Raw genomic sequence first — 451,958 nt, 5'->3', positions numbered from 1 at the left:
CACCTGGCCACTGGCCGAGAGCCGCGAGCGCATCCCGGCCCTGGTGACCGAGATCCTCGAACGCGTGGACAAGGACCGCAGGCACACGCTCTCGCCCGCCGCGATGCAATCACTGATGGCCTGGCGGTGGCCGGGAAACGTCAGCGAGCTCGTCGAAGTCCTGGCAGACGTGGTGCGCAACGTCCGCACCTCGGTGATCGAGCGCAAGGATCTACCTGCGCGACTGCAGCAGGCGCCGACAGGGCGCCGGCTCACCCCGATGGAGGAGGCGGAGCGGGACGCGATCCTCCGAGCCCTGGAGGAATCGCAGGGCAATCGCTCCGCGGCGGCCAGCCGCCTCGGGATCGGGCGCACCACGCTCTACCGCAAGCTGCGTCAACTGGGCATCGAGTCCGGCGAGGCTTCACTCTGACGTCGTCAGCTGCAGGACCTCGTCCAGCACCGCTCGCAGTGCCGCGCCACGATCATCGCGACGCCAGGCGACCCGCAGGTCGACGTCGAGAGTCTCGTCCTCGAGCGGGACGAAAGCGACGTGGGGATCGGCCGAGTTCTGCGCGACCGATCGCAAGGTGAGGTGGCAGCCCACCTCCGCGCTCACTAGCGCGAGCGCCGTCTGCGTGTCGGGCGCGAGCTGAACCACGTCGGCCACAAACCCGTTCTCCCGTGCGAGCCGTCGGAGGCGGTCCGGGAGGACGGCTCCCTCGTGCGGCGGCAGCGACACGAACGGCTCACGAGCCAGGTCGCTGATCGACACCGAGCGCATGCCGGCGAGCGCGTGGGTGTCCGGGACGGCGACCACGAGCGTATCGGGCATGACCACCTCCGCCTGGATGTCGGGCGCAATGACGTCCCAGCGGCCCAGAGCGATGTCGCTGTCCCCCTGGATGAGCTTGCGCATCGCGGGCTGGGCGAAGTTCTGGCTCGAGAGCTCCAGCTGGATCCCCGGCCTCTTGGACCTGACGACCCGCGCCAGCTGGGCGACGATGCGGTGCGTGGAGACCCCGGCGAAGGAGATCCGGACGAGGCCGATCTCGCCCTCGTCGGCGAAGCGCACCGCTGCCTCGGCCTGCCGCAACGCCTCCAGCGCCTCGCGAGCCGGGCCCACCAGCGCCTGTCCGCTGGAGGTCAGGCTCACGGAGCGGGTGTTCCGATCGAAGAGCTGGGTGGCCAGCTCGCGCTCGAGCTGTTTGATCGTCCTGCTCAGCGGTGGCTGCGCCATGTGCAGACGTTCGGCAGCGCGACCGAAGTGCAACTCCTCGGCGACGGCCAGGAACGCCCTGATCTGCTGAAAGTCCATGACTCTCTCCAATCCATTCTTGCTCAGGTATCACAGAGTAGACGATTAAGTATTGGACTGAACCAAATGTCCGGCGTCATCGTGGAGACATGTACTCCGGAAATCCTGACGTTCCCAGCGACGTCTTCGCCGACGTCCTGAAGCAGGTCGACGATTTCGTTAAGCACCACGTCATGCCACGTGAGCTCGAGATCATGACCACTGACGCGATCCCCGATGATCTGCGGAGGCGCGCCGCCGAGATGGGACTGTTCGGCTACGCCATCCCCCAGGAGTGGGGCGGTCTCGGTCTGGACCTCGTGCAGGACGTCGAGCTGGCCATGGCGCTGGGCTACACGTCCTTGTCGTTGCGTTCGATGTTCGGTACGAACAACGGGATCGCCGGCCAGGTGCTGGTTAATTTCGGCACCGACGAGCAGAAGGCCCGGTGGCTTCCGCCGATGGCAGCGGGGGAGGTCGTCGCGTCGTTCGCGCTCACCGAGCCCGGCGCCGGATCCAATCCGGCAGGACTGCGGACGACGGCGCGGCCGGACGGTGATGCGTGGGTCATCGACGGCGCGAAGTGCTTCATCACGAACGCCACGGACGCGGACCTCTTCGTCGTCTTCGCCCGGACCGCCCCGGCCAGCGACGTCTCGCCGGGGATCTCGGTCTTCCTGGTCCCGGCCGATGCGGCGGGGATCGAGGTCGGCGCGAAGGACGCGAAGATGGGCCAGGAGGGCTCGCGCACGGCCGACGTCAGCTTCACCGGCTTGCGGGTCGGAGCCGACGCGCTCGTCGGCGGTGCCGGCGACGTGGGTTACAAGGCTGCCATGACGTCGCTCGCGCGAGGTCGTGTGCACATCGCCGCCCTGTCGGTCGGTACCGCGCAGCGTGCGCTGGACGAGTCGCTCGCATACGCGGCGACGGCGACGCAAGGCGGCGAGTGCATCGGCGACTTCCAGCTGGTCCAGGCGATGATCGCGGACCAGCAGACCGGGGTGCTCGCGGGTCGAGCTCTTGTTCGCCAGACCGCGATGGCCTGGGTGACGGGGGAGGATCGGCGCATCGCGCCCTCGGCGGCGAAGCTGTTCTGCACGGAGATGGTGGGCCGGGTGGCTGACCTCGCCGTCCAGGTTCACGGCGGGTCCGGCTACATGCGCGAGGTCGCGGTCGAGCGGATCTACCGCGACGTCCGTTTGTTGCGCCTGTACGAGGGGACCAGCGAGATCCAGCGGCTGATCGTCGGTGGCGGCTTGGTTCGCCAGGCGAAGCGAGAGCTGTCATGAGACTGCCTCTGGAGGGCGTCACAGTCGTCGCGGTGGAGCAAGCCGTGGCGGCTCCATTGGCGACGCGACAGCTCGCCGACCTGGGGGCGCGCGTCATCAAGGTCGAACGTCGGGACGGCGGCGATCTCAGTCGCGGCTACGACCACGTGGTGGACGGCACCGGCGCACACTTCGTCTGGCTCAACCGGGGCAAGGAGTCCGTGGCCGTCGATCTCAAGACGGTCGAGGGGCGCGACATCGTGCGTCGACTCGTCGCGAGTGCTGACGTGTTCGTGCAGAACCTCGCGCCGGGTGCCGCGAAGCGACTCGGCCTGGGCACCGAGGAGCTGCGGTCGAACCACCCCGAGCTGATCACCGTCGACCTGTCGGGATTCGGCACCGGAGGCCCCCACGAGCAGCGCAAGGCCTACGACATGCTCATCCAGGCCGAGGCCGGCCTGATCTCCATCACGGGCACCCCCGACACCGCGGTGAAGACCGGCATCCCCACCGCGGACATCGCGTCCGGACTGTACTGCGCCCAGGCGGTCCTGGCCGCGCTGCTGCGACGGTGGCGGTTCGGTGAGGGCGCCAGCATCGAGGTGACGATGCTGGAGGCGACCGTCGAGTGGCTCGGACACGCGCTCTACACGCAGATGTTCACCGACTCGCCTCCTCCGCGGATGGGACTGGGCCACACGTCCATCGCCCCCTACGACGCCTTCCCGACGGTCGACGGCGAGGTGCTCATCGGGGTGCAGAACGACCGAGGGTGGCGAAGCCTGCTCCGTGACGTGCTGGACGCGCCCGAGCTCGTGGACGACCCTCGCTTCGTGACCAACGTCGACCGCGTGGCGCATCGGGAAGCGTGCGACGCCGTCGTCGCGTCTCACACCCGCGGCTGGTCGACCGACGATCTCATCGCGAGCCTGTCGGCAGCAGGAGTTCCCGCGGCACAGGTGAAGCAGATGTCCGACGTGGTGGCCCACCCGCAACTGCGCGCGCGAGGACGCTGGCGCGAGGTCGCGACCGAGCACAGCGTGGTGCCGGCCCTGCTGCCCCCCGTGACCTTCAGCGACGTCGAGGCGGTGATGGGGACCGTCCCGGCGCTGGGCCAGCACACGCGGACCGTGCTCGAGGGCCTCGGACTCTGCGACCAGCAGATCGACGAGCTCGTGAAGCAAGGCGTCGTCACATCCGATCCGCGCGTCCACGCGCTGACCACCTCCTAAGGAGAGCATTCATGCAGTCATTCATCATCGCGGCCGCCCGGACCCCGATCGGCCGGTACGGCGGGGTCCTCGCACGCGTCCGTCCGGACGACCTCGCCGCCACGGTCATCGCCGAGCTCGTCAGCCGGGCGTCACTCGATCCCGACCGGGTCGACGAGGTCATCTTGGGCGCGGTGAACCAAGCCGGCGAGGACAACCGGAACGTGGCACGGATGGCCCTGCTGCTCGCGGGGCTGCCGGACAGCGTGCCGGGGATGACGGTGAACCGGCTGTGCGCCTCGAGCCTCTCCGCGATCGGGACCGCTCGACAGTCCGTGGCGGCTGGTGACGCCGACCTCGTTATCGCTGGCGGCGTCGAGTCCATGACCCGCGCACCGTGGGTGATGGAGAAGCCGCAGAAGGCCTGGGCCGGACCCGGTGCGGCGTTCGACACGGCGATCGGCTGGCGGTTCCCGAACCCCCGCTTCAGCGCCGAGACGACGCCGTCCATGCCTCAGACGGCCGAGCGGGTGGCGGAGCAGTGGGGTCTTGAACGGGCGGAGCTCGACGAGTTCGCCCTGCGCTCCCACGAGCGCTCGGTCGCCGCCATCAAGGCCGGTCACTTCGCCGACGAGATCGTCGCCGTGGACGGCGTCGACCTGGACGAGGGCCCGCGTCCGGACACGACGCTCGAGCGACTGTCCGGACTGCGACCCCTCCACGGTCCAGGAGGCCTCATCACCGCAGGCAACTCCAGCTCTCTCAACGACGGTGCCGCCGGCGTCGTCGTGGCCAGCGAGGCCTACGTCGAACGCCACGGCATCACCCCGCTGGCGCGGATCGTGGGCGTCGCCAATGCCGGCGTTCCGCCGGAGATCATGGGGATCGGGCCGGTCCCGGCCACGCGCAAGGCACTGGACCGTGCCGGATGGGGCATTGACGACCTCGACGCCGTGGAGCTCAACGAGGCCTTCGCCTCGCAGTCGATCGCGTGCATCCGTGATCTGGGCCTGGATCCGGAGATCGTCAACGCGGACGGCGGCGCGATCGCGCTGGGCCACCCCCTCGGTGCCTCCGGAGCCCGCATCGTCACGACGCTTCTCGGGCGCCTCCAGCGCACCGGGGGCCGGCGAGGCCTGGCCACCATGTGCGTGGGCGTCGGGCAGGGCGTCGCCGTCCTGCTGGAGCGGCCGTGAGCGCGGCGATCGTCGTCGAGCACCATCCCGACCGTGTGGTGGCGACCTTGAACCGGCCCGAGGTCCACAACGCCATCGACCTCCAGACCTCTGAGGAGCTCCACGAGCTCTGTGCATCCCTCGAGCGCGACCCGAAGGTGCTGCTGCTCACCGGTGCCGGCGGGACGTTCGCCGCCGGCGCCGACATCAACCAGATGCGCGAGCGTCGACGGGGCGACGCCTTGCGCGGCATCAACTCGCGCGCCTTCAGCCGTCTGCAGCGCTTGCCCATGCCGACGATCGCGCTCGTCGACGGCTATGCCCTCGGCGGAGGCGCCGAACTCGCGTACGCCTGCGACTTCCGTATCGGGACGCCGTCGGCACGATTCGGCAACCCCGAGACGGGCCTCGGCATCATCGCCTCGGCCGGTGGCACGTGGCGGTTGCGCGAGATCGTGCCAGAGCCCGTCGCCAAGGAGATTCTGCTTGCGGGCCGTGTCCTCGAGGCGGACGAGGCGCGTCGTGTCGGACTGCTCAACGAGATGGTGGAGCGCGATGACCTGATGCCGGCCGGCCACCGCTGGGCCGACCGGATCACCCGTCAGGTCCCGTTGGCCGTCCGGCTGACGAAAGCCGTGTTCCACACACCCCGCGAGGCGCACCCCTTCGTCGACGACGTCGCGCAGGCCGTGCTGTTCGAGACCGACGAGAAGTTCGAGCGGATGACCGCATTTCTGGAGAGGAAGAAGACACCATGAGCGTTCCCCCAACGGTCGGTGTGTACGGCGGCGGCCGGATGGGCGCCGGCATCGCCCACGCGTTCCTGCTCGCCGGCGCCCGCGTGATCGTCGTCGAAGCGCATGCGGAGGCGGCCGATGCCGCGAGGGGCCGGGTGGCTGCGTCGTTGGCCAGGGCGCAGGAGCGCGGCGTGCTCTCGGTGCCGGTCGAGGAGGCCCTCGGCAGCCTCAGGACAACCATTGACGCGGGTGACCTCGCGTCGGCTGCGCTCGTGGTCGAGGCCGTTCCCGAGGACGTGGCGCTCAAGCAACAGGTCCTCCGCGCGGTGGCCGACGTTGCCCCGGAGGCCTGGCTCGCGACGAACACGTCGAGCCTCTCGGTCGACGCGATCGGCTCGGCGCTCCGCGCGCCGGACCGGCTCGTCGGTCTGCACTTCTTCAACCCCGTCCCCGCCAGCGACCTCGTGGAGATCGTCGTGGGAGCGAAGACCGACAGCGATCTCGTCCTCGCCGCCCAGACCTGGGCCGGCGCTTTGGGCAAGACGGCGATCACCGTCTCGGACACGCCCGGGTTCGCGTCGTCGAGGCTCGGGGTCGCCATCGCCCTGGAGGCGATGAGGATGCTCGAGGAGGGGGTGGCCTCGGCCGCCGACATCGACACGGCGATGACCTTGGGCTATCGCCATCCGGTGGGTCCGCTGCGGACCACGGACATCGTCGGGCTGGACGTCCGTCTCGCGATCGCCGAGCACCTCGCCGCCGAGGTGGGGGACCGGTTCACGCCTCCCCAGATCCTCCGCGACAAGGTGGCTGCCGGTGAGCTCGGTCGCAAGTCAGGGCGCGGCTTCTTCTCCTGGTGAGGACGGTGAGCCCCGGCAGAGTTAGCCGGGGCACACCGCTCGAGCGCGGGTCAGGCGGTGCGCAGCTGGAAGGCACTCCACGACGCACACAGCGGGGTGACGTGGTCATCCACGAACGCGACGTGTGCGGGGGCCTCCAGGTAGGAGCGCCACGCCTGTTCGTCCGCGAACTCCGCGACGATGCCGACCTCGGCGTTTCCGGGGTTGAGCCCCAGATCCTCGCCCGACCGGAACGAGGCGACGCCGTCGATCTGGTTCGGCAGGTCGGCCATCGCCGCCACGAGAGCCTCGCGTTGCTCGGAGGTCGACGTGTCGGTGAAGGTCATGCTCCAGACGTGAGTGATCATTGCTTATCTCCTGGTGGTGTTGTCGGTCTGCCCTAGCTGGTGCGGGCGGTCGGGAAGCTGCTGGGAAGGGGTCAGTCGAGGTTCTCGGCTTCGAGCCAGTCCGCGGCGATGGACTTGGCGGGCTGCTGGTCCTCGACGCTGATCTGGTTGAGGCGCAGGAGGTCGTCGGCGCTCATGGCGGCGCTGATCTCATTGATCACGGCCGCGACGTCGTCATCGACGTTGTCGCTGGCGATCGGGACGACGTGCGAGGCGAGGAACAGGCCCTTGGTGTCCTCGAGCGTCACGAGATCGTTCTTGCGGATCGACGGGTCAGCGGTGTAGAGGATCGCCAGCTGGATGTCGCCGTCGGCGAGCGCCTTGACCGTGAGAGGGCCGCCGCCGTCCTCGATCGGGGTGAAGTCCACGGAGACGCCGTAGGTCGACTTCAGTCCCTTGGGACCATTCGGTCGGGTCTCTCCCTCGGAGTTTCCTCCCAAGGTGAGCGGCTCGGTGACCTTCGCCAGATCGGCGATCGTCCGCAGACCCCACTTTTCGGCGAACTCGCGAGTCACGGCATAGGTGTCCTGGTCGGTCGCACTCGACTCGTCCAAGACGTGCAGGCCCTTTGGCGTGGCGTCCTGCAGGGCGGCGTAGACTTCGTCGTTCAGTCGGGCCGGAGTCTCCGGCTCCCAGTACTGCAGCAGCGGGCCGGAGTACTCGGGGAACAGGTCGATGGCACCGGACTCCAGCTCCGGGACGTACGCCTCTCGCTGGCCGATGCGGAACTGGCGGTCGACCTCGTGGCCGTCGGCCTCGAGCGCCTGGGCATAGATCTCCGCGACGATCTCGTTCGAGTAATAGTCCTGTGAGCCGATGACGAGTACGTCGGAACCGGTGTCGCCATTCGCGAGCGGGTCGGATCCGCCGCATGCACTCAGGGCCAGCAGGACGGCGAGGCCCGTGGAGAGGCCAAGGGTCAGGCGAGAGAAGGTCATGGTCTTCTTTCGGTCAGGCGCCGCGACGTGCGTCGTCGGCGGAACGGTGGGCGAGTTCGGTCATGCGGTGCTGCAACCCGGCCAGGAGCCGGTCGAGCAGAAGGGCGAGCGCCGCCACCAGCAGCGCTCCGGCCAGCATCTGCGGGTAGTCACGGGACTTGAGCCCGGTGAACAGGTACCGCCCGAGGCCGGTGTCGGACGTGTACGCCGCGAGCGTCGCGGTGGCGACGACCTGCAGCGTCGCCGCACGCACGCCTCCCATCAGGACGCCGGCGCCGAGCGGGAGCTCGACGTCGCGGACGATCTGCCACTCGCTCATGCCCATGGAGCGGGCGGCGTCGACCGCGATCGGGTCGGCGGCCTCGATTCCGGCGTAGGCGCCGGCGAGAAGCGATGGCACGGCGAGGGCGACGAGGGCGAGCACGGGCGCGCCGATGCCGACGCCCATCAGCAACGCCAGGAGGGTCAGCAGACCGAGGGTCGGCACCGCTCGGACCGCGCCGGCCAGGGCTGTCACGACCCCGCGCCCGCGGCGCGTGTGGCCGACGAGCACGCCGAGCGGAATCGCCGGGACGGCAGCGATCACGATGGCGACAGCCGTCACCGCGAGGTGCTGGGCCAGACGGACGCCGACGCCGTTCGACCCTGTCCAGCTCGAGGGGTCGAAGATCCAGGCAAGGGCCTCGAGAAGGATGTTCACAGCACCACCTCCGCCGAGACGGCGTGGGCCCGCCCTCGGTCCCGGCGGCGTCCCTGCCACGGCGTGAGCGCTCGGCCGAGGGCCAGGAGGATCCCGTCGAACACGAGGGCCAACGCCATCGTCGCCACGACACCGGTGACCACTTCGCTGGTGATGCCGCGCTGGAACCCGTCGGTCAGGAGCGTGCCGAGGCTGGAGATCCCGACGAGCGCCCCGATGGTCACGAGACTCACGGTGCTCACGGTCACCACGCGGATGCCGGACAACAGCACGGGAACGGAGAGGGGGAGGTCGACCCGCCAGAACAGGGCACGCCGGCCGTAGCCCATGGCGCGGGCGGACTCGCGCACGCCGTCGTCCACGGAGACGAAGGCGTCCGTGGCGGTGCCGACCAGCAGGGCGGTCCCGTAGAGCGTCAGAGCGATCACGAGGGTGAGCGGTGATCGGAGGGGGATCGTGAAGATCACGGGAATGACGATGAGCAGCGGCAGGGCGGGGATCGCATAGAGCACGCTCGCGGTGCCGAGGACGACCTGTCGCAGTCGCGGCTGGCGGTGGGCCAAGCGACCGAGAGGGACGGCGAGCACGACACTGGCCGCGCTGGCAGGCACGGCCAGCGCCACATGCTGGAGCGTCAGCTCCACGACCCAGGACCAGTTGTTCTCCAGCCAGGTCATCGCAGGACACCCAGGGGACGGCCCTCGCCGTCGACGACGAGCCGTCTGCCGTCGATCTCGACGGTCCGAAGACTCCGGCCGGCGCGGTCCGCGCCCACGAAGTCACGGACGAAGTCATCGGCCGGTGAGCCGAGGATGCTCTGAGGTGTGCCGGCCTGGGCGACGACGCCGCCGGCACGCAGCACCACCACGTCGTCGGCCAGCCTGAACGCCTCGTCGATGTCGTGGGTGACGATCACGATCGTCTTGCCCAGCTCCGCCTGGACCCGCAGCATCTGATCCTGCAACTCGCGACGCACGATCGGGTCGACCGCCCCGAAGGGCTCGTCCATGAGCAGAATGTTCGGGTCGGACGCAAGCGCACGGGCGACGGCGACCCGCTGCTGCTGGCCTCCGGACAGCTGGGAGGGGTAGCGCCGGGCCAAGGACTGGTCCAGCCCGACCAGCGTCAGCAGCTCGGCCGCGTCGGCGCGCGCGACACGCTGTGACGTGCCATTCAGGACCGGCACGATGGCGATGTTGTCGACCACGGTGCGGTGGGGGAGCAGGCCGCCGGCCTGCGGGACGTAGCCGATGCGTCGACGCAGGTGGACCTTGTCGAGCTCCCGAACGTCCCGGTCGTCGATCAGCACCGCGCCGCGCGTGGGCTCGACCATGCGATTGACCATGCGAAGCAGCGTCGTCTTGCCCGAGCCGGACGACCCGACCAAGGCGACGGTGCGATGAGACGGGACCTGGTGTGAGAAGTCGGCGACGGCGACGGTGCCGTCCGCATACGTCTTCGCGACGTGTCTGAACTCGATTCCCACGTGTTCCCCTCAGTCGTGCCGTGCGGCCTCAACCACTGTACTCCCTCGAATCGAGTTACCTCGAATCGAGGTTCCTGCTGTACGGTGAGGACGTGATCGAAATGATGATTCTGGGCTTCCTCGCGGAAGGACCACTTCATGCGTATGAGTTGCGGCGCCGCATGGAGCGACTGCACGGATATGCACGCGCCATCAGCGACGGTACGATCTACCCGGCCCTGAAGCGACTCGAGTCCGCGGGACTGATCGCGCGCGACGAACCGGATCCGGGCGCCAGCACGTCCAGGCGCCAGACGGTGCGACTGACTGACGCGGGCCTCTCGGAACTGCACGCACGCCTTCGTGGGGCGAAGGGCTACGACATCACCGACGGGGATCGCTTCTTCGTCGTCTTGGCCTTCCTGTCACAGCTTCCCGACGTCGACGAGCAGCACGCGGTGCTGCGCCGTCGGCTCGACTTCCTGGACGAGCCCGGAGCGAGCTTCTTCTACGAAGCCGGCCAGCCGCTCGGGGCCGACGACATCGACGACCCCTACCGGCGGGGCATGCTGGTGTCAGCGCGGGAGACCAGCCGCGCCCAACGCCGATGGATTCGGGAAGTGCTCGGAGCAGAGAATGAGTGAGAAGACCATGCGTGCCGTGGTTCTGGACGCGCCAGGGCCCGTGACGAACCTCCGCCTGCGCGAGCTGCCCCTGCCCCAGCCCCCGGCCGGCTGGGTCCGTATCAAGGTTCGTTCCTTCGGCCTCAATCGCTCTGAGCTGCACACCCGCCTCGGGCTGGCGGAGGGCGTCACGTTCCCGCGGGTGCTCGGCATCGAGGCGACCGGCGTCGTCGACCTCGCGCCCGGGGGTGAGTTCGAGCCCGGGCAGCAGGTCATGACGATGATGGGTGGAATGGGGCGCGTCTTCGACGGTGGCTACGCCGAGTACACGTGCGTGCCGGCGGCGCAGGTCATCGCGTTCCGGTCCGATCTCGCCTGGGACGTCTTGGGCGCGGTGCCGGAGATGCTCCAGACCGCCTACGGTTCCCTCACGGTCGGCCTGGACGTCCAGCCGGGGCAGGCGCTGCTCATCCGTGGTGGCACGTCGTCGATCGGCATGGCCGCGACCGTCCTCGCAAAGCGTGCCGGGCTCCGGGTCCTCGCGACCACCCGCAGCTCCGCGAAGGCTGAGACTCTCCGCTCCGTCGGAGTCGATGACGTCCTCGTCGATGACGGAAATGTCGCAGCCCAGGTGCGCGCGCTCCTGCCCGGCGGGGTCGACGCGGCCCTCGAGCTGATCGGCACGCCGACGCTTCCCGACACCTTGCGGGCGACCCGCGTCCACGGCACCGTCTGCTTCACCGGCATGCTGTCCAACGAGTGGATCGTTCGGGACTTGTATCCGATCGACTACATCCCCCACGGGGTGCGCCTCACGTCCTACGCCGGCGAGGCGGAGAACCTGCCCTCCGATGTCCTCCAGGGATTCCTCGATGACGTCGAGGGTGGGCGTGCGCGGGTTCCCCTCGATCGCGTGTTCGGGCTCGACGAGATCCATCAAGCCCATCAGCGCATGGAGGACGGCGCCGCCACCGGGAAGATGGTCGTCCTGATCTGACGGAAGCTGGTCGAAGGCTCGAGTCGGAGCCTCGCTCGACTAGCCGAGCAGGTCGGCCAGACGGATGCCGATGAGGACGCACGCTGACATGGTGGGCACGGCCACGATCCGCGGCATGATCGTGCTGTCGGCGATCCTGAGTCCGCTCACGCCCCTGACGCGCAACTCGGCATCGACGACCGCGTGGTCGTCGCTTCCCATGCGGCAGGCGCCGGCGGCGTGGAAGTAGGTCGTCGCGCCGTCTCGGACGAAGGTCGTCAGCTCCTCGTCGCTCATCTCGCGACCGGGCGCCACTTCGCGAACGACGAAATCGCTCAGTGGGCCGGACCTCGCGACGTCACGTGCGATCCGGATGCTCCGCTTGAGCGCTTCGACGTCCTCGGGATGACTGAGGAACTGCATGTCCACGATCGGACGGTCGGCGGGATCGGATGACCGCAGAGTCACTGTCCCGCGACTCTTGGGGGCCACCAGTCCGGCGCAGAGCGCCCACGTGGTGGGCGGCGGCGCGTACCGCTGTGCCACGACGTCGCTGGCGTAGGGGATCTCGATCTGCACCAAGCTGACATCGGGAAGCTCTGATGCTGGGTCGGTCTTGAGGTAGCCGGAGACGTTCGCCGCGCTGTTGCGATACTCGAACGGTTCGGGTGCCTCGTACAGACAGCCGCCGTGCAGGATGTGGTCCTGGACGTTCTTGCCGACCTCCGGAGCATGCACCACCACGTCGATGCCGAGTTCGCGAAGGGCCGTCTCGTCGCCGATGCCGCTCAGCATGAGGAGCTTGGGGGTGTTGAAGGCGCCCGTCGACAGGACGATCTCGCTCCGCGCGCGGTACGTGCGCACCGTGCCGTCGCTGACGCACTCGACGGCGGTGGCGCGACCGTCAGTGATGACCACCCGATTCGCGTGCGTGTCGGTGAGCAAGGTGACATTGGACTGCGCCAGGGCGGGGTACAAGAACGCGCGCGCCATGCTGTGCCGTCGTCCGTCCTTGATGATCTGATTCATCAGCGCGAAGCCGTTGCCCGTGACCTCACGCTCGCCGTTGAGATCGTCGACGACGGGAAGCCCGGCCTCCTTGATGGCACGAAGCGTCGCTTCGACGAGCGGAAGCGAATCGGCTGACGGCTGAACCCAGACGGGGCCGCTCGTGCCACGAGTCCTGGGGTCGGGTGTTCCCTGCCAGTTCTCGATGCGCTTGAAGATCTCCAGGCAGTGGTCGTAGCTCCAACGCTCGTCACCGCTGACTTCGGCCCAGTGGTCGAGGTCGGCCTTGAACGGGCGTGCCCAGATGGTGGCATTGATGCTGCTTCCTCCGCCGACGAGTCGCCCCGTGTGTTCGGGGATGGCGCGTCCATTCACGCCGTCGGAGCCCAAGGAGACGTCCCCCCACTCTCGGGAGGTCCCCAGGTTGGTGAACCACAGGCGAGGATCGCGGACGGCAGGATCGAGATCCCAGCCGCCCGCCTCGAGGACGAGGATCGACGCATCGGGTCGAGCGGTCGCCAGGCTTCCCACGAGTGCGCACCCGGCACTCCCGGTCCCGACGACGATGTAGTCGTAGTCGGACTGGAGCCGCTTCTTGGCGTCGGTCTGGGCGGCTCGGATGGCCTCCAGATCGCTGGAGAGATCTTCGGCTGCACTCGGCGTGAGAAGCCCCGTCTCGGCCGCGCCGTCGAGGAACTGCTGCCGATCGATCGCGCCCGAGAGGAGCGCACGCTCGAGCTTGTCGAGCCGTTCTGCGGGGTCCATGAGGGCTCCGTTCGTCGAGGATGGGTTGAGAGGGCGGGAGCGACTCTTCGATCTGACGAGTCACTCCCGCCGACGCACGCGAGCGTGCGCTGATCAGAACGGGTACTGCTGGTCCGACGGCTCGACGGTGATCCACTTGAGCTCGGTGAACTCGTTGATCACGGCGCGTCCGTCGAAGCGGCCGTAGCCGCTGTTCTTCATGCCGCCGTAGGGCGCCTGCGCCTCGTTCTGCACAGTGGCGCCGTTCACGTGGACGTGGCCGGCGTTGATTCGCATCGCCACCTGCAGCGCGCGGTGCGTGTCGCGACCGAAGACTGCCGCAGCGAGTCCGTACTCCGTGTCGTTGGCGACCGCGACGGCCTCGTCCACCCCGTTGACCCGGACGACGGTGGTGATGGGTCCGAAGGTCTCTTCGTCGTAGATCGTCATGCCCGGCTTGACGTGGTCCACGATCGTCGCCGGCATGGCCGCGCCGGAGGCGTTTCCGCCGACTACGACCTTCGCTCCTTGAGAGGTGGCGTCGTCGATCATGGCGTTGAGGCGGTCGCCATTGTTCGGAGTCACCATCGGGCCGACGATGCAGCTCGGGTCCGAGACCGGATCTCCGGCGGTGATCGTTCCCGCCTTCTCGGCGAAGCGGCGGACGAACTCGTCAGCCAACGACTCGTCGACCACGAACCGCTCGGTGGACATGCAGATCTGGCCTTGGAACAGGAACGAGCCGAACGCGGCCGCGTTGACCGCGCCGTCCAGGTCTGCGTCGTCGAGGACGACGAGAGGCGCCTTGCCGCCGAGTTCGAGCAAGCACGGTTTCAGGTTCGCCGCCGACTTCTCCGCGATGATGCGACCGACCTTCGTCGAGCCGGTGAAGTTCACCCTCCGTACGGCGGGGTGGGCGATGATGGCCGACACGACCGCGTCGGCGTCCTCGGACTTCGTCGTGATGAAGTTCAGGACGCCAGCCGGGAGTCCGGCTTCGTGGAAGATCTCCGCGATGAGCTGATGGGACTTCGGGCTCAGTTCCGATCCGCGGAACACGACGGTGTTTCCGCAGACGATCGGATACGCAAGCGCGCGAGCGGCCAGGACGCCTGCTCCGTTCCACGGTGCCATGCTGAAGACGACCCCCGCGGGAACGCGGACGGTCATCGACAGGGTCCCCGGCTTGTCCGTCGGAATGGTCTCGCCCTGAATCTGCGTGGCCAGGCCAGCGGCCTCGCGGAGCAGGTTCGACGTCAGGAAGCCGTTGAAGCCGGCCCACAGGGGGGCTGCGCCGACCTCGGATCCCATCGCCTCGATCAGCTCAGGTGTGCGAGCGTCCATGATGTCGGCGGCCTTCAACAGGATCGCTCGGCGCTCGCTGGGCCCGGTCTGGGACCAGCTGTCGAAGGCCGCGGCCGCCGACTCGACGGCGGAGACGGCGTCCTCGACGCTGGCCGCAGCGGCGCGCGTCACCACCTCGTCAGAGAGTGGGTGGCGACGCTCGAACGTGTTCCCGTTCGTCGCGTCTTGTGGCTTGTTGTCGATGATGAGCTGCGATTGCACGATGTCCCCTCACGGTGAAAGACGATGTGACGTCGATCATATGGCAACAAATCCGATACGTCCAGCATGAAAATGTTGCACTTCGCGTTCCTGTCGTCCTACGGTGGTCCCATGAGCCACAGAGTCGCCGTCGTCGGTGGAGGTCCCGGAGGTCTGTTCCTGGCGACCCTGATTCGACGGCAGGACCCGCGCACCGAAGTCGTGCTCTTCGAGCGCAACCAGGCGGAGGATGCGTTCGGCTTCGGAGTGGTGTTCTCCGACGCCACACTGCGAAGAATCGACGAGGCCGACCCGGTGCTGCGGGACGCGCTGGCCTCGCACGGCCGGCACTGGGATCACATCGAGGTGTGGAGCCACGGGGAGCGCCACGCCTTCGCAGGAAACGGGATGGCCGCGATCCATCGCCGCGTCCTCCTGGGCCTGCTGCAGGCGAACGCGCGATCGGTGGGCGTGGAGCTGCGCTTCGGTGCCGTCGCACCACCCGTGGAGGTCCTGCAGGCTGAGTACGACCTCGTCGTCGGTGCCGATGGCACGAACTCTGCAGTCCGCGACTTCGTCGTCGACGCCGGGCACTCAGTGGAGACAGCGCGGGCGAAGTTCATCTGGTTCGGCACGACCCACCTGTTCGACGGACTCACCTTCGTCCACCGGCGCTCCGCGGACGGGAACTTTGCCGTGCACGGCTATCCGATCAGCGACGAGCTCTCGACCTTCATCGTCGAGACGGACGAGCAGACGTGGCGACGAGCTGGAATGGATGCGTTCGACGTCTCCCAGCCGCCCGGACTCTCCGACACGGACTCTCAGGGATATCTGGAGAACCTGTTTGCCGACGACATCGGCGGAGCGTCCCTCGTCGCGAACAACTCGCGGTGGGGCAACTTCCGCACCAGACGGACCCGAAAATGGCACCACGGCAACGTGGTGCTGCTCGGCGATGCCGTCCATACCGCCCACTTCTCGGTCGGTTCCGGTACGAAGATGGCCATGGAGGACGCGGTCACGCTCGCGGCGCAGCTGCACCGAGCGTGGTCGGGGGAGACCGACCTCGAGGGCGCGCTCCAGGGCTACGTCGCCGAGAGATCGGCATCCGTCACGCGCATCCAGGACTCGGCCCGCCCGAGTCTGTCGTGGTGGGAGCATTTCGGCAGCTACCAGAGAAATCTGGAGCCACTGACCTTCGCCTTCCACTTCTTCTCCCGCAGCATCGGCATCGAGAAGATCGCGCAGCGTGATCCCCGCCTGAGCTCGAGCGTGCGCGCTGCGTGGGAGGAACGTCATGGCGCACCCGTCCTCGAGTCCGAGCTCGCCATCGGGCCGTCGGGAGAACGGATCGGTCGGCTGCTGCACCTCGACGCCGACGGGTCCATGACCGACCGCGCGGGACGAGTCGTCTCTCCGCCGCTGATCGACGTGCCCTCGACGGAGACCGGTGCGGCAGAGGCGATGGCGGAGCTTCCGGCGACCGGTGTCGTGGGAATCGGCGGTGCAGATGAGATCCGCAAGACGCTCGTCAGCGAGGAAGCACGTCTGCGCCACGGACTGTCGACGATCTTGATCGGAGCCTACGACGACGAGCAGGTAGAGACGATCCTGCTCGCTGGTCGCGCAGACGCCATCGCCCGCCCTGCCCGACGGAACGGAGCGACTGACGATGACCAGTGACCTTGCAGTCGGCACGCAGCTCACGACCGAGGGTGAACGGATGCTGATGGCCGGCGACGTGCTCGACCTCGACCCGCTGTTCCGTCCCCGCGGCGTGGTCGTCGTGGGCGCATCCAGCGACCCGACGAAGCTGGGTGGAACGATGGCCGCGAGTCTGGCGGGCGGCGGCGATCACGGAGTCGCACTCGTCAACCCCCACGGAGGACCTGGCTACTTCGCCACGATCCAGGAGGCGGTCGCTGGAGTCGACTTCCCCGTCGACCTCGCCGTCGTCTGCGTGCCGGCCGCGGTCTGCGCCGAGGTGGTGAGCCAATGCGGTGCGCAGGGAATCCGCGCCGTCCTCGTCTGTGCGGGAGGATTCGCGGAGGTCGGCGGTGTCGGCGTCACGTACCAGGCCGAGCTCGCGGTCGCGGCACGTGAGGCGGGCGTCAGGCTTCTCGGCCCGAACACGTCGGGGTTCTTCGTACCTCCGGTGGGGCTGCGGGCCAGCTTCGTCCCTGGTGTCGCGGACGTGCGGCCCGGACCGGTCGCCGTGGTCGCGGCCAGCGGGGGACTCAATCACGCGCTCGCCTTCGCCCTCGAGCGGCGCGGAGTGGGGGTCAGTCTCGCGGTGGGCATCGGGGCCGGCATCGACGTGAACACGGCGGACGTTCTCGAGTACCTGACCGTCGACGACGCGACGACGGCAGTCGCCGTGCACCTCGAGACCGTCGCAGACGGCCCGCGCACACTCCGCGCCGTTCGACGCCTCGCAGCGGTCAAGCCGGTCATCGCGCTGGTGGTGGGCCAACACGACATCGGTGACTTCGCCCAGTCCCACACCGGCGCACTGGCGACCTCGTGGAGCACGACTCGGAGCTTGTTGCGACAGATGGGCGCAGTCATCGTCGATGACGAGGACCAGCTCGTGACCGCCGCGAGCGTCCTGGCTGCGGCGCGCCTCGCCCCCAAGGGGGCAGGCGGCGCAGCGCTGGTCACCGCCCAGGCGGGCCCCGGGCTGCTCATCGCCGATGCCCTCCACGACTCGGGGGTGGGACTGCCCGACCTGCGACCGTCCACGACCGCAGCACTGTCGGAGTTGTTGCCGCCCATGACGTATCAGGCGAACCCGGTCGACACCGGCCGACCGGGTTCGCGGTTCGGAGACGTCGTTCGCGCCGTCGCCGCGGACGACCAGATCGACCTCGTCGGCGTCTACGCACTGACCGAGCCCGTGATCAACCTTCCTGACGCGGTCGCTGGCGTCGACCTGGGGGAGACTGTCGCGGTCATCGGCGTGGACGGGCCCGCCTCGGAGGTCGAGGCGGCGCGATCATCCGCGCAGGACCTCGGGATCCCCGTGGTCGTCGGTGCCAGATCGCTGGCGACCGCGATGGCGGCCCTGATCGAGGACGCCGCCGTCCGGCCGGTGGCGAAGCGGCCCGCTTGGCCCCGGCCGGCTCCCGAGGTACCTCGCGGCTCGCTCAGCGAGGCGCAGTGCAAGTCCGTCCTCGACTCGGTCGGCATCGAGACGCCCGCCCGCCGCGTCTGCAGGACAGTCGACGATGCCCGCGCGGCGCTCGCTGAGCTCGGTGGCCCCGTGGCGATCAAGATCTCCGATGCGTCGATCGTGCACAAGTCCGACATCGGCGGCGTTTATCTGGGGATCGGCAGCGAGGAAGACCTCGTGGACGCGTGTGCCGCACTGCTCGAGCAGGGTGCCACCGAGATGCTCGTGGAGGTGATGGCTCCCCGCGGCATCGACCTCGTGGTCGGTGCTCGCCGGGATCCGGTCTTCGGGGCGATCGTGCTCCTGGGCATCGGCGGCATCTCCACCGAGGTGTACGGAGACTTCGCAGTCGCGGCGGTGCCGACGTCTGCCGAGACGTTGCGCCGGCTACCTCAGAGACTTCGCGCGGCGGAACTGCTCCGCGGCTTCCGGGGACTTCCACCGGTCGACGTCGATCAGCTGGCCGACGTGGTGTCCGCGGTCGGAGACGTTCTGCTGGCCAACCCCCATCTGACCGATGTCGAGATCAATCCACTCCGCGCTCACGCCGGCGGTCTGACCGCGCTGGACGCGGTCGTCGTCGCCCACAGCGAGCCCGGGCCCGCACACAGCAAGGAAGAAGAGAACGCCCATGAGTGATCCGACCAGCAAGGGAACGGTGCCGTGGCCGTCAGACGTCGCGGACCTGTATCGCCGGAAGGGGTATTGGGAGGACCGTGCGATCGGCGACGTCATCTGGGAGGTCGCCGACGCTCGACCTGATGAGGTCGCGCTGGTCGATCGGGGCGCTCGCCTCACCTACGCCGAGCTCGCGCGCGGTGCTGACTCGCTGGCCGTGCGACTCGGGGAGCTCGGATTGCACCGAGACGATCGGGTGGTGCTCCAGCTGCCGAACGGCTGGGAGTTCGTCCTGGTGACGCTCGCCTGCTTCCGCAGTGGCGTGATCCCGGTCATGGCGCTTCCCGCTCACCGGCGTCACGAGCTCCTCCACCTGGCGAGCCTGTCGCAAGCGAAGGCCATGGCGGTCCCGAGCACCCTGCGGGAGTTCGATCACGAAGCGCTGGCCCACGAGATCGCCTCTGAGCTCGACGACCTCGAGACGGTGATCGTGCTGGCCGACGACGCCCCGCGCGATCCCAGATCGGTGAGCCTGAACGCCATGCTGAGCGAACCCCTCGGACCGGCGCAGACACGAGTCGTCGTGGACGGTCTGCGCCCCGATCCGGACGCCCCGGCCTGCTTCTTGATCTCTGGTGGCACCACCGGACTCCCGAAGCTGATCACCCGGACCCACAACGACTACCTCTGCAACATTCGTGCCACGTCAGCGGCCGCCGGCCTGGGGGAGGACGACGTCTACCTCGGGACACTGCCCGCGAGCCACAACTTCCCGCTGGCTTGCCCCGGGGTCCTGGGGACGTTGGTGGCGGGAGGGCGCGCGGTGATGCTTCCGTCGCCCGAGCCCGTCCGCGCGTTCGCCACGATCGCCGACGAGGGCGTGACCATCTCGGCCGCGGTGCCGGCGGTCGCCCAGCGCTGGCTCGATCACCAGCAGCAGGTCGGGGGCAGCCAGACGGCGTCTCTTCGCGTTCTCCAGGTCGGAGGCTCCCGGCTCCCCGACGAGCACGCAGCTCGCGTCAAACCGCTGCTCGGAGCAACACTCCAACAGGTCTTCGGCATGGCCGAAGGACTGATCAACACCACTCGGCTCGACGATCCGGAGGAGGTCCTCACGACGACGCAGGGCAGACCCGTGCACGAGGCCGACGAGGTCCGCATCCTCGACGGACTCGGTCGAGACGTGCCGGACGGAGCGCCCGGCGCGATCTACACGCGCGGTCCGTACACGCCGCGTGGGTACTACAACGCACCCGATCACAACGCTCGTGCCTTCCTCGCCGACGGCGGGTGGTACGGCAGCGGAGACATCGTCGTCCGCCGCCCGGACGGGAATCTGGTCGTCCAAGGCCGTGAGAAGGACATGATCAACCGCGCCGGCGAGAAGATCTCCGCAGAGGAGATCGAGGACCTCATGTACCGCCTGTTCGAGGTCGAGCTCGCTGCAGCGGTCTCGATGCCCGACCCCGACCTGGGCGAGCGGCTCTGCGTCTACGTGGTGGTCAGGCGAGGCCGCGAGGCGCCGACCGTCGAGGCCGCCAAGGAGGCATTCGAAGGAGCCGGAGTCGCGGCGTTCAAGTGCCCCGAGCGCATCGTGGTCGTTCCGCAGATCCCCACGACGAAGGTGGGAAAGCTCGACAAGAAGGCCCTGCGCGAGGACATCGCCGCGCGTCTCGCCACCTCGAACACCAGGAGTTGAACCGATGAGCACCAGTCCCGACCCCACGATGACCCCCGAGGAGACGAACGAGGACCTCGTCGCGGGCACCCCGGTTCCCCCGCCGGCCACAGCACGCGAGCTCGAGCAGATCGACCAGCTGTACGCCGACTTCGCCAGCGACCACATGATCCCGCTGTGGACGCAGATCGGTGATCTCATGCCCGAGGTCCCGAAGCCCCGGGCCGTCCCGTACGTCTGGCGGTGGAAGACCATCCTGCCGCTCGCGCAGCGCGCCGGTGACCTGATTCCCGTGGGCCGTGGCGGCGAGCGCAGAGCCATCGCTTTGGCCAACCCGGGACTGCGCGACCAGCCCTACGTCACACCGACACTGTGGGCGGCCATCCAGTACCTCGGTCCCCACGAGGTCGCACCCGAGCACCGGCACAGCCAGAACGCCTTTCGCTTCGTGGTGGAGGGCGAGGGCGTGTGGACCGTCGTCGACGGAGATCCCGTCGCGATGCGTCGAGGCGACTTCCTCCTGACGCCCGGTTGGCGCTTCCACGGTCACCACAACGAGACCGACCAGGCGATGGCGTGGATCGACGGTCTCGACATTCCCTTCGTCCACTACACCGACACCTCGTTCTTCGAGTTCGGATCCGATCGCGTGACGGACGAGTCCACTCCCGACGTCTCCCGCTCCGAACGACTCTGGGGACATCCCGGCCTGCGACCTCTGTCGCAGCTGCAGAACACGGTCTCCTCGCCCATCGGTGCCTACCGCTGGGAGCACACGGACCGGGCACTGAACGATCAGCTCGAACTCGAGAAGGCCGGGCATCCGGCGACCGTCGAGCTCGGTCACGCCGCCGTGCGTTACGTGAACCCGACGACCGGTGGCGACGTGATGCCGACCATCCGGGCAGAGTTCCATCGGCTCGAGCGCGAGGTACAGACCCGACCTCGCCGAGAGGTGGGCTCGAGCGTGTACCAGGTGTTCGAGGGCACGGGCACCTTCCTCATCGACGGAGCCGAGCATGCCGTCGAGAAGGGCGACATGGTCGCCGTTCCGTCCTGGTCGGACTTCAGCATCGTTGCTGACGAGAGCCTCGACCTGTTCCGGTTCAGCGACCACCCGATCATGGAGAAGCTCGCCTTGAACCGCGTGCAGGAGGACGACCGATGAAGCTGCTGACGTTTCGCAGGGAGGATGGAACCACGGCCGCCGGGATCCGCCACGGCGATGGCACGCCTGACGACGTCGTTCGTGAGGCCCGAATCGACGGCCACGTGTGCGCTGACGTCGGTGACGTACTGCAGCACGCCGACTGGCTGGAACGCATCCAGCCGGCGGACGGCACGGACCGTCGATACGGCGACCTGAGCCTCACCACGCTCGTGCCGAGACCCGGCAAGGTCGTCTGTGTGGGACTGAACTACCGGACCCACATCCTGGAGATGGGCCGAGAGCTGCCGCAGCACCCAACGCTCTTCGCCAAGTTCGCCAGCACGCTCACCGGACCCAACGACGACATCGAAGCTCCGTCGGAAGATCCGGCGCTCGACTGGGAGGCGGAGCTGACCGTCGTGATCGGCCGACAGTGTCGGCGAGTCAGCGAGACTGATGCGCCACACGCCATCGCGGGCTACACGGTCGCCAACGACATCTCCATGAGAACCTGGCAGTTCCGTACGAAGGAGTGGCTCCAGGGGAAAGCCTGGGACGCATCGACGCCGGTGGGTCCGGTGCTGCTCACTGCAGACGAATGGGATCCCGCCTCGCGCATCTGGACCTCGGTCAACGGGAAGCAGATGCAGTCGGCCACGACGGACGACCTGCTGTTCGGGCCGGCTGAACTCGTCTCGTACGTCTCCACCATGATGTCGCTCGAACCAGGAGACCTCATCCTCACCGGTACGCCCGGAGGCGTTGGACGGGCGCGCGAGCCCGAGGTCTACCTCGCCCCGGGCGATGTGGTCGAGACAGGGATCGACGGGATCGGCACGCTGCACAACCGGATCGTCGCGGCGGGCGCGGCCTGATGGTGGCCCGGCAGGTTCAGGCTACGGATCCGACGGTCCTCGACGATCTGTCCACCGCCCGGCTGGGCACCTCGGCATTCCGACGAGCGCTCGCAGCGGTGGACGACGCCGGCTTCGCAGCACCTTCGCTCCTTCCCGGCTGGAGCCGCGCGCACCTCGTCGCGCACGTCGGGTACAACGCACGGGCGATTGCCCGCCTCGTGACGTGGGCGGCCACGGGAATCGAGACGCCCATGTACGCCTCCCCCGAGGCGCGAGCCCGGGAGATCTCATCCGGGGCGACTCTTCGTCCGGATGCACTGCGTAGCCTCTGCGACCACGCCGCCGTCGACCTCGACGTGCGCTGGAGAGATCTTCCCGACGATCGCTGGTCTGCCCTGGTCACGACGGCCCAGGGCCGCCAGGTGCCTGTCTCGGAGACTCTGTGGATGCGGTCGCGCGAGGTCTGGTTGCATGCGGTCGATCTCGGAAGCGGGTTGCGTCTCACGGATGTCCCGCCGTCCGTGACGGAGCGCCTGCTGGCCGACATCTTCCGCACGTGGACCACCCGTGACGCGATCACCGATCTCGCGGTCGTCGTCGACGGTCCACGCGTCGGTCCGCGAGTCCTGGGGGATCCCCGAACAGCCGACACTGTCGTGCAGGGCGCACTCGCCGCGGTGCTCGGCTGGGCGGCCGGGCGGCACGCAGGCGACCCGCGGGACGGTCTGCAGTGGGTCAAGGGTCAGCCCGCATCCGCGCCGAGATGGATCTGATGGTCGCGCGTCGCGGGTTCGGCACCAAACGGACGAGCGCCTTTGGGCAAGATGGCCTCATGAGTACCAAGCCCCGGAGTCTCGTGCTCGACGTCTGCGGCGAATACCTCCGCTATGTCGCGGGCGACGTCCGCCAGCAGCAGTTCACCGCTCTCCTGGGTGACTTCGGCGTCGCGGCGGCGACCGTGCGCGTCACCATCGCCCGCTTGCGGGACGAAGGGTGGTTCACGTCCCGGCGTGTCGGGCGGGAGACGGTCTTTCGTCTCACCGACCACATGACTTCGGTGCTTGACGAAGGACGAGCCAGGATCTTCGCCGCTCCGGCGCGCGCTTGGGAACGTCAATGGACCATGGTGATCTACCAGCTCAGCGAGGCGGAGCGGACGGAGCGCAATCAGCTGCGCAAGGCTCTCGCGTGGCACGGCTTTGGACCACTCGGCACCTCGACGTGGATCGCGCCGGGGGACCGCCGCCTCGAGGCGCGCGCGCTCGTCGACGAGATGGCGACAGACCAGGTCGACATCCTCCTGTGCCAATCCGAAGGACCGCACAACGACCGCGAGATGGCCGCACGATGCTGGGACATGCAGACTCTGAACAAGGAGTACGACCGGTTCATCCAGAGCCACGAGGTGCTGGCAGCCGCCGCAGACCGGCTCACCGGTCGCGACGCCCTGCACGCGCGGACGGAGCTCATCCACGCGTTCCGTCACTTCCCGTTCCTCGACCCGCGGCTGCCCGAAGAGCTGCGGCCCGACCCGTGGCTCGGCGAGGATGCCCACCTTCTCTTCCGTCGTGCGTACGACGCGCTCGGACCTGCGGCCCGAGCCCATGTCGGGGATCTCATCGGCGCCGAAGTTCCCGCACCTCCCGAACCCGAGCCGCTCTCCGTGCTCAGTCGTCCTGCCGGGTGAGCCCTGCCCACGCGCGCGCGTAGCCACATGCTGGACGGCTTCGTCTCAGGTTTCCGACCCCCGGCTGCCTGGTCTTGACACCGTTTTCCAGGCGCGCTCATGCTGGCGGAGGGTGACAGCGCGGGGTGCAGAGACACCGTCGGCTCCGGCTCTCCCGAATCGACCGGTGGGTCACCCGAACACCCGATTCGCACCACGCGGTCGAGTCCAAGGTCAGGCTCGGCTCGCTCCGGGTGACGTGCGTCCTTCCGGACGCCGCACCCACCAGGCGTCTTCGACACGCCGAGTCACGTACGTTCCGGGGGTTCCCGATGTACCACGCACCAAAGAAATCCACACTCTCACGCCTGTCCGTGGGGCTCTTCGCCGCAGCCCCGCTCGCTTCGGGCACCGCGGCGACCGTCACGGCCGAGGCCGCAGAGACCAGATCTGCCAACGGGTTGCAGCGAGCGACAGGTTCCGACGACGATCGGTGGGCCGACTCGCGCTCGGCCGAACGACGGGCCAGGGCCCTGCTCCGCCGCATGACCCTGGACGAGAAGATCGACATGCTCCACGGCGAGGTCAACTTCTACTACGGCTTCTACAACGCGCCCATCGAGCGTCTGGGCATCCCCGCCCTCACGATGGCCGACGGGCCAGCGGGCGTTCGGATCGCCAACCCGGACGTCAACGACCAGCAGGCAACTGAGCTGCCATCCCCCCTCGCGCTGGCCGCGACCTGGGACACCGGGCTCGCCGACGAGTACGGAGAGCGAGTGGCCGCGGACCTCGGCGCGGTCGTCGTCGTGGACGTCCGGGCGCAGCCACACCGACGACTGGTTGATGATGCCGTGCAGGCCCTGCAGGCTGACGTCAACGTGCTGGACCGTGAAGACACCCTCGCGGAGGCCTCGTTCCACGATCTTGCGGAAGACGGCGTCGTGCCGGCGCCGCATGTCCTTGAGCATCGAGTCGAACGCCTCGGGCCACGCGTGTGGCCAGCTGAACACGGTGGCCACCTCGGGGGCAGTCTCGGTGATGATCAGGATCTGCTCGTCGATGAGCGCCGCGAGCAGCTCGTCGGCCGGCGTGTCACGACCCACGAGCTGCTCGCGTTCGCCTAGGCGTCGCAGCACCTCCTGGGTCAGGAACTCCAGTGCGGCAGCGACGAGCTCGTCCTTGGAGGTGAAGTAGTGGTAGAGCGTCGCCTTCGCGATGTCGGTCCGCTCTGCGACGTCTTCGAGGCTCATTCCCTGGTAGCCGTCGCTGGCCAGGACGCGCGTCGCCGTGGCGACGATCTCGGCCTTGCGCCGGTCGCGGCGCCGCTCGACACGGCTCGATGAATGCCCCGGATTCGCGGCGTCAGTGCTGGTTTCCGTGCTCATCGCAGACTTCTCGCTGGTGCCCCGGCTTGTCGGTGGCCGGGTCTCCGGTCGCCGCGCCGAGTCTACCCGCAGGACGTCGGCCGCTTCGGAATCTCGGCCCATCGGGCGTCAATTGGACTGACGGGACGAAAAGGCAACCTGAGAGTCGAACGACTCCAGGCGAAGGCATCCTTCGGGCACCACCACGGATCGGTTCGTTGGCCTCAAGTCTCCGTTCCGTTCGGATGGCACAATCTCCGCGGGAACACCTCGTCTCTTACAGGTGGAGCGTCCGCGCTGGTGGTCGGCTCGCACGGGGCAGCGGCGCGATCACGATCGGTCATCCGTTCGGAGCGTCGGGCGACGGATCGTCGACACACTTGCGAAGCGACTTCGTGAAAGCAGCGTGCGGTGGGCCCGGCCCACGGTCTCTAACGGCGCGGCCAGGGTCTCGCCGTCTTGCTCGAGAACACCAGCGCCAAATGACCGGTGCACCAGTGAACTCGAGCGCGCGTGACCGAAGCTAGAGTCCCAAGTCGCGACCGATGATCTCCTTCATGATCTCGTTCGATCCGGCCCAGATCCGCGTGACGCGAGCGTCCTGCCAAGCTCGGGCCACCCGGTATTCGGTCATGTAGCCGTAGCCGCCGTGCAACTGCACGCAGTGGTCGAGCACCGCGTTCTGCACGTCGGCACTCCACCACTTGGCCTTGGCTGCGTCGACAGGGGTCAGTTCGCCGGCGGTGTGCGCCACGACGCACTGGTCGAGGAAGCTCTGGGCCACCTCGACGCGTGTGACCAACTCCGCCAGCAGGAACTTGTTGTGCTGGAAGCTGCCGATGGGCTGGCCGAACGCCTGACGCGTCCGGCAGTGCTCGACCGTCTCGTCCAGGACCCAGCGAGCATGCGCCAGGTTCGTCACCGCGCAGCCGATGCGCTCTTGGGGCAAGAAGTCCATGAGGTGAACGAATCCGCGGTCGAGCTCGACGATCAGATTCGACGTCGGGATGCTCACGTCGTCGAAGAAGAGTTCGGCTGTGTCGGACTCGGGCTGGCCGACCTTGTCCAGCTTGCGCCCGCGTGTGAAGCCCTCGGCGTCGCGTTCGACGACGAAGAGGCTGATGCCCCTCGCTCCCAGGTCCGGTGAGGTCTTCGCTGCGACGATCACCAGATCGGCGGAGAAGCCATTGGTGATGAAGGTCTTGGAGCCATTGAGCACCCAGGTGTCGCCGCGGCGCACCGCGGTGGTGCGAATGCCGGCCAGGTCCGAGCCCGCGCTCGGCTCGGTCATCGCGATGGCGCCGAGCAGCGTGCCCGAGGCCATGTCCGGCAACCAACGTCGCTGTTGCTCGGCGGTCCCGAGGTGGGCGAGGTACGGCGCGACGATGTCGGCGTGGATTCCGACGCACGAGCCCAAAGCCATGGAGACCCGTGCCAGCTCCTCGAACATGACGGCATTGAAGCGGTAGTCGCGAGCGGCGTGGCCGCCGTGCTCCTCGGGGATCTCCAAGCCCAGCAGTCCGGCTCGCCCGGCGGCCGTCCAAAAGTCGCGCGGCAGCCCCTTGGCGTCTCGCCAATCGTCCAGAGGTGCTGCCTCGCGCTCGAGGAACCCGCGAAACGAGTCGCGGAAGTCCCGGTGGTCGGTCTCGTAGATCACGCGGCGCATGGTCCTCCTCGGCGCTGACGTTCAGGCTCCCGACGAGTCTGCCTCCCGCCGGGGCCCGCAGATGTCCGGATCCGCTACACACGCCGCTGGATCAAAGTCGGACAGTCCCACCGACCGTGACCTACCTAACGTGATTCGCGTCACGCCGACGGACGGCGACACGCACACGATGAGGTGACACACGATGACGACGTTGACCCATGAGACCTCCACGCAGACAGATCTCCTGGATGTGCTGATCGTCGGAGGCGGGTTCTCCGGCCTCTACGCACTGGATCAGCTCCGAGACCGCGGATTCTCGGTGAAGGTGTGGGACGCTGCCGGCGATTTTGGCGGCATCTGGTGGTGGAACTGCTACCCGGGCGCCCGCACGGACTCGACCGGGCAGGTCTATCAGTTCTCCCACAAGGACCTGTGGAAGGAGTTCGACTTCGCTGAGCTCTTCCCGAGCCACGAAGGGGTTCGCGAGTACCTGAACTACGTCGACCAGAAGTTGGACCTGCGCAAGGACGTGACGTTCGACACCTTCGTCGACCGAGCCGCGTGGGATGAGAACAGTCACACCTGGACGGTCACCAGCACCGACGGGAAGGCCCAGCGAGCCAAGACGGTCATCGTCGCGACGGGGTTCGGCTCCAAGCCGCTGTATCCCGACATCCCCGGCCTGGACTCCTTCGCCGGCGAATGTCACCACACCGCCCGCTGGCCTCAGGCGGGAGTAGAGCTCACTGGCAAGAAGGTGGTGGTCCTGGGCACGGGCGCAAGCGGCGTCCAGGTGATCCAAGAGGCGGCACCCGTCGCTGAGCACCTCACGGTCTTCCAGCGCACGCCCAACCTCGCGCTGCCCATGCGCCAGAAGCAGTTGACGCCCGATGACAACGAAGAGTTCCGCAAGGACCTGCCACGCCGCTTCGAGGTGCGTGCACGCGCCTTCGCCGGATTCGACTTCGACTTCATGGCGGTCATGGGCGCCGACCTGTCGCCGGCGGAGCTCCGTGCCGAGTACGACAAGCTCTGGGAGCACGGCGGCTTCGAGCTGTGGCTCGGCACCCTCGGGGACATGCTCGCCGACGAGAAGGTCAATCGGACCTTCTACGACTACTGGCGCAGCAAGGTTCACGAGCGCGTCGCAGACCCGGCGAAGGCCGAGCTGCTCGCCCCCGCGCTGCCTCCGCACCCTTTCGGCGTCAAGCGACCCGCGCTCGAGCAGAACTACTTCGACGTGATCAATGGTGAGAACGTCGACCTGATCGACCACAACGAGGAGCCGATCCTCGAGGTGGTCCCCGAGGGCGTGCGGACGAAGAACGGGCTGATCGAAGCCGACGTCCTCGTCTTGGCAACCGGATTCGACAACAACCGCGGAGGCATCCTGGCCATCGACCTCGAGGGTGTCGGCGGGGTCAAGCTCCAGGACAAGTGGGCTGGCAAGGTTGAGACCAACTTCGGACTCTCGACCGCTGAGTTCCCGAACTTGCTGTTCCTGTACGGTCCGCAGAGTCCTTCGGGGTTCTGCAACGGTCCGACTTCGGCGGAGGAGCAGGGCAAGATCGTCGTGGAATTCCTCGAGCATGTCCGAGACTGCGGTCTGACGCGTTTCGAGAACACCCGGGAATCGGAGCTGCAATGGACCCAGCACCTCGACGAGCTGTTCGAGGCCTCGATGTTCACCAAGGCCAAGTCTTGGTACTGGGGAGCGAATGTGCCGGGCAAGCCGGCCCAGATGCTCAATTACTGCGGTGGCCTCCAGGGCTACTTCGACCAGTGGGTCGCGGACAAGGAGCTCGAGTACGGGAATTACACGTTCGCCTGATCGGCATCGACTGAAGGGCCGGGGCCGACGCTCCAGCCCTTCAGCCGCGTCCGGCGTGATCAGGTTGCGACTCCCTCGAACGCCAGTGAGGCCCGGTACCGACAGGTACCGGGCCTCAGGCATGAGCGCAGGGCGCTCAGGGCGTGCCAGCGTGCGGGACTTCGACCTCGGTGGCCGCCACGTACGCTTCTCGTGCGGCCGAGCGAGCGGTCTCGTCGAAGTCCGGCGCGACGGAAAGGTAGAGCGTCGTGCCGTCGTCACCGCCGAGAGCGACGGCGAACACGCCGAGGGGCGCGGTGCTGACCTCGTCGAGGATCTCGCCGCCCTCCGCGATGCGGGCCGCGCGCTGGTGGACACAGTCCGCAACCCAGATGGCGCCTTCGGCGTCGAGAGCGAGTCCGTCGGGGACGATCGTGGCCTCGGCGATCCGCTTCTCCCAGTTGGTCTCGTCGCCTGGACTGCCATAGGAGGCGAAGTCGCGTCGCGGTCCGAGGGTGCCGTCGTCGAGGATGTCGAACTGCGAAACACGGTTGCCGAACAGCTCGTTCACGATCAGCGTCTTCTCGTCGGGCGTGATCACCATGCCGTTGGGGAACGACAGCCCTGGTGCCACGACCTGTGACGTGCCGTCCGGGCGGACCAGGATGACGTTCGCGAAGTTGTGATCCGCGCCGCCCATGAGGTCGAATCCGAACTCGCCCACGTAGGCGTTACCGTTCGGCGCGACCACCATGTCGTTGGCGTACCCTCCGCAGTGGGCGGAGATGTCAGCGTGCTCGGCGAGCTCCCCGTCGAGACCGACCCGCAGCACGCGGTGGTCCTTCATCGACACCACGAGGAGCTGGCCATCAGGCAGCCAGCCGAGGCCGGAAGGCTGAGCATCGACGACGGCGACTTGGACGACCTCGCCGTCGCGGGTGACCTTGTTGACCGTCTTGGTGTAGAAGTCGACGAACCAGAACTCGCCGTCGTGCCACCTCGGCCCTTCCGTGTAGGTGAATCCATCCGCGATCACGCGGAGTTCACGTTCTGCCATGTTCCTGTCCTGTCTGGGTCGGGGGTGCCCCGGAGGGTCCAGGGGCGTTGACCTTCCCACGGTGGCGCAGATCACATTCGGTGGGATGTCCGAAAACGCGACACGCGCGCGACCCGGGAGACCTGTCGCGTTTTCGGACGGCTCGAGCCGGGTGTGACGACGAACACTGGGAGGGCGGCCCGGAACGGGACTGCCGCGGATGAGCGCACTCGAGCTAGGAGAGACGTGATGGATGGCCTGATGATGACGCGGCCGTTGCTGGTCAGCAGTCTGCTGTGGCGGGCGGAGCACGTCTTCGGCTCGGTGATGAACTCGAGCGTCACCGCCGACGGAGAGGTGGAGGACTTCACCTGGCGAGAGCTTGCGGTCGATGCCCGTCGGCTCGCGGCCGGCTTGGAATGGCTCGGGGTGCAAACGGGGGATCGCATCTCGTCGCTGGCGTGGAACACGCGCGAGTACCTCGCGGCATACTTCGGCGTCCCCGCGCTGGGGGCGGTCCTGCACACCGTCAATCATCGTATGTCGGCCGTCCATATCGCCGCGACGATTCGCGCGGCAGGCTCCCGGGTCCTGATCGTCGATGCCGACCTCTTCGAGGTGTTGGCCGCCGTTGAGCCCGAGTTGCCGCAGGTCAAGACGCTCATCGTGATCGGTCATGGTCAGCCTGACACTGCGATCGCAGCGGTGCACCGCTGGGACGACCTGCTCGACTCGACCGAACCGGTCACCTCGTGGCCGGAGTTGGACGAGAACTCTGCCTCGGGCATCTGCTTCACCTCGGGAACCACTGGCGATCCCAAGGGTGTCGTCTATAGCCACCGCAGTACGGTCCTGCACACGTTGGGCATCTGCATGGCCGGCGGCGCAGCGATCAACAACGAGGACAGCTATCTTCTGGCGACGAACATGTCGCACGTCAACGGCTGGGGCGTGCCGTATGCGTGCGCGCTGCAGGGAGCGAGACTGATCCTGCCGGGAGCGCATCCGAGTCCGGAAGACCTGTTACGGCTCGTCACCGAGCAGCGCCCGTCCTGGTTCGTCGGCGCGCCAACCGTCGCGGCGATGATGCGGGACCGGTTCGGCACGGCTTCGGGCGCGTACGACCTCAGCAGCCTCTCGACGATGTGGCTGGGCGGCCAGTCCCCTCCGACTGACCTCGTCGCCTGGTTTGTCGACCGCGGCATCGGGACAGTCAACGGATGGGGAATGACCGAGACCTCGCCGATCGCCACGTTCCACCATGGACACGAGACCCAGGGGCGACCGCTGCCGCTCGTGGAGATGGAGGTGGCCGGACCCGCCGGTGAGCATCTCCCGTGGGACGGAATGTCCACCGGCGAACTGCGGGTGCGTGCCCCCTGGGTCGCGCGAGACTACCTCAGCGCGGACGACACCAGCTCGGCCTTCCCGGAAGGATGGCTGGCGACGGGGGACGTGTGCGTCTTCCACCCCGACGGTCAGCTGCAGATCCGCGATCGCTTCAAGGACCTGGTCAAGAGCGGGGGAGAGTGGATCTCATCGGTCGAGCTCGAGCACTCGCTCATGCTCCACCCGAAGGTCCATGAGGCAGCCGTGATCGCGGTGCCCGATCCGACGTGGGTGGAGCGTCCGCTTGCCTGGGTCGTGGCGGACGACGATGTCACCGACGCGGACCTGCGCCTGTATCTCGAGCGGAGCTTTCCCAAGTTCTGGATCCCGGACGAATTCGTCCGCGCGGACGAGGTCCCCAAGACGTCCGTCGGCAAGATCGACAAGGCGTCGATGAGGAGGACCCAGGCGCAGCGCACAGGCTGAAGGACGCCGGGTGCCTCGTCCGGGCTCGCTTCGAGTGTTGCATTCTGGGACACTGTGGCGTGGGTCACGCTCCGTAGGCTGGGTGGCGGGCCGGCAATGCGGATGACCGCCGGCGAGGAGGATCATGCGCGAACTGACTGATCGCGACGTTCGCCGAGCCCGCGAACGCGTGCTGGGCGTTGGCTTCGCCGGCGACCTGAACGAGGACCGCGGCGTGCGCCGTGAGATCCAGGACTCGTGGCGACGGTCGGCGATGACTGGCATCTCCCCGGACGTGGAGGACATCCCCTATCTGCCCAACCTGCCCGAAGACAGTCGTTTGCTGCGCGCCGCCGGTCCCGTACTTCAGCGCTTGGCCGACCAGCTCGCCCATTCGACGGCAACGGTCCTGCTGGCGGACAGCACGGCCCGCATCGTCGACCGTCGCGCCGGCAGCAGCGCGTTGCTGTCGAAGCTCGACCATGCGTACGTCGCGCCAGGCTTCGCCTACTCCGAGGAGTCGACCGGCACCAACGGCATCGGCACGGCGCTGGAGGAGCGCAAGCTTTTCGTCGTGAACGGCGGGGAGCACTATCGCGAGTCGTTGCAGAGTCTCTCCTGCGCAGGTACGCCGATCGTTCACCCCGTCGGCCGCCGCGTCGAGGGAATCCTCGACATCACATGTCACGCCGAGGACGCCAACGACATGATGGCTCCACTGGTGGCTGGGGCGGCGCGCGAGATCGAACAGCGCCTGTTCGAGATGGCGTCCCGCGACGAACGTGCCCTCCTGGAGGACTTTCTACGGACGTCGCGGCAGGGGTCGTCGGCCGTGGTGTCGCTGAGCAGTGATCTGGTGATGACCAACCCGGCTGCCGCGCGGCTCATCCAGCCGTCAGACCACACATTGCTCTGGAACTGGGCCTGTCTTCGCCTCGAGTCGCACGAAGAGTTCATCGGGGAAGTTCAACTGGCCGATTCGACCGAGGTCATGGCGAAGGCCCGCCGGCTCGACGATGGGCGTCGCACCGTCGGCATCGTGATGGAGTTGCGGCCCAAACGTGGTCTTGGGCACCCGCGTCCCAAGGGGGCAACCCGTGGAACCGTGCCACGTCGTCCGCCCGTCCGCTCCGACGCCGCGACTCTCTCCGGGCGAGGTCATGCGACCCGCCTGCTGGACCAGGAGATGGATCGCATCGCCCTCGACCCCGGACCCACCCTGATCACCGGCGACCCCGGCGTCGGCAAGCGTTACACGGCGCGGCGTCTGCATGCCCGGTGGGCGCCCGAGTCGGAGTACTCCGAGTTGGACCTCTCCCTGCTCGAGCCGCACGAAGTGATCACCGCGTTGCGCGAGGCCGCGGCGGCCATGGGTAGGGGGTCCACCGTGCTCCTGCGTAACCTCACCGCGCTCGATGACCCGACCATGACGCGGGTTGTCGGGCTGGTCGAGAAGGCCACGGAGAGCCGCTGGCACCTCATCATCACCGGGCCCGACGATCCCGGAGCGGTCGCCGGTCGTGCGCACGGGCATCTGAGCCGTCGCCTGAGCGTGGTTCCCCTCGTGCAGCGAATGGAAGAGATCGAAGACATTGCGCGGGCGGTTCTCGCGTCTCGGCACGACTGGACCCCGCCTCGGCTCCAGTCCGCGACGGTGCAGGCCCTCACCCAACAGACGTGGCCCGGAAACGTTCGCGAGCTCGAGTCCGTGCTGCTCTCGGCCGCCTCCAAGACCTCAGGCGGCGACGTCGGTCTGCAACACCTACCCCATCGGTATCGCGAAGGTCCGGCCTCGCGGGCAAGATCGACACTCGAGCGAGCGGAGCTGGACACGCTGCTGAAGGTGCTCGAGGAGTGTCATGGCAACAAGTCGGCTGCTGCCGATCGCCTCGGTATCGCGCGCTCGACGTTGTACCGCAAGGTTCGGGAGTACGGCATCGACACGCAGCGGTTCGTCAGGTTCGCGGACTACGGACACTCAGTGGCGCAGTCGTAGCAAAGTCGGACAGCACGGCGCAGCCCGTGACCGGCACAGTGGTCCCTGATGATGTCCACCACAGGAGGCCACGTGTTCCGCACCAGATTCACCGAGGAGTTCGGGATCGAGCATCCCATCGTCTGTGGTGGGATGACAGCCGTCGGCACGGCCGAGCTGGTCTCCGCCGTCGCGAATGCGGGTGCGTTGGGCTTCCTGACCGCCCTCACCCAGCCCACGCCCGCCGCCCTCGCAGAGGAGATCGCGCGCTGTCAGCGCCTGACGGACCGCCCCTTCGGGGTGAATCTGACGATCCTTCCGACGATCGATCCAGTGCCCTACGACGAATACCGCGACGCCATCATCGACTCCGGGGTCAAGATCGTGGAGACCGCAGGCTCGAACCCGGCCCCGCATCTGCCGGCCCTGGCGGCGGCCGGCGTCAAGGTCATCCACAAGGCGGTGACCGTTCGGCATGCCGTCAAGGGTGAACGGCTCGGCGTCGACGCGATCAGCATCGACGGCTTCGAATGCGCCGGCCACCCCGGCGGTGAGGACGTCCCGGGGCTGGTGCTGATACCCGCAGCTGCACGCCAGGTCGGGATCCCGCTGATCGCGAGCGGCGGCTTCGCGACGGGCAGCGGACTGGCAGCCGCGCTTTCGCTCGGCGCCGAGGCGATCAACATGGGCACCCGGTTCGTCGCCTCGGCAGAGGCTCCGGTTCACGGCAACGTGAAGCGGCAGATCGTGATGAATGACGAGCGCTCGACGGTGCTGGTGTTCCGCGAGTTCAACAACACGGCCCGGGTGGCGCGCAACGCGGTGTCCGAGGAGATTGCCCGGCGCGGGTCCTTGCCGGGAGCAGACTTCGCAGACGTGGCGGACCTCGCGTCGGGGAAGCGCGGTCGCCAGCGGGTCCTGACAGATGGGCACGTCGACGACGGGATGTGGTGGGCGGGACAGTCCCAAGGCCTGATCACGTCGGTGAAGACCTGCAGGGAGATCGTCGACGACATCATGACCGAGGCCGCCGAGATCATCGACCGCCTCAGGTTGGTGCGGACGGGCACTCAGGTCGCGCGCGGACAGTGAGGACGACGATGAACTTCTCGACGTTGCGGCACGACCTCGACGACGGCGTCCTGACGGTGACGCTGAGCCGGCCAGACCAGTTGAACGCGTTCACCGTCACGATGGCCGACGAGCTCGAACGGACCTTTGCTGCGGTCAATGAGGACGACGACGTTCGTGCGGTCGTCGTCACGGGTGAGGGGCGTGCTTTCTGCGCGGGCATGGATTTGTCGGCATCAGGCAACGTCTTCGGGCTCGACGAGCAGCTCACACCCGGTCTCGGAGACATGGACGATCTCGATGCCCCCAAGATCGCGGGTGTGCGGGACAGTGGCGGACGAGTGGCGTTGGCAATTCACGACTGTCGCAAACCGATCATCGCCGCCATCAATGGTCCCGCCGTCGGGATCGGCGCCACGATGACACTGGCGATGGACCGCAGGATCATCTCCGAGAACGCTCGGATCGGGCTGGTCTTCGGGCGCATCGGCATTGTCCCCGAGGCGTCGTCGACGTGGTACCTGTCGCGCTTGGTCGCGCCTTCGGCAGCGCTGGATCTGGCCCTGCGCGCGGACGTCCTGGATGCCGCCGAGGCTGCCAAGGTTGGGCTGGTCGATGAGATCGCGGCCCCCGGGGACCTTCTGGGCCGGGCTCGGGACGTCGCCGACGCTTGGACGAAGGGTCGCTCGCCTGTGGCGGTCGCGTTGACCCGGCAGATGGTCCGGCGGAACGGCTCGCTCGGCCATCCAGTCGACGCGCATCGGGTTGACTCACTGGCCATGTTCTGGACCAGTATCGGTGACGGCAAGGAGGGTGTGGCTGCCTTCCTCGACAAGCGTCCTCCTGAGTTCACCGGCCGGGCCTCCGCGATGCCGCCGTTCTACGAGGACTGGGTGCGCGACGAACGCCAGAGACATACTTGATCGTCCGCTCCCCGGGCGCGCCGCGCTCGGGGATCTCGGCTCCGTGTTCGCTTCAGTGCGTCCGGTCTCGCAGGTGCCGGGGGCCTCGTGTCGGTCGCCATCGTCGAGAAACGGCAGAGAATCCTCGCGGGAATCTCCTTGGCGCCTCGTGCTCTCATGTGTCCCTGCCTGAGGTCCTCGCAAGAGGCATGTGAGGCGTACTACGAGCACCCCTCACACGTAAGGGTTCGTCCAGACCCGCTTGGTGGCGGGAGTCGACACGTCCCAGGCGAACGACTTGACCGCCCATTGAACCCTCGCGTCGCTTGAGTGCACGGGCCCCGAACCGGTCAGGGCCGCACGAGCGCTCGCCGGTCGCTGATCGCTGATCGCGCAAAGGGTCTCCGCATGAGGGTGCCACGGCCGGTTCGACGGACCGGCAAGGACGAGAGTGCGTTCGACGCGCGGTTCGAGCGGCACGAGAGCCAAGGCCGTGTCGAGCATCGGAGCAGTCAAGGATGGGACGGCAGCCACCCCGAGGCCGGCTTCGACCATGCACAGCAAGGTGCCGAGTTCGCGGATGCGCTGTGCGGGACGGAACGGGATGCCCGCGAGGTCATGCATGCGCTGCAACTGAGTCTCGCATCCAGCTGACGTCGCCAGCAGCGGGTCGTGCAGCAGGTCGTGCAGCTCGATAGATGGCTCCCCTGCGAGCGGGTGATCGACTCTGACGACTGCTTGGAACGCGTCGTGCGCGAGGATCACGGATCCCTCGGGCGCTGGGACGGGATCGACGAGGATGCCGGCGTCGATGATGCCCTCGGCCAACCATCGCTCGATCTCCTCATCTGTGCCCTCAAACAGGCGCACCTCGATGTGCGGTGCTTCGTCTCGTCACGCGACGAGTAGATTCGGAAGTAGTCCCCGGGCTGCCGTGGGAGGCACGCCCAGGCCGATTGGCGCGGAAATCTGGGCGTCGTGGTGCGCGGCCGCGGAGGCTTGGAACCCCCGCATCGCGGCGAGCATGGCACGCGCGTGCGGGATGAGTGCCTCGCCCAGCGGGGTGCCCCGCACGGGAGTCGTGCGCTCGACAAGCGCGCCATCCACTTCGCGTTCCAGAGACGCCAGCGAGTGGGACACCGAGGACTGGCTCATCGTGAGTTGATCCGCGGCCGCACCGAATCCGCCCCGGTCGAGCACGGCCACCAGCACTTCGAGTTGACGCAGTGTTACCGCCATCGAACCAACTCATCACTCGATCGATGCTATCGATCTGACGCATCGCATTCGAGTATCGCACGCTGGCATGAGCGGTTCAATTCCGCCGCCCGCCACGTCACCAAAGGAGGGGAGGGCTGATGGGTCCGAGCGATACACGACGGGTCGGCGTCCTGTTCGCCGCCGTGTCGCTGGCGTGGGGGACCGAGCATTCTGTTCATGAAGCTCGGCAGGGAAGGACTTTCGGCGGCCCAGGTCATGGTGGGACGTCTCGGGCTCGGCTCCATGCTGCTCATTGCGATCATGCTCGTCACCCGCCGAAGGTGGCCGAGGGGCGCTCGCACCTGGGGTTCACTCGCGGTGATCGCGGTGTTCCTGTGCGTGATCCCGTTCACCTTGTATGCGTGGGCGGGTCAGCGCATCCCCTCCAGCCTTTCGAGCATTTACAACGCGACCACACCGATCGCGACCCTGATGGTCGGGCTGGCGCTGTTGCCGGACGAACTCCTCACTCGCTTCCGGATCGGGGGACTTCTCATCGCCGCGTGCGGGGTCGTTGTCGTTGCCGGACCGTGGGCGATCGACGTGGGTCCACTGATGGCACCACGGTGCTGCTAGCACAGCTCGCGTGCCTGGGCGCGAACCTCTGCTACGCGGTGGCATTCGTGCTCTCCCGGCGGCTCTTGCGGACTGGCCGGTACGACGCGACCACGATTGCTGCCAGCCAGATCACCGTCGCTGCGCTCCTCGGGCTGCTCATCGTCCCTTCGTCGGCGGGCTCGCACCGGTTCAGCTCAAGCCCTCGGTGCTGTGGAGCATGCTCGCGCTCGGGCTGCTTTCCACTGGCATCGTCTACGTCTGGCACGCCCAGATCATTCACGCCTGCGGCGCCGCCTCGGGTTCCACCGTCATCTACGTCACCCCTGTCGTCGGGGTGGTCCTCGGAGTCGTGCTGCTCGGGGAGGCGCTGCACCGGAGCGAACCCGCAGGCGGCCTGCTCATCATGATCGGTGTGCTCGTCAGCCAAGGCCTAGGCATCCGGGTGTTCCGCCCCGTCAGACCCATTCGCGAGTCTTAGGAAGAGACCGTCGTGAATGCCGCTCTCGAGGCTCAGCGCTCATGGGACCTCGCAAATTGGACGTTTACCTCACGGATTGAGACGCGCAAACACGTGTAGTGGTGAGCTACAGTTGCGAACTGTCAGAGCGCTGATCCAGTAGACCTTCCAGCACAAATTCGTTGGAACGGGCATCGATGGCAAGTGTCAGAAACGCCCCGGTTTCTTCCAGAGGTCGCAGGAGCAATTCTCGAAGCTCGCCGTCGCCAGTCGGAGTCCGGAGTGTGATGAGTTGGTAGCTCCAATCTCGGCAAGCCGGGCGCACGACGGCTCCGGCCAGGGAACCTGCAATGGGGAAGCCGCAGGCCAGAGCCGTCGTTGCTGCTCAGTGGGTTGGTCGAGGAGTGTGCTGGCGCTTTTCGGTGCGGTCGGTCGGTGGGTCAGTCGATGGGGTCATAGGAACCTCACCACCAGCACGTAGGCAAGTGTGCCGATCCCGACGCTGAGGAGGGTCCGCCGCCCGGCGAGGAGATGGACTGCGGCGGTGACGCCCACGGCGGCGATGGCATGGAGGGCGTGATTCCGGTCGTCACCGGTGGAGGTGAGGAAGGTGCTGGCAGCCAAGATCGCGAGGATGCCGACCGGCATCCAGGTCGCCATCGTTTTAACCAGCGTCGACTCCCGCAGGGGTCCCAGGATCGCGAACGGCACTGCTCGCAGGGCGAGGGTGATGGTGAACACGGTCGCGAGAACTCCCGCGATGTACCAGGCGCCGGGGCTAGGCATCGGCGCTCTCCTTCGGTCGCATCAGCAGGTACCGGACCAGAAGAGCGCCGACAAACAGCAGCAGGCCCGCGAACAGCGCCGAACCCGGCACCGTGACAACGGCGATCGCGAAGCTGGAGGCGGCCAGCAGCAGCGAGGGGACCTGTTGCTTGGTGCGGCAGGCGTCGAGGGTGAGGGTGACGAACAGGGCGCACAGGGCGAACTCCAGGCCCTCGATCTTCACCGGTATGAGCGTGCCGATCAGCACCCCGACCAGTCCACCGCCGACCCAGTAGCACTGGAAGGCGATCTGCATGGACAACAGCCGCCACGACGTCCAACCTCGCGGGTTCGCGGCGGTCACCGCGTAGGCCTCGTCGATGAGCGCGTAGACCGAGTAGGCACGGGCCACCGGGTGCTTCACCACGCTGATTGGGAAGGTGAAGGCGTAGAAGACGTGACGGAAGTTCACCAGGAACGTCGTCAGCGCGATCGTTCCCAGCGGCGTCAGGGCGACCATCATCGCGATCAGCAGCAGTTCCAGCGACCCGGCGAACCCCGCGATCGACAGGGCGGGGGCGACCCACCACGGCAGACCGGCCTGAAGCACGAGCAGCCCGAACGCGACGCCGAGCGGGAACATACCCAACCCGGCTGCCAAAGAGGCCTTGAGGCCAGCGGCGACCTCCGTGCGTCGGGACGACGGCGCCCGGTCGAGCGCCTCCACTGCCTCACTCATGAGCACAAGCATCCCAGGATTCTCGCAAAATATGCTTGCCTAAGTGCGTGGCCTTCCGCTGCTATTGTGCAATATATGGACCTCGACGGACTCGATCACGCAATCATCGACAACCTCCGTTCCGATGGCCGCATGTCGAACGTCGCGCTGGCCGATCGGGTGGGACTCACTCCGGCGCCGTGCCTGCGGCGCGTCCAGCGGCTCGAAGCCGAAGGCGTGATCCGCGGCTACCAGGCCATCGTCAGCCCCGACGCGCTGGGGCAAGGCTTCGAGGTGTTCCTCGACATCGACCTGACCGACTTCGCGCGCGGTAGCATCGACGCCTTCGAGACCTCGATGACCGGCTTCGCCGAAGTGATCGAGCTCCACCGCCTGTTCGGCACCCCCGACTACCACGCCAGGATCGCTACCGCCGACACCGCGGCCTACGAGGCTTTCCTCACCGACCACGTGCTCACGATCCCCGGCATCTCCCGGGTCTCCTCACGGTTCGCAATGAAGACCCTCAAGTCGCTGCGGCCCACTGGTGACACGGCCAAGCTCGGACAGTGAGCACAGCCTGGGCTCAGCGACCGGTCCCCATCCACCGTGGACCGGCTGTCAGCGGACAGTCCCTGACCTGCTTGACGTTCTCGCGCGACCGCCCGGAACGGAAGCAGCCCTGTCGGCACTGTTCACTCAGGCGGCCGACTCGGTGTCCCCGGAGGCGGAATAGTCTGGAATCACAGCGCGATCGGCCCGTCCCAGCTCACGTCCACCTGTGCGGGGGAGTCCTTCATGACGCCTCGATTCTTCGGCTGGTGCGGATGATGCGGCGGCAGCGCAGCCCGAGCAGCACAACGGCGGCGCCGAAGAGTCGGAACTGCTTGTTGGTCGTCTGGCGCGCCAGATAGCGCTGGTACACCTGCTGTGCGATGACGGCCACGCGGAACAGGCCGAACACCTCGTACCAGGTGCGGTCACGTGGGCAGACCTGCGTCCCGGTGCGCTCGCAGTAGTAGTCGAAGACCTCGTCCCGGGTCATCATTCCCGGCAGATTCGTGGGCTGCCGTCGGAAGGCGCGGTAGAGCGGACCGTCGGACTGCTCCACCCAGTATCCCAAGGTGTTGGCCAGGTCCATGAGGGGATCACCCAGCGTCGCGAGCTCCCAGTCGAGGAGGGCCTTCGGCCGAGTCGGGTCGGCGGGGTCGAGCACGATGTTGTCGAAGCGGAATGCAGTGGGCAGTGTTGGAGTGCTGATTTTCCAACCATTCCAGTAAAAATGCATTGGAAGGCGCATCGATGGGAAGTCGGGCAAGGCCCCGATCTACTCGAGAGGTCGCGAGTTCAAGTCCTCGGTCTCGTTGGCGTCCGGAGTTCCCGCTGGCTAGCCTTTCCAGCCGCGAGACTCGGCACGTTTTCTAGCGAGCGCCGCGAGTCGGTCTGACGCTGCCTGCTGGTATCGCATCGCAGCTTGGCTGGTGGAATGGCCGCCCAGGGCCATGAGTTCGGCGAGGGTGGCGCCGTGCCGAGCGGCCTCGGTGAGGGCGCCGTGGCGGAGGTCGTGGAAGCGCAAGTCGTCTCGTCCAGCTATGTGGCGTGCCTCGTACCACCCGAAACCCTTGCGGTGGGTCTTGCCGCGGCGCTCGATGGTGACTTTGCCGTAGAAGGCGCTGGGGGAGAGGTGACCGCCATTGACTCCGGGGAACATCAGTCCCTGAAGTCCTGGCGCCGCGTGCTGCTTCTTGTGCTCGATCACGGCGGCGACAATGTCGGGTGGGATGGGAACGTCGCGGATGCCGGCATCGCTCTTGGGCGTCTTGGCGACGACGCCAGCCGACCGGGACCGCACCACGCCGCGGCGCACGTGGATGATCGCGTTCTTTATGTCGACGTCCGAACGTCGGAGCTCCGCCAGTTCACCAAAGCGAAGAGCGCAGCCATCAGCCAGTAGGACCATCAGGCGGTGTCGTTCGGGCATGTTCGCCACGATGACCGCGATCTCCTCCGCCGTCGCAGGTCGGATGCGTCGCTTCGCGCCCGAGGTGCCGCCGCCGGAGATCCCGCAGGGGTTGAACGGAATCAATGCCTGGCCGCTGTTCTTTGTCGGGTCGGCTGCCGTGCGCATGATGGCGCGAAGGAGGGAGTACGCGTGAGCTCGGTACGTAGGCCGGTCTGGAGCGGCATCGTCGTACCACCGGCCGACGGCGTCAGGGCTGATGTCTTGAAGCGGAGTCGTTGCGAATGTCGGGAGGATCAGTCGGGCAAGGAGGTCTTGGTAGTGGTCGCGTGTGCGGTCGGCAAGGGGGCGTCCTTTGACCTTTCGGTCGGCCAGCCATCGCTGGGCGTACTCGCCGAACTGCAGAGACGCAGAACGCCTCTGAGCGTTCCGTACGGCGGGCGCTGTCCATGTCCCATTCGACAGCAGACGGCGCTCGTCGACGAGCCACGCCTCAGCGTCACTGCGGGTGACGAAGGTATGAGGAGCGGTGTGCCGGAGCCGGCTTCCCGATCCAGTGGTTCGACCAGCCGGGTCGGCGTAGCGTGCTTGAAAGCGACCGCTGGGGAGCTTCGAGATCTCCCCGAACTCTCGACGATCTCCAGCGCGGACCATGGAGCAGTGCCCCCGATTTCGTAGTTCCCACGTAGTTCAAGCGTAGTTCTGGAGTTGCTGATTATGTCACCTGGTGACCGCATCTGTCACTGAAAGAAAACCCTGAAATGACAGTCTATATTACGATCTTCATCTGAGTTCGGGTGTCGGCTGATAATCAGCGGCGTACTGGTTCGAACTCAGTACCGCCAGCCCGAAGATTCTGATTGGGAGCACCCAAGGCTCTGGGTGCTCGTTCGCGACGGCGCGGCGATTCGTCTCCCAGACACATCTATGACACGGGCGGACCTTCTGAACTGTCAGGAGTGTGGTCGGACTCAGGCGGTATCGCGTCTGGGTTCGAGTGATCTGCTTCGAAGTCGATGAACCAGACATCCTCGTCGTACTTCGGCGGATCCGGAATCCCCAGCTGGTCACTCATCCCGATCTCATCGAATTCCCAACCGTTTTGCTCGTGGACTCCCTGTAGGAGAAAGTTGGCTTGGAGGCTCGCGGCGTTCTCTCGCTGGTATGCAAGATTTAACCGGCGAAACTCCAGGTCCCCCAGAACGATTTGGAAGAAGAGCTGCAGGCGTTCCAGGGGCCTTTTGTTCTCTGGAAGGTTCTGGTCAAAGACCGTTTTCGGAATCCCCTTCAGACTTGCTTCCAACGCAGAGACATCCCCGAGCGTCACGGCCGAATTGAACTCGTGGGCCAGGCGGTTTCGCACATCGTTAATCTTCTTCAGTGATTCGGCGGAACTGTGGTCGAGCACGCCGGTTGCGATGGCGAGGTTTCGCTTCTCGGAGAAACTCCTGCGCTCCGCTCTGATCGCATCGGGGACAGTCAGAGACTCAACGAGTAGCGACGTGAGAACTCGCTCGACCCAGAGATGCCCCCGGAAGAACATCTCTATCGGCCTTCGCGGATTCATGTGGTCCACGTAGAGCAGCATGTCGAGAGGCATGCCCGAGCGTACTGCGTGCAAGGACACCAGACCCGGGGCGCCGATGGTGAGCCCCCAGGTCAGGCACGACGGCGAGATGCCGAAGTCCCTCGTGGGTTGGAGCAATGGGAGCATTTGAGCTCGCAAGCACCCGGATCATGTCCTGCGGAACGGGAACGCGCCGGGTATGCTGCACACCCTTTCGGCTTCGACACATTTACGCAGTTCAGATGTCACCTATCCGTGCAGAGAGCCGGACAACTCCGGTCGCCTGCTCATGCGCTGGCTCGAAGCCGCGAACGAGCAATTCCGATCGGTCATGGCGGATGTAGTCGCTATGTCGTTTGTCGCAAGGAAGGGTCTGCTGCGCGGTTCGGTGCGGTTACGACCTGTGGTGCTGAGTGCGCTGCTGTAGTCATGTCGACGATGCTCGGTTGATCGAGCGGCGGCGTCTTGCGGAGCGGCTTGGACGTCGCGGCAGCGCACCGGCGTACTCGGCCGGGATAATGGAAAGGGGCAACGACTACGCTTGGCTATACGAACTGAAGATCGGTGCACCCTCAGGGGGCACAGTTCCGAGGTAACGGGAGGCAACGGGAGGCAACCGCCGCTGGAACTGCAGGCGAAACCGGATTTTGTCTGAAATGCCAAGGAGCGGCGCTTGGGTTCAAGTCCCCCCTCGGACACAGAAGAACCAGATGGCTCTGACCAGCGGAAACGCGGTCAGGGCCATTTGTTGTTTCAGGAGCGGAACGCCATGGGGGCACGTGATTGGCTGGAATTGCAGGTGTTTCGTTGTCCGGTGGGGGACCAGTCGCTCAGAACGGACTACGGCGGCGCAGAAGCGGGGTGGGTTGGCCGTAGCAGGTGAAGTGGTCGTGTCACGTTTCTAGCGATTGAAGCTTGGTGCGTGGATGAGCGAATAGCCTTGGGGCACTGATTGAAGGGAGGCAGAGATGCGGAAGCACGCGCACCTGAAGCGCGAGTACAAGAGCGAGATTCAACGTGTCTCGGCCATCCTGTTCGAGAACGATCCCGTGGGCATCAACTTCGGAGAGAACGCCGATGAGTACGAGCCTGAGGCGGCTGACATCGTGCGACGACTCCCCGAGGCCAGCGGCCCGGAGGATCTCGCTCGGATTGTCCGCGACGTTTTCGTCCACTGGTTCGGTGCCGAATCGGCTGTTCGTGACTCGAGTTACGCCGAACTCGCTCGACGGATCTGGCGCGATCCTTGGGGCCACTACGAGAAGGACACCGTCCACAGCGGTCACGCCTATCCGGTGAGTCGCTCGCGCGTCGGGTCGGCGCTGACCGCGGCCGGAGCCAGGACCGGGCGCCTCTACTTCTCGATGCCGGACCGTTCAAACGATTTCGAGCCGCTGGTCCTCGCTCGGGCCTACTGGCGTGGAAACGCCCGCGCCAACTACCACGGCGCCGAGACATCCCGCGCCGAAGACGGCATGATCCTCTGGATAGATGCTGTTCCGAAGGACCGGCTCCCTGACGCCCGACGAGGTCTTGAGACCGAGGGCCTGGCCCGCGCCGCGGAATGGATCGTCGCACGCTTACGCGCCGCTGCAGCCGGTGAAGCACTCGCAACTTCCGAGGCGGACTTCTATGTCTTCATCAGGAACGGCGAAGTGGGCTTCAGCGAGGCGCATCCCTCGCAACTGTGACGACCGGCGTGAGGATCGACTATCGGTTCAGGTGTTCGTAGAGCTCGCGCTCGCAGACCAGCACGTGGGGCGTGGCGCCGAGGCGTCCTGCTCCTGCACCGCGCACGCTCACCGCGACCAGGTCGGTGCCGGAGTCGAGTAGGCTTGCAAGGCGTTTCGCCTGACCTTTGGGCACGTATCCGGCGACGCGTCGCCCGGTCTCGGCGTACACCGCGATCGCATTCGTGTCGTACTCGTTGTCTGGTTCGCGCACCAGCCGCAGCGGCGCGCCCGGGGTGAACCGTCCAGCCTTCACCGCGTCTTCGTAATACCCGGTTCCGCGAAGAGCGAATGAGTGAATTCCCAACCGCCAAGATGTCCGGCTCTTGGGATTCACCCAGCCAAGCGGGGTGGTGACGAGCAGCCGGTCTCGCTCTCGCGCGAGCCAGGCGTCGGGTAATCCGTCTGGACCGGGCTGGAGGCCGCGCGCTTCGGTCTCGGCGTCCATGAACTCTGCGCGTGCCACGTAGCCACGGCTGCGGGCAGCTCTGACGACCTCGGTCTTCGAGCGCGGTTTGATCGGCCCGCGATGTTCCAGATGCCTGATGAGCGCCGCGATTTCTGTGCCGGATCGTCCTTGCCGCCGATACGCCGCCAACCTGTTGTCCCACTCCTGCTCTGGCATCCAGGTCGGCCCGTACTCCACGCCGCGAACAGGTGTGTGGGCTGCCGACGGTGTCGGGCTTGCACGAGTTTCGTTCGAGCGCTTGCGCCAGAAGGGGAGTCGCATCTCATCAGCGTTCCACCGGAAACACCCGCTAAAGGGGGCTTTGAGGAAACTCGACGTTGGAGTGCTGATGTCTGCCGCGAGGATCGCCGACAAGGAGCGTCCTATCGGTTTGAGTTCCCGCGACATCGCCTGTAACTGCTGGCGCGGTGCGCAACGACACGTCCCCTGCGTGGGACGATCGACCGGTGAGCGAGCCCGGCGAGCGGCAAGAGTCTGGTACCGGACATCCGTTTGCTCGTTTCGACAGGGTGGTGGCGGAGTTGCTGTGGGAGGGCAGGCCGGTTGCACTCGTCGCGATGCTTGCGGGGGAGTCGTTCGCGTCGACAGGTCATCTGTGGTGGAAGCGGTATGAACCGCCCCGTCCCTATCTGGAGTGGGCGCTCACCAGGACGGACGATGCGTCCCCGTTTCCGGAGTTCGACGACGGCTTGGACTTTGAAGCTGAGTTGTTCGACGAACTCTCGCGAGGGGTCTTTCGGTACGTCGGAGTCGACTACCCGCTCCGCTGGTTGGCGCAGGACGCCGTAGATGAGCTGTGGGAAGAGTTTGGATGCTGAATGGTGCTGACTTGGAGGAATCGTCTTGATCTCGACCTTCTTCGAGTTCGTGGCCGACAGGGTGCTGGACAAGTTCACGCGGCACCCGGATGCGAAGGCAGTTCGATCGGCGTACGCGCACGCTTTGAGCCGGGCGCCGGAGTTGCGGGTTGCATCGTTCGGGGACGCGCTTGTGGCCGCGGGTGTCGAGCTCGATGTCGACATCGAGGTTCACCTGCAGCAGTGCCTGGAGGATGGAGTCCCTACTCGTCGCGCCTGTGCCGTTCTCGAGTAGGAGCGATCTCATGACGACAGGACTGATCCTTCTCGTGCTCGGTTGCATCGTTTTCGCGATTTCCAAGGTCCGAGATCTCGAGCCGGGGCTTCGAAGCGTCGGCGTCGTCGCCTTTGTCATGGGTGCCGTCGTTGTCTTGCTGAATCTGCTCGATTGACGAGTGGAAAGAGATGCGCGGCGTGGCTGCAGTCGACTGCACGGAACTGCTCAGCGGCTGGGTTGGGCTGACGATTAGGCTGACGCGTACGAACTTCAGATCGGTGCACCCCCAGGGGGCACGCTTCGGGTGTAACGGGAGCTAACCGAAAAGAACGACCCTTGGAATTGCAGTCAGGATGAGGATTTCGCTGCAATGCCAAGGAGTGTCCCTCCGGTTCAAGTCCCCCCTCGGACACAGAAGAGGCAGATGGCTCTGACCAGCGGAAACGCGGTCAGGGCCATTTATTGTTTCAGGCGCGGAACGCCATGGGGGCGCGCTATTTGCTGAGATTGCAGTCTTTTCGCGATCCGGTGGGGGACCGGCCGTGCTGAACGACTCCTGGCGGCGTAAGGCGGCGAGCGGGAAGTGCATGCTGGCCTCGTGTCCGACGTGCAACCAACTCGGCCCGCATCGGTCACGGGGGATGAGAACACCCGCCGCGTTCGTCACCTACGCTGTCTCGCAGTCGGCCACCGAACCTGAGAGGGATGAATGAGAGTGACTTCCAACGCTCTCGTTGCCCCGCCCACCCTCACGGGCCGGGCAGACGCCAAGTACTCTCGCGCTGGCTGGACCAGTCGGTGGGGGCGGCACAACAGTGAATGAGGGATTTCGAGTAGGCCACGACTCGGGTTGGCGCTGGCGGTTCTTTCCTGCCCAGGCTCTGCTCATGTTTGTTCCCTTCGCGGTGCTGGTTGTGTGGGCAGTGCTGGAGGGACGTCGTCTCGAATGGCATGAGCTGGTGCTCGCGTTCGTTGTGCTCCAGTTTGCGGGTTTCGCGGCCGCCGCCGTTGTGGTTCTGATGAATGGTTTTCGGCACGACGTCGTCTATGTGATCTCTGAGAAGGTGATCGCGTGTGAGGTCAATGGCCAGGTCGGTGGATCCGTCCACCGTGCGGTCGTGGAGCATTGATGAGCGGCTGCATCGTTGGGTTGATCATCTGCTCATCTGGGGGGAACGGATCGCGTTTCGCAGTGATGGAATTCAGTTGCGTCTGTGGTGTGCTGCTGATGTGGGTGTGACCGAGACCAGATTCGCGCCGTTGATCGTGTTCGATCGTGACAGGTACGCAGCGCTACTGGCAGCGATCGAGGCCGCGACGGGTATGCCGCCTACCTGAAACGAGTTGCGTCAGGGGTCTCATGGCATCCGAGCACGTGTTCGGGGAGGGGCGAGACTGGTGATCTGGGCCTAGAGCCCACCGCGTGGGTGGAAGAGTCCTCGAACGCCGCCGGTGGCACCTTAGGCGTTCAAGGTGCGTGGCTGGAAGGTCGGGCGAAATGAGCGTCAGCGAGGCGCATCCCTCGCAACTGGGACGACAGGCGTGAGCATCGGCTACCGGTTCAGGCGTTCGTAGAGCTCGCGCGGGCAGACCAGCACGTGGGGCGTGGCGCCGAGGTGTCCCGTTCCTGCACCGCGCACGCTCACCGCGACCAGGTCGGTGCCGGAGTTGAGTAGGCCGGCGGGGCGTTTCGCCTGACCTTTGGGCACGTATCCGGCGGCGCGTTGCCCCTTCTCGGTGTGCACACCGCACTACGTGTCATCCACCCGAGTCATGAGCCCGGCTACTGCCGCACGGGCCGCGATGGCCGCGATGATGAGGATGATCGTTTGCGTAACCGACAGTGCCGCAATCGAGACACCAACTCCTAGGTTCGGATGCACTTCGCATTCGAAACCTCGAGCCACATCACCCCACATACACTCAAACGCTATGAGCAGGCCGCGATCGATGGTGGAAGCAGAAGGAGTGCATCCGCGCATCTTGGTGCGTGAAGTGAGCTTCGCGGATCGTCTCAGAGTGACGGCAAGCCGGGCGAGCTCACTAGGGAGGAGGTAGCTATGTCCACCCCTCTGAATGATCTTTTCGATGCTGAGCGAGCTCAGTACCCGGTCCGGATCGACCGTGAGGAAGATTGGTACCCAGATACGCTTCTCGGATATGTGGTGAGCGTCTCTGAGCAGTGGTTTGCTGTCCAGGAGCTGAACGAAGCCGTCTTCTTCGATGCATATCAGGTCGCGAGGACCCCAGATGTGACGTCCGTGGAGGATGATCGCGAAGCAGGCTATATCGAACGAGCTGTGGCTGCTATGGGTCGGCCACAGGTGGACTTCAGACTTCCTCGGCAACCGTCGACCGCCGACGTGTTGCAGGCTGCGGCTGACCATTCGGAGTTGTTCGTCGTCTACTTCGAAAGCGAATGGGACCAGCCGACGATTGTCGGAAAGCTCCTGACCCTGAGAGAACATGATTTCTCGATGCAGATCATCAATCCACGGGGGGTCTGGGTAGAAGAACCCACAGTTTGGAACTACGACAGCGTGACCCGGATCCGGTGCGGCGGGCGTTATGAAGCGGCACTCGCGCAGTTCGGGGAGAGTCGTCCTGAGCCGTGACGAGCAGAGCGGGCGGGAGAGCGTCGGTGATTCAGTCGACGGCGTCGTCGCCACTGGCGGCGAAACGGTAGATTCGCACTACCGTGACGATCTCTGTCGTCCAGCGACTGGGGCGGCCGTGGAAGCTGTGTCGGACAAGCTCTAAAGGGTGGGAGCCCGAAGCTCGACTGGGTTCGATTTCGCTCGGGTCTAGTTCGCGGGTTCGACGATCTGCTGCACGATTCGGTGAAGTCTTGGCCTGTGTTGCGCCGCCGAAGATGCTGGTTGATTGGCCGTCGACGTCTGGCAAGGGCGGCCTAGACGTCGCGGCAGCGCACCGGCCTATTCGGCCCGCAGGGAGCGTTGCGCAACGACTAGGCTTGGCTGGACGAACTGAAGTTGGGTGCACCCCCAAGGGGCACGCTTCGGGTGCAACGGGACGGAACCGGACAGGACGACCACTGCAATTCCAGGGCATATTGGAATTTAACTGGAATGCCAGCGAGTGGTCCTCTGGTTCAAGTCCCCCCTCGGACACAGATTGACCAGATGGCTCTGACCAGCGGAAACGCGGTCAGGGCCACGTGTTGTTTCAGACGCGGAACGCCATGGGGGCACCTGATTCGTTGGAATTGCAGCTGTTTCGTGATCCGGTGGGGGACCAGTGGTTCGGGACGAATTCTGGCGGCAGACCTCGGAGCGGTTTGGGCGCCTCAGGTAGCCGGCACATGCGTTCGATTCCCGTGGTCCCACCTTCTGGGTGGCACGTTCGCCTCGGGCTGGCCGGTGGGGGACCGCGGGGGACCGCATCGCGCATAACGGGGTCCAATTGAGCCAAGGTGAAGCTCCGTTCTGAGGGCTGATTTGTGACGCGGATAGCCACAACTCCGCGCACGCGGTATCGCCGAAACTGTCACCAGCTCGTGCAGCAGTCCACGACTTAGGGCCGCATGCGTGTTGCGTCGCGTTGGGACAATCCATTCGGTCGTGTCGAAACCAGCGACTTAACGTCAGGGCGTGGTCAAACACGTGAGGTCCAGACTCGGCCATGCATTCGGTGCGAGACTGCGACGCATGGCTGATTGGGTTTATCCGGTGAATGAGTCCTCCGAAGCGTGGGATGGGTCACCGTTCGGTGAGTACTTCGGGAAGATCGACACGGACACGTGGACCCTGGCTTCGGGCTACCGTCAGATTGCTGTGGGAGACCGACTTTGGGTATACGGCTCATCGCCCTACGGGCGCGTGATCGCGGTCGGATTGATCGTGCGGCCCTGGGCTGAAGTGATCGCCGGCGTGGTCCAGCACCGCGTCGACATCGAGTGGGACCGAGAGACGAGTCGCCAGCTCATCAGCGCGGGGCCGAGCGATGACCTGGATCGGGCGCCGCGTGGCGTGCGACGGTTGCATGATGCGGAGTTGCGGCGCCTCGAAAGTTGGGTACGCGCGAACGACAACCCTCTCCCTTCGCTTTCGGCAGCGCGTAGACGACGTCTCGTTGAGGTGGTCGTCCGTCAGGGGCAGTCGGAGTTTCGCGACAGGCTTCTTGAGGCTTACGGCGGACGATGTGCGATTAGCGGGTGCGACACGACTCACGTGCTTCAGGCGGCCCATATCGCCCCATTTGCTGCCGGCGGGACTAACGATGTCTCGAATGGACTCCCTCTTAGGGCCGACCTCCACCTGCTCTTCGACGCGGACCTGCTGTGGGTCGATTCCAACTATTTGGTCCGAGTCGAATCTGAAGTCACAGAAGCGGGGTACCGGAAGTTTGACGGGGCAAGACTCCGACTTCCGACCCGGATTGCGGACAGACCGAACAAGGACGAACTCAGAATGCGCCGAAAGGGCTTGGTGTAGCCGGTCAGCTGAGTGGGGCGTCGGCAGAGTCCCAAATCGAACTGAGGGGTCCGTGCCTGAGCGGACCCGCGGACACCTTGCGTCCGGATTCCGATGCGGAGCCTTGGGCGAGGCTAGGTATCCAACCAAGACTCGCCCGCTCATCGCGATCGCGAAGAGGTGCGATGGCAGCCACCGAAAAGCCCAGCTTGTCGGCCCAGATCCGCGAGACTAGCTGAGTGCTTACCTTCGTTTTCGGCGCTGGTGCGTCCTACGACAGCGACCCAGCGCGACCACCCGGTCAGGGGACGGTGCCGGCAGAGTTCGACCACCGGCCACCGCTGGCGAGATCGCTGTTCGCTCCGCGGACGCAAGTTGGGAAGTCTGCCGTCGCCGCGTTCCCCAGGGCTGCTCCTCTGCTCATGCGCCTACGCGAAGCGACGGATCGCGGGCGCGACGTTGAGGAGGAACTTGAGCGGTTGCAAGCGGAAGCAACGTCGTACCCCGCTACTTCAACTCAGCTGCTGGCGTTGCGTTCCTATCTCGCGGAACTCATGCGAGAAGTCCCCAGGCGGTGGGCAGAGGAGTGTCAAGGACTGACGAACTATGTGCTCGCCTTGGATGAGGCCGCCAGGTGGCGTGAAGCGGTCGGTTCGAGCGACCCAGTCGCCTGCGTGACGTTCAACTACGACACGCTTCTCGAGGATGCGGTCTCGAAGGTGTATGGCCACCGGATTGACGGAATCGACTCTTACCTTGACCACGATGATGTAAAGGTCCTTAAGCCCCACGGCTCCGTGAATTGGCGACGAGCCGCGCGTGCCGAGTTGACCTCTGTCTACCTTGGGAAAGCTGGTTTGCATCGAGCGATAGATCAGGCTGCGGACCTTGAATGGCTCCCGGATTACGCCTTCCGGGACGACGACAGGTACCAAGACCCTCGGGACCCAAAGACCGTGCTGTTGCCAGCACTCTCAATCCCGGTTCAGCAGAAAATCGACTTTATGATGCCGGTGAGGCACCGCCAGACATTAGCCGAGATCCTCGCACGTACGACGGTCTTGATCGCCGTCGGGTGGCGTGCACGAGAACGCCATTTCCTGAAGCTCGTGCAGGAGCACCTGCCCGCTTCGATTTGCCGCCTGGTGACCGTCGCAGAGAGCGAGGCTGCGGCGAAGGAGACGGTGGACAATCTGTGGCCCACAGGACGCTTCAGCAAGTATGCGATGAGTACCGAGGGGTTCAGCGGCTTCGTGGGTAACTCCCCTTCTGCGAGCCGGGGCGGGTTTGGCGATTCACCGCGCTTGCGCGACGTCCTCTCAGAAGGCTGGGGAGTATGGGTCCACCGTGGTCCCGGTCGCGGACTGGTTGATTCACTGCCGGAGACTTCGACAGTCGGTGCTTCGTATATTGCGTTCGATCCGACAAGCTGAGCTGGAGCCAGGAGGGCGCGAGGTTGTGAGCGGGTGCCAGCATCGGAGCCAGCCGTCGGAAGCGGCCGTGCCAACAGATAGGGCCGAAAGATTCGACGTTCCGGTGAAGGGAAGGACGCCGCGATGAGCCAACTACGGACCCCCGTTCACCCTGGTCAATCAGGTGGCCTCGTTCACTTCACAGGGCGAGCACGCAACACGTACGCTCCGGAGGTCGCCTTCCTCAGCGCGGAGGAGCGTCTAAACAACATCCTCAGCGAACACGCGCTTCGTGGACACGCTGTGCCAGGATCCCCGCGACCCGTGGTCTGTCTGAGCGAAAGCAACAAGAAGGGGCCGCGGCGCTCCTCTCAAGTGCCGGATTCGCCGGTTGGGGACTCGTCCTCAAGCGACAATGGGTCTGGGACAAGGGCGGTGGGCCCGTCTGGTATGTCCGGAACGACAAGTGGGATGCAGTATGCAACTCTTTGACACCAGAACTCCGTGCGTGGCTCGTGAGAACTGAGCCAAGCGCGTCCGACTGGCTGCACGAACATGAGTGGCGAGTACCGTGCGATGACAGGGAACTTGAACTCGAGTCTGACGCGGTGAAGGCGTTGATCGTTTCTGACCCCACTTGGGAGCCCCCGCGAGAAACGGATCATGTCATCGATCCTGGCTCAGGCCGACTGGTGCTCGCTGAGGTGACGCTGGAGTGGACCGTTGGGATCCCCGTTTGGCACTGGGGCGGAAACACTTTTCGAGACTTGGGTCAAGTGACTCGAAGGGAGGAGCCTTGGCCACTTCAGCTGTGAAGGGTTCTTGCGGCAGCAGCTGAACCACCCGAACTCCCTTAGAGCCAGGGCGGCGGATTCAAATCCCGTCATTCAGGCGAAATGGGCGGCGGTGCTAATCAGTCGGCGGCTCGTCGACCGATACGAGTCGCGCGTCGTGACGGGACACCCGTCGAGGTCTGTCCCCAGCCTCGGGCGCGAAGCTTCGAAGTCGGACGTGTAGTCTCCGAGACTGCAAGACCCTCTCGCTCTCGCCAGTGAGGGGGTCTTGCGTCATTCGTGGGGCGCGACTAGGCGTGTGTCCGGCTCAGAGGAACGAAGCACGAGGTCACAGCCACCGATCGGGCCTTCGCACAAGCGCCGCACGGGCTGTCAGTCCGTGCCCGGCTCCCAGGAATCCCGAGCGCGTGCTTCGATCTGACTCATGAGGCCGGCCGCCTCAACGCCGGTGATTTCGGCGACAGCGATGACCAGGGCAAGAGAGACCGGTTCCTTGGTGTCGTTCATCCAGCCGCTGAACTGAGCAGGGAAAACGCCGATGGCGTCGGCAACTCTCTTAGGTGTGACCCGGTGTTCGGCCAGGTGACCTCGCAGCACGGCCGAGGCAGCCGCGTTGACGTGCGCCAATGACATCGCTTTCGGCTCGGTCATGGCCTGAACGTCCCATCCGGATCGGAGTTGGCGAAGAATATCGTGGTCCGTGTTGAACTTGGATCAGCGGCTCGCGCGAAAGTCTGGTGTGGTGCGACGGCATTCGCAATCGCGGCCGAGTAGGCGGGACGAAGCGACGTGGCACGGCGCAACCTCAACTTTGAGGGTCCGCCGTGTCGTCACGAGTGTCTGCAGGGGCGAGCGTTTCGATCCCAATCAACCTATTCAGGTACCCGGGTCCGGTGGGCGTTGCGCGGTCGAACCAGGTGAACGGGTGTCGAGCGTCGAGAATTGCTCGGAGGAGGGGATGGTTGGTCATTGTCGGGACTTCCCACTCGTCCCATCGGCACCGATCATCGAAGCTGTCGCTGACGGCGTCCCAATCGTCATCGGTCCATGCAGATTCAGCGTCGTTCGAAACTGTAGATGGCGGCAAACTGGTGAAGGACTCGTGCTCATCCGTCAGCATTTCTCGGGCTTCGGGGAGTGCTAGCGCCATCAGGAGTTCGTCGAAGTAGCAGCCATCGCGGTCGAACGGAAGGATCCCGTCCTTGAGTTCATTGGCCACCGCGAAGCAGCGTGCTTTGGCCAACTCGACCCACGCTTTGTTCTCGCCGACGAGCATCATCGCTCGGAGGTCGATCCGCTCGAATGGGGTGACCTGGTGCAGGGGCTCAGGTGTGGGATCGCTCAGCCATTCCGCCAAGTACATGTCCCCCCAGAAGTTCAACGTGCCCGCGATCGCGTACGCCTGTCGAGGGGTCAGGTAAGGGTTGTCGGTCCAGGAGGCCGCGAATTCGGACTCGTAGGTCGCAAGCTCCTCCCGGAGTGCGGACTCGCGATCGAGGATCCGCGCGCATGCTGCGGCGGTGCCACTCTTCACCGAGGACGGATCTTCTTCCCACCTCCGCCATGTCGCGAAGCTGATACCAGCTCGAGACGCCGCCTCGGCTTGGGTCAGCCCAAGTTGCTCACGGGATTCCCGTCGTACGTTCATAGAGCAAGAGTATTGCGTACTCAATGATTACTCAATGAGCGTGACGTCCGATCTTCGAACTCACGATGCGCAGGTGGCCCGAACGGCCGTGGAGCGCAAGCCCGCTTCTCCCGTTCTTGGCTGCTTCCTCGGTTGGCCGTCGGCAGGTCCGATCTATGCTGGACAGCACGAACTTCAGATCGGTGCACCCCCAGGGGGCACGCTTCGTGTGTAACGGGACGGAACCGTAGAATACGACCACTGCAATTCCAGGTCTGATCGGGATTTCGTTGGAACGCCAGTGAATGTCCCTCCGGTTCAAGTCCCCCCTCGGACACACATGAGAACCCCTCGCTTCGGAGGGGTTTTCGCTTGTCCGGAGGCGCTGTATGAGTTGGCAGTGCGCCCTCGCGTGGCGCACGCGCTCCGCGTGAATCGGTGGGGGAGCGCGGGGGCCATACCAAGCGGTCCGAGGCCTACTCCGCCGAACTGGCCAAGGATCATCAGCGCTCCGGACAGACGGACGCCGTCCGCTGGGTCTGTCTCGGCCCCGCTCGTAGATGAACGCTCGCGGCAGCCTTCGCTTCGCGCGTCGTCGTCCGTGCCTGCAACGGCGTGATGCACGCTCTCACGAACGCTTTCGTACACAGCCTGAAACGAATGTGGTTAGAGTGACCTGCGACACGCCAGGGTTTCAAGGGGGCAGGCTGTGGACGAGCGACGAGTCAATTGGTGCGGTATGCGACGAGTGTTGCGGTGGTCGCTGGCGCCGATTCTGTTGGTGACGTCGTTCGGGTTCCCGGTGGTGACGGCTGGTCCTGCCGTGGCGAGGCCGTCGGCGCCTGCTCCTGTTGCGCCTGCACCGGCAGTTCGGACGGTCACCACGCCGGGTCCGACGACAGTGTCCGGCAACATCACCGAGGACACCGTCTGGGGACCGCAGGGCTCGCCTTACATTCTGCAGAGCTCAGTCCAGGTCCGCGATGACATCTCTCTCACCATCCTTCCCGGCACGGTTGTCAAGGCTGCCGCGAACACCGAGATCGGCGTCGATGGCCAGCTGCTGGTTGTGGGTGAGCCTGGGAACCGCGTGACGTTCACTTCAATGAAGGACGACTCGGTCGGTGGTGACACGAACGGGGACGGAGCATCGTCGACGCCTTCGGCGGGCGACTGGCTGGGGATCAGGATCCAACCATCCTCTGACGACACGACGATCCCGATGAGCGTTATCGACTACGCCAACATCCGGTACGGAGGAGCAGGGGACATCTCTGCGCTCGGTTGCACCGGACGCGGAGGACTTTCCGCTTCCTACGGCGCCAGGGTGGTGCTCTCCAATTCGAAGGTCACGGACTCTCAAGTCAACTCCGTCAGCGTCAGCAGTTCTAGAGATCGCCAATACGTTGGTCTGTTCAACAACGAGTTCTCGGGGGGTGAGTGCGGCGTCTCGATCATTTCCGCGACCGGGGATGTCGTCGGCAACAAGATCAGCAGTGACTTCAGCAACGTCGGCGTTGGAGTTCTTGGATCGCAGGACGTGCGGTTCTGGTTCAACGAGATCGAGTCCGACTTCTATGCGAACGCCTCGCCTGCTCCGACACGTTCGGAGGTCGATTTTCGATACAACACCTTGACGGGCACGCGGGCCATCTTTGGCGCTGGCAGTCAGCAGCTCATGGACTATTCCCTGAATTGGTGGGGACGCGACTTCACCTCAGAGCCGTTTCCAACCGATTGTCTGACTCTGGCTGAGGCAAGCGGCCATTCTCCGCCGTTGACTACCGTCTTTGACCTCACCTGTCCTCCGGAGCGTCGGTACCGTCCGACGGGCTTTGGGGCCGAGGTCTTGCCCGCTCTGACGGAGAATCCCGGCGAGATGCCATTGGCTCTCGCCGAGAGTCAGGTTCCGACGTTCGGTCCTGTCGACACGTTGAACGGGAAGGTGCAGTACAGCGCCACCGACATGGTGGTCCAGGACGCCGGCAAGCAGATCGAGGTGTCGCGCACGTTCGATCCGGACCTGACGAGCGGCGATCTCGGCGAGGCGTGGCGGTCGTCGTATTCGGAGGAGACGTCCCAGGGCCTGGGGCCGATGATGTTGACGCTTGCCGACGGGGCCTCAGTCCCGTTCCCGACCGACTTGAACTCGACCCAGACTCCCACGCGGGGCGTGACGGCATCTGGCTCGTCCTTGAACGGGATCTCGACGGTCACCACTCCCGATCGCACCACGATGACGTTCGACGGAGCCGGGGGGATGACGTCGATGTCGCTGGGTGACTCCGAGCATCGGTTGGACATCGACCGCAGTGGCGGCAAGGTCGCGAAGATCACCGGCGTATCGGGTCGGTTCGTCGACTATGACCGTTCGGACGGCAAGCTCCGTGAAGTCAGTGACAGCCAGGGCCGTTCGGTGACGTACGGATACGACGGTGACGGACGGCTCGACCAGGTCACCGGGGTCGACGGGAAGACCACGCAGTATGAGTACGCGGGATCGAAGCTGCGGAAGGTCACGACCGCTGCGGGGGTCGTCGAGCTGGAAGTCGGCTACGACGGGCAGGACCGGGTCGCGTGGGTCAAGGAGCAAGGCTCGGGCCGGGCTGACATCACCTACAACTCCGACGCGACACGCACGATCACTCTGGCGACGGGCACGACGATCCGTCAGAAGGTCGACGATGCGGGACGTCTGGTCTCTGAGCGGACCGGCGATCGTTCAAGCCGTCACGTGGTCTACGACGGCGAGGGCCGCGTGGTCTCGGAGATCACCGGTATCCCGACTGAGCCGACGCTCGGGTACGGGCCGGTTTCGTCGGCGACGATCTTCGACAAGCGTGGCAATCCGCGGATCCAGGTCGACGGAATGGGACGGGGCACGACGACCCGGTTCAACAGCGACCATCTGCCGACAAAGGTCGTCGACTCGTTCGCCAACGCCACGACCTATGAGTACGACTCGAACCAGCGACTCACCTCGATGGTCGACTCGCGGGGCGAGTGGGAGTTCGAGAACAACGGGCGGGGTCAGCGCACCAAGACGATCGACCCGGCGGGGCGCGAGGTCACGGCCACCTACAACTCCAAGGGCGATCGGATCTCCGACACCAACGAGTACGGCGGCGTCACGACGTACGACGTCGATGCGCGCGGCCAGGTGACGAGTTCGACCGACTCGTTGAACCGTCAGACCTCGTTCGAGTACACGTCGTGGGGTCAGCTGAAGCGGTATGAGCTGCCTCGCGGTGGCGCGTACGCCGCGACGTTCGACGACGACCGGCGCGTGACGGCCGTCTCGGAGCCCCGAGGCGGATCCACCCTCTACGGCTACGACCCCGCCGGCCGGCTGGCCACGATCACCGATGCGGCGGGGGAGCAGACGACGCTGTCCTATGACGCCAGCGGTCGACTGGAGCGCGTCGAAGATCCCCGTGGCGCGGAGACAACTCAGGAGTACACCGCCGATGGCCTGGTCGCCTCGACCACGAACGCCGAGGGGGAGACCACGATCAACGCCTATGACCCTGCGGGGCGGCTGCTGCGGGTGACTGACCCGCTGGGACGGACGACGCAGACGGTCTTCGACCGCTCCGGCAAGCAGGTCAAGGTGATGACACCGGACGGCGCCACCCGCACCACCAGTTATGACGCGAACGGCTACCCGGCCAAGACGATCGCTGGCGACGGCGGCGAGTGGACCTCGGTCTACGACCCGACCGGCAACATCACCAAGCTGACCGACCCGCTCGGCAAGGTCACCTCCTGGACCTATGACGCGGCCGGACGCGTCGCCACCGCGACCGACCCGCGCGGCACCACCACCACGTACGCCTACAGCAACGGCGGCCGCACCCGCACCGCGACCGACCCGCTCGGTCTGGTCGAGTCCGCCACCGTCGACCTCGCAGGCCAAACGACCGAGACGGTCGACGCCCGCGGGCACGAGACCACCGTCGTCTACAACGCCGACGGGCTGATCGCGTCGCAGACCGCGCCTGGAAACGTCACCAGCGGCTACGGCTACGACCTGGCCGGCAACCGCACCAGCCAGACCAATCCCGCCGGCGGCATCACCACCGCCACCTACGACCCACTCGGCCGGATCGCCACCAAGACGCACCCCGACGGCAGCGACGAGGAATTCACCTACGATCCCGTCGGCAACCTGACCCGACACACCGACAGGCGCGGCAACGACTGGACCTACGAGTTCGACGACGCGAACCGGGTCGTCACCGCGACCAACCCCCTCGACGCCGCCACCACCTACCAGTACGACGACGCCGGGCAGCAGACCCGCGTCACCGACCCCTCGGGCGTGTGGACCGAGACCGCCTACGACCCCGTGGGACGACCGGCCGTGGTCACCGACGCCACCGAGGCCAGCACCGTCTACATCTACGACCACGAAGGACGCACCACCAAGGTCACCGACCCTTCGGGTGTCGCAGTGACGACCACATTCAACAAGCGCGGCGAGCCCACCCGGCTGGAAAACGCCGGCGCTTCGCTGGCTCAAACGTTCACCTACGACAACTCCGGGAACCGCCTCACCCAGACACGCAGCGCCCAAACCTACACCTGGACCTACGACGCGCGTGGGCGCGTCGCCTCCAGCACCGACGCCCGCGGCAACACCACCACCCACACTCACGACCTGGCCGGCAACCGCACGTCCGCGCAATACCCGGACGGAAACGTTGACTCTTGGTCCTACGACGCGGCTGGTCGGCTCAAGTTCGCCGCCCGCGGTCCCGCCATCGATAGCCGCTACGAATACGACGCCGCTGGGAACGTGACCGAGATCGAGTTGCCGGGAGGTGGAGCCTTCGATTTCGAGTACGACAACCAGGGACGGATGACGAGTCAGACCGACCCTGAAGGTCTGCGGACCGAGTACGACTGGAACCCCGCCGGGCAGCTGGTCGCCACCGCGAAGCCGTCGGGCCTCACCATCTCCTCGACCTTCGACGCCGCTGGGCGGGAGACCGAGCGCTCCGCCGGGACCATGACGCGCGAGTTCGCCTACGACCCGGCCGGCCGAATGACCGAGGCCAGCGACAGCACTCGCACCCTCACCTTCGGCTACGACGCCCGCGGTCTGCTGGACAAATACACCGACGAGGCCGGCACCACCGCCTACACCCGCAACAGCGCCGGCCGCCTCACAGGCGTCACGGCCGCGACGGGAGCGAGCACGACCTTCGGCTACAACAACCAAGGCCTGATGTCGACGATGCGTGGCACGGTCAACCTGAACTTCGGATACAACGGGTACGGCCAACTGACCTCCCGGTCGAACGTGTCGCCGACCAGGAACGCCGCCACGTCATACGCCTACGACCTCGATGGCAACACCACGAGCCTGACCTTCGCGAGCCGGCTCTCCTACACGGCCAGCTACGACCAGATGGGGCGGGCCACCACCGTCACCAAAGACCTCACCGGCGTCACCAACCCCCTCGAGGGCACCAACACCTACAGCTACGACGACACTGGCCGGTTGGAGAGCTGGGAGCTGAACGACGGCACCACGACCACGTCCACCACCTACGACTGGGATCCGGACTCCAACCGGATCAGCGAGACAAGCGGCACCGACCCGCCCATTACCTCCACCTTCGACGATGCCGGGCGTCGCGTCGCCGACAGCGATGGAACCACCTATGACTACGACGATGACGGCAATCTCGTCGGGATCGATCGCGCCACCGGCGACGACCTCACGCTGACCTACAACGCCTTCGGGGAACTCTCCGGGGCCACATCCGGGAGCACGAACGTCGACTACGAACTCGACCCGCTCGGACGCACCGCTTCGCGCGACGACGGAACCACCAGCACCGACTTCGGATACGACGCCGTCAGCGGTGAGCTCGCCTCCGCCAAGACCGGCACCACCGTCACCGAACTGCTGCGCGACGCCAGCGGCCAGGCCATCACCGCCAAGACCGGCACCACCTTGAACCACCTGGGGCTGGACCTGCACGGCGACGTGGCCGCGTCCACCACGAACACGGTGGCCACATTGGGCTCGTCCGCGATCTACGACCCGTTCGGCACCGCCACCACCACCGGCACGGCCGTCTCGCCGCTCGGCTACCAAGGCGACCGGACCGACCCGACAACCGGACTCGTCGACATGGGCGCCCGCAACTACCTGCCGGAGACCGGCGCGTTCACCAGCCCCGACACCGTCATCGGTGACCTCACCTCGGCAGTCACCCTCAATCGCTACACCTACGCGTGGGGCGACCCCATCAACATGTTCGACCCCGACGGGCACTGGCCCTCATGGTCCAGCGCCAAGAACGCCGTCTCGGGCGCCATCAACGCCGCCAAGAACGTCGTCAAGAGCGCCATCAACTGGGTCGCTGACAACGTCATCAAGCCCGCGGCGAACGCGGTCAGGTCGGCCGGCAACTGGGTCGCCAACACCACCCGCTCAGCCGCCAGCCGCGTTGCATCCGCTGTCGCACAAGCTCGGACCGTGTCGATCAAGGCCACCAAGGCGGCCAAGGCCGAGATCCAGAAGATCTCCCGGCAAGTCACGGCGGCCGCCGCCCGCATGGACACTGCCGTGGCCTCGGGCGGGCCCGCGGCCTCTTTCACCAACAGCATCGCCAGAGCCGTTAGCCGAATCGACACCTCCAGCGCACACACCGCCCTCGCCCTCGCCGGACTCATCCCCGTTGTCGGCGAGTTCGCCGACGGCGCCGACGCAATCCTCTATCTCATCGAGGGTGACACCGGCAACGCCCTGCTCTCCGCGGCAGCCATGCTTCCCGTTGGCGGGCACGCAGCCGGGCTTGCCAAGCTCGGGCGATTGGGGGATGGGATCAGCCCGACTTTGTCGAAGGCGGGGGGCGCGGGTGGCGCTTGGCCGACTATTGGCTTGAAGCAGGGTGGGGCCGTGGCCCAGAGCCATCCTCTTTCGTGCGTCTCGGCTTGTGGAGAGATGCTTGGAGGCGTGTCCCAAACTGTCCTCGTTGCGAAGATTGGTGCGCCTGCTGATGCGAAGGCGCTAGCCGGGGTAATGCCTGGGAAGTGGCATGGCGGCTACGTCGGGCCGGAGGCACTCCCTGCGTTGATGGAGCGCGGGCCGTGGGCAGCACAGATGCGTGGTGATGGCATCGATCACATGGTTGTCGTATCCGGGAAGGACGAGTTGGGAAACATGATGATTCGCGACCCATGGGGAGGCGGGACTACGTACGGCATGACACCGGCAGACTTCAGTGAGTACTGGTCCGGGATAGCGGTGTTCAAATGAAGGCCCACGTCAGTGCGATCAGAGCGGCGAGCGGTGGGCGCTACGCAGTTGATGTCATCGGACCTGCAGGCATTACAACCTACGACTTCGAAGTGGTCAGTCACCCCATCCCGGTAGCGATTTGGAGTGACGCCTTCGAGGACGAGATTGGCACGCTCACCCGGCCTGGTCAGCAGATCGCCGCCGCAGTCCTCGACTTTCACAAACTGGTCCAGGTGGACGTTCCGGTCAGAGACTCTCCTACGAAATGACTGATCGTACTTCTTCTCGTGGCGATTTCAGGAGGAAGCGCGCCTAGGAGTTAAACGCGGACATACGACGGAACTTGGTACTAGGTTTGGCTCCTTGACGGACGTGAGAACTGGGGATCGTGGCAGCAATGACCGACGTGGGTGTGCTCGGCGGTCGCAACGAAGTAGTCGAGAGTCTCGACGCGCTTCTCGCCGAACTCGCGAGGGGTGTTGACTGGGAGAGCGCTACGCGTTGAGGGCTTCTTGGAAGTCTTTGACGCTCTTCTCGGATCGATCGAGAACGCCTCCAGCGACACGGACGTCCGCTCCCATCTCTCCTTGGACGCTAGTGGCACAGGCCTTGGAGGGCATCGCCAGCCGCCTGGAAGCCAGCACCGACGCCGACGCTGGGTCGTAGAAGTTGAGTTTGGTACAACGCATAGGGACCACACTTTACGTGCAACGGGACGCAAGCTCGGATAACCGACCTCTAGAATCCAGGGAGGAATCGAGAATCGCTGGAATGCCAAGGAGCGAATCGCCCCGGCCTTGGTGGAGGCTCGGCTCGGTTCCTCGGTTCCTCGGTTCCGGTTCCTTCCGGGTCGGGATTTCAACGTAGCGCGTGACGTCTTGGGTAGACGAGTGATTCGCTTCGAACTCGGCGGGTGGGACCTTCCGGGTCACCTATCCGGCGCTCGTGCTCGAATGCGATGGCCGTTTTGTGGCCCGATTGGCGCAGGATCTGTCGCAGTCAATCGGGTATCGTCGGAAGTGACCCGAGGGGTTCATCCCTACCATTGGAGGGAGTTCCACAGTTCTCGGTACCTAGCGTCCCGGCTCGTATGGAGCTCGGCTTCGACAGGCGGTCGCAGGTTCAAAATGGTGCCAGCCCGATTGTTTTTCATTTTGCCCGGCCGATTCCCGCGTTGAGGGTCGGCTATGGCTCTCCTGTGGCGTCAAGACGGGAATGTAGGTGCCGAACTCAGGGCAGTATCCGTCGGTGCTTTGACTCTCATTCTGCGCTTCCTGCTGCTTACGATCACCCTCGCATGGGTCGCATCTGTAGCCGGTCGCGGACGTCTACTCCAACGTTGTGGAGGGGGAGCGACGCTCCGAAGATGTGATTACTAGGCGCGCTGTTACCCGCGGCCTCATCCAAAAGTGCTGCAGTGAGCAGCCACCGACCGGAAAGCTCGAGGTAGTGGACAATCTGTGGGTCCAAATCGTCCCGCGGGCGATGCTTGAGACTGTTGTAGGCCGTCCAGAACTGCTTTACCCACTTGTCCGAATTGCCGATCCAGTCCTGCCAACCTCCGTGGACCTTGCGAGTTAGCGCTGCTGGGAGATCCTCCGTGGTTTTCTGCGCCCACTCCGCAGATCGCCGGTTCACTCCGACCCAGTACTCCATCGCGGCTGCCGTCGATAGCAACCTCGATTCCGGTGTTTGATTCTGGACGAGCGTATGGCGAACGAGCGGCGCTACGGCGCGGCGCCGGGTCAGCACTAGCGTGATCCAGTTCGCCACAGTTTCGATCCCGCCGATGTCGTCCAAACCGAAGTGGGGGAAGGACTGGGTGGCCACGTCAGATGCCTGGGCCGACATCATGTCTGTCTGCCAGAACGCGCACCATTTGGACCCCGTCATCAACTTTGCTGTGCCGCCGAGAGACTTGACCGGCCTTCGATGAGCGACGTTGAGCAGGGCATGGACGGCGTCCAGGCGCACAAGATGATCGCCAATTGGTCGTCGGCGGTCCGACTCAACTCCGACACTGATCGGCGTTGCGAAGGTTCGCCGGTCGAATTCGCCCTGCACGCTCCATACGGAACCCCACCGCAAAGTGAAACCGTCGTCCAATTGCACAGTGGAGTGTCGCCCGTATCGGAGCTCAGCCCTCCACCCGACGTACACGCCATCCTCGATGATCATGTCGTCTTTGTAGATCTGCTCCGACTGCCACTCGGTTAGGCCGCCGTACTCGAATTTGACGCCGACCGCGGTGTCGTCCTCGACATCGCGTAGGTCAGGATCGACGAGCACGCTCGTGCCTCGGTATTCAGCCACGTCGAGGCGTCCGCGTTCGCGACCGCGAGATCGAATTTCCATCACGAGTATGTCGCCGGCTTCCGTCGTCCCGCCCAGCGCTGCAACGGCTTGGGGCAGGCCGAGATCGTCGAACGCGAGATCGTCCGCGAGAAGCCGCGCGACGATGCCATCCTCGGTCAGCTTCAAGGAACCCGGGGAGTGCCGTTCTTGAGGCGGGTCCAAGGCGGGCGCGAACCTTCCTACGACACCATCCCGGATTCGATCCAGTGGCTGCGGTTGCGTTGTCACGGTCGGGGCCTACCTGCCGGGTTGCTGAAGTGGCGACTACGAACGCTCTGGTCTCCAGGGTAGAACTCTAGATTTTCGGGAGGTGGGCGTCTGAGAATTGGACAAACGCCCGGCACGATGCTCCTTTAGCGCCGGAGGTGCCTCATTCGAGACTGAATCTGCACTCGGTGCACTGTCCCGTGGTGGACATCAGCGCTCGCTCAGCGAACAGTAAGGGTGAGATACGGGAGAGGAGGCGGCCTTCGTCGTTAACGCCGGAGCATCTGTCGGCTCGCGCGGCTAGTGTGCGCCTCATGGCAGACGAACGACTCCCGACGCCGGGATGGTTGAGGCTTGAGCTCTCCGTGGACTTGTCTTCGCGGCAGGAGGATGAATCCGATGACTTCGGTTGGGATTCCTGGCGCGGCTCGATCGTCGCGGGGTGGGAAGTCGACGTCGATCTCGAGCCAGCCCAGGTCGGTGCCCTGACTGCTGAGTTCCCGAGGGAGATCTTCGTTGAGGATGGTGAGATTACGGTCCACGTCGGCGGGTGTGAGCTCATGGTTCTGCACCTCGACGAGGGTCACCCGGTGTTCGGAGACCAAGTGGCCGTTGGACCCTATGGCCCTGCCATTTACGACGCCGGTGACGCCCTCGCTCAAGACCTGGCCGACGTCCTGGGGCCACTCACCGAAGGGGCCGCTGACGACCCGTTCATTCAGGAAGTGATGGATGCTAGCGAAATTGGCTGGTACGACTCGCTCGTCCTGCTGCGCAGTATCGGTATCCATGAGCGCTTCCGGGGTGAAGGAATCGGAGCCTGGGCCGCTGCTCGCGCGATCATGCAGCTTGCACGCTCCGAAACCGCCTTGGTGGCGCTGAAGGCAGCACCGTTGAATCGGACCAAGTTCCTCAGCAGCATTGAAGTTGCAGACCCTGAGGCGCACAGAGACCTGAGCCCTGCGGAAGCTGCGGCCTGGGACGCAGCTTGCGTGAGGATTGCAGCGAATTGGCAGAAGTCCCTTGGCCTCGCGTCGGTCACCCACCACCCTGGCGTCCTGTTTGCGCCAGGTGGACAGAACAAGGCGCTGATCGCCACCTTGCGTCGCTTCTAGTGCAACGTTCAAGGCGCGCGGATCACGACTCGTTGAAGGCCGCATTCCAGGTGCCGGTGAACGTGTCCAGATGTCCAGACTTCGGAGCGGGGCGATATCAATGAGGCAATGGGTCGAACCCGTTGAACTCTTGCGGCTCGTTCGGCGTGACTTCTCGCTCAGCGGCAGTTAGCCGGTTGGCGAGGTCATTCTGCGAGAGTCAAGTGAGCTGGTTCCGGTGTCGGAGCCCGGGCTGCACCCGCTCGATATCCACACCTATCGGGTACGACTTTCGCGGTAGCTGGCTGGTGAGGGCCCAGATCTCACCGGGATCCAGAGTTTTGTCGACACGCGTGGGTCCCTCTAGGAATCCGCACGAGCCGTATCCCTTCGCGGCAATCGGACGTCCTATGTGTTCCTGCTTGATACCGATCTCACGTGTTCTTGCCGGGCTGGCGATCGACCCACCCGTGGGAGATCTTGAGCCGCTGTGATTAGGCACCCATGTCCGCAAGTGTGAGAGGGCGGAGCGCTCTGGCGAGTTTCCGCTTGCTGATGCCTTGGCTCGCTGCATCGATCGTTGCCCTGGCAGCTGCGCTCAGCTCCACAACCACGAGCCGATCTATGCATCCACTCAGCATACGAGAGCGCGGCGACGGGCGGGGCGCCGTGGCCGCTACGCTGGTCATACGAACTTCAGATCGGTGCACCCCTAGGGGGCACACTTCGGGTGTAACGGTACTTAACTGAAGACAACGTCCCTTGGAATTGCAGACGGGATAGGGATTTCCCTGGAATGCCAAGAGGTGTCTCTCCGGTTCAAGTCCCCCCTCGGACACAGATGAAAACCCCTCGATCCGAGGGGTTTTCGTTTTTCTAGACCCGTGACGGTCCGCCGCCGGATCGTCACGGTCGCGGCGAAGCACCGGAACCGGGTCGGTTGGCGGGGCCGCGCGGACGCGACCATGCTGGACGGGTGACGACCTCCCGCGAGCTGGCCGATCTGGCTGCTGCCCATCACGTCGCGACGGAGTTCCGCGGATCCGACCGTCAGATGGTGCAGGTGGACGACGAGATCGTCGTCGCGGTCCTGGCCCAGCTCGGCGTCGATGCGACCGGCCCGGAGGCGATCCGACGCGAGCTCGAGACGGTGCGGGAGCGGGAGGCTCAGCCCGCTCTTCCGCCCACGATCGTGATGACCGATGGCGCGACGCGTGAGCTGGAGGTCCCCGCGACCCTGGTGCTCGAGGACGGCACCGCGTCGCGCGTCGAGCGCCTGGCCGATCTGCCCCTGGGGTGGCACCGGCTGGTCACGGACACCCAGGACGTGACGCTGATCGTCGCGCCGAGCCGCATGCCCGAGGTCCCACGGACCTGGGGGTGGATGCTCCAGCTGTACTCGCTGGGCTCCGACCGGTCCTGGGGCATGGGGGACTACGGCGACCTCTCGGAGATGGCACGGCGCGCCGGCACCGAACAGGGTGCGGGCGTGCTGCTGGTCAACCCGGTCCAGGCCTTCGTGCCCTCGAAGCCGCTGCAGCGGTCGCCGTACTCGCCGTCGAGCCGTCGCTACGCCAACCCGCTGTACCTCCGGGTCACGGAGACGACCGCCTTCCTCGAAGCGGACGAGACGACCCGCCGGGACGTGCTGGCCCTCCGCCCCGACCCCGGATCCGAGCTGATCGACTACGACGAGGTCTGGGCCGCGAAGCTGGCCGCCCTCGAGCTGCTGTGGACGACCGGTGCGGCGAACCAGGAGAAGATCGACCCTGACCTGCAGGCGTTCGCCACCTTCTCCGCCCTGGCGGAGCTGCACGGGGCCGACTGGCGCGAGTGGCCCGAAGCACTCCGGGACCCGGCCCGGGATGCCGTGGCCGAGGCGCAGGACTCGCTCGCCGATCGCATCGCGTTCCATGCGTGGCTCCAAGACCTGTGCCGGGAGCAGCTCGACGCCGCGCGGGCGGCCGCGCACGACGCTGGCATGGCGGTCGGCATCGTGCACGACCTGCCGGTGGGCGTCGATCCGGGAGGCGCGGACGCGTGGGCCCAGCAGGACGCCTTCGCCTCGGACGTCCGGGTGGGATGTCCGGCCGACGCCTTCAACCCGCTCGGTCAGGACTGGGGGCTGCCCCCGTGGCGGCCGGACCGGCTCGCCGCGTCCGGCTACGCGCCCTTCCGCGACGTCATCCGCAGCGTCCTGCGCCACGCCGACGGCATCCGAGTCGATCACATCGCCGGCCTCTGGCGACTGTGGTGGATCCCACCGGGGGAGCCCGCCCACCGCGGCACGTACGTCCACTACGACGCGGACGTCATGCTGGGCATCCTGGCCCTGGAGGCGTGGAGGGCCGGCGCCATCGTCGTCGGCGAGGACCTCGGCACCGTGGAGGACGTGGTGACCGAGACCATGCACCAGCGCGGGATGCTGAGCTCCGCCGTGCTCTGGTTCGAGCGGGACTGGGAGGCACCCGGCCAGCCGCACGTGCCGCCCGAGCGGTGGGAGCCCGAGACGATGGCCAGCATCAGCACCCACGACCTGCCCACGGCCACCGGCTGGCTCCGGGACGAGCGCGTCCGCGTGCAGGCCGAGCTCGGCCTGCTGGCCGGGTCGGCGGAGGAGGCCTATACCGAGGCGGAGTCCGACCGCGCCGCCATGCTCGACCTGTTGGAAGCCGAGGGCATCGACGAGGACGACCTCGTCGTCGCGCTCCACGCGGTGATCGCCCGCGCCGCCTCGCGACTGGTCCTCAGCTCGCCGGCCGACGCCGCCGGACAGCTGCCGCAGCCCAACCTTCCCGGGACGGTCGACGAGTATCCCAACTGGCGGATCCGGCTCCCGATGGGCCTCGATGAGTTCTTCGCCGACCACCGGGTCCGTGCAAGCATTGCCCCCCTACAGGCCTCGCGGCCGTCCGTGTGACTCAACCATCGAGGAGAACCTGTGCAGCCCTGGCCCGGATCGGCTTACCCGCTCGGCGCGACGTTCGACGGGACCGGAACCAACTTCGCCGTCTTCTCCGAATCGGCCGAGTTCGTCGAGCTCTGCCTCTTCGACGAGGCCGGCACCGAGACGCGTGTTCGCCTCGAGGAGGTCGACGGCTTCGTCCACCACGGGTTCCTGCTCGGAGTGGCTCCGGGACAGCGCTACGGCTTCCGGGTGCACGGCCCCTACGATCCCGAGCGCGGGTACCGCTGCAACCCCGCCAAGCTGCTGATCGACCCGTACGCGAAGGCGATCTCGGGAGCGGTTCACTGGGACCGGTCCCTGTTCGCGTACGACCTGGACGACCCCGACCAGATGAACGAGGACGACTCGGCGGGACACGTCCCGTACTCGATCGTCATCAACCCCTACTTCGACTGGGCGAACGACCGACTGCCGCGGACCCCGTACAACGAGTCGCTGATCTACGAGGCCCACGTCAAGGGGCTGACGATGACGCATCCCGACGTCCCGGAGTCCCTGCGGGGCACGTACGCGGGCATCGCGCACCCGGCGATCGTCGAGCACCTGAAGTCGATCGGCGTGACCGCGATCGAGCTGCTGCCCGTGCACCAGTTCCTGAACGACCACTACCTGGTCGAGAAGGGTCTGACCAACTACTGGGGCTACAACACGATCGGCTTCTTCGCGCCGCACGCGGACTACGCGGCCCACCCGGGCCGCCAGGTGGAGGAGTTCAAGGGCATGGTGCGGGCGCTGCACCAGGCCGACATCGAGGTCATCCTCGACGTCGTCTACAACCACACGGGCGAGGGCAACCACCTCGGGCCCACCCTGTCGATGCGCGGCATCGACAACTGCGCCTACTACCGGCTCGTCGAGGGCGACGAGCAGCACTACATGGACTACACCGGCACCGGCAACTCGCTGAACGTGCGTCACCCGCACACGCTGCAGCTCATCATGGACTCGCTGCGCTACTGGGTCACCGAGATGCACGTGGACGGCTTCCGCTTCGACCTCGCCGCGACCCTCGCCCGCGAGTTCTACGACGTGGACAAGCTCGCGACGTTCTTCGAGCTCGTCCAGCAGGACCCGGTGGTCAGCCAGGTCAAGCTCATCGCCGAGCCCTGGGACGTCGGTCCCGGCGGCTACCAGGTCGGCAACTTCCCGCCGCAGTGGTCGGAGTGGAACGGCCTCTACCGCGACACGGTGCGCGACTTCTGGCGCGGTGAGCCCGCGACGCTGGGCGAGTTCGCGTCACGGATCGCCGGATCGTCCGACCTCTACCAAGACAACGGACGTCGGCCGTACGCCTCGATCAACTTCGTCACGGCGCACGACGGGTTCACCCTCAACGACCTCGTGACCTACAACGACAAGCACAACGAGGCGAACGGCGAGGACGGCCGCGACGGCGCGGACGACAACCGGTCGTGGAACTGCGGCGTCGAGGGGCCGACCGACGACGAGGAGGTGCTGGAGCTGCGTCGCCGCCAGCGCCGGAACCTGATGGCGACCCTCCTGCTGTCGCAGGGTGTGCCGATGATCCTGCACGGGGACGAGATCGGTCGGTCGCAGGGCGGCAACAACAACGTCTACTGCCAGGACAACGAGGTCAGCTGGGTCGACTGGGACTCGCGTGCCGAGGAGCGCGCGCTGCTGGAGTTCACGTCGGCCCTGACGGCCTTCCGCCAGCGTCATCCGATCTTCCGTCGCCGGCGGTTCTTCGAGGGCAAGCCGGTCCGCAAGGCCGACGAGCTGCGCGACATCGAGTGGTTCACCCCGTCAGGCGACGAGATGGAGGAGCAGAACTGGGAGGACGAGCTCGGCAAGTCCATCGCGGTGTTCCTCAACGGCGACGCGATCGCGGACCGCGACGCGCGCGGCATGCGGGTCACCGACGACTCGTTCGTGCTGGCGTTCAACGCCCACAGCGAGCCCGCGGACTTCACGCTCCCGCCCGAGGACTACGGCGCCGGCTGGAAGGTCGTCGTGGACAGCTCGACCGGCGCCGTCGAACAGCCGGGCGCCGAGACGCTCGGTGCCCTCGCCAGCTTCACTGCTCCGCCGCGATCCCTCGTGGTGCTGCAGCGAGTCGGCTCATGACCACACCGTCGTCGACCTACCGGCTGCAGCTGCGGCCGGAGTTCGGCTTCGACGACGCCCGTGGTCTGGTGGACCAGCTCGCGGCGCTCGGCGTCGGCGCCCTCTACCTGTCGCCGGTGCTCGAGGCGACGCCGGGCTCGACGCACGGCTACGACGTCGTCGACCCCACCCGACTGCGCGACGAGCTCGGTGGGGAGCGCGCCTTCCGCGACCTGGTCGCCGCCGCGCGCGAGGCAGGGCTGGGCGTCGTGGTCGACATCGTCCCGAACCACATGTCGGTCGAGGTGCCGGAGACGAACCCTTGGTGGCTCAGCGTGCTGCGCGAGGGAGAGGCGTCCCCGTACGCCCACCACTTCGACATCGACTGGTCGCGCGGACGCATCCTCGTGCCGGTCCTCGCGAGCGAGGCCGACCTGTCCGAGCTGTCGGTCGAGGGCGACCACCTGACCTACTTCGACCACCGGTTCCCGCTGGCCGACGGCACCGGGCACGGCAGTCCGCAGGAGGTGCACGCGCGCCAGCACTACGAGCTGGTCGACTGGCGTCGCGGCAACACCGAGCTCAACTACCGCCGGTTCTTCGACATCACGACGCTGGCCGCGGTGACCGTCGAGCGGCCCGAGGTGTTCGAGCAGGCCCATCGGGAGATCCTCACGTGGGTCGGCCGTGGCGACGTCACCGGCCTCCGGGTCGACCACCCGGACGGACTCGCCGACCCCGGAGAGTACGTCCGGCGCCTGCGGGAGGCCGCACCCGACGCATGGATCGTGATCGAGAAGATCCTGCATCCGGGGGAGAGCCTGCCCGCCGGCTGGCCGGTCGACGGCACCACGGGCTACGACGCGCTGCGCGAGGTCTTCGGCGTGCTGCTCGACCCCGCAGGGGAGCACACGTTCACGTCGCTCGCCGACCGGCTCGGCGTCCCCATCGACTACGCGGCGGTCGAGGAGGACGCCCGGCGGATGGTCACCGACAGGATCCTGGTCGCCGAGGTGCGCCGGATCGGCGCGTTGGTCGAAGGAGTCGACGGGGCGGTCGCCCGGGCCGCCGTGGCCGAGACGATGATCGCGTTCGGGGTCTATCGCTCCTACCTCCCCGACGTCGAGTCCCCGTGGGGCGAGGCGATCGCGAGGGCACGGTTCCGACGACCGGACCTGGGTGACGCGCTGACGGCCCTGGACCGCCAGGTGCGGGCCGACCCGGGCGGCGAGCTCGCGACGCGCATTCAGCAGACGTCCGGGATGGTCGTCGCCAAGGGCACCGAGGACACGACCTTCTACCGGTACACCCGCTTCGCCGCGCTCAACGAGGTCGGCGGCTCACCTGACGTCTGGGGTGTCGGGGTGGAGGAGTTCCACCGCCTCGCCGCCGCCCGCGAGGCGACCCAGTCGTCGGCGATGACGGCACTGACGACGCACGACACCAAGCGCTCGGAGGACACTCGGGCTCGCTTGGCCGTGCTCGCCGAGGTCGCCGACGAGTTCGCCGAGAAGGTCGTCGCGTGGACCGACCACTGCGGGATCGACGAGCCGTCGCTGAACCTGCTCGCGTGGCAGACGCTCGTCGGCGCCTGGCCGATCAGCGACGAACGGCTCGCCGACTACCTGCTCAAGGCGGCGCGGGAGTCCAAGCTCCGCACCACGTGGACCGAGCCCGACGAGGCGTTCGAGGACGCGGTGACCGAGTGGCCGCGCAGGGTCCGCGACGAGCTCGGTGGCGAGATCGACGAGTTCGTCGCCCGCATCGAGGCGCCCGGCTGGTCCAACTCGCTGAGCCAGAAGCTCGTGCAGCTGACGATGCCCGGGATCCCCGACGTCTACCAGGGCACGGAGCTGTGGGACTTCTCGCTCGTCGACCCCGACAACCGGCGGGAGGTCGACCACGACCTGCGCCGCGAGCTGCTCGCGCGGAGTGCTGCGGGTCCGCTCTCGGAGGTCGACGCGTCGGGCGCGACCAAGCTGCTCCTCGTGCAGCGCACGTTGCGGCTGCGCCGTGACCGTCCGGAGCTCTTCCGCGGCTACCGGCCGATCGCCGCGGACGGTCCTGCGGCCGAGCACCTGCTGGCGTACGCACGCAGTGAGGACCTCGTCGTGCTGGCGACCCGACTGCCCGTGGGACTCGAGCGTGCCGGCGGCTGGGCAGGGACGACGTTCGAGCTGCCCGAGGGCGCGTGGACCGAGGTGCTCACCGGCGACTCGCTCGACGGCGGACGGATGCCGTTGACGAACGTGCTCCGCCGGCACCCGGTGGCGCTCCTCGTCCGGGGTGAGAGCCGATGACGCTCACGGTGTGGTGCCCCGACCTCGAACGGGTGCGCGTGCGGGTCGGCGACGCCGACCTCAAGATGCGACGGACCCGCGACGGCTGGTGGAGTGCCGACGTCGAGGCGCCCCCCGGGACCGACTACGCCTTTCTGCTCGGCGACGACGACACGCCGCTGCCCGACCCGCGCTCGACGTGGCAGCCGCACGGCGTGCACGGCCCATCGCGGGTCTACGACCAGGCTGCGTTCGGCTGGACGGACCACGACTGGATCGGTCGGCACCTCGAGCGCTCCGTCATCTACGAGCTCCACATCGGCACCTTCACGCCGGGGCGGACGTTCGACGCCGCGATCGAGCGCCTCGACCACCTCGTCGAGCTGGGCGTCGACCTCGTCGAGGTGCTGCCGGTCAACTCGTTCGACGGCACCGCGGGCTGGGGCTACGACGGCGTGCTGTGGAGCGCGGTCCACGAGCCGTACGGAGGTCCGGACGGCTTCAAGCGGTTCGTCGACGCCTGCCACGCGCGAGGGCTCGGGGTCGTCCTCGACGTCGTCTACAACCACCTCGGACCTTCTGGCGCCTACCTCGACCGGTTCGGCCCGTACTTCGCCGGCGAGAGCGACTGGGGGCCGGGGCTCAACCTCGACGGTCCGCAGTCCGACGAGGTCCGTCGCTACGTCGTCGACAACGCGATGATGTGGTTCGAGCACTTCCACGTCGACGCGCTGCGGCTGGACGCCGTCCACGCCCTCGTCGACACGCGGGCGATGCCGATCCTGGAGGAGCTGTCCGCCGAGACGGCGCGGATGTCGGCCGCCCTCGGCCGGCCGCTCAGCCTGATCGCGGAGTCCGACCTGAACGACCCCCGTACCGTGCGCCCGAGGTCGAGCCACGGCCTCGGCATGGACGCCCAGTGGTCGGACGACCTGCACCACGCGCTGCACGTGGGGCTGACCGGCGAGACCGACGGCTACTACGCCGACTTCGCCGCACCGGGAGCGCTCGCCAAGACCCTGCGGGGAGCGTTCTTCCACGACGGGACCTGGTCGTCCTTCCGGGGACGCACGCACGGCAGGCCGGTGGACGTCCACGAGCTCACGGGCACGTCGTTCCTCGCCTATCTCCAGAACCACGACCAGATCGGCAACCGGGCCACGGGGGACCGCATCTCGGCGACGCTCTCGCCCGATCTCCAGGCGTGCGGCGCCGCGATCGTGCTGCTCGGGCCCTACACCCCGATGCTGTTCATGGGCGAGGAGTGGGCGGCGTCGACGCCGTGGCAGTTCTTCGCCTCGTTCCCCGACCCCGAGCTGGCCGAGGCGGTGCGCACCGGACGGCGCCGCGAGTTCGGACGGCACGGCTGGGGCGAGTCCGAGGTGCCCGATCCGATGGACCCGGCCACCGTTGAACGGTCCACCCTCGACTGGGACGAGCTCGCCGATCCCGAGCACGCGCGGATGCTCGAGGTGTACCGCTCGCTCGTCGCGCTGCGGCGGCAGCACCCGGAGCTCTCCGACACGTCGCTGAGCGACTTCACCGTCGACGTGGCGGAGGACGACTCGTGGCTCGTGATGCATCGCGGCCGCTTCCGCGTCGCGTGCCGGTTCGGCGAGGTGGCTCCGCCCCTGGACGGCGAGATCGTCCTGGAACTCGAGCGCGTCACTGTCACCACGACGGAGTAGTCCACGGCACACCGCCGGGCCCGCGTGTTGCGGGCAGCCGCGGGGTACACCAACGTTGGTGGAGCGAGCGAACCATCGACGCGTGGGGGAGTGCACTGCATGACAGCTCGAATCGGCATCGACGACGTGAAGCCGGTGTCCGGAGACGGCACCTATCCGTCCAAGGCGGTGGTGGGCGAGCACGTGCCGGTCACCGCGACCGTCTGGCGCGAGGGTCACGACGCCGTCGCCGCCGAGGTCGTGTGGCGAGGCCCGCTGGCGCGGCGCGACCGCACGTCCCGCCTGCGCGAGCTGGACCCGGGCACCGACAGCTTCGGCGGCGTGATCGTCCCGGACTCCGTCGGGCTCTGGACCTTTCGCGTCGACGCGTGGAGCGATCCCTGGGCCACCGTCGTCCACGCCATCGAGGTGAAGCTGGCCGCGGGTCAGACCGCGGACGAGCTCGCGAACGATCTCGAGGTGGCGGCCCGTCTCCTCGATGAGGTGGCCGCGCGCAAGGAGCGTGCCAAGGACCGGCCGACGCTCGCCGGCGCCGCCACCGCGCTACGAGACGCGAGCCTGCCGCTCGGCGCTCGCACCGGCCCGGCCCTGGCCGACGAGGTCCGCCGGCTCATGCACGACCAGCCGGTCCGCGAGCTCGTCACGCCGGGCCCCGAGCGCACCGTGTGGGTCGACCGCCCCCGAGCGGCCTACGGCTCCTGGTACGAGTTCTTTCCCCGCTCGACCGGTGGCGTGGACGCCGCCGGCGTGCCCGTCCACGGCACGTTCGCGACCGCCGCGAAGGAGCTCGACCGGGTCGCCGAGATGGGCTTCGACGTCGTCTACTTCCCGCCGATCCACCCGATCGGCCGCGTCAACCGCAAGGGGCCCAACAACACGCTGACGCCGGGGCCGACCGACCCCGGCTCGCCCTGGGCGATCGGCGCCGAGGAGGGCGGACACGACGCGATCCATCCCGAGCTCGGCACCGAGGAGGACTTCGCGGCCCTCGTCGCACGGGCGAAGGAGCTGGGGCTCGAGGTGGCCCTGGACCTCGCCCTGCAGGTCGCACCGGACCACCCCTGGGTGGCGGCGCACCCCGAGTTCTTCACGACGCTGCCCGACGGCACGATCGCCTTCGCGGAGAACCCGCCGAAGAAGTACCAGGACATCTATCCGCTCAACTTCGACAACGCCCCGGACGCGATCTACGCCGAGATGCTGCGGGTGACGCTGCACTGGGTCGAGCGCGGCGTCCGGATCTTCCGGGTCGACAACCCGCACACCAAGCCGCCGAACTTCTGGGCGTGGCTGATCGCGGAGATCAAGCGCGAGCATCCCGACGTGCTGTTCCTCTCCGAGGCGTTCACCCGCCCGGCCCGCCTCTGGGGGCTCGCGCGGCTCGGCTTCACCCAGAGCTACACGTACTTCACGTGGCGGACGACCAAGCAGGAGCTCATCGAGTTCGGCGAGGACCACCGGGACCGGTGGGACGAAGGCCGGCCCAACCTGTTCGTCAACACGCCCGACATCCTCCCCGAGCACCTTCAGGTCGGCGGCCCGGGGATGTTCGCCCTCCGCGCGGCACTGGCCGCGACGCTCTCCCCGACGTGGGGCGTCTACTCCGGCTACGAGCTCTACGAGCACGAGCCGCTCGGGCCCGGCAAGGAGGAGTACCTCGACTCGGAGAAGTTCCAGCTGCGTCCCCGCGACTACGCGGCCGCGCTGGCCGAGGGCCGGTCGCTGGAGCCGTGGCTCACGCGGCTCAACGAGATCCGCCGCGCGCACCCCGCGCTCCAGCAGATGCGCACGCTGCGCTTCCACGAGGTCGACCACGAGGCGCTCATCGCCTACTCCAAGCAGGACCCGGAGTCCGGCGACACCGTCGTGGTCGTCGTCTCGCTCGATCCGCACGAGTCGCGGGAGGCCACGCTGTGGCTCGACCTGCCGAGCCTGGGCTTCGCGCCGGGCGAGCACCTGATCGCCCACGACGAGGTCACCGGCGAGACGTACGACTGGAGCGACTCCAACTACGTGCGACTCGACCCCACCCGCGCCTGCGCGCACATCATCAGCCTGACCAGGAAGGAGGCCTGAGGTGAACGACGAGGCCCAGGACGTCACGACAGCCCCGGACGCGGCCCTGGTGGGGTTGGAGGACACCCCGCACACCGGTGAGTCCATCGCGGACGACGGGACCCTCACCGAGCCCCAGGCCGATGAGTTCGCGCACGCCGAGCAGGCTCCCGACGACCCGGAGTGGTTCAAGCGGGCGGTGTTCTACGAGGTGCTCGTCCGCGCGTTCGCCGACTCCAACGGCGACGGCACGGGCGACCTCCGCGGCCTGGCCGGCCGGCTCGACTACCTCCAGTGGCTCGGAGTCGACTGCCTGTGGCTGCCGCCGTTCTACGCCTCACCGCTGCGCGACGGCGGCTACGACATCAGCGACTTCCGTGCGGTGCTGCCCGAGTTCGGCACCGTCGAGGACTTCGTCCACCTGCTCGAGGAGGCCCACCAGCGCGGCATCCGGGTCATCACCGACCTGGTCCTCAACCACACCTCGGACGCGCACCCGTGGTTCCAGCAGTCGCGCAACGATCCCGACGGCCCCTACGGCGACTACTACGTCTGGCGGGACGACGACTCGGCGTACAGCGACGCGCGCGTGATCTTCGTCGACACCGAGTCGTCCAACTGGACCTACGACCCGGTGCGGGGACAGTTCTTCTGGCACCGCTTCTTCAGCCACCAGCCCGATCTCAACTTCGAGAACGAGGAGGTGCAGGAGGCCATGCTGGACACCCTGCGCTTCTGGCTCGACCTGGGGATCGACGGCTTCCGGCTGGACGCCGTGCCGTACCTGTTCGAGGAGGAGGGCACCAACTGCGAGAACCTCCCGCGGACGCACGAGTACCTCCGCCGGGTCCGGGCGACGGTCGAGGAGGAGTACCCGGGACGGATCCTGCTGGCGGAGGCCAACCAGTGGCCCGCGGACGTCGTCGAGTACTTCGGCGATCCCGCGGTCGGCGGCGACGAGTGCCACATGGCGTTCCACTTCCCGCTGATGCCGCGGATCTTCATGGCCGTGCGCCGCGAGTCGAGGTTCCCGATCTCGGAGATCCTGGCGCAGACACCGGAGATCCCGTCCGGCACGCAGTGGGGCATCTTCCTGCGCAACCACGACGAGCTGACCCTCGAGATGGTCACGGACGACGAGCGCGACTACATGTATCGCGAGTACGCCTCGGACCCGCGGATGAAGGCCAACATCGGCATCCGGCGCCGGCTGGCGCCGCTGCTGGAGAACGACCGGAACCAGCTCGAGCTGTTCACGGCGCTGCTGCTGAGCCTGCCCGGCTCGCCGGTCCTCTACTACGGCGACGAGATCGGCATGGGCGACAACATCTGGCTCGGCGACCGCGACGCGGTCCGGACGCCGATGCAGTGGTCGCCGGACCGCAACGCGGGGTTCTCCCGGTCCGATCCGGGCCGCGTCTACCTGCCGCCGATCATGGACCCCACCTACGGCTACGAGGCGATCAACGTCGAGGCCCAGCAGGGCAACGCCGCGTCGCTGCTCAACTGGACGCGTCAGATGATCGCGGTGCGCAAGGAGCACACGGCGTTCGCCGAGGGCGAGTTCGTCGACCTCGGCGGCTCCAACCCCAGCGTGCTGGCCTACAAGCGCGTGTACGAGCGCGCTGACGGCGGGCTCGACGTGGTCCTGTGCGTCAACAACCTGTCGAGGTTCCCGCAGCCGGTGGAGCTCGACCTCTCCGAGCACCTCGACTGCACGCCCGTCGAGCTCACCGGCAGTGTGCGCTTCCCGCGCATCGGCGAGCTGCCCTACCTGTTGACCCTGCCCGGTCACGGCTTCTACTGGTTCCAGCTGGTGGAGATCGGCGACGAGGGCGAGAGGAGGAGCCAGATATGAGCGGACAGGATGAGCATTCGACCGTCCCGCGCGACGAGCTGGTGGCCCAGCTCGCGGCCGCCCTCCCGGCCTGGCTGCCGACCCAGCGATGGTTCGGCGGCAAGGACCGCGAGATCACGGCGGTGCACCCCGTCTCGTGGACCACCCTGCTCGAGGGCGACCCGCTGCTGCTGCACCTGGTGGTCCGGGTGGAGCAGGACGACCGTCACGAGCTGTACCAGCTGCTCATCGGCAGCCGCCAGTCCCAGCTCCCGAACGTTCCCGCGCCGGCGTCGATCGGGCTCGAGGACGGACTCACGTGCTACGAGGCGAGCGGCGACGCCGATCTGACGTCGTGCCTGCTCGACCTCATGGCCGAGGATGCACAGGTCGACGCGCTGACGTTCGAGCACGAGCCGGGTGCGGATCTCGCCACCGGTCTGCGCGCCCACCCCATCACGACCGAGCAGAGCAACACGTCGCTGGTCTACGGCAGCCAGTACATCCTCAAGCTGTTCCGCAAGCTGGTTCCCGGCGTCAACAAGGACCTGGTGCTCCACCGCGCACTCCACGCGATCGGCTCGGAGCAGATCGCCTACCCGCTGGGATCGATCAGCGCCCGGGTCGACGGCGAGGAGGTCACGATGGGCATGCTCCAGCGCTTCATGCCCGACGCGGCGGACGGCTGGGTCATGGCGACTGCCAGCGTGCGCGACTACATGGCCGATCCGACCAGGCTGCCCCCCGAGGAGTTCGGCGGCGACTTCGCCGGCGAGGCCTATCGGCTGGGCAAGGCCGTCGCGACCGTGCACGCCGACCTGGCCCGTGCGCTCGGCACCGAGGAGGCAGGCGTCGATCGGCTCCAGAGCGTGCTCGACTCGATGCTCGCCCGGCTCGACCGGGTGTCCGCGGAGGTGACTGAGCTGGCGCAGCACGCCGACGCGCTGCGCCCCGTCCTCGAGCGCATCCTCGACGTTCCCGTGCCGGTCTCGACCCAGTTCATCCACGGTGACCTGCACCTGGGGCAGGTCCTCAGGACGATCCACGGATGGCTCCTCCTCGACTTCGAGGGCGAGCCCGCAGCGAGCCACGCCGAGCGCGCGGCCCTGGCCTCCCCGTTGCGCGACGTCGCCGGCATGCTGCGCTCGTTCGACTACGCCGCGCAGCAGCTGCTGGTCGGCCAGCCCGACGACCCGGAGCGGACCTCCAGCGCGATGGCGTGGGCGCGACGCAACCGGGACGCGTTCTGCGACGGCTACGGCAAGGCGGCCGGGCAGGACCCGCGGGACAGCGCCGACCTGCTGCGTGCCCTCGAGCTGGACAAGGCGGTCTACGAGGTCGCCTACGAGCACGCCAACCGTCCTGAGTGGCTGACCGTGCCGCTGGCATCGATCGAGCGGATCGTGACCGAAGGTGAGTGACCCTGTGAGTGAGACGCGTCCGTGGCCGCCGTCCATCGGCGAGCTGGACCTGCACCTGATCGGCGAGGGACGACACGAGCGGCTGTGGGACGTCCTCGGCGCGCACGTCGTCACCCACGAGACCGAGGACGGCCCGGTGCGCGGCACCAGTCTCGCGGTCTGGGCGCCGCACGCCCGCGCCGTGCAGGTGATCGGCGACGTCAACGGCTGGCACGGTGACGAGCACGCGATGCGACCGTTGGGCGGCTCGGGCGTGTGGGACCTCTTCATCCCCGGGATGGCGGAGGGATCCCGCTACAAGTTCCGCATCCAGGGCCCGGACGGCCACTGGCGCGAGAAGGCCGACCCCATGGCCTTCGGCACGGAGGTGCCGCCCGCCACCGCGTCCGTGGTCGTGGAGTCGCGCCACGCGTGGTCCGACGACGCCTGGATCGCCCAGCGCGACGCGACGTCGTGGCTCGACGCACCGATGAGCATCTACGAGGTGCACCTCGGCTCGTGGCGCCCCGGCCTCGACTACCGCGAGCTGGCCGGCGCGCTGGCGGACTACCTGGCCGAGACGGGCTTCACGCACGTCGAGCTCATGCCGATCGCGGAGCACCCGTTCGGGGGATCCTGGGGCTACCAGGTCACGTCCTACTACGCGCCCACGTCGCGCTTCGGCTCACCGGACGACTTCCGCTGGTTCGTCGACGAGCTGCACCGTCGCGGCTTCGGCGTCATCGTCGACTGGGTGCCGGCCCACTTCCCGCGCGACGAGTGGGCACTGGCCCGCTTCGACGGCACCCCGCTCTACGAGCACCCGGACCCGCGGCGGGGGGAGCAGCCCGACTGGGGGACCTACGTCTTCGACTTCGGCCGCCCGCAGGTGCGCAACTTCCTGGTCGCGAACGCGCTGTACTGGCTGGAGGAGTTCCACCTGGACGGGCTGCGCGTGGACGCGGTGGCGTCGATGCTCTACCTCGACTACTCGCGCAACGAGGGGGAGTGGGTGGCCAACCGGCACGGGGGACGCGAGAACCTCGAGGCCGTCCAGCTGCTCCAGGAGCTCAACGCGACGGTCTACAAGCACCATCCCGGTGTCGTCATGGTGGCCGAGGAGTCCACGGCGTGGCCGGGAGTCAGCAGCCCCACGAGCAGCGGCGGCCTGGGCTTCGGCTTCAAGTGGAACATGGGCTGGATGCACGACACGCTCTCCTACCTGGGCCACGATCCCATCCACCGCTCCTACCACCACGGCGAGATGACGTTCTCGATCGACTACGCGTGGAGCGAGCACTTCATCCTGCCGTTGTCACACGACGAGGTCGTGCACGGCAAGGGGTCCCTGTGGCAGCGAATGCCGGGCGACGAGTGGAACAAGGCGGCGGGGGTGCGGGGTCTGCTCGCCTTCATGTGGGCCCACCCGGGCAAGCAGATGCTCTTCATGGGCGGCGAGTTCGGCCAGGCGAGCGAGTGGGCCGAGTCGGGCTCCCTCGACTGGGCCGCGCTCGACGACCCGCTGCACGCGGGCATCCAGCACCTGGTCACCGACCTCAACGCGCACTATCGCTCGGATCCCGCTCTGTGGTCGGCGGACGCACAGCCGGAGGGATTCCGCTGGATCGACGCCAGCGACACCGCCGGCAACGTCATCTGCTTCCTGCGCATCGGCTCGGACGGCTCGCAGCTGGCCTGTGTCGCCAACTTCTCCGGGGGCCCCCACCACGACTATCGCGTCGGTCTGCCGCTCGCCGGGACGTGGACCGAGGTGATCAACACCGACGCCGAGATCTACGGCGGCTCGGGCGTCGGCAACCTCGGAGCGGTGGAGGCGACCGACGATCCGTGGCACGGTCAGCCGGCGTCGGCGCTGCTTCAGCTGCCGCCGAGCGGGGTGCTGTGGCTGCGCCCGGACGTCACGGCCTGAGAGCGCTGCTGAGCGAGCGAAGGGTGTCGTCGACGACGCGGTAGAACGCCCAGCGGCCGCGCTGCTCGCGTACGACGAGCCCGGCGTCCACGAGCTGCCTCATGTGGTGCGAGACCGTGGGCTGGGAGAGTCCGACGGGCTCGGTCAGGTCGCAGATGCACGCCTCGCGCTCGGGCTGGGCGGCGATGAGGGACAGCAGGCGGACGCGCGTCGGGTCGCCCAACGCCTTGAACATCCGCGCGAGGTGCTCGGCCTCCTCGACGTCCAGAGCGCCTCCCGTGACGGGGGAGCAGCAGTCGACCTGGTCGATCACGGGGAGCGTGCTGCGAGCGGTCATGGATCGTAGTCTGCCAGACGCATTGACAAACGTCGATACATCGATCAATCTCGATGCATCGACACTCGTCGATAGAACCTGAAGGAGCTCGCCATGACCAGCGCATCGAAGACCCGGGAAGAGCTGCTCGACGAGGTGCGCCAGCGCTATGCCGACGCCGCCACCGCTGTCGGGAGCGCCGACACCGGCTGCGACTCCTCCGGTTGTTGCAGCGGGGGCGTCGCGGTCGACGAGTCCTTCGGCGCCGTGCTCTACGGCAGCGACGACCAGGAGGGGCTGCCGGCGGAGGCTCTCGCGGCGAGCCTCGGCTGCGGCAACCCCACCGCTGTCGCCGAGCTCCGGGTGGGGGAGAAGGTCCTCGACCTGGGGTCGGGCGGCGGCATCGACGTCCTCCTCTCGGCCCGCCGCGTGGGGGAGAGCGGGTTCGCCTACGGCGTGGACATGACCGACGAGATGCTCGAGCTCGCGCGCGCCAACGCGCAGAAGGCCGGTGCGACGAACGTCGAGTTCCTGAAGGGAACGATCGAGGACGTGCCACTGCCCGAATCCTCGGTCGACGTGGTGATCTCGAACTGCGTCATCAACCTCTCGGTGGACAAGCCGAAGGTCCTCGCCGAGATGTTCCGCGTCCTGACTCCCGGTGGCCGCATCGGCATCTCCGACGTCGTCGCCGAGGATCACCTGTCATCGCAGGATCGTGCCGATCGCGGCTCCTACGTCGGCTGCATCGCCGGCGCACTGTCCAAGCAGGAGTACCTCAGCGGGCTCGTTGCCGTCGGGTTCGTCGACGCCGAGGTGGAGTTCACGCACGAGGCGGTGCCCGGCATGCACGGCGCGATCGTCCGCGCCACCAAGCCGGCCGCATGACCGCGACGACACAGCCCGAGGCCGACCGGCGGCTCGGCACGCTCGACCGCTACCTCCCCGTGTGGATCGGGTTGGCGATGGTCGCCGGCCTGGTGGCCGGTCGGTCGGTGCCGGGCATCGCCGACGCTCTGGACGCCGTGACGGTGGGCGGCATCTCCGTGCCGATCGCGCTCGGCCTGCTCGTCATGATGTACCCGGTGCTGGCGAAGGTCCGGTACGACGAGGTCAGCCACGTCGCCCGCGACCGCCGCATGATGGCGCTGTCGATCGGACTCAACTGGCTGATCGGCCCTGCACTCATGTTCGCGCTGGCCTGGCTGTTCCTGCCCGACCTGCCGGAGTACCGCACCGGGCTCATCATCGTCGGTCTCGCCCGGTGCATCGCGATGGTGATCATCTGGAACGACCTCGCCTGCGGTGACCGCGAGGCCGCCGCCGTGCTCGTCGCCGTCAACTCCGTCTTCCAGGTCGTGGCGTTCGCCGGTCTGGGCTGGTTCTACCTCGACGTGCTGCCCGGCTGGCTCGGCCTGTCCACGACGGGACTGGACGTGTCCGCCTGGGAGATCGCGCGCAGCGTTCTGATCTTCCTCGGTGTGCCGCTCGCCGCCGGCTACCTCACCCGGCGGATCGGCGAGGCCCGTCGCGGCCGGGCCTGGTACGAGCGCGAGCTGCTTCCCCGGCTCGGCCCGTGGGCGCTCTACGGGCTGCTGTTCACGATCGTCGTCCTGTTCGCGCTGCAAGGGGAGACCATCACCAGTCGCCCCTGGGACGTCGCGCGCATCGCCCTGCCGCTGGTTCTCTACTTCGCGCTGATGTGGGCGGGCTCGCTGGCCCTCGCGCGCGCCGTCGGCCTGGGCTATCCGCGCGCCACCACGGTGGCGTTCACCGCGGCCGGCAACAACTTCGAGCTCGCCATCGCCGTCGCCATCGGCGTCTTCGGCGTGACCAGCGGCCAGGCCCTCGCGGGGGTCGTCGGCCCCCTCATCGAAGTCCCCATCCTCGTCGGACTCGTCTACGTCAGCCTCTGGGCACGGCGCTGGTTCCCCGACACCACCGAAGGAGCACGCCCATGACCGAGCACGTCCCGCAGGTCGTCTTCGCCTGCGTCCGCAACGGCGGCCGTTCCGTCGCGGCCCGCGTGCTCGCCGAGCACTATGCCCAAGGTCGCATCGTCGCCCTGTCAGCGGGAACGCAGCCGGGCGAGCACATCCACCCGGAGGTCGCCGACGTCCTCGAGTCGCTCGGCCTCGACACCTCGCGGGAGCGTCCGCAGCACCTCACGCGCGAGATGATCGCCGCGAGCGACCTGGCCATCACCCTCGGCTGCGGCGAGGAGTGCCCGTACGTCCCCGGCGTGACCTACCGCGACTGGCCGGTCGACGACCCGGGCGGACAGGACGAGGCCACCGTGCGACGCATCGTCGCCGACCTCGACGCTCGGGTGCGGGAGCTGCTGCGAGAGCTGGCTCCCGACCTCTCGCTCGGCCCCAGCGTTCTGGTCTGAGCCAAAGCGGCGTGGCGCCGCCGCGCTGGCCCTAGTCTGACGACGGCGAGGCTCGGTGACGAGACGACGACGGGGGAGATTCGATGACGGCTCGGGACGGGCATGTACCCGTCGTGGCAGTCCTCTCGGCGTACCTCGCCGCCGGTGCCGCGCTGGGCTGGCTGGTGAACCTGCCGCACGTCGCGCTCGGGATCGGCTGGGTCCTCGCGGCCGCGACCGCCGTCGCTGCCGCGATGAGTGTCACGTCGATCCGTGCTCGCCTCGGCTTCGCGGCGGCCGCCCTGCTGACCGCTTACCTGGCGTACGCCGCTCTCGGGCCGATGGCTGGCGAGGAGAACGCCTACATCTTCCTCGCCCTGCGGGTGCTCCCGGTGGTCGGCGTCATCTATGCCGTGGCGCTCGTCCTGGCGCATCGGGCCACCCCGGCGAGAAGGTCCGAGTGACATCGAAGCGGTTTGCTCGGGATGCGAAGCCCGCTCGTTCACGTAGCGTCGCGGTCATGACTGATCTGACACCGGAGAAGCTCGAGTCCATCCAGTTCGTCGTGAACCGCGTCGGCGCCTACCAGGACGGTGCGCCCGGCGGCACGATCGGCGACGAGCTGCGGAAGGGCCTCGAAGAGGCCGGCGTGACCCTCGACGACCAGCACGTCGACTCCCTCGCACGGGCGATCGACGAGGCGGACGGGACCGTCGACGTCGCCTCCGTCCTCAGCTGAGGGCCGTCTACCGGTCGGAGTCGAGTCCGTAGACCACGAAACGGCTTCCCAACACGCTCCGTAGCTCCTGGAGCAGCTGCTCGGTGACGACCGGGTCCGGTCCCGGCACGTGGTCCGGATCCGCCTCCACCGCCCAGGCGCGAAGCCTGTCCTTCAGGTCGTCGGAGAGCATCGTCCAGTCGTCGGGGTCACTGAGCCCGTCGTGGGTCCAGAGGGGCCAGTCGCACATGTACTCGCCCATGAGGGTGACCTCGACGACCCCGGGACTCGGGCTCACCCTCACGGTCCACTGACGACGCAGCCTGCGCCGCAGTCTCGTCTCCAGACGTTTCGTGACCTCGAGGAACTCCAGCCGCGACTCCTCGTCGGTCCACCCGAGGGTCAGATCGAGCTCGTCGAAGTCCACCGGGCGGTATGACTCGGTCAACAGCGCCACCGCCCGGTCCACGACGGGCGTGAGGTCCTCGCAGCTGTCCGGCAGGCCGGCGTGCTCGTGGCCGCTGGACAGGCGACGCCAGATGCTTGCGATGAAGGGCGGCGCGCTGCGGTCGTTCCGAGCCGTAGCCCCACTGGGCTTGGTCGCGAACCATCCGCCACCCACGGCCGACCAGTTCGGAACGAAGCCGATGCTCAGGTGATGCATGCCGCGGCTCACGCGCATCGGGCCGTCTCGTCACTCACGCAGTGACCGTAGTGGTCAGTGGGACGTGGTGTCCGGCGTTCGCCACAGCAATTCAGCCGCCGGCGGGCGGAAGCCCGCGCGGCGCGCGCTCGGGTGCTGCCGATCGGGCGCGTCCGTCTGCGTAAACTGGTCTTGTCAGAGCGTCGCTTCCCCCGCTGCCAGCCTTCTGGTGCTGCACTGCGCAGCCACGAGCCCGGGACGGCCGCTCACTCAGCTCGCTGGTCGTGCAGAGCAACCGAGCGGGAGCCCTCACCGGCTCTTGGTGCCCTGTCGTCCTCGTGCGGACAGCGTGTGATCAGAGGAGAGAAGCTTGGCCACTCGAGGCCGACGTCAGTCAGGCTCCACCGGGGCCGGCTCTCGCAACCCGCGGCGCGGACGCGCAGCCGGGAACGAGGGCCTCATCCCCGTGCTCGCGCGTGCCGTGCGCGAGGTCGAGTCGGGCGTCCAGCGCGGACGCGCGACGCAGACGAACCGAACGAAGTTCCAGACCGTCGCCCTGCTGGCGCGCGAGGAGCGCACCCGCATCAAGACCGACGAGAGCATGAGTGAGCCGCAGCGCGCCGAGCAGCTCAAGCGGCTCGACGGCATCGGCACGATCCTGGCGAAGACCGCCGCCCTCGACACCTCGCTGCTCTCCCTGCTGGCCGAGGACGCCGCCGTGTCCGACGCCGCCAAGGACCTCAAGCGCGACATGCTGGCCGCCGCCGGGATGGAGGTCCCCGACGAGCCGGAGGTGCCGGTCGCGGAGGACCCGACCCCCGCGCCCGTGTCGCGTCAGGTGGTGCCCCAGTCGGTCATCTCGCGCCGCCTCGCCGACCCGTTCCTCGCTCCGCAGTTCGAGACCGTCGAGCGCCGCACGCCGTCGCCGCGCCGCCTGGCCGGCTGGGAGCTGATCGGTCCGCTGCTCTCGTCGTTCGAGCGCGCCGCCAGCGGCGCCCCCGCGTGCATGGACCTGCCCGAGCCCATCGACGTCCCCGTCCCCGAGGGCATGGAGCTGATGCGCCACCAGGCCGAGCTCGTCGCCGCGGCCGCCGACGGGCACCGGACCTTCCTGCTCGCCGACGAGCCCGGACTCGGCAAGACGGCCCAGTCGCTCCTGGCCGCACAGGCCGCGAACGCCTACCCGCTGCTCGTCGTGGTGCCGAACGTCGTCAAGGCGAACTGGGCCCGCGAGGCGAACATCTGGACCCCGCGCCACGCGTCCACCGTGATCCACGGTGACGGCGACACGATCGACGGCTTCGCGGACATCGTCATCGTCAACTACGAGGTGCTCGACCGGCACGTCGGCTGGCTCGGTGACCTCGGGTTCCGCGGCATGGTCCTCGACGAGGCGCACTTCATCAAGAACAAGTCGTCGCAGCGCTCGCAGCACGTCCTGCAGATCTCCGAGCGGATTCGCGCCCGCACTCCGCGCCCGCTCCTGATGGCCCTGACCGGCACGCCGCTGATCAACGACATCGAGGACTTCCGCGCCATCTGGCAGTACCTCGGCTGGATCGACGAGAAGAAGCCCCGCCCCGAGCTGATGCACGCGCTCGAGGAGACCGGGCTGACGCCGCTCGACCCCGGCTTCTTCCCGGCCGCGCGTTCTCGCGTCATCGACATGGGCATCGTGCGGCGCCGCAAGGTCGACGTCGCCGCGGACATCCCGGCCCGCCGCATCGCGGACCTCCGGGTCGAGCTCGACGACGAGGCCGGACGCTCGATCCGCGCGGCCGAGGCCGAGCTCGTCCGCCGGCTGGTCTCGCGCTACGAGCGCGCGATCGAGGCTCGCGACGAGAGGATCGACGGGATCGACCACGACCTCGTGCGCCGGATCGCCGCGTCCGAGCGCGAGGACTCCTCGAAGTCCGAGGAGAACGTCTTCACGATGATGCGCCGCATCGGTCAGGCCAAGGCGAGCCTGGCCGCCGACTACACCGCGCAACTGGCGCACAGCGTCGGCAAGGTGGTCTTCTTCGCCAAGCACGTCGACGTCATGGACGTGGCCGAGAAGACCTTCGAGCAGCGCGGCCTGCGCTACTCGTCGATCCGCGGCAACCAGACGCCGTCGGCACGCCAGAAGAGCATCGACGCCTTCGTCAACGACCCCGACGTCTCCGTCGTGGTCTGCTCGCTGTCGGCCGCGGGCGTCGGCGTCAACCTGCAGGTCGCCTCCGACATGGTCCTCGCCGAGCTGTCGTGGACCGACGCGGAGCAGACGCAGGCGATCGACCGCGTCCACCGCATCGGCCAGGATGAGCCCGTCACCGCGTGGCGCATCGTCGCCTCGAGGACGATCGACACCAAGATCGTCGAGCTCATCGACAGCAAGGCCGGCCTCGCCGCTCGCGCTCTCGACGGCTCCGACGAGGAGATCGCCGACTCCGCCGACCTCCAGCTCGAGACCCTCGTGGCGCTGCTCACCGACGCCCTGACCCCGTAATCATCCCGTCCGGGTGAGTTCCCCGTCCCGGCGCCGCGCCTAGCGTGACCGCCAGGACCATCGAGAGGAACGACATCATGAGCGACCGACGACCGTACGAGGGCTCGGCGAAGCAGGCGTGGACGTGGGGGATCGTCGGGTTCGGCGCGGTGATGCTGCTGAGCATCGGCGTCGTCCAGCTCATCCAGGGCTTCTCGGCCATCGCGGAGGACGAGGTCTTCGTCGTCGGCGCCGAGTACGCCTTCGCGTTCGACCTGACCACGTGGGGCTGGATCCAGGTCGTGCTGGGCGTGCTCGCGCTGGCCGTCGGCGCGGGCCTGCTCGGCAGCCGGAACTGGGCGCGCATCGGCGCGGTGATCATCGCCTCGATCGGGAGCGTCGCCCAGTTCGCCTTCATGCCCTACTACCCGCTGTGGTCGATCGTCCTGATCGCCTTCAACGTCGCGGTGATCTGGGCGGTCTCGACCCAGAGCGACCACGGGGAGTGAAAGTCCCCGGATTCGACGGCGATTCCCGCATGGGACTCGAGGGGAGGGGTACGTCCTCGGCATCGACCGGCGCCTACCGCCAGTACTAGCGGCGGAACGAGGGTGGGCACCCCTCGGAGACAACCAATCGGGGCTCCATCATGAGGACACCACGCAGGACCCTAGCCACGCTCACCACACCCCTCGTGCTCGTCGCACTGGCCGCCGCTCCCACGGCCGCCCGCACCGACGACACCGACGGGCAACGATCCAGATTCGACGGGCCCGGGTTCGCGGCCCCACGGGTCCCATCACTCCAACGCGGCGACAGCCGCACCCCACGCTGGGACCGTTCGCCCGCGGTCGAGCGCCGCGTGGCCACACTGGTCGCCCAGATGACCAACGAGGAGAAGGCCGATCTCGCGACCGGCGAGCTGAACAACAACTACGGCTTCTACAACAACCCGATCGAGCGGCTCGGCATCCCGGCGCAGACCATGGCCGACGGCCCCGTCGGCGTGCGGGTGGCCAATCCCGAGGCCGACCGCGAGACGACACAACTGCCGTCGGGCTCGGCGCTGGCCGCGACCTTCGACGAGGACCTGGCCCGCACCTACGGTGACCTGCTGGGCGACGAGGCCTTCCACACCGGCCACAACGTGGCGCTCGGTCCGACGCTCGACATCAGCCGCACCCCGCTTTGGGGGCGCGCCTTTGAGGGCCTTGGCGAGGATCCGCTGGTCTCGGGCCGCATGGGCAGCCAGATCACGAAGGGCATCCAGTCCCACCCGGTGATCGCCACGCTCAAGCACCCGTTCGCCTACAACCAGGAGACCGACCGGTTCGACGTGAACGCGGTGGTCAGCGAGCGCGCGCTGCGCGAGATCTACACCCGGCCCTTCGAGATCACGCAGGACCGGGCGCGACCCGGGTCGATGATGTGCTCGTTCAACCGGCTCAACGGCACCTCGGCCTGCGAGAACGAGGCGATGAACGAGATCCTGAAGGAGCAGCTGCGCTTCCGTGGGTTCATCATGAGCGACTACAACGCCACCCCGAGCACCGTGCAGGCCGCGAACAACGGTCTGGACCAGGAGCAGCCGGGTGACCAGGGGCCGGGCAGCGCGAACTTCGGTGAGCGGCTGCTGGCCGCGGTCGAGGCGGGCCAGGTCTCCCAGGCGCGCCTGGACGACATGGCGGCGCGGATCCTGCGTCCCATGATCGGGCTGGGACTCTTCGACGAGCCGGCCGTCGCGGGTCCGTGGGACAAGACCGGTCACAGCCGTCAGGCCCGCAGGATCGCGGCACGCGGCATGGTGCTGCTGAAGAACTCGCGCGAGACGCTTCCGCTGCGGACCGGAGTGCGGTCGATCGCGGTGATCGGTCCGGACGCCGACAACACGTCCGCCCAGGGCGGTGGCTCGTCGGAGGTCAGCCTCCCGACTCGTTCGGTCAGCCCGCTCGACGGCATCTCGGCGGCCACGAGTGGCGACGTCTCCTACAGCCAGGGCGTCGACGGGATCTCCGAGGGCGACCTGCTGCCCGGCCCGGACGCCGTGCCGTCGTCGGTGCTGGAGCCCGCCTCGGGCTCGGGCTCGGGCCTGAGCGCGACGTACTGGAGCAACGACGAGTTCGCCGGCGATCCCCACCTCACGCAGGTGGATCCGAACGCCAACGTGAACTTCGGGTTCCAGAACTTCCCGGGGTTCAACGCCGCCTCGCCGAAGATCCCGACGGCTCGGGGCGACTTCGCGCTGCTTGGCGACCTGTCCGCACGCTGGGAGGGCACCCTCACGGCGCCTGCCGCGGCGACCTACACCCTCGGCCTCACGGCCCGCGGTGACGCCCGGCTGTACCTCGACGACGAGCTCGTCGTCGACCACAGCGGCGACCTCGCCTCGGAGGGGCAACGCGTCACGCTGCGCGCGGGACAGCGCGTGGCCGTCCGCATCGAGTACGCCGCTCCCGCGGCCAACTCGTACCAGGGCGGCCAGGTGCGGTTCTTCTGGCAGCACCCGGAGCGGGTCATGTCGCCGATGATGCAGGACGCGGTGGACGAGGCCCGTGACGCCCGGACGGCCGTCGTGGTCGTGCGCGACTACGAGACCGAGGGCTTCGACCGGCCCTCGCTGGCCCTGCCGAAGGAGCAGGAGCAGCTGATCCGCCGTGTCGCCGCCGTCAACCGGCGCACGATCGTCGTGGTCGAGACCGGCACCGCCTCGCGGGTGTCGCCGTGGATCCGGAACGTGGCCTCGGTCGTCCAGGCCTGGTACCCGGGTCAGGAGCAGGGCCATGCGATCGCCGACGTGCTGTTCGGGCGGGTCAACCCGTCCGGACGACTGCCGGTGAGCATCCCGGTCGACGAGGACCAGGTTCCGCCCATCGAGGCGGGCACGGCCGAGTTCACCGAGGACGTCGAGGTCGGCTACCGCGGGATGGGGCCGGGCAACCGTCCCAGCTTCGCGTTCGGCCACGGGTTGTCGTACACCTCCTTCCGCTACAGCCGGCTGCGCGTCTCGGCGCTGCGCGGCGACGCGGCCACCGTGCGGTTCACCGTGCGGAACACGGGGCGTCGCGCCGGCGTCGCGGTCCCGCAGGTCTACGTCGATCGCCTCCCGGGCGCGGCGCGCACGCCGTGGAGGCAGCTCATCGGCTTCGACGCCGTCAGCCTGCGTCCGGGGCAGTCGCGGACGGTCCGGATCAGGGTCGACCGTGTGTCGCTCTCGGTCTGGAGCAGTGCGCAGGACCGCTGGGTGACGCCACGTGGCACCGCCACCGTGCGGGTCGGGAACTCGGTCCAGGACACCGCGCTGAGGGGGCGGATCGCCCTGAGGCGCTGAACCGCCATGAGACCCACGAGCCCCGGACGCCGATTGCGCCCGGGGCTCGTGGGTACTCCACTGAGAACCGATCGCTCAGGAGGCGGACATGGCAGACATCACGGTGGACTCGCGACTCTTCGGACTCAAGGACGTCAACGTGCACGTGGACGACCACGGCGGTGGGGGACGACCCGTCGTGCTGATCCACGGCTGGCCGCTGTCGGGGGAGTCGTGGAGCGAGCAGATCGGAGCCCTGAAGGACGCGGGCCTGCGCGTCATCACCTATGACCGACGCGGATTCGGTCGCAGCGACAAGCCCCGCACGGGCTACGACTACGACACGCTCGCCGACGACCTCGCCAGTCTGATCGAGGCGCTCGACCTGCGTGACGTGTCCCTGGTGGGCTTCTCGATGGGCGGCGGCGAGGTCGCGCGCTACGTCGCCCGCCACGGGGAGGAGCGACTGCACAGCGTCGTCTTCGCCGCGGCGGTGCCGCCGATGATGATGAAGGGACCGAACAACCCGGACGGGCCGCTCGAGCCGTCGGAGGCCTCGGAGATGAGCGCCCAACTGTCCGCCGACCGGGAGAAGTTCTTCGACGGGTTCGTGGACCAGTTCTTCGCGGCGAACGGCGAGGGTCCCGTGCTGGTCACGCAGGAGCAGCGGCAGGACGCGCTCCGGCTGACCGCGATGGCCGACAAGGCGGCCGCGCTCGAGGCGATGCAGTCGTTCGGACTCACGGACTTCCGCGAGGACCTGAAGCGGATCACCGTCCCGACCCTCGTGCTGCACGGCGACGCCGACGGCATCGTGCCCTTCGAGGGCTCCGGTCGCCGCACGCACGAGGCGGTGACCCACAGCGAGCTGGTCCTCGTGCCCGGGGCTCCCCACGGTCTGAACGTCTCGCACGCCGAGGAGTTCAACCGGGCGCTCGTGGACTTCCTGACTCTGTAGGTTCGGAGAACCGCCATCACGGAGAAGGGACGGCCATGACCTCCACGCAGGACTTCCAGGACTACCGCAGCCACGACGCCGTCGGGCTCGCCGAGATGGTGCGGGCGGGGGAGATCAAGCGTGAGGAGCTCCTCGCCGTGGCCCGCGCTCGCGCGGCCGAGGTCAACCCGCGGCTGAACGCGATCGTGCGCGACGTCGAGCCGCCTGCTGCCGCAGGTCCGGAGCCGGAGGGTGGCCGTCCGTTCGACGGCGTGCCGTTCCTGCTCAAGGACCTGCACCAGGACCTCGCGGGCGTCCCCACCAGCGGCGGCAGTCGGTCGCTGCGTGATGTGCCCGCGGCCGAGACCGCCGAGGTCGTGAAGCGCTGGATCGACTCCGGGCTCGTCGTCTTCGGCAAGACGAACAGTCCGGAGTTCGGCGCGAAGGGCATCACCGAGCCGCACGTCTTCGGTCCCACGCGCAATCCCTGGAACACGGACCACACGCCCGGCGGCTCGTCCGGCGGCAGCGCGGCCGCGGTCGCCGCGGGCATCGTCCCCTGCGCGGCCGCCAGTGACGGTGGCGGCTCGATCCGCATCCCCGCCTCGGCGTGCGGTCTCTTCGGGCTCAAGGTGAGCCGTGGAGTGATCCCGTTCGGCCCGAGCCACGGCGAGCCGCTGGGCGGCACCGCCACCGACGGCGTCGTCTCGCGCAGCGTGCGCGACACCGCGGCGATGCTCGACGTGCTCTCCGGGTCGACGAGCGTGTCGGCCTACCTGCCCGGCGGTCTCCCGAGCGAGGGCTTCGCCGCCGCGCTGGCCGAGGAGCCGCGCCGGCTGCGCATCGGCATGACGTGGCAGAGCTCGATCAACCCCGACCCGCACCCCGAGGCCCGCGCCGCGGTCCAGCATGCCGCCGCGCTGCTGACCGAGCTGGGACACGAGGTCGTCGAGGTCCCGGTGCCGGTGGACGACGCGCGTCTCGCGCAGGACTTCCTGACCTCGTGGTTCGTGCACTGCGCCGTCTCCGTCGCGGAGGCGCGCGAGCTGTCCGGGTTCGGCGAGGACGCCTTCGAGCCCGACACGCGGGTGATGGCCGCGCTCGGCCGGGCCACCAGCGCCACCGACTACGTGCGTGCCGTCGAGGGACGCCACGAGCACGTGCGTCGCCTCGCCGCCTTCCACGAGGAGTACGACCTGCTGCTCACGCCCACCACCGCTACGCCGCCGCCGCGGATCGGCGCGTTCGACCTTCCGGCGCCGATCGAGCGGCTCCAGCGGGTGCTGCTGAAGGCGCGCGCCGGGTCGATCCTGCGGTTCACGCCGATCGTCGACCAGATGATCAGCGAGAACCTCGGCTGGGTGCCCTACACGCAGCTGGCGAACCTCACCGGCCGTCCCGCGACCAGCGTTCCGCTGCACTGGACGCCTGACGGTCTGCCCATCGGCGCGCAGTTCGTCGGCCCGCTCGGCAGCGACGCGCTGCTGCTCCAGCTCGCCGCGCAGCTCGAGCGCGTGGCGCCGTGGTGGGACCGGGTGCCTCAGGGCATCTGAGCCGCCTGCTGGTCGTGCACGAGGTAGTGCCACACGAGGGCATGGCCGAGCGCGACCAGCAGGACGAGGAGGAGGGCCTCGGCCTGGATGGGCCGGAGGCCGAGGAGGTCGGCGGCGCCCGGAAAGGCGCCCATCAGGGCGACGAGGACGTAGATCGCGGCGGCGCCCACGCGGATGCCCATGAGGGCGGGATCCTTGTCGGTCGCGAGGAGGCGCAGGGTCGTGGCGCAGCCCCCGATGGCGATGACGATGAAGCTGACGCGCCAGATCGCCGGCTCCTGCACGCCTCCGACCTGTGCGAAGAGCCCCATGAGCGCGGGGAGCAGGAACGCCAGGTAGACGCCGCCGATGGCTCTGCGACGCACGGGATCGCCGGTCCAGGTGGTGTCGCGCAGCGTGACGCCCCACCACAGGCCGACGAGCGTGAAGCAGGTGGCCGAGAACACCGCGTAGAACGTGCTGACATCCATGGCGCCTCCCCCGAAGACCGGACGTCGCCAGTGTCCCGCCGGGCGAGGGTCACGCGGTGCGGCGGGGATCGACGATGTCGGTCTCGATGACGATCGGCGGGCAGGGCAGGTAGCGCTCGATCCGTCGGACGGGCGCGTCGAGGTAGCGGTCGTCGAGATGACCGTGGCTCTTCATGTTGTGGTGCCGGCGACAGAGGCATCGCAGGTTCGACCCCGACGTCGCGCCGCCGCTGTCGTAGGCCTCGGCGTGGTCGAGATCGGTCTCGAACACCGGTGCCCGGCAGCCGGCGACCCGGCAGGTTCCGTCCCTCCACCGCAGTGCCTGGCGCAGGGACTCGGGTGGTCGATAGCGCAGGACCGTGGTGTCGAGCACCTCGCCGACGGGGTCGAGGACGAGGCGCCGCAGGACCGTGTGCTCGGACTGGGCCAGTTCGCGCACCCATTCGGCGCCCACCGGCTCTCCGTCGTGCGTGAGTCCCGGGCCGTCCGTCAGGCCGATGAGGTCGGTGGCGGCGATGCTGATGGCGATCTCGGCGCGGATGTCGCTGGTGGTGCCCGTGCACGAGGTGAGCCAGTCGGCGACGAGGTCGGCCTGCTTCTGGTCGCGCGTGCGGGTGTCGCGAGCGCCGGTCTCGGGATCGACGGCGGGGAGTGCCCGGGCCGCCTTGCGGAGCCGCTCGCCGATCGCGATGGCCAGGCCGGTGGGCAGCAGCGCGTTCAGCCAGCTGGTGCCGTCGCTCAGGTGGGTGATGGAGACCCGTCGCTGCTCGAGCGCCTTCGCGGTCTCCGTGGCGACCTCCTCGGGCTCGAGGCGGGCCCGGAGCCGGCGCAGCCACGCGCGCAGCTCGGAGACGGTGTGCGTGGCGGCGTATTCGGGCGCGGTCTGCTCGAGCATCGCCAGCGCCTCGGGGGTGCGGAGACGTTCGGCGGTGTCGGCGATGGCGGACACCCGCACCCCGTCGATGTCGCCGACGCGGAAGGAGTCCCAGACGCGCGGAGCCCTCTCCTTGAGGGTGGTCGCCTCGTGGACCATCGCCCATACGTGGTGCTCGGTGACGTGCAGACCCTGCGCAAGCTCGAGCACGACCTCGCGGCGGGCGAGGTCCTTCGACAGCGGTATCTCGTCGGAGCGGTCGATCTCGGCGACCCGACGCGTGTGGTGGGCGACGATCCAGTCCCACTCCTCGTGCTCGGCCACGGCGCGGGCGCGACGCACGAGGTCGCACACGTCAGCCACGGCCCCCGAAGTCATGCACCCAACCTAGTGGGCAGCCCCGACAGAATCTCGTGCCGCCGTCAGGTCCCTGGGATCGAGATTTCCGAGGGGCGAGAGGGCTGGTGCGATCTGACTTCACCCCACTAGAGTCAGCGACGAGAGCGAGGCGCGACACCACGCGCGGGACCAGGCCCGAGCTCCCGGGGAACGGCCCTCCCACCGCCCGCCAGGGCAGTACGAGAACCCATGCCGTCGAGAGGCATCCCCATGTCCGATCCCACCACCGTCGTCCTCGTCCACGGACTCTGGATGACGCCGCGCAGCTGGAGCCACTGGAAGACCTACTACGAGGCGCAGGGGCTCACCGTCCTGACGCCCGCCTATCCCGGCTTCGAGATCGAGGTCGAGGCGTTGCGAGAGAACCCGCAGGTCATCGCCGACCTGACCGTGCCGGAGACCGTCGACCACCTGGCCTCGGTGATCGAGGCACTCGACGAGCCGCCGATCATCATGGGGCACTCGTTCGGCGGGACGCTCACGCAGCTCCTGCTGGCACGCGGTCTCGGCGCCGCGGGCGTCGTCATCGACTCGGCGCCGACCGAGGGCGTCCGCGTGAGCCCGATCTCGCAGGCCCGGTCGCTGCTGCCCGCGCTGAAGAACCCGGCCACCATCCGCCGGGCCGTGGGCTTCACGCCGGAGGAGTTCCACTACGCGTTCACCAACACGCTCACGGCCGAGGAGTCGCGCGAGGTCTGGGACCGGTTCCACATCCCGGCGCCGGGACGGTGGATCTGGGAGTACGGCCTGTTCGCGAACTTCAAGCCCGGCCACCAGGAGACGTGGGTGGACTACTCGGCCGACCGTGCGCCGCTGCTGTTCATCGCGGGGGAGCGCGACCACATCATGCCGCCCTCGGTGAACCGGTCGAACGCCAAGCACTACCGGAAGTCGCCGGCTCTCACCGAGTACGTCGAGCTGCCCGGACGCGACCACTGGACGTGCGCAGCACCCGGCTGGGAGGAGGTCGCGGACCGCGCGTTGGAGTGGGCGAGGGCGCACGCCGTCGCGCGCCCGGGGAGCGAGGACGCGAGCGCGGGGACCTGACGGCACGCCGCGCGAGTCGGGCGTATTGTGCGGGTATGCCCATCAAGCTCGGGGGTGCCCTGGCGCTGCGCGGCGAGGAGTCCGTCGGCGCGTACTGCCCGATCGAGCGGGCGATGACGGCGCTGCGCACACGGTCGGCGATGCTCGTCCTGCGCGAGGCGTTCTACGGCGCCACGCGGTTCGACGAGTTCGCCGCTCGTGCCGGCCTGACCGACGCCACCACGTCCGCGCAGCTGCGTGAGCTGACGGCCGCCGGGATCCTCGAGAAGCGTCCTTACCGCGAGCCCGGCAGCCGGCGGCGCCACGCCTACGTGCTGACCGAGGCGGGCGCCGACCTCCTGCCCGCCGTGTTCGCGCTGCTCCAGTGGGGAAATCGGCACGACCCGCCCCCGTACCCGCCCGAGCTCAGCCATGACGGCTGCGGCGAGCCCGTCGAGATCGCCACGACGTGCGCGGCCGGACACGCTGTCGGCGTCGACGAGCTGCGTGTCACGGCGGCCGGGCCGTTCGGTCTCGACCACCCGCTCGAACCCGATCCGTCCCGGAGGACCCATGGCTGAGTTCGTGCCCGCCGTCGGCAACATCCTGAGCCTCATCGAGCGACGCGACTGGGCGCGGCTGGAGCGGAGCCTGGCGCCCGACGTGCACTGGACCACCGCGGTCGAGGAGCACCTGTACGGTCCGGCCGAGGTCATCGCCTGCCTGCGCGGTGATCCCGTGCCCGGCCCGCCGGCCTACCACGACGTCGACGAGCGCGGCCTGCTCACGCGGTGGGTCGACAAGATGGGCTGACTTCCCCGGTCGAGAGGACTATCTTCCGAACTATGGAGCCCGGGGAACTCCACGTCGTCCGGCATGGGGAGGGCCGCCCGGCGGTGGTGCTGCACGGTGCGGGAGTCGACCACCGCGAGGCCGAGGCGTGCTTCGACCCGATCCTCGAGGCCGCGGGGCTGCGCCGCATCTACCCCGACCTGCCGGGGATGGGCCGGTCACCGGCTCCGGCGTCGCTCCACTCGTCGGATGACGTCCTCCACCTCATGATCCGCTTCGTGCTCGACGAGGTGGGTCCCGAGCCGTTTCTGCTGATTGGGCACTCGTGGGGCGCCTATCTGGCCCAGGCGCTGGCGGCGCGGCTCTGGGAGCAGGTGGCCGGGCTCGCCCTCATCTGCCCCGTGCTCGCCGAGGAGCGTGACGTTCCCGAGCACCGAGCCGTCGTGAGGACGGACGGGATCGGCGACCACGTGTTCCGGGGCTACTTCGTGGTGCAGACGCCCGAGATGTACGAGCGCTACGAGCGATACGTCGCGCCGGCTGCCGACCTCGTGGACGAGGAGGCGATGGAGCGCATCGGGGAGAACTGGGGTCTGTCGCTGGCGTCCAAGCCGTACCCGGGTCCGACACTCGTCGTCGCGGGTCGTCTGGACTCCACGGTGGGCTTCATGGGTGCCGTCGAGCTCCTGCAGGTCCACCCGCGCGCGACGGTGGCCGTGCTGGACGAGACGGGCCACGCCCTCCCGCACGAGGAGCCCGAGGTCCTGCGCGCGCTGCTGCGGCAGTGGCTCGTGCGGGTGGAGCGCGCCCAGGTCTCGGGGCTGACGGGCTAGTCCGGGCGGAGGCGGTCGACCACGGCGGCCACGTGACGGGCGCGGCTCTCGGGGCTGCGTGCCTTGAGCAGCGGCAGCACGAGGTCGTACTGCTCGGTGCGGCTGAGCCGGTCGAAGACCGCGGCTGCCCCGGGCGCCTCGGCGAGCGCCGCCCGGAGGTCGGGCGGGACCTCGCCGGCGGACTGAGGCGCGTAGGCCGCGGCCCAGCGGCCGTCTGCCCGGGCGGCCTCGAGCGAGGCGAGGCCGCCGGGCCGCATCCGGCCGGCCGCCTCAAGCGCCTCGGCCTTCGCCACGTTGACCTGCGACCACGCCGTGGTCCGGCGCCTGGGGGAGTACCGCTGGAGGAACGAGACGTCGTCGAGGGAACGACGCAGTCCGTCGATCCAGCCGTGGCACAGTGCGCCGTCGAGGGCGTCGCCGATCGTGATGAGCGGCAGGTCGGCGTGCTTCCGTCGGATGCGCAGCCACGCCTCCGTCGCGGTGTCGTGATGCTCCGCGAGCCAGGCGTCCCACGCCTGCACGTCGGCGAACTCCAGCACGTCCATCGCCACATCGTCACACCGGCTGGTGCCATCTTGTCTCGAACCTATAGCCTGTAGGTGAACGACTACAGAAAGTAGATGCATGGACGCGCGCACCCCGCTCACCCCCGAGTCGCTGGCCGCGACCGCCGCCGATCTCGCCGACGAGCTCGGCCTCGCGGGCGTCACGGTCTCGGAGGTCGCCCGCCGCGTGGGCGTGAAGCCGGCCAGCGTGTACTTCCACCTCCGCGGCACCGACGACCTCCGGGGCCGGATCAGCACGCTCGCCCTGGTCGAGCTCGCGGAACGGCTCGGACTCGCCCTCGCCGGACGTGCCGGTCGCGACGCCCTCGGCGCGCTCGTCGACACGATCCGCGCGTACGCGATCGAGCATCCGGGTCGGTGGGAGGCCACGCAGGTCCGCATCACGGCTCCGGAGGCCGCGGCCCCGGGTGCTCGGGTGGCGGCGCTGATGCTGGCGGTCGTCCGCGGCTACGACCTCCCCGAGTCCGAGCTGACGCATGCCGTCCGCCTGATCGGCAGCACGATCAACGGCTTCGTCCGCCTGCACGTGAACGGCGGCTTCGACCACTCCGAGCCCGACCCCGAGGCGTCGTGGCTTCGCATGACCCAGGCGCTCGACAGCGCCCTGACCCACTGGCCCACCGACGAGGACACCACCCGATGACCGACGCAACCCTGACTGACGTCCCACTGACCGAGGAGCTGTTCCGTGGCGCGGTCGAGCTCGAGCGCACCGCGAGCGGCGTCCAGCCGCACCGGCTGCCGGCGTGGGCCCGCCGCCAGCTGCCCGACCCGCAGCTGCTCATGGCCGAGGCCCAGCCGTCGGGGGTCCGCCTCGTGATGCGGACGACCGCCACGACGATCGAGCTGACCACCCGTCCGACGCGTGTGGGCTACGTCGGCGCGCCCGCACGTCCCGCAGGGGTCTACGAGCTCGTCGTCGACGGGGAGCCGTTCGGCCGCGGCTCGGTCGACGGGGGAGACCTGCTCATGATCGACATGACCGCCGGAGGTCGTGAGGTCACCCGCGGCGCGCCCGGCACGATCGCGTTCCGTGGCCTCCCGGCACGGCCGAAGACGGTCGAGCTCTGGCTGCCGCACAACGAGCTCACCGAGGTCGTCTCGCTGCGTGCGGACGCCCCGGTGGAGACCGCCGGCGCATCGGGGCGCCGCGTCTGGCTGCACCACGGCAGCTCGATCAGTCACGGCTCGAACGCGCTCACTCCGACCGGCACGTGGCCCGCGATCGCGGCGTCGTCGGCGGGCGTGGACCTGGTGAACCTCGGCTTCGGCGGCAGCGCCCTGCTCGATCCGGCGACCGCTCGCACGATGCGCGACCAGCCCGCGGACGTCATCAGCGTGAAGCTGGGGATCAACATCGTGAACGCCGACCTGATGCGCGTGCGCGGCTTCGTCGCGGCGGTGCACGGGTTCCTCGACACGATCCGCGAGGGACACCCCGATGCGCCGCTGCTGGTGGTCTCGCCGATCCTGTGCCCCATCCACGAGGACACGCCCGGTCCGGGCCTCCCGGACCCGTCCACGCTGGGCACGGACGCCGTGAGGTTCATGGCCACGGGGGACCCCGCCGACGTCGCGATGGGGAGGCTGACGCTGCGGGTGATCCGTGAGCAGCTGCGCCAGATCGTCGAGGCCCGTCGGGCGGACGACCCGCACCTGCACCTCCTCTCCGGGCTCGACCTCTACGGCGAGGAGGACTTCGAGGCGCACCCGCTGCCCGACGCGCTGCACCCGAGCGCCGCGACTCACCGGCTGATGGGCGAGCGCTTCGCGCGGCTTGCGCTGGCGCCGGGCGGTCCGCTGGGCTGAACCGCCCCGTCGCGCCACCGCTGAGCGCTAGCGTCGCGGTGTGAACGAGGAGATCGTCGAGCTGCTGGTGCGGCTCGCGTGCGGAGAGGGCGCCGAGCCGCCGGTGCGCGGAGTGGTCGCGCTCCATGGCGAGCGCTTCCGGGTCTGGAAGCACGGAGAGCGTCGCCGGGTGGAGTCGGCCGAGGGCGAGCTTCGCTCGATCCGGGAGCCTGAGCGGAGCCTGGCCTTTCCTGTCGGCGGAGGCGTACCGGTGGAGAGCACGCCCGGCTCCCTCGACTACGACGAGGAGGACGAGCCATGGGTGCTCATCCGGCGCCCGGATCTTGGTGAGCTGGACCTGCGCGAGCGCCGGTTGGACGGAACCGTGGTCCGGGGACAGCGGTTCGGGCGCGAGACCGCGACTCTCACGCTCCCGGACCCGGAGGATGAGGAGCTCGGACTGACCTACGTCCTCGATGCCGCGACCGGCATGCCGCTCGAGGTGCTCGAGGACGGCTACGAGGTCCTGCGGTGGCTCGAGCTCGAGGTGGTCGACGCGATCGACCCGCGGCTCCTGACGTGGGACGGCGAGGTCGCGGCGAGTGGGTGGTTCGCGTACGTCGGCGTGGCTGTCGGACCCGACGGGGAGGTGGTATCCGACGGACCCGTCCCCGATTCACTGCGGCGTCACCTGCGCGAGGAGGCTCATCGAAACGCCGAGCTGGAGGAAGAGCTCGCCCTGCACAATCTCTCGGCGGAGGTTCCGCTCGAGTTCAGTGTGGACACCTCGGGACCGGACGTCGTCTCGCTCTCCCTCTCGACCCGTGCCGACCTCACTGTCTGGGGAACCGCCCGGCCGGAACCGGAGGAGATGAACGAGTCCAGCTGGACCACCGCGGACGGCTGGACCTGGACGATGACCGGCATCGACGATCCCCGCCTGCTGGCCACGGTCCGCGAGCGGATCACCCGTTGGCGGGAGCGCGAGACGCCATGAGAGCGGTGGTCCAGGATCGCTACGGCGGGCCCGAGGTGCTGCGCGTCGAGGACGTGCCGGCGCCGTCGCCCACCGCGGGACAGGTCCTGGTCCGGGTCGCGGCGACCTCGCTGAACCTCAGCGACTGGGAGTGCCTGACCGGCTCACCGCTCTATGCGCGGATCGGAGGCCTGCGAACGCCGGCGCGCCCGACGCTCGGCTCGGACATCGCCGGAGTCGTGGAGTGCGTGGGAGAGGGCGTCACGCGCTTCCGCTCGGGAGACCGCGTGTTCGGCGACAACCTCGCGCTGAAGGGTGGCTTCGCCGAGCTCGCGCTCGCCCCGGAGACCGCGCTGGCGCCGATGCCCGAGGGGCTCGACTTCGTCGAGGCCTCGACGATCCCGCAGGCCGGCGCGATCGCGCTTCAGGGGATGGCGAGGGCACGGCCCGGAGCGCGCGTCCTGATCAACGGCGCCGGGGGCGGCTCGGGCACGTTCGCGATCCAGCTCGCGAAGCAGCGCGGTGCCCACGTCACCGCCGTCGACAACGCCTCGAAGCTCGACCACATGCGCTCGCTCGGCGCGGACGAGGTGATCGACTACGAGCGCGAGGACTTCACCCGCAGGCAGCCGTACGACCTCGTGCTCGACCTCGTCGCCTACCGCTCCGTCCTCGCGTACCGACGATCCGTCACGCGCGGAGGCACCTACCGCTGCGTCGGTGGCTCGGTCGGCACCCTGCTGCGGGTGCTCACGGCCGGCTCGGTCCTCGGTCTCGCGACGGGCCGCTCTCTCGGCGTTCTCGTGGTGAAGGAGGGCCCGGAGCACTTCCTGCCGCTCGCAGGCCTCGTCACGGCGGGAGACGTGCAGGTCCACGTGGATCGCGCGTTCGGGCTCGACCAGGTCCCCGAGGCGCTGGCGCACGTCGGCGCCGGCCGCGCCCTCGGCAAGGTCGTCGTGACGCCCTAGTCAGACGCACGAAGGGCGAGTCACCACGCGGTGACTCGCCCTTCGACGGGAGTGCTGGGATCAGACCCGGCGGACCTTGTAGGAGCCGGTCCAGATCTTGACCTTCTCGACGCCCTTGCCCGGACGGGGGGAGTGCCAGATCTTGCCGTCACCGGCGTAGATGCCGATGTGGTAGACGCCCGAGCCGTTGTAGAAGCCGATCAGGTCGCCCTTGCGCTTGTCGCCCTTGGAGACCTTCTTGCCCTTCTTCATCTGGGCACCGGCGACGCGCGGCATGCTCTTCTTGACGGACTTCTTGACGACGTACTTGACCAGGCCGGAGCAGTCGAAGCCGGACGGGCTCGAGCCGCCCCACTTGTACGGCGTGCCCTTGTACTTCGCGGCGGTGTTCATGATCTTCTTGCCGCGGATGATGGCGCGCTTGCGCTTGATCGCCTTCTTGCGCGCGATGACGTACTTCTTGCGCTTGAGCGCCTTCTTCTTCTTGATGATGCGCTGCTTGCGCAGCTCGGCCGCGGTGGGCGAGCTCGTGGACGACGCGACCGCGGAGGTCGCGGCGGCGGAGGTGGTCGCCGGGGCCGCCTGGGCGGCGGGAGCGGCGATGGACAGGACGGACGCGGCCATGGTGGCAGCGAGCACTCGTGCGACGTGTCGCATAGGGGGATCTCCTTCAACGCCTTCGAGGAGAGACCTGTCGGGCTGGCAGTGAAGGTGTGCCCCACCGTGCGGTGGTGAGCCCCAAGTCGCGCGCTGGGCGCGACGCCGTGCTGGTTTCCCCGGCTCGCCGATTGAGATGCGTTGACTGGTCCCGTGAGCCTCGGCGAGTTCAGCGCGCCCACGACCTGGCCCGTTGGGGCCTCCGGGAGCCTAGGCAGGCATCAGCGGGGAACCCCAACCGGAGGATTCAGCACGGAACGCGGAGTTACGCGACGTCCGTCCTGTCGTTCCAAGGGAAAACGCGGGTGACGAAAACCACCGCAACGTGAGGTATCTCACGCGCGCGACGCCTCGCTAGGCTCACCAGTCACACCGAGCGAAGGATGCGGACATGGTGACTCTGGCTCCGGCCGCGGCCGTCAACTGGCGCGACATCACCCGCGTGAGGGCCGCGGAGGCCCAGCGCGAGTGGGTCGCCGACGCCGCGTACTACCTCTGCCTCTCGGCGTACGACGGGCTGTGGCGCTCGTACGCCGTGCAGGACGACGACGGCGCCGTGGTCGGCCACGTGATGTGGGCGCTCGACACCGACGACGACAGTCATTGGATCGGTGGCCTCGTCATCGATGCGTCGCGGCAGGGACAGGGACTCGGTCGCGCGACCGTGCAGGCGCTGCTCGACCTGTGGGAGCGCGAGGAGCCGTCGCTCTCGGGCACCGCGTACCGCGAGGCCGCGCTGTCGGTGGCTCCGGAGAACGAGGTCGCGCTGGGGCTCTACCGGTCGCTGGGCTTCGTCGAGACCGGCGAGGTGTCGGACGACGAGGTCGTGCTGCGGCGTCCGCGCTCCTGAGGTCTGTCCTGCGGCCCGCGCCGGGCGTACCGTGAGAGCGTGTCCGCGTCGCTGGCAGAGCGCGTGATCCGCAGGGTGGGCGAGAGCCCGGTGGCGGAGGCGATCGGGAACGCCCAGCAGCGGGTCTACGGGCCGTTGCTCGCATGGGCACGACGCAGTCCGCTCCACACCGACGCGTTCGGGCACTCCGTGCATCCGCCGCTGACGGACGTCACCCTCGGGTGCTGGCTCAGCGCCTCGATCCTCGACGTCGTCGGAGGTGAGGGCGCGCGTCGCAGCGCCACCGTGCTCACCGCGGCGGGCCTGGCGGCCTCGGTGCCCACCGCGCTCGCGGGTGCGGGGGACTGGACCGAGCTCGCCGACACGGAGCGCCGCATCGGCGCGGTGCACTCAGCCGCCACCGACGTCGCCACCTTCCTCTTCCTCGGCTCGCTCGTCGCGCGACTGCGCGGGAACGACATGGCCGGGGCCCGGTTCGCCCTCGCGGGAAACCTCGTGGCGGCAGGTGCGGGCTTCCTCGGTGGTCACCTGGCCCTCAGTCGCGGCACCGCCGACCGCGGCGCCTAGGACGGAGCCGCAGTCTCCGGTGATGAGTTCTGGCGCTCCCCGCCGTCATACCTGTGACAGGACATGACGAGACGGAAGAGGATGACCATGAGTGTGGACACGCGAGTGGGGGAGCGGAGCGACATGACCGAGGTCGACGAGCCGACGTTCTCCGCGATGGTCGAACGGCACCGGCGGGAGCTGCACGTCCACTGCTACCGGATGCTCGGCTCGTTCGAGGACGCCGAGGACGCGGTGCAGGAGACATTCCTGAGGGCGTGGCGACGGCGCGAGACGTACGAGGGGCGCTCGACCTTCCGGGCGTGGCTCTACCGGATCGCGACGAACGCCGCCCTCGACCTGATCGCAAAGCGCCGGCCCGAGCCCGCGAGCGGCGGCGAGGTGCTGTGGCTGCAGCCCTACCCGGACCGGCTGCTCGACGAGCTGCGCGCGGACGAGTCCGAGGAGCCCGAGACGGCCGCGGTCGCCCGCGAGACGATCGAGCTCGCGTACATCGTCGCCCTTCAGCACCTGGCGCCGCGCCCGCGGGCCGCGCTGATCCTGCGCGACGTGATCGGCTGGCCGGCGAAGGACGTCGCCGAGCTGCTGGGCGACTCGGTGAACTCCGTGAACAGCGCGCTCCAGCGGGCCCGCTCGGGGATGCGCGAGCACCTGCCCGCCGAGCGGCAGGACTGGACCGGCGGCGCTGACGACACGCAGACGCGCGAGGTCGTGCGCCGCTACAGCGAGGCCTGCCTCGCCACCGACATCGACGCGATCGCCGAGATGCTGCGGGACGACGTGCGGTGCTCGATGCCGCCGACCCCCGGCCTGCAGATCGGGCGCGACGCGGTGATCGCCGAGTGGACCGCGGGCGGCTTCCCGGAGATGGAGGGTCTGCGGATCGTGCCGACCTCGGTGAACCGGCAGCCCGCGATCGGCGCCTACCTCTGGCGGGAGGCCGAGCAGGCGTACCTGCCGCTGACCGTCGACGTGCTGCGCGTCGAGGACGGGAAGATCGCCGAGATCGTCACCTTCCACGACGACCAGTTCCCGCGGCTGGGGCTGCCCGAGCGTCTGGAGGCGGGGGCATGAGCCGCGCGGCGGTGGCGCAGGCGGTGCGCCCCCGGATCGGCCGGGTCGCCCTCACCGGGATCGGCGCGACGGTCGTGGCGGCGGCCGCGACCACGGCCGGAGGCGCGCTGGCGAAGGCCGCGGGCGTCGACTTCGAGATCCCCGACGGCGGCGAGTCGATTCCGGTCGGCGGCATCACCTCGGTCACGACCATGCTCTCGCTGGTCGGCGTCGGGATCGCCCTGGTGCTGGCTCGTTGGACTCCTCGGCCGGCACGGTGGTTCGTGCGGGTCGCGGTGACGCTCACGGCGATCTCGCTGGTGCCGCCCCTCGTGGTGGGCGCGAATGCGGCGACGGCGCTGACGCTGATCGCGCTCCACCTCGTCGCGGCGGCCGTGATGATCCCCGCGCTGGCGAGGGCCATGCGCTAGTCGAGGTGCTCGGCCAGCCAGTCCGCGACGGACGGCAGGACGAGGTCGAGACGCCGCAGCATCCCGTCGTGGTCGAGCCCCGGGACGACCTCGTACGGGATGCCGCGGGCGTCGAGGTCGCGTCCGAGCTCGGCAGGGGAGAGGAACGACGCCACCAGTGCGTCCTCCGCTCCCCACCACGCGCGCATCGGGCGGTCGAGGTCGGCCAGCGCGCCCTGAGGGAGTGCGGCGACGTCGTCCCAGAAGGCCTCGGCGGCCGCGGGGTCGTAGGTCGCGACCACCTCGCCCCAGGCGTCGGGATCGCGTCGGGCCGCCTCGTTGCGCGCGCGGGCCCGGTCGCCCATGCCGGTGAGGTCGGCAGTGAGCGGGAAGCCACCGCACGCCACGGCCGCGACACGCGGGCTGCTCTGCGCCAGTCGCACGGCCATGACGCCGTTCATCGAGTACCCGAACGCACCGTACGAGTCGACACCCAGGTGGGCCAGGACGCGGTCGACGTCGGCGACGAAGCCGCTCGTCGCGTAGCCGCCGGGCCGCTCGCTGGGTCCGAACCCTCGCGGCGACACGATCACCACGCGGAGCCGATCCGTGAGGGGTGAGAGGTCGACGGCGGTCCAGTCGACGTTCAGTCGCGGCACGACGACGGTGGGACCGTCACCGGTCGACGTCCACCAGATCCCGTCGAGCACGTGGCCAGACTAGGCCGAGGCGATGGCGTCCAGCGCCGCGAAGTCGGAGGCGTCGAATCCGCCCTCGTCGAGGACATCGCTCAGTGAGATCGAGTCGAGCTCGGCGACGATCGCGTCGGCCACGCGTCGCTCGAGCCCGACGAGGACGCCCTGGATGCTGCTGCCGACGGGGCAGGCCGGGTTCGGGCCGTGGATCCCGAGCACCGGGTCCTCGCCCTGGAGGGCGCTCCAGACCTGGGCCAGCGTGATCGAGGCGGGATCGACGGCGAGCTCCCAGCCGCCGTGCGCTCCGGGCCGCGACCGCGTGAGACCGGCCTCGCGCAGGGGACCGAGGACCTTGCGCACGTGGACGGGGTTCACCGCCGTGCTGCCGGCCAGCTCCTCGGAGCCGACGGGGGTGGTGCGACCCGCAGCAGCGCCGGCGGTGAGGTACGTGAGGACGTGCACTGCCACCGCGAACTGGGTGTTGGTCGATCGGGCCACGACCCCATCTTGCCATATCGCCACCATGATGACTACAGTTGCGAACGAACCGCCATCATCATGACTACAGATCAGGAATGCCCATGACCATCGCCGTCACCGGTGCCTCCGGCCAGCTCGGCCGCCTCGTCGCCGACCAGCTCCTCGCCACCGTCGATCCCTCCGAGGTCGTGCTGCTCACGCGCGACCCCTCGAAGCTCGCCACCTACGCCGAGCGTGGCGCCGTCGTCCGCGAGGCCGACTTCGGCCAGCCCGAGGCCCTCGTCGAGGCGCTCGCCGGGGTCGACCGGATGCTGCTGATCTCGACCGACATCGTCGGCGCCCGGCTCGACGGCCACCTGGCCGCGATCGACGCCGCCTCTCGTGCGGGTGTCAGCCACGTCGCCTACACGTCGATCCCGGAGCCGACGCCCGACAACCCGTCCGGAGTCGTGCCGGACCACGCCGCCACCGAGGACGCGCTGCGCGCCAGCGGCCTCGCGTGGACGATGCTGCGCAACAACCTCTACGCCGAGATGCAGGTCGACACGATCCGCCAGGCCGCCGCGAGCGGCCAGCTGTTCGTCAACACGGGCGATGGCGGCGCCGCCTACGTCACCCGCGCGGACTGCGCCGCCGTGGCCGCGGCCGTGCTGACGAGCGACGGCCACGAGGGCCAGGTCTACGACGTGACCGGCCCCGCCGCGATCACCGCGGACGACTTCGCCGCGCTCGCCGAGCAGCTCGCGGGCCGCCCGATCGAGGTGCTCAACGTCGACGACGAGGCGTACCGGGGCGGTCTCGTCGCCGCGGGCGTCCCCGAGGAGTTCGCGCCGCTGCTCGTCTCCTTCGGCACGTCGATCCGACTCGGCAAGCTGGCCCGGGTGACCGACGTCGTCGAGCGCGTCGGCGGCCGCACGCCCACGCCGCTGGCCGACCTCGTGGGCGCCCAGGGCTGAATCCCGCGGACAGCGCGCGCATCCTGCGAGGATGTGCGGATGCGCGCGCTCGTCCTGGAGGAAGCCACGTCCCGTCCCGAGGTCCGCGACGTCCCCGAGCCCACGGCGCCCGACGGTGGAGTCGTGGTGCGGGTCGTCGCGACGGGCCTGTGCCGCAGCGACTGGCACGCCTGGGCCGGCCACGACGACGGCGTCGCCTTCCCGCACGTTCCCGGCCACGAGCTGGCCGGGGAGATCGTCGAGCTCGGCTCCGGCGTGAGCCACTGGCAGGTCGGCGACCGGGTCACCGTCCCGTTCGTCGCGGGCTGCGGCACCTGCGAGTGGTGTCTGACCGGCGACGCGCAGGTCTGCCCCGACCAGGAGCAGCCGGGCTTCACGTACTGGGGCTCGTTCGCCGAGCGCGTCGTGGTGCACGCCGCCGACACGAACCTCGTGCGCATCCCCGAGTCGGTGGACTTCGCGACGGCTGCCGGACTCGGCTGTCGGTTCGCCACCGCGTACCGCGCGCTCGTCGGCCGCGCCCGCGTCGCCGAGGGCGAGTGGGTCACGGTGGTCGGCGCCGGGGGAGTCGGCCTGAGCTCGGTCATGATCGCCCGCGCACTCGGCGCCCGGGTCATCGCCGTCGACCGGAACGCCGAGGCGCTCGCCGTCGCCACCGACCTCGGTGCCGAGCACGTGCTCCTGGCCGACGGGCGCGACGTCCCCGCCGCGGTCGCCGAGCTGACCGGAGGCGGCAGCCACGTCGCGGTCGACGCCGTCGGCAGCGAGCAGACCTGCGCCGACGCGATCCTCAGCCTCCGCCGCCGCGGCCGCCTCGCCCAGGTGGGGCTCCTCCCATCGATCGAGGGCCACCCGCGCGTGCCGATGGAGCGCGTCATCGGCTGGGAGCTCGACCTCCTCGGCAGTCACGGCATGGCCGCCGCCGACTACCCGGGGATGATGGCCCTCATCGAGCAGGGCGCCCTCCAACCCCAGCGACTCATCGAGCGCACCATCGGCCTCGAGGAGGCCGCCGAGCTGCTGCCGGTCTTCGACCGCGCGACGCTCGCCGGCATGACGATCATCGACCCGAGCCGATGAGCCACACCGACGTCGGAGAGGCGGTCCTGGAGGCGACGCCCGAGGAGGTGTTCTCCGCGCTCGTCGACGAGGCGGCACGCACGGTGTGGCTGCCGCCGTCCGGCATGACGGGCCGGTTCAGCTGGTTCGACGCCACGCCCGGGGGCGGCTACCGGATGACGCTGGCGTACGACGACGAGACGACGACGGGCAAGTCCGGCGAGAACACCGACGTCGTCGAGGTGCGGTTCGTCAGCATCGACGCGCCCCGCCTGGTGGCCGAGGAGGTCGAGTTCGTCTCGGACGACCCCGACTTCGCCGGCACGATGACGATGACCTGGACACTCGAGCCTGTTCGTGAAGGCACCCGCGTCGTCATCACCGCCACCGACGTCCCTGACGGCGTCTCCAGCGAGGATCACGTCGAGGCGTTCGCGTCCACGCTCGCCCAGCTCGGCGCCTACGTCACGCGCAGTCGCGGTTGATGGGAGGCTTCACCCCATGGCATCGAAGGCGGCGAGCATCACGAACGCGACCGGCACGCAGTGGTCGGAGTGGGAGGCCTGGCTGACCGCGCAGGGCGCCCGGGACGTGCCGCACGCGCAGATCGCGAAGCTCGCGCTGCAGCGGGTGCACGAGCTCGGCATCACGACCCACGCCGCGAACGGCAAGCCGTTCAACGACGGCTGGTGGGCGCAGACCATCGCGATCGAGTACGGCCAGCAGCACGGCCTGCGTGAGAACGGTCAGCTGTCGGGTGGTGACCACGCGGTGTCGGCATCGAGGAAGGTCGTCGGCTCGCTCGACGAGCTGCTCGAGAAGTGGCTCGGTGTCGTCTCGGGCCGTGACGAGTTCGACGGGGTGGCGCTCGCGGCCGAGCCGCGGGTGAGGTCCACCGAGAAGTGGCGCTACTGGCGCGCCAAGCTCGCCGACGGCTCGTCGGTCAACGTCGACATCTCCGCTGATCGAGTGGCCGTCCAGCACGCCGGCCTCGGCTCCGCCGAGGAGCGCGAGCGCTGGCGCCCGTTCTGGAAGAAGCTGCTCGGCGAGCTCTGACGCTCAGTCGTCGAAGTACTCCGACATGAACGCGCTGACCCACTCCGGCTGACGCACGTCGGTCGGCACGAACTCGACCATCGTCGGCTTGAGATCGATCACCGGCGTGCCGTCGACGGCGTCCAGGCCGACCACGGTGAGCTCGCGTCCCTCGACCGCATCGATGCGGCAGCAGGTCACGCCGATCCGATTCGGCCGTCGTGGCCCGCGCCCCGCGAAGATCCCCATGGGCGGAAGGTCGGCGCGCCCGCGGTACGTCTGGGGCGCGCTGGGCTCGCCCGGCTCCTCGAACTGGTCGAAGACGAACAGCACCTCGACGTGGGAGAAGCCCTCCAGCCCCTGGAGGCACGCGTCCCCGAACCGCTCGTCGACGACGATCGTGCTGCGGACCGCGCCCCACTGGTCGGAGTGCTGGACGTCCGTCCGCTGGTTGCGGACGACGCCGATCGGTCGGATCTCGAAGGTGGGCATGTCCCGTTCTAGCGCACCTCGGCATCGTCGCTCTCGGACGGCAGGCGGCATCTTGGTACCAAGATGTCGCCCCAGCGACCGAAAGGTAGAAAGACTCGTCCCCAGGGCGCCCGGGCGCGCGCGGACCGTCCGCGGCCCCGGCGACGCCCACTGATAAAGTCGCTCCGAACCATCCTTTAACCACCGTCCCGTGAGGCGGAGAAGGAGGTCGGCTTGAGCACCGTCATGGATGCCACCGATGTCTCGCGTGCGCTGACACGCATCACCCACGAGATCCTCGAGAAGAATCGCGACGCCGAAGGTGTCGTCATCCTCGGGATCCCCACCCGCGGAGTCGAGCTCGCCGAGCGGATCGCCGCGAAGATGGCCGAGGTCGAGGGGACCACCATCAAGCCGGGCGCGCTCGACGTCACGATGTATCGCGACGACCTGCGCCTGAAGGCCCCGCGCGCGCTGGAGCACACGAGCCTCCCCGAGGACATCGACGGTCGCGTCGTCGTCCTGGTGGACGACGTGCTCATGAGCGGCCGCACGATCCGGGCGGCGCTCGACGCGCTCAGCGACCTCGGTCGCCCGAAGGCCGTGCAGCTGGCCGTCCTGGTCGATCGCGGCCACCGCGAGCTGCCGATCCGCGCCGACTTCGTCGGCAAGAACCTCCCGACCTCCAAGACCGAGAAGGTCCGCGTGCGCCTCGGTGACACCGACGGCACCGACGACTCGGTCACGATCGAGGGGAGCGACGCGTGAAGCACCTCCTCAGCGCCGGAGACCTGACCCGCGACGAGGCGGTGCGCATCCTCGACACCGCCGAGGAGCTGCTCAGCGTCGCTCAGCGCCCCATCAAGAAGCTGCCCACCCTGCGCGGCCGCACGATCGTCAATCTCTTCTTCGAGGACTCCACCCGCACGCGCATCAGCTTCGAGGCCGCCGCGAAGCGCCTCTCGGCCGACGTCATCAACTTCAGCGCGAAGGGCTCCAGCGTCAGCAAGGGCGAGAGCCTGAAGGACACCGCGCTGACGCTGCAGGCCATGGGCGCCGACGCGGTCGTCATCCGCCACCATGCCTCCGGCGCCCCGCACCGCCTCGCCACCTCCGAGTGGACGCGCGGCGCGGTGGTCAACGCCGGCGACGGCACGCACGAGCACCCCACGCAGGCCCTGCTCGACGCGTTCACGATGCGCAGCCGGCTGGGCGACCTCGAGGGCAAGAACGTCACGATCGTCGGCGACGTCCTGCACAGCCGCGTCGCCCGCTCGAACGCGCTGCTGCTCGACACGCTCGGCGCGAACGTCACGCTCGTGGCGCCGCCCACCCTGCTGCCCGTCGGCGTCGAGACCTGGCCCGTCGAGACCTCCTACGACCTCGACGCGAGCCTGGAGAAGGCCGACGCCGTCATGATGCTGCGCGTCCAGCGCGAGCGGATGAACGCCTCGTTCTTCCCCAGCGCCCGCGAGTACAGCCGACGCTACGGGCTCGACGTCGCCCGCACGAACCGGCTGCCCGACCACGCGATCGTCCTGCACCCCGGACCCATGAACCGGGGCATGGAGATCAACGCCGACGTCGCCGACAGCGACCGCTCCGTCATCGTCGAGCAGGTCACCAACGGCGTCGCCGTCCGCATGGCCGTCCTGTACCTGCTGCTGGGCGGCGCCACCGAGGGAGAGAACGCATGAGCACCGTGATCAAGGGCGCCCGGATCCTGGGCGGCGAGGCCGCCGACATCCTCGTCGAGGACGGCGTCATCACCGCCATCGGGGCCGATCTCACCGGCGACGAGACGGTCGACGCGGCGGGCCTGATCGCCCTGCCCGGCCTCGTCGACCTGCACACCCACCTGCGCGAGCCCGGCCGCGAGGACGCCGAGACCGTCCGCACCGGCACCCAGGCCGCCGCCCGCGGCGGTTTCACCTGCGTGTTCGCGATGGCCAACACCGAGCCCGTCGCCGACACCGCCGGCGTCGTCGAGCAGGTCTGGCGCCTCGGCCGCGAGCACGGCTACGCCGACGTGCAGCCCATCGGCGCCGTCACGGTCGGACTGGAGGGGGAGCGGCTCTCCGAGCTCGGCGCGATGGCCGACTCGGCCGCCCAGGTCCGCGTCTTCTCCGACGACGGCAAGTGCGTGAGCGACGCCGTCCTCATGCGCCGCGCGCTGGAGTACGTCAAGGCGTTCGACGGCGTCATCGCCCAGCACGCGCAGGAGCCGCGCCTCACCGAGGGCGCGCAGATGAACGAGGGCCCGCTGTCGGGCGAGCTCGGTCTCACCGGCTGGCCCGCGGTCGCCGAGGAGGCGATCATCGCCCGCGACGTCCTGCTCGCCGAGCACGTCGGCAGCCGCCTGCACGTGTGCCACCTGTCCACGCGCGGCTCGGTCGAGATCGTGCGCTGGGCCAAGAGCAGGGGCATCGACGTCACGGCCGAGGTCACGCCCCACCACCTGCTCCTCGACGACGAGCTCGTCCGCAGCTACGACCCGATCTACAAGGTCAACCCGCCGCTGCGCAGCAAGGACGACGTCCTCGCCGTCCGCGAGGGCCTGGCGGACGGCACTATCGACATCGTCGCCACCGACCACGCCCCGCACCCGATGGAGGACAAGGAGTGCGAGTGGGGCGCCGCCGCCTTCGGGATGATCGGCCTCGAGACCGCCCTGTCGATCGTTCAGCAGACGATGGTCGACACCGGCGCCCTCACGTGGGAGCGCGTCGCCGAGGTCATGAGTGCCACCCCCGCACGCATCGGGCGTGTCGCACATCACGGCCGTCCGCTGGCGGTCGGCGAGCCGGCCCACGTGGTGCTCTACGACCCGGCGGCCACGCGTACGATCGAACCCGCCGACACGGCCAGCCTGTCGCGCAACACCCCCTATGCCGGACGGGAGCTGCCGGGCCGAGTGGTCGCGACGTTCCTCGCCGGCAGGGCCACCGTCCTGGACGGAACTCTCGTGGAAGGAATCGGTCAGTGACGCATCCCCCCGCCATCCTGGTTCTCGAGGACGGACGCACCTTCCGCGGCCGCTCCTACGGCGCCACCGGCACCACCGTGGCCGAGATCGTCTTCAACACCGGCATGACCGGCTACCAGGAGACGCTGACCGACCCTTCGTACCGCGGCCAGATCGTGGTCATGACCGCCCCGCACGTCGGCAACACCGGCGCCAACGCCGAGGACTTCGAGTCCCGCCAGGTGTGGGTCGACGGCTACGTCGTGCGCGACCCCGCCCGCCAGCGATCGAACTGGCGCGCCGACCGCAGCCTCGACGACCTGCTGACCGACAGCGATGTCGTCGGCATCAGCGGCATCGACACCCGCGCCCTCACGCGTCACCTGCGCGAGCGCGGCTCGATGCGCGCCGGCATCAGCACCGAGCTCGACGCCGAGCAGCTGCTGGCGCAGGTCACGGCCGCTCCCGAGATGACCGGCTCGAACTACCTCGCCGACGTCACCGTCCCCGAGGCGCACGTCGTGCCGGCCGAGGGCGACAAGAAGTACACGGTCGTCGCGCTCGACCTCGGCATCAAGGGCATGACCCCCAGGCTGATGGCGCAGCGCGGCATCGAGGTGCACGTGCTGCCCGCGACCTCCACGCTCGAGGAGGTGCTCGAGCTGAACCCCGACGGCGTGTTCATGTCGAACGGCCCCGGCGACCCCGCCACCGCCGACCACCAGGTCGAGCTCGTGCAGGGCGTCCTCGAGCGCGGCACGCCGTACTTCGGCATCTGCCTGGGCAACCAGATCTTCGGCCGCGCGCTCGGCCGCGGGACCTACAAGCTCAAGTACGGCCACCGCGGCGTCAACCAGCCCGTGCAGGACCGCACCACCGGCAAGGTCGAGATCACGGCGCACAACCACGGCTTCGCCGTCGACGCGCCGCTCGACGAGGACTTCGAGACGCCCTTCGGGCCGGCCCGGGTCACCCACGTGTGCCTGAACGACGACGTCGTCGAGGGCATCGCCCTGCTGGACCGCCCCGGGTTCAGCGTCCAGTACCACCCCGAGGCCGCCGCGGGTCCGCACGACGCCGGCTACCTCTTCGACCGCTTCACCGACCTCATGGAGGCAGCCCGTGCCGAAGCGCACTGACATCGAGTCCGTCCTGGTCATCGGGTCCGGCCCGATCGTCATCGGCCAGGCGTGCGAGTTCGACTACTCGGGAACGCAGGCCTGCCGCGTGCTGCGCGAGGAGGGCATCCGCGTCGTCCTCGTGAACTCCAACCCGGCCACGATCATGACCGACCCGGAGTTCGCCGACGCCACCTACGTCGAGCCGATCACCCCCGAGTACGTCGAGAAGGTCATCGCCGCCGAGCGTCCCGACGCGCTGCTGGCGACCCTGGGCGGCCAGACCGCGCTCAACTGCGCCATGCAGCTGGACGCGGCGGGGATCCTGGAGAAGTACGGCGTCGAGCTGATCGGCGCGTCCATCGACGCGATCGAGAAGGGCGAGAACCGCGAGACCTTCAAGGCGATCGTCGAGGACCTGCCGAAGGAGTGGGGCGCCGAGGTGGCCCGCTCGGTCATCTGCCACACGATGGAGGAGTGCGAGGCCGGCGTCGAGACGCTCGGCGGCTACCCGGTCGTCGTGCGCCCCTCGTTCACGATGGGCGGCTCGGGCTCGGGCCTGGCGTACGACCACGACGACCTGCTGCGCATCGCCGGCTCCGGCCTGGCGCTCAGTCCCACCACCGAGGTCCTCCTGGAGGAGTCCATCCTCGGCTGGAAGGAGTACGAGCTCGAGGTCATGCGCGACACCGCCGACAACGTGGTGATCGTCTGCTCCATCGAGAACCTCGACCCGATGGGCGTCCACACCGGCGACTCGATCACCGTCGCCCCGGCGATGACCTTGACCGACGTCGAGTACCAGCGCCTGCGCGACATCTCGATCGGCGTCATCCGCGAGGTCGGCGTCGACACCGGCGGCTGCAACATCCAGTTCGCGGTCAACCCGGTCGACGGCCGCATCGTCGTCATCGAGATGAACCCGCGCGTCTCGCGCTCGTCGGCGCTGGCGTCGAAGGCCACCGGCTTCCCGATCGCCAAGATCGCCGCGAAGGTCGCCATCGGCTACACGCTCGACGAGATCCCGAACGACATCACGCAGGAGACGCCGGCCAGCTTCGAGCCCACGCTCGACTACGTCGTCGTCAAGGTGCCGCGGTTCGCGTTCGAGAAGTTCCCGGCCGCCGACGCCACGCTGACCACGCACATGAAGTCGGTCGGCGAGGCCATGGCCATCGGCCGCAACTTCACCGAGGCGCTGCAGAAGTCGCTGCGCTCGCTCGAGCGTCCCGACGCGGTGTTCTCCTGGGAGCGCGAGTGGGTCGACCTCGACAAGGAGGCGCTGCTGAAGTCGGCGTCGGTGCCGCACGACGGCCGCCTGCGCGAGGTCATGGACGCGCTGCGCGCCGGCGCGACGCCCGAGGAGGTCTTCGAGGCCACGTCGATCGACCCGTGGTTCGTCGACCAGCTCGCGCTGCTCAACGAGGTCGCCGCCGAGCTGACCGCCGCCGAGCGGCTCACGCCGGATCTGCTGCACCACGCCAAGCGCCACGGCTTCTCCGACGCGCAGATCGGTCGCATCCGGGGCCTGTCCGAGGAGGTCGTCCGCGGCGTCCGGCACGCACTCGGCGTCCGTCCCGTCTACAAGACCGTGGACACGTGCGCCGCCGAGTTCTCGGCCAAGACCCCGTACCACTACTCGTCGTACGACGAGGAGACCGAGGTCGAGCCGCGCGAGCGCGAGGCCGTCATCATCCTGGGCTCGGGCCCGAACCGCATCGGTCAGGGCATCGAGTTCGACTACTCGTGCGTGCACGCGTCGCTCGCGCTGTCCGAGGCCGGCTACGAGACCGTCATGGTCAACTGCAACCCCGAGACCGTCTCCACCGACTACGACACCAGCGACCGGCTGTACTTCGAGCCGCTCACGCTGGAGGACGTGCTCGAGGTCGTGCACGCCGAGCAGCAGGCGGGGCCCGTCGCGGGCGTCGTCGTGCAGCTCGGCGGCCAGACGCCGCTCGGCCTGGCCGCGGGCCTGAAGGCCGCGGGCGTGCCGATCGTCGGCACCCAGCCCGAGGCGATCGACCTCGCCGAGGAGCGCGGCGCGTTCGGTCGCGTGCTCACCGCGGCCGGTCTGCCGGCGCCGAAGCACGGCACCGCCACCACGTTCGAGGGCGCGAAGCAGATCGCCGACGAGATCGGCTACCCCGTGCTCGTGCGCCCGTCCTACGTGCTCGGCGGCCGCGGCATGGAGATCGTCTACGACGAGGAGTCGCTCTCGACCTACATCGAGAACGCCACCGAGATCTCGCCCGACCGGCCGGTGCTGGTCGACCGCTTCCTCGACGATGCGGTCGAGATCGACGTCGACGCGCTGTTCGACGGCGAGGAGCTGTTCCTCGGCGGCGTCATGGAGCACATCGAGGAGGCCGGCGTCCACTCCGGCGACTCGGCCTGCGCCCTGCCGCCGATCACCCTCGGCAGCCTCGAGATCGACAAGATCCGCGCCTCCACCGAGGCGATCGCCCGCGGCGTCGGCGTGCACGGTCTGATCAACATCCAGTTCGCGCTGAGCTCGGACACGGTCTACGTGCTCGAGGCCAACCCGCGTGCGTCGCGCACCGTGCCGTTCGTCTCCAAGGCCACGGCCACCCCGCTGGCCAAGGCCGCGGCGCGCCTCATGCTCGGCGAGTCGATCGCCGACCTGCGCGCCGCCGGCGTCCTGCCCGCCGAGGGCGACGGGGGCCGGCTGCCGGTCACCGCGCCCATCGCGGTCAAGGAGGCGGTCATGCCGTTCAACCGGTTCCGCACCTACGACGGTCGATATGTCGACACGCTGCTCGGTCCCGAGATGCGCTCGACGGGCGAGGTCATGGGCATCGACGCGTCGTTCGGCTCGGCGTTCGCCAAGAGCCAGTCGGCCTCGGGCGCCCAGAACGGCCTGCCCACCTCGGGCACGGTCTTCGTCTCGGTGGCCAACCGCGACAAGCGCCACATGATCTTCCCGATCAAGCGCCTGGCCGACCTCGGCTTCGAGATCCTCGCCACGAGCGGCACCGCCGAGGTGCTCCAGCGCAACGGCGTGCAGGCCACGGTGCTGCGCAAGCTCCACGAGGAGGGCTCGCAGGGCAGCACGGTCGTGCAGAAGATCAACGACCGCGAGGTCCAGCTGATCGTCAACACCCCGCACGGTCTGTCCAGCGGCGCCAACGCGCGCGTCGACGGCTACGAGATCCGCACGGCCGCGGTGGCCGAGGGCATCCCGTGCCTCACCACCGTGCAGGCGCTCGCCGCCGCGGTGCAGGGCATCGAGGCCGAGATCGCCGGCAGCATCGGCGTGCGTCCGCTCCAGTCGTGGGCGGAGACGGTGGCCCAGCCGGTGACGCGATGAGCTTCGGCAGCCGCGCCCACGTGGCGATGCAGGCGTACGGTCCGCTGTGCGTCGGCATCGACCCCCACGCCCACCTCCTGGAGGAGTGGGGGCTGGAGGATTCGGTCGACGGGCTCGACCGGTTCGCCGCCACGTGCGTCGAGGCGTTCGCCGGCAAGGTGGCGTTCGTGAAGCCGCAGTCGGCGTTCTTCGAGAGGTTCGGCGCGGCCGGCGTCGCCATCTTGGAGCGCACCCTGCAGGACCTGCGGCACACCGGCACGCTGACGATCCTCGACGTGAAGCGCGGTGACATCGGCTCCACCGCCGGTGCCTACGCCGACGCCTACCTCGACGACGACGCCCCGATGGCGGCCGACGCGATCACCGTGAGCCCGTACCTGGGCTTCGGCTCGCTGACGCCGTTCTTCGCCGCCGCCGAGAAGAACGACGCGGGCGTGTTCGTGCTCGCGTTCACCTCCAACCCTGAGGCGATCCGCTACCAGGCCGCCACCACGTCGTCCGGCATGTCGGTGGGCGACGAGGTGCTGGTCGAGCTGGGCCACGCCAACGAGGGCGCCGACCCGATGGGCTCGTTCGGAGCCGTCATCGGCGCCACCGTGGCCCACCTGGACACCCAGCGCCTCGAGTTCAACGGCCCGATCCTGGTGCCCGGCTACGGCGCCCAGGGCGGCACGGTCGACGACCTGCGCCGCCTCTTCGGCACCGTCACCGACCAGATCGTCCCGAGCACCTCGCGCGACGTCCTGTCCAAGGGGCCCGACGTGGCAAACCTCCGAGCCGCCGCCGCCGCGGTGAACGACGCGTTGTCCCTGCTCTGACCGAATCCTGACGAAAGTCCCTCGCCGCGGTCTCCGACCGTCTACCTTCGGTGAATGCCGAGCTCGGGGGAATGGTTGATCATCGCTGTCGTCGCGACGATCTCTCTCCTGCTACTCGTCATCGGGCGTTCCCGCGGCTGGCGCACGCTGTTCCCGACCGATCTTCGGCTCGCGGCGTTGATCCCGGCCGCTCTGGCCATCAGCGCCGTCGCCGATCACCTCATCCGCACCGGTACCCACGAGACGATGGCGTCCCGCGCCAAGGGCGGCGCCGTGTTGACCTTGGCCCTGGTCCTGCTCTGGGCGAACCGGATTCGCGTCCGCAACCGGTGGACGGCCGTCGCGCTCGTCGCAACCGTCGTGGGAGTGAGCTTCAACTCCTTCGCCACGTTGGTTCGTGGGGGAATGCCGGTGGTCGCGGTGGCCGCGCGCGAGGTTGGATTGGACGCCACGGACCTCAGACCCGGCTACGTGTGGGCCGATCCGGGCAGCCTCGTCGACTGGGTGTTCGGTGACTCGATCCCGATGGAGTTGATCGGAGCCGTCGTCAGCGTGGGCGACGTGCTGCTGCTGATCGGCTTCGGGCCCCTTCTCGTGTGGTTCCTCGTGGGCGTGTTCGCTCCGCCCTCCTCGACTTCCCCGTCCCGACCATCGTTGAGAGGAGAGATGACATGACGAGTTCCTTCAAGTCCCGGCTTCTGGTGGCGTCGACTGCGGTCGGCATGACGGCATACGCCGTGGTCACGTTCGCCGCGCCACTGACGCGCGGCAACTGAGTGGAGGGCGGCGGGCCTCGAAACTCGCCGCCCTTCCCACCGTTGACAGTGGGTCAGCTCACCAGCCGGCGCCGAAGGACACGAACGAGGTGGGGCGGTCGGCGGTGGCCTCGGCGAGGGCGACGGCCGGGGGAGTGCCGGCGGCCATGAGGCGGTGCACGTCCTGCAGGACCTCGCACGCCTCGTCGTCGGCGACGGCGGCGGGCGAGGCGATCACGCAGCGCGCGCCGGCGTGCAGCCACGCGTTGACCATGCCGAGCGACTCCTCGGCCCAGCGCTGCGTCGAGCGACCCACCTCGCACGCCGAGAGAACCACCACGTCCGGCACGTCCGTCAGCCCGTCGAGGTCGTACCCGAACAGGGGACCGTCGGCGAGGAGGACCGCTGAGAACAGCGGGTTCTCGGCGGCATGCCGGCCATGGGCCGAGATGTGCAGGAGATCGGCGCCGTCGGCGGCCGCCAGCGTGGCAGCGACCGTCGCCTGACCATCGGTCAGGCTCGTCGAGCCGAGCCAGCGCGCAGCCGACTGCTTCACCTCCTCGACGGCGCGAGGCACGTCGGGCCCGGCGACGAACGTCACCGCGGTCGGTGTCATCAGGCCGCGGGTCTCGAGCCACCGCGTGGCAGCCGACGCCACCGTGACCGGCCGGCCCACGAACCCCGGCAGCATCGACCACGGAACGCCCGCCAGCACGCCGGCCTGGGTGATCACGACGCGCCGGTCGCCGACGTGTTCCAGCAGGGGCCCCACCAGCGCCTCGGCCAGCTGCTCCAGCCGCCGCTTGCGTCCGGCCAGGACGACCTGCGCCAGGGCCGGGCTCAGACTGCTGGCACTCACGTCGAGGTCGGCCTGCAGTCCCGCGAGCAGCTCCCACAGCGGTTGGGCCGACCCGAGGTCGCACACGACACGCACGTCATCGGTCGCCACGAGCGCATGGACGCGGGAGCCACCGTCCCACACGTAGCTGACCAGGGCACTGTCGGTGCCCAGCGCCGCCGTCACCGTCTCGAGATCGGCGACGGAGCGGACCTCGCCCGATCCAGCGCCGAGCCACGCACGCTCGCGCACCCGACGGCGCAGGACCGCGAGACGCTGCGCCTCGACCGTCCCGGGATCCGGCTCCGTGACCGTCAGGGCACGGATCTCGATGAGGTCCGAGGCCGCTGCGGGATCGTGCGGCGGACGCACGGGCACGACCCGAGTCGTCAGCGCCCGTGCCCGCTCGGACCACTCGAAGACCAGGTCGGGGGACCCGGTCTCCAGGGCCAGCTGGAGTCCGCGCGCCGCCAGCGCGCGTCCGTGCCCCACCAGCGAGCTCATGAGATCGAGGCTGCTGAACGACGCCTGCCAGTCGTGCAAGAGCTCCAGGCCGGCTCGGAGATGGTGCAGCGCCGTGCGGCGCCGTCCCAGCGCCGACGACAGCTCGGCCTTGGTCCCGCGCTCGAGCAGTCGTTCCGTGAGCGAGTCCCGCGCATTCGTTCGGCCGCGGTGCAGCCGAGCACGCGCCTCGTCCAGGCGCCCCAGGCCGACGGCGGCACGCGCGGCGTAGAGGTCCAGCAGCTGCGCCTCGTGGTGCATGGCGTGTGAGCGCAGCGCCTCCGCGAGGTCGTCCGTCTCACTGAGCCACCTTCCACCGACGCGCCCGTCGACCACCTCGGTGATGCACTCGAGCGTGTCGGCGCGCAGGGCCCACGCCGTGTTGCCGTGGCGGCGAAGGCGCCGCGCGGCCGATCGGGCCACGAGTCGGGCGCGGTTCGCATCGGTGAACAGCAGCGCCCGCCCGAGCACGAACTCGGACTCGGCCCGCATCCGCGGCAGCCGCAGGTCGGCGAAGCGCGTGGTCGCCGTCTCGAGCTCCGTGACGGCCTCGCTGACCCGACCAGCTGCCAGCAGCACCTCCGCGCGATCCTGGGCCATGACGGCGGTCAGCTGGGCGCTGGGACGACCCATCGCCTCGACGGCCACGCCCATGTGCGTCAACGCTGCGACCAGGTCGCCGCGCTTGAGCGCCGCATAGCCACGATTGTGCAGGGCACCGGCGCGGGCGACGGGATCCTCGGCGAGGTCCTCCGCGGCGAGAGCGAAGTCGCGCTCCGCTCGCTCGTAGTCCCCGAGGTCGAGCAGCGCGACGCCGCGATTCATGAGGACGTTCCCGCGCTCGGCGGTTCCGCGGGGGAGTGCAGGGAGCGCCAGATCGAACAGCGGGAGTGCGGCGTCGGCCTCACCACCTCGCAGCAACAGGATTGCGTGCTGTCCACGAACCACGGCGCGGGAGTGCGGTGTCAGTCCTTCGTGCCGCAGCGCTTCGGCGCACAGCGCCAAGGCGCTCTCACGGTCGCCCAGCTCGGCCTCGACGTAGGCCAACGTGGCGATGATCCGGGCGGCACGGTCCGGATCATCGGCCGCCGCTCGGGCTTCGAGCAGCAGCGACCGGGAACGGCGGAAGTGCCCGCGGTTGACGGCCGCGACTCCGCGATCGTGCAACTGCTCCGCCGTCGTCATGGCTCTACGCTCTCACTGCGAGGTGATCCGTTCGACGACTTCGGACGAACGCGTGACCGCCTCAGGCCAGGACTCGGTCTTCTGCAGGGTGGGCGCGAGCGCCTCGGCCAGCTCGGCGGCGAACACCGGTGCCGCGAACGACGTGCCGCTCCAGACGGCGAAGCCGCTGCGGAAGTCGTCCGGGTCGATGGACTCACGCTGACGTCCATAGGCCTGCAACCGTGCGGGCGGCTCGAGTCCCGCCTGGAACGGGGGCACGGTGCTCACCAGCGACGTGCCCAGCCGGTGGACGCCGATCCACGGGCCGGCGTTGCAGTAGATCGCATCCGTCACGCCGTTCGTGTTGAGCGCTCCCACCGTGACGATCGGGGTCGTTCCGGGGTCGAGGCGGATGATCGACTCCACGCCGGGATGAGGGCTCCAGGCGGCAGGGAACATCGGTCGCGCCGTGGCGTCGTTGCCAGCGGAGCAGACGACGACCGTTCCCGTTCGTCCGATGGCCGCCAGGAGCTCATAGAACGTCGGGTCGAACTTCTCGTCCTTCGGGCTCTCGTGGTAGTACCCGAACGACAGATTCAGGACGTCGAGCGTGAGCCGCTGCGGATCCGTGTCGGGCAGGCGCAGCAGAGCTGCGACCTTCGCGACGACGGTGAGCAGGTCCGACTCGGCCAGCGTGCCGTCGGAGTCGACCGCGCGCCACCACCAGATGTCGGCATCGGGACAGCCCTGGTGCACGAGTCCGACGATGAAGGTTCCGTGGCCGGATGCCTCGTCGAGCACGCCGTCCAACGGCCCGCCCACGTCGCCGACGCTCTCGGGGTCGGTGTCGGCCCCGTCATGCCCGATCGGAGCATGCGGGCCGAGCGACGTGCCGTCGTGCACGAAGCTGTCGGAGAACCAGTCATGCTTCCCGCACCCGGTGTCGATGACGCCCACGTGCGGGCGCCGCTCGCCGGAGGGTTGGTCTGCGCGATGTGGTGGGCGCCCCGCGAAGGCGATCGGCTGCCGTCCGCCCGTGCCCGGATCTGCATAGGCATCCACCAGGAAGCCGTTGGAGCGCGTGATCGGGTTCGAGCGGGTGATCGGGTTCGAGCGGGTGATCGGATTCGAGCGGGTGATCGGGTTGGAGCGCGTGATGGGGTTGACGGTCATCACATGGTCGAGACCGATTCCGAAGAGCACCTCATCACCGCGGGCCATCGCTCGGGCGGTCTGCAGCAGGGACCATGCGTCCGGTGGGCGGGCGCGGGCGTCGTCTCGCGCCACGATCAGAACCCGGAGTAGACCGACGTTCCCGGTCGCCCACGGATAACGTTCGGCCCGGGATCGCCGTTCCTCCTCGGTGCTCTCGATCTCGATGCGCGGGAAGCTGTCGTCGACGCGGACGTCCCAGTGGAACGTGTCGGCGGCGCGGTCGAGCACCTCGATGGCTGCGTCCGTGTCGATGAGCGTCGACACCAGGAGCCGGGTGGCGAGGTAGGCCGTGGGCTTCGCGTCGGGGTCCGGCGCCGCCGCGGCGGTGGTCGGATCGAGGATCTTGCCCTCGCGCTCGGCAACGGATTGGCGTCGGGTCCACTCGTCCCGTGCCTCCAGCGACGGGGGACGACGACGTCCGTCGTTCTCGGGGGCCATGCTGCTCCTCAGATCTCGAAGGTGGGGGTGGCGAGCTCGGTGTCACCCGAGAAGTAGATGCGAATGAGCCCGGCGGGCAGCGACTCGAACTCGAACCGGCCGTCGGTGACGTCGGCGGTCCAGGTCTGGTCGCCCGCGGTGAGGCGGGCGTGGCTGGCGCCGGCGCCGGTGACCCAGCCGTCCACGCGTCGGGTGGTCTCGTCGACCTCGGCCACGCGCAGCAGGATGGACGTCTCGTCGTGGGAGAACTCGATGGTGATGACGCCCGAGCCCCGGGTGCCGGCCAGCTCGGTGCTGCGACCCAGCAGGCTCAGCAGCTCGTAGTCGGCGTCGAGGTTCTCGGCGGCGATGGCCGCGATCATGGCGTCGGCCAGGTGGGCCGGCGGCGGATCGAGCTGCTCGAACATCGCTCGCAGGTCGGTGAAGATCGGATCGCGCTCGGTCATGACGTGGCCCCCTCGCCGGAGATGACGGCCTTGAGCTTCTCGAGGCAGCGACGGCGCGTCGGTCCGATGCTGCCCACGGGCATGCCCAGGTCCTCGGAGATGTGCTGGTAGTCGGGACGGTCGTCGAAGGCGATCACCCGCAGCAGGCGCTGACAGCGCTCGTTGAGCTGGGCGACCGCCGACCACAGCCGGTGGCTCTCGTCGGCCTCGACCGCCTCGGACTCGGCGGCGGGGGAGCTGGGCAGGACGGGAGCGAGCAGCTCGTCGTCCGCCGGGTCCTCGCGCCGGTTCCGTGAGGCGACCCGCCACGCCTGGCGCCGGGCCGTGATGATGAGCCAGGACGACACCGCGCGGGGGTTCTCCACGGCGTCGGCCTTGCGCACGAGAGTCAGCCAGGTGAACTGGATGACGTCCTCGCAGACGTCCTCGTCGAGGCGGTACGCCCGCACCACGTGCCACAGCACGGGGGTCATCTCCCGGACGAGGTCGTCGATCGCTCCGCGGTCCCCGTCACGCCAGCGGGCGAAGGCCTCGCCGGAGCGGATCCACGGGCCCTCGTCGGAAGCTGCTGGTTCGGGTGACTTTTCGCTGGTCACGAAGTTCATTGTGCGCACATCCGAGACGAGGCAGGAAGAGGACGCGCTGATACACGCGGCGCACGGACCGCTGGAGCGAGGGTCCGCGCTAGTAACCTGTCGGGGTGCGACGACCCTCCCTGCTGCTGTCCGTGGTCCTCGGTCTCGCGACCCTGGCGGGCTGCTCGGGCGGGGGACCGTACTGCGACGCGGTCGACGCGGGACGTGAGCCGCTGGCCACCTTCGGCGAGCAGAGCGACGCCGCCTTCTCCACCTACGCCGACGTCACGACGAAGATCTCGCGCGTGGCCCCGGCCGACGTCAAGAAGGAGTGGAAGTCGATCGCCGTGTCGACGAAGAAGGTCGTCATCGCGCACCGCACGTCCGGCCTGCCGCTGGAGGACATGAAGGACGAGGTCAAGGTGAACGCGCTGTCCCAGAAGGACATCGACCAGATCACCGCGGCCCACGAGGCCTTCAACGACACCAAGGCCCAACGCGAGGACGTGGTCGAGCACGTGCACGACGAGTGCGGCATCGACCTGTCGAAGAAGTGAGGAGACCATGGCACTTCCCGAACTGACCGACGAGCAGCGCCGGGCCGCGCTGGCCAAGGCCGCCGCCGCGCGCCAGGTGCGCGCCGAGGTGAAGAACCGCCTGCGGCACTCCGGCGCCAGCATCGCCGACGTGCTGGCCGAGGCCCAGCGCAACGAAGCCGTCGCCAAGATCAAGGTCCTCGACCTGCTCCAGAGCATCCCCGGCATCGGCAAGCTCACCGCGCAGCAGATCATGGCCGAGCTCAACATCGCCGAGAGCCGGCGCCTGCGCGGCCTGGGCTCCAACCAGGCCAAGGGGCTCGTGGCCGAGATCAGCCGCCGTGGCTGAGCGCGGTCGGCTCATCGTCCTCGCCGGACCCACCGCGGTCGGCAAGGGCACCGTCGCGGGCTGGATCCGCGAGCACCACCCCGAGATCGCGATGTCGGTGTCGGCCACCACGCGCCCGCCGCGCCCCGGCGAGATCGACGGCACGCACTACCACTTCGTCTCGCCCGAGGAGTTCGACCGGCTGATCGAGAACGACGGCCTGCTCGAGTGGGCCACGGTCCACGGCGTCAACCGCTACGGCACCCCGCGCGCGCCCGTCGAGCGGAAGCTGGCGCAGGGGGAGTCGGTGCTGCTCGAGATCGACCTGCAGGGCGCGCGGCAGGTGCGCGAGGCGCTGCCCGAGGCCTACCTCGTCTTCCTGGCCCCGCCCAGCTGGGACGAGCTGGTCAGCCGCCTCGTCGGACGGGGCACCGAGACCGAGGCCGAGCGCGAGCGCCGGCTGGCCACTGCGCGCGAGGAGCTGGCGGCGGTGTCGGAGTTCGACACCACCATCGTCAACACCGAGGTCGAGGAAGCGGGGCGCGAGTTGGTAGACTTGTTCAGATCACGCCCGCCAGCCGACCCTGCCGGGTGAACCTCGAAACTTCTGGAGATTCTGAGTGTCCACGACACGTTCTGCCGCCGAAGGCATCACCAACCCGCCGATCGACGACCTGCTCGAGAAGGCGGACTCCAAGTACAAGCTGGTCCTCTACAGCGCCAAGCGCGCCCGCCAGATCAACGCCTACTACTCCCAGCTGGGCGAGGGCCTGCTCGAGTACGTCGGCCCCCTGCTGGAGACCGAGGTCCAGGAGAAGCCGCTGTCGATCGCGCTGCGCGAGATCAACGCCGGCCTGCTGACCGTCGAGGACGTGCCGGCCGACGCCGTCGCGACCGAGACCCCCACCGAGGCCTGAGCCTCTCCCGATGAGCCGGATCGTCCTCGGGGTCACCGGCGGCGTCGCCGCCTACAAGGCGGCGCTGCTGCTGCGACTCTTCACCGAGGCGGGGCACGACGTCCGCGTCGTGCCCACCGAGTCGGCGCTGGAGTTCGTCGGGCCGCCCACGTGGGAGGCGCTCTCCGGGAACCCCGTGCAGACGGGCGTCTTCGAGAACGTCCCCGAGGTGCCCCACGTGAAGCTCGGCCAGACGGCCGACCTCGTGGTGGTCGTCCCGGCCACGGCCAACACGCTGGCGCGTGCGGCGCACGGCCTGGCCGACGACCTGCTCACGAACACACTGCTCACCGCTCGCTGTCCGGTGGTCATGGCGCCGGCCATGCACACCGAGATGTGGGAGCACCCCGCCACGGTCGCCAACGTCGCCACCCTGCGTGAGCGCGGCGTCCTGGTGATCGAGCCCGACTCGGGCCGTCTCACCGGCGCCGACACCGGCCCGGGCCGACTGCCCGAGCCCGAGGCGATCCACGCGATCTGCCAGCAGGTGCTCCAGGGCCGGCCGCACGACCTCACCGGCCAGCACGTGGTGATCTCGGCCGGCGGTACCCGCGAGTTCCTCGATCCCGTCCGGTTCCTGGGCAACCGCTCGTCCGGCCGCCAGGGCATCGCGCTCGCCGAGGCGGCGCTCGCCCGCGGCGCCTCCGTCACGCTGGTCGCGGCCAACGTCTCGGTCCCCGTGCCCGCGGGCGTCGACGTGGTCCGGGTCGTCACCACCGCCGAGCTCCGCGAGGCCGTGCTCAAGGCCGCCGAGTCCGCCGACGCGGTCGTCATGGCCGCCGCCCCGGCCGACTTCCGGCCCACCGCCTTCGCCGACGCCAAGATCAAGAAGCAGGCCGACGGGGTCGCCCCCACCATCGAGCTCACCGAGAACCCCGACATCCTCGTCGAGCTCGTGCGCACCCGTTCCGGCCGCTCGCCGGTGATCGTCGGATTCGCGGCCGAGACCGGCGACGCCAACGGGTCGGTCCTCGACCACGCCCGCGCCAAGATGGCGCGCAAGGGCTGCGACCTGCTGGTCGTCAACGACGTCGGATCCGAGCGCACGTTCGGCCAGCCCGACAACGAGGTCACGATCCTCACGGCAGAGGGTGCCGAGCATCCCGTGCCCCGCGCCGCGAAGGCCGAGATCGCCCACGCGATCTGGGACGCGGTCGTCCAACGCGTGGAATGAGCGGGCCCCTTCACCACCTGCCCACTACAGTCGTCACGACGTCCAGCACGTCGTAGCCCATCAGCCAGAGAGGTAACCGTGAGCCGTCTTTTCACCTCGGAGTCCGTGACCGAGGGTCACCCGGACAAGATCGCCGACCAGATCAGCGACAGCATCCTCGACGCCCTCCTCGCGCAGGACCCGAAGAGCCGCGTCGCCGCGGAGACCTTCGTGACCACGGGCCTCGTGCTCGTCGGCGGCGAGGTCACCACCGAGGCGTACGCCGACATCGCGCGCATCGCGCGTGACCGGGTGCTCGAGATCGGCTACGACTCCTCCACGAAGGGCTTCGACGGCGAGTCCTGCGCGGTGCAGGTCACCCTCGACGCGCAGTCGCCCGACATCGCGCAGGGCGTCGACAAGGCCGAGGAGGCCCGTGTCGGCGGCGCCACCGACCCGCTCGATCTCCAGGGTGCCGGCGACCAGGGCCTCATGTTCGGCTTCGCCTGCGACGAGACCCCCGAGCTGATGCCGCTGCCGATCACGATCGCGCACCGCCTCTCCGAGCAGCTCACGAAGGTCCGCAAGGACGGCACGCTCCCGTACCTGCGTCCCGACGGCAAGACCCAGGTCACCATCGAGTACGACGATGACGACAAGCCGGTCCGCGTCGAGGCGATCGTCATCTCCACGCAGCACGAGGAGGGCGTCGACCTCGAGCACCAGCTCCCGTCCGACCTGAAGAAGCACGTCATCGACGAGGTGCTGAGCCAGTACGACATCGACGCGTCGAGCTACAAGTCGCACATCAACCCCACGGGCAAGTTCGTCATCGGCGGCCCCATGGGCGATGCGGGCCTGACCGGCCGCAAGATCATCGTCGACACCTACGGCGGCTACGCCCGTCACGGCGGCGGCGCCTTCAGCGGCAAGGACCCGAGCAAGGTCGACCGCTCGGCCGCCTACGCGATGCGCTGGGTCGCCAAGAACATCGTCGCCTCGGGCCTGGCCACCAAGGCCGAGGTCCAGGTCGCCTACGCGATCGGCGTGGCCCACCCGGTCGGCTTCTACGTCGACACGTTCGGCACCGAGGTCGTCCCGGTCGACACGATCCGTCAGGCGGTCCTCGAGGTCTTCGACCTGCGCCCCGCCGCGATCGTCCGCGACCTCGACCTGCTGCGCCCGATCTACGCCGAGACCGCCGCGTACGGCCACTTCGGCCGCCCCGGCCTGCCGTGGGAGAGCACCGACCGCGCCGACGCCCTGCGCGCCGCCGCCGGGGTGTGAGCGATGTCAGCTCCGGCTGGTAGAACAGCCGAGTGAGTGAAGCACAGCGGCGTGTCGCGAGGATCCTCGTCGACACGCCGCTGTCGCATCTCGACCGGCCGTTCGACTACGCCGTTCCCGACGAGCTGGCCGACGGCGTCGTCCCCGGGTGCCGGGTCAAGGTCCGCTTCGCGGGGCGCCTGGTCGACGGCTTCGTCCTCGAGCTGGCGGACGGCTCCGAGCACGAGGGGAAGCTGGCCGAGGTCGCCAAGCTCGTCTCGTCCGAGCCGGTCCTCGCGCCCGAGACGGCTCACCTGGCCCGTGCGCTGGCCGACCGGTACGCCGGCTCGGTCGCCGATGTCCTGAGGCTCGCGATCCCGCCGCGGCACGCCCGCGCCGAGGCGCACCCCGCCGCCGAGCCCGCGCCCACACCGCCCGACATCGGCAGCGCCTCGTGGCACGCCTACGTGCACGGTGCGGGCTTCGTCGAGGCCCTCGCGCGGGGCGAATCCCCACGGGCGGTGCTCAACGCGCTGCCGCGCCACGAGCCCGAGCGCGCCGTCGCCGAGGCCGTCTCCGCCGTCGTCCGATCGGGGCGCGGAGCGGTGGTGTGCGTCCCCGACGTCCGTGACGCCGCCCGCTGGCACGACGTCTTCGCCGAGGCGCTCGGACCGGACGCCCATGTCGTGCTCACCGCGGCCGACAAGCCGGCCGCGCGCTACCGCAGCTTCCTGCGCGTCACGCGGGGCGAGGTGCGCGTCGTGCTCGGCACCCGGGGCGCCGCCTACGCGCCGGTGAAGGACCTTGGCCTCGTCGTGATCTGGGACGACGGCGACGACCTGCACGCCGAGCCGCGCGCGCCCTACCCGCACACCCGCGAGGTGCTGCTCACCCGGGCGATCGAGGCGGGCGCCGGTGTCCTCATCGCCGGGCACGCCCGCACGGCCGAGGCGCAGTCACTCGTCCAGCAGGGCTGGTGCGCCGAGATCGTCGCCGACCAGTCCTCGCGGCGTCGCGAGTGGCCGCTCGTCGAGGTCACCGACGGCACCGAGCACGGCGCGGCCGCGGCGCGCCTGCCCGCCGCCGTGTTCCAGGCCGTCCGCAACGCCGAGGGCCCGGTGCTGGTCCAGGTGCCCCGGCGCGGCTACCGCACGTCGCTGGCGTGCCAGGACTGCCGCACCCCGGCCACGTGCGCGCAGTGCCACGGCCCGCTCCTGCAGCACCGCGCCGACGCACCGCTGGTGTGCCGCTGGTGCGCCACCGAGGTCCCCGCATGGCGCTGCGGCGAGTGCGGCGGCACCCGCCTGCGTGCGCCGGTGGTCGGCCAGCTGCGCACCGCCGAGGAGTTCGGCGCCGCCTTCCCCGACCGCACCGTGCTGACCTCGGGCGGCAGCGCCGTGCTCGACCACGTCGAGACCGACGGCTCACCGCTCGTCCTCGCCACGCCGGGTGCCGAGCCCACGGTCACCGGCGGCTACGCGGTGGTCGTGCTGCTCGACACGTGGCTCATGCTCGGCCGCGACGACGTCCGCGTCGTCGAGGAGTCGCACCGCCGCTGGTTCAACGCCCTCGCCCTGGCGGCGTTCGGCGCACGCGCCGTCGCCGTGGGCGACTCCACGGTCCTCCAGGCGCTCGTGCGCGCCGATCCGGTCACGGTCGCGGCGCGCGAGCTCGCCGACCGGGCCGAGACCCACCTGCCGCCCGTCGGCCGGCTCGCCACCGTCGACGGTCCCGAGGACGTCATCGGGATCCTCGCGAAGCGCGCCTGGCCCGCGTTCGTCGACGTGCTCGGTCCCGTGCCGGTCGAGCCCGGTCGCGAGCGGCTGATCCTGCGCGTGCCCCGCCGCGAGGGACTCGCCCTGGCCACGGTGCTCAAGCAGCTCGCCTCCGAGCGCAGCGCGGCCAAGGAGCCGCCCGTGCGGATCCAGATCGACCCCGTCGCCTTCTGAGCACTCCCGACCGACGACCTAGACTCGCCGGGTGAGAATCGTCTTCGCCGGAACCCCGGCCACCGCCGTGCCGACGCTCGAGGCGCTCGTCGCCAGCCGCCACGAGGTGGCGGCGGTGATCACGCGTCCGGACGCCCGCGTCGGCCGTGGCCGCTCGCTGCAGCCGTCGCCCGTCGCGGTGGCCGCCGAGGCGCACGGCATCGACGTCCTCAAGCCCACCTCGACCTCCGATCCGGAGTTCCTCGAGGCGCTCGCCGCCACGCAGGCGCGGCTGGGCGTGATCGTCGCGTACGGCGCCCTGCTGCGCCGCGACGTGCTGGACGCGCTCGAGCTCGGCTGGATCAACCTGCACTACTCGGTGCTGCCGGCGTGGCGCGGTGCCGCACCCGTCCAGCGCTCGATCATGGCGGGCGACGAGATCACCGGCGCCACCGTCTTCAGCCTCGTCGAGGCGCTCGACGCCGGTCCCGTGCTCGGCACGATCACCGAGCGCATCCGCGAGGACGACACCACCGGGACCCTGCTCGACCGCCTCTCCGACCAGGGCGCCGTGCTGACCGTCGACGTGGTCGACCACATCGAGGACGGCGACATCGGCGCCGTGCGCCAGCCCGAGGACAACGTCTCGTACGCCCACAAGCTGACCACCGAGGACGCCCGCATCGACTGGAAGCGCCCCGCCTTCGCCGTCGACCGGCACATCCGCGGCTGCACGCCCGCGCCCGGCGCCTGGACCGAGGTCGACGGCGCCCGCCTCAAGGTCGGCCCGCTGACGATCAGCGAGGAGTCCACGCTGGAGCCCGGCGTCGCCGCGATCGGCAAGCGCGAGGTCCGGGTGGGCACGACCACGACCGACGTCGTCCTGGGCGAGGTGCAGCCGCACGGCAAGAAGGCGATGGCCGCCGCCGACTGGGGCCGGGGCCTCGGCGGGACCACCGAGGTGGTCCTCGGATGAGCACCATCACCGATCCCCGCGAGGTGGCCTTCGAGGTCATGTCGGCCGTCCGCACGCGTGAGGTCTACGTCAACCTGCTGCTGCCGACCTTGCTGAAGGACCTCTCCGACCGGGACGCCGCGCTGGCGACCGAGCTGACGAGCAACACGATCCGCCACCAGGGCACGTACGACGCGATCATCGACGCGGTCGCGACCGGCACGGTCCATCCCGCGGTCCGTGACGCCCTGCGGCTCGGTGTGCACCAGCTGCTGGCGATGCGGGTGCCTCCGCACGCCGCGGTCGACACCACCGTCAACCTCGTCCGCCGGCGGATCGGGCACCGGCCCGTCGGGTTCACCAACGCGGTGCTGCGCAAGATCGGTCAGAAGGACCTCGACACCTGGATCGCCGAGCTGACCGCCGGTCTCGACCGGCACTCCGCGCTGGCCATCCGGTACTCGCACCCGAAGTGGGTCGTCGCGGCGCTCGAGGACGCGGTGGGCCCCGACCAGCTGGAGGAGCTGCTCGCGGCCGACAACGTGCCGCCGCACGTCACGCTGGCCGCCCGTCCCGGCCTGATCGATCCGAGGTCCCTGCCCGGAGAGAGCGGCCGGCTCAGCCCCTACGCCCGCATCATGACCGCCGGCGGCGACCCGGGCTTCGTGCCCGCGGTGCGCGACGGCCGGGCAGGCGTCCAGGACGAGGGCTCCCAGATGGTCGCGATCACCACGGCCCAGGCGCCGGTCGAGGGCTACGACACGCACTGGCTCGACCTCGCGGCCGGCCCCGGTGGCAAGGCGGCGCTGCTCGGCGCGCTGGCGGCCGAGCGCGGTGCGAGCCTCGTCGCCAACGAGGTGCAGCCGCACCGCGCCGAGCTCGTCCGCCAGTCCGTGCGCGCCCTGAGCAACGTCCAGGTCGTCGTCCACGACGGCCGCGAGGGCCCGTGGGAGGAGGAGTCCTTCGACCGCGTGCTGCTCGACGCCCCCTGCACCGGGCTCGGGGCGCTCCGCCGCCGCCCGGAGGCCCGCTGGCGCCGCTGCCCCGAGGACGTGCCGGACCTGGTCGAGCTCCAGCGCCAGCTGCTGACGCGCGCCCTCGATCTCGTGCGGCCCGGGGGAGTGGTGGGCTACGCGACGTGCTCGCCGCTGCCCGCCGAGACCCGCGAGGTCGTCGAGGCCGTCACCGCCGAGCGCTCCGACGTCACCGTCGAGGCCGAGCACCACTGGTGGCCGCACACCGACGGCACCGACGCCATGTACCTCGCCCTGCTGCGCCGATCCTGACCGATACGCTCGGCCCCATGCGCATCACGCCGAGCCTGCTCAACGCCGACTTCGCGAACCTGGCGGGGGAGGCGGCCCGGATCCCCACGGCCGACTTCCTGCACATGGACGTCATGGACAACCACTTCGTGCCGAACCTGACACTCGGCGCCCCGGTGATCGAGGCGCTGGCGAAGGCCGCGCCGCAGCCGATCGACGCGCACCTGATGATCGAGGACCCCGACCGATGGGCGCCGCAGTTCGTCGAGGCGGGCGCCTCCAGCGTCACGTTCCACGTCGAGGCCGCGAAGGCCCCGGTGCGGCTGGCTCGCGAGCTGCGCGCGCAGGGCGCCCGTGCCTCGATGGCGCTCAAGCCCGCGACGCCCATCGAGCCCTACGAGGACCTGCTGCCCGAGCTCGACATGGTGCTGATCATGACCGTGGAGCCGGGCTTCGGTGGCCAGAGGTTCCTCGACCTGTGCCTGCCGAAGATCCGCCGCACCCGCGCCCTGCTCGACAAGGTCGGCGGCGACATCTGGCTGCAGGTCGACGGCGGGGTCTCGCTCGAGACGATCGAGCGCTGCGCCGAGGCCGGCGCGGACACCTTCGTGGCGGGCTCGGCCGTCTACAGCGCCGATGATCCGGGCGCCATGGTCGAGCGTCTCCGTGAGACGGCCGTCGGCGCCTGTCACTGAGCCGCTAGACTCTCCCCGTACGAGCAATTCGCTCGCGTGCTCCGGGGTCGGTGCAAGTCCGAACCGGCGGTGACAGTCCGCGACCCGAGGTCCTCTCGCAGGGCCGAGGTTGAACCGGTGGAATTCCGGTACCGACGGTGAAAGTCCGGATGGAAGGCGCACGCTGCTCGGCCGCCCCGTGCGTCCGAGCCGTCCCCGGTGTGTCGTGAGCCCGACCGCAGGGAGACCGGTGGCCAGTCAGACCGAGACCGACGCGATGCGTCGCGCGATCGACGCCGCCCGCACCGTGGGCCGCACCCTCCCCAACCCGCAGGTGGGCTGTGTCCTGCTCGACGCCGACGGCGCCGAGATCGCCACGGGCGTCCACCGCGGCGCGGGCACCCCGCACGCCGAGGTCGACGCGCTCGCGCAGGCGGGCGACCGCGCTCGCGGCGCCACCGCCGTCATCACCCTCGAGCCGTGCGACCACACCGGCCGCACCGGCCCGTGCACGCAGGCGCTCATCGACGCCGGAGTGGCGCGCGTCGTGTTCGGCACCGCCGACCCGGCCGACGGCGCAGGGGGAGCGAAGACGCTCGCCGAGGCGGGCCTCGAGGTCGAGAGCGGCGTCCTCGCCGACGAGACCGACCACCTCGTCCGCTTCTGGGCGCACCGCCACCTGCACGGCCGCCCGTTCGTGACGTGGAAGTACGCGGCGACGCTCGACGGCCTCAGCGCAGCCCCCGACGGCACCAGCAAGTGGATCACCAGCCAGACGGCGCGTCGCGACGTGCAGCGGTTCCGTGCCGAGTGCGACGCGATCATGGCCGGCACCTACTCGGTGCTCTCGGACGACCCGCGCCTCACGGTGCGCGACGAGGACGACAAGCCGCTGCCGTACGACCAGCAGCCGCTGCGCGTCATCGTCGGCGAGTCGAAGATCCCGGCCTACTACCGCGTGTTCGACCGCGTCGCGCCCACGCGCCAGATCGCGTCGCGTGACCCCCACGAGGTCCTCGCCGAGCTCCAGGCCGAGGGCGTCCACCACGTGTGGCTCGAGGGCGGGCCGCGCCTGGCGGGCGCGTTCTGGGGCGAGGGCCTCATCGACCGCGTCATCGGGTACATGGCCCCGGCGATGCTCGGCTCCGGCCGCGCCGCCCTCGAGGGCGAGGCCACCACGCTGGCCGACATCCGCCCCATCGACATCACCGACCTGACGATGGTCGGCCCCGACATCCGCATCATCGGCACCCCCGGCCGGATGCCCAGAGAGGACATGGACTGATGTTCACCGGACTGGTGGAGGAGAAGGGCACCGTCGTGGCCCTCGACGACCTCGGCGACTCCGTGCGGATCACGATCCGCGGCCCGGTCGTCACCTCGGACGCCGGGCACGGCGACTCGATCGCGGTCAACGGCTGCTGCCTGACGGTGATCGATCCGACCGAGGACACGTTCAGCGCGGACGTCATGCGCGAGTCGCTCGTCCGCACGAGCCTGGGTGACCTGGCGCCCGGCGCCGAGGTCAACCTCGAGCGCGCGATGCAGGCCGGCGCCCGCATGGGCGGCCACATCGTGCAGGGACACGTCGACGGCACCGCCACCCTCATCGACCGCACTCCCAGCGAGCACTGGGAGGTCGTGCGTTTCAGTCTGCCGGCCGAGCTGGCCCGCTACGTCGTCGACAAGGGCTCGATCACCGTCGACGGCACGTCGCTCACGGTCGTCGAGGCCGACGACGACTGGTTCAGCGTCTCGCTGATCCCCACCACCCTCGCCGACACCGTGCTCGGCACCCGCAAGCCCGGCGACCGCGTCAACCTCGAGGTGGACGTCATCGCCAAGTACGTCGAGCGACTGCTCGAGAAGGGAGCTCAGTCATGAGCGAGCAGCACACCGGGGTCCGCCTCGACAGCATCGAGCGGGCGATCGCCGACATCCGCGACGGCAAGGCGATCGTCGTCGTCGACGACGAGGACCGCGAGAACGAGGGCGACATCATCTTCGCCGCGTCGAAGGCGACGCCCGAGCTGATGGCGTTCCTGGTCCGCCACTCCAGCGGCCTCATCTGCGCGCCCGTGGTCGGCGAGATCCTCGACCGCCTGGCGATCCCGCTCATGACGCCCCACAACCGCGACCGCCTCCGCACGGCCTACACGGTCTCGATCGACGCCCGCGACGGCGTCACGACCGGCATCTCGGCGAGCGACCGCGCCCGCACGTGCCGCGTGCTGGCCGACTCGGCCACCGAGCCGTTCGAGCTCGTCCAGCCCGGTCACATCGTGCCGCTGCGCGCGAAGCCGGGCGGCGTGCTGGAGCGCGCCGGCCACACCGAGGCCGCGGTGGACTTCGCCCGTCTGGCCGGGCTGACGCCCGCCGGCGTCATCGGCGAGGTCATGAACGACGACGGCACCCTCAAGCGCGCCCCCGAGCTGCGCGCGTTCGCCGACGAGCACGACCTCGCGCTCGTGTCGATCGCCGACCTGCAGGTGTACCTGCGGCTGCACGAGTCGCAGGTCTCGCGTCTCGCGGACTCCCACCTGCCCACCGAGTTCGGCACGTTCCGCGCGCTCGGCTTCCGCGACCGCATCGACGGCGCCGAGCACATCGCGCTCGTCCACGGCGAGCCCGGCACCGAGGACGTGCTGGTGCGGCTGCACTCCGAGTGCCTGACGGGCGACGTCTTCGGCTCGCGCCGCTGCGACTGCGGCCCCCAGCTGGAGGCCGCCATGGCCCAGGTGGTCGCCGAGGGAGCCGGCATCGTCGTCTACCTGCGCGGCCACGAGGGCCGGGGGATCGGGCTGCTGCACAAGCTGCGCGCGTACGAGCTCCAGGACCAGGGCCAGGACACGGTCGACGCGAACCTCTCGCTCGGCTTCGGCGAGGACGAGCGCGACTACGCCGCCGGTGCCCAGATCCTGCGCGACCTCGGCGTCACGTCGGTGCGGCTGCTGACGAACAACCCCGACAAGTCCACCCAGCTGGAGCAGTACGGCGTCAAGGTCGCCCAGCGGCTCCCCGTGGTCATCGCGCCCACCCCCGACAACCTGCGGTACCTGCAGACCAAGGCCGCCCGCATGGGGCACGACCTGCCCGACCTGCAGCTGGACGAGGAGAACTGACATGGCCGGACACGGAGCACCCGAGCTGAAGGTCGACGGCAGCGGCGCGAAGGTCGCCGTCGTCGCCTCGAGCTGGCACACCGAGGTCATGGACGGCCTCCTCGGCGGCACCGAGCGCGCGCTCAAGGAGGCGGGCGTCACCGACGTCACGGTCCTGCGCGCGCCCGGATCCTTCGAGCTGCCGATCATCGCCCAGGCCTGCGCGAAGGCGGGCTACGACGTGGTGGTGGCGCTCGGCGTCATCATCCGCGGCGGCACGCCCCACTTCGAGTACGTCTCCGCCGCCACCACCGACGGGCTGTCCCGCGTCGCGCTCGACTCGGGCGTTCCCGTCGGGTTCGGACTGCTGACGTGCGACACCGAGCAGCAGGCGCTCGACCGCGCCGGACTGCCCGGCTCGCCCGAGGACAAGGGCCGCGAGGCCGCCGAGGCCGCGCTGTCCGCGTGGGTGACCGTCCGGGGCCTGACGCCCCGCCGATAGGATGACCACGATGAAGACGTTCGATGGCCTGTTCGCGGAACTGTCCGAGAAGGCCGCCTCCCGCCCCGAGGGCTCGCGCACCGTCGCCGAGCTCGACGCGGGCGTGCACGCGATCGGCAAGAAGCTCGTGGAGGAGGCCGCCGAGTCGTGGATGGCCGCCGAGCATGAGGGACCTGCGCGTGCGGCCGAGGAGATCAGCCAGCTGCTGTACCACGCGCAGGTGATGATGATCGCCGCTGGCATCTCGCTCGATGACGTCTACTCCCACCTCTAGGAATCCCCACATGCTCAAGGTCGCCGTCCCCAACAAGGGCGCCCTCGCCGAAGCCGCCGCCGCGATGCTCACCGAAGCCGGGTACCGCCAGCGCCGCCACGCCAAGGACCTCGTCAGCGTCGACACCGACAACGACGTCGAGTTCTTCTACCTCCGTCCCCGCGACATCGCGATCTACGTCGGCGAGGGCACCCTCGACGTCGGCATCACGGGTCGCGACCTGCTGCTCGACTCCGGCGCGAAGGCCGACGAGGTGATGGAGCTCGGCTTCGCCGGGTCCACGTTCCGCTTCGCCGCCCCCGAGGGCCAGATGACCAGCGAGTCCGAGCTGGTCGGCCGCCGGATCGCCACCTCGTACCCCGGCATCGTCCGCTCGCACCTGGAGAAGCTCGGCATCGACGCCCAGGTCGTGCGCCTCGACGGTGCGGTGGAGACCTCGATCCGGCTCGGTGTGGCCGACGCGATCGCCGACGTCGTCGAGACCGGCACCACGCTGCGCCAGGCGGGCCTGGAGGTCTTCGGCGACCCGATCCTCACGTCGGAGGCCCTGCTGGTCTCGCGCTCGGCGTCCGAGCAGCCCGAGGGCTTCGCCGTCTTCCAGCGCCGACTCCAGAGCGTGATCGTCGCCCGCACCTACGTGATGATGGACTACGACATCCGCGTCCAGAACGTCGACGAGGCCGTGCGCCTCACACCCGGCATCGAGTCGCCGACGGTGTCGCCCCTTCATCGAGAGGGGTGGGTCGCGGTCCGGGCGATGGTCCCGCGCGACGCCACCCAGAAGATCATGGACGAGCTGTACGCCCTCGGCGGTCGCGGCATCCTCGTCACGGACATCCTGTCGTGCCGGATCTGACGATGAGCGAGTCCACGCGCCGCACCTTCCGTCCCACCGGGGTCATCCTCGTCATGTGGGCGGCGGCGGTCGTGCTCGCGATCCTGGCGCTCGTGATCGGTCTGCGACTGCCCGAGGACTACAAGTTCACCACCTCCCAGACCGTGACGATCTGGGTGCTGATCGGCTTCGTCGCGCTGTTCGCGCTGTTCTGCACGCTCAGCCGCGTCACCGCCGACGAGCAGGGGCTGACCTTCGTCAACGGCTGGCGCCGCCGGTCACTCGCGTGGGACGAGATCGCCCTCGTGTCGATGCGCCCCGGGGCCCCGTGGCCCACGCTCGAGACCAAGGACGGCCAGCGCCACGCGCTGTTCGCGATCCAGGGCAGCGAGGGCGACCCGGCCCGCGCGGCCGTGAGCTGGCTCGCCGGTCACGTGCGATGAGCCACGGCGACAGCTTCGGCGGAGGTCGCTCGCTGGCCGAGCCGGCCTTCCCCGACGACGACGGCCGTCCCGACCCGTCGCTCGACCTCACGGACGACACCACGGTGCTCGCCACGATCGGGACGGCGCGCGTGTTCGTCCCGGTGGTGGCGGTGCTGGGCGAGCTGGCCACCGACGGCAGCGACAAGAACTCCGACATGGCCGCCGTGCTGATGACGGGCGCCGACGGCCGCACGGCCCTGCTCGCTTTCACGTCGCTGGAGACGATGAGTCGCTGGAACCCCGAGTCGCGCCCCGTCCCCGTCTACGGTCGCGACGCCGCGCGCGCGGCGCTGGCGGACGGCGCCTCGGCGATGCTGCTCGACCTCGGCCAGCCGACGTTCGGCGTCGTCGAGACCGAGGACCTCGAGCACGTCGCCGCCGAGCACGTGCTGGTGCGCACGCCGGCCGGAACCGCGTGGATCGAGGCGGCGGGCGGCTCAGTCGACCAGGGGTGACACCCCCGCCAGCGGCACCGTGACGTGGATGTTCCCGTCGTGCCGCTCGACCCGCGCGACGAAGCCCGCGCGACCCACGGTGCGCAGCAGCGTGTCGTTCGAGGTGGCGGTGACGAAGGTCAGTCGCTCGGCTCCGAGCGCCCGCGCCCGTCCGGCCCCCTGCTTCACGAGCATCGTGCCGACCCCGCGCCCCTGCCACGCGTCCTCGACGAGCAGGTGGAACGTCCAGCGGTGCTCGACCCGCTCGATCAGGCCGTGGCCCACGAGGTCGAGACCCGATTGGACGACGATGGCCACGCCGCTGTCGGGCATGACGAGCCGGCGGGCCATCCGCGTGGTCATCGGCATCCGCAGCGGCACCTGGTAGCGGTGGTAGAGCGTCTCGGCGCTGCAGCGCTGGTGCAGCGCGGCGACCGCGTCGATGTCGGCCAGCGTGGCCGGCCGGACGAGGGGGAGAGGATGGCGCTCGGCTGGCTGGAGCAGCGGCACGTCCATCCCGGCGTCGCTGACCAGCGAGAGCAGCGCCTGCGCGCGTGACCGCTCGGTGGGGGTGAACGGGACGGCGCGGCTGATCCGCAGGCTCGTGCCGTTGCGCCGCTGGAGGTCGAGCACGTCGTGCCCGCGGTAGTCCAGGACGTCCGGGGGAGTCGTGCCGAGCAGATCGCGCAGCACGCTCTCGACGTCACGCCCGGACTCGAGCACCTCGTGCACGCCGCGCAGGTAGCGCGTGGCCTCGTCGTCGAGGGCGTCCGGACCGGTGCGCGTGACCGCCACGCGCCCGCCGCCGGCCTTCTCGAAGACCTCGGCGAGCTGCAAGTCGGTCATGCCCTCGGGCGCGGTGACGACGAACTCGTCCGTCACCGTGGGATCCCCGGGGAACACCTGCATGCTGGCGATGTTCACCTCGGCCTGCCCGCACGCCAGGGCGATCTCGGCCAGGATGCCCGGCCTGTCCTCCAGGGTCGTCCGCACGCGCCACATCATGGATCGAGTGTGCGCGCGCCGGATTACGCCGGGGTTTCGCGCCGATTGACCCGCGGAGTCAGTTGAACAGGTCCCCGAAGAGGCCGCTGCCGCCGGTGGAGCCTCCGGACGAGCCGCTGACACCGCTGTCCCACTCGCTCGGCTGGACGACGACGAAGCCCGGACCGTGGTACCGGTACTGGAACGCCTCTCCGGAGCCGCCTCGCAGCATCGACTTCATGTTCATGGAGTTGACGACCTGGGGCGCCAGCGACGACGACCACGCCACGGCCGCGTTCACGTCGACGTGCGTGGGCTGCTGCGCACAGTCGAGGACGACGGGCTGCCCGACGGCGTGCAGCGCGACCGTGCCGGTGCCCGAGAGCTCCATGTTGAACATGCCGCCCGTCATCATGTTGGCGCCCTTGAGCCGCTTGATGTCCCAGCTCAGCGAGGCGTCGAACGCGAGCAGGTTGTGCCCGCTCACGCTGAGCGCGTCGCCGTCGAGGTGCACGAGGAACACGAAGCCGGCCGTGTCGGCGAAGAAGACCTCGCCCTGGCCGGAGACCCGCATCAGGGGGACGTCGTCACCGCTGACGGCCTTCTTCAGCAGGCGGCTCATCGAGCCGGCGCTCTCGTGGTGGAACGCCACCGCGCCCTGGAACTCGACCATCGTGATCCACGACGCACCGGGTCGAGTTCGTCAGGGAAGATTTCGCCTGCTAGGCTTGTTGATCGAAGTGGAGGTCACTCCCACCTGCCGGGTTCACGGATCCGGGGGTCACCCGCAGTGGGTCGTTCTCGAACGGTCCCACCGCGCGCGGCACCGCATGGTGCGAGTGGTGGCTTTCGCTTCGACGGAGGCCACCTTTTTCGTGTCCTCCAAACCCGATCTCAGGAGGATCCATCAGCACAGATCTGCGCGTCAACGAGCGCATTCGCGTACCGGAGGTCCGTCTCGTCGGACCGAGCGGTGAACAGGTTGGCATCGTCCGCATCGAGGATGCCCTGCGCCTGGCCGCCGAGGCCGATCTCGATCTCGTCGAGGTCGCCCCTCAGGCCCGGCCCCCGGTCTGCCGCCTCATGGACTTCGGAAAGTTCAAGTACGAAGCCGCCCAGAAGGCGCGCGAGTCGCGACGCAACCAGACGAACACGGTCATCAAGGAGATGAAGCTCCGCCCGAAGATCGACCAGCACGACTACGACACCAAGAAGGGTCACGTCGTGCGGTTCCTGAAGGCCGGAGACAAGGTCAAGATCACGATCATGTTCCGTGGCCGCGAGCAGCACCGACCCGAGCTCGGGTTCCGTCTGCTGCAGAAGCTGGCCGCCGACGTCGAGGATCTCGGCTTCATCGAGTCGAACGCCCGCCAGGACGGTCGCAACATGACGATGGTGCTCGGCCCTCACAAGAAGAAGTCCGAGGCGCAGGCCGAGGTCAAGGCCGAGAAGGCCGAGACCACCGCAGCGCGCGAGGCAGAACGTGTCGCCGAGGCCGAGGCCGAGAAGGCGCATCGCGAAGAACACCAGAAGAACGCGACGGCGAAGAAGCCGCGTCGTCGCTCCGAGAACCTCGACCCAGACATGGAGGCATAACCGTGCCGAAGTTCAAGCCCCACTCGGGCATGAAGAAGCGCGTCAAGATCACCGGCAAGGGCAAGCTCCGCCGCGAGCAGACCAACCGCCGCCACCTCTTGGAGGTCAAGTCCTCGACCCGGAAGCGCCGCCTCGCCGGCACGACCGAGGTGTCGAAGGCTGACACCAAGCAGGTCAAGAAGCTGCTCGGTCTCTGAGCGCCCCCGAACTTTACGTAGATTTGAAGGAGTAACACTGTGGCACGCGTCAAGCGTTCGGTGAACGCGCAGAAGAAGCGCCGCGAAGTCCTCGAGCGGGCCTCCGGCTACCGGGGCCAGCGCTCGCGCCTGTACCGCAAGGCCAAGGAGCAGGTCACCCACTCGCTGGTCTACTCGTACAACGACCGCAAGGCCAAGAAGGGCGACTTCCGTCGTCTGTGGATCCAGCGCATCAACGCGGCTGCCCGCGCGCAGGGCATCACGTACAACCGCTTCATCCAGGGCCTGAAGGCCGCCGAGGTCGAGGTCGACCGCAAGATCCTCGCCGATCTCGCCGTCAACGACATCGCGGCGTTCAACGCCCTCGTCGAGGTCGCCAAGGCGAACCTCCCCGAGGACGTCAACGCTCCCAAGGCCGACTCGGCCGTCTGAGCTCCGGCTCAGCAGCACACGTGGCGAGCCCCGGCGATCTGACCGTCCGCTCAGGACGGGTCAAGACCGCTCGGCGGCTCGCCACGCGTGCGTTCCGGGCCAAGACCGGCGAGTTCCTCGCCGAGGGCCCCCAAGCAGTACGCGAGGCTCTGGCCGAGCATGAGGTCGTGATCGAGGTGTTCGCCACCGTCGACGCCACCGAGCGGTACCCCGAGCTGGTCGGGCTGGCCGAGTCCTGGCACGTCGTCACCGACGACGTGGTCGAGGAGATCGCCGACTCGGTCACCCCGCAGGGCCTCGTCGCGCGCTGCCGTTCGATCCTCACCACGCTCGACGACGTCCCCGAGGACGCTCGGCTCGTCGTGGTGTGCGCGCAGATCCGCGACCCCGGCAACCTCGGGGCCGTCATCCGGTGCGCCGATGCCGCCGGGGCAGCGGCCGTCGTCGTCGCCGGCGACAGCGTCGACCCGCTCAACCCCAAGGTGGTGCGCTCCACCGCCGGCTCGCTCTTCCATCTCCCGATCGCGGTGGAGCGCGACGTCGAGGCGACGATCGCCGAGCTCCAGCGACGCGGCTGCCAGGTGCTGGCCGCCGACGGCGCGGGGGACACCGGGCTGTTCGACGACGACCTCGACCTGGCCGCGCCCACCGCGTGGCTGATGGGCAACGAGGCGCACGGCCTGCCCGCGGAGTGGTCCGCGGCGGCCGACCGGGTGGTGCACGTGCCGATCCTGGGCCGGGCCGAGAGCCTGAATCTCGCCACGGCCGCAGCGGTCTGCCTGTACACCTCGGCGCGCGAGCAGGGCTAGGCTCCTGCCGTGCCGTTCGAAGAGTTCCCTGACGGGATCATCGTCGCGGACGCCGACGCCCGGGTCACCCTGGCGAACCGGTGGGTCCGCTACTGGGCCCGTGCCGTCGGCGACGAGATGCTGGGCATGCACCTGCGCGACGCCGTCCCGTTCGACGATCTCGCCGGCAACAGCTGGTTCGACTCGGTCCAGCCCTACGACGGGCTCGCGATCCGCAGCCGGATCAGCGAGTCCTCCTGGTACTCCCCGCGGGGCAGTGAGTACCTCATCACGGCCTCCCTCGTGCGCGAGCGCCCGGCGGGCAAGGTCGTCAAGGTGATCGTCAGCATGCGCAACGCCCGCGTGCGCCTGCAGCGCGACCGCGAGAAGTCCGACATGGTCGCCACGGTGGCGCACGAGCTGCGTTCGCCGCTCACGGGCATCAAGGGGTTCTCCGCCACGCTGCTGAGCCGCTGGGACGCCTTCACCGAGGAGCAGCGCCTCTTCATGCTGCAGACGATCGACGCGGACGCCGACCGGCTGAGCCGCCTCATCACCGAGCTGCTCGACGCCGCCCGCATCGACGCCGGCCGCCTGTCGCTGCGCACCGAGCCCGTGCGGCTCGACGAGCTGGCCGACCGGGTGCTCGGCTCGGTCTTCTCGGCGTCCGAGGTCGCCCCGACGGCCCGCGTCGATGGCGAGGCGCCCGTGGTCTGGGGCGACGCCGACCGCGTCACCCAGGTGCTGACGAACCTCATCGAGAACGCGATCCGGCACGGCGAGGGCCTGCGCGAGGTCGTCGTGGCGGGTGAGAAGCGCGGCGAGCTCGAGGGCGTCGCCGTGCGCATCGTGGACAACGGCCCGGGCATCCCCGAGGAGTCCCGCGTCCGCATCTTCAGCCGCTTCTGGCGGTCGGGTCCCGGTGCCGGCAGCGGCCTGGGCATGTTCATCGTGCGGGGCGTCGTCGACCAGCACGGCGGCTCCATCGTCATCGAGGACGCCGAGGGCGGGGGAGCGTCGATCTGCGTGTGGTTCCCCATCAACGAGCCGGACACCCTGACGTCCTGACGCGCCGATAGACTCGAGGGCGTGTCTGCGCCCAACTCCGACTACGACCCCGTCGAGGTGACGCCTCTGCGCGCCGACGAGGTCGAACGCATGCGTGACGAGGCCCTCGCGGCCATCGCCGCCGCCGATTCCCTCGACGCGCTCAAGCAGGTGCGCATCGACCACACGGGCGACCGCTCGCCGCTCGCGCTGGCGAACCGCGAGATCGGCGCCCTGCCGCCGGCCGCGCGCAAGGACGCCGGCCAGCGCGTGGGCCAGGCCCGCGGCGCCGTGAACCAGGCGCTCGCCGCCCGTACCGCCGAGGTGGAGGCCGTCGAGTTCGAGCGCCGCCTCGCCGCCGAGACCGTCGACGTGACCCTCCCGGTCGACGTCGAGCCCGTCGGCGCGCGCCACCCCATCACCACGATCCAGGAGCACGTCGCCGACATCTTCGTCGCGATGGGCTGGGAGGTCGCCGAGGGCCCCGAGGTCGAGGCCGAGTGGCTCAACTTCGACGCGCTCAACCTCGGTCCCGACCACCCCGCACGCACGATGCAGGACACCTTCTGGCTCGACCCCGAGTCGGCCGCGATGGTGCTGCGCACCCACACGTCGCCGGTGCAGGCGCGCACGATGCTCACGCGCAAGCCGCCGATCTACATCGTCTGCCCCGGTCGCGTCTACCGCACCGACGAGGCCGACGCCACGCACATGCCCGTCTTCCACCAGGTCGAGGGCCTGGCGATCGACAAGGGCCTGTCGATGGCGCACCTCAAGGGCACGCTCGACCACTTCGCGCGCGCCGTCTACGGCACCGAGATCACCACCCGGTTCCGTCCCTCGTACTTCCCGTTCACCGAGCCCAGCGCCGAGGTCGACCTGCTCTGCTACGTGTGCCACAACGATCCGGCCGAGGTCGCCTCGTGCCGCACGTGTGGCGGCGAGGGCTGGGTCGAGTGGGGCGGCTGCGGGGTCGTGAACCCGCGCGTCCTGGTCGCCTGCGGCGTCGATCCCGAGGAGTACTCGGGCTTCGCGTTCGGCATGGGCCTCGACCGCACCGTCACCAGCCGTTACGACATCGCCGACCTGCGCGACCTGTGGGACGGCGACGTCCGCTTCACCGAGCCCTTCGGAGTTGGTCTCTGACATGCGTGTTCCCGTGGAGTGGCTGCGGTCGCTCGTCACCCTTCCCGATGGCGTCACCACCGAGCAGCTGGCCGACCGGCTGACGATGTACGACCTCAAGCTCGAGGAGATCCTCGGCGGCGGTCTGTCCGGTCCGCTGACGGTCGGTCGCGTCCTGGCGATCTCGCCCGAGGAGCAGAAGAACGGCAAGACCATCAACTGGTGCCGCGTCGACGTCGGCGAGCACAACGACCCGTCGGTGCCCGACGCCCCGGGCGAGGACGTGCCCTCGCGCGGCATCGTCTGCGGTGCGCACAACTTCGGCGTGGGCGACCTGGTCGTCGTGTCGCTGCCGGGCACCTACCTGCCCGCGCTCGGCTTCGAGATCGGCTCGCGCAAGACCTATGGTCACGTCTCCGACGGCATGATCTGCTCCACCGCCGAGCTGGGGCTGGCCGAGGACGAGACCACCGCGAAGGGCATCGTCGTGCTTCCGGCTGGCTCGGCCGAGCCCGGCGACGACGCCATCGCCCTGCTGGGACTGGGGGAGCAGACCCTCGATCTCGAGGTGAACCCCGATCGTGCCTACGCGCTGAGCCTGCGCGGTGTGGCCCGCGACGCCGCGCTGGCGTTCGACGTGCCGTTCTCCGATCCGGCCGACCGTGAGGTGCCGTCCGCCGACGCGCCCGCGTACCCGGTCCGGGTCGAGGACCCGGAGGGCTGCCCGGTGTTCACCACGCTCGTCGTCGAGGGCATCGACCCCGCCGCCACCACGCCCGCGTGGATGGCCAAGCGCATCACCGATGCCGGCATGCGCCCGATCTCGCTCACGGTCGATGTCAGCAACTACGTGATGCTTGAGCTGGGCCAGCCCAACCACTGCTACGACCGTGCCAAGATCGACGGCGACATCGTCGTGCGTCGCGCCGCGGCGGGCGAGCGGATCACCACGCTCGACGACGTCGACCGTGCCCTCACCCCGGATGACCTGCTCGTCGCGGACTCCAGCGGCCCCATCGGCATTGCGGGCGTCATGGGTGGCGCCCACACCGAGATCGACGCGACCACCACCGACGTCGTGGTCGAGGCCGCGTACTGGGACCCGGTCACGATCTTCCGCGCCGTCAAGCGCCACAAGCTGCCGTCCGAGGCGGCGAAGCGCTACGAGCGCGGCGTGGATCCGCAGCTGCCCCTCGTGGGTGCCACGCGCGTCGCCGAGCTCCTCGTCGAGCTGGCCGGCGGCACCCTCGCGCCCGGCGCCACGGTCGTCGGCACGCCTCCGGGTCGCGAGCCCGTCTCGTTCCCCGTCGACCTGCCCGCGCGGATCAGCGGACTGCCGATCACGCCCGAGCAGGCGCAGGACACGTACGAGCGGAACGGCTGCACGGTCGTCCGTGAGGCCGACCGCTTCACGGTCACGCCTCCGTCCTGGCGCTTCGACCTCAACGACCCCTACGACTTCGTCGAGGAGGCCCTGCGCACGGCCGGCTACGAGAACGTGCCGTCGGTGCTGCCCACGCCCACGGGCGGTCGCGGGCTCTCGCGCGAGCAGGAGCTGCGCCGCCGCGTCGGCCACGTGCTGGCGGGCGCCGGTCTCGTCGAGGTCACCACGCTGCCGTTCGTCGGCTCCGCCGACCTCGACAAGCTGGGTCTGCCCGCCGACGACTCGCGCCGCGATCTCGTCCGGCTCGCGAACCCGCTGTCCGCCGAGGAGCCCGGGCTCACGCCCACCATCCTGGTCGGTCTGCTGCGCGCCGCGTCGCTGAACATCGGCCGCGGGCACGAGTCGGTCGCGCTCAGCGAGATCGGTCGCGTCTTCCGGCCGAAGCCGGGCAGCCCCGCGGCGCCGATCCTGGGCGTCGACCGTCGTCCCACCGACGAGGAGCTCGCCGCGCTGGATGCCGCGCTGCCCGAACAGCCGCGCCACGCCGGTTTCGTCCTGGTGGGGGAGCGCACCCGCTCCGGCTGGGCCGGTGCCGGTCGCCCCGTCGCCTGGACCGACGCGCTCGCGATCGCACAGCGCGTCGCGGCGAACCTGCACGTCGACCTCACGGTCGAGGCCGCGACGCTCGCCCCGTTCCATCCGGGGCGCTGCGCCAGCCTCAGCATCGACGGCAGGGTCGTCGGCCACGCCGGTGAGCTGCACCCGAAGGTCGCCGAGGCCCACGGCCTGCCCGGACGCGTCGCCGCAGCCGAGCTCGACCTCGACGCACTCATCGCCGCGGCTCCGGCCATCGGCCCGAAGCCCCACTTCTCGGCCTTCCCGGTCGCGAAGGAGGACTTCGCGTTCACAGTCTCGAGCGACCTCACGGCCGGCGAGCTGGAGTCGGCGATCGCCGGTGCCAGTCCGCTGCTGGAGTCGGTGCGCCTGTTCGACGTGTACACCGGCGACCAGGTCGGTGAGGGCCGCAAGTCCCTCGCCTTCAAGGTGCGCCTGCGCGCCGAGGACCGCACGCTCACGGACGCCGACATCAAGGCCGCCCGCGAGCAGATCGTCGCGGCCGCCGCGACACTCGGAGCCGAGCTGCGCTGACGGGAGCATCGGGGCTGTCCGAGTGCTTGGATGGTCGTATGACCGATCTCACGAACGTTCGGATCGAGCACGACCTGCTCGGAGAACGTGAGGTACCGGCGGACGTCTACTGGGGCGTGCACACCCTGCGCGCCTTGGAGAACTTCCCGATCACCGGTGTCCCCATCGCCATCAGTCCGTACCTGCCCCAGGCCCTGGCCGCCGTGAAGGAGGCCGCCGCCGAGGCGAATCACGACCTCGGCCTGCTCGACGACGAGCGGCACGCGGCCATCGTTCGGGCGTGCCAGGAGATCCGCCACGGCGAGCTGCACGACCAGTTCGTCGTCGACGTCATCCAGGGCGGCGCGGGCACCTCGACGAACATGAACGCCAACGAGGTGATCGCCAACCGGGCACTGGAGATCCTCGGGCACCCGCTCGGCGACTACGACCGCCTGCACCCGAACGAGCAGGTCAACCTCAGCCAGTCGACAAACGACGTCTATCCCACCGCGGTGAAGATCGCGGTCATCAACGCCACGCACGACCTGATCGCGGCGATGGGCGACCTGGAGTCCGCGTTCGCCGAGAAGGCGGTCGAGTTCCACGACGTGCTGAAGATGGGCCGCACGCAGCTCCAGGACGCCGTGCCGATGACGCTCGGCCAGGAGTTCGGCACCTACGCGCTGATGATCGCCGAGGACCGCACCCGACTGCGCGAGGCGGTCATGCTGCTGCACGAGATCAACCTCGGTGCGACGGCGATCGGCACCCAGCTGAACGCCCCCGACGGCTACGTGCCACTCGCGCGCCAGCACCTCTCGCGGATCACGGGGCTCCCGCTCGTCACCGCCGTCGACCTCATCGAGGCCACGCAGGACTGCGGCTCGTTCGTGCAGATGTCGGGCGTGCTCAAGCGCGTCGCGGTGAAGCTCTCGAAGATCTGCAATGACCTGAGGCTGCTGTCGTCCGGCCCGCGCGCCGGACTCGGCGAGATCAACCTGCCGGCGCGTCAAGCGGGTTCGAGCATCATGCCCGGCAAGGTGAATCCGGTGATTCCCGAGGTCGTCAACCAGGTGGCGTTCCAGATCATCGGCCACGACGTCACCGTCTCGATGGCCGCGGAGTCGGGCCAGCTGCAGCTCAACGCGTTCGAGCCGGTGATCTGCTACTCGCTGTCGGCCGGTCTCTACCGCCTGCGGACGGCGATCACGTCGCTCACCGAGAACTGCGTCAAGGGCATCACCGCGAACCGTGAGCACCTCGCGATCGAGGTGGCCAACTCGATCGGGCTGGTGACCGCGCTGAACCCCTACCTCGGCTACCAGACCGCGACCGAGTTGGCCAAGGAGGCGCTGGCGTCGGGCCGGGGCGTGGCCGAGCTGGTGCTGGAGAAGGGCCTGCTGCCGAAGGACGAGCTGGAGCGCATCCTGCGACCCGAGACGCTGGCGCACCTCGGGCCGAAGCCGGCCGACCGGTCCGGCGGCGTCTGAGCCGCGACGGGCTCGTGGCGGCAGGGGTGTACCCTGCTGCCATGAGCACGTTCGTGATCATCATTCAACAGCGCGTCTGAAGCAGAACCTCAGACGCGCCGCCTCCCGTACCCGGGAGGTTTTTTTGTGGCCACACCCAGACACCAGGACGATCCATGAGCACCACCTTCGGGAAGCACGACCCCGCGGACTTCCACGTCTACGACACGACGATGCGCGACGGCGCCCAGCAGGAGGGGCTCAACCTCTCGGTGCAGGACAAGCTCGCCATCGCCCAGCACCTGGACGACCTCGGCGTGGGCTACATCGAGGGCGGCTGGCCGGGCTCGAACCCGAAGGACACCGAGTTCTTCGCCCTGGCCGCCAAGGAGCTGGACCTGCGCCACGCGACGCTCGCGGCGTTCGGCTCGACGCGTCGCGCCGGCGTCGCCGCGGCCGACGACGCGCTCGTGGGTGCGCTGCGCGACTCGGGCGCCTCGGTGGTGACGGTGGTGGCCAAGAGCCACGACCAGCACGTGCTGCGGGCGCTGCGGACCACGCTGGAGGAGAACCTCGCGATGGTGCGTGACACCGTGACGCACCTGCGTGGTGAGGGCCAGCGCGTGTTCCTCGACCTCGAGCACTTCTTCAACGGCTACCTCGACAACCGCGACTACGCGCTGGAGGTCGTGCGGGTGGCCGCCGAGGCCGGTGCGGAGGTGGCGGTGCTGTGCGACACGAACGGCGGCATGCTGCCCCACCAGGTGGGCGAGATCGTGGCTGACGTGCGCGACAGCACGGGCGCGCGCCTGGGCATCCACGCGCACAACGACACCGGCTGTGCGGTGGCCAACTCGATCGAGGCGGTGCGGGCAGGCGCGACCCACGTACAGGGCTGCATCAACGGCTACGGCGAGCGCACGGGCAACGCCGACCTCGTCACGTGCGTGGCGAACCTCGAGTTCAAGCTCGGCATGAGCGTGATGCCCGAGGGCGTGCTGGCCGACGCGACGCGCATCTCGCACGCGATCAGCGAGATCACGAACTACCCGCCGGTGGCGCGCCAGCCGTACACGGGCGTCTCGGCGTTCGCGCACAAGGCGGGCCTGCACGCGAGCGCGATCCGGGTGGATCCGGACCTGTACCAGCACATGGACCCCGCGCTGGTCGGCAACGACATGCGCCTGCTGGTCTCGGAGATGGCGGGCCGCGCGACCATCGAGCTGAAGGGCCGCGAGCTGGGCTTCGACCTCTCGGGCGACCACGACCTGCTGACCCGCATCACCGACCAGGTGAAGCAGATGGAGCAGGAGGGCTACACGTTCGAGGCGGCCGACGCGTCGTTCGAGCTGCTGCTGACCGAGGCGGTCACGGGCGTCCGCCCGGCCTACTTCGACGTGGAGTCCTGGCGAGTCATCGCCGGCTCGGCGGGCGACGGCGGCGCCGAGGCGATCGTCAAGGTCGTGGCGGGCGGCGTGCGCCACGCGGTGGTGGGGGAGGGCAACGGTCCGGTGAACGCCCTCGACCACGCGCTGCGCCAGGCCATCGAGCGGATCTACCCGGACGTCGCCCAGTTCCACCTCATCGACTTCCGGGTGCGGATCCTCGACCAGGGTCACGGCACCGACGCGGTGACCCGCGTGCTGATCGAGACGACCGACGGCAAGAGCTCCTGGGTGACCGTAGGAGTGGGACCGAACATGATCGAGGCGTCGTTCGAGGCCCTCGTGGACGCGCTGACGTTCGGTCTGCGGTCTTACGGGGTGGCACTGCCGTAGGTCGAGGGCTCGCCGAGGAAGCGGTCGTCGAGGTGACCGTGGGACTTCATGTTGTGGTGCTTGCGGCACAGGCACCTGAGGTTCCGCGCCGAGGTCTCGCCCCCTGAGTCGTAGTCCTTCGCGTGGTCGAGGTCGGTCTCGAAGACCGGCGCCCGACAGCCGGCGACCCGGCAGGTGCCGTCCCGCCAGTGGAGTGCCTGCCGTAGTGACTCGGTGGGTCGGTAGGCCAGGACGGTGGTGTCCATGACCCGCCCGACGGGGTCGAGCACGAGTCGGCGGAAGACGGTGTGCTCGCTGGCGGCGAGCTCGCGGACCCAGGCCGCGTCGAGCGGCTCGCCGTCGCGGGTGAGCCCCGGACCCTCGGTGTAGCCGACGAGGTCGGTGGCGGCGATGCTGATCGCGATCTCGGCGCGGACGTCGGTGGTGGTGCCGGTGCAGGACGTGAGCCACTGGCCGAGGAGATCGGCCTGCTTCTGCTCGCGCGTGCGGGTGTCGCGCAGGCCGGTCTCGGGGTGGATCGTGGGCTCGGCCTTCGCCGCCCGGCGGAGTCGCTCGGCCGCGGCGATCGCGAGTCCGGTGGGCAGCAGCGCATTGAGCCAGCTGGTGCCGTCGGTGTTGTGGGTGACCGAGACGCGGCGCTCCTCGAGGGCCTTCGCCGTCTCCTCGGCGGCCTCCTCCGGTTCGACCCGGGCGCGGAAGCGCCGCAGCCACGTGCGCAGTTCGCCGAGGGTGTGCGTGGTTGCGTAGTCGACCACGGACCGCTCGAGCCGCGCCCAGCTCTCGCGCTCGACGAGTCGCTCGGCGGTGTCGGCGATCGCGGTGGCACGGCCGGCATCGAGGTCGCCGCCTCGGAACGCCTCCCAGACCAGCGGCGTGCGCCCCTGCAGGGTCTCGGCCTCGAACACGACCGCCCAGACCCGCCGCTCGGTGACCTTGAGCGCCTGCGCGATCTCGAGCGTGACCTCGCGGCGAGCGAGATCCTTGCTCAGCGCGATCTCGTCGGACCGGTCGATCTCGGCGACCCGCCGACGGTGGTGCTGGGCGATCAGCTCCCACTCCGCGAACTCCGCCCGCGCGCGGGCGCGACGCGTCGCGTCGAAGGCGCCAGCCGCGAGTTCCGAGGTCATGCATCGAACGTAGTGAGACCCTCCGACACCGGTCCGGGGCGACTACACGAGGTTCAAGCGCACTGGAATCCGAGGGAACTCCGGACGGCCGCGGTCATCACTGGGAGACTCGGACCATGGCGCGAGCAGGGGAGGAGACGGACAGCGTTATGCCCCCGGCCGAGTACGACAGGTCTAGCTGGGTCTCGCATCTCCTCCTCGGTCTGGGACACAAGACACTCGCCGTCACCTTCCTCGTCAGCCCGACGCGGACCGGCGTCGGTCGATGGGTCATCCCCGCGGCATGGGCGGTCTTCGCCACCTGGTTCCTGTGGCGCTCCCTGCGCCTCCGGCGTGAGGCACTCGCGCGCGATGCCGCCCTGCGACGCTGGCAGGCGACCAGTCCCCACTTCCGATCTCCGACAGACCACGAGGACGTTCCATGACCCTGCACTTCGACTTGGCACGCGCAGAGACCGCGTGGCTCGAGGCGAGTCAGGACCGGGGCTCGTTCGGCAGGACCCTCACGGTCGGACCGCCCGGCTTCGAGGCCTACGCGCGGGTGCTGACCCTGCCGGACCCGGAGCACGACGGGCATGAGGGGGCCGACCTTGCCGACGAGGTCTTCGATGCCGCTCCCGCCGAGTCTGACGTGGTCATCGAGACGGTGGAGCTCCTGGCCTCGGGGTCCGCACTCGACGACCTCCGCTTCCTGATGTGGGAGGGCTACCCCTATGGCCCGCCCCTCCCGGCGGGTGACCGGGTCGACCTGATGCGCCTGCGCACCTGCGCGATGGCCACCGGATCCCTCGTCGACTACCGAGCCTGGACGACCTCCGGCCCCGACCGTTACTTCCCGCCGGCGTTCGTGTGGCCGTCGGACCGGTCCTGGTGCGTGGCCTACGACGTCGACTCGCACTTCGCCGGGGTGGCGGGCACGGTGGATGCCATCGAGCGTGTCGTGGCGGAGTCGAGGCACCCCGTGGTTCGCGACGATCGCCGGGTGATCCCGGCGATGTACCACTAGGAACGCGAGGCGGGCTGGAAGAGCTCGACGAGATTCCCGTCCGGGTCGGCGACGAGGACCTGCTGACCGCCCGGGCCGCTGACGACGTCGGTCAGCAGCGTGACGCCGCCGTCGCGGAGTCGCTCGACCTCGTACGAGAGGTCGTCGACGACCACATGGATGCGGTTGCGGCCGGGAACATCTGCGCCCTCCGGTGTGGCTCGCGCGCCTGAGCTGCCCGGCCCGGACAGGAGCACGCGGAGCGAGCCCCGGGCGACGTCGGCGAAGGGCGGTGCCGGGTGGCTGAGCAAGGTGAAGCCCAAGTGGTTCGTGTAGAAGTCGATCGCCGCCTCGACGTCGCTGACGATGTAGCGGACGCAGCCGTGGGTGTCGTCGCTCATGTGCTCACCATGCGCCGTCCCACTGGCCCGGACAAGGGGTTCGGCTCAGGCCCGAGGGGCGCTCGCGACGTCCTCGATGAGCTCGAGTGCCGGGTCCCACCAGCGGAGGCGGTCGGCGATCAGCTCACGCGGGGTCTCAGTGGACTGCAGGACCTCGAAGGCGGTCGGCAGAAGTCGCTGGGGGACGCGTCGAGCGAGGGTGACGTGCGGGGTCCAGACCGGGTGGCGCAGCGCGGGCACGAACTCACGGATCCGGGCCACGGCGGCGGCGAGCTCGCGCTGAGGCTCGACGAGGTGGGCGATGGTGAAGCGCGGCCCCTGGCCGAAGAGCACGAGGCCGCGGACCTCGATGCGGGCAGGCAGCAGGGGAGCGATCGCGTCCCGCGCAACCGAGACGACCTCAGGGTCGATGGCGACGGCGGCGACGACGGTCGCGTGCGGCGCGTTCGTCATCGACTTGTGGTCGGCCTGCGACGGCACGCCTGCGTCCCGGAGCGCCTCCCACTGCGCCTCCACGGCGCCGGCGGACGCGGCGTCGAAGCTCAGCTCCAGGGCTTGATCGGGCACACGGGGAGGATAGGTCATGACTTCGCGGGTATCGGCGGGTCGGCGCGTCTGGACCGCCACAATGGGTGGGTGCTGCTCACGATCACCGCCACCCGTAGCGAGTCGCTCGCCGACGCGAGCGACCTCGGATACCTGCTCCACAAGCACCCCGACCGCGTGCAGACGTTCGACGTCTTCGGCGGCACGGCGACGGTGATGTACCCCGAGGTCTCGCCCGAACGGTGCACGGTCGCGCTGGTCCTCGAGATCGATCCGATCGGCCTCGTGCGCGGTCGGCGCGGCAAGGCCGAGGGCTTCTCGCTCGGCCAGTACGTGAACGACCGGCCCTACGCGGCGACGTCGCTGCTGTCGGTCGCGATGGGCAAGGTCTTCCGCAGCGCCCTGAACGGCCAGTGCAAGCCCCGGCCCGAGCTCGTCGACCAGCCGCTGGACCTGCGCATCGAGGTCCCGACGATGCCCGGCGGGGCCGACCTGATCACGCGGTTGCTGACGCCGCTCGGCTGGGAGGTCGTCGCCGAGCCGATCGCGCTCGATCCCGCGCTGCCGAGCTGGGGCGATTCGGAGTTCTGCGCCGTGACGCTGGTCGGCACGCTGACGCTCGCCGAGGCGCTCAACCACCTCTACGTCCTGGTGCCGGTGCTGGACGGCGGCAAGCACTACTGGGTCAGCTCCGACGAGGTCGGCAAGCTCGTGCGCGCCGGGACGGGCTGGCTCGCGACGCACCCCGAGCGCGAGCTGATCACGCGTCGCTACCTCGCTCGCCAGCGCGAGATGGTCGACGAGGCCCGCGAGCGCCTGACGGAGCTCGACGGCTCGACAGACCACGAGGCCCCGGACGAGGAGCGCGAGCCGGCGCTCGTCCGCCTCCGCCACGATGCCGTTCTCGAGCAGGTGGAGCGGCTGCGTCCGGCGTCCGTCCTCGATCTGGGCTGCGGACAGGGTGCGCTCCTGCGTCGACTCCTGGAGGTCCAGGGAGTGGCGCGGGTGGTGGGCACCGAGGTGTCGGCCGGCTCCCTCGAGGTCGCGTCGAAGCGGCTACGGGCCGACCGCATGACCGAGCGACAGGCCGAGCGGCTCGACCTGTGGCTGTCCTCGCTGCAGTACCAGGACGCTCGCCTCGTCGGGTTCGACCTCGCCGTCCTGATGGAGGTCATCGAGCACATCGATGAGGACAGGCTGCCCGCCGTCGTGTCGAACGTGTTCGGCTTCATGCGGCCCGGGTGCGTCGTCGTCACGACGCCGAACGGCGAGTACAACGCGCTGTATCCGGCCCTCGCGGGCGGCGGACTGCGCCACGTCGACCACCGCTTCGAGTGGTCGCGCGCCGAGTTCGCGGCGTGGACCGACGGGGTCGCCGCACGCTACGGCTACGAGGTCGAGCGCTCCGGAATCGGTGCCGAGGACCCGGAGCGGGGCACGCCGACTCAGCTGGCCGTGTTCCGTCGCATCGAGGAGGCGGCAGCATGAGCGTCCTCCAGGTGCCCGAGGTGTCGCTCGTCGTGCTGGTGGGCGCGAGCGGATCGGGCAAGACGTCGTTCGCGGCGCAGCACTTCCTGCCCACGGAGGTGGTGTCGTCGGACGTGTGCCGTGCGCTCGTCTCCGACGACGAGAACGACCAGTCGGCGACGACGGACGCCTTCGACCTGCTGCACTACATCGTCGGCAAGCGCCTGTCGCGCGGCCTGCTGACTGTGGTGGACGCGACGAACGTGCAGCCGCACGCTCGCCGGAGCCTCATCGCGGTCGCGAAGGAGCACGACGTGCTGAGCACCGCCGTGGTGCTCGACGTGCCGCCGGCCGTGTCGGTCGCACGCAACGAGGAGCGACCCGACCGGACCTTCGGCGCGTCCGTCGTGAAGCGGCAGCACGACCAGCTCCGCCGGTCGCTGAAGTCCCTGCGACGTGAGGGATTCCGGCACGTCCACGTGCTGTCGTCCGTGGAGGAGATCGAGGCGTCGACCTTCGAGCGCACGCGGCTGCACAACGACCTCCGCGACATCACCGGTCCGTTCGACGTGGTCGGAGACGTGCACGGCTGCCGGGCCGAGCTCGAGCGGCTGCTCGACGACCTCGGCTACGCGATCGTCCATGACGCGTCGGGGCGGGCCGTCGACGCGGCGCACCCGGACGGACGTCGCGCGATCTTCGTCGGCGACCTGGTCGACCGCGGCCCGGACTCCCCGGGTGTCCTGCGGCTCGTCATGGGCATGGTCGGGTCCGGTCACGCCTTCTGCGTCGCGGGCAACCACGAGGCGAAGCTGTCGAACGCCCTGTCCGGCCGCAAGGTCACGGTCAGCCACGGACTCGAGGCCACCCTCGCGCAGCTCGAGTCCGAGACCGACGAGTTCCGCGCAGAGGTCGCCCGGTTCGTCGACGGACTCATCGCGCACTACGTGATGGACGAGGGCCGCCTCGTGGTGGCGCACGCGGGGCTCAAGGAGAGCTATCACGGGCGTGCCTCCGGTCGGGTCCGCGCCTTCGCGCTCTACGGCGACACCAGCGGCGAGACCGACGAGTTCGGCCTGCCGGTCCGCTACCCGTGGGCCGAGGACTACCGGGGCCAGGCGATGGTGCTCTACGGCCACACGCCGACGCCGACGCCCCAGTGGATCAACAACACGATGTGCCTCGACACGGGCTGCGTTTTCGGCGGCTCCCTCACGGCGCTGCGCTATCCCGAGCGTGAGGTCGTCCAGGTCGAGGCGGCCGAGACCTACTACGAGCCGGTGCGGCCCCTCGCGGCGCCGGAGCGCGAACCCGACACACTGCGCCTCGACGACGTGCTCGGTCCGCGGATCATCGAGACCTCCGTGATGGGACGCATCTCGCTGCGTGAGGAGAACGCCGCCGGTGCCCTCGAGGTGATGAGCCGGTTCGCCGTCGATCCGACGCGGCTGGTCTACCTGCCGCCGACCATGTCGCCGAGCGACACCTCGACCCTCGAGGATCACCTCGAGCACCCCGAGCAGGCCTTCGCCCACTTCGCCCGGGCCGGTGCCGGTCGGGTGATCTGCGAGGAGAAGCACATGGGCTCGCGTGCAGTGCTGGTGGTCGACCGCGACGGTGGCGGCGTGGTCCACACGCGCACCGGTCGCGCCTTCTTCGACGCCGCGACCGAGCGCGCGGTTCTCGACCGGGTCGCGGCAGCGGTCGCGGGTGCGGGACTGTGGGACGAGCTCGGAACGGCGTCGGTCGTGCTCGACGCGGAGATCATGCCGTGGTCGACGAAGGCGGGCGCTCTCATTCGCGAGCAGTACGCCGCGGTGGGCGCGGCGGCCCGAGCCGGCCTCGACAGCACGCTCCAAGTGGTGGACGCGGCGGCCGCGCGCGGCCTCGACGTGAGTGCCCTCGCCGACCGCACGGGTCGCCGGCGTGCGGACGCCGATGCCTTCACCGCCGCGTACCGCCGTTATGTCTGGGAGGTCGACGGGCTGGACGGACTCAGGATCGCGCCGTTCCAGGTGCTCGCCTCCGACTCGGAGACGTTCGAGGCCCGCGACCACCTGTGGCACCTCGCGATTGCCGACCGCCTGGTCGAGAGCGATGGCGACCTGTTCTCGCCGACCGGGCGCCTTGTCGTCGATCCCGCCGACGAGGCCTCTGTGCGTGCCGGAGTCGAGTGGTGGAACGAGCTCACCGGGGCGGGTGGCGAGGGCATGGTCGTCAAGCCGCTCGGCAACCTCACGCGAGGACCGAAGGGTCTCGTCCAGCCGGGCGTCAAGGTGCGCGGGCGGGAGTACCTGCGCATCATCTACGGCCTCGACTACACCGAGCCGGAGAACCTCTCCCGGCTCCGGGACCGCAACCTCGGGCACAAGCGGTCGATGGCCCTGCGGGAGTACGCCCTCGGTCTGGAGGCGCTCAAGCGGCACGTCAACGGGGAGCCCACGTGGCGCGTCCACGAATGCGTCTTCGCGGTCCTCGCGATGGAGTCGGAGCCGGTCGACCCGCGGCTGTGAGTCCGGGCCGTCGTCAGGAGGCGGCCTCGCGCAGGGCCTCCAGCGTGCGCCGGACGTCGTCGTCGGTCGTCGACCAGTTGCTGACCGAGATGCGCAGGACCGCGCGGTCGCGCCAGACCGAGCCGGTGGTCCATGCGGTGCCGTCCTCCATCGTGCGGCGCACGACGTCGCGGGTGCGGGCGTCGTCCCCGAACGCTGCACAGACCTGCGTGAAGACCACGTCGTTGAGCACCGACGCGCCCTCGATCGCGGCGATGCCGTCGGCGAACGCACGCGCGTGCCCGGCCATCCGATCGACGAGGTCGGCGACGCCCGAGCGGCCGAGGGAGCGCAGCACGGCCCACACCGTGAAGGCGCGGGCGCGGCGAGAGAGCTCGGGGACCTTCTCGAACGGGTCGCCCGCCTCGTCGCGGATCAGGTAGGCGCCGTGCATCGACATCGCGGCGCGCAGCGCGGCCGGGTCGTGCACCATCGCGAGACCGCAGTCGTAGGGCACGTTCAGCGTCTTGTGGGCGTCGGTCGCCCAGGAGTCCGCCGCCTCGTAGCCGCGGACGAGGTGCCGATAGGCCGGAGCGGCCCCGGCGAAGAGCCCGAACGCACCGTCGACGTGCACCCAGGCGCCGTGGTCGTGGGCGGCCGCGATCGCCTCCTCGAACGGGTCGAAGGCGCCGGAGTGGACGTTGCCCGCCTGGAGGCACACGACGGTCGGCCGGTCGTCCTGCTCCAGCCGCTCACGAAGGGCTGAGGGATCGATCCGCCCCTGGTCGTCCGCGGGGACGAGCTCGGGTGCGCCCAGTCCGAGGTAGCGCAGGACCAGATCGATCGAGTCGTGCCGCTCCTCGCCGGCCAGTACGCGAACGCCCGGGGATCCGACCAGTCCGCGGGTGCCGACGTCCCAGCCGGCGCGCGTGAGGACGGCGTCACGAGCGGCCGCGAGGCACGTGAAGTTGGCCATCGTGCCACCGGTGACGAAGCCGACCGCCGCCTCGCGCGGGAGCCCGAGGAGGTCGAGCACCCAGCGTTCGGCGATGTCGTCCGCTGCCGTGGCGGACGGGGTGACGGTCCGCAGTCCGGCGTTCTGGTCCCACGCCGACGTCAGCCAGTCGGCCGCCAGCGCGGCGGGGTGCGTGCCGCCGATGACGAACCCGAAGAAGCGACCCGACGGCATCGCCGTCAGGCCCGGTCCGGCCGCTCGGGCGAGGAGGTCGACGACCTCGACAGGGTCGGTCGGGCCCTCCGGGAGCTCCGGTCCGAGCGCCTCGATCATGTCGGCGACGGAGGCGGTCGGCGGCACCGACCGGTCGGGCAGGCCGGCCAGCCAGGTCAGCGCGTGCTCGTGCGCGCGGGCCAAGGCCTCCGAGGCGTCGGGGGACGGCTCCATCTCGTCAGGATGACCCACGGCCGGGTCGGCGTCCAGACCCGTACGGACCGGTCCCTTGACGCGGACCCGGTGCAGGGCGGTCACTAGGAGAAGGCCTCGGACGAGGCGCGGAGGTGGCGATGGAATCCTGCGAAGGGCACGCGATAGTCCACGAGACGAACCTGACGCAGGCCGAGTCCTGGGACGGTCCCGGCGGCGCCTACTGGGCCGCTCACGCGGACCGGTTCGACCGCGCGGTGGCCGACTTCCAGGACCGATTCGAGGCGGCCGTGGACGTGCGTCCGGGCGATCGGGTGCTCGACGTGGGCTGCGGCGGTGGCCTGACGACGCGCCGTGCGGCCCGTGCGAGCCTCGACGGCGACGTGCTCGGCGTGGACCTGTCGCGCGAGCTGCTCGAGGTGGCTCGCCACCGCGCGGACGCCGAGGGACTCCGCAACGTGGGCTTCGTGCGCGCCGACGCCCAGGTGCACGCGTTCGAGCCGGACCACTTCGACGTCGTCCTCTCGCGCACCGGCTCGATGTTCTTCGGCGACCCGGTCGCCGCGTTCGAGAACCTCCGCGCCGCCACGCGTCCGGGTGGACGCCTGGTGCTGCTGACGTGGCAGCCGCCCGCCCGCAACGAGTGGATCGGCGGGACGCTCGGTGTGCTCGGCGGGGCTCCCGGACCCACGGCGGACCTCGACGCTCCCGGGATGTTCTCGCTCTCGCGACCCGAGCGGATCCGCGAGGTGCTTAGCACCGCCGGGTGGGCGCAGGTGGCCGTGGAGGGTCTCGAGGGCCGCGAGTGGTTCGGCAAGGACGTGGACGACGCGCTCGACTTCCTCCGCGGACTCTTCTCATGGCTCCTGGACGAGCTCCCTCAGGACGAGCGCGAGGATGCGGTCGGCCGACTGCGCCAGAGCCTCGCCGAGCACGCCGGACCCGACGGCGTGGACTTCGGCTCCGCCGCATGGCTGGTCACCGCGCGGAGGGAGTCCGACCATGAGCGCTGACTCGCCGTCCTTCCACGCGGTCGACGCGTCGTCCGACGAGGCGCAGCTGGCCGCGCTGATGGCGCTCGACGTGCAGGCGCAGCTGCCGTCGATCCTGCGGCTGCACGCGTGGCTGCTGGAGGCGCTGGACCCGTTGCCGGGGATGCAGGTCCTGGACGTGGGCTGCGGCACCGGCGAGGACATCCGGGGTCTCGCAGTGTCGGTCGCGCCGACCGGGTCGGCCACGGGTGTGGACCCGAGCGAGACGATGCTGGCCGAGGCGCGTCGCCGCGGCGAGGCCTCGCGCAACCCTGCGCGATTCGTGCAGGGATCGGCCGAGGCACTCCCGGTCGACGACGCGTCCGTCGACCTCGTCCGCAGCGAGCGGGTGCTTCAGCACCTCGCGGATCCCGCGGTGGCAGTGGCCGAGATGGCGCGCGTCCTGCGGCCCGGCGGCCGCGTCGGCCTCATCGACACTGATTGGCGCACCCTCGCGACGTGGCCGGGGGACCCGCACCTCACCGCCGCGTGGCACGAGGACTGGGGCGGCGTCACGTCCGCCGAGGCCGGTGCGCAGCTGCTCGACCTCGTCCTGCGCCACGGGTTCGTCGACGCTCGCGTCACGACCGAGGTGCTCATGCTGCGCCCGCGCAACCTCGACCTGCCACCGGTCTCGTTCGTCGTCGAGGCGGCCGCCCGCCGCGCCGCGTCAGCCGGAGACGAGGTCGAGTGGCGCCGCGCGCTCGAGGAGAGCGCCGCGCGCGGCTCCTTCGTCTTCGCGGTCACCCTCTACGCCGTTGTCGCGACCCGCGACCGAGATGTGTAGCGGTGCCCACCGTATTCGTGCCAGTTCCGCTCGAAAACGGTGGATGCCGCTACACATCGTGCCCGGGTCACTCCGGGGGAGCGGCGCGGGAGAAGCGGATCTCCTCGATGTCGAGCCGGGCCTGGACCTGGCGCAGGACGATGTCGTCGATGCGCCGCTCGTCGCGCAGCTGCACGAGCGCGTCACGGCGGCGGGCGAGGAGGGCGAGCGACAGGCTCGTGTACTGGCCGTCGTGCTCGACAACCGGGTCGCCGTCGGCTCCTGCGGCCTCCACGAGGCGGCGCTGTTTGTCGAGCTCGTGCCGCACCCGCGCCGTCACGAGCTCGCCGACGCCGAGCTCGGTGGCGGTGTCGTCGATGGCCTCGATCGCCGCGTCGAGGGTGAAGACCTCGGCGAGCTGGATCTCCTCGGCGACCGAGTCGTCGGCGGGGAGCCGGGCGAACCGGACGATCGCCGGGAGCAGCAGCGCCTGGAGGAGGCTGAGCATGATGACGCCGCACGCGATCAGCACGATGAGGTCGCGGTCGGGGAACGGAGCGCCCGACTCCACGGTGCGCGGCACGGCGAGGATCGCTGCGAGCGAGACCGCCCCGCGGAATCCGGCGGTGGCGTTCACGGTGCGCTGGCGGGCGCTGACGCGGCGCTCGCGCTGCGAGGGACGGCGGTCGACGGTGCGGATCGCGTACGGCGTCGTGTAGGTCCAGATCCACCGCACGCCGATGACCACCACGGCGATCAGGAGCGTGTCCAGCAGCGCCCGGCCCATCGACTCGCTCGAGAGACTACGGAACGCCGACTGCGCCTCGAGTCCGATGAGCACGAACAGGGCGCTGCTCAGCACGGTGGTGGCGAGCGACCAGAACGGGACGACGAGGTGCCGCGTGGCGGCGCCGGTGATCCGCGGCGCGACCTGGCTCATGAAGAGCCCGCACGCGACCACGGCCAGCACGCCCGAGGCCTCGATCGACTCGGCGGCGAGGAAGGCCGCGAAGGGGGTCACGAGGATGGCGATGCCCTCGAGCATCGGGTCGTCCATCCGGCGGCGGATCTGCCAGCTGAGCAGGCCGACGAGACCTCCGGCGAGGATGCCGCCGCCGTACGACAGGACGACGAGCCAGGTGACGTGGAGGCCGGTCAGGTGCTCTTCGCCGACGGTGACGCCCACCGCGAGCCCGTAGAGGACCAGCGCGGTGCCGTCGTTGATGAGGCTCTCGGCGCGCAGAGTGGTGACGGTGCGGCGGGGCAGGTTGCGGGCCAGGACGCCGACGGCGGTGGCGTCGGTCGGCGCGAGCGCCGCGCCGAGGACCCACGCGGGCCCCCACGACATCCCGAGCACGTAGTGCGCGGTCGCGGCGACCGCGCCCGCCGTGGCCACCACGAGGGCCGTGCTGGTGAGGACGACGACGCGCAGGTTGTTGCGGATCTCGCGTAACGACGTGGTCAGGCTCTCCCAGTAGAGCAGCGCGGGCAGGAAGACCAGGAGGATGATCTCGGGCGGCAGGTGCGCATGACGCAGGTGCGGGACGAACCCGATGAGCACGCCGGCGACGACCAGCAGGATGGCGGGGGCGATCGGGTACCGGCTGGCGAGCGCGCCGCACGCCACGAGCGCGACTCCCAGCAGGACGACCATCTCGAGTCCGAGCACGGGTCAATCTTCACCCCCGAGTCAACTCACGGGGTCAGAAGGGACGCGACGGGTAGCCCGTGTCGAAGTGCATGTAGTCGGGCACGTCGATGTTCTGCCAGATCCAGCCCTCGCGGTCGAAGAGTCGCCACACCAGACCCTTTTCGAGGATCTTGCCGCGGCCGGGCGTGCGCTCGGCGTGGCGTGCCGAGGGCGTCCAGCAGTCGCAGCGCAGGTCCATCCACGGATTCTCGAGTGGGTTGATGTCGACGGCGCGCCCGTTCGCGTGTGGAGAGTCCTTGAACGGCGCGTTGATCTGGTCGGCGCGTCGGCAGTTGAAGGCGGAGGTGTTGTCCGCCGACAGGCTCTTGGCCACGTCGCCGCCGTAGGCCTCGACGCCCTTCATCTTCCGGATCGGGAACTTCCGCTCGAAGAGGCGGTCGAAGATCCGCTGGATGCTCGGCGCCACGTCGGCGTTCACGATGAGGTGACCCCGACGCGTGCGGTCCGCGAAGTCCACGTAGTTCAGGTCGACGCGGCGGAGCTGCTCACGCCGCTGGATCGGGCACTCCGGGCGCACCATGCCGGCCGCGACGATCCGGTCCCACTGCGCCGGGGGAACCTCGCGGATCCGCGAGGCCGGCGGGGGAGCGGGAGTCGTTGCCGTCGGCGACGGAGCAGGCGTCGTCGCGGTCGGGGTGGGGCTCGCACTGGAGGGGCTCGGCGCGGGCTCGTCGTCCTGCGCGCCGCTGCAGCCGGCGAGCAGCGCCAGGGCCAGCACCGTGCCCATCGAGGCTCGAAGTCGGGAACGCATCCCCGCGAGTCTGACGCACCCGCCGCCTCGGCGCGAGCCCTCGGCACTTTTGGAACGCGTTGAACCGTTCTGGGGGAACGAACGGTGCAACCCGTTCCAAAAGTGGGGAGGGGGAGTGATCCAGGGCGTCCCGGGTACACCTCGGGCATGAGTCTCTCCATCGGATGCACCCTCATGTGCGAGCAGTCCCCGCCGACGAGCCTGGTGACGTACGCCCGGAAGGCCGAGGAGGTGGGGTTCCCGTTCGCCGTCATGAGCGACCACTACAACCCGTGGCTCGACGAGCAGGGCCACAGCCCGAACGCGTGGGTGACGCTCGGCGCGGTCGCGCAGGCGACGCAGGCGCTGGAGCTCATGACCTACGTGACGTGCCCGATCGGTCGCTACCACCCGACGGTCGTCGCGCAGCAGGCCGCGACCCTCGGTGTCCTGAGCGGGGGACGGTTCTCGCTCGGCCTGGGCGCGGGCGAGAACCTGAACGAGCACGTCATCGGCGAGGGCTGGGACCCGGTCAACGTGCGTCACGAGGCCTTCTCCGAGGCGCTCCAGATCATCAACGAGCTCTTCGACGGGGGCTACGTGAACTTCGTCGGCGACCACTACCGGGTCGACTCGGCGAAGCTCTGGGACCTGCCCGACGCGCGGGTGCCCATCGGCGTCGCCGTCAGCGGACCCAGTCGATCGAGGTCGCGGCTCCGTGGAGCGACTTCATGATCGCGGTCGAGCCCGACGCCGACGCCGTCACGAACTACGACGAGGCGGTCGGCACGAAGGCCCCGGCGCGCAAGGTCGGGCAGCTGCCGATCTCGTGGGACTCCGACCGTGACCGAGCGGTGACGCGAGCCCACGAGCAGTTCCGCTGGTTCGCCGGCGGGTGGAAGGTCAACGCCGAGCTGCCCGGGCCGTCGGCGTTCGACGCGGCCACGCAGTTCGTGCGACCGGAGGACGTCGCCGACCAGATCGCGTGCGGCAACGACGTCGGCGCGGTGGTCGAGGCCGTGCGGCCGTTCGCCGAGGCGGGCTTCACCGACCTCGCGCTGCTGCAGATCGGCGACGAGGCCCAGGACCAGTTCTTCGACGCGGCGCCCGAGATCCTGGCCGCGCTGAAGCAGGAGTTCGGCGGCTGATCAGCTCGTCCGGAGGTCCTGCGCGAGCATCACGATGATGCCGCTCGGTCCGCGGACGTACGTGAGCCGGTAGATGTCCTCGTAGGTCGCCACGCCACGCAGCGGGTGGCAGCCGTGACGCGCCGCGATCTCGAGCGCCGCGTCGAGGTCCGGCACGGAGAACGCCACGCGATGCATGCCGATCTCGTTCGGCTGCGTCGGCTCCGTCTCGATCGCGTCGGGGTGGAGGTACTCGAAGAGCTCGAGCCGGCCGAGGCCGTCCGGCGTCTGGAGCATCGCGATGTTGGCGTGATTGCCGTCGAGGCCGACCGCCGTGTCGGTCCACGATCCACTCACGGTGTCGCGCCCGAGGACCGTCAGCCCCAGGTCGGTGAAGAAGGCGATCGTCTCCTCGAGGTCGCGGACCGCGATGCCGACGTTCTCGAGCTTGATGTCCATGCGCTGCACGCTACCGATGGAATCGGTCAGTCGTCGCGCCACGGCGGGTCGGCGCCCGGGCGGGAGACGGCGATCGCGGCGGCTGCGACAGCGGCCTGTCCGAGCGACTCCAGCTCGTCGGCGGCGAACGACGTCCGGTCGGCCCAACCGCGCCGCAGCAGCTCGGCCAGCAGCGTCCCCATCCACGTGTCGCCGGCGCCGATGGTGTCGGCGACCTCGACCGCCGGGACCCGCACCTCGACCTCGTCGGGACCGGAGCACAGCAGCGCGGAGTCGCCTCCCCGCGTCAGGGCCGCCAGCGCGGGACCATGACCGGCCAGGAGTCGCAGGACCGAGAGCGGGCCTCCCGAGTCCTCGGCGAGCACGTCGGCGTCCTCGTCGCTCAGCTTCACGAACCGGCTGAGGGCGGCGAGCTCGAGGACGCGCTCGCGGAGCAGCGGGACGGAAGGCGCGAGTGCGGGCCGGACATTGGGGTCGAACCCGACGGCCTGACCGTCGGCGTGGGCCCGCCGGACGAGGTCGAGGACGACGTCGGCGCCGGGCGACATCCACGCGCCGATCGAGCCGACGTGGACGAGGTCGAAGTCCTCCGGGACGGGCAGCTCGTCCGGGTCCCAGCGAAGGTCGAACTCGTACGTCGCCGCGCCGTCGGCGCCGATCGTCGCGGTCGCCGAGGCGGTGGGCAGCGAGGCGTTCGCGTTCGCCAGCGTCACGCCGCTCTCGGCGAGGTGCGCGCGGATCAGGTCGCCGAAGTGGTCGTCGCCCACGTGCGCGGCGAGCGTCGTGTCGATGCCTTGGCGCGCCATCGTCACCGCGACGTTGAGCGGGGACCCGCCGGGATGCTCCGCGACGCTACCGTCGGCCCTGCGCGTGACGTCCACCAGCGCCTCGCCGACGACGAGGGCCCGGGGCACGCGCGCCTCCATCTACGGAGTCGCCTGCCGGGTCATGGGGACGTGGTCGATGCCGGCCTCCATGAAGTGCGGGCCGGTGGTGACGAAGCCGAACGAGCCGTACCAGTCCTCGAGGTAGGCCTGGGCGCCGAGCCGGATCTCGGTGTCGCCCCAGCGCTTCACGACCTCGCGGACGAGGGCGCCCGAGAGGCCCTGGCCGCGGGCCTCCTTCAGGGTGGCGACGCGGCCGACCTTGCGGATGCCGTTCGACAGGTAGGTGCGCAGGTACGACTGGACGAAGCCGTTCGCGTCCGCGATCCACAGGTGCGTGCAGTCGTCGGCCAGGTCGACGCCGTCGACGTCCGGCTCGTCGCACTGCTGCTCGACCGCGAAGACGACGTCGCGGATGCGCCAGATCTCGTAGACCTCGCGGGCACTGAGCGCGGGGCCGGGACGGGCGGTGATCGTCGGGGTCGTCACGGGTTGACGATAGTCGGCTGGTGGAGCAGCTGCTCGACGTGCTCGAGGAGCCGCGCACGCAGTGGGGCGGCGGCCTCGGTGAACCCGCGCTGGCGGCGGACGTACTCGGCCTTGCCCTCGGGCGTCTCGATGCGGATGGGCTCGTAGCCAAGATCGGCGAGGTTGTAGGGGGACGCCTTCATGTCGACCTCGCGCACCGCCAGCGCGAGCTCGAACGTGTCGAGGACGATCGTGGCCTCGACGAACGGCAGCAGCCGGAACGCGATCCGGTAGAGGTCCATGGTGGCGTGCAGGCAGCCGGGCTGCTCGCGGTCGAGCTGGTGCTCGCGACCGAGCACCTCGACGTTCAGCGGGCGCGCCTCGTCGGTGAAGAAGCGGAACGCGTCCACGTGCGTGCAGACGAGCCGGTTCGACTCCACGACCTCGTCCGTGCCGGCGGCGCCGAGTCGCAGGGGAGCGGGATGGCGTCGGTCGTCGGCGTCGCGGTAGACCATCGCCCACTCGTGCAGCCCGAAGCAACCGGTGCGCGGGGAACGGGCGGCCGTCCGCGACAGGAGCTCGCGCGTCCACCGCAGCCCCGACAGCCGCTTCTCCAGCCGGGAGGCGTCCACCGTCGTGACGCCGTCGGACTCGACGTAGGCCCCGAGCGCGGCGTACTCGGGAGCGTCGACGAGACCGACGCCCAGCCCCGGGTGCCAGCGCTCGAGGGCGCCGGGGGACAGGTTGTAGTACTCGAACAGGAAGTCCGCGACGGGGTGCTTCTCGCCGTAGGCCCGCCGAGCCAGGTGTGGTGCCGTGTGCCGCCGGGCGCGCTCGCGGTGCGCCTCGGCGAGCGGCAGCCACTCGGACCGGCTCAGGACCTGCATGATCCGCAGGTGCCGAAGATCTCCAGTGTGTGGGAGACGTCGGCGAAGCCGTTCTCCTCGGCGACCCGGTCGGCCCAGCGCTCGACCGTGGGGCCCTCGACCTCCACCGTGCGACCGCACGCGCGGCACACGAGGTGGTGGTGGTGTCCGCGGCTGCACTGGCGGTAGAGCGTCTCGCCGTCGTCGGAGCGCAGCGCGTCGATCTCCTCGGCGTCGGCCAGCGCCTGCAGCGTGCGGTAGACCGTGGACAGGCCGACGTTCTCACCGCGCGACGCGAGCATCGCGTGGATCTGCTGCGCGGAGGAGAACCCGTCGAGGTCCTCCATGAGCTCGGCGACGGCCCGCCGCTGGCGGGTGTTGCGGGGTGCCTCAACCACGAGGTGCCTCCTGTCGGGTGCGGACGTGCGTCAGAGCGTGGGCCAGGGCGGTCACGACGAACACGGCGAGGGCGATCACGACGATCGTGGGGCCCGGCTGGGTGTCGATCTGGTAGCTCACGAGCAGCCCGGTGACCGCCGAGAACAGACCGATCGCCATGGCTGCGAGGTGGGTGGCGCGGAAGCTGCGCGTGACCTGCTGGGAGGCCGCGACCGGCACGACCATGAGCGCCGAGACCAGCAGCAGCCCCACCGTGCGCATCGCGACGGTGATCGTGACCGCGGCGAGGACGGCGATGAGCATGCCGTACAGCCGTACCGGGATGCCCATGACGCGCGCCTGGGACTCGTCCTGGCAGACGGCGAACAGCTGCGGCCGCAGGGCGATCGTCGTGGCGATCACGACGAGACCGAGCGCGACCACGATCACCAGATCGGTGCGGCTCATCGTGATGATCGAGCCGAAGAGGTACTGGTTCAGCGTGGCGGCGGACTCACCCGCGAGGTTCGTCAGCAGCACGCCGCCCGCGAGACCTCCGTAGAACAGCATCGCCAGTGCGAGGTCGCCGCTGGTGCGGCCTACGCTGCGCAGGATCTCGAGCAGGATCGCGCCGCCGACGGCCACGACGATCGCGGTGGTCAGCGGAGCGACGCCCGTCAGCAGGCCGAGGGCGACACCGGTGAGCGCCACGTGACCCAGACCGTCGCCGAGCAGGGCGAGCCGTCGCTGGACGACGAACGTGCCCACGGCTGGTGCCGACAGGCCCGTGACGATCGCCGCCACCAGTGCGTATTGCATGAAGGAGTACGAGAGGACGCTCATGCGGTGCCTCCCGGGAGCGGTCCCTCGGCGGGCACGGGACGCGTCACGGCGGGCTCGCTGCTGTGCGCGTGATCGTGGGCGTGGTCGTGCGTGCCGGGCCCCTGGGCCGGTCCCTCGTACTCGACCAGTCCGGAGTCCAGGTGCACGGCGCGGTCGACGAGCGGAGCCAGCGGGCCGAGCTCGTGGGCGACCATGACGATCGCGGTGCCGCGCTCGTCGAGCTCGCCCAGCAGGTCGGCGAAGACCTCCGCGCTGTGCGCGTCGATGCCCGCCATCGGCTCGTCCATGACGACGAGGTCGGGATCGGCGACCAGGGCGCGGGCGATGTGCGCCCGCTGCTGCTGGCCACCGGACAGGTGGGTCAGGGGCCGCTTCGCGAGGTGGGCGAGGCCCACGCGCTGGATGAGCTCGGCCGCGGCGGCCCGGTCGGCCCGCGACGGCCAGCCGAAGCGCGGCCGGCGCGACAATGCGCCGCTCACGACGACCTCGGTGACGGTGGCCGGGACGCCGGAGAACACCTCGGGGCGCTGGGCCATGTACCCGACGCGCTGGTGGTCGCGGAACTCGTCGAGGGGCGTGCCGAAGAGCTGGACCGAGCCGCGGTGCGGCAGCAGCCCGACGAGCGCGCGGACGAGCGTGGACTTGCCCGAGCCGTTCGCGCCGAGGATGGTCACGAACTCGCCCGGCATGACGCGCAGGTCGACCCCGCGCAGCACTTGAGTGCCGGCGAGGTCGACCCGGACGCCCGTGGCGTCGATGACGGGGATGGAGGGGTCGGTCACTGGCAGCCGTTCGCCTTCACCAGTGCGTCGAGGTTCTGCCTCATGAGGGAAACGTAGTCCTCGTCGGCCGTCTCGTCCGACAGGCCCTCGATCGGGTCGAGCACGGCGGTGGCCGCGCCGGTCTCGCGGGCGACCGTCTCGGCGAGCGCCGACGACGCCAGTCGCTCGGTGAACACGGTCGTCAGACCGTGCTCCTTGACCTGCTCGGTGATCTCCGCGAGGGCCGCCGTGGTGGGCTCGGACTGCGGGTCGATGCCGCTGATCGGCACCTGCGTGAGGTCGTACGCGTGCGCCAGGTGGCCGAACGCCGCGTGCGACGTGACGAACTCGGTGCGCTCGCACGAGGCGAGACCCTTCGTGAAGTCGGCGTCGAGCGCCTCGAGCTCGGCGATCAGCTCGTCGGCGTTCGCCTCGAAGGTGGAGGCCTGGTCGGGATCGGCCTCGACGAGAGCGTCGCGCACGCCCTCGGCGGCGGTCACCATGTTCGCGGGGTCGAGCCACACGTGCGGGTCGATGCCGCCGTGGTCGTGGTCGTGCCCCTCGTGGTCGTGACCCTCCTCGTCGCCGTGGTCGTGGTCGTGGTCCTCCTCGTCGGCGATCTCCTCGACACCGGCGGCCATGTCGACCGTGGTGGCGGAGTCGCGGTCGGCGTCCTCGACGGCGTGGTCGACGGCCTCCTGGAAGTGGGTGAGGTAGACGACGACGTCGGCCTCGTTGACGTCGACGACCTGCTTGGCGGTGAGCTCGAGGTCGTGCGCCTCGGCGCCGGGGGAGGTCAGGGTCTCGACGGAGACGCTCTCGCCGCCGATGCGCTCGGCGAGGAAGGCGGCGGGGTAGAACGACGCGACGACCGAGGTGCGTCCGTCGTCGTCACCCGCTCCGGCGCAGGCGACGAGGGTTCCGGCGAGGAGGGCGGTGCAGGCGGCACCGGCGAGCAGCTTCATGACAACCATTCTCAAGACGAATGAGAACGGTTGTCAAATCAGAGCCGGCCGCCCGTCGTCGGGTCGAACACGTGCACCTGCGAGAGGTCCAGCGGGGACAGCCGGATCTCGCTGCCCTTCTCCGGCGGGTTGCGCCAGTCGGTGCGCGCGACGAGGTTGTCCGTGAGGTTATCGGTGTGCCCGTAGAGGTACGCGTCGGCGCCCGTCTCCTCGACGACCGAGACGGTGATCGGCAGCCCCTGCTCGCTGATGCCGAGGTTCTCCGGCCGCACGCCGACCGTGACGACCGGACCGGCGTGCGCGAGGACCGAGCGCTCGATCGGCACGACGGCGTCGCCCAGTCGCACGCCGCCGTCGACTACGGGCAGGTCGAGCAGGTTCATCGCCGGGGAGCCGAGGAAGCCGGCGACGAAGACGTTCGTGGGGTGGTCGTAGATCTCGCGCGGCGTCGCCACCTGCTGGAGGACCCCGGCCTCCATGACCGCGACGCGGTCGCCCATCGTCATGGCCTCGACCTGGTCGTGGGTGACGTAGACGGTCGTCGTGCCGAGGCGCCGCTGGAGCGCGGCGATCTGGGTGCGGGTCTGCACGCGCAGCTTGGCGTCGAGGTTCGACAGCGGCTCGTCCATGAGGAACACCTGGGGCGAGCGGACGATCGCGCGTCCCATCGCCACGCGCTGCCGCTGGCCGCCGGACAGCGCCTTGGGCTTGCGGTCGAGGTAGGGCACGAGGTCGAGGATCGCGGCCGCCTCCTCCACGCGGGTGCGCACCTCGGCCTTCGGGATCCCCGCGATCTTGAGTGCGAAGCCCATGTTCTCGGCCACGGTCATGTGCGGGTAGAGCGCGTAGTTCTGGAAGACCATGGCGATGTCGCGGTCCTTCGGCGCCAGGCGCGTCACGTCGCGGTCGCCGATGAGGACGCGACCGGAGTCGACGTCCTCGAGCCCCGCCAGCATGCGCAGGGTCGTGGACTTGCCGCAGCCGGACGGACCGACCAGCACGAGGAACTCGCCGTCCTCGATGGCCAGGTCCATCGTGTCCACGGTCGGCCGCTCCTGGCCGTCGAAGATGCGGGTCGCCTGGTCGAACGTCACCGATGCCACGGTGCTGCTCCCTTCGTCGAGGTCATGGTCACCACGGCTGCCAGTCCGGCTTGTGCGCCACGGTGAAGCGGTAGTAGTCGAGGAGCCGCAGCTCGGCCGCCGCGTCGGGGTCGACGACGAACGTCACGTGCGGATGCAGCTGGAGCACCGAGGCGGGGCAGAACGCGCTCACGGGGCCCTCCACCGCCGCCGCGACGGCATCGGCCTTCGCCGCTCCGGTGGCCACGAGCACCACGTGGCGCGCGTCGAGGATCGTGCCGAGGCCCTGCGTCAGCACGTGCACGGGCACGTCGTCGGGTGAGTCGAAGAAGCGCGCGTTGTCCTGCCGCGTCTGCGGGGTGAGCGTCTTGGTCCGCGTGCGCGATGCGAGCGAGGAGCCCGGCTCGTTGAAGCCGATGTGGCCGTCCGTGCCGATGCCGAGCAGCTGGACGTCGATGCCGCCGGCCGCCGCGATGGCGGCCTCGTACCGCGCCGCCTCGGCCGGGACGTCCGTCGCCTCGCCGTCGGGCCCGTCGACCTCGATCCCGGCGCGATCGGTGAAGTCCCGCCGGATGACCGAGTGGTAGCTCTGCGGATGCGACCGCGGCAGGCCGAGGTACTCGTCGAGCGTGAACGCGCGCACGCCGTCGAACGACAGGGTGCCCGCGTCGCGCCGGCGGAGCAGCTCCTCGTAGACCGGTAGCGGCGACGAGCCCGTCGCCAGGCCCAGCACCGCCCCGGGGCGCACGTGTCCGGAGATCGCGTCCGCGGCGACCTCGCCCGGACTGGACGTGATGACGACCTCCATCAGACGCGCACCCCCTCGGCCACGAGGAGCGCGGCGCCGCGGGTGCCGACGGCCACGTCCTCGGGCAGCCAGCGCACCCGGTCGGCGACAGGGACGGCGCGACCGACGACCGTGTGGTCGTCGTGGTCGAGTCGGGCGGTCACGGCCCGGCGCAGCGCAGGGTTGCGGGAGACGACCCCGCCCGTGACGAGGATCAGGGCGACGTCGGGCGCGTAGGCCAGCAGCGTGATCGCGTGCGCAATGCCCGCGGTGAGGTCGGCGGCCGTGCGGACGGCGACGGGGTCGCCCGCCGCCGCGGCGTCGAGCAGCTGGCGCGCGGTGCCGGTCCACGTCCTCCGCATGCCACTGCCCGAGGCGTAGAGCTCCAGGCAGCCGGTCTGCCCGCACGGGCAGACCGGACCGCTGCGGTCGAAGACCAGGTGGCCGATCTCGCCGGCCATCCCCGTGGCGCCGGCGCGCAGCCGGCCGTCGAGGACGAGTCCTGCCGCGAGGCCCGTGCCGACGTTCAGCAGGGCGTAGTCGTCGATGCCGGGGTCGTGGCGCGCCACCCAGCCACCGGCGCCGAGCGCGGCGGTGTTGACGTCGTTCTCGACCCCCACGGGACCGGATGTCAGCGAGCGCAGGGTCGGGAGCAGGTCGAGCGGCTCGGCGCCGAGACCGAGGTTCACGGCGTGCGACACAGCGCCGTGACTGACGAAGCCGGGGATGCCGACGCCGATGCCGGTCACCTCCGCGTCGGGGCCGACCTCGGCCGCGAGGGACTGCACGGCGGCGGCGATCCCGGCACGGATGCCGGCCTCGCCGGGCTCGGTGCGGTGACGCACCTCGGCCAGCGCGGGTCCGGTGGGGTCGGCGGGGGAGACCGCCACGGCCTTGACCGACGTGCCGCCGATGTCGAGGCCGACGAGGATCGGGGTCACGAGGCCTCACCCCTCAGGGCTCGCGACAGGGCCGACAGCAGTGCGGCGGACGAGCCCATCGTGCACAGGACGTCAGAGTGCCCGGCGAGCCGCGGATCGGGCCACGCCAGCTCGACGAGCCGGGCCTGGGGGTTCGCCTCGAGCTGCCGCGAGACCCACGACCAGACGTCTGGATGGGCCGTGGCGCGACGGGTGACCACGAGGACCTCGCCGCCGAAGGGCCCGACGCCGTCGAGGTCCCGCGCGGTCAGGTCGACGACCTCGGCGTCGACGTCGAGGCGGCCCCAGTCGGTCCAGCCGACGGCCGGGTTCGTCCCGGTGTCGATGCGCACGACGGTGGCGCGGCCGTGCAGGGGAGCGACGCCGAGCCGCGACACGACCTCGGTCGCGACCTTCTCGGCGGCCACCCGACCGGCCTCGACCGAGTCCGGCGCGGCAGGGGGCCGCTGCGACCACGTGGCGCGCAGCCGCTCGACCCGCTCGGCCGCGTCGCGCAGCCGATGGCGGTCCAGTGCCCCCGACTCGACGGCCGCCACGACGGCGTCGACGGCCTCCGCGAGCGCACGGGGCTCGTCGGACGACTCCGGTCCGAGGCACAGCAGGTCGGCGCCGGCGGCGAGGGACGCGACGGCGGCTCCGCCGAGCCCGAGCGTGCCGCTCGCGCCCGCCATGTCGAGGGCGTCGCTGACGATGACCCCGTCGTAGCCGAGCTCCTCGCGGAGCAGTCCGGTGAGGACGGCCGGGCTGAGGGTGGCGGGTCGCTCGGGGTCGAAGGCGGCCAGCACGACGTGCGAGGTCATGATCGAGGCCGCGCCGGCCGCGATCGCCGCACGGAACGGCACGAGCTCGCGCTCGTGCAGGACCTCGGCGGGCGCGTCGACGCGGGGGAGCGTGAGGTGGGAGTCGGCGCTCGTGTCCCCGTGGCCGGGGAAGTGCTTCACGCTGGCCGCGACGCCCGCCGTGGCGAGACCCTCGACGAACGCGGCGACGTGGCGGGCCACCAGGTCCGGGTCGGCGCCGAAGCTGCGGGTGCCGATGACGGGGTTGGCCGGGTTGCTGTTCGCGTCCGCGCACGGCGCGAGGTCGAGCCACACGCCCGCCTCCCGCAGCTCCGCGCCGATGCCGGTGGCGATCGTGCGCGTGAGCTCCACGTCGTCCGCGACACCGAGCGCGGCGTTGCCGGGATGGGGGCTGCCGGCGGTCATGTGCAGCCGGGTGACGTCTCCACCCTCCTCGTCGAGCGCCAGGACCCGCGTCGGATCGAGCGCCGCGACGGCGCGAGCGACCGGTCGGACATCGCCGTCGGCCGGCAGGTTGTCCCCGTAGAGACAGATCCCGGCCAAGCCGCTCCCGAACGCCGGGCCGAGCCACGCGGGCACCTCGGGACCGTGGAAGGCCGCCAGCATCACGCCATGGGCGTCGGCGCGCACGGAGTCGCTCATCCCTTCACCGCCCCCGAGACGAGGCCGGACGTCATCCGGCCCTGCACGATCATGAAGAACACGATGACCGGGACCGCGACCATCGTCGCGCCGGCCATGACGCCGGGCCAGTCGATGGCCTCGTTCGAGACGTCGGACAGGCCGCGCAGCCACAGCGGCAGGGTGCGGTTGGACGGATCCATCACGACGACCGCGAGGGTGAACTCGTTCCACGCCTGGAGGAAGCCGTACACGCTGGCTGCGACCAGGCCGGGCGCGAGCAGGGGGAAGGTGATGGTGAAGAACGCGCGGGTGCGGCTGCAGCCGTCGACCATGGCCGCCTCCTCGAGGTCGATCGGCACGCCGTCGGCGAAGCCGCGCAGCATCCAGATCGTGAACGGCAGGATCATCGCGACGTAGAGCAGCCCGAGACCGCCGACGGTGTTGTAGAGCCCGGCGTCGCCGAGCATCTTGTACTGGCTGATGAACAGCGCCTCGGGCGGGATCATCTGGATCGCCAGGACCACGAGGATGAACTGGACGCGCCCGCGGAAGCGGAAGCGCGAGATCGCGACGGCGCCGAGGAACGCGCACAGCCCGGCGCACACGACGGCGAGCAGTGTGACGGTGATGCTCAGCTTGAACGAGTCGAGGAACGCGTCGTCGAAGACCCGGGCGAAACCCGAGCCGGTGAGGTCGCGCGGGAACCAGGCGGGCTCGGGGGAACGCAGCCGGTCGGCCGGCTGGAACGCGCTGTTGAGGATCCAGTAGACGGGGAACACCCAGACGACCGCGATCACGATCGCCAGGGCGCCCCAGAGGCGTCGGCTCAGGGTGCGGCTCATCGGGACTCCCTCAGCAGGGCGCGGACGTAGCCGGCGGTCAGGACGAGCGTCAGCACCAGGACGAACATCGCCAGCGCGGACGCCATGCCGTAGTCGCTCTGGCCGATGCCGAGCGTGTAGATGTACGTGCCGAGCAGGTGCGTCTTGCTCGGGGTGCCGCCGACGCCCTGGAGGTAGTAGATCTGGGCGAACACGCGCAGGTCCCACACGACCTGCAGCAGCAGCGTGATCGTCAGGACGGGGCGGATCGTGGGGTAGACGATGTGCCGGAACCGCTGCCACGGGCTCGCGCCGTCCAGCTCGCCGGCCTCGAGCGCGTCCTCGGACACCTGGGTGAGCGCCGCGTAGACGGTGAACATCACGAACGGCACGCTCATCCACACGACGATCACGGTGGCGACGAAGTAGAACGACCACGGGTTCGTCAGCCAGTTGTGACCCTCGAAGGACTCGAAGCCGAGCCGGACGAGCGTCCAGTTGATGACGCCGTACCGGGTGTCGAAGAGCCACTGCCACGAGGTCATCGCGGCGATCACCGGCATCGCCCACGCGAGCAGCATCGCGATCTGGAGCGTCAGCCGGGGGCCGCGGGACACGCGTCGCAGCAGCAGGGCGATCGCGATGCCGAGCAGCATCGTGACGGCCACGTTGACGGCGCAGAAGGCCAGCGACCGGCCGACCACCGCCCACATCTGGGCGTCGGTGAACAGGTCGACGTAGTTGTCCAGACCGACGAAGGGCGCCGGCTGGCCGAACTGCTGGGCCCGGCCGTACTCCTGGAACGACATCACGACCTGGCGGACGAGGGGGTAGCCCATGGCGACCGCCAGGATCACCAGCGACGGCACCAGCAGGGCGTACGGCCCGACCCTGCGTGTCATCGTCTGCGTGCTCATCGTTCCCTCCTCATGCGTGATCCTCCTCCTGGCAGGCGGCGGGGCCCGGCCGTTCGACCGGGCCCCACCGGCTCCTTCAGTGTCGAGGCGTCACTTGTTGAGCTCGGCCTCGAGCTTGGCGTCCGTGGCCTTCGCGACCGTGGCGACGTCCTCGCCGCTCGCGATGGCCCCGAAGAACTCCTCCATGACGCTCGACGTCTCGACGGCCGCCCAGTTGGGCGAGGTCGGCGTGAGCTTGGAGTTGCTGGCCGCCTCGATGGCCGCGGTGGCGAACTCGTCGTCGCCCATCAGGGACGTGAACTCGTCGTTCGCCGGGCCGAGGCCGTTCTTGGCGAGCAGCTGCTGGTAGTCGTCGCTGTAGATCAGCTTGAGCACGTCGAAGGCCAGGTCCTGGTTCTTCGACTTGGCCGAGACGGCGATGTTCGAGCCGCCGGCGAAGACCGGGGCCGCGTCACCGTCGACGCCCGGCAGCGCGAACGCGCCGAGGTCCTCGGCCTTGTCCTCGGCCACCGACCAGCGCGCCCAGCTGGGCGCCATGAACATCGCGGCCTCACCGTTGTTGAACGGCGTCCAGGCCTCCTCGTCCTTGCCGTCCTTCGGCGCCGTCGTGGCGTCCTGGGCCAGCTGCTGCCACTGCTCGAGTCCCTTCACCGACTCGGCAGAGGACAGCTTGCCGACCCACTGGTCGCCCTCCTGGACGGCGATGTCGCCGCCGTGCGCGAAGACCCAGCTGATGCCGTTGCGCCAGTCCTGGCCGGGCAGCCAGAAGCCGCTGTACTTGTCGCCGCCCTCGGTCTTCAGCTTCGCGGCGGCGGTGCTGAAGTCGGCGAGCGTCTTCGGCGGCTCCAGCCCGGCGTCCTTGAGGGCCTTCTTGCTGTAGAAGACGTATCGCGAGCCCCAGTAGTACGGCACGGCGTAGAGCTTGTCCTCCCACGTGCCGGCCTCGACGAACGACTCCGGACCCATCGAGCCGAGCTCGTCGGCCTTGTCGGTGAGGTCGGTGAACGCGCCGATGCTGGTGAACGAGGCGGCCTGCGTGTTGCCGATCTCCACCACGTCGGGCGACTTGTCGCTGGGCAGCGCGGTGTTGAGGCGGGTCAGCAGCTCGCCCCAGTCGATGCGCTCGATCTTGAGCGTCTTGCCGTCGTGCTGCGCGGCGAACTCCTTCTCGAGCCAGTCGGACGCCTCCTTCGGGGTGTCCTCCTTGCCGGCGAGCCAGAGCGTGATGGTGTCGGACCCGGAGTCGGACGACCCCTCGTCGTCGCCGCTCCCGCACGCGGCGAGCGCGGTGAGGGCGAGTCCGGCCACGGCCGCGCTCGCCGCGAACTTGCGGAGCTTCATGATGTGCCTCCCATGAATGGTGGTGGTGGAGTGTTCGGCGCGGCGCACCTCACACGACTCCCAGCTCGCGATGGCGCACCAGCGCCGCCGCCCCGGTCAGGACGAGCTCGTCGTGGGCGACCAGGCGGATCCTGATGCGCTGGGCGACGAAGGGGAGACTCTGGCGCGCGACGGCCGCGCGTGCTGCGTCCAGCACGGGTCCGTCGAGCAGGTCGGTCGGTCCGTGCAGGACGACGTCGGCGATGCCGAGGGTCGTCACGATCGGCGTCAGGACCGAGCCGAGGAGGTCGCCGACGTGGCTGCGGTCGGCGTCCGACCCGGCGGCGCGGAGCGCGGGTGCGCTCAGCAGCGTCTCGAGGCAGCCGCGGTTGCCGCAGGCGCAGGCGGCGCCGTCGGGATCGACGACGATGTGGCCGATCTCGCCGGCCGAGCGCAGGGGACCGGCCACGGGGTGGCCGTCGACGAGGATGCCGCCGCCGACGCCCTGGCCGATCGTGACCATCAGCAGGCCGGCGTCGTCGCCGTCGCCGAAGGCGCCCTCGGCGACCGCGGCGATGTTGGCGTCGTTGCCCAGGCACACGGGCAGTCCGTGACGCTCGGCGAGGGTGGCGGCGAGGGGGACGTCGTCCCAGGCCAGGTTCGGGGCCTGGAGGACGACGCCGGCCTCGTCGTCGACGATGCCCGGGGTGCCGACGCCGATGCCGAGCACGCGACGTGGAGCGCGCTCGACGAGGCGGGAGACGAGTCGTGAGACGTCGTCCACGGCCTCGGCACCGCGGGTGAACGGGGCCTGCTCGCGCAGGAGGACCCGGCCGTGCAGGTCGACGACGGCGCCGTCGAAGCCGGAGTCGTCGGAGAGGTCGACGGCCACGATGACGGGCGCGCTCTCCGAGATCGCCACGAGCGTGGCGGGCTTGCCCAGGTGCGTGCCGGGACGGGCGCCGATGTCGTCGACGAGCGACTCCTGGAGCATCTCGGCGACGAGGTCGGAGACGGTCACGCGGGTGAGACCGGTCTCGCGCGCCAGGTCGGCCCGCGTGGTGGGGCCCTGGTCCACGAGGTGCTGTAGCAGCAGGGTGCGGTGGTGCCGGCGGGTGTCGGCCGGACGCACCTTGCCCACGGCTCGGCGGTTCGCTGTGGTCGTCGTCACGCAGTTAGTGCACCAAACTAACTAAGTCTCGTCAAGGGGTTCGAGCAGACTCGTTCCCGGCCGGGGGTATCGTGGATCGCTGACCTCGGGCGCGCGTTGTCACGACGACGCGCAGTGGCCCGCCGACATCCAGCCGGACAGGATTTCCTTCCCATGGCATCAGTCATCGACACCGTCATCAGCCTCTGCAAGCGCCGCGGCTTCGTCTACCAGTGCGGCGAGATCTACGGCGGCACCCGCTCCGCCTGGGACTACGGGCCCTTGGGCGTCGAGCTCAAGGAGAACGTCAAGCGGCAGTGGTGGCGCTCGATGGTGCAGAGCCGCGACGACGTCGTCGGCCTCGACTCCTCGGTGATCCTGCCGACCCCCGTGTGGGAGGCCTCGGGCCACCTCGCCGCCTTCGTCGACCCGCTGGTCGAGTGCCTCCAGTGCCACAAGCGCTACCGCCAGGACCACCTCCAGGAGGCGTACGCCGAGAAGCACGGCCTCGACGACCCCGACGCGGTCGAGATGTCCACCCTCGTGTGCGCGAACTGCGGCACCCGCGGCGAGTGGACCGAGCCGCGCATGTTCAACGGCCTGCTCAAGACCTTCCTCGGCCCGGTCGAGTCCGAGGAGGGCCTGCACTACCTGCGCCCCGAGACGGCGCAGGGCATCTTCGTGAACTTCTCGCAGGTCATGACCTCCTCGCGCAAGAAGCCCCCGTTCGGCATCGGCCAGATCGGCAAGAGCTTCCGCAACGAGATCACGCCCGGCAACTTCATCTTCCGCACGCGCGAGTTCGAGCAGATGGAGATGGAGTTCTTCGTCAAGCCCGGCGAGGACGAGGAGTGGCACCAGTACTGGATCGACACGCGCCTGAAGTGGTACACCGACCTCGGCGTGAACCCCGACAACCTGCGCCTCTACGAGCACCCGGCCGAGAAGCTCTCGCACTACTCCAAGCGCACGGTCGACATCGAGTACCGCTTCGGCTTCGCCGGCTCGGAGTTCGGTGAGCTCGAGGGCGTCGCGAACCGCACCGACTTCGACCTGTCGACCCACGCCAAGCACTCGGGCCAGGACCTGTCGTACTTCGACCAGGCGAACAACGAGCGCTGGACGCCCTACGTGATCGAGCCCGCAGCCGGCGTCAACCGCTCGCTGATGGCGTTCCTCGTCGACGCGTACACCGAGGACGAGGCGCCCAACGCCAAGGGCGGCGTCGACAAGCGCACCGTGCTGCGCCTCGACCCGCGCCTGTCGCCGGTCAAGGCCGCGGTGCTGCCGCTGTCGCGCAACGAGGCCCTGTCGCCGAAGGCGCGCGACCTCGCGGCCGAGCTGCGCCAGAACTGGAACGTCGACTTCGACGACGCGCAGGCGATCGGCAAGCGCTACCGCCGCCAGGACGAGATCGGCACGCCGTACTGCATCACGGTCGACTTCGACACGCTCGAGGACGACGCCGTGACGATCCGCGAGCGCGACTCGATGTCGCAGGAGCGCATCGGCCTGGACCAGGTCAGCGGGTACCTCGCGTCGCGCCTCGTCGGTTGCTGAGCATGCGGGCGCTCGCCGCCGCGGCCCTGGTGCTCGTGCTCGCCGCCTGCTCGGGCGGCGAGGACGCGGCGCCGGAGGAGGCCCCGGCCCCCTCCGAGACCAGCCTGGGCAAGGCTCTCGTCGTCGACTACCCGTCCGACGACGGCGAGGACGCCACCGCGCTCACCCTCGGCGTCGCCGGCGTGACGAAGGCGCCCGCCCGCGACCTCGCGATGTTCACCCTGCCCGCGGGCATGCAGCCGTACTACGTTCGAGTTGTGATGGGCAATCGCGGCCCGGCCGATGCGGCGTTCCCCGAGGGCGCGCCGTGGTGGGTGCACGCCGCGGGCGACGTGCTCGTCCCGGCCACGCCCGCCCCGTCCGGCCTCTCGACGTGCAGGGCGCCGAGGCTGGGCGCCACGCTGGCCGCCGGCCAGACCGTGCGCGGCTGCCTGCTGTACTTCGTGCCGGAGGGCACGGCGGTGGAGTCCGTCGACTTCCAGCCCGGCGACGTGACGACGGCGGTCCGATGGCTGTCCTGACGCAGGGCCTCGACCTCGGGCGCGTCCACGTCGACGTGCCGGTCGTCCTCGCCCCCATGGCCGGCGTCACCAACGTCGCGTTCCGTCGCCTGTGCGCCGAGCAGGGCGCCGGGCTGTACGTGTGCGAGATGATCACCAGCCGCGGGCTCGTCGAGGGCGACCGGGTCAGCCTGTCGATGCTGACGTTCGCCGAGGGCGAGCAGGTGCGCTCGGTGCAGCTCTACGGCATCGACCCCGACACGGTCGGCCGCGCCGTGGAGATCCTGTGCGCCGACCACGGCGTCGACCACGTCGACCTCAACTTCGGCTGCCCCGTGCCCAAGGTGACCCGCAAGGGCGGCGGCTCCGCACTGCCGTGGAAGGCCACGCTGCTGGGCCAGATCCTCACGAAGGCCGTGAACGCGGCCGAGCCGTACGGCGTGCCCGTCACGATGAAGACCCGCAAGGGCATCGACGACGACCACCTGACGTACCTCGACGCCGGCCGCATCGCGCAGGACACCGGCGCGGCGGCCATCGCGCTGCACGGCCGCACTGCCGCTCAGCACTACAGCGGCCGCGCCGACTGGAGCGCCATCGGCGAGCTCAAGGCCGCCGTCGACATCCCGGTGCTCGGCAACGGCGACATCTGGGAGGCCTCCGACGCCCTCGCGATGGTCGAGCAGACCGGCTGCGACGGCGTCGTCGTCGGCCGCGGCTGCCTCGGTCGCCCGTGGCTCTTCCGCGACCTGGCCGCCGCGTTCGACGGCCGCACCGTCGCCACGCTGCCGAACCTGGGCGAGGTCATGGAGGTCATGCGCCGCCATGCCCAGCTGCTGGGGGAGTGGCTGGGCGAGGAGCGCGGCAGCATCGAGTTCCGCAAGCACGTCGCCTGGTACCTCAAGGGCTTCCCGGCGGGCTCCAGCGTGCGCGACCGGCTCGGTCACGTGAGCTCCTACCGCGCGCTCGACGAGTTGCTGTCCGAGCTCGACCCGACCGTGCCGTTCCCTGTCGCCGAGCTCGGCGTGCCGCGCGGCCGCCAGGGGTCGCCGCGCAAGGTCGTGCTGCCCGAGGGCTGGCTCGACTCGCGCGAGATGTCCGGTGCCATGGACGCCGACGCCGAGAGCGACATCAGCGGCGGGTGAGCCTCCGCGCCGCCCGCGCACGCTCGACCTCGTCGAACGTGGTCGCGCGGGCGACGTCCTCGTCGAGGTGGTGCGCCTGGGCCGAGACGGGTCCGTCCGGGGTGTGCACCTTCATCGTGGCCACCCGGCGCCACCGCTGGAGCGGTCCCTGGGAGAACTCCACCGACTGCACCTTGTGGTGCGGGACGACCGAGCGGTGCCGAGTGATCCAGCCGGTGGCCGTGGTCACGGTGTGCGCCGTCGAGGCGAGCCAGCGGTAGCGCCAGCCGATCGGGGCGAAGATCATCGAGCGTCGCGTGGGACGGATCCTCTCGCCCGTGCCGCGCTCCGGGTCCGGGACGAGCTCGTCCACGATCCGTCGCGCGAGGTCGCGGTCGGCGATCGGCAGCAGGGTGGTCGAGGAGACGCCACCGTTCTCGTCGCTGACGGCGCCGTAGCCCGCCACGTCGACGTCGAGCCGCAGCCAGGAGTAGCGCCGCCACACGATCGGCTCGACGACGCCGATGCCCTGGACCCGATCGAACGGGATGGTCTGCGAGCTGCGGCTCAGCAGCCCGCGCTCGATCCGCAGCCCCCTCGGATGGCGCGAGAGCGTGAAGTCCCACTGCGCGATGATCCGGTTCGTGATCATGTGGCCGATGCCCCACAGCGTGGGGAGGAGGATCGCGAGCAGGGCCCAGCCCGTCTCGGTGAAGACCGCGAACACGATCGAGGCGATCGCGGCGGCGACCGTGCCGACGAAGTCCAGCGACAGCAGCGTGCCGAGGATGATGCGGTCCGGTGGGACGACGTGGAGCACCTGGCGGATCTCCGACGGCACGGGCTCGCCGTCCTCGCTGTGCTCCTCGGGCGTGCCGTGGGCGCGCTCGAGGAGCAGCCGGCGGAGCCGCCGCGACTCGGTGAGCGTCAGGAAGCGCAGCCGGGTGCGCGAGTCGGAGCCGCCCGCCATCTCGATCGTGAGCTCGGAGAGCCCGACGACCCGCGCCACGAGCGGCTCGTTGATGTCGACGGACTGGAGCCGCTCGAACGGGATGCGGCGCGAGGACTTGAACAGCACGCCGCGCTCGACGCGGATCTCCTCGTCGTCGATGACGTAGCGCGTGAACAGCCAGCTGACCCAGCCCGCGATCGCGCCGATGACGAACCCGCTCGGGATCGACGCGAGCGCCCACCACTGGGGGTCGTCGAAGTCGAGCATCTGCCACGACAGCGCCACCGCGACGCCCGCGCCCCAGATCAGCCCTTGGAGCAGGGCGGTGAGGGGGTGGGTGCGGTGCGCCTCAGACGCCGGCGCCATGGCCCTCACCGAGGTCGGTCAGCCGATCGCGCAGGCGCTTGGCCTCGTCGAGCGGGACGCCGGGGATCTCCGCGGCGGTGGAGGTCGAGGCGGTGTGCAGGGTGACCGTGCCGAACCCGAAGGCGCGGGCGACCGGACCGGACTGCACGTCGACGAACTGCATGCGGCCGTAGGGCACCACCACGAGCCGACGGAACATGATGCCGCCGCGGACCACGAAGTCGTCCTCGGCCTCGGCGTAGCCCCAGCTGCGGCGGTTCCGGGGCGCCCACCACCAGATCCAGACGATCAGGCCGACGCCGATCGCGGCGGGCAGCCACAGGACCGGGGCCCAGTCGCCGAGCGTGTCCTCCAGCGGGAGCCATGCGCCCACGGAGATCAGCACGAGGACGAGGCCGCAGGCGGTGCCAATGAGTCCGCGCGCGGTGGCGAGCTGGGGCGAGACCGGGGTCCACTGGCCCTCGGGACTGGTGAACAGGTCCTGACGCATGCGCTCCACCCTAGGGCGGCCCGTCCGAGCGTGTACGGTCCCGTCTCGTGGGACACCTCATCAGCGCTGCGGCGGTCGTCGACGTCGACGTGGACCTCGAGCCCGGCTGGGTCGAGGTCGAGGACGGCCTGATCACGGCGTCCGGCACGGGCGCGCCGCCGCGTGCGGCCGACGAGCACCACGACGGCATCCTCGCTCCCGGCCTGATCGACGCGCAGATCAACGGCGCCTACGGAGCGGACTTCGCCGTCGCCACCGACGACGACTGGGAGCGCATCGTCGACGGCCTGGCCGCCACGGGCGTCACGGCGATCGCGCCGACGTTCATCACGGCCCCGGTCGACGACCTCGCCGAGCAACTGCGCGGCTACCGTCGCCAGCGCGCACGCCTGGCCGGCCGTCCCGGTGCGACCCGGCTGCTCGGCGCCCACGTGGAGGGGCCGTTCATCGCCGCCGCGTGCAAGGGCGCGCACGACGAGGCCTTCCTCGTCGACCCCACGCCGGAGCGCATCGACGCGCTCGTGACCGCCGGGGGAGCGGACCTCGGCTACGTCACCCTCGCGCCCGAGCTCCCGGGGGCGATCGAGGCCATCGAGCGCCTCGTCACCGCGGGAGTCCGCGTCAGCATCGGCCACAGCGACGCCGACGACCCCACCGTGACCCGCGCCGTCGACGCCGGCGCGACCCTCGTGACCCATCTCTACAACGCGCAGCGCGGACTGAGGCACCGCGACGGCGGCGTGGTCGGCGTGGCGCTCACGGATCCGCGCCTGACGCCGGGGCTCATCGCCGACCTCCACCACGTCGACCCGATCGCCCTCCAGGTCGCGTTCGCCAGCGCGGGTGACCGGATCATGCTCGTCACGGACGACCTGTCCACCTTCGGCATGCCGCCCGGCCGGTACGAGCTCGGCGGCGCTCCCGTCGTGATCGCCGAGGACCAGCCCGCGCGTCGCGACGACGGCACGATCGCGGGGGCCGCCGTGCGCCTCGACGCCTGCATCGCGAACGTCGTCCGGGTCGCCGGTGTCGACGTCGCCACCGCGATCCGCGCCGCCAGCACGGTGCCCGCCCACGCCCTCGGCGCGCCCGAGCTGGGGACCCTCGCGGCCGGGACGCCCGCCGACCTCGTCGTGCTGGACCCCAGCGAGCTGCGGGTCACCGCCGCGTGGGTGGACGGACGACGGGCCGGTTGACCGGGAGCCCGCTCCGGTGGGACACTGGTAGACGCGCAGCGCCCGCGCTGCCCGTCGAATCCCACCTCTCCTGAACAAGGATGAACATGGCCAAAGCGCTGTACGGCTACGTCGGTGGCCCGTCCCCTGAGCACGCTCACGAGGTCGCGGTCCTGCGCCGCCGGATCAGCGACCTCGAGAACGAGGTGCTGCGGATGAAGGCCGAGAACGACGGCCTCCTCGCCCGGCTCGCCGAGACCGTCCACGACGGTGACCTCGCCGAGCTGCTCGAGTCCGCTGCTCGCTGACCCCCAGCGGCGTTTCCCCTGCGGTGGCCGCCATCGCAGGCACTAGGCTGGCCGCGTGTATCTGAAGACCCTCACGCTGCGGGGATTCAAGTCCTTCGCCTCGTCGACGACGCTGGCGCTCGAGCCGGGCATCATCGCAGTCGTCGGCCCCAACGGCTCCGGCAAGTCCAACGTCGTCGACGCCCTCTCGTGGGTCATGGGCGAGCAGGGCGCCAAGACGCTGCGTGGCGGCAAGATGGAGGACGTCATCTTCGCCGGCACCGCCGGCCGCGCGCCGCTGGGTCGCGCCGAGGTCGTCCTCACGATCGACAACTCCGACGGCGCGCTGCCGATCGAGTACGCCGAGGTCACGATCAGCCGCACGATGTTCCGCAGCGGCGGGTCCGAGTACGCCATCAACGGCAACACGTGCCGCCTGCTCGACGTCCAGGAGCTGCTGAGCGACTCCGGCATCGGCCGCGAGATGCACGTGATCGTCGGCCAGGGTCAGCTCGACTCGGTGCTGCGCGCCACGCCCGAGGAGCGTCGCGGCTTCGTCGAGGAGGCCGCGGGCGTCCTCAAGCACCGCAAGCGCAAGGAGAAGGCGCTCCGCAAGCTCGACGCCACGCAGGACAACCTCACGCGCCTCAACGACGTGCTCACCGAGCTGCGCCGCCAGCTCAAGCCGCTCGGCCGCCAGGCCGAGGTCGCCCGCCGGGCCGCCGGCATCCAGGCCACGGTGCGCGACGCCCGCGCCCGCCTGCTCGCCGACGACATCGTCGCGGCGCGCACCACGATCGAGACCGAGCTCGCCGACGAGAACGCGCTGCGCGCCCGTCGCGAGGAGGTCGAGAAGGCGCTCGCCGACGCCCGCACCGTCGAGGCCGAGCTCGAGCAGGCGCTCGCCGCCGACGCCCCGCTGCTGACCCGCGCGCAGGAGACCGTCTACGCCCTCGGCAGCCTGCGCGAGCGGTTCCACGGCACCGCCAACGTCGCCCGCGACCGCATCCGCCTGGCCGCCGACGCGTCGTCGGACCGGGTCGACGGCCGCGATCCCGAGGAGCTCGAGGCCGACGCCCGCCGCGCCCAGGAGCGGCTCGTCGAGCTCGAGGCCGACGTCGCCACGTCCGCCGAGGCGCTGCAGGCCACGATCACCGGCCGCGGCGAGGCGGAGGAGGCGTACTCCACCGAGGAGCGTCGGATCGCCGGCCTCCTGCGCGCCGCCGCCGACCGGCGCGAGGGACTGGCCCGGCTGCACGGCCAGGTCAACGGGCTCAAGAGCCGGGCCGCCGCCGCCGACGAGGAGATCGGGCGCCTCACCGCCGCCCAGGCCGAGGCGCGCCAGCGCGCCGACGAGTCGCAGCGCGAGTTCAGCGCCCTGGAGAGCACGATCGCCGGGCTGAGCGCCGGCGAGTCCGGCCTCGACGAGGAGCTCGAGACCGCCGAGGAGAGGCTGTCGGTGGCCGAGGCCGCCGTCGCCGAGCTCACCACGAAGCGCGACGAGCTCGAGCGCCGCGTGGCCACCGCCACGGCCCGCAAGGAGGCCCTCGAGCTGGGCCTCAACCGCAAGGACGGCTCGGGCGCCCTGCTGGCTGCGTCCGACCGCCTCAACGGCCTGCTCGGCTCCGTCGCCGCGCTCATCACCGTGCGCGGAGGCCACGAGGCCGCCGTCGGCGCGGCGCTCGGCTCGGCCTCCGAGGCCGTCGCCGTCGACCGCGTCGACTCCGCGATCGACGCCCTGCACCTGCTCCGCGAGGAGGACCTCGGCCGCGCCGGCCTGCTGCTGGGCTCGGGCGACGTCTCCACCGACGACTGGCCCGCGCTGCCCGGCGGCGCGGTCTACGCCGAGTCGCTCGTCGAGGCACCCGCCGAGCTGCGCGGCTCCCTGCGCCGGCTGCTGCACAAGGTCGCGGTCGTCGACGGTCTCGCCGCCGCGAAGCAGCTGGTCGCGTCCCTGCCCGACGTCACCGCCGTCACCGCCGACGGCGACCGCGTCGGCGCCCACTTCGCCGAGGGCGGCTCCAGCTCGGCGCCCAGCCTGATCGAGGTCACCGCCGCGATCGACGAGGCCACCGAGACGATCGAGCGCACCGGCCGCGAGCTGGAGACCCTGCGCTTCGAGTCCGAGAAGGCGAAGTCCACCGCGGAGGCCGCGCAGGACCGCGTGGACGCCGCGCTGGCCCGCCTGCACGAGTCCGACGCCTCGATGTCCGCCGTCGCCGAGAAGCTGGCCCAGCTGGGCACCACCAGCCGCTCGGCCGCCGCCGAGGCCGAGCGCCTCCAGGCCGCGATCGCCGCCGCCGAGGAGGCCCGCGACCGCGATGTCGCCGGCCTGTCCGAGCTGGAGGAGCGGCTCACCGCGGCCGAGGAGGCCCCGGACGTCGAGCCCGACACGACCGAGATGGAGCGACTCGCCGAGGCCGCCTCGGGCGCCCGCCGCGCCGAGACCGACGCGCGGCTGGCGCTGCGCACCGCCGAGGAGCGGGCGAAGGCGCTCGGCGCCCAGGTCCAGTCCCTGCTCGAGGCCGCGGAGGCAGAGCGGGAGGCCCGTGAGCGCGCCCGCCTGCGCGCCGAGCGCCGCCGCCGCGAGGCCGAGACCGCCACGGCCGTCCTGCGCGCCGCCGAGACCACGCTCCAGCGTCTCGAGGAGTCCTACGCCGAGGCCACGCGCACCCGCGTCGAGATCGAGCACTCGCGCGCCGACCGCGAGCAGCGCCTCAAGGAGGCCCGCTCCACCGTCCGCGGGCTGTCGTCCGACCTCGAGGGACTGACCGACTCGGTGCACAAGGACGAGATGGCGCGCGCCCAGCTGCGGCTGCGCCTCGAGAGCCTGCAGGAGCGCGCGCTGGAGGAGCTCGGCATCGAGCCCGACACCCTGGTCGCCGAGTACGGACCCGACCAGATGGTGCTGCCGATCGGCGTCGAGGGCCAGGCGGACGACTCCGGCGAGATCGAGCCGATTCCGTTCGACCGCGCCGAGCAGTCCAAGCGCCTCAAGACCGCCGAGCGCGAGCTCGCGATGCTGGGCAAGGTCAACCCGCTCGCGCTGGAGGAGTTCTCCGCGCTGGAGGAGCGCCACCAGTTCCTCTCCGAGCAGCTCGACGACCTGAGGAAGACGCGCGAGGACCTGCTGGAGATCGTCGAGGAGGTCGACGCGAAGGTCGAGCAGGTCTTCACCGAGGCGTGGACCGACGTCGAGCGCGAGTTCAACGACGTGTTCTCGCGGCTGTTCCCCGGTGGCGAGGGACGCCTCGTGCTGACCGACCCGTCCGACATGCTCTCCACGGGCATCGACGTCGAGGCGCGCCCGCCCGGCAAGAAGGTCAAGCGACTGTCGCTGCTCTCCGGCGGCGAGCGCTCGCTCGTGGCCGTGGCGTTCCTGGTGTCGCTGTTCAAGGCGCGACCCAGCCCGTTCTACATCCTCGACGAGGTCGAGGCCGCGCTCGACGACACCAACCTCGGGCGCCTGCTCGAGATCTACGAAGAGCTGCGCGCGAACTCGCAGCTCATCGTCATCACCCACCAGAAGCGCACGATGGAGGTCTGCGACGCCCTCTACGGCGTCACGATGCGCGGCGACGGCGTGTCGGCCGTCATCAGTCAGCGCCTGCGCGAGGAGGAGTCCGCATGAGCCGCCCCGGAACGTACACGATCACCACGCGGTGGGAGGACGAGGACGTCTACGGCCACGTCAACAACGTGAAGTACTACTCGTACTTCGACACCGCCGTGAACGGCTACCTCATCCGCGAGACCGGGGTCGACATCCGCCGGCTGCCGGCCTACGGGATCGTGGCGGAGACCTCGTGCCAGTTCAAGCGCGAGCTGCGGTTCCCGCTCGACGTCGAGGCCCGTCTGGCGGTCACGAAGCTGGGCACCTCGAGCGTCGTCTACGAGATCGGCCTGTACCAGGGCGAGGACCCCGAGCCCGCCGCGATCGGCCGCTTCGTGCACGTCTACGTCACGGGGGAGGACCGCACGGTCACCCCGGTTCCCGACGAGATCCGGGCGGTGCTCGAGCCGCTTGTGACAACTCTCACAAGCGCTGTCTGAGCCGGAGTTCCTGACCCTCTGGACTCCTAGCATCACGGGCAGGCAGGTCACAACGGAGTGACCTGACGTCGGAAGGACCCGTGTGGAAACAGCACTCGACCTCGCCCGGTGGCAGTTCGGCATCACGACCGTCTACCACTTCCTGTTCGTCCCCATGACGATCAGCCTGGCGTTCCTCGTGGCGATCATGCAGACCGTCTGGTGGCGGACGGGGAACGAGCAGTGGCTCCGGCTGACCCGCCTGTTCGGCAAGCTCTTCCTCATCAACTTCGCGATGGGCATCGTCACCGGCATCGTGCAGGAGTTCCAGTTCGGCATGAACTGGAGCAGCTACAGCCGCTTCGTCGGTGACATCTTCGGCGCCCCGCTGGCCATCGAGGGTCTGCTCGCGTTCTTCCTCGAGTCGACGTTCCTGGGCCTGTGGATCTTCGGCTGGGACCGGCTCAAGCCCGGCCTGCACCTCATGACGATCTGGATCGCCGCGATCGGGACGGCGCTCTCGGCCTACTTCATCCTGGCCGCGAACTCGTTCATGCAGAACCCGGTCGGCTACACGATGAACGCCGAGCGCGGACGGGCCGAGCTGACCGACTTCATGGCGGTGCTGACCAACAAGGTCGCGCTGATCACCGTGCCGCACACCCTGTTCGCCGCGTTCATGGTCGGCGGCGGCTTCGTGGCCGCCGTGGCGATGTGGCACCTGATCCGCCGGCCCGAGCGCGACGCCGACGCGTTCCGCGGGGCGGCGAGGCTCGGCGCGATCACCCTGCTGATCGCCGGCATCGGCGTCGTCATCACGGGCGACATCCAGGGCAAGGTCATGACCGAGGTCCAGCCGATGAAGATGGCCGCCGCCGAGGCTCTCTACGAGGACGCCGACGAGTGCGCGCCGTTCTCGGTGTTCACGATCGGCACGCTCGACGGCTCGAAGCCGCTGTGGAGCCTCGAGGTCCCGTGCCTGCTGTCGCAGCTGGCCACCGGAAGCTTCGACGGCGAGGTCCGCGGCATCAACTCGCTCAACGCCGAGTACGCCGAGACCTACGCCGACTCCGGCCTGACCGACTTCTCGCCGAACATCCCGGTCACGTACTGGAGCTTCCGCCTCATGATGGGCCTGGGCTTCGCGGCGATGGCCGCGAGCGCCTGGATTCTCTGGACGCTGCGCAAGGGACGACTGCCACGGCAGGGAGCCCGTTCCACCCGCTGGCTGCTGTGGACGGCCATCGTCCTGCCGCTGCTGCCGCTGTTCGCTAACTCGTTCGGCTGGATCTTCACCGAGATGGGCCGCCAGCCCTGGGTGGTGTTTGGCCTCATGCCCACCGAGGCCGGCGTCTCGCCGTCGGTCTCCGCCGCGCAGGTCTGGACGTCGATGATCGGCTTCACGCTGCTGTACGGCGCGCTGGCCGTCGTGGAGGTCAAGCTGCTGCTGCGCTTCATCGGCAAGGGCCTGCCCGACGCGAACCCGCCCCGGCACGACGACGACTCCGACCGCCCGCTGGCGTTCGCGTACTGAGGAGACCCGCCATGGAACTCACCACCGTCTGGTTCATCCTGATCGCCTTCCTGTTCGTCGGGTACTTCGTCCTGGAGGGCTTCGACTTCGGCGTCGGCATGCTCGTCGGCCTGCTGGCCAAGGACGAGAAGGAGCGCCGCGTCCTCGTCAACACGATCGGCCCCGTGTGGGACGGCAACGAGGTGTGGCTCATCGTCGGCGGCGGCGCGCTGTTCGCCGCCTTCCCGGAGTGGTACGCCACGCTGTTCAGCGGGTTCTACCTGCCGCTCTTCCTCATCCTGGTGGCGCTGATCATCCGCGGGGTCGCGTTCGAGTACCGCGGGCTGCGCGACCACCAGGCCTGGCGCGACCGCTGGGACTGGGCGATCATCGTCGGCTCGTTCATCCCCGCGCTGCTGTGGGGCGTGGCCTTCGCGAACATCGTGCGCGGCGTCCCGCTGAACGAGTCGCACGAGTACGTGGGCGGCTTCTTCAACCTGCTGAACCCGTACGCGCTGCTCGGCGGCGTCATGACCACCGCGGTCTTCCTGACGCACGGCGCGATCTTCGTGGCGCTCAAGACCGTCGGCGACATCCGGGTGCGGGCGCACGCGTTCGCGCAGCGGGTGGGCGTGGTCGCCGCGCTGCTCGCGGTGGCCTTCATCGGCTGGACGGCAGCGCGCGACGGCGATGCGATCGTCTGGATCATCGGCGCGGTGGCCGCGGCGGCGTTCCTCGGGGCGCTGGCCGCGAGCCGCGCCGAGCGGGACGGCTGGGCCTTCGTCGGCACGGCGCTCGCGATCGCCGCGGTCGTCATCATGCTGTTCGTCTCGCTGTTCCCCGACGTGATGCCGTCGACGCTCGACCCGGCGTTCAGCCTCACCACCGAGAACGCGGCGTCGACGCCGTACACCCTGAAGATCATGACGTGGGTCGCGGTGGCGTTCACGCCCATCGTGCTGATCTACCAGTCGTGGTCGTACTGGGTGTTCCGCAAGCGCATCGGCGTGCAGCACATCCCGGCGTGAGACCCCTCGACCCCCGGCTGGTCCGCCGCTCGGCCACCGTCCGCACCCACCTGGTGTGGTCGGTGGCCCTGGGCGCGCTCACGGCCGTGCTCATCATCGGCGTCTCGTGGTGCATCGCCGAGGTCGTCTCCCGGCGCTTCGTCGGCCGCGAGGTGCTGCTGCTCCCGCTCGTCATCGCCGCGGCGTTCGGGCTGAGGGCGGCTATCGCATGGGCCCACGGCGTCGTGAGCGAGCGCGCCGCGATCCGCGTCAAGGCCGAGCTCCGGTCCGAGGTCGTCGACGACCTGCTGGACCCGCGGCGCGTCGGCGCGCGTCCCGAGAGCGGCCGGCTCGTCGCGCTGCTCGGTCCCGGCATGGACGCCTTCGACGGCTACGTCGGACGGTTTCTGCCCCAGCTCGCGCTGGCGATCATCGTGCCGGCCGCGGTGATCGTGTGCATCGCGTGGACCGACCTGCTCTCGGCGGTCATCATCGTCGTCACGCTGCCGCTGATCGGCGTGTTCATGTGGCTCGTCGGCGTGCTCACCCGCGACCGGGTGGAGCGTCGCTGGGCCGCGATGGAGCGGCTGGCGCGCCACTTCACGGACGTGCTGGACGGCCTCGTCGTCCTGAAGGTCTTCGGACGTCGTCAGGAGCGCGGCATCCGGGAGGTCGGCGACCGGCACCGCCTGGAGACGATGCGCGCGCTGCGGCTCGCGTTCCTGTCGTCGCTCGTGCTGGAGCTCATCGCGACGATCTCGGTGGCCCTCGTGGCCGTGAGCGTGGGCCTGCGCGTGGTCGAGGGGCACCTCGAGCTGCGCGACGCGATGTTCGTCCTGCTGCTGGCGCCCGAGGCGTACCTTCCCGTGCGACGGGTGGGGACGATGTTCCACGACAGCACCGAGGGCGCGACCGCCACGGCCGAGCTGCTCGACCTGCTCGACCACGAGCGGCACGAGGGCACGCAGGCGCCGCCGGCCGGTCCCGCGCCGATCGCCGTGCGAGACGCCCGGCTGACCCACCCGGGGCGCACCGCCACCTCGCTCGCGGTGGACGACCTGACGGTCGAGCCGGGGGAGTTCCTCGCGGTGGTCGGCCGCTCCGGCGGTGGCAAGTCCACGCTGCTGGACGTGCTGCTGGGCTTCGAGCGGCTCGACGCCGGTGAGGTGTCGGTGGGTGGCACACCCCTGGCCGACCTCGACGTCACGGCGTGGCGTGAGTCCGTGGCCTGGGTGCCGCAGACACCGCACCTCGTGGCCGGCACGCTGGCCGACAACGTGGCGCTGGGCCAGCCCGACGCCTCCCGCGAGGAGATCGCGTCGGCCGCGCTGGACGCCGGACTCGACCTCGGTCTCGACCGCGTCGTCCGCGAGGGCACGACCGACCTGTCGGCGGGGGAGCGACGCCGGGTCGCGGTGGCCCGCGCCCTGCTGCGGGTGCGGCGATCGGGTGCGTGGCTGGTACTGCTCGACGAGCCCACGGCCGGACTCGATGCCCGCCACGAGGCCACCGTCCTGGCGGCGCTCCCTGACTCCGGCGCCACCGTCATCGTCGTGACCCACCGCCCCGAGACCGTGGCCGCGGCAGACCGGGTCGTGGAGGTGGCCGCATGAGCCGCACGTACTCGCGTCGCACGCGCCTGGGCTTCGGCCTCACCACCGGCGTGGCCGCGCAGCTGGCCGCCGTCGGCCTGCTGCTGGCCTCGGCCTGGCTCATCGTCCGCGCCGCCGAGCAGCCTCCCGTGCTCTACCTCATGGTCGCGATCGTCTCGGTGCGCTTCTTCGGCATCTCACGGTCGGTGCTGCGCTACGTCGAGCGCCTCGCCACGCACGACGTCGCCCTCGCCGACGCGGTGGAGCAGCGTGTCGCGACCTACACCGACCTCGACCGCGTCGCTCCCGCCGGACTCGGCGACCTGCGCCGCGGCGACCTCGTCAGCCGCGTCGTCGCCGACGTCGCGCGGCTGCAGGACCGGCTGCTGCGGCTGCGGATCCCGTGGTGGGTCGGACTGGCCGCCACCTCGGCGGTCGTCGGCGTCGTCGCTGCCATCGACCTGAGGTCCGGCGTGGTCATCGCCGCCGGCGTCGCGGTGTGTGCGCTGGCCCTGCGACGGGCCGTCGCGCTGGTCGGAGCGTCACGCAGCGGACGGTCCGCGGCCCAGGGCCGCCTGTCGGCCGAGGTCGCCGCCTCCGCGGTCGCCGCGCGGGAGCTCGTCGCCTTCGGCGCCGCCGACCGGGCGCGTGAGATCGCCGCGTCCGCGACGCGCGACGCCGAGACGGCCCAGTCCGGTGGCGCCAGCGTCGCCGGGCTCAGCTCGGCAGTCGTGCTCGGCGTCGCCGGCCTCACGGTCGCCGTCCTGGCCGCCTGGTCGGGCGGGGTCGATCCCGTGCTGGTGGGCGTCGTCCTGCTGGCGCCGATCGCCCTGGTCGAGCCCTGGGACGGCTGGTCCGAGGCCGAGCGGCTGCGACCCGAGGTCACCGCGGCGGCGGCCCGCCTGGCCGCACTGGGCGACCTGCCGCAGCCCGTGAGGGACCCGGCCGCGCCGCGGACGCTCCCGACGTCGTCGGTGCTCGTCGTCGACGAGGTCACGGTCGGCTGGGACGGCCCCGTGACCCGGCCCGTCTCGTTCAAGGTCGACGAGGGCGGCACGATCGCGGTCACCGGCCCCAGCGGCGTCGGCAAGTCCACGCTGGCCTACGCGCTGCTGCGGCTGCTGCCCACGTGGCACGGCACGGTCACGCTCGGCCGGGTCGACACGAGCGCGCTCACGGCGGCCGACGTGCGCTCGCGCATCGGCTACCTCGGACAGGACGACGCCGTGTTCGACACGTCGATCCGCGAGAACCTGAGGATCGCCGACCCCGACGCGAACGAGGACCGCCTGCGCGCCGCCCTCGACGCGGCCGGGCTGCTCACGGCGGTCGACGCGATGCCGCAGGGCCTCGACACGCCGGTGGGGGAGCACGGTGGCCGGCTCTCCGGCGGCGAGCGCCAGCGCCTGTGCCTCGCTCGACTGCTGCTGGCCGACCACCGGGTGCTGGTGCTCGACGAGCCCACCGAGCACCTCGACGCTCCCACCGCGGCCGCGCTCATGGACGACGTCCTGGCCCTGGCGGGCCCGGGCGGCCGCAGCCTCGTGGTGATCTCGCACAGCCCGGCCGTGCTGGCCTGCTTCGACGACGTCGTCCGCTTGTCTAGGGTGGACCCGTGACCACCACGACCCTTGTCGTCCTGATCGCCGTCGCCGTCGTCGTCCTCGGTGGCGGCCTGGCGTACCTCATCGCGAACCAGCGCCGGGAGCTCCCGCCGCCGGACGTGATGGACGAGCTGACCGAGCGCGAGATCGAGCACCCCGAGCTGCGCGAGGTCGACCTCGACGAGGTCGAGGAGCTCGAGGCCGGTGTCCTCGAGGAGGAGCCGCCGGCACCCACGCTCGAGCGTCCGGAGGCGCCCCGCGGCCGTCTGTCGCGGCTGCGCTCCCGCCTGTCCCGCTCGCAGTCGAGCCTCGGCAAGGGCCTGCTGTCCCTGCTGGGCGGCGGCGACCTCACGGACGACCAGTGGGAGGAGATCGAGGACACCCTGCTGGCGGCTGACGTCGGCGTGGGTCCCACCACCGAGCTGGTCACGAACCTGCGCGCCCGCCTGGCCGCCGAGGGCGTCAAGGACCCCGTGCGCGCCAAGCAGGTGCTCCGCGAGGAGCTGCTGGGCCTCGTCGGTCCCTCGCTCGACCGCACGCTGCGCAGCACGGGCGACGACGGCGTGCCCGGAGTCGTGCTCGTCGTGGGCGTCAACGGCACCGGCAAGACCACCACGGTCGGCCGCCTCGCCCGCGTGCTCGTCGCCGAGGACCGCACCGTCCTGCTCGGCGCCGCCGACACGTTCCGCGCCGCGGCCGCCGACCAGCTCGAGACGTGGGGCGCCCGCGTGGGCGTGCCGATCGTCCGCGGCGAGGAGGGCGCCGATCCCGCCAGCGTGGGCTTCGAGGCGGTGAAGGAGGGCATCACGACCGGCGCGGACGTGGTCCTCGTCGACACCGCGGGCCGCCTGCACACCAAGTCCGGCCTCATGGACGAGCTCGGCAAGGTCAAGCGCGTCGTGGAGAAGCAGGCCCCCGTCACCGAGGTGCTGCTCGTCATCGACGCCACCACGGGCCAGAACGGCCTCACCCAGGCGCGCGTCTTCGGCGAGGTCGTCGACGTCACCGGCATCGTGCTGACGAAGCTCGACGGCACCGCGAAGGGCGGCATCGTCATCGCCGTGCAGCGCGAGCTCGGCGTGCCCGTGAAGTTCGTCGGCCTCGGCGAGGGTCCCGACGACCTCGCGCCGTTCGAGCCGGCGGACTTCGTCGACGCGCTGCTCGACTGAGTCCCGCCCGCGAAACCTGCGCGTAACACGACGCGGGATGTCGAAACGAAGATGACATGTCGCGGGCGGCTCCGCGAAACCGTCGACGGCCACAGTGAGGGCCATGGATGGTTACTACGCCTGGATGCTCATGGCCACGGCCATGGTGCTCTTCATGACCGTGCCCGCGCTCGCCCTGTTCTACGGCGGCATGACCCGAGCCCGCTCGGTCCTCAACATGATGATGATGTCCTACGCGGCCGCGGCCGTCGTTGGCCTCGTCTACGTGCTGTGGGGCTGGTCGATGTCGTTCGGCTCCGACAGCGTGGGCGGCTTCTTCGCCAGCCCCTTCGAGCTGTTCGGCCTGGACGGCGTCGCGTGGGACGGGTACATCGCCGTCGCGTTCCAGATGACGTTCGCGATCATCACCGCGGCGCTCATCTCCGGTGCGGTCGCCGACCGCGTGAAGTTCTCCGCCTGGCTGGTCTTCCTGCCGCTGTGGGTGACGTTCTCGTACTTCCCGATCGCCCACATGGTGTGGGGCGGTGGCTTCATCCACGAGCACTTCCCGGCGCAGGACTACGCCGGCGGCACCGTCGTGCACATCAACGCGGGCATCGCCGGCGGCATCCTCGCGCTGATCATCGGCAAGCGGATCGGCTGGCCGCGTGAGCAGATGCGCCCGCACAACCTGCCGCTGACGATGATGGGCGCCGCGCTGCTCTGGTTCGGCTGGTACGGCTTCAACGTCGGCTCGATCGTCTTCACCGAGGGCGACGGCGGCGCCAAGGACACCGCGCAGTTCATGTCCGAGACGGGCGTGACCTTCATGAACACGACCGTCGCCACGATGGCCGCGATCCTGGCCTGGCTCGCCGTGGAGCGGCTGCTGCACGGCAAGGCCACCTCGCTCGGCGCGGCCTCGGGCATCGTCGCCGGTCTCGTCGCGATCACGCCGGCCGCCGGCGCCGTCAGCATCGTCGGCGCCATCGCCATCGGCGCGATCTCCGGCGCGCTGTGCGCCTGGGCCGTGGGCCTGAAGTTCCGCTGGGGCCTCGACGACTCGCTCGACGTGGTGGGCGTCCACCTCGTCGGCGGCCTCGTGGGCACGCTGCTGATCGGCCTGCTCAGCACCTCCGACGCGCCGGGCGGCATCGACGGCCTGCTCTACGGCGGCGGCTTCGGCTCGCTGGTCGACCAGACCATGGCCGTCGTGATCGCCGTCGTGTGGACCACGGTCTTCACGACGCTGATCGCGCTGGCCATCAAGCACACGATCGGGTGGCGTGTGGACGACGAGGACGAGGCCACGACCGGCATCGACTTCGCCGAGCACGGAGAGTCCGCCTACGACATCGCCGGGTCCACCGGATCCAGCTTCTGAGAACGGAGAGAATGATCGTATGAAGCTCGTGACCGCGGTGATCAAGCCGCACAAGTGGGAAGAGGTCCGTGAGGCGCTGGCCGCCTCCGGCGTGGCCGGGATGACCGTGACGGAGGCCAGCGGCTACGGCCAGCAGAAGGGCCACACCGAGGTCTACCGCGGCGCCGAGTACGACGTCTCCCTCGTGCCGAAGATCCGCCTCGAGGTCGTGGTGGACGACGCCGACGTCGAGGGCGTCGTCGCCACCATCACGTCGGCGGCCCAGACGGGCAAGATCGGCGACGGCAAGGTGTGGGTCGTCCCGGTCGAGTCGGTCGTCCGGGTCCGTACCGGCGAGACGGACGAAGCGGCGCTCTGAACGAGGAGCTCGACCGGGCCCGCCGGGGCCGGGCGGACGCGACGGACCGGCTGCTGCGCGACGCGTTCGCCGCGGTGGCCGGGGACGTCGAGACCGGCCTGGCCCTGGCGGCCATCGGCGGCTACGGCCGCTCGCAGCTGTCACCCCACAGCGACGTCGACGTGGTCCTGGTCCACTCCGACCACCTCGACCCGGCCGAGGTCGACGCCCGCGCGGCCGACCTGTGGGGCCGGCTGTGGGAGGCGAACGTCCCGCTCGACCCCGCGGTGAGGTCGCTCGACGAGATGGCGCGGCTGGCCGCGGCGGACCACCGCGTCGCGATCGGCGTTGTCGACGCGCGCTGCGTGGCCGGCGACGCGGCCGCGGTGGTAGCGATGCGCTCCACCGTGATGGCGGGCTGGCGGCGCGACGCCCGGCGCCAGCTGGCGGCCGTGCGCGAGGACCGCGAGGCGCGCCTCGAGCGCTCGGGCCAGCTGGCCTACGAGGCCGTTCCCGACCTGAAGGCCTCCGGGGGAGGGCTGCGCGACGCTGTGCTGCTGCGGGCGATCGCGGCGACGTGGCTCGTGGACGTGCCCGCCCGCGAGGTCGCCCAGCTGACCGCGGACCTGCTCGACGTGCGCGACCTGCTGCACGAGGTCGCCGGCAAGCGCACGGACAAGCTCGTGCCCGAGCTGGTGCCCGACATCGCCGCCCGACTCGGGCTCTCGCCGACCGACCTCGACGTGCACGTGCGCGACGTCGGGCGCCGGCTCGACCACCTCACGGCGCGCGCGTGGCGTCGCCTCGACGAGACCGACCGCAACCCGTACCGCACGATCGGCAGCCGCGGACCGGTGATCCAGCGGATCGTGGACGGTGTCGGCGTCCTCGACGGCGAGATCGTCCTCACGGCCGACGCCACCCCGCGGACCGACCCCGAGCTGCTGTTCCGCGTGGCCGCCACCGCCGCGCGCCGGAACCTGCCGATCAACCAGGCCTCGCTCGACCGCATGGCGCGCGAGGTCACGTGGCCCGACGGACCGCTCCCGGCCACGACGCACCGCTGGCTGATCGACCTGCTCTCCGCGGGCCGGCGGCTCGTGCCGGTGTGGCTCCAGCTGGACTTCGCCGGGCTCGTCGACCCGTTCTTCCCCGAGTGGGCCGGCATCCGGCTGCGCGGGTCCTCCTCGCCGATCCACCGCTTCACGGTCGACCGGCACAGTCTCGAGGCCGTCGTGAACGCCGACGGGCTGAACCGCGACGTGGCCCGTCCGGACGTCCTCGCGGTCGCCTGCCTGCTGCACGACATCGGCAAGGGCGAGCCCGGTGACCACAGCGAGGTGGGGGAGCCCATGGCGGTCGGGATCGCGCGGCGCTGGGGCTTCGGCGACCACGACGCCGAGACGATCGGCTGGCTCGTCCGCCGGCACCTGCTGCTGCCCACGATCGCCACGCGGCGCGACATCGAGGACCCCGTCACGGCGACCAACGTGGCCGAGTTCGTCCCGGACGAGGACGCGCTCGACCTGCTCTCCGCCCTCACGGCCTGCGACGCCCGCGCGACCAGCGCCTCGGCCTGGAGCGACTGGCGCCGCAGCCTCGTCGAGGGGCTGGTGGGCAAGGTGCGCGCCCGGCTGCGTGGCACCACCCCGCCGCCCTCGGACGACTACGCCGGCTGGCCGGCCCACGTGCCGCTGCCCGACCTCACGCTGCCGGACGCCGACCTGAGGCTCACCGCGACGCCTCACCACGACGGCTCGCTCGTCACGATCGTCGTGCCCGACCGCCAGGGCGTCCTGGCCGATCTGGCCGGCGCGCTCACCGTGGCCGGCCTCGACATCCGCTCGTGCCGCAGCATCACGGCCGACGACGTGGCCGCCAGCCTCTGGGAGGTCACTCGGGCGCAGGTCGACGCGACGGCGCTGGCCGAGCGCGTCAGGCCGGTGCTGCAGGGCCGGCAGGACCTCGCCCAGCGGCTCGCCTACCGCCTCGAGCGCGACGCGTACGAGCCCCGGATCGCCGTGCTGGACACGCACGAGCAGTCGGCCACGCTGCTGCAGGTCCGCACCCTCGACCGGCGTGGACTGGTGTGGACGGTGTGCCGCACGATCTCGACGCTGGGCCACCACATCCGGTCGGCCCACCTGTCCACGTACGGCGACGAGGCGCGCGACGTGTTCTACGTGACCGACGACGACGGCGCCGCCCTGGACGACGAGGCGGCGCAGGTCCTGCGGACTGCGGTGAGCGACGCTCTCGCCTGACGGGTGCTCGGCTACTCTGGGGACCTATGTTCGATTCGCTGCAGGACCGGCTCCAGTCGGCATTCAAGGGACTCCGCGGCAAGGGCAAGCTGTCCGACGCCGACATCGACGCCGTCGCGCGTGAGATCCGCGTCGCGCTGCTCGACGCCGACGTCGCCGTGCCCGTCGTGCGCGAGTTCATCGCCAACGTCAAGGAGCGCGCCCGCGGCGCCGAGGTGAGCCAGGCGCTCAACCCGGCGCAGCAGGTCATCAAGATCGTCAACGAGGAGCTCGTCCGCATCCTCGGCGGCGAGACGCGCCGCATCCGGTTCGCCAAGAACCCGCCGACCGTCATCATGCTGGCCGGCCTCCAGGGCGCGGGCAAGACCACCCTCGCGGGCAAGCTGGGTCGCTGGCTGAAGGCCCAGGGCCACTCGCCGATGCTGGTCGCGGCCGACCTCCAGCGCCCGAACGCCGTCACGCAGCTGAAGGTCGTCGGCGAGCAGGCCGGCGTCACCGTCTTCGCTCCCGAGGCCGGCAACGTGGGCGCCGCCCAGACGCAGTCGGGCACCCAGAGCATCGGCGACCCGGTCCAGGTCGCTCGCGACGCCGTCGCCGAGGCGAAGCGCTCGCTGCACGACGTCGTCGTCATCGACACCGCCGGACGCCTCGCGATCGACGCCGAGCTGATGAAGCAGGCGCGCGACATCCGCGACGCGACGCAGCCCGACGAGGTGCTGTTCGTCATCGACGCGATGATCGGTCAGGACGCCGTCGGCACCGCCGAGGCGTTCCTCGAGGGCGTCGACTTCACCGGCGTCGTGCTGTCCAAGCTCGACGGCGACGCGCGCGGCGGCGCGGCCCTCTCGGTGCGCTCGGTCACGGGCCGCCCGATCATGTTCGCCTCCACGGGCGAGAAGCTCGACGAGTTCGACGTCTTCCACCCCGACCGCATGGCCTCGCGCATCCTCGACATGGGCGACGTCATGACGCTCATCGAGCAGGCCGAGAAGGTCTTCGACGCCGACCAGGCCGCGCAGGCGGCCGAGAAGGTCGCCGGCGGCTCGTTCACCCTGGCCGACTTCCTCCAGCAGATGGAGGCCCTGTCGAAGATGGGGTCGATGACCAAGATGCTCGGGATGCTGCCGGGCATGGGCCAGTTCAAGGACCAGCTCGCGAACTTCGACGAGAAGGACATCGACAAGATCAAGGCGATCATCCGCTCGATGACGCCCGCCGAGCGCGACAACCCCAAGATCATCGACGGCTCGCGCCGCGCGCGCATCGCCCGGGGCTCGGGCACGCAGGTCAGCGACGTCAACCAGCTCGTCACCCGCTTCTTCGAGGCCGCCAAGATGATGCAGCGGATGGCCAAGGGCGGCGGCATGCCCGGCATGGGCGGCATGCCCGGGATGCCCGGCATGGGAGCAGGCAAGCGCGCCGGCGCCAAGCAGCCGAAGCAGGCGAACAAGAAGAAGGGCAAGCGCGTGTCGGGCAACCCGGCCAAGCGCGCGGCGGCCGCGAAGGCCGAGCCCGCGAAGCCCGCCGGCGCCGGAGCCTTCGGCTTCGACCAGAACGCCGCCGGTGAGGACTTCGAGCTCCCCAAGGAGCTGCGCGACCTGCTCTGACGCGACTTGGTCCGCTCGCGGGCGTAGCGTGAGGACCATGAGTCCACCGCTGGTCGTGGTCATGGGGATCTCGGGCGTCGGCAAGTCCGCGGTGGGTCACGCGGTGGCCGACCGCGCCGGCGTTCCCTACGCCGACGGCGACGACTACCACCCGAAGGCCAACATCGAGAAGATGTCGGCCGGCCAGGCGCTCACCGACGAGGACCGCTGGCCCTGGCTCGAGCTGATCGGCGGCTGGCTCGCGGAGCACGACGAGGACGGCGGCGTGATCAGCTGCTCCGCGCTGCGTCGCGTCTATCGCGACGTCCTCACGAAGCACGCGCCGCGCACGGTGTTCCTGCACCTCGTGGGCGACCACGCGCTGATCCTGTCCCGCATGGAGGGACGCGACCACTTCATGCCGACCTCGCTGCTGGAGTCGCAGGAGGCCACCCTCGAGCCGCTCGAGGCCGACGAGAACGGCGTCGTCTTCGACGTCACCGAGACGCCCGAACGGATCGCCGCGGCGTTCCTGCTCTGGCTGCGCACCCAGGAGGATGCCTGAATGTCCGACTCGACCCAGCTGATCCTCGCGGCCCTTGTCGGCATCGCGGTCATCGTCGTGCTGATCACGGTGGCCAAGCTGCACCCGTTCCTGAGCCTGACCCTCGGCTCACTGGCGGTGGGCGCCATGGCCGGCATGCCGATGGCCGACGTGCTGGAGAGCTTCAGCACCGGCGTCGGCGACACCGTGGCCGGCGTCGGCATGCTGATCGCGCTCGGCGCGATGTTCGGCAAGCTGCTCGCGGACTCCGGGGGAGCGGACCAGATCGTCGACACGATCATCGGGAAGTCGTCCGACCGGATGCTGCCCTGGGCGATGGCCGGCATCGGCGCGCTCATCGGCCTGCCGATGTTCTTCGAGATCGGCCTCGTGCTGCTGATGCCGGTGATCTTCCTGGTGTCGCGCCGGTCGGGGAAGTCGCTCATCGCGCTCGGCATCCCGGCCCTGGCGGGCCTGTCGGCGATGCACGGCTTCGTGCCGCCGCACCCCGGTCCGCTCGTCGCGGTGGACGCGCTGGGCGCGGACCTCGGCCTCACGCTCGGCCTCGGCGTGCTCGTCGCGATCCCCACGATCATCGTCTCCGGCCCGATGTTCGCGAAGGTCGCGACGCGCTGGGTCGACATCCCGGCGCCGGACCTGTTCTCCACCGACGAGACCATCACCCACGAGAAGCGTCCGTCGTTCGCGCTCACGCTGGCCACGGTCCTGCTGCCGGTCGTGCTGATGCTGGCCAAGACGGTCGCCGACATCATCGAGGCCGAGGGGATCGTGCGGTCGACGCTCGACTTCATCGGCACGCCGCTCGTCGCGCTGCTCATCTCGGTGCTGGTGGCGCTGTTCACCTTCGGCCGCGCCGGCGGCATGGAGTGGCAGAAGATCATGGACAGCCTCGGCGCCTCGCTCGGACCCATTGCGGGCATCGTGTTCATCGTCGGCGCCGGCGGCGGCTTCAAGCAGACGCTCATCGACACCGGCATCGCCGACGTCGTGGCGGGCTGGGTCGAGGACACCGACTTCTCGGTGCTGGTGGTGGCGTGGCTCGTGGCCGTGCTGATCCGTCTCGCGACGGGCTCGGCGACGGTCGCCACGGTGACCGCCTCGGGCATCATGGCGCCGCTCGCCGAGGGCCTCAGCACCCCCGAGGTCTCGCTGCTCGTGCTGGCGATCGGCGCGGGCTCGGTGTTCTTCAGCCACGTGAACGACGCTGGCTTCTGGCTGGTCAAGGAGTACTTCGGCATGACGGTCGGCCAGACCATCAAGACGTGGTCGCTCATGGAGACCGTGCTGTCCGTGTCCGGTCTGGTGTTCGTGCTCTTGCTGGGACTCGTAGTCTGAGCGAGTGCTGATCGCGCTCCTGCGCCACCACCTGCGGCCCTACCGGGTCCCGGTTCTGGTGGTGTGCCTCTTCCAGCTGGTCCAGACCCTGGCCACCCTGTACCTGCCCGGTCTCAACGCCGACATCATCGACGAGGGTGTCGCCCAGGGCGACATCGGCCACATCTGGCGCGTCGGCGGGCTCATGATCGCGGTGACGGTGCTCCAGGTCGTGTGCAACGTCGTCGCCGTCTACGTCGGCTCGCGCGTGGCGATGGCCGTGGGCCGCGACCTGCGCGCCGCGGTGTTCGGCACGGTGCAGTCGTTCGGCAGCCGCGAGATGGCCTCGTTCGGTCCGCCCACGCTGATCACCCGCAACACCAACGACGTCCAGCAGGTCCAGCTGCTGCTGTTCATGGGCCTGACGATGATGGTCGCCGCCCCGATCACCGGCATCGGCGGCCTCGTCATGGCGCTGCGCGAGGACGTGCAGCTGTCGGGCGTCTTCCTGATCGTGCTGCCGGTCCTGGTGATCTCGCTGGGCCTGATCATCGCCCGCATGCGGCCCCTGTTCCGGCTCATGCAGGAGCGCATCGACACCCTGAACCAGATCATGCGCGAGCAGATCACCGGCGTGCGCGTCGTCCGCGCGTTCGTGCGCGAGGATCACGAGGCCGCCCGCTTCGCCCACGCCAACGAGCTGAACCGTCAGGTCGCCGTCGGCGCAGGTCGTCTCATGACGATCTTCTTCCCGCTGCTGATGGGGATCATGAACCTCTCGGTCGTCCTCGCCCTCTGGTGGGGCGCTTCGCGGATCGGAGCCGGCGAGCTCCAGATCGGCCAGCTGACCGCGTTCCAGCAGTACCTGATCCAGACGCTGATGGCGGTCATGATGGCCACCTTCATGTTCATGTTGTGGCCGCGGTCGGAGGTCTCGGCCGAGCGCCTCACCGAGGTGCTGCGGACCGAGCCCGCGATCGACCTCGACCCGGAGGTGCCGTCCGTCGAGCTCTCGCAGGGACGCGTCGACGTCGAGGCTGCCTCGTTCGCCTACCCGGGTGCCGAGAGCTCGGTCATCTCCGACGTGTCCCTCGTGGCGCGCCCCGGCGAGACGACCGCGATCGTCGGCTCGACGGGCAGCGGCAAGACCACGCTCCTCGGTCTCGTCGCACGGCTCTTCGACGTCACGGACGGACGGGTGCTGGTCGACGGACTCGACGTGCGCGACGTGCGCCCTGCGGACGTGTGGAGCGCGATCGGCCTCGTCCCACAGAAGGCGCTGCTGTTCACCGGGACGATCGCCGACAACCTGCGCTTCGGGCGTGCCGACGCCACCGACGACGAGCTCTGGGACGCGCTGCGCATCGCTCAGGCCGAGGACTTCGTGCGCGCGCTGCCCGAGGGACTCGCCTCGCCCGTCAGCCAGGGTGGCTCGAACTTCTCCGGAGGCCAGCGCCAGCGCCTGGCGATCGCCCGCGCGATCGTGAAGCGTCCGCGCATCTACCTGTTCGACGACTCGTTCTCCGCGCTGGACTACGCCACCGACGCCGCCCTGCGCGGGGCGCTCAAGCCCGTCACCGCCGACGCCGCCGTGGTGATCGTGGCGCAGCGGATCAGCACCATCCGCGACGCGGACCGGATCCTCGTGCTCGACGAGGGCCGTGCGGTCGGCACGGGAAGGCACGAGGAGCTCATGGAGACCTGCGAGGTCTACCGCGAGATCGTCCTGTCGCAGCTGTCGCCGGAGGAGGCCCGATGAGCTGGCACGGAGCACCGCAGAAGCCGGCGCGGGCGACGGAGTTCAAGGCGACGTTCGGCCGCGTGTTCCGGCGGCTGCTGCGCGACCGCACCATGGTGTTCGCACTGGCGGCGTTCGGCCTCATCGGCGTGACGCTCTCGGTGATCGGACCGAAGGTGCTCGGCCACGCCACCGACGTGATCTTCGACGGCTTCCTCTCCAGTCAGTTCCCCGAGGGCATGACGAAGGCCGAGGCCGTCGCCTCGCTACGGGCGGACGGGCAGGACCAGCTGGCCGAGCTCGTCTCGGCGATCGACCTGCGGCCGGGCGAGGGCATCGACATGGGTCGCCTCGGCACGATCCTGGCGATCGTCACGGTGGTCTACCTCGTCTCGTCGCTGTTCATGTGGCTCCAGGGCGTGCTCGCCACCACCGTCGTGCAGCGCATGGTCGCCGACCTGCGCAACGACGTGGAGGACCAGCTCCACCACCTGCCGCTCGCGCACCTCGACCGGCAGGAGCGCGGCGAGATCATGTCGCGCACCACGAACGACCTCGACAACCTCGCGCAGTCGCTCCAGCAGACCCTCAGCCAGATGATCACGAGCATCCTCATGGTCATCGGCACGCTCGCGATGATGTTCTGGATCTCGCCCCTGCTGACGATCATCGCGCTGGTGACGATCCCGGTCGCGATCGCGATCACCGGGGCGGTCATGAAGCGCTCCCAGCCGCAGTTCGTGGCGCAGTGGACCCAGACGGGCCGGCTCAACGCGATCGTCGAGGAGTCCTTCACGGGCCACGAGGTCGTCAAGGTCTTCGGCCGCCAGAAGGTCGCGGAGGAGGAGTTCGCCGCCACGAACGACGAGCTGTTCGGGGCGTCGTTCCGGGCGCAGTTCATCTCCGGCGTGATCCAGCCGCTCATGATGTTCGTCTCAAACCTCAACTACGTGCTGGTCGCCGTGGTGGGCGGCCTGCGAGTCGCGAACGGCTCGCTGTCCCTCGGCTCGGTGCAGGCGTTCATCCAGTACTCGCGCCAGTTCACGCAGCCGCTGACCCAGGTCGCCGCGATGGTCAACCTGCTGCAGTCGGGCATGGCCTCGGCCGAGCGCGTCTTCGCCTTCCTCGACGAGGAGCGCGAGCGTCCCGACCGCGTCGACGCGCCCGAGCCCGACCCGCTGCGCGGCCGCGTCGTCTTCGACCACGTGGACTTCTCGTACACCGCCGAGCCGCTCATCGAGGACCTCTCGCTGGTGGCCGAGCCCGGCCAGACCGTCGCCATCGTCGGACCGACCGGCGCGGGCAAGACCACGCTGACGAACCTCGTCCTGCGCTTCTACGAGGTCGACGGCGGGCGCATCACGCTCGACGGCCTCGACATCGCCGACATGAGCCGGCGCGAGCTGCGCGACGACTTCGGCGTCGTCCTCCAGGACACGTGGCTGTTCTCGGGGACGATCCGCGACAACATCGCCTACGGCGCCGACGACCCGACGGAGGAGCAGATCCTCGCGGCGGCTCAGGCGGCGTCGGTCGACCACTTCGTGCGCACGCTGCCCGACGGCTACGACACGGTGATCACCGACGACGGCGGGGGAGTGAGCGCCGGTCAGCGCCAGCTGCTCACGATCGCGCGAGCGTTCCTGGCCGATCCGGCGATCCTCGTGCTCGACGAGGCGACCAGCTCGGTGGACACCCGCACCGAGGCCCTCGTGCAGTCGGCGATGAACGATCTGCGCTCCGGACGGACGAGCTTCGTCGTCGCGCACCGGCTCTCCACCATCCTCGACGCGGACCTCATCGTGGTCATGGAGCAGGGCCGGATCGTCGAGCAGGGCACGCACGACGAGCTCATCGCGGCGGAGGGCGCGTACCAGCGTCTGTACGCGGCGCAGTTCGCCTCCACGGCGCAGACACCGCCCCGATAGGCTGTGCGGGTGTCCACACAGCCCGTTCTCGCCGTCATCGGCCGTCCCAATGTCGGCAAGTCGACTTTGGTCAACCGCATCATCGGACGCCGCGAGGCCGTCGTCGAGGACGTCCCCGGCGTGACTCGTGACCGCGTCCCCTACGACGCGGTCTGGAACGGTCGTGCGTTCACCGTCGTGGACACCGGCGGCTGGGACCCCGACGCGAAGGGCATGGCCGAGCGCATCGCCGCCCAGGCAGAGGTCGCCATCGCCGTCGCCGACGCGATCCTGTTCGTGGTCGACGCCCGGGTGGGCGCCACCGACGTCGACGACCGCGTCGTGCGCCTGCTCCGCGACGCCGGCAAGCCGGTCGTCCTCGCCGCGAACAAGGTGGACGACCAGAAGAGCGAGCTCGAGGCCGCCGCGCTGTGGAACCTCGGGCTCGGCGAGCCGTACCCCGTGTCGGCGCTGCACGGCCGCGGCAGCGGCGACCTGCTCGACGCGATCATGAGCGCCCTGCCCGAGGCGCCGCCGGAGGACTTCGACGCCCCGGCCGGCCCGCGCCGCGTCGCGATCGTGGGCAAGCCGAACGTCGGCAAGTCCAGCCTGCTGAACAAGCTCGTGGGCGAGGACCGCGTCGTCGTCGACAACGCCTCGGGCACCACGGTCGATCCCGTCGACGAGCTCGTCGAGCTGGGCGGGCGCCTGTGGACCTTTATCGACACCGCCGGCATCCGCAAGCGCGTCAAGACCGCCAGCGGCCACGAGTACTACGCCAGCCTGCGCACCTCCAGCGCGATCGAGCGTGCCGAGGTCGCCGTCATGGTGATCGACGCGAGCGAGTCGATCACCGAGCAGGACCTGCGCATCATCAACACGATCGAGGAGACCGGCCGCGCCGTCGTGCTGGCCTTCAACAAGTGGGACCTCGTCGACGACGAGCGCCGCTTCTACCTCGACCGCGAGATCGAGCGCGACCTCGTGCAGATCCCGTGGGCGCCCCGCATCAACGTCGCGGCCCGCACCGGCTGGCACATCGACCGCCTCGTGCGCGCGCTCGACGCGGCCCTCGAGGGCTGGGAGACCCGCGTGTCCACCGGCGCGCTGAACTCGTTCCTCGGGCGTCTCGTGGCCGAGCACCCGCACCCGGTGCGCGGCGGCAAGCAGCCGAAGATCCTGTTCGGCACGCAGGCTTCCACCGCGCCGCCGACCTTCGTGCTGTTCACCTCGGGCAAGCTCGAGGCCGGCTACCTGCGCTTCATCGAGCGCCGGCTGCGCGAGGAGTTCGGCTTCGTGGGCAGCCCGATCCACCTGCAGCAGCGCCCGCGCAAGAAGCGCGAGCGCCGCTGATGCGCTCGCCCGTCCCGGACTACCTCGACGAGGTCCTTCAGGCCTGTGGCGGCATCGAGGGCGAGCCCGCCGACTACATTCCCGAGCTGGCGAAGGTCGACCCGTCGCTGTCGGCGATCGCGATCAGCACCGTGGACGACGCGCACCACAGCGCCGGTGACGCCGAGCACCGCTTCACGATCCAGTCGATGTCGAAGCCGTTCGCGTACGCGGTGGCGATCGAGCACCTGGGCTGGGACGCCGTGCACGCCAAGATCGACGTCGAGCCGTCGGGCGAGGCGTTCAACGAGATCTCGGTGGACTCCGAGACCGGCCGTCCCCAGAACGCGATGATCAACGCCGGCGCGATCGCCACCGCCGGGCTGGTGGGCTCGTTCGAGCGCTTCGCCGAGTTCGCCTCGAAGCTGGCCGGCCGCGAGCTGGAGCTGGACGAGGCCGTCTACGAGTCCGAGATGGGCTCCGTGCACCGCAACCTGGCGCTGGCGCACCTGATGGCGGCATACGGCATCGTCGAGCACCCGGTCGACGCGGTCGAGCGCTACGTGCGTCAGTGCTCACTGGCGGTGGACGTGCGCGACCTGTCGCGGATGGCGGCCACGCTGGCGAACGGCGGCATCCAGCCCGAGACGGGGGAGCGCCTGATGGCGGAGGCCACCGCCCGGCAGGTGCTGAGCGTGATGGCCACGTGCGGGATGTACGACGCGGCGGGCGACTGGCTCAGCACCGTGGGCATCCCGGCGAAGAGCGGCGTCTCGGGCGGCATCATCGGCGTGCTGCCGGGCCAGGTGGGCGTCGCCGTGTTCTCGCCCGGCCTGGACGCGCACGGCAACAGCGCCCGCGGCGTGGAGATGATGCGTCGTCTCTCGGACGACATGGGCATGCACCTGATGAACCCCGGCCGTCCGTCGCGCTCGGCGCTGGCCGACGTGCGGGTGGAGGACGACGCCACGACCTACGTGCTGGGCGGCGACCTGCTCTTCGCGAGCGCCGAGTCGCTGATCCGTCATCTGGTCGAGAACCCGCCGGAGACGCCGCAGGTCGTCTTCGACATCAGCCGGGTGGACGAGGTGACCGACGTGGGTCGCCGCATGGCGCTGGAGGCCAAGCGCCGACTCGAGCTCGACGGTCTCAGCGTCACCGTGACGGACCTCGACGATGAGGCACGCCTGATCTAGGCCGCCGGCCACAGGTCGAGCTCCACCACGACGGGTGCGGGCAGGTGCCATCGCTCGCGGCGCTCGACCGCGGGTGCGATGAACTTCTCGGGGAGTCGTCCGTGCGACTTCATGTTGTGGTGCTTGCGACACAGGCAGCGCAGGTTCGCGGCACTGGTGGTGCCGCCCCGGTCGTAGGCCAGCTCGTGGTCGAGATCGGTCTCGGCCACCGGTGCTCGGCAGCCGGCCACCCGGCAGGTGCCGTCCCTCCAGTGCAGGGCGGCCCGGAGGGAGTCCGGTGGCTGGTAGCCGAGGCTGGTGGTGTCGAGCACGCCACCGACCGGATCGAGCACCAGCCGGCGGAAGAGCGTGGTCTCGGAGGCGGCGAGCTCACGCACCCACTCGGCGGGCAGTGGCTGGTCGCCGTCGCGGGTGATCCCGGGACCGTCGGTGAGGCCGATCAGGTCGGTGGCGTCGATGCTGATGGCGATCTCGGCGCGGATGTCGGTCTCGGTGCCGGTGCAGGACGTGAGCCAGTGACCCACGAGGTCGGCCTGGCGCTGGTCGCGGGTGCGGCGGTCGATCTCGCCGGTCTCGGCATCGACCTTCGGAAGTGCCTTCGCCGCACGCCGCAGCCGATGGCCGACCGCGATCGCGACGTGGGTGGGCAGCAGGGCGCTCAGCCAGGACGTGCCGTCGCCGTTGTGGCTGATGTCGACGCGTCGGGTGTCCACGGCACGCTCCGCCTCGGCGCTGACCTGCTCGGGCTCGAGTCGGGCGCGCATCCGCCGCAGCCAGGATCGCAGCTCGCCCGTGGTGTGCGTGGTGGCGTACGCGACGACGGAGGCGTCGAGCGCCTCGGCGGCCTCGGTGGTCTCGAGCTGGTCGATCGTGGCGGCGATCAGTCCGGCACGGGCGGCGTCGATCGACCCGTCACCGAACGCGATCCACGTGCGCGGCGCGCGATCCCGGAGGGTGGCGGCGTCGTTCACGAGGCCCCACACCCGGTGCTCGGTCATCCGCAGCGCCTGGGCGAGGTGCAGCGTCACCTCGCGACGACCGAGCTCCTTGCCGATCTCGGGGGCCTCCTCGGCGTCGACCTCGGCGCACGCGGACTCGTGGGAGGTGAGGACGAGCGACCACAGCGCGAACTCGGCACGTGCCTGCGCACGCGCCGCGCTCTGCAGCAATCGCTGCTCGACCTGGTCCATGCGTCCAACCTAGGGACGCCCACCGACAACGCCTCGGGGCGACTGCACGAGGGGCCCGGGTCAGAGTCCGAGGTCCTGCTGGACCTTCCGGAGGGCGTCGGCGGACGAGTGGAGCTGGCGCTCCTCGTGGGCGGACATCCGCACGTCGAGCACACGCGAGACGCCCTTCGCGTTGACGATGCTGGGCAGCGAGAGCGCCACGCCGTCGATCCCGTGTTTGCCGCGGTGGACGATGCTGACGGGCAGCACGGCGTTCTCGTCGCGCAGGACCGCCTCGATGATCCGGGTCGCCGAGACGCCGATCGCGTAGTTGGTGGCGCCCTTGCCCTCGATCACGGCGTAGGCGGCGTTGCGGACCTGGTCGGTGATCTCGTCGAGCTCGCGGTGCGAGAACGGGCTCTGGTCCGAGGCGGTGGGGGAGGGCGCCCAGTCGAGGATCGGCACGGGTCCGATGCGTGCCTGCGACCACAGCGCGAACTCGGTGTCGCCGTGCTCGCCCACGATGTCGGCGTGGACGCTGTTCGGGGCGACGCCGGCACGCGTGGCCAGCAGCTGCCGCAGCCGCGACGTGTCGAGCACGGTGCCGGACGCCATGACGCGCTCCTCCGGGAGACCCGTGATCTGCTGCGCGGCGACCGTCAGCACGTCACAGGGGTTCGTGACGAGGACGTAGACCGCGTTCGGCGCGTGCTCCATGAGGACCGGCAGCATCTGCTCGAGGATCCTCACGTTCGTGCCCGCGAGATCGATCCGGGTCTGCCCGGGATCCTGCTTCGCCCCCGCCGTGATGACGACGAGATGAGCGCCGGCGACCACCTCCGGGTCGGCGCCGCCGATGATCTGGCTGCTGCCCGTGAAGAGGGCGCCGTGCTGGAGATCGAGCACCTCCGCCTCGACCTTCGGCTGGTTCACGTCGTACAGGGCGATGGTGCGCGCGGACCCGCGGATGAGGCAGGCGTAGGCGATCGCGGTGCCCACGCTGCCAGCTCCGACGATGGCGACCTTGGAGTTCTCGATGACGGCCATGGGCCCCATTCTGGTGCCCGACCGGGCCCGTGACGACCTCGGGAGGACCTGCGGTAGACTCTTGCAGGTTGTCACGGGCTGTAGCGCAGCTTGGTAGCGCACCTGACTGGGGGTCAGGGGGTCGCAGGTTCAAATCCTGTCAGCCCGACAACGGAAAGCCCCGGGAGACCGGGGCTTTCGTCATGTCTGGGCGGGAACGGCTCGTTACGCGCTCGGCAGTTCGGCGCTCGGGTTGTGGGCTGGCGACAGATCCCTAGGCTGGAGGCATCGGCACCGCAGAGGACGACAGCGGTGCGGAGGGGGTCGTGACGATGAGCTTTCCGAGCCGGATGAGGTACTGGAGCCGCACCGCCCTAGAGGTGGTGGCGCGGAGACGGGTGCGTGCCCAGCCTCCCGCCGCCTCGGAGCCGGAGGCCTGCTGCCCCGACGAGACCTGGCTGTTCCTGGCAGCCTACGCACCCGATGACGGGTTGCCCAGCCTCGCCCTCGTGGACGTCGACGAGCTCGTCGAGATCGTCGCCGATCGAGGCGACCTCTCACACGAGTCCGCGGCACGCGCCGTGCGCCGAGGAGTCCTGTGCGCGGGGTACACGCCCGAAAGCCGCCACATCACGACCGCGGACGCGTTCGACGTCGTGGAAGAGGCGCTCCGGTTCCACGTCCGGAGGGGCTGACTCGCTGGGAGGGTGAGCGCGATGCCAGCACGCCAGCCGATTCCGCGTGAGGTGCGGATCCGCAGCGAGCCCCGACGTCCCGAGACGGACCCGATGCTCGGTGTCGCGGTCACCGCCGCGGCGCCGGCGAGGCAGGCGCGCCACCGGCTCGTGACGGTGGGGGACTCGCTCACCCACGGCTTCATGAGTGGCGCGATCCACCGCACCGACCTCTCGTGGCCCGCGATGGTGGCCTACGAGATGGGGCTGTCCGCGCGGGAGTTCACGTACCCGACCTATGAGTGGCCCACCGGGCCCGGCGGGCTGCCCGTGGACCTCGAACGGCTGGCACGGGAGTTCGACCGGCGGTTCGGCAGCCGACTGGACCTGCTCGAGAGCCTCCGGGCGGCGCCCTGGCTGCGCGACCACATGGACAGCATCGAGGACCACTGGGAGCGCGGGCCCGGGTCGGACCCGCCGGAGACGGGACCTCCGTTCCAGAACATGGCCGTCTACGGCTGGGACGTCCTGGACCCCTTGGTGGCCACCGAGGCGAGGATCGAGCGGACGCTCGCGAAGCGCACGACCGACGACTTCCTCGGCCAGCTGGTGGAGCACCACAACGCGCGGGCCGCGTGGCCCGTCCTGCGCCGTGCCGCCGGCGGCGACCCGCGACGCACCGTGCTGGACTCGATCGAGGAGCTCGCGGTGGAGGAGGGCGTCGAGACGCTCGTGGTCGTCCTGGGCTCGAACAACGCGCTGGGCTCCGTGGTCTCCCTCGAGACCGTCTGGACTCCCGAGGGCTATGCCGAGATGACGCTCGCCCGGCGGCGCGACGCCCGGGCGGGCTGCACGATCTGGAGGCCGAGCGCGTTCGACGCCGACTGGGCCGACCTGGTCGCGCGGCTGCGGAGGATCCCCGCCGAGCACGTCGTGGTGGCGACGGTCCCGTCGGTGACGATCGCGCCGATCGCCCGCGGCACGCACCAGAAGGTGCGCCCGGACTCGCGGTACTTCCCGTTCTACACGCGGCCGTGGGTGACCGACGAGGACTTCGACCCGCGGCACGACCCGCACCTCGTCGAGGACGAGGTCCGCGCCATCGACTCGGCGATCGACGCCTACAACGAGACGATCATCGCCTCGGTCCGGGCGGCCAGGGAGTCCGGGCTCGACTGGCACCTCTTCGACATGGGCGGCCTGCTCGACCGGCTCGCGACCCGCCGCTACGTCGCCAGCCCGTGGGCGCGGCCCGCCTGGTGGGAGCCCTACGAGCTCCCGCCCGCCCTGCGGCGGCTGGACCCGGTGCCGACCACCCGGTTCTTCCGCTCCGGACCCGATGGACGCACCGAGGGCGGACTGTTCTCGCTCGACGGCGTCCACCCGACGACGATCGGCTACGGGATCCTCGCGCAGGAGGTCGTGTCGCTGCTCCGCTCCGCGGGGGTCGCCTTCCTCGACCGGCAGGGCAACCCGCGTGCCGACCCGGTGGAGCTGGACTTCGAGCGGCTGCTGCGCGCGGACACCCTCGTCTCCGACCCGCCGGTGTCGATCACGAGCTCGCTCGGACTGCTCGGCTGGCTGGACGACCGGATCGACTGGGTGTCGACGTTCCTGCCGTTCGTCCACTCGCCGCTCTGAGGACCGTCATGTGGTCGCGTGCCTCCCCGCGATTCGCCGATCGGACCGACGCCGGACGCCGGCTGGCCCCGCTGCTGCGGCACCTGCGCGGACCGGACCTCGTCGTGCTCGGACTGCCACGCGGCGGCGTCCCGGTGGCCTTCGAGGTCGCCCGGGCCCTGGACGCCCCACTCGACGTCGTCGTGGTGCGCAAGCTCGGCTTCCCCTTCCATGCCGAGCTCGCCATGGGCGCGATCGGCGAGGGCGGGAGCGAGGTGCTCGACGAGGCGCTGGTCGCCCGCGAGGGCACGACCGCGGGGGAGGTGCGCGAGGTCGAGCGCCGCGAGCGCGACGCGCTGGAGGAGCGCGTCCGGCGGCTGCGGTCCGGTCGCGAGCCGCTGGACCTCACCGGGAGCACGGCCCTCCTCGTGGACGACGGGATCGCCACGGGAGCGACGGTGCGGGTCGCGTGTCGGGTCGCGCGGAAGCGAGGCGCGGCCCGCGTGGTCGTGGCGGCGCCCGTGGCACCGACGGGCGTCGCCGACGTCCTGGTCGAGGCCGACGAGGTGGTCGTGCTCCTCACGCCGGCCCACTTCGCCGCGGTCGGGCACTGGTACCGCGACTTCACGGCCGTCAGCGACCGCGAGGTTGCCGCACTGCTGGGCCCGCCCTGAATCACGGTCGAGTCTCGGCCTCTGGGACCCTCGGAGGGTGCCCACCCCCGCCAGGACCTGGTCGCCGTGGCGCGGAGTCTTCGCGTTCGGCCTGGTCAGCCTCTTCGCCGACATGGTCTACGAGGGGATGCGGTCGATCGCCGGCCCGTACCTCGGCGAGCTCGGCGCCTCGGCCGCGACCGTCGGCCTGATCACCGGCGCTGGCGAGGCCGCGGCGCTCGTGCTGCGCCTCGTCGCGGGTCGGGTCGCCGACCGCACGCAGCGGCACTGGCTGCTCACCGGCATCGGCTACGGCCTGACCGCGGTGTGCGTGCCCCTGCTGGCCGTCGCCCCCGAGCTGGGCTCCGCCGGCCTCGCGGTCGCGACGCTGCTGATCCTCGCCGAGCGCACGGGCAAGGCCCTGCGCAGCCCGTCGAAGTCGGTGCTGCTCGCGTCGGCGGCGCAGTCCGTGGGCCGCGGCAAGGGCTTCGGCGTGCACAAGGCGCTCGACCAGGTCGGCGCGTTCGCCGGGCCGCTCGTGGTCGCCGGTGTCGCCGCGGTGTGGAGCATCCAGGCCGGGCTGGCGGTGCTGGCGATCCCCGGCCTCATCGCGCTGCTGATCCTGGCGGTGCTGCGGCGTCGCCTCGCGACCCCGGGCCTGGACGAGGTGCCGGTGCCGGCCGCGACTCACGGCGGGCGACTGCCCGCGCGGTTCCACGCGTTCGCCCTCGCGATCGCGATCACGACGGCCGGCCTGCTGACCTTCGGACTGTTCGGCTACCACCTCGCCGAGCAAGATCTCGTGAGGACGGCTGCGGTGCCGGTCGTCTACGCCGGGGCCATGGCGGCGGCCGCGCTGGCCGCCCTCGTCGCCGGGGTGGCCTTCGACCGCTGGGGCGGGGGCACGCTGATGGTGCTGCCGCTCGTCGTCGCGCCCGTGCCGGCCCTGGTCTTCCTCGACGGGCTCGGCCTCGCACTCGTCGGCATCGTCCTGTGGGGCGCCGCGACAGGCCTGCAGGACTCCACCGTCAAGGCGCTCGTGGCCGACCTCGTGCCGCGGGAGCGCCTCGCCACCGCGTACGGCGTGTTCGCCGCCTACCAGGGCGTGGCGGCACTGGCCGGCGGTGCGATCGCGGGCCTCCTGTACGCGGACCACCGTGTGCTGTTGTCGGCCGGCACGGCGGTCGTGATGCTGCTGGCGTACGTGCCGCTGCGATGGGCACTGCGGCACCGAGCCCCCGCGGGCGCATAGACGAGGGCCCCGGGCGGACACCCGGGACCCTCGACCTCAGCGACTCACTTCACCTCGGAGCGCAGCAGCGCCCGCGTCCCCAGGACCAGCGGGACCACCAGCCACAGCAGGGCCGAGGTGCCGAGCTGGGCCCACATCTCGCCGGTCAGCCTGTTGTCGAACAGCTGCATCGTGGCCCAGTTGAGGTCGAACCACGGACCGTTCTCCGCCCACCACTGGGTGGTGCTGGCCAGGGCGCTCGAGGCACCGGGCAGCACGAGCGAGTACACGAAGTACGCGACGATCGCGCCGGGGGAGTTGCGCAGGACGATGCCGAGCATCAGGCCCATCAGCATGCCGATCTCGTTCGCGAGGACGATCTGGGAGAACTCGCGGATCGAGACGTCCCACACCGGGTCGACGCCCGCGATCGCCGAGCCGACGAGGTTGCCGACGACGCCGGCCGCGCCCGCGATGAGCATCGAGACGACGCCGATGACCACGGTCATGAGGGCCTTGGCCGCCAGGACCCGCCCGCGGTGGGGGACGAGCGTGAACGTCGTCAGGGAGGTGCGCTGGCTCCACTCGCTGGAGACCGCGAGGATCGCGATCATCGGCAGGATGACCGTCATCGGGAAGCCGACGGCGCTGGCGAAGTGCTCGTAGGACAGGTTCTCGCTGTCCACGAAGATCAGCGTCGCGACGGTCGCGACGATCGACAGCAGGACGACGCTGGCCATGAGCCAGAAGCCCGACCGGGTGTCGAACATCTTGCGCAGCTCGACGCGCAGGATCCGGGCGAACGGCGTGCGCGCGGGGACTGGGCGCGCCGGCCGGCTCGCGGCCACGTCGGCCGCTGCCGGGGTGATGGTGGTGCTCATGCTGCTGCTCCTTCGGAACGGTGCTGGACGCGGTCGCGCTGGGTCTCCGCGGTCAGGGAGAGGAACATCTCCTCCAGGCGGGCGCCGTCGGCGGCCCGCAGCTCCAGGACGGGGATGCCGGCCGCGAAGGCCGCATTCCCGACGCTGGTCAGGTCGGACTCGGCGAGCACCGCTCCCTCGGCGGTGGGCCGCGCCACAATGCCGGCCGTCTGCAGCGCGGCCGCCAGTGCGGCGCCGTCGGCGGCGCGGACGAGGGTGCCGGCGCTGGCCAGCAGCTCCTCCTTCGAGCCCTGCGCGACGATCCGCCCGTTGCCGATGACCACCAGGTCGTCGGCGATGACCTCGATCTCGTGCAGCAGGTGGGACGAGAGCAGCACCGTGCCGCCGTCGTCCGCGAAGCCGCGGAGCAGGTCGCGCATCCAGCGGATGCCGGCCGGGTCGAGGCCGTTGGCGGGCTCGTCGAGGATCAGCACCTCCGGGTCGCCGAGCAGGGCGGTGGCGATGCCGAGGCGCTGGCGCATGCCGAGGGAGTAGTTGCGGACGCGACGGCCGGCCTCGACGGGCGTCAGGCTGACCCGCTGGAGCATCTCGTCGACGCGGGTGCGGGGCAGGCCCATGGTCATCGCCGCGATCGTGAGGATCTCGCGACCGGTACGACCGGCGTGCTGGGCGGAGGCATCGAGGAGGACGCCGACCTCGCGGCCCGGGTCGGGCAGGTCGCCGAACCGGCGACCGAGGACCTGGACGTCGCCGCTGGACGGCGGGGTGAGCCCGACCATCACCCGCATCGTCGTGGACTTGCCGGCGCCGTTGGGGCCGAGGAAGCCCGTGACACGGCCGGGACGGGCCGTGAAGGACACGTCGTCCACGGCGGTGTGGCCGCCGTAGGACTTCGAGAGGGAATCGACTGTGATCATGACGCTCAGCGTCGTGCCGCAGGGCCTCCCGGCACATCGGGCGCGTCCCCGGACGAGCCCCTGACCGCACCCCGAGTCGCGCTCAGGGTCCGGGCCGCCTCCGCTCAGGGTGTGGGCGGTGAGTGGTCAACCCATCCCGCGGGTCAGCGGTGCCTGATCAACCACACGGGGGTCAGATTCGGTTGAGGACTCACCGCTCACACCGTGGGCCGACCGCGGCTGGCTGGCGCCACGGAACAGATCCCACGAGGACCGCCATCAGCCCCACGCCCAGGAGTATCACCTGGGGACCGGGTGGTTCCGGGTGGAGCGGGTTGACGGGCTGCCACGTCGTGATCCAGAGCAGGAACACGGCCAGCAGACACGCGAGGACGCCCGTCGTGAGCAGAAGCGTCCGGCAGAACCACATGCGGCCGACGCAGGCACACAGCATCAGGAGTCCGAGGGCGCCTGCGACCAGATGTCGCAGACCAGGTGTCCACGTGATGCCGCAGACCTCGGGGTCGAAGTCTGGACTCCCGTCGCTGCACATCACCGAGAAGCCGTGGAACAGCACGGCGTCCAGGCCGTGTACGGCACTCCACAGGACCAGCAGCACCGCGCCCGCGCCGAGCACGCACCGCAGCACGATCGTCAGGAGTGAGCGGGCCGACATGCGCACAGGCTAGGGGGCGGCAGGTCGGACGGGGCCGGTTTGCGCCGACCGGGCGCGGCTCAGGCGCTCAGGGTGGGCACCACGCCGCTAGGGTGCGGGGCATGACGGGACGGGAGCGAGCCGTGGTGGCCGGATGGAACGGCTTCATCGGGCACCGCCTGGTGACCGACCTCGAGGCGCGCGGCTACGAGGTGGCGCGCGTCGGGCGCAGCGGCCCGGACGCCCGGTGGTCCGATCCCGCTGCGGTCGCACGCCTGGTCGACGGCGCCGCGCTCGTGGTGAACCTCGCGGGGAAGAGCGTGGGCTGCCGCTACACCGACGCCAACCGCGACGAGATCCTGCGGTCGCGCGTGGACACGACCCGCCAGCTCCACGAGGCGATCGCCGCGGCCGGCTCCCCGCCGCGACTGTGGCTCAACGCCAGCACCGCCACGATCTACCGCTACGCGATGGATCAGCCGCAGACCGAGTCCGACGGCGAGCTCGGCAGCGGCTTCTCGGTCGACGTGGCGCGCACCTGGGAGGACGAGCTCTTCGCGGGCGACCTGCCGGGCACGAGGCGGGTCGCGCTGCGGATGGCGATCGTGCTGGGTGGACCCGCGTCCGACCTGCTGGGCCGAGTCGCCCGCCTGGGGCTCGGCGGCCCGCAGTACGACGGTCGCTGGTTCCAGCACCGCCGCTACCGCGGCATCGGTCCGCACCCGACCGGCGGCCTCGTGCCGATGCACCGCTCCCGCGGGCGGCAGCGGTTCTCGTGGATCCACATCGACGACGTGCTCGCCTCGATCCGGTTCCTCGAGGAGCACGACGAGATCGAGGGGCCCGTGAACCTGTCGTCGCCCCACCCGAGCGACAACCGCACGCTGATGGCCGAGCTGCGCCGCGTCGTGCGCAGGCCCGTCGGCCTGCCGGCCGCGCGGTGGATGCTCGAGCCAGCGCTGTGGGTGCTGCGCAACGAGTCCGAGCTGCTGCTCAAGAGCCGGTGGGTCCTGCCCGAGCGACTAGAGCAGGCCGGCTTCACGTTCCGCTGGCCCGACCTCGGTCCGGCGCTCGAGGACACCGTGGGGAGGTCCCGTGGCACGACCGACGAAGGCTGACGCGTACCGGCTCGGCCGCCGGGCCTACCTGAACGGCGAGGGGCTCGACCTCGGCCGCATGGCGGCGGAGCTAGGCGTGAACCGCGTGACGCTCTACCGCTGGGTGGGCACGAAGGAGCAGATGCTGGTCGACGTGACCTGGCAGCTGACCGAGCTGACGATGCGCCAGGAGTGGGAGGCCGCTCGCGACGTGGCCGGGCCGCGGGTGCCGCTCGTGCTGGGCGGGTTCCTGCGCGCGATGTTCTCCTGGCCCGAGGTTCGTCGCTTCAACGAGGAGAACAACGCGTTCCTCATGCGGGTGATGACGACGGCCGACTACGGCTTCCACGCCCGGTTCGTGGACGCCGTCCGTGAGTACCTCGAGGTCGACGTCGCCGAGCGTCGCACCACCGACGCGGTGCCGGCCCACGACCTGGCCTACGCGTGCGTGCGGCTCGTGGAGTCCTACGTCTATCTGCCCACGATCACCGGCGCGCCGCCTGCTCCCGAGGCGGCGCAGCGAGTCCTGGAGGCCCTGCTGCGGCCCTGACTCCGGCCGGTCGGCCTCCGGGACTCTGCTGGAGCGGTGGCTGGTCAACCCCTCCTGCGGCGGTGCGGTGCCTCATCAACCTCTGAAGGGTCCGTTGAGGTTGAGGACTCACCGCTCCACCCGGGATGAGGTTGGGGACTCACCGCTCAGATGCAACAAAGGCCTTGTCATGTTGCATTCGCGGTCATAGGATCCGAGCCAAACGTGACCCACGCCACAAAGGTGCCTGCCATGACCGTGACCCCCGAACGATCCACCTACACCCCTCCCGGCCGACTCGGCGACGAGTCGAGCGGTCCGCGGACCGACCCGCGCTTCTCGCCCGCCATGGTCGAGGCGCTCGCGACCTTCGGCCTCGACGCGGTCGCCGGCGCGCCCCCGGTCTCGGCGAGCGACGACCTGCCGACCGTGCTGGCGGCCGTGGGCGCGTCCCACGACGGGTTCCAAGCCGTCTACGACTCGATCGCGCTGGACCTGCCCACGGACCGCGACGACGTCGAGACCTCCACCGAGACGATCCTCGGGATCGACGGCAACGAGATCACGCTGCACGTCTTCCGGCCCGCCGGGGTGGAGGGCGTGCTGCCCGGCCTGGTCTACACGCACGGCGGTGGCATGACGATCCTCACGACCGACAACCGCGTCCACCGGCGCTGGTGCACCGACCTCGCGGCCGCGGGCTCCGTCGTGGTGATGGTGGACTTCCGCAACGCGTGGACCGCCGAGGGCCACCACCCCTTCCCGTCCGGCGTGGAGGACTGCCTCGCGGCCGTGCTGTGGGTCGACGAGCACCGCGAGTCGCTCGGCCTGGCCAGCGTCGTCGTGCAGGGCGAGTCCGGGGGAGGCAACCTCGCGATCGCCACGACGCTGCTGGCGAAGCGACGCGGGCGCGTGTCCGCCATCGACGGCGTCTACGCGAGCATCCCGTACATCAGCGGCGGCTACGGCTGGGACCACGAGCGCCGTCTCGCCGAGCTCCCGTCGCTCGTCGAGAACGACGGGTACTTCATCGAGAACGGCGGCATGGCCCTGCTGGTGCGGGCCTACGACCCCACGGGCGAGCACGCCGAGGACCCCATCGCGTGGCCGTACTTCGCGTCCGAGGACGAGCTGCGCGGACTACCGCCCTTCGTGGTCGCGGTCAACGAGCTCGACCCGTTGCGCGACGAGGGCCTTGTCTTCGCCAGGAGGCTGGCACGGGCCGGCGTCGACGTCGCGGCTCGGATCAACGTCGGGCTCGTCCACGGCGCCGACGTCATCTTCCGCCACTGGCTGCCGGCCGCGAACGAGTCGACCGTGCGCGACGTGGCCGGGTTCGCCGCCGACCGGGCGCGCCTCAGGCGACGGTAGTCAGCGAGCCGCCGAGCTGCGACGCGAGCCGCAGGAGCAGCGGCGCCAGCTGGGCGTCGGCGGTCTGCGGATGCTCGGGGTGCCACTGCACGCCGGTGACGGGCGCCGTCTCGTGCACGACGGCCTCGACGACGCCGTCCTCGGCGCGGGCGGCGACCACGAGGCCGTCGCCGAGCACGTCGACGGCCTGATGGTGCGTGCAGCGGACGTCCTCGCCGGCGTCCACGGCGGTGGCGAGCGACGCGTCGGTGACGGTCACGCGGTTGCGGACGAAGTGGTCGTCGCCGGTGGCGCGGTGCCGCGCCGTGGTGGGCAGGTGCTGGACGAGGGTGCCGCCGAGGGCGACGTTCATGACCTGCAGCCCGCGACAGATGCCGAGCAGGGGAGTGCCGGTCTCGATGCAGGCCCGGACGGCGTCGATGTGGGCGAGGTCCGCGAGCGGCTCGTGATGGCCGGAGCCGGGGTAGGTCGTGGGGCCGCCGTAGAGCGCCGGGCCGACGTCCTCGCCGCCCATCACGACGACGGCGTCGGCGCGCGCCACGAGTGCGGCGGTGACGGAGCGGTCGACCTCGGCCGACGCGACCGGGACGACCTCCCAGCCCAGCTGCTCGGCCACGCGGACGGTGGGCGCGTTGAGGGCGTCGAGCGCGACCTGGAAGTCGGGCGCCGCGGGACGCGCGGTGCGCAGGTGCAGCATCGCCAGGAGCGGCTTCGAGGTGGGGGAACCGGTCACGAGCCCAGCGTAGGCCTCCGCGATACTGGACCGGTGCACCCCGACCCCCGTCGCAGCGCCCGGATCCTGGTGGCCGGGACCACGTCCGACGCGGGCAAGAGCCTCGTGACCACGGCCCTGTGCCGGGCCTTCGCGCGACGCGGCCTGCGCGTGGCGCCGTACAAGGCGCAGAACATGTCGAACAACTCGATGGTGTGCGCCGGCGGCGCCGAGATCGGCCGCGCGCAGTGGGTCCAGGCGCTCGCCGCGGGAGCCGAGCCCGAGGCCGCGATGAACCCCGTCCTGCTCAAGCCGGGCGGCGACCGCCGCAGCCACGTCGTCGTGATGGGAGAGCCCGCCGGGGAGATCAGCAGCCGCGAGTTCATCGGCGGCCGCACGCACCTCGCCGCGGCCGCCCATGCCGCGTTCGACGACCTCGCCTCGCGGTTCGACGTCGTGGTCGCCGAGGGCGCCGGCAGCCCGGCCGAGATCAACCTGCGCGCCGGCGACTACGTGAACATGGGCCTGGCCCGGCACGCCGACATGCCGGTCGTGATCGTGGGCGACATCGACCGCGGCGGCGTCTTCGCCGCGTTCTACGGCACCGTGGCCCTGCTCGAGCCCGCCGACCAGGCGCTCGTCGCCGGCTTCGTGGTCAACAAGTTCCGCGGTGACGAGTCACTCCTCGCGCCCGGCCTGCGGCAGCTGGAGGACCTCTCGGGCCGCCGGGTCCTCGGCACGCTCCCGTGGAGCCCCGACGTGTGGCTGGACTCCGAGGACGCCCTCGACCTCGAGGGACGCCGGACCAGCGCCGAGGGCGCGTTGCGCGTCGCGGTGATCCGGCTGCCGCGCATCAGCAACTTCACCGACGTGGACGCGCTCGGCCTCGAGCCCGACGTCGACGTGGTGTTCACCGCCGATCCGCGCGACCTCGCCGACGCCGACCTCGTGGTGCTCCCGGGCACGCGGGCGACGGTCTCCGACCTCGCCTGGCTGCGGCTGCGCGGCCTCGATCGCGCGATCAACCGTCACGCCGAGTCCGGGCGTGCCGTGCTCGGCATCTGCGGCGGCTTCCAGATGCTGGGGCGGCACGTCCACGACCCCGAGGGGGTGGAGGCCGGCGAGCCGACCAGCGTCCCGGGACTGGGACTGCTGCCCGTCGAGACGACCTTCGCGGTCGAGAAGACGCTGCGCCTGCCCGAGGGCGAGGCACTGGGCGCGGCGGCCGCGGGCTACGAGATCCACCACGGACGGATCAGCCGCGACGCCGGCACGGAGGAGTTCCTCGGTGGCGCCCGCGTCGGCTCCGTGTTGGGCACGATGTGGCACGGGAGCCTGGAGTCCGACGACCTCCGGACGGCCGTGCTCGACCTCGCGGCCCGATCACGCGGCGGCTCGTTCAGCGCCTCGGGCGTCAGCTTCGCCGCGGCGCGGGAGGCCCGACTGGACCTGCTGGGCGACCTCGCCGAGAAGCACCTCGACGTCGACGCGCTGCTCCACCTCGCGCAGCGGGGCGCGCCCGCCGTCCCCACGGTCGGACCGTACGCGTGAGGGTGCTCGTGCTGGGCGGCACGCGGGAGGCCCGCGCCCTCGCCGAGCTGCTGGTGCAGGACGGTGACAAGGTCGTGACGTCGCTGGCCGGCCGGGTCGCCCGCCCGCGGCTGCCCGTGGGCGAGGTCCGCGTCGGCGGCTTCGGCGGGATCGACGGCCTGGCCTCGCACCTGCGCGACGAGGAGGTGGGCGTCGTGGTGGACGCCACCCACCCGTTCGCGGAGACGATCAGCGGCAACGCCGCGACCGCGTGCGAGCGCACCGGCATCCCTCTGGTGCGACTGGAGCGTCCCGGCTGGTCCGAGCGCCCGGATGTCGGCGCGTGGCACTGGGTGGACGACCACGACGAGGCCGCCCGCGTCACCGCCACGCTCGGCCAGCGACCGTTCCTGACCGTGGGTCGACAGTCGCTTCACCGCTTCGTCGAGCCGCTGCGCGAGCTCGCCTGCGTGGTCCGCGTCGTCGACCCTCCCGAGATCGAGCTGCCCGCGGCGTGGACGCTCGTGCAGAGCCGCGGTCCGTACACCCTCGAGCACGAGCGGGACGCCATGGCGACGGTCGACGTCCTCGTCACGAAGGACTCGGGCGGCTCGCACACCGAGGCCAAGCTGAACGTCGCCGCCGAACGAGGGATCCCCGTGGTCGTGGTGCGCCGCGCCGGTGCGCCGGAGGGAGTCAGCGTCGTGCGCGACGCCGCGTCCGCCCGCGCCTGGGTGCGAGGGCGAGCAGCACGCTGACGCCGGCCGCCGCCCACGCCACCGCGGTCGCGAGGCGGGTCGCACGGGGGAGGTCGGCCACGTCCGGTGCCGGTCCGTCGCCCATCCGGGCGCGGTCCTCGATCCGTCCGGCGTAGTCGTTGACCCCGCCCAGCGTGACGCCGAGCGCTCCCGCGAACGCAGCCTCGACCGGTCCGGCATTCGGGCTCGGGTGGCTCCGGGCGTCACGACGCCAGGCCTGCCACGCCTCGGCGGGACGGCCCCCGACGACCGGCGCCAGTACCACGGCGAGCGCCGCGGAGACGCGTGCCGGGACGAGGTTTGCGACGTCGTCCACCCGGGCGCTGGCCCAGCCGAACCGCTCGTAGCGCGGACTCCGGTGGCCCACCATCGCGTCGAGGGTGTTGACCGCCCGGTACCCGACGAGTCCGGGCACCCCGAGGGCCGCGCCCCACAGCAGCGGCGCGACGACGGCGTCGGACGTGTTCTCGGCCAGCGACTCCACGGCCGCCCGGCTCACGCCGTCCGCGTCGAGCCCACTCGGGTCGCGGCCCACGAGATGGGTCACCTGGCGGCGCGCCGCCGGGAGGTCGCCGCACTCCAGCTGTGCCGCGATCGTCTCGCCCTCGCGGACGAGCGACCGGCCGCCGAGGACCGCCCACGTCGCCGCCGCCATCAGCAGGACGCGCTGCCACGGACGACGACAGACGCCCTCGGCAGCGGCCGACCCGACGACCAGCGGGCCGACCACCGTGGCGTGGTGCACAATCCCCGCGAGACGGTGGTCGCGGTGACTCACCCGCTCGACCGTGGCGGCGAACCGGCCGAGTCCCGCGACGGGATGGAGGCGGGCCGGGTCGCCCAGAGCCCGGTCGAGCAGGAAGCCGAGGGCGATCCCGGCGGCGCGCGCCCGGCTCACAGGGCCGCGGCCGCCTCGCGACGACGCTGGTCGGCCAGGGCACGGTCGGCGTCGCGTCCCACGAGTCCGGTGAGGACGACTCCGAGCACCGCCCAGAGCGCGGCGACGGTGACGAGCGACTCGCGGCGGAAGTACCAGAGGGTGTCGGCCGGGAAGGAGCCCACCTCGTTGACCGTGGGCAGGGCCAGTCCGACGGCCACGACCACCACGAGGTAGCCGACGGCGCCGATGACGACGGCGTTGAACCCGCCGACCCGGTCGGCCAGCCGCCGGGCGACGACGACGGCGACGATCGCCGCGAGGACGCTGACGGCCCAGAAGCCGAAGTAGAGGGCGGTGCGCTCGCCGATCGTGTCGCCGCTGCCCACCGCCGGCGGGGTCGACGGGTACTTCAGGAACGGGACGAGCCCGGTGGCGACGAAGCCGACGAGGGCGACGAGCGCGGTCGACGCTCGTGCCCCGAGCGCGCCCAGACGCCCGAGCGCGAACGCGGCCGCGAGCGCCGTGGCGCCGCCGAGGACCGTGCCCAGCAGGATCGTGCCGGTGGCCAGGCCCCACGTGGACTGCGTGCCGCGCGAGACCTCGGCCTCGTCGCCGTGGCTGTGACCGCCGGCCTCGTCGTCGTGGGCGTGCGGGGCGGCGTCGCCGTCGTGGCTGTGCTCGGCGGGCTCGGCCGAGGCGGCCTCCTCCAGCGCGATGGCGGCGTCGATCTGGGGCTCTGCGACGACGTACGCGACGAGGAAGGCGGCGAAGCCGGCGACGAGACCGGCGATCAGGCCGTGGATCAGGAAGGTGCGAGGGTTCATGAGGGTTCCGTTCGTGGACCGGTGACGGCGGCAGGGGTCGCAGCAGGCACCGGTGGAGCTGGGTGGAACCGGGCGGGTGCCCGGTGAGCGCCCGGGCTGAGCCGGGCGAGGAGGACGCGCGAGCGCGTCAGTGGCAGGGGTAGCCCATGACGTGACGTGCGTCGTGGACCCACTCGTGCACCAGCGTTCCCTCGAGGACCGAGAACGCGCCCTGCTCGGCGCCCACGAAGAACAGCACCACGACGGTGAGCAGGGAGAAGAAGACCGTCCAGGGCGCGAGGGCCGTGACGGGGATCTGCGGAAGGGCGGCGGGAACGGCCGCGGTTGCCTGAGGCATGTGACACTCCTTGGGGATGCTGCGTCCCATCGATGGATGTTGCGCCCGGCTGGAGGGTCTGGCTCCGCCCCAAGGGGCGTCACAGTAGCGCGACTGCGCCGGAATCACACCGGCTTCCTGTCAGCAAGGCGTGTTGAGGCTAGCAGCCCCGAGGGACACTCGACCAGAGGGTCCGTGACGTGGACCTGCGCGTTCTGCGGGACGGCGCACGGCGCGCCCGTCAGGTGCTCGACGGCGATCGCGATGGTGTCGCCGTGACTCACCACCAGCAGGCCGTCCCCGCGGTCGCGAAGGACGTCCGCGACGCGGGAGCGGACGGACTCCACGGACTCGTCGCGGCCGCGCTCGACGAGCCGGTCGTCCAGCTCCACGGGCAGCCCGAGCACGTCGGCGACGATCTCGGCGGTCTGCACCGCTCGTCGTGCGGGGGAGGACAGCAGGGTCCACACGGGCGCGCCCTGCAGCCGGTGGGCCGCCTCGCGCGCCTGGCGACGTCCGGTCTCGGTCAGCGGCGGGGTGGGGTCGCCGTACTGGAGCCGACCCGCGGCATTCCAGGTCGACTCGCCGTGTCGCAGCCAGCAGATCACGGCTCGAGTGCCGCCACGTGGCCGATCACCGCGACGGCCGGTGCCCCGATCCCGGCGGTCGCGGCGTCGGACGCCGCCTTCGCGAGGGTCGTGCGCAGGCTGCGCTGGCCGGCCAGGCTGGCGTCCGCGACGAGCGCGCACGGCGTGCCGCCGTCGAGTCCCGCGTCCATCAGCGCCTCGGTGATGGCGGGCAGCGTCCGCACGCCCATCAGGACGACGAGCGTGGTGCCCGAGCGCGCGAGCGCCGCGTAGTCGATCGTCGAGTCGGGATGGCCCGGCGGCACGTGACCGGAGATCACCGTGAAGCCCTGCACGAGTCCGCGGTGCGTCACCGGCACCCCGGCGAGCTCGGGTGCTGCGACGCTCGACGTGACGCCGGGGATGACCGTCGTGGCGATGCCGGCGGCGGCGCAGGCCTGGACCTCCTCGAAGCCTCGTCCGAAGACGTACGAGTCGCCGCCCTTGAGCCGCACGACGTGGCGTCCGGCGGTGGCGCGCTCGACGAGGACCCGGTTGATCTCGTCCTGGCTGGTCGACCGGCCGAACGGGATCTTGGAGACGTCGACGACCTCGGCATGCGCGGGCGCCCAGGCGAGGGCCTCCCAGGGAGCCAGCCGGTCGGCCACCACGACGTCGGCGGTCTCGATGGCGGCGCGTCCCGCGACCGTGACGAGGCCGGGATCGCCGGGGCCTGCGCCGACGAGGGTGACGCGACCGGTGGTCGCGCCGTCGGACGTGCGGGCGACGGGCCTCGGCACGTGACGGACGACGAGGTCGAAGGCGTCCTCGTCGACGTGGTCGCGCGTCCAGCGCAGGTGGCCGCGCTGCGCCAGGTCCTCGAGGGCGGTGCAGACGTCGGCGGCACGCACCGTGACGGACGCGCCGTCGCCGATCAGGCTCGCGACGGTGGGGACGGCGTGCTCGGCGCCCTCGAGGACGAGGACGGACAGGCCGGTGGCGTTCAGCTGCATGCGGTGTGGACTCCCCACGTGGTGAGCAGGTGGCGGGTGACGGAGGGCTCGCGGACGGCGAGGCGCACCCAGCCGTCGTCGAGGCCTGGGAACGTGTCGGCGCGGCGGACGGCGATCCCCGCATCGCGCAGGCGCGCGTGGACGCCCGTCCCGGCGCGCGCCAGGACGAACGGCGCGGACGAGGCCGCGGTGGGCACGCCGAGCTCGGCCAGCCCGTCGACGAGGACACGACGGTGCACCTCCACCTGGCGGGCGCGTCCGTGGGTCTCGGGCAGCGCCTCCGGTCCCGTGGTGGCCACGACGGCGTGCAGGGCGGGCGTGCTGACCGACCACGGGGCCTGCTGGGCCTTCAGGTCGGCGACGACGGCGGGGTCCCCGACCACGTAGCCGGCCCGGATCCCCGGCATCGACCAGAGCTTGGTGAGGCTGCGCACGACCAGCAGGCCGGGGACGCGGTGTGCGGCCAGGCTCTGCGTCTCGCCCGGGACGAAGTCCATGAACGCCTCGTCGACCACGACGACGCGACCCGGCCGGCACAGCGCGCGCAGGACGGGGGCCGGGTGGAGGCGTCCGGTCGGGTTCGTGGGATTGCCCACGACGACGAGGTCGGCGTCCTCGGGCACGGCGTCGGGCACGAGGGCGAAGTCGTCCTCGGCACGGCACACGACGTGCGTGACGTCGTGCCCCGCGGAGCGCAGCGCCACGTCGGGTTCGGTGAACTGGGGATGGACCACGACGGGTCGACGCCACGGGCGGGCGCGGGCCATCAGCAGGAAGGCCTCGGCGGCACCGGCCGTGACGAGCACGTCCTCGACCTCGCGGCCGTGACGGCGGGCGACGGCCGCGTGGGCCGCGGTCGCGTCGGGGTAGGACGTGGAGGCGGCGACGCCCTCGGCGAGGGCACGCTCGAGCCAGTCCGGTCGGGGGAGCCGGCTGACGTTGACGGCGAGGTCGACCAGGCCGTCGCCCAGCTCGGCGTCGCCGTGGTGTCGCAGCGGGTCGACGAGCCGCTCGGTCGTCGAGGTCTTCTGCGCCGGCGCGTCGACCGGTACGGCGCCGGCGTGAGGGCTCGCGACCGACACGGCCTCGGCGAACGACTGGGCCAGCCGCGGGTGGCCGGCCCAGTGCAGGTGCAGGTACGAGGCGCTGAGGGTCGGTCCGGCGAACCCGACGGCGCGCCCGTCGACCGACCAGGCCGGGCGGTCGCCGTGCACGGGCGTCACGGTCGTGCGGTGGAACTCGTGCGCCGTCGCCTCGGTGCCGGCGGCGCCGAGCAGCTGGTCGCCGTGCAGCGTGGGGCGGCGGTACGACAGGGTGAGCCGCGGCGTCATGACGGCGTCCGCGTCGAGCGCGCCCACCATCGGGTGGCCGTCCACCGAGCGGCAGAGGTAGAGCAGGCCGGCGCACTCGGCCACCGTCGGCACGCCGTCCAGGACCGCCGCGCGCAGGTCCTCGCGCAGGCTCGCGTTCGCGCTGAGCGCGGCGGCGTGCACCTCGGGGAAGCCGCCGCCGAGGTAGATCCCGCGCGTGCCGTCGGGCAGCCGGCGGTCGTGGGCCGGGTCGAACGGGACGACCGTGCAGCCGGCGGCCTCCAGCAGCTCGGTGGTCTCGGCGTACCGGAACGTGAAGGCACGACCGGCCGCGACGGCGACCACGGGGGAGTCCTCGGCGACCCGCGTGACGTGGTCCGCGGGACTCCACGGGTCCTCGGTCAGCGGGGGAGCCGTGCGCGCGACGTCGAGGATCGCGTCGAGGTCGAGGCCCGCCGTCACCTGCTCGGCGAGGAGGTCGAGCGCGGCCGCGGCCTCGTCACGCTCGGCGGCCGGCACCAGCCCGAGGTGGCGCGAGGGTGCGCTGACGCCCTGGTCGCGCCCCAGCACGCCGAGCACGGGGACGCCCGTGCGCTCGACGGCCCGCACGACCTCGGTGGCGTGCCGCGGCGAGCCCGCCTTGTTGAGCACGACGCCGGCGATGGTCACGCCCGGCTCGAACGTGGCCATCCCGTGGACCACCGCGCCGATGCTGCGCGACGCGTGCGAGACGTCGACGACCAGGACGACCGGCGTGCGGGTCAGCGCGGCGACGTGGGCCGAGGAGGCGAAACCGTCCCCGCCGATCTGGCCGTCGAACAGACCCATCACGCCCTCGACCACGGCGAGGTCGGCACCCCGCGCCCCGTGGAGCAGCAGCGGGACCATGAGCGACGGGTCGGTCAGGTGCGGGTCGAGGTTGCGGCCCGGACGACCGGTCGCGAGCGCGTGGTAGCCGGGGTCGATGTAGTCGGGGCCCACCTTGTGACCGGAGACGACGTGCCCGCGGGCGGCGAGCGCGGCCATCAGGCCGGTCGCGATCGTCGTCTTGCCGTGCCCCGACGCCGGAGCTGCCACGAGGACCCGTGGCAGGGTCACCACTCGATGCCCCGCTGACCCTTCTGGCCCACGTCCATGGGGTGCTTCACGTGGGTCATCTCGGTGACGAGGTCGGCGACCTCCACGAGTCGGGGGTCGGCGCGGCGTCCGGTGACGACGACGTGCTGGCTGCCGGGGCGGTTCGCGAGCGTCTCGACGACGTCGTCGACGTCCACCCAGCCCCACTGCATCGGGTAGGTGAACTCGTCGAGCACGTAGAGGCGGTGGCGCTCGGCCAGGATACGGCGCTTGACCTCGGCCCAGCCCTCGGCGGCGTCGGCGGCGTGGTCGGCCTCGGTGCCGCCCTTGCGGCTCCATGACCAGCCCGAGCCCATCTTGTGCCACTCGACCGGACCGCCCTCGCCGGTCTCCTCGTGCAGCCGGGCGAGGCGCTCGAGCACGGTCTGCTCGCCGATGCGCCACTTCGCGGACTTCACGAACTGGAAGACGCCGATGTCCCAGCCCTGGTTCCAGCCGCGGATGGCGAGGCCGAACGCGGCGGTCGACTTCCCCTTGCCGTTGCCGGTGTGGACCATGAGCAACGGGCGGTTGCGGCGCTGGCGGGTGGTGAGGCCGTCGTCGGGGACGACCAGGGGCTGACCCTGCGGCATGTCAGGCCACCCCCTCGCGCGGAGCGGTGGCGGCGTGGACGACGCCGGTGAGGCCGTCGGCCGTGACCTCGCCCAGCGGCACGTGCTCGGCCCGGAGGTGGGTGGCGAGCTCGAAGCCCAGGCCGAGGCGGAAGCGCCCGGACTCGCAGTCCACGACGACGCTCTGGATCCCGGCCGCGGCGACGTGGCGCGCGGCGTGATGGGCTCGTGCCAGGGCGTCCGGCCCGGACGTGGCACGCCCGTCCGTGACGACCACGAGCAGCGGGCGGCGGGACGGGTCGCGCAGCGCTTCCCGGCGGACGACCTCGGCGGCCCGGTGCAGTCCTTCGGCCAATGGCGTGCGGCCACCGGCGGGCAGGTCCGCGAGGCGCCGGGACGCCACCTCGACCGACCCCGTGGGCGGCAGGACGATCTCGGCGTCGTGCTGGCGGAACGTCACGAGGCCGACCTTGTCGCGGCGGCGGTACGCGTCCAGCAGCAGCGACAGCACCGCGGTCTTGACCTGCTCCATCCGGCGGCGCGCGGCCATCGAGCCGGAGGCGTCGACGCACAGCAGCACGAGGTTCGACTCCTGGCCGACGGTCTCGGCGCGGCGCAGGTCCGAGACGTCGAGCGCGAGCCCCCGGCCGTCGGCCAGTCCGCGCCGGGCGACCTGGTGCGGTGCCGCGGCGGTGATCGTCGCCGGCAGGTGCAGGCGACCGGTGGACCCGCCGTCGTGACGGACGCCGGCGACGCGGCCCTGCGCGGTGCGGGCCCGCGAACGGCGGCCCGACTGGCCCTCGCCCGTGCCGCGCACGACGAGGAGTCGGGCCCGGCTGGGCTCGCCCGCGGACGCGACCGATCCGGCACCGGCCGGGGCGGGACGGCGCTCGTCCTCGGGCGAGTCGGAGGGCTCCTGCGAAGGAGTCTCGGGCGGGGTGCCGTCGGGCGGCGAGTCGTCCGAGCCACCGTCGCCACCGGGACCGTCGTCGTCCGGTCCGTCCGGGCCGGGGTCGGGCTCGTCGGAGCCGAGCAGGTCGTCGAGCCGGTCCTCGTCGAGGCCGGGCTCGTCGAACGGGTTGCGGCGGCGCCGGTGCGGCAGCGCGAGACGAGCGGCGACGCGGACGTCCTCGCGGGTGACGTGCGTGCGGCCCTGCCACGCCGCGTGGGCCGCGGCCGTGCGGGCGGTCACGAGGTCGGCGCGCAGCCCGTCCACGTCGAACGCGGCGCAGATCTCGGCGATCGTGGTGAGGGTCTCGTCGTCGAGGAGGACGTCGCGGACGCGTGCCTGGGCGTCGGCGAGACGCGTGCGCAGCAGGTCCTGCTCGGCGGACCAGCGGCCGGCGAAGCCCTCGGGATCGGCGTCGAACGCGAGCCGGCGGCGGACCACCTCGACCCGCAGGGCCGGATCGCGCGGCGCGGCCACCTCGACCGTGAGGCCGAACCGGTCGAGCAGCTGCGGGCGGAGCTCGCCCTCCTCGGGGTTCATGGTGCCGATCAGCACGAATCGCGAGGCGTGCTCGGCGGAGACCCCGTCGCGCTCGACGCTGACGCGGCCGGTGGCGGCGGCGTCCAGCAGCAGGTCGACGAGGTGGTCGTGCAGCAGGTTGACCTCGTCGACGTAGAGCAGGCCGCGGTGGGCGCGCGCGAGCAGGCCGGGCTCGAGCTCGACGCGTCCGTCCCGCAGCGCCGAGTCGAGCTTGAGCGAGCCGGTGACCCGGTCGTCGCTCGCGCCCACGGGCAGCTCGACGAGCCGGACCGGGCGCTCGACGACCGGCGTCGCGGCGCCGAACGGGCCGTCGGGCGAGACCGCGTCGGGGTCCGTGGGATCGACCGAGAACCGGTCGCCCTCGTAGGCGCGCACGGCAGGGAGGACCTCGGCGAGGGCGCGGACCGTGGTGGTCTTGGCGGTGCCCTTCTCCCCGCGGACCAGGACGCCGCCGATGAGCGGGTCGATCGCGACCAGGGTGAGGGCGAGGGTCATGTCGTCGGAGCCGACGACGGCACAAAACGGATACTGCGCTGGCATGTAGGGCTCCCGCTCGATCTGCCAAGTCGGTCCGGGACGCGGATTGCGCCCCGGGTCGGATCGAGGCCGGTCTTCGGACTTCCCAGGTCTGTGCCTGAGTCACCGCAGCGGGCCCTGTGCCGGATTCTCACCGGCTTCCCAGATTCTCCCCGTGGCCAAACGGCCGTGGGGCACCTCGAACCTTCGCGATCACCCTAGACGCATCCGTCGCGCCCCGGGCAGGGGGCCCGGTGGCCGGGACGACCGGGCTAGGGTCCTCGACCATGAGCGTGCACGTGACCGTGGTCGGCATCGGTGCCGACGGCTGGGACGGACTGCCGGCCTCGTCGAGGGCGTTCGTGGAGGGCGCGCGGACGCTACTCGGCGGCGCCAGGCACCTCGACGACGTGCCTGTGGTTCCGGGGCAGGAGCGTCGAGCGTGGCCGTCGCCGCTGCGCGAGGGACTGCCCGATCTCGTGGCGTCGGCGGAGGGTCCCGTGGTCGCGCTCGCGTCCGGCGACCCGCTGGTCTCGGGCATCGGCACGACGCTGATCGAGCTGCTCGGGACCGACCACGTGACGATCGTGCCGGCGGTGTCGTCGGTGGCGCTGGCGCGCGCCCGGATGGGCTGGCGCGCGGAGTCGGTGGGCGTCGTGAGCGTCGTCGGGCGGGACGTGCGGCTGGTCGTCCCCGCCCTGTCCGCGCACCGTCGTCTGCTGGTGCTGTCGAGCGACGAGTCGAGCCCCGCGGCCGTCGCATCGCTGCTGACCGACCTCGGGTGGGGCGCCTCGCGCCTCGTCGTGCTGGGGAGCCTCGGCGGTGCGGACGAGTGCCGGATCGAGGGCACGGCCGACGCGTGGCACGAGACGTCGCCGCGCCTGAACGTGCTGGCCGTGGAGGTCCGCGGCACCGGACCCGGCTGGGCCGTCGGCGGTGTGCTGCCCGACGACGCCTTCGAGCACGCCGGCCAGATCACGAAGCGCGACGTGCGCGCCAGTGCCCTCGCCCGGCTCGCGCCCGCGCCCGGCCAGCTGCTGTGGGACGTCGGCGCCGGCAGCGGCTCGATCGGCGTCGAGTGGATGCGCGCGTGGCCCAGCGCCCGGGCGATCGCGATCGAGTCACGCGCCGACCGGGCGACCTTCGTCCGCCGGAACGCGGACGCTCACGGCGTCCCGGGCCTCGAGGTCGTGGAGGGCGACGCGCCGGGCGCGCTGACCGGCCTCGAGCGGCCGGACGCGGTCTTCGTCGGCGGTGGCGCGACGGTCGACGGGGTCCTGGACGCCTGCTGGACGGCGCTGCGGCCCGGTGGCCGGCTCGTCGTCCACGCCGTGACGGCCGAGACCGAGGCCGTCCTGCTCGATCGGTACCGTCGTCACGGCGGCGAGCTCGTCCGCCTCCACGTCGAGCGTGCCGAGCCGCTCGGCACCTTCACCGGCTGGACGCCCGCCCGTGCCGTCAGTCAGTGGTCCATCGTCAAGGGAGACTCATGACCGTCCACTTCGTCGGCGCCGGACCCGGCGCGGCCGACCTGCTGACCCTGCGTGCCGTGCGGCTGCTGGAGCGGGCCGACGTGGTCCTGTACGCCGGCACCTACCTCGACGCCGAGGTCCTCGTTCACTGTCGCGACGGCGCCCGGCTGGTCGACACGCAGCACCTCGACCTCGACGAGATCACCGCGGAGCTGGTCGATGCCCACGGCGAGGGGCTCGAGGTGGTGCGGCTGTGCTCGGGCGACCCGTCGCTGTACTCGGCCGTCCACGAGCAGGCGCGCCGGCTGGACGCGGCCTCGGTGGCGTGGGACGTCACGCCGGGCGTGCCCGCCTACGCCGCCGCCGCCGCGATCGTCGGCGCCGAGCTCACCGTGCCCGAGCTGGCACAGTCCGTCGTCCTGACCCGCACCCAGGCACGCTCCACGCAGATGCCCGCGGGCGAGCAGCTCGCGGCGTTCGCCGCGACCGGGGCGACCCTCGCCCTGCACCTGGGGATCACGCGCACGCGCGAGCTCGCCGCCGAGCTGGCCGGGCACTACGGTGCCGACTGCGCCGTCGCGGTGGTGTCGAAGGCCACCCAGCCCGACGAGCTCGTACTGCGCGGCACGCTCGCGGACATCGCCGACCAGGTCGAGGCGGCCGGACTGCGCCAGGCCGCGGTGATCCTCGTCGGGCCGGCACTGGCTCCCGACGTCCGGGGCGGCGAGTCGTTCCTCTACGCGGCCAGCCGCGAGCATCGCCTGCGCCCCTAGGAGCACCTCTGCTGGGGCAGCGGTGAGCGAGCAACCGCATCCGGGCCTCGTAGGGTTGCCAGCTCACCGGTCACGCGGGCGGCTGGGGCGGCGGTGACTGAGCAACCTCATGGAGACCTCGTGGGGTTGCCAGCTCACCGCTCACCCGTCATTCCACGAAGCGCGGGCTCCACACGCGGCCGGTCGGCGTGACCCGCGTGGACGACGCGCCGATCAGCAGCAGGCACTTCATGTCGACGGTCTCGGGATCGAGGTCGCCGAGGGTGGTGACCACCAAGCTCTCCTCGGCACGGCCGACGTCGCGTCCGACGACCACCACGGTGTCGGGCGACTTGTGCTCCAGCAGCACCGCCTGCGCCTGCGCCACCTGCTCGGTGCGCGAGCGCGACCGCGGGTTGTAGAGCGCGAGGACGAGGTCGGCCGCGGCGACCGCGCGGAGCCGCTGCTCGACGACCTCCCACGGCTTGAGCCGGTCGGAGAGGCTCATGACGGCGAAGTCCGCGCCGATGGGCGCTCCGGCGCGTGCGGCGACGGCCTGGACGGCCGAGATGCCGGGAACGACGCGCACGGCGACGTCGGCGTACCGCGGGTCCTCCGCGGCCTCGAAGACGGCCGACGCCATGCCGAAGATGCCGGCGTCACCGCCCGACACGACGGCCACGCGCTCGCCGGCCAGCGCCAGCTCGAGGGCGTCACGAGCGCGGTCGACCTCCACCGTGTTGCCCGACGCGTGACGCACGAGGCCGGCCCGCTGAGGGACGCGCTCGACGTAGGGGCCGTAGCCGACGACGTGCCCCACCTCGGCCAGGACCTGGGTGGCCTCGGGCGACAGCCACGCGTCCGGCCCGGGGCCCAGCCCCACGACGACGACCTCGGCGTCCAGGGCGGGCGCGACCGCCTCGGGCGCCGGGCTCTCGTAGCGGGCGACTCCGGGGCGGGTGTCGCCCGGAACGAGCACGATCGAGAAGTACGGCACGGTCTCGGGGTCGACGTCGGCCACGGGGAGCACGCGCTCGGCCTCCATCGAGGCGCGCTCGACGTACCAGGATCCCTCGATGCGGCCGGCCTGCTCGAGCGCGGAGCGCACCTTCGCGAACGTTCGGCCGAGCTTCATGATCACGGCGCCGTCGGTGTCGGCGAGGCGCCGGGCCAGCTCGGGCTCCGGCAGCGTCCCGGGCAGGACGGTCAGCACGTCGGTCTGGCGCACGAGCGGCAGCGCGGTGGTCGCGGTCGCGGCCGCGAAGGCCGGAACCCCGGCGACGACGTGCGTCTCGAACGCGTCGCTCAGCCGGTCGTGCAGGTACATGAACGAGCCGTAGAGCATCGGGTCGCCCTCGGCCAGGACGACGACGTCGCGGCCGGCGGCGAGGTGCTCGCGGACCCGACGCTCGCAGTCGGCGTAGAAGTCGGCCATGGCGCCGGCGTACCCGCCGGGATGGTCGCTGACCTGCGTCGTGACGGGGTAGACCAGCGCCTCCTCGGTGACGCCCGGGCGCAGCAGGCCGGCGGCGATGCGGCGCGCGTTCGACTGCTTGCCGACGCCCTGGTGGTAGGCCACGACGTCGGCGGCCTCGATGAGGCGGGCGGCCTTGAGGGTGATCAACTCGGGGTCGCCGGGGCCCACGCCGACGCCGTACAGCCGGCCGGTCACTCGCGCTCCTGGGCGAGCGCGTTGAGGGCCGAGGCGGCCATGGCGGAGCCGCCGCGGCGCCCGGTGACGACGAGGTACGGGACGTCGAGTCCAGGCACGTCGGAGGCGAGGTCGATCAGCGCCTGCTTCGACTCGGCCGCGCCGATGAACCCCACGGGCGTGCCGATGATCGCGGCGGGACGCGGGGCACCGTCCCGCAGCAGCTCGAGCAGGTGGAACAGGGCCGTCGGGGCGTTGCCGAACGCCACGACGGCGCCCTCGAGGTGCTCGGTCCACAGCGAGACCGCGGCGGCCGAGCGCGTGGTCGACCAGGCCCGGGCGAGGTCGGGGACCCGCTCGTCGCGCAGCAGGCACCGGACGTCGTTGTCGCGGGGGAGCCGGGCGCGCGTGACGCCCGAGGCCACCATGTGCGCGTCGGTGAGGATCGGCGCGCCCGACTCGAGCGCCGAGCGGGCGGCTGACACCAGGCCGGGGTGGATCACGAGGTCGCGCGCGAGGTCGGTCTGACCGCACGCGTGGATCATCCGCACGGCGACCTTCTCGGCGTCCGCGGGCACGCCCGACAGGTCGGCCTCGGCGCGGATCGTGGCGAACGAGTCGACGTAGATCTGGGCGCCGTCGGTCTCGTAGGCGTACCGGCGGGCGGGTGGGGCGAGGGTCATGCGTTCTCCAGGTCGGGGACGATCAGGGTGCGCCACGGCGTGATCACGACGTGCGGGGCGCCCAGCGCGAGGACCTCGTCCATCAGGCGCCGGTCGAGACGACCGCCCGGTGCCGCCAGGTGCAGCGCGAGCCGGTCGTCGTCCTGCGTGATCCTGCCAAGCGGTGGGGGCTCGGCCGACACCCGGGTCTCGTCGCGCCGGTCGTGAGCCTGCCCGAGGAGACCGGCTCCCGCACCGGGCAGCTCGTCGACGTGCCACGGCGACTCGGGCTGCGCGCCGGCGGCCTCGACGAACCTCCGGGCGAGGTCCACTAGTGCCTCCGCGGCCTCCGCGACGGCGACCGTCGGACCCCACGCCGAGCGGCCGGCGCGGAGCTGGACCTCGGTCGCCGAGACGGCCACGAGACCGAGGTCGAGGTCCCGCTCGGCGACGTCGCCGCGCCCGTCGTCGAGCACGAACAGGAAGCGACCGGCGAGCGCGGCGAGGGCCGGGTCGGCGCACAGGCGCTCGTCCAGCTCGCGCACGACCGGTCGCAGGTCGGCGCGGCCTCCGACGAGGCCCGTGAGCGGCGAGGCCATGACGTTGCGGACCCGCTCGTGCGAGGCCGACGGCATCAGGCCGGTCGCCATCACGGCGTCGACGACCGCGTCGGGCAGGCACCCGTCGTCGTGCGCGATGGCGCGGACCTGCAGGTTCGCGCGGGAGGTCAGGTGCACCGCGCCGTCCCCGTGGGCCACGGCGACCTCGTGCAGTCCGCCCAGCGCGTCGGTCGTGAGGCGCCCGCCCGGCACCCGCACGCGCACCAGGGCGCCGTCGTCGGCGATCCAGGGGCGCAGCAGGCCGGGACACAGGTCGCGGCGGGTCCGTTCGGTCACGCGGACATGGTGCCACCCGGCCCTGCCGCCGCACGTCCCGCCGCGGGGCTGCTACGGTCGGCTCGCCAGTCAAACTCAGCGATGAGCCAGGGAACCCGGTGAGAGTCCGGGACTGACGCGCAGCGGTGAGGGTGACGGGCGGGGCACACAGCCACTGGACCGCAAGGTCTGGGAAGGCGCTCCGTCCGGTCGATCCCGAGTCCGAAGACCTGCTGGCCCTCACGGCAACCGCCGTCTGGTCCCACCGGGCTTCGCGAACGAGCCCCAGACCTCGAAGGATCACGCCCGTGCGTACCTCTGTCCGCCGTACCCTCGTCCTGCTCTCCGCAGGCCTGCTCACCCTCGGCGCCTGCGCGTCCGAGGACACCGACCCCGACCGCGCCTCCGCCGACGGCTACCCGCGCACGCTGGAGAACTGCGGCCGCACCACGACCGTCGAGTCGGCGCCGCAGCGCATCGTCTCGCTCAACCAGGGCTCCACCGAGATCCTGCTGTCCCTCGGCGTCGCCGACCGCATGGCGGGGACCGGCACGTGGACCGACCCGGTCATGGCGGGCCTCGAGGCCGACAACGAGAAGGTCGAGCGCCTCGCCGACAGCGCCCCCTCGATGGAGCGCGTCCTGCAGACCGAGCCCGACCTCGTGACGGCGTCGTTCGCCAGCACGCTGGGCAAGGGCGGCGTCGGCACGGCCGACGCGTTCGAGGACCTCGGCGTGCCCACGTACCTGTCGCCCGCGGAGTGCGAGGGCAAGGACAACGAGGGCGACGACGACGGCGCCCGCACGGGCGTCCTCGAGATCGACGCGATCTACCGCGAGATCACCGAGCTGGCCGAGCTGCTGGACGTGGAGGACCGCGGCGACGAGCTGGTCGCGTCGCTGCAGGATCGCGTCGCGGCCGCGTCGGCGAAGGCCCCGCAGGACGAGGTCAGCGTCCTGTACTGGTTCGCGAACGCCGAGTCGCCCTACCTCGCCGGCTGCTGCGGCGGCCCCGGGATCATCACCCGGGCACTCGGCCTGAAGAACGTCTTCGACGACACGAAGGCCGAGTGGCCGCAGGTCGGTTGGGAGACCGTCGCCGAGCGTGACCCCGACGTCCTCGTGATCGGCGACCTCACCCGCAAGAGCCAGACCGCCGAGACCGCGAAGGCCAAGATCGAGTTCCTCGAGTCCAACCCGGTGACGCGCGAGATGACGGCCGTGAAGAACCGCCGGTACGTCGCCCTCACCGGCGCCGCCCTGAACCCCTCGATCCGCACGGTCGAGGGCCTCGAGCAGGTCGCCGACGCGCTGGCCGAGTTCGGCCTGTCGCAGTGACGGTCACCCGGCGCGCCTGGATCCTGGGCTCGGCCGGGGTGGCGCTGCTGGTCGCGTCCGTGTGCGTCGCGGTGACCATCGGCCCCTCGGACGTCGGTCCGCGATCCGTGCTGTCCCTGGCCTGGTCGCGGGCGGTCGGCGGCGAGTCCGGGCTGACCCGCATCCAGGAGGGCATCGTCTGGAACCTGCGCCTGCCCCGCACGCTGCTCGCCGCGGCGTGCGGGGCCGGCCTGGCCGTCTGCGGGGTCATCCTGCAGTCGCTGCTGCGCAACCCCCTGGCCGACCCGTTCGTGCTCGGCGTCTCGTCCGGCGCGTCCACGGGAGCGGTCTCGATCGTGGTCCTCGGCGTCGGCGCCGGGACCATCGGACTGGCCGGGGGAGCGTTCGTGGGCGCCATGGGCGCGTTCCTACTGGTGCTCGTGCTGGCCGCCGCGGCGGGCGGCACGACCGACCGCGTCGTGCTGGCCGGCGTCGCGGCGACCCAGCTGTTCTCGGCGCTGACCTCGTTCATCGTCTTCACCGCCGCCGACGCCGAGCAGACGCGGGGCGTGCTGTTCTGGCTGCTCGGCTCGCTCGGCAGCGCGTCGTGGACCGACGTCGCGGTCGTGGGCTCGACGGTGGCGCTCGCCGTGGTGTCGTGCCTGCTGATGGCCTCGACGCTGGACGCGTTCGCGTTCGGCCAGGACAGCGCCGCCACCCTCGGCGTCGACGTGGGCCGAGCCCGGATCATCCTGCTGGTCATCACCGCGCTGACCACGGCCGTCATCGTCAGCACGTCCGGCGCGATCGGGTTCGTCGGACTCGTCCTGCCGCACGTGGCGCGCGCGATGGTGGGCGTGAACCACCGCCGGATGCTGCCGCTCGCCGCGATCAGCGGTGCCGTCTTCCTCGTGTGGGTCGACACCGCGGCCCGCACGATCATCGACCCGCAGGAGCTGCCCGTCGGCGTGGCCACGGCGCTGCTCGGCGTGCCGGCCTTCGCGCTGGTCCTGCTCCGAAGGAGGTCCCGCGCATGAGCCTGCGTGCCTCCTCCGTGTCCTGGGCCGTCCGCGACCGCCTCATCGTCGACGGCGTCAGCATCGACGCCGTGCCCGGCTCGCTCGTCGGACTGCTCGGGCCCAACGGCTCGGGCAAGTCGAGCCTGCTGCGGCTGCTCGCCGGACTGCGCGCGCCCTCGTCCGGCGTGGTCCGGCTCGGTGACGACGACCTCGCCACCCTGCGTCGGCGCCACGTCGCGCAGCGCGTCGGCGTCGTGGAGCAGGAGTCGGCGACGGACACCGATCCGCTCGTCCGTGACGTCATCGAGCTCGGCCGGATCCCGCACCGTCGCTCCTGGCAGCCGGTGGCGGAGCACGACGTCGAGGCCGTGCGCCGAGCCGCCGCGGCGACCGGCGTGCTGGAGCGGCTGGAGCAGCCCTACGCGACCCTGTCCGGCGGTGAGCGCCAGCGGGTCCAGATCGCGCGGGCGCTGGCCCAGGACCCCGAGGTCCTGCTGCTCGACGAGCCCACCAACCACCTCGACGTCCGGCACCAGCTCGACGTGCTGCGGCTGGTCCGCGACGCGGAGGTCACGGCCGTCGCCGCCCTGCACGACCTCAACCTCGCGGCGGCCTACTGCGACGAGGTGGTGGTCCTCGCCGAGGGCCGCGTCGTGGCCGCCGGGCCGCCCGCCGCCGTGATCACCGAGGCGCTCGTCGCCGACGTCTACGGCGTCACCGCGTTCGTGGAGACGCACCCGATCACCGGAGTGCTGACGGTGGTGTGGCAGCCATGACCGTCCTCGTCCACGTCGCCACCGCCCTTCCGGACGCCGCGCGCCAGGGGGTGCTGCGTCGTGCCGCCACGGAGGCGGACGCCCGGATCGCGTTCCTGCAGGGAGCCGAGCCGACCCTCGTCCGGGTGCTCGACGAGCTGCACGCCGCGGGCGTGCGCGAGCTGCGCCTCGAGCCGGTCACGACGGACGACCCGACCTTCGCCCGCTCATGGGTGGGACGCGTCGCCGGGCACTGGCTCCGCGAGCAGGTCGACCCGCCGACCCTGCACTTCGGCGAGCGGGCGATCACGGGCCGCGAGGCACCGCTGACGTCCTCGGCCTGGAACACCCCGCCGGCCCACCGGCACCACCTGCTGCTGTGCCGGGGCCCTCGCTGCAGCGCGCACGGGTCCGACGCCACCTACCGCGCGCTCGTCATGGCCCTCGTGGAGCAGGGCCTCACCGACTCCGACGTCCTCATGGCCCAGACCGGCTGCCTGTTCCCCTGCAACCACGGGCCGGTGGCCGTCGTGCATCCCGAGGGCGCCTGGTACGGCCCCGTCGGGCCCGAGGACGCCACCCGCCTCGTCCGCGAGCACCTCGCCGCGGACCGACCCCTCGACGACCTCCGCATCCCCGGCACCACCGCGCCACCCGAAGGAGCAGCATGACCCGCATCGCCCTCATGTCCACGTCCGACACTGACCTGCTGTCGGCACGCGCCAGCGACGCAGCCTACTCGTGGGCGAATCCCGCCCGGGTGACCGACGAGCGCCGCGACACGCTCGTGGACGAGGCCGACCTGGTCGTCCTGCGCGTCTTGGGCTCGCCGGAGGACGTGCGCGACGTCGCCGCCCTGGTGCGGGAGCGCGGCCGGCCGCTCGTCGTGCTCGGCGGCGAGCGACTGCCGAACGCGGCGCTCATGGAGCTGTCGACCGCGCCGATCGGCGTGTGCGCCGAGGCCCACCGCTACCTCGCCGAGGGCGGCGCCGAGAACCTGCGCCAGCTGCACGCCTTCCTGTCGGACACGGTCCTGCTGACGGGCGAGGGCTTCGAGCCGCCCGCCGTGCTGCCCGAGTGGGGCGTCAGCGAGCGCACCGCGACCGCCGCCGAGGGACTGCCGCGGGTCGGCATCCTCTACTACCGCGCGCACGAGGTCAGCGGGAACCAGCGCTTCGCGCACGAGCTCGCGGACGCGATCGACGCCACCGGACGCGGCGTCGGCGTGCCGATCTTCGTCTCGTCCCTGCGTGCCGCCGCCGACGACCTCTTCGACGAGCTCGCGACCCTCGACGCCATCGTCGTCACGGTCCTCGCCGCCGGCGGGTCCAAGCCCGCGACCGCGAGCGCCGGTGGGGACGACGAGGCGTGGGACGTCGAGCGCCTGCGCGCGCTCGACGTGCCCGTCCTGCAGGCACTCGCGCTGACCTCGACGCGCGAGGAGTGGGAGGCCTCCGACGACGGCGTCACCCCGATCGACTCGGCCACGCAGATCGCCATCCCCGAGTTCGACGGCCGCCTCATCACGGTGCCGTTCTCGTTCAAGGAGGTCGACGACGACGGCCTGCCGCGCTACGAGACCGATCCCGAGCGCTGCGCCCGGGTGGCCGGGATCGCCGTGAACCACGCCCGGCTCCGATTCGTCCCGCCGGCCGAGCGCAAGGTCGCCCTCGTGCTCTCGGCCTACCCGACGAAGCACAGCCGGATCGGCAACGCGGTCGGCCTCGACACGCCCGTCTCGGCGATCCGCCTGCTACGCCAACTGCGGGACGCCGGCTACGACCTCGGCGCGCCGGGGGAGATCCCGGGCGTCGACCCGCTGCCGTCGGTGGAGGGCGAGGAGCCCGACACGACGTCGGGCAACGCGCTCATCCACGCGCTCATCGAGGCCGGCGGCCAGGACGAGGAGTGGCTGACCCAGGCCCAGCTCAGCAGCTCGCACGTGCGCATCAGCCGGGAGGACTACCTGCGCTGGACCGCCGACCTGCCCGCTGCGCTGCGCGACGAGATGGTCGAGACCTGGGGCGAGGCCCCGGGCTCGCTGTTCGTCGACGATGACGGCGACATCGTGCTGGCCACCCTCCGCGCGGGCAACGTCGTCATCCTCATCCAGCCGCCGCGCGGGTTCGGCGAGAACCCGGTCGCGATCTACCACGATCCCGACATGGCGCCCTCGCACCACTACCTCGCGGCCTACCGCTGGCTGGAGCACGGCTTCGGCGCCGACGCGGTGGTCCACCTCGGCAAGCACGGCTCGATGGAGTGGCTGCCCGGCAAGAACGCCGCGCTGTCGGCCGCGTGCGCCACCGACGCCGCGATCGGCAGCATGCCGCTGATCTACCCGTTCCTGGTCAACGACCCGGGCGAGGGGGCGCAGGCCAAGCGGCGCGCCCACGCGACGATCGTCGACCACCTCGTCCCGCCCATGGCGCGCGCGGAGGGCTACGGCGACATCGCGAAGCTCGAGCAGCTGCTCGACGAGTACGCGAACGTCGCCGCGATGGACCCGCCGAAGCTGCCCGCGATCCGCCAGCAGATCTGGACGCTCATGCAGTCCGCGCAGATGCACCGCGACCTCGGCCTCGACGAGCGACCCGGCGACGAGGAGTTCGACGACTTCCTGCTGCACGTCGACGGCTGGCTGTGCGAGATCAAGGACGTCCAGATCCGCGACGGCCTGCACGTGCTGGGCCAGGCGCCCGAGGGCGAGGCGCGGGTGAACCTCGTGCTCGCCGTGCTGCGCGCCACGCAGGTGTGGGGCGGCCAGGAGAAGGCGCTGCCCGGACTGCGCGCGGCGCTGGGCCTCGCGGAGGACGCCCCGCTGCCCGAGGTCGACGCCGTGGAGGCGCAGGCCCGCGGCCTCGTCGAGACGATGGAGAAGTCGGGCTGGGACCCCGCCGCGATCGACACGGTCCACGACGACCCGATCGTGCAGGCCGTGCTCCGCTTCGCGGCCGAGCAGGTCGTCCCGCGGCTCGCGGCCACCACCGACGAGCTGACCAACATCCTGCGCGCGCTGGACGGCCGGTTCATCCAGGCCGGACCGTCGGGCTCGCCGCTGCGCGGCCTGGTGAACGTGCTGCCGACCGGCCGGAACTTCTACACGGTCGATCCCCGCGCCGTGCCCTCGCGGCTCGCGTGGGACACCGGCCAGGCGATGGCCGAGTCGCTCGTCGCCCGGCACCTCGAGGACACGGGGGAGTACCCGCGCTCGGTCGGGCTGTCCGTCTGGGGCACCTCCGCGATGCGCACGTCGGGCGACGACATCGCCGAGGTGCTGGCGCTGCTGGGCGTCCGACCCACGTGGGACCCGGCGTCGCGGCGCGTCAACGGTCTCGAGGTCATCGACCTCGCGGAGCTGGGGCGTCCGCGCATCGACGTCACGGTGCGCATCTCCGGGTTCTTCCGCGACGCGTTCCCGCACGTGATCGAGATCCTCGACGACGCGGTGCGCCTCGTGGCGGACCTCGACGAGCCCGAGGAGTCCAACTACGTCCGCGCCCACACGGCGCAGGACCTCGCGGAGCACGGCGACCACCGCCGCGCGACCACGCGCATCTTCGGCTCCAAGCCCGGCTCGTACGGCGCCGGCATCCTCCAGGTCGTCGAGTCGGGCACGTGGCGCGACGACGCCGACCTCGCCGAGGTCTACACCGCGTGGGGCGGCTTCGCATACGGCCGCGACCTCGACGGCGTGGCCGCGAGCGACGACATGCGCACGAGCTACCGCCGCATCGCGGTGGCCGCGAAGAACATCGACTCGCGCGAGCACGACATCGCCGACTCCGACGACTACTTCCAGTACCACGGCGGCATGATCGCCACGGTCCGCGCGCTGACCGGCACCGAGCCGAGGGCGTACGTCGGGGACTCGACCACGCCCGACGCGGTCCGCACCCGCACGCTCCAGGAGGAGACGAACCGCGTCTTCCGCTCGCGCGTCGTGAACCCGCGCTGGATCTCGGCGATGCAGCGTCACGGCTACAAGGGCGCGTTCGAGCTGGCGGCGACGGTCGACTACCTGTTCGGCTTCGACGCCACCGCGGGCGTCGTGCACGACTGGATGTACGAGTCTCTCGCGAAGGAGTACGTCCTCGACGAGACGAACCAGGAGTTCATGCGCCGCTCCAACCCGTGGGCCCTGCGCGGCATCGTCGAGCGGCTCAACGAGGCCGCCGACCGCGGACTCTGGGAGGAGCCCGATCCCGAGGTCATGGCGGAGATGGCGCGCGTCTACCTGGAGGTCGAGGGCGACCTGGAGGACGACGCGTGACCCGGCGGCTCGCGCTCGTCGGCCTCGGGCCGGGCGACCCCGACCTGCTGACCGCTCAGGCGGCGCGGGTCCTCAACGAGGTCGACCACCTGCTCGTCGCCGACAAGACCGCGCAGCACCCCGGCACGGCCGACCTCATCGCGATGCGCGAGGAGATCTGCCGCAGGCACGTGCAGCGCCCGTGGCACCTCGTGCAGGTGCCCGACCCCGAGCGCGACCGCGACGACCCGGCCGACTATCCCGGTGCCGTGCGCGACTGGCACGAGGCGCGGGCGATCGCGTTCGAGGCGGCGCTGCAGGAGCACCCGGGCGACGCGGCGATCCTCGTCTGGGGCGACCCGTCGCTCTACGACTCCGCGATCCGGCTCGCCGACCGGATCGAGGAGCGCGGTGTCGTCGAGGTCGCGGTCGAGGTCGTCCCCGGGCTCAGCAGCGTCCAGCTGCTCGCGGCCCGTCACCGTCTCGTGCTCAACGCCGTCGGCGGCCCGATCACCATCACGACCGGACGTCGGCTGCTGGAGGACGCGGCCACCGGCGACAACCTCGTGGTGATGCTCGACGGCTCGCTGACCTGCCGGCGACTGCCGGAGCCCAGTGGGTGGAACGTCTGGTGGGGCGCCAACCTCGGCTCGGCGGACGAGGTCGTCGTCGCCGGTCGGCTCGACCTCGTCGTCGACGAGATCGCGAATCGTCGGGCGCAGGCGCAGGCCGCGCGGGGCTGGGTGATGGACACCTACCTGCTGCGACGGGCCTGAGTCAGTCCCACGTCCGCAGCGAGGGCCGGTACGTCAGCTCGACGGTCCGGTCGTCTAGGACGCGGTGCTCCAGCAGCTCGAGGTCGAAGTCCTCGGCGTCGGCCAGCACGGGACGCTCGCCGGTGCGCCCGGTCAGCACCGGGAACACCGTCAGCTGCACGGCATCGACGAGCCCAGCGGCCATCAGGTCGCGGTTCAGGCTCAGGCTGCCGTGCGAGCGCAGCGGGACGTCGGACTCCTCCTTCAACCGGGCCACGATCTCGACCGCGTCGCCGCGGGCCACGGTGACGTCGGGCCAGTCCAGCTCGCCGTCAAGCGTCGACGAGACGACGGTGGTGGGCATCCGGCGCATCCGCCCGACCCACGAGTCCCCGAGCTCGGGGTACTGGCCGCCGGACAGCATCTCGACGAACTCGCGGAAGGTCGTGGCGCCGAACACCATCCGGACGTCGGTGTCGTAGAGCTCGTCGCGCCGCCGCAGCAGGTCGGGACCCTGCCGGCCCCAGTAGCCGCCCCAGTCGCCCGGCGGCCGGTACGAGCCGTATCCGTCCACGCTGGCGAACACGTCGAAGGTGTAGGTCGCGGTCATGCTGCCTCCCCGCCTCGGTCCCTGTCTCCGAGTGTCCACCGCAGGCGTCGATCCGGCCAGCACCGCGTGACAGCATGGGGCCCATGTCCGAGCCTCACGTCGTCGCCGTCAGCCGGGACGACCAGCACCGCTTCAGCAAGGTGCCGGTCGCGTCGATCACGCTCGTCGAGGGTCACGGGGTCGAGGGCGACGCCCACGCCGGCGCCTTCGTGAAGCACCGGTCGCGCGTGCGGAAGGACCCCCGTCAGCCCAACCTGCGCCAGGTGCACCTGATCCACGCCGAGCTGTTCGAGGAGGCCCGCGCCATGGGGCACGAGCTGGCGCCCGGCGACCTCGGCGAGAACGTGCTGACCGAGGGCGTCGACCTGCTCGGCCTGCCCACCGGGACGCTCGTGGACCTCGGCGGCCCGGTCGTGCGGATCACGGGCCTGCGCAACCCGTGCGTGCAGATCAACCGCTTCCAGCCCGGTCTCATCAAGGTCGTGCTGGCGAAGGCGGACGGCACGCCGGCGTCGCGGCCCGCGCCGCCCACCGGCTCCGCGGGCGCCTCGGCCCCGGTGGTCCGCAAGGCCGGCGTCATGGCCGTCGTCGAGCGCGGGGGAGAGGTGCGCCCCGGCGCCCCGGTCTCCGTCACCCTCCCGGCCGAGCCGCACCTCCCGCTCGAGCCCGTCTGACCTCTCGGGGCTGGGGGCTAGTCGGCGAGGCGCGCGGGGAAGCCGCCCGTCGAGATCGGGCCCCACGACGTAGGCGTGATCCGGATCAGGCTCTTGCCCTGGTCGAGCATCGCCCGGCGGTACTCGTCCCAGTCGGGGTGCTCGCCCGAGATGTTCCGGAAGTACTCGACGAAGGCGTCGAGCGCCTCGGGCACGTCGAGCACCTCGGCGGTGCCGTTGACCTGGACCCAGGCGTCGTTCCACTCGTCCGACAGGACGACCACGCTGACCTCGGCGTCGCGGCGCGCGTTGTGGGTCTTCGCGCGCTCGGGATAGGTCGAGATCACGAGCCGTCCGGAGTCGTCGACGCCGCCCGTGACCGGCGAGGCCTGCGGGCTGCCGTCGGAGCGACGCGTCAGGAGGATGAACCGGTGGCGCGGCCGGACGAAGTCGAGCAGCTCGTCGAGGTCGACGCGGGTGTTGGTGGCGATGGATCGGGGCATGGACTCACGCTACGCCGCGAGGATGATGGGGGCATGGCCGAACGTCCCGTCCTCGCCGCGAGCGCGGTCGTCATCGACGACGCTGGTCGTGTCCTGCTGGTGCGCCGCGCGCACGACCCGGGACGCGGGCTGTGGTCGGTGCCGGGCGGTCGGGTCGAGCCCGGGGAGACCCTCGAGGACGCGTGCGCCCGCGAGGTGCTGGAGGAGACCGGCTACGCCGTCGAGGTCGGGCCCGAGCTCTGGACCGCGCACGTGCCGACCGGCGACGGCCGCGACTACGAGATCCACGACTTCGCGGCGACGGTCGTGTCGGGTCGCCTCGTCGCGGGTGACGACGCCGACGAGGCGGGCTGGTTCAGCCTCGACGCGATGGCTGCCCTGCCGATGGTCGAGGGCCTGCTCGACCTGCTGCGCTCAGCCCGCGCGTGAGATCGTGAACGCGCACAGGAAGCCGATCGTGGCCAGCAGCCCCGCGTACAGGTGGGTGCGCTCGAACGCCTCGGGGATCATCGTGTCCGCCACCATCGCCAGGATCGCGCCCGCCGCGACGGCCGTGATGGCGGCGATCGTGGTGGGGGACGCGCCCTCCAGCAGCAGGCACCCGGCCATCGCCGCCAGCCCGCTGGCCACCGCGATGCCGCCCCAGACGCCGAACACGTAGCGCGCCGAGCGGCCCTTGCGCTTCATCCCCGCGGCGCTCGACAGGCCTTCCGGGAGGTTGGAGACGAAGATCGCCGCCAGCACCGGCACGCCGACCCCGCCGCCGCCCACGAGGGACAGCCCGAGCACGACCGACTCCGGGATCCCGTCGAGCAGCGCGCCGATCGCGATCGCCGTGCCGCTGCCCGACTGCTCCTCCTCGGACGACTGCTCCGCGCCGGACCGCTTGCGGTGGCGGGCGCCGTGGCGCGCGAGCACGAGGTTGGCCGCGACGTAGGCGAGCGCGCCGCCGAGGAATCCGAGCACGGTGGGCCGGAGCCCGCCGAGCTGCTCGGCCTCGTCGACGAGGTCGAACGAGAGGGCCGAGATGAGCACCCCGGCGCCGAACGCCATCACCGACGCGACCACGCGCCGCGGCACTGGGACGAGCCAGGCGACCGCCGCGCCGATCACCAGCGCACCGCCCGCCACGAGGCCCCACAGGCCCGCCTCCACGCCGATCGACACGTCCATGCCTTGATCGTGTCAGCCCGAGGGCTCCGACGCAGGCGACGGCGGGCCGATGCGGGTGCATGATGAGAGGGACGCCGAGGAGGTGGACGCATGTCCGTCGACTACTACGTCGCGTGGTGGAACGTGGAGAACCTCTTCGACGAGGAGAAGGCTCCCGCGACCCGGCGCACCGAGAAGGTCCGGCGGGCCCTCGGGAACGACCTCCTGGGCTGGACCCGCACCCTGCGCAACCGCAAGATCGACCAGCTCGCGTCCGTGGTCGCGCAGATGAACGACGGCGCCGGACCCGACCTGCTGGGCGTGTGCGAGGTGGAGAACCGCTTCGTGCTCAACCTCCTCGTCGCCAACGTCGAGAAGCGCCTGCCGAGCCGGCACTACGGCATCGCCCACGCCGACACCGACGACGCGCGCGGGATCGACGTGGCGTTCCTCTACGACACGGGCCTGTTCGAGGTCCCCGCCGACGAGACGTTCTTCCACGTGGTCATGCGCCGCAACGCCACGCGCGAGATCGTGCAGGTCAACTTCCGCACCCGCCACGGCGCCCGGACGTGGGCCGTCTTCGGCAACCACTGGCCGTCACGCAGCGGTGGCCAGTACGAGTCCGCCGGCTACCGCGACATCGCGGGGGAGACGCTGGCCTACTTCCACGAGCGCGTGCTGGAGGTACACGGTCCGGAGACGCCCGTGCTGGCGATGGGCGACTTCAACGACGAGCCGTTCGACGTCTCCCTCGTGACGCACGCGCTCAGCACCCGCCAGCGCAACCGCGTGCTCAACGCTGACATCCCGTTGTTGTGGAACCTCGCCTGGCCGCTGCTGGGCGGTCACGGCGGCCAGCCGGACGGCAGCTTCTACTGGCAGAACCAGCCGAACCTGCTCGACCAGGTGCTGGTGAACCGCGCGATGGCCGACGACGGTCCGCTGCGCGTCGACGCGGAGTCGGTGCGGATCCTGCGCTTCCCCGGCACGTCCGACGAGGGCCAGTACCCGCGGCCGGTCCCGTTCGGCGGCATGGGCCACCCGGTCGACAAGCAGGGCTTCTCCGACCACTTCCCGATCGCCCTGCGGGTGACCGAGGACTGACCCTGATCTCGATACACCGCCTCGCAAGCTCGGCGGCACTCGATCAGCGGTTGCGGTGATCGAGTGACTGGCGGGTGACCGAACAGACTGACCGCGGCACTCGATCAGCGGGTGCGGTGATCGAGTGACCGGCGAGCGAAGCGAGACGGTCGTATCGAGATCACGTCTCGCTCGCGGCTCAGCCCTTGCCCTTGCCCTTGCCCTTCGACTTTCCCTTGGCCTTGCCGTTGTTCTTGCCCGGGCCCTGGTTGCCGCTGGCCTTTGAGCCGCCGCTGCCGCCGCTCGTGGCCTGCGGCGCCGTCACGACGTTCGTGACGACCGGTGCGACCGCGACGGAGACCAGGATCGTGGCGCCGTCGGGGAGGCGGCCGGTCTTGTCGAGCGCGACGACCTCGCCGGTGTCCCCGGCCTGCGTGACGTCCTGGCGCTTCACGGCGAACCCGCGCCGCTCCAGCGCCGCGACGACGTCGGCGTACGGCTTGCCGACGAGGCTCTTCGCGGTGATCCGCACCTTGCCGGACGCGATCGACAGCGTCACCGGGCTGCTCTCGGAGCCCTCCGCGCCGGGCGCGGGGGACTGCTCCACGACCTCGCCCTCGGGCGTGTTGGCGACGTCGACGACCTTCGTGCGGGCGGTGAGTCCCGCCGCGTCGATGCGGCTCGTCGCTTCGGTGGCCTGGAGGCCCACGACGTCGGGCACGAGCGGCGGCCCGCCGAACATCAGCTGCCGGCCGCCCAGCAGTGCGGCCACGAGCACGATGACACCGACCGAGGCGTAGGCGACCCGCGGGCGACGTCGCCGGTGGGGCACGACGGCACGGACCGCCGAGGTCGGCAGCGGGATGGGGTCGGTGGCGACCTCGTGGCGCGGAGGCTCCTGCTCGAAGCGCTCGGGCAGGTCGATCGATCCCGCGGCCCCGATGCGGGCGGCCTCGGCGGCGACCTCCGCGGCGCTGGCCGGACGCTCGGCAGGGTCCTTCGCGGTGAGCGAGCGGACGAGGCCCGCGACGTCCTCGGGGACGGTGGGACCGAAGTCCGGGAGCTCGTCGTGCAGCTGCGCCATCGCCGTGCCGATGTGGGTCTCGCGGCGGAACGGCGACGTGCCGGTGAGGCAGTGGAACGCCACGACCCCGAGGGCGTAGAGGTCGGACAGCGGCGTCGCGAGTCGGCCGCGCACCTGCTCGGGACTCATGTAGTCGGTGGTGCCGACGAGCGAGCCGGTGTCGGTGAGCGGCTCACTGGTGTCGTTCCGGGCGATGCCGAAGTCGACCAGGACCGTGCGTCCCTCGGGCGTCAGCATGATGTTCGCGGGCTTGAGGTCGCGGTGGACGATGCCCGCGTCGTGCGCGGCCTGGAGGCCCTCCGCGACCTGCTGCACCACCGACATCACCTGGTCGGGCGCCATCGGGCCGCGCTCCTTGAGCAGCTGGCCCAGCGAGTGCCCCTCGACGTACTGCATGACGATGAAGGTCGCGCCGTCCTCGGGGGAGTCGTCCTCCTCGAAGTCGTAGACCTGCGCGACGCCCGGGTGGTGGATGGCGGCGGCCAGATGGGCCTCGCTGCGCATCCGCGCGCGGTTCACCTCGTCGTCCTCGGTGCCCGCCTTCAGCACCTTGATGGCCACCGTGCGGCCGAGTCGCGTGTCGGTGGCGCGGTAGACCGAGCCCATGCCGCCGGTGCCGACGACCTCGTCGAGGGCATAGCGCTGCATCAGGGTCTGGGTCACGTGTCCACGGTAGGTCGGATCCGGCGACTCCGCGGCCCGAGTGATCAAGGGCACGGGCTCTCGAGGACGTTCCCTTGCACTGTCCGGACTAGGATTTCCGGGCGTCCGCACCCCGTCCCGGACGCACGGAACGGAATCCCCACATGACCTCCTCCGCGCCCTCGCGCGAGCCCGAGTCCGGACGCGTCCCCACGGTGCGCGCCGCGCTCACCTCGCCGCGTCTGCTGCGCACCGAGGTGCTGGCCGGACTGGTCGTCGCGCTGGCCCTGATCCCCGAGGCGATCGCCTTCTCGATCATCGCGGGCGTGGACCCCGAGATCGGCCTGTTCGCCTCCTTCACGATGGCCGTCACGACGGCGATCCTCGGCGGCCGCCCGGCGATGATCTCGGCAGCCACCGGCGCCGTCGCGCTCGTCGTCGCGCCGGTCATGCGCGAGCACGGCTACGACCACCTCATCGCCACGGTGATCCTGGGTGGCCTCATCCAGGTCGCGCTGGCGTTCGCCGGCGTCGCGCGGCTCATGCGCTTCATCCCGCGGTCGGTGATGGTCGGCTTCGTCAACTCGCTGGCGATCCTCGTGCTGATGGCGCAGGTGCCGCACCTGATCGGCGTGCCGGGGCTCGTCTACCCGATGGTGGCCGCCGGCGTCGCGATCATCGTGCTGCTGCCGCGACTCACCCGGGCGATCCCGTCGCCGCTCGTCGCGATCGTGGTGCTCACCGTGGTCACCGTGACGATGTCGCTGGGTGTGCCGAACGTGGGCGACGAGGGCGAGCTGCCCGGCAGCCTGCCGTCGCTGTTCACGCCCGACGTCCCGCTGAGCCTCGAGACGCTGCGGATCATCGGTCCGTACGCCCTCGCGATGGCGCTCGTCGGCCTGATGGAGTCCCTGCTGACGGCCAAGCTCGTGGACGACATCACCGACACCCACTCGAACAAGACGCGCGAGTCGTGGGCGCAGGGCGTCGCCAACGTCGTCACCGGGCTGTTCGGCGGCATGGGAGGCTGCGCCGTCGTGGGCCAGACGATGGTCAACGTCAAGGTCTCGGGCGCCCGCACGCGGCTGTCCACCTTCCTCGCCGGCGTCTTCCTGCTGGTGCTCGTGGTCGGCCTCGGCGACGTGGTCGCCACGATCCCCATGGCCGCACTGGTGGCCGTGATGATCATGGTCTCGGTCGCCGCGTTCGACTGGCACAGCATCACCCCGGCCACCCTGCGCCGGCTCCCCGCCAGCGAGACCTTCGTGATGGTCGTGACCGTCGCCGTCGTCGTGGCCACGGGCAACCTCGCGATCGGCGTCATCGTCGGCGTGCTCGTGGCCTCGGTGATGTTCGTGCGCCGCGTGGCCCACTTCACCGAGGTCGTCGACGTCGCGCACCCCGACCCGGACACCCGCGTCTACAAGGTCAGGGGCGAGCTGTTCTTCGCGTCCAGCAACGACCTCGTCTACCAGTTCGACTACGCGGGCGACCCGGGGAACATCGTCATCGACCTGTCCGAGTCCCACGTCTGGGACGCGTCGAGCGTGGCCGCCCTGGACGCGATCGAGACCAAGTACGCCGCCAAGGGCAAGACCGTGCACATCGAGGGTCTGAACGAGGCCAGTCTCGAGCGGCACCGACGGCTGGCCGGCCACCTCGACGCGGGGGACTGAGCGGCTCTAGCCGCGGCCGACCATGCGCGGACCGGACAGCCGGCGCTCGAGTCGGTCGGCCTCCCGCTTGATCGGGCGCGCCACGTACTGGCCGAGGATCACGCCGGCGGCCAGGGCCAGGGCCGTGGCGAGGGCGGACGCCAGATCGAGCACGCCGTCGCTGCCCTGCGCGAGCTCCGCGAGCCCGCGGTAGACCTCCAGCCCGGGGAGCAGGGGGACGATCGCGGGCACCACGACGACCAGCGGCGGCACCCGGAACCGGCCGGCGGCGACGTGGCAGACCGCGCCGATCACGACGGCGGCCACCGCCGACCCCCACGTGCGCCCGACGGCCGAGCTGTCGACCGAGAGCAGGACCGCCTGACCGAGCCCGCCGACCAGCGCGACCGCCACGAGGGCACGCCACGGCGCGTAGGACGCGAACGCGAAGCCCGAGGCCGCGAGGGCCGCGCCGACGACGATCACGCCGGCCTCCGCGATGCCGGCCGCGCCGACCTCCACGTCGACCAGTCCGACGCCCAGCAGGTCACCCACCGTGAGGCCCGCGCCCACCCCCGCGATGATGCCCATCGTGTTCAGGAACGCGTCGATGACGCGGGCCGACGCCGTGACCGGGAAACCGGTCAGCGCGTCCTGCGTGGCGCCCAGGATGCCCACGCCCGCCAGGAGCATGACGATGCCGGCCGTGACGACGCGGGACGGATCCGCCTCGACCGACGTGGCCGAGGCGACGACGGCGATCATCGTCGCGACGAACCCGCCGGCGCCCTGCTGGTAGAAGGTCGGGATGCGCTGCGGCGGGAGCAGCCGCTGCGTGGCGTCGATGCCGCACGCGGCGATGAACGCCAGCACGCAGATCACCAGTCCGCCACCCAGGGTGAGGGCGATGCCCGCGCCCATGACGCCCCAGCCGAGCGTGACGGCCCAGCGCGGCCGCGAGTGACCGGTCGACACGATCCGGGCGACGCGGTCGCGCGTCTCGTCCCGGGACGTGCGACCGCCGACCAGGTCGCTCACCGCCTGGTCCACCTCCACGAGGTCGGCGTAGTCGACCGGCCGCCGGTTCACCCGGCGCACCTGGATCGCGGCCGGCTCGTCACGACTCGGCTGGTGGCGCAGCGTCAGGTCGACGAACGTCACGTCGGCCGAGACGTTGCGCACGCCGCAGGCCCGCGTGACCTCGAGCATCGTGGCCGACACGTCCGCGGCGCCGGCCCCGGAGGACAGCAGCACCTCGCCGATCCGCAGGGCCAGGTCGAGCGCCTCGTAGGCCTCGCGGCGGTCGCTCATGCGAAGCGTTCGAGGAACAGCGCCTCCGCCAACGCCATGGACGCGATCTCCCGCGGGTCGACGCTCTCGTTGGGGGCGTGGATGAGGGCCTGCGGCTCCTCGACGCCCATGAGGAAGATCTCCGCGTCGGGGTAGAGCTCGTCGAACACGTTGCACAGGGGGATCGAGCCGCCCTGGCCCAGGTGCGTCATCTCGACCCCGTACGCCTCGTGCATGGCCGATGCCATCGCCCGGTACGCCGGGCCGTCGGTGGCGGCCCGGAAGGGCGATCCCGTCGCCTCGGTCTCCACGGTGCAGTGCACGCCCCACGGGACGGCGGCCTTCAGGTGCGCGACGAGGGCCGCCTCGGCCTCGGCGGGGGCCACCCCCGGCGGGATGCGCAGGTTCAGCCGCGCCGCGGCCTTCGGCACGATCGCCGCGGCCGAGCCGACCACCGGCGGGCAGTCGATGCCCAGGATCGTCACCGCGGGCCGTGCCCAGAGCATGTCCGAGACCGTGCCGTCGCCCAGCAGGGACACTCCGTCGAGGACGCCCGCGTCCGAGCGGAACTGCTCGGGCGGGTAGGGCTCGCCCGTCCACTCCTGTCCGTCGTCCAGCCCGTCGACGATCGTGTTGCCGTTCTCGTCGCGCAGGCTCGCGAGCGTGGCGACCAGTGCCGCGAGGGCGTCCGGCGCCGCGCCACCGAACATGCCCGAGTGGATCTCGGTCGTGCCCGACTCGAGGGTCACGACGACGTTGACCATCCCGCGCAGGCTCACGGTCGCCGCGGGGCGGCCGACGGCGGCGTTGCCCGTGTCGCACACCAGGATCGCGTCGGCCGCGAAGAGGTCGGGCTGGGCCTGGACGAACCCCTCGAGTCCGCCCGTGCCCTGCTCCTCGGACCCCTCGACGACCAGCTTGAGGTTGACGCCGACGTCGTCCCCGAGTGCTCGCAGGGCCGCGAGGTGCATCACGATGTTGCCCTTGCAGTCCGCCGTGCCGCGCCCGTACCAGCGTCCGCCCGACTCGGTGAGCTCGAACGGGGGAGTGCGCCACGCCTGGTCGTCCAGCGGGGGCTGCACGTCGTAGTGCGCGTAGAGGAGCACGGTCGGCGCGTCCGGGCGGGAGCCCGCCCGCGAGCCGACCACGGCCTGGCTGCCGTCAGTGGTGCGCTCGAGGCGTGCGTCCGAGAAGCCGAGCTCCTCGAACCTCGCTCGCACCCACTCGGCCGCGCGCTCGCACTCCTCGGGCGGGAACTGGCGGGGGTCGGCCACCGACCGGATCGCGACGAGCTCGGTCAGCTCGTCGCGCACCGTGGGCATGAGGTCGTCGATGCGCGCTCGCAGGTCCATGGATCAGTCTCCGATGTGGTCGTCGGTCTTGAGGTCCTCCACGTACGAGCGGAAGTCCTCGAGCTCGTCGGGGCAGTAGACCTCCATGACGAGCAGCTGGCCCTGGACGGCCCGGCTGTCGGCGATCACCGGCCGGGCGCCCGGACCGGTGGCCCCGTTGGTCAGCAGGGAGGCGAGCGTCGCCCGGCGGAGGGCGTCGTTCGGGTTCTCGCACGTGGCCCCGCCGTCGTCGCCGAAGACCCGGACGATCATGTCCCGGTCGGGCGTGCGGGCCGCGCCCGCGTCGACGAACGCCTCGATCAGCTGGTCGGCCTTCTCCTGCGCGCGGTTCGACTCGCGCACCTCGCTGAACGTCAGCACGGCCGCGATCGCGGCACCGCCGAGCAGGACGCACGCGGTGATGTAGATCCACGACCGCTCCCGCTTGGACTGGGTCTCCTCGTGGGTGCTCATGACGGGACCACCTCTCCGGTCTCGGGCTGCTTCCAGGACGGCTTGCGGAAGCGGTAGAACAGGAACGGCACCAGCAGGCCCAGGCCGAGCGCGCCGCCGCCGACGACCGCGACGTAGACGCCGGCATTGCCGGACGCGAACTGCGACGGCGGGATGAAGCCCACGAGCAGGGCCGCGAGCGATGCGGCGAAGCCGACGCCGCACAGGCCCACGAGCATCGGCGCCCGGTAGCCGCGCGGGTGGTCGGGGTCCTTGCGCCGCAGCTGCACCGCGGCGACGAACATCAGCAGGTACATGATCAGGTACACCTGCGTCGTGATCACCGAGAAGATCCAGTAGGCGCTGGAGACGTCGGGGATCAGCGCGTAGGCCAGGCCGATCACCGTGGTGATGAGGCCCTGGACCACGAGGATGTTCTGCTGCACGCCGTTCTTGTTGAGCTTCTGCAGGAACGGCGGGAGGTAGCCCTCCTGCCGCGAGATCATCAGCAGGCCCTTCGAGGGTCCGGCCAGCCACGTCAGCATGCCGCCGAGCGACGCGGTGACCAGCATGATGCCGACGATCGGGGTCAGCCACTGCCAGCCGAAGTTCGCGAACACCGCGTCGAAGGCCTGCATCACACCGGCCGTGAGCGACAGCTCCTCGGCGGGCACGATCCACGCGATCGCCAGGGCCGGGAGGATGAAGATCGTCAGCACGAGCGCCATCGCCAGGAACATCGCCTTCGGGAACTCCTTCGCGGGGTTCTTCAGCGACCCGACGTGCACCGCGTTCATCTCCATGCCCGAGTACGACAGGAAGTTGTTGACGATCAGCACGAGGCTGGACAGGCCGGCCCAGGCGGGCAGCAGGTTGTCCGACGTCATCGGGGCCGCCGACTCGTTGCCCTGGCCGAGGAAGACGACGCCCAGCAGCACGAGCACGACGCCGGGGACGAGCGTGCCGATGATGAGGCCGCCGCTGGCCAGGCCCGCGACGCCCTTCGTGCCGCGTGCCGAGACCCAGACGCCCGACCAGTACACGACGATGATGACCGCCGCGGTCCACACGCCGCTGCTGGCCAGCGCGGGGTTGAAGACGTAGGCCAGGGTGCTCGCGACGAACCCCAGCAGGCTCGGGTAGTAGAAGATCGTCATCGCGAACTGGCACCAGACGGCCAGGAAGCCCATCGGCTTGGAGATGCCCTCGGACACCCATTTGTAGATGCCGCCCTCCCAGCCCGACGCCAGCTCGGCCGAGACCAGCGAGGTCGGCAGCAGGAAGACGATCGCCGGGAGCAGGTACAGGAAGACGCAGGCGAGTCCGTAGACCGCCATGGTCGGTGCGGCGCGCAGGCTCGCCACCGAGCTGGTGGTCATCATCGCCAGCGCGATCCAGGAGATCCACTGATGGGTCGAGGCGCGGCTCGCGGCCGCGCGCACGCGGGAGCCGCCGCCCTCGGCGGAGAGGTCCGCGGTGGTCATGAGGTGCCTCGAGGCTCTGCGAGGGTGAACATGTGCTCCTCCGTCCGTGCAGCCGTCGGCCGGCTGGTGGTCCGAGTCTCGTGCCGCGACGGGCGGGGCGGCCTCACCCCTGGCGGGTGATCAGTGGACGACGGCCAGCGAGCGGTCGGTGGCGTTGAGGCGGCGTCCGCCGTCGGCGGTGACGGTCACGATGTCCTCGATCCGCACGCCGAACTGCCCGGGCAGGTAGATCCCCGGCTCGACCGAGAAGCACATGCCCTCGACGAGCGGCTGGGTCTCGCCCTCGATCATGTACGGCGGCTCGTGGGTGGTCGTGCCGATGCCGTGCCCGGTGCGGTGGATGAACCTCTCGCCGTAGCCCGCGTCGGTGATCACCTGCCGCGCCGCGCGGTCGATCTCCTGGCACGGCACCCCGGGCGCCACGGCCTCGACGCCGGCCTGCTGGGCCCGGCGGACGACCTCGTGCACCTCGCGCACGAGGGCCGAGGGCTCGCCGACCGACACGGTGCGGCTGGTGTCGGAGCCGTACCCGTGCATGAGTCCGCCGAAGTCCAGGACGATCGCGTCGCCCTCCTCGATCGTTCGGTCGCCCGCCTCGTGGTGCGGGTTGGCGCCGTTGGGTCCCGAGCCGACCACCGTGAAGTCGACCTGCTCGTGCCCGAAGTCGCGCAGCAGCCGGGCGAGGTCGGCGGCGACCTCGGACTCGCGGCGACCCGCGAAGCGCACCTTCAGGATCTCGCCGTAGGTCTCGTCGGCCGCGGCGCCGGCGGCGGCCAAGCGGGCCACCTCGGCCTCGTCCTTCACCGCGCGCAGCATCGGCAGCGCCTGGGTGAAGGAGCGGTAGGTCACGCCGGGTGCGGCGTCCTGGAGTCCCAGGAGATGCATCGCCCAGGCGGAGTCGGAGATCGCGAGGGTTCGCGTGCCGCCGAGGAGACTCGCGGCGACGGAGAACGGGTCCTGCCCGTCGGCCCAGTCGACGAGGCTCAGGGCAGGCGCGGCGGCGCACACCTCGGCATCGGGCCGCTCGAGGGTCGGCACGACGAGCGTCGGCTCACGGTCGGCCGTCAGCACCAAGGTGGTGAGTCGCTCCGTGATCGCGGTGGGCCGGTAACCGGTCAGCCAGACGAGCTCGGGGCCCGGCATGACCAGCAGTCCGTCGAGCCCGGCGGCTCGGGCGGACTCGATCGCGTGACCCATCCGCTTCGCGAGGTCGTCGGCGGTGAACGCGGCCGGTGCCGTCGTGCTCATCGGACCTCCTCCGCCGCGCCCGAGGCCGTGGTCGGCAGCGTGTGCGTGACCGCGGCGGCCGAGGCCACCGCGTCGTCCACGGTCCCGCGGGCGGCCCGGTGCTTGGCGATCACGAGCGCCATCAGCACGCCGAGGAAGCTGAAGACGGCCATCAGCCACGATGCGGCGGCCAGACCGTCGGCCAGCGCCTCCGCCTGCCCGGTGCCGGCGTCGGTGCGGTTCCCGATCACCGTGTCGTACACCGTGGCGGCCAGCGCCGTGGCGACGGCCGCGCCCACGTAGCGCGCCATGTTCGAGACGCCCGACGCCCCACCCACCTGGCTCTGCGGAACCGAGGCGGTCGCCGCCGAGGAGGCCGGACCGTTCGACAGGCCCATCCCGACCGCGATCGCGACGAGCGGCAGCAGGAAGGCCACGTACCTCCAGTCGGACTGGACGAACCCGACGACGACGAATCCGGCCGTGGTGAGCAGGAAGCCGACCCCGATGGTCTGGCGTCCGCCGAACTTCGCCGCCAGCTTCGGCACCAGCGGGGCGACGACGACGAGACCGACCGTCGCCGGCAGCGTCGCCAGGCCGGCCTCGAGCGGGCTGAAGTCGAGCGTCGCGGGGTTCTGGAAGTACAGGCTCAGCAGGTACATCAGGCCGTTGATCGTGCCCGCGCCGATGAGGATCGCGATCGTCGAGCCGACCAGCACGCGGTTCCGCAGCAGGGAGAGGTCCAGCAGCGGCACGGCGACGCGCTTCTCCACCACCACGAACGCCCAGCCCGCGGCGATCGAGATCGCGAAGCAGCCGAGCGTGGCGGGGGAGAGCCAGCCCCAGTCGCTGCTCTCGGTCACGGCGAGGATGAGCGGCGTCAGCGTCGCGGCGATCAGCACGGTGCCCGCGTAGTCGATCGAGCGTGGCCGGTCCGGGTCGCGGGACTCGCCGACCGTGACGAACGTCAGCAGCATGCACAGCACGGCCACCGCGGCGTCGATCCAGAACAGCCCCTGCCACCCGGTGATGTCCACCAGGACGCCACCGAGCAGCGGTCCCGCCGCTGCTCCGACCGCCGCCGCGGCGCCCCACAGGGAGACCGCTCTCAGCTGAGCCTCGTCCTCGTTCGCCACCGAGAGCAGGCTCAGGCCGCACGCCAGGATCGTGGCCCCGGCAGCGCCCTGGATGACGCGTCCGGCGATGACCATGCCGCCCGACTCCGCCAGCGCGATGAGCACGCACGAGACGACGAACAGCAGCAGGCCCAGCTGGAAGACCCGCTTGCGCCCGAAGACGTCGCCCAGCGAGCCCGAGGTCACGATGACCGCGGCGCCCACGAGCGAGTACCCGGTGACGGCCCACTGGAGCGTCGTGACCGAGGTCCCGGTGTCCTCCGAGATCGCCGGCAGCAGGATGCTCACCGCCGAGGTGTTGGCGTTCACCACGAGGGTGGAGATGCACGTGGCGGCGAGCACGCCGCCGGCACGACTGGTCGACGGTGCGGTGCGGCTCATCCGATCGTCCTCACGGCTCGCGGGGCTGGAACCGCCCCAGGGTGTCGTCTCCGGCCTCGACGATGCCGAAGCTCGACTCGGGCACGGGGTTCCAGGCGCCCTTCAGGTCGCCGAGCGGCTCGGAGACGACGATCCGCGTCTCGTCGTCGAGTTCCGCGAACGCCGGGTTCTCCGGGTACATCTGGCGCAGGGTCGACAGCGCCGTGCTGACGTACAGCGTGCGGCTCTGGCCGATGCTGGAGTACCGGAAGCCCCAGAGCCGCTCCCCGTCCGTGGTCGCCACGGTCATCTGCATCGGCTCGTCCACGCCGTGCGCGCGCCCCACCGCCTCGACGAAGCCCGCCATCCGCTCGACCGCGCCGACGGTGTCCTCCTGCAGCCCGAACGTCAGCGCGAGGAAGAACATCACCTCGGAGTCCGTGGAGCCCGCCATGAAGGGATAGAGGTCGGGATCGACGGCCATGACCAGGTCGCGCTTGAGCGTGGAGAAGTCGCGGATCGCGCCGTTGTGCACCCAGAGCCACCGCCCGTGGCGGAAGGGGTGGCAGTTGGACTGCTGCACGGGCGTTCCCGTGCTGGCGCGGATGTGCGCCAGGAACATCCCCGACGAGGTCGACCGCGCGAGCTCGCGCAGGTTCAGGTCGCCCCAGGCCGGGCCGACACCGCGGAACAGGACGGGCTCGTCGTTGCGGCGCGTGCCCGGCAGCGAGGGGGCCTCGTCCAGGCCGTACCAGCCGACGCCGAAGCCGTCGCCGTTCGTCGTCTCGACTCCCATGCGCGAGTGCTGGCTCTGGTCGATCAGGGAGTGGACGGGCTTGTAGAGCAGCTCCTCGAGCAGGATCGGACTGCCCGAGTACGCCAGCCATCGACACATCGCGGCCTCCTCCGACGCTCGGTCTCCTCGGAGCGTGACCCAGCCCGGTGCCCGGCTGCCTCATCCCACGGGGATGAGGTCCGTCCGCCGCTCGATCCGGACGATGGGTCCATGCTGACCGTGGGCGTGGAGGAGGAGTTCCTGCTCCTCGACCCCGACGGCGCGGTCCGGCCGGTCGCCGACGACGTGGTCCGCGCACTCGACGACCGCCGGGTGAAGCCCGAGCTCATGACGTTCCAGGTGGAGACGAACTCCGGCGTGTGGACCGACCTGGCCGACCTCGACCGTGAGCTGCGCGACCTGCGCACGCGGGTGGCGGACGCGTGCCGCGACCTCGGAGTGCGTCTCGTCGCCGCGGGCTCGCCGCTGATGGACGACCCGGGCGCCGAGCTCGTCACGGACGCGCCGCGCTACCGCGGGCTGGCCGAGCGGTTCCCCGAGGCCACCGCCGCGGCGGGGACGTGCGCGTGCCAGGTGCACGTGGGGCTGCCCGACCGCGACCTCGCGGTCCAGGTGCTGACGCGCCTGCGCACCTGGCTGCCCACCCTGTTCGCGCTCGGCACCAACTCGCCGGTGGCGGGCGGCCGGGACTCGGGCTGGCAGAGCACGCGCTACGCCCGGCAGCTGCTCTGGCCGACGTTCGCGCCGCCCGAGCCGTGGACCGACGCGGCGGCGTACGACGCGGCCGTGGACGCGCTGGTCGCCGCCGGCACCGCGTACGACGCGCGGAGCGTTTATTACTTGGCGCGGCTGTCGCCTCGCTACCCGACGATCGAATTCCGCATCGCCGACACCTGCCTCGAGACCGCCGACGCGGTGCTCCTCGCCGGGGTCTGCCGCGCCCTGGTGACGGTGCTCGCGGCCGACGTCGAGCAGGGACGGCCCGCGCTGAAGGTCTCGGGCACGGCACTGCGCACCGCCCTGCTGGCCGTCGCCGTGGACGGGCGGCCGCCGTCGAGCGGCCCGGAGGAGGTCACCCGGGCGGTGGTCGCGGCCCGGCTGCTGCGCACGATCCTGCCGGGCACCACCGACGGCCACGACGCCGACGTCCTGCTGTGCGGACTCGAGCGCGTGCACCGGGAGGGCACGGGCGCGGATCGCCAGCGCCGCCTGCTGACCACGCACCGCGCGCCCCGAGCGTTCGTCGACGTCCTCGCGGCGGCCACGGCGGGGGAGGAGGCGCCATGACCGCCGACCGCCCGCCTCTCGGCCTCCGGATGCGGATCGCCCGCCGGCTCGCCGCCCTGCACCCGGCCGGCATGATCCACGGCTCCCTCGTCATGGGCGCCACCCTCGCCCTGATGAGCGACAAGACCCGCGCCGAGGTCAGCGTCCTCGGCGCCGCGGGCGTGCTGACGATCTACTGGCTCTCGCACGCCTACACCCACGCGCTGGGCCGGGGGATCGGCGGCGACCGGGTCCACCTCGCCGCCCGGCTCGTCGGCAGCATCCGGCACGAGTGGCCCGTGTTCCTGGGCGGTCTGCCGGCCCTCGTGGTGTTCGCGGCCATGCTGGCGCTCGGGTCGCCGGTCGCGACGGCCATGACCGCCGGACTGTGGGTCACGGTCGTGCTGATGGCGGTGTCCGGCTACCTCGCGGCGCACCAGGCCGGCGTCTCGGGCTGGCGCACCGGCGCCGAGACGGCCTTCGCCGCCCTGCTCGGCCTGTTCATGGTCGGGCTCAACACCCTGCTGCACTGAGGTCAGGCGGCGACCGGCTCGCGCCGACGGCTGCGCAGGACGGCCTTCACGATCTCCTCCACCACGACAAGCGTCGCGGCGAGCCCGAGGCACGTGCCCCACTGTCCGAGGCTCATCTCGGTGGTGCCGAAGATCCGCTGCAGGAAGTCCAGCGTCGTCACCAGGACGATGGCCGCCAGCGCGAGCCCGTACCGCCGCAGCTGCGCGACCGCGGGCAGTGCCCGGCTGTCGAAGATCGTGTTTTCCTGGTCGCGGCTCAGCAGCGCTCCGGCCAGGTGGAACAGCGAGAGGGTCGTCAGCAGCATCGTCGAGGCCAGCACGGCGTCCTCCCACTCGACGCCGATCTGGTAGGCCGCGAGGGAGCCTACCGTCATGACGGCACCCTGGACGCACAGCCGGATCCAGTTCGCGCGCGACAGCACCGGCGCGCCGACGGGGCGCGGCGGGCGCGCCATGAGGCCGCGGGCCGGCTGGTCGAAGCCCAGCGCGATCGCGAGCGGGATGTCGACGACCATGTTGAGCCACAGGATCTGGAGCGGGTTCAGCGGCGAGCCGTCGGCGATGCCGAGCACACCGGCCACGAGGAACACCGCGATGTAGGCGACGAGCGTCGACATCTGGAACCGCAGGTACTTCAGCAGGTTGTCGTAGAGCGTGCGGCCGTACGAGACGGCCTCGACGATCGTGGCGAAGTTGTCGTCGGTGAGGATCATGACGGCGGCCTCCTTCGAGACCTCCGTGCCCGTGATGCCCATCGCGACGCCGATGTCCGCCGACTTCAGCGCCGGCGCGTCGTTCACGCCGTCACCCGTCATCGCGACGATCTGACCACCGCGCTGGAGCGTGCGGACCAGCCGCACCTTGTCCTCGGGCGCGACCCGAGCCACGACGCCGATGTCGTCGACGCGGCGGTCGAGCTCCTCGTCGGTCATCGCGGCGAACTCGCTGCCGGTCACGGCCTCGCCCTGGATGCCGAGCTCGGTCGCGATCGCCGCGGCGGTCGAGGCGTGGTCGCCGGTGATCATCCGCACCCGGATCCCGGCGTCGCGGCACTCCGCTATCGCGGCCTTCGCCTCGGCGCGCGGCGGGTCGACGATGCCGACCATCGCGAGCAGCGTGAGGTCCTGGACCTGTCCGATGAGGTCGGTCCCGTCGCGCACGACGGCGGGATCCAGGTCGCGCTGCGCCACGACCATGACCCGCTCGCCGGCCGCGGCGATCCGGTCGTTCGCCTCGAGGGCGAGGTGGCGGTTGTCCTCGGTGATGGGCTCGATCGCCCCATCCGGCCGCCGGTAGGTCGCGGCGCGCGCGATGAGCACGTCGGGCGCGCCCTTCACGTAGCAGCGGACGATCGGCGTGCCGTCGTCCGCCGTCATGTCGTGGAACGTCGCCATGAACTTGTACTCGGAGTCGAACGGGACCTCCGCGACGCGCGGGTGGGCCGCGCGCGTGTCGGTGATGTCGAGCCCGCCCTTGGCGCCGAGGACGATGAGCGCGCCCTCGGTCGGGTCCCCGATGAGGCTCTCGCCGTCCAGCACCGCATCGGCGCACAGCACCATGGGCAGCAGGTAGGGATCGAGGTCGACCCCGCCGCCGCCGACGCGGCTGATCTCCCCGACGGTCGCGTAGCCCTCGCCCGAGACGGTGAAGCGGTGATGGCCCGGGATCACGAGCTCGCGCGCGGTCATCTTGTTGAGCGTCAGCGTGCCCGTCTTGTCCGAGCAGATCGCCGAGGTCGAGCCCAGGGTCTCCACCGCCGGCAGCCGCTTGACGATCGCGTGGCGGTTCGCGATCTCGCGCGTGCCCATGGACAGCAGCGCGGTCACGACGGCCGGCAGGCCCGTCGGGATGGCCGCCACCGCGAGCGCGACGCCCGTGACGAACAGGGTGTCGAACGACTGGCCGCGGGCGAGCCCGAGGAGCAGGACCAGCACCAGGGCGACGCCCGCGATGGAGGCGATGATCTTCGACAGCGAGTCCAGCTGGCGCTGCAGCGGCGTCTTGCCGACCGAGGTGCCGGCGAGCAGGTCGGCGATGTGGCCGATCTCGGTGTCCATGCCGGTCGCGGTGACGATGATCTCGCCGCGTCCCCGGGTGACCGAGGTGTTCATGTAGGCCATGCAGGTGCGGTCCCCGAGCGGGACGTCGTCGCCCGGCACGGGCTGGTCGGACTTGCCGACGGGCAGGCTCTCGCCGGTGAGCGCGGCCTCCTCGATCTCCAGCGTCGCCGCCAGCCACACGCGGCCGTCGGCGGGGACGCGGTCGCCGGCCTCGACCAGGACGACGTCCCCAGGCACGAGCTGCTCGGCGTCCACCTCGACGGCCCGGTCGCCGCGCCGCACGCGCGCGATCGTCTTCATCATCTGCGAGAGCGCCTTGACGCTCTCCTCCGCCTTGGCCTCCTGGCGCAGACCGATCACGGCGTTGAGGACGGTCAGACCCGCCAGCACGACCGTGGTGCCGGTGTCGCCCGTCACGACCTGGTTGATGATGGCGGCGCCGAGCAGGATCAGCTGCATGAAGTCGCGGTACTGGCGCAGGAACGCGCGCAGCCCCGACTCCTTGGCGCCCTCGGCGAGGCGGTTCGGCCCGACCGACGCGAGCCGTCGCGCGGCCTCCTCGTCGCTCAGGCCCGTCGCCGGCACGACGTCGAGCGCCCGCGCGACGGCCGCTGCCGAGGACCCCACGGGGTCGAGGTCGGTGGGCACCCGGTCCGTGGGCGTGCTCTGCATCGTCATGGCGCGAGCATCGCCGTGCCGGGGCGGCGACGCCTCATCCTCGACGGGTGAAGCGGTGCACACGACGACGGGGTGCACTCGGTGGGGGCACTCCCGCCCCCGTTCCCACCCCGAGGAGACCGATCATGGCCCAAGCCACCCTGACCGTCTGGAAGTTCGCCTCGCCGGAGGGCGCCGACCGCGCGTCGGAGACGCTCCAGCGACTGAGCCGCGAGAACCTCATCACCGTCCACGACGCGGCGACCGTCTCGTGGGCCGAGGGGGCGAAGCGCCCGAAGACCCGACAGCTGCACTCGACCACCGGCGCGGGCGCGCTCGGCGGGTCGTTCTGGGGCATGCTGTTCGGCCTGATCTTCTTCGTGCCGCTGCTGGGCGCCGCGATCGGCGCTGCGACGGGCGCCCTCGCCGGGTCCCTGGCCGACGTGGGCATCGACGACGGCTTCATCAACCGGATCCGCGACGAGGTGACGCCCGGCACCTCGGCCCTGTTCGTGATGACGTCGGACGCCGTCCTGGACAAGGTCACCGACGCGTTCGCCGACCTCGGCCCGTCGGAGCTGGTGTTCACGAACCTCAGCTCCGAGCAGGAGTCCGCGCTGCGCGAGGTCTTCTCGGGCGAGTGAGCCCGGTCAGGCGTCGCGCAGCTCGTCGCCGTGCACGATGACGGCCCAGATCACGAGGATGTCGATCGTGATCATCACGACCGACCACAGGGGGTAGGCCGCCATGAACGCGAAGTTCACCAGGATGCTGAGCATCGCGACCAGCACGGCGATCACGCGAGCCCAGACCCGGCCCGTGAGCAGCGCGACGCCGGCCGCCGCGACGATGAGGCCGCCGATCAGGTGGGCCCAGCCCCATGCGGTGTAGTCGGCGGTCACGATCAGCCCGTCGTTGCCGACGAGGAAGTACTGGTCCTTGAACAGGGCGACGAGGCCCGTGATGGCGTGCAGGGCGCCCAGCAGCACCATCATGAAGGCGGCGAAGTAGACCCAGCCGACCCAGCCGGAGACCGTGCTGGGCTGGACGGCCTGGTACTGGCCGGTGGTCGTGGTCGTGGTGGGCCCAGCGGGCTCTGCGGTGCGAGACATGGTCGTGCCTTTCTGTGAGGGCAGCAGCCTCAGTCTCGAAGCCGGCTCGAGCCGCTCGCCTCACCCCGCACGGATGATCCGCTCACCGGTCCATGCGCGCTTGCATGGCAGCAGGGCCCGCGCGGGCCCCGGCCCCTCGGGCCCGGACGCAGGAGGACCAGCGACATGACCAGCTCACGCACGGTGCCACGCCGTTCCCAGGGAGCCGCCTTCGGCTTCATCGCGTTCGCCGGGGTGATGATGATCCTGATGGGCGTCTTCCACGCCTTCATGGGCATCGTGGCCCTCGCCGAGAACGAGATCTACGTCCAGGGCCCCCAGTACCTGCTCGAGTTCGACGTGACGGCGTGGGGCTGGATCCACCTGATCGCCGGCGTCATCGTGGTGATCGCCGGCTTCGGCGTCTTCAGTGGGCAGGGGTGGGCGCGCGGCGTCGGCATCGCCGTCGCGGCGATCAGCATGCTGCTGAACTTCGCCTTCATCCCGTACTACCCGATCTGGTCGCTGCTCGTCATGGCGCTCGCGGTCTGCGTCATCTGGGCCCTGGCCGACCACGGGCCCGACTTCCCGGTCCGGGACACCACGCGCGGCCTGTGACGGCCACGACCGAGGAGGCCGCATGACGATCGAGCACGACCCGGGTGCGCGCGCCACCGGGCGGACCGTGTCGGGCGTGCTGACGTTCGTCGTCGGCGCGGCTGCGCTGACGATCGTGCTCGGTGGCGTGCACGCCGTCTCGAGCATCATCGGGCCGGTCTTCCTCGCCCTGGTCATCACCGTCACGGTGCACCCGGCCCGCCGCGCGCTGGAGCGCACGCGGCTGCCGGAGTGGGCGGCCTCGACCATCATGCTGATCGCGGCGTACCTGCTGATCGTCGTGATGACCCTCGCCCTGGTCGTGTCGGTGGCGCAGCTGGCCTCGCTGCTGCCGAAGTACACGTCGGAGTTCACCGAGACCGTGAACGACGCGGTCGCGACGCTGGAGGGCTTCGGCGTCGAGCAGGCGCAGCTGGACAAGGTGGCCGCCGCGATCGACCCCGCGCGGCTCGTGGAGCTGGTCGCGTCGATCCTCGGCGGCACCCTCGGCGCGCTGACCGACGTGTTCTTTCTGTTCACCGTGCTGCTGTTCATGGCCTTCGACACCAACGCCGCCCGCCGGAACCTGCACCTGCTGGGCGGACGCTTCGGCGACGTCGTCACGGCCGTCGGACACTTCGCCGACGGCACGCGCACCTACATGGTCGTCGCGGCGACGTTCGGCCTGATCGTGGCGATCGTCGACGGCGTCGCGCTCTACGTCATCGGCGTCCCGGGAGCCTTCGTGTGGGCGGTGCTGGCGTTCGTCACGAACTTCATCCCCAACATCGGCTTCGTGATCGGCCTCGTGCCGCCCGCCCTGATCGCCCTGCTGGAGGACGGGCCGCGGCTGATGCTCGTGGTGATCGTCATCTACTGCGTCGTGAACTTCGTGATCCAGTCGATCATCCAGCCGCGCATCGTCGGGGAGAGCGTCGGACTGTCGCCCACCCTCACGTTCCTGTCCCTGGTGTTCTGGGCCTGGCTGCTCGGCCCGCTCGGGGCGCTGCTCGCGGTGCCGCTGAGCCTGCTGATGAAGGCGATCCTGGTGGAGGCCGACCCGCGCCTGTCGTGGGCGCTGCCGCTCATCTCGGGAAGACCCGAGACCTCGGACTGAGGCCGCGATGAGCCAGGACGATCACCGGGACGAGCCCTACGCACCGGTCAGTCCGCCGACGGATCGCATCGACGCCGCCGTCGACCGGCTGCCGCCGTGGCTGCGCGAGCGCGTCGAGTGGGTCCTGTCGCTGTGGATCGGTCGGACGCTCATGCGGGTCGCGGCCGCGTGCGTGCGCGTCGAGATCTTCGACCGGTCGATGACGATCGCCGCCCAGTTCTTCACCTCCATCCTGCCGCTGCTCATCGTGGGCGTGACGATCCTGGGGGCCGGCTCGGACGAGATCTCGAAGGTCATCGGCGCGTCGGGCGAGACCAGTGAGCTCATCGACCAGGCCACCCGCAGCGAGGGCGCCGCGGCGTTCGGCGTCGTCGGCGTGCTGCTGGTGCTCATCTCCGCGACGAGCCTCTCGCGTGCGCTGAGCCGCGCGTTCGCCGTGGTCTGGCAGGTCGACCGTCCGCGGATGGACCTGAGGTCCGCCTGGCGGTGGTTCGCGGTCGTGGTCGTGCTGCTCATGGCGGTCGTCGTGCTCCAGAACCTGACCCAACGCACGAGCGCCCTGCCGCCGCGCGCGCTGTGGCCGGTCGCGCTGTCGATGGCCACCGACGTGGCGGTGGCGGTCTTCGTCCCGTGGGTGCTGCTGGCCGGACGGATCACCGGACGCTGGCTGCTGCCCGGCGCGCTGGCCTGCGGCATCGTCATGGCCTTCGTCCGGCCGGCCGCCGAGGTGTGGCTGCCCTGGGCACTGGACGTCAGCTCGGACCGGTACGGGCCGATCGGCATGGCCTTCACCTACCTCGCCTGGCTCTACGTCGTGGCGTTCGTGTTCATCGCCTGCGCGGTGCTGGGCCAGGTCGTCGTGAGCGACGAGGGACGGGCGGGCGCGTGGCTGCGCGGCGAGCCCGTCTCACCCGGATAGCATGATGCCGCGCGACTCGGCGATGACGAGAATCGCGACACCGGAAGGAGCGTCCGATGACCCAGGACACCACCATGCCCCCGCCCGCCAGCACCGCGAACGCCTCCCGGAGCCGCACGGCCGGCGCGGTCGTGTGCCTCGTGCTCGCCGCGCTGCTGACCACACCCGCGGCGATCGCCTACTGGGGACAGCGCACGCTGAACGACGCGGAGCGGTACGTCGAGACCGTCGGCCCGCTGGTGCAGTCGCCCGAGGTCCAGGAGGTGCTCGCCACCCGGGTGACCACCGCGATCTCCCAGCAGGTCGACATCGAGGGCCTGCTGGACCAGGCGTTCGCGGGGCTGAGCGACGAGGCCCCACGCCTCGAGCTGCTCGCCGCGCCGCTGTCGGCCGCGATCAACGGCGCGATCGACCGCCAGGTGCGTGCCTTCCTGGCGTCGGACGCCTTCGCCGACCTGTGGACCCGGCTCAACGTCCGCGCGCAGCAGGCGTTCCAGCGGATCCTCGAGGGACGTGGCGGGGGAGCGGTCAGCCTCGAGGGCGACGACGTCGTGCTCGACGTCGGGGAGGTGATCGACGAGGTCAAGGCACGGCTCGTCGACCGCGGCATGACGTTCGTCGAGAACGCGCCCATCCCCGAGACCGACCGCACCATCGTCCTCATGGAGGCGCCGCGCGTGCAGCAGATCCGCACGATCTACGCCTTCAGCGACCCCGTGGCCCGCTGGGCGCTCCCGGTGGTCGGGGTGCTCTACCTCGGTGCGATCCTGCTCGCCCGGCGTCGTCCCCGCATGACCGTCGCGGTGGGCATCGCCATCGCCGTGAACGCCGTCGTCCTCGCGATCGCCCTCGGGATCGGGCGCCAGCTGTTCGCGAACGCGCTCGCCGACACCTCCTTCGGCCCCGCCAGCACCGTCTTCTACGAGACGCTGTCGGCGTACCTCGAGCGCGGTCGGCAGGTCGTCCTGATGCTCGGTCTGGCGCTCGTCGTGGCGGGCTGGTTCACGGGCGCCAACCGCTCGGGCACGGCCGTGCGCGCGGCGGTGGGCGGCGCCCTCGAGCGGTTCGGCGCCGGCGTGGTCCATGGTCAGCTCGGCCTCGGGTGGCGCTGGGTGACGGACAACGTCGCCTGGCTGCGGGTCGTGGCCGTCGGCGTGGCGGTGGTCGTGCTCGCGTGGGGCAACGAGATCTCGCCCGAGCGCTGGTGGTGGTCGCTGGCGCTCGCGCTGGTCCTGCTGGCCGTGCTCCAGGTGCTGGCGGGGGCCGGCCGGGCGGTCACTCCGGCAGCGTCCCGGGATCACGCCCCGACAGCCCGCGCCTAGCGGCCGAGGCGAAGACCTTCACCACGGCGCCGAGGATCACCAGGTCGAGGATCATCTGCGCCGTGACGGCCACGCGCATCGCCTGCGACGTGGCGGTGATGTCGCCGAAGCCGACGGTCACGAAGGTCGAGACCGTGAAGTAGAGCGCGTCGACCCGCGTGAGGGGGTGGCTGAACGCGTCCGGGTCCGCCAGCGACACCGTCAGGTAGGCCCGCGAGAACATCAGCAGGAACACCGGGATCGCGAGGGCGAGCGCCTCGACGGCGCGGATCACCGGGAACGTCGAGCGCACGATCAGGGGCACCTGGATCGCCACGACCGCGCTGAAGACCAGCAGCGCGAGCAGGAACCACGGCAGGTCCGACCCCGAGTCCCGCGCGGGCAGCAGGAAGTAGGCGCCGAACAGGGCGCTCACCGAGAGCACGACGCGCACGGCGGCCCGCCGGGCGAGCGCCCACGCCTCACGGCGGGCCGGGTCCGGCCTCGGACGGGTCATGGCTCACATCTGCGCGAGGATCCGCGCCTTCTGCGCGGCGAACTCCTCGTCCGTGAGCGTGCCGGCCTCGTGCAGGCGGCCGAGCTGACTCAGCAGGGCGATGGGATCGTCCGCCGGCGGGGCGGCGGGCGGCGGCGGGGGAGGAGGCGGCGCCTGCTCGTACCCCTGGTCGTAGCCCTGCTGGTACTGAGGCTGCTCGGCCGCCCAGCGCGAGGCCTGACGGCGCGAGACGCGGTTCGACACGGCGGTGGCCGTTCCGGCGACGACGGCGGTGCGCGCGACGCCCCTCAAGAGTCCTGGCATGTCCTGCTCCTTCGGTCGGGTGGTGGGCGGGCTCAGCCCGCGGCCTCGGTCGCGTCGAGCGCCTCGGCGATGTCGTCCAGGGGGATGAAGCCGGCGGCGACCAGCTCCGCGCCGTTGCGTCGCAGTGCGCCGACGAAGCGGGCGGCCCAGCGGTTCTCGAAGAGCAGGATCGCCGCGGCGCTGCCGTCGGTCAGCACGTCGCCGGCCTCCCGCAGGTCGTGCTCGCCGAGCAGGTTCGACGACGCGCCCTCGAACACCGTGAGGTCGAAGTCGCCGTCGCCGTCGAGGTCGTTGATCTCCAGGGCGCTCACGGTGCCGTCGGCCTCCTTCAGCACGAAGGCCAGGTCCAGGATCCGGATCGTGCCGGAGTCCGTGAGCGCGACCAGCTCCTCCAGTCCCTCGCCGGTCATCCTCGCGCCGGGGAACTCCACGATCAGGTAGCCGACCGGGCCCCATTCGACCTCGTCCATGGCGGTGCCGTCCTTCCTCATGGTGGCGACGCGCGACGCGCGCGTCCCGATCACGGTAGGAGCGCCGGCGGGCGCGCGGCCTCATCCTGCGGGGACGAAGTGCCGCCCCACCGCCGGTGGAGAGGTCGGGCGAACTCATCACGTCGTGACGATGATCACCGGCCCCGGGGCGACGAGACTGCAGGCAGGACGACGACCACTCGGGAGGTGGACCATGACGACGGAGCACCCGCGCCAGCAGGTGTTCGAGGTCAGGATCGAGGGGGCCGTTCCCGACGAGGTCCTGGGGGACCTCACGGACATCCAGGTGGTCGCCCGCGAGCTGCGCACGTCACTGCGCGCGCGCATCCGTGACCAGTCCGAACTGCACGGGTTCCTGGCCCAGCTGCGCACCTACGGCCTGGAGGTCGTCGAGGTGCGTCGCGTCGTCACGCCCGACGAGGAGACGAGGACCGAGGAGTCGTGAGCACGAGGGGGGAGCCGGCCGTGGAGTACGAGCTCACGATCGACAGCGGGCTGGGTCCGGTCCTGCGGAGCGCGCTCGGGCCCGAGCTCGTCGCGCGCACCCGCGTCTGCACGACGCTCGTCGCCGTGACGGCGGCGGAGGTCGACGCGCTCGTCGCCGTCATCCACGCCTTGGGACTGCGACTGGAATCCGTCGTCGTCGTCGACCCCGCGGTGGCTACCCTCAGTCCATGACCGGGGCGCCGGAGGGGGTCGGTCGCGGCGAGCTCATCGCGGCGGCCCGGTGCGCGCCGTCCCGCGTCGTGGGCGTCACCGCCGCCGCCGGGTACGGCAAGTCCACCCTCCTGCGCCGCTGGGCGACGTTCGACCACCGCACCGTGGTCACTGCGTCGCTGACCACCCCCGACGACGACCCGGACCTGCTCGTCGCCACGCTGACCGAGGCGTTCGCCGCCGCCGACGGCATCCCGGCCCCGCGGCGGACGTCGCTGCGCGGTCTCGTCGCCGCGGTGAGCGCCCGCCCGCGTCCGTTCGTGCTGCTCGTGGACGACCTGCAGGCGCTCCGGTCGGCCGGGGCGATCGACGTCGTGCGGCTTCTCGCGGCACGGATCCCGTCGGGCTCGCAGCTGGTCACGGCGAGTCGCCAGGCGCAGCCGCACCTGGCGCGGCTGCGCGCCGAGCACGAGGCGCTCGAGCTCACCGAGTGCCACCTCGCCGTCGACGGCACCATCGCGCGCGCGATCCTCGCCCGCGCCGGGCTGGACGTGGAGCCCGAGACGGCGTCGCGACTCGCGCAGGCCTGCGAGGGCTGGGCCGCCGGCGTCGCCCTGGCCGCCGCCGTGGCGAAGGAGTCCGGGGACGGCGGCCTGGACGTCGGCGGCGACGACCGGTTCGTGGCCGACTACTTCGCCTCCGAGGTCCTGGGTCCCCTGGACGCCGACCAGCGCGCGTTCCTGCGGAGCACGGCGATCCTCGACCGGCTGGGCGGCGAGCTCTGCGACGCCGTGCTCGAGCGCACGGACTCGGCGGCGCGCCTGCGCGACCTGGAGGACTCGAACCGCTTCGTGATGCCCACCGGACGCGGGCGCGCCTGGTACCGCCACCACCGCCTGTTCCGTGAGTTCCTCCTCGGCGAGCTGCGCCGTGAGGACCCCGCGCACGTCGAGCGGCTGCACGTCCGCGCCGCCGCGTGGCACGAGTCGCGCGGCGAGCAGGAGGCGGCGATCGAGCACCTCCTCGCCACGTCCCGGCACGACCGGACCGCCGCACTGGTCGAGACGGCCGCGCCCGCGGCCTGGGAGCGCGGTGAGTCCGGCCTGGTGCAGCGCTGGCTCACGACCCTGGGCGAGGCGCGGCTGGCCGCGTACCCGCAGCTGGCGGTCGTGCAGGCGTGGGTGGCGGCGCTGACGGGGGATCCCGCGACGGCCCAGCGCTGGCTGGCCCATCTCGAGACGACCGCGGACCAGACCCCGTCGCTGGAGGCGGACCGGGCCCTGCTCCGCTCGGCGCTGGCGCTGGACGGTCCCGAACGCGCGCTCCGCGACGCGCGCTACGCGCTGACACACGTGGATCCGTGGAGCTTCCGGCGGGCCCGTGCTGTCGGCCTGTGCGGCGAGGCCCACGTGATGCTGGGGCAGGTGGACGAGGCGATTCCCTGCCTCGAGGAGGCAGGGCGTGCCGCGGTCCGAGGCGGGCACCACCACATCGTCGTGGGCGCGCAGGCGCTGCTGGGCTGGATCGCCATGGATCGCGGCGACTGGCGCAGTGGGGGCGAGCACGTGCGCGCGTCCGTCCGGGCGACCGAGGAGGCCGGCCTGCCCGGGCACCCGGCGACCCTGCTGACGCGAGCCGGCTCGGCGCGCCTGCACCTGCGCGTCGGGGATCGTGCGGCGGCCCACCGCGAGCTGGACGCGGCCGTGGAGTCGCGCCACGTCAGCACGTCCGCGCGACCGCTGCTCGCGGTGAAGGGCCGGCTCGCCGTCGCCAAGCTGCTCTGGGCCACGGGCGACCACGACGGCGCCCGCGAGCTGCTGCGCGAGCTGCACGACCTCGCCCGCGAGCGTCCGGACCTCGGGGTCCTGGGCGCCGAGCTGGCCGAGTTCGTGGTGATGGTCGAGGGCGGCGCACGGGACGACGCGGTGACCACGCCGCTGACGCCCGCGGAGCTCCGCGTCCTTCCGTACCTGCAGACCCACCTCACGATCGCGCAGATCGGCGAGCGGCTCTTCGTCTCGCGCAACACCGCCAACTCCGAGATCGCGTCGATCTATCGCAAGCTCGGGGTGAGCACCCGGGGCGCGGCGGTCGCGCGGGCCACCGTGCTGGGGCTGCTGGGGCAGTAGGCACCTCGCGAGACGGGCGCCACCGAGGGTCCTTCACACGATTCGTGTGATCTGCCGATCCACGACCCCTCACTAGCGTGCTAGGAGGGGAGGTGAGGGCTATGGTGCGACGTCCACCGGACGACGCCTCGTCCGCGGACCACGAGTCCTCCCGGGCCGCGTCCGCCACCGGTGGCTGGCCCGGACTTCCGGAGCGACCCCGCCAGTTCGTCAGCCGCGCGCGGCTGCTCGACCGCATCGACGCCGACCCCGGCTGCTCGCTCGTGCTCGTCAGCGCGCCCGCGGGGACGGGCAAGACCTCGCTGGTCGTCGACTGGGCCACGACGCGCCCGCCCGACCGCCTCGAGTGGATCACGTTCGACGCCGGTGACGTCCTGTGGCCCGCGTTCGTCGAGGCGCTCCAGCGTCTCGGCATCGCCATCCCCGCGGGACCGCTCCCGGCCGGCGACGCGCCGCTCGACTCGCGCCTGCGTCGCGAGCTCGCCGTCTCGATCGCATCGGAGCCCACCGCGATCACCGTCGTGGTCGACGGGTTCGACGTCGGCTCGGCCGTGGTGGCCGCCGACCTCGACTTCCTGCTCCGCCACACCGGCCACCGCCTGCGCCTCGTGCTGCTGACCCGGGCCGACCCCGTGCTGCCGCTCTACCGCTACCGCCTCGAGGAGTCCATGACCGAGGTCCGGATGGCCGACCTCGCGCTCACCGACGAGGAGGCCGCCGGCGTGCTCGACCTCATGGGCGTGCCGCTGCGACCCGACTCGGTGCACCTGCTCAATGCCCGGACCCGCGGCTGGGTCACCGGCACCCGCTTCGCCGGGAAGTTCCTCGGCGACCACGAGGATCCCGACGCCGACGTGGGCGACGTGATGGGCGAGAGCGGGAGCATCGCGGAGTACCTCATGGGGGAGGTGCTCGCGGCGCACCCGCCCGAGGTCCTCGACCTGCTGATGACGATGAGCGTGCCCGACACGGTCGAGCCCGGACTGGCCCACGCGCTCGGCGGCCACGGCGCGGTCCGCGGCCTGGCGTCGCTGGCACGGGTCAACGTCTTCATCGAGCGAGTCCCGGGCCACGTCGAGCACTACCGCTTCCATCCGTTCTTCCGCGACCTGCTCCGCGCCGAGCTGGGGTACCGGTCGCCCGGCGCGCTGCGCGACCTGCAGCGCCGGACGGCCGACTGGTACGCCCGTCAGGGGATGCTCACACCGGCCGCCCGCCACTACGCGGCGATCGAGGCGTGGACCGACCTCGCGGGGCTCGTCACCGACCACGACGCCTGGCGCCAGCTGCTGCTGGCGGACGGCACGCACCCCCTCGTCCAGGCGCTGCGCGCGATCCCGGCCGCCCTGGACGACCCGGACGTCGTGCTCGTGCGGGCGGCCCTGGCGCTCGCCGAGCGCGATCCGGTCGCCTTCGACCGGGAGGTCGCGCGTCTCTCCGTCACCACGGACCTCGCCGAGGACGTCCGGCGCGCACTCGCGCTGCTGCTCGCCGTCCGGGGCAGGGACGCCGCCGACCCGCGCGAGTCGGCGGCGCTCGCCGACGCCGCGGTCCTGGCGCTGGACAGCGCGGGCGGCCGGGCGGAGTCCGATCCCGGGCTCGTGCCCCTCGTCTGTGCGATGCAGGGCCTGGGTCATCTCCGCGAGGGCGACGTGACCGGGGCCCGGGACGCGCTGCGTCTCGGCACCGACGCGGCCGACCGTGCCGGGGAGTCCGCCCTGCTGGTCGAGTGCCTCGGCCTGCTCGCGCTGATCGCGTGCTGCGAAGGGGACACGACGCGGGCCGCCACCTTGGCGTCGCGGGCGTCGCGGACCGCCGACGACGCGGGTCTCACCGTGTGCGTCCTGCCCCGCGCGCCGCGGATCGCGCAGGCGTGGGTCGCGCTCGAGCAGTTCGACCTCCGCGCGGCCAGCGAGCACGTCGACGCCGCCGCCCGCGCGGACTTCGTCCTGGGCGACCCGGTCTCGAACGCCCTGCTCGCCCTGGTCACCGCGCGCCTGCGCGCCGCGCAGGGCGACCGCGCCACCGCCCTCGCGACGATCTCCACCGCGCTGGAGCGGCTCGGGCCCCAGGACGGGTGGCTCGTCGCGCGGCTGCGGCTCGAGCTGGTCCCGTGGCTGCTCGCCCGGGGCGAGACCGCCGAGGCGAACGAGGAGCTCGCCCGCGTGGACGACGAGCTGGCCGGGCCCGCGGTCTCCCTCGCCGCGGGCCAGGTCCGGCTCGCCCGGGGGGACGACGTCGCGGCCGCCACGGCCTACGCGAGGGCCCGAGACCAGCACGCCCCGCTGCCGGTCCGCGTCGCGGCGTCCCTCGCCGAGTGTGCGCGGCTGCTGCGGGCCGGAGCCCCGGTCCAGGCCCACCGGGCCGTGGTCGAGGCCCTGCAGCTGGCGCGGCCGGTCACGCTGCGGCGACCGTTCCACGAGGCGAGCGTCCCGGTGCGCCAGCTCATCCAGCAGGACCGCCAGCTCGCCACGGCACACGCCTGGCTCTTCGAGCGCACCGGTCCCGCGCCGACGCGACCCCAGCCCCGGTCGGGCGTGGAGTCGCGGCAGTCCGCACCGATCGAGCAGCTCACCGAGAAGGAGATGGAGGTGCTGGGGCACCTCGCCGCGCTGCTCACGACCGAGGAGATCGCCGCGGAGATGTACATCTCGGTCAACACCGTGCGGACCCACGTCCGCAACATCCTGCGCAAGCTCGGCGTGACCCGCCGCAACGCCGCCGTCCGTGTGGCGCGCGAGTACGAACTGCTCCCGGGCTGACTTTGGCCCTAGGGTGCGAGTGTGAGCCTCGCACTGCCCGCGGTGGGCTTCGGCACCTACAAGCTGAACGGCCTGAGCGGCGTCGACACGGTCATCTCGGCCCTGCGCGTCGGCTACCGCCTGCTCGACTCGGCGATGAACTACGAGAACGAGGGCGCCGTCGGCACCGCCGTACGCCGCTCGGACGTGCCGCGCGACGAGATCGTCGTGACCTCCAAGCTGCCCGGACGCCACCACGCCTACGACCTCGCCGTCACCTCGATCGAGGAGAGCGTGCTGCGCACGGGCCTGGACCACCTCGACCTCCACCTGATCCACTGGCCGAACCCGTCGCACGACCTCTACGTGGAGGCGTGGCAGGCACTCATCGACGCCCAGCGCCGCGGTCTCGTGTTCCACATCGGCGTCTGCAACTTCCTGCCCGAGCACCTCGACCGTCTCGAGCGCGAGACGGGCGTCCTGCCCGCCGTCAACCAGATCGAGCTGCACCCCTACTTCCCGCAGGTCGAGGCGCTCGCCGACCACCGGCGCCGCGGCATCGTCACCCAGGCGTGGAGCCCGCTCGGGCGCAAGAGCGACCTGCTGACGGATCCCGTCGTCGTCGAGGTCGCCGAGCAGCACGACCTGACCCCGGCCGAGGCGGTCCTCGCCTGGCATGCGGCGGTCGGCGCCGTGCCGCTGCCGAAGGCGTCCTCGGAGGGGCGCCAGCGCGAGAACCTCGCGGCCGTCGGTCGCGACCTCGACCCGGCCGCGGTCGAGCGGCTCACGGCGCTCGGCCGTCCCGACGGCCGGCTGTTCGACGGCGACCCGGCCACCCGGGTCGAGGACTGACCGAGTCCCTTGACCGATGACGACGCCACGCGCCGTGCTGCTCGTGGTGGTGCTGGCCGTCGTGGCGCGGCTGCCGTTCCTGGGGGTGCTGCCCAGTCCCGACGAGGCGGGCCTGCTGATCGTCGGTGGGCAGTGGCACGACGGGACGTCGCTCTACGGCGACTACTGGGTCGACCGTCCGCCGCTGCTGATCGGACTCGCCGAGCTGGCGGCGCGCACCGGGGGAGTGGTCGCGCTGCGGCTGCTCGGACTCGTGGCGGTCGTGGTCACCGTCGTCGCCTGTGCCGCCGCGGCGCACCGCCTCGCGGGGGATCGCGCCGCACGCTGGACCGCGGTGGCGGCCGCGCTCCTCACCGTCAGTCCCTGGCTGGGCGCCGACCGGGTCAACGCCGAGCTGCTCGCGGCCCCGTGGCTCGCGGTCGGCGTGTACGCCGCCGTCCGGGCGGTCGAGCACGGCTCGCTGCCGTGGTCGGTGCTCACGGGTGCCGCGGGCACGGCCGCGGTGATGACCAAGCAGAACCACGCCGACGCGGCGGTCTTCGCGATCGTGCTGCTGGCGGCATCCGTGATCGCGAGGGACGTGCCGGCGCGAAGGGCTCTCGCGATGACGGGCGCGGCTGCCGCCGGTGCCCTCGTCGTGGTGACGTCGCTGCTGCTGTGGGCCTGGGTCCGGGGCACCGACCCGGCCGCCCTCACCGACGCCCTGTTCGCGTTCCGGCTGCGCGCGGACGCGGTGATGGCGACCGACCGGTCCGACTCCGCCGACGGCCGCCAGTACGAGCTGCTCGGACGCTCGCTGGGGTCGGGGCAGCTGCTGCTCGTTTTCGCGACCGTCGGCGCCCCTGTGCTGCGGCGGTGTCGCGCGCCGGTCTGGTGGGCGCTGAGCGCCATGACCCTGTTCGCGACGGCGTCGATCCTCGCCGGCGGCAGCTGGTGGAGCCACTACCTCGTCGAGCTCGCCGTGCCGGTGTCCGTGGCGACGGGGCTGCTCGCCACGCGCACCCGCTGGGTCGTCCCGGCCGCCATCGCCTACGCGACCGCGGCCGCCGTGGTCGGCGCGATCGTCATCCACCCCGCCCTCACCACGGTCGACGGAGCGGTCGCGGCCGGACGCATGGTCGGGCGGGTGGCGGACCCCGGCGACACCGTCGTGAGCGCCTGGGGACGACCGGACCTCGTCAGGGCCGCGGGGCTCGCGTCCCCCTATGAGCACCTCTGGAGCCTGCCGGTGCGCACCGACGACCCTCGCCTCGTCGAGTTCACTCGCCTCCTCAAGGGGCCGGACGCGCCGACCTGGGTCGTGAGCAACGGGACGCTCGGCACCTGGGGGCTGACCAGTGACACCGCCGAGCGTGAGCTGAAGCGTCGCTACCGGCTCGTCGCCGGAGTGTGCGCCTACCGGATCTGGCTGCGGAACGACGTCCGTCGGCCGGTGCCCGAGCGACCGGGCGGCGTCGAGTGCGTGAGGTCCTCCGGCCTCCGCTGATCGGTCGAGCGGAGGTGGTCAGCTCTCGGCGCTCAGGGCGCCCGTCGGGCCCAGCCGCCGGTCAACCAGCGTCAGCAGCGCGAGGCAGCCGATCACGAGCGCCGCGATGCCCGCGCACGTCAGGGCCACGCCGGACCAGCCCGACGCCGCGACGTCGAGGAACGGGTAGGGGTACCAGCCGGTGACCGACTCGACCGTGAGCGTCACCGCGAGCCACACCACCGGCCACAGGAACGCCGCCACCAGGGCGCGCCGGTCGATCCGATCGCGGGGACCGAAGGCCACCCACCCGATCACGGCCAGGAGCGGCACCGCCAGGTGCAGCAGACGGTCGGCCACGAGACTCGCTCCGTGGAGGTCGAGGAGCGGCCGGAGCAGGAAGAAGTGGACGAGTCCCGTCACGATGATGCCCATGACCCCGGCCAGACGCAGGGCACGCCACCAACGCCCGTCCGCCAGCGGGTCGCGCGCCAGGACGGCGACCGAGACGAGGACCAGCAGGTTGCTCTGGATCGTGAAGTAGGCGAAGAAGCGCGCAAGCCGCACGACGAGGTCCGGGCGCTCGGTCTCGGCGAGGACGGACGCGCCGCTGAACACCAGCACGAGCTGCAGCAGCAGCGCCACCGCTGCCGTCCCGGCGGTGAGGGCGTGCCACGCCCGTGCCGGCGTCGTGCCTCGGGGAGATCGCCCTGCGTCCACGGCTCGGTCCTTCCTCTTCGCCCGGTTTGGCCGTCTGCGACGCCCACGGCACCCCACATCATCACGGGTGCATCCGCGTCTGCCAACCCGTCGCCGTGCGACACGGCCGAAGGCGTCCGAACGTCCGTGGTCGTGAGGCACTCTGGGATTCGCGCTCCCGCAGGTCGCGGGACGGCACGAGGACGAGGAGAAGGAGAGCGATGACGGGCGAGCCACCGGTCCGTGCGAGCGGACTGACGCGCGCCTTCGACGACCGCGTCGCCGTCTCGGGCCTCGACCTCACCGTGCGGGAGGGCCGCGTGCTCGGAGTCCTGGGGCCCAACGGCTCGGGGAAGTCCACGACCGTGCGCCTGCTCACCGGGCTGCTGCGCCCGACCGCCGGCACCGTCGAGCTGTTCGGCGAGCCGGTGACGCCGGAGTCCGCACCCCGGCTGCGCGCCCGCATCGGCGTCCAGACCGAGGCGAACCTGTACCTGCGACTCACGGTCGCCGAGAACCTGCGCACGTGGGGCGCGCTGCACGGCCTGTCCCGCCGGCGCACGGCCGAGCGGATCGACGAGGTCCTCGACGTCGTCGGGCTCGCCGACCGTCGCGACACCCCGGTCGGGTCGCTCAGCAAGGGGCTGCGCCAGAAGGCCAAGATCGCCCGTGCGCTGCTGGCCGAGCCCGAGCTGCTGTTCCTCGACGAGCCCACCGCCGGGCTCGACCCCGCCTCGGCCCTCGACGTCCTGGGCCACCTCGCGAAGCTGCGCGCCGACGGCCGCACCACGATCGTCCTGTGCACCCACCAGCTGCACGGGCTCGAGGAGCTCTGCGACGACGTGGTGGTGCTCGACCGCGGGCGCGTCGTGGCCTCGGGCGAGGTGGGCGAGCTCGTCGCCGCGCACTGGCCCGAGCGCGAGTACGTCGTCCGCGTCACCGACCGCGCGGCCGCCGAGCGGGCCGTCGCCGACCTCCGCGCGGCCGGCCACGCGGTGCCCGACCCGGAGCACGTCGAGCCCTCGCTCCACGACCTCTACTTCGCGCTGCTGCGGGGGGAGGGGCGATGAACGCCGACCGCGTCCGCGCACTCGTGGCCAAGGACTGGATCGAGCTGCGCCGCAACCGGCAGACGCTGCTGCCGATCGTCATGCTGCCGATCGTGTTCGCGCTCGTGCTCCCGACGACGCTCATCGCCGCGACGCGGCAGCCGGACGCGCTGGCCCGGCTCGACTTCCTCACGTCCTACCTCGACGGCCTGCCCGCCGACGTCGCCGCCGATCCCACCCGCGCGGTCGTGCAGTACTTCATGGCACCGGTCTTCCTCATGATCCCGATCGTGGTGGCCACCGTGCTGGCCACGGCGGCGTTCGTGGGGGAGAAGGAGCGCGACACCCTCGAGGGCCTGCTCTTCACGCCGCTGACCGACCGCGAGCTCGTGATCGGCAAGATCCTCGTCTCGTGGGTGCCCGCGGTGGGCGTCACCTGGCTGTCGACCGCCCTCTACGCGCTGGTGGTGAACGGCCTGGCCCGGCCGTGGCAGCACGGGTGGGCGTTCCCGAACGGCACGTGGCTCGCGCTGACGTTCGTGATCGCCCCGCTGGTGTCCTTCCTCGCGATCGGCTGCATCGTCCTGATCTCCCACCGCGCCTCCACGCTCCAGGGCGCCCAGGCGGTCGCGGGACTGCTCGTCCTGCCCGTGATCGTGCTGATCGTGTCGCAGGCGGCGGGGGCTCTCGCGTTCGACCGCGGGGTCGTGATCGGCGTCGGCGTGGCCGCCCTCGCGGGCGATCTGGCGGTGTTCCACTTGGCCGTCCGGCGCTTCGACCGCGACCGCGTGGTCACGCGACTGTGACCCATTCGTGCTGTGACATGTGCCACAGGGCCCGCCGGAGAGTGGCACCGGAAGCGCGGTAGGGTCACGGTAATCTCCGGGATCGTGTCGTCGGAAACGCCGTCGACACGGGACGGAACATCGACGTGACCGGACCGGCCGGCGGGCTGGTCCAGGAGAGGACAAGGCAGACCTATGGTCGACGTGGACAAGGTCCTGGACGAGGCGGGGTTGAAGAACCCCCATGTCCATGAGTTCGTGAAGCACTGGGCGGGTGTCACCCAGCCCGAGCGCATCGAGGTCGTCAGCGCCAGCGACGACGCCCGACTGCTGCAGGAGGCCCTCGAGGCCGGCGAGCTCGAACCGGCCGGTGAGGGCCTGTACTACTCGCAGAGCTACCACAAGGACACGGCCCGTTCGGAGGAGCGGACCATCGTGGCCACCAGCGACCCCGCGGACAAGGGCGTCTACAACAACTGGCGCCACGCCGACGAGATCAAGCCGGTCGTCATCGGGAACATGACCGGCGCCTCGCAGGGCAAGACGATGTACGTCATCCCCTACCTGATGGCCGCTCCCGGCTCGCCGCTGGAGGCCTACGCCGCCGGCATCGAGCTCACCGACAACCGCTCGGTCGTGCTGCAGATGATCCGCATGGCCCGCGTCGGCGTCGACCTGTTCGAGAACCTGCAGGACCCCGAGAGCTTCGTGCGCGCGGTCCACGTCACCGGCGACCTGGAGAACCTCGGCCAGGGCACCCCCGACGACAAGCGCTACTTCGTGACCGTCGCCGACGAGCGCACGATCCTGCACTTCGGCTCGTCCTACGGCGGCAACGCGCTGCTGGGCAAGATCGCCCACGGCCTGCGCCAGGCGAACTGGGACGGCTGGGCGTCGCGCAAGTTCCTCGCCGAGCAGTACATGCTCATCGCGATCCAGGACAAGGAGACCGGCAAGAAGTACCACATCGCCGGCGGCTTCCCGAGCGCCTCGGGCAAGACGAACCTCGCGATGATGGTCGCCCCCGGCGTCCTGGGCGAGCGCTACTACGTCGAGTTCTTCGGCGACGACATCGCGTGGCTGTGGGTCGGCGAGGACGGCAAGCTCTACGGCATGAACCCCGAGTACGGCGTGTTCGGCGTGGCGATCGACACCAACGCGATCACCAACCCCAACGCCCTCGCCGCGGTCCAGGAGGGCACCGGCGCGATCTTCACGAACACGGCGTACAACGTGAACACGCACGAGACCTGGTGGGAGGGCAAGTCGCCCGAGTACCCCACCGACGTCGAGGGCTGGCGCGACTGGAAGGGCCACCTCATCTCGGAGCGCCCGGTCGAGGAGCAGCGCTCCAAGGACCACGTGTGGGCCCACCCGAACTGCCGCTTCACGTCGACGATGTCGAACGTCCCGAACGAGTCGCCTGACTACGACGACCCGGCGGGCGTGCCGATCGACGGCATCATCTACGGCGGCCGCACCCGCGACCGTGAGCCGCTGATCCGCGCGATCGAGGATCCGGCCGAGGGCGTCTACGACGGCCTGACGCTGGGCGCCGAGGCCACCGCCGCGGCCGAGGGTGTGGCCGGCCAGCTGCGCTACGACCCCATGTCGATGCGTCCGTTCCTGGCGCTGCCCGAGGGTCGCTACGCGCAGCACTGGCTCGACATCCTCGACCAGGTCACCGACAAGCCGCTGTTCGCGCACGTGAACTGGTTCCAGCGTGACGCCGACGGCGGCTACCTGTGGCCCGGCTACAGCGAGAACCTGCGCGCCCTGCTGTGGATGATGGACTACCGCGAGGGTCGTGTCACCGGCACGAAGACCCCCGTCGGCGTCGTCCCGAGCAAGGACGAGCTGAACCTCGAGGGCCTGGACATCGACGACGCGGTCCTCGACCAGCTGCTGGCGATCGACGTCGATCGCTGGAAGCAGGAGATCGGCCTGCGCGAGACGCACCTCGAGCAGTTCGGCGGACTGCCCGAGCGCATCTGGGAGGCGCACCGCCGCGTCGCCCAGGCTCTCGACGAGGCCTGACGCACCGAGCGAAGGGGCCCACCGCGTGAGCGGTGGGCCCCTTCGTCACGTCCGGGCGGCCTCGCGCTCGACGACCGGTGACCGCGGCCGCTCCGCCTGCACGACGAGCGCGACGCCCACGACGACGATCACGCCTCCGGTGACGATCGCGCCGGTGAGGGGCTCGGCGAGGATGACCGCGCCGAGCAGCACGGCGACCACCGGGTTCACGTACGCATAGGTCGACACGAGCGAGAGCGGCGCGTTCTGCAGCAGCCACACGTAGGCCGTGTAGGCCACGAGCGAGCCGAAGACGACCAGGTAGCCCAGCGCGATCCACGACGAGGTCGAGGCCTCGGCGAAGTCGTTCGGCCGCTCGCCCCGCGCCGTGCCGAGGATCAGCAGCGCGATCGCCGCCGACAGCATCTCCCAGACGGTCGCGACGAACGGGTTCGCCGGCATCGGCATCCGCGGGGACAGGAACGAGCCGACCGACCAGCACAGCGTCGCCCCGACGATGAACACGATGCCGGTGGTCGTGCCGCCGGCGCCACCGCCGGGGAGCACCAGGACGCCGAGTCCGACGAAGCCGACCAGGACGCCGGTCCAGGTGAGCAGCCGCGGACGCTCACCGCCGGCGAAGCGGAACAGGATCAGCCACAGCGGGACCATCGCGACGAGCAGTGCCGCCAGCCCGGACGGCACCGTGCGCTCGCCCAGCACGACGCCGCCGTTGCCCCCGGCGAGCAGGAGGATTCCCACGATCGCCGCGCCCCGGAGCTCGCGGGGCCGGACCCGCAGCACCCGAGGGCCTGACCGCACGGCGAGGAACGTCCCCATCAGCAAGGCGGCGGTCAGGAACCGGGCCGCGGCCGAGAGCAGCGGTGGCATGTCCTCGACGACGATCCGGATGCCGAGGTAGGTCGAGCCCCAGGCGATGTAGACCACGAGCAGCGCGCACCACAGCGCGCCGGGGGAGACGTCGCCGGATCGACTGGTGGCGGGGTGTGCTGTCATGACCGTCCTGTCCTCGTGGTCCTGACACTCATTCAACCCGCAGGGTCGGACGGATCACCCCCGCATGACTGCCAGGACCCGCAGGGATCCGGACAAACTCGCGCGGACGGCCACTCAGGCGGTGGGCAGCGACCAGCTGCCGTTGCCCTCGCCCCGGAGGCCGAGTTTCGCGGCGCGCTTGGACACCCAGGCCGACTGGGCCTTGCTGAGGTCACCGAGCTCGAAGCGGGTGCCCCAGCCGAACGGCGAGGTGCCCGGGATGTCGACCAGCGTGCCCTCGGGCCCGCGCTGGATCTGACCCACGATGTCGCGGTAGCCGGTGGTGAACTCGAGGCGCTCGCCCTTGAACTCGCGGGCGTAGTCGGCCGCCAGGCGCTTGGCGCGCTTCGCGACGTCGCAGCGCAGCATCGTGTCGCCGACGGCGCACAGCACGCCGCGGGGGACCTGGCCGTTGCTGTAGCCGCCCCAGCCCTTCCCGGCGCCGTTGTTCGTCAGGAACTGCACGAGCACGGGCATCGGGTCGATGAACTGCCCGTCGACCTGGATCTCGAAGTGCAGGTGCGGACCCGTCGAGTTGCCGCGCGAGCCGACCAGGGCGATCTCGTCGCCCGAGCTCACCGTCTGCCCGTCCTCGACGAGCACCTTGGACGAGTGCGCGTAGCGCTCGGCCGTGCCGTCGGGGTGCGAGATCGTGATGAGGGTGCCGGCCCAGCCGACCTCCTCCAGGCTCACGGTGCCGCCGCGCGAGGCGTAGATCGGGGTGCCGGTGGGGGCGGCGAGGTCCTGGCCGGTGTGGGTGGACTGCCACATGCTGCCGCCCATGCCGAAGCCGGCCGAGATCGAGTAGGAGCCCTGCTTGAGCGGGAACGTCCAGCCCTGGCGCGTGGCCGCGACCGGGCGGGTGGCGTTGCAGACCGTGGTGGGGGAGTCGGCCGAGCCGTTCGGCGGGGTGTTGCGGCCGGTGCCGAGCGAGGGCCGCGTCACCGCGTACGGCTTCGCGGGCACCTCCGAGACGCCGACCTGCCCGCGGGTGGCGGGCGCGTCGATCATCAGGCCGTCGCCCACGTAGACGCCGACGTGGTGGATGCCCGACTCCTTGTTCGCGGAGAAGACCAGGTCGCCGCGCAGGATCTCGTCGGCCGGCACCTTCACCGTGCGGGCGTACAGCTGAGCGGGCGTGCCCCGGAGGTCGTAGCCCTTCTCGACGTTCACCACGCCGCCGCAGCTCCACGCGGGGGAGGCGTTCCGCGCGGAGTAGTCCTGTCCGATGCGCCCGACGAGTGCGTCGATCATGCGGATCGTCTGCGCCGGCAGGACCTGGACGGTCCGCGAGCCGACGGTGGCGGTGCCAACACCCTTCGTGGCCTTCAGGCGGGCGGCCGAGGGCGCCTTCACCCCCAGCCGGGCGAGACGCTTGCGGTACGACGTCCACGCGGTGGTGACCCGGTCGTTCCACGCCTCCTGCTCGACCCGCGTCTGCGGCAGGCCCTCGGGCGTGGAGGAGGCACCGAGGCCGAGCTGCTCGGCCAGCTTCCCGACCTGCGCCAGCTGACGCGCCGCGCTCTTCTCGGCCTTCTCGGCGATAGCAGTGGCCCGGTCGGCACGCCGCTGGAGCTTCTGCGCCGCCTCGAAGGCCCGCTTGGCGTCGCCGAGGTGACCCTCCTGCGCGTCCGTGACCTGCTCGGTGCTGAAGATGCCGGTGATGAGGTCCTCGGGGTTCTCCGCCGCGGCGAGAGCCGTGAGCTTGCGCGCGAAGGGATCGCCGCTCGGGGACATCGCGTAGTCGACGACCTGCGCGACGTAGGCCCGCGCAACGCGGCGCTGGCGGTCGGCGTCGCGGGTGCGCTCGGCGGCCTCCTTGCGACGGTCCTCGGCCACGCTGAGGTTGGACTCGTAGCGCAGCGCCAGGGTGGTCAGCTCGGTGATGGCGCTGGGCGCGATGGCGAGCGGATCGGGGACGTCGGGGACGTCGAGCGAGGGGGTGGAGGCCGTGGCGGACGTGGCCCCGGTGGTCGGGGGAGTCGTGGGGTCGACGGCGTGAGCGGCGGTCGGGAACGCCAGGCCGGCGACCAGGACCGTCACCCCCGCGAAGACCCGAGTCCAGCGCATCAGTGCGACACCTCCATCAGTGAGTGAACCACGCTCCTCAATTCACTGTTCACACAATCCCCAACCGTCACTCCCGTCGTGCCATCCGGCGTGGCCCCGATGGGCCAGAAACCCTGCGAACACCCGCCGGATAGGCTGGGGATCGTGCGTCCGATCTCCCTTGTGCTCTTGGTCACTTCCGTCCTGCTCGGGTGGTCGATGCCTGCGCAAGCGCACACCTCTCTCATCTCCACCGACCCCACCGAGGGCGCGCGGCTGGCCTCCGTGCCCGAGCAGGTCGTGCTGACGTTCAGCGAGAACCTGCGTGAGCCCTCCCAGGTCGGCGTGGCCGTCGACGGCGAGGCCGTCGAGGTCGAGTTCCAGGTCGACGGACCCCGGGTGGTCGTCACGCCGCCCTCCGACGCACCCGAGGGTGCGTACGACATCAACTATCGCGTGATCTCGGCCGATGGGCACCCCGTGACGGGCACGCTCTCGTTCGACGTCACCCAGGCCGCCGGGATCGCCACCGAGGAGGCGCCCGCCGGCGACGAGCCCACCGCCACCCAGTCGCCCGAGACGGCCACGAACGACGCCGCCGCCGACGCCGAGGACGACTCGGTCTGGTCGTCCCCGCTGCTGCTCGGCGTGGGCGTCGTCGCGATCGTGCTGGCGATCGGCGCCGTCACGGTCCTGCGCCGTCGCTCCGTCACGTCCGACCATGACCGCTCCTGAGGTCTCGCCGCGCCTCTACGGCGCGATCATCGGCCTCGTCGGCCTGGCATCCCTCGTCGCGGTCGTCGTGCTCTCCGGTGCGACTCCCCAGCCGCCCCCGCCGGGCCTGCCCGACCCGGGTCCCGTCGTCGGGTGGGCCCTGCCGATCTCGCGGTACGCGTCGGACATCCTGGCCACCGTCACGATCGGCTTCCTGCTGACCGCCGTCGTCCTGCTGCCCTCCGGCGACCGGCTCGAGGGCCTCGCCGTCCAGGCCGTCCGCATCGCCTCCTGGGCCGCGGGCGGCTGGTTCGTCGCGGCACTCGTCTTCTACTGGGCCAACGTCGCCGACCTCTACGCCCGCCCGATGGCGCAGGTCGAGCTCGGCCAGCTCGTCGACTTCGCGTCCGTGTTCGCCACCGGCCGCGGCCTGCTGGTGCAGGCGGTCGCCGCACTCGTCGTCGCGCTCTGGGCCCGCTGGACCTTCTCGGTCCGCCAGCTCGCGCTCTGCGTCGCCGTCGGCCTCATCGGCATCTCCGCCGTCGGCCTCACCGGCCACTCGGCGTCCGCCGGCTCGCACATGCTGGCCACCGCCGCGCTCGTGCTGCACCTCGTCGGCGTCGTGCTCTGGGTGGGCGGGCTCATCGCCCTGGGCTGGGTCGCACTGCGCCGCAGCCGGCGTCTCGAGGACGCCGTCGCGCGCTACTCCACCCTCGCGCTGTGGTGCTTCGCCACCGTCGCGGTCTCCGGGCTCGTGAGCGGCTTCGTGAACCTCGGCTCGCTCGGTGGCCTGGACTCCACCTACGGCCTGCTGCTCGTGGTCAAGACGACCGCGCTCGTCGGTCTCGGCGCGTTCGGCGTCGCCCAGCGTCGCCGCCTGCGCCACCGCGGTGCGGGCTTCGCCCGCTTCGCCGTCCTCGAGGTGCTCCTGATGACCGTGACGATCGCCGTCGCGGTCGTCCTGAGCCGCACGGCCACGCCGGTGGGGGAGGACGTCCTGACCAGCCCCGCCGAGCTGCTGCTGGGGCGTCCGCTGCCGCCGGAGCCCACGCTGGCGCGGGTCCTCACCGGCTTCTACCCCGATGGCATCGGCATCGCCGTGGTCGTCTTCGGCACGGCGTTCTACCTGACCGGCCTGCGCGTGCTGCGCCGGCGCAACGACCACTGGCCCGTCGGACGCACGATCAGCTGGTTCCTGGGCCTGGCCGTCGTCGCCTGGGCCACCTTCGGCGGGCTCGGCGTCTACTCCAGCGTCATGTTCAGCCTGCACATGGTCTCGCACATGATGCTGTCGATGATCGCGCCGATCTTCCTCGTGCTGGGCGCGCCGATGACGCTCGCGCTGCGCACCCTGCCGGGCCCGCGCCGACCGGGCGAGCACTCACCCCGGTCCCTGCTGCGCGACGCGCTGCACTCGAAGGTCTCGGCGTTCTACACGAACCCGATCGTCGCCGCGGTGATCTTCCTCGGCACCCTCTACGCCGTCTACTTCACGGGGCTGTTCGAGGCCATGATGCGCACCCACTCGGGCCACGCGTTCATGGAGCTGCACTTCCTGTTCTCGGGCCTGCTGTTCTACTACGTGATGATCGGCGTCGACCCGGCGCCGCGACGGCTCAACCCGCTCGCCCGGTTCGGCGTGCTGATGCTGTCCGTGCCGTTCCACGCCTTCTTCTCGGTGGCGCTCATGTCGTCGGACGTGATCATCGCGGAGTCCTACTACCAGGCGCTCGAGCGTCCCTACGCCACCGATCTCGCGGCGGACCAGTACCTGGGCGGCGGCATCGCCTGGGCGATGGGCGAGATCCCGCTGCTGCTCGTGGTCGGCGCGATCTTCATCCAGTGGTTCCGCTCCGACGCGCGGGAGGCCAGGCGCAGCGACCGGGCCGCCGATCGCGACGACGACGCGGCGCTCGAGCAGTACAACGCGTACCTCGCGAGCCTGCGCGACGACGCCCCGCGCCGCTGACGCCGGCCCCGGACACACCACTGCCCGGTCACCGTGAGGTGACCGGGCAGTCGTGTGTATGGCTCGCCCCGGCGGGGCGGCGGGTCAGAAGAGGATCTGGCCGCCGCTCGTGGCCGCGGTGAAGCGCTCCTGGGCGTCGGCCCAGTTGGCGATGTTCCAGAACGCCTTGACGTAGTCGCCCTTGACGTTGAGGTAGTCGAGGTAGAAGGCGTGCTCCCACATGTCGAGCTGCGAGATCGGGATCAGCGTCGCGGGGATGTTGGACTGCTGGTCGTAGAGCTGGACGATGACCAGCTTCTGTCCCAGCGTGTCCCACGCCGTGATGGCCCAGCCCGAGCCCTGGATGCCGAGGGCGACCTGCTCGAACTGCGCGCGGTACGCGTCGAACGAGCCGAAGTTGTCCTCGATCGCGGCAGCCAGCTCGCCGGTGGGCTTGTCGCCACCGTCCGGCGAGAGGTTCTTCCAGAAGATCGAGTGGTTGATGTGACCACCGAGGTTGAACGCGAGGTTCTTCTCGAGCAGGTTGATCGTGTCGAACTCCTGGACCTCACGCGCCTGCTCGAGCTTCTCGAGCGCCGTGTTGAGACCGTTGACGTAGTTCTGGTGGTGCTTGCTGTGGTGCAGCTCCATGATCTTGCCCGAGATGTGGGGATCGAGTGCCCCGTAGTCGTAGGGCAGGTCCGGCAGGGTGTAGTCGGCCACGCGTCCTCCTGGTCGTCGAAGTGGTTGATGTCTTCGTTGAGTTCAAGCCTCAGTCTGTCAGTTGTGTTCCCCGGGGCAAGGGCAGCCCGGATCCCGGGACGTCCGCCGGTAGGCTGTGGGCGTGACAGGCAAGCGCGTGCGCCGCATCGAGGGCGAGGAGGAGCCCGAGGTCGTGGCGGCCTCCGAGACCGCCCCGAGCCGCGAGCGCGCGGCCCGGCCCGATCCCGTGTCGCCGCCGCCCGGCCGTCGCGACGAGCCCGCCGCCGCGGCCAGCGAGAAGACGGAGAAGCCGTCGCTGCGCAGCGAGCTGTTCACGATCCCGAACCTGCTCAGCGCCATCCGGATCCTGCTGGTGCCGGTGTTCCTGTGGCTCGTGCTCGTCCCCGAGGCCGACGTGCTCGCGATCGGCGTGCTGGTGCTGTCGGGCATCACCGACTACCTCGACGGCAAGATCGCCCGCGCGACCGGTGCCACCACGCGCCTGGGCGCCGTGCTCGACCCGGTCGCCGACCGGCTCTACATCCTCGCGGTCGTCGTCGGCCTGGGCCTGCGCGACATCATCCCGTGGTGGCTCGCGATCATCCTGCCGCTGCGCGACGTGGTCCTGTTCTCGCTCGTGCCGTTCCTGCGCACCCGTGGCTTCAGCGCCCTGCCCGTGCACTTCCTGGGCAAGGCCGCCACGGCCGGCCTGCTCTACGCCTTCCCGCTGCTGCTGCTCGGCGACGGCGACGGTGCGGTCGCGAACCTGGCGCGCGTGTTCGGCTGGGCGTTCACCGTGTGGGGCGTCGGCCTCTACTGGTGGGCCGGCATCCTCTACGCGATCCAGGTGCGCCGTCTCCTGGCCACGACGCCGCGGGTGCGATGAGCAGCCGGCGCGACGAGGAGTCGTCGGTCGCCGAGGCCGAGTCGATCCTCGAGCGGCTCGCCGCCACCGCGCTCGACGACGACTACTACGTCGACCACGAGAAGCCGCCGGGCAACGGCGCGAAGGCGCTCACCGGCCTCGCGATCGCGACGATCGCCACGATGCTCACCGTCGCGGCCGTGCAGACCCGCATCGATCGCCCGGCCACCGAGGCCGAGCGGGACGCGCTGATCGAGAACATCCGCCTGCGCGAGGACCTCGTGGCGAACAAGCAGGAGACCGTCGCCGGACTCCAGGGCGAGATCGCCGACCTCCAGGCCGAGTCGGTCGTCGACGGACCCGGCACGGTCGCCGTCCGCGTGGCGTCCGGCGCCGTCCCGGTCGAAGGGCCGGGCGTGACGATCACCGTGCAGTCGTCGGCCAACGAGGAGCGCCCCGGAGGCCGCCTCACCGACGCCGACCTCCAGCTCGTCGTCAACGGGCTCTGGCTGGCCGGCGCCGAGGCCGTGTCGGTCGGAGGACACCGGCTCACCTCGACCTCGGCGATCCGGTCCGCGGGCGAGGCGATCACCGTGAACTACCGCTCGGTCACCGAGCCGGTCGTCGTCGCGGCGATCGGCGACGAGTCCACGCTGCAGACCCAGTGGCAGGCCGGTCCGTCGGGCCGCTACCTCGACGCGCGCGCCGAAGCCGATGGTCTGCGGTACGACGTGCGAGGATCGGACGACGTCGAGCTGGCCGCCGCACCCGAGTCGCGGCTGAGGGTCTCGGCCGAGCCCCTGAGGAGGAGCGCGTCGTGATCCCGGTCATCGGTCTCGTCGTGGGTGTCACGATCGGCCTGCTGCTGCAGCCCACGGTCCCCAGCGCCCTCCAGCCCTACATCCCGATCGCGATCATCGCCGCCCTCGACGCCGTGCTCGGCGCCGCGCGCGCCTACATGGAGGGACGCTTCGACGACCGCGTGTTCGTCGTCTCCTTCGTCTCCAACGTGGCGATCGCCTCGATCATGGTGTTCGTCGGCGACCAGCTGGGCGTCGGCTCGCAGCTGTCCACGGGCGTCATCGTCGTGCTGGGCATCCGCATCTTCGCCAACTCCGCCGCGATCCGCAGGCTGATCTTCCATGCGTGACCAGCTGCGCGGGCGGTCGGCGTGGATCGTGGCCCTGCTCGTGGGGCTGCTGGCCTTCACGATGACCGTCCAGTGGCGCCAGGACGACGAGACCGACGACTTCAGCGGCGTGCGCGGCGTCGAGCTGGCCGAGCTGCTCAAGTCGCTCGACGCGACCAACACCCGCCTGTCCCAGCAGATCGACACGCTGCGAGCCTCGCGCGACGACCTGCGCGACTCCAACGAGAGCACCGCGGAGGCCCGCAAGGCCGCGGTCGAGCGCGCCAACGCCCTCGCGATCCTCGCCGGCACGGTCGGCGCCGAGGGGGAGGGCATCGAGATCACGATCACCGCGCCGCCGGGCGCCGTCACCGCGTCGGTCCTGCTCGACGCGGTCCAGGAGATGCGCGACGCGGGCGCCGAGGTCATCTCGCTCAACGGCGTCGCGCGCGTCGTGGCGCAGACCTGGTTCCTCGACGACGACGCCGGCGTGCGCGTCAGCGGCCGCGTCCTGAAGCCGCCCTACGTCATGGAGGTCATCGGCGATCCCGACACCCTCGCCGACGCCGTGACGTTCCGCGGCGGCCTGGCCGACCGCGTGGAGAGCCGCGGGGGAGAGGTGGGCGTGGAGAAGCGTCAGCGCATCCGCGTGACCGCTGTCGCCGACGCCCCCGAGCCCCAGTACGCTCGACCCGCGAACGACTGACCGCGACGATGGAGGACGACCGTGATTCCTGAGGACCTGTTCTACAGCGAGGAGCACGAGTGGGTGCGTGTCGAGGGCGACGTCGCCATCGTCGGCATCACCGACTTCGCCCAGGACCAGCTCGGTGACATCGTCTACGTCGACCTGCCGGCCGAGGGCGACTCGATCGACGCGGGCGCCGTCGTCGGCGAGCTGGAGTCCACGAAGTCGGTCTCGGACGTCTTCACGCCCGTCACCGGTGAGGTCATCGCCCGCAACGACGCGCTCGAGGCGACCCCCGAGGTCATCAACTCCGACCCGTACGGCGAGGGCTGGCTGCTCAAGGTCCGCATCGCCGACGAGGACGTCACGTCGGGCCTGCTCACCGCCGAGGCGTACTCGGCTCTGGTGACCGGCTGACCCACGCCACGGCGGGTGTTAGGTTGGGGGCGAAGGAACCCTGAACCCCCACTTGAGCCAACCTTCAAGCTCTACTTGAGACGGAGTTGATCGCGGTGACGACGCCGGACGGTTTCGACGAGACCAACTTCATCCCGGTCATCGACGCCGACACCGAGGAGATGTCCGAGGGCGACGTGTTCGCCGTCGAGAACCTGCCGGTCGGCAATGCGATGCTGCTGGTGCAGCGCGGTCCCGACGCGGGCTCGCGGTTCCTGCTCGACCAGGACGTCGTGTCGGCCGGGCGCCATCCCTCCAGCGACATCTTCCTCGACGACATCAGCGTCTCGCGCCGTCACGCGACCTTCTCGCGTCGCGGCAGCGGCTACGTGGTTACCGACCTGGGCAGCCTCAACGGCACCTACGTCAACCGCGACCGCATCGACGGCGACATCCCGCTGTCCGGCGGCGACGAGGTCCAGCTCGGCAAGTACCGCCTGATCTACTTCCCCGGCACGGTCGCCTCCGAAGGTGGTCAGTGACCGCCACCGAGGCCGGGCGCGAACCGCTGCTCGGCATCTCCCAGGTCATCGCCGAGCTCTCCGAGGAGTTCCCGGACATCTCGCAGAGCCGCATCCGGTACTACGACGAGCAGGGCCTGGTCGAGCCGCGCCGCACGCCGTCGGGGTACCGCAAGTTCAGCTACGGCGACGTCGAGCGGCTGCGCTTCGTGCTGCGCATGCAGAAGGACCGCTACTGGCCGCTGAGCCACATTCGTCAGGTCCTCGACCAGATGGACTCCGGCGAGGTCCCCGACACCGAGCTGCGCGCCACGCTGCGCGTGCCCCACGTGACGCTGGCCGCCGACGGCTCGCCCACGGCCCAGTCGATCACCGAGGGCGCCGGCGCCACGCGGATGACGCGTGACGAGCTGGTCGACGCCGCGGGGATCGACGACGCCACCCTCGACCAGATCGAGGAGTTCGAGCTGATCCGGCGCCGTCCGAACCAGCGCTACTACGACACCGACGACCTCGTCGTCGCGTCGCTCGTGGGCCAGCTGGCCGAGCTCGGTCTCGAGCCCCGTCACCTGCGCGGCTTCCGCAGCGCCGCCGACCGCGAGGTCGGCCTGCTCGACCAGGTCGTGCCGCCGTCCACGCGCCAGCAGGCGGGCGCCGCGGCCGGCCTCGCCGAGCTGGCCGCGCTGAGCGTCCGGCTGCACACGGTGCTCGTGCGCGCCGGCCTGCGCGCCTGACCGGGAGGACCGTCGTGCGCGAGCTCGAGATCGTCGGAGTCCGGGTCGAGATGCCCACCAACCAGCCGCTGGTGCTGCTGCGCGAGCGCGAGGGCACCCGCTACCTGCCGATCTGGGTGGGGGCGATCGAGGCCTCGGCCATCGCCTTCGCCCAGCAGGGCGTCGAGTCGCCGCGGCCGCCCACGCACGCGCTCATGGCCTCGATCATCGAGGGCCTGGGCGACGAGCTGCAGGAGGTCCGGATCGTCGACGTGCGCGAGGGCGTCTTCTTCGCCGAGCTCAAGTTCGCCGGGGGAGCGGTCATCGACGCGCGACCGTCCGACTCGATCGCGCTGGCCCTGCGCACGGGCGTGCGCGTGGTGTGCGAGGAGGACGTGCTCGACGTCGCCGGGTTCGCCCAGACGCCCGACGAGGACGAGGAGGTCGAGAAGTTCCGCGAGTTCCTCGACCACGTCGACCCCGAGGACTTCGAGAAACCTTGAAGTCGAACTTCAAACTTTAGACACGCCGACACGCCCGTCGGTACGTGCGTCGAGAGACCCTCACGTCTAACTTGAGGGTACGCAAGACCACAGTCGTGTGGTTCTCTTGTTGTGGGAGGCCGGCTCCACCAGCCGACAGCCAGGAAGGCGTGACCATGATCGAACCTCGTGACGAGGCAGCAGAGGCGCAGGCCCAGGCCAGCGCCCAGGGCCTGTTGTTCGACGACGACCTCGCGCCCTTGCCCCAGGACACGGGGTTCCGCGGTCCCACCGCCTGCAATGCCGCGGGCATCACGTACCGCCAGCTCGACTACTGGGCCCGCACCGGCCTGGTCGAGCCCACGGTCCGCTCGGCCACCGGCTCGGGCACCGCACGGCTGTACTCCTTCAAGGACATCCTGCTGCTCAAGATCATCAAGCGCCTGCTCGACGCCGGCGTCTCGCTGCAGCAGATCCGCACCGCGATCGACCACCTGCGCGAGCGCGGCACCGAGGACCTCACGCAGGTCACGCTCATGAGCGACGGCGCCTCGGTCTACGAGTGCCGCTCGGCCACCGAGGTCATCGACCTGCTCCAGGGCGGCCAGGGCGTCTTCGGCATCGCCATCGGCGGTGTGTGGAAGGAGATCGAGGGCACGCTCCACGAGCTGCCCACCGAGCGCGCCGAGGCAGACGTCCCCGTCGCCGGCGACGAGCTCTCCCAGCGTCGCGCCCGCAAGGCCAACTGACGGACGCACCGCACGCCCCGACGACGGTCGGGGTAGGCTGGCGGTGCCGTTTGAACCGTGCGGGAGAGTCCCGTCAGGGCGCCGAAGGGGCAATTCCTCCCCGGAACCTCTCAGGCCACCGGACCGTACGTCACAGGCGACTCTGAAGGCGTGTCCCGCGGGACGTGACGACAGAGGGGGAGGGCCCTGTTGTCGAGCCCTCGGAGACCCTTGATGTCGCAGCCCCTGATCTCGCAGTCCGGCCGCCTTCCCGCCACCCGCTTCGTCGACCGCCACATCGGTCCGCGCGCGTCCGACCAGGCAGCGATGCTGCAGCGGCTCGGGTACGACAGCCTCGACGCGCTGATGCAGGCCGCCGTGCCGTCCGGCATCCGCTCGACCCTCGACGGCCTTCCGCCCGCGGCGAGCGAGACCGAGGCCACCGCCCGGCTGCGCGAGCTGGCCGACCGCAACACTCCGGGCGTCTCGATGATCGGGCTGGGCTACCACCCGACCACGACGCCCGCCGTCATCCGGCGCAACGTGCTGGAGGACCCCGCCTGGTACACGGCCTACACGCCTTACCAGCCCGAGATCTCCCAGGGCCGCCTCGAGGCGCTGCTCGCGTTCCAGACGATGGTCGAGGACCTGGCGGGCCTGCCCACCGCGAACGCCTCGCTGCTCGACGAGGGCACCGCGGCCGCCGAGGCGCTCACGCTCGTGCGCCGCGCCGACCGCAAGCGCACCGACCTGCCGGTGGTCGTCGACGACGGCCTGCTGCCGCAGACGCTCGCCGTGCTGCACACGCGCGCCGAGGCCGTGGGCCTGCCGCTCGTCGAGGCCGACCTGCGCCGGGGACTGCCCGAGGGCGAGTTCAGCGGCGTGATCATCGCCTACCAGCGGGCCGACGGCACCGTCATCGACCTCGCTCCGGTCATCGACGAGGTCAAGGCCGCGAACGCGCTGGCCGTCGTCGTCACCGACCCGCTCGCGCAGGTGCTGCTGAGGTCGCCCGGCAGCCTCGGCGCCGACGTCGTCGTGGGCTCGACCCAGCGCTTCGGCGTCCCGATGTTCTACGGCGGCCCCCACGCCGGCTTCATGGCGGTGCGCGCCGGTCTCGAGCGGCACCTGCCGGGTCGCCTCGTGGGCGTCTCGGTCGACTCCGCCGGCCGCCCGGCCTACCGCCTCGCGCTGCAGACCCGCGAGCAGCACATCCGCCGCGAGAAGGCGACGTCGAACATCTGCACCGCGCAGGTGCTGCTGGCCGTCGTCGCCGCGATGTACGCGGTCTACCACGGCGCCGAGGGCCTGCGCGCGATCGCGACCGAGGTCAACGAGCGCGCCACGCGCCTCGCCGCCGGCCTGCGGGCCGCCGGCATCGAGGTGGCGTCGGACCGGTTCTTCGACACCGTGACGGCCGTCGTCCCGGGCCGGGCCGACGACGTCGTCGCGGCCGCGCGCGAGTCCGACATCCACCTCTGGCGCTTCGACGACGACCGCGTGGGCATCGCGGTCTCCGAGCCCACCACGGACGCCCATCTCGCCGCCGTGCTGGCCGCGTTCGGCGCGGGCGACCTTCCCGACGCGGGCGAGGCCTCGCTGGAGCCGGCGTGGCTGCGCGAGGACGAGATCCTCACGCACCCCGTGTTCGTCGAGCACCGCAGCGAGACCCAGATGCTGCGCTACCTGCGCCGGTTGAGCGACCGCGACTACGCCCTCGACCGCGGCATGATCCCGCTCGGCAGCTGCACGATGAAGCTCAACTCCACGACCGAGATGGAGCCCATCAGCTGGCCCGGCTTCGCCGACCTGCACCCGTTCGTGCCGGCGCAGGACGCCGCGGGCATGATCGAGCTCGTCGAGACGCTCGAGTCCTGGCTCGCAAAGGTCACCGGCTACGCGGCCGTCTCGGTGCAGCCCAACGCGGGCTCGCAGGGTGAGTTCGCCGGCCTGCTCGCCATCCGCGAGTACCACCGCAGCCGCGGCGAGGAGGCGCGCGACGTCTGCCTCATCCCCAGCTCGGCCCACGGCACCAACGCCGCCTCGGCGGTCATGGCCGGCATGCGCGTCGTGATCGTCAAGGCCACCGACGGCGGCGAGGTCGACCTCGACGACCTGCGCGCCCAGTGCGAGGCCCACGCCGACGACCTCGCGGCGATCATGGTGACCTACCCGTCCACCCACGGCGTCTACGAGCACGGCATCAGCGAGCTGTGCGACATCGTGCACGAGCACGGGGGACAGGTCTACGTCGACGGCGCCAACCTCAACGCGCTGCTCGGCCACGCGCGCCCGGGCGAGTTCGGCGGCGACGTCTCGCACCTGAACCTGCACAAGACGTTCTGCATCCCGCACGGCGGTGGCGGCCCCGGCGTCGGCCCGGTCGCGGTCGGCGAGCACCTGGTGCCCTTCCTGCCGAAGCACCCGTTCCACCCCGACGCCGACCGCCGTCAGTCCGCCGGCACGATCAGCGCCGCCCCGTACGGCTCGGCCGGCATCCTGCCGATCCCGTTCGCGTACGTGGCGATGATGGGCGCCGACGGCCTCACGGACGCCACCTCGGTGGCCGTGCTCGCGGCCAACTACGTCGCGGCCCGGCTCGGCGACGCGTTCCCCGTGCTCTACGCGGGCGACCACGGCCTCGTGGCGCACGAGTGCATCCTCGACCTGCGCGAGATCACCAAGGCCGCGGGCCTGTCGATCGACGACGTCGCCAAGCGCCTCATCGACCATGGCTTCCACGCCCCGACCATGAGCTTCCCGGTGGCCGGCACGCTCATGGTCGAGCCCACCGAGTCCGAGGACCTCGCCGAGCTCGACCGCTTCTGCGAGGCCATGCTGGCGATCCGCTCCGAGATCGACCGCGTCGCGGCCGGGGAGTACGACCCGAAGGACAACCCGCTCACCAGCGCGCCGCACGCCGCGCACGAGCTGGTCGACTGGACCCACCCGTACCCCGTGGCCGAGGGCGTGTTCCCCGCCGGCAGCACGCAGGACAAGTACTGGCCGCCGGTGGGGCGCATCGACAACGCCTACGGCGACCGGAACCTGGTCTGCTCCTGCCCGCCGGTCGAGGCGTTCGCCTGATCGGTCCACCACCGCACGACCTGATCGACGACCGGACGGGGTTGCTTGGCCCACAGCACGTGGTGGGTCGAGCCTCCCTCCGGCACGACGTCGCGGGTGTACTCCCAGCGCGTCAGTGCCGCGGGCTCGACCAGCGTGCGCTCGAAGCGCTCCGACGCGGCGGCGATCGAGAAGCCGTCGCCCTCGAGGTGCACGGCCAGCGTGGGCAGCGTGATGCGGCGCTGCACGGGGTACGGCGGGCGTCCGGTGCGCACGACGTGCGCCCACTCGTTCATCAGCGTGCGCGCGCCCGGGCCGCCGAACCACGGCTTCGGCACGTGACCGCGCACGAGGCCCACCAGCGGCATGCTGAGCGCCATCGCGGCCAGCGGCAGGCCGATGCGCGGGTAGTGCCGGTAGTGGGGGAGCGAGACGCCCACCAGCACGAGGCCGTCGGCCGGACGCGGGCCGATCTGGATCGCGCCGCCGAGCTGACCGCCCAGGCTGTGCCCGAACAGCACGACGGGTCGGCCCGGGTGCTCCTCGCGGGCGGCGTCGATCGCGGCCTGGGTGTCGGCGATCTCGTCGGCGTACGACCAGTCGTGCCGGCGCGAGGCCCGCGGCAGGTCGCGCTCGAAGCCGCGCCGCGGCAGGGCCCGGGCGGTCCACCCCCGCTCCTCGAAGGCGGCCACGAGCGGGCCGTAGAAGGACGAGGGGACCGCCATCGCGGGGGAGATCAGGACGACCGGGGTGCTCACCGGACCATCCTGCCAGCGTGAAAGACTCTCGACTGACATGCCTGACGCCCTGGTCTACCTGACCTCCGCCGCCGCCCTCGCCGCCGCCGTGTTCGCGGGGTGGCACACGGCGAAGTCGTACCGCTTCAGCAACCCGCTCTTCTACGCCATCGCGGTCGTCGAGGTGCTTCTCGTCATCGTCCTCGTGTGGGGGATCGTGGCCGTCGCCGGCACCGACCGCGACCTCGAGAAGGGGCTGTACCTCTCGTACCTGGTCACCACCGTGCTCATCCCGCCCGCGTCCGTGCTGTGGGGGCTCGGCGACAAGACCCGGTGGGGCACCGGCGTGGTGGCCGTGGCGCTGTTCACGGTGTCGGTCATGCTGATCCGGACGCACCAGATCTGGCAGGGACATGGCTGAGCACCACACCGACACCCAGCACGGCTTCGGACGCGCCCTCGTGGCGGTCTACGCCGTCTTCACCGTCGCCGCCACGGCGCGCTCGGTCTACCAGTTCGTGACGAAGGCCGACGAGGCGCCGGTCGCCTACGCGCTGTCCGCGCTCGCCGGCGTCGTCTACGGCGTCGCCACGTGGGCGCTGGCCACCGGCAACCGCCGCGTTGCGGGCGCCGCGATCGGGTTCGAGCTCGTGGGCGTCCTGGGCGTGGGGCTGCTGAGCATCCTCGACGGCGACCTCTTCCCCGACGAGACCGTGTGGTCGGGCTTCGGCGCCGGCTACGGCTACGTGCCGCTCGTGCTGCCGTTCATCGGCCTGTGGTGGCTGCGCCGGACCCGGAGCACGTGAGAGCCCCGTGCGCTCATACCGCGCGGGGCTGATCCCATTCAAACCCGGCTCCGGCCGGGATCGTGGTAGCGACACGGGCCGATGAGCCAACGGGCGTACGAGTTCCGGTCGGTGTGGGACGTGGCGGAGCCGCCGGAGCGCCTGTGGCGGACGCTCGAGCAGTTCCTCGAGCAGGACGACCCGCTGCCGTGGTGGAACGCCGTCACGGTCACCGGGCACCGGGGCGAGGAGATCGACCTCGTCGCCCGCAGCGCCTTCGGCTACCGGCTGCGCTTCACCGTGTACGACCTCGACCTGCAGCCGACGACTGCGATGCGATTCAGGTCACGCGGCGACCTCGAGGGCTCGGCGGCCCTGGACTTCGCGGCGGGCCGACCCGGGCGCACCGATCTCACGATCGACTGGCACGTCGACACGAACGCGCCGTGGATGCGCCGCTCGGAGCGTCTGCTGCGCCCGCTGTTCGAGCTGGCGCACCACCTGGTCATGAGGTCGGGGGAGCGGCGGCTGAACCGGTGGTTGCGGCGGCGAGGCTGACGACGTCGCCGATCACCGTGATGGCCGGAGCGCTGGCGTGCGCGGCCGCGTCGGCGATCGTGCCGAGCGTGGCGATCGTGGTGCGCTGGTCGGGCGCGAAGCCGCGCTCGATGACGGCCGCGGGCGTCTTCGGGTCGTGGCCGGCGGCGACGAGCTCCTCGGCGGTGCTGCGCAGCCGCTTGACGCCCATGAGCATGACGAGGGTGTGGTCGCCGCGGCGCGGGAGCTCGCCCAGCTCCTCGTGCCCCGTGATGACCGAGAAGCCGCGCGCGACGCCACGGTGGGTGACGGGGATGCCCGCGTTCGCCGCGACGGCGATCGCGGAGGTGACGCCGGGGACGACCTCGACCTCGACGCCCGCCGCGCGGCAGGCCAGCAGCTCCTCGCCCCCGCGGCCGAAGACGTAGGGGTCGCCGCCCTTGAGGCGGACGACGACCTTGCCCTGCTGCGCCCGCTCGACGAGCAGGGCGTTGATCTGCTCCTGGGGGATCGGGTGGTGGTCGGGCTGCTTGCCGACGTCGATGACCTCGATGTCGGGAGCCAGCTCGGCCAGCACGGACTGGGGCGCCAGTCGGTCGAACACGACGACGTCGGCCTCGGCCAGCAGCCGGCGTCCGCGGGCCGTGAGGAGGCCGGGGTCGCCCGGGCCGCCGCCGACGAGGGCGACGAGGCCGCGCGCGTGCGTGCGGTGTCGCAGCGGCAGGTCGCCCGTCTGCAGCGCGGTGGCCACGGCGTCGCGCAGGGCCGAGGCGCGGCCGGCGTCGCCGCCGCCGCTGACCGCGATCGTGACGTCGTCGACGCGCGCGACCGCCGGGGTCCAAGCCGTGGCGTGCTCGGGATCGCCGCCCTTCAGGCAGAAGATCTGCGACGCCTCCGCGTCGTGCGCGACGAGGTCGTCGACCGCCGCGACGTCGGTGGCCGTCTGCACCAGCCAAGCGCCGTCGAGGTCGCCCGTGCGGTAGGTCCGCTCGTGCCACGTGAGCGAGCCCCGGCCGATGGCCGAGGCGAGGGAGTCCGAGACGGCGGGGGAGACGACGTGCACGTCGGCGCCCGCCTCGAGCAGGGCGAAGGCCCGGCGCGTGGCGACGTGACCGCCGCCGACGACGACCACGCGGCGACCTTCGAGGCGCAGTCCGAGGGGGAAGGTGCTCACGTGTGCAGGCCGCACTCCGACTTGTCGAGCCCGGCCCAGCGGCCGGCCCGGGGATCCTCGCCCGGAGCGACCCGGCGCGTGCAGGGCGCGCAGCCGATCGACGGGTAGCCGTCGTTCAGCAGCGGGTTCAGGATCACGTCGTGCTCGTTCGCGTAGTCGATGAGCTGGTCGAAGGTCCAGTCCGCGAGCGGGTTGATCTTGACCAGCCCGTTCTTGTCGTCCCACGTGACGAACGGGGTGTCGGCGCGCAGCGGGCTGTCGTCGCGGCGCACGCCGGTGATCCAGGCCTCGTAGCCGCCGAGCGTCTCGGTGAGCGGCTCGACCTTGCGCAGCTGGCAGCACAGGGCGGGATCGCGCTCGTAGAGGCGCTCGCCGTACTGGGCGTCCTGCTCGGCCACGCTCTGGCGCGGGACCACGTCGACGATCGTGAGCTGCATCGACGACTCGACCGCGTCGCGGGTGCCCACGGTCTCGGCGAAGTGGTAGCCGGTCTCGAGGAAGAGCGTGTCGACCCAGGGGAGGTGTCGCGCCACGACGTGGGGCAGCACGGCATCGGCCATCGAGCAGGCGACGGCGGTCAGGTGACCGAACTCCTGCGCCACCCAGGCGAGCAGCGCGTCGGTCTGTCCGTCGGAGAACCGGTCGGCGGCCGTCTCGGCCAGGGCCTTCAGCTCCTCGCGCGAACGGGGCTCGCGGGCCGGCCGCGCCGCGAGGTGATCGCGGCGTTCCCGGTCGTGGGCCAGCTGGCGTTCCCGCCGTTCTGCCAAGGTCGGAGTGCTCACCCCCTTGACATTACGTTCGAGCCCCCGGAAACTTCCACGCCGTCCAAAATGCGAACAGCTCGAAGTAGCGGCAGGGTGGAGTCGAACCGAACGAAGGGAGTCACCCCATGTGGGACACCATCTTGTGGATTGCTGCAGTGATCATCGGAATCTTCGGCATCATCCGCCTCGTCCAGCGCGACTTCGTGATGGGCGCCGTGCTCATCGTCATCGCCCTGCTGGTCGGGCCGGGCGGCGTCAGCCTCTTCACGTAAGCGACTGCGCCTAGGGTGGCGAACATGGTTCGCTACATCGACATTCATCCCGTCGACCCGCAGCAGCGCACCGTCGATCAGACGGTCGCGCTGCTGCGGGGAGGCGGGTTGATTGCTTATCCCACCGATTCGGGCTACGCGCTCGGAGCCCAGGTCGGCAACGCCGACGCCATCGCCCGCATCCGCGACATCCGCGGCCTCGACGACAAGCACCACTTCACGCTGGTGTGCCGCGACTTCGCCCAGCTGGGGCAGTTCGTCCACGTGGACAACGCCGTCTTCCGCGCCGTGAAGGCCGCGACGCCCGGCCCCTACACCTTCATCCTTCCCGGCACCCCCGAGGTGCCCAAGCGCCTCCTGCAGGCCAAGAAGAAGACCGTCGGCGTCCGCATCTCCACGCACAAGATCGTGCGAGCCCTCGTCGAGGAGCTCGGCGAGCCCATCCTGTCGTCCACGCTGATCCTGCCCGGCGAGACCGAGCCGATGACGCAGGCGTGGCAGATCGGCGAGGAGCTCGGCGACCGCGTGGACGCGATCGTGGACTCCGGCGAGGAGATCATCGCCGAGCCCACCACCGTGGTCGACCTCTCGGAGGGCTACGCCGAGGTCACCCGCGTCGGCGCAGGCGATCCCACGCCCTTCGAATAGCACCCGGCCGCGTGGCGTCCGCCGGTCCGGCCTCGGCCAGCCGGCGGGCCCGGGCGGCCCGGCGCTCGTGCCACGCCGCGACCTCGACCTCGATGTCGCGCAACGGCGTGACCACCGGGGGACCGCCCTGCAGCTGCCGGCGTGCCGCCACGATCCGGCGGTTGAACTCCTCCACGGCCTCGCGCACGGCGCGCTCGGACCTCAGGCCGTCGAGCACGTCGGGCAGCACGGCCTCGTCCTTGCGCAGCTGGAGTGCCTCGGGCAGGACCCCGGTGATGTTCTCGCGCTCGATGAACTGGCGCAGCCACCAGTCGGGGTCGGCCGCCGTGTCGATGTGCGGCAGTGGCTTGCCAGCGAGCGGCAGGTCGTCGAACTCGCCGCGGGCGATCGCGGCCCGGACCTGCTGGTCGACCCACAGCGCCTGGTCCTCGGGACGGCGGGCGCGGGGCTCCGCCTCCTCGGCCTCGTCGCCCGCCGCTGTGGCGTCCGGATCCAGTCGGTACCGGGCGGCGCGGCGGCGGGCGTCGTCGTTCATCGGCTCAGCGCGGGTTCCTGATCCCGAGCACCTGGTGCGACGTGCACGCCATGACCAGCGCGATGACCCAGCCGACGACCGTCCAGCCGAGCAGCAGGTTGAGCCAGAAGATCGCGCCGGTGTTGGACTTCCCGCGCGTCGCGGCGATGGCCCACGGCAGCATGTAGCCGGCCGAGAGGATCGCGATGATCCAGCCGAAGACGGTCTGGAACGGCCGCCCGCGCTTGTCGGTGATGATGTCGTTCACGGTCCCAGCCTACGGCTGGACGGCGAGGCGCACGCGAACTCGAGCGCCCTCCTCGCAGCCCTCGGCCACGCGGACGGCCTTCTTCACCGGCAGGATGAACGAGCCGAGCTCCTTGCTCGGGAACACCGAGGTGCTCCACGTGCTGGAGCCGATCGTGACCTCGACCCTCACGGACCCGAACCCCGCCTTCTGCGGGGTCCGGTCGTCGATGTCGTCGGTGACGTCCTCGGGCAGGGTCAGGAAGTGCCAGGTCCCGTCCTCGCGCCAGCGCCACACCGTGGCCTCGAACTCGTACACGTGCCGAGCATGGCCGATGCCGGCTCAGAACGCGAACAGCGCGATCGGGTCGGTGGTGGGCGCCTCCGCGTCCGGCTCGGTCTCGACCGTCACGCCCGCGGCCGACGCCGTGCTGGCGTCGCCCTCGAGCAGGAGGGTGTTGTCGGGGCCCTGCGGCATCGTGCCCGCGTTGACCATCTCGTCGCCCTGCTGGAGCCAGATCACGTAGGAGTGGCCCTCGGGGGCGTCGGGCATGTCGTGCGTGACGATGACCGCCTTGCGCTCTGCCGACGACCGCACCACGGTGGCGCGAGCGCCGTCGTCGAAGGTCTGGGTCACCCGCTGCGCCTGCGGGTCCTGCAGGACCCGGTCGGCGGCCGTGAGCGTCTGCGAGGCCGAGTCGCCCTTCCACGGCTGGGTGGCCGCGAGGCCGATCCCGCCGGCCAGCACCACGGCGGACGCGGCGGCGACCAGCAGCGTGCGCGGGACGAAGCGGCGGCGTCGCGGGGGAGCGACGGGGTGCGGTGGCAGCTGGCGGACCTCGCTGATCGAGGCCAGCACCGACGCGCGCAGGGCGGGCGGCGGCTCCTCGACGCTCAGCTCGGTCATCCGCGCCGCAGTCTCACGCAGGCTGGCGACCTCCTCCTGGCAGGCCTCGCAGCCGGCCAGGTGTCGCTCGAAGCTCTCGCGCTCGGCGTCCGTGACGGCGTCGAGAGCGTAGGCGCCCGAGAGGGCATGCACGTCACTCATCGGTCTGCTCCCATCGTGTCCCGGAGTCGGATGAGGCCGTCGCGGATGCGGGACTTGGCGGTGCCGACCGGCACGTCCAGCATCGAGGCGACCTCGGTGTGCGTACAACCGCGGAAGTAGGCCAGGTCGATGGCCTCCCGCTGTGTCTCGGTGAGGCCGGCCAGGGCCCGGCGGACGCGCTGGGCGTCCAACCGGGCCTCGACCGTCTCACTCGTCGAATCATGCTCCACCGTGACGTCCCGCAGGACGTGCTGGGTGTCGCGAGCCGTCGCGGCCTCGGCGCTGCGCACCCGGTCGACCGCACGGCGGTGGGCGATCGTCATGAGCCAGCTCAGCGCCGATCCCTTGGCGGGATCGAACCGAGCCGCCTGCCTCCACACCTCGAGGAACACCTCCTGGGTGACCTCCTCGCTCTGGGCGCGATCGCGGACGATCCGCCGGACGAGGCCGTGGATGCGCGCCGCCGTCGCGTCGTAGAGCGTGGCGAATGCAGCCTCGTCGCCGCGTCCGCAGCGCCTCAGCGTGTCGCCGAGTGCCTCGGGCGGCGAGTCCTCGCCGCCCGAGGGCACGGCATGCAGGTGGTTCACGACAGTTGCCTCACTCGATCACGGGGTTCAGGGCATCAGCACGGAGTCGATGACGTAGACCTTGGCGTTCGCGGTGTCGACGTTGCCGCAGACGACGGCAGCGTCACCGACCGTGAACTCCTCGCCCGAGCCCTCCACGGTGATCGTGTCACCTGCGAGCGTCTCGTGCTCGCCGGCGAGCTGGTCCGGCGTCATCTTGCCCTCGACGACGTGGTGCGTCAGCACCTTCGTCAGCTGGTCCTTGTCGGCCAGCAGCGCGTTCAGGTCGTCGGCCGGGATCTTGGCGAAGGCGTCGTCGGTGGGCGCGAAGACGGTGAGGGCCTCGGCGCTGTTCAGGGTGTCCACCAGGTCGGCGGCCGTCACGGCCTTGACCAGCGTGGTCAGCAGCGGGTTGTTCGAGGCGGCGGTGGCGACCGGGTCGTCGGCCATGCCCTCGACGGAGCCCTCGCCCTCGGTCGGGACGCCGGCGCAGCCGGGACCGAACGGGCCGCTGGCCTCGTCCATCATGTCCTCGGAGGCCGAGGCGGAGGGGCTGGACTCGCTGTTGCTGCTCATCGAGTCGTCGTCGCCACTGTCGCTTCCACAGGCGGCCAGTCCGAAGCACATGACGACGGCGGCGGCTGCGGCGGCGGTACGGCGGGGGAGCAAGCGGTTCATGATCGTGCCTCTCGGGTAGGTGACGAAGTTGCCAGTGATTCGGCGCGGACGGTCGTACGGATGGGTCGGATCATGTGACGCGCACCACAATCTGCTGCAATCCGCTGGAACCATCGGGAAAAGGCGTCGCGCGCTCCTCGGTCTGGTACTCGCCGTCGGCGGCCTGGGCCCGCACCGTGAGGGTGTGGCGGCCCGGCTCGGCGTCCCACAGCAGGTACCACTGACGCCAGTAGTCGATGCCGCCGTCGGGTCCGAACTCGGCGCGCTGCCAGTCGCCGTCGTCCACGCGCACCTCGACGGCCGCGACGCCGCGACCCTGCGCCCAGGCGACGCCGCCCACGACGATCCGCCCGGCGTCCACTGCCTTCAGCGCGGCGGGCGTGTCGATGCGCGAGGAGATCTTGATCGGGCCGTCGATGGCCCAGTCGCGCTTGGTCCAGTACGCCTCGCGCTCCTCGTAGGTGGTGACGGTGAGCTTCGTCAGCCATTTCGTGGCGCCGACGTAGCCGTAGAGGCCGGGCGTCACGAGACGGGCGGGGAAGCCGTGGTCACGGGGGAGCGGCTCGCCGTTCAGCGCGACGGCGACGATCATGTCGCGACCGTCCTGCGCAGCCGCCAGGGGCGTGCTGATGGTGAACCCGTCGACGGCCGTGCTGAGGATCTGGTCGGCGCCCGAGCGGACTCCGGCGCGCTCGAGAAGGTCGGAGACGCGGACGCCCAGCCAGCGGCCGGCGCCCACGTAGGGTCCGCCGACCTCGTTGGACACGCACGTCAGCGTGATGTCGCACTCGATCAGCGGCAGGGCCAGCAGCTCGTCGAAGGTCAGCTCGTAGGGGCGGTCGACCATCCCGTCGATGCGCAGCTTCCAGCTCTCGTGGTCGACGACGGGAGTCGTCAGGTTGATGTCCACGCGGTAGAAGTCGTCGCGGTCGGTCTGGAAGGGCGTGATCCCGCGGTAGGTCGCCTCCAGGCCGCGCGGCAGCGGCGGGAGGGGGCGCAGGGCGCGGGGGAGCGCGATGTTCGTGACGTCGCGGGCCCGGGCCACGAGCCACTGCCCGGCGGTGCCCGCGACGAGGGCGGCGCCCACGATCACGCCCGAGCGCACGAGCAGCTGCCGCCGACCCTGTCCGTCCACGGGCTCCGCGTCCCGCGGGGTGAGCCAGCGCAGGGCTGCGAGCGCCGCGACTCCCGTCGCCAGTGCGGGAAGGACGTCGGTCGGTCGCGCCGCGGGTCGCGCGAGCGCCGCCCAGCCGGCGGCCGCGACGAGCAGGACCACGACCGCGGCGCCCACGGGGAACGAGCGCCGGGCCAGGACGCCGCCGATCGCGGCCAGGAGCAGCGTCGCGATCAGCACCGTCCCCAGCAGGACCGGCTTGTCCGCCGTCCCCAGCCGTTCGATGGCGGCCTGCTTGAGCGCCGTCGGGGTCCGGTCGATCACGGCGCTGCCGACGGCCAGGACGGGTGAGGCCGCGGGCGCGACGATCGCGCCGACCAGGTGTCCGGCCGCGAGTCCGGCGAGGGCCGAGACGAGACCGGCGAGGGCGCCGCGGGCGGCTGCGTGGCGATTCATGGGAGGGGTTCGTCGCCGACGGCCGAACGGATGGGTCCGAACATGAGAGCCGTCTCATGGTGTGTTCACGTCGGGCTCACCTCGGCTCGCCACGATGAGGGCACCACGAACCGAACGAAGGAGCGCACGATGAAGACCAAGCCTCTCGCCCTCGCCCTGGTCGGCGGCGTCCTGCTGGCGGGCCTGCCCGCGACGGCGCACGCCGACGACGATGACGACCGCGACCGCAACATCAACCGCACCGGCAGCTACACGGTGAAGAAGGGTCGCGAGATCGACGGCAACATCACCCTCCGCAAGGGGACCCTCGTCATCAACGGCGACGTCGACGGCAACGTCACCGTCCGCCACGGCAACATCGTGATCCGCGGCGACGTGGACGGCAACGTCCGCCAGCTGGGTCGCGGCTCGGTCACGGTCACCCGTTCCGGCTCGGTCGACGGGAACATCATCGAGCGCGACCACGGCAACGTCACCATCAGCGGTGACGTCGACGGCACCGTCACCGAGCTGCACCGGGGCCACGTCCGCGTCTACCGGGCCGCCGAGATCGACGGCAGCGTCCGCGAGCGCGGCGTCGGCCACCTGCTCGTCTGGCGCGGCGCCGACGTCGAGGGCTCGCTCAGCGAGGGCGGCGCGGGCCGCCTCGTCCGCCGCTGACCGCTCCCGGGGGACGGATCCCGGCATCGGGATCCGTCACCCCGAGGCCGGCCTGAGGCGCGCCGCGGGCAGCCAGCCCGTGTGCACGACGCCGTCGGGCGAGGCCCACGTGCACAGCGCCTCCCAGCCCTTGACGACCGGCCGCCACTCGACCAGCACGCCCGGGTAGATCGCCGGGGCGTCCTGCACGGTGGAGAGGTTGACCCACACGTGCTGCGGCCGGATGCGCGGCGGGGGAGTCACGGCCGGGGATCGAGCGCCGACAGACGGTCGCCGTACCTCCGGTTGTGGCCCATGGGTGGACTCTAGAACGTCCGTTCGATCGAACGCAGCATAGCCCAGTCATGACAGCGGCCGCGCGCTCCGATCCGCGGCCTCCGCGAGAGCGACCGGCTTCGTCACCATGGACAGGTGGGCGTGATTCACGTCACACTCGACGTGGAGTCCCTGTCGGGGGATGGGGTCCGAGGGAAGCGGAGTCCGATGATGGCCGACCATTCGTCCCAGCGCGGGGTGCGCCACGCAGCCGCCGTCCTGTCCCGCGCACTGCTCTGCCTGACCCTGCTCGGGAGCGTGCTGCTCCTCGGCCCGGCCGCCACTGCCGCGCCGGCGGTGGGCGACCCCGACGACCCGTTCCCCGCGAGCTCGGCCTTCACCGAACTGCAGATCGGGACGGTCACCGCATCGCTCGGACTGACGAACGTCGGTGCCTTCAACGCGCCCGCGAGCTTCGATCCCGTGGCCGAGGGCTACCCCGCTCCCGGCGCCATCCCCGCCGACTGGCCGGCCGAGACGCTGGGCTACGCGGGATCCATCCCTGCTCGCGATGCGGAGGGCCGGACGGTCCTGACGTACTGCATCGATCTGCTCACCGAGACGGAATCGGGTGTGACGTACGAGCGGGGGGAGTGGAACGAGGCCAACGTGCCCAACCTCGGCTACGTCGCCTACATCCTGCAGAACTACTACCCGAGCGAGCCGGAGCCGGCCGGGGTGGCCGACAACGTCAAGTCCGCGGCCGTGCAGTCCGCCATCTGGTTCTTCAGCGACAACCTCGTGCTCGACCCGACCAGCCGGCCCCAGCTGTTCGCGCTCACCTCCGACATCGTCGCTGACGCCATCGCGAACGGACCCGCCGTCGAGCCGGCGCAGCCGAACCTGAGCATCTCGCCCGATTCCGCGGCAGCTCCCTCGACCGGCGAGCTCGTCGGGCCCTTCACCGTGACGGCCAACGGCCCTTCGATCCTCCGTGCCGCAGACGGGGTGGAGCTGTTCGCCGACGCCGCCGGGACGCAGCCGGTCCTGGAAGGGGCGACGGTGCAACCGGGTGCCCAGCTGTGGGCCCGCTCGATCGACTCGACCGCCGCTCCCGGCTTCTCGCTCCAACGCACCGAGACGGTCCGCGAGAGCACGGTCTATCTGTACGACGGCCAGACGGAGGGATTCGAGAACGCCCAGAAGCTCATCCTGGCGCAGGACTCCACCATTGCCGCGGTGGCCAGCGTCCGCATCACCCGATTCGCCGCCGGAGCCATCGAGGTCACCAAGACGATCAGCGGCACTGGCGCAGGCCTGCAGGGCGCCGTCGAAGTGCTGGTCTCCTGCACGCCACCGGGGGGCGGTGCCGTGATCGAGCGTCGGCTCCAGATCCCTGCTGGCACCGCGGCCGGAACGAGCAGCGCCACGTTCTCCGGACTGCCTGCCGAGTCCCAGTGCACCATCACCGAGCCAGAGAACGGTGACAATGGGCGCGTCGCCGTCGTGAGCTCGTCCATCGAGCCAGGCAACGTGATCGTGAGCACGGGAGACACCGCACCGGTCGCCGCGACGAACGAGTACGCCCTCGCCTACGGCGGTATCGAGGTCACGAAGACGATCACCGGCGCGGCCGCCGGACTCCAGGGCGCCATCGTCGTGCTCGTGTCCTGCACGCCGCCCGACGGCGGCGAGACCATCGAGCGCACTCTCGAGATACCCGCAGGGACCGCCGCCGGCACGCAGAGCGTGACGGTGGAGGACCTCCTTGCCGGCTCGGAGTGCACGGTGACCGAGCCCGAGGACGGCGACAACGGACAGGTCTCGGTCACCTCCTCGACCATCGAGCCGGGCACGGTCACGATCACGGAGGACGAGACGGCGGCCGTCCAGGCCACGAACGAGTACGGGCGATCGGTCGGGGGCCTCCGTCTGACGAAGGTCATCGGCGGGCCGGCAGCGGGGGAGCAGGGCGAGGTCATCCTCGACATCGACTGCGACGACGCGGAGGGCGCGTTCGACCAGCAGTTCGTGATCCCCGCCGGGTCGCTGGCCGGCGGGTACGCGACCACCGTGACCGGCATTCCGACAGGGACGACGTGCGACATCACCGAGACGGCCAACGGCGTCACCGAGGAGGTCGTGCTGTCCACACCGAGCACGATCGAGCCGGCCCCCGTGACGATTCTCGACGACGCGACCGCTGAGGTCACCGCGACGAACACCTATCGCCTCCGGGAGATCAGCGATGACGACGAGACGGACGACGACGAGTCCGGTGGGTCCGGCGGCGGCTACGACGACTACCTGACGGGCACCGGAGCGCCGGCCGGTCCGAGCTGGGCCCTCGGGCTGGGGCTGTTGGCCGCCGGAACGGCAGTGCTGATCGCCCGACGACGCACACTGAGGGACCGCTGAGCGGTCAGCGGTTGATGTGCCGGGCCCAGGCGAAGCAGAACAGGCCGAACGCCACGAAGCCCGCGCCCACCAGACCGGTGAGGACGGGGCCGAAGGGCTGGTCCAGTACCGTGCGGAGCGCCTCGTCGATGCCGCCGGACTTGTCCGGCTCGTGAGTGACGGCCGCGTAGCCGAAGAGCGCGGCGACGCCGAGGACCGCGGCGCCCTTGGCGACGTAGCCGATCTTGCCGAGCCACCCGTAGGCCGACCCGACCCGGCCACTGGCGCCACCGACCTCGATGTCCTTGAGGAAGCGCTCGGTGAGGCCCTTGTAGATGAGGTAGGCGCCCACGGCGGCGATGCCGAGGGCCACCAGGCCGATCAGCACCTGGCCACCCGGAAGGTCCATGAGCTTCGCGCTGAACGACGTCGTGCCGTCCTGACCGGAGGAGCTCGATCCCGTGACCACCTTGAACGCCGTCGCGGCGATCGCGCCGTAGAGGACGACCTTGCCCAGGCTGACCAGGCGCTTGCGGAGGCGCTTGGCGCCGTCCTCGCGGCGGTGCCCGACGGCCGCCTCGATCGCCTGCCACACGGCGAGCATCACCATGCCGATGCCGACGGCCCAGACGATCGGCTCGCCGAACGGCTGCTGCGCCAGCTCGCGGACAGCGCCGCCGCTGTCCGCCTCGCCGCCGCTGTCGCCGAACGCGAGCCGGATCGCCAGCCAGCCCATCACGAGGTGGACCACGCCGAACGCGACCAGGCCGATGCGGGCCACCTGGTCCAGGGCCGGGTGGTCGTCGACCGCGCGTGCCGCGGACTTCGCCGAACGTGTCGCCATGAGGCCGAGCCTAGGACGTTCCCGACCGCCCGGCCCGGCGAGGACAGGGGAGAGGCGGCGGGCTCCCGCTAGCTCCCCAGGATCCGCCGAACGAGCGTCGCGACGAGGGCGTCGACGTCGGCCTGCTCGTCGAGTGGGACGGTCAGCCGGTCGAGCACCAGGCCGTCGATCGCGTAGTGGAACAGGGCGATGTCGGCGGCGTCCCCGGGCAGCCCCATCGAGGCGTTGAACTCGACGTCGGCGGCCAGTCCCTCCCGTCGCCACCCGGCGAGCGCCGCGGCGACGTGCGGCCGGCGCGAGGCCTCCAGGCGGAGCTCGAACAGCGCGATCGTGGAGTCCGGGTCGGCCGTCAGCCGGTGCACGATGTCGCGCAGGTAGTCGGTGAAGAGGTCGATGCCGGGGGAGCGGCGCGCGAGCTCGGCGTGCACCGACGGATCGGGCGTGAGCCGCTCGCCGATGCGCGCGAGGATCGCGTCGATGATCTCGTCGCGCGAGGAGAAGTAGTTCGAGGCAGTGCCCTTCGGGACGCCCGCCTCGTCGTCGATCGCCCGGTGCGTGAGGCCTCGCGAGCCCTGCTGGGCCAGGACGCGCACGGCGGCGTCGGCGAGCTGGGTGCGGCGCTCGGAGTTGCGGACCATGGCGTCAGGGTATCGCAACCACGACACCTGTCGTGATACGTTCCATCCACAACATCTGTCGTGAATGGAGAGCTGCATGCGCGAGCTGGTCTACTACGTCGCCGTCTCGATCGACGGCCGCATCGCCGAGCCCGACGGCGCCTTCGACGCCTTTCCCGTCACCGGCGACCACGCGGCCGTCCTCACCAGCGACTTCGCGGACGCCGTGCCGACGCAGTTCCTGGAGGGACTCGGCATCGCACCGCCGCGGACGCGGTTCGACACGGTGATCCAGGGGAGCAGGAGCTACCGGATCGCCCTCGACGCGGGCATCGAACGGCCGTACGCCCATCTGCGCGAGTTCGTGGCGACGCGGTCGGGCGACCCGGCACCCGAGGGCATCACCTATACGGCCGACGCGCTGGCCACGGTGCGGGAGCTCAAGCAGGAGGACGGCCTGGGCATCTACCTGTGCGGCGGTGGCGCGCTCGCCAGGTCGCTGCTGCCGGAGATCGACCGACTGATCCTCAAGCGCTATCCGATCGTCCTCGGCGACGGCATCGGCCTGTTCGGCACGCCGGTGGCGTCGATCCTGCCGTTCGACCTGGTCGACACCCGGCGATTCGCCTCGGGACTCGTCATCGAGGAGTACGTGCGCTCACGATGAGGCCGGGGGGTCAGGGGAGCCCCTCTCGCCGCGCCCGTCGTGCTTAATTGACATAATGTGCATTATCGGACAACCAGGCAGGCGAGCCGAGAGGGGCATCAGGCCGGGATCTCGAGGATCGTCTCGAGGCCGTCCTCCTCGTCCCACTGCTCGCCGACCGCGACGAAGCCGTACTGGTCGAGCAGTGCGCGCGACGGCCGGTTGTCCGGGCTGACGGTGGCGCGCACGACGGCGACGCGAGGATCGGCTCGGGCGACGTCCAGCATGATCTCCAGCGCCGTCCGTGCGTGGCCGCGGCGCCGTTGGTCCGGATCGATCCGGTAGCCGATCTCGACCATGCCGCGGTCGTCCGGTGCGCCGTGGAAGCCCGCCAGCCCGACGACGGAGTCCGAATGCCTCTCGACGACCCACCGGGTGACCCAGACGTGGTCGGCGGGCGTCCGGGCGACCTGGTCAGCGCGCAGCGCCCACAGCCAGCGGCAGTCCGGTCCCGCGATGTACGCCGTGAGGCCGACGTCGGACAGCCGGCCGGCCGACTCGAGGTCACCGCGGCCCAGCGCCTGCAGCACGTCGCGCGGCACCTGGACCAGACTCAGCCCGGACGTCGAGCCCTCGGCCGTCGTCCACGGTTCCTCGGTGCATCCCACCGCACGATGATGCGTCACGCGGTCGTCGCGGCCCACAGGTGCCCGTCCGGGTCGGCGAACGTCCCCGTGTAGCCCCACGGCTGCTGCCCCGCCTCGACGACGATCTCCGCACCGGCGGTCCGGGCGCGCTCCAGCAGCGCGTCCACCTCGGCCGGCGACGACGCGGCCAGCGTGAGGACGCACTCGTGGTGCCCCGGCGGCGTCAGCGCTCTCCCGCCGATCGCCCAGCCGAAGCCGCCCGTCGGCACCAGCATCACGCTGAGGCCGTCCGACAGGCTGAGCTGGAGCGGCTCGGGCACGCCGTCCTCGGCGGGCTCGCCGGGGGCCTCCAGCCCCAGGACGTCGCGGTAGAAGTCACGAGACGTGCGGCGGTCCGCGATCGGCAGTCCGACGACGACGCTGTGGGCACTCATGCGTACTAGCGTGGGTGGATGAGCAGCCATTGGGAAGCCCTGGTCATCGACGCCAACGATCCCGAGCGCCTCGCACGGTTCTGGAGCGCCCTGCTGGATCGCGAGATCACCGGCACCGACGACGACGGCGTCATCACGCTCGCGGCCGGCGACGGCGCGGGCTTCGCGATCGACATCGAGCCGACGCGACACCCCAAGACCCTCCCCAACCGGATGCACTTCGACCTCACCAGCGCGTCCGCCGACGCGCAGGAGGCCACCGTGGCGCGAGCCCTCGAGCTCGGCGCGAGCCACCTCGACGTCGGACAGGGCGCCGACGCCGAGCACGTCGTCCTCCAGGACCCGGAGGGCAACGAGTTCTGCGTCATCGAGCCCGGCAACCGGTTCCTGGCGGGCTGCGGCACGATCGGCGCGCTCTCGTGCGACGGCACGCGCGAGGTCGGCCTGTTCTGGCAGCAGGCGCTCGACTGGCCGCTCGTGTGGGACCAGGACGAGGAGACGGCGATCCAGTCGCCGCACGGCGGGACGAAGGTGACGTGGGGCGGTCCTCCCCTGATCGAGAAGCCCGCCAAGAATCGCTGGCACTTCGACCTGCGGCCCCACGGCGACCAGTCCGAGGAGGTCGCCCGGCTCGAGTCACTCGGCGCGACCCGCACGGACATCGGCCAGGGTCAGGTCAGCTGGGTCGTCATGCGCGACCCTGACGGGAACGAGTTCTGCGTGCTCTCGGGCCGTTGATCATGCGGGCTTGACCCACCGGCTCCACTCCCCTTGCGGCGCGTACCCGGCGGACCGCCAGAGTGCCGCGCCGGCGTCGTTCTCGTCGAGGACCATCGCGTCGAACCGCGTGGCGCCGAGGGCCCGCAGCCGGTCCTCGGCGTGGCCGAGCAGGCGCCGGGCGAGCCCGCGTCCACGGGCCTCGGGAGCGACCGCGAGGCGGTAGAGGTGCGCCCGCCAGCCGTCCCAGCCGGCGATCACCGATCCGGCGATCCGGCCCTGCAGCTCGGCGACCAGGATCGCGGCGGGGTCCCGGGCGACGAGCGCCTCGACCAGCGCCACCGAGTCCTGCTGCCGGGAGGCGTTCTCGGCCGAACCGTCCCAGAACGCCATCAGCTCGACGACGTCGACGGCGGCCGCGTGACGCAGCGTGACGTCGCCGTCGATCACCCGCAGCGGGTGCTCGGCGAACGTGGGCGCCTCCAGACCGTCGACGTGGGCGAGCACGGCGTCGTCGTCGAGCCGGTAGTCGTCGGGCCCCTCGTCGTGCCGTGTCCGGACCCGCTGCACCGCGAGATCACGATCCACGGGCAGGTACACGGTCTCCGCCGTCGCTCCGAGGTCCGCGACGAGACCGCGGTACCGATCCCGCAGCTCGCGCGTGGCGAAGGAGTAGTCGAGCACCACGTCCTCCCCCGCGGCCACCGCGTGCGCCAGTCGGCCGAGCAGCTCGGTCTCGATCTGCGCCAGCAGCTCGGGCGGCGCAGGCAGGGACGTGACGTCGTGCCGCCAGGTCTCGACGTCGAAGCTCAGCCGCGTCCAGCCCGCCTCCTCCAGCCGTCTCGCGAAGGTCGACTTCCCGGACCCCGACGGTCCGCACATGAGGATCACGGCCACGAGCGAGGCGTCCTGTCTGGTGGGGCACGACGAAGGGAAGGGCGATCGCCCTTCCCTCTTCAACGTATATCGCGGATGGGGGCTTGCCACAAGCCCCCCGGCGGGGTCCAGAATCGTCCGCCATGGCAGCCGTTTTCGCACTCCGTCCTCATCTGGCCGACAAGGCCGACCCCGCTCTGGTCCAGCAGGACGAGCACCATCTCCGGCGTGTCGCGGCGCGGCTGGACGAGGCCCAGCGAGACGCCGCCGCGGAGCTCGCCGTGGCGCGGCGCCGTCCGGCGGGGTCCGGCCAGCGCGCCCTCGACCGCGACCAGGACGTCCACCGACTCGAGTCACGACTCCGGCTCCTGCGTCGGTACAGCCTCGACCTGTGCCTGGGACGCACCGTCGGGGAGGGCGGGACGATCGCGTACATCGGCCGGCTCGGGCTCTCCGACGGCCGTGGCGGCCGGCTCCTCGTGGACTGGCGCTCCCCCGCCGCCGCGCCCTTCTTCGCCGCCACGCTCGCGCGTCCCCTCGGGCTGCGCAGTCGCCGGCGCTACCGCTGGGCCGACGGCCGGGTCGTCGACTTCTGGGACGAGGTCCTCTCCCCCACGGCGCCGACCGACGACCTCGCCGTGGACGACGACTCGGCCTTCCTGACCGGACTGGCCGGCAGCCGGTCCACCGGGATGCGCGACGTCCTCGGCACCATCGCGGCGGACCAGGACGCCATCATCCGGTCCGACTCCCCCGGCGCCCTCGTGGTCGACGGAGGTCCGGGCACCGGCAAGACGGTCGTGGCGCTGCACCGCGCCGCGTACCTGCTCCACACCGACCCGCGGCTCGCGCCCGGTCACGGCGGGGTCCTGTTCGTCGGCCCGCACCACCCGTACCTGGCCTACGTCGCCGACGTGCTCCCGAGCCTCGGCGAGGAGGGCGTCCTCACGTGCACCCCGGACGACCTCGTCCCGCAGGCCCGGGAGGCGCGGCCGGAGCCGGACCCCAGAGTGGCGGCGCTGAAGGCGACGCTGGCCCTGGTGCGGGCGGTCGACGAGGCTGTCGCGGTGTACGAGGAGCCGCCGAGGCTCGACTGCGAGGTCGAGACCCCCTGGGGCGACGTGCGGCTCACCGCACGCGACTGGGCGGAGGCCTTCGCGGCGCCGGGTCCCCACGTGCCGCACAACGAGGCACGCTCGCTGGTCTGGGAGACGCTGGCCGAGATCGCCCGCGACCGGCTGTCCGAGGACGTCGATCCCGACGACGTCCTCGCGGTCCTGCAGCACACCGAGCACGTGGTCGACGCGCTCGAGCGGTCCTGGGTGATCCTGGAGCCTACTGACCTCATCGCGGACCTGTGGGCCGTCCCGGCGTACCTCCGTCGGTGCGCGCCCTCGCTCACGCCCGACGAGGTCCGGCTGCTGCACCGCGAGGAGTCGGCGGCGTGGACCGACGCGGACCTGCCGCTGCTCGACACGGCACGCCATCGTCTCGGCGACCCCTCGCACGAGCAGCGCGCCCGCGCGCGTCACCTCGCGGTGGCGCAGCAGCGCGCCGGGATGGACCGGGTCGTCGACGACCTGCTGGCTGCCATGGAGCACGACGACGGAGAGGGGCTGTGGACCTCCCTGCGCCAGGAGGGCCTGCGCGACGCGCTCGACGACGAGTCGGCGGTCCCGGCGGGCGACGTCGACGCACTCGCGGGGCCGTTCGCCCACGTCGTCGTCGACGAGGCGCAGGAGCTGACCGACGGTCAGTGGGCGATGCTCGTCCGGCGATGCCCGTCGCACAGTCTCACGATCGCCGGCGGCCGCGCCCAGGCCCGCCGGGGCTTCGCCGAGTCGTGGCCGGAGCGACTCGCGCGCGTGGGACTGCGCACGGTGCGCGAGGCCGGCCTCACGGTGAACTACCGCACGCCTCGCGAGGTGATGGCGGAGGCGGGCCCGCTGATCCGCGCGGCGGTTCCCGGCGCGAACGTCCCGGACTCGATCCGCTCGAGCGGCTCCCCCGTGCGCCGCGTCGGGATCGACGACGTCGACGCGGTCGTCGACCGCTGGCTGTCCGAGCACGACGAGGGCACCGTGTGCGTCATCGGCGACCCCGAGCGCTCCGGGCGTGACCGGGTGCGCTCCCTGTCACCCGTCCTCGCGAAGGGTCTGGAGTTCGACCTGGTCGTGCTGGTCGATCCGGCCGGCTGGGGCGATGACGTCGCCGCCGCGGTCGACCGCTACGTGGCGATGACGCGCACCACCCGTGAGCTCGTCATCGCCGAGTGATCGGCCCGCGCCGGGTCAGTCCTCGGAGCGCAGGCGGAGCACGGCGGCCAGTCCGGCCAGGACCACCACGACCGCTCCGTAGACCAGCGCGGTCTGCGACAGGCCGATCCAGCCGACGGCGAATCCGGCGATCACGGCCGGGATGCCGAACGCGACGTAGCTCGCGACGAACACCGCGGCGAAGAGCTCGCCCCGACGCTCGGGCGGCGCGAGCGGCGTGATCGAGCGCATGATGCCCATGAAGGCCGCGCCGAAGCCCGTGCCCGCGAACACGGTGGCCGCCAGGAACCACGACAGGCTGTCCGCGGCGAGCGCGACCAGCGTCAGGGCGGTGCCGACGGCGAGGGTGGTGGTGCCGTAGAGGGTGATCCGACGGCTGCTCCAGCGACGCGCGACGAAGCACATCACCGCCCCAGCGCCGTTGAGCGTGGTCACCACGAGCCCCTGCGCGAGGTGGCTCTCCCCTCCGAGCTCCTGGGCGATCAGCGGCGCGCCGAGCGACAGATAGAAGCCGCTCGTGGCCCAGCCGGCGATCACCGCCGGCACGGCGCGGTAGAAGGCGGCACGCGCCTGCGGCGGCACGCCGATCCGGGGCCGCAGCGACGCCAGCGCGCCGGGCCGGCGCGTGGAGGTCTCCGGCGCCGCCCACACGACCACCGCCATGAGGACGAGCAGCACGGTCAGCGAGCCGAACACCGCCGTCAGCGGCTCGGCGCCGGCGTGGTCGAGCGCGAGCCCGGAGACGAGTCCGCCCGCCGCGAGTCCGGCGAAGGGCGTGACCGAGTTCGCGATCGCGCCGCTGCCCGGACGACTCGGCGGCTCGAGGTCCACGATGGCCGCGGACATCGACGGCATCAGCAGTCCGGCCCCGAAGCCCTGCACGACACGGGCGACGATCAGCACCGTGACGCTCTCGGCGTGCCAGAACGCGATCATGCTGCCCGCGAGCACGAGCAGGCCGAGCGCGATGACCGGCCGGCGGCCCAGGTGGTCCGAGAGTGACCCCGCGACCAGCAGCGTGGCGAGCATCGACAGCGCGTAGACGGCGAAGATCAGGGTCATCGCCGCGGACGAGAACCCGATCCGCTCCTGGAGCACGGGATAGAAAGGCGACGGCGCGCTCGCGCCGATCATGAAGATCGTCAGGGCCACCAGGACGACGACGAAGCCGGTCCCACGCCGGACGCCGGACCGGGTGGCCACGGCGGTCATCATGCGCTGAGTGTAGGTCACGTCACATGCGCCCCGGAGGGCTCACCCCTCCCCTGCGCCCGGCGCTCAGGAGCCAACGTACGCGGCGAGGTGCTCGCCCGTGAGCGTGGACCTCGCGGCCACGAGGTCGGCCGGGGTGCCCTCGAAGACGATCCGGCCCCCGTCGTGGCCCGCGCCGGGACCGAGGTCGATGATCCAGTCGGCGTGCGCCATGACGGCCTGGTGGTGCTCGATGACGATGACCGACTTGCCCGAGTCGACCAGACGGTCGAGCAGGCCGAGCAGCTGCTCGACGTCGGCCAGGTGCAGGCCGGAGGTGGGCTCGTCGAGCACGTAGGTGCCGCCCTTCTCCCCCATGTGCGTGGCCAGCTTGATGCGCTGGCGCTCGCCGCCGGAGAGGGTGGACAGCGGCTGACCGAGCGTCAGGTAGCCCAGGCCGACGTCCTCGAGTCGCGCCAGGATCTTCGCGGCGGCCGCGACGTTGACGCCGTCCTTGCCGAAGAACGCGTGTGCCTCGGCCACGGGCATCGCGAGCACCTCGCTGATGTCGCGCTCGCCGAGCTTGTACTCGAGCACGGCGTCGGCGAACCGACGACCCTCGCAGACCTCGCAGGGCGACTCCATCGTGGCGAGGATGCCCAGGTCGGTGAAGACGACGCCGACGCCGTTGCAGTTGGGGCAGGCGCCCTCGGAGTTGGCCGAGAACAACGCCGGCTTGACGCCGTTCTCCTTCGCGAAGGCCTTGCGGATCGGGTCGAGCAGCCCCGTGTAGGTGGCCGGGTTGGAGCGCCGCGAGCCGCGGATCGCGCCCTGGTCGATCGCCACCACGTCGTCGTTCCTGGCGACGGAGCCGTGGATGAGCGAGCTCTTGCCCGATCCGGCGACGCCCGTGACGACGACGAGCACGCCGAGCGGGATGTCCACGTCGACGTCCTGCAGGTTGTGCGCGTCGGCTCCCCGGACCTCGAGCCGACCCGTGGGCGTGCGCACCGCGTCCTTGATCGAGGCGCGGTCGTCGAGGTGGCGGCCGGTGATCGTGTCGCTGGCGCGCAGGCCGTCGACCGTGCCCTCGAACATGATCTGCCCGCCGCCGCTGCCGGCGCGGGGACCGAGGTCGACGACGTGGTCGGCGATCGCGATGGCCTCGGGCTTGTGCTCGACGACGAGCACCGTGTTGCCCTTGTCCCGCAGCTGGAGCAGCAGGCCGTTCATCCGGTCGATGTCGTGCGGGTGCAGGCCGACGGTGGGCTCGTCGAAGACGTACGTGACATCGGTGAGCGAGGACCCGAGGTGACGGATCATCTTGGTGCGCTGCGCCTCGCCGCCCGACAGCGTGCCCGCGGGCCGGTCGAGCGACAGGTAGCCCAGGCCGATGTCGACGAAGGACTCGAGCGTCTGGGCGAGCACGGCCAGCAGCGGCGCCACGGACGGCTCGTCGAGGTCGCGCACCCACGCGGCGAGGTCGGTGATCTGCATGGCGCACGCGTCGGCGATCGAGATGCCCTTGATCCTCGAGGACCGGGCACCCTCGTTGAGCCGGGTGCCGTCGCACTCGGGGCAGGTCTGGAACGTGATGGCGCGGTCGACGAAGGCACGGATGTGCGGCTGCATCGCCTCGCGGTCCTTCGACAGCATCGACTTCTGGATCTTCGGGACGATCCCCTCGTAGGTGATGTTGATGCCGTCGACCTTGATCTTGGTGGGCTCCTTGTAGAGCAGCGCGTCGAGCTGCTTCTTCGTGAAGTCCTTGATCGGCGTGTCGGCCGGGAAGAAGTCGCCGTTGCGGAAGATCCGGCCGTACCAGCCGTCCATCGAGTAGCCCGGGATCGTGAGCGCGCCGTCCTCGAGGGACTTCGTCTCGTCGTACAGGGCGGTGAGGTCGAAGTCCGACACCGCTCCCCTGCCCTCGCACCGCGGGCACATGCCGCCGGTGATCGAGAACTCGCGGCGCTCCTTGACCGTGCGGCCGCCCGTCTCGAACGAGACCGCGCCGGCACCGCTGATGGACGCCACGTTGAAGGAGAACGCCTGCGGCGAGCCCACGTGCGGATCGCCTAGCCGACTGAACAGGATGCGCAGCATCGCGTTGGCGTCCGTGGCGGTGCCGACGGTGGAGCGCGGGTCGGCGCCCATGCGCTCCTGGTCGACGAGGATCGCGGTGGTGAGGCCGTCGAGGACGTCGACCTCGGGCCGCGCCATCGTGGGCATGAAGCCCTGCACGAAGGAGCTGTAGGTCTCGTTGATGAGCCGCTGCGACTCGGCGGCGATCGTGCCGAACACGAGCGAGCTCTTGCCCGACCCCGAGACGCCGGTGAACACCGTGAGCCGCCGCTTGGGCAGCTCGACGCTGACGTCCTTGAGGTTGTTGACACGGGCTCCGTGCACGCGGATCAGGTCATGACTGTCGGCCGGATGGCTCACGCGGAAGTTCCTCCCCTGATGGTTCCTGAACGATAGCGCCGGCACTAGCGTGGTCGGAACCACCGACACTTCCGCCCGGTGAGAAAAAACTTCGTGGGGGCTGTCGATCCGCTCCCGTCCCGTTCGACGTCATGGTGAGGGCGCACGAGGCGCCCACCCGAGAGGACCTGATCATGAAGAAGTACATGCTCATCATGCGCACCACCGACGAGGCCCTGGCCGCCTCGAAGGAGGTCGACTTCGAGGAGATCATCAACCAGATGGGTGCCTACAACGAGGCGCTGATGGACGCCGGCGTGATGGCGGGCGGTGACGGCCTGACCGACCCCTCCGAGGGCTTCGTCGTCGACTTCTCGGCCGAGGAGCCGATCGTCACCGACGGTCCCTACGGCGAGACCCACGAGCTGTTCAACGGCTTCTGGGTGCTCCAGGTGGCCTCGCGCGAGGAGGCCGTCCAGTGGGCCAAGCGCTGTCCGCTGGGTCCGGGCTCGAAGCTCGAGGTGCGCCGGATCACCGACGAGTCCGACTTCGAGGACTTCGCCGACAACGAGTACGTGCAGAAGGAGGCCGGCTGGCGCGAGCAGCTCGGCACCGTCTGATGGACGACCTGACCGCGACCCTCGATGCCGTCTGGCGCATCGAGGGTCCGCGGGTCGTGGCGACGCTGGCGCGCATGACCGGTGACCTGTCCGAGGCCGAGGACCTGGCGCAGGACGCGGTCGCCGAGGCGCTGCGCGTGTGGCCCGAGTCGGGCGTCCCCCGCAACGCCGGGGCGTGGCTGACCACCGTGGCGAAGCGTCGCGCGATCGACGGCTGGCGCCGTCGCGAGGCCCTCGACGAGCGGCACCGCACGATCGCCCACCGGCTCGAGCGGGAGGACGATCTCGGCTGGGAGCCGATCGAGGACGACCTGCTGCGGCTGGTCTTCACCGCCTGTCACCCCGTGCTGGCACGCGAGGCGCAGGTGGCGCTCACGCTGCGCGTGGTCGCCGGTCTCTCCACCACCGAGATCGCGCGGCTGCTGGTCACCTCGGTGCCGGCGGTCCAGCAGCGCATCGTCCGCGCCAAGCGCACCCTCGCCGAGGCGCACGTGCCGTTCGAGGTCCCCGACCACACCGAGTGGGCGACACGACTCGCGGCCGTCCTCACCGTCACCTACCTGCTCTTCACCGAGGGCTACGCGCCGAGCGGCGGCGACCGGTGGGTCCGCCGCGACCTCGCGCACGAGGCGCTCAGGCTCGGCCGCGTCCTGGCCCGCCTGCTCCCCCGCGAGCCCGAGGTGCACGGCCTCGTGGCGCTCATGGAGCTCCAGTCCTCCCGGTTCGCGGCGCGCACCGACCGCCGCGGCGAGCCCGTCACCCTGGCCGACCAGGACCGGCGCCTGTGGGACCGCGGCCAGATCGCACGAGGGCTCGCGGCGCTGGAGCACGTGGACGCCCTCGGTCGCGGTCGTGGCCCGTACGCCCTCCAGGCCTCCATCGCCGTCTGTCACGCCACCGCCCCGTCGTTCGACCGGACCGACTGGGAGCGGATCCTCGTCCTCTACGACGCGCTGTCGGCGCTCGTTCCGGGGCCGGTCGTGCGGCTCAACCGTGCCGCGGCGCTGTCGATGACCGACGGCGGTCTCGAGGACGCGCTGGCCGAGATCGACCGCATCGCCGCGGACGGCGGACTCGGCCGCAGCCACCTCGTCGCCAGCACCCGCGCCGACGTGCTCAGGCGGCTGGGGCGCACGGCCGAGGCGCGGGGCGAGTTCCTCGCGGCCGCCGAGCTCGCGGGGAACGAGCTGGAGCGGGCCTGGCTCGAGCAGCGCGCCGCCGAGCTCTCCCCGTCCTGATCAGTCGCGATCCATGACGGTGCAGAGGCAGGCCTTGTTGCCCTCGGCGTCCTCCAGCACCACGAACGACGGCGACTCCGAGTCGTCGACGACGCGGCCGCCGGCGGCGACCCCGGCCTCGATCCGGGCGGGCAGCTGGCCCACCGGGATCCACACGTCGAGGTGGAAGCACATGGCCGGGACCTCGGTGCGGGCCTCGGTCGGCTGGAACCACAGCATCGGGACCTGGCCCGTGGGGTCGGTGACCTCGTCGTTCGCGTAGGCGCCCGGGTCGCCGGTCAGCACCGCGGCCCAGAAGGGCCCGATGGCGTCCTTGTCCACGGCGTTCAGCGCGATCTCCACCGTGGTCAGCCGGCTCGGGTCGGCCTCGAGCGACCGCTCGGCCGCGAGGTCGCTGATGGTCCGCGCGAGCTCGAGGTCGCGCTCAGTGATGCCGCCCGAGTCGTGGCTGAGCAGCTGGATGTCCACGTGCGTGTACGTGAGCTTCACGTCGGGGTGGTGGTTCGCCGCCTCCGCCGCCGCACCGATGTCGACGACGAACTCCAGGCCCGTGGCGAAGTCACCCGTGCGGTACCGGGCGTGCAGGCTGTGGACGAGGGGGCGCCAGTCGTCCAGGCCCGCGGCGATGATCGTCGGGACGTCGAGCGTGCTCATGAGCCCAGCATCGACCGAGGCCGCGATCAGCGCCAGCCCAGCGCGGGCGCGACGTGGGTCAGCAGGCTCTCGAGGACGTGGGCGTTGTAGTCGACGCCCAGCTGGTTCGGCACCGTGAGCAGCAGGGTGTCCGCCGCCGCGATCGCCTCGTCCTCGGCGAGCTCCTTGGCCAGCACGTCGGGCTCGGCGGCGTACGTGCGGCCGAACCGCGCCGACCCGCCCTCGAGGAAGCCCACCTGGTCGGTGCTGCGCGACTCGTGGCCGAAGTACGCGCGGTCGAGGTCGGAGACGATCGGGAAGATGCTGCGGCTCACCGAGACGCGCGGCTCGCGCTCGTGCCCGGCCGCCTTCCAGGCGTCGCGGAAGCGCTGGATCTGCTCGGCCTGCAGCTGGTGGAACGGCACGCCGGTGTCCTCGGTCAGCAGCGTCGAGCTCATGAGGTTCATCCCCTGCTCCGCGGTCCACTCGGCCGTGGCGCGCGAGCCGGCGCCCCACCAGATGCGGTCGCGCAGACCCTCCGAGTGGGGTTCGATGCGCAGCTTGCCCGGCGGGTTCGGGAACATCGGCCGCGGGTTCGGCTCGGCGAAGCCCTCGCCCTTGAGCACCTCCAGCAGCACCTGCGTGTGGCCGCGGGCCATGTCGGCGTCGCTCATGCCCTCGGGCGGCTCGAACCCGAAGTAGCGGTACCCGGAGATGACCTGCTCCGGTGATCCGCGGCTGATGCCCAGCTGCAGCCTGCCGCCGGAGATGAGGTCGGCCGCCCCGGCGTTCTCGGCGAAGGAGAGGGGGTTCTCGTACCGCATGTCGATCACGCCGGTGCCGATCTCGATGCGTGACGTGCGCGCGCCGACGGCGGCCAGCAGCGGGAAGGGCGCGCCCAGCTGGCGGGCGAAGTGGTGCACACGGAAGTAGGCGCCGTCGGCTCCCAGCTCCTCGGCGGCGACCGCGAGGTCGATGGACTGCACGAGTGTGTCCGACGCGGTCCGGGTCGCCGACTGGGGCGAGTCGGACCAGTGCCCGAAGGACAGGAAGCCGATGTTCTTCATGTCAGCGTCAACGCCTCGCGCCGCGAATCATTCCGACACGACGAGCAGCTCGCCGACCTCGCAGTCGAGGGCGTCGCAGATCGCCGTGAGCGTGGTGAACCGGATCGCGCGGGCGCGGTCGTTCTTCAGCACCGACAGGTTCACGACGGTGACGCCGACGATCTCGGCCAGCCGCGTGAGCGTCATCCCGCGGGCGGCCAACAGCTCGTCGAGCCGGCAGTGCACCCGGTGCTCGTCGTCCTCCGGCGGCATCAGACCAGGCCCTCGGCGTCGCGCTGCATCCGCTCCCCCGCGTGGAACGCGGCGGCGATGCAGCCCACCACGATCGCGACGAACAGGTACTGCAGCGGAAGCGTCGTGGAGAGGACGAATCCCTCGCCGTCCTCGGCGAGACGGGCCAGGGCGCCGTTGCCGGCGAGGGTCGTCCCGACGAGGTCGGCCACCCAGGCGACGAGGATCAGCATCGAGATCGACGTGAGCAGCCGCGTGTTGGTGCGGCTGAAGAACTGGCCGGTCATGAGGTGACGGCACAGCCAGGCCACGCAGACCATGATCGCCACGATCGCCAGGGCGGGCACGATGACGCCGCCCAGGGCCGCCAGCCAGCTCGCGAACGGCAGGTCCGGGGCCGTGACCGTGGCCCGGTCGATCTCCGCCGAGACGGTCCCGACGCCCTCGATCGTGATCGGCTGGGTCGTCGGGTCGAACTGCACGTCCACCGGCACGTCCCGGTTCGGCAGGATCTCGACGACGCGCCGCGCGGCGGTCACGATCGTCGCCACGCTGACCATGACGGACAGCACGATGACGAGCCACTGGTCCGAGCGGGTGGCGGTGCCGAGGGGTGCCTTCATGGCGTCTCCTTCTCCATATCGTTTCTCGATGTTATCGAAACACGATATGTGATGCCGGTCAAGGTCCGCTCCCCCACTCGCCGCGCCTGCCAGACTGGCGCCATGGCCGTCACCCGTCTCGTCGCCACGACCGACGCGGACGCGCTCGCGGGCGTCCTGCGCCGCAACCGCGAGGCCTGGACGGGACTCGAGCCGAAGCGGCCGGAGGTCTACTTCACCGCCAAGGGCCAGCGCGCGATCATCCAGGACGCACTCCGCCGATACGAGGAGGGCGTCTCGTTCCCGCGCGTGATCCTCGCCCCCGACGACGCGGTGGTCGGCCGGATCAACCTCAACGAGATCGTCCGCGGCCCCGCGATGAAGGGCGTCCTCGGCTACTACGTCGACGAGGCCCACCAGGGCCGCGGCCTGGCCAGCATGGCCGTGGACGAGATCGTCCAGCTCGCCTTCGTGCGCCTCGGGCTGCACCGGATCGAGGCCGGCACCCGCCTCGACAACGTCTCCAGCCACCGCGTGCTGGAGAAGAACGGCTTCACCCGGTTCGGCGTCGCGCGCGACTACCTGCGGCTCGCCGGGGTCTGGCACGACCACGTGCTCTACGAGCGGATCTTCGGCGACTGACCTAGCGTCGAGGCCATGAAGACGATCGCCCGGATCCTGCTCGGCGCCATGCTCGCGTTCGCCGGCGTCAGCCACCTGACGTTCGCCCGCGACGAGTTCGACGCGCAGGTGCCGAACAGCATCCCGCTCGACGAGGACGTCGTGGTCGTGGTGTCGGGCATCGTCGAGATCGCCCTCGGCGCCGCCCTCATGGCGATCCCGCGCCACCGCCGCGTCATCGGCCTCGTCGCGGCGGCGTTCTTCGTCGCGGTGTTCCCGGGCAACGTCTCGCAGTACCTCAACGGCGTCGACGCGTTCAACCTGAACAGCGACCGCGCCCGACTGATCCGGCTGTTCTTCCAGCCTGTGCTCGTGATCTGGGCCCTGTGGTCGACCGACGCGCTGGAGCTGGTCAGAGAACGCCGGCGACGCGGAACTGCACGCTGATCCTGGGGCCGACCGGACGCGCGGTCTTGAGGATCGCGTGCTCCCACGTGCGCTGGCAGCTGCCGCCCATGACGGAGAGGTCGCCGTGCCCGAGGCTGAAGCCGGTCTGCGGGCCGCCGCCGGCGGGTCGCAGGCTCAGCCGTCGCTCCGCGCCGAGCGAGAGGATCGCGACCATCGTGTCCTCGGTGCGGCTGCGGCCGATGCGGTCGCCGTGCCAGGCCACCGAGTCGTTGCCGTCGCGGTAGTAGCACAGGCCGGCCGTCACGAACGGCTCGCCGAGCTCGGCCGCGTAGTGCGCCGACAGCGCGTCGCGCGCCTCCTCCAGCGCGGGGTGCGGCAACGGACGACGAGGCCCGTAGAAGCACAGCAGCCGCGGCACGTCGACGACGCGCTCGTACATCTCGCGGCGCTCCTCGCGCCACGGCACCTCCGTGCGCAGGGTCTCGAACAGCTCGTCCGAGCCGCCCACCCAGCCGGGCAGCGTGTCGACCCAGGCGCCGCGCGAGAGCTCATGACGCTGCACGCGGTGGAGCGGGCCGACGCGGACGCCCGCGTCACCGTCGAGAAGAGAGCCTTGGAACCACATGGCCCCACGTTACGCCGATTCACCGAACGTGCGTTCGAACCCCGCACGGCGTGTCACGCGTGGACGGCGTCCCAGAACGCCTCGAGGTGCTCCGGCGGCTCCGGCGAGCCCATCCCCTGCCGCGTCAGCAGCACTCCCGCGACGCCCGACACCGGATCGACCCAGAGGCTCGTGCCGGTGCCACCGTCCCAGCCGAACCGGCCGGCGTGCGAGCCCGGGTGACGGGCGTCGAGGTCGATGCCGACGCCCAGACCCCACGTCCGGTTCGGCTCGAGGAACTCGTGCGCCATCGCGGACGCGGCGTCGCCCACGGCGTCGGTGGTCAGGGCCGCGAACGAGGCCGCCGAGATCACGGGACCGCGCGGCCCGCGTCCGCCACGCAGCAGCATCTGTGCGAATCGCGCCAGGTCGGCCGCCGTCGAGAGCAGGCCCGTGGCGCCCGAGCGGAAGACCGGGACGTTCATGAGGCGCGGGTCGCCCCACGGCGCGACCTCGACGAACTCGCCCCGCCGGTTCGGGAACCACGACGACGGCACGCGATCGACCTCGGTCAGCTCCACGGTGTAGCCGGTGTCGCGCATGTCGAGGGGGTCCAGCACCTTCTCGCGCAGCACGAGGTCGAGGCGCCGTCGCGTCGCCCGCTCGATCACGACCGCGAGCACGTCGAAGGAGAACTGGTAGAGCCAGCCCTCCCCCGGCTGGTGCGCCATCGGCAGCGACCCCGCGAGCTCGGCCCACCGGTCGGGACGCAGCACCGGTGGCTGCCACGCCGAGGCCAGCTCGAGCCGCTGGTACTCGGTCAGCAGCGGGTCGTCCGGTCCCGCCGTCATGTCCCAGCCGAGCCCCGAGCCCATCGCGAGGACGTCGCGCAGCGCGGTCGGCCGGGAGGCGGGCACCGTGTCGTCGAGCGGCCCACCGCGCGTGCGGAGCACGCGGCGGTGGGCGAACTCGGGGAGCCAGCGGTCGATGGGAGCGTCGAGCTCGAGCAGGCCCTCGTCGACGAGCCGGTGGGCGAGCACCGCGACGATCGGCTTGGTGATCGAGGCGATCCGGAAGATCGTGTCGGGGCCCAGTGGTCGCGCGGAGCCGATCTCGACGTGCTGGCGCGGGCCGCGGACGGTGGCCCAGACGGCGCCGGGCACCGCCATCCGCGACGCCACGTCGCGCATCGTCCGCGACACGTCCGGGGCCGACACGGCGGGCCTCAGGCGTCCACGACGCCGGTGCGCGGCGTGATGACGGGCTCGCTGGACCACGGGAAGTTGATCCACTTGTCGGTGCGGCGCCACGCGTAGTCGGGCGCCAGCAGCGTGCGGGGCTTCTCGTAGATGACCGCCGACCGCACGGCGCCGGCGTGCTCGGAGCACACCCGGACCACGAGCTCGAGCGTCTTGCCGCTGTCGGCGACGTCGTCCACGACGAGCACCGACAGGTCGTTGAGCTCGGCGAGGTCGAGGAACGGCGGCAGCAGGGTCGGCTCGTCGCGCGTCGTCCCGACGCCCGTGTAGAACTCCACGTTCATCGTGAACAGGTTCTTGCAGTCCAGCGCGTACGCGACCGATCCGGCCGGGATCAGGCCGCCGCGGGCGATGCCGAGCACGATGTCGGGCTCGTAGCCCGAGTCCGCCACGGCCTGCGCGAGCTCACGGACCGCCGCGCCGTAGGTGTCCCAGGTGAGGATCTCGCGCTCGTGGTCCATGCGCCCATCGTGGCACGATGACGACCATGGAGGTCACCCGCTTCGGGCACGCCGCCGTCCTCGTCGAGGCCGCCGGGACCCGCATCCTGATCGATCCGGGCGCGTTCAGCTCGCCCGCCACGTTCGCCCTCACCGGGCTCGACGCGATCGTCGTCACCCACCAGCACGCCGACCACCTCGACCGCGACCGGATCGGCTCGCTCGTCGAGGCCAACCCCGGCGCCCGCCTGCTGGCCGAGCCGGAGACGGCCGCCGACCTCGACGGCTGGGAGCACACCGGCCCGGACCTCACGTTCGAGGTCGGCGGGCTGACGCTGACCGGCGTCGGGTCGCGGCACGCCGAGATCCTTCCGACGCTCCCCCGCGTCGGCAACGTCGGCGTGCTCGTCAGCGCCGACGGCGAGCCCACCCTGTTCCACCCCGGCGACACGTACGAGTACCGGCCGGAGGGGGTCGACATCCTCGCGCTCCCGCTGTCGGCGCCGTGGGCGAAGGTCAGCGAGACCGTGGAGTTCGTGCGGGCGGTCGCGCCCCGCACCGCGTTCCCGATCCACGACTGCACGATCTCCGAGGTCGCGTACGGGATCTACTGGACCCACGTGGAGGGCCACGGCGGCGTCGAGGACCTCCAGCGACTCCCCCAGGACGGCGCCCTCGCCCGGTGATCCCGGGCCCGATCCGACGGTGGCGACACTCACAGGTCGCAGACTGGCTTTATCTCACAACTGATATACGCTGGAGCATATGACCCAGAGCGACTCCTACCTCGCCCGGATCGGCACCCTGATCCGCGACGCGCGTCAGCACTCCGGCCTCACCCAGGCGCAGCTGGCCACCGAGCTCAAGACCAGCCAGAGCGCCATCAACCGCATCGAGAAGGGCCAGCAGAACCTCACGCTGGACACCCTCGCGCGGATCGGATCGGCCCTCGACTCCGAGCTCGTCAGCGTGGCCCCCGCGGCCGGCCCGAGCCACCTGCGCGTCAAGGGCGGCACCACGCTCTCGGGCAGCATCGACGTGAAGTCCAGCAAGAACGCCGGCGTCGCCCTGCTGTGCGCCGCGCTGCTGAACACCGGCACCACCGTGCTGCGCAAGGTCGCCCGCATCGAGGAGGTCAACCGCCTGCTCGAGGTGCTGGAGTCCATCGGCGTCCGCACCACGTGGCTCAACGAGCAGAACGACCTCGAGCTCGTCGTCCCCGAGCGCCTCGACCTGGCGAAGATGGACGCCGAGGCCGCCCGCCGCACGCGCAGCATCATCATGTTCCTCGGCCCCCTGATGCACCGCGTCGACAGCTTCGACCTGCCCTACGCCGGCGGCTGCGACCTCGGCACCCGCACCGTCGAGCCGCACATGACGGCCCTGCGTCCCTTCGGCCTCAAGGTCGTCGCCACCGACGGCAGCTACCACGCCTCCGCCGCCCGCGGCGTCGCTCCCGAGCGCCCGATCGTGCTGACCGAGCGCGGCGACACCGTCACCGAGAACGCCCTGCTGGCCGCCGCCCGCCACGACGGCGTCACGGTCATCCGCAACGCCAGCCCGAACTACATGGTCCAGGACCTGTGCTTCTTCCTGGAGCGCCTCGGCGTCCGGATCGAGGGCATCGGCACCACCACGCTGCGCGTCACCGGCAAGCAGGACATCCGCGGCGACGTCGACTACGCGCCCAGCGAGGACCCGATCGAGGCCATGAGCCTCATCACCGCGGCGATCGTCACCAGCTCGCAGATCACCGTGCGCCGCGTCCCGATCGAGTTCATGGAGATCGAGCTCGCGCTGCTCGAGGAGATGGGCTTCCGCTACGAGCGCTCCGAGGAGTACCTCGCCGAGAACGGCCACACGCGCCTCGTCGACATCACGACGCACCCGTCCACGCTGCGGGCGCCGATCGACAAGATCCACCCGATGCCGTTCCCCGGCCTCAACATCGACAACCTCCCGTTCTTCGCCGTCATCGCGGCGCAGGCCGAGGGCCAGACGATGCTGCACGACTGGGTCTACGAGAACCGCGCGATCTACCTCACCGAGCTCAACAAGCTCGGCGCGCAGGTGAAGCTGCTCGACCCGCACCGCGTCCTCATCGAGGGTCCCACGCACTGGAGCGGTGCCGAGCTGGTCTGCCCGCCCGCGCTGCGGCCCGCCGTCGTCATCCTCATCGCGATGCTCGCGGCGAAGGGCACCTCGGTCCTGCGCAGCGTCTACGTCATCAACCGCGGCTACGAGGACCTGGCGCTGCGCCTCAACGCGCTCGGCGCCGAGATCGAGACGTTCCGCGACATCTGACGCGTTCGACCGACCTGCGCCACCGCCCCTGCGCGGTGGCCTAGGTTGGTCGCGTGAGGACACCGCCGTACCTCGAGCCCGCCCCGCCCGTCGCGTTCGCGCACCGGGGCGGCGCCACCGTCGAGGCCAACCTCGGGATCGAGAACTCGCTCGCCGCGTTCACCCATGCCTACGAGCTGGGCTACCGGTACATGGAGACCGACGTGCGCTGCAGCCGCGACGGCGTCGTGTACGCGTGCCACGACGCGAGGCTCGACCGGCTGCTGGGACGCGACACCGCGATCGCCGACCTGGACTCTGCCGAGATCGACGAGGCGCTGCTCGGCGACCGTGAGCCGATCGTCCGCCTCCAGACGCTGGTCGAGGCGCTTCCCGAGGCGCGCTGGAACATCGACGTGAAGGCAGACGACTCCGTCGATGCCACGACCGACCTCGTCGAGCGGCTCGGCATCCTCGACCGCATCTGCCTGGCCTCCTTCTCGCACGCGCGGCTCGTGCGCATGCGGGCGCGCCTCCCCCGGGTGGTCACCTCGGCCTCGTCCCGCGAGGTCGCCCAGATGGTGCTGACCGGCCGCGTCCCGGCCGCTCCGCTGATCTTCCAGGTGCCCGTTCGGCACGGCCGCGCCCGCGTCATGACGCCGCGCTTCCTGCGCCGCGCCCACCGCGCCGGCAAGCACGTGCACGTCTGGACGGTCGACGAGCCCGCCGAGATGCACCGACTCGCCGAGCTCGGCGTGGACGGGATCATGACCGACCGCACCGACCTGCTCAAGCAGGTGCTGCAGGAGCGCGGCCAGTGGACGGAGCCCGCATGAGCGACGAGGTCGTCGCCACCCGCCGTGACCGCGGCCGCGTGGTCGCGTGGGGACTGTGGGACTGGGGCTCCGCGGCGTTCAACGCCGTCATCGTCACCTTCATCTTCTCGGTGTACCTCGTCGAGGGCGTCGGCGACGACGTCCCCGGTCCGTTCCGCGCCAGCACGTGGCTCGGACTGTCGAGTGCAGCGGGCGCCGTGCTCATCGCGATCATCGCTCCGGCGCTCGGCCGCCGCACCGACGCCGGCGGCGCACGCAAGAAGAGCCTGTTCTGGCTCACGACGGCGGTCGTCGTCATCACGGCGTCGCTGTTCTTCGTCGAGAACGACTGGCACTTCCTGTGGCTCGGCCTCACCCTGATGGCCGCCGGCTCGGTGATCTTCGAGCTCACCCAGGTTCCGTACTTCGCGATGCTGCGCCAGGTCTCCACACCCGACGACGTCGGCCGCGTGTCCGGCTTCGGCTGGGCGATGGGCTACTTCGGCGGCATCGTCCTGCTGCTGATCTGCTACTTCGGCTTCGTGGCCGGCGACGGTGACACCCGCGGCTTCCTCGGCGTCCCGTCCGAGAACGGGATGAACATCCGCCTCATCGCCCTGCTGGCGGCCGTCTGGTTCCTGGTCTTCGCGATCCCGCTGTTCCTCAAGGTCCCCGAGCTGCCCGCCACGGCCAACGCCGACGCGCCGAAGGTCAGCATCGCCGACTCCTACCGCGGCATCTGGAACGACGTCACCACGATGTGGCGCGAGGACCGCGACACGCTGAAGTTCCTCATCGCGAGCGCCTTCTTCCGGGACGGGCTGGCCGGCGTCTTCGCCTACGGCGCCGTCCTGGCCGTCTCGGTGTACTCGATCCGCGAGGACGACGTGATCCTGTTCGGCGTCGCCGCCAACGTGATCTCGGCCGCCGGCGCGCTGCTGGCCGGCCGCTACGACGACCGGATCGGGCCCCGCGCCGTGATCGTGTTCTCGCTCGCCTCGATGCTGGTCTGCGGCCTCGTGCTGCTGTTCGTCGACGGACCCCGGATGTTCTGGATCTTCGGCCTCGGCCTGTGCCTGTTCGTCGGGCCGGCTCAGTCGGCCTCGCGCACCTACCTCACGCGGATCACCACCCCGGGCCGCGAGGGGCAGAACTTCGGCTTGTACGCCATGACCGGCCGTGCCGTGTCATTCATGGCGCCGCTGTTCTTCGCGATCAGCATCTGGGCCGGCAACCTGCTGCTCGACACCGAGACCGACCGCTGGGGCATCGCCGGGATCATGGTGGTCCTGGCCTTCGGCCTGCTGCTGCTCCTGCGCGTCCCGGCACACGTCGAGGACCGTGCGCGTCGTCACAGCGCCGAGGGCTGAAAGGTCGCTCTCAGGGGAATCTCACGGATCTGTCGTACGTTGGAATGGACGGACACCACCAGAAGGGGGACCGACCATGGCAGAACGAGCCTTGCGCGGAGCGCGGCTGGGAGCCCAGAGCTTCGAGGACGAGCGCGGAGTCGAGATGGCACCGCGTCAGCAGATCGAATACGTGTGCGCCGACGGCCACACGTTCACGGTGACGATGTCGGACGAGGCCGAGGTTCCGGCCGAGTGGGAAGACCCGAAGACCGGCCAGATGGGTCGCCGCGTCGGCGGCGCCGAGCCGGACGCCAAGGAGGAGAAGCCGGTGCGCACGCACTGGGACATGCTCCTGGAGCGTCGCTCCGAGGAGGAGCTCGAGGAGATCCTCACCGAGCGGCTGGAGATGCTGCGCGGTGGCGAGATCGGCCCGCCGCACCTGCACCGCAAGAGCAAGTCCCGGAAGAAGTCCGTCAGCGCCTGAACGGATTCATCCGCAAGAGGCCCCACACGGTCACCCGTGTGAGGGCCTCTTTCACGATGTCGAGGCTCATCTTCGACTGACCGTGCACCCGCTCGACGAACGTGACGGGCACCTCGGCCACCTCGAGCCCTGCCAGGCGGGTCTGGCGGGTCATGTCGATCTGGAAGCAGTAGCCCTGCGACTCGACGGCCGCCAGGTCGATCGCTTCGAGCGTCTCGCGCCGGAACGCGCGGAAGCCGGCGGTGGCGTCCTTGACGCCGAGGTCGAGCATGAGCCGCGCGTACAGCGACGCCCCGCGCGACAGCGCCTCGCGCCGCTTGGGCCAGTTGACGACCGAGCCGCCGGGCACCCAGCGCGAGCCGAGCGTCAGCGGGACGCCCGCACGGGCCGAGTCGAGCAGCCGGCCGAGGTCCTCGGGGCGGTGGGATCCGTCGGCGTCCATCTCCACGAGCACGTCGTAGTCGCGCTCCAGCCCCCAGGCGAAGCCGGCCTTGTAGGCGGCGCCGAGGCCCTCCTTGCCCTCGCGGTGCAGGACGTGGATGCGCGGGTCGGCCTCGGCCAGCTTGTCGGCGATGTCGCCGGTGCCGTCGGGCGAGTTGTCGTCCGCGACGAGAATCTCGACCTCGGGCTGCTCCGTGAGGACGCTGTCGGTGATCCAGCCGACGTTGTCAGCCTCGTTGTAGGTCGGGATGATGACCAGCGTCTTCACGGCCGCTCCTTCGTAACTGGCGTTTACCGAGGACCCATCCTGCCACGGACATGACGTAGATCACCATGGTCCACCAGGATCCGTAGCGCGTGGCGGGCGTCGTGCCCTCGGCCGCCTGGACGTCGGCGATGACGGTGGCCGGCTCCTTCGCCGGAGCGCGCCCCACGACGTGCCCCTCGGGGTCGACGATGCCCGAGATGCCGTTGGTGGACGCGACCGCGACCCACCGCCCCGTCTCGATGGCCCGCAGCCGCGAGATCGCCCACTGCTGCTGCGGCTGCACGCCGCGGCCGAAGTCCATGAAGCTGGCGTTGCTGGTCTGGACGGCGATCATCTCGGCGCCCAGGTCGACGGCGCCGTGCACCGCGCCGTCGTAGGCGATGTCCCAGCAGATGGTCAGACCGATCGTCAGCCCGTCCAGCGTCATCGCGCCGGGCTCGTCGCCGGCGAGGATGTCGCGCGGGATGTCGCGGTCGAACCGCGGGACGAGCGAGCCGAGCTGCTCGCGGAACGGCACGTACTCGCCGTACGGCACGGGGTACTGCTTGAGGTAGACGTCCTGCTTGGGCCCGTTCTCGTCGACCAGCACCGAGGCGTTGTACGCCGTGTCGGGGCTGGGTCCGTCGAGGATCGCGCCCACGAGGATCGGCGCGCCGACCTCACGCGAGAGCCGGGTGACCTCGTCGCGCGCGTACGCGTTGTTCAGCACGTCGAGGTCGGAGCCGTTCTCGGGCCAGATGACAGCGTCGACCGGCTGGTCGATGCGCTCGGTCTCGGCCACGTGGAGGCGGAAGATCTCGGCGCGCGGCCACTGCAGGAACGGACCGGGGGTGTTGCCCTGGACCACCGCCACGGTCTTCGTCGCTCCCCCGTCGGCGATGCCGACCGGCAGCAGCAGCCCGATCGACGGGATCGCGATGGCGACGGCGAGCACGAGGACGCGCCGCTGCGTGACCGCCACGACCAGCAGGCCGGCCGTGAGCGCCATGAGGAACGAGGTGGCGGGCAGCGCGACGAGGCGGACCCACCCCTCGAAGCGGGCGTCGATCGCGGTGTGCGCCAGTCGTCCCCACGGGAATCCGGTGAGCGGGAAGCTGCCGCGCAGCTGCTCGCCCGCGGTCCACACCGCGGCCGCCCACAGCGGCCACCACGGCGCCTGCACGGCGGCCCGCAGCACCCACGTGATCAGCGAGATCAGCAGGGCCTCGATCGTGACCAGCGCGACCCACGCCCACGGGTCGACCGCGTTCATCCACCAGATGAGCGGGCCCATGAACGCGAGCCCGAAGACCAGTCCCACGAGCAGCACCCGGCGGACGGGCGCGTCACGCAGCGTGCGGACGACGTAGAGGTAGCCGGCGACGGCCAGCAGCATGACGCCCGGGAGCGCGAGCGGCTCGAACGCGGCCGCGGAGACGACGCCGAGCAGCGCCGCCGCGAGGACCTGTCTCACAGCCGGACGAGATGACGCGGGGTGTTGTTGAGGACCTCGACACCGTCCTCGGTGCACACGACGATGTCCTCGATGCGGGCGCCCCACTGGCCCTCGAGGTAGATGCCCGGCTCGATCGAGAACGCCATACCCGGCTCGAGCTCGAGGTCGTTGCCCTCGACGATGTAGGGCTCCTCGTGGGTCTCCTGGCCGATGCCGTGACCCGTGCGGTGGATGAAGCGGTCGCCGTAGCCGGCGTCGGCGATGATCTGCCGGCCGACGGCGTCGACGGACGCGGCGGTGACCCCGGGCCGGGCGTACTCGAGCTGGGCCTGCTGGGCGCGCTCCAGGACCTCGAGCATCGCCAGGTAGCCCGGGTCGGGCTCGCCGCCGGCGACGTAGTTGCGGGTGGAGTCCGAGCAGTAGCCCGCGGCGTTGGTGCCGCCGATGTCGACGACGACCGGCTCGCCCGCGCCGATGACGCGGTCGGAGACCTCGTGGTGCGGCGAGGCGCCGTTCGGCCCCGAGCCGACGATCACGAAGTCGACCTGCTCGTGGCCCTCCTCGACGATCGCGCGCGCGATGTCGGCCCCGACCTCGCGCTCGGTGCGGCCGGGACGCAGCCACTCCCCCATGCGCGCGTGCACGCGGTCGATCGCCGCGCCGGCGTCGCGCAGCGCGTCGACCTCCGCCGGATCCTTCACGGTGCGCAGCGCGGACACGAGCTGGCCACCGAGGACGAAGCCGGCCTCGGGCATGGCCTCCTGGAGGGCGAACACCCGCGAGGCCCACATCTGGTCGTCGACCGCGACCACGGAGGCACTGCCGATCAGCTCGGCGACGAGCGCGAACGGGTCGTCGAGCTCGGACCACGTGACGATGGGCATCGTCACCCCCGCGGCCTCGGCCGCGGCACGCTCCAGACCGGGCACGACGAGGTGCGATCCCAACTGCGTCACGACGAGACACGTCAGTCGTTCCAGGGGCTTGGCGGCGTAGCCGGTGAGGTACCGCAGGTCGGCCCCCGGGGTCACGAGAAGGGCGTCGATGCCGTTCTGTCCGGCGAGGAGGCGGGCGCGGTCGAGGCGTTCAGTCACAGCGAAAGGCTATCTGGCGCTCCTGACGAACCTGTGTGACCGTAGGCACTATCTGCACCACCCAACGGATCGGGGGATCTATGAAGAAGGCAGTCATCGCCGCATCGGCGGCAATCCTCACCGCCGGACTCGTCACCGCGTCACCCGCGGTCGCGAAGTCCGGCCCGACGGCACCGAAGGGTCAGGCCACCAAGCTGACCAAGGCGGTCACCGTCAACGGCATCCTGAAGCACCTGCGCCAGTTCCAGGCCATCGCGAACGCGAACGGCGGGAACCGGGCGTCCGGCCTCCCCGGCTACGACGCCTCGGTCGACTACGTGGCACGCGAGCTCAAGAAGTCCGGGTACAAGGTCACGGTCCAGGAGTTCACGTTCCCGTTCTTCCAGGAGCTCACTCCCGCCACGCTCACCGTCGGCGGCGAGCAGATCGAGAACGCGGTCTTCACGTACTCCGCGAGCGGCAGCGTCACCGGCCCGATCATCCCCACGAACGACGTCCAGATCCCGCCGGGTCCGGAGGCCGGCAGCAGCAACTCCGGCTGTGAGCCCGAGGACTTCTCTCCCGCTCCCGCCGAGGACGCCATCGCGCTCGTCCAGCGCGGCACCTGCGACTTCGCCGTGAAGGTCGACAACGCCGTGGCCGCGGGCTACGACGCGGTGCTCGTCTTCAACGAGGGCCAGCCCGGACGCACCGACGTGGTCGCCGGCACGCTCGGCACCCCGAAGACCGTCCCCGTGTCGGGCATCAGCTTCGAGCAGGGCGCGGAGTTCGTCGCGGCCGGCACGCCCACGGGCACGCTGACCACCGACGTCGAGTCCGACCTCGAGCGCACGACCTACAACGTGCTCGCCGACGTCCCGGCGTCCGAGCTCAAGAAGATCAAGAACAAGGACCAGGTCGTCGTCGTGGGTGCCCACCTCGACAGCGTCCCGGAGGGTCCCGGCATCAACGACAACGGGTCCGGCTCGGCCGGCATCCTCGAGATCGCCAGGCAGTTGAGCAGCACGGGGCTCTACAAGAACCTCCAGCGCCCGGTCCGCTTCGCCTTCTGGGGCGCGGAGGAGCTGAGCCTGCTGGGCTCGGAGCACTACGTGGCGAACCTGTCCGAGGACGAGCTGTCGCGGATCTACGCCAACCTGAACTTCGACATGATCGGCTCGCCGAACTACGCGCGGTTCGTGTACGACGGTGACGGCTCCGACGGTGATCCCGGTCCCGCCGGCTCCGGCGAGATCGAGAAGGTCTTCACGGACTGGTTCGACAGCCAGGGACTCGCCAGTGAGCCGACGGCCTTCGACGGCCGATCGGACTACGGCCCGTTCATCGCGGTCGGCATCCCGGCCGGCGGCCTGTTCACCGGCGCCGAGGGCGTGAAGACGCCGGAGCAGGTGGCGCTCTACGGCGGCACGGCCGGCGTGGCGTACGACCCGTGCTACCACCAGGCCTGCGACGACATGACGAACCTCAGCGTCAAGGCCCTGCACGAGATGGGCGACGCCGCGGCCTTCGCGGTGGCGACCCTGACGTTCTCCAAGAAGGGTCTCTACCCCGACGGCAGCCGCAAGGCCGCCCAGGGCAAGGCCCAGGGGAAGGGGAAGGCCCGCGCCCACCACCAGCACGGTCATCTCCAGACCCGCTGACAACTGAGTCGATCAGGCTCCCGCACCGCCCCGAGCGTGCCATCATGCGTGCATGTTCCTCTTCGGGTCGGTCGGGAGCCTGATCGTTCTCGCCCTGTGGGTGTTCTGCCTCGTCGACGTCATCACCTCCGACGAGTACGCCGTGCGACATCTGCCCAAGACCCTGTGGCTGATCGTCGTGATCCTGCTCCCGCTCGTCGGCTCGCTGGCCTGGCTGGCCGTCGGACGCCCCGCCGCCTCCACGCGCGACCTGCCCTACAAGGGCAACACCGCGGCCTCGGTCGCGGCGTCGCGGTACCCCGAGTACGACCGTCCCGGTCGCCACGTCCCCGCCGACCCGGAGGCCGACGAGGAGTTCCTGAGGAACTTGCGCGAGCGGGCCGAGGAGCAGCGCCGGGCCTATCGTGAGCAGCAACGATCCCGAGACGCCCAGGAGGGCGAACCCACCCCATGAGCTCTTCGCGACTGCTCCTGCTCGACACCGCCAGCCTGTACTTCCGCGCCTTCTACGGCGTGCCCGACTCGATCAAGGCCGCCGACGGCCGCCCCGTCAACGCCGTGCGCGGCATCCTCGACTTCCTCGCCACGCTGCAGGACCGCTACGAGCCCGAGGCCGTCGTGGCGGCGTGGGACGACTCCTGGCGTCCGGCCTGGCGCGTCGAGCTGCTCGACACCTACAAGACGCACCGCCTCGCCGACCCGGAGGCGGGCACCGAGGAGACGCCCGACCTGCTGTCGCACCAGGTGCCGCTCATCGCCGAGGCACTGACCCTCGCCGGCGCCACCGTGGTGGGGGCACCGGAGGCCGAGGCCGACGACGTGATCGGCACGCTGGTCCACCGCTGGGAGACGGGCATCGACGTCGTCACCGGGGACCGCGACCTGTTCCAGCTCGTCGACGACGAGCGCGACGTCCGCGTGCTCTACACCGCGCGCGGCGTCAGCAAGCACGACGTCGTGGACGCGGCGTGGGTGCGCGAGAAGTACGGGATCGAGCCGCACCAGTACGTGGACTTCGCCGTCATGCGAGGCGACGCGTCGGACGGTCTGCCGGGCGTCCCGGGCATCGGCGACAAGACCGCCGCCACGCTGCTGAACGAGCACGCCGACCTCGACGGCATCCGGGCCGCCGCGGCCGATCCCTCGTCCTCGCTGCGGCCGCGGATCCGCCAGTCGCTGCTGGACAGCTCGGACTACATCGACGCGGCGGTGCGCGTCGTCACCGTGCGACCCGACCTCGACCTGGCCGACCCGGTGGCCGGCGTGATCGACGAGCCCGCCCTGCGCGCGTTCGGCGAGCAGTGGAACGTCGCGGGCCCCGTCGACCGGCTGCTCCAGACCGTCACGACGTGACGCTGGAGTAGGCCACCACGCCCGTCCGCAGCTCGTCGAGCGCCGCTCGGGCGGTGTCGCGCAGCGGTCCGGCCCCGGCAGCGTCGGCGATCTGCGCGACGGTGTCGATCAGCTGCTTCATGGCGCGCACGAAGTCGCCCGCGGCCATCTCAGCCGAGCCGAGAACGAGGTCGAGGCTGGTGCCCTCGCACCACATCCAGACCGCGTACGCGAAGCCGAAGTCCGGCTTGCGCAGGAACGACAGCCGGTGCTCGCGCTCCAGCTGGTCGAGCTGGAGCCACAGCAGGCCCATCGACTCGGCCGCCTGGGCCACCGCCTTCGTCGGGAACCGCGCCGGCGGGGCCTCGTCGGAGTTGCGGGCCTCGTAGGTGAGGCCGCTGGCGACGGCCGCGAACTCCGACGGGGACAGGCCGCCCCACACGTCGTTGCGCAGCGACTCGCTGACCACGAGGTCGGACTCGCCGTAGATCCGCTGCAGGCGGCGGCCCTCGGGCGTGACCTCGTCGCCGTCGAGGTAGCCGAGCGTGTCCAGCACCTCGCACACGCGGTCGAACTGGCGGGCGACGGTATTGGTGCGCTGCTCCACGCGGCGACGCATGCTGTCGGTCTCGCGCTCGAGCTTGAACGCGCGCTCGGCCCACCGCGCGTGGGACTCCCGGTCGGGGCACGCGTGGCACGGGTGGTCGCGCAGCTCGCGCCGCAGCTCGGTGATCCGCGGGTCCTCGGCGGTCGGCCCGTCGCGGTACGCGGTCGGGTACTCCGCCAGGTGGCCGGCGCGGTTCCGCAGCGAGGAGGCCAGGTCGCGTCGCGACTGCGCGTCGCGGGGGTTGAACGACTTCGGAATGCGCATCTGCATGAGCGAGTCCACCGGCGTCGGGAAGTCCACGACCGCCAGTCGGCGGGCGTGCCGGTTGGCCGTCAGCACCATCGGGCGCGGGCCCTCGCGGTTCCCGGTGTCGGGATCGAGCACGACCGCCAGTCCCGAGAACTTGCCGGCGGGCACGTTGATGACGTCGCCGCGCTTGAGGCGGGTGAGCGACTCGAGCGCCTCCTCGCGCTTCGCGGCGCGACGGGACTTGGACCCGGCCGACTCGAGGTCGCTGAGGCGACGACGCAGTCGCATGTACTCCATGAAGTCGCCGAGCTCGCAGTGCACGGACTCGCGGTAGCCCTCGATCGCCTCGTCGGCCTTGCGGACCTTGCGGGCGAGGCCCACGACGGCGCGGTCGGCCTGGAACTGCGCGAATGACTGCTCCAGCAGCTCGCGGGCGCGCTCGCGTCCCACCTGGTGCACGAGGTTGACCGCCATGTTGTACGACGGCCGGAACGACGAGTTCAGCGGATACGTGCGGGTCGAGGCCAGGCCGGCGACGTGGCGCGCGTCCAGGCCCGGCTGCCACAGCACGACGCCGTGACCCTCGACGTCGATCCCGCGACGGCCGGCGCGGCCGGTGAGCTGGGTGTACTCCCCCGGCGTGACGTCGACATGGTTCTCGCCGTTCCACTTCGTGAGGCGGTCGACGACGACGGAGCGCGCGGGCATGTTGATGCCGAGCGCCAGCGTCTCGGTGGCGAAGACCACCTTCACGAGACCGGCGCTGAACAGGTCCTCGACGCACTCCTTGAACGTCGGCAGCATGCCGGCGTGGTGCGCCGCGATGCCGCGGCCGATGCCCTCGCGGAACTCGTGGAAGCCCAACACGGCCAGGTCGTCGTCCGGCAGGTGCGCGCACGCGGCGTCGACGTGCTCGTGGATCGCCTCGCGCTCCTCCTGCGTCGTGAGGATGAGACGGGCCGCCAGGCACTGCTCCACGGCGGCGGCGCAGCCCGCCCGGCTGAAGATGAAGACGATGGCCGGCAGCATGCCCTCGGACTCGAGCTTGAGGACGGTGTCGATGCGATCGGGCGTGCGGTGGCGGCTGCGCGGACGCTTGCCGCCCTTCGCGGGACGCCGCGGGCGGTTCTTGGCGAAGGCGCGGTTCCACTGGGCGTCCTCGCGCGCCATCTGCTCCAGCGTGTGGTTGACCTCGGTGGAGTTCGGCTCGAACAGGTCGAACATCTTGCGGCCGACCAGCACGTGCTGGTGCAGCGGCACGGGCCGGCGCTCCTCCACGATCGTCTCGGTCTCGCCGCGCACCTCGTGCAGCCAGGCGCCGAACTCCTCGACGTTGGAGACCGTGGCCGACAGCGACACGATCGAGACCGACGGCGGGAGGCCGATGATGACCTCCTCCCAGACCGCACCGCGGAAGCGGTCGGCGAGGTAGTGCACCTCGTCCATCACCACGTGCCCGAGGTTGTTCAGCGTGGAGGAGCCCGCGTAGATCATGTTGCGCAGGACCTCGGTGGTCATCACGACGATCGGCGCCTCGCCGTTGATCGTGTTGTCACCGGTCAGCAGCCCGACGTTCTCCGGGCCGTAGCGGTCGGCGAAGTCACTGAACTTCTGGTTCGACAGCGCCTTGATCGGCGTCGTGTAGAAGCACTTGCGACCCGTGGCCAGCGACAGGTGCACCGCGAACTCGCCGACGAGGGTCTTGCCCGAGCCGGTGGGCGCCGCCACGAGCACCCCGTGGCCGTCCTCGAGTGCCTCGCAGGCGCGCACCTGGAAGTCGTCCAGCCCGAACGGGTAGAGGTCTCGGAAGGCCGCGACGTGCGGGTGCTTCTGGTCCTTGCGGAATCGGGCGTACTGCTCGGCCGGGGTGGACATGACTCCAGCCTACGGAGGCTCAGTCGTCGAGGCCCTTCGGAGCGTCGAGTGTCGACGCCTCGTCGTCGTCGAGCGACCGCGCCGTCCGGCCACGCTTGCGGTCGGTGACGCGCGCGATGACCTCCGAGATGAAGTACAGGATGCTCATCGGGATCGCGAGGAACAGGAAGGTCACGGGGTCCACGGTGGGCGTCGCGATGGCCGCGAAGAAGAAGATGCCCACGATGATCCACGGGCGGGCGTGGATCAGCTGGGCGCCGCTGACGGCCCCCATCCGGTTGAGGATCACCACGACGACGGGGATCTGCGCGCCCACGCCGAACAGCAGGATCATCCGGGTGGCGAAGCTCAGGTAGTCGGCGCCGTTCAGCAGGTTCGTCCAGCCCTCGGGCGCGAAGCCGACGAGCAGCTCGATCGCCTTCGGGAAGGTCCAGTAGCCGATCCAGGCGCCGCCGAGGAACAGCGGCACGCAGGTGGCGGTCAGCAGCAGCGCCGCCCGCTTCTCGTGGCGGTGCAGGGCCGGCAGGACGAACGCCCAGATCTGCCACATCCAGATCGGGCTCGACAGCACCAGACCGGCGATGACGCTGGTCTTGAGCTGGAACTGGAACGCGCCGCCGATGCCGGTGACGACGAGCTCGGTGTCGATCCCCTCCCTCTCGAGGGCGGGACGGACCTGCTCGTAGGGGGCGGTGAGCCAGTCGAGGATCTCGGGATAGAAGTACCAGGCGACCACGACGCCGATGACGATCGCGGCGAGCGCCTTCATGAGGCGCGAGCGCAGCTCGGCCAGGTGGTCCATCAGCGGCATCTCGCCGCCGGGGCCGGGCTGACGCCCGGCCCGACCGAATCCGAGGGCCACCCGGGTCAGCGGGTGGGGTCGTCGCGGCGGTCGGTGGCGGCCGGGTCGGTGGTGCGCTCGATGGAGCGAGGCGCGTCGCCGGCCTGCTTCTCCTCCTGCTCGCTCTCACGCAGCTCGGACTTGAAGATGCGCAGCGCACGGCCGGAGCCGCGGGCGAGTTCGGGGAGCTTGCGACCGCCGAACAACAGAATCACGATCCCCAGGATGATGAGGATCTCGGTGGCGCCGAGGTTGGGCATGGTCAGACTCCTTGGTCGGGACTTCCTCCATCGTACGCGGCCAGCGCAGACCGGGCGGAGCCCCTCACGTCGGCCGCGACGTCCCCCGGCTCGACCACGCGCATCCGGCCGCCGGCCCGCATCACGACACGCCGCAGCCACGCGGGGTCGCTGCCGAAGAGCCGTGCCCGCACGGAGCCGTCGGGCCGCTCCTCGACGACGTCCATCCGGTACTGGTCGAAGAGCCAGTCGGCGTCGGGCGCGATCTCGACGAGCACCGAGGGCGTGTCGGGGCCCTGCGGGAACAGGTCCTCCAGGCGGGTGCGCTCGTCGGCGTCGGTGGTGACCGGAGCCTCGAGGACGGTGGCCGCGACGATCCGGTCGACCCGGAACAGGCGGTCGGCCTCGACCTTGTGGCACCAGGCCGAGAGGTAGCGGTGGCCGTCCTGCGTGAACGCGCGGTGCGGGTCGACGACCCGCTCGGTCTGCTCGTCCCGGGTCTCGGTGGCGTACACCATGTGCAGCTGACGCTTGCCGGCCAGCGCCTCTGCGACGGCGGTCTGCACGGCCGGGTCGACATCGGGCAGCAGGACGTCGACGGGCGTGTCCACGGGCGTCCCGGCGGCCTCACCGAGCTTGGCCAGCGCCGAGTCGATCACGGCGGCCTGGTCGCCGGCGGCCGACTGGCGCAGGGTGCGCAGCGCCACCATCAGCGCGGCGGCCTCGCTGCGCGAGATCCGCAGCGGCCGGGCCATGAACTCGGCGTCGCGGATGTAGACCACGCCCTCGTCCTGCAGCGCGGTGACGTCGAAGTCGATGAGCTCGCCGTGGTACTCGCCCCAGCCGGTGAGCATCATGATCTCCAGCTCGCGCTGGGCCTGGGCGGGCTTGATCTTGAACTCGCGGGCGAGGTCGGCCAGCGGGATGCCCTGGTTGCTCTGCAGGTACGGGACCATGGCCAGCATCCGCACGACCTGCTTCAGCGACGGGTTCATGCGTGCACCTCCGCGACGGCGCGCAGCCGGTCGATCACCGCGTCGCGCAGCGCGGGCGGGGACATCACGACGGCGTCGGGGCCGTAGGACGCGATCTCGGCGGCGAGGTCCGCCACGCTGGCGAACGCCACCTCGACCTCGTCGGTGGCGTCGTCGAGCCGGTCGATCCGCACGGCGTGGCGGCGCAGCGACTGGCCGCGTCCGGCGGTGACCCGCAGGACCGCGGACTCGTCGGGGACGGGCGGCTGGAGGGCGCGCGCGACCTTCTTCATGTTGACCTCGTCGGGCACCTCGTACTCCCCCGGCTCGCCGTCGGGCTTCACGTCGCCGACGATCCGCGAGAGCCGGAACAGGCGCGGTCCCTCGCGGTCGCGGTCGTAGCCACCGACGTACCAGTGCTCGCGGAACGAGGTCATGCTCCACGGCTCGAGGTGGCGCACGGTGGTCTCGCCGCCGGGGCGGCGGTACTCGAACGCGATCGGCATCCGGCGGCCCGTGGCGTCGAAGACCGCGTCGAACGCGGGCTCCTCGGCGCGCAGCCGCGCCTCGGTCATGCGCAGCACCGAGGGGTCGAAGTCGTTGCCGATCGCCTTGAGCTTCGCCAGCGCGGTGGTGGACTCGGCGGCCATGCCGGCGTGGTCCCACAGCTGGCCCGCGAGGCCGATGACGGCGGCCTCCTCGACCGTGAGGTCGATCTGGGGCAGCTCCACCTCCGCGCGCAGCAGCCGGTAGCCGGTGACGCCGCCGAGCGCGTCGAACGTGCCCGTCTCGATCTCGAGGCCGAGGTCGCGCAGCTCCTGCTTGTCGCGCTCGAACTTGCGCTCGAACGCCACGTCGGTGTCCTCGCGGTACTCCGCGATGGAGGAGCGGATCTGCTCCTTCGTCAGGTACTGGCTGGTGGCCAAGAGGGTGAAGACGAGGTTCATCAACCGTTCGGTCTTCCGCTGGGCCATGAGCGACAGACTAGCTGGCGTCGAGCAGGTCGACCGCGAAGATCAGCGGCCCGTCGGGCTGGCCGTTCTTCTTGGCGTCCTTGCCGTACGCGTCCTCGGACGAGCACGTGACCACGATGCGGCTGCCGAGCGTGTGACCGGGGATCTGGTCGCTCCAGCACGGGATGGCCGAGCCCTCGGCGATCGAGATCTGACGCGGGCCGGTGGCCCAGGAGGCGTCGAACACCTCGCCATCGGGGTACTGCTGGCCGACGTACTGGACGCTGAGGACGGCGCCCTTCTCGACCTTCTCGCCCTTGCCCTTGATGAGGACGGTGGAGCTGGACTTGCTGACGTCGTCCGCCGTCTTCTTCGTCTTGGCGAACTTCTCGGGGTGTTTGTCCTTGTCATAGGTCAGCTTGGGCAGCGTGGCCGGGGCCTTCTGCGCCGTGCCGCTGGCCTCGGTGGGCACCTTGGAGACGAGGTCGAACAGGAAGACCATCGTGTCGTCCTTCTCCAGGCCCAGCGACTCCGCGCTCTGCAGCAGCGAGACGCCGTCCTCGGCGGGCACCGACACCAGCACGCGCGAGCCGATGTCCTGGCCGACGAGGCCCTTGTAGAAGCCCGGCAGCGCCGTCTTCTCGTTGAGCGTGAGCGTCATCGGCGACTCGTTCTCGTAGGAGTTGTCGAACTCCTTGCCGGTGCGGCCGTTGATCGCGATGTAGTTGATCTTGATGGTGTCGCCGTCGGCGACCTCGTCGCCGCCACCCTCGGAGACGACGCGCGACTCGGTCTTCTCGGTGGTGTAGTCGGCCTCGACCTTCACCTTCGGGGTACTGCCCTTGGAGACCTCGATGCCGTCGAGGTCGTTGCCCCCGCCGCAGCCGGCGAGAACGAGGGATGCAGTGGCCATGGCGACCACGAGAGCAGTACGACGCACGGTGAGGTTCCTCCTGGGGATCGATGCCGTGGCCACACTAACGGTCGATCCCAAGGATCGACTGAGAGATCACATCGAGTCGATGAGGCGCTGCACCCGGTCGTCCTGCGACCGGAACGGGTCCTTGCACAGGACCGTGCGCTGGGCCTGGTCGTTGAGCTTCAGGTGCACCCAGTCGACCGTGAAGTCGCGCCGGCGCTCCTGCGCCCGGGCGATGAAGTCGCCGCGCAGCCGGGCCCGCGTGGTCTGCGGCGGCACCGACTTGGCGGTGAACACGTCGAGGTCCTTCGTGACGCGCGCGACCGATCCCTTGCTCTCGAGCAGGTAGAACAGGCCGCGGTCGCGGCGGATGTCGTGGTACGCCAGGTCCAGCTGCGCGATCCGCGGATCGGCCCACGAGAGGCCGCGCTGCGTGCGGTAGCGGTCGAGCAGCCGGTACTTGATGACCCAGTCGATCTCGCGCTCGACGAGCGTGAGGTCCTCGCTCTCGACGGCCTTGAGCGTGCGCTCCCACAGGTCCATCGTGCGGTCGATCGTGGGCGAGTGGAGGCCGTTGCGGTCGATGTACTCGGCGGCCTTGGCGAAGTACTCGGCCTGGATCTCCAGCGCCGACAGCTCACGGCCGTTGGCCAGCTGGACCTTGCGCCGCCCGGTCATGTCGTGCGAGATCTCGCGGATCGCCCGGATCGGGTTCTCCAGCGTGAGGTCGCGCATCGTCACGCCGCTCTCGATCATCCGCAGCACCAGGTCGGTGGTGGCGACCTTGAGCATCGTGGTGGTCTCGCTCATGTTCGAGTCGCCCACGATGACGTGCAGCCGGCGGAAGCGCTCGGCGTCGGCGTGCGGCTCGTCGCGCGTGTTGATGATGGGGCGCGAGCGCGTGGTGGCGCTCGAGACGCCCTCCCAGATGTGCTCGGCGCGCTGGCTGACGCTGAAGACCGTGCCGCGCGGGGTCTGCTGGACCTTGCCCGCGCCGCAGATGATCTGGCGCGAGACCAGGAACGGGATCAGGACGTCGGCCAGGCGGCTGAACTCGCCGCCACGGCTGACGAGGTAGTTCTCGTGGCAGCCGTAGGAGTTGCCGGCCGAGTCGGTGTTGTTCTTGAACAGGTAGATGTCGCCCTCGACGCCGTCCTCGGCGAGGCGCTGCTGCGCGTCGAGCATGAGGCCCTCGAGGATCCGCTCGCCGGCCCGGTCGTGGGTGACGAGGTCGACGATGTCGTCGCACTCGGGCGTCGCGTACTCGGGGTGGCTGCCGACGTCGAGGTAGAGCCGGGCGCCGTTGCGCAGGAAGACGTTGCTGCTCCGGCCCCACGAGACGACGCGCCGGAACAGGTACCGGGCGACCTCGTCGGGCGACAGGCGGCGCTGTCCGTGGAACGAGCAGGTGACGCCGTACTCGTTCTCGATCCCGAAGATCCGCCGGTCCATGCCGCCAGCCTAGACCCGCACGCCGCACGCGCACGGCATCTCGACGGGCCGTCCCGATCCGTGACGTGCGTGTGACCCGTCTCACATGGGGACTTCCCAAGCGGCAGGCAGAGGCGCACGATGGGTGAGTCCGTCCACGGGGGCACGGACCACCGGGCCTGGGCCCGGTCGGGGAGGAGCAGCATGACCACTCATCGAACTCGTCGCGCGGCTGGGCTCTGGCTCATCGGCGCGTCCACGCTGGCACTGACGGCGACCGGGCTCGCGCTCGGATCGGGCACGACCGCGGGGGCCGCTCCCCCGCCGACGGACGGCGCGCACGCCCGCCCGTTGCCGGGCTACATCAACTACGTCGCACCCCGCGCGGAGGAGTCGTCCGGCACCGACCAGGCGCTGCGCGTCAACGGCAGGCGCGTGGCCAAGGGCCAGGCCGAGCAGCAGCAGCGCATGCTCGAGCGCGCGAAGCAGGTCGACCGCAAGCACAGCCAGGGCAACCCCGTCGCGGCACGACAGCTGGCGCGCGTGGAGGCCGAGTCGCTGCGCACCGGGAAGAGCCCCAAGGAAGTGCGCGACAAGAGGTTCAAGAAGGCGAAGTCCACCCAGCAGGCGCGCCTGCTGACCATCCTCGTGGAGTTCAACGAGCAGGCGAACGACGACTTCACCGGCCTGCACGTCCCCGACGGCTACGGAGCCGAGACGTGCGTGCCCGGCAACGTCCAGAACGGGCCCACGCACAACCAGATCCCGAACCCGGCGAACAGCGACCTGCCCGACAACAACTCGATGTGGGTCAAGGACTTCTCGCCGGCGCACTACAACGCGATGCTCTACTCCAAGAAGGGCATCACCCAGCGCGTCCGCCCGGACCTGCGCGGTCCCGACGGCCGCCGCGGCATCGACATCTCCGGCTACACGATGAAGAACATGTACGAGGAGATGTCCAAGGGCGCCTACACCGTGGGCGGCACCGCCACCCCGTGGGTGACCGTGGACCACTCCGAGGCGTACTACGGCGCCACGGTCTGCCACCAGGACGAGAACGGCGAGTGGGTGTACGGCGCGGTCCAGGACATGCAGGGCCACCCGGACAACCCGCTCGGCCCCGGCCAGCTGCCGATCGACGCGGTCGCGGCGCTGGCGGAGGCGCAGCCGAACTTCCCGTGGGCCGACTACGACCTCGAGGACCAAGGCGACGTCGACGGTGACGGCAACCTCCTCGAGCCCGACGGCATCATCGACCACGTGGTCCTGGTGCACGCCGGCGAGGACAAGTCCGGTGGCGGCGGCGCCGAGGGCCCCTACGCGATCTGGGCGCACTCGTCGGCCGTGGCCGGCGGCGCTCCGGTGCCGGGGACGAACCTGCGGCTGTCGAACTACATCGTGCAGCCCGAGGACTCCGGCGTCGGCGTCTTCGCCCACGAGTACGGGCACGATCTCGGCCTGCCGGACCTCTACGACACGGCCAGCGGCGGCGACTCCGACGTCGACTTCTGGGACCTCATGTCGTCCGGCTCGCACTCCGGTCCGATCTTCCAGTCGATGCCGACGCACATGGGCATCTGGGACAAGTGGGTGCTGGGCTGGGCCGACCCGCTCGAGATCAACCCCGGCGACCGGGCGCGCTCGGTCAAGGTGGGCCAGACCAGCCGCACGCCCAAGGGCACCGAGGACGGCATCAAGATCAACCTGCCGGACAAGGTCGTCACCCGGGCCGAGCCGCACAGCGGCGAGAACATGTGGTGGGGCAACAACGACCAGAACTGGGCGATGAACTCGCTGTCCCGCTCGATCGACGTGCCCGACGCGGCCGACGCGCGGTTCTGGATGTGGAACAACTACGTCATCGAGCAGGACTGGGACTTCGGCTTCGTCGAGGTCTCCACCGACGGTGGCGCTACGTGGACCCCGCAGAAGATCTACGACGAGAGCGGCGCCGAGGTCACGACCCCCGACGACTACCCCGACCCGAACGGCAACCTGGCCACGTTCGGCAACCGGCGGTACGGCCTGACGGGGACCTCCGGCGGCTGGCGTCACGACTACATCGACCTGAGCGCCTGGGCCGGCCAGACGATCCAGGTCAGGCTGATGCAGTCCACCGACGCGGCGTTCACGGAGCGCGGCTGGTTCGCCGACGACTTCTCGGTCACCGGCGGCGGGGCGACCACGTTCACCGACGACGTCGAGGGCGGGCCGAACGGCTGGATCGCGACGATCGACTCGTGGGTGGCGGGCGAGGCCCGCGGCGCCGGCTGGGTCATCGACAGCGGCACCACGTCGAACGCCCAGTACTACCTCGTGGAGTGGCGCAACCTGGACGGCTTCGACAAGGGCCTGAAGTACGCCTACGACACGACGTACCAGAAGCTCGGCGAGGACGGCGCGTGGAAGGTCGAGAAGATCCGCTACAACGCGCCCGGTGCGCTGGTCTGGTACCGCGACACGTCGTACGGCGACGCCAACCACGTCCTCAGCAACCTCACGTCACTGCCGAGTGAGGGCGCCAAGGGCGGACTGCTGATCGTCGACAGCCACTTCGACCCGCTCCGGCGGACCGGGGCGAACGCGGCCAACGACACCAGCACGCTGAAGAACCTGCCGTCGAGGCCGCAGTCGTCGAACGCGGCGTTCAACCTCTTCGGCACGTACGCCTTCCGCGAGTGCACGACGAAGCCGGACTTCACCGGCGAGGCGTGCAACCGCTTCGGGGCGCAGCGGGCCGTGCGCTCGTTCACCGACGACCGCGGCTGGTACCCGGGCATCGAGGTGCGGGGCGACAGCCTCTTCTACCGCGACGCCGACGCCTCGACCGTGGTCCCGTCGGTGGGCAACGCGCCGTACAGCACCCGTGTGGTGGACGAGAACGGCAACCCGCGCACGGACCTCTACGGCACCGACGTGGGTCTGGTGACGCCGCTCGGATCCGGCAACCCCGCGGACGACGGGGTCGGGTTCGGCACCGGCGTGAAGGTGGAGAAGGCCTTCAAGGGCAACCTGGCGGCGCTGTTGAGGATCACTCCCCCGACCGTGCCGTGACGCAGACGAGCGGGCGGGTGGGCACCGCCCATCCGCCCGCTCGTTCGCGTGCAGCCGCCGGAGGTCAGCCGAGGAGCTCGGCGACCTGCGTCTGACCGAGCCGCTTGAACTTGCGCGGCTGGCTGCGGGTGCGGTCGAGCACCGCGACCTCGAGGTCGGCCGGCGCGATCGTGCGCGCGGGCTCGGCGTCGTTGCCCAGGGCCGTGCGGGCCAGGCGCAGGGCCTCGGCCAGCGGCAGGTCGGCCTGGTAGTGCGTGCTCAGGTACTCCTCGACCTTGTCGCTCTGGCCGCCCATCACGCCGTAGCCCGGCACGTCGGCGACCGAGCCGTCGTAGGTGAGGCGGTAGATCTGGTCGGCCGACGGCTTCGAGCCGACCTCGGCGACGAAGATCTCGACCTCGTAGGGCTTCTCTCCCCCGCTGGAGAAGATCGTGCCGAGCGTCTGCGCGTACGCGTTGGCCAGCCCGCGGCCGGTGACGTCGCTGCGGTCGTAGGAGTAGCCGCGCATGTCGGCCAGGCGGACGCCGGCGATGCGCAGGTTCTCGAACTCGTTGTAGCGACCCACAGCGGCGAAGCCGATGCGGTCGTAGATCTCGCTGATCTTGTGCAGCGCGCGCGAGGGGTTCTCGGCGACGAAGACGATGCCGTCGGCGTAGCGGACGACCGCGACGCTGCGGCCCCGGGCGATGCCCTTGCGGGCGAAGTCCGCCCGGTCCTTCATGAGCTGCTCGGGCGAGACGTAGAAGGGGGTGGTCATGGCGCTCCTAGGTCAGCGGGGCGGACGGGCCGTCGGGCGAATGCATGCGCCCGCCGATCACCTGGTCGGCGATCGCGGCGGTCTTGGACTCGTCCCACGCGCGGTAGCCGTCGGCGGTGATGACCGAGATGAGCGGGAAGATCCGGCGCGTCAGGTCGGGACCGCCGGTGGCGGTGTCGTCGTCGGCCGCGTCGTAGAGCGCCTGGACGACGGCCGTGACGGCCTCGGTCTCGGTCATCCCGGAGCGGTAGAGCTTCTTGAGCGAGCCGCGCGCGAACGTGGAGCCCGACCCCACGGAGTGGAAGGTGCGCTCCTCGTTCTTGTTGCCCGTGACGTCGAACGCGAAGATGCGGCCCTGATCGGCCTCGAGGTCGTAGGCCGCGAACAGCGGCACGACCGCGAGGCCCTGCATGGCCATGCCGAGGTTGCCACGGATGAGCGTGGCGAGCCGGTTGGCCTTGCCGTCGGTGGACAGCGTGGTGCCCTCGATCTTCTCGTAGTGCTCGAGCTCGACCTGGAACAGCCGGGTCATCTCCACGGCGATGCCCGCGGTGCCGGCGATGCCGACGCAGCTGAACTCGTCGGTCGGGAAGACCTTCTGGATGTCGCGCTGCGCGATGACGTTGCCCATCGTGGCGCGGCGGTCGCCGCCCATCACGACGCCGCCGTCGAACGTGGCGGCGACGATCGTGGTCCCATGCGTCACGTCGAGGCCGGACACGGAGCCGACCGGGGCGCTCGGGAGCAGGTCAGGAGCCTGGGTGGCGAGGAACTCGGCGAACGAGGAGGACCCGACGGCGCGGAAGCCTCCATCGAGCATCACTGCCCGCCCTTCTGGACGAAGCTGCGCACGAACTCCTCGGCGTTCTCCTCGAGGACGTCGTCGATCTCGTCGAGGATGCTGTCGACGTCGTCGTCGAGCTTCTCCTTGCGCTCGGCATCGACCTCGGTGGTCTCGACCTGCTCTTCGTCGACGTCGCTCTTGCGCGTCGTCCTCTGCTGTTGCTCGGCCATGTCTCCACCCTATCCACTAGCGGCCCGTGATGGCCCGGAAGAGTTCTGCGGCGCTGCCGACGCGTCGGAACAGGCCGTCGACGTGCTCGGCGGTGCCCTTGAGGGGCTCCATCGTCGGCACGCGCTGCAGCGAGTCGTGTCCGGGCAGGTCGAAGATCACCGAGTCCCACGAGGCCGCGGCGATGTCGGCGGAGAACCGCTGGAGGCAGCGGCCGCGGAAGTAGGCCCGGGTGTCGTGCGGCGGCTCGGTGACCGCCTCCTCGATCGCGGCGTCCTCGAGCAAACGCTCCATGCGCCCGGCGGCCACGAGGCGGTGGTAGAGGCCGCGCTCGGGCCGGATGTCGTGGTACTGCAGGTCGACCAGGTGCAGCTTGGCGTGGTCCCAGTCGAGGCCGTCGCGCTCGCGGTACTGCTCCAGGAGCGCGAGCTTGGCCACCCAGTCGAGCTCGCGGACGAGGCTCATCGGGTCGTCCGCGAGGCGGGCGAGCACCGACTCCCACCTCTCCAGGACATCGAGCGTCTGCGGGTCGTCGTCGCCCTGGCTCTCGACGAACTTGCGCGCGTGCTCGAGGTAGTGCTCCTGCAGCTCGAGCGCGGTGATGCTGCGGCCGTCGGCCAGCTTCACGGTGGTGCGCAGGGTGGGGTCGTAGGAGATCTGGTGCAGCGCGCGGACGGGCTCGGCCAGCTCGAGCGGCTCGGGCAGGGCGTCGGCCTCGATCATCGCCAGCACGAGCGACGTGGTGCCGTGCTTGAGATAGATCGACGTCTCCGACAGGTTCGCGTCGCCGATGATGACGTGCAGGCGCCGGTACTTCTTCGGGTCGGCGTGCGGCTCGTCGCGCGTGTTGATGATCGGCCGCTTCAGCGTGGTCTCGAGGCCGACCTCGACCTCGAAGTAGTCCGAGCGCTGGCTGATCTGGAACGCGTGGACGCTGCCGTCCTGGTGCTGGCCGACACGTCCCGCCCCCGTGATGATCTGGCGACCGACGAAGAAGGGCGTCAGCTGGCGCACGATCGACAGGAACGGCACGTCACGCCGCATGAGGTAGTTCTCGTGCGATCCGTACGCGGCGCCCTTGTTGTCGACGTTGTTCTTGTAGAGCATGATCGGCGCGACGCCGGGCACCCGCGCCGCCAGCCGGGCGCCGCGCAGCATGACGAGCTCGCCGGCCTTCTCCCAGCGCACGACGTCGAGCGGGCTGGTGACCTCGGGGCTGGAGTACTCGGGGTGGGCGTGGTCGACGTACAGACGGGCGCCGTTCGTCAGGATGATGTTGGCCAGGCCCATGTCCTCGTCGGTGAGCTGCGAGGGGTCCGCGGCGTCGCGGCCGAGGTCGAAGCCACGCGCGTCGCGCAGCGGGCTCTCCTCCTCGTAGTCCCAGCGGGCCCGGCGCGTGAGGCCGTTCGCGGCCGCGTAGGAGTTGACCACGTGGGTCGCGGCCACCATCGGGTTCGCCTGGGGCTGGCCCTGCACGGCGATGCCGTACTCGACCTCGGACCCCTGGACTCGTCGGACGCTCACGCTGGCCAGCCTACGTCGTCGCGCGAGCCCCGCCCGGGCTACGCGCACGCCGTCCGGCGCGCGAGATGTGTAGCGCTGTCCACCGTTTTCCCGGCTGATCGGCCGAAAAAGGGTGGATACCGCTACAGATCTGGGGCCGGGGACCGGTCAGAGGACCTTGCCGAGGTGGACCGAGTCGTCGTACTCCGCGTAGTAGCCGAAGGGCGGGACGTCGACGTATCCGGCGGAGCGGTAGAGCGCGATGGCCTCGGGCTGCTCGGTGCCGGTCTCCAGGACGAGGCGGCGGATGCCCTGGCGGGCGGCACTGCGCTCGAGCTCTTCCAGGACCTGGCGCGAGAGGCCCTGGCCGCGGTGCGAGTCGAGCACGAACATGCGCTTGATCTCGCCGTCGGTGTCGCCGGCCGGGCCGCCGCGGCGCCAGCCGCCCATGGCGACCGGCACCTCGTCGACGTAGCCGATGAAGAAGATCCCGTTGGGGTGGTCGAACTCCTCGGGGAGCATCGGCGAGGAGTCGCCGACCTCGCTGGCGTAGCGCCGGACGTACTCGGCCTGGACCAGCTCGGTCAGCTTCACGGCGTCCGGGTGGTCGTAGCGGACCACGCGCAGTTCGAGTATCAGAGGTACTGTCCCGTGTTCGCGACCGTGTCGATCGACCGACCCGGCTCATTGCCGCCCTTGCCCGTGATGAGCGTGCGGATGAAGACGATCCGCTCGCCCTTCTTGCCCGAGATCCGCGCCCAGTCGTCGGGGTTGGTGGTGTTGGGCAGGTCCTCGTTCTCCTTGAACTCGTCGACGCACGCCTGCAGCATGTGCTGGACCCGCAGGCCCTTGCTGCGGTGATCGAGGAAGTCCTTGATCGCCATCTTCTTCGCGCGATCCACGATGTTCTGGATCATCGCGCCGGAGTTGAAGTCCTTGAAGTACAGGATCTCCTTGTCGCCGCCGGCGTAGGTGACCTCGAGGAACTGGTTCTCCTCGCTCTCGGTGTACATCCGCTCGACGGTGCGCTGGATCATGCCGTGCACGCACGCCTCGCGGTCGCCGTTCCACTCGCGCAGGTCGTCCTCGTGCAGCGGGAGGGAGGTGGTGAGGTACTTGCTGAAGATGTCGCGCGCGGCCTCGGCGTCGGGGCGCTCGATCTTGATCTTCACGTCGAGACGGCCGGGTCGCAGGATCGCCGGGTCGATCATGTCCTCGCGGTTGGAGGCGCCGATGACCAGCACGTTCTCCAGTCCCTCGACGCCGTCGATCTCGCTGAGCAGCTGCGGGACGATCGTGTTCTCGACGTCGGACGAGACGCCCGACCCGCGGGTGCGGAACAGCGAGTCCATCTCGTCGAAGAAGACGATGACGGGCGTGCCCTCGCCGGCCTTCTCGCGCGCCCGCTGGAAGACCAGGCGGATGTGGCGCTCGGTCTCGCCGACGTACTTGTTCAGCAGCTCGGGGCCCTTGATGTTGAGAAAGTAGGAGCGACCCTCCTCTCCCGTGCGCTCGCTGACCTTCTTGGCCAGGCTCGCCGCGACCGCCTTCGCGATCATCGTCTTGCCGCAGCCCGGCGGGCCGTACAGCAGGATGCCCTTCGGCGGCTTGAGCTCGTGCTCGACGAACACCTCGGGGTACAGGTAGGGCAGCTCGACGGCGTCCTTGATGATCTCCACCTGGTTGCCCAGGCCGCCGATGCTCGTGTAGTCGATGTCCGGGACCTCCTCGAGGACCAGCTCCTCGACCTCGGACTTCGGGATGCGCTCGTAGACGTAGCCGGCACGGCTGTCGAGCAGCAGGGAGTCGCCCGCACGCAGGCGCTCCTGGGCCAGGGTGTCGGCCAGCCGGACGACCTTCTCCTCGTCGGCGTTGCCGAGCACGAGGGCGCGCTCGCCGTCGGGCATGAGCTCCTTGAGCATCACGACCTCGCCGACCTGCTCGAACGCCAGGGCCGCGACCACGTTCATGGCCTCGTTGAGAATGACCTCCTGGCCCTTGCGAAGCTCGTCCTTGTCGACGGCGGGGCTGACGTTGACCCGCAGCTTGCGTCCGCCGGTCATGACGTCGACCGAGTCGTCCTCGTTGCGCTGCAGGAACGTGCCGAAGCCCGTGGGCGGCTGGGCGAGGCGGTCGACCTCCTCCTTGAGCGCGACGATCTGGTCGCGCGCCTCCCGCAACGTGGAGGTCAGGCGCTCGTTCTGCGCGGCCGTGCTGGCCAGGCGCGCCTCGGCGTCGGCGAGGCGGGCCTCGGCGTACCTGTCGGTGTACTCGCTACCGGTCATGTGACACCTCCTGGAGGGGTTGCTATGACCCTACCCGCCGAGCACGTCCTCACCAGTCCATCTCGCGACGGATGTGTTGCGATCGTGTTGCGCGGTGCACGGACAGGCCCCCACGGCGCCTCTTGACTACGATGTGGCCCATGACTCGAGGGACTCTCCTGACGCTGACGTGCGCCCTGACGCTGGGCCTCGGGCTCGCCGGATGCGGCGGCGCCGACGAGGACCCCGCGGGTCCGCGGCCCAGCGCGTCCGCCTCGGCCACGCCCACGGCCGACGAGGAGGAGGCGGCCGTGGCCGCCGCGTACACGGCCTTCCTCGAGGAGAAGCGCACGATCGAGAACTCGGGCAACGTGCCGGCCGACGCCTACGAGGCCACGGTCGCGCCGGACCGGATCGAGAAGGAGCGCGCGCTCGCCCGCCAGTACGCCGAGTCCGGACTCGTCCGCGTGGGCCAGTCCGAGGTCAAGGACCCCGAGGTCGTCGACCTGTCCGGCGACAGCGCGACGCTGCTCGTCTGCGAGAACGAGGACGGCTGGGGCTTCAAGCCGAAGGGCCAGGAGGTCCAGTACCCCGAGAACGGCTGGGGACCTCGCGGCATGAAGGTCGTCCGCGTGGACGACCGCTGGCTCGTCGCCGAGACCCTCGACCAGGCCCAGCTGCCCGCGAAGGACTGCGGCGCATGACCGCCCTCGCCCGTCGCCTCGGCGCCCTCCTGACGCTCGTGCTCGTGGCCGGATTCCTCCTGGCCTCCCCCGCTGCCGCGGACCGGGTGTGCCTGAAGGAGGGCCTGATCCAGCAGCCCGACGGCTCGGCGACCTACGGCTGCATCCAGTGGTCGGAAGGTGGCGGCGGAGGCGGCGGCGGAGGAGGCGGCGGCGGCAACCCGACCCCTTCCTGCACCTACCAGGACGTCTACAACGACTTCTGCATGGGCGATCGCGCCTGCTTCATGAACGATCCCGCCGTCTATCAGGACGTCGAGGAGATTCGCGAGCGCGGCGACACGATCTCGGACCAGCCTGACGACGCCGACCACATCATCTACGTCGGCTGCATCGGGCCCGACGGCACCGAGTACCGCAACTGGTACTGGGACACCGAGTTCGAGACCGTCTCGGTGCGCGACCGCCTGCTCGCGGCGTACGGCCGGATCGTCCTGCCGGACGTGACGCCCGTGTTCAACCCGCCGACCCGAACGCTGGTCAACCTCGACACGTGGTGGTGGGCCGAGGGCGCCTCCGCGACTCCGATCGTGGGCTCGGAGGCACTCGGTCTCGTCGCCATCGCCGAGCCGCGCGAGATGACCGTCAGCGCCGCCGGTCAGACGATCAGCTGCCCGGTCGTCACGAGCCGCTCGGACCAGTGCACGATGACGTTCCGCCGCAGCGGCTCACACGTCGCCACGATGCGGATCGTCTACGACATCCGGTTCGAGCTGGACGGCGCGCCGTTCGCGGTGCCGGCGGGCAACGACGAGCTGCTGACGATGGAGTCCAGCGACACCGTCACCGTGCCGGTGCTCGAGGTGCAGTCGCTCGTGACCGACCTGGGCTGAGCCTCACACGTCGGCCGGACGCGGTCCCACGTAGTCGGGGCCGTAGGCGCCGGGAGCGGGGCGTCGCGTCTTCGGCATCGGCTTCTGGCCGGGTGCCAGGCGTCGCGCCGTGACGAGGAACGCCGTGTGCCCGTTCATCTTGTGGTTGGGACGCACGGCCAGGCCCTCGAGGTGCCAGTCGCGCACGAGCGTCTCCCACGCGTGCGGCTCGGTGAAGCCGGCCGACTCGCGCAGCGACTCGACGAAGCGCGACAGCTGCGTGGTGGTGGCGACGTAGCCGCACACGATGCCGCCGGGCACGAGCCGCTCGAGCGCCAGCGGGATGCAGGTCCACGGGTCGACCATGTCGAGGATGATGCGGTCGACCTCGGGGCCGTCCGCCGCGTCGCGCAGGTCGCCGACCGTAAGGGTCCACGTGTCGGGCACGCCGCCGAGCGCCTGCTCGACGTTCTTGCGGGCGGTCTCGGCGAACTCCTCACGCAGCTCGTGCGACTCGAGGTGTCCCTCGGAGCCGATGGCGCGCAGCAGGTAGGAGCTGAGGCTGCCCGATCCGGCGCCGGCCTCGATCACGCGCGCACCGGGGAAGATGTCGGCCTGGACGAGGATCTGGGCCGCGTCCTTGGGGTAGATGATCGCGGCGCCGCGCGGCATCGAGACGACGTACTCGAACAGCAGCGGGCGGAACACCTGGTACGGGAACTCCAGCGACGTCTCGACCACGATGCCCTCAGGCCGGCCGATGATGTCGTCGTGGCGGATCTGGCCCTTCTTGGTGCTGAACTCCTTGCCCGCGACGAGCTGGATGTTGTGTTTGCGGCCCTTGGGATCGGAGAGGCGGATCCATTCGCCCTCGACGAAGGGGCCGGTGCGTTGGTGGTTCATCCGGCTTCACGATAGGCGCGGTCGACGGTGGAGGCGAAGAGGGTCCCCACCACCGTGCCCCGGTCGTCGACGAGCGCGTAGGCGTTCGAGGGATTCTCGGCCATCGCGACCAGCAGGTCGCGTCCCTTGAGGTCGACCGAGATCGGCACGGCGCCCATCGGCGGCGGCTCGGGACGCATGAGCCGCTCGGCCCGCAGTGCGCCGATGCGGGCGAGCGCGACGCCCTGCTTGAGCGCGTACGACGCGCCCTGCCAGAGGAAGAGGGCGACGGCGAGCAACAGCAGGGCACGGCCGGTCGCGAAGGTGTCGTCGCCGAACATCATCTGGACGGCGATGCCGATCAGCACGAGGGCGGCGACGCGACCGATCCAGCCCGCCACGCGCACGCCCTTGGCCTCGCTGCCGGTGACCGCCCAGATGAGGGCGCGCAGCACACGGCCGCCGTCGAGCGGCAGGCCGGGCAGCATGTTGAAGACCGCGATGAGCAGGTTGATGAAGCCGACCGACCACAGCACCGAGTGCGTCGCTCCCGTGCTGATCGCGGCACCCCACAGCGCCGCGATGCCGAGGACGAACGAGCTGAGCGGGCCGACGATCGAGGTGACGAGCTCCTGCCACGGGTGGCGCGAGTCCCCCTCGATCCGGGTCTCGCCGCCGAGCAGGTGCAACTCGACCGCGGACACCCGCATGCCGAACCACAGGGCGGCGGCGAGGTGAGCCAGCTCGTGCAGCAGCACCGAGACGTAGAGGCTGAGGACGAAGACGATCGCGGTCAGGTACGGGTCGGGGCCCGCACCGAGCGACTCGAACTGCGGCGCGAAGACGATCACCAGGATGACGCCCATCACCAGCAGGGAGGGACGCACGACGATGTCCGCGCCCGCGATGCGCGCGATGCGCCAACCGCCACTCATGGGTACAACGTACTGGCGTCGTCGCGGGCGGCTCGCCTTCTGGCGGCAGTGGCGCCGCGCGAGTTCACCGCGTCAGAGATTAGCGAGGCGCCCCAGGTCCTCGAGGCTGAGGTGGGTGAGGCTCGTGATGATCGTGCGACGTGGCGCCTCGGGCACGTTGACCGCGTGCGGGACGGCCACCACGTGGCAGCCGGCGGCGTTCGCGGACGCCGCGCCGGTGCGCGAGTCCTCGATCGCGACGCAGTCGGCGGCCTGCACTCCCAGCAGCTCCGCGGCCCGCAGGTACGGCTCCGGATGCGGCTTGCCGTGCGTGACCGCGTCGCCCGTGACGACGGCGTCGAACCCGAGCGCCTCCACGACCGGCTCCGCGATGTAGTCGTACGACATCGTGACGAGCGCCTGCGGCACACCGGCCTCGCGCAGGGCCGTGATCAGCTCGACCGCGCCGGGGCGCCAGTCCTGCTTCTCGCGCAGTCCTGCCGCGACCTTGTTCCCGAGCCACGCCGTGATCTCCTCGGGCTCCATGTCCGAGCCGATGCGGCGCTTGATGTAGACGGCCGCCTCGCGCAGGTCACTGCCCACGAGGGACAGCGCGTCCTCCTCGGTCCAGACCGCGTCGTGCTGCGCCGCGAGCTCGTACTCGCCGCCGATCCACAGCGGCTCGGTGTCGACGATCGTGCCGTCCATGTCCCACAGGACGGCGGCCGGGAGGTGCGAAGGCGCGTTCATGGTCAGTCTCTCGAGAGGGGGGCACTCACGACCAACGTCTCACGTGCACCTCGGCACTCGGTCGGAGGGACTGCCCGCAAGGGCCCTGCGACGTCAGGGGGCCGAGGTCGCGAGCTCGATGTGGGCGTTCCGGAAGGGTCCCAGCCCTCCGCACGCCCACGACGAGTCCACGAGAGCCCGACCGGAGGCGTGGCGGATGAGCCCGCCTTGCCGGTCGCGGAGCTCGAACGCGTAGACGAGCGGTGCCGAGGAGGAGTACCGGAAGTCCAACGGGTAGACGAGGACGGACGGCAGCGACGGACCGTCGGGCGACACCCGCGGCCGCCCGCCCGTCGAGAACGACTGGCAGCGACCGGACTGGCAGACCTGGCCGACCATCGTGTGAACGTCCGCCGCCGCAGGACCCGTCGGGGTGATCGACAGTCCGTCGTGGTGGAGGACGGCCGGACAGACCTCATTACCGATCGAGCAGGCTCGCACGGCGAACGTCGCGCCGATCGCCACGAACGCGGCGAGCACGCGCGACACGGGCCGACGAGGGGTGACCATCCCGCTCCTCTCGACCAGCGATGCGGCCTGTTGTGATCGGCGGACCCGCCGTGATCTTTGTGCGAGGCTACGGCCATGTCGCGCCGCTCGTCCCGCCTTGCCGGAATCGCGACCGTCGCCGCCGTCCTCCTGGCGGGCCTCCTCTGGGTCCGTGTCGACCGGGACGAGGGTGTGCAGCTCCTGGCCCAGGTCTCCCCCATGGCCGAGTCGCTCGACTCGCCGCACTCGGCACACGTGAGCTTCGACCTGTTCCCGATCTGCCTCTCGGAGCCGGGCGAGGTGACGATCACGGGCGTCGAGCCGATCGAGAAGCGGGGAGGCGTCTCGATCTCCGACTTCAGCACGACCACGTACGACCGGGTCGGCAGGAAGCCCTCCACCGAGCAGGGCCGGATCCGCGATCTGCCCTACCTGCATGGCCCTCGGACGGTCACCGCCGCCTGCCTCGAAGGAGCCCCGAACGACACCGAGCTGGTCGTGGAGATCCATGTCCCGAACCCGCAGGGCCACGGGTTCGTCGAGGGCCTCCGCATCCACTACGTCGACGGGACGGACGAGAAGGTCACCGAGGTGCCCATGACGATCGGCACGTGCCGGACCCCGGAAGGGTGTGCGGGGAGCGACCTCAGGGTCCCGGACCTGGCCGAGGACTTCGCCAACTCCTAGCGGCCCGTGGGTCCACGTTTCGGACACCCCGCCCCTTGAGGCCTAACTCACCTAACCTACTCGTGTTTGACCACTACGGGCGTCGGAGCGAGGTGACATGGGGATCGTCGTGGCCTTCGCGCTGGCGGGCGGACTGGCTCAGCTCGTCGACGGCACCCTCGGCATGGGCTTTGGCGTCACGTCGGCCACGGTGCTGCTGTTCATGGGCGTCGCGCCGGTCACGGCGAGCGCCGCCACCCACGCCGCGAAGCTGCCGACGACGCTGATCAGCGGGATCTCGCACTGGCGTGAGGGCAACATCGACACCGCCGTCCTGGTGCGCGTCGCACTGCCCGGAGCCGTGGGCGGGTTCCTGGGCGCCGTCGTGCTCACCAACATCAGCCTCGCCTCGGCGAAGGGCTGGATGTCGGGCCTGCTGCTCTTCTTCGGCCTCGTGATCTTCGCCCGGTTCGGCCTCGGTGTCCGGCTCATCCCGACGCCCAGGAACGGCCACACCGCGCGGTGGCTCTCCCCCATCGGCCTGCTCGGCGGCTTCGTCGACGCCACCGGCGGCGGTGGCTGGGGGCCCGTCGTCACCCCCAGCCTGATGACCGTCACCCGTCACGAGCCGCGCCAGGTCGTGGGCACCGTCAACGCCGCCGAGTTCCTGGTCGCCGTCTCCGTCTCGTTCGGCTTCCTCACCGGCGCCGCGCAGCATGGGATCCCGTGGCTGCCCGTCATCGGGCTCGCTCTCGGCGGCGCGATCATGGCCCCCATCGCCGCGCGCCTCGCCGGTCGACTCCCCCACGCGCCGATGGGCACGATGGTCGGCGGCATGGTGATCCTCGTCAACGGCGTCACGATCATCGCCGCCCTCGGCGGCCTCCCGAGCTGGCTCGATGCGCTGCTGATTCTGGTCGCGGTCGCCGTTACCGGCACCGTCGCGGTCAAGGCGTGGCGCCGCGAGCAGGCCGACCGCCGCGCCACCGTGCTCGCCCCGACCTCCTGAGCCTGCCGCGCGAACGCGCGATGATGTCGTGATGACCACCGTGGAGCTCCGGCCCTGGTCCGACCGAGACCTTCCGCTGCTCGTGCGCGGCAACGACCCGGCGATGACCACGCACCTCGCGGGTCCCGAGAGCGACGACGAGGTTCACGACCGACACGCGAGGTACCTACGACTCTGGCGGGAGGGAACCGCGCGGATGTTCGTGATCGTCGGCGACGGAGCACCGGTCGGCGCGATCGGGTGGTGGAGGACCGACTGGCATGGTCGCGCGGTCCTGGAGACCGGATGGTTCGTCCTGTCCGAAGCCCAGGGCCGTGGCATAGCCCGCCGCGCGGTCGAGCTGATCATCGAGGACGCGAGGGTGCACGGCGGCGGGCGCGCCCTCACCGCCTTCCCCGCCGTGGGGAACGGCCCGTCGAACGCACTCTGCCGCGGCGCCGGATTCACGAACCACGGAGTCGAGGCCTTCGAGTTCCGGGGCGAGACCCTGTCGGTCAACGCCTGGGTTCTCGAGCTCGCGGCGCCTCCGCCCTCCTGACGAGGCTCAGGCCGGACGGCGGGCGACGACCTCGATCCAGCGAGTCGGGGCCTCGATCGGGTCGGGTCCGAAGTGACGCCTCAGGGCGGCCTCGGCGATCCCCGTCGCCTCCTCGAGGTCGATGGTCGCGTGGCGCTCGATCGCCAGCCGCAGCGGCGTGCCGTGGCAGAAGGCCTTCGCGGCGTCTGCCGCCGTCGTGCGGCTCGTCCCGGCCAGCGACCTGATCGTGGCGTCCGGCATCCCGGCCTCCTCCAGGTCGTCGCGCAGGTGCGGGACGTGGAAGTAGCCGTGCGGCAGGCGGCTCATGAAGTCCAGCGGCTCGTGCGGGGTCGCCGTGACGAGGGCGGAGTGGATGACCCACGGGACCTCGCTGGTCTCGATCCGGTCCCAGATGGTGTACGCGAGGGTGCCGCCGGGTCGCAGCACCCGCCGCGCCTCGCGGAGCCCCCGCACGCGATCAGGCAGGAACATGACCCCGAACTGGCACACGACGACATCGAACTCCTCGTCGTCGTACGGCAGGTCGAGCGCATCGGCCTGGCGCCACCGGACGTCGCCCGCGTCCTGCGCCCGCGCCGTGTCCAGCATCGAGTCGCTGAGGTCGGTGGCGGTGAGGCGAGCCTCGGGACAGCTCCGCGCCAGGGCGCGGGTGAGCACGCCCGTCCCCGCGGCGGTCTCGAGGACGTCGGCCGGGGCGGTCTCCGCCACCACGCGGGCGAGGTGCTCGGCCGGCTCCTCGAAGATCATCGGGACGAGGAGCCGCTGGTAGACCTCCGCGATGCCGGCGTGGAACTGCGCGTCCGGGCTCGCCGGGGAACCTGCGCCCATCTTCGCAAGGTACGCCGCCGCCGCAGCCGCGACAATGCGTCGGACGGGCCCTAGCGCGACGTGAGCGTCAGCGGCTTCGACGCGATGCGGAACGTGTCCGCGTCGCCGCCCCAGATCCACTTGTACGTGTGCGTGCCCTTCGGCTGCTTGATCGTGTAGATCTTCGACTTCCCGAGCTTCACGTAGAGGAACTTGATGCGCTTGCCGTCGCGGTAGAGCGAGAGGCGCAGCGGCTTGTCGCGCCAGAGGTCGAACTCGGCGCGCGTGCGGTAGGTGTTGCCGATGCGGACCCCGAACCGCACCTCGCCCGGACCGGCGAGCGGCACGCCGTTCCTCACGTAGCCGCGGTCGCGCAGGAAGGTCGACCAGTGCACCTTGGTCACCAGCTTGACGTTGCGGACGACCTCCCCGGGCTTCGAGATCCTGACCAGCGACGGGAACGTCACCTTCGGGATGTTGTCCGAGAAGTCCTGCCGGCCTGTCAACGGCCACGTGCCGGTCGGCAGGCCGCGCAGCGTCAGGATGCCGCGAGCGTCCGTGAACGAGTAGCGCTCGCCGAACACCGGGCTGGCCGCTCCCTTGGCCTCGACGAGGTAGCGCGGCAGGCGGTGGCCGGACGGCGTGGAGACGGTGGCGCGCACCGTGCCGCCGCGGGCCACCTCGAGCGTGCCGAGCGACGTCGTGCCCTCCTGCACCGTCACCGAGACGGGATCGACCCACGTGTACTTCACCGGGTTCGGCTCCCAGTAGAAGCTGTCGGTGAAGAACTCCTCCGCGACCAGCGTGTACCGGCCGGGCGCGGCCGCGGTCGTCGTGACCTCGCCGGTCGCCGAGGTCACGAGGTCGATCGGGGCACCGCCCGCGGCCGGCGTCAGCCGGACCTTCATGCCCTTCACCGGGCGGTCGAGGTCGTCCACGATCCGGCCGGTCACCTGCGTCGCAGGCGCCTCGGCCGCGGCCGGCTGCATCGCCGTCGCCGCCAGCACCATCGTCATGACGGCCACCACGGCCGCTGCCCATCCCCGCATGCTCGATCCCCCCGGACCTGTCGTCGGACTCCTTCCGCGAGGGTACGTCGCCGCGTGAGGCGTGTCACGGCTGTGACGGGTGGGAACAACGGTCCGCCTCGGGACGTTGGGGGTCACTGTCGCCCACGACGACCCGTCCCCCACCGAACGACCGCACAGGAGCACTGTGACCACCACCGCCACCTCGGCACCGTCCACCCCGGGCACCGACCGCTCAGGCCGCCTCATCGCGCTCCTGGTCGGCTCGGCCTTCGTCGTGATCCTCAACGAGACGATCATGAGCGTCGCGCTGCCCGAGCTGATGCGGGAGTTCGAGGTCCAGGCGACGACGGCGCAGTGGCTGACCACGGCGTTCCTGCTGACGATGGCCGTGGTCATCCCGATCACGGGCTACCTGCTGACGCGCTTCCCGCTGCGCCGGGTCTTCATGGCGGCGATGATCTCCTTCACCGCCGGCACCCTGCTGGCCGCGCTCGCGCCCACCTTCGGCGTGCTCGTCGCCGCCCGCGCGGTCCAGGCGGTCGGCACCGCGCTGATGATGCCGCTGCTGATCACGACGATCCTCAACCTGGTGCCGGCGGACCGCCGCGGTCGCATGATGGGCACCGTCTCGATCGTCATCTCCGTCGCACCCGCGATCGGCCCGACGATCTCGGGCATCGTCCTCGACCAGCTCGACTGGCGCTGGATGTTCTGGCTCGTGCTCCCGATCGCCGTCGTGGCGCTCGTCCTGGGCGCGGCGTGGGTGCGCAACGTGACCGAGCCGGTCGACGTCCCGATCGACGTGCCCTCCGTCGTCCTCTCGGCGCTCGCGTTCGGCGGCCTCATCTACGGCCTCAGCAGCATCGGCGAGGCCGCCGCGGGCGAGGTGCCCGTGTCGCCGTGGATCCCGATCGTCGTGGGCGCCCTGGCCCTCGTCGTGTTCGTGCTGCGCCAGCTGTCGCTGCGCGAGCGGGCGCTGCTGGACCTGCGCACCTTCGCGCACCGCAGCTTCTCGATCGCGGTCGTCCTCGTCGCCGTCAGCATGATGGCGCTGTTCGGCACGCTGATCCTGCTGCCGATCTACCTCCAGACCGTGCTCGGCCTCAGCACGCTCGACACGGGGCTCGTGCTGCTGCCCGGCGGTCTGGTCATGGGCCTGCTGGCACCGTTCGTCGGCCGCCTGTTCGACCAGTACGGCCCCCGCCCGCTGGTCGCCCCCGGTGCCGCGATCACCTCGGCCGCCCTGTGGTCGATGTCGATGTTCGACACGGGCACGTCGCAGGGCCTCGTCGTCGCGGTGCACGTCGCGATGAGCGTCGGCCTCGCGCTGATGTTCACGCCGCTGCTCACCTCGGCGCTGGGCTCGCTGCCGCACCACCTCTACTCCCACGGCAGCGCGACCGTCTCGACGCTGCAGCAGGTCGCCGGCGCCGCCGGCACCGCGCTGTTCGTCACCGTGATGACGCGCCGCTCCGTGGCCGAGCTCGAGACGGGCACGTCGGTCGTCGACGCCACCGCCGCGGGCGTCCACGCCGCGCTGTTCTACGGCGGCGCGATCTCCGCGATCGCGGTGGTCGTGGCGCTCTTCGTGCGGAACACGAAGGCCGAGCCGGCCGAGGCCGTCGAGCCCGCGTCGCACTGACGATCCGGGCGTCATCGCCCCTCGTCGAGGGTGGCGTTCCACTCTGCGGCGGCTCCCGGTTACCGGCCGGGAACTACCGTAGAGTGAACGCCATCGTTCGGAACCTTCCCGAGGCCCAGGCGAGCCCGCCGCCGGCTGAAGGTTCCCAGCATCCGTTCGTCGATGCCCCGAGGATTCTTCGCCCATGACCGAGTTCGTCCCCCAGTTCCGTCCCGACGCCACCGCCGCTCTCACCGAGGCGATGGCGCGACGGATCCTCGTGCTCGACGGCGCCATGGGCACCGCCATCCAGCGCGACCGGCCCGACGAGGCCGGCTACCGCGGCGAGCGCTTCGCGCAGTGGTCGTGCGACGTCCAGGGCAACAACGACCTCCTCACCCTGACCCAGCCCGAGATCATCGCGAGCATCCACCGCGAGTACCTCGAGGCCGGCGCCGACATCATCGAGACCAACACGTTCAACGCGAACGCGATCTCGCTGCGCGACTACGACATGGTCGACCTCGCCTACGAGCTGAACTTCGCCTCCGCGCGGCTCGCCCGCGAGGCCGCGGACGCCGTCGGCACGCCCGAGCACCCGCGCTACGTGGCCGGCGCGCTCGGCCCCACCACGCGCACCGCGTCGATCTCCCCCGACGTCAACGACCCGGGCGCCCGCAACGTCACGTGGGACGAGCTCGTCGACGCCTACCTCGTCGCCGCGCGCGGCCTGGTCGACGGCGGCGCCGACCTGCTGATGATCGAGACGATCTTCGACACCCTCAACGCGAAGGCCGCGATCTTCGCCGTCGAGACGCTGTTCGAGCAGACCGGTCGCCGCTGGCCCGTCGTCATCTCCGGCACCATCACCGACGCGTCGGGCCGCACGCTCTCGGGGCAGACGGTCGAGGCCTTCTGGCACTCGATCCGCCACGTGAGCCCGCTGCTCGTGGGCCTGAACTGCGCCCTGGGCGCCGACGAGATGCGCCCCTACATCGCCGAGCTCTCGCGCATCGCCGACTGTCACATCTCCTGCTACCCCAACGCGGGCCTGCCGAACGCGTTCGGCGAGTACGACGAGTCGCCCGACCAGACGGCCGGCATCCTGCGCGAGTTCGCCGAGAGCGGCTTCTTCAACGTCGTCGGCGGCTGCTGCGGCACCACGCCGGCCCACATCGGCCGCATCGCCTCGGTCGTCGACGGCCTGCCCCCGCGCGAGCTGCCCGAGATCGCCCCGGCGCTGCGCCTCTCGGGTCTCGAGCCCGTCACCGTCACCGAGGACTCCCTGTTCGTCAACGTCGGCGAGCGCACGAACATCACGGGCTCGGCCCGCTTCCGGAACCTCATCAAGGCCGAGGACTACCCCGCGGCCCTCGCGGTGGCGCTGCAGCAGGTCGAGAACGGCGCGCAGGTCATCGACATCAACATGGACGAGGGCATGATCGACGGCGTCGCCGCGATGGACCGCTTCTGCAAGCTGATCGCGGCCGAGCCCGACATCAGCCGGGTGCCGGTCATGGTCGACTCCTCAAAGTTCGAGGTCATCGAGACCGGCCTCAAGGCCATCCAGGGCAAGTGCATCGTCAACTCGATCTCCCTCAAGGAGGGCGAGGAGAAGTTCGTCGACCAGGCCCGCCTGTGCCGCAAGTACGGCGCGGCCGTCGTGGTCATGGGCTTCGACGAGGACGGCCAGGCCGACAACCTCGAGCGCCGCAAGCAGATCAGCGAGCGCGCCTACCGGATCCTGACCGAGGAGGTCGGCTTCCCGGCCGAGGACATCATCTTCGACCCCAACGTCTTCGCGGTCGCCACGGGCATCGAGGAGCACGCCGAGTACGGTCTGGACTTCATCGAGGCCACGCGCTGGATCAAGCAGAACCTGCCCGGCGCGCTCGTCTCGGGCGGCGTCTCCAACGTCTCCTTCTCGTTCCGCGGCAACAACCCCGTGCGCGAGGCCATCCACGCCGTCTTCCTGTTCCACGCGATCGGCGCGGGCATGGACATGGGCATCGTGAACGCCGGCGCGCTGGTGCCGTACGACACCGTGCCCACCGAGCTGCGCGACCGCATCGAGGACGTCGTCCTCAACCGTCGCGACGACGCCACCGAGCGCCTCCTCGAGATCGCCTCGGACTACGCCGGCGACGGAGAGAAGGCCGAGGCGGCCACCGAGGAGTGGCGCGACCTGCCCGTCGGCGAGCGCATCACGCACGCCCTCGTGAAGGGCATCGACGCCCACGTCGAGTCCGACACTGAGGAGCTCCGCCAGCTGATCTCCGACCGCGGCGGGCGCCCCATCGAGGTCATCGAGGGCCCCCTCATGGACGGCATGAACGTCGTCGGCGACCTCTTCGGCGCGGGCAAGATGTTCCTGCCCCAGGTCGTGAAGTCGGCACGTGTCATGAAGAAGGCCGTCGCCTACCTCATCCCGTTCATCGAGGCCGAGAAGTCGCCCGAGGACGCGGGCAACAGCAACGGCACCGTCGTCATGGCCACGGTCAAGGGCGACGTGCACGACATCGGCAAGAACATCGTCGGCGTCGTCCTGCAGTGCAACAACTACGACGTCATCGACCTCGGTGTCATGGTGCCGGCGCAGAAGATCCTCGACGCCGCGCGCGAGCACGACGCCGACGTCATCGGCCTGTCCGGCCTCATCACGCCGTCGCTCGACGAGATGGAGAGCTTCGCCGCCGAGATGGCGCGCCAGGACTTCGACATCCCGCTGCTGATCGGCGGCGCCACCACGTCGCGCGCCCACACCGCCGTCAAGGTCGACCGCAAGTACCCCGGCCCCGTCGTGTGGGTGAAGGACGCCTCGCGCTCGGTGCCGGTCGTGGCCGCGCTGCTCTCGGACGAGCAGCGCCCGAAGCTGATGGCCGACATCAAGACCGACTACGACGCGCTGCGCGAGCGCCACGCCAACCGCGGCGACGCGCGCACGATCCTGCCGCTCGAGGCCGCGCGCGAGGGCCAGACGCCGCTCGACTGGTCGGACTACACGCCTCCCGCGCCCGCGAAGGTCGGCATCCACGAGTTCGGCCCGTACCCGCTGGGCGAGCTGCGCGAGTACATCGACTGGCAGCCGTTCTTCAACGCGTGGGAGATGAAGGGCTCGTTCCCCGACATCCTGAACTCCCCCACGCACGGCGAGGCGGCGCGCAAGCTCTACGACGACGCCAACGAGATGCTCGACCGCATCATCGCCGAGGACTGGCTGACCGCCCGCGGCATCGCCGGCCTGTTCCCCGCGGCGCGCGAGGGCGACAGCACGATCGTCTACGCCGACGAGTCGCGCACCACCGAGCTCACGCGGCTGCACCACCTGCGCCAGCAGACCGAGCACCGCCGCGGCGTCCCGCACCGCTCGCTGGCCGACTTCGTCGCGCCGCTCGAGACGGGCCTGCCCGACTACGTGGGCGCCTTCGCGGTCACCGCCGGCCTGGGCAGCACCGAGCGCGTCGCCGCGTTCAAGGCCGAGCTCGACGACTACTCCGCGATCATGGTCGAGGCGCTGGCCGACCGGCTCGCCGAGGCGTTCGCAGAGCGCCTCCACGAGCGGGTGCGCACCGAGCTGTGGGGCTACTCCCCCGACGAGAAGCTCTCGAACACCGAGCTCATCAAGGAGAAGTACGACGGCATCCGGCCGGCGCCGGGCTACCCCGCGTGCCCCGAGCACACCGAGAAGCGCACCATCTGGGAGCTGCTCGACGTCGAGGCGCGCACGGGCATCGAGCTGACCGAGAGCATGGCCATGTGGCCGGGCGCCTCGGTGAGCGGCCTGTACTTCTCGCACCCGCAGTCGCAGTACTTCGTGGTGGGCCGGATCGGGCGCGACCAGGTCCAGGACTACGCCGAGCGCAAGGGCTGGACGATCGCGGAGGCCGAGCGATGGCTGTCGCCGAACCTCGGCTATCGAACCGAGGATGAGTAGGCTGAAGGCGTGACCGACGCCGACATCGCCCGCCTGAGGAACCCTTGGATGGTGGCCGCCTTCGAGGGCTGGAACGATGCGGCCGATGCCGCGACGAGCACCGTCGACCACCTCCTCGAGGAGTGGGACGCCGAGATCTTCGCCGAGCTCGACCCGCAGGAGTTCTACGACTTCCAGGCGGTGCGGCCCGTCATCGCGCCCTCGGACAACGGCACGCGCGACATCGTGTGGCCCACGCCCACGCTGTACCTCGCCCATCCCCCGCGCCACGACCGCGACGTGCTGCTGCTGCGCGCCGTCGAGCCGAACTACCGCTGGCAGGCGTTCTGCGCCACCGTGGTGGACCTCGCGCAGGCCGCGGGCGTGCACGAGCTGATCACCCTCGGCGCGCTGCTGGCCGACACGCCGCACACGCGCCCCGTGCCGGTCACCGGCTCGACGAACGATCCGGTGATGATGGAGCGGCTCTCGCTCGACCAGTCGCGCTACAGCGGCCCCATCGGCATCACCACCGTGCTCGGCGACGTCGCCGCGCGCGCGGGGCTGGCCACGGCCGGCATCTGGGCCGCGGTGCCGCACTACGTCGCCGAGCCGCCCTGCTACAAGGCCACGCTGGGCCTGCTGGGCGCCCTCGAGGACGCCATCGGCGTGGGCCTGCCCCAGGGCGTGCTGCGCGAGATGTCCGACGCCTGGCAGCGCGGCGCCGACGACCTCATGGAGCAGGACGAGGACCTGCTCGAGTACGTCCGCACCCTCGAGAACGAGCGCGACGCCGGCGAGCCGCCCGAGGCCTCCGGCGACGCGATCGCCCGGGAGTTCGAGCGCTACCTGCGCCGGCGCCCCACCGAGGACTCCTGACACCCGGTCCCCTTCGTGGGCGGTGAGCAGTCAACCCTTCCCACGGGCGGGCGGTGACTGGTCAACCCCATGAGGGGTCCTTGAGGTTGACCACGCACCGCTCCCCAGCGGTCAGAGCGCGACGCCGAGCAGCGCGTCGACGGCGGCGCGCACCGTGCGCGGGCCGTCCACGTCGGTGCCCTGCGTGGCGGCCCACTCGTCGACGGCCGCGAGGGCGGCCGGCGCGTCGAGGTCGTTCGCCAGCGCCGCGCGCAGCTGCTCAACGAGCTCCTCGCCCGAGGGGCCGGCCGAGCGGTCGGCCGCGGCGCGCCACGTGGCGAGGCGCTGCTCGGCGGCCTCGATCGCGTCGGCGAACCACTCCCAGTCCTCGCGGTAGTGGTGCGCCAGCAGCGCGAGCCGGATCGCCATGGGGTCGTGACCCGCGGCGCGCAGCTTCGAGACGAGCACCAGGTTGCCCTTGGACTTGCTCATCTTCTCGCCCTCGTAGCCGACCATGCCGGCGTGGACGTAGGCGCGCGCGAAGGGCTCGCCCGTGGCGGCCTCGGCCTCGGCGGCCGACATCTCGTGGTGCGGGAAGACCAGGTCGGAGCCGCCACCCTGGACGTCGAACGCCGTGCCGAGGTGGTGCAGCGCGATCGCGGCGCACTCGATGTGCCACCCGGGGCGGCCGCGGCCGAGCTCGGTGTCCCACGCGGGCTCACCGGGACGCTCGGCCTGCCACAGCAGACAGTCGAGCGGGTCGCGCTTGCCGGCGCGGTCGGGGTCGCCGCCGCGCTCGGGGAAGATCCGCAGCATCGTCTCGGTGTCGAACCCGGAGACCTCGCCGAACTTCGCCGACGAGCGGACCTCGAAGTACAGGTCGTCGTCGACCCGGTAGACGCCGCCGGTCTTCTCCAGCCGGCGCACGAGGTCGACGACGAGCGGGATCGACTCCACGGCGCCGATGTAGTTCCCGGGCGGCAGGATGCGCAGTGCGGTCATGTCCTCGCGGAACAGCTGGGTCTCGCGCTCGGCCAGCTGCACCCAGTCGATGCCCGTGGCGTTCGCGCGCTCGAGCAGCGGGTCGTCGACGTCGGTGACGTTCTGCGTGTAGTGGACCTCGAGGCCCTGGTCGAGCCACTGGCGCTGCAGCAGGTCGAAGGCGAGGTAGGTGTTCGCGTGCCCGAGGTGCGTGGCGTCGTAGGGCGTGATGCCGCAGACGTAGAGGCGCGCGGCGCCGTCGGGGGCCGACGGGACCACCGCGCGGCGGGCCGTGTCGTGGACGTGGAGCTGCGGTCCCGTACCGAGCCCGGAGTCCGAGAGTCGTGGGATCGGCGGGCGGGACCAACTCTGCATGTCGTCGAGCCTATCGGGAGCCTGAAGTCCACAATGAGCAGGTGATCATGGATTGCGCGGTGTATCTCGACGGAGTGCGCGAGGAGACCGACCGCGACCCCGAGACGCTGGACGACACGCTGGCCGAGCTGACCGGCCACGACTTCCTCTGGATCGGCGTCAGCGAGCCCACGCACGAGGAGATGGAGCGTCTGGGCGGCGCCCTCGGCCTGCACCCGCTGGCGATCGAGGACACCCTCGCACCGCACCAGCGGCCGCGTGTGGACCGGTTCAGCGACCACCTGTTCCTGTCGCTGCGGATCGTCTCCTACAGCGACGACGACATCACCACGAGCGAGGTCAACATCTGCCTCGGGCGGAACTACGTGCTGACGGTGCGGCACGGCGGGCCCGCGCTGTCGACGGCTCGCCACCGGGCCGAGCGGGTGCCCGAGCGGCTCAGGCAGGGCCCGATCGCGGCCGTGCACGCCGTGGTGGACGCGATCGTGGACCGGTACGAGGACGTCGCCGGCGAGCTCGTCACCGACGTCGAGGAGGTCGAGACCTCCGTGTTCTCGGCCGACCGCACCCGCGACTCGGCCCGCATCTACCGGCTCAAGCGCGAGACCCTGGAGTTCCGGCACGCCGTCGCTCCCCTGCGCGACCCGATCCTGCGCTTCGCCCAGGTGGCCGAGCCCGAGGACCTGCGCCCGTACTTCCGCGACATCGCCGACCACCTCCAGCGCGCCCTCGACGCCATCGACTCGATCGACTCGCTGCTCACCAACGCCCTCAACGCCCACCTCGCCCAGCTGAGCGTGCAGCAGAACGAGGACATGCGGAAGCTCACCGCCGGCGCCACGCTGTTCGCCATCCCCACAGCCGTCGCCGGGATCTACGGGATGAACTTCGAGCACATGCCCGAGCTCACCTGGACCTACGGCTACCCCATCTGCCTCGCCGCCATGGGCGCCGCCTGCTTCTACGTCTACCGGCGCTTCAAGAAGTCCGGCTGGCTCTAGACGAAAGATGATGCCTTTCGCCCCGCTGCGGTACCCGAATGCATCATCTTGCGTTCCCAAGCCGCGCCCGCGGCGGATCTTGTGGCGCTGAGGCCCAGATATGGGCCCAGACGGCACAAGATCGGGTCAGCGCGGGCGCTCGGTGAGCCAGCGCCGAACCGCGCCGACCGGCCCGCGCTCGCGAGTTGCCCGCGGCTCGGCGAAGGCGCCGGGGTCCTTGGCGATCCGATCGCGCAGCGCCGACTCGAGTGCCTCGTCGTCGGGAACGAGGGCGGAGTACCGCGCATTGGACTCCTGCTCGAGGACGTCCAGGCCGTCGTCGCCGATCGCCGGATCCTCGGCGCGAGCCGCGGCCTCCCGGATCAGGGCCGCGACCTCGCCGAGTCCCAGCCACTCGAAGCCGGCTAGACCGGTCTCGAGCTCGCCGAGGGCTGACAGGGACTCGGTCGCATGCAGGACCCCGCCGTTCTCCACGAGACCGTGCACGCGCAGAACGGCGTGCAGGGCGACGTCGCCGGGGAGCCGCGACGCGGGCTTCGCGTTCAACGCGCGGTGCCAGATCCCATCCACCGAGTTCATCCGCCCATCATCCCGGAGCGGACGAACGATAAGGCCTTTCGCCCCGCTGCGGTACCCAAATGCCTCATCGTTCGTCCCAGCCCCGCCGGACCAGCGGTCAGGCGGCGACGGCGCCGGTGAGGACGCCGGCGGCGAGCAGGATGAGCACGAGGGAGCCGAGGGCCACGCGGTAGATGACGAACGGCTTGTACGAGTGGTTGCTGACGTACTTGAGCAGCCAGTGGATGACGGCGAGGCCCACGACGAACGAGACCGCCGTGCCGACGAGCGTGGGCACGGTGCCGTAGGCGTTCTCGCCGCCCGGGATGTCCTTGAGCTTGTAGACGCCGGCGCCCACCACGGCGGGGATCGCCAGCAGGAACGCGTAGCGCGTGGCGGCCTGGCGCTCGTAGCCCAGGAACAGTCCCATCGAGATCGTGGCGCCCGAGCGGGAAACGCCCGGCACGAGCGCGCACGACTGCGCGAAGCCGAGCAGGATCGCGTCGCGCGTGGAGAGGTCGGCGATCGGCTTGGTCTTGCGGCCCAGCTTCTCCGCGAGGCCCAGCACGAGGCCCATGCCGATGAGCATGGCGCCGATGAACCACAGGTTGCGGAACTCGCTGTCGATCAGGTCCTCCAGCAGCAGGCCCAGGATCACGATCGGGGTCGAGCCGATGATGATGAACCAGCCCATGCGCCACTCGGACGCGCGGCGGGCCTCGGCGCTGAACAGGCCCTTCACCCACCCGGAGCCGATGGTCCAGATGTCGCGCCAGAAGTAGAGGACGACCGCCAGCTCGGTGCCGATCTGGACCACGGCGGTGTACGCGGCGCCGGGGTCCTCCCAGCCGAGCAGCTGCGGCACGATCGCCAGGTGCGCGCTGCTCGAGATCGGGAGGAATTCGGTCAGGCCCTGGACGATGCCCAGGACGACGGAGCGCAGCAGATCCACCGTGCGAGCCTACACAGCAAAGTTCAGGCCACCGACTAACCTCATCCGCATGCAGGTGCGTCGACTCGGCGGTTCCGGACTCCAGGTGTCGCGACTCGCTCTCGGGACCATGTCCTGGGGTGCGGCAGTAGACGAGTACGCCGCCGACGAGCAGCTGAGACTCTTCCTCGACTCGGGCGGCACCCTGCTCGACACCGCCCCCATCTATGGCGACGGCTCGTGCGAGCGCGTCATCGGCGCCCTGCTCGACAAGCACGGCGTCCGCGACGAGCTCGTGCTGGCCGGCAAGGCCGGGGTCGCGCGCCGTGACGGTCGCGTCGTCACCGACGGCTCCCTGCGCTCGCTGCTGCGCCAGCTCGACCAGTCGCTCGCCGACCTCGGCACCGACCACCTCGACCTGTGGCAGATCCACCGCTGGGACGACTCCGTCCCCGTCGACGAGACGATGGCGGCACTCGACCAGGCGATCCGCTCGGGCAAGGTCCGCTACGCGGGCATCAGCAACTTCACCGGCTGGCAGACCGTGGCCGCCCAGCACGCGTTCAGCCGGCTCGGCGGCGGCGTGCCCCTGGTCAGCACCCAGGTCGAGTACTCGCTGCTGCGACGCGAGCCCGAGATCGAGGTCGTCCCGGCCGCGGAGCACGCGGGCCTGAGCATCCTCGCGTGGTCGCCGCTGGGACGCGGCGTCCTGACCGGCAAGTACCGCGGTGGCGTCCCCTCCGACTCGCGGGCGGCCGACGCCCGCTGGGAGGCGTTCGTCGCGCCCCACCTGACCCCGTCCAAGGCCCGCGTCGTGGACGCTCTCGCGGCGGCCGCCGAGGGCCTCGGCGTCCCGATCTCGCACGTGGCGCTGACCTGGCTGCGCGACCAGCCGCACGTCGGCGCCGCGATCGTCGGCGCCCGCACCACCGCCCAGCTCCAGGAGTCCCTGGGCTCCGAGCTGCTCGACCTGCCCCACGAGATCGTCGCCGCGCTGAGCGACGTGTCCGAAGGAGTCCGATGATCGAGTACGAGTTCTGGGACGTCGCCATCTCGCGCACCAAGTCGCGCCACGCCGTGTGCCAGTGGCTGACACAGGCGGCCGAGTTCCAGGGCTGGGAGCTCGACCGCCTGCGCAAGGACCCCACCGGTCACCGCACGGTCCGGCTGCGGCGCAAGGTCATCCGGATGCGCGCCACCGTCTGACGGTCAGGCGTCGTCCGTCTCGCCGCGACTGCGGCGCAGCGCGCGGGCCCGGCGGACGTCCTCCTCGTACTTCTTGCGGTCCTTCTCGATCTTCGTGGTGTCGCGCGGAGGCAGCTGGATCTCCTCCTCGGCCGGCAGGCCGGCCTGCAGCTCACGACCCCGCTCGAGCTCGGCGTCGAGCTCGGCGCCGAAGATGAGCGCCAGGTTCGTGATCCACAGCCACAGCAGGAACACGATGACGCCGGCCAGCGAGCCGTACGTGCGGTCGTAGTTCGAGAAGTTGGCCACGTAGAGGCCGAACAGGGCCGACGCGATCAGCCACGTCACGATCGCGACCACGGCGCCCACGCTGATCCAGCGGAACCGAGGCTGCCTGACGTTCGGCGTGACGTAGTAGAGCAGCGCCACGATGAGCACCACGACGCACAGCATCACGGGCCACTTGGCGATGTTCCAGACCGTCACGGCTGTCTCGCCGATCCCGAGGGCGTTGCCGACCGCCTCGGCCGCGGGGCCGGTGAGCACGAGGCTCAGCCCCACGAGCGCCGTCAGCAGGACCGTCACCAGGGTCAGCACCAGCATGACCGGGCGCAGCTTCCAGAACGGACGTCCCTCGTCGATCTCGTAGATGCGGTTCATGCCGCGCGAGAACGCGTTGACGTAGGCCGAGGCCGACCACAGGGCGGCCGCGAGTCCGATGACGAAGCCGAGACCCGAGTTCTGGTTCTCCCCCAGCTGGCGCAGGGTCGGCTCCAGCGTGTCGGCGGCGCCGGAGGCACCGACGTCGCGCAGCACCTGGAGCATCGCGTCGACCGTGTCCGCGCTGCGGCCCGTCAGGCCGACGAGCGAGAGCACCGCCAACAGTCCCGGGAACAGGGCCAGCACCGAGTAGTACGTCAGCGCTGCCGCCAGGTCGGTCCCCTGGTCCTCGGAGAACTCCCGGGCGGTCTTGCGGAAGACGTACATCCACGGCCGCTTCTTGAGCTCCTTCGGGGAGTCGGGGCCGTGCTGCTGGCCGGGCTCGGACATCAGCGGCCCCGGCGCAGCGAGCGGAGCACGAGGCTCGCGACGTACAGCGACAGGAGGCCGCCGGCGAGTGCCAGCACCTCTGGCCGTGGCTTGCCGTCGGAGTCGACGACCTGCGTCTTCGCGGACTCGGTGAACTCGTGCGCGGACTCCTTCGCCCGGCTCTTGACGTCGAACTTCGCGGCGAGCTCGTCGACGGTGTCCGCGAGCTGCTCGCGGGTGCGCTCCACGTCCTCGCGGAGCACTTCGGATTCGTGCGGATCGGTCATGGGGTCCTCCGGATCAGTGGTCTCGGGCGTGGCGCACGGCGTCGACGTCGGCCTTGACGCTCTCCACCGTCGCCTGGGGCACGGGGGCGCCGGCCTCCTGCACGCGGTTCTTGCCCATCAGGGCGGCGACGCCGGCGATGACGAACAGCACCACCGCGACGATCAGCGCGGCGATCCAGACGTCCATCGCGAGCGACAGCGCCGCGATGATCGCGGCGATCAGCGCGCCGAGGCCGTACAGCGCGATCAGGCCTCCGGCGCCGATGATGCCGGCGCCGACGCCTGCTCGCTTGGCCTTGCTGGAGACCTCGATCTGGGCGAGCCGCATCTCGTCCCGGACGAGCGTCTTGAGCTCGTCGGTCAGGCGCGAGATGAGCTCGCCCGTCGAGGCCTCGTGACCGGGCTCGTGGTGGCTCATCGGCCGCCGGCCCCGGTTTCCGAGCCGTCCGTGCCGGAGCCGGTCGAGCCGGTCCCGCCGGAGCCGAAGCTGCTGCCGCCGGAGCTCGAGCCGAAGCCGGATCCGCTGCTGCGGGAGCCCGAGCCGCTGCCCGAGTCGCTGCCGCTCATCCCCGGCACGTGCTCCTGGGCGGCGTGCTGCGCCTTGTCGGCCACGTCCTGGACCCGCGGGTCCTTCCACAGGCTCTGCGCCTTCTGGACGATCTGGTCGTACCGCTCGCGTCCCGAACGCGTCCCGAGCACGTATCCGGCCGCGGCGCCTACGAGGAACGTCAGCTTTCGGGCCATGGTGGCCACCTCCACTCGATCGACTGTGACTCTTGCGTCGAGGGAGTACCCCGCCCCTGCGGAGGTATGCGGGGTCAGGCCAGATCGAGGAACTCGTCGAAGACCCGCGTGCCGAACTGCAGCGCGTCGACCGGCACGCGCTCGTCGACGCCGTGGAACAGCGCCGTGAAGTCGAGGTCGGCGGGCAGCCGCAGCGGCACGAAGCCGTAGGACGTCATGCCGAGCTTGTGCCACGCCTTCGCGTCGGTGCCGCCGGACATGAGGAACGGTGCGACGTGCGCCTCGGGGTCGTGCTTGAGCAGCGACACGGTCATCGCGTCGACGAGGTCGCCCTCGAAGCCGTACTCGAGCGGGATGTCCTGGTGGTACGGCTCGACCCGCACGCCCTCGCCGACGATGTCCTGCACGCGCGACGCGAACGTCTCGTGGTGTCCGGGCAGCGGACGGCCGTCGACGTAGGCGACGGCCTCCCCCGGAACGACGTTGTGCTTGTAGCCGGCCTGCGCCATCGTCGTGTTCGTCGAGTTCCGCAGGCCGGAGCCGATCATCCGCACGGCGGGCCCGAAGTGCTCGAGGAGCTCGTCGGGCGTGCCCTCGGTGCCGCTCAGCTCGCGCACCTTGTCCAGCAGCAGTCGCATCGAGGGGCCGGGCTCGACGGGCCACTCGTGCTCGCCGATCCGGACGAGCGCCCGGGCGAGGTGGGTGATCGCGTTGTCGGGGTTGGCCATCGAGCCGTGGCCGGCCGTGCCGGTGGCCGTCAGCCGCAGCCAGGCGATGCCCTTCTCCCCCGACTCGAGCAGGTAGAGGCGCTTGCCGGCGACCTCGGTGGAGAACCCGCCGACCTCGCCGACGGCCTCGGTGCAGCCCTCGAACCACTCGGGGTGCTCGGCCACGAGCCAGTGGGCGCCGAGCTGTCCGCCGGCCTCCTCGTCGGCCGTGAAGACCAGCAGGATCGGCCGGCCGGGGATGCGGCCCGCGCGCTGGCGCTCGCGCACCACGGCCAGCAGGATCGCGTCGAAGTCCTTCATGTCCACGGCGCCGCGGCCCACGACGTAGTCGTCGACGATCTCGGCGGCGAACGGGTCGACCGACCAGTCCGCGGCCTGGGCGGGCACGACGTCGAGGTGGCCGTGGACCACGAGTCCGGGGCGCGAGGAGCTCTGGTCGCCCCAGCGCGCCAGCACCGACGCGCGTCCGGACTCCGACTCGAGGATCGTCGACTCGATGCCGACCTCGGCGAGACTGGCGGCGACGTACTCGGCGGCGGCGCGCTCGCCCGGGCCCGAGGAGTCCCCGTAGTTGGACGTGTCGATCCGGATCAGGTCACGGCAGAGGTCGACGACCTCGTTCTCGGCGGCGGACATGCGTCCAGCCTAGTCAGGCCAGCAGACGGCGCAGGACCGTCGAGACCATGAGGCCCAGCAGCCGCCGTGTGACCGGGTCGAGCAGGCGCGGCACGCCGATGACGCTGACGTCCTCGTCCCACGTCACGGTCGACCCCGTGCCGTGCGGCTCGACCGTGATCGTGGCGCTCCCCCGGACGATCCGGCCGCGCTTCACGAGGTCGACGCGGTGCGGAGGGTCCCACGCCGTCACGTCCATCGGGTCGTCGAAGCCGACGGGTCCGATCGCGGTCCGGGCCGTGAAGCCGTCGGGGCGCGTCGTGATCGTCGTGAGGGGCACGCGGTGGCGCTCCCAGTCGGTCACGCGGGCGAACGCCGACTCGACGTCGTGGTGTGACGTGTACCTCACTACCGTCCTGGCCATACGGACAGCGTAGAGTTGAATCCATGTTCAACAAGGGCACCATGCCGTTCTCCTCGGTCGCCGACGTCAAGGCGCGCCTGGCCACGGCCGGCTACCTGGCCTCGGACGCCGTCGCCACCACCGTCTATCTCGCCAGCGAGCTGGGCAAGCCGCTGCTCGTCGAGGGTCCCGCCGGCGTCGGCAAGACCGAGCTCTCGCGCGCGGTCGCCCAGGCCTGCGGCGCCGAGCTCGTCCGCCTCCAGTGCTACGAGGGCGTCGACGAGTCACGCGCCATCTACGAGTGGAACCACGCCAAGCAGCTGCTGCGCATCTCGGCCGGCCACGACGAGACGTGGAGCGAGGCCAAGTCGGACATCTTCTCCGAGGAGTTCCTGCTGCCCCGCCCGCTGCTCTCGGCGATCCGCAACGAGGGCCCCACGGTGCTGCTCATCGACGAGACCGACAAGGCCGACGTCGAGATCGAGGGCCTGCTGCTGGAGGTCCTGGGCGACTTCCAGATCACGATCCCCGAGCTCGGCACCGTCACGGCCACCCAGCGCCCCTTCGTCGTGCTGACCTCGAACGCCACCCGCGAGCTGAGCGAGGCCCTGCGCCGCCGCTGCCTGTTCCTGCACATCGAGTTCCCCGACGCCGAGCTGGAGCGCGACATCGTGGCGCTGAAGGTGCCCGACCTCGACCAGGCGCTCGCCGACTCGGTGGTCCGCGTCGTCAACGCCCTGCGCGCCATGCCGCTGCGCAAGGCGCCCTCGGTCTCCGAGACGCTCGACTGGGCGCGCACGCTCGTCGCCCTCGGCGCCGACACGCTCACCTCCGAGGTCGTCTCGGAGAGCCTCGGCGTCGTGCTCAAGCACCACGACGACATCGACAAGGCCCGCGCGAAGCTGGACCTGGACGCCGTCCTCTCATGAGCACCCAGGTCGCGACCCGGCTGGTCGAGTTCGTCGAGGCGCTGCGCGTCAAGGGCGTCAACGCCGGGCCCAGCGAGACGATCGACGCGGCCGACGTCATGCGCGTGCTGGGCCTCGACGACCGCGACCTGCTCCGTGAGGGTCTCGCCGCCGCGCTCGTGCGCCGCGGCGGGCAGCGCGACGTCTTCGACCAGACCTTCGACCTGTTCTTCCCGATCGGCGTCGGGCGTCCCGAGGCCGCTCGCGAGGCCGACGAGGACCTCGACGTCCAGCAGATCCGCGAGCTGCTGCTCATGGCTCTGCTCGACCGCGACCCTCGCACGCTCGCGCAGATCGCCGAGATCGCCGTCGACGTGCTCGGCGAAGTGGGCCAGCCCGGCACCGAGACCGCCGGCTGGTCGGCCTACCAGACCATCGACCGGCTCCAGCCCCAGACGCTCATCGCCGCCGCCATGGCGATGCGTCCCGGTGGCGGGTCGGGCCACGGCGGACAGGGCCTGGGCACCCAGTTCACCGACCGCCTGGCCCGCGACGAGGTCCGCCAGGGCGTCGAGGCCTTCCGGGAGATGGTGCAGGCCGAGGCCCGTCGCCGCTCCGCCGAGCTGCGCGGCCGTGAGCTCGTCGCCCGTCACGCCGTGCGGTCGTCGCGCGACCGCGTGGACTTCCTCAGCGCGAACCGCCAGCAGCTCGAGGAGCTGCGCCGCTCGGTGCAGCCGCTCGCCCGCGTGCTGGCCACGCGTCTCTCCGCCCGTCGCCGGCGCCGCCGTCGCGGGAAGATCGACATGCGTCGCACCCTGCGCCGTGCCATGGGCACCGGTGGCGTCCCGATGCGTCCCGTGTTCGAGAAGCCGCGCCCCAGCCGTCCCGAGCTCGTCCTGCTGTGCGACGTCTCCGGCTCGGTCGCCGGCTTCTCCAACTTCACGATGCTGCTGACGCAGGCGCTGAGCGCGCAGTTCAGCAAGGTGCGGGTCTTCGCGTTCGTCAACGCGATGGCCGAGGTCACCGAGATCGTCCGCGACGGCGCGGTCTCCGGTGGCGCCGAGATCGAGCCGCGCATCCGTGCCGAGGCGAAGATCACGAAGTGGCACACCAGCAGCGACTACGGCGAGGCGTTCCTGGACTTCCAGGAGTTCTTCCTCGACGCCGTCGGACCGCGCACCGCGGTCCTGATCCTGGGCGATGCGCGCAACAACAACCAGAACCCGCGCTTCGACGCCCTGCACGAGATCGCGATGCGGTCCCGCCGCACGTACTGGCTCAATCCCGAGCACCACACGCGGTGGGGTCTGGGCGACTCCGAGGCGCTGGCCTACGCTGAGATCGTCCCCATGCACGAGTGCGCGAACGTCGACCAGCTGACGCACTTCGTCACCCGCCTGCTGCCGGTCTGAGCGAGGAGCCGTCATGCGCATCCTGTCCCGAGTCGCGGTGCTGGCGGTGCTGGCGTTCGCCCTCACCGCGTGCGGTGGCGAGGACGACTCTCCCAGCTCCGGCTCGCAGACCTCGGCCACGCCCGCGCCGAGCCGCGGCGTGCCGTCCGGCGTCGAGGAGCGGCTCGACTCCCCCGCCGGCGTCGTCGTCGGCGAGGAGGGGCGCATCCACGTGGTGACGTACGGCAGCAGCACCAACCCCGCCATCGTCCACCAGGCGAGCGCCGAGGGCCAGACGGTCACGGTCCAGGTGAGCGCGGTCGAGGGCCGTCCGGCGACGATGGACTACGTGCCCACCACGTCCACGTTCGACCTTCCCGCGAGCGTCGACCGCGACGAGCCGGTCACGTTCGTCCTGGGCGACTTCGGCACCGTCGAGCTCGAGTCGATCGAGCCCGGCAACCAGGCCTGGGTCGAGCGCGAGGAGTGAGTCAGCGCGCGGGCACGCGCTCGCGCCGCCGCAGCAGGCGTCCGAGCGCGGCCTGCACGGGCGCCTGACCCAGCAGCACGCCCGCCAGCACCAGGAGCATGCCGACCGCCTGCACGGGCCCGAAGATCTCGTGCGCGAGGGCCACGCCCAGCACCGTGCCGGCCACGGGGTTCAGCAGGCCGATCAGCGACACGGACGCAGCCGGCATCCGCTGCAGTCCCCGGAACCACAGGTAGTTCGCCAGGCCCGTGGCCACGAGCCCGATGTAGAGGAAGCCCAGCACGGCCGGGACGTCCATCGCGGGCGGCGCCCCCTCGACGACCAGCGCCGCCGGCAGCAGGAGCAGCCCGCCCGCGACGAGCTGCCACGCCGTGAGGGTCAGCAGGTCGACCGGCGCGGTCCAGCGCTTGAGCAGCACGTAGCCGAACGACGACATCACCACGGCGCCGAGCGAGGCGGCGACCCCGATCATGTCGACGGCGAAGCCCGCGCGCAGGACCAGCAGGGCGACGCCGGCGATCCCCAGGACGGCCGCGCCGAGCGACGCGAGCCGCGGCCGCTCGGCGATCAGCAGCCACGCCACGAGCATCATCGCGATGGGGGCCGTGGCCGTCAGCGTCGCGGCCAGGCCGCTGGGCAGCCGGTAGGCGGCCACGAAGATCAGGGCGAAGAACGCGCCGATGTTGAGCGTGCCGAGCAGCAGGGCGCGCCACCACCACGATCCGGTGGGGAGGGTGGGCCGCAGCGCGAGCAGCAGCAGACCGACCGGGAGCGCGCGCATCAGCGCGCCGAACAGCGGTCGATCCGGCGGGAGGAAGGCGCTGGTGACGTAGTACGTCGATCCCCAGGCGACGGGTGCGACCGCAGTCAGCAGGGGCGTCGTCCACTTCGCGTCCACGCGTGGTTCAAGGCGTTCCGGCGTCGGGCTATTCCTGAGCACTCGACCTACGATCGGGACATGACCCGGCTCAGCGCGATCCACGCCGACATCACGACGCTGGAGGTCGACGCGATCGTCAACGCGGCGAACAGCGCCATGCGCGGCGGTGGCGGCGTCGACGGCGCGATCCACGCTGCGGGCGGGCCCGCCGTGCTCGCCGACTGCATCGCCCGCTTCCCCGACGGTCTCGCCACCGGCGACGCCGGCTGGACCAGTGCGGGCGACCTGCCGGCGCGCTGGATCATCCACACCGTCGGACCGAACCGCCATGCCGGCCAGACCGACGTCGCCCTGCTCGAGTCCTGCTACGGGCGCTCGCTGGAGGTCGCGGACGAGCTCGGCGCCCGCGAGGTCGCGTTCCCGCTGATCGGCGCGGGCGTCTACGGGTGGTCGAAGGGCGACTCCGTCGCGGCGGCCGTCCGTGCCGTGGAGTCCGGGACGTTCGCGGTCGAGCACGTCCTGCTGGTGGGCTACGACGACGCGGCCCGGCGCGAGATCGAGGCGGCGCTCGGCTGAGCGGGACGGTTGACTGTCCCCATGGCCACCCGACTCCTCCTGCTCGCGGACACCCACCTGCCGAAGCGCGCGAAGGCCCTGCCGGACGAGGTCTGGGCCGCCGTCGACGAGGCCGACGTCGTCGTCCACGCGGGCGACTGGGTCGACGTGGACACGCTCGACGCCCTCGAGGCACGGTCCACCCGCCTGCTCGCCGTGTACGGGAACAACGACCACGGCGTCCTGCGCGAGAGACTGCCGCTCGTCGCCCACGCCGAGATCGACGGCGTGCGGTTCGCCGTCGTCCACGAGACCGGCGGCGCGAAGGGCCGCGAGGCGCGCTGCAGCGCCGAGTACCCGGACGCCGACGTGCTGGTCTTCGGGCACAGCCACATCCCGTGGGACACGACGACGGGTTCGGGCCTGCGGCTGCTCAACCCCGGCTCCCCCACCGACCGCCGTCGGCAGCCGTTCTGCACCTACATGACCGCGGTCGCCGACGCGGGGACGCTCCGCGACGTCCGGCTGCACGAGCTGCCGCCGAGGGCTCCGGCCCGGCGACGGTGAGCGCGATGTTCCTGCTCGTCCCGAGCCCGCTGCTCGGACCGGCCACGTGGCGGCCGGTCGAGGACTGGCTGCGGGCGCAGGGGCACGAGGCGAGCACGGTCGACCTCGGCTCCGCGCGCCGGACTCCTGAGGGCGTGGTCGAGGCCGTCCGCGCGGCCGCCGGGTCGCGGCCGGTCGTCCTCGTCCCGCACAGCAACGCGGGGCTGTACGCCGCCCACCTCGGCACCGTCCTGTCCGTCACGGCCACCGTGTACGTCGACGCGGCCCTGCCGGGGCCGACCGCGACCGAGACCCCTCTGGCGCCGGAGGCGTTCCTCGGCTTCCTGCGCGACCTCGCTGATCCCGACGGCACGCTGCCGCCCTGGACGCAGTGGTGGCCGGACGTGGACCACCTGTTCCCCGACGCCGCGACGCGGACTGCCGTCGAGCGTGAGCAGGCGCGCGTGCCGCTCGGCTACTTCAAGCGCACCGTCCCCGTGCCCGAGCGCTGGACCGAGCGACCGGCCGGCTACCTCGCCTTCGGCGACACCTACGCGGCCGAGTACGACCTCGCCCGGACTTCGGGCTGGCCCGTCCAGCGCCTCGACGGTGCCCACCTGCACCAGCTGATCGACCCTGGGGCCGTTGGCGCCGCGGTGGCCGCCCTCGCCGAGGCTGCCTCCAGCTGACGCTTCGACCTCACGTTCGGAATCTGTCGGTGGCACCCACTAAGTTGGGCTTCATGGAGTTGAGCCGAGCGGTCGTCACGGGTGACGCGGTGCGTCGCGCGCGTGCGGTCGCGGAGTTCGAGGAGTGGGAGTTCGTCGTCTCCCACCACGCGATGCGCGTCGCGGAGATCGACCGGGTCGATGACATTCCGTTGTCGAAGGACCTGGCCCGTCGTGAGGTGACCTTGGACTTGGCGCGGGCGCTGCGGACCACTGAGCACCAGGTGTGGGGCATGGTCCACGAGGCCTCCACCCTGCTGTCCAGGACGCCTGCGGTGTGGGAGTCGTTCCGGGCCGGTGACATCGACGCCGACCGCACGTCCGCGATCGCCTCGACGGCGGAGCGGCTCCAGACGCGCGAGGCGTGGGCGGCGCTGGAGCACTCGGCTCCGGAGTACGCGGCCACCCACACCCTGGCCGAGCTGCGGTCCTGGCTGCGCCGGCTGCGGGCGCGACTCGAGCCCGAGCAGACCCAGGCCGAGGCCGACCGCGCGGTCGAGCAGCGCCGCGTCTCGATCACCCACAACGACGACGGCACGTCGTGGCTCAACGCGCTGCTGCCCACCGGTCTGGCGATCGCGATCGGCGAGCGGCTGCGCAAGGCCGCCCGCGCGATCCCGGCGATCGACCCCGCCACGGGTGAGCGCGACCGCCGCACCCGCGACCAGAAGCAGGCCGACCTCGTCGCCGACTGGCTCACCTCGAACACCGGCACCGTCGGCGACCTGCGCGCCGAGATCGCCATCAGCATCAGCGCCACCGACCTGCTCGGCTACACCAACGGCCCGGGCCTGACGCTCAACGGCGAGCCCGTCGGAGCGGAATGGGTCCGCGAGCTCGCCTCCTCCGAGCACGCCGTGCTCAGGAGACTGGTCCTCGACCCGATCGGGCACGTGCTCGACACCGAAGTCCTGAAGTACCGACCACCCGAATCACTCCGACAGGCCCTCCACTGGAGAGACGGCACCTGTCGGGTCGCCGGCTGCCGAGCACCCGTCCACGAGACCGACCTCGACCACGCCCAGGCCTACGACTCCGGCGGATCCACCTCCGGCAACAACCTCAGATGCCTCTGCCGCAAGCACCACAACATGAAGTCCCACGGTCACCTCCACGACCGCCACCTCGACGCGCCCCTGAGCCGCCACGAGCGCTACCGAGCGCTGTGACGCTTGCTACACCCGGGGTGCATCGGAGGCGAGCCCGGACGGGAGTACCTTTGCTGAGGCTGGCCTAACCCCGACCCGCCCTGACACCGAAGGTGACTGATGCTCGGAACGTTCCTGATCGGCCTGCGCGAGGGCCTCGAGGCCTCGCTCGTCGTCGGCATCCTCATCGCCTACGTGCGCAAGATCGGGCGCGACGACGTCGTGCCCCGCATCTGGGCCGGAGTGGCGATCGCGCTCGCGCTGTCGCTCGGCCTCGGCGCCCTCCTCACCTTCGGGACGTACGGGCTGAGCTTCGAGGCGCAGGAGATCATCGGCGGCACCCTGTCGATCCTCGCCGTCGGGCTGGTCACGTGGATGATCTTCTGGATGGCCCGCACGGCCCGCGGCCTCAAGAGCGAGCTCGAGCACCAGGTCGACGCACGCCTCGACGGTCCCGGGTGGGGCCTGGTCGCGATCGGCTTCGTCGCCGTCGCCCGCGAGGGCCTCGAGACCGCGCTGTTCCTGTGGAGCGCGGTGCGGTCCAGCGGCGACGCTCCCCTGGCCTGGGTGGGTGCCGTCCTCGGCCTGCTGGCCGCCGTGGCGATCGGCTGGCTGATCTACCGCGGCATCGTGCGCATCAACCTCGGGACGTTCTTCACGTGGACCGGCGCGCTGCTGATCGTCGTCGCCGCCGGCATCCTCGCCTACGGCGTCCACGACCTCCAGGAGGCCGGCGTCCTGCCCGGTCCGTGGACGGGCACCACCGGCTGGGCGTTCCAGCTCAGCGACACCATCGACCCCACGGGTCTGCCCGCTGCCCTGCTCAAGGGCACGGTCGGGTTCTCCCCCGACATGACCCAGCTCGAGATCGCCGTCTGGGCGATCTACCTCGTCGTCGTCGGCACCGCGTACGCGCGGGTCGTCGGCCGACCCCGCCGTGCGGCCCGCGCCGCCTCGAACGAAGGAACCCGTGCATGAACCGTCGCTCCCGCTCCACCGTGCTCGCCGTCGCGCTCACCGCGACGCTCGGCCTGAGCGCCTGCGTCAAGAACTCCGAGTCCGGCGACGCCGCGATCGAGGTCTCCAGCACCGCCGACGGCTGCGAGGTCTCGGCGGCGAAGGCCGCCAGCGGCACCATCACGTTCGACGTGACGAACGACGGCGACAAGATCACCGAGTTCTACCTGCTCGACAGCGACAAGCTGCGGATCATCGGCGAGGTCGAGAACATCGCTCCCGGCACCTCGCGCAACCTCACGGTGCAGGCGCAGCCCGGCGACTACTTCACCGAGTGCAAGCCCGGCATGGTCGGCGACGGCGTAGGCAACGCCGCCTTCACGGTCACCGGCGACGACGTCGCGGTCGACGAGGACGAGCAGGAGGCCATCGACGCGGCCGTCGACTCCTACACCGCGTACACGAAGGACCAGGTCGGCGAGCTCGTCGGCAATGTCGAGCAGTTCGTGGCCGCCTACACCTCCGGCGACGACGCGAAGGCGCGCGAGCTCTTCCCCATCACACGCATCAACTACGAGCGGATCGAGCCCACGGCCGAGCAGTTCGGCGACCTCGACCCGAAGATCGACTACCGCAAGCCCGGCGCCGAGGCCGAGGGCCTGCCGTTCACCGGCTTCCACCGCATCGAGATGGACCTGTGGCTCGACGAGGCCCGCACGAACTACCCCGACGAGAAGATCGCTCCGCTCGACGAGGCCGCGCGGACGAAGCTCGGTGAGCAGCTCGTCACCGACATCCACGCGCTGTACGACAAGGTCCACTCCGACGACTTCGTGCTCTCGATCGGCGACATCACGAACGGCGCCATCGGTCTGCTCGACGAGGTCGCCGCGCCCGACGGCAAGCTCCCCGGCGAGGAGGACGAGTTCAGCCACACCGACCTCTACGACTTCTACGCCAACGTCGAGGGCGCCAAGGTGGCCTACACCTCCGTGCGCGACATCGCCGAGAGCAAGGGCGACGACGGCGCCCAGCTCGTGAGCGACCTCGACGAGCAGTTCGGCTCGATGTTCGCCCTGCTGGAGACGCACGGCGACTACGACCAGGGCTTCGTCTCCTACGACACCGTGGAGCAGCCGCAGCGCAACGAGCTCGGCGCCCAGCTCAATGCCCTGAGCGAGCCGCTGTCGCAGCTCACGCACACCGTCCTCGGGGTCTCCTCGTCATGACCGGGTCGCGGCTGTCGCGCCGGTCGGCCCTCGGGCTGATCGGCGCCGCGGGCGCCGTGGGCGTCACGGGCGGGTTCGCCGCCGGAGCCATCCGCGACGACGCACCGTCCACCGAGGACCGCGTGGTGCCGTTCCACGGACCGCACCAGGCCGGGATCACAACCCCCGTGCAGCAGCACCTGTACTTCGCGTCGTTCGACCTCACGTCCACGGCCGACCGCGACGACGTGAGGTCGTTGCTGGCCGACTGGACCGACGCGGCCGCGCGAATGACGCGGGGCGAAGAGGTCACCCCCGAGGGCGCCACCGGTGGTGGCCCCGCCAAGCCGCCGGACGACACGGGTGAAGCGCTCGGCCTGTCGGCCCACGCGCTGACCGTGACGTTCGGCTTCGGCCCCAGTCTCTTCGACGACCGGTTCGGCCTCGCCGACCGGCGCCCGCGCGAGCTCGTCGAGCTGCCGTCGTTCGCGTTCGACCTGCTGGAGGACCGCTTCAGCGGCGGCGACCTGTGCATCCAGGCGTGTGCCGAGGACCCGCAGGTCGCCGTGCACGCGATCCGCAACCTCTCGCGGATCGCGTTCGGCCGGGCGCAGGTGCGCTGGACCCAGCTGGGCTACGGACGCACGTCCACCACGACGAAGGCCCAGGCCACCCCGCGCAACCTCTTCGGCTTCAAGGACGGCACCGCGAACGTGTTCGGCACCGACACCGCCGACCTCGAGCGGTGGGTGTGGTCCGACGGCAACGACCAGCCGTGGATGGCCGGCGGCTCCTTCCTCGTCGCCCGCAAGATCGCGATGCTCATCGAGTCGTGGGACCGCGTGCGGCTGGAGGAGCAGGAGGCGATCATCGGCCGCGACAAGGGCGAGGGCGCCCCGCTGTCGGGCGGCAGCGAGTTCACCGAGGCCGACTTCGACGTCGTCTCCACGCAGGCCGGCGGACCGGCGATCCCGATGACCGCGCACCTGCGCCTGGCCCACCCCGACCAGAACGGCGGGGCGCGACTGCTGCGGCGCGGCTACAACTACGTCGAGGGCAACAACGACCTCGGCCAGCTCAACGCGGGCCTGTTCTTCCTGGCCTACGGACGCTCGCCGCAGCAGTTCATCGACATCCAGCGGTCGCTCGCGGCGGATGCACTCAACGAGTACATCCGCCACATCGGCTCAGCCGTCTTCGCGATCCCCCGCGGCGTCAGGCCCGGCGGCTCCGTCGGCGACGGGCTCTTCGGCTGAGGCCTGCTCGGCCTCGCGCAGCGCCTGGGGCTTCACCTCGGCGACCTTCGACAGGAGGCCGTTGATGAACTTCGGCGACTCGTCCGTGGACAGCTCGCGGGCCAGCTCGACGGCCTCGCTGATCGCCACGGGATCGGGCACGTCCTCGGCCCAGAGGATCTCGAAGACGCCGATCCGCAGCAGGTTGCGGTCGACGGCCGGCATCCGGTCGAGCGACCACGCGTGCGAGTGCTCCTCGAGGAGGGCGTCGATCTGCGCGGCATGCGCGGCGACGCCCTCGACGAGCCCGACGGTGTACGGGTTCACCGGCGGGTCGTTGACCTCGAGGCGGTCGGCCAGCGTGCCGTCGGCCGACAGCCCGCGGGACTCGGACTCGAAGAGGATGTCCAGGGCCCGCTTGCGGTACTTGGTGCGTGCAGCCATCAGGCCTTCACACGACCGAGGTAGCTGCCGTCGCGCGTGTCGACCTTGACCTTCTCGCCGGAGTCGATGAACAGCGGCACCTGGATCTCCTTGCCGGTCTCCAGGCGGGCGGGCTTGGTGCCGCCGCTGGAGCGGTCGCCCTGCAGGCCCGGGTCGGTGTGCTCGATGACGAGCTCGACCGAGGCGGGCAGCTCGACGTAGAGCACGCGGCCCTCGTTGGTGGCGACGACGGCGTTCTGGTTCTCCAGCAGGTAGTCGACCGTGGTGCCCATCGACTCGGGCGTGACCTCGATCTGGTCGTACGTGGAGATGTCCATGAACACGTAGTTCGTGCCGTCGTTGTACAGGTACTGCATGTCGCGCTTGTCGACCGTGGCCGTCTCGACCTTGGTGCCGGCGTTGAAGGTCTTGTCGAGGGTCTTGCCGGACTCGACGTCCTTGAGCTTGGTGCGGACGAAGGCGGGGCCCTTGCCCGGCTTGACGTGCTGGAACTCGGTGACGGCCAACAGCTTTCCGTCGATCTTGAGGACCATGCCGTTCTTGAGGTCGTTCGTGGTTGCCATCAGTCGATCTCCAGGAGTTCCTTGGTGAGGTCGGTGAGCACGTCGGGCTCACCGCCGTGGTCGGGGTCGGTGACGAGGACGGTGTCCTCGATGCGCACGCCCCCACGGCCCGGAAGGTAGATCCCCGGCTCCATCGTCAGGACGGTGCGGCTGACCAGTCTACCGGGGTGCGCGGAGCCGATGAACGGGTCCTCGTGGATCTGCAGCCCCACGCCGTGGCCCAGCCCGGTCGTGAAGGCGTCGATCCAGCCCGAGGCCTCCAGCGAGGCGCGCGCCGCGGTGTTCGCGTCGGCCACCGGGACGTCCGGTCGCAGCCGGTCGAGGCCGGCCGCCTGGGACTCGCGGACGGCTGCGTGGATCTCGCGCTGCCAGTCGGCGGCGGGGCCCAGCACGACCGTGCGGGTGCAGTCGGCGTGGTAGCCGTCGAAGCGGGCGCCGAAGTCGATCTTGAGCAGGTCGCCGGCGCGCAGCTCGCGGTCGGTCGGCGAGTGGTGCGGGATCGCGGTGTGCTCACCCGAGGCCAGGATCGTGTCGAACGCCTTGTCCTCGGCGCCGAGCTCGAGCATGCGCCACTCGAGGTCGCGGGCGACCTCGCGCTCGGTGCGGCCGACGAGCGGACCGACCAGCAGGGCCTCCAGCGCCTCGCACGAGATCTCGCAGGCGCGACGCAGCGCGGCGACCTCGGTCTCGTCCTTGACCTCGCGCAGCCGCTCGACGAGCCGGCCGGAGGCCTCGGGACGGTCGAGACGCTGCCACGAGTCGACGTCGAGCAGGTGCGTCTCGGCGACGAGGTCGGCCGGCGCGCGAGCTGCGGCGACGCCGATCAGGTCGCGGGTGATGACGATCTCGACCTCGCCCAGTCCGGCCGCGTCGAGCTCGGCCGCGGCCTGGTCGCGGTAGCGCCCGTCGGTGAGGAACAGCGGCTCGCCCTCGGCGGGCACCAGCGCGGCGCCGTTCGACCCCGTGAAGCCGGTCAGGTAGCGCAGGTTGACCAGGTCGGAGACGTACATCGCGGCATGGCCGCCCTCGGCCAGCAGGCCGCGGAGGCGCTCGAGCCGGCTCGGGTCAGCCACGGACGGCCTCCCAGCTGGCGCGGAGCACGGCCTCGTCGGGACCGGCGAGGATGCGCGGGCTCGCGAGGCCGTCGAGCACGACGAACCGCAGCTGGTCGCCACGCGTCTTCTTGTCGAGCCGCATGCCGGCGAGGAGCTCCTCGAACGTCGCTCCGCCGTAGCTGGTCGGCAGGCCCACGAGACCCAGCGTGTCACGGTGGCGGGCCAGCAGCGCGTCGTCGATCAGGCCGCTGCGGTGCGCGAGCTCGGCCACGAAGATCATGCCGACGCTGATCGCCTCGCCGTGGCGCAGCGTGTACCGCTCGTGCCGCTCGATCGCATGGCCGAGCGTGTGGCCGTAGTTGAGCGCCTCGCGGCCGATCGAGCCGTCGGCGCCGCGCTCGTGCAGGTCGGCGGCGACGGTGCGCGCCTTCACGGCGATGCCGCGGGTGACGAGGTCGGCGAGGAGGTCGTCGGTGGGGTCGAGCGCCCGCTCGGGCGAGGCCTCGACGTCCGCGAGGATCGACGGGTCGGCGATGAAGCCGCACTTCACGACCTCGGCCAGTCCGCCGCGCAGCTCGCGCTCGGGCAGCTCGGCCAGCGTGGCGAGGTCGCACAGGACGCCGATGGGCTCGTGGAACGCGCCGACGAGGTTCTTGCCGGCCGTGACGTTGATGCCGGTCTTGCCGCCGACGGCGGCGTCGACCATGCCGAGCACGGTGGTGGGGACCGTGACGAAGCGGACGCCGCGCAGCCAGCTGGCCGCGACGAAGCCGGCGAGGTCGGTGGTGGCCCCTCCCCCGACGCCGATCACGAGGTCGGAGCGGGTGAAGCCGCGCAGGCCCAGCTGGTCCCAGCAGTGCGCCAGGAACTCGACGGTCTTGGCCTGCTCGCCGTCGGGCGCCTCGATCAGCAGCACCTCGCGGCCGGGCAGGTGCTGGGCGAGGCCCTCGGCGACGCCGGTGACCGGACCGGCGTGGACGATCGCGACGCGCAGCGCGTCCTCGGGCACGAGCGTCTCGAGCTCGGCCATGACGTGATGCCCGACGACGACCTCGTAGGGCTGGGCGGTCTCGACGGCGACGCGGCGGGTCATCGGCCCAGCTCCGCGAGGACGCGGTCGACGACCTGGTCGGGCGAGAGGTCGTTCGTGTCGACGGTGAAGGTGGCGACCTCGTTGTAGAGCGGGCGACGCGAGTCCATGAGCGCCTTGAGCTGGCCGCGGATGTTGCCCAGCAGCAGCGGGCGGCCGGAGTTCATGCCCACGCGGGCGGCGGCCTGCGCCAGTCCCACGTCGAGGTGGGCGACGACGTGGTCCGCGAGCAGCGCGCGGGTGCCGTCGTCCATGACCGCTCCCCCGCCCAGCGCCAGGACGCCGTCGTGCGTGCGCAGCGCCTCGGCCACCGCGGCGGCCTCCAGCCGGCGGAAGACGGGCTCGCCGCGGCCGACGAAGATGTCCTGCACGGTCTCGCCCTCGGCGGCCTCGACGTCCTGGTCGGTGTCGCGGACCTCGACGCCCAGCCGCTCGGCCAGCAGTCCGGCAACCGTGGTCTTCCCGGCTCCGGGCGGGCCGACGACCACGACGACCGGGCGGGTGCCGGTCACCGGTGGCTCAGGTTGTCGAGGTAGGAGCGCACGTTGCGGCTGGTCTCGCCGACGGAGTCGCCGCCGAACTTCTCCAGCAGCGCATCGGCGACGACGAGCGCGACCATGGCCTCGGCGACGATGCCGGCGGCCGGGACCGCGCACACGTCGGAGCGCTGGTGGTGGGCCCGCGTCTCCTCGCCGGTCTGGACGTCGACGGTGCGCAGCGCGCGCGGGACGGTGGCGATGGGCTTCATCGCGGCGCGGACGCGCAGCAGCTCACCGGTGGTCATGCCGCCCTCGGTGCCGCCGGCGCGACCGGAGACGCGACGGATCCCCTCGGAGGTCGGCACGATCTCGTCGTGGGCCAGCGAGCCGCGGGTGCGCGCCAGCTCGAAGCCGTCGCCGAGCTCGACGCCCTTGATGGCCTGGATGCCCATGAGCGCGGCCGCGAGGCGGCTGTCGAGACGGCGGTCCCACTGGGTGTGCGATCCGAGACCCGGCGGCAGGCCCTCGACGATGACCTCGACGACGCCGCCGAGGGTGTCGCCGTCCTTGTGGGCGGCGTCGACCTCGGCCACCATCAGCTCGGACGTGGCGGGGTCGAAGCAGCGCAGCGGATCGGCGTCGAGGCGCTCGACGTCGGCGTGACTCGGCAGCACGCCGGCAGGCGCCTTCACGGTGCCCAGCTCGACGACGTGGCTCACGATGCGGGCGCCGGTGGTCTGCGCGATGAACTGCGCCGCGATCTCGCCGAGCGCGACGCGGGCCGCGGTCTCGCGGGCGCTCGCGCGCTCGAGGATCGGGCGGGCCTCGTCGAAGTCGAACTTCTGCATGCCCGCGAGGTCGGCGTGCCCGGGGCGCGGGCGCGTCAGCGGGGCGTTGCGCTTGAGGCCGGCGAGGGTCTCGGGGTCGACCGGGTCGGCCGCCATGACCTGCTCCCACTTGGGCCACTCGCTGTTGCCGATGCGCATCGCGATCGGGCTGCCGAGCGTGCGTCCGTGGCGGATGCCGCCGATGATCTCGAGCTCGTCGGCCTCGAAGGCCATCCGGGCGCCGCGGCCGTAGCCGAGGCGGCGGCGCGCGAGGGCCGCCTGGATCTCCTTGCTCGTGACCTCCACACCGGCCGGGAGGCCGTCGAGGGTCGCGACGAGTGCGGGGCCGTGTGACTCACCGGCGGTCAACCAACGAAGCATGGGGCGATTCTCTCAGACCCAGACCGCGGCGAACGCACCGAGCAGCAGGTATGGACCGAACGCGATCGGGATGTTCCGCCCGAGGCGTCCCCGGACGAGCACCAGCCCGACGACGGCGCCGATGCACAGACCGAAGAACACGCCGTAGTACGTGGCCACGAGCCCCAACGGGCCGAGGGCCACCCCCACCACCGCGGAGAGCCGGACGTCGCCGTAGCCCATCGGCCCGATGAGGGCGAGGACGAAGTAGAAGCCGAACACCAGCACGTTGCCGATCAGCGCCCCCAGCAGCACCGACGCGTCCCGCATCAGCAGCGCCCCGACCCCGGTCAGGACCCACGTGACGACGTACAGCGGCGCGACGATGAGGTACGGCAGCAGGTGGACCTTCCAGTCCACCCACGCCAGCACGGGCGTGGCGGCGGCGATCGGCACCCACACCGGCAGCAGCGCGGGCTCGCTGATCGTGGCGGCGGCGACGCCGGCCAGTGCCATCGCGGGCAGTGCGAGCCACAGACCGAGCCGGCGCACGCCGCCCAGCTCGGCGTACGGGATCTTCGGCGGCATGTCCGGCTCCGGCTCCGCCGTCGGCTCGGGCAGCCGGGCCAGCATCCGGGGCGAGAGCGCGGCCAGCAGTCCGGCCAGCAGGATCGCGACGACCGAGGCGACGGGAAGGGGCACGAGGTGCACCCTAACGGCTGGCGAGCGCCTCCATGGCCGCTGTCACCAGGACGCCCGGCTCGACCGTGCGGCCGGTCATGAGGTCGACCTGGAGCACCGCCTGGTGCGCCAGCAGGTCGAGTCCGGTGGCCAGCGGGAGGCCCTCGGACTGGGCCGAGCGCATGAGACCGGTGGGCCACGGGTCGTACACGACGTCGAACACGGCCGACGCCGAGCCGACGAAGGCGTGCTCGCGTCCCACGAGGGCGTCGCCGGGCACCGTGGACACCAGCAGGTCGACCGACTCCAGCACGTCGACGTGCAGCGGCACGACGGACACCGCGAGCCCCAGGGACTCGATCACGCTCGCCGTGGCGGCGGCGCGGGCGGTGTCGCGGACCCGCAGCTCGACCTCGCGCGCACCCAGCCGGGAGCACGAGAGCGCGACCGAGGCGGCCGTGGCGCCGGCGCCGACGATGCGCACAGACGTGAGCGACTCGACGCCGACCTCGCGCAGGGCATTGGCCGCGCCCGGGACGTCGGTGTTGGACGCGGCCCAGCCGCCCTCGATCGCCACGAGGGTGTTCGCCACGCCGAGCGCCTCGACGACGGCGTCGCGCCGGGCCGCCAGCGCCGCGGCCTCACGCTTGAGCGGCGCCGTGACGGAGTAGCCCCGCCAGCCGTCGCGGTGCTCGGAGACGAACTCGGTGAGCTCGCCCTCCTGCACGTCGAACGCGCCGTAGCTCCAGTCGAGGCCGAGCACCCGGTACGCCGCCCGGTGCATCGCCGGCGAGAGCGAGTGCGCGATCGGCGAGCCGAGGACGGCACACCTCATGTCAGCCGCCGCACGAACCGGCGCCGTACTCGGCCTGGCAGTCGGAGTTGTGCTTCCCGAAGTCCTGGTTGTAGACGACCGAGCCGTCCTTCTTCGCGAAGAAGTACAGCCAGTCGCCGTCCGCCGGGTTCAGCGCCGCCTCGATCGAGGCCTGGCCGGGCGAGCCGATCGGGCCCGGGGGCAGGCCGGTGTGCTGGTACGTGTTGTAGAGCGACGGGTTGGCGCGCTCCTCGGCCGTGGTCCAGACGTCGCCCTTGCGCTCGCTGACGTACGAGACGGTGGAGTCGAGCTGGAGCGGCATGCCCTGGTCGATGCGGTTGTAGAGCACGCGCGCGATCTTGGCGTAGTCCTCGGGCTTCTGGCCCTCGTACTCCAGGATGCTGGCGACGGTCAGGACCTGCTCGCCGTTGAGCCCGAGCGCGGGCGCGCGCGAGCCGATGTCGAGGTCCTTCGCGACCTTGAGCGTCTGCTGGACCATGCGCGTCAGCACGGCCTTCGCGTCGTCGCCCGGCTCGACGAAGTACGTCTCGGGGTACAGGTAGCCCTCGGGGTTGCCGTTCGCGTAGTCGGGCAGGCCGATCGTCGACGGGTCGTCCAGCGCCGCCTCGAGGTCCTTGGCCTCCAGCTCGGTGTTCTTCGAGATGATCTCGACGATCTGGCCCACGCGGGCGCCCTCGGGCACGGTGAACTTGGCCTGGACTCGGGCCGAAGGGTCGACGAGCGCGGTCAGGGCGGCCTCGGCCGACATCTGCTGACGTAGCGTGTACGTGCCCGGCTGGATCTTCTGGGCCCGCGCGTCGGTGAGGCTGAGCTGGTAGAACGCCTCGGACGACTTCACGACATCCGCGTCGGCGAGGAGTCGGGCGATCTGGACGCCGTTGGCGCCGGACGGGATCGTGACCTCGGCCGTGCCGGTGCCCTGTCCGGTGTAGTCCTCGGCGCCGCCCATGCGGTCCATGACGTTGGTGACGACCACGTAGCCGCCGATGAGGATGGCGATGACCGCGAGCAGGGCGATCACGTTCTTGATCCCCGACTTCTTCTTCGGGGGCTCCTCCCTGCGACGCGAGCCGGGACGCGCGCGTCTCGGCTCCTCGTCGCCGGTCAGGATCTCCAGACCGCCGTCACTCTCGCTCATGCGTCATTTCCTTCCGTCGTCACGACCAGCTCGCCGGGCGCGGTTCCGCGCATCTTCTCGGCGTCGATGGCCGACTGCAGAATCACCACGGCTGCTGCCTGGTCGATGACCGATCGTGACGATTTCGTCGTGCGTCCACTCGCGTGCAGCTGGGCCTGGCCCGCCACCGTCGAGAGTCGTTCATCGATCAACCGTACCGAAACCCCCGGAAGCGCGGCGACGAGTGCCGTCGCGAACGCCCGCACCTTGACCGCGGCGGGCCCCTCGCGACCCGACAGGCCGAGGGGCAGGCCGACGACGATCTCGAGCGCCTCGTACTCGTCGGCGAGGGCGACGAGGCGGCCGATCGCGGCCGGACCGGCCGGCACCGTCTCGACCGGCGTGGCGATCAGCCCGTCGGGGTCGCACGACGCGACCCCGATCCGGGCGTCACCGACGTCGACGCCGAGCCGGCGGCCCCGGCGCCAGGTCATCCGCGCCCGATCATCGCTGCAGGGCGTCCCGGACGGCGGCGAACGCGGCGTCGATCCCGCCGAGGTCGGTGCCGCCGCCCTGGGCGACGTCGGCCTTGCCGCCACCGCGGCCGCCGATGCGCTCGCCCACGGTCGCGATGAGCTGCTGCGCCGACAGGCCCCGGTCGATCGCCGCGGGGTTGAGCGCCACGACGGCGGACGGCTTGTCGCCGGCCGTGCCGATCACGACGACGACCGCCGGACGGTCGGTGATGCGGCCGCGGATGTCGAGCGCGAGCTGGCGCACGTCGCCGCCGCCGACGCCCTCGGCGCGGTGGCCGACGAACGCGACGCCGTCGACGTCCTCGGCGGCCTTGGCCACGTCGCCCGCCGCGCCCTGGAGCTGCGCGGTGCGGATCTTCTCGAGCTCCTTCTCGGTGCCCTTGAGGCGCGAGACGAGGTCCTGCACACGGCTCGGCAGGTCCTCCGGCTTGGCCTTGAGCACGTCGGTCAGCTGGAGCACGAGATCGCGCTCGCGGGCGAGGTACTGGAAGCCCTCGAGGCCGGTGAGCGCCTCGATGCGGCGGTTGCCCGCGCCCACCGAGGTGTCCGACGTCAGCACGACCGTGCCGATCTGGCTGGAGCGCTCGACGTGCGTGCCGCCGCAGAGCTCGCGCGACCAGGGGCCGCCGATCTCGATGACGCGGACCTCCTCGCCGTACGTCTCGCCGAAGAGCGCGAGCGCGCCGAACTCCTTCGCCTCGGGCAGCGTCATCCAGTGCTGCGAGACCTGCAGGTCCTCGCGCAGCGCCCGGTTGGACACCTGCTCGACCTGGTGGAACTGCTCGGGATCGAGCGCGCTGCCCCAGCCGAAGTCGAGGCGCAGGTAGCCCGGACGGTTGTACGAGCCGGACTGCAGGGCCGTGGGGCCGAGCACCTCGCGCAGGGCCGCGTGCACGACGTGCGTGCCCGAGTGCGCCTGGCGGGCGCCGACGCGCCACTCGTGGTCGACCTCGGCCGACAGCTCGAAGCCCGTGGTCAGCTCGCCCTCGACCACGCGGACCTGGTGCACGACGAGGCCGCGGATCGGGCGCTGGACGTCGAGCACCTCGGCGCGGCCGCCGTCCCAGCGCAGCACGCCGGCGTCGGCGTTCTGACCGCCGGACTCGGCGTAGAAGCCGGTGCGGTCGAGCACGACCTCGCCGACCTGGCCCTCGGACAGCACGGGCACCGACTGGCCGCCGGACAGCAGCGCCAGCACCTTCGACTCGGTGATGAGGTTCGTGTACGCGACCCAGTCGGTCGGCCCGAACGCGTCGATCGTCTCGCGGTAGACCGTGGTGTCGGCGTGGAGGCCCTTCTTGGACTTCGCGTCCGCCTTGGCGCGCGCCTTCTGCTCGGCCATGAGCGAGCGGAAGCCCTCCTGGTCGACCGAGAGGCCCTGCTCCTCGGCCATCTCCAGGGTCAGGTCGATCGGGAAGCCGTAGGTGTCGTGCAGCTGGAACGCCTGGCTGCCGCTGAGCACGCTGCCGCCCGACTTCTTCGTCTCGCCCGCGGCGACTTCGAAGATCTGCGTGCCCTTGCCGAGGGTCTGGCGGAACGCCTCCTCCTCGGCGTACGCGATCTGGCTGATGCGCGCGAAGTCGGTCTCCAGCTCGGGGTAGGAGGCCTTCATCCGCTCCATGCTCACCGGGAGCAGCTGGGGCAGCGCGGGGTCCTCGTAGCCGAGCAGGCGCATCGAGCGCACCGCGCGGCGCAGGAGCCGGCGCAGCACGTAGCCACGGCTCTCGTTGCCCGGGGTGACGCCGTCGCCGATCAGCATGAGGCTGCTGCGGACGTGGTCGGCGACCACGCGGAAGCGCACGTCGTCGGTGTGGTCGGCGCCGTACGTGCGGCCGGTGAGCTCGGAGGCGCGCTCGATGACCGGGAAGACCTCGTCGATCTCGTAGAGGTTCTCCTTGCCCTGCAGCAGGTACGCGACGCGCTCCAGCCCCATGCCGGTGTCGATGTTCTGCTTCGGCAGCGGCTGGACGACGTCGAACTGGTCCTTCGCGGTGACGTTGGTGATCTCCTCCTGCATGAAGACCAGGTTCCAGATCTCCAGGAAGCGGTCCTCGTCGGCCTCGGGGCCGCCGTCGGGGCCGTACTCGGGGCCGCGGTCGACGTAGATCTCCGAGCAGGGGCCGCCCGGACCCTCGACGCCCATGTGCCAGTAGTTGTCGAGCAGCCCGCGGTTCTGGATGCGCTCGTCGGGCAGGCCCGCGACCTTCTTCCAGATCTCACGCGCCTCGGTGTCGGTGTGCAGGACCGTGACCCAGATCTTCTCCGGGTCGAAGCCCAGGCCGCCGTCGTCGACCGACTTCGTGATCAGCTCCCACGCGAGCGTGATGGCGCCTTCCTTGAAGTAGTCGCCGAAGCTGAAGTTGCCGTTCATCTGGAAGAACGTGCCGTGCCGGGTGGTCTTGCCGACCTCCTCGATGTCGAGGGTGCGCACGCACTTCTGGACGCTCGTGGCGCGGTCGAACGGAGGCGTCTCCTGGCCGAGGAAGTACGGCTTGAACGGCACCATGCCGGCGTTGACGAACAGCAGGTTCGGGTCGTCGAACAGCAGCGGCGCCGAGGGCACGACCGTGTGGCCGGCGTTCTCGAAGTGGTTCAGGAATCGGCGCCGGATCTCAGCGGTCTCCATCAGTGGGGGTCCTTAGGTTCGGAGGGTTCGGTGGGCTCGGTCAGGGCGAGCCGGGGTTCGTGGTCGAGCAGGTGCTGGCGCAGGTGCTGCTCCTGGGCGGTCATGCCCTCGGCCATCTCGGCGCGGAAGGCACGGACGCCGGAGCCGAGCGCGGCCGCCTGGTCGATCAGGCCGGGCATGGACAGCCGGTAGGCCGCACGCTTGGCCTTGACGCTGGAGTAGACGCCCGCCGCGGCGCCGGCGACGAACCAGACGAGGCGGGCGCTCATGAGCCCACCCAGCCTCGGCCGCCGGCCGGCGGGGGCGGTCCGTTGGTGGCGCGGGCCGCCGCACGGGCGGCCCGCTGACGAGCTCGCTTCCGAGCGCGGTACTCGCGGCGCATCAGGCCGAGGATCCGGTCACGGCTCTCGGGGCGCAGCGCGTGCGCGACGCCCGCCGCGACGATGTTGAGCCGGACCGCGGGGCGCGTCATCGACGCCGCCACGACCTGCTCGTGGGTGGGCTGCACGATCACGCGGCCCTCGACGACGCGCACGACCTCGAGCTCCGGCTCGCGCTCGGGCTCGGGCTCGGTCATCACGACCGGCTCGAGCACCGCGCTCACCGGCTCGCTCACGCTCGCCGGCTCTCGATCACCGAGCGCCTTCGCCTGGCGCAGCGCGCGCACCGCGACGACGGCCGCGGCCACCGCGACGACCGCCAGGACGGCGGTGGCGACGAGCATCGCGAGCTGCACGGACATGGGAACGAGGTTACCGGTCTCGGACGATCGCGCGGATTCGGGCGAGCCGCTCCGCGATCGCTCCTTCCGCGCCGTGGGGGCCGGGTCGGTAGTAGTCGGAGCCGTCGACGTCGTCGGGTGCGTACTGCTGCGGGACCACGCCGCGCGGGTCGTCGTGGGCGTAGACGTAGTCGTGCCCGTGGCCCAGCTTCTTCGCTCCGGAGTAGTGCGCGTCGCGCAGCGCGGGCGGGACGGCGCCCACCTTGCCGGCCCGCACGTCGGCCATCGCGGCATCGATCGCGCGGATCACCGCGTTCGACTTCGGCGCCGTGGCCAGGTGGATCACGGCCTGCGCGAGCGGGATGCGGGCCTCGGGGAAGCCGATCATCGCGACCGCCTGCGCCGTCGCGGTGGCCATCGGCAGAGCGGTGGGATCGGCCATGCCGATGTCCTCGCTGGCGTGGATCATCAGCCGGCGGGCGATGAACCGCGGGTCCTCCCCCGCCTCGATCATCCGCGCGAGGTAGTGCAGCGCGGCGTCCACGTCGGAGCCGCGGATCGACTTGATGAAGGCGCTCGTCACGTCGTAGTGCTGGTCGCCCTGGCGGTCGTAGCGGACCGCGGCCTTGTCCACCGCGAGGGCGGCGTCGTCGAGGGTGATCTCCTCGTGGCCCTGGTCGGCGGCCGCGCCGGCTGCCGCCTCGAGGTAGGTCAGCACGCGGCGGCCGTCGCCGCCGGCGAGCCGCACGAGGTGCTCGCGCGCCTCCTGGCTGATCGAGATCGCTCCGCCGTAGCCGCGCTCGTCCTCGATCGCGCGGTCCACCAGCACCGCGATGTCGGCGTCGGTCAGCGGCTGGAGGGTGAGCAGCAGCGAGCGGCTCAGCAGCGGCGAGATGACGCTGAAGTGCGGGTTCTCGGTCGTGGCCGCGACGAGGCTGACCCAGCGGTTCTCCACGCCGGGCAGCAGCGCGTCCTGCTGGGCCTTGCTGAAGCGGTGGACCTCGTCGACGAAGAGGACCGTCTCCTTGCCGCGCGACAGCGCCTGCCGGGCGCCCGCGATGACCTCGCGGACCTCCTTGACGCCGGCGCTGACCGCCGAGACCTCGACGAAGCGGCGGTCGGTCTGGCGGCTGATCAGGCTCGCGAGCGTGGTCTTGCCGGTGCCGGGCGGCCCCCACAGCAGGACCGTCAGCGGGGCGTTGCCCTCGATCATCCGGCGCAGCGGCGACCCCGGCGCGAGCAGGTGCTGCTGGCCCACCAGCTCGTCCAGCGACTGCGGCCGCATCCGCACCGCGAGCGGCGCACTGGAGTGGGCGTTGCCGGCGAGGGTGCCGCTGGAGTCGCGCCGGCTCGTGTCGGGCGCCTCGGGAAGGTCGAAGAGTCCGTCGGTCACCCCACGAGCCTACGGCGTCACTCCCCCGCGGCGCCTACTCTCCCGTGCGACCGTCGATGCACTCGCGCAGCAGGTCGGCGTGGCCGCAGTGGCGCGCGTACTCCTCGATCATGTGGACCAGCAGGTCGCGGATCTCGACCGTGCCGGAGCGGTGGTGCGGCAGCTCGCGACCGAAGTCGGCCTCGTCGATGCCGTCGAGCCACTGCTCGGCCCGCTCTACCTGGGTGCGCAGCGCGGCGAAGGCCTCGTCGACGCACTCCTGCGTGCCGACCGCGTCGTTGAAGTCCGCGTCGCTGTCGTGCTCCTTCTGGAACAGCGGCGCCTCCGACGACTGCTGCCCGACCCGCACGAACCACGTGTGCTCGACGTACGCCATGTGGCGGACCAGACCGAGCAGCGACAGCGTGCTGGGCGGCACGCTGCGCCGCGCGAGCTGCTCGGGCGAGAGGTCCTCGCACTTGCGCAGCAGCGTCTGGCGGTACTGGGCCAGGTACTCGACGTACGTGGCCTTCTCGCCGACGGAGCTCACGCCTCGTCGGCGCTCTCGTCGTCCGCCTCGGGCTCGGCGTCGACCCCCGCCTCGGCGCGCTGCTCCGGCGTGATGGGCGCCGGGGCCGCGGTCAGCGGGTCGTAGCCGCCACCGGACTTCGGGAACGCGATGACCTCGCGGATCGAGTCGGCTCCGGCGAGCAGCGCGACCGTGCGGTCCCAGCCGAACGCGATACCGCCGTGCGGCGGGGCGCCGTACTTGAACGCCTCGAGCAGGAAGCCGAACTTCTCCTGGGCCTCCTCGGCGCCGATGCCCATGATCTCGAAGACGCGCTTCTGCACGTCCTCGCGGTGGATGCGGATCGAGCCGCCGCCGACCTCGTTGCCGTTGCAGACGATGTCGTAGGCCTGCGCGAGCGAGTCGCCCGGCGTGGCCAGCGTCTCGGGGTCCTGCGGCGCGGTGAACGCGTGGTGCACGGCGGTCCACTCGCCGCCGCCGACCGCGACGTCGCCCGAGTCGAGCTCGCTGACGGCCTCGAACATCGGCCAGTCGACGACGAACGCGAACGCCCACTTCGACTCGTCGATGAGGTTCTCGCGCTTCGCGATCTCGATGCGCGCGGCGCCGAGCAGCTGGCGCGAGCTCTTGACCGGGCCGGCCGAGAAGTAGACGGCGTCGCCGGGCTTCGCGCCGACAGCGTCGACGAGGCCCTCGCGCTCGGAGTCGGACAGGTTCTTGGCCACCGGGCCGCCGAGCGTGCCGTCCTCCTGGACCAGCACGTAGGCCAGGCCGCGGGCGCCGCGCTGCTTGGCCCACTCCTGCCAGCCGTCGAGCGTGCGGCGGGCCTGCGAAGCGCCGCCCGGGTGCACGACCGCGCCGACGTACGGCGCCTGGAACACGCGGAACGGCGTGTCCTTGAAGTAGTCCGTCAGCTCGACGAGCTCGAGGTCGAAGCGCAGGTCGGGCTTGTCCGAGCCGTACTTGCTCATCGCGTCGGCGTACGTGATCCGCGGGAACGGCGTCGGCAGGTCGACGTCGATCAGCTTCCACAGCGCGACGTAGATCTCCTCGGCCAGCGCCATGACGTCGTCGGGGTCGACGAAGCTCATCTCGATGTCGAGCTGGGTGAACTCGGGCTGGCGGTCGGCGCGGAAGTCCTCGTCGCGGTAGCAGCGCGCGATCTGGTAGTACCGCTCGAGACCGCCCACCATGAGCAGCTGCTTGAACAGCTGGGGGCTCTGCGGCAGCGCGTACCAGGAGCCGGGACGCAGGCGCGCCGGCACGAGGAAGTCACGCGCGCCCTCGGGCGTGGAGCGGGTCAGCGTGGGCGTCTCCACCTCCACGAAGTCGTGGCGCTCCAGCACGGCGCGGGCCGCCGCGTTGACCTTCGAGCGCAGGCGCATCGCGTGGGCCGGGGCCGGCCGGCGCAGGTCGAGGTAGCGGTGCTTGAGACGCGCCTCCTCGCCCACTTCGACGTGCTCGTCGATCGGGAACGGCAGCGGCTCGGAGCGCGACAGGATCTCGACGTCGTCGGCGATGACCTCGATCTCGCCCGTGGCGATCGCGGGGTTCTCGTTGCCCTCGGGACGGCGCTGGACCGTGCCGGTGACCTTGAGGCAGAACTCGCTGCGCAGCTGGTGGGCGACGTCCTCGCGGACGACGACCTGGGCGACGCCACTGGCCTCGCGCAGGTCGATGAAGGCGACGCCGCCGTGGTCGCGGCGACGGGCGACCCAGCCGGCGAGCGTGACGCTCTCGCCGATGTTCGCGGCCGTCAGGGTTCCGGCGTCATGGGTGCGGATCACGCTGTCGTCTCCTTGTGGGTCACCTGCGGTCGCAGGTCGGTCTCGGGGGGCGTCCAGGCGTCGGGATCGGCCGACACCTGCTCGCCGGTTCGGATGTCCTTCACCTGGTCGCCATCCTGCGTGACGAACCAGACGAAGGGGATGCCACGGCGCTCGGCGAAGCGGATCTGCTTGCCGAACTTCTGCGCGGACGGGGCCACCTCGCACGCGATGCCGCGGGCGCGCAGGCGCTGCGCGATCGCGTCGCTGCCGGGTCGGGAGTCCTCGTCGTTGACGGCCACGAGGACGGCCGACGGCACCGAGCGCGAGGACGTGATCCCGCTCGTCGTGAGCGTCGACAGCAGGCGCGAGACGCCGATCGACAGGCCGACACCGGGGTACGTGCGCTTGCCGTCGCTGGCGAGCTGGTCGTAGCGGCCGCCCGAGCAGATCGAGCCCAGCCCCGGGTGCTCGGCCACGCGGGTCTCGAACACGGTGCCGGTGTAGTAGTCCAGGCCGCGCGCGATGCGCAGGTCGGCCGTGACGGTGACGCCCTCGACCGTGGCGCAGCCCGCGACGACCGCCTCGAGCTCGGTGAGGCCCTCGTCGAGCATCGGGTGCTCGACGCCGAGGTCGCGCACGCGCTGCACGAACGAGGTGTCGGTGGTGACGATCTCGGCCAGCGCGAGGCACGCCTTGGCCTGGTCGGACGTGAGGCCCTGCTCGGTCAGCAGCTCGCCGATGCGCTCGGCCGGCAGCTTGTCGAGCTTGTCGATCACCTGCATGACCGCCGTGGGCTCGGCGATGCCCAGCCCCAGGTAGAAGCCCTCGAGGACCTTGCGGTTGCTGACCTGGAGCGTCAGCGACAGGCCCGGGATGGGCAGGCCCGCGAGCGCCTCGGCCATGACTCGGGCGACCTCGACGTCGAAGTGGAACGGCAGCGTGCCGTCGCCCACGATGTCGATGTCGGCCTGCGTGAACTCACGGAAGCGGCCGGCCTGCGGGCGCTCGCCCCGCCAGACCTTCTGGATCTGGTAGCGGCGGAACGGGAACTGCAGGTGGCCGGCGTTCTCCACGACGTAGCGCGCGAACGGCACGGTGAGGTCGAAGTGCAGCGCCAGCTCGGAGGCCTCGGACTCGTCGGCGTGCAGGCGTCGGACGGCGTAGACCTCCTTGTCGATCTCACCCTTGCGCAGCAGCGTCTCGAGCGGCTCGACGGCGCGGGTCTCGATGTTGCCGAAGCCGTGCAGCTCGAAGACGCGCGCGAGGTGGTCAAGCACGGCGAGCTCGACGTTCCGCTCCGCCGGCAGGAACTCCGGGAAGCCGCTGAGCTTGCTCATGCGGTCAGCTCCGCGAGGAACGGGTTCGTGGCCTTCTCGCGGCCGATCGAGGTCTGTTGGCCGTGGCCGGGCAGCACGACGACGTCGTCGGGCAGCGTCAGCACCTTGGACTGCAGGCTGCGCAGCATCTCGGCGTGCACGCCGCCGACCAGGTCGGTGCGACCGATCGAGCCGTAGAACAGGAAGTCTCCGGAGAACATGATCTGCGAGACGGGCTCGGGGCCCGTGTAGTCGACGCGGTACGCGACCGTGCCCGGCGTGTGGCCCGGGCAGTGGTCGACCGTGAGCGTCAGGTCGCCGACCTCGATCGTGGCGCCGTCGACCGCGTCGCGGACGTCGGCGGGCTCAGAGAACTGCGACTCGTCGATCTCGCCGAGCTGCTGGCGCAGCATCGCGGCCGACTCGTTCGAGATCGCGGCCATCGGATCGGCGAGCAGGTGCCGGTCGGCCGGGTGGATCCACAGCGGGCAGCCGTAGGCGTCGGCGACCTGCGCGGCGTCCCACATGTGGTCGAAGTGGCCGTGCGTGACCAGCACGGCCGCCGGAGTCAGATCGTGCTCGGCGACGACGGCGCGGACGCCCTCGAAGGACTGCATCCCGGGGTCGACGATCGCGCACGGCTGGCCGGGTCCGGAGGCGACGAAATAGCAGTTCGCCTGCAGCGGTCCGGCGGGGAAGGCGGTGAGAAGCACGCCTGTCAGGGTACGCGAGGAGGACCCAGCGCCGCGAACCTCCTAGACTGACCGCCATGAGTGACTGGGGCCGCGTCGACGCGGACGGGAACGTCTACGTCAAAGAGGGCGACGGCGAGCGTCTGATCGGACAATGGGTGACCGGCGGCGACGCCGACGAGGCGCTCGCGTTCTACACGCGACGCTTCGACAACCTCGAGACGGAGGTCGATCTGCTGGAGAAGCGGATCGAGGCCGGCACCGTCTCGCCCGACGACGCCACGAAGGCGATCGCGACCGTGCGCGAGCAGCTCGTCGACGCGCAGGCGATCGGCGACCTCGCGTCGCTGTCCGCGCGCCTCGACAAGCTCGAGCCCGCCCTGGGCGAGCTGCGCGCGAAGCGCAAGGCCGAGCGCGAGCAGCGGACCGCCGAGGCCACCGAGGCCAAGACGCGCATCGTCGCCGAGGCCGAGAAGATCGGCGCCGGCCAGGACTGGCGCAACGGCGCCGACCGGCTGCGCGCGCTGCTCGACGAGTGGAAGTCGCTCCCCCGCCTCAGCAAGGCCGCCGACGACGAGCTGTGGCACCGCTTCTCCAGCGCGCGCACGGCGTACACGAAGAAGCGCAAGGCCCACTTCGGCGAGCAGAGCGTCCGCCGCGACGAGGCCAAGAAGATCAAGGAGAGGCTGATCGAGGAGGCCGAGGCCCTCTCCGGCTCCACCGAGTGGGGGCCGACCTCCGGCGCCTACCGCGACCTCATGCAGCGCTGGAAGGCCGCCGGCTCGGCGCCGCGCAACGTCGAGGACAAGCTGTGGAAGCGCTTCCGCGCCGCCCAGGACGTCTTCTTCCAGGCGCGCGAGGCCGCCAACGCCGCGCAGGAGTCCGAGTTCGCCGAGAACGCCGCGGTCAAGCGCGAGATCCTCGTCGAGGCCGAGGCGCTGCTGCCGATCAAGGACCTCGAGGCCACGCGCCGCGCCTGGCACGACATCGCCGACCGCTGGGAGGCCGCGGGCAAGGTCCCGCGCGACCAGATCAAGGAGCTCGAGGGCCGCATCCGGGCCGTCGAGAAGGCGATCCGCGACGCCGGTGACCAGGAGTGGAAGCGCACCGACCCCGAGAAGTCGGCCCGCGCGGACGACATGATCACCAAGCTCGAGGACGCCATCGCCGGCATCGAGGCCGACATCGCCAAGGCCGAGGCTGCCGGCGACGCCAAGAAGGTCGCGAAGCTCCGCGAGAACCTCGAGTCCCGCCAGGCCTTCCTCGACATCGCCCGCCGCACCGCCTCCGACTTCAGCTGAGGCTCCGAGCCCTCCGGTGCGCGAACTGCGCGCCGGAGGCGCGAGGTCACTGGGTGACGCGGTAGGCGTCGAAGACGCCGGGGACGTTGCCGACGGCCTTGAGGACGGCGCCGAGGTGCTTGGCGTCGGCCATCTCGAAGGTGAAGCGGCTCTTGGCCACGCGGTCGCGGCCGGTGCTGAGGGTGGCCGACAGGATGTTGACGTGCTGGTCGGAGATCACCTTGGTGATGTCGGACAGCAGGTGCGGGCGGTCGAGCCCCTCGACCTGCATCGCGACGAGGAACGTGGTCTTCGCGTTCGCGATCCAGCGCACGTCGACGACGCGCTCGGTCTGGTGGGCCAGCTCGGTGAAGTTCACGCAGTCGGTGCGGTGCACCGAGATCCCCGAGCCGCGGGTGACGAAGCCCTGGATGGCGTCGCCGGGCACGGGGGTGCAGCAGCGCGCCAGCTTGACCATGACGTCGCCCGAGACGCCCACGACCTCGACGCCCGCGTCGCCGCGGACCGACGAGACCGAGCGGCTCGTGCGCAGCGGCATCGCCGTGGCCTCGGCCGCCTCCTCCTCGGCGCCCTCACGGCCGCCGGCGAGGTCGATGACGCGGTCGACGACGTTCTGCGCGCCGACGTTGCTCTCCCCCACCGCCGCGTACAGCGCGGCGATGTCGGCGTGGCCCATCTCCTTGGCCACCGTGTCGAGGTTCGCCTGCCGGAACAGGCGATGCATCGGCAGGCCCTCCTTGCGCATCTGCTTCGCGATGAGGTCCTTGCCGTGGTCGATGGCCTCCTCGCGGCGCTCCTTCGTGAACCACTGGCGGATCTTGTTGCGCGCGCGGGGGCTCTTGACGAAGTCGAGCCAGTCGCGGCTCGGGCCGGCCGTGGGCGACTTCGACGTGAAGATCTCGACGACGTCGCCGCTCTCGAGCTTGGACTCCAGTGAGACGAGGCGGCCGTTGACGCGGGCGCCGACGCACGTGTGACCGACCTCGGTGTGCACGCCGTAGGCGAAGTCGACGGGGGTGGCCCCCGCCGGCAGCTGGATGAGGTCGCCACGCGGCGTGTACGCGTAGACGCCCGCGTTCTGCATCTCGAAGCGCAGCGAGTCCAGGAAGTCGCTCGAGTCCTCGGTCTCGGACTGCCAGTCGACGAGCTCGCGCAGCCAGACCATCTCGTTGCCGCCGGGAGCGCCCTTGGACGCCTTCCCGCCGACCGCCGCGAGCGACTCCTCCTTGTACTTCCAGTGCGCCGCGACGCCGAACTCGGCGCGACGGTGCATGGCGTACGTGCGGATCTGGAGCTCCACCGGCTTGCCCTGCGGGCCGATCACGGTGGTGTGCAGCGACTGGTACATGTTGAACTTCGGGACGCTGATGTAGTCCTTGAAGCGACCCGGGATCGGATTCCAGCGCGCGTGCAGCACGCCCAGGACGGCGTAGCAGTCGGCCACGTCGTCGACGAGGATGCGCACGCCGACGAGGTCGAAGATGTCGGAGAAGTCGCGGCCGCGCACGAGCATCTTCTGGTAGATCGAGAAGTAGTGCTTCGGCCGGCCCGTGATCTTCGCCTTGATCTTGGCGTGGCCGAGGTCGGAGTTCACGTCGCGGATGACGCGCTCGAGGAACGCCTCGCGGGAGGGGGCGCGCTCGGCGACGAGGCGGACGATCTCGTCGTAGACCTTGGGGTGCAGGGTCGCGAACGACAGGTCCTCGAGCTCCCACTTGATCGTGTTCATGCCCAGGCGGTGGGCCAGGGGCGCGAAGATCTCGATCGTCTCGCGGGCGATGCGTTCCTGCTTGTCCTGGCGCAGGTAGCGCAGGGTGCGCATGTTGTGCAGGCGGTCGGCGAGCTTGATGACCAGCACGCGGATGTCGCGGGCCATCGCGACGACCATCTTGCGGATGGTCTCGGACTGGGCCGAGTCGCCGTACTTGACCTTGTCGAGCTTCGTGACGCCGTCGACCAGGTGCACCACCTCGTCGCCGAAGTCCTTGCGCAGCTGCTCGATCGTGTACGAGGTGTCCTCGACCGTGTCGTGGAGCAGGGCCGCGCACAGCGTCGGCGCGGTCATGCCGAGCTCGGCCAGGATCGTGGCGACGGCCAGCGGGTGCGTGATGTACGGGTCGCCGCTCTTGCGCTTCTGGCCCTCGTGCATCGCCGCGGCGACCTCGTAGGCCTTCTGGATCGCGGCGACGTCGCCCTTGGGGTGGGTGTCGCGGTAGACCTTGATGAGCGGGTCGAGCACCGGGTTGCCGGCGCCGGTGGACCGGCCGCCGATCCGGGCGAGGCGGCTGCGCACGCGCGAGGACGTCCGCGCCGAGTCCGGTGTCCTGGACTCGGTCGGCTTCGTCGAGGGTCCCTCTGTCCGCTCAGCCACGCGCGCCTCCTTCAGTCCATCCTACGGAGACCCGGTCAGAGCGCGCCGGAGATCACCGAGGCGAACACGCCGAGTACGAGCGCGGCGATCGCAATGATGGCGACGATGCGGACGGTGTTCTGGCTCATCAGTACTCCAGGAGGGCGGTCAGGGCGAGGTCGCCGAGGGCGTCGCGGCCGCCCAGCGCGGGCAGCTCGATGAGGACGAGACCGCCGGCCACCTCGGCGCCGGCGCGCTCGAAGAGGCGTCGGGAGGCGGCCAGCGTGCCGCCGGTGGCGAGCACGTCGTCGACGAGCAGGACCCGCGCGCCCTCGGTGACGGCGTCGGCGTGGATCTCCACGACCGCCTCGCCGTACTCGAGGGAGTAGTTCTCCGCGAGCGTCCGCGCGGGCAGCTTGCCGGCCTTGCGGACCGGCACGAGGCCGATGCCGAGCGCCTCGGCGATCAGCGGCGCGAGCAGGAAGCCTCGGGCCTCGACGCCGGCGACGAGGTCGAGCGGACCGAACGCACGCGCGGCCTCGACGAGGGCGTCGACGGTGGCGCGCAGGCCCTCGGGTGCGGCGAGCAGCGGCGTGATGTCACGGAACGTGACGCCGGCCTCGGGCCAGTCCTCGATCGCGCGCACGAGACGCGCGGCCACCTCGGGGAAGTCGCTCATGCCTGCGGGTCGATCACTTCGGCGACGGCGGCACGGGCGACGGTGATGACGACGCCGGGCGAGACCTCGAGGGCGATCGTCTCGTCGGCGAGGCTCTGCACGGTGCCGTGGATGCCGCTGCTGATCATGACGCGAGCGCCCGGCTGGAGGGCGTCCTGCATCTGGCGCAGCTCGGTGTACTGCTTCTGGCGCGCGCGCATCGGCCGGATGATCAGCAGGAAGAAGACGACGGCGAGAAGGAGGAGGGGAATCAGGTCAGCGGGACTCATCCCGATCGAGTCTAGAGGGCGAGTCCCGCGCGGATCTCGTCGAGTATGCGCGGAGGGAACTCGGTCGTCGCGCGACACCGCTCGACGAGGTAGACGATCTTGTTCAGCCGCGGCCCGGGGAGCTCGATCGAGCGCCGTGCCAGCGCCGGCCGCAGGACGTTGCGGTCGAAGGCGCCGTCGCTCGGCTCCGGGATGCCGCGCCACCGCGCGAACGCCGCCTTCAGGTCCCCGTGCGCGACCACGCCGTGCGGTGGTGAGAGCGCCACGGCGAGCGCTCCGACGAGCCACCCGTCGTCGCCCTCCAGCGCGGCGACGCCCAGCTGCACCGTCCCCGAGCCCTCCGTCGGTGCCTGCTGGGGCGTCTCGATGTCGAGCGTCATCACGAGGTCCGGGAAGCGCAGCGACACCTGGGTGCGTGCGTGAGGCAACGACAGGTGCTGCCCGGCCGCGGGCACGGTGATCTCGCCGGTCCCGGTCCGCACCTCGACGATCGCGCCGTTGGCGCGCTGACCCCGGTAGAGCGCCGGTCGGTCCGCCGAGGCCGTGAGCACGAGGGCCGGGTCGCTGACGTACGGCAGCCGCACGAAGACGAAGTACGACCCCTCGACCTCCGTCGACGCGACCAGCCCGTCCCCAGGCAGGTCCATCCGGCGGGCGACGACGCACCGCTGTCCGGGCACGAGCTCGGCCGTGCCGGACGGGCCGGCGTCGGTCGACCAGGCGATGCGCATGCGAGTCCCTTCGCGCGGAACGTGTTCCACGGCGGCTCGACACCACCGATCCGGGGCCGCACGCTGGCGTCATGATCGACTCGCTGACGACCCTCGGATCCAATCTAGTCGTGCTCGCGGTGTTCCTCGGCGTGGTGGTCGTGGCGCTGCTGATCGCCCGTTCGGTGTTCGGCACGGTCTCGGTCCGGTCGACGGCCGTCGAGGCGGCCGCCCGTCTCACCTCGCTGCCGACCGCGACGCCCGGCGCCCTGCGGCGTCGGTTCGCCCGTGCGGTGACGAGTCAGCACGTCGTCATGCCGAGCGGCGAGCGGCACGCCCACCCGCGTCTCGTGGTGCGGCTCTCGCCGGAGGACGCCGAGCGCCTCGCTCCCGAGGGCGAGCTGGCGGCGCTCGAGCGCGATGCCGTCCAGCTGTACCTCAAGCACGCCGGCCGCAACCAGTGGAAGGTGCCCGCGGACGTGCAGGTGGCCATCGAGATCGACCCGGTCCTGCGTCCCGGCTGGATCCCGCCGGCGCGCGGCGTCGGCCGTCCGATCGCGTCCGAATCGGTCCCGTCGGCCCCGACCGGCACCGACGCCGATCGGGCCGCCGCCTGGGCGCGGGTCGCGAGCCCGCGGTCGGTGTCGCTCGCCACGGAGGACACCGGTCCGATCACCGCCACCTGGACCGCGGCCCAGGCCGAGCAGGATCGCGAGCCTGCCACCGTGGCCGTCGGCCGGTCCGGGATCGAGCTGGTGGGGCCGGACGGCTCCGCCCACGTGGAGACGGGGTCGATCGTCGTGCTCGGCCGGGGCGATCAGTCCCCCGTGCGGCTCACCGCGCCGGAGGTCTCGGGTCGCCATGCCGCGGTGCGCCACCGCGGCGGCGGCTGGGAGATCCGGGACCTGGGGAGCACGAACGGGACGGTAGTCGACGGCGAGCGCCTGTCGACCGACGCGTGGCGGCCGTTCGGGCCCGGCTCGACGATCGAGGTCGCCGGCGTCCGACTCACCGTGCGCGCCGACGCGTTCGGGACGGTTCCGCTGCTCGGGGGACAATGAGTCCATGGTCGTGACCGCCGGTGCCCTCGACCGGGCACCCCGCTTCGAGCTGCTCGAGCGGATCGGCGCGGGCAGTCACGGTGTCGTCTACCGCGCGCACGACCACCAACTGCGCCGCGAGGTGGCCGTGAAGCGCTTCGCGCACGTCCTGACCGACGACCCGCGGGCGATGCACCGCATCCGGCGCGAGGTGAACGCCCTCGCCCGGGTAAGCCACCCGTACGTCGTCACGATCCACGACCTGGTCATGCTGCCCGACGGCGACGGCGAGGAGTCGCCGCACCTCGTGATGGAGCTCGTCGACGGGACGAGCGTGAAGCAGCTCCTCACCGACCACGGACCGAGCGTCGAGTCCGTGCGACTCGTCCGGCACGTGCTGGCCGGACTAGACGCCTGCCACCGAGCGGACATCCTGCACCTGGACATCAAGCCCGCCAACGTCCTGCTGACCGCGGCGGGCGACGTGCGCATCGTCGACTTCGGCATCTCCCGTGCGGCCTCCGACCTGACGGCCACCATCGCCGGCACGCCGCACTACATGTCCCCGGAGCAGTACGAGGGCAGGGTCGACCGTCGCAGTGACGTGTACTCCGTCGGGTGCCTGCTGTTCGAGACCCTGACCGGCCGCACGCCGTTCCCCGGCCCGCCGGCCGTGCAGCTGATGGCGCACCGCTCGGCCGACCGGCCGGACCCGCGTGACGTCGATCCGGCGATCCCCGCAGGACTCGTGGACGTGCTGCACCGTGCCATGGCGATCGATCCCGACCGTCGCTACGCGAGCGCCGCCGACTTCGCCGCCGCGCTCGCTCCGTTCGAGTCGATCGGGGCCGCCGAGGCGGGTCCGACAGTGACTGCCGTCGTCCCGCCGCCCCGCGTCGCAGCCGAGCCGGCACGGACGCCGAGCGAGCCCGGGCTCGCCTGGACCACGCGCACGGCTCGGACGCTCGCGACCCTCGCGCTCAGCGCCGGCGTCGTCGCGCTCGTCCCGGCGCTCGTGTGGGCCAGCACGTCGCTGCCGCCCGCCGTCGACCACCGGCCGCCCGCGATGGACGAGTCCACCGCATCGGCGTGGTGGTGGACGGCGGTCCTCCTGGCCGCCGCGTTCGTCGCGATCGGCCGGAGGGCGTACTTCAGGCTGCTCGCCGACGCGCCGCGCCGAGCCCTGGGCATCGCCCTGGGTGCCGCGATCCGTGGATCCGCGGTGCTCGCCTTCCCGTGGTACGCGGCCGGGGTCATGGCGGGCGCCCGCGCGTACGGCCTGCCGACGCCCGACCTGTACGGCTCGTGGGCCGACGTCGCGTGGATCCTCATGCCGCTCGCGACGCTGGCCCTGACGTGGCGGGCCGTGTCCCGTCTGCGCTTCGGGATCGGCGGGCTGCTCGCCTTCGCGCTGCGCCTGGCCGTCGCGGCGCTCGCGGCCGTGCTCTTCGCGGCCTACCCGAGCGTGCTCTGAGCCCTACCCGTCGAAGTCGAGCGTGTCGGGCACGGCAGGTGGCGTGAGGCCGAGGTGCCGCCAGGCCGCCGCGGTGGCGATGCGACCGCGCGGCGTGCGGGCCAGGAAGCCCAGCCGCACGAGGAACGGCTCGGCCAGCTCCTCGACCGTCTCGCGCTCCTCCGACACCGCCACGGCGAGCGTGGCGATGCCCACCGGTCCCCCGCCGAAGCTGCGGCACAGGACGTCGAGCACCGCCCGGTCGAGCCGGTCGAGGCCGAGGTCGTCGACCTCGTACAGGTCGAGCGCGGCCCGCGCGACGGCGTGGTCGACCGCGCCGTCGGCGCGGACCTCGGCGTAGTCGCGCACGCGGCGCAGCAGCCGGTTGGCGATGCGCGGGGTGCCGCGCGAGCGCGAGCCGATCTCGGTCGAGGCGTCGGCGCTGATGCTCAGGTCGAGCAGGTCGGCGGAGCGGCGCACGATGCGGTCGAGGTCGGCGGGCTCGTAGTAGTCGAGCTGCGCGGTGAAGCCGAAGCGGTCGCGCAGCGGGCCCGGCAGCAGGCCCGCGCGGGTGGTGGCGCCGACGACCGTGAACGGCGGGATCTGGAGCGGGATCGCGGTGGCGCCCGGGCCCTTGCCCACGACCACGTCCACCCGGAAGTCCTCCATCGCCATGTAGAGCAGCTCCTCGGCGGGGCGCGACATGCGGTGGATCTCGTCGATGAACAGCACGTCGCCCTCGTTGACGCCCGAGAGGATCGCCGCGAGGTCGCCGGCGTGCTGGATCGCGGGGCCGCTGGTGAGCCGCAGCGGGGCGGACAGCTGGTGCGCGATGATCATCGCGATCGTGGTCTTGCCGAGTCCGGGCGGACCGGACAGCAGCACGTGGTCGGGGGTGCGCTCGCGGGCGACGGCGGCGTCGAGGACGAGGGCGAGCTGCTCGCGGACGCGCTCCTGGCCGATCAGCTCGTCGAGCGTCCGGGGACGCAGCGCCTGCTCGAACGCGGTGTCCTGCGGCCCGGCGGCCTCGGCCACGATCGACTCGAAGTCGTCGTACTCGTCCATGCTCATCGGCGACGGTCCATCGATCGCAGGGCGTCGCGCAGGACGCCGGAGATGTCGGGGTCGTCCCCGACGCCGTCGGCGACGCGGTCGATCGCGGCGTCGGCGTCCTTGGCCGACCAGCCCAGTCCGACGAGGGCCTCGTGCACCTGGTCGCGCCATCCGGACGCGGCGGGCGCTGCGGCCGAGGCGGCGATCGCGCCGACGCGGTCCTTCAGCTCGACGACGATGCGCTCGGCGCCCTTGCGACCGATGCCGGGGACCTTGGTCAGCGTGGCGTGGTCGGCCGACGCGATCGCGGTGCGCAGGCGCTCGGGCGGCAGCACCGCGAGCATCGCCTGGGCGACCTTGGGCCCGACGCCGCTGGCGGTCTGGACGAGCTCGAACATGTCGCGCTCCTCGGCGTCGGCGAAGCCGTAGAGGGTCATCGAGTCCTCGCGCACGACCATCGAGGTCCACAACGTGGCCTCCTGCCCGATCCGCAGGTCGGCGATCGTGGAGGGCGTGCACATCACGTGGTAGCCGACGCCCTGCAGGTCGAGGACGGCGGAGTTGAGCGAGACGGTGGCCACGGAGCCCCGCAGGTGCGCGATCATCGGGCACCTCCCGCGGCGGCGACGGCGGCGGCCAGCCGGTTCTGCGCCGAGCCGCGCCACAGGTGGCAGATCGCCAGCGCGAGCGCGTCGGCGGCGTCGGCGGGCTTCGGTGGCGCGTCGAGGCGCAGCAGTCGGGTGACCATCGCGGTGACCTGGGCCTTGTCGGCCCGGCCGCTGCCGGTGACGGCGGCCTTGACCTCGGACGGGGTGTGCAGCTGGACCGGGACGCCGTGGCGCGCGGCGACGAGCATCGCGATGCCGCTGGCCTGGGCCGTGCCCATCACCGAGCGGACGTTCTGCTGGCTGAACACGCGCTCGACGGCGACGACGTCGGGGCGCAGCCGGACGACGAGGTCGTCGAGCGCGCGCTCGAGGCGCAGCAGCCGCTTCGCGAGGTCGAGGTCGGCCGGGGTGCGCACGACGCCGACGTCGACGAGGTCGAGCGGGCGGCCCACCATGCCCTCGACGACGCCCACGCCGCACCGGGTGAGGCCGGGGTCGACTCCGAGCACACGAAGGGAACGCATGTTCGACACTCTAGGCGGTGTCGGGGACGGCCTCGCGGAGGCACGCCGCGCGCCGGGCTCAGCCCAGCCGGTCGTCCGGCGTCCGCTCGATCTCCTCGGCGAGCTCGCCGGCCACGCGGCGCGCATTCCTGCGCCCCGCCACGAGCGTGCGGTGCAGCGGCCGGGCGGAGCCGTCTCGGCGTAGCTCGACGGGATACCTCGCCAGCAGCAGCCAGCCCGCGACGAGCAGCAACGGAACGAGCGCGAGCACCCAGCCGCGGTCCGACTTCAGCAGGACCGGCGACAGGACGGCGAGCAGGACGAGACCCGCCACGACGAGCAGCGGACCGAAGCCGCCACCCGTCGGCGTGCCGCCGACGACGAGGTCGCCCTCGCGCCCGCGCAGCGCGGGACGCCCGATGCGGACGGTCCACCCGACCCCGTCGGGGGTGCGCACGCGTCGGTCCATGGCCACATCATGGCCGAGGCCGGCTCAGAGCTCGGCCATGACCTCGTCGGGCGCGTCGAAGTTGGCGAACACGTTCTGCACGTCGTCGGAGTCCTCGAGCGCGTCGATCAGCTTGACGACCTTGGCCGCGCCGTCGGCGTCGACCTCGACGGTCACGCTGGGCACGAACGAGGCGTCGGCCGAGTCGTAGTCCAGGCCGGCCTCCTGCAGCGCCGTGCGGACCGCGACGAGGTCGCTCGGATCGCACAGCACCTCGAAGCTGCCGCCGAGGTCGTTGACCTCCTCGGCGCCCGCGTCGAGCACCGCCATCAGGACGTCGTCCTCGTTCGTGGCGCCGTCCTCCTGCTGGGCGGGCACGATGATGACGCCCTTGCGGCCGAACATGTAGGACACCGAGCCCGGGTCGGCCATCGTGCCGCCGTTGCGGGTCATCGCCGTGCGGACCTCCATGGCGGCACGGTTCTTGTTGTCGGTGAGGCACTCGATGAGGAACGCGACGCCGCTGGGGCCGTAGCCCTCGTACATGATCGTCGTGTAGTCGGCGCCGCCGCCGTCGGCTCCCCCGCCGCGCTTGACGGCGCGGTCGATGTTGTCGTTGGGGACCGACTGCTTCTTGGCCTTCTGGATCGCGTCGTAGAGCGTGGGGTTGCCGTCAGGGTCGGGACCACCCGTGCGCGCCGCGACCTCGATGTTCTTGATCAGCTTGGCGAACAGCTTGCCGCGCTTCGCATCGATCGCGGCCTTCTTGTGCTTGGTGGTTGCCCATTTGGAGTGGCCCGACATGTCGTTCCTTTGCGTAGTCCTAGCTCTGCTTCACGAGGTCAACGAAGAGACCGTGCACACGGTCGTCGTCCCCGACCTCGGGGTGGAAGGACGTCGCCATGAGCGGCCCCTGCCGCACCGCCACGATCCTACCGGCGGCCTCGCCCGAGGGGACCTCGGCAAGCACCTCGACGCCGGGTCCGACCTCCTCGACCCAGGGGGCGCGGATGAACACGGCGTGCACCGGATCGGCGACGCCCGCCATCTGCAGGTCGGTCTCGAACGAGTCGACCTGACGCCCGAACGCGTTGCGACGCACGGTGACGTCGAGACCGCCGACGGTCTCCTGCCCCGCCGCACCGTCACGGATCCGCTCGGCGAGCATGATCATCCCGGCACAGGTGCCGAAGGTGGGCATGCCGTCCTTCACGCGCCGGCGCAGCGGCTCGAGCAGGTCGAACGTGCGCGCCAGCTTGTACATCGTGGTGGACTCCCCGCCGGGCACGATGAGCCCGTCGCACCGCTCGAGCTCGGCCGGGCGACGGACCGTGAACGCGTCCACGCCCAGCCGCTGCAGCGCGTGCAGGTGCTCGCGGACGTCGCCCTGGAGGGCGAACACACCGATGGAAGTCACCCCGGAAGTCTAGTCACCCTGGGCGACGGCGACCCTGACGTCGGTCAGGTCGAGTACATGGCCCTGTGACGTGTTGCCGAAGCCCGTGCCGAACGGGAAGTCGACCACGACCTCCGCGGCGAGAACGTCGCCGTCGTGGTCGTCCGTGATCTGGCCCGCCAGAGGCGTCCCGTCCACCGTGTACGTATCCGTGATCGAGACGTCGTCGGCCAGGCCGCCCTGACCCTCGAGGCCCGTGACACCGACGGTCGCCTCGAGGTCGTCGCCGGTCGCCGATATCGTCCACGAGCCGGTGAACAGCAAGGTGTCACCCGGAACGGCACGCACGGCCGAGACGTCGGCGAGCGGAGCGCCGTTGAGGGTCCAGGCGCCGGGCGTGGACTCCGTCAGCGTGAGTCGGCCTGCTGAGATGGTGCCGCCGGCGACGGCTCCGGAACCGTTCCAGTACGCGAGCGACGCCGCGCCGCCGAGCAGCACGAGCGCCGAGGCCCCGGCGACCGCGCCCTTGGTCCAGGTCTTCATGAGCTCCTCCCCGTGGGGAACGGGAACGACGTCCTCGTGTCGTCCGACCCGCGCTCTTGGAGTCGTCTCGGCCCGGCTCAGGCGCCGGCCGATGTGACGAGAGTAACTCGTGTGACGGATGGGGCCATCGGGGGTGGGGAGAGCTCAGGCCGTCCCGCAGTACGTGCGGTAGCTGAACTCGAAGAGCCCGCGCGTCTCGTAGAGCTTGAGCGTGACGTCGGAGGACGTCCACGTGGTCGAGGACTTGAGCCGGCTGCTGACCCGCGCCGTGTACTGGACGGCCCCGGCGTCGAAGAGGCCCCACGTCGTGTAGTTGCGCGCCACGTTCACGGTCTGGTTCGCGCCCACGGCGCCGGCGCCGGTGATCGTCCCGCCACGGTTCGTGACGGTCGCACCGGTCTCGTCGTTCACGATCGTGACGACGTAGTCGTAGCGGGCGTCCTGGTGCGGGAACGTGAGGTTGACCGACGCGCCGCTGCTGCCGACGTTGGTGCACGTGAAGGTGGCCGGCGCCTGCACGCTCGCGGCACCGAGGGCGCCCGAGACCATCGTCGGGCTGTCGCCGAAGGCGGCCATCGTGGGCTGCAGGCCGAGTCCCGAGGCGACCAGCATCGCGCCCGCGCCGGCTCCCACGCCGACGACGCGGCGCACGCGCTGCCCGACACCGCTCTCGGGGGAGGCTCCCGCGTCGGCGTCGGGTGCAGAGTCGTCGCCCTCGGCCTCGGCCGACGCGTCCGGACCGCCACCGCCGTCGCGACGGAACGCGATGACGAGGATCCCGGCCACGAGGAGCCCGATGACGAACATGCCGAAGGGCGAGTTCACCGCGTTGACCACGTAGCCGGCCTTCGGCACGGAGAAGCCCACGCGCTCGACCTCGTCGACGTTGTACGCCTGCTCGTCGGGCGAGGCATTGGCGTCGCCCTTGAGCTGCAGCACCGCTCCCCCGTCGTCCTGGGGATCGATCTGCGTGACGCGGTGCGTGATCCGCACGCCGCGGTCGTCGATCACGCTGACGATGTCACCCTCGGCGAGCTCGTCGGCCGGCACCGTCGTGGCGAAGGCCAGGTCGCCGGCCTCGATCGCGGGCGACATCGAGCCCGACGTGAACACGAGCGGCGTGAGCCCGAAGGCGAGCATGGCGGCGGTCCAGGCCAGGCACAGCGTGCCCAGGCCGGCGCCGATCCACAGGATCGCCTCGCGGAGCGTGCGGTTCATGTCAGGTCACTCGTTCGTCGGGTCGGGGTCACTGCAGCTGGTTGGCGGTGAGGGAGAACGTCGCGGTTCCCGTCGTCCCCTGCGCAGTGTTGCCGGTGGTGGACGGCATCGCCACACGGAAGCACAGGTTCTTGCTGAACGTCGTGCCGCCCAGGTTCACGGGCGTGGCCGTCGGGATCAGCGGCTTGGCCGTGCCGTCGAGCGTGACGTTCGTGGACAGCTGCGTGCCCGAGCAGGTGTTGGACCGGATGCCGTTCGCATTGGTGGTCTGGGTGCCGGCGGTGCCCTCGAAGACCGACCACTGGACGTGGGGCGAGAGGCCGCCGGCCGCGGTGCCGGTCGCGGTGAGCGCGAAGCCGGCGGTGTTGGCCTTGCGCTGCACCGGCACGGTGAACGCGAAGCTCTCCCCCGGGATCATCGCGGTGGCCGACATGGCGGTGTTCGTGACCGAGCCGCCCTGGCCGTCGAGCCGGCCGTCGAGGATCAGCAGGTCGAGCGAGCCGGCCTGGATCGTGCCCGTCGTCAGCTGGGCCTCGTCGGTCCAGTACGCCAGCGTGCTGACGCTGGTCAGGCCCAGCACCATGCCGAGGCTGAGGATCGCTCGCGCGCGGGTCGACCGCAGGGTGCGGACGAGGCGCGAGATCGGGGACTGCGTCATGATGCGTCACTCTCTTCTCGGTTCCGGCGGGCGCCCAGGGCGAGCCACAGGCCGGTGATGGCGGCGCCGATGCCGGCGGGGACGAGCCACGAGGGCAGCTCGGCACCCGTGCTCGGCAGCGAGCCGTCGCGGGTGGGCGACGACTCGACCCGGTCGTCGGGGGCGTTCTCGCTCGTCGGCGACTGCGCGGTCGGCGTCTCGGTCGGCGCCGTGGTCGGGGTCGGTGTCGGATCGGTGGGCTCGGTCCCGGTGACCTGGGTCAGTCGGGTCCGCACGTCGAACGCGAAGTGCTGCGCCTGGTCGGCGTTGGGCGCCGTCTCGGACAGCGCGGCGCGGACCTGGACCCGTGCCGTCGAGCCTGCCGCCAGAGGACGCGGCGAGGTCCAGGCGGCGGACAGGGGCTGCCAGGCATCGCCGTCGGTCCGCACCTGGACGTCGAGGTCGCCGGACGCGTGCAGGTCGCCGTCCTTGGGCATGATCACGAGCTGGATCTGCGTGGCATCGGTGGACTGGTTGCGTGCCCAGAACTCGCCGGTCCGGACGTCACCGGGCGCCCAGCGGGCGTCGTCGTCGAAGACCGGCTCGGTCAGCGTCGAGGTCCACGGGCCGATCCCGTCCGCGCTCAGGCCGAGGCGGACAGCGGGCGCCGAGGCCGCCGAGGACCCCAGGGGCAGCATCACGGCCAGCATGACCGCGGCTCCGAGAGCACCGGCCCCGGTGCGCACGGCCCTCATCGGGAGCTCACCGTGTCGTCGGAGTGGTCCCGCCGCCGGTCGCGGACAGCCCCGACGAACATCCAGGCGGCGTAGAGGCCCAGACCGCCGGCCACGACGTACACGGCCGAGTCGCGCTGGTCGTGCCCGATCGCCGTGCTGAGGAATCCCAGCTTTGGAACGGCGTACCAGAGGGTGCCCTTGAGCTGCACCGGCTGGACCGGCTCGGCGTCGACGCCGTCGTTGGCGTCGCCCTGCGTGGTGAACTCGGGCTGGCCGTCCGCTCCGTAGGCGACCGAGACGACCCGGTGGGTCACGACGTCGCTGCGGCCCGACTCGAGCTGGTAGGTGACGACCGTGCCCACGCCGATCTCGGCGGCGGGCGTCGGCCGGACCACCATGAGCGTGCCCGGCGGGTAGGACGGCTCCATGGAGCTGGTGAGGATCGTGTAGGGCGTCGCGCCCCCGATCCGCGGGACGAGCACGCCGACGGCGATCGCCGAGGTGGCCACGAGGATGACGCCCCAGGCCAGAGCCTGGACGGCCCACCCCAGCACCGTGCGGTGCGTGCGGGTGGTCGTGGTGGTCGTCATCCTCGTGGGCCTTCCTCGTTCGATGGTCGGTCGGTTCGCTCAGTCCCGGGTCACTGCACCTGCGTCAGGGCGACCTTCACGTCGGACAGGTCGAGCGTCAGCGTCTGCGTCGAGTTGTCGGCCGAGGTGCCGAACGGGAAGTCGACGTTCAGGGTGGCGGCGAGGGTCTCGCCGTCGTCGGCGCTGGTGATCTGGTTGCCCGCGGGGGCCGTGCCGCCGACGAGGTAGGTGTCGGTCAGGGTGACCGCGGAGGCCAGCGAGCCCGAGGCGTTGAAGCCGGTCACGTCGACGACGGCCTTGAGGTTGTCACCGGTCGCGGTGATGTCCCAGCCGGCGGTGTACTCGAGCTCGTCGCCGGGAACGACCTTCACGGACGAGAGGCTGGTGACGGGGCTGCCGTTGAGGGTCCAGGCGCCGGGCGTCGGGTCGGTGAGCTTGAGCTCGCCGGCCGTGATGGAGCCACCGGCGATGTCGCCCTCGGCGTTCCAGTACGCCAGCGAGCCCGCTCCACCGAGCATGAGGACGGCGGCGGCTCCGGCGGCGATGGCGCCCTTGGTGGACTTGTTCATCTTGTTCTCCTACGTCGTGAGGCTGATCGACCATCGATCACATCTGTAACTGGTGCATCTGTTGCACCTGCTGCCTCTATGTAACGACGAAATACCGGCAAGATGACGCCGAATTGCGAAGAAATAACGAAAATGAGTCACACGTCACGAACGATTCATGACTATGGGCATGGTTCTTTGTGACCATGACATCGTCCTTTGGGACCAAAGGCCCCCCTACGAACGAACGCCCCCGGTCGAAACCGGGGGCGTTCGCTCGTGTGCTGTGGTAGACGTCACCAGCCGCGTGTCTCCAGGCGGTGCGGCTCGGGGATCTCGTCGACGTTGATGCCGACCATGGCCTCACCGAGGCCGCGCGAGACCTTGGCGATCACGTCGGGGTCGTCGTAGAAGGTCGTGGCCTTCACGATGGCCTCGGCGCGCTGCGCGGGGTTGCCCGACTTGAAGATGCCCGAGCCGACGAACACGCCCTCGGCGCCCAGCTGCATCATCATGGCCGCGTCGGCCGGGGTGGCGATGCCGCCCGCGGTGAACAGCACGACGGGCAGCTTGCCCGCCTCGGCCACCTCGGCGACGAGCTCGTAGGGGGCCTGGAGCTCCTTGGCCGCGACGAACAGCTCGTCCTTCGGCAGGCTCTGCAGACGGGCGATCTCGGCGCGGATCTTGCGCATGTGGCCCGTGGCGTTCGAGACGTCACCGGTGCCGGCCTCGCCCTTGGAGCGGATCATCGCCGCGCCCTCGGTGATGCGGCGCAGCGCCTCGCCCAGGTTGGTGGCACCGCACACGAACGGGACCGTGAAGGCCCACTTGTCGATGTGGTTCGCGTAGTCCGCCGGCGTCAGCACCTCGGACTCGTCGATGTAGTCCACGCCCAGGCTCTGGAGCACCTGCGCCTCGGCGAAGTGACCGATGCGGGCCTTGGCCATGACCGGGATGGAGACGGCCTCGATGATGCCGTCGATGAGGTCGGGGTCGCTCATGCGCGCGACGCCGCCCTGGGAGCGGATGTCCGCGGGCACACGCTCGAGCGCCATGACGGCGACGGCGCCGGCGTCCTCGGCGATCTTGGCCTGCTCGGCGTCGACGACGTCCATGATGACGCCGCCCTTCAGCATCTCGGCCATGCCGCGCTTGACCCGGGCGCTGCCGGTCGTGGACTGGTCGTTGCTGGGGATCTCGGTACTCACGGGTCAAGTCTACGAGGCCCGCTGAGCGCTCCCGTCCCGGCCGGTCGTCGACGAGACGGGGGTCAGGCCGCGTCCGCCTGGCGCTTGACCATCAGCATCCGCTGACCCACGGTGACCAGGCTCGCGGCGGCCAGCGCCCACAGCGTGACCTGCTGCAGGATCGGCAGATCGAACAGTCCCGAGAGGCCCGTCATGACCAGGATCGAGACCAGGCGGTCGGACCGCTCGGCGATGCCGCCCTTGGCCTCCATGCCGAGCGACTCGGCGCGGGCCCGGATGTACGACGTCAGCGCGCCCAGGACGAGGCAGGCCAGCGCGAGGCACAGGTAGACCTGCGAGTCGCCCTCCCACGCGTACCAGAGCGCGATGCCGCCGAACACCGCCGCGTCGCCGACGCGGTCGAGCGTGGAGTCCAGGAACGCCCCGTACTTCGAGGAGCGGCCGAGCTTGCGGGCCATCGTCCCGTCGACGATGTCGCTGAACACGAACGCCGTGATGAACAGCGTCCCCCAGAAGAAGTTCCCCTGCGGGAAGAAGAAGAGCGCGCCGAAGGACACGCCGATCGTGCCGACCCACGTGACCATGTTCGGCGTGACGCCGACCTTGATCAGGCCGTCGGCAACGGGCGAGAGCAGCCGGTTCCAGAAGGCGCGGAAGCGTTCGAGCATCAGGTCACCTGCTCACTGGTCGGCTGCCGGGCCACGCGGCGCGCAGCAGCTCGGCGGACTCGGCGATCGTCTGCGGCAGCGCCTTGGTGCGGCCCACGACGGTCATGAAGTTGGCGTCCCCGCCCCACCGCGGCACGACGTGCTGGTGCAGGTGCTGGGAGATCGAGCCGCCCGCGGAGGCCCCGAGGTTGAGGCCCACGTTGAACCCGTGCGGCGAGCTGACCTCGCCGATCGCCCGGATCGCCTGCTGGGTGAGCAGGGTCAGCTCGGTGGACTCCGCGAGCGTGAGCTCGGTGAGGCCGGACTCGTGCCGGTTCGGCAGCACCATGAGGTGGCCCGGGTTGTACGGGTACAGGTTCATCGCCACGAAGCAGTGCTCGCCGCGCACGACGATGAGGTCGGTCTGCCGCTCCCCCGCGACCATCGCGCAGAACGGGCAGCCGTCGTCGTTGCCGGCCTCGCGGACGTAGGCCATCCGGTAGGGCGCCCACAGCCGCTCGAGGCCGTCCGGATCGGGCATCAGACCTGGACCCGGTCGCGCACCGCGGCCACGATCTTCGCGACGGCGTCGTCGAGCGAGACGCCGTTCTCCTGCTCGCCGTTGCGGTAGCGGAACGACACCGCGCTCGCCTCGACGTCCTTGTCGCCGACCAGCACCATGAACGGCACCTTCTGGGTCTGCGCGGTGCGAATCTTCTTCTGCATGCGCTCGTCGGAGTCGTCGACCTCGAAGCGGATCCCCTCGGCGCGCAGGCGCACGGCGAGCCGCTCGAGGTACTCCACGTGACGCTCGGCCACGGGGATCCCGACCGCCTGGACCGGGGCGAGCCACGGAGGGAACGCGCCGGCGTAGTGCTCGACGAGCACGCCCATGAACCGCTCGATCGAGCCGAACTTGGCCGAGTGGATCATCACCGGCTGCTGGCGCGAGCCGTCGGCGGCGACGTACTCGAGGTTGAACCGGTCGGTCGACGGCATGTTGAAGTCGTACTGCACCGTGCCCATCTGCCAGGTGCGGCCGATCGCGTCGCGCGCCTGCACCGACACCTTCGGGCCGTAGTAGGCCGCGCCGCCCGGGTCGGGCACGAGCTCGAGGCCGGTCGCGGTGGCGACCTCCTCCAGCACCTTCGTGGCGCTCTCCCAGTCCTCGTCGGAGCCGATGAACTTGTCCTTGGAGGCGTCGCGCGTGGACAGCTCGAGGTAGTAGTCGTCCATGCCGAAGTCGTCGAGCAGGCTCAGCATGAAGTTCAGCAGGTGCGCCACCTCGGCGGGCGCCTGCTCGGGCGTGACGTAGGAGTGGGAGTCGTCCTGGGCGAAGCCGCGCACGCGGGTCAGGCCGTGGATGACGCCCGACTTCTCGTTGCGGTACACGTGGCCGAACTCGAACAGCCTCAGCGGCAGCTCGCGGTAGGACCGCTGGCGCGACCGGTAGATGAGGTTGTGCATCGGGCAGTTCATCGCCTTGAGGCGGTAGTCGCCGCCGTCGATCTCCAGCGCCGGGAACATGCCCTCGCCGTAGTGCGGCAGGTGACCCGACGTGTAGAAGAGGCCTTCCTTGGCGATGTGCGGCGTGCCGACGTACTCGAAGCCCTCCTCGATGTGCCGGCGGCGGACGTAGTCCTCCATCTCGCGCTTGATGACGCCACCCTTGGGGTGGAAGACCGGCAGGCCCGAGCCGATCTCGTCGGGGAACGAGTAGAGGTCGAGCTCGGTGCCCAGGCGGCGGTGATCGCGGCGCTGGGCCTCCTCGATGCGGTGCAGGTGCGCCTCGAGGTCCTCCTTCGTGGGCCACGCGGTGCCGTAGATGCGCTGGAGCTGCTTGTTCTTCTCGTCGCCGCGCCAGTAGGCGGCGGCCGAGCGCATGAGCTTGAACGCCGGGATGCGCTTCGTGGTGGGCAGGTGCGGGCCGCGGCACAGGTCCTTCCAGGCCAGCGAGCCGTCGCGCTTGAGGTTGTCATAGATGCTCAAGCCGCCCTCGCCGACCTCGACGCTGGCACCCTCGGCGGCGTCCCCTGCGGTGGACTTGAGGCCGATGAGCTCGAGCTTGTAGGGCTCGTCGGCCAGCTCGTCGCGGGCGTCGTCGTCGCTGATCTCGCGGCGGCTGAACCGCTGGCCCTCCTTGACGATCTTCCTCATCCGCGACTCGATCTTCTCGAGGTCCTCGGGCGTGAAGGGCACCTCGACGTCGAAGTCGTAGTAGAAGCCGTCGGTGATCGGCGGGCCGATGCCGAGCTTCGCATCGGGGAAGAGCTCCTGCACGGCCTGCGCCATGACGTGGGCCGTGGAGTGGCGCAGCACGTCGAGGCCGTCGGGCGAGTCGATCGCGACGGGCTCGACGACGTCGCCGTCGGCCAGCTCGCGCGCGAGGTCGACCAGCGCGTCGCCCACGCGGGCGGCGATGACCTGGGGCTCCTCGGAGAACAGCTGCCACACCCGCGTCCCCGAGTCGACCTGCTGCTGGGCTCCGTTGACGGTGACGGACAGGCTCATGTGATCCCCTCGGTGACTGGGCGGCCCCTACGGCTGGGCAGCGCTCTTGGCCTCACCCTACCGACGTCGCCGTTCCGCCACGGCGACCGTCCCCGCTCGCGTACGCTGGGTGGACTTTGTCCCCGTTCTCGGAAAGGCGTCATCGCATGCGCCGCACCCTCCTCGGCCTCGTGGCCGCCGTCGCCGTCGCCGCGAGCACCACGCTCGTCGCCGCGCCGGCCCAGGCCGCCGCCAAGCCGGTCACCATCAAGACCATCTCGAACAAGTCGATCGACTGGTACGGGACCGCGCTGGTGAAGCCGTCGTTCAAGAAGGCCAAGAAGGTCAAGGTCCTCAAGAAGGCCATGACGATCCACCAGGGCGGGAAGGTGCTGCGCAAGAACCGCACCGCCGTGAAGCTCAAGCCCGGCACGTACCGCGTGACCACCAAGGTCACCTACAAGTACAAGGGCAAGAAGCGCGCCACCGTGAAGAAGCAGCGCCTCGTCGTCAAGCAGGGCCGCTGTGCCACCGTGCAGAACCTGCGCAGCCTCAAGGTCGACCCGACCTTCTCCCCCGACGTGATCGGCGACAGCATCGCCAACACGGCGCGCAAGCTGCGCAGCGGCGGCGCCGGCGAGTCGTACACGCCGGACGAGGTCATCAAGCAGCTCGAGGCGCTCAAGGTGCTGGTCGGCGACGAGATCCCCGAGCTCACCGCGGCGATCGACGAGGCCATCGCCGAGCTGCAGGCCCTGCAGGCCAAGGGCGTGACGGTGCTCGAGGACCGCGTCTACCAGGGCTGCGGCAAGCAGGACATCGACGTGTACGCCACGTTCGCCAACGGCGAGCTGATCATGGCCGAGGACGACTCGGACCTCATGTCGATGAGCGGCGCCCGCGCCGCGCTCGCCACCGCGCGCTGATCCGCGTCCCGGCCGGGGCTCAGCCCTGGCCGGGCCGGCGGTGGCCGTCCGGCTCCTCGAGCAGCTCGTCGCCGAGCAGCCGACAGGCCAGCAGCGCCAGCTCGAGGTCGACCCTGCGGTCTCCGAGGCGGTCGTCGAGGTCGGCCGTGATCCGCTCGATGCGGTACTTCACGGTGTTGCGGTGCACCCGCAGCGCCTCGGCCGTCGCCTGGAAGTTCCGGTCGTGGTCGAGCCACGCACCGAGCGTGGCGCGCGCCCGCGCCGCCGCCGGCGACACCTCGCCGAGCGGACCCAGGACGTCGCGCACCCACCGCTGCAGGCCGCCGGGCTGCTGCAGCAGCAGCGAGATCAGGGCGATGCCCCGGTCGCCGAACCCCACCACCTGACCGATGCGGTCGCCGGCCGTGAGCGCCAGCTCGAACGTGTCGCGCGCCTGCGCGTGCGTGCGGCGGAAGCCCTCGAGGCCCAACTCGGGCAGGCCGACGGCGGCGCCCAGGTCGGGGAACTTCGCCAGCACCTCGGCCACCACCCGGTCGATCGGCTCGGCGTGGCGCCCTCGACCGATCCACAGCCAGCCGGTGGTGCGGTCGATCGCGGAGAACAGCGGCGGCGTGCCCGTGCCGATCCGCGCGTCGAGCTCGCGGCTGATCCGCTCCATCGTGAGCAGCGCGTCGGTGATCCCGCCGGGATCGCGCGACCACAGCACGAGGCCGACGTGGTGCTGGTCCAGGCGGTAGCCCGTCTCGGACTCGAAGTCGTGCACCGACGTGTCCACCCCACGCAGCAGGCCCTGCAGCATCGCCGAGGCGACGTTGCCGGACGTGGTCGCCCAGCGACCCCGCTCGTCCTCGTACCGGTCCAGCAGGTGCAGGCAGATCCAGTCGATGTACTGGTAGACGGCGTCGGCGATGACCCGGATCGCCCGCAGGGTGTGGGTGCGGTCCGCGTCGATCTGCTCGAACTCGTGGAGCACCACGGTCATGAGGTACTCCTGGCCCAGCTGGTAGGCGCGCACGAGGGAGTACGACGGGACGCCGCGCTGCGCGAGCCGCAGCGCGTACTCGACGGCCGCGGTGGGCGCCTGGATCCGCTCCACCGGGATCGCGTTGATGAGCAGGTGGACGATCGTGTTGATGTTGCTGTCGACGCTGGCGTCCAGCAGGTCGATGAGCGGCTGGTCGAGGTCGAGGTCGCTGATCGACCGGATGTTGTCCGTGAGCACGCGGGTCAGGTAGGGCTGCTGCTCGGCGAGGCGCTGGCCCATCACCGCCACGAGCCGTCGGACCTCGGCGGCGTCGGGTCCCGCCCCGGTCAGCGGCTGCGTCATGGCCCGATGGTCCCGGCGATGCCCGCGCGGCGCAAGGCCCTGCGGGCGGCGAGATGGCCGCACATCCCGTGCGCGCCGGCGCCCGGCGGAGTGGCCGCGGAGCACAGCCAGGTGCCGGGGACGCCGGTGGCGTACGGATCGAGGGCGACCCGGGGGCGGAAGATCAGCTGCCGCGGCGTGTTCGCGCCCGTCACGATGTCGCCGCCCACGTAGTTCGCGTTGTCGCGGGTGATCTGCTCGGTGGAGCGCACCGACATGCCGACGACGCGCTCACGCACGCCCGGGGCGAACCGCTCGATCTGGGCCAGGATCGCCTCGGTGGCGTCGCCGTCGTACCCGGACGGGACGTGCGCGTAGGCGTCGATCGGGTGCACGTCGCCGGCGCGGCGGCCCGGGTCGGCCTGCGACTGCTGGCCCAGCAGGACGAAGGGCCGCTCGGGCATCCGCCCACGCCACACCTCGCGCTCGGCCGCCGCGATCTGCGCCATCGAGCCGCCCAGGTGGACCGTGCCGGCCGCGCGCGTGGGCTCGTGGGTCCACGGGATCCCGCCCTCGACGGCGAGCGCGACCTGGAACGCGCCGGGGCCGTAGCGGTAGCGGCGGTAGGCCCGGGCCACCCGCGGGGGCAGGGCGTCGCCGAGGATGTCCGCGGCGGCGCCCGGCGTGGTGTCGAGCATGACGATGTCGGCGTGCGCGAGCTGGTCGCGACCCGTCACCCGGACCCCCGTCGTGATCTTGCCGCCGTGCTGCGCCAGCAGCTGCGCCATGGCGCGCGAGATCGCGGCGGTGCCGCCCTCGGCGACGGGCCACCCGTAGCGGTGGGCCGCCGTGCCGAGGGCGACGCCGATCGCGGACGACAGCGGCGCGCCCAGCGGTCGGAACGCGTGGGCCGCGACGCCGGCGAACAGCGCCGACGACTCCGGCGACCGCAGCAGCCGACCGAGCCACGTGGCCGGCAGCAGGCTGGCCACGCCGAACCCGGCGAGCGCGATGGGGTGCCGCGGCACGTGGACCATCGGCTGGAGGAACTCGGTGGCGATCTGGTCGAACCGGTCGGACAGCGGGCCGAACAGCCGCCGGTAGGCCGCGCCGGACTCCCCCAGCGCCTGCGCCGTGCGGTCGACGTCGCGCCACACCGCGGCGCCGGCGCCGCCGTCGAGCGGGTGCGCGTACTGCACCTCGGGCCACCGCCAGGCCAGCCCCTCGGCTGCCAGGTCGAAGGCCCGGCTGAAGGCCGTGTCGACCGCCAGCGGATGGAAGCCCGAGCACTCGTCGTGCAGCACCCCGTCGACCGTGTAGTGGCCGCTGCGGGTGCCGCCGCCGATCTCGTCGGCGGCCTCGAGCACCTCGACCTCGACGCCCGCGGCGGCGAGGGTGAGGGCGGCAGCGAGCCCGTTGGGACCGCTGCCGACCACCACCGCCGTCGTCACGTCGTCACCTTCTCCTCACCGGACAGCTCCCCCGCCGGACGGTAGCCGGGCGCCTGCCACGTGACCGTGTGCTTCACGCCGTTCGGGATCCAGGGCTGCTCGGACACAGCATCGCGCACGTCGTACCACCCGCGCTCGACGACACCCAGGGCCGCGTCGATCACCTTGTACTGCACCTTCGTGGTGTGGATCGGCTGCGACTCGGTGAAGGTGGTGACCCACTCGCCGGGCTCGAAGCCGCACCGCTGCTGCACCGCCGCGATCGTCCGCTCGTCGAACAGGTGCCCGTCGCCGAACTGCCAGCCCAGCAGGACCGTGCAGACGACCTCGCCCTCGCGGAGCCGGTAGTTCTCGAGCGCGTCGACGTGACGCTGCATGAGCGCGAGCTGCACCCGGCCGTGGCTGTGCATGCTGCGGAACGCGACGCACTTCTGGAGGAACACCTCGGCCACGTCGTAGCCGTACAGGGCGGCCAGCTGCTCGCGCTGGATTCTCATCCCCTTCACGAGACCCGCGTCGAGCTTGTCCTCGGCGCCGTTCATCCGGAACGCCATCGTGCCCGACGCCCAGTTGCCGGCGTACTGGCGCATGGAGATGAGGAACGAGACCCACTCGGGCTTGAGGTTGCCCAGGATCGGGCCGGTCAGGAAGCCGACCAGCACCGCCGCGAGCAGCCACGGGCTGGAGAAGTCGCCGATCCCGTAGCCGTCGCCGGCCATGAACCCGCCGAACAGGAACGGCGTGACGAAGATGAAGAAGATGTTCCACTCCAGCGGCACCGCGAGCGGGTAGGTGGAGTAGATGAACAGGTGGAACGCCATCATGCCGGCGATCGCGAGCCACGTGATCGTCGCGTTCGTGGAGAACAGCAGCACGAGCGGCAGGACGAGCTCGACGACCGTGCCGCCGATGTGAGCCCAGCCGAAGGCCATCTTCGTGGGCATCAGGTCCTCGTTCTCGACGTCGCGGTAGAGCGAGCGCTTGAACCGCTTCGAGGTCAGCCACGGGGTGTTGCTCATCATCGCCTGGACGACGAACGTCAGGTGGTGGCCGAACTTGGAGACGCCGGCGCCGAGCCAGATCGTGACCATGGCGATCTTGGCGACCAGCACCATGTCGACGTGCGAGGACAGCGTCGCGAAGGCCAGCAGGCACAGCGCGTACTGCTCGGGACGCGAGGCCAGGAAGACGACCTTGTCGCGGAACGCCATGACGACCAGGCCCACGAAGTACGCGACGAGCGGCCAGGACGCGATCATGCCGACCTCGGAGTAGGCCGCGTCGGACTGCTGCCCCGGCAGGACCAGGGCGACGACGAGCATCGCCACGAGGGCCAGGTAGAGAGCGACGTCGAAGACGCTGCGGGCAGCGCCGCCCGTGCCGGGGATTCGGTCCCCGTACGGCGGGCAGCGCAGGGTGCCGACCCTCGTCCAGTACTTCCAGCCGCCGGTGAACGGCCCGAACTTGAACGACAGCGGTCCCCAGGAGGCCGCGTGCCCCGTGATCTCCCACAGCACGATCCAGACCATGAGCTTCTGGTAGACGATCAGCTCGCCCCACCAGTCGCCGAGGGACAGCAGGCCCAGCCCGGGCGTCGTGAGCCCGACGACGAGCCAGCCGCCGACGATGAAGGCGATCGTCTTGACCAGGTAGATCGCGTGCATCTGCTTGGGCCCGCCGAAGCCGTAGTCGGCCCAGTGCACCGCGAGCAGCCTCATCCGGTCCATCACCGGCATCTGCTCGAACCGCTCCGGATCGACCGGTGGCATGTCCGCTGTCGTGAATCCCATGAATCTCGACCTTTCTCGATGTGTCAGGCGCTGCGCACGAGTCGGCGCAGGGTGGGCTTGTCGATCTTTCCGACCGGGTTCTTCGGCAGCGCCTCGACGACGTCGACGGCGGCCGGGACCTTGACCCGGGTGAGCTCGCGGCGGCAGTGCGCGAGGACGTCGTCCTCGGTCAGCACGGCGCCGGGGTAGGCGACGACGAACGCGACCGGGACCTCGCCCAGGACGTCGTCGTGGCGGCCGACGACCGCGACCTCGAGGACGCCCTCGATGCGCGCGATCGCGTTCTCGATCTCCTTCGGGTACAGGTTCTCGCCGCCGCGGATGATCATGTCCTTGATCCGGTCGACGAGCTGGAGGTAGCCGTCCTCGTCGAGCCGGCCGACGTCGCCGGTGTGCAGCCAGCCGTCGACGACCGTCTCGGCGGTGGCCTCGGGCCTGTTCAGGTAGCCCTGCATGACGGTGGGGCCGCTGATCAGGACCTCGCCGGTCTCGCCCGGGGGCAGGTGCTCCCCGTCCGGTCCGGCGATCGCGAGGCGCTGGCCCGGGAGCGCCGGCCCGACGGTGCCGAGCTTGCGCACGGCGTCGGGGCCGACCGGGTTGCAGGCCGAGGCGCACGTGCCCTCGGTGAGGCCGTAGCCCTCGACCATCACGAAGCCGAACCGTCGCTCGCAGGCCGCCAGCAGCTCCGGCGAGACCGGCGCCGCGCCGCACACGACGAACCGCAGCGACGAGGTGTCGGGACGGACCTCCTCGGGCAGGGCCGCGAGCAGCGCGTAGATCGTCGGCACGGCCGAGAAGTACGTCGGCCGCAGCCGCTCGACCTCGCCGAAGAACGTCTGGGGGCTGAAGCGGCCGACGATCGTCAGCCGGCCGCCGACCCGCAGCGGGGCGAGCAGCGAGACCATGACCGCGTTGACGTGGAACAGCGGCAGGATCAGCATGCAGTGGTCGTCCGCCGTCAGCTCCATGTGGCGCGCCATCGTGGACGACATCGCGTCGACGTTGGCGTGGTCGAGCATCACGCCCTTCGGCCTGCCGGTGGAGCCGCTCGTGTAGACCAGCAGCGCCAGGTCGTCGGGCGAGACCTCGACCGGGGCGGCGCCCGTGGGGGTGGCCGTGGCGAGGGAAGCCACGGTGAGGGGTCGGGCGCCGCCGGTCGGGGCGTCGTCGGTCTCGACGACGATCAGGGTCGCGCCCGAGTCGGCGACCTGGTGCGTGGCCTCGACCTCGGTGAACGCGGGGTTGACCGGCGTGGCCGTCCCGCCGAGCCGCCACGCGGCGAACAGGCACACCACCAGCTCGACGCGGTTCGGCAGCATCACCGCGAGGACGTCGCCGCGACCGAAGCCCTCGGCGGCCAGGCGTCCCGCCACGGCGTCCGCCCGGGCGTCGAGCTCGGCGAACGTCAGGGCCGTCCGGTCGTCGGCGACGGCGGGAGCGTCGCCGTGCTGGCGGGCGAGTGCGTCGCTGAGATACGGCAGGGTCATTGCGTCGTTCCTCCGGTCCGGATATGTGATGTGGGCCACAGTTCCGGACCGTAGGCCAGTCGCGCATGCCGCAAACAGCCGCGTTTCGGCAGAACTTCGGCGCGCGGATTGTGCATGGCGGACAAACCGGGGTCGGCAGTCGCGGACTCTTGTCACTCGTGCACAAGTTGGGGTCGGGCGTTGTCACTTCGGTCCATGACGCCTCCGCGACCCGCCGGCGGTCCACACTGACGACATGGAGGACCGGACGCCATGACCGCGGTGACGTGGTGGGGCCACTCGTTCACCACCGTCGAGCTGCCCGGCGCGACCGTCGTGACCGACCCGCTCATGGTGCGTCGGCTGTTCCACGTGCGGCGCGCCTCGCCGCCTCCCCCGTCCGAGGCGACCCGCGCCGACCTCGTCCTGGTCTCCCACCTGCACCACGACCACCTGCACGTCCCGACGCTGCGCCGGTTCGACGACACCGTCCCGATCGTCGTCCCGCGCGGGGCCGTGCGCGCGGTGCGGCCGCTCGAGCGACTGGTGACGATCGAGGTCGTTCCCGGCGACCGCCTCCAGGTCGCCGGCGTGGACATCGAGGTCCTCCCCGCCCGCCACGACGGCCGGCGCGACAAGCGACCGGGTGCGGCCGAGGCGCTCTCGGTCGGCTACCGGTTCGGCCGCGACGGCACGACGTGCTGGTACCCCGGCGACACGGGAGTGATGGACTTCCGCGCCGTCCGCCCGGTCGACCTCGCGCTCGTGCCGATCGGCGGCTGGGGCCCGTCCCTGGGCGACGGCCACCTCGACCCCGTGCAGGCCGTCGACGCCGTGCGGCAGGTCGGCGCGCGCTGGATCGTCCCGGTCCACCACGGCACCTACTGGCCGGTGGTGCTGCGGTCCTCGGGACCGACGCACGAGGAGTGGTTCGCCCGGCCCGCGCAGCGGTTCCTCGAGGCCGCCGCCGAGGCCGGCCTGGCCGACCACGTGGTGGCTCCGCCGATGGGCGTCAGGACGCCCCTGCCGCGTGGGACGATGCCGATGTGAGCCAGATCGCACCCGTCGGCTGGGCCGAGGAGCGCGTCGTCGCCGTACGGCGCTCCCGGTGGGTGCCGCGCGTCGCCGACCTGATGCAGGCGCTGTGGACGGTCATCGTCACGACCGTCGCGGTCACGCTCGGCCTGTGGTCCGTCGGCGAGTCCGTCGACGACAAGGTGCAGCTGATCGTCTTCGTGATCGTCGCGATGTTCCTCGTCGACGTCGTCCTCGCCGGCCCGCTGCGACTGCTGGCCTCGCGCGGCAGCGTGCTGCTGGCGATGGCCCTCGGTCTCGGGGCGCAGGTGTTCGTGCTGGGCGCCGCGATCAGCCTCGGCGCCCGGGCCGACCTCGACGTCGGCGAGACGCTCGTCGTCCTGCTCGTCGCCTCGGCGGTCATGGCCGTGGGTCGCTGGTTCTCCGGTGCGACCGACAGCGGCTACGTCGTCGGCGCGGCGACGGCGCGCACCGCGCGTGCCCTCGGCCGGGCGCGGTCCGAGCCCGGCGGACGCGGCCTGCTGGTCGTCCAGCTCGACGGACTGGCCCTGCCGGTGCTGCGCCGCGCGATCGCCGGCGGGCAGGCGCCCAACATCGCCCGCTGGATCGGCTCGAGCCACGCGCTGACGGGCTGGTGGGCCACGATCCCGTGCACGACGCCGGCCAGCATGGCGGGCTTCCTGCACGGCAGCCCCGACGTGCCCGCGTTCCGCTGGTGGGACCGGCGCTCGGGCCGCCTGCTCGCCGCCGGCAACCCGGCCGACTCGCGCCTCGTCGAGTCGCGGTTCCCGCCCGACTCGGGCCTGCTGCGCGACGGCAGCGCCATCAGCACGACCTACACGGGCGGCTCGTCGCGCGCCTACCTGACGATCAGCAAGGCCACGCGGGTGCGCGACCTGGGATCCGGCTCGACCTACCTGTCGTTCTTCATCCGGCCGTTCCTGCTGCCCGGCGCCCTCGTCATGACGGTCGGCGAGGTGCTCAAGGAGCTCTACCAGGGGTACCGCCAGCGCGCCCGCGACGTGCAGCCGCGCATCCCCCGCAAGGGCGGCTACGTCGTCCTGCGCGGTGTCACGAACGTGCTGCTGCGCAAGCTCAACCTGTCGCTCGTCGCCGAGGAGATGGCACACGGCTCGCCGCTGATCTTCGTGGACTTCGTGGACTACGACGAGATCGCCCACCACGCCGGCCCCGAGCGCCCGGAGTCGATGCGCGCGATCGAGGGCCTCGACGGCGTCCTCGGCGCGCTCGAGGACGTGGCCCGCACCGTGGCGACGCGGTACGACCTCGTCCTGGTCTCGGACCACGGCCAGAGCCTCGGCGCCCCGTTCTCCGACCTGGCCGGCATCTCGTTCCCCGAGCACGTGGCGGCGCTGATGCGCACCGACCAGTCCGATGCCTCCCTGCTCACCACCGCCGAGGGCGGCGAGGAGCGGGGCCCCGTCAACGCGCTGGTCTCCAGCGTGGTCGGCGAGGGCCAGCGACGCCCCGAGAAGGTGGTGGCCGACTCCGAGGACCCCGAGGTCGTCGTCACCGGCGGCGGCAACCTCGGCATGGTGTGGTTCCCCCGCCTGGCCCAGCGGCCCGCCCTGTCGCAGGTCGACGGCACCTGGCCGAATCTCGTGCCCGGGCTGCTGGCCAGCCCCGGCGTCGGCCTCGTGATGAGCACCGACGACGCGGGCGCGCCGATCGTGTTCGGGCCCGACGGCGCCCGCGCACTCGGTCCGGACGGCACGGTCACGGGCGAGGACCCGCTGCGGGACTACCCCTCGCGCACCGCGGCCGACCTCGCCCGGCTGCACGGACTCCAGGACTGCGGCGACCTCGTCGTGATCTCGACGGTGGACGAGCTCGGCGGCATCCACGCGTTCGAGGGGCAGGTCGGCTCGCACGGCGGCATCGGCGGTCCGCAGAACCACGCGGTGCTCGTGCACCCACGCGGCTGGAAGGTGGACCCCGACCTGACCGAGCCCGTCCCCGAGCTCGGCGACTCCCCCGTCCTCGTGGGCGCGTGGAGCGTGCACCGTCAGCTGCGCACGTGGGCGGGACTCCCGTGAGCGACGCGATCGCCCGGCTCGAGCGCTGGGTCGCCCACGGCGGCACGTGTCAGCTCGTCGAGCTCGGCACCGAGGCCGACGTCGTGCTGTGCCGCTGCGACGGTGGCGAGGAGGTCGAGCGCTTCCGGACCGGCGACCCCGCCGTCATCGACTGGGTGCGCGACCGGGACTGAGGTCAGAACGCGGCGCGGATCGCGCCGACGGGGCGCCCGGCGCCGAGCACCGCACGCTCGCGCAGCGACACGACGGCCTCGTGGTCCACGCCCTCGCCGTCGAACGCGCCCAGCGCGTCGAGTGCCGTGACGAGGACGGGGGCCAGCGGCCGCTCCGCGCCGTCGAGCACCTTGAACGCCACGGCCCGCCCGTCGGGCAGGCCCGCGGCGAAGATCCCGTCGGCGCCGTCCTTCGCGACCAGTCCGGGGACCGCGCGCATGAGCGTGGTGGTCGGACGCTGGCCGCCGGCGACCATGTCGGGATGCGCCGCCATGGCGCGGGCGACGCGGGCCTCCGCGGACTCCGGTTCGGTCGTCGGGGCCGCGGCCACGCGCGCGAAGCCATGGGCGAGGCCGGTGACGGTCGTGGCGAACAGCGGCGCGCCACACCCGTCGACGGTCTCGGTCGCGACGGGCACGCCCGTGAGCTCGCCGATCGTCTCGCGGATCGCCTGCTGGAGCGGGTGGTCGGGCTGCAGGTACGTCTCGGTGTCCCAGCCGGCGGTGACGCAGGTCAGCAGCATCGCCGCGTGCTTGCCCGAGCAGTTCTGGCAGATCTGCTCGGGACCCCGGCCGCCGGCGAGCCACTCGCGCATCGCGGTGGAGCCCCACGGCAGGTCGGGGGTGTTGCGCAGCGCCCGGGCGTCGAGGCCCGCGCGAGCCAGGATCGCGAGCGCGCCCGAGACGTGCTCGGGCTCGCCGTTGTGGCTCGCGGCGGCGAGCGCCATCAGCGACTCGGGCAGGTCGAGGCCGTGACGCACCATCGCGACCGCCTGGAACGGCTTGACGCTGGACCGAGGCCACATCGTCACGCCCGGGTCGCCGAGCGTCAGGGCGGGATCGCCGTCGGCGCCGAGCGCCACGAGATGCCCCAGGTGCACCGACTCGACGAGGTCGCCGCGCACCACGTGCGCGAGCGGGGCGGCCGTCAGGGTCGAGACGTCGTTCGAAGTGTCGTCGCGGGTCACTCTCGGAGGATAGTCACGCCACCGGCGGCCCGCTTTGGGACACTGGTCGGGTGAGAGTCTCGACGAAGGCCGACTACGCGCTGCGCGCGCTGATCGAACTGGCGGCCGAGCCGGGCGACAAGCCGGTGACCGCCGACGAGCTCGGACGACGCCAGGACATCCCCCACGGGTTCCTCCAATCGATCCTGGGCGACCTGCGCAAGGCCGGCGTCCTCATCGCCCAGCGCGGGCAGTCCGGCGGCTGGCGCCTCGCCCGACCCGCCTACGCCGTGACGATCGCCGACGTCATCCGCGCGGTCGACGGCCCCATCGTCTCGATCTACGGCCTGCGTCCCGAGGCCGTCTCCTACAACGGCCGCGCCGAGAGCCTCAAGCCCGTGTGGATCGCTGCGCGCGACGCCCTGCGCGAGGTGCTGGAGACCGTCACGATCGAGCAGCTCGCCGAGGGCAACCTGCCGTCGTCGGTGCTCAAGCGCACCGAGCACTCCGAGGCCTGGCAGTCGCGCTGATCCCGGTGCACGGTCAGCGTGCGAGCGCCGCGAAGGCGTCGTAGATCATGTACGCCGGCCAGAACAGGCCCTGGAAGATCGCGTACGCGTGCTCCCAGAAGCCCTCGGCCTCGGTCCAGAACCACACCCACGCGCCGAAGATCCCGAGCCCGTAGATCGCTCCCCCGCCGGCCGCCGCGCCGGCTCCGCCGTCCGCCATGTCGCGCCTCCCGTCATCGCAGGGCAGATGCCCCTCGTCCACTGTCGCGAACCGCGGGGTCCACCGGCAAGGACATGGCGGTGGGAGACGGCACACGGGTGCTTGACTGGCGCCCGACCTGCGCGACTCCGCGGCCCTCGCGTCGCCGCCATACTCGACCCCATGACGGAGACCATCCCGATCCTGCCCAGCGCGGACTTCGACACGACCGCGACGTTCTGGCGCGACCTCGGGTTCGTCGAGCGAGGACGGTGGGACGAGTACCTCGTCCTGCGCCACGAGGACCTCGGCATCGAGCTGCACTTCTGGCACGACGCCACCGTCGACCGGTGGACCAACGACGTGGCCTGCTACGTCCGCTTCGCCGACCCGGACGCCGCTCGCGCGTGCCACTCCGCCTGGAGCGGGGTGGAGGTGGCCGCCCCGGCGGTCCTGAGCGAGCCACGGGACGAGCCGTGGGGAGCGACGGAGTTCCACGTCATCGACCCGCACGGAAACCTCGTGCGGCTCGGTGGCTTCCCCCCGGTCAGCCCAGGAGACGAGCCGCCGCCGCACGCGCCGAGCGCATGAGGCGCGCGTCGCCGTCGATACCCCGCTGCGTGACGCCGCCCTCCAGCAGCAGGAAGAGGTGGTCGGCCGTCACCGACGCGTCGAGCCCCGGCCGGTCGGCGCGCACGAGCTCCTCCAGCCGCGCCCGCACCGCGTGCTTGTGTGCCCGGATCACGGCACGGGCCGGGTGTCCCGCCGGCAGCTCGCCCGCGGCATTGACGAAGGCGCAGCCCCGCTCGACCGACGGCGCGTCCTGCGCGTAGGCGTCGAACACCGCGAGGGCGCGCGGGTCCGATGCGTCCTCCAGCCGCTCGTCGAGGCGCGCCCACCACGCGACGTGCCGGGCGCGCAGATAGGTGGCGACGAGGACGTCCTTGGAGCCGAAGCGGTCGTAGAGCGTGCGCTTGGTGACCCCGGAGGCCGCCGCGATGGTGTCGACGCCCACCGCGTGGATCCCGTGGAGGTAGTAGAGCTCGGCAGCAGCGTCGAGGATGCGCCGGGCCGCGGGCGTGAGGTCGGGCAGCGTCAGCTCGCCCTCGTCCGTGGTCACCGCGTCCATGCTCGCTCCGCTCCTCTGCCGTTCACCGGTCAGTGTAGTAGCGTCGAAGCGTATTCACAGACCTGTGAAGCAAGGAGTTCGATGATCCACCGCGAGGAGCTCGCCCTGAGTGCGGCGGGCCTGTGCCTGATCGGCGCCTGCTACGGCCTCGCCCGGTTCGCGTACGGCCTGTTCGTCCCCTCGTTCCGCGCCGAGTTCTCCCTCGACGCGACCACCACCGGGATCATCGCGTCCGGCGGGTACGTCGTCTACTGCGTGGCGGTCCTGGCCGCGTCCGTGCTGACGCCACGCCTCGGCGGCCGGGCGGTGGCTGTGGCCGCCGGCAGCTTCGCGACCGCGGGCACGCTGGCGATCGCCCTGGCCGGGAGCACGCCCGCACTGGTGCTCGGCGTCCTCCTGGGCGGGGCGAGCACCGGGTTGGTGTCCCCCGCCCTCGCCCACGCGGTGGCGCACCGGGTGGCCTCCGAGCGGCAGGGGCGCGTCCAGACGGTCGTCAACGCCGGCACGGGCGTGGGAGTCGCCATCGCGGGGCCGATCGCCCTGCTGACCCGGGACGAGTGGCGCGAGGCCTGGCTGACCTTCGCGATCCTCGCCTCGCTCGCGACGCTGTGGGCCGCCGTCCGGGTGCCGGGAGATCGCAGCACGGAACCGGCGGACGGGCTGCTGCCGCGGCCGCTCCTCCCACCGGGGAGCTCGCGTCTCACGGTGGCCGCGGCGCTCGCCGGTGCTGCGAGCGCTGCCGTCTGGACCTTCGGGCGCGACCTCATGGTCGCCGAGGGGCTGGGCGATCAGGGATCCACCGTCGCCTGGATCCTGCTCGGCGCGTTCGGCGTTCTCGGTGCGGGCGCCGGCGACCTCGCCGCACGACGCGGGCTCCCGGCGGCGTGGTCGGGCACGACGCTCCTCCTCGGGGGCGCCACGGCATTCCTGGCTGTCGCGCCGGGCCGACTCGTGACCGCCTCCGTGGCCGCGGCGTCCTTCGGCGCCGCCTACATCGCCGTCACCGGCCTGCTGCTGGTGTGGGCGACGCGCGTGCACCCCCACAGCCCCGCCGCCGGCTTGGGGTGGGCGTTCCTCGTGCTCGCCCTCGGGCAGGCCGCGGGGTCCTCGGCCCTCGGCGCCGTCGCCGAGGCGTCAGACGCCCGGGCGGGCTTCCTCGTCGCTGGTCTCGCGGCGGTCGCGGCCGCCCTGGTCCGCCCGACCGCCGAGGTCAGCCTCGCCGCGCCGCCGCGACGAACGCGCGGATGAGCTCGGAGGACTTCTCACCCGGCGCCACCTCGACGCCGCTCGAGACGTCCACGCCACCGGGTCGGACCGCCGCAACGGCCTCGGCGACGTTGGCGGGCGAGAGTCCGCCGGCCAGCAGCCACCGGCCGTCGGGCGCGCGCTCGGCGAGCTCTGTCAGGTCCCAGCGCTCGCCCGAGCCGGGCTTCGGCGCGTCGAGCAGCAGCGCCTCCTCGCCCCACGCCCCCACCTCGAGCGGCGGGTCGAGGTCGAGCGAGGTGGCCCGCCACACCCGCGGCACGACCGCGAGCGCCGCGGCGAAGTCGGCCTCGCCGTAGGCGCGCCCGTGCAGCTGGAGGACGTCGAAGCCCAGCCGCCGCGCGGTCCGCGCCGCCTCCTCGGCCGGGAGATCGTTGACCACGAGCACCGTGTCGACGGAGCCCGCTGCCTCGAGCACCGCGCGGGCCTCGTCGTCGGTCGCCCGGCGCGGGCTCGTCGCGTTCATGACGACGCCAACCGCGTCGGCGCCGGCGTCCACCGCCACGCGCGCGTGCTCGGCCGTGCGGAGTCCACAGATCTTCACGTACACGCGACCCAGTCTCCCAGTCTCCCGACGCTCCCCCGCCGCGCCGGCCTAGACGGCCTGCGTCGGCGTGGGGAACAGCCGGTCGAGGACGTCGGTCATCGTGAGGACGCCGTGAGCCCCACCTGCGCCAGGAGCCCCGACCACCGCGAGGTGGCTCCGCGACTCGCGCATCGACGCGAGTGCGCTGAACACCGGGGTGCTCGGGTCGAGCGCGAGCACCGGCCGGACGAGCGCACGCACGGGTGCATCCGGCTCGTGCAGCAGGGTGTCGCGCACGTGCACGAAGCCGTGCGTCGCATCCTCCTGCTGGAGCAGGATCCGCAGGTGACCCGACTCCTGCGCCGCGCGGCGCACGTCGGCCACGGTCGCGTCCGCGGGCACGCCCACGGGCTCCGACCCCTCGGCGAGCAGCTCGGCCACCGTGAGCGACTGGAGCTCGAGCGCCACCGAGAGCTGGCTCGAGTACGCCGGGTCGAGCGTCCCCGCCGTGGCGGAGTGCGCGACCAGGTGACGCAGGTCGTCGCTCGTCTGCCCCGAGGCGACCTCGTTCGTCGGCTCCACGCCCACGCGGCGCAGGCACCGGTTGGCCAGCTCGTTCAGTCCCCGCAGCAGCGGGCGGGTGAGCCACATGAAGCCGCGCATCGGCAGCGCGAGGACGGTCGCGGAGAGCTCGGGGTGGGCGATCGCCCACGACTTCGGCGCCATCTCGCCCACCACGAGGTGCAGGAACGTGACGATGATCAGCGCGAGGACGAAGCCCGCGACGTCGGCGACCCACAGGGCCATCCCCCACGTCTCGAACCACGGGGTCAGCCAGTGGTGGACGGCCGGCTTCGTGATGGCGCCGAGCGCCAGCGTGCAGGCCGTGATGCCCAGCTGGGACCCGGCGAGCAGCAGCGTCAGCTCGCTCGAGCTGCGCAGGGCCGCCCGCGCGGAGCGGCTCGTGGTGGCGGCGTCCTCCAGGCGGTGCCGCTTGGCGGCCAGCAGGGCGAACTCCACTGCGACGAAGAAGGCGCTGAGGGCGATGAGCGCGACGGTCGCGCCGACGATCAGCCAGGGGTTGCTCATCAGAGGGCCTCCTCGGCCTGGTCGTCGACGGGGGTGGTGACGCGGACGAGCGCCGGAACGTGCCGCTCGATCGCGAGCACCTCCACGCGCAGCAGCGGCGGCGTGACGTCCTCGTCGCCGACGAGGTCGGACGGACGCAGCGGCAGCTCGACCTCGACGGTCGAGCCCAGCTCGGGCAGGGCGCCGTGGTGGGCGATGACGAAGCCGGCGATCGTCTCGTAGTCGCCCGGCGGCAGCTCGTGACCGATCGCGCGCTCGACCTCGTCGATGTGGACGTCGCCGCCCATCACCCAGCTGCCGTCGTCGGGTTGCGGCTCCGCGGTCGGGTCGTCGGGATCGTGCTCGTCGGTGATCTCGCCGACCAGCTCCTCGGCCAGGTCCTCCACCGTGAGCACGCCGGCGAAGCCGCCGTACTCGTCGACGACGCAGGCCAGCTGCTGCCGCTCGCCCGTCAGGGCCTGGAGCGCGGCGGGCAGCGCCATCGTGGTGGGCAGGATGAGTGCCGGTCGCAGCAGGTCGGCCGCGGTGGGCTCGGCCGCCGTCCCGTCGGCCTCGAGCACGTCGGCGAGCTGGACGACGCCGAGCACCTCGTCGTCCTCGCTCAGCACCGGGTAGCGCGAGTGCCCCTCGGCCATGACCGTGCGGATCTCGTCGAGGCCGGCGTCGGGCCGCAGCACGTCGACGCGCGAGCGCGGGATCATCGCGTGCTCCACGTCGGCCTGGGGGAAGTCGAGCACGCGGTCGAGCAGCGTCGACAGCTCGTGCGGGAGGTCGCCGCTGCGCTCGGACTGCTCGACGATGTGCTCGAGGTCGCGCGGGGTGGCCGCGTGCTCGACGTCGTGCACCGGGTCGATGCGCAGCGCGCGCAGGAGCGCGTTGGAGGCCGCGTCGAACAGCTTGATCAGCCAGCCGAACGCGGCGAGGTAGATCGTCGTCGACCGCGCCAGCCACAACGAGACCGGCTCGGGCCGCGCAATCGCGAGGTTCTTCGGGAACAGTTCGCCGAAGACCATCTGGACGAACGTCGACAGCAGCAGCGCAACGACCGTGCCGATCGCGATCCCGACGCCCGTGGGGACGTCCACGCCGCCGAGGGCGGTGCCGAGGGACTCACCGATCAGCGGCTCGGCGACGTAGCCGACCAGCAGTCCGGTGACGGTGATGCCCAGCTGGGCGCCCGACAGCATGAAGGACGTCCTGCGCGTCACGGACAGCGCGCGCCGGGCCCGCGGGTCACCTTTCTCGGCGAGAGCGCCGAGGCGTGCGCGGTCGACCGCCATGTAGGCGAACTCCTGCGCCACGAAGTAGCCGGTGACGGCGGTGATCGCCAGGACCACCACGACGCCGAGCAGCAGTGTCAGCGCCCACATCAGTTCTCATTCCCCCCGTCCGCGTCTTCCTCAGGTGCAGGCAGGGGGCTCGTACTGTGTATGTCCATGTGTCTCTCGGGTCGAGGGCGGACGACGGCGTCGTCATTCGGGTGAGGCGAGTCTAAGCGCCGCCCCCAACGGCGGCACGTCGGTGCGTGCGCGCGAGCCCTTCGCAGGGCAGGATCGGGCCATGGTCGCGATCGGTCTGGTCCTCGCGGGGCTCGCCGCCCTGCTGCACGTGTACATCTTCGTCATGGAGTCCGTCACCTGGACGAGTCCGCGGACCCGCGCCACGTTCGGACTCAGCGCACAGGAGGCCGAGGCGACGAGGCAGATGGCCTACAACCAGGGCTTCTACAACCTCTTCCTCGCGATCGTGACCGGCATCGGCATCGCGCTCGTCCTGTCGAACGAGGACGACGCCGGGGTGGCGCTCGTGCTCGCCGGCATCGGCTCCATGGCCGCCGCCGCGCTCGTCCTGCTGCTCTCGGATCGCAGCAAGGCCCGCGCCGCGATCACCCAGGGCACGCTTCCCGTGCTCGGCGTCGTCGCGCTGCTCGTCGGCGTCCTGGTCTGAGCCAGTCCGAGGCGTCAGCGTCCCGCGACGCGGGTCGGTCTCAGCCGACGGCCACCTGACGACCCGCGAGGATCTCCGTGCGCTCGGACTCGGTGAGGCCGCCCCAGACGCCGTACGGCTCCTGCACGGCGAGCGCGTGCTCACGGCACCGGTCGATGACCGGGCACGTGGCGCAGACGGCCTTGGCGTTCTCCTCGCGGCGGTGCCGCTTCATCCCGCGCTCTGCTTCGGGCGAGAAGAAGACCGAGGAGTCGGCGCCCATGCAGGCGCCCTCCCACTGCCATTCGTAGGACTCGATGATGGGCGACGGAAGCCTCTTGATGTTGACCATGGAACTGCCCCTTCCCCAGGGGTGTGTACTGACGCGAGCTGGGTGCACAACTCGGTGAGTAGTCCGACCGTACTACGTAACTTATTCATGTGGCAAGCAAGGTGAATAGGTTTCTCCTCAGGAATCGGACTGGCGAGCGCGGGTTGCGGACCCAGCAACGCCGAAAGCCCCGGAACCGTTGCGGTTCCGGGGCTCTCCTCGGGTGGGCGATACTGGGTGGATGCCGAACGCCTCTCAGCGTTCCGCATGGCGGGAGCAGCCGGTGGTAAGACGATGCCGCTCCCGACCGGCCCACGTATCGGGCCCACGCGTGCTCCCTTCTTCGCGCCATCATGCGGACGGCCGCCGACCCGACAAAGAACAGCGGCAAGGCTTGGATTCCGTTCAACCCCTGTGGCATCTCTGGCGGCGGAGGCTCGGGCGCCGAGCGACGCATCCGCCCTGCGACGGCAGAGGAGATCGCCCTCATCGTGGCGCTCCTCACCAGCGTGCGCGCGATTGCAGAAACGAACCTGATCGGCGCTTGGCAGAGCGTCAGTGGGCTCAGCGAGGATCGCGACGCAGTCCAGGTGGACGCCTGGCGCCCGTGCGGGCACGTGATCAACGGGAGGTGCAGGGGCCCGATTCCGGCGACGTCGTCCGCATGATCCGATCACGAGCCTACGACAGGTGCCGGACGGGTCCTCGGGGTTGATGTTCCTTGCGTCACGCCGCGCGGCGATCAGACACTCGTAGCATGACGCAGGACGCCCGGAAGAACTCGTCAAGCCCGGCCGCATCCCCATGAGCGCCGGTGAGGTGGTGATCGGACTGATCTCGGCTCCCGGCACGGCCACCGAGGTTGCGTCGAATCTCGCTGACGATCTCTGCGCTGAGCTGAGTCTGCAAGTACCTACCGTCCGGTGGCGGGTGGCAACGGTGGTCGACGTCCTCGTCCATCCACCTGCGGACGACGCCGCCCTCGTCGCCGCGGCGAGGGAGCGGCTTCTGAAAGAGGCCTGGGATCTGGTTGTCTGCCTGACGGATCTGCCCCTCAGGGCTCACCGGCGGCCGGTCGTGGCTCATGCCAGCCCAGTGCACGGAGTGGCTGTCGTGTGCCTGCCGGCGCTCGGCGCCGTGGGACTACGCCGGCGCACCCGTGACGTGGCCGTAGGGCTCGTGCGCACCTTGCTTGGTGACACCGAGGACCACGCGCCGGCCGGCTCTGTGGCCGGACTCGGGCGCCGCGCCCGGGAACTCGGCAGCCAGGAGGACGAGGGCGACGGCAGCGTCATGTTCACTGCGAGGGTCCTTGGCGGGAACGTGCGACTACTGGTCGGAATGATCCGGGCCAACCAGCCGTGGAGGCTTGCAGTTGGGCTCTCGAGAGCATTGACCGCCGCTCTTGCCACTGGAGTCTTCGCGCTGGTCACGCCAGACATCTGGCAGCTGGGCGACGCGCTCAGTTGGATGAGACTCTCGGCCGTCGGGGTGGGCTCCGTCGCGGCGATCACGGTCGCGCTGATCCTCGGCGGGGGCCTGTGGGAGCGCGGTTCGAATCCGGTCGGTGGAAAGCAGGTCACCCTCTTCAACCTGGCCACGACGGGCACAGTCGTCTTGGGGGTGCTCTCCCTGTACGCCGCGCTCCTTCTGCTCGCGCTGCTGACGACGCCGGTTCTGGTGCCTGCGCATCTGCTGGAGGAGAACATCGGGCATGCGGTTCGAGTTGGCGACTACATGAAGCTGGCGTTGCTCGCCAGCGTCCTCGCAACGCTCGGCGGAGCCCTCGGTGCGGGGCTGGAGAGCGACGAAGCGGTTCGGGCCGCCGCTTACACCTACCGGCAGGGGTCGAGTGAGGTCCTGCGGAACGGGTGAGCAGCACTTGCCCAGATCTCCTGCGTGCCGCCCGATGACCTCACCGGAGACCTGCGTCCGATACTCGCCCGAGGTCTTTCAGCCCCATGCGGTGCCGATCTGGCCGATGGAGGCACCCATGACCGCGGCCGGGACGCGTGCCGCATCGGCGACGAGTCGCAGCAGCCGACCTGGCCGCAGGTCAGGCACTGTCGCAGGTGCGACGGGCGGGTGGTCGCACGTGCTGGATCACCCGGAGGTGCGGGTCGGCGATCATCGCTCCACTGCCGGGAGTTCGGACTCGAGCCAGGAGCGCAGCAGGTGCTCCGGAAGGGCGCCGATCTGCTTGTCGACCAC

Annotated in this window: 439 protein-coding genes, 1 tRNA gene, 4 pseudogenes and 5 riboswitches (2 of these 449 running past the window's edge); of the genes and pseudogenes, 238 read left to right on the top strand and 206 right to left on the bottom strand. The window is 70.9% G+C overall.

The genetic code is table 11. From position 1 onward, the window contains the following. Positions 1-412 carry the end of a helix-turn-helix domain-containing protein gene (locus ACK99Q_RS13765; RefSeq protein WP_410186684.1) on the top strand. It extends 1,295 nt beyond the left edge of the window, so the window shows 412 of its 1,707 coding nt (coding positions 1,296-1,707); the start codon falls outside the window, past its left edge; it ends in the stop codon at positions 410-412. Here ACK99Q_RS13765 and ACK99Q_RS13760 read toward each other — a convergent pair. Next, positions 404-1,297 carry a LysR substrate-binding domain-containing protein gene (locus tag ACK99Q_RS13760; protein ID WP_410186683.1) on the bottom strand — a complete coding sequence of 298 codons (894 nt, stop codon included), beginning with the start codon at positions 1,295-1,297 and terminating at the stop codon, positions 404-406. The two genes, ACK99Q_RS13765 and ACK99Q_RS13760, sit on opposite strands and share 9 nt — an antisense overlap. Before the next feature lie 89 nt (positions 1,298-1,386). On the opposite strand from ACK99Q_RS13760, the gene ACK99Q_RS13755 reads away from it, so the two are divergent. From ACK99Q_RS13755 to ACK99Q_RS13735, 5 genes are read left to right on the top strand one after another with little or no spacing between them, the layout of a single operon-like run. Then, positions 1,387-2,565: an acyl-CoA dehydrogenase family protein gene (locus ACK99Q_RS13755; RefSeq protein ID WP_410186682.1), complete on the top strand. Its 1,179-nt coding sequence runs from the start codon at positions 1,387-1,389 to the stop codon at positions 2,563-2,565. Further along, positions 2,562-3,776 (top strand): CaiB/BaiF CoA transferase family protein, encoded by a 1,215-nt coding sequence (locus ACK99Q_RS13750; protein ID WP_410186681.1) that lies wholly within the window; start codon positions 2,562-2,564, stop codon positions 3,774-3,776. The genes ACK99Q_RS13755 and ACK99Q_RS13750 overlap by 4 nt, the downstream gene beginning before the upstream one ends. A gap of 11 nt (positions 3,777-3,787) precedes the next feature. Continuing rightward, complete coding sequence (locus ACK99Q_RS13745) at positions 3,788-4,951, top strand: thiolase family protein (RefSeq protein ID WP_410186680.1); 1,164 nt, start codon at positions 3,788-3,790, stop codon at positions 4,949-4,951. Then, on the top strand, positions 4,948-5,688 hold the full coding sequence (locus tag ACK99Q_RS13740; protein ID WP_410186679.1) for an enoyl-CoA hydratase/isomerase family protein: 741 nt from the start codon (positions 4,948-4,950) through the stop codon (positions 5,686-5,688). The genes ACK99Q_RS13745 and ACK99Q_RS13740 overlap by 4 nt, the downstream gene beginning before the upstream one ends. Further along, a complete protein-coding gene (locus tag ACK99Q_RS13735) occupies positions 5,685-6,527 on the top strand; it encodes a 3-hydroxyacyl-CoA dehydrogenase family protein (protein WP_410186678.1) in 843 nt (280 codons plus the stop codon). Before ACK99Q_RS13740 ends, ACK99Q_RS13735 begins: the two co-directional genes overlap by 4 nt. A 50-nt stretch (positions 6,528-6,577) precedes the next feature. On the opposite strand, the gene ACK99Q_RS13730 is transcribed toward ACK99Q_RS13735, so the two are convergent. The 5 genes from ACK99Q_RS13730 to ACK99Q_RS13710 all read right to left on the bottom strand — a co-directional run bounded on the left by ACK99Q_RS13730 (position 6,578) and on the right by ACK99Q_RS13710 (position 10,037). Continuing rightward, on the bottom strand, positions 6,578-6,874 hold the full coding sequence (locus ACK99Q_RS13730; RefSeq protein WP_410186677.1) for a Dabb family protein: 297 nt from the start codon (positions 6,872-6,874) through the stop codon (positions 6,578-6,580). Positions 6,875-6,945: 71 nt separating this feature from the next. Beyond that, a complete protein-coding gene (locus ACK99Q_RS13725; protein WP_410186676.1) occupies positions 6,946-7,851 on the bottom strand; it encodes an ABC transporter substrate-binding protein in 906 nt (301 codons plus the stop codon). Between the two features lie 13 nt (positions 7,852-7,864). Then, positions 7,865-8,551 (bottom strand): ABC transporter permease, encoded by a 687-nt coding sequence (locus tag ACK99Q_RS13720; protein ID WP_410186675.1) that lies wholly within the window; start codon positions 8,549-8,551, stop codon positions 7,865-7,867. Continuing rightward, a complete protein-coding gene (locus ACK99Q_RS13715) occupies positions 8,548-9,228 on the bottom strand; it encodes an ABC transporter permease (protein WP_410186674.1) in 681 nt (226 codons plus the stop codon). Before ACK99Q_RS13715 ends, ACK99Q_RS13720 begins: the two co-directional genes overlap by 4 nt. Then, on the bottom strand, positions 9,225-10,037 hold the full coding sequence (locus tag ACK99Q_RS13710; RefSeq protein WP_410186673.1) for an ABC transporter ATP-binding protein: 813 nt from the start codon (positions 10,035-10,037) through the stop codon (positions 9,225-9,227). Before ACK99Q_RS13710 ends, ACK99Q_RS13715 begins: the two co-directional genes overlap by 4 nt. A 101-nt stretch (positions 10,038-10,138) precedes the next feature. Here ACK99Q_RS13710 and ACK99Q_RS13705 point away from each other — a divergent pair, with 101 nt between their 5' ends. Together ACK99Q_RS13705 and ACK99Q_RS13700 are read left to right on the top strand one after the other, a co-directional pair. Beyond that, a complete protein-coding gene (locus ACK99Q_RS13705) occupies positions 10,139-10,660 on the top strand; it encodes a PadR family transcriptional regulator (protein ID WP_410186994.1) in 522 nt (173 codons plus the stop codon). Next, positions 10,653-11,636, top strand: coding sequence for a zinc-binding dehydrogenase (locus ACK99Q_RS13700; protein WP_410186672.1), 984 nt, complete (start codon positions 10,653-10,655; stop codon positions 11,634-11,636). Before ACK99Q_RS13705 ends, ACK99Q_RS13700 begins: the two co-directional genes overlap by 8 nt. A 39-nt stretch (positions 11,637-11,675) precedes the next feature. Here ACK99Q_RS13700 and ACK99Q_RS13695 read toward each other — a convergent pair whose 3' ends face one another. Both ACK99Q_RS13695 and ACK99Q_RS13690 read right to left on the bottom strand, forming a co-directional pair. Continuing rightward, a complete protein-coding gene (locus tag ACK99Q_RS13695) occupies positions 11,676-13,388 on the bottom strand; it encodes a GMC family oxidoreductase (protein ID WP_410186671.1) in 1,713 nt (570 codons plus the stop codon). A gap of 93 nt (positions 13,389-13,481) precedes the next feature. Next, on the bottom strand, positions 13,482-14,933 hold the full coding sequence (locus tag ACK99Q_RS13690) for an aldehyde dehydrogenase (RefSeq protein WP_410186670.1): 1,452 nt from the start codon (positions 14,931-14,933) through the stop codon (positions 13,482-13,484). 72 nt (positions 14,934-15,005) lie between these two features. On the opposite strand from ACK99Q_RS13690, the gene ACK99Q_RS13685 reads away from it, so the two are divergent. The 7 genes from ACK99Q_RS13685 to ACK99Q_RS13655 are packed head-to-tail and all read left to right on the top strand — an operon-like array spanning position 15,006 to position 24,077. Beyond that, positions 15,006-16,598: an FAD-dependent monooxygenase gene (locus tag ACK99Q_RS13685; RefSeq protein ID WP_410186669.1), complete on the top strand. Its 1,593-nt coding sequence runs from the start codon at positions 15,006-15,008 to the stop codon at positions 16,596-16,598. Next, positions 16,588-18,726, top strand: a complete 2,139-nt coding sequence (locus ACK99Q_RS13680) for an acetate--CoA ligase family protein (RefSeq protein ID WP_410186668.1) — start codon at positions 16,588-16,590, stop codon at positions 18,724-18,726. Before ACK99Q_RS13685 ends, ACK99Q_RS13680 begins: the two co-directional genes overlap by 11 nt. Beyond that, the gene (locus ACK99Q_RS13675; RefSeq protein ID WP_410186667.1) at positions 18,719-20,404 is read left to right on the top strand and encodes a (2,3-dihydroxybenzoyl)adenylate synthase; all 1,686 of its coding nucleotides are present in this window, start codon (positions 18,719-18,721) and stop codon (positions 20,402-20,404) included. The genes ACK99Q_RS13680 and ACK99Q_RS13675 overlap by 8 nt, the downstream gene beginning before the upstream one ends. Positions 20,405-20,408: 4 nt before the next feature. Next, positions 20,409-21,551: a cupin domain-containing protein gene (locus ACK99Q_RS13670; protein ID WP_410186666.1), complete on the top strand. Its 1,143-nt coding sequence runs from the start codon at positions 20,409-20,411 to the stop codon at positions 21,549-21,551. After that, entirely contained in the window at positions 21,548-22,408 is an 861-nt protein-coding gene (locus ACK99Q_RS13665) for a fumarylacetoacetate hydrolase family protein (RefSeq protein WP_410186665.1), read from the top strand. Before ACK99Q_RS13670 ends, ACK99Q_RS13665 begins: the two co-directional genes overlap by 4 nt. After that, positions 22,408-23,163 (top strand): maleylpyruvate isomerase family mycothiol-dependent enzyme, encoded by a 756-nt coding sequence (locus ACK99Q_RS13660; protein WP_410186664.1) that lies wholly within the window; start codon positions 22,408-22,410, stop codon positions 23,161-23,163. Before ACK99Q_RS13665 ends, ACK99Q_RS13660 begins: the two co-directional genes overlap by 1 nt. A gap of 59 nt (positions 23,164-23,222) precedes the next feature. Beyond that, positions 23,223-24,077, top strand: a complete 855-nt coding sequence (locus ACK99Q_RS13655; protein WP_410186663.1) for a PaaX family transcriptional regulator C-terminal domain-containing protein — start codon at positions 23,223-23,225, stop codon at positions 24,075-24,077. 341 nt (positions 24,078-24,418) lie between these two features. Here the strand turns inward: ACK99Q_RS13655 and ACK99Q_RS13650 are convergent, their stop codons facing one another. Together ACK99Q_RS13650 and ACK99Q_RS13645 are read right to left on the bottom strand one after the other, a co-directional pair. Further along, the gene (locus ACK99Q_RS13650; protein ID WP_410186662.1) at positions 24,419-25,444 is read right to left on the bottom strand and encodes a TetR/AcrR family transcriptional regulator; all 1,026 of its coding nucleotides are present in this window, start codon (positions 25,442-25,444) and stop codon (positions 24,419-24,421) included. Positions 25,445-25,946: 502 nt separating this feature from the next. Next, positions 25,947-27,089, bottom strand: coding sequence for an acyl-CoA dehydrogenase family protein (locus tag ACK99Q_RS13645; RefSeq protein WP_410186661.1), 1,143 nt, complete (start codon positions 27,087-27,089; stop codon positions 25,947-25,949). Between the two features lie 184 nt (positions 27,090-27,273). Between ACK99Q_RS13645 and ACK99Q_RS13640 the strand changes: the two genes are divergently transcribed. Further along, entirely contained in the window at positions 27,274-28,902 is a 1,629-nt protein-coding gene (locus ACK99Q_RS13640; RefSeq protein ID WP_410186660.1) for a flavin-containing monooxygenase, read from the top strand. A gap of 136 nt (positions 28,903-29,038) precedes the next feature. On the opposite strand, the gene ACK99Q_RS13635 is transcribed toward ACK99Q_RS13640, so the two are convergent. Next, on the bottom strand, positions 29,039-30,013 hold the full coding sequence (locus ACK99Q_RS13635) for an SMP-30/gluconolactonase/LRE family protein (protein ID WP_410186659.1): 975 nt from the start codon (positions 30,011-30,013) through the stop codon (positions 29,039-29,041). A 153-nt stretch (positions 30,014-30,166) separates the two neighbouring features. Here ACK99Q_RS13635 and ACK99Q_RS13630 point away from each other — a divergent pair, with 153 nt between their 5' ends. From ACK99Q_RS13630 to ACK99Q_RS13615, 4 genes are all read left to right on the top strand, one after another. Further along, positions 30,167-31,732 carry a long-chain-fatty-acid--CoA ligase gene (locus ACK99Q_RS13630; RefSeq protein ID WP_410186658.1) on the top strand — a complete coding sequence of 522 codons (1,566 nt, stop codon included), beginning with the start codon at positions 30,167-30,169 and terminating at the stop codon, positions 31,730-31,732. A 124-nt stretch (positions 31,733-31,856) separates the two neighbouring features. Then, positions 31,857-33,707 carry a sigma-54-dependent Fis family transcriptional regulator gene (locus ACK99Q_RS13625; protein WP_410186657.1) on the top strand — a complete coding sequence of 617 codons (1,851 nt, stop codon included), beginning with the start codon at positions 31,857-31,859 and terminating at the stop codon, positions 33,705-33,707. A gap of 72 nt (positions 33,708-33,779) precedes the next feature. Then, on the top strand, positions 33,780-34,778 hold the full coding sequence (locus tag ACK99Q_RS13620) for an NAD(P)H-dependent flavin oxidoreductase (RefSeq protein WP_410186656.1): 999 nt from the start codon (positions 33,780-33,782) through the stop codon (positions 34,776-34,778). Positions 34,779-34,786: 8 nt separating this feature from the next. After that, positions 34,787-35,680, top strand: a complete 894-nt coding sequence (locus tag ACK99Q_RS13615; RefSeq protein WP_410186655.1) for a crotonase/enoyl-CoA hydratase family protein — start codon at positions 34,787-34,789, stop codon at positions 35,678-35,680. A 213-nt stretch (positions 35,681-35,893) separates the two neighbouring features. On the opposite strand, the pseudogene ACK99Q_RS13610 reads toward ACK99Q_RS13615, so the two are convergent. Continuing rightward, positions 35,894-36,538 (bottom strand): annotated as a pseudogene (locus ACK99Q_RS13610) (LysR family transcriptional regulator substrate-binding protein); the annotation flags it as partial. A gap of 15 nt (positions 36,539-36,553) precedes the next feature. Then, positions 36,554-36,898, bottom strand: coding sequence for a LysR family transcriptional regulator (locus ACK99Q_RS13605; RefSeq protein ID WP_410186654.1), 345 nt, complete (start codon positions 36,896-36,898; stop codon positions 36,554-36,556). A gap of 198 nt (positions 36,899-37,096) precedes the next feature. Between ACK99Q_RS13605 and ACK99Q_RS13600 the strand changes: the two genes are divergently transcribed. Both ACK99Q_RS13600 and ACK99Q_RS13595 read left to right on the top strand, forming a co-directional pair. Continuing rightward, positions 37,097-37,495 carry an EamA family transporter gene (locus ACK99Q_RS13600; RefSeq protein WP_410186653.1) on the top strand — a complete coding sequence of 133 codons (399 nt, stop codon included), beginning with the start codon at positions 37,097-37,099 and terminating at the stop codon, positions 37,493-37,495. Between the two features lie 10 nt (positions 37,496-37,505). Then, positions 37,506-37,955: an EamA family transporter gene (locus tag ACK99Q_RS13595; protein ID WP_410186652.1), complete on the top strand. Its 450-nt coding sequence runs from the start codon at positions 37,506-37,508 to the stop codon at positions 37,953-37,955. A 432-nt stretch (positions 37,956-38,387) separates the two neighbouring features. Here ACK99Q_RS13595 and ACK99Q_RS13590 read toward each other — a convergent pair whose 3' ends face one another. Both ACK99Q_RS13590 and ACK99Q_RS13585 read right to left on the bottom strand, forming a co-directional pair. Further along, positions 38,388-38,720 (bottom strand): branched-chain amino acid transporter permease, encoded by a 333-nt coding sequence (locus ACK99Q_RS13590; protein ID WP_410186651.1) that lies wholly within the window; start codon positions 38,718-38,720, stop codon positions 38,388-38,390. Continuing rightward, on the bottom strand, positions 38,713-39,426 hold the full coding sequence (locus tag ACK99Q_RS13585) for an AzlC family ABC transporter permease (RefSeq protein WP_410186650.1): 714 nt from the start codon (positions 39,424-39,426) through the stop codon (positions 38,713-38,715). The genes ACK99Q_RS13590 and ACK99Q_RS13585 overlap by 8 nt, the downstream gene beginning before the upstream one ends. A gap of 87 nt (positions 39,427-39,513) precedes the next feature. Between ACK99Q_RS13585 and ACK99Q_RS13580 the strand changes: the two genes are divergently transcribed. After that, complete coding sequence (locus tag ACK99Q_RS13580) at positions 39,514-39,990, top strand: Lrp/AsnC family transcriptional regulator (RefSeq protein WP_410186649.1); 477 nt, start codon at positions 39,514-39,516, stop codon at positions 39,988-39,990. A gap of 223 nt (positions 39,991-40,213) precedes the next feature. On the opposite strand, the gene ACK99Q_RS13575 is transcribed toward ACK99Q_RS13580, so the two are convergent. The 4 genes and pseudogenes from ACK99Q_RS13575 to ACK99Q_RS13560 form a co-directional block, all read right to left on the bottom strand. Further along, positions 40,214-40,705: a phosphotransferase gene (locus ACK99Q_RS13575; protein WP_410186648.1), complete on the bottom strand. Its 492-nt coding sequence runs from the start codon at positions 40,703-40,705 to the stop codon at positions 40,214-40,216. A 99-nt stretch (positions 40,706-40,804) separates the two neighbouring features. Beyond that, positions 40,805-41,545, bottom strand: coding sequence for a tyrosine-type recombinase/integrase (locus ACK99Q_RS13570; RefSeq protein WP_410186993.1), 741 nt, complete (start codon positions 41,543-41,545; stop codon positions 40,805-40,807). Between the two features lie 72 nt (positions 41,546-41,617). Beyond that, positions 41,618-42,031: pseudogene (locus tag ACK99Q_RS13565) on the bottom strand (hypothetical protein); the annotation flags it as partial. Between the two features lie 271 nt (positions 42,032-42,302). Continuing rightward, on the bottom strand, positions 42,303-42,977 hold the full coding sequence (locus ACK99Q_RS13560) for a hypothetical protein (protein ID WP_410186647.1): 675 nt from the start codon (positions 42,975-42,977) through the stop codon (positions 42,303-42,305). A 935-nt stretch (positions 42,978-43,912) separates the two neighbouring features. On the opposite strand from ACK99Q_RS13560, the gene ACK99Q_RS13555 reads away from it, so the two are divergent. Further along, positions 43,913-44,635, top strand: a complete 723-nt coding sequence (locus tag ACK99Q_RS13555) for a hypothetical protein (RefSeq protein ID WP_410186646.1) — start codon at positions 43,913-43,915, stop codon at positions 44,633-44,635. 19 nt (positions 44,636-44,654) lie between these two features. Here the strand turns inward: ACK99Q_RS13555 and ACK99Q_RS13550 are convergent, their stop codons facing one another. Beyond that, positions 44,655-45,497 (bottom strand): HIRAN domain-containing protein, encoded by an 843-nt coding sequence (locus ACK99Q_RS13550; RefSeq protein ID WP_410186645.1) that lies wholly within the window; start codon positions 45,495-45,497, stop codon positions 44,655-44,657. Between the two features lie 92 nt (positions 45,498-45,589). On the opposite strand from ACK99Q_RS13550, the gene ACK99Q_RS13545 reads away from it, so the two are divergent. The 8 genes from ACK99Q_RS13545 (at position 45,590) to ACK99Q_RS13510 (ending at position 52,083) form a co-directional block, all read left to right on the top strand. Beyond that, positions 45,590-45,961, top strand: a complete 372-nt coding sequence (locus ACK99Q_RS13545) for a hypothetical protein (protein ID WP_410186644.1) — start codon at positions 45,590-45,592, stop codon at positions 45,959-45,961. A gap of 25 nt (positions 45,962-45,986) precedes the next feature. Further along, a complete protein-coding gene (locus ACK99Q_RS13540; protein ID WP_410186643.1) occupies positions 45,987-46,235 on the top strand; it encodes a hypothetical protein in 249 nt (82 codons plus the stop codon). Between the two features lie 10 nt (positions 46,236-46,245). After that, positions 46,246-46,392 carry a hypothetical protein gene (locus tag ACK99Q_RS13535; protein WP_410186642.1) on the top strand — a complete coding sequence of 49 codons (147 nt, stop codon included), beginning with the start codon at positions 46,246-46,248 and terminating at the stop codon, positions 46,390-46,392. Between the two features lie 712 nt (positions 46,393-47,104). Beyond that, the gene (locus ACK99Q_RS13530; RefSeq protein ID WP_410186641.1) at positions 47,105-47,347 is read left to right on the top strand and encodes a hypothetical protein; all 243 of its coding nucleotides are present in this window, start codon (positions 47,105-47,107) and stop codon (positions 47,345-47,347) included. Continuing rightward, on the top strand, positions 47,313-47,555 hold the full coding sequence (locus ACK99Q_RS13525; RefSeq protein ID WP_410186640.1) for a hypothetical protein: 243 nt from the start codon (positions 47,313-47,315) through the stop codon (positions 47,553-47,555). The genes ACK99Q_RS13530 and ACK99Q_RS13525 overlap by 35 nt, the downstream gene beginning before the upstream one ends. A gap of 722 nt (positions 47,556-48,277) precedes the next feature. Then, positions 48,278-48,832 carry a hypothetical protein gene (locus ACK99Q_RS13520; protein WP_410186639.1) on the top strand — a complete coding sequence of 185 codons (555 nt, stop codon included), beginning with the start codon at positions 48,278-48,280 and terminating at the stop codon, positions 48,830-48,832. A 1,053-nt stretch (positions 48,833-49,885) separates the two neighbouring features. Beyond that, a complete protein-coding gene (locus ACK99Q_RS13515) occupies positions 49,886-50,671 on the top strand; it encodes an HNH endonuclease (protein WP_410186638.1) in 786 nt (261 codons plus the stop codon). A 401-nt stretch (positions 50,672-51,072) separates the two neighbouring features. After that, on the top strand, positions 51,073-52,083 hold the full coding sequence (locus ACK99Q_RS13510) for a hypothetical protein (RefSeq protein ID WP_410186637.1): 1,011 nt from the start codon (positions 51,073-51,075) through the stop codon (positions 52,081-52,083). A 1,145-nt stretch (positions 52,084-53,228) separates the two neighbouring features. Here the strand turns inward: ACK99Q_RS13510 and ACK99Q_RS13505 are convergent. Together ACK99Q_RS13505 and ACK99Q_RS13500 are read right to left on the bottom strand one after the other, a co-directional pair. Continuing rightward, complete coding sequence (locus tag ACK99Q_RS13505; RefSeq protein WP_410186636.1) at positions 53,229-53,507, bottom strand: hypothetical protein; 279 nt, start codon at positions 53,505-53,507, stop codon at positions 53,229-53,231. A gap of 154 nt (positions 53,508-53,661) precedes the next feature. Continuing rightward, the gene (locus ACK99Q_RS13500) at positions 53,662-54,504 is read right to left on the bottom strand and encodes a helix-turn-helix domain-containing protein (protein ID WP_410186635.1); all 843 of its coding nucleotides are present in this window, start codon (positions 54,502-54,504) and stop codon (positions 53,662-53,664) included. Between the two features lie 880 nt (positions 54,505-55,384). Between ACK99Q_RS13500 and ACK99Q_RS13495 the strand changes: the two genes are divergently transcribed. Then, positions 55,385-61,759 (top strand): RHS repeat-associated core domain-containing protein, encoded by a 6,375-nt coding sequence (locus tag ACK99Q_RS13495; RefSeq protein ID WP_410186634.1) that lies wholly within the window; start codon positions 55,385-55,387, stop codon positions 61,757-61,759. Then, positions 61,756-62,010, top strand: a complete 255-nt coding sequence (locus ACK99Q_RS13490) for a hypothetical protein (RefSeq protein WP_410186633.1) — start codon at positions 61,756-61,758, stop codon at positions 62,008-62,010. The genes ACK99Q_RS13495 and ACK99Q_RS13490 overlap by 4 nt, the downstream gene beginning before the upstream one ends. A 1,018-nt stretch (positions 62,011-63,028) precedes the next feature. On the opposite strand, the gene ACK99Q_RS13485 is transcribed toward ACK99Q_RS13490, so the two are convergent. Beyond that, the gene (locus ACK99Q_RS13485) at positions 63,029-64,324 is read right to left on the bottom strand and encodes a hypothetical protein (protein WP_410186632.1); all 1,296 of its coding nucleotides are present in this window, start codon (positions 64,322-64,324) and stop codon (positions 63,029-63,031) included. A gap of 293 nt (positions 64,325-64,617) precedes the next feature. Here ACK99Q_RS13485 and ACK99Q_RS13480 point away from each other — a divergent pair, with 293 nt between their 5' ends. From ACK99Q_RS13480 to glgB, 9 genes are all read left to right on the top strand, one after another. Next, a complete protein-coding gene (locus tag ACK99Q_RS13480) occupies positions 64,618-65,418 on the top strand; it encodes a hypothetical protein (RefSeq protein WP_410186631.1) in 801 nt (266 codons plus the stop codon). A 955-nt stretch (positions 65,419-66,373) separates the two neighbouring features. After that, positions 66,374-68,317: a 4-alpha-glucanotransferase gene (gene malQ / locus ACK99Q_RS13475; RefSeq protein WP_410186630.1), complete on the top strand. Its 1,944-nt coding sequence runs from the start codon at positions 66,374-66,376 to the stop codon at positions 68,315-68,317. A 21-nt stretch (positions 68,318-68,338) separates the two neighbouring features. Continuing rightward, entirely contained in the window at positions 68,339-70,450 is a 2,112-nt protein-coding gene (gene glgX, locus ACK99Q_RS13470) for a glycogen debranching protein GlgX (RefSeq protein ID WP_410186629.1), read from the top strand. After that, positions 70,447-72,729: a malto-oligosyltrehalose synthase gene (treY, locus tag ACK99Q_RS13465; protein WP_410186628.1), complete on the top strand. Its 2,283-nt coding sequence runs from the start codon at positions 70,447-70,449 to the stop codon at positions 72,727-72,729. Before glgX ends, treY begins: the two co-directional genes overlap by 4 nt. Continuing rightward, on the top strand, positions 72,726-74,396 hold the full coding sequence (gene treZ / locus ACK99Q_RS13460; protein WP_410186627.1) for a malto-oligosyltrehalose trehalohydrolase: 1,671 nt from the start codon (positions 72,726-72,728) through the stop codon (positions 74,394-74,396). The genes treY and treZ overlap by 4 nt, the downstream gene beginning before the upstream one ends. A 99-nt stretch (positions 74,397-74,495) precedes the next feature. Next, the gene (locus ACK99Q_RS13455; protein ID WP_410186626.1) at positions 74,496-76,472 is read left to right on the top strand and encodes a maltotransferase domain-containing protein; all 1,977 of its coding nucleotides are present in this window, start codon (positions 74,496-74,498) and stop codon (positions 76,470-76,472) included. Position 76,473: 1 nt separating this feature from the next. Then, positions 76,474-78,309, top strand: coding sequence for a maltose alpha-D-glucosyltransferase (treS, locus tag ACK99Q_RS13450; RefSeq protein ID WP_410186625.1), 1,836 nt, complete (start codon positions 76,474-76,476; stop codon positions 78,307-78,309). Then, positions 78,306-79,709, top strand: a complete 1,404-nt coding sequence (locus ACK99Q_RS13445) for a maltokinase N-terminal cap-like domain-containing protein (protein WP_410186624.1) — start codon at positions 78,306-78,308, stop codon at positions 79,707-79,709. Before treS ends, ACK99Q_RS13445 begins: the two co-directional genes overlap by 4 nt. A gap of 4 nt (positions 79,710-79,713) precedes the next feature. Next, entirely contained in the window at positions 79,714-81,618 is a 1,905-nt protein-coding gene (glgB, locus tag ACK99Q_RS13440) for a 1,4-alpha-glucan branching protein GlgB (protein ID WP_410186623.1), read from the top strand. Here the strand turns inward: glgB and ACK99Q_RS13435 are convergent. Further along, complete coding sequence (locus tag ACK99Q_RS13435; protein WP_410186622.1) at positions 81,608-81,955, bottom strand: ArsR/SmtB family transcription factor; 348 nt, start codon at positions 81,953-81,955, stop codon at positions 81,608-81,610. The genes glgB and ACK99Q_RS13435 overlap by 11 nt on opposite strands. Positions 81,956-82,048: 93 nt before the next feature. Between ACK99Q_RS13435 and arsM the strand changes: the two genes are divergently transcribed. The 5 genes from arsM to ACK99Q_RS13410 all read left to right on the top strand — a co-directional run bounded on the left by arsM (position 82,049) and on the right by ACK99Q_RS13410 (position 85,044). Continuing rightward, on the top strand, positions 82,049-82,822 hold the full coding sequence (gene arsM / locus ACK99Q_RS13430; protein ID WP_410186621.1) for an arsenite methyltransferase: 774 nt from the start codon (positions 82,049-82,051) through the stop codon (positions 82,820-82,822). After that, positions 82,819-83,895, top strand: coding sequence for an ACR3 family arsenite efflux transporter (gene arsB, locus ACK99Q_RS13425; protein WP_410186620.1), 1,077 nt, complete (start codon positions 82,819-82,821; stop codon positions 83,893-83,895). Before arsM ends, arsB begins: the two co-directional genes overlap by 4 nt. Further along, a complete protein-coding gene (locus ACK99Q_RS13420; RefSeq protein ID WP_410186619.1) occupies positions 83,892-84,326 on the top strand; it encodes a low molecular weight phosphatase family protein in 435 nt (144 codons plus the stop codon). The genes arsB and ACK99Q_RS13420 overlap by 4 nt, the downstream gene beginning before the upstream one ends. 113 nt (positions 84,327-84,439) lie before the next feature. Continuing rightward, complete coding sequence (locus ACK99Q_RS13415; protein WP_410186618.1) at positions 84,440-84,769, top strand: hypothetical protein; 330 nt, start codon at positions 84,440-84,442, stop codon at positions 84,767-84,769. A gap of 56 nt (positions 84,770-84,825) precedes the next feature. Next, positions 84,826-85,044, top strand: a complete 219-nt coding sequence (locus ACK99Q_RS13410; protein WP_410186617.1) for a hypothetical protein — start codon at positions 84,826-84,828, stop codon at positions 85,042-85,044. Positions 85,045-85,051: 7 nt separating this feature from the next. Here the strand turns inward: ACK99Q_RS13410 and ACK99Q_RS13405 are convergent, their stop codons facing one another. Further along, entirely contained in the window at positions 85,052-85,705 is a 654-nt protein-coding gene (locus ACK99Q_RS13405) for a hypothetical protein (protein ID WP_410186616.1), read from the bottom strand. A gap of 427 nt (positions 85,706-86,132) precedes the next feature. Between ACK99Q_RS13405 and ACK99Q_RS13400 the strand changes: the two genes are divergently transcribed. The 5 genes from ACK99Q_RS13400 to ACK99Q_RS13380 all read left to right on the top strand — a co-directional run bounded on the left by ACK99Q_RS13400 (position 86,133) and on the right by ACK99Q_RS13380 (position 93,930). Then, positions 86,133-88,154 (top strand): DEAD/DEAH box helicase, encoded by a 2,022-nt coding sequence (locus tag ACK99Q_RS13400; RefSeq protein WP_410186615.1) that lies wholly within the window; start codon positions 86,133-86,135, stop codon positions 88,152-88,154. Between the two features lie 77 nt (positions 88,155-88,231). Further along, on the top strand, positions 88,232-88,642 hold the full coding sequence (locus ACK99Q_RS13395) for a hypothetical protein (protein ID WP_410186614.1): 411 nt from the start codon (positions 88,232-88,234) through the stop codon (positions 88,640-88,642). A 353-nt stretch (positions 88,643-88,995) separates the two neighbouring features. Continuing rightward, on the top strand, positions 88,996-91,461 hold the full coding sequence (locus ACK99Q_RS13390) for a beta-glucosidase H (protein WP_410186613.1): 2,466 nt from the start codon (positions 88,996-88,998) through the stop codon (positions 91,459-91,461). Positions 91,462-91,549: 88 nt separating this feature from the next. After that, a complete protein-coding gene (locus ACK99Q_RS13385; protein ID WP_410186612.1) occupies positions 91,550-92,398 on the top strand; it encodes an alpha/beta fold hydrolase in 849 nt (282 codons plus the stop codon). Between the two features lie 35 nt (positions 92,399-92,433). Beyond that, on the top strand, positions 92,434-93,930 hold the full coding sequence (locus ACK99Q_RS13380; RefSeq protein ID WP_410186611.1) for an amidase: 1,497 nt from the start codon (positions 92,434-92,436) through the stop codon (positions 93,928-93,930). Here ACK99Q_RS13380 and ACK99Q_RS13375 read toward each other — a convergent pair. Both ACK99Q_RS13375 and ACK99Q_RS13370 read right to left on the bottom strand, forming a co-directional pair. Further along, positions 93,918-94,400 carry a hypothetical protein gene (locus tag ACK99Q_RS13375; RefSeq protein WP_410186610.1) on the bottom strand — a complete coding sequence of 161 codons (483 nt, stop codon included), beginning with the start codon at positions 94,398-94,400 and terminating at the stop codon, positions 93,918-93,920. The genes ACK99Q_RS13380 and ACK99Q_RS13375 overlap by 13 nt on opposite strands. Before the next feature lie 49 nt (positions 94,401-94,449). Then, a complete protein-coding gene (locus tag ACK99Q_RS13370; RefSeq protein WP_410186609.1) occupies positions 94,450-95,652 on the bottom strand; it encodes a DUF222 domain-containing protein in 1,203 nt (400 codons plus the stop codon). 231 nt (positions 95,653-95,883) lie between these two features. Here ACK99Q_RS13370 and ACK99Q_RS13365 point away from each other — a divergent pair, with 231 nt between their 5' ends. From ACK99Q_RS13365 to ACK99Q_RS13350, 4 genes are read left to right on the top strand one after another with little or no spacing between them, the layout of a single operon-like run. Beyond that, positions 95,884-96,720, top strand: a complete 837-nt coding sequence (locus tag ACK99Q_RS13365) for an alpha/beta hydrolase (protein ID WP_410186608.1) — start codon at positions 95,884-95,886, stop codon at positions 96,718-96,720. 35 nt (positions 96,721-96,755) lie between these two features. After that, on the top strand, positions 96,756-97,280 hold the full coding sequence (locus ACK99Q_RS13360; protein WP_410186607.1) for a winged helix-turn-helix transcriptional regulator: 525 nt from the start codon (positions 96,756-96,758) through the stop codon (positions 97,278-97,280). Continuing rightward, positions 97,273-97,512, top strand: coding sequence for a hypothetical protein (locus ACK99Q_RS13355; protein ID WP_410186606.1), 240 nt, complete (start codon positions 97,273-97,275; stop codon positions 97,510-97,512). Before ACK99Q_RS13360 ends, ACK99Q_RS13355 begins: the two co-directional genes overlap by 8 nt. 32 nt (positions 97,513-97,544) lie before the next feature. Further along, positions 97,545-98,324 (top strand): alpha/beta fold hydrolase, encoded by a 780-nt coding sequence (locus ACK99Q_RS13350; protein WP_410186605.1) that lies wholly within the window; start codon positions 97,545-97,547, stop codon positions 98,322-98,324. Here ACK99Q_RS13350 and ACK99Q_RS13345 read toward each other — a convergent pair. After that, positions 98,321-98,869: a YdeI/OmpD-associated family protein gene (locus tag ACK99Q_RS13345; RefSeq protein ID WP_410186604.1), complete on the bottom strand. Its 549-nt coding sequence runs from the start codon at positions 98,867-98,869 to the stop codon at positions 98,321-98,323. The two genes, ACK99Q_RS13350 and ACK99Q_RS13345, sit on opposite strands and share 4 nt — an antisense overlap. A 79-nt stretch (positions 98,870-98,948) precedes the next feature. Between ACK99Q_RS13345 and ACK99Q_RS13340 the strand changes: the two genes are divergently transcribed. The 4 genes from ACK99Q_RS13340 to ACK99Q_RS13325 are packed head-to-tail and all read left to right on the top strand — an operon-like array spanning position 98,949 to position 102,622. Further along, positions 98,949-99,533 (top strand): WHG domain-containing protein, encoded by a 585-nt coding sequence (locus tag ACK99Q_RS13340; protein ID WP_410186603.1) that lies wholly within the window; start codon positions 98,949-98,951, stop codon positions 99,531-99,533. Further along, positions 99,530-100,699, top strand: coding sequence for a GDSL-type esterase/lipase family protein (locus ACK99Q_RS13335; RefSeq protein ID WP_410186602.1), 1,170 nt, complete (start codon positions 99,530-99,532; stop codon positions 100,697-100,699). The genes ACK99Q_RS13340 and ACK99Q_RS13335 overlap by 4 nt, the downstream gene beginning before the upstream one ends. Before the next feature lie 40 nt (positions 100,700-100,739). Continuing rightward, entirely contained in the window at positions 100,740-101,675 is a 936-nt protein-coding gene (locus tag ACK99Q_RS13330; RefSeq protein ID WP_410186601.1) for a hypothetical protein, read from the top strand. Then, positions 101,672-102,622, top strand: coding sequence for an NAD(P)-dependent alcohol dehydrogenase (locus ACK99Q_RS13325; RefSeq protein WP_410186600.1), 951 nt, complete (start codon positions 101,672-101,674; stop codon positions 102,620-102,622). Before ACK99Q_RS13330 ends, ACK99Q_RS13325 begins: the two co-directional genes overlap by 4 nt. A 60-nt stretch (positions 102,623-102,682) precedes the next feature. Here ACK99Q_RS13325 and ACK99Q_RS13320 read toward each other — a convergent pair whose 3' ends face one another. Next, complete coding sequence (locus ACK99Q_RS13320) at positions 102,683-103,246, bottom strand: C40 family peptidase (RefSeq protein WP_410186599.1); 564 nt, start codon at positions 103,244-103,246, stop codon at positions 102,683-102,685. Positions 103,247-103,664: 418 nt separating this feature from the next. Here ACK99Q_RS13320 and ACK99Q_RS13315 point away from each other — a divergent pair. The 4 genes and pseudogenes from ACK99Q_RS13315 to ACK99Q_RS13300 all read left to right on the top strand — a co-directional run. Continuing rightward, positions 103,665-104,129: pseudogene (locus tag ACK99Q_RS13315) on the top strand (GNAT family N-acetyltransferase); the annotation flags it as partial. A gap of 39 nt (positions 104,130-104,168) precedes the next feature. Further along, entirely contained in the window at positions 104,169-104,696 is a 528-nt protein-coding gene (locus ACK99Q_RS13310) for a hypothetical protein (RefSeq protein ID WP_410186598.1), read from the top strand. 87 nt (positions 104,697-104,783) lie between these two features. Then, positions 104,784-105,770 carry an RNA polymerase subunit sigma-70 gene (locus ACK99Q_RS13305; RefSeq protein WP_410186597.1) on the top strand — a complete coding sequence of 329 codons (987 nt, stop codon included), beginning with the start codon at positions 104,784-104,786 and terminating at the stop codon, positions 105,768-105,770. Continuing rightward, entirely contained in the window at positions 105,767-106,180 is a 414-nt protein-coding gene (locus ACK99Q_RS13300) for a DUF6069 family protein (protein ID WP_410186596.1), read from the top strand. Before ACK99Q_RS13305 ends, ACK99Q_RS13300 begins: the two co-directional genes overlap by 4 nt. Here ACK99Q_RS13300 and ACK99Q_RS13295 read toward each other — a convergent pair. Together ACK99Q_RS13295 and ACK99Q_RS13290 are read right to left on the bottom strand one after the other, a co-directional pair. Next, positions 106,177-106,869, bottom strand: coding sequence for an alpha/beta fold hydrolase (locus ACK99Q_RS13295; RefSeq protein WP_410186595.1), 693 nt, complete (start codon positions 106,867-106,869; stop codon positions 106,177-106,179). The two genes, ACK99Q_RS13300 and ACK99Q_RS13295, sit on opposite strands and share 4 nt — an antisense overlap. A 9-nt stretch (positions 106,870-106,878) precedes the next feature. After that, positions 106,879-107,352 (bottom strand): Rrf2 family transcriptional regulator, encoded by a 474-nt coding sequence (locus ACK99Q_RS13290; protein WP_410186594.1) that lies wholly within the window; start codon positions 107,350-107,352, stop codon positions 106,879-106,881. Between the two features lie 83 nt (positions 107,353-107,435). Between ACK99Q_RS13290 and ACK99Q_RS13285 the strand changes: the two genes are divergently transcribed. The 4 genes from ACK99Q_RS13285 to ACK99Q_RS13270 are packed head-to-tail and all read left to right on the top strand — an operon-like array spanning position 107,436 to position 110,405. Next, the gene (locus ACK99Q_RS13285) at positions 107,436-108,290 is read left to right on the top strand and encodes an SDR family oxidoreductase (RefSeq protein ID WP_410186593.1); all 855 of its coding nucleotides are present in this window, start codon (positions 107,436-107,438) and stop codon (positions 108,288-108,290) included. A gap of 39 nt (positions 108,291-108,329) precedes the next feature. Next, positions 108,330-109,370 carry a zinc-dependent alcohol dehydrogenase family protein gene (locus tag ACK99Q_RS13280; RefSeq protein WP_410186592.1) on the top strand — a complete coding sequence of 347 codons (1,041 nt, stop codon included), beginning with the start codon at positions 108,330-108,332 and terminating at the stop codon, positions 109,368-109,370. After that, positions 109,367-109,834 (top strand): SRPBCC domain-containing protein, encoded by a 468-nt coding sequence (locus ACK99Q_RS13275; protein WP_410186591.1) that lies wholly within the window; start codon positions 109,367-109,369, stop codon positions 109,832-109,834. The genes ACK99Q_RS13280 and ACK99Q_RS13275 overlap by 4 nt, the downstream gene beginning before the upstream one ends. Before the next feature lie 16 nt (positions 109,835-109,850). Next, positions 109,851-110,405: a hypothetical protein gene (locus tag ACK99Q_RS13270; RefSeq protein WP_410186590.1), complete on the top strand. Its 555-nt coding sequence runs from the start codon at positions 109,851-109,853 to the stop codon at positions 110,403-110,405. Positions 110,406-110,408: 3 nt separating this feature from the next. Here the strand turns inward: ACK99Q_RS13270 and ACK99Q_RS13265 are convergent, their stop codons facing one another. Further along, the gene (locus tag ACK99Q_RS13265; protein WP_410186589.1) at positions 110,409-110,876 is read right to left on the bottom strand and encodes an SAM-dependent methyltransferase; all 468 of its coding nucleotides are present in this window, start codon (positions 110,874-110,876) and stop codon (positions 110,409-110,411) included. A gap of 189 nt (positions 110,877-111,065) precedes the next feature. Here ACK99Q_RS13265 and pyrR point away from each other — a divergent pair. The 7 genes and pseudogenes from pyrR to ACK99Q_RS13230 all read left to right on the top strand — a co-directional run. After that, a pseudogene (gene pyrR / locus ACK99Q_RS13260) lies at positions 111,066-111,623 on the top strand (bifunctional pyr operon transcriptional regulator/uracil phosphoribosyltransferase PyrR); the annotation flags it as partial. After that, positions 111,620-112,552 (top strand): aspartate carbamoyltransferase catalytic subunit, encoded by a 933-nt coding sequence (locus ACK99Q_RS13255; RefSeq protein WP_410186588.1) that lies wholly within the window; start codon positions 111,620-111,622, stop codon positions 112,550-112,552. The pseudogene pyrR and the gene ACK99Q_RS13255, both read left to right, overlap by 4 nt. Beyond that, the gene (locus ACK99Q_RS13250) at positions 112,549-113,841 is read left to right on the top strand and encodes a dihydroorotase (RefSeq protein ID WP_410186587.1); all 1,293 of its coding nucleotides are present in this window, start codon (positions 112,549-112,551) and stop codon (positions 113,839-113,841) included. Before ACK99Q_RS13255 ends, ACK99Q_RS13250 begins: the two co-directional genes overlap by 4 nt. Next, positions 113,838-114,959 (top strand): glutamine-hydrolyzing carbamoyl-phosphate synthase small subunit, encoded by a 1,122-nt coding sequence (gene carA / locus ACK99Q_RS13245; RefSeq protein ID WP_410186586.1) that lies wholly within the window; start codon positions 113,838-113,840, stop codon positions 114,957-114,959. The genes ACK99Q_RS13250 and carA overlap by 4 nt, the downstream gene beginning before the upstream one ends. Further along, positions 114,943-118,269 carry a carbamoyl-phosphate synthase large subunit gene (carB, locus tag ACK99Q_RS13240; protein ID WP_410186585.1) on the top strand — a complete coding sequence of 1,109 codons (3,327 nt, stop codon included), beginning with the start codon at positions 114,943-114,945 and terminating at the stop codon, positions 118,267-118,269. Before carA ends, carB begins: the two co-directional genes overlap by 17 nt. Next, positions 118,266-119,087, top strand: coding sequence for an orotidine-5'-phosphate decarboxylase (gene pyrF, locus ACK99Q_RS13235; protein WP_410186584.1), 822 nt, complete (start codon positions 118,266-118,268; stop codon positions 119,085-119,087). The genes carB and pyrF overlap by 4 nt, the downstream gene beginning before the upstream one ends. A 54-nt stretch (positions 119,088-119,141) precedes the next feature. Then, a complete protein-coding gene (locus ACK99Q_RS13230; RefSeq protein WP_410186583.1) occupies positions 119,142-119,762 on the top strand; it encodes a DUF5317 family protein in 621 nt (206 codons plus the stop codon). 159 nt (positions 119,763-119,921) lie between these two features. Here ACK99Q_RS13230 and ACK99Q_RS13225 read toward each other — a convergent pair whose 3' ends face one another. The 4 genes from ACK99Q_RS13225 to ACK99Q_RS13210 form a co-directional block, all read right to left on the bottom strand. Beyond that, the gene (locus ACK99Q_RS13225; RefSeq protein ID WP_410186582.1) at positions 119,922-122,366 is read right to left on the bottom strand and encodes a CHAT domain-containing protein; all 2,445 of its coding nucleotides are present in this window, start codon (positions 122,364-122,366) and stop codon (positions 119,922-119,924) included. A 12-nt stretch (positions 122,367-122,378) separates the two neighbouring features. Then, positions 122,379-123,788, bottom strand: coding sequence for a S8 family serine peptidase (locus tag ACK99Q_RS13220; protein ID WP_410186581.1), 1,410 nt, complete (start codon positions 123,786-123,788; stop codon positions 122,379-122,381). 218 nt (positions 123,789-124,006) lie between these two features. After that, positions 124,007-124,444, bottom strand: a complete 438-nt coding sequence (locus ACK99Q_RS13215; protein ID WP_410186580.1) for a hypothetical protein — start codon at positions 124,442-124,444, stop codon at positions 124,007-124,009. Then, entirely contained in the window at positions 124,441-125,040 is a 600-nt protein-coding gene (locus tag ACK99Q_RS13210; RefSeq protein WP_410186579.1) for an RNA polymerase sigma factor, read from the bottom strand. The genes ACK99Q_RS13215 and ACK99Q_RS13210 overlap by 4 nt, the downstream gene beginning before the upstream one ends. 104 nt (positions 125,041-125,144) lie before the next feature. On the opposite strand from ACK99Q_RS13210, the gene ACK99Q_RS13205 reads away from it, so the two are divergent. The 18 genes from ACK99Q_RS13205 to ACK99Q_RS13120 all read left to right on the top strand — a co-directional run bounded on the left by ACK99Q_RS13205 (position 125,145) and on the right by ACK99Q_RS13120 (position 139,732). Next, positions 125,145-125,576, top strand: a complete 432-nt coding sequence (locus tag ACK99Q_RS13205; protein WP_410186578.1) for a hypothetical protein — start codon at positions 125,145-125,147, stop codon at positions 125,574-125,576. A gap of 7 nt (positions 125,577-125,583) precedes the next feature. Then, positions 125,584-125,904, top strand: a complete 321-nt coding sequence (gene mihF, locus ACK99Q_RS13200) for an integration host factor, actinobacterial type (RefSeq protein ID WP_410186577.1) — start codon at positions 125,584-125,586, stop codon at positions 125,902-125,904. Then, positions 125,897-126,478, top strand: a complete 582-nt coding sequence (gene gmk / locus ACK99Q_RS13195; RefSeq protein ID WP_410186576.1) for a guanylate kinase — start codon at positions 125,897-125,899, stop codon at positions 126,476-126,478. Before mihF ends, gmk begins: the two co-directional genes overlap by 8 nt. 25 nt (positions 126,479-126,503) lie before the next feature. Continuing rightward, complete coding sequence (gene rpoZ / locus ACK99Q_RS13190; RefSeq protein WP_179424503.1) at positions 126,504-126,800, top strand: DNA-directed RNA polymerase subunit omega; 297 nt, start codon at positions 126,504-126,506, stop codon at positions 126,798-126,800. A 10-nt stretch (positions 126,801-126,810) separates the two neighbouring features. Then, positions 126,811-128,013, top strand: a complete 1,203-nt coding sequence (gene coaBC / locus ACK99Q_RS13185) for a bifunctional phosphopantothenoylcysteine decarboxylase/phosphopantothenate--cysteine ligase CoaBC (RefSeq protein ID WP_410186575.1) — start codon at positions 126,811-126,813, stop codon at positions 128,011-128,013. 78 nt (positions 128,014-128,091) lie between these two features. After that, the gene (metK, locus tag ACK99Q_RS13180) at positions 128,092-129,279 is read left to right on the top strand and encodes a methionine adenosyltransferase (RefSeq protein ID WP_410186574.1); all 1,188 of its coding nucleotides are present in this window, start codon (positions 128,092-128,094) and stop codon (positions 129,277-129,279) included. Between the two features lie 32 nt (positions 129,280-129,311). Beyond that, on the top strand, positions 129,312-131,207 hold the full coding sequence (locus ACK99Q_RS13175) for a primosome assembly protein PriA (protein WP_410186573.1): 1,896 nt from the start codon (positions 129,312-129,314) through the stop codon (positions 131,205-131,207). Between the two features lie 31 nt (positions 131,208-131,238). Further along, the gene (gene fmt, locus ACK99Q_RS13170) at positions 131,239-132,162 is read left to right on the top strand and encodes a methionyl-tRNA formyltransferase (RefSeq protein WP_410186572.1); all 924 of its coding nucleotides are present in this window, start codon (positions 131,239-131,241) and stop codon (positions 132,160-132,162) included. Then, entirely contained in the window at positions 132,159-133,427 is a 1,269-nt protein-coding gene (locus tag ACK99Q_RS13165) for an RsmB/NOP family class I SAM-dependent RNA methyltransferase (protein WP_410186571.1), read from the top strand. Before fmt ends, ACK99Q_RS13165 begins: the two co-directional genes overlap by 4 nt. A gap of 17 nt (positions 133,428-133,444) precedes the next feature. Further along, a complete protein-coding gene (gene rpe, locus ACK99Q_RS13160) occupies positions 133,445-134,101 on the top strand; it encodes a ribulose-phosphate 3-epimerase (protein ID WP_410186570.1) in 657 nt (218 codons plus the stop codon). A gap of 32 nt (positions 134,102-134,133) precedes the next feature. After that, positions 134,134-134,267: riboswitch (FMN riboswitch) on the top strand. A 63-nt stretch (positions 134,268-134,330) separates the two neighbouring features. Next, the gene (gene ribD / locus ACK99Q_RS13155) at positions 134,331-135,365 is read left to right on the top strand and encodes a bifunctional diaminohydroxyphosphoribosylaminopyrimidine deaminase/5-amino-6-(5-phosphoribosylamino)uracil reductase RibD (RefSeq protein WP_410186569.1); all 1,035 of its coding nucleotides are present in this window, start codon (positions 134,331-134,333) and stop codon (positions 135,363-135,365) included. Further along, positions 135,365-135,964 (top strand): riboflavin synthase, encoded by a 600-nt coding sequence (locus ACK99Q_RS13150; protein ID WP_410186568.1) that lies wholly within the window; start codon positions 135,365-135,367, stop codon positions 135,962-135,964. Before ribD ends, ACK99Q_RS13150 begins: the two co-directional genes overlap by 1 nt. Further along, positions 135,961-137,202 carry a bifunctional 3,4-dihydroxy-2-butanone-4-phosphate synthase/GTP cyclohydrolase II gene (locus tag ACK99Q_RS13145; RefSeq protein ID WP_410186567.1) on the top strand — a complete coding sequence of 414 codons (1,242 nt, stop codon included), beginning with the start codon at positions 135,961-135,963 and terminating at the stop codon, positions 137,200-137,202. Before ACK99Q_RS13150 ends, ACK99Q_RS13145 begins: the two co-directional genes overlap by 4 nt. A gap of 1 nt (position 137,203) precedes the next feature. Then, positions 137,204-137,683: a 6,7-dimethyl-8-ribityllumazine synthase gene (gene ribH, locus ACK99Q_RS13140; protein ID WP_410186566.1), complete on the top strand. Its 480-nt coding sequence runs from the start codon at positions 137,204-137,206 to the stop codon at positions 137,681-137,683. Positions 137,684-137,693: 10 nt separating this feature from the next. Beyond that, on the top strand, positions 137,694-137,957 hold the full coding sequence (locus tag ACK99Q_RS13135; RefSeq protein WP_078701480.1) for a phosphoribosyl-ATP diphosphatase: 264 nt from the start codon (positions 137,694-137,696) through the stop codon (positions 137,955-137,957). 10 nt (positions 137,958-137,967) lie between these two features. Beyond that, a complete protein-coding gene (gene hisG / locus ACK99Q_RS13130) occupies positions 137,968-138,813 on the top strand; it encodes an ATP phosphoribosyltransferase (RefSeq protein ID WP_410186565.1) in 846 nt (281 codons plus the stop codon). 2 nt (positions 138,814-138,815) lie between these two features. Next, positions 138,816-139,235, top strand: a complete 420-nt coding sequence (locus tag ACK99Q_RS13125) for a PH domain-containing protein (protein WP_410186564.1) — start codon at positions 138,816-138,818, stop codon at positions 139,233-139,235. Beyond that, on the top strand, positions 139,232-139,732 hold the full coding sequence (locus ACK99Q_RS13120; protein ID WP_410186563.1) for an SseB family protein: 501 nt from the start codon (positions 139,232-139,234) through the stop codon (positions 139,730-139,732). Before ACK99Q_RS13125 ends, ACK99Q_RS13120 begins: the two co-directional genes overlap by 4 nt. Here the strand turns inward: ACK99Q_RS13120 and ACK99Q_RS13115 are convergent. Then, a complete protein-coding gene (locus ACK99Q_RS13115; protein WP_410186562.1) occupies positions 139,715-140,704 on the bottom strand; it encodes a GNAT family N-acetyltransferase in 990 nt (329 codons plus the stop codon). The two genes, ACK99Q_RS13120 and ACK99Q_RS13115, sit on opposite strands and share 18 nt — an antisense overlap. 70 nt (positions 140,705-140,774) lie before the next feature. Next, a complete protein-coding gene (locus tag ACK99Q_RS13110; protein WP_410186561.1) occupies positions 140,775-141,368 on the bottom strand; it encodes an AIM24 family protein in 594 nt (197 codons plus the stop codon). A 218-nt stretch (positions 141,369-141,586) separates the two neighbouring features. On the opposite strand from ACK99Q_RS13110, the gene infC reads away from it, so the two are divergent. From infC to cimA, 9 genes are all read left to right on the top strand, one after another. Continuing rightward, entirely contained in the window at positions 141,587-142,291 is a 705-nt protein-coding gene (gene infC / locus ACK99Q_RS13105) for a translation initiation factor IF-3 (RefSeq protein ID WP_410186992.1), read from the top strand. A gap of 2 nt (positions 142,292-142,293) precedes the next feature. After that, positions 142,294-142,488, top strand: coding sequence for a 50S ribosomal protein L35 (rpmI, locus tag ACK99Q_RS13100; protein WP_179424488.1), 195 nt, complete (start codon positions 142,294-142,296; stop codon positions 142,486-142,488). Between the two features lie 39 nt (positions 142,489-142,527). Continuing rightward, positions 142,528-142,920: a 50S ribosomal protein L20 gene (gene rplT / locus ACK99Q_RS13095; protein WP_179424487.1), complete on the top strand. Its 393-nt coding sequence runs from the start codon at positions 142,528-142,530 to the stop codon at positions 142,918-142,920. Positions 142,921-142,940: 20 nt separating this feature from the next. After that, positions 142,941-143,729: a TrmH family RNA methyltransferase gene (locus tag ACK99Q_RS13090; protein WP_410186560.1), complete on the top strand. Its 789-nt coding sequence runs from the start codon at positions 142,941-142,943 to the stop codon at positions 143,727-143,729. A 9-nt stretch (positions 143,730-143,738) separates the two neighbouring features. Next, the gene (locus ACK99Q_RS13085; RefSeq protein ID WP_410186559.1) at positions 143,739-144,776 is read left to right on the top strand and encodes an ATP-binding protein; all 1,038 of its coding nucleotides are present in this window, start codon (positions 143,739-143,741) and stop codon (positions 144,774-144,776) included. Between the two features lie 21 nt (positions 144,777-144,797). Then, on the top strand, positions 144,798-145,901 hold the full coding sequence (gene pheS / locus ACK99Q_RS13080; protein WP_410186558.1) for a phenylalanine--tRNA ligase subunit alpha: 1,104 nt from the start codon (positions 144,798-144,800) through the stop codon (positions 145,899-145,901). Position 145,902: 1 nt separating this feature from the next. Beyond that, positions 145,903-148,413 carry a phenylalanine--tRNA ligase subunit beta gene (gene pheT, locus ACK99Q_RS13075; protein ID WP_410186557.1) on the top strand — a complete coding sequence of 837 codons (2,511 nt, stop codon included), beginning with the start codon at positions 145,903-145,905 and terminating at the stop codon, positions 148,411-148,413. Between the two features lie 38 nt (positions 148,414-148,451). After that, complete coding sequence (locus ACK99Q_RS13070) at positions 148,452-149,885, top strand: aspartate ammonia-lyase (RefSeq protein ID WP_410186556.1); 1,434 nt, start codon at positions 148,452-148,454, stop codon at positions 149,883-149,885. A gap of 155 nt (positions 149,886-150,040) precedes the next feature. Then, on the top strand, positions 150,041-151,642 hold the full coding sequence (cimA, locus tag ACK99Q_RS13065; RefSeq protein WP_410186555.1) for a citramalate synthase: 1,602 nt from the start codon (positions 150,041-150,043) through the stop codon (positions 151,640-151,642). Here cimA and ACK99Q_RS13060 read toward each other — a convergent pair. After that, entirely contained in the window at positions 151,621-152,769 is a 1,149-nt protein-coding gene (locus ACK99Q_RS13060; RefSeq protein ID WP_410186554.1) for a DUF222 domain-containing protein, read from the bottom strand. The genes cimA and ACK99Q_RS13060 overlap by 22 nt on opposite strands. Before the next feature lie 421 nt (positions 152,770-153,190). Here ACK99Q_RS13060 and ACK99Q_RS13055 point away from each other — a divergent pair, with 421 nt between their 5' ends. Then, the gene (locus ACK99Q_RS13055) at positions 153,191-153,775 is read left to right on the top strand and encodes a hypothetical protein (RefSeq protein ID WP_410186553.1); all 585 of its coding nucleotides are present in this window, start codon (positions 153,191-153,193) and stop codon (positions 153,773-153,775) included. Here the strand turns inward: ACK99Q_RS13055 and ACK99Q_RS13050 are convergent. Beyond that, entirely contained in the window at positions 153,772-154,155 is a 384-nt protein-coding gene (locus ACK99Q_RS13050) for a VOC family protein (RefSeq protein WP_410186552.1), read from the bottom strand. The genes ACK99Q_RS13055 and ACK99Q_RS13050 overlap by 4 nt on opposite strands. Before the next feature lie 45 nt (positions 154,156-154,200). Continuing rightward, positions 154,201-154,722, bottom strand: a complete 522-nt coding sequence (locus ACK99Q_RS13045) for a 2'-5' RNA ligase family protein (protein ID WP_410186551.1) — start codon at positions 154,720-154,722, stop codon at positions 154,201-154,203. A 69-nt stretch (positions 154,723-154,791) separates the two neighbouring features. Here ACK99Q_RS13045 and ACK99Q_RS13040 point away from each other — a divergent pair, with 69 nt between their 5' ends. Further along, positions 154,792-156,189, top strand: a complete 1,398-nt coding sequence (locus ACK99Q_RS13040) for a 3' terminal RNA ribose 2'-O-methyltransferase Hen1 (protein WP_410186550.1) — start codon at positions 154,792-154,794, stop codon at positions 156,187-156,189. Continuing rightward, the gene (locus ACK99Q_RS13035; RefSeq protein WP_410186549.1) at positions 156,186-158,681 is read left to right on the top strand and encodes a polynucleotide kinase-phosphatase; all 2,496 of its coding nucleotides are present in this window, start codon (positions 156,186-156,188) and stop codon (positions 158,679-158,681) included. Before ACK99Q_RS13040 ends, ACK99Q_RS13035 begins: the two co-directional genes overlap by 4 nt. Before the next feature lie 13 nt (positions 158,682-158,694). On the opposite strand, the gene ACK99Q_RS13030 is transcribed toward ACK99Q_RS13035, so the two are convergent. Next, complete coding sequence (locus ACK99Q_RS13030) at positions 158,695-160,146, bottom strand: pyridoxal phosphate-dependent decarboxylase family protein (protein WP_410186548.1); 1,452 nt, start codon at positions 160,144-160,146, stop codon at positions 158,695-158,697. A gap of 35 nt (positions 160,147-160,181) precedes the next feature. Here ACK99Q_RS13030 and ACK99Q_RS13025 point away from each other — a divergent pair, with 35 nt between their 5' ends. Together ACK99Q_RS13025 and ACK99Q_RS13020 are read left to right on the top strand one after the other, a co-directional pair. Next, positions 160,182-161,054, top strand: coding sequence for a class I SAM-dependent methyltransferase (locus tag ACK99Q_RS13025; RefSeq protein WP_410186547.1), 873 nt, complete (start codon positions 160,182-160,184; stop codon positions 161,052-161,054). Beyond that, positions 161,044-161,859 carry a methyltransferase domain-containing protein gene (locus tag ACK99Q_RS13020; RefSeq protein ID WP_410186546.1) on the top strand — a complete coding sequence of 272 codons (816 nt, stop codon included), beginning with the start codon at positions 161,044-161,046 and terminating at the stop codon, positions 161,857-161,859. The genes ACK99Q_RS13025 and ACK99Q_RS13020 overlap by 11 nt, the downstream gene beginning before the upstream one ends. Before the next feature lie 67 nt (positions 161,860-161,926). Here ACK99Q_RS13020 and ACK99Q_RS13015 read toward each other — a convergent pair whose 3' ends face one another. Beyond that, a complete protein-coding gene (locus ACK99Q_RS13015) occupies positions 161,927-163,507 on the bottom strand; it encodes a Na+/H+ antiporter (protein WP_410186545.1) in 1,581 nt (526 codons plus the stop codon). Positions 163,508-163,541: 34 nt separating this feature from the next. Next, positions 163,542-164,300, bottom strand: coding sequence for a M15 family metallopeptidase (locus tag ACK99Q_RS13010; protein ID WP_410186544.1), 759 nt, complete (start codon positions 164,298-164,300; stop codon positions 163,542-163,544). A 147-nt stretch (positions 164,301-164,447) separates the two neighbouring features. Here ACK99Q_RS13010 and ACK99Q_RS13005 point away from each other — a divergent pair, with 147 nt between their 5' ends. Both ACK99Q_RS13005 and ACK99Q_RS13000 read left to right on the top strand, forming a co-directional pair. Then, positions 164,448-165,014: a TIGR03557 family F420-dependent LLM class oxidoreductase gene (locus ACK99Q_RS13005; protein WP_410186543.1), complete on the top strand. Its 567-nt coding sequence runs from the start codon at positions 164,448-164,450 to the stop codon at positions 165,012-165,014. Next, the gene (locus ACK99Q_RS13000) at positions 165,011-165,427 is read left to right on the top strand and encodes a hypothetical protein (RefSeq protein WP_410186542.1); all 417 of its coding nucleotides are present in this window, start codon (positions 165,011-165,013) and stop codon (positions 165,425-165,427) included. The genes ACK99Q_RS13005 and ACK99Q_RS13000 overlap by 4 nt, the downstream gene beginning before the upstream one ends. Here the strand turns inward: ACK99Q_RS13000 and ACK99Q_RS12995 are convergent, their stop codons facing one another. From ACK99Q_RS12995 to ACK99Q_RS12920, 16 genes are all read right to left on the bottom strand, one after another. After that, positions 165,428-165,865 carry a VOC family protein gene (locus tag ACK99Q_RS12995; RefSeq protein WP_410186541.1) on the bottom strand — a complete coding sequence of 146 codons (438 nt, stop codon included), beginning with the start codon at positions 165,863-165,865 and terminating at the stop codon, positions 165,428-165,430. A gap of 26 nt (positions 165,866-165,891) precedes the next feature. Beyond that, positions 165,892-166,779: a PfkB family carbohydrate kinase gene (locus ACK99Q_RS12990; protein WP_410186540.1), complete on the bottom strand. Its 888-nt coding sequence runs from the start codon at positions 166,777-166,779 to the stop codon at positions 165,892-165,894. Positions 166,780-166,791: 12 nt separating this feature from the next. After that, positions 166,792-167,238: a GNAT family N-acetyltransferase gene (locus ACK99Q_RS12985; protein ID WP_410186539.1), complete on the bottom strand. Its 447-nt coding sequence runs from the start codon at positions 167,236-167,238 to the stop codon at positions 166,792-166,794. Then, entirely contained in the window at positions 167,235-168,104 is an 870-nt protein-coding gene (locus ACK99Q_RS12980; protein WP_410186538.1) for a 3-methyladenine DNA glycosylase, read from the bottom strand. Before ACK99Q_RS12980 ends, ACK99Q_RS12985 begins: the two co-directional genes overlap by 4 nt. Beyond that, positions 168,092-168,430: a transcriptional repressor gene (locus ACK99Q_RS12975; RefSeq protein ID WP_218846559.1), complete on the bottom strand. Its 339-nt coding sequence runs from the start codon at positions 168,428-168,430 to the stop codon at positions 168,092-168,094. Before ACK99Q_RS12975 ends, ACK99Q_RS12980 begins: the two co-directional genes overlap by 13 nt. 43 nt (positions 168,431-168,473) lie before the next feature. Then, positions 168,474-169,304, bottom strand: a complete 831-nt coding sequence (locus ACK99Q_RS12970; RefSeq protein ID WP_410186537.1) for a metal ABC transporter permease — start codon at positions 169,302-169,304, stop codon at positions 168,474-168,476. Next, on the bottom strand, positions 169,301-170,086 hold the full coding sequence (locus tag ACK99Q_RS12965; protein WP_410186536.1) for a metal ABC transporter ATP-binding protein: 786 nt from the start codon (positions 170,084-170,086) through the stop codon (positions 169,301-169,303). The genes ACK99Q_RS12970 and ACK99Q_RS12965 overlap by 4 nt, the downstream gene beginning before the upstream one ends. Further along, positions 170,083-171,030, bottom strand: coding sequence for a metal ABC transporter substrate-binding protein (locus tag ACK99Q_RS12960; protein ID WP_410186535.1), 948 nt, complete (start codon positions 171,028-171,030; stop codon positions 170,083-170,085). The genes ACK99Q_RS12965 and ACK99Q_RS12960 overlap by 4 nt, the downstream gene beginning before the upstream one ends. Positions 171,031-171,068: 38 nt before the next feature. After that, complete coding sequence (locus tag ACK99Q_RS12955; protein WP_410186534.1) at positions 171,069-172,133, bottom strand: ABC transporter ATP-binding protein; 1,065 nt, start codon at positions 172,131-172,133, stop codon at positions 171,069-171,071. 28 nt (positions 172,134-172,161) lie between these two features. Further along, entirely contained in the window at positions 172,162-172,920 is a 759-nt protein-coding gene (gene nagB / locus ACK99Q_RS12950; protein WP_410186533.1) for a glucosamine-6-phosphate deaminase, read from the bottom strand. Beyond that, entirely contained in the window at positions 172,920-173,840 is a 921-nt protein-coding gene (locus tag ACK99Q_RS12945; RefSeq protein ID WP_410186532.1) for an ROK family protein, read from the bottom strand. Before ACK99Q_RS12945 ends, nagB begins: the two co-directional genes overlap by 1 nt. After that, positions 173,837-175,282 carry a glycoside hydrolase family 3 N-terminal domain-containing protein gene (locus ACK99Q_RS12940; protein WP_410186531.1) on the bottom strand — a complete coding sequence of 482 codons (1,446 nt, stop codon included), beginning with the start codon at positions 175,280-175,282 and terminating at the stop codon, positions 173,837-173,839. Before ACK99Q_RS12940 ends, ACK99Q_RS12945 begins: the two co-directional genes overlap by 4 nt. Then, a complete protein-coding gene (locus tag ACK99Q_RS12935) occupies positions 175,279-176,106 on the bottom strand; it encodes a carbohydrate ABC transporter permease (RefSeq protein WP_179424455.1) in 828 nt (275 codons plus the stop codon). The genes ACK99Q_RS12940 and ACK99Q_RS12935 overlap by 4 nt, the downstream gene beginning before the upstream one ends. Beyond that, positions 176,103-177,002: a carbohydrate ABC transporter permease gene (locus ACK99Q_RS12930; protein ID WP_410186530.1), complete on the bottom strand. Its 900-nt coding sequence runs from the start codon at positions 177,000-177,002 to the stop codon at positions 176,103-176,105. Before ACK99Q_RS12930 ends, ACK99Q_RS12935 begins: the two co-directional genes overlap by 4 nt. Positions 177,003-177,092: 90 nt before the next feature. After that, positions 177,093-178,343 (bottom strand): extracellular solute-binding protein, encoded by a 1,251-nt coding sequence (locus tag ACK99Q_RS12925; RefSeq protein ID WP_410186529.1) that lies wholly within the window; start codon positions 178,341-178,343, stop codon positions 177,093-177,095. A 49-nt stretch (positions 178,344-178,392) separates the two neighbouring features. Next, a complete protein-coding gene (locus ACK99Q_RS12920; protein ID WP_410186528.1) occupies positions 178,393-179,493 on the bottom strand; it encodes an ROK family protein in 1,101 nt (366 codons plus the stop codon). A gap of 153 nt (positions 179,494-179,646) precedes the next feature. Here ACK99Q_RS12920 and ACK99Q_RS12915 point away from each other — a divergent pair, with 153 nt between their 5' ends. The 3 genes from ACK99Q_RS12915 to dusB are packed head-to-tail and all read left to right on the top strand — an operon-like array spanning position 179,647 to position 182,677. After that, on the top strand, positions 179,647-181,032 hold the full coding sequence (locus ACK99Q_RS12915; protein ID WP_410186527.1) for a glycine--tRNA ligase: 1,386 nt from the start codon (positions 179,647-179,649) through the stop codon (positions 181,030-181,032). 2 nt (positions 181,033-181,034) lie between these two features. Beyond that, complete coding sequence (locus ACK99Q_RS12910; RefSeq protein ID WP_410186526.1) at positions 181,035-181,553, top strand: hypothetical protein; 519 nt, start codon at positions 181,035-181,037, stop codon at positions 181,551-181,553. Next, positions 181,541-182,677: a tRNA dihydrouridine synthase DusB gene (dusB, locus tag ACK99Q_RS12905; protein ID WP_410186525.1), complete on the top strand. Its 1,137-nt coding sequence runs from the start codon at positions 181,541-181,543 to the stop codon at positions 182,675-182,677. Before ACK99Q_RS12910 ends, dusB begins: the two co-directional genes overlap by 13 nt. Here dusB and ACK99Q_RS12900 read toward each other — a convergent pair. Together ACK99Q_RS12900 and ACK99Q_RS12895 are read right to left on the bottom strand one after the other, a co-directional pair. Next, on the bottom strand, positions 182,664-183,974 hold the full coding sequence (locus ACK99Q_RS12900; protein ID WP_410186524.1) for a PH domain-containing protein: 1,311 nt from the start codon (positions 183,972-183,974) through the stop codon (positions 182,664-182,666). The two genes, dusB and ACK99Q_RS12900, sit on opposite strands and share 14 nt — an antisense overlap. Beyond that, on the bottom strand, positions 183,958-184,464 hold the full coding sequence (locus ACK99Q_RS12895) for a PH domain-containing protein (RefSeq protein WP_410186523.1): 507 nt from the start codon (positions 184,462-184,464) through the stop codon (positions 183,958-183,960). The genes ACK99Q_RS12900 and ACK99Q_RS12895 overlap by 17 nt, the downstream gene beginning before the upstream one ends. Positions 184,465-184,511: 47 nt before the next feature. On the opposite strand from ACK99Q_RS12895, the gene nagA reads away from it, so the two are divergent. From nagA to glsA, 19 genes are all read left to right on the top strand, one after another. Continuing rightward, positions 184,512-185,660 (top strand): N-acetylglucosamine-6-phosphate deacetylase, encoded by a 1,149-nt coding sequence (nagA, locus tag ACK99Q_RS12890; RefSeq protein WP_410186522.1) that lies wholly within the window; start codon positions 184,512-184,514, stop codon positions 185,658-185,660. Positions 185,661-185,746: 86 nt separating this feature from the next. Beyond that, positions 185,747-185,947 carry a hypothetical protein gene (locus ACK99Q_RS12885; RefSeq protein ID WP_179424446.1) on the top strand — a complete coding sequence of 67 codons (201 nt, stop codon included), beginning with the start codon at positions 185,747-185,749 and terminating at the stop codon, positions 185,945-185,947. Positions 185,948-186,002: 55 nt separating this feature from the next. Continuing rightward, positions 186,003-189,557, top strand: a complete 3,555-nt coding sequence (gene smc / locus ACK99Q_RS12880) for a chromosome segregation protein SMC (RefSeq protein ID WP_410186521.1) — start codon at positions 186,003-186,005, stop codon at positions 189,555-189,557. Further along, on the top strand, positions 189,554-189,979 hold the full coding sequence (locus tag ACK99Q_RS12875) for an acyl-CoA thioesterase (RefSeq protein ID WP_410186520.1): 426 nt from the start codon (positions 189,554-189,556) through the stop codon (positions 189,977-189,979). Before smc ends, ACK99Q_RS12875 begins: the two co-directional genes overlap by 4 nt. 82 nt (positions 189,980-190,061) lie before the next feature. After that, the gene (locus ACK99Q_RS12870; RefSeq protein ID WP_410186519.1) at positions 190,062-191,492 is read left to right on the top strand and encodes a cytochrome ubiquinol oxidase subunit I; all 1,431 of its coding nucleotides are present in this window, start codon (positions 190,062-190,064) and stop codon (positions 191,490-191,492) included. An 11-nt stretch (positions 191,493-191,503) separates the two neighbouring features. Beyond that, positions 191,504-192,499 (top strand): cytochrome d ubiquinol oxidase subunit II, encoded by a 996-nt coding sequence (cydB, locus tag ACK99Q_RS12865; protein WP_410186518.1) that lies wholly within the window; start codon positions 191,504-191,506, stop codon positions 192,497-192,499. After that, positions 192,496-194,091, top strand: coding sequence for a thiol reductant ABC exporter subunit CydD (gene cydD, locus ACK99Q_RS12860; protein ID WP_410186517.1), 1,596 nt, complete (start codon positions 192,496-192,498; stop codon positions 194,089-194,091). The genes cydB and cydD overlap by 4 nt, the downstream gene beginning before the upstream one ends. Continuing rightward, positions 194,088-195,689: a thiol reductant ABC exporter subunit CydC gene (cydC, locus tag ACK99Q_RS12855; RefSeq protein ID WP_410186516.1), complete on the top strand. Its 1,602-nt coding sequence runs from the start codon at positions 194,088-194,090 to the stop codon at positions 195,687-195,689. The genes cydD and cydC overlap by 4 nt, the downstream gene beginning before the upstream one ends. Then, positions 195,686-196,843, top strand: a complete 1,158-nt coding sequence (gene ftsY, locus ACK99Q_RS12850) for a signal recognition particle-docking protein FtsY (RefSeq protein WP_410186515.1) — start codon at positions 195,686-195,688, stop codon at positions 196,841-196,843. The genes cydC and ftsY overlap by 4 nt, the downstream gene beginning before the upstream one ends. Before the next feature lie 103 nt (positions 196,844-196,946). Then, a complete protein-coding gene (locus ACK99Q_RS12845; RefSeq protein ID WP_410186514.1) occupies positions 196,947-198,206 on the top strand; it encodes an ammonium transporter in 1,260 nt (419 codons plus the stop codon). A gap of 19 nt (positions 198,207-198,225) precedes the next feature. Further along, complete coding sequence (locus ACK99Q_RS12840; protein ID WP_179424437.1) at positions 198,226-198,564, top strand: P-II family nitrogen regulator; 339 nt, start codon at positions 198,226-198,228, stop codon at positions 198,562-198,564. Continuing rightward, on the top strand, positions 198,498-200,807 hold the full coding sequence (locus tag ACK99Q_RS12835) for a [protein-PII] uridylyltransferase (RefSeq protein ID WP_410186513.1): 2,310 nt from the start codon (positions 198,498-198,500) through the stop codon (positions 200,805-200,807). The genes ACK99Q_RS12840 and ACK99Q_RS12835 overlap by 67 nt, the downstream gene beginning before the upstream one ends. A gap of 26 nt (positions 200,808-200,833) precedes the next feature. Continuing rightward, positions 200,834-202,414, top strand: coding sequence for a signal recognition particle protein (gene ffh / locus ACK99Q_RS12830; RefSeq protein WP_410186512.1), 1,581 nt, complete (start codon positions 200,834-200,836; stop codon positions 202,412-202,414). A 37-nt stretch (positions 202,415-202,451) separates the two neighbouring features. After that, positions 202,452-202,958 (top strand): gluconokinase, encoded by a 507-nt coding sequence (locus tag ACK99Q_RS12825; RefSeq protein WP_410186511.1) that lies wholly within the window; start codon positions 202,452-202,454, stop codon positions 202,956-202,958. Beyond that, a complete protein-coding gene (locus tag ACK99Q_RS12820; RefSeq protein WP_410186510.1) occupies positions 202,959-204,293 on the top strand; it encodes a GntP family permease in 1,335 nt (444 codons plus the stop codon). It abuts the gene before it with no gap. Positions 204,294-204,297: 4 nt separating this feature from the next. Further along, positions 204,298-206,031, top strand: coding sequence for an ABC transporter ATP-binding protein (locus ACK99Q_RS12815; RefSeq protein WP_410186509.1), 1,734 nt, complete (start codon positions 204,298-204,300; stop codon positions 206,029-206,031). Further along, positions 206,028-207,938 (top strand): ABC transporter ATP-binding protein, encoded by a 1,911-nt coding sequence (locus ACK99Q_RS12810; protein ID WP_410186508.1) that lies wholly within the window; start codon positions 206,028-206,030, stop codon positions 207,936-207,938. Before ACK99Q_RS12815 ends, ACK99Q_RS12810 begins: the two co-directional genes overlap by 4 nt. A gap of 9 nt (positions 207,939-207,947) precedes the next feature. Then, positions 207,948-209,270: a ribosome biogenesis GTPase Der gene (gene der, locus ACK99Q_RS12805; protein WP_317628297.1), complete on the top strand. Its 1,323-nt coding sequence runs from the start codon at positions 207,948-207,950 to the stop codon at positions 209,268-209,270. Next, a complete protein-coding gene (gene glsA, locus ACK99Q_RS12800; RefSeq protein ID WP_410186507.1) occupies positions 209,270-210,445 on the top strand; it encodes a glutaminase A in 1,176 nt (391 codons plus the stop codon). The genes der and glsA overlap by 1 nt, the downstream gene beginning before the upstream one ends. On the opposite strand, the gene ACK99Q_RS12795 is transcribed toward glsA, so the two are convergent. Together ACK99Q_RS12795 and ACK99Q_RS12790 are read right to left on the bottom strand one after the other, a co-directional pair. Continuing rightward, positions 210,442-211,635, bottom strand: coding sequence for a DUF222 domain-containing protein (locus ACK99Q_RS12795; RefSeq protein WP_410186506.1), 1,194 nt, complete (start codon positions 211,633-211,635; stop codon positions 210,442-210,444). The genes glsA and ACK99Q_RS12795 overlap by 4 nt on opposite strands. 60 nt (positions 211,636-211,695) lie before the next feature. Next, a complete protein-coding gene (locus ACK99Q_RS12790; protein WP_410186505.1) occupies positions 211,696-212,661 on the bottom strand; it encodes an L-lactate dehydrogenase in 966 nt (321 codons plus the stop codon). A 74-nt stretch (positions 212,662-212,735) separates the two neighbouring features. On the opposite strand from ACK99Q_RS12790, the gene ACK99Q_RS12785 reads away from it, so the two are divergent. The 5 genes from ACK99Q_RS12785 to ACK99Q_RS12765 all read left to right on the top strand — a co-directional run bounded on the left by ACK99Q_RS12785 (position 212,736) and on the right by ACK99Q_RS12765 (position 216,839). Next, positions 212,736-212,809: transfer RNA gene (locus tag ACK99Q_RS12785), tRNA-Pro, on the top strand. A 163-nt stretch (positions 212,810-212,972) separates the two neighbouring features. Continuing rightward, complete coding sequence (locus ACK99Q_RS12780) at positions 212,973-213,335, top strand: hypothetical protein (protein ID WP_410186504.1); 363 nt, start codon at positions 212,973-212,975, stop codon at positions 213,333-213,335. A 21-nt stretch (positions 213,336-213,356) separates the two neighbouring features. Further along, positions 213,357-214,955, top strand: coding sequence for a hypothetical protein (locus ACK99Q_RS12775; protein ID WP_410186503.1), 1,599 nt, complete (start codon positions 213,357-213,359; stop codon positions 214,953-214,955). 8 nt (positions 214,956-214,963) lie between these two features. Further along, positions 214,964-215,608: a phosphoribosyltransferase gene (locus tag ACK99Q_RS12770; protein ID WP_410186502.1), complete on the top strand. Its 645-nt coding sequence runs from the start codon at positions 214,964-214,966 to the stop codon at positions 215,606-215,608. A gap of 37 nt (positions 215,609-215,645) precedes the next feature. Then, a complete protein-coding gene (locus tag ACK99Q_RS12765) occupies positions 215,646-216,839 on the top strand; it encodes an MFS transporter (protein WP_410186501.1) in 1,194 nt (397 codons plus the stop codon). Between the two features lie 44 nt (positions 216,840-216,883). Here ACK99Q_RS12765 and ACK99Q_RS12760 read toward each other — a convergent pair whose 3' ends face one another. The 3 genes from ACK99Q_RS12760 to ACK99Q_RS12750 all read right to left on the bottom strand — a co-directional run bounded on the left by ACK99Q_RS12760 (position 216,884) and on the right by ACK99Q_RS12750 (position 219,271). Then, complete coding sequence (locus tag ACK99Q_RS12760; RefSeq protein ID WP_410186500.1) at positions 216,884-217,699, bottom strand: ABC transporter permease; 816 nt, start codon at positions 217,697-217,699, stop codon at positions 216,884-216,886. Then, positions 217,696-218,616, bottom strand: coding sequence for an ABC transporter ATP-binding protein (locus ACK99Q_RS12755; protein ID WP_410186499.1), 921 nt, complete (start codon positions 218,614-218,616; stop codon positions 217,696-217,698). The genes ACK99Q_RS12760 and ACK99Q_RS12755 overlap by 4 nt, the downstream gene beginning before the upstream one ends. Before the next feature lie 190 nt (positions 218,617-218,806). Then, positions 218,807-219,271, bottom strand: coding sequence for a hypothetical protein (locus ACK99Q_RS12750; RefSeq protein WP_410186498.1), 465 nt, complete (start codon positions 219,269-219,271; stop codon positions 218,807-218,809). Positions 219,272-219,372: 101 nt separating this feature from the next. Between ACK99Q_RS12750 and ACK99Q_RS12745 the strand changes: the two genes are divergently transcribed. The 3 genes from ACK99Q_RS12745 to ACK99Q_RS12735 all read left to right on the top strand — a co-directional run bounded on the left by ACK99Q_RS12745 (position 219,373) and on the right by ACK99Q_RS12735 (position 222,247). After that, positions 219,373-220,368: an epimerase gene (locus tag ACK99Q_RS12745; protein WP_410186497.1), complete on the top strand. Its 996-nt coding sequence runs from the start codon at positions 219,373-219,375 to the stop codon at positions 220,366-220,368. Next, positions 220,346-220,897, top strand: a complete 552-nt coding sequence (locus ACK99Q_RS12740) for a QsdR family transcriptional regulator (protein ID WP_410186496.1) — start codon at positions 220,346-220,348, stop codon at positions 220,895-220,897. The genes ACK99Q_RS12745 and ACK99Q_RS12740 overlap by 23 nt, the downstream gene beginning before the upstream one ends. A 231-nt stretch (positions 220,898-221,128) precedes the next feature. Further along, positions 221,129-222,247: an alpha/beta hydrolase fold domain-containing protein gene (locus ACK99Q_RS12735; protein ID WP_410186495.1), complete on the top strand. Its 1,119-nt coding sequence runs from the start codon at positions 221,129-221,131 to the stop codon at positions 222,245-222,247. On the opposite strand, the gene ACK99Q_RS12730 is transcribed toward ACK99Q_RS12735, so the two are convergent. Further along, entirely contained in the window at positions 222,234-222,980 is a 747-nt protein-coding gene (locus tag ACK99Q_RS12730; RefSeq protein WP_410186494.1) for a gamma-glutamyl-gamma-aminobutyrate hydrolase family protein, read from the bottom strand. The two genes, ACK99Q_RS12735 and ACK99Q_RS12730, sit on opposite strands and share 14 nt — an antisense overlap. 33 nt (positions 222,981-223,013) lie before the next feature. Between ACK99Q_RS12730 and ACK99Q_RS12725 the strand changes: the two genes are divergently transcribed. Further along, entirely contained in the window at positions 223,014-224,510 is a 1,497-nt protein-coding gene (locus ACK99Q_RS12725; RefSeq protein ID WP_410186493.1) for a cobyric acid synthase, read from the top strand. Beyond that, positions 224,507-225,247, top strand: coding sequence for a cobalt-precorrin-6A reductase (locus ACK99Q_RS12720; protein WP_410186492.1), 741 nt, complete (start codon positions 224,507-224,509; stop codon positions 225,245-225,247). Before ACK99Q_RS12725 ends, ACK99Q_RS12720 begins: the two co-directional genes overlap by 4 nt. Here the strand turns inward: ACK99Q_RS12720 and ACK99Q_RS12715 are convergent. From ACK99Q_RS12715 to ACK99Q_RS12680, 8 genes are all read right to left on the bottom strand, one after another. Continuing rightward, complete coding sequence (locus tag ACK99Q_RS12715; RefSeq protein WP_410186491.1) at positions 225,186-226,145, bottom strand: cobalamin biosynthesis protein; 960 nt, start codon at positions 226,143-226,145, stop codon at positions 225,186-225,188. The genes ACK99Q_RS12720 and ACK99Q_RS12715 overlap by 62 nt on opposite strands. After that, positions 226,142-226,951 carry a CbtA family protein gene (locus ACK99Q_RS12710; protein ID WP_410186490.1) on the bottom strand — a complete coding sequence of 270 codons (810 nt, stop codon included), beginning with the start codon at positions 226,949-226,951 and terminating at the stop codon, positions 226,142-226,144. The genes ACK99Q_RS12715 and ACK99Q_RS12710 overlap by 4 nt, the downstream gene beginning before the upstream one ends. Before the next feature lie 127 nt (positions 226,952-227,078). Next, positions 227,079-227,288 carry a CbtB domain-containing protein gene (locus ACK99Q_RS12705; RefSeq protein ID WP_179424414.1) on the bottom strand — a complete coding sequence of 70 codons (210 nt, stop codon included), beginning with the start codon at positions 227,286-227,288 and terminating at the stop codon, positions 227,079-227,081. Between the two features lie 56 nt (positions 227,289-227,344). Then, a riboswitch (cobalamin riboswitch) is annotated at positions 227,345-227,406 on the bottom strand. Further along, complete coding sequence (locus ACK99Q_RS12700; protein WP_410186489.1) at positions 227,393-227,875, bottom strand: histidine phosphatase family protein; 483 nt, start codon at positions 227,873-227,875, stop codon at positions 227,393-227,395. It overlaps the preceding riboswitch by 14 nt. Continuing rightward, positions 227,872-228,633: a uroporphyrinogen-III C-methyltransferase gene (cobA, locus tag ACK99Q_RS12695; protein ID WP_410186991.1), complete on the bottom strand. Its 762-nt coding sequence runs from the start codon at positions 228,631-228,633 to the stop codon at positions 227,872-227,874. The genes ACK99Q_RS12700 and cobA (ACK99Q_RS12695) overlap by 4 nt, the downstream gene beginning before the upstream one ends. Before the next feature lie 203 nt (positions 228,634-228,836). Further along, entirely contained in the window at positions 228,837-231,254 is a 2,418-nt protein-coding gene (locus ACK99Q_RS12690; protein WP_410186488.1) for a cobyrinate a,c-diamide synthase, read from the bottom strand. Then, on the bottom strand, positions 231,251-231,865 hold the full coding sequence (cobO, locus tag ACK99Q_RS12685) for a cob(I)yrinic acid a,c-diamide adenosyltransferase (RefSeq protein ID WP_410186487.1): 615 nt from the start codon (positions 231,863-231,865) through the stop codon (positions 231,251-231,253). The genes ACK99Q_RS12690 and cobO overlap by 4 nt, the downstream gene beginning before the upstream one ends. Position 231,866: 1 nt before the next feature. Then, complete coding sequence (locus tag ACK99Q_RS12680; protein ID WP_410186486.1) at positions 231,867-233,873, bottom strand: VWA domain-containing protein; 2,007 nt, start codon at positions 233,871-233,873, stop codon at positions 231,867-231,869. Positions 233,874-233,919: 46 nt separating this feature from the next. Next, a riboswitch (cobalamin riboswitch) is annotated at positions 233,920-234,066 on the bottom strand. A gap of 70 nt (positions 234,067-234,136) precedes the next feature. Between ACK99Q_RS12680 and cbiE the strand changes: the two genes are divergently transcribed. After that, positions 234,137-235,342 (top strand): precorrin-6y C5,15-methyltransferase (decarboxylating) subunit CbiE, encoded by a 1,206-nt coding sequence (gene cbiE / locus ACK99Q_RS12675; protein ID WP_410186485.1) that lies wholly within the window; start codon positions 234,137-234,139, stop codon positions 235,340-235,342. Beyond that, on the top strand, positions 235,339-236,094 hold the full coding sequence (cobM, locus tag ACK99Q_RS12670) for a precorrin-4 C(11)-methyltransferase (RefSeq protein WP_410186484.1): 756 nt from the start codon (positions 235,339-235,341) through the stop codon (positions 236,092-236,094). Before cbiE ends, cobM begins: the two co-directional genes overlap by 4 nt. Positions 236,095-236,242: 148 nt before the next feature. On the opposite strand, the gene ACK99Q_RS12665 is transcribed toward cobM, so the two are convergent. The 3 genes from ACK99Q_RS12665 to ACK99Q_RS12655 are packed head-to-tail and all read right to left on the bottom strand — an operon-like array spanning position 236,243 to position 239,282. Then, positions 236,243-237,745 carry a precorrin-2 C(20)-methyltransferase gene (locus tag ACK99Q_RS12665; protein ID WP_410186483.1) on the bottom strand — a complete coding sequence of 501 codons (1,503 nt, stop codon included), beginning with the start codon at positions 237,743-237,745 and terminating at the stop codon, positions 236,243-236,245. Further along, positions 237,742-238,407, bottom strand: coding sequence for a precorrin-8X methylmutase (locus tag ACK99Q_RS12660; RefSeq protein WP_410186482.1), 666 nt, complete (start codon positions 238,405-238,407; stop codon positions 237,742-237,744). Before ACK99Q_RS12660 ends, ACK99Q_RS12665 begins: the two co-directional genes overlap by 4 nt. Further along, entirely contained in the window at positions 238,404-239,282 is an 879-nt protein-coding gene (locus ACK99Q_RS12655; protein ID WP_410186481.1) for a nitrite reductase, read from the bottom strand. Before ACK99Q_RS12655 ends, ACK99Q_RS12660 begins: the two co-directional genes overlap by 4 nt. 49 nt (positions 239,283-239,331) lie before the next feature. Then, positions 239,332-239,514, top strand: a riboswitch (cobalamin riboswitch). Between the two features lie 55 nt (positions 239,515-239,569). Between ACK99Q_RS12655 and ACK99Q_RS12650 the strand changes: the two genes are divergently transcribed. Genes ACK99Q_RS12650 through cobF form a run of 6 tightly spaced genes read left to right on the top strand, consistent with a single transcriptional unit; the run spans position 239,570 to position 247,379 of the window. Further along, a complete protein-coding gene (locus tag ACK99Q_RS12650; protein ID WP_410186480.1) occupies positions 239,570-240,598 on the top strand; it encodes an ABC transporter substrate-binding protein in 1,029 nt (342 codons plus the stop codon). Continuing rightward, on the top strand, positions 240,595-241,614 hold the full coding sequence (locus ACK99Q_RS12645) for a FecCD family ABC transporter permease (protein ID WP_410186479.1): 1,020 nt from the start codon (positions 240,595-240,597) through the stop codon (positions 241,612-241,614). Before ACK99Q_RS12650 ends, ACK99Q_RS12645 begins: the two co-directional genes overlap by 4 nt. Continuing rightward, a complete protein-coding gene (locus ACK99Q_RS12640) occupies positions 241,611-242,372 on the top strand; it encodes an ABC transporter ATP-binding protein (RefSeq protein WP_410186478.1) in 762 nt (253 codons plus the stop codon). The genes ACK99Q_RS12645 and ACK99Q_RS12640 overlap by 4 nt, the downstream gene beginning before the upstream one ends. Beyond that, on the top strand, positions 242,369-243,022 hold the full coding sequence (locus ACK99Q_RS12635) for a (2Fe-2S) ferredoxin domain-containing protein (protein WP_410186477.1): 654 nt from the start codon (positions 242,369-242,371) through the stop codon (positions 243,020-243,022). The genes ACK99Q_RS12640 and ACK99Q_RS12635 overlap by 4 nt, the downstream gene beginning before the upstream one ends. Next, on the top strand, positions 243,019-246,624 hold the full coding sequence (gene cobN, locus ACK99Q_RS12630) for a cobaltochelatase subunit CobN (RefSeq protein WP_410186476.1): 3,606 nt from the start codon (positions 243,019-243,021) through the stop codon (positions 246,622-246,624). Before ACK99Q_RS12635 ends, cobN begins: the two co-directional genes overlap by 4 nt. Beyond that, positions 246,621-247,379, top strand: a complete 759-nt coding sequence (gene cobF / locus ACK99Q_RS12625; protein WP_410186475.1) for a precorrin-6A synthase (deacetylating) — start codon at positions 246,621-246,623, stop codon at positions 247,377-247,379. The genes cobN and cobF overlap by 4 nt, the downstream gene beginning before the upstream one ends. Position 247,380: 1 nt before the next feature. Here the strand turns inward: cobF and ACK99Q_RS12620 are convergent, their stop codons facing one another. Beyond that, complete coding sequence (locus ACK99Q_RS12620; protein WP_410186474.1) at positions 247,381-247,968, bottom strand: dihydrofolate reductase family protein; 588 nt, start codon at positions 247,966-247,968, stop codon at positions 247,381-247,383. An 83-nt stretch (positions 247,969-248,051) separates the two neighbouring features. Here ACK99Q_RS12620 and ACK99Q_RS12615 point away from each other — a divergent pair, with 83 nt between their 5' ends. Then, entirely contained in the window at positions 248,052-248,642 is a 591-nt protein-coding gene (locus ACK99Q_RS12615) for an MOSC domain-containing protein (protein WP_410186473.1), read from the top strand. A gap of 17 nt (positions 248,643-248,659) precedes the next feature. Here the strand turns inward: ACK99Q_RS12615 and ACK99Q_RS12610 are convergent, their stop codons facing one another. Further along, on the bottom strand, positions 248,660-249,124 hold the full coding sequence (locus tag ACK99Q_RS12610) for a PPOX class F420-dependent oxidoreductase (protein WP_410186472.1): 465 nt from the start codon (positions 249,122-249,124) through the stop codon (positions 248,660-248,662). 33 nt (positions 249,125-249,157) lie between these two features. Between ACK99Q_RS12610 and ACK99Q_RS12605 the strand changes: the two genes are divergently transcribed. Continuing rightward, positions 249,158-249,553: an NUDIX hydrolase gene (locus ACK99Q_RS12605; protein WP_410186471.1), complete on the top strand. Its 396-nt coding sequence runs from the start codon at positions 249,158-249,160 to the stop codon at positions 249,551-249,553. Here ACK99Q_RS12605 and ACK99Q_RS12600 read toward each other — a convergent pair. Beyond that, positions 249,539-250,297 (bottom strand): ZIP family metal transporter, encoded by a 759-nt coding sequence (locus tag ACK99Q_RS12600; RefSeq protein ID WP_410186470.1) that lies wholly within the window; start codon positions 250,295-250,297, stop codon positions 249,539-249,541. The genes ACK99Q_RS12605 and ACK99Q_RS12600 overlap by 15 nt on opposite strands. 90 nt (positions 250,298-250,387) lie before the next feature. Here ACK99Q_RS12600 and ACK99Q_RS12595 point away from each other — a divergent pair, with 90 nt between their 5' ends. Further along, positions 250,388-251,383 carry an endonuclease/exonuclease/phosphatase family protein gene (locus ACK99Q_RS12595; protein ID WP_410186469.1) on the top strand — a complete coding sequence of 332 codons (996 nt, stop codon included), beginning with the start codon at positions 250,388-250,390 and terminating at the stop codon, positions 251,381-251,383. Positions 251,384-251,561: 178 nt separating this feature from the next. Here the strand turns inward: ACK99Q_RS12595 and ACK99Q_RS12590 are convergent, their stop codons facing one another. Further along, complete coding sequence (locus ACK99Q_RS12590; protein WP_410186468.1) at positions 251,562-253,109, bottom strand: protein kinase domain-containing protein; 1,548 nt, start codon at positions 253,107-253,109, stop codon at positions 251,562-251,564. 143 nt (positions 253,110-253,252) lie between these two features. On the opposite strand from ACK99Q_RS12590, the gene ACK99Q_RS12585 reads away from it, so the two are divergent. Next, entirely contained in the window at positions 253,253-254,764 is a 1,512-nt protein-coding gene (locus ACK99Q_RS12585; RefSeq protein ID WP_410186467.1) for a SulP family inorganic anion transporter, read from the top strand. A gap of 6 nt (positions 254,765-254,770) precedes the next feature. Here the strand turns inward: ACK99Q_RS12585 and ACK99Q_RS12580 are convergent, their stop codons facing one another. The 7 genes from ACK99Q_RS12580 to ACK99Q_RS12550 all read right to left on the bottom strand — a co-directional run bounded on the left by ACK99Q_RS12580 (position 254,771) and on the right by ACK99Q_RS12550 (position 262,919). After that, positions 254,771-256,054, bottom strand: a complete 1,284-nt coding sequence (locus ACK99Q_RS12580; protein WP_410186466.1) for a threonine/serine exporter ThrE family protein — start codon at positions 256,052-256,054, stop codon at positions 254,771-254,773. Further along, positions 256,051-257,385, bottom strand: coding sequence for a dipeptidase (locus ACK99Q_RS12575; protein ID WP_410186465.1), 1,335 nt, complete (start codon positions 257,383-257,385; stop codon positions 256,051-256,053). The genes ACK99Q_RS12580 and ACK99Q_RS12575 overlap by 4 nt, the downstream gene beginning before the upstream one ends. A gap of 3 nt (positions 257,386-257,388) precedes the next feature. Then, entirely contained in the window at positions 257,389-257,838 is a 450-nt protein-coding gene (locus ACK99Q_RS12570; protein ID WP_410186464.1) for a hypothetical protein, read from the bottom strand. Then, positions 257,835-259,301: an APC family permease gene (locus tag ACK99Q_RS12565; protein ID WP_410186463.1), complete on the bottom strand. Its 1,467-nt coding sequence runs from the start codon at positions 259,299-259,301 to the stop codon at positions 257,835-257,837. The genes ACK99Q_RS12570 and ACK99Q_RS12565 overlap by 4 nt, the downstream gene beginning before the upstream one ends. A gap of 120 nt (positions 259,302-259,421) precedes the next feature. Then, entirely contained in the window at positions 259,422-260,549 is a 1,128-nt protein-coding gene (locus ACK99Q_RS12560; RefSeq protein ID WP_410186462.1) for an aminopeptidase P family protein, read from the bottom strand. After that, positions 260,546-262,045, bottom strand: coding sequence for an MFS transporter (locus tag ACK99Q_RS12555; protein ID WP_410186461.1), 1,500 nt, complete (start codon positions 262,043-262,045; stop codon positions 260,546-260,548). Before ACK99Q_RS12555 ends, ACK99Q_RS12560 begins: the two co-directional genes overlap by 4 nt. A 10-nt stretch (positions 262,046-262,055) precedes the next feature. After that, positions 262,056-262,919 carry a class II glutamine amidotransferase gene (locus ACK99Q_RS12550; RefSeq protein WP_410186460.1) on the bottom strand — a complete coding sequence of 288 codons (864 nt, stop codon included), beginning with the start codon at positions 262,917-262,919 and terminating at the stop codon, positions 262,056-262,058. Between the two features lie 111 nt (positions 262,920-263,030). On the opposite strand from ACK99Q_RS12550, the gene ACK99Q_RS12545 reads away from it, so the two are divergent. Continuing rightward, positions 263,031-264,107, top strand: coding sequence for a YbdK family carboxylate-amine ligase (locus ACK99Q_RS12545; protein WP_410186459.1), 1,077 nt, complete (start codon positions 263,031-263,033; stop codon positions 264,105-264,107). Further along, a complete protein-coding gene (locus tag ACK99Q_RS12540; protein ID WP_410186458.1) occupies positions 264,104-264,619 on the top strand; it encodes a hypothetical protein in 516 nt (171 codons plus the stop codon). Before ACK99Q_RS12545 ends, ACK99Q_RS12540 begins: the two co-directional genes overlap by 4 nt. A 2-nt stretch (positions 264,620-264,621) precedes the next feature. On the opposite strand, the gene ACK99Q_RS12535 is transcribed toward ACK99Q_RS12540, so the two are convergent. Beyond that, positions 264,622-267,357: a cation-translocating P-type ATPase gene (locus ACK99Q_RS12535; protein WP_410186457.1), complete on the bottom strand. Its 2,736-nt coding sequence runs from the start codon at positions 267,355-267,357 to the stop codon at positions 264,622-264,624. Positions 267,358-267,482: 125 nt separating this feature from the next. On the opposite strand from ACK99Q_RS12535, the gene ACK99Q_RS12530 reads away from it, so the two are divergent. Further along, entirely contained in the window at positions 267,483-267,980 is a 498-nt protein-coding gene (locus tag ACK99Q_RS12530) for a DUF1269 domain-containing protein (protein WP_410186456.1), read from the top strand. 6 nt (positions 267,981-267,986) lie between these two features. Here ACK99Q_RS12530 and ACK99Q_RS12525 read toward each other — a convergent pair whose 3' ends face one another. Then, positions 267,987-268,448, bottom strand: coding sequence for a hypothetical protein (locus ACK99Q_RS12525; RefSeq protein ID WP_410186455.1), 462 nt, complete (start codon positions 268,446-268,448; stop codon positions 267,987-267,989). A gap of 165 nt (positions 268,449-268,613) precedes the next feature. On the opposite strand from ACK99Q_RS12525, the gene ACK99Q_RS12520 reads away from it, so the two are divergent. The 4 genes from ACK99Q_RS12520 to ACK99Q_RS12505 are packed head-to-tail and all read left to right on the top strand — an operon-like array spanning position 268,614 to position 272,382. Continuing rightward, the gene (locus ACK99Q_RS12520; RefSeq protein WP_410186454.1) at positions 268,614-269,045 is read left to right on the top strand and encodes a hypothetical protein; all 432 of its coding nucleotides are present in this window, start codon (positions 268,614-268,616) and stop codon (positions 269,043-269,045) included. Positions 269,046-269,067: 22 nt separating this feature from the next. Beyond that, complete coding sequence (locus ACK99Q_RS12515; protein ID WP_410186453.1) at positions 269,068-270,141, top strand: AI-2E family transporter; 1,074 nt, start codon at positions 269,068-269,070, stop codon at positions 270,139-270,141. A gap of 7 nt (positions 270,142-270,148) precedes the next feature. Beyond that, the gene (locus ACK99Q_RS12510; RefSeq protein ID WP_410186452.1) at positions 270,149-271,060 is read left to right on the top strand and encodes a YhjD/YihY/BrkB family envelope integrity protein; all 912 of its coding nucleotides are present in this window, start codon (positions 270,149-270,151) and stop codon (positions 271,058-271,060) included. A 56-nt stretch (positions 271,061-271,116) separates the two neighbouring features. Next, complete coding sequence (locus ACK99Q_RS12505; RefSeq protein WP_410186451.1) at positions 271,117-272,382, top strand: hypothetical protein; 1,266 nt, start codon at positions 271,117-271,119, stop codon at positions 272,380-272,382. Here ACK99Q_RS12505 and ACK99Q_RS12500 read toward each other — a convergent pair. Genes ACK99Q_RS12500 through ACK99Q_RS12490 form a run of 3 tightly spaced genes read right to left on the bottom strand, consistent with a single transcriptional unit; the run spans position 272,336 to position 273,672 of the window. Continuing rightward, positions 272,336-272,878, bottom strand: a complete 543-nt coding sequence (locus ACK99Q_RS12500) for a potassium channel family protein (RefSeq protein WP_410186450.1) — start codon at positions 272,876-272,878, stop codon at positions 272,336-272,338. The two genes, ACK99Q_RS12505 and ACK99Q_RS12500, sit on opposite strands and share 47 nt — an antisense overlap. 3 nt (positions 272,879-272,881) lie before the next feature. After that, a complete protein-coding gene (locus ACK99Q_RS12495; protein WP_410186449.1) occupies positions 272,882-273,181 on the bottom strand; it encodes an SHOCT domain-containing protein in 300 nt (99 codons plus the stop codon). A gap of 32 nt (positions 273,182-273,213) precedes the next feature. Next, positions 273,214-273,672 (bottom strand): DUF6325 family protein, encoded by a 459-nt coding sequence (locus tag ACK99Q_RS12490; RefSeq protein ID WP_410186448.1) that lies wholly within the window; start codon positions 273,670-273,672, stop codon positions 273,214-273,216. Between the two features lie 193 nt (positions 273,673-273,865). Here ACK99Q_RS12490 and ACK99Q_RS12485 point away from each other — a divergent pair, with 193 nt between their 5' ends. The 6 genes from ACK99Q_RS12485 to ACK99Q_RS12460 all read left to right on the top strand — a co-directional run bounded on the left by ACK99Q_RS12485 (position 273,866) and on the right by ACK99Q_RS12460 (position 281,537). Next, positions 273,866-274,117 carry a hypothetical protein gene (locus ACK99Q_RS12485; RefSeq protein WP_410186447.1) on the top strand — a complete coding sequence of 84 codons (252 nt, stop codon included), beginning with the start codon at positions 273,866-273,868 and terminating at the stop codon, positions 274,115-274,117. Further along, positions 274,114-274,350, top strand: coding sequence for a hypothetical protein (locus tag ACK99Q_RS12480; protein WP_410186446.1), 237 nt, complete (start codon positions 274,114-274,116; stop codon positions 274,348-274,350). Before ACK99Q_RS12485 ends, ACK99Q_RS12480 begins: the two co-directional genes overlap by 4 nt. Then, complete coding sequence (locus ACK99Q_RS12475; protein ID WP_410186445.1) at positions 274,347-276,458, top strand: AAA family ATPase; 2,112 nt, start codon at positions 274,347-274,349, stop codon at positions 276,456-276,458. Before ACK99Q_RS12480 ends, ACK99Q_RS12475 begins: the two co-directional genes overlap by 4 nt. Positions 276,459-276,559: 101 nt before the next feature. Then, positions 276,560-279,220, top strand: coding sequence for a LuxR C-terminal-related transcriptional regulator (locus tag ACK99Q_RS12470; RefSeq protein ID WP_410186444.1), 2,661 nt, complete (start codon positions 276,560-276,562; stop codon positions 279,218-279,220). A 21-nt stretch (positions 279,221-279,241) separates the two neighbouring features. Beyond that, positions 279,242-280,051 (top strand): aldo/keto reductase, encoded by an 810-nt coding sequence (locus tag ACK99Q_RS12465; protein WP_410186443.1) that lies wholly within the window; start codon positions 279,242-279,244, stop codon positions 280,049-280,051. Positions 280,052-280,067: 16 nt separating this feature from the next. After that, positions 280,068-281,537: a glycosyltransferase family 39 protein gene (locus ACK99Q_RS12460; protein ID WP_410186442.1), complete on the top strand. Its 1,470-nt coding sequence runs from the start codon at positions 280,068-280,070 to the stop codon at positions 281,535-281,537. Between the two features lie 18 nt (positions 281,538-281,555). On the opposite strand, the gene ACK99Q_RS12455 is transcribed toward ACK99Q_RS12460, so the two are convergent. Beyond that, entirely contained in the window at positions 281,556-282,236 is a 681-nt protein-coding gene (locus ACK99Q_RS12455; protein ID WP_410186441.1) for a Pr6Pr family membrane protein, read from the bottom strand. A gap of 200 nt (positions 282,237-282,436) precedes the next feature. Here ACK99Q_RS12455 and ACK99Q_RS12450 point away from each other — a divergent pair, with 200 nt between their 5' ends. The 3 genes from ACK99Q_RS12450 to ACK99Q_RS12440 all read left to right on the top strand — a co-directional run bounded on the left by ACK99Q_RS12450 (position 282,437) and on the right by ACK99Q_RS12440 (position 286,086). Beyond that, on the top strand, positions 282,437-283,285 hold the full coding sequence (locus ACK99Q_RS12450) for an ABC transporter ATP-binding protein (RefSeq protein ID WP_410186440.1): 849 nt from the start codon (positions 282,437-282,439) through the stop codon (positions 283,283-283,285). Next, complete coding sequence (locus ACK99Q_RS12445) at positions 283,282-284,070, top strand: ABC transporter permease subunit (protein ID WP_410186439.1); 789 nt, start codon at positions 283,282-283,284, stop codon at positions 284,068-284,070. Before ACK99Q_RS12450 ends, ACK99Q_RS12445 begins: the two co-directional genes overlap by 4 nt. A 174-nt stretch (positions 284,071-284,244) precedes the next feature. Next, positions 284,245-286,086, top strand: coding sequence for a phosphoenolpyruvate carboxykinase (GTP) (locus tag ACK99Q_RS12440; RefSeq protein ID WP_410186438.1), 1,842 nt, complete (start codon positions 284,245-284,247; stop codon positions 286,084-286,086). 45 nt (positions 286,087-286,131) lie between these two features. Here the strand turns inward: ACK99Q_RS12440 and ACK99Q_RS12435 are convergent, their stop codons facing one another. Then, on the bottom strand, positions 286,132-287,082 hold the full coding sequence (locus ACK99Q_RS12435) for an EamA family transporter (protein ID WP_410186437.1): 951 nt from the start codon (positions 287,080-287,082) through the stop codon (positions 286,132-286,134). Positions 287,083-287,196: 114 nt separating this feature from the next. Beyond that, positions 287,197-289,191: a peptidoglycan DD-metalloendopeptidase family protein gene (locus ACK99Q_RS12430; RefSeq protein ID WP_410186436.1), complete on the bottom strand. Its 1,995-nt coding sequence runs from the start codon at positions 289,189-289,191 to the stop codon at positions 287,197-287,199. Between the two features lie 198 nt (positions 289,192-289,389). Here ACK99Q_RS12430 and ACK99Q_RS12425 point away from each other — a divergent pair, with 198 nt between their 5' ends. Both ACK99Q_RS12425 and ACK99Q_RS12420 read left to right on the top strand, forming a co-directional pair. Beyond that, entirely contained in the window at positions 289,390-289,905 is a 516-nt protein-coding gene (locus ACK99Q_RS12425) for a copper resistance protein CopC (protein WP_410186435.1), read from the top strand. Beyond that, on the top strand, positions 289,892-291,853 hold the full coding sequence (locus ACK99Q_RS12420; protein WP_410186434.1) for a cytochrome c oxidase assembly protein: 1,962 nt from the start codon (positions 289,892-289,894) through the stop codon (positions 291,851-291,853). The genes ACK99Q_RS12425 and ACK99Q_RS12420 overlap by 14 nt, the downstream gene beginning before the upstream one ends. Positions 291,854-291,937: 84 nt before the next feature. Here ACK99Q_RS12420 and ACK99Q_RS12415 read toward each other — a convergent pair whose 3' ends face one another. Continuing rightward, a complete protein-coding gene (locus ACK99Q_RS12415) occupies positions 291,938-292,555 on the bottom strand; it encodes a superoxide dismutase (protein ID WP_179424361.1) in 618 nt (205 codons plus the stop codon). 295 nt (positions 292,556-292,850) lie between these two features. Between ACK99Q_RS12415 and ACK99Q_RS12410 the strand changes: the two genes are divergently transcribed. From ACK99Q_RS12410 to gcvP, 10 genes are all read left to right on the top strand, one after another. After that, positions 292,851-293,420 (top strand): CDP-alcohol phosphatidyltransferase family protein, encoded by a 570-nt coding sequence (locus tag ACK99Q_RS12410; protein WP_179428083.1) that lies wholly within the window; start codon positions 292,851-292,853, stop codon positions 293,418-293,420. Next, positions 293,417-294,220 (top strand): DUF881 domain-containing protein, encoded by an 804-nt coding sequence (locus ACK99Q_RS12405; protein ID WP_410186433.1) that lies wholly within the window; start codon positions 293,417-293,419, stop codon positions 294,218-294,220. Before ACK99Q_RS12410 ends, ACK99Q_RS12405 begins: the two co-directional genes overlap by 4 nt. Beyond that, positions 294,217-294,549 (top strand): small basic family protein, encoded by a 333-nt coding sequence (locus ACK99Q_RS12400; RefSeq protein WP_410186432.1) that lies wholly within the window; start codon positions 294,217-294,219, stop codon positions 294,547-294,549. Before ACK99Q_RS12405 ends, ACK99Q_RS12400 begins: the two co-directional genes overlap by 4 nt. Further along, on the top strand, positions 294,542-295,234 hold the full coding sequence (locus tag ACK99Q_RS12395) for a DUF881 domain-containing protein (protein ID WP_410186431.1): 693 nt from the start codon (positions 294,542-294,544) through the stop codon (positions 295,232-295,234). Before ACK99Q_RS12400 ends, ACK99Q_RS12395 begins: the two co-directional genes overlap by 8 nt. A 21-nt stretch (positions 295,235-295,255) precedes the next feature. After that, on the top strand, positions 295,256-295,633 hold the full coding sequence (gcvH, locus tag ACK99Q_RS12390) for a glycine cleavage system protein GcvH (protein ID WP_410186430.1): 378 nt from the start codon (positions 295,256-295,258) through the stop codon (positions 295,631-295,633). A gap of 95 nt (positions 295,634-295,728) precedes the next feature. Continuing rightward, positions 295,729-296,154 carry an FHA domain-containing protein gene (locus tag ACK99Q_RS12385; protein WP_395487500.1) on the top strand — a complete coding sequence of 142 codons (426 nt, stop codon included), beginning with the start codon at positions 295,729-295,731 and terminating at the stop codon, positions 296,152-296,154. Continuing rightward, complete coding sequence (locus tag ACK99Q_RS12380; protein WP_410186429.1) at positions 296,151-296,867, top strand: MerR family transcriptional regulator; 717 nt, start codon at positions 296,151-296,153, stop codon at positions 296,865-296,867. The genes ACK99Q_RS12385 and ACK99Q_RS12380 overlap by 4 nt, the downstream gene beginning before the upstream one ends. Positions 296,868-296,881: 14 nt before the next feature. Then, complete coding sequence (locus ACK99Q_RS12375) at positions 296,882-297,349, top strand: bifunctional nuclease family protein (RefSeq protein ID WP_410186428.1); 468 nt, start codon at positions 296,882-296,884, stop codon at positions 297,347-297,349. Between the two features lie 155 nt (positions 297,350-297,504). Next, a complete protein-coding gene (locus ACK99Q_RS12370) occupies positions 297,505-298,077 on the top strand; it encodes a MerR family transcriptional regulator (protein ID WP_179424354.1) in 573 nt (190 codons plus the stop codon). 50 nt (positions 298,078-298,127) lie between these two features. Then, positions 298,128-298,213, top strand: a riboswitch (glycine riboswitch). Positions 298,214-298,290: 77 nt separating this feature from the next. Beyond that, positions 298,291-301,143: an aminomethyl-transferring glycine dehydrogenase gene (gcvP, locus tag ACK99Q_RS12365; protein ID WP_410186427.1), complete on the top strand. Its 2,853-nt coding sequence runs from the start codon at positions 298,291-298,293 to the stop codon at positions 301,141-301,143. On the opposite strand, the gene ACK99Q_RS12360 is transcribed toward gcvP, so the two are convergent. Continuing rightward, positions 301,089-301,880, bottom strand: coding sequence for an alpha/beta fold hydrolase (locus ACK99Q_RS12360; RefSeq protein ID WP_410186426.1), 792 nt, complete (start codon positions 301,878-301,880; stop codon positions 301,089-301,091). The two genes, gcvP and ACK99Q_RS12360, sit on opposite strands and share 55 nt — an antisense overlap. A 37-nt stretch (positions 301,881-301,917) precedes the next feature. Here ACK99Q_RS12360 and ACK99Q_RS12355 point away from each other — a divergent pair, with 37 nt between their 5' ends. The 3 genes from ACK99Q_RS12355 (at position 301,918) to ACK99Q_RS12345 (ending at position 303,202) form a co-directional block, all read left to right on the top strand. Next, positions 301,918-302,280 carry a hypothetical protein gene (locus ACK99Q_RS12355; RefSeq protein WP_410186425.1) on the top strand — a complete coding sequence of 121 codons (363 nt, stop codon included), beginning with the start codon at positions 301,918-301,920 and terminating at the stop codon, positions 302,278-302,280. Next, positions 302,273-302,665 (top strand): hypothetical protein, encoded by a 393-nt coding sequence (locus ACK99Q_RS12350; RefSeq protein ID WP_410186424.1) that lies wholly within the window; start codon positions 302,273-302,275, stop codon positions 302,663-302,665. The genes ACK99Q_RS12355 and ACK99Q_RS12350 overlap by 8 nt, the downstream gene beginning before the upstream one ends. 81 nt (positions 302,666-302,746) lie before the next feature. Then, a complete protein-coding gene (locus tag ACK99Q_RS12345) occupies positions 302,747-303,202 on the top strand; it encodes a hypothetical protein (protein WP_410186423.1) in 456 nt (151 codons plus the stop codon). On the opposite strand, the gene cobA (ACK99Q_RS12340) is transcribed toward ACK99Q_RS12345, so the two are convergent. Together cobA (ACK99Q_RS12340) and ACK99Q_RS12335 are read right to left on the bottom strand one after the other, a co-directional pair. Beyond that, entirely contained in the window at positions 303,150-304,355 is a 1,206-nt protein-coding gene (gene cobA, locus ACK99Q_RS12340) for a uroporphyrinogen-III C-methyltransferase (RefSeq protein WP_410186422.1), read from the bottom strand. The two genes, ACK99Q_RS12345 and cobA (ACK99Q_RS12340), sit on opposite strands and share 53 nt — an antisense overlap. Continuing rightward, complete coding sequence (locus ACK99Q_RS12335; protein ID WP_410186990.1) at positions 304,352-305,026, bottom strand: phosphoadenylyl-sulfate reductase; 675 nt, start codon at positions 305,024-305,026, stop codon at positions 304,352-304,354. Before ACK99Q_RS12335 ends, cobA (ACK99Q_RS12340) begins: the two co-directional genes overlap by 4 nt. Positions 305,027-305,244: 218 nt before the next feature. Here ACK99Q_RS12335 and ACK99Q_RS12330 point away from each other — a divergent pair, with 218 nt between their 5' ends. Next, positions 305,245-305,391 carry a GPGG-motif small membrane protein gene (locus ACK99Q_RS12330; protein WP_179424347.1) on the top strand — a complete coding sequence of 49 codons (147 nt, stop codon included), beginning with the start codon at positions 305,245-305,247 and terminating at the stop codon, positions 305,389-305,391. Positions 305,392-305,415: 24 nt separating this feature from the next. Further along, positions 305,416-306,039: an L-threonylcarbamoyladenylate synthase gene (locus tag ACK99Q_RS12325; protein ID WP_410186421.1), complete on the top strand. Its 624-nt coding sequence runs from the start codon at positions 305,416-305,418 to the stop codon at positions 306,037-306,039. Here ACK99Q_RS12325 and ACK99Q_RS12320 read toward each other — a convergent pair. From ACK99Q_RS12320 to ACK99Q_RS12290, 7 genes are all read right to left on the bottom strand, one after another. Further along, positions 305,999-306,574, bottom strand: a complete 576-nt coding sequence (locus ACK99Q_RS12320; RefSeq protein WP_410186420.1) for a DUF1992 domain-containing protein — start codon at positions 306,572-306,574, stop codon at positions 305,999-306,001. The genes ACK99Q_RS12325 and ACK99Q_RS12320 overlap by 41 nt on opposite strands. A gap of 4 nt (positions 306,575-306,578) precedes the next feature. Further along, on the bottom strand, positions 306,579-306,821 hold the full coding sequence (locus tag ACK99Q_RS12315) for a superinfection immunity protein (protein WP_410186419.1): 243 nt from the start codon (positions 306,819-306,821) through the stop codon (positions 306,579-306,581). A 9-nt stretch (positions 306,822-306,830) separates the two neighbouring features. Continuing rightward, on the bottom strand, positions 306,831-307,118 hold the full coding sequence (locus ACK99Q_RS12310) for a DUF1905 domain-containing protein (protein WP_410186418.1): 288 nt from the start codon (positions 307,116-307,118) through the stop codon (positions 306,831-306,833). 24 nt (positions 307,119-307,142) lie between these two features. Further along, positions 307,143-307,847: an anti-sigma factor domain-containing protein gene (locus ACK99Q_RS12305; RefSeq protein ID WP_410186417.1), complete on the bottom strand. Its 705-nt coding sequence runs from the start codon at positions 307,845-307,847 to the stop codon at positions 307,143-307,145. Further along, positions 307,844-308,434, bottom strand: coding sequence for an ECF RNA polymerase sigma factor SigK (sigK, locus tag ACK99Q_RS12300; RefSeq protein WP_410186416.1), 591 nt, complete (start codon positions 308,432-308,434; stop codon positions 307,844-307,846). Before sigK ends, ACK99Q_RS12305 begins: the two co-directional genes overlap by 4 nt. A gap of 27 nt (positions 308,435-308,461) precedes the next feature. Beyond that, on the bottom strand, positions 308,462-309,091 hold the full coding sequence (locus ACK99Q_RS12295) for a fasciclin domain-containing protein (protein WP_179424342.1): 630 nt from the start codon (positions 309,089-309,091) through the stop codon (positions 308,462-308,464). A gap of 70 nt (positions 309,092-309,161) precedes the next feature. Then, positions 309,162-310,661, bottom strand: coding sequence for a molybdopterin-dependent oxidoreductase (locus tag ACK99Q_RS12290; RefSeq protein ID WP_410186415.1), 1,500 nt, complete (start codon positions 310,659-310,661; stop codon positions 309,162-309,164). 129 nt (positions 310,662-310,790) lie between these two features. Here ACK99Q_RS12290 and ACK99Q_RS12285 point away from each other — a divergent pair, with 129 nt between their 5' ends. Further along, complete coding sequence (locus tag ACK99Q_RS12285; protein ID WP_410186414.1) at positions 310,791-311,321, top strand: polymer-forming cytoskeletal protein; 531 nt, start codon at positions 310,791-310,793, stop codon at positions 311,319-311,321. A 36-nt stretch (positions 311,322-311,357) separates the two neighbouring features. Here the strand turns inward: ACK99Q_RS12285 and ACK99Q_RS12280 are convergent, their stop codons facing one another. Further along, positions 311,358-311,564, bottom strand: coding sequence for a hypothetical protein (locus ACK99Q_RS12280; protein ID WP_410186413.1), 207 nt, complete (start codon positions 311,562-311,564; stop codon positions 311,358-311,360). Positions 311,565-311,807: 243 nt separating this feature from the next. Here ACK99Q_RS12280 and ACK99Q_RS12275 point away from each other — a divergent pair, with 243 nt between their 5' ends. Continuing rightward, positions 311,808-313,994, top strand: a complete 2,187-nt coding sequence (locus ACK99Q_RS12275; RefSeq protein WP_410186412.1) for a thioester domain-containing protein — start codon at positions 311,808-311,810, stop codon at positions 313,992-313,994. Positions 313,995-313,998: 4 nt separating this feature from the next. Here ACK99Q_RS12275 and ACK99Q_RS12270 read toward each other — a convergent pair whose 3' ends face one another. Next, positions 313,999-314,817, bottom strand: coding sequence for a DUF1206 domain-containing protein (locus ACK99Q_RS12270; protein WP_410186411.1), 819 nt, complete (start codon positions 314,815-314,817; stop codon positions 313,999-314,001). A 68-nt stretch (positions 314,818-314,885) separates the two neighbouring features. Next, positions 314,886-315,455, bottom strand: coding sequence for a TetR/AcrR family transcriptional regulator (locus ACK99Q_RS12265; protein ID WP_410186410.1), 570 nt, complete (start codon positions 315,453-315,455; stop codon positions 314,886-314,888). A 76-nt stretch (positions 315,456-315,531) separates the two neighbouring features. Here ACK99Q_RS12265 and ACK99Q_RS12260 point away from each other — a divergent pair, with 76 nt between their 5' ends. Then, a complete protein-coding gene (locus tag ACK99Q_RS12260) occupies positions 315,532-316,101 on the top strand; it encodes a dihydrofolate reductase family protein (protein WP_410186409.1) in 570 nt (189 codons plus the stop codon). 98 nt (positions 316,102-316,199) lie between these two features. On the opposite strand, the gene ACK99Q_RS12255 is transcribed toward ACK99Q_RS12260, so the two are convergent. Further along, positions 316,200-316,748, bottom strand: coding sequence for a GNAT family N-acetyltransferase (locus tag ACK99Q_RS12255; RefSeq protein ID WP_410186408.1), 549 nt, complete (start codon positions 316,746-316,748; stop codon positions 316,200-316,202). A 14-nt stretch (positions 316,749-316,762) separates the two neighbouring features. After that, positions 316,763-317,161 (bottom strand): VOC family protein, encoded by a 399-nt coding sequence (locus ACK99Q_RS12250; RefSeq protein WP_410186407.1) that lies wholly within the window; start codon positions 317,159-317,161, stop codon positions 316,763-316,765. 18 nt (positions 317,162-317,179) lie between these two features. On the opposite strand from ACK99Q_RS12250, the gene ACK99Q_RS12245 reads away from it, so the two are divergent. Continuing rightward, positions 317,180-317,899: a VOC family protein gene (locus tag ACK99Q_RS12245; RefSeq protein WP_410186406.1), complete on the top strand. Its 720-nt coding sequence runs from the start codon at positions 317,180-317,182 to the stop codon at positions 317,897-317,899. Here the strand turns inward: ACK99Q_RS12245 and ACK99Q_RS12240 are convergent, their stop codons facing one another. Further along, complete coding sequence (locus ACK99Q_RS12240) at positions 317,900-318,775, bottom strand: GNAT family N-acetyltransferase (protein ID WP_410186405.1); 876 nt, start codon at positions 318,773-318,775, stop codon at positions 317,900-317,902. Between the two features lie 122 nt (positions 318,776-318,897). Here ACK99Q_RS12240 and helR point away from each other — a divergent pair, with 122 nt between their 5' ends. Continuing rightward, complete coding sequence (helR, locus tag ACK99Q_RS12235; protein WP_410186404.1) at positions 318,898-321,030, top strand: RNA polymerase recycling motor ATPase HelR; 2,133 nt, start codon at positions 318,898-318,900, stop codon at positions 321,028-321,030. 15 nt (positions 321,031-321,045) lie between these two features. On the opposite strand, the gene ACK99Q_RS12230 is transcribed toward helR, so the two are convergent. Further along, entirely contained in the window at positions 321,046-322,245 is a 1,200-nt protein-coding gene (locus ACK99Q_RS12230; protein WP_410186403.1) for an MFS transporter, read from the bottom strand. A gap of 63 nt (positions 322,246-322,308) precedes the next feature. Then, positions 322,309-324,663, bottom strand: coding sequence for an ATP-binding cassette domain-containing protein (locus tag ACK99Q_RS12225; protein ID WP_410186402.1), 2,355 nt, complete (start codon positions 324,661-324,663; stop codon positions 322,309-322,311). Between the two features lie 173 nt (positions 324,664-324,836). On the opposite strand from ACK99Q_RS12225, the gene ACK99Q_RS12220 reads away from it, so the two are divergent. After that, positions 324,837-325,262 (top strand): YciI family protein, encoded by a 426-nt coding sequence (locus ACK99Q_RS12220; RefSeq protein WP_410186401.1) that lies wholly within the window; start codon positions 324,837-324,839, stop codon positions 325,260-325,262. Then, on the top strand, positions 325,262-326,500 hold the full coding sequence (locus ACK99Q_RS12215; protein ID WP_410186400.1) for an RNA polymerase sigma factor: 1,239 nt from the start codon (positions 325,262-325,264) through the stop codon (positions 326,498-326,500). The genes ACK99Q_RS12220 and ACK99Q_RS12215 overlap by 1 nt, the downstream gene beginning before the upstream one ends. On the opposite strand, the gene ACK99Q_RS12210 is transcribed toward ACK99Q_RS12215, so the two are convergent. Genes ACK99Q_RS12210 through ACK99Q_RS12195 form a run of 4 tightly spaced genes read right to left on the bottom strand, consistent with a single transcriptional unit; the run spans position 326,501 to position 329,054 of the window. Beyond that, positions 326,501-327,154: a 4a-hydroxytetrahydrobiopterin dehydratase gene (locus tag ACK99Q_RS12210; RefSeq protein ID WP_410186399.1), complete on the bottom strand. Its 654-nt coding sequence runs from the start codon at positions 327,152-327,154 to the stop codon at positions 326,501-326,503. A 26-nt stretch (positions 327,155-327,180) separates the two neighbouring features. Beyond that, entirely contained in the window at positions 327,181-328,200 is a 1,020-nt protein-coding gene (locus ACK99Q_RS12205; protein WP_410186398.1) for an LLM class flavin-dependent oxidoreductase, read from the bottom strand. Between the two features lie 27 nt (positions 328,201-328,227). Then, entirely contained in the window at positions 328,228-328,452 is a 225-nt protein-coding gene (locus ACK99Q_RS12200) for a helix-turn-helix domain-containing protein (protein WP_410186397.1), read from the bottom strand. Continuing rightward, positions 328,452-329,054, bottom strand: a complete 603-nt coding sequence (locus ACK99Q_RS12195; protein WP_410186396.1) for a DUF2975 domain-containing protein — start codon at positions 329,052-329,054, stop codon at positions 328,452-328,454. Before ACK99Q_RS12195 ends, ACK99Q_RS12200 begins: the two co-directional genes overlap by 1 nt. A 102-nt stretch (positions 329,055-329,156) precedes the next feature. On the opposite strand from ACK99Q_RS12195, the gene ACK99Q_RS12190 reads away from it, so the two are divergent. Continuing rightward, positions 329,157-329,675, top strand: a complete 519-nt coding sequence (locus ACK99Q_RS12190; protein ID WP_410186395.1) for a GNAT family N-acetyltransferase — start codon at positions 329,157-329,159, stop codon at positions 329,673-329,675. Between the two features lie 15 nt (positions 329,676-329,690). Next, positions 329,691-330,101 (top strand): MauE/DoxX family redox-associated membrane protein, encoded by a 411-nt coding sequence (locus ACK99Q_RS12185; RefSeq protein WP_410186394.1) that lies wholly within the window; start codon positions 329,691-329,693, stop codon positions 330,099-330,101. Here ACK99Q_RS12185 and ACK99Q_RS12180 read toward each other — a convergent pair. From ACK99Q_RS12180 to ACK99Q_RS12170, 3 genes are read right to left on the bottom strand one after another with little or no spacing between them, the layout of a single operon-like run. After that, positions 330,067-330,687: an alpha-ketoglutarate-dependent dioxygenase AlkB gene (locus tag ACK99Q_RS12180; protein WP_410186393.1), complete on the bottom strand. Its 621-nt coding sequence runs from the start codon at positions 330,685-330,687 to the stop codon at positions 330,067-330,069. The genes ACK99Q_RS12185 and ACK99Q_RS12180 overlap by 35 nt on opposite strands. Positions 330,688-330,740: 53 nt before the next feature. Beyond that, the gene (locus ACK99Q_RS12175; RefSeq protein WP_410186392.1) at positions 330,741-331,847 is read right to left on the bottom strand and encodes a serine hydrolase domain-containing protein; all 1,107 of its coding nucleotides are present in this window, start codon (positions 331,845-331,847) and stop codon (positions 330,741-330,743) included. Positions 331,848-331,891: 44 nt separating this feature from the next. After that, on the bottom strand, positions 331,892-332,386 hold the full coding sequence (locus ACK99Q_RS12170) for a phosphoribosyltransferase (protein ID WP_410186391.1): 495 nt from the start codon (positions 332,384-332,386) through the stop codon (positions 331,892-331,894). A gap of 17 nt (positions 332,387-332,403) precedes the next feature. On the opposite strand from ACK99Q_RS12170, the gene ACK99Q_RS12165 reads away from it, so the two are divergent. The 5 genes from ACK99Q_RS12165 (at position 332,404) to ACK99Q_RS12145 (ending at position 337,299) form a co-directional block, all read left to right on the top strand. Further along, a complete protein-coding gene (locus ACK99Q_RS12165) occupies positions 332,404-333,051 on the top strand; it encodes an MBL fold metallo-hydrolase (RefSeq protein WP_410186390.1) in 648 nt (215 codons plus the stop codon). A gap of 79 nt (positions 333,052-333,130) precedes the next feature. Then, the gene (locus ACK99Q_RS12160) at positions 333,131-334,669 is read left to right on the top strand and encodes a UDP-N-acetylglucosamine 1-carboxyvinyltransferase (RefSeq protein ID WP_410186389.1); all 1,539 of its coding nucleotides are present in this window, start codon (positions 333,131-333,133) and stop codon (positions 334,667-334,669) included. A gap of 53 nt (positions 334,670-334,722) precedes the next feature. After that, entirely contained in the window at positions 334,723-335,484 is a 762-nt protein-coding gene (locus ACK99Q_RS12155; protein ID WP_410186388.1) for a glycerophosphodiester phosphodiesterase family protein, read from the top strand. Further along, entirely contained in the window at positions 335,481-336,833 is a 1,353-nt protein-coding gene (locus ACK99Q_RS12150) for an MFS transporter (RefSeq protein ID WP_410186387.1), read from the top strand. The genes ACK99Q_RS12155 and ACK99Q_RS12150 overlap by 4 nt, the downstream gene beginning before the upstream one ends. Before the next feature lie 76 nt (positions 336,834-336,909). Then, complete coding sequence (locus tag ACK99Q_RS12145) at positions 336,910-337,299, top strand: RNA polymerase-binding protein RbpA (protein ID WP_179424317.1); 390 nt, start codon at positions 336,910-336,912, stop codon at positions 337,297-337,299. Here ACK99Q_RS12145 and ACK99Q_RS12140 read toward each other — a convergent pair. The 3 genes from ACK99Q_RS12140 to ACK99Q_RS12130 are packed head-to-tail and all read right to left on the bottom strand — an operon-like array spanning position 337,289 to position 340,537. Continuing rightward, on the bottom strand, positions 337,289-338,008 hold the full coding sequence (locus tag ACK99Q_RS12140; protein ID WP_410186386.1) for a polyprenol monophosphomannose synthase: 720 nt from the start codon (positions 338,006-338,008) through the stop codon (positions 337,289-337,291). The two genes, ACK99Q_RS12145 and ACK99Q_RS12140, sit on opposite strands and share 11 nt — an antisense overlap. Then, a complete protein-coding gene (lnt, locus tag ACK99Q_RS12135; protein WP_410186385.1) occupies positions 337,968-339,461 on the bottom strand; it encodes an apolipoprotein N-acyltransferase in 1,494 nt (497 codons plus the stop codon). Before lnt ends, ACK99Q_RS12140 begins: the two co-directional genes overlap by 41 nt. Then, positions 339,458-340,537 (bottom strand): M24 family metallopeptidase, encoded by a 1,080-nt coding sequence (locus tag ACK99Q_RS12130; protein ID WP_410186384.1) that lies wholly within the window; start codon positions 340,535-340,537, stop codon positions 339,458-339,460. Before ACK99Q_RS12130 ends, lnt begins: the two co-directional genes overlap by 4 nt. Positions 340,538-340,617: 80 nt before the next feature. On the opposite strand from ACK99Q_RS12130, the gene ACK99Q_RS12125 reads away from it, so the two are divergent. Genes ACK99Q_RS12125 through ACK99Q_RS12115 form a run of 3 tightly spaced genes read left to right on the top strand, consistent with a single transcriptional unit; the run spans position 340,618 to position 343,530 of the window. Next, positions 340,618-342,177, top strand: a complete 1,560-nt coding sequence (locus ACK99Q_RS12125; protein WP_410186383.1) for a M28 family metallopeptidase — start codon at positions 340,618-340,620, stop codon at positions 342,175-342,177. A gap of 52 nt (positions 342,178-342,229) precedes the next feature. Beyond that, positions 342,230-342,631, top strand: a complete 402-nt coding sequence (locus ACK99Q_RS12120; RefSeq protein WP_410186382.1) for a PLD nuclease N-terminal domain-containing protein — start codon at positions 342,230-342,232, stop codon at positions 342,629-342,631. Beyond that, the gene (locus ACK99Q_RS12115; RefSeq protein ID WP_410186381.1) at positions 342,628-343,530 is read left to right on the top strand and encodes a 5'-3' exonuclease H3TH domain-containing protein; all 903 of its coding nucleotides are present in this window, start codon (positions 342,628-342,630) and stop codon (positions 343,528-343,530) included. Before ACK99Q_RS12120 ends, ACK99Q_RS12115 begins: the two co-directional genes overlap by 4 nt. Here the strand turns inward: ACK99Q_RS12115 and ACK99Q_RS12110 are convergent. From ACK99Q_RS12110 to pafA, 7 genes are all read right to left on the bottom strand, one after another. After that, positions 343,520-346,240, bottom strand: coding sequence for a DEAD/DEAH box helicase (locus tag ACK99Q_RS12110; RefSeq protein WP_410186380.1), 2,721 nt, complete (start codon positions 346,238-346,240; stop codon positions 343,520-343,522). The genes ACK99Q_RS12115 and ACK99Q_RS12110 overlap by 11 nt on opposite strands. 19 nt (positions 346,241-346,259) lie before the next feature. Continuing rightward, positions 346,260-347,102: a twin-arginine translocase subunit TatC gene (gene tatC, locus ACK99Q_RS12105; RefSeq protein ID WP_410186379.1), complete on the bottom strand. Its 843-nt coding sequence runs from the start codon at positions 347,100-347,102 to the stop codon at positions 346,260-346,262. 5 nt (positions 347,103-347,107) lie between these two features. Further along, positions 347,108-347,341 (bottom strand): twin-arginine translocase TatA/TatE family subunit, encoded by a 234-nt coding sequence (gene tatA, locus ACK99Q_RS12100; RefSeq protein ID WP_179424310.1) that lies wholly within the window; start codon positions 347,339-347,341, stop codon positions 347,108-347,110. 2 nt (positions 347,342-347,343) lie between these two features. Then, the gene (locus tag ACK99Q_RS12095) at positions 347,344-348,315 is read right to left on the bottom strand and encodes a helix-turn-helix transcriptional regulator (RefSeq protein WP_410186378.1); all 972 of its coding nucleotides are present in this window, start codon (positions 348,313-348,315) and stop codon (positions 347,344-347,346) included. Then, on the bottom strand, positions 348,312-349,268 hold the full coding sequence (locus ACK99Q_RS12090; protein ID WP_410186377.1) for a helix-turn-helix transcriptional regulator: 957 nt from the start codon (positions 349,266-349,268) through the stop codon (positions 348,312-348,314). The genes ACK99Q_RS12095 and ACK99Q_RS12090 overlap by 4 nt, the downstream gene beginning before the upstream one ends. Before the next feature lie 10 nt (positions 349,269-349,278). Beyond that, positions 349,279-350,160: an FKBP-type peptidyl-prolyl cis-trans isomerase gene (locus ACK99Q_RS12085; RefSeq protein ID WP_410186376.1), complete on the bottom strand. Its 882-nt coding sequence runs from the start codon at positions 350,158-350,160 to the stop codon at positions 349,279-349,281. Positions 350,161-350,256: 96 nt separating this feature from the next. Further along, positions 350,257-351,618, bottom strand: coding sequence for a Pup--protein ligase (gene pafA / locus ACK99Q_RS12080; protein ID WP_179424306.1), 1,362 nt, complete (start codon positions 351,616-351,618; stop codon positions 350,257-350,259). Between the two features lie 183 nt (positions 351,619-351,801). On the opposite strand from pafA, the gene ACK99Q_RS12075 reads away from it, so the two are divergent. Then, positions 351,802-354,654, top strand: a complete 2,853-nt coding sequence (locus ACK99Q_RS12075; RefSeq protein ID WP_410186375.1) for an immune inhibitor A domain-containing protein — start codon at positions 351,802-351,804, stop codon at positions 354,652-354,654. Positions 354,655-354,718: 64 nt separating this feature from the next. Here ACK99Q_RS12075 and prcA read toward each other — a convergent pair whose 3' ends face one another. The 6 genes from prcA to arc all read right to left on the bottom strand — a co-directional run bounded on the left by prcA (position 354,719) and on the right by arc (position 360,211). Beyond that, a complete protein-coding gene (prcA, locus tag ACK99Q_RS12070) occupies positions 354,719-355,411 on the bottom strand; it encodes a proteasome subunit alpha (protein ID WP_410186374.1) in 693 nt (230 codons plus the stop codon). Positions 355,412-355,418: 7 nt separating this feature from the next. Further along, positions 355,419-356,231 carry a proteasome subunit beta gene (gene prcB / locus ACK99Q_RS12065; protein ID WP_410186989.1) on the bottom strand — a complete coding sequence of 271 codons (813 nt, stop codon included), beginning with the start codon at positions 356,229-356,231 and terminating at the stop codon, positions 355,419-355,421. Further along, the gene (locus ACK99Q_RS12060; protein ID WP_179424303.1) at positions 356,231-356,425 is read right to left on the bottom strand and encodes a ubiquitin-like protein Pup; all 195 of its coding nucleotides are present in this window, start codon (positions 356,423-356,425) and stop codon (positions 356,231-356,233) included. Before ACK99Q_RS12060 ends, prcB begins: the two co-directional genes overlap by 1 nt. Before the next feature lie 16 nt (positions 356,426-356,441). After that, positions 356,442-357,947, bottom strand: coding sequence for a depupylase/deamidase Dop (dop, locus tag ACK99Q_RS12055; RefSeq protein ID WP_410186373.1), 1,506 nt, complete (start codon positions 357,945-357,947; stop codon positions 356,442-356,444). Between the two features lie 147 nt (positions 357,948-358,094). After that, positions 358,095-358,547: a GNAT family N-acetyltransferase gene (locus ACK99Q_RS12050; protein WP_410186372.1), complete on the bottom strand. Its 453-nt coding sequence runs from the start codon at positions 358,545-358,547 to the stop codon at positions 358,095-358,097. A 14-nt stretch (positions 358,548-358,561) separates the two neighbouring features. Continuing rightward, entirely contained in the window at positions 358,562-360,211 is a 1,650-nt protein-coding gene (gene arc / locus ACK99Q_RS12045; protein WP_410186371.1) for a proteasome ATPase, read from the bottom strand. 140 nt (positions 360,212-360,351) lie between these two features. Here arc and ACK99Q_RS12040 point away from each other — a divergent pair, with 140 nt between their 5' ends. Both ACK99Q_RS12040 and ACK99Q_RS12035 read left to right on the top strand, forming a co-directional pair. Continuing rightward, positions 360,352-360,894, top strand: coding sequence for a hypothetical protein (locus ACK99Q_RS12040; protein WP_410186370.1), 543 nt, complete (start codon positions 360,352-360,354; stop codon positions 360,892-360,894). Beyond that, entirely contained in the window at positions 360,891-361,766 is an 876-nt protein-coding gene (locus tag ACK99Q_RS12035) for a hypothetical protein (RefSeq protein ID WP_410186369.1), read from the top strand. The genes ACK99Q_RS12040 and ACK99Q_RS12035 overlap by 4 nt, the downstream gene beginning before the upstream one ends. 3 nt (positions 361,767-361,769) lie before the next feature. On the opposite strand, the gene ACK99Q_RS12030 is transcribed toward ACK99Q_RS12035, so the two are convergent. The 4 genes from ACK99Q_RS12030 to ACK99Q_RS12015 all read right to left on the bottom strand — a co-directional run bounded on the left by ACK99Q_RS12030 (position 361,770) and on the right by ACK99Q_RS12015 (position 364,840). After that, entirely contained in the window at positions 361,770-362,648 is an 879-nt protein-coding gene (locus ACK99Q_RS12030; protein ID WP_410186368.1) for a tRNA (adenine-N1)-methyltransferase, read from the bottom strand. Beyond that, positions 362,645-363,562, bottom strand: a complete 918-nt coding sequence (locus ACK99Q_RS12025) for a M50 family metallopeptidase (RefSeq protein ID WP_410186367.1) — start codon at positions 363,560-363,562, stop codon at positions 362,645-362,647. The genes ACK99Q_RS12030 and ACK99Q_RS12025 overlap by 4 nt, the downstream gene beginning before the upstream one ends. Positions 363,563-363,634: 72 nt before the next feature. Then, entirely contained in the window at positions 363,635-364,291 is a 657-nt protein-coding gene (locus ACK99Q_RS12020) for an HAD family hydrolase (RefSeq protein ID WP_410186366.1), read from the bottom strand. Positions 364,292-364,384: 93 nt separating this feature from the next. Beyond that, positions 364,385-364,840 (bottom strand): hypothetical protein, encoded by a 456-nt coding sequence (locus ACK99Q_RS12015; protein ID WP_410186365.1) that lies wholly within the window; start codon positions 364,838-364,840, stop codon positions 364,385-364,387. 75 nt (positions 364,841-364,915) lie between these two features. On the opposite strand from ACK99Q_RS12015, the gene ACK99Q_RS12010 reads away from it, so the two are divergent. The 3 genes from ACK99Q_RS12010 to ACK99Q_RS12000 all read left to right on the top strand — a co-directional run bounded on the left by ACK99Q_RS12010 (position 364,916) and on the right by ACK99Q_RS12000 (position 367,032). Next, positions 364,916-365,506, top strand: a complete 591-nt coding sequence (locus ACK99Q_RS12010) for a hypothetical protein (RefSeq protein ID WP_410186364.1) — start codon at positions 364,916-364,918, stop codon at positions 365,504-365,506. A gap of 97 nt (positions 365,507-365,603) precedes the next feature. After that, entirely contained in the window at positions 365,604-366,494 is an 891-nt protein-coding gene (locus tag ACK99Q_RS12005; protein ID WP_410186363.1) for a sulfite exporter TauE/SafE family protein, read from the top strand. 31 nt (positions 366,495-366,525) lie between these two features. After that, complete coding sequence (locus tag ACK99Q_RS12000; RefSeq protein ID WP_410186362.1) at positions 366,526-367,032, top strand: GNAT family N-acetyltransferase; 507 nt, start codon at positions 366,526-366,528, stop codon at positions 367,030-367,032. Positions 367,033-367,038: 6 nt separating this feature from the next. On the opposite strand, the gene ACK99Q_RS11995 is transcribed toward ACK99Q_RS12000, so the two are convergent. Next, complete coding sequence (locus ACK99Q_RS11995) at positions 367,039-367,860, bottom strand: class I SAM-dependent methyltransferase (protein ID WP_410186361.1); 822 nt, start codon at positions 367,858-367,860, stop codon at positions 367,039-367,041. Positions 367,861-367,910: 50 nt separating this feature from the next. Further along, positions 367,911-368,888, bottom strand: coding sequence for a carboxypeptidase-like regulatory domain-containing protein (locus ACK99Q_RS11990; protein WP_410186360.1), 978 nt, complete (start codon positions 368,886-368,888; stop codon positions 367,911-367,913). A gap of 166 nt (positions 368,889-369,054) precedes the next feature. On the opposite strand from ACK99Q_RS11990, the gene ACK99Q_RS11985 reads away from it, so the two are divergent. The 3 genes from ACK99Q_RS11985 (at position 369,055) to ACK99Q_RS11975 (ending at position 375,283) form a co-directional block, all read left to right on the top strand. After that, positions 369,055-370,512, top strand: coding sequence for an MDR family MFS transporter (locus ACK99Q_RS11985; RefSeq protein WP_410186359.1), 1,458 nt, complete (start codon positions 369,055-369,057; stop codon positions 370,510-370,512). Between the two features lie 184 nt (positions 370,513-370,696). After that, positions 370,697-374,425, top strand: a complete 3,729-nt coding sequence (gene metH / locus ACK99Q_RS11980; RefSeq protein WP_410186358.1) for a methionine synthase — start codon at positions 370,697-370,699, stop codon at positions 374,423-374,425. A gap of 9 nt (positions 374,426-374,434) precedes the next feature. Continuing rightward, entirely contained in the window at positions 374,435-375,283 is an 849-nt protein-coding gene (locus ACK99Q_RS11975) for a PAC2 family protein (RefSeq protein WP_410186357.1), read from the top strand. 111 nt (positions 375,284-375,394) lie between these two features. On the opposite strand, the gene mshC is transcribed toward ACK99Q_RS11975, so the two are convergent. Next, positions 375,395-376,618 (bottom strand): cysteine--1-D-myo-inosityl 2-amino-2-deoxy-alpha-D-glucopyranoside ligase, encoded by a 1,224-nt coding sequence (gene mshC / locus ACK99Q_RS11970; RefSeq protein WP_410186356.1) that lies wholly within the window; start codon positions 376,616-376,618, stop codon positions 375,395-375,397. A 59-nt stretch (positions 376,619-376,677) separates the two neighbouring features. Here mshC and corA point away from each other — a divergent pair, with 59 nt between their 5' ends. Then, positions 376,678-377,619, top strand: a complete 942-nt coding sequence (corA, locus tag ACK99Q_RS11965) for a magnesium/cobalt transporter CorA (RefSeq protein ID WP_410186355.1) — start codon at positions 376,678-376,680, stop codon at positions 377,617-377,619. Positions 377,620-377,745: 126 nt separating this feature from the next. Here corA and ACK99Q_RS11960 read toward each other — a convergent pair whose 3' ends face one another. Together ACK99Q_RS11960 and ACK99Q_RS11955 are read right to left on the bottom strand one after the other, a co-directional pair. Continuing rightward, complete coding sequence (locus ACK99Q_RS11960) at positions 377,746-378,198, bottom strand: hypothetical protein (RefSeq protein WP_410186354.1); 453 nt, start codon at positions 378,196-378,198, stop codon at positions 377,746-377,748. A gap of 97 nt (positions 378,199-378,295) precedes the next feature. After that, a complete protein-coding gene (locus ACK99Q_RS11955; protein ID WP_410186353.1) occupies positions 378,296-379,129 on the bottom strand; it encodes an undecaprenyl-diphosphate phosphatase in 834 nt (277 codons plus the stop codon). Between the two features lie 49 nt (positions 379,130-379,178). Between ACK99Q_RS11955 and ACK99Q_RS11950 the strand changes: the two genes are divergently transcribed. Next, positions 379,179-380,132: an aldo/keto reductase gene (locus tag ACK99Q_RS11950; protein WP_410186352.1), complete on the top strand. Its 954-nt coding sequence runs from the start codon at positions 379,179-379,181 to the stop codon at positions 380,130-380,132. After that, positions 380,129-380,314 carry a DUF5703 family protein gene (locus ACK99Q_RS11945; protein ID WP_410186351.1) on the top strand — a complete coding sequence of 62 codons (186 nt, stop codon included), beginning with the start codon at positions 380,129-380,131 and terminating at the stop codon, positions 380,312-380,314. Before ACK99Q_RS11950 ends, ACK99Q_RS11945 begins: the two co-directional genes overlap by 4 nt. Before the next feature lie 3 nt (positions 380,315-380,317). Here the strand turns inward: ACK99Q_RS11945 and ACK99Q_RS11940 are convergent, their stop codons facing one another. From ACK99Q_RS11940 to ACK99Q_RS11915, 6 genes are all read right to left on the bottom strand, one after another. After that, positions 380,318-381,343 (bottom strand): YihY/virulence factor BrkB family protein, encoded by a 1,026-nt coding sequence (locus tag ACK99Q_RS11940; RefSeq protein ID WP_410186350.1) that lies wholly within the window; start codon positions 381,341-381,343, stop codon positions 380,318-380,320. After that, a complete protein-coding gene (locus ACK99Q_RS11935; RefSeq protein ID WP_410186349.1) occupies positions 381,343-381,609 on the bottom strand; it encodes a DUF3618 domain-containing protein in 267 nt (88 codons plus the stop codon). Before ACK99Q_RS11935 ends, ACK99Q_RS11940 begins: the two co-directional genes overlap by 1 nt. Before the next feature lie 13 nt (positions 381,610-381,622). Further along, positions 381,623-382,027, bottom strand: coding sequence for a phage holin family protein (locus tag ACK99Q_RS11930; protein ID WP_410186348.1), 405 nt, complete (start codon positions 382,025-382,027; stop codon positions 381,623-381,625). Next, positions 382,024-382,353, bottom strand: coding sequence for a YtxH domain-containing protein (locus tag ACK99Q_RS11925; RefSeq protein ID WP_410186347.1), 330 nt, complete (start codon positions 382,351-382,353; stop codon positions 382,024-382,026). Before ACK99Q_RS11925 ends, ACK99Q_RS11930 begins: the two co-directional genes overlap by 4 nt. Before the next feature lie 74 nt (positions 382,354-382,427). Then, a complete protein-coding gene (locus ACK99Q_RS11920; protein WP_410186346.1) occupies positions 382,428-383,717 on the bottom strand; it encodes a M20/M25/M40 family metallo-hydrolase in 1,290 nt (429 codons plus the stop codon). Between the two features lie 13 nt (positions 383,718-383,730). Then, a complete protein-coding gene (locus ACK99Q_RS11915; protein ID WP_410186345.1) occupies positions 383,731-384,120 on the bottom strand; it encodes an SRPBCC family protein in 390 nt (129 codons plus the stop codon). A 23-nt stretch (positions 384,121-384,143) separates the two neighbouring features. On the opposite strand from ACK99Q_RS11915, the gene ACK99Q_RS11910 reads away from it, so the two are divergent. Genes ACK99Q_RS11910 through ACK99Q_RS11900 form a run of 3 tightly spaced genes read left to right on the top strand, consistent with a single transcriptional unit; the run spans position 384,144 to position 386,888 of the window. Next, entirely contained in the window at positions 384,144-385,028 is an 885-nt protein-coding gene (locus ACK99Q_RS11910) for an AAA family ATPase (protein WP_410186344.1), read from the top strand. Beyond that, entirely contained in the window at positions 385,025-386,419 is a 1,395-nt protein-coding gene (locus ACK99Q_RS11905) for a VWA domain-containing protein (protein ID WP_410186343.1), read from the top strand. The genes ACK99Q_RS11910 and ACK99Q_RS11905 overlap by 4 nt, the downstream gene beginning before the upstream one ends. A gap of 13 nt (positions 386,420-386,432) precedes the next feature. Beyond that, positions 386,433-386,888, top strand: a complete 456-nt coding sequence (locus ACK99Q_RS11900; RefSeq protein ID WP_410186342.1) for a hypothetical protein — start codon at positions 386,433-386,435, stop codon at positions 386,886-386,888. A 1-nt stretch (position 386,889) separates the two neighbouring features. Here the strand turns inward: ACK99Q_RS11900 and ACK99Q_RS11895 are convergent, their stop codons facing one another. After that, positions 386,890-387,786, bottom strand: coding sequence for an EamA family transporter (locus ACK99Q_RS11895; RefSeq protein WP_410186341.1), 897 nt, complete (start codon positions 387,784-387,786; stop codon positions 386,890-386,892). Positions 387,787-387,846: 60 nt separating this feature from the next. Here ACK99Q_RS11895 and ACK99Q_RS11890 point away from each other — a divergent pair, with 60 nt between their 5' ends. The 7 genes from ACK99Q_RS11890 (at position 387,847) to efeB (ending at position 394,166) form a co-directional block, all read left to right on the top strand. Beyond that, positions 387,847-388,344, top strand: coding sequence for a macro domain-containing protein (locus tag ACK99Q_RS11890; RefSeq protein ID WP_410186340.1), 498 nt, complete (start codon positions 387,847-387,849; stop codon positions 388,342-388,344). Positions 388,345-388,365: 21 nt separating this feature from the next. After that, complete coding sequence (locus ACK99Q_RS11885; protein WP_410186339.1) at positions 388,366-388,890, top strand: metallophosphoesterase family protein; 525 nt, start codon at positions 388,366-388,368, stop codon at positions 388,888-388,890. A gap of 5 nt (positions 388,891-388,895) precedes the next feature. After that, positions 388,896-389,558: a hypothetical protein gene (locus ACK99Q_RS11880; RefSeq protein ID WP_410186338.1), complete on the top strand. Its 663-nt coding sequence runs from the start codon at positions 388,896-388,898 to the stop codon at positions 389,556-389,558. Positions 389,559-389,611: 53 nt separating this feature from the next. Continuing rightward, a complete protein-coding gene (locus ACK99Q_RS11875; protein ID WP_410186337.1) occupies positions 389,612-390,766 on the top strand; it encodes a DUF222 domain-containing protein in 1,155 nt (384 codons plus the stop codon). 99 nt (positions 390,767-390,865) lie between these two features. Beyond that, complete coding sequence (efeU, locus tag ACK99Q_RS11870) at positions 390,866-391,723, top strand: iron uptake transporter permease EfeU (protein WP_410186336.1); 858 nt, start codon at positions 390,866-390,868, stop codon at positions 391,721-391,723. Next, the gene (gene efeO / locus ACK99Q_RS11865; RefSeq protein WP_410186335.1) at positions 391,720-392,931 is read left to right on the top strand and encodes an iron uptake system protein EfeO; all 1,212 of its coding nucleotides are present in this window, start codon (positions 391,720-391,722) and stop codon (positions 392,929-392,931) included. The genes efeU and efeO overlap by 4 nt, the downstream gene beginning before the upstream one ends. Beyond that, positions 392,928-394,166: an iron uptake transporter deferrochelatase/peroxidase subunit gene (efeB, locus tag ACK99Q_RS11860; RefSeq protein WP_410186334.1), complete on the top strand. Its 1,239-nt coding sequence runs from the start codon at positions 392,928-392,930 to the stop codon at positions 394,164-394,166. Before efeO ends, efeB begins: the two co-directional genes overlap by 4 nt. On the opposite strand, the gene nusB is transcribed toward efeB, so the two are convergent. Genes nusB through ACK99Q_RS11770 form a run of 18 tightly spaced genes read right to left on the bottom strand, consistent with a single transcriptional unit; the run spans position 394,098 to position 411,178 of the window. After that, positions 394,098-394,589 (bottom strand): transcription antitermination factor NusB, encoded by a 492-nt coding sequence (gene nusB / locus ACK99Q_RS11855; protein ID WP_410186333.1) that lies wholly within the window; start codon positions 394,587-394,589, stop codon positions 394,098-394,100. The two genes, efeB and nusB, sit on opposite strands and share 69 nt — an antisense overlap. After that, complete coding sequence (gene efp, locus ACK99Q_RS11850) at positions 394,589-395,152, bottom strand: elongation factor P (RefSeq protein ID WP_179424267.1); 564 nt, start codon at positions 395,150-395,152, stop codon at positions 394,589-394,591. Before efp ends, nusB begins: the two co-directional genes overlap by 1 nt. Then, the gene (locus ACK99Q_RS11845; RefSeq protein WP_410186332.1) at positions 395,152-396,225 is read right to left on the bottom strand and encodes a M24 family metallopeptidase; all 1,074 of its coding nucleotides are present in this window, start codon (positions 396,223-396,225) and stop codon (positions 395,152-395,154) included. Before ACK99Q_RS11845 ends, efp begins: the two co-directional genes overlap by 1 nt. Further along, positions 396,218-397,300, bottom strand: a complete 1,083-nt coding sequence (gene aroB, locus ACK99Q_RS11840; RefSeq protein WP_410186331.1) for a 3-dehydroquinate synthase — start codon at positions 397,298-397,300, stop codon at positions 396,218-396,220. The genes ACK99Q_RS11845 and aroB overlap by 8 nt, the downstream gene beginning before the upstream one ends. Beyond that, on the bottom strand, positions 397,297-397,809 hold the full coding sequence (locus tag ACK99Q_RS11835) for a shikimate kinase (RefSeq protein ID WP_410186330.1): 513 nt from the start codon (positions 397,807-397,809) through the stop codon (positions 397,297-397,299). The genes aroB and ACK99Q_RS11835 overlap by 4 nt, the downstream gene beginning before the upstream one ends. Further along, positions 397,806-398,984 carry a chorismate synthase gene (aroC, locus tag ACK99Q_RS11830; RefSeq protein WP_410186329.1) on the bottom strand — a complete coding sequence of 393 codons (1,179 nt, stop codon included), beginning with the start codon at positions 398,982-398,984 and terminating at the stop codon, positions 397,806-397,808. The genes ACK99Q_RS11835 and aroC overlap by 4 nt, the downstream gene beginning before the upstream one ends. Positions 398,985-398,996: 12 nt before the next feature. Then, the gene (locus ACK99Q_RS11825) at positions 398,997-399,665 is read right to left on the bottom strand and encodes a prepilin peptidase (RefSeq protein WP_410186328.1); all 669 of its coding nucleotides are present in this window, start codon (positions 399,663-399,665) and stop codon (positions 398,997-398,999) included. Between the two features lie 10 nt (positions 399,666-399,675). Then, positions 399,676-400,479, bottom strand: coding sequence for a shikimate dehydrogenase (locus ACK99Q_RS11820; RefSeq protein WP_410186327.1), 804 nt, complete (start codon positions 400,477-400,479; stop codon positions 399,676-399,678). Position 400,480: 1 nt separating this feature from the next. Then, entirely contained in the window at positions 400,481-401,617 is a 1,137-nt protein-coding gene (gene mltG, locus ACK99Q_RS11815) for an endolytic transglycosylase MltG (RefSeq protein ID WP_410186326.1), read from the bottom strand. Then, on the bottom strand, positions 401,614-402,090 hold the full coding sequence (ruvX, locus tag ACK99Q_RS11810; RefSeq protein WP_410186325.1) for a Holliday junction resolvase RuvX: 477 nt from the start codon (positions 402,088-402,090) through the stop codon (positions 401,614-401,616). Before ruvX ends, mltG begins: the two co-directional genes overlap by 4 nt. A gap of 10 nt (positions 402,091-402,100) precedes the next feature. Beyond that, positions 402,101-404,758: an alanine--tRNA ligase gene (alaS, locus tag ACK99Q_RS11805; protein ID WP_410186324.1), complete on the bottom strand. Its 2,658-nt coding sequence runs from the start codon at positions 404,756-404,758 to the stop codon at positions 402,101-402,103. Next, a complete protein-coding gene (locus ACK99Q_RS11800) occupies positions 404,758-405,027 on the bottom strand; it encodes a DUF6167 family protein (protein WP_410186323.1) in 270 nt (89 codons plus the stop codon). The genes alaS and ACK99Q_RS11800 overlap by 1 nt, the downstream gene beginning before the upstream one ends. Continuing rightward, a complete protein-coding gene (locus ACK99Q_RS11795) occupies positions 405,024-405,500 on the bottom strand; it encodes a hypothetical protein (RefSeq protein WP_410186322.1) in 477 nt (158 codons plus the stop codon). Before ACK99Q_RS11795 ends, ACK99Q_RS11800 begins: the two co-directional genes overlap by 4 nt. 10 nt (positions 405,501-405,510) lie before the next feature. Further along, positions 405,511-406,872, bottom strand: coding sequence for a replication-associated recombination protein A (locus ACK99Q_RS11790; RefSeq protein ID WP_410186321.1), 1,362 nt, complete (start codon positions 406,870-406,872; stop codon positions 405,511-405,513). 34 nt (positions 406,873-406,906) lie between these two features. Next, complete coding sequence (locus ACK99Q_RS11785) at positions 406,907-407,401, bottom strand: DinB family protein (protein WP_410186320.1); 495 nt, start codon at positions 407,399-407,401, stop codon at positions 406,907-406,909. After that, on the bottom strand, positions 407,398-409,167 hold the full coding sequence (aspS, locus tag ACK99Q_RS11780; RefSeq protein ID WP_410186319.1) for an aspartate--tRNA ligase: 1,770 nt from the start codon (positions 409,165-409,167) through the stop codon (positions 407,398-407,400). Before aspS ends, ACK99Q_RS11785 begins: the two co-directional genes overlap by 4 nt. Beyond that, positions 409,164-410,486: a histidine--tRNA ligase gene (hisS, locus tag ACK99Q_RS11775; protein WP_410186318.1), complete on the bottom strand. Its 1,323-nt coding sequence runs from the start codon at positions 410,484-410,486 to the stop codon at positions 409,164-409,166. Before hisS ends, aspS begins: the two co-directional genes overlap by 4 nt. Beyond that, positions 410,483-411,178 (bottom strand): MBL fold metallo-hydrolase, encoded by a 696-nt coding sequence (locus ACK99Q_RS11770; protein ID WP_269302374.1) that lies wholly within the window; start codon positions 411,176-411,178, stop codon positions 410,483-410,485. The genes hisS and ACK99Q_RS11770 overlap by 4 nt, the downstream gene beginning before the upstream one ends. Positions 411,179-411,234: 56 nt before the next feature. On the opposite strand from ACK99Q_RS11770, the gene ACK99Q_RS11765 reads away from it, so the two are divergent. Next, complete coding sequence (locus ACK99Q_RS11765) at positions 411,235-412,458, top strand: DUF349 domain-containing protein (RefSeq protein ID WP_410186317.1); 1,224 nt, start codon at positions 411,235-411,237, stop codon at positions 412,456-412,458. 46 nt (positions 412,459-412,504) lie between these two features. Here ACK99Q_RS11765 and ACK99Q_RS11760 read toward each other — a convergent pair whose 3' ends face one another. The 4 genes from ACK99Q_RS11760 to ACK99Q_RS11745 form a co-directional block, all read right to left on the bottom strand. Next, positions 412,505-414,829 (bottom strand): RelA/SpoT family protein, encoded by a 2,325-nt coding sequence (locus ACK99Q_RS11760; RefSeq protein WP_410186316.1) that lies wholly within the window; start codon positions 414,827-414,829, stop codon positions 412,505-412,507. 127 nt (positions 414,830-414,956) lie between these two features. Continuing rightward, entirely contained in the window at positions 414,957-415,487 is a 531-nt protein-coding gene (locus ACK99Q_RS11755; RefSeq protein WP_410186315.1) for an adenine phosphoribosyltransferase, read from the bottom strand. Then, on the bottom strand, positions 415,484-415,756 hold the full coding sequence (gene yajC / locus ACK99Q_RS11750; protein ID WP_410186314.1) for a preprotein translocase subunit YajC: 273 nt from the start codon (positions 415,754-415,756) through the stop codon (positions 415,484-415,486). Before yajC ends, ACK99Q_RS11755 begins: the two co-directional genes overlap by 4 nt. A gap of 11 nt (positions 415,757-415,767) precedes the next feature. Then, on the bottom strand, positions 415,768-416,487 hold the full coding sequence (locus ACK99Q_RS11745) for a hypothetical protein (protein WP_410186313.1): 720 nt from the start codon (positions 416,485-416,487) through the stop codon (positions 415,768-415,770). Positions 416,488-416,558: 71 nt separating this feature from the next. Between ACK99Q_RS11745 and ACK99Q_RS11740 the strand changes: the two genes are divergently transcribed. Both ACK99Q_RS11740 and ACK99Q_RS11735 read left to right on the top strand, forming a co-directional pair. Beyond that, positions 416,559-417,527: an FhaA domain-containing protein gene (locus ACK99Q_RS11740; protein WP_410186312.1), complete on the top strand. Its 969-nt coding sequence runs from the start codon at positions 416,559-416,561 to the stop codon at positions 417,525-417,527. Positions 417,528-417,531: 4 nt separating this feature from the next. Beyond that, positions 417,532-418,980, top strand: coding sequence for a serine/threonine-protein kinase (locus ACK99Q_RS11735; protein ID WP_410186311.1), 1,449 nt, complete (start codon positions 417,532-417,534; stop codon positions 418,978-418,980). 3 nt (positions 418,981-418,983) lie between these two features. Here ACK99Q_RS11735 and ruvB read toward each other — a convergent pair whose 3' ends face one another. The 16 genes from ruvB to thrS all read right to left on the bottom strand — a co-directional run bounded on the left by ruvB (position 418,984) and on the right by thrS (position 431,606). Continuing rightward, positions 418,984-420,024 carry a Holliday junction branch migration DNA helicase RuvB gene (ruvB, locus tag ACK99Q_RS11730; protein ID WP_410186988.1) on the bottom strand — a complete coding sequence of 347 codons (1,041 nt, stop codon included), beginning with the start codon at positions 420,022-420,024 and terminating at the stop codon, positions 418,984-418,986. A 2-nt stretch (positions 420,025-420,026) separates the two neighbouring features. Next, the gene (gene ruvA / locus ACK99Q_RS11725; RefSeq protein ID WP_410186310.1) at positions 420,027-420,617 is read right to left on the bottom strand and encodes a Holliday junction branch migration protein RuvA; all 591 of its coding nucleotides are present in this window, start codon (positions 420,615-420,617) and stop codon (positions 420,027-420,029) included. Next, complete coding sequence (gene ruvC / locus ACK99Q_RS11720; protein WP_410186309.1) at positions 420,614-421,144, bottom strand: crossover junction endodeoxyribonuclease RuvC; 531 nt, start codon at positions 421,142-421,144, stop codon at positions 420,614-420,616. The genes ruvA and ruvC overlap by 4 nt, the downstream gene beginning before the upstream one ends. A 58-nt stretch (positions 421,145-421,202) precedes the next feature. Continuing rightward, on the bottom strand, positions 421,203-421,592 hold the full coding sequence (locus ACK99Q_RS11715; RefSeq protein WP_410186308.1) for a hypothetical protein: 390 nt from the start codon (positions 421,590-421,592) through the stop codon (positions 421,203-421,205). 24 nt (positions 421,593-421,616) lie between these two features. After that, the gene (locus ACK99Q_RS11710) at positions 421,617-422,375 is read right to left on the bottom strand and encodes a YebC/PmpR family DNA-binding transcriptional regulator (protein ID WP_410186307.1); all 759 of its coding nucleotides are present in this window, start codon (positions 422,373-422,375) and stop codon (positions 421,617-421,619) included. A 19-nt stretch (positions 422,376-422,394) separates the two neighbouring features. After that, positions 422,395-422,988 carry a pyridoxal 5'-phosphate synthase glutaminase subunit PdxT gene (gene pdxT / locus ACK99Q_RS11705; RefSeq protein WP_269302393.1) on the bottom strand — a complete coding sequence of 198 codons (594 nt, stop codon included), beginning with the start codon at positions 422,986-422,988 and terminating at the stop codon, positions 422,395-422,397. 9 nt (positions 422,989-422,997) lie between these two features. Next, the gene (locus ACK99Q_RS11700; RefSeq protein ID WP_410186306.1) at positions 422,998-423,510 is read right to left on the bottom strand and encodes an alternate-type signal peptide domain-containing protein; all 513 of its coding nucleotides are present in this window, start codon (positions 423,508-423,510) and stop codon (positions 422,998-423,000) included. Positions 423,511-423,654: 144 nt separating this feature from the next. Beyond that, positions 423,655-424,728 carry a signal peptidase I gene (locus ACK99Q_RS11695; RefSeq protein ID WP_410186305.1) on the bottom strand — a complete coding sequence of 358 codons (1,074 nt, stop codon included), beginning with the start codon at positions 424,726-424,728 and terminating at the stop codon, positions 423,655-423,657. Positions 424,729-424,756: 28 nt separating this feature from the next. Further along, positions 424,757-425,386, bottom strand: a complete 630-nt coding sequence (locus ACK99Q_RS11690) for a SipW-dependent-type signal peptide-containing protein (RefSeq protein ID WP_410186304.1) — start codon at positions 425,384-425,386, stop codon at positions 424,757-424,759. Beyond that, positions 425,383-426,120: an LPXTG cell wall anchor domain-containing protein gene (locus ACK99Q_RS11685; protein WP_410186303.1), complete on the bottom strand. Its 738-nt coding sequence runs from the start codon at positions 426,118-426,120 to the stop codon at positions 425,383-425,385. The genes ACK99Q_RS11690 and ACK99Q_RS11685 overlap by 4 nt, the downstream gene beginning before the upstream one ends. Then, on the bottom strand, positions 426,117-426,692 hold the full coding sequence (locus tag ACK99Q_RS11680; protein ID WP_410186302.1) for a signal peptidase I: 576 nt from the start codon (positions 426,690-426,692) through the stop codon (positions 426,117-426,119). The genes ACK99Q_RS11685 and ACK99Q_RS11680 overlap by 4 nt, the downstream gene beginning before the upstream one ends. 50 nt (positions 426,693-426,742) lie before the next feature. Further along, positions 426,743-427,261: an alternate-type signal peptide domain-containing protein gene (locus ACK99Q_RS11675; RefSeq protein ID WP_410186301.1), complete on the bottom strand. Its 519-nt coding sequence runs from the start codon at positions 427,259-427,261 to the stop codon at positions 426,743-426,745. Between the two features lie 275 nt (positions 427,262-427,536). After that, positions 427,537-428,448, bottom strand: a complete 912-nt coding sequence (gene pdxS / locus ACK99Q_RS11670; protein WP_179424234.1) for a pyridoxal 5'-phosphate synthase lyase subunit PdxS — start codon at positions 428,446-428,448, stop codon at positions 427,537-427,539. Positions 428,449-428,510: 62 nt separating this feature from the next. Then, entirely contained in the window at positions 428,511-429,116 is a 606-nt protein-coding gene (pgsA, locus tag ACK99Q_RS11665) for a phosphatidylinositol phosphate synthase (RefSeq protein ID WP_410186300.1), read from the bottom strand. Between the two features lie 4 nt (positions 429,117-429,120). Then, positions 429,121-429,636 (bottom strand): HIT family protein, encoded by a 516-nt coding sequence (locus ACK99Q_RS11660; protein WP_410186299.1) that lies wholly within the window; start codon positions 429,634-429,636, stop codon positions 429,121-429,123. Continuing rightward, on the bottom strand, positions 429,636-431,606 hold the full coding sequence (thrS, locus tag ACK99Q_RS11655) for a threonine--tRNA ligase (protein ID WP_410186298.1): 1,971 nt from the start codon (positions 431,604-431,606) through the stop codon (positions 429,636-429,638). The genes ACK99Q_RS11660 and thrS overlap by 1 nt, the downstream gene beginning before the upstream one ends. Before the next feature lie 146 nt (positions 431,607-431,752). On the opposite strand from thrS, the gene ACK99Q_RS11650 reads away from it, so the two are divergent. Then, positions 431,753-432,511 (top strand): hypothetical protein, encoded by a 759-nt coding sequence (locus ACK99Q_RS11650; RefSeq protein WP_410186297.1) that lies wholly within the window; start codon positions 431,753-431,755, stop codon positions 432,509-432,511. A 19-nt stretch (positions 432,512-432,530) separates the two neighbouring features. Here the strand turns inward: ACK99Q_RS11650 and ACK99Q_RS11645 are convergent, their stop codons facing one another. The 4 genes from ACK99Q_RS11645 to ACK99Q_RS11630 are packed head-to-tail and all read right to left on the bottom strand — an operon-like array spanning position 432,531 to position 438,545. Next, positions 432,531-433,838, bottom strand: coding sequence for a PucR family transcriptional regulator (locus ACK99Q_RS11645; protein ID WP_410186296.1), 1,308 nt, complete (start codon positions 433,836-433,838; stop codon positions 432,531-432,533). Beyond that, positions 433,835-435,268, bottom strand: a complete 1,434-nt coding sequence (locus ACK99Q_RS11640; RefSeq protein WP_410186295.1) for a phytoene desaturase family protein — start codon at positions 435,266-435,268, stop codon at positions 433,835-433,837. The genes ACK99Q_RS11645 and ACK99Q_RS11640 overlap by 4 nt, the downstream gene beginning before the upstream one ends. Beyond that, positions 435,265-437,058, bottom strand: a complete 1,794-nt coding sequence (locus ACK99Q_RS11635) for a DUF3556 domain-containing protein (protein ID WP_410186294.1) — start codon at positions 437,056-437,058, stop codon at positions 435,265-435,267. Before ACK99Q_RS11635 ends, ACK99Q_RS11640 begins: the two co-directional genes overlap by 4 nt. A 23-nt stretch (positions 437,059-437,081) precedes the next feature. Next, on the bottom strand, positions 437,082-438,545 hold the full coding sequence (locus ACK99Q_RS11630) for a class I adenylate-forming enzyme family protein (protein WP_410186293.1): 1,464 nt from the start codon (positions 438,543-438,545) through the stop codon (positions 437,082-437,084). 252 nt (positions 438,546-438,797) lie between these two features. Here ACK99Q_RS11630 and ACK99Q_RS11625 point away from each other — a divergent pair, with 252 nt between their 5' ends. The 3 genes from ACK99Q_RS11625 to ACK99Q_RS11615 are packed head-to-tail and all read left to right on the top strand — an operon-like array spanning position 438,798 to position 441,789. Further along, on the top strand, positions 438,798-439,574 hold the full coding sequence (locus ACK99Q_RS11625) for an MBL fold metallo-hydrolase (protein ID WP_410186292.1): 777 nt from the start codon (positions 438,798-438,800) through the stop codon (positions 439,572-439,574). Next, positions 439,571-441,616 carry an alkaline phosphatase family protein gene (locus ACK99Q_RS11620; RefSeq protein ID WP_410186291.1) on the top strand — a complete coding sequence of 682 codons (2,046 nt, stop codon included), beginning with the start codon at positions 439,571-439,573 and terminating at the stop codon, positions 441,614-441,616. The genes ACK99Q_RS11625 and ACK99Q_RS11620 overlap by 4 nt, the downstream gene beginning before the upstream one ends. After that, positions 441,613-441,789: a hypothetical protein gene (locus tag ACK99Q_RS11615; protein ID WP_410186290.1), complete on the top strand. Its 177-nt coding sequence runs from the start codon at positions 441,613-441,615 to the stop codon at positions 441,787-441,789. The genes ACK99Q_RS11620 and ACK99Q_RS11615 overlap by 4 nt, the downstream gene beginning before the upstream one ends. A 2-nt stretch (positions 441,790-441,791) precedes the next feature. Here the strand turns inward: ACK99Q_RS11615 and ACK99Q_RS11610 are convergent, their stop codons facing one another. After that, positions 441,792-442,796: an asparaginase gene (locus tag ACK99Q_RS11610; RefSeq protein WP_410186289.1), complete on the bottom strand. Its 1,005-nt coding sequence runs from the start codon at positions 442,794-442,796 to the stop codon at positions 441,792-441,794. 50 nt (positions 442,797-442,846) lie between these two features. Between ACK99Q_RS11610 and ACK99Q_RS11605 the strand changes: the two genes are divergently transcribed. Further along, the gene (locus ACK99Q_RS11605; RefSeq protein WP_410186288.1) at positions 442,847-443,305 is read left to right on the top strand and encodes an RrF2 family transcriptional regulator; all 459 of its coding nucleotides are present in this window, start codon (positions 442,847-442,849) and stop codon (positions 443,303-443,305) included. A 13-nt stretch (positions 443,306-443,318) separates the two neighbouring features. Here ACK99Q_RS11605 and ACK99Q_RS11600 read toward each other — a convergent pair whose 3' ends face one another. Continuing rightward, positions 443,319-443,504, bottom strand: coding sequence for a hypothetical protein (locus tag ACK99Q_RS11600; protein ID WP_179424220.1), 186 nt, complete (start codon positions 443,502-443,504; stop codon positions 443,319-443,321). 162 nt (positions 443,505-443,666) lie between these two features. On the opposite strand from ACK99Q_RS11600, the gene ACK99Q_RS11595 reads away from it, so the two are divergent. Further along, positions 443,667-444,074, top strand: a complete 408-nt coding sequence (locus ACK99Q_RS11595) for a bleomycin resistance protein (RefSeq protein ID WP_410186287.1) — start codon at positions 443,667-443,669, stop codon at positions 444,072-444,074. On the opposite strand, the gene ACK99Q_RS11590 is transcribed toward ACK99Q_RS11595, so the two are convergent. Next, positions 444,031-444,603 carry a TetR/AcrR family transcriptional regulator gene (locus ACK99Q_RS11590; RefSeq protein ID WP_410186286.1) on the bottom strand — a complete coding sequence of 191 codons (573 nt, stop codon included), beginning with the start codon at positions 444,601-444,603 and terminating at the stop codon, positions 444,031-444,033. The genes ACK99Q_RS11595 and ACK99Q_RS11590 overlap by 44 nt on opposite strands. Before the next feature lie 90 nt (positions 444,604-444,693). Between ACK99Q_RS11590 and ACK99Q_RS11585 the strand changes: the two genes are divergently transcribed. Continuing rightward, on the top strand, positions 444,694-445,860 hold the full coding sequence (locus tag ACK99Q_RS11585; RefSeq protein WP_410186285.1) for an MFS transporter: 1,167 nt from the start codon (positions 444,694-444,696) through the stop codon (positions 445,858-445,860). On the opposite strand, the gene ACK99Q_RS11580 is transcribed toward ACK99Q_RS11585, so the two are convergent. From ACK99Q_RS11580 to ACK99Q_RS11570, 3 genes are read right to left on the bottom strand one after another with little or no spacing between them, the layout of a single operon-like run. Continuing rightward, a complete protein-coding gene (locus ACK99Q_RS11580) occupies positions 445,823-446,425 on the bottom strand; it encodes a phosphoribosylanthranilate isomerase (protein WP_410186284.1) in 603 nt (200 codons plus the stop codon). The two genes, ACK99Q_RS11585 and ACK99Q_RS11580, sit on opposite strands and share 38 nt — an antisense overlap. 45 nt (positions 446,426-446,470) lie before the next feature. Further along, positions 446,471-447,490, bottom strand: coding sequence for a hemolysin family protein (locus ACK99Q_RS11575; protein WP_410186283.1), 1,020 nt, complete (start codon positions 447,488-447,490; stop codon positions 446,471-446,473). Continuing rightward, positions 447,490-448,860 carry a hemolysin family protein gene (locus ACK99Q_RS11570; RefSeq protein WP_410186282.1) on the bottom strand — a complete coding sequence of 457 codons (1,371 nt, stop codon included), beginning with the start codon at positions 448,858-448,860 and terminating at the stop codon, positions 447,490-447,492. The genes ACK99Q_RS11575 and ACK99Q_RS11570 overlap by 1 nt, the downstream gene beginning before the upstream one ends. 190 nt (positions 448,861-449,050) lie before the next feature. Between ACK99Q_RS11570 and ACK99Q_RS11565 the strand changes: the two genes are divergently transcribed. After that, on the top strand, positions 449,051-449,437 hold the full coding sequence (locus tag ACK99Q_RS11565) for a DUF1304 domain-containing protein (protein WP_410186281.1): 387 nt from the start codon (positions 449,051-449,053) through the stop codon (positions 449,435-449,437). Positions 449,438-449,477: 40 nt separating this feature from the next. Here ACK99Q_RS11565 and ACK99Q_RS11560 read toward each other — a convergent pair whose 3' ends face one another. Then, entirely contained in the window at positions 449,478-449,768 is a 291-nt protein-coding gene (locus tag ACK99Q_RS11560; protein ID WP_179424212.1) for a WhiB family transcriptional regulator, read from the bottom strand. 783 nt (positions 449,769-450,551) lie between these two features. Between ACK99Q_RS11560 and ACK99Q_RS11555 the strand changes: the two genes are divergently transcribed. After that, positions 450,552-451,622 carry a hypothetical protein gene (locus tag ACK99Q_RS11555; RefSeq protein ID WP_410186280.1) on the top strand — a complete coding sequence of 357 codons (1,071 nt, stop codon included), beginning with the start codon at positions 450,552-450,554 and terminating at the stop codon, positions 451,620-451,622. 252 nt (positions 451,623-451,874) lie between these two features. On the opposite strand, the gene ACK99Q_RS11550 is transcribed toward ACK99Q_RS11555, so the two are convergent. Then, on the bottom strand, positions 451,875-451,958 hold the 3' end of the coding sequence (locus ACK99Q_RS11550; RefSeq protein ID WP_410186279.1) for a thioredoxin family protein. 132 nt of this gene lie beyond the right edge of the window; 84 of the gene's 216 nt are visible here — the last part of the coding sequence; the start codon falls outside the window, past its right edge — the gene reads right to left on this strand; it ends in the stop codon at positions 451,875-451,877.

This window comes from Aeromicrobium sp. MLTX1, assembly GCF_046452335.1.
GTDB lineage: Bacteria > Actinomycetota > Actinomycetes > Propionibacteriales > Nocardioidaceae > Aeromicrobium.
This window is presented reverse-complemented; position numbering and strand designations above follow the sequence as displayed.

Coding starts and splice junctions, on each gene's coding strand:
- ACK99Q_RS11635 (WP_410186294.1), bottom strand. CDS start 437,058: ATGGGATTCACGACAGCGGACATGCCACCGGTCGATCCGGAGCGGTTC.
- prcB (WP_410186989.1), bottom strand. CDS start 356,231: ATGCTCGATGGAGGCTTCCGCGCCGTCGGGTCCTCCTCGTTCGCCGAG.
- ACK99Q_RS12430 (WP_410186436.1), bottom strand. CDS start 289,191: ATGCGCTGGACTCGGGTCTTCGCGGGGGTGACGGTCCTGGTCGCCGGC.
- ACK99Q_RS13020 (WP_410186546.1), top strand. CDS start 161,044: ATGAGCGCTGACTCGCCGTCCTTCCACGCGGTCGACGCGTCGTCCGAC.
- ACK99Q_RS13120 (WP_410186563.1), top strand. CDS start 139,232: ATGAGCCACGGCGACAGCTTCGGCGGAGGTCGCTCGCTGGCCGAGCCG.
- ACK99Q_RS12775 (WP_410186503.1), top strand. CDS start 213,357: ATGCCAGCACGCCAGCCGATTCCGCGTGAGGTGCGGATCCGCAGCGAG.
- ACK99Q_RS13165 (WP_410186571.1), top strand. CDS start 132,159: ATGAGCACCATCACCGATCCCCGCGAGGTGGCCTTCGAGGTCATGTCG.
- aroC (WP_410186329.1), bottom strand. CDS start 398,984: ATGCTTCGTTGGTTGACCGCCGGTGAGTCACACGGCCCCGCACTCGTC.
- ACK99Q_RS13055 (WP_410186553.1), top strand. CDS start 153,191: ATGACCCTGCACTTCGACTTGGCACGCGCAGAGACCGCGTGGCTCGAG.
- ACK99Q_RS12370 (WP_179424354.1), top strand. CDS start 297,505: ATGATCGAACCTCGTGACGAGGCAGCAGAGGCGCAGGCCCAGGCCAGC.
- ACK99Q_RS12125 (WP_410186383.1), top strand. CDS start 340,618: ATGAAGAAGGCAGTCATCGCCGCATCGGCGGCAATCCTCACCGCCGGA.
- ACK99Q_RS13560 (WP_410186647.1), bottom strand. CDS start 42,977: ATGCCTCTCGACATGCTGCTCTACGTGGACCACATGAATCCGCGAAGG.
- ACK99Q_RS12970 (WP_410186537.1), bottom strand. CDS start 169,304: ATGAGCGTCCTCTCGTACTCCTTCATGCAATACGCACTGGTGGCGGCG.
- ACK99Q_RS13750 (WP_410186681.1), top strand. CDS start 2,562: ATGAGACTGCCTCTGGAGGGCGTCACAGTCGTCGCGGTGGAGCAAGCC.
- ACK99Q_RS12570 (WP_410186464.1), bottom strand. CDS start 257,838: ATGAGCACCCACGAGGAGACCCAGTCCAAGCGGGAGCGGTCGTGGATC.
- dusB (WP_410186525.1), top strand. CDS start 181,541: ATGGCTGTCCTGACGCAGGGCCTCGACCTCGGGCGCGTCCACGTCGAC.
- ACK99Q_RS12745 (WP_410186497.1), top strand. CDS start 219,373: ATGACGGGACGGGAGCGAGCCGTGGTGGCCGGATGGAACGGCTTCATC.
- ACK99Q_RS13270 (WP_410186590.1), top strand. CDS start 109,851: ATGGCATCGAAGGCGGCGAGCATCACGAACGCGACCGGCACGCAGTGG.
- ACK99Q_RS12195 (WP_410186396.1), bottom strand. CDS start 329,054: ATGAAGGCACCCCTCGGCACCGCCACCCGCTCGGACCAGTGGCTCGTC.
- ACK99Q_RS12660 (WP_410186482.1), bottom strand. CDS start 238,407: ATGACCCTCGCCCCACCCGCCCGCCGGTACGCCTACGAGACCGACGGC.
- ACK99Q_RS12915 (WP_410186527.1), top strand. CDS start 179,647: ATGGCATCAGTCATCGACACCGTCATCAGCCTCTGCAAGCGCCGCGGC.
- hisG (WP_410186565.1), top strand. CDS start 137,968: ATGCTCAAGGTCGCCGTCCCCAACAAGGGCGCCCTCGCCGAAGCCGCC.
- ACK99Q_RS12120 (WP_410186382.1), top strand. CDS start 342,230: ATGTTCCTCTTCGGGTCGGTCGGGAGCCTGATCGTTCTCGCCCTGTGG.
- arc (WP_410186371.1), bottom strand. CDS start 360,211: ATGACCGGTAGCGAGTACACCGACAGGTACGCCGAGGCCCGCCTCGCC.
- ACK99Q_RS11660 (WP_410186299.1), bottom strand. CDS start 429,636: ATGCCCGATCCGGACGGCCTCGAGCGGCTGTGGGCGCCCTACCGGATG.
- ACK99Q_RS12095 (WP_410186378.1), bottom strand. CDS start 348,315: ATGAACCCGTCGCTGAAGCAGGTCGTGCGGATGCTGGCCATGGTCCCG.
- ACK99Q_RS12490 (WP_410186448.1), bottom strand. CDS start 273,672: ATGAGGAAGGACGGCACCGCCATGGACGAGGTCGAATGGGGCCCGGTC.
- ACK99Q_RS12810 (WP_410186508.1), top strand. CDS start 206,028: ATGAGCTGGCACGGAGCACCGCAGAAGCCGGCGCGGGCGACGGAGTTC.
- yajC (WP_410186314.1), bottom strand. CDS start 415,756: ATGAGTCCCGCTGACCTGATTCCCCTCCTCCTTCTCGCCGTCGTCTTC.
- ACK99Q_RS13110 (WP_410186561.1), bottom strand. CDS start 141,368: ATGGTCGAGTTCCAGGGCGCGGTGGCGTTCCACCACGAGAGCGCCGGC.
- ACK99Q_RS13695 (WP_410186671.1), bottom strand. CDS start 13,388: ATGGACCCCGCAGAACGGCTCGACAAGCTCGAGCGTGCGCTCCTCTCG.
- ACK99Q_RS13685 (WP_410186669.1), top strand. CDS start 15,006: ATGTTGCACTTCGCGTTCCTGTCGTCCTACGGTGGTCCCATGAGCCAC.
- ACK99Q_RS11755 (WP_410186315.1), bottom strand. CDS start 415,487: ATGAGCGACTTCCCCGAGGTGGCCGCGCGTCTCGTGCGCGCGATCGAG.
- ACK99Q_RS12930 (WP_410186530.1), bottom strand. CDS start 177,002: ATGAGCACGCAGACGATGACACGCAGGGTCGGGCCGTACGCCCTGCTG.
- ACK99Q_RS11820 (WP_410186327.1), bottom strand. CDS start 400,479: ATGAGGTGTGCCGTCCTCGGCTCGCCGATCGCGCACTCGCTCTCGCCG.
- ACK99Q_RS13660 (WP_410186664.1), top strand. CDS start 22,408: ATGGTGGCCCGGCAGGTTCAGGCTACGGATCCGACGGTCCTCGACGAT.
- aroB (WP_410186331.1), bottom strand. CDS start 397,300: ATGACCCGCCGCGTCGCCGTCGAGACCGCCCAGCCCTACGAGGTCGTC.
- glsA (WP_410186507.1), top strand. CDS start 209,270: ATGCGCTCGCCCGTCCCGGACTACCTCGACGAGGTCCTTCAGGCCTGT.
- ACK99Q_RS12005 (WP_410186363.1), top strand. CDS start 365,604: ATGGGGATCGTCGTGGCCTTCGCGCTGGCGGGCGGACTGGCTCAGCTC.
- treZ (WP_410186627.1), top strand. CDS start 72,726: ATGACGCTCACGGTGTGGTGCCCCGACCTCGAACGGGTGCGCGTGCGG.
- ACK99Q_RS12500 (WP_410186450.1), bottom strand. CDS start 272,878: ATGACCCGTCCGAGGCCGGACCCGGCCCGCCGTGAGGCGTGGGCGCTC.
- ACK99Q_RS12530 (WP_410186456.1), top strand. CDS start 267,483: ATGGCCCAAGCCACCCTGACCGTCTGGAAGTTCGCCTCGCCGGAGGGC.
- ACK99Q_RS12760 (WP_410186500.1), bottom strand. CDS start 217,699: ATGAGCACCACCATCACCCCGGCAGCGGCCGACGTGGCCGCGAGCCGG.
- ACK99Q_RS11900 (WP_410186342.1), top strand. CDS start 386,433: ATGCGCATCCTGTCCCGAGTCGCGGTGCTGGCGGTGCTGGCGTTCGCC.
- ACK99Q_RS12420 (WP_410186434.1), top strand. CDS start 289,892: ATGACCGCTCCTGAGGTCTCGCCGCGCCTCTACGGCGCGATCATCGGC.
- ACK99Q_RS13405 (WP_410186616.1), bottom strand. CDS start 85,705: ATGCGCGTGAGCCGCGGCATGCATCACCTGAGCATCGGCTTCGTTCCG.
- ACK99Q_RS13675 (WP_410186667.1), top strand. CDS start 18,719: ATGAGTGATCCGACCAGCAAGGGAACGGTGCCGTGGCCGTCAGACGTC.
- ACK99Q_RS11695 (WP_410186305.1), bottom strand. CDS start 424,728: ATGAACCGCACGCTCCGCGAGGCGATCCTGTGGATCGGCGCCGGCCTG.
- helR (WP_410186404.1), top strand. CDS start 318,898: ATGGCAGCCGTTTTCGCACTCCGTCCTCATCTGGCCGACAAGGCCGAC.
- ACK99Q_RS12250 (WP_410186407.1), bottom strand. CDS start 317,161: ATGAGTGCCCACAGCGTCGTCGTCGGACTGCCGATCGCGGACCGCCGC.
- ACK99Q_RS12510 (WP_410186452.1), top strand. CDS start 270,149: ATGAGCCAGGACGATCACCGGGACGAGCCCTACGCACCGGTCAGTCCG.
- ACK99Q_RS12230 (WP_410186403.1), bottom strand. CDS start 322,245: ATGATGACCGCCGTGGCCACCCGGTCCGGCGTCCGGCGTGGGACCGGC.
- ACK99Q_RS13280 (WP_410186592.1), top strand. CDS start 108,330: ATGCGCGCGCTCGTCCTGGAGGAAGCCACGTCCCGTCCCGAGGTCCGC.
- ACK99Q_RS13320 (WP_410186599.1), bottom strand. CDS start 103,246: ATGGCCGCGTCCGTCCTGTCCATCGCCGCTCCCGCCGCCCAGGCGGCC.
- ACK99Q_RS12220 (WP_410186401.1), top strand. CDS start 324,837: ATGAAGAAGTACATGCTCATCATGCGCACCACCGACGAGGCCCTGGCC.
- ACK99Q_RS13365 (WP_410186608.1), top strand. CDS start 95,884: ATGTCCGATCCCACCACCGTCGTCCTCGTCCACGGACTCTGGATGACG.
- ACK99Q_RS13760 (WP_410186683.1), bottom strand. CDS start 1,297: ATGGACTTTCAGCAGATCAGGGCGTTCCTGGCCGTCGCCGAGGAGTTG.
- ACK99Q_RS11800 (WP_410186323.1), bottom strand. CDS start 405,027: ATGAGCGCCCGCCTCGTCTGGTTCGTCGCCGGCGCCGCGGCGGGCGTC.
- tatA (WP_179424310.1), bottom strand. CDS start 347,341: ATGCCCAACCTCGGCGCCACCGAGATCCTCATCATCCTGGGGATCGTG.
- ACK99Q_RS13325 (WP_410186600.1), top strand. CDS start 101,672: ATGAGAGCGGTGGTCCAGGATCGCTACGGCGGGCCCGAGGTGCTGCGC.
- ACK99Q_RS11625 (WP_410186292.1), top strand. CDS start 438,798: ATGACCGCGGTGACGTGGTGGGGCCACTCGTTCACCACCGTCGAGCTG.
- ffh (WP_410186512.1), top strand. CDS start 200,834: ATGTTCGATTCGCTGCAGGACCGGCTCCAGTCGGCATTCAAGGGACTC.
- ACK99Q_RS12475 (WP_410186445.1), top strand. CDS start 274,347: ATGACCGGGGCGCCGGAGGGGGTCGGTCGCGGCGAGCTCATCGCGGCG.
- ACK99Q_RS13640 (WP_410186660.1), top strand. CDS start 27,274: ATGACGACGTTGACCCATGAGACCTCCACGCAGACAGATCTCCTGGAT.
- ruvC (WP_410186309.1), bottom strand. CDS start 421,144: ATGCGTTCCCTTCGTGTGCTCGGAGTCGACCCCGGCCTCACCCGGTGC.
- ACK99Q_RS13725 (WP_410186676.1), bottom strand. CDS start 7,851: ATGACCTTCTCTCGCCTGACCCTTGGCCTCTCCACGGGCCTCGCCGTC.
- ACK99Q_RS11585 (WP_410186285.1), top strand. CDS start 444,694: ATGATCCACCGCGAGGAGCTCGCCCTGAGTGCGGCGGGCCTGTGCCTG.
- ACK99Q_RS12090 (WP_410186377.1), bottom strand. CDS start 349,268: ATGGCCCAGCGGAAGACCGAACGGTTGATGAACCTCGTCTTCACCCTC.
- ACK99Q_RS13480 (WP_410186631.1), top strand. CDS start 64,618: ATGGCAGACGAACGACTCCCGACGCCGGGATGGTTGAGGCTTGAGCTC.
- ACK99Q_RS12735 (WP_410186495.1), top strand. CDS start 221,129: ATGACCGTGACCCCCGAACGATCCACCTACACCCCTCCCGGCCGACTC.
- ACK99Q_RS11950 (WP_410186352.1), top strand. CDS start 379,179: ATGCAGGTGCGTCGACTCGGCGGTTCCGGACTCCAGGTGTCGCGACTC.
- ACK99Q_RS13265 (WP_410186589.1), bottom strand. CDS start 110,876: ATGCCCACCTTCGAGATCCGACCGATCGGCGTCGTCCGCAACCAGCGG.
- ribH (WP_410186566.1), top strand. CDS start 137,204: ATGGCCGGACACGGAGCACCCGAGCTGAAGGTCGACGGCAGCGGCGCG.
- ACK99Q_RS13010 (WP_410186544.1), bottom strand. CDS start 164,300: ATGCGTTCCCGACTTCGAGCCTCGATGGGCACGGTGCTGGCCCTGGCG.
- ACK99Q_RS11685 (WP_410186303.1), bottom strand. CDS start 426,120: ATGAGGGCCGTGCGCACCGGGGCCGGTGCTCTCGGAGCCGCGGTCATG.
- ACK99Q_RS13590 (WP_410186651.1), bottom strand. CDS start 38,720: ATGCCTAGCCCCGGCGCCTGGTACATCGCGGGAGTTCTCGCGACCGTG.
- ACK99Q_RS13580 (WP_410186649.1), top strand. CDS start 39,514: ATGGACCTCGACGGACTCGATCACGCAATCATCGACAACCTCCGTTCC.
- ACK99Q_RS13665 (WP_410186665.1), top strand. CDS start 21,548: ATGAAGCTGCTGACGTTTCGCAGGGAGGATGGAACCACGGCCGCCGGG.
- ACK99Q_RS11935 (WP_410186349.1), bottom strand. CDS start 381,609: ATGACCGATCCGCACGAATCCGAAGTGCTCCGCGAGGACGTGGAGCGC.
- ACK99Q_RS12600 (WP_410186470.1), bottom strand. CDS start 250,297: ATGGACGTGTCGATCGGCGTGGAGGCGGGCCTGTGGGGCCTCGTGGCG.
- ACK99Q_RS12040 (WP_410186370.1), top strand. CDS start 360,352: ATGACTCGAGGGACTCTCCTGACGCTGACGTGCGCCCTGACGCTGGGC.
- ACK99Q_RS13420 (WP_410186619.1), top strand. CDS start 83,892: ATGACCGAGCACGTCCCGCAGGTCGTCTTCGCCTGCGTCCGCAACGGC.
- coaBC (WP_410186575.1), top strand. CDS start 126,811: ATGAGCCGGATCGTCCTCGGGGTCACCGGCGGCGTCGCCGCCTACAAG.
- efeB (WP_410186334.1), top strand. CDS start 392,928: ATGACCGGGTCGCGGCTGTCGCGCCGGTCGGCCCTCGGGCTGATCGGC.
- ACK99Q_RS12440 (WP_410186438.1), top strand. CDS start 284,245: ATGGTCGACGTGGACAAGGTCCTGGACGAGGCGGGGTTGAAGAACCCC.
- ACK99Q_RS11960 (WP_410186354.1), bottom strand. CDS start 378,198: ATGAACTCGGTGGATGGGATCTGGCACCGCGCGTTGAACGCGAAGCCC.
- ACK99Q_RS12925 (WP_410186529.1), bottom strand. CDS start 178,343: ATGAAGCTCCGCAAGTTCGCGGCGAGCGCGGCCGTGGCCGGACTCGCC.
- ACK99Q_RS12395 (WP_410186431.1), top strand. CDS start 294,542: ATGCGTGACCAGCTGCGCGGGCGGTCGGCGTGGATCGTGGCCCTGCTC.
- ACK99Q_RS13630 (WP_410186658.1), top strand. CDS start 30,167: ATGGATGGCCTGATGATGACGCGGCCGTTGCTGGTCAGCAGTCTGCTG.
- ACK99Q_RS12320 (WP_410186420.1), bottom strand. CDS start 306,574: ATGAACGACGACGCCCGCCGCCGCGCCGCCCGGTACCGACTGGATCCG.
- ACK99Q_RS13300 (WP_410186596.1), top strand. CDS start 105,767: ATGAGCCGCGCGGCGGTGGCGCAGGCGGTGCGCCCCCGGATCGGCCGG.
- ACK99Q_RS12515 (WP_410186453.1), top strand. CDS start 269,068: ATGACGATCGAGCACGACCCGGGTGCGCGCGCCACCGGGCGGACCGTG.
- ACK99Q_RS13680 (WP_410186668.1), top strand. CDS start 16,588: ATGACCAGTGACCTTGCAGTCGGCACGCAGCTCACGACCGAGGGTGAA.
- ACK99Q_RS13615 (WP_410186655.1), top strand. CDS start 34,787: ATGAACTTCTCGACGTTGCGGCACGACCTCGACGACGGCGTCCTGACG.
- ACK99Q_RS11700 (WP_410186306.1), bottom strand. CDS start 423,510: ATGAAGACCTGGACCAAGGGCGCGGTCGCCGGGGCCTCGGCGCTCGTG.
- ACK99Q_RS12485 (WP_410186447.1), top strand. CDS start 273,866: ATGACGACGGAGCACCCGCGCCAGCAGGTGTTCGAGGTCAGGATCGAG.
- ACK99Q_RS12640 (WP_410186478.1), top strand. CDS start 241,611: ATGAGCCTGCGTGCCTCCTCCGTGTCCTGGGCCGTCCGCGACCGCCTC.
- ACK99Q_RS12615 (WP_410186473.1), top strand. CDS start 248,052: ATGTCCGAGCCTCACGTCGTCGCCGTCAGCCGGGACGACCAGCACCGC.
- cobM (WP_410186484.1), top strand. CDS start 235,339: ATGACCGTCCACTTCGTCGGCGCCGGACCCGGCGCGGCCGACCTGCTG.
- ACK99Q_RS11735 (WP_410186311.1), top strand. CDS start 417,532: ATGGTCGTGACCGCCGGTGCCCTCGACCGGGCACCCCGCTTCGAGCTG.
- ACK99Q_RS12110 (WP_410186380.1), bottom strand. CDS start 346,240: ATGTCCACCCCGGCCGAGCAGTACGCCCGATTCCGCAAGGACCAGAAG.
- ACK99Q_RS12000 (WP_410186362.1), top strand. CDS start 366,526: ATGACCACCGTGGAGCTCCGGCCCTGGTCCGACCGAGACCTTCCGCTG.
- ACK99Q_RS13360 (WP_410186607.1), top strand. CDS start 96,756: ATGCCCATCAAGCTCGGGGGTGCCCTGGCGCTGCGCGGCGAGGAGTCC.
- efp (WP_179424267.1), bottom strand. CDS start 395,152: ATGGCAACCACGAACGACCTCAAGAACGGCATGGTCCTCAAGATCGAC.
- ACK99Q_RS12620 (WP_410186474.1), bottom strand. CDS start 247,968: ATGACCGCGACCTACACCTTCGACGTGTTCGCCAGCGTGGACGGATAC.
- ACK99Q_RS12525 (WP_410186455.1), bottom strand. CDS start 268,448: ATGTCTCGCACCGCAGAGCCCGCTGGGCCCACCACGACCACGACCACC.
- ACK99Q_RS13625 (WP_410186657.1), top strand. CDS start 31,857: ATGCGCGAACTGACTGATCGCGACGTTCGCCGAGCCCGCGAACGCGTG.
- ACK99Q_RS13125 (WP_410186564.1), top strand. CDS start 138,816: ATGAGCGAGTCCACGCGCCGCACCTTCCGTCCCACCGGGGTCATCCTC.
- ACK99Q_RS11910 (WP_410186344.1), top strand. CDS start 384,144: ATGTTCAACAAGGGCACCATGCCGTTCTCCTCGGTCGCCGACGTCAAG.
- ACK99Q_RS12425 (WP_410186435.1), top strand. CDS start 289,390: ATGCCTGCGCAAGCGCACACCTCTCTCATCTCCACCGACCCCACCGAG.
- efeO (WP_410186335.1), top strand. CDS start 391,720: ATGAACCGTCGCTCCCGCTCCACCGTGCTCGCCGTCGCGCTCACCGCG.
- ACK99Q_RS13250 (WP_410186587.1), top strand. CDS start 112,549: ATGAGCACCGTGATCAAGGGCGCCCGGATCCTGGGCGGCGAGGCCGCC.
- ACK99Q_RS12460 (WP_410186442.1), top strand. CDS start 280,068: ATGACGACGCCACGCGCCGTGCTGCTCGTGGTGGTGCTGGCCGTCGTG.
- ACK99Q_RS12330 (WP_179424347.1), top strand. CDS start 305,245: ATGTGGGACACCATCTTGTGGATTGCTGCAGTGATCATCGGAATCTTC.
- ACK99Q_RS12585 (WP_410186467.1), top strand. CDS start 253,253: ATGACCTCCTCCGCGCCCTCGCGCGAGCCCGAGTCCGGACGCGTCCCC.
- ACK99Q_RS12020 (WP_410186366.1), bottom strand. CDS start 364,291: ATGAACGCGCCTTCGCACCTCCCGGCCGCCGTCCTGTGGGACATGGAC.
- ACK99Q_RS12710 (WP_410186490.1), bottom strand. CDS start 226,951: ATGAACCCTCGCACCTTCCTGATCCACGGCCTGATCGCCGGTCTCGTC.
- ACK99Q_RS11680 (WP_410186302.1), bottom strand. CDS start 426,692: ATGACGACCACCACGACCACCCGCACGCACCGCACGGTGCTGGGGTGG.
- ACK99Q_RS12265 (WP_410186410.1), bottom strand. CDS start 315,455: ATGGTCCGCAACTCCGAGCGCCGCACCCAGCTCGCCGACGCCGCCGTG.
- ACK99Q_RS12355 (WP_410186425.1), top strand. CDS start 301,918: ATGCCTGACGCCCTGGTCTACCTGACCTCCGCCGCCGCCCTCGCCGCC.
- ACK99Q_RS12245 (WP_410186406.1), top strand. CDS start 317,180: ATGAGCAGCCATTGGGAAGCCCTGGTCATCGACGCCAACGATCCCGAG.
- ACK99Q_RS13230 (WP_410186583.1), top strand. CDS start 119,142: ATGCCGAGCTCGGGGGAATGGTTGATCATCGCTGTCGTCGCGACGATC.
- gcvP (WP_410186427.1), top strand. CDS start 298,291: ATGTCGCAGCCCCTGATCTCGCAGTCCGGCCGCCTTCCCGCCACCCGC.
- ACK99Q_RS13530 (WP_410186641.1), top strand. CDS start 47,105: ATGTTTGTTCCCTTCGCGGTGCTGGTTGTGTGGGCAGTGCTGGAGGGA.
- ACK99Q_RS12555 (WP_410186461.1), bottom strand. CDS start 262,045: ATGAGCCGCACCGCACCGTCGACCAGTCGTGCCGGCGGCGTGCTCGCC.
- ACK99Q_RS11995 (WP_410186361.1), bottom strand. CDS start 367,860: ATGGGCGCAGGTTCCCCGGCGAGCCCGGACGCGCAGTTCCACGCCGGC.
- arsB (WP_410186620.1), top strand. CDS start 82,819: ATGACCGCGACGACACAGCCCGAGGCCGACCGGCGGCTCGGCACGCTC.
- ACK99Q_RS11645 (WP_410186296.1), bottom strand. CDS start 433,838: ATGACGCAGCCGCTGACCGGGGCGGGACCCGACGCCGCCGAGGTCCGA.
- ACK99Q_RS13380 (WP_410186611.1), top strand. CDS start 92,434: ATGACCTCCACGCAGGACTTCCAGGACTACCGCAGCCACGACGCCGTC.
- ACK99Q_RS11555 (WP_410186280.1), top strand. CDS start 450,552: ATGAGCGCCGGTGAGGTGGTGATCGGACTGATCTCGGCTCCCGGCACG.
- ACK99Q_RS12345 (WP_410186423.1), top strand. CDS start 302,747: ATGAGCCAACGGGCGTACGAGTTCCGGTCGGTGTGGGACGTGGCGGAG.
- ACK99Q_RS13600 (WP_410186653.1), top strand. CDS start 37,097: ATGAAGCTCGGCAGGGAAGGACTTTCGGCGGCCCAGGTCATGGTGGGA.
- ACK99Q_RS13535 (WP_410186642.1), top strand. CDS start 46,246: ATGACGACAGGACTGATCCTTCTCGTGCTCGGTTGCATCGTTTTCGCG.
- prcA (WP_410186374.1), bottom strand. CDS start 355,411: ATGACCACCCCCTTCTACGTCTCGCCCGAGCAGCTCATGAAGGACCGG.
- ACK99Q_RS13490 (WP_410186633.1), top strand. CDS start 61,756: ATGAAGGCCCACGTCAGTGCGATCAGAGCGGCGAGCGGTGGGCGCTAC.
- ACK99Q_RS12820 (WP_410186510.1), top strand. CDS start 202,959: ATGTCCGACTCGACCCAGCTGATCCTCGCGGCCCTTGTCGGCATCGCG.
- ACK99Q_RS13000 (WP_410186542.1), top strand. CDS start 165,011: ATGATCGCGGTCGAGCCCGACGCCGACGCCGTCACGAACTACGACGAG.
- ACK99Q_RS12200 (WP_410186397.1), bottom strand. CDS start 328,452: ATGCCGCCGGAGGACGACGAGCACCGGGTGCACTGCCGGCTCGACGAG.
- ACK99Q_RS12840 (WP_179424437.1), top strand. CDS start 198,226: ATGAAGCTCGTGACCGCGGTGATCAAGCCGCACAAGTGGGAAGAGGTC.
- ACK99Q_RS12450 (WP_410186440.1), top strand. CDS start 282,437: ATGACGGGCGAGCCACCGGTCCGTGCGAGCGGACTGACGCGCGCCTTC.
- ACK99Q_RS12550 (WP_410186460.1), bottom strand. CDS start 262,919: ATGTGTCGATGGCTGGCGTACTCGGGCAGTCCGATCCTGCTCGAGGAG.
- mltG (WP_410186326.1), bottom strand. CDS start 401,617: ATGAGCGAGAGTGACGGCGGTCTGGAGATCCTGACCGGCGACGAGGAG.
- ACK99Q_RS12995 (WP_410186541.1), bottom strand. CDS start 165,865: ATGGACATCAAGCTCGAGAACGTCGGCATCGCGGTCCGCGACCTCGAG.
- ACK99Q_RS12470 (WP_410186444.1), top strand. CDS start 276,560: ATGGTGCGACGTCCACCGGACGACGCCTCGTCCGCGGACCACGAGTCC.
- ACK99Q_RS13305 (WP_410186597.1), top strand. CDS start 104,784: ATGAGTGTGGACACGCGAGTGGGGGAGCGGAGCGACATGACCGAGGTC.
- ACK99Q_RS11710 (WP_410186307.1), bottom strand. CDS start 422,375: ATGTCGGGCCACTCCAAATGGGCAACCACCAAGCACAAGAAGGCCGCG.
- ACK99Q_RS13505 (WP_410186636.1), bottom strand. CDS start 53,507: ATGACCGAGCCGAAAGCGATGTCATTGGCGCACGTCAACGCGGCTGCC.
- ACK99Q_RS11600 (WP_179424220.1), bottom strand. CDS start 443,504: ATGGCGGACGGCGGAGCCGGCGCGGCGGCCGGCGGGGGAGCGATCTAC.
- ACK99Q_RS12575 (WP_410186465.1), bottom strand. CDS start 257,385: ATGGACCTGCGAGCGCGCATCGACGACCTCATGCCCACGGTGCGCGAC.
- ACK99Q_RS13715 (WP_410186674.1), bottom strand. CDS start 9,228: ATGACCTGGCTGGAGAACAACTGGTCCTGGGTCGTGGAGCTGACGCTC.
- ACK99Q_RS12030 (WP_410186368.1), bottom strand. CDS start 362,648: ATGAACCACCAACGCACCGGCCCCTTCGTCGAGGGCGAATGGATCCGC.
- ACK99Q_RS13500 (WP_410186635.1), bottom strand. CDS start 54,504: ATGAACGTACGACGGGAATCCCGTGAGCAACTTGGGCTGACCCAAGCC.
- ACK99Q_RS11575 (WP_410186283.1), bottom strand. CDS start 447,490: ATGAGCAACCCCTGGCTGATCGTCGGCGCGACCGTCGCGCTCATCGCC.
- thrS (WP_410186298.1), bottom strand. CDS start 431,606: ATGAGCCTGTCCGTCACCGTCAACGGAGCCCAGCAGCAGGTCGACTCG.
- ACK99Q_RS13370 (WP_410186609.1), bottom strand. CDS start 95,652: ATGACTTCGGGGGCCGTGGCTGACGTGTGCGACCTCGTGCGTCGCGCC.
- ACK99Q_RS11930 (WP_410186348.1), bottom strand. CDS start 382,027: ATGAGCCACCACGAGCCCGGTCACGAGGCCTCGACGGGCGAGCTCATC.
- ACK99Q_RS13345 (WP_410186604.1), bottom strand. CDS start 98,869: ATGGACGTGCTGGAGTTCGCCGACGTGCAGGCGTGGGACGCCTGGCTC.
- pgsA (WP_410186300.1), bottom strand. CDS start 429,116: ATGCTCGAACGCTTCCGCGCCTTCTGGAACCGGCTGCTCTCGCCCGTT.
- ACK99Q_RS12160 (WP_410186389.1), top strand. CDS start 333,131: ATGACCCAGAGCGACTCCTACCTCGCCCGGATCGGCACCCTGATCCGC.
- ACK99Q_RS12445 (WP_410186439.1), top strand. CDS start 283,282: ATGAACGCCGACCGCGTCCGCGCACTCGTGGCCAAGGACTGGATCGAG.
- ACK99Q_RS13135 (WP_078701480.1), top strand. CDS start 137,694: ATGAAGACGTTCGATGGCCTGTTCGCGGAACTGTCCGAGAAGGCCGCC.
- ACK99Q_RS11795 (WP_410186322.1), bottom strand. CDS start 405,500: ATGTCCGTGCAGCTCGCGATGCTCGTCGCCACCGCCGTCCTGGCGGTC.
- ACK99Q_RS11565 (WP_410186281.1), top strand. CDS start 449,051: ATGGTCGCGATCGGTCTGGTCCTCGCGGGGCTCGCCGCCCTGCTGCAC.
- ACK99Q_RS12180 (WP_410186393.1), bottom strand. CDS start 330,687: ATGTGGTTCCAAGGCTCTCTTCTCGACGGTGACGCGGGCGTCCGCGTC.
- ACK99Q_RS12520 (WP_410186454.1), top strand. CDS start 268,614: ATGACCAGCTCACGCACGGTGCCACGCCGTTCCCAGGGAGCCGCCTTC.
- ACK99Q_RS12275 (WP_410186412.1), top strand. CDS start 311,808: ATGGCCGACCATTCGTCCCAGCGCGGGGTGCGCCACGCAGCCGCCGTC.
- ACK99Q_RS12540 (WP_410186458.1), top strand. CDS start 264,104: ATGACCGCCGACCGCCCGCCTCTCGGCCTCCGGATGCGGATCGCCCGC.
- ACK99Q_RS13145 (WP_410186567.1), top strand. CDS start 135,961: ATGAGCGAGCAGCACACCGGGGTCCGCCTCGACAGCATCGAGCGGGCG.
- ACK99Q_RS13735 (WP_410186678.1), top strand. CDS start 5,685: ATGAGCGTTCCCCCAACGGTCGGTGTGTACGGCGGCGGCCGGATGGGC.
- ACK99Q_RS11740 (WP_410186312.1), top strand. CDS start 416,559: ATGATCGACTCGCTGACGACCCTCGGATCCAATCTAGTCGTGCTCGCG.
- ACK99Q_RS13515 (WP_410186638.1), top strand. CDS start 49,886: ATGGCTGATTGGGTTTATCCGGTGAATGAGTCCTCCGAAGCGTGGGAT.
- ACK99Q_RS11945 (WP_410186351.1), top strand. CDS start 380,129: ATGATCGAGTACGAGTTCTGGGACGTCGCCATCTCGCGCACCAAGTCG.
- ACK99Q_RS12940 (WP_410186531.1), bottom strand. CDS start 175,282: ATGAGCGACTCCGTGCGCGCCGACGCCCATGGCGTGATGCTGGCGGCC.
- ACK99Q_RS13510 (WP_410186637.1), top strand. CDS start 51,073: ATGCGCCTACGCGAAGCGACGGATCGCGGGCGCGACGTTGAGGAGGAA.
- nagB (WP_410186533.1), bottom strand. CDS start 172,920: ATGGAGGTCGTCATCACGTCCAGTCCGGGCGAGGTCGCCGCGGACGCG.
- ACK99Q_RS12185 (WP_410186394.1), top strand. CDS start 329,691: ATGAAGACGATCGCCCGGATCCTGCTCGGCGCCATGCTCGCGTTCGCC.
- ACK99Q_RS11630 (WP_410186293.1), bottom strand. CDS start 438,545: ATGACCCTGCCGTATCTCAGCGACGCACTCGCCCGCCAGCACGGCGAC.
- ACK99Q_RS12545 (WP_410186459.1), top strand. CDS start 263,031: ATGCTGACCGTGGGCGTGGAGGAGGAGTTCCTGCTCCTCGACCCCGAC.
- ACK99Q_RS11875 (WP_410186337.1), top strand. CDS start 389,612: ATGGAGTTGAGCCGAGCGGTCGTCACGGGTGACGCGGTGCGTCGCGCG.
- ACK99Q_RS12285 (WP_410186414.1), top strand. CDS start 310,791: ATGAAGACCAAGCCTCTCGCCCTCGCCCTGGTCGGCGGCGTCCTGCTG.
- ACK99Q_RS12845 (WP_410186514.1), top strand. CDS start 196,947: ATGGATGGTTACTACGCCTGGATGCTCATGGCCACGGCCATGGTGCTC.
- ACK99Q_RS12885 (WP_179424446.1), top strand. CDS start 185,747: ATGGCCAAAGCGCTGTACGGCTACGTCGGTGGCCCGTCCCCTGAGCAC.
- ACK99Q_RS12350 (WP_410186424.1), top strand. CDS start 302,273: ATGGCTGAGCACCACACCGACACCCAGCACGGCTTCGGACGCGCCCTC.
- ACK99Q_RS13435 (WP_410186622.1), bottom strand. CDS start 81,955: ATGACCGCTCGCAGCACGCTCCCCGTGATCGACCAGGTCGACTGCTGC.
- ACK99Q_RS11675 (WP_410186301.1), bottom strand. CDS start 427,261: ATGAACAAGTCCACCAAGGGCGCCATCGCCGCCGGAGCCGCCGCCGTC.
- ACK99Q_RS11570 (WP_410186282.1), bottom strand. CDS start 448,860: ATGTGGGCGCTGACACTGCTGCTCGGCGTCGTGGTGGTCCTGGCGATC.
- ACK99Q_RS12825 (WP_410186511.1), top strand. CDS start 202,452: ATGAGTCCACCGCTGGTCGTGGTCATGGGGATCTCGGGCGTCGGCAAG.
- ACK99Q_RS12115 (WP_410186381.1), top strand. CDS start 342,628: ATGAGCTCTTCGCGACTGCTCCTGCTCGACACCGCCAGCCTGTACTTC.
- ACK99Q_RS12215 (WP_410186400.1), top strand. CDS start 325,262: ATGGACGACCTGACCGCGACCCTCGATGCCGTCTGGCGCATCGAGGGT.
- ACK99Q_RS12505 (WP_410186451.1), top strand. CDS start 271,117: ATGACCCAGGACACCACCATGCCCCCGCCCGCCAGCACCGCGAACGCC.
- ACK99Q_RS12565 (WP_410186463.1), bottom strand. CDS start 259,301: ATGACCACCGCGGACCTCTCCGCCGAGGGCGGCGGCTCCCGCGTGCGC.
- ACK99Q_RS13060 (WP_410186554.1), bottom strand. CDS start 152,769: ATGACCTCGGAACTCGCGGCTGGCGCCTTCGACGCGACGCGTCGCGCC.
- ACK99Q_RS11650 (WP_410186297.1), top strand. CDS start 431,753: ATGCGCCGCACCCTCCTCGGCCTCGTGGCCGCCGTCGCCGTCGCCGCG.
- ACK99Q_RS13645 (WP_410186661.1), bottom strand. CDS start 27,089: ATGCGCCGCGTGATCTACGAGACCGACCACCGGGACTTCCGCGACTCG.
- ACK99Q_RS12010 (WP_410186364.1), top strand. CDS start 364,916: ATGTCGCGCCGCTCGTCCCGCCTTGCCGGAATCGCGACCGTCGCCGCC.
- metH (WP_410186358.1), top strand. CDS start 370,697: ATGACCGAGTTCGTCCCCCAGTTCCGTCCCGACGCCACCGCCGCTCTC.
- ACK99Q_RS13730 (WP_410186677.1), bottom strand. CDS start 6,874: ATGATCACTCACGTCTGGAGCATGACCTTCACCGACACGTCGACCTCC.
- ACK99Q_RS13700 (WP_410186672.1), top strand. CDS start 10,653: ATGAGTGAGAAGACCATGCGTGCCGTGGTTCTGGACGCGCCAGGGCCC.
- ACK99Q_RS12075 (WP_410186375.1), top strand. CDS start 351,802: ATGACCACTCATCGAACTCGTCGCGCGGCTGGGCTCTGGCTCATCGGC.
- ACK99Q_RS12290 (WP_410186415.1), bottom strand. CDS start 310,661: ATGAATCGCCACGCAGCCGCCCGCGGCGCCCTCGCCGGTCTCGTCTCG.
- pheT (WP_410186557.1), top strand. CDS start 145,903: ATGCGTGTTCCCGTGGAGTGGCTGCGGTCGCTCGTCACCCTTCCCGAT.
- ACK99Q_RS13215 (WP_410186580.1), bottom strand. CDS start 124,444: ATGACCGAGCGCGATCCGATCTTCACCGACCTGCGAGCGATGTTCGAG.
- ACK99Q_RS12895 (WP_410186523.1), bottom strand. CDS start 184,464: ATGCGTCAGGACCTGTTCACCAGTCCCGAGGGCCAGTGGACCCCGGTC.
- ACK99Q_RS13445 (WP_410186624.1), top strand. CDS start 78,306: ATGAGCGGACAGGATGAGCATTCGACCGTCCCGCGCGACGAGCTGGTG.
- ACK99Q_RS13050 (WP_410186552.1), bottom strand. CDS start 154,155: ATGAGCGACGACACCCACGGCTGCGTCCGCTACATCGTCAGCGACGTC.
- cobN (WP_410186476.1), top strand. CDS start 243,019: ATGACCCGCATCGCCCTCATGTCCACGTCCGACACTGACCTGCTGTCG.
- ACK99Q_RS13520 (WP_410186639.1), top strand. CDS start 48,278: ATGTCCACCCCTCTGAATGATCTTTTCGATGCTGAGCGAGCTCAGTAC.
- ACK99Q_RS12190 (WP_410186395.1), top strand. CDS start 329,157: ATGGCCGTCACCCGTCTCGTCGCCACGACCGACGCGGACGCGCTCGCG.
- ACK99Q_RS12295 (WP_179424342.1), bottom strand. CDS start 309,091: ATGAACCGCTTGCTCCCCCGCCGTACCGCCGCCGCAGCCGCCGCCGTC.
- ACK99Q_RS13025 (WP_410186547.1), top strand. CDS start 160,182: ATGGAATCCTGCGAAGGGCACGCGATAGTCCACGAGACGAACCTGACG.
- rpe (WP_410186570.1), top strand. CDS start 133,445: ATGCGCATCACGCCGAGCCTGCTCAACGCCGACTTCGCGAACCTGGCG.
- ACK99Q_RS12580 (WP_410186466.1), bottom strand. CDS start 256,054: ATGAGCGACCGCCGCGAGGCCTACGAGGCGCTCGACCTGGCCCTGCGG.
- ACK99Q_RS12085 (WP_410186376.1), bottom strand. CDS start 350,160: ATGGCCACTGCATCCCTCGTTCTCGCCGGCTGCGGCGGGGGCAACGAC.
- ACK99Q_RS12260 (WP_410186409.1), top strand. CDS start 315,532: ATGCGCGAGCTGGTCTACTACGTCGCCGTCTCGATCGACGGCCGCATC.
- ACK99Q_RS12750 (WP_410186498.1), bottom strand. CDS start 219,271: ATGTCGGCCCGCTCACTCCTGACGATCGTGCTGCGGTGCGTGCTCGGC.
- ACK99Q_RS12560 (WP_410186462.1), bottom strand. CDS start 260,549: ATGAGCACGACGGCACCGGCCGCGTTCACCGCCGACGACCTCGCGAAG.
- ACK99Q_RS13755 (WP_410186682.1), top strand. CDS start 1,387: ATGTACTCCGGAAATCCTGACGTTCCCAGCGACGTCTTCGCCGACGTC.
- ACK99Q_RS12795 (WP_410186506.1), bottom strand. CDS start 211,635: ATGGACCAGGTCGAGCAGCGATTGCTGCAGAGCGCGGCGCGTGCGCAG.
- ACK99Q_RS12605 (WP_410186471.1), top strand. CDS start 249,158: ATGGCCGAACGTCCCGTCCTCGCCGCGAGCGCGGTCGTCATCGACGAC.
- ACK99Q_RS11880 (WP_410186338.1), top strand. CDS start 388,896: ATGTTCCTGCTCGTCCCGAGCCCGCTGCTCGGACCGGCCACGTGGCGG.
- ACK99Q_RS13745 (WP_410186680.1), top strand. CDS start 3,788: ATGCAGTCATTCATCATCGCGGCCGCCCGGACCCCGATCGGCCGGTAC.
- ACK99Q_RS13070 (WP_410186556.1), top strand. CDS start 148,452: ATGACCGATCTCACGAACGTTCGGATCGAGCACGACCTGCTCGGAGAA.
- ACK99Q_RS13410 (WP_410186617.1), top strand. CDS start 84,826: ATGACTGATCTGACACCGGAGAAGCTCGAGTCCATCCAGTTCGTCGTG.
- ACK99Q_RS12405 (WP_410186433.1), top strand. CDS start 293,417: ATGAGCAGCCGGCGCGACGAGGAGTCGTCGGTCGCCGAGGCCGAGTCG.
- ACK99Q_RS13225 (WP_410186582.1), bottom strand. CDS start 122,366: ATGACGACGGCGGAGCAGTTGCACGATCGCGGAGTCGCGGCCGTCAAC.
- ACK99Q_RS13575 (WP_410186648.1), bottom strand. CDS start 40,705: ATGCATTTTTACTGGAATGGTTGGAAAATCAGCACTCCAACACTGCCC.
- ACK99Q_RS11915 (WP_410186345.1), bottom strand. CDS start 384,120: ATGGCCAGGACGGTAGTGAGGTACACGTCACACCACGACGTCGAGTCG.
- hisS (WP_410186318.1), bottom strand. CDS start 410,486: ATGAGCAAGCTCAGCGGCTTCCCGGAGTTCCTGCCGGCGGAGCGGAAC.
- ACK99Q_RS12980 (WP_410186538.1), bottom strand. CDS start 168,104: ATGCAGGTCCTGAGCCGGTCCGAGTGGCTGCCGCTCGCCGAGGCGCAC.
- ACK99Q_RS12150 (WP_410186387.1), top strand. CDS start 335,481: ATGAGCGACGAGGTCGTCGCCACCCGCCGTGACCGCGGCCGCGTGGTC.
- ACK99Q_RS11940 (WP_410186350.1), bottom strand. CDS start 381,343: ATGTCCGAGCCCGGCCAGCAGCACGGCCCCGACTCCCCGAAGGAGCTC.
- ACK99Q_RS12145 (WP_179424317.1), top strand. CDS start 336,910: ATGGCAGAACGAGCCTTGCGCGGAGCGCGGCTGGGAGCCCAGAGCTTC.
- ACK99Q_RS13395 (WP_410186614.1), top strand. CDS start 88,232: ATGAGCGACCGACGACCGTACGAGGGCTCGGCGAAGCAGGCGTGGACG.
- ACK99Q_RS13385 (WP_410186612.1), top strand. CDS start 91,550: ATGGCAGACATCACGGTGGACTCGCGACTCTTCGGACTCAAGGACGTC.
- ACK99Q_RS12875 (WP_410186520.1), top strand. CDS start 189,554: ATGAGCCGCCCCGGAACGTACACGATCACCACGCGGTGGGAGGACGAG.
- ruvX (WP_410186325.1), bottom strand. CDS start 402,090: ATGACCTGGCGCCGGGGCCGCCGGCTCGGCGTCGACGTCGGTGACGCC.
- ruvB (WP_410186988.1), bottom strand. CDS start 420,024: ATGGACGAGTACGACGACTTCGAGTCGATCGTGGCCGAGGCCGCCGGG.
- ACK99Q_RS13655 (WP_410186663.1), top strand. CDS start 23,223: ATGAGTACCAAGCCCCGGAGTCTCGTGCTCGACGTCTGCGGCGAATAC.
- cimA (WP_410186555.1), top strand. CDS start 150,041: ATGAGCACCACCTTCGGGAAGCACGACCCCGCGGACTTCCACGTCTAC.
- ACK99Q_RS11765 (WP_410186317.1), top strand. CDS start 411,235: ATGAGTGACTGGGGCCGCGTCGACGCGGACGGGAACGTCTACGTCAAA.
- ACK99Q_RS12495 (WP_410186449.1), bottom strand. CDS start 273,181: ATGCCAGGACTCTTGAGGGGCGTCGCGCGCACCGCCGTCGTCGCCGGA.
- ACK99Q_RS13670 (WP_410186666.1), top strand. CDS start 20,409: ATGAGCACCAGTCCCGACCCCACGATGACCCCCGAGGAGACGAACGAG.
- mihF (WP_410186577.1), top strand. CDS start 125,584: ATGGCACTTCCCGAACTGACCGACGAGCAGCGCCGGGCCGCGCTGGCC.
- ACK99Q_RS11890 (WP_410186340.1), top strand. CDS start 387,847: ATGACCCGGCTCAGCGCGATCCACGCCGACATCACGACGCTGGAGGTC.
- ACK99Q_RS12610 (WP_410186472.1), bottom strand. CDS start 249,124: ATGCCCCGATCCATCGCCACCAACACCCGCGTCGACCTCGACGAGCTG.
- ACK99Q_RS13705 (WP_410186994.1), top strand. CDS start 10,139: ATGATGATTCTGGGCTTCCTCGCGGAAGGACCACTTCATGCGTATGAG.
- ACK99Q_RS11990 (WP_410186360.1), bottom strand. CDS start 368,888: ATGCGGGGATGGGCAGCGGCCGTGGTGGCCGTCATGACGATGGTGCTG.
- ACK99Q_RS13275 (WP_410186591.1), top strand. CDS start 109,367: ATGAGCCACACCGACGTCGGAGAGGCGGTCCTGGAGGCGACGCCCGAG.
- ACK99Q_RS13650 (WP_410186662.1), bottom strand. CDS start 25,444: ATGAGCACGGAAACCAGCACTGACGCCGCGAATCCGGGGCATTCATCG.
- ACK99Q_RS12635 (WP_410186477.1), top strand. CDS start 242,369: ATGACCGTCCTCGTCCACGTCGCCACCGCCCTTCCGGACGCCGCGCGC.
- arsM (WP_410186621.1), top strand. CDS start 82,049: ATGACCAGCGCATCGAAGACCCGGGAAGAGCTGCTCGACGAGGTGCGC.
- ACK99Q_RS12060 (WP_179424303.1), bottom strand. CDS start 356,425: ATGGCCGAGCAACAGCAGAGGACGACGCGCAAGAGCGACGTCGACGAA.
- ACK99Q_RS12205 (WP_410186398.1), bottom strand. CDS start 328,200: ATGAAGAACATCGGCTTCCTGTCCTTCGGGCACTGGTCCGACTCGCCC.
- ACK99Q_RS12025 (WP_410186367.1), bottom strand. CDS start 363,562: ATGAGTGGCGGTTGGCGCATCGCGCGCATCGCGGGCGCGGACATCGTC.
- ACK99Q_RS12305 (WP_410186417.1), bottom strand. CDS start 307,847: ATGAGTGACGTGCATGCCCTCTCGGGCGCCTACGCTCTCGACGCCGTC.
- ACK99Q_RS12015 (WP_410186365.1), bottom strand. CDS start 364,840: ATGGTCACCCCTCGTCGGCCCGTGTCGCGCGTGCTCGCCGCGTTCGTG.
- ACK99Q_RS13035 (WP_410186549.1), top strand. CDS start 156,186: ATGAGCGTCCTCCAGGTGCCCGAGGTGTCGCTCGTCGTGCTGGTGGGC.
- ACK99Q_RS12705 (WP_179424414.1), bottom strand. CDS start 227,288: ATGCCTCAGGCAACCGCGGCCGTTCCCGCCGCCCTTCCGCAGATCCCC.
- cydC (WP_410186516.1), top strand. CDS start 194,088: ATGAGCCGCACGTACTCGCGTCGCACGCGCCTGGGCTTCGGCCTCACC.
- ACK99Q_RS12270 (WP_410186411.1), bottom strand. CDS start 314,817: ATGGCGACACGTTCGGCGAAGTCCGCGGCACGCGCGGTCGACGACCAC.
- treY (WP_410186628.1), top strand. CDS start 70,447: ATGACCACACCGTCGTCGACCTACCGGCTGCAGCTGCGGCCGGAGTTC.
- ACK99Q_RS11560 (WP_179424212.1), bottom strand. CDS start 449,768: ATGGTCAACATCAAGAGGCTTCCGTCGCCCATCATCGAGTCCTACGAA.
- ACK99Q_RS13335 (WP_410186602.1), top strand. CDS start 99,530: ATGACCGACGCAACCCTGACTGACGTCCCACTGACCGAGGAGCTGTTC.
- ACK99Q_RS11925 (WP_410186347.1), bottom strand. CDS start 382,353: ATGGCCCGAAAGCTGACGTTCCTCGTAGGCGCCGCGGCCGGATACGTG.
- ACK99Q_RS11905 (WP_410186343.1), top strand. CDS start 385,025: ATGAGCACCCAGGTCGCGACCCGGCTGGTCGAGTTCGTCGAGGCGCTG.
- ACK99Q_RS13340 (WP_410186603.1), top strand. CDS start 98,949: ATGGACGCGCGCACCCCGCTCACCCCCGAGTCGCTGGCCGCGACCGCC.
- cbiE (WP_410186485.1), top strand. CDS start 234,137: ATGAGCGTGCACGTGACCGTGGTCGGCATCGGTGCCGACGGCTGGGAC.
- ACK99Q_RS12910 (WP_410186526.1), top strand. CDS start 181,035: ATGCGGGCGCTCGCCGCCGCGGCCCTGGTGCTCGTGCTCGCCGCCTGC.
- ACK99Q_RS13455 (WP_410186626.1), top strand. CDS start 74,496: ATGACAGCTCGAATCGGCATCGACGACGTGAAGCCGGTGTCCGGAGAC.
- ACK99Q_RS13555 (WP_410186646.1), top strand. CDS start 43,913: ATGCGGAAGCACGCGCACCTGAAGCGCGAGTACAAGAGCGAGATTCAA.
- ACK99Q_RS13350 (WP_410186605.1), top strand. CDS start 97,545: ATGGAGCCCGGGGAACTCCACGTCGTCCGGCATGGGGAGGGCCGCCCG.
- ACK99Q_RS12975 (WP_218846559.1), bottom strand. CDS start 168,430: ATGGAGGACCTCGACGGGTTCTCCTCCGCGCAGCAGATCCACGCGATG.
- ACK99Q_RS11690 (WP_410186304.1), bottom strand. CDS start 425,386: ATGACGCAGTCCCCGATCTCGCGCCTCGTCCGCACCCTGCGGTCGACC.
- ACK99Q_RS12595 (WP_410186469.1), top strand. CDS start 250,388: ATGTCCGTCGACTACTACGTCGCGTGGTGGAACGTGGAGAACCTCTTC.
- ACK99Q_RS12900 (WP_410186524.1), bottom strand. CDS start 183,974: ATGGCGCCGGCGTCTGAGGCGCACCGCACCCACCCCCTCACCGCCCTG.
- ACK99Q_RS13285 (WP_410186593.1), top strand. CDS start 107,436: ATGACCATCGCCGTCACCGGTGCCTCCGGCCAGCTCGGCCGCCTCGTC.
- pyrF (WP_410186584.1), top strand. CDS start 118,266: ATGAGCTTCGGCAGCCGCGCCCACGTGGCGATGCAGGCGTACGGTCCG.
- ACK99Q_RS12435 (WP_410186437.1), bottom strand. CDS start 287,082: ATGACAGCACACCCCGCCACCAGTCGATCCGGCGACGTCTCCCCCGGC.
- ACK99Q_RS12935 (WP_179424455.1), bottom strand. CDS start 176,106: ATGAGCCGCACCCTGAGCCGACGCCTCTGGGGCGCCCTGGCGATCGTG.
- ACK99Q_RS11715 (WP_410186308.1), bottom strand. CDS start 421,592: ATGGACCGACGCGTGCGCACCCCCGACGGGGTCGGGTGGACCGTCCGC.
- ACK99Q_RS12170 (WP_410186391.1), bottom strand. CDS start 332,386: ATGGACCACGAGCGCGAGATCCTCACCTGGGACACCTACGGCGCGGCG.
- ACK99Q_RS11595 (WP_410186287.1), top strand. CDS start 443,667: ATGACGGAGACCATCCCGATCCTGCCCAGCGCGGACTTCGACACGACC.
- ACK99Q_RS13355 (WP_410186606.1), top strand. CDS start 97,273: ATGGCTGAGTTCGTGCCCGCCGTCGGCAACATCCTGAGCCTCATCGAG.
- alaS (WP_410186324.1), bottom strand. CDS start 404,758: ATGGAGACCGCTGAGATCCGGCGCCGATTCCTGAACCACTTCGAGAAC.
- ACK99Q_RS13570 (WP_410186993.1), bottom strand. CDS start 41,545: ATGCGCACGGCAGCCGACCCGACAAAGAACAGCGGCCAGGCATTGATT.
- ACK99Q_RS12035 (WP_410186369.1), top strand. CDS start 360,891: ATGACCGCCCTCGCCCGTCGCCTCGGCGCCCTCCTGACGCTCGTGCTC.
- ACK99Q_RS12325 (WP_410186421.1), top strand. CDS start 305,416: ATGGTTCGCTACATCGACATTCATCCCGTCGACCCGCAGCAGCGCACC.
- ACK99Q_RS13150 (WP_410186568.1), top strand. CDS start 135,365: ATGTTCACCGGACTGGTGGAGGAGAAGGGCACCGTCGTGGCCCTCGAC.
- ACK99Q_RS12210 (WP_410186399.1), bottom strand. CDS start 327,154: ATGAGCACGCTCGACGTCCCGACGATCATCGCCGCGGGCCTGGACGAC.
- ACK99Q_RS12165 (WP_410186390.1), top strand. CDS start 332,404: ATGACGACCATGGAGGTCACCCGCTTCGGGCACGCCGCCGTCCTCGTC.
- ACK99Q_RS12780 (WP_410186504.1), top strand. CDS start 212,973: ATGAGCTTTCCGAGCCGGATGAGGTACTGGAGCCGCACCGCCCTAGAG.
- nusB (WP_410186333.1), bottom strand. CDS start 394,589: ATGGCTGCACGCACCAAGTACCGCAAGCGGGCCCTGGACATCCTCTTC.
- ACK99Q_RS12790 (WP_410186505.1), bottom strand. CDS start 212,661: ATGGCCGTCATCGAGAACTCCAAGGTCGCCATCGTCGGAGCTGGCAGC.
- ACK99Q_RS11920 (WP_410186346.1), bottom strand. CDS start 383,717: ATGTCCGCCGCCGAGAACGAGGTCGTCGACCTCTGCCGTGACCTGATC.
- pafA (WP_179424306.1), bottom strand. CDS start 351,618: ATGGACCGGCGGATCTTCGGGATCGAGAACGAGTACGGCGTCACCTGC.
- ACK99Q_RS13375 (WP_410186610.1), bottom strand. CDS start 94,400: ATGGATGTCAGCACGTTCTACGCGGTGTTCTCGGCCACCTGCTTCACG.
- ACK99Q_RS11745 (WP_410186313.1), bottom strand. CDS start 416,487: ATGCGCATCGCCTGGTCGACCGACGCCGGCCCGTCCGGCACGGCCGAG.
- ruvA (WP_410186310.1), bottom strand. CDS start 420,617: ATGATCGCGCACCTGCGGGGCTCCGTGGCCACCGTCTCGCTCAACTCC.
- ACK99Q_RS11885 (WP_410186339.1), top strand. CDS start 388,366: ATGGCCACCCGACTCCTCCTGCTCGCGGACACCCACCTGCCGAAGCGC.
- ACK99Q_RS12770 (WP_410186502.1), top strand. CDS start 214,964: ATGTGGTCGCGTGCCTCCCCGCGATTCGCCGATCGGACCGACGCCGGA.
- ACK99Q_RS12535 (WP_410186457.1), bottom strand. CDS start 267,357: ATGACGATGCAGAGCACGCCCACGGACCGGGTGCCCACCGACCTCGAC.
- ACK99Q_RS13605 (WP_410186654.1), bottom strand. CDS start 36,898: ATGGCGGTAACACTGCGTCAACTCGAAGTGCTGGTGGCCGTGCTCGAC.
- ACK99Q_RS12680 (WP_410186486.1), bottom strand. CDS start 233,873: ATGCCAGCGCAGTATCCGTTTTGTGCCGTCGTCGGCTCCGACGACATG.
- ACK99Q_RS12755 (WP_410186499.1), bottom strand. CDS start 218,616: ATGATCACAGTCGATTCCCTCTCGAAGTCCTACGGCGGCCACACCGCC.
- mshC (WP_410186356.1), bottom strand. CDS start 376,618: ATGCAGAGTTGGTCCCGCCCGCCGATCCCACGACTCTCGGACTCCGGG.
- efeU (WP_410186336.1), top strand. CDS start 390,866: ATGCTCGGAACGTTCCTGATCGGCCTGCGCGAGGGCCTCGAGGCCTCG.
- cobO (WP_410186487.1), bottom strand. CDS start 231,865: ATGCCGCAGGGTCAGCCCCTGGTCGTCCCCGACGACGGCCTCACCACC.
- ACK99Q_RS13005 (WP_410186543.1), top strand. CDS start 164,448: ATGAGTCTCTCCATCGGATGCACCCTCATGTGCGAGCAGTCCCCGCCG.
- cydB (WP_410186518.1), top strand. CDS start 191,504: ATGGAACTCACCACCGTCTGGTTCATCCTGATCGCCTTCCTGTTCGTC.
- ACK99Q_RS12960 (WP_410186535.1), bottom strand. CDS start 171,030: ATGAAGCTGCTCGCCGGTGCCGCCTGCACCGCCCTCCTCGCCGGAACC.